This is a genomic window from Bradyrhizobium pachyrhizi, from assembly GCF_029714545.1.
Lineage (GTDB): Bacteria > Pseudomonadota > Alphaproteobacteria > Rhizobiales > Xanthobacteraceae > Bradyrhizobium > Bradyrhizobium pachyrhizi.
Genome location: NZ_CP121667.1, coordinates 4,499,849 through 4,940,622 on the forward strand (window position 1 = coordinate 4,499,849; position 440,774 = coordinate 4,940,622).

Sequence of the window (440,774 nt, forward strand, 5' to 3'; positions counted from 1 at the left end):
GCCATCCTCATAGATAGGAGACCGCGATTACGCCCGCGAGGTGCGGAATACAACGACCGTGAACAGGGCCATGGCGGCGACCACCAGCAGTGATCCGACGATCGGCGCCGCCTCGAACGACGGTCCCTTCAGCAGCACGGCGGCCACACCGGCCGGGAACAGGACGCCGCCGACGATATGCAGCCAGCCCTGGATTCTGGCGAGCAGCATGCTGCCCGCTTCCGGCACCAGCCGGTAGTAGAGGCCGAACAGGAACAGCAGTACGCCGCCGACCAGATTGAGATGCGCATGCGCCGGTCCCAACGTGAAGTCGTGATGGATACCCATGGCGATGCCCGCGAGCATTCCGAACAGCAGGACGAGAACGCTCACGCACATCATCAGCGATCCAATCATCCAGTAATTCCTTTTTCTTGTGAGGGAGATGCCAGCCTGGGCCTCAAGGGCCTTACGGGAAATCACGCTCGATCCCCGCCTTTGTGACTTGATGTCACGCAATCGGCTGGCTTACCTGTTCTTAGGCTGCGTGCTGCTAGAAAGATTCATTCGAGGTTCAACGGAGCGGGAAGGCACACGACGAGATGGAAGACCTTGCGCGGGCCCTGGCCGAATTTGTGCGCCACCACCAGGCCTGGGCCGCTCCGATCGTCATGCTGCTGGCGTTCGCTGAATCGCTCGCCTTCATTTCATTGCTGGTTCCGGCCTGGGGCGCGCTGGTCGCGATCGGCGCCCTGATCGGCGTCAGCGGGATCAGCTTCTGGCCGATCTGGATCGCGGGCGGCGTCGGCGCTGCACTCGGCGACTGGGTCTCCTACTGGTTCGGCTATCGCTACAAGGAGCAGGTCGCGCAGATGTGGCCGCTGTCGCGCTACCCGGAGATCCTGCCGCGGGGCGAGGCCTTCGTGAAGAGCTGGGGCGTGCCCAGCATCTTCATCGGCCGCTTCTTCGGTCCGCTGCGCGCCTCGGTGCCGCTTGCGGCCGGCATTTTCGAGATGTCGTACTGGCAATTCCAGATCGCCAATTTCGTCTCCGCCCTGGTCTGGTCGGCAGCGCTGCTGCTGTTCGGCGACGTCATCGCGCATGCCATCGAGTGGGTGTGGCGGGTGGTGTAGCAAGCTCCGGAATAAGGCCGACCTGCAGGGGTTAGGCGGGAGGGTAACCGCTCGCGCTGTCGGCATCGCGCGAGTATCGAAACGCTGATACAACCGCGCCCACCGGGCGCGAATTCATCGGGCGCAGTCTTACTGGGAAGGACAGCACATGGAATTGACACGACGTCATGCTCTCGCCGGCGCCGCCGGCATCGCCGCCGCACCGTTGCTATCAGCCGTTCCTGCGGCCGCTGTGGCGGCGGTCGCCGACAAGCAGGCGCCGAGCTTCTATCGCTACAAGGTCGGCGACATCCTCGTCACCGTGGTGTCCGACGGCAAGAACGTCTTCAAGCTGGAAGACTCCTTCATCCCCAATGCGAAGCGGGACGAGGTCAACGCGGCGCTGGAGAAGGCGTTCATGCCGCGGGACATGATGACGATCTGGTTCGCACCGCTGGTGCTCAACACCGGCGGCAAGCTGGTGGTGATCGACACCGGCAATGGCGCGCTGGCGAAGGCCAGCACGAAGGGCGCCAATGGCCTGTTCGCCGACAATTTCGTCGCCGCCGGCTTCGATCCCAAGAGTGTCGACATGGTCGTGATCTCGCACTTCCACGGCGACCACGTGAACGGCCTCTTGACCGCCGAAGGCACGCCGGCATTCCCCAATGCCGAGGTGCTGGTGCCGGCAACCGAATGGAAGTTCTGGATGGACGATGGCGAGATGAGCCGGGCGCCGGCCGGCCGCATGCAGGGCCTGTTCAAGAACAACCGCAATATCTTCGAAGCCGGCCTGAAGAAGAAGGTCACGCCCTACGAGTGGGGCAAGGAGATCGCGCCGGGCCTGACCTCGGTCGAGACCGTCGGCCACACGCCGGGCCACACCTCCTACGTGCTGGCCTCGGGCCCGGACAAGGTCTTCATCCAGTCCGACGTCACCAACAATCCGAACCTGTTCGCGACCAACCCCGGCTGGCATGCGTTCTTCGACCAGGACGGCGACGTGGCGGAGAAGACCCGCCGGCGCATCTACGACATGGTGGTTGCCGAGCGGCTCCAGGTGCAGGGCTTCCACTATCCGTTCCCGGGCCTCGGCAATGTGGTGAAGGACGGCAGCGGCTATCGCGTCGTGCCGGCACCGTGGAATCCGGCGATTTAAGGTGTCATTCCGGGGCGATGCGTAAGCATCGAACCCGGAATCTCGCGCCGCAACCTCCGGATTCCCCGATGCGCGATTGCGCATCTGAGGTTCGCGCGCAACGCGCGCCCCGGAATGACAAAAGCAACCTTGACGTCAAGCGGGCGCGGCCTTATAGCCGCGCACATGATCAACGCCGCGACCATCATCATTGCCCGCCGCCGCCGCATTTTCGCGGTATGGGCGGTCGCTCGCGTTTAAGACCATCGCCTCTGCCGCCGGACCTGATCCCGCGGCGCTCTCCTGAAAAAGACACGCGGTTCGATCTGGTGGCTCCTTCGTCATGCAGGAGCACCAATCATGTATACGCCACCGCCCTTCAAGCCTGACCGCGCCGCGAGCCTTGCCTTCGCGGAAGCGCGCGGTTTCGGCATGGCCTGCGCGTGGGACGGCGCCAAGCCGATCGCCTCCGCGCTCCCGTTCTATCTGACCTATGCCGCTGACGGGACACCGCAGGCGCTGTTTCATGTTGCCCGTCACAATCCGCTGGTAAAGCTGGCGGGCGGGTTGCCAAGTGGGGGGTCTTGGCTGCTGGCCGTCAACGGCGCGGATGCCTATGTGTCGGCGGACTGGTATGTGTCGCCCGACCAGGTGCCGACCTGGCTCTATCAGGCCGTGCATCTGACGGGGCCGGTGCGGACCCTGTCGGGTGAGGAACTTGCGCTTCAGGTCGATGCGCTGAGTGCGAAGTTCGAGGACCGGCTGCTGCCGAAGAAGCCGTGGATGTCAGGCAAGATGACAGCCGCGCGGCTCGATGCCATGAAGAAGGCGATCGTGGGCTTTGAGATGACGGTGGAAGAGGTGGAGGGCAGCTTCAAGCTGAACCAGCACAAATCCGAGACCGACTTTGCGGCGGTCGCAGCCCACCTTGGCGTGCAGGCGGATGCCGGCGCGCAACAGATCGCGCATCTGATGCGGCAGGCGCGGCCGGATGTCTTTGCAAACCAAACGAACGAGCTCGAAAGGAGCGTGCCATGACTCTCACCGACACCAATCCAAAGACCAAGAGCGGTGCGACCAAGGCCACCGTGTTCGTCGATGGCGCGTCCGGCACGACCGGCCTCGGCATCCAGGAGCGGCTGCTCTCGATCGGCGACGTCGCGGTGAAGCACATCGCCGAGGACAAGCGGAAGGACGCCGGCGCCAAGCGCGCGCTGATGGAGGAGGTGGATCTCGTGATCCTCTGCCTGCCTGACGAGGCCGCCAAGGAGACCGTGGCGCTGATCGACACAATGGGCAATGCCGCGCCGAAAGTGCTCGATGCCTCGACAGCCTATCGCGTTGCGCCCGACTGGGCTTACGGTTTCCCCGAGCTCGCGCCCGACCAGGCCGACAAGATCCGTAACGCGAACAAGGTCTCCAATCCGGGTTGCTATCCGACCGGCGCGATCGCGCTGCTGCGGCCGATCGTCGATGCCGGCCTGCTGCCGGCGGATTATCCCGTCACCGTCAACGCGGTGAGCGGTTATTCAGGCGGCGGCAAGTCGATGATCGCCAGCTTCGAGGACGGCTCGGCGCCGGCCTTCGAGCTCTACGGCCTCGGCTTCGAGCACAAGCACGTGCCGGAGATGCAGCTCTACTCGCATCTGACGCGAAGGCCGATCTTCATCCCGTCGGTCGGCAACTACCGGCAGGGCATGCTGGTTTCGGTGCCGCTGCAACTCGACGCACTGCCGGGCAAACCGACCGGCGCCGATTTGCAGGCGGTTCTGGCGAAATGGTACGCCGGCAGCAAATATGTCTCCGTGATGCCGCTGCAGAACGAGGCCGCCAAGGGCGGGCGGCTCGAGCCGGAGGCACTCAACGAGACCAACCAGCTCGAGCTCTATGTCTTCGCCAGCGACAAGCACCACCAGGCGGTGCTGGTCGCGCGGCTCGACAATCTGGGCAAGGGCGCCTCGGGTGCCGCGGTCCAGAACATGCGGCTGATGCTCGGGCTGGCCGACAGCTGACGGCGACGCGGATCGTGGACGACGCCACGCTGCAGTTCTATCGGCGCAATGCCGAGGCCTATGCCGGGTGGGCGAAAGCCCCGTCCACCCGGCTGATCGGCTTTCTGAAGCTGCTGCCGCCGGGCGGCGCGATCCTCGAACTCGGTTGCGGCGCCGGCAATCATGCCGCTGTCATGCTCGCCGAAGGCTTTGTGCTGCGTGCGACCGACGGGTCGCCCGAGATGGCCGAGGTCGCGGCGCGCCGCATCAATCATCCCGTCGAGGCGATGCTGTTCGATGAGCTCGAGGACCGCGAAGCCTATGACGGCGTCTGGGCCAGCGCCTGCCTGCTGCATGTGCCGCGCGACGAATTGGCCGGCATCCTCGGCCGCATCCATCGGGCGCTGAAACCCGGTGGCGTTTTCTACGCGAGCTACAAGATCGGCCATGGCGATGGCCGCGACAGCATCGGCCGCTACTACAATTATCCCGCGGCAGACTGGCTCGCTGCGACCTACGCCGCGTCAGGGGCGTGGACGCAAGTCTCGTCCGACACCAGCGAGATCAAGAGCTTTGACGAGGCGCCCGCGACGATGCTGCACATCGTGGTGCGCAAGGGCTGCTAGTTGATGCCGCGCCGGCGCGGCTGTCGCCGCAACCGGGGGGAATATTTGGATCAGACGACCTTGAAGATCGCGAGCGCCAGCACGGCCTGGGCTAGGAAGCCGACCGTGAAGGCCAGGGTGCGGAACACCGGCAGGCCGAGCGTGTACACGATCAGGTGGGCGACGCGGGCCCAGAAATAGACGGCGCAGGCGAGCACGGTCCATTTGGTGGAATAGTCGGCCGCGTTGAGGATCAGGACCAGCGGCGCGAAGATCACGAGGTTCTCGACCGCGTTGTCATGGGCGAACATCAGCCGGTTGGCCCATTCCGCGTGCGGCTTGTCGTTGCGCGAGGGGTTGCCCATGGCGCCGGAGAGGCCGCGCACCTGGCAGCGGTTGATGATGTAGGGGATCCACAAGAGCCCGGTCAGGATCACCGTCAGCGACAGCCAGAACAGTTCGCGCGTCATCGTCTCCCCCTCACGTGAATTCGATTCCCGACCGTCGGGACCGTCTGTTTATAGCTGAGCGGGAGACTTGGCGCTACGCGAAGACTTGATGCTACGCGAACACCTGACGCTATGCGCGCACGCGGACATAGCTGCCCGGGGCGTCCTCGAGCACCTGCGTGCCGTCGGAGCCGACCATGCGCGCCGGGACCGTCTCCGGATCATGGCTTTCCAGCCAGCCGCGCCAGTCGGGCCACCACGAGCCCTTGTGCTCCTCGGCGCCCTTCAGCCAGTCGGCGAGCTTCATGTCCTTGATGTTGTCGTTGGTCCAGTACTGGTACTTCTTCGACGCGGGCGGATTGACGACGCCGGCGATATGGCCGGAGCCGGACAGCACATATCTCACCGGGCCGCCGAAGAACTGCGAACCGTAGAGCACCGATTCCGCCGGCGCGATGTGATCCTCGCGTGCGGCGAGGTTGTAGACGGGCACCTTCACCTTCGACAGATCGAGCAGCGTGTTGTCCAGCACCATGGTGCCGGTCGACAGGCGGTTCTCCAGATAGCAGTTGCGCAGGTAGTAGGAGTGGTTCGACGACGGCATCCGCGTCGCGTCCGAATTCCAGTGCAGCAGGTCGAACGAGGAGGGCGTCTGGCCCTTCAGATAATTGTTCACGACATACGACCAGATCAGGTCGTTTGAGCGCAGCATGTTGAAGGCCATCGCCATCTTGCTGCCCTCGAGCACGCCGGATTCCTGCATGTCGCGTTCGAGCGCCGAGATCTGGTCTTCGTCGACGAACACCAGGAGATCGCCGGCATGGGTGAAGTCGACCTGCGCGGCAAAGAACGTCGCCGACGTCACGCGCTGGCGGCGCTTCTCGGCGAGATAGGCGAGCGTCGAGGCGAGCAGGGTGCCGCCGACGCAATAGCCGGCGGTGTGCACCTTCATCTCGCCGGTGACCTTCTCGATGACGTCCATCGCCGTGAGCGGGCCTTCGGTCATGTAGTCGGCCCAGGTCTTCTTGCCGAGCTCCCTGTCCGGATTGACCCAGGAGATCACGAACACCGTGATGCCCTGGTCGACGCACCATTTGACGTAGGATTTCTCGGGGCGCAGATCGAGGATGTAGAACTTGTTGATCCAGGGCGGCACGATCAGCAGCGGCGTGCGCAGCACGCTCTCGGTCGCCGGCGAATACTGGATCAGCTGCATCAGCTCGTTCTGGAAGATCACCTTGCCCGGCGTCGTCGCCATGTTGACGCCGACCTCGAGATTGCTCGAGTCAGACTGGCGGATCCGCAGCGTGCCGTGGCCGGCCTCGATATCCTCGGCCAGCATCTTCATGCCGCGCACCAGATTGTCGCCATTGGTCTCGACGGTGGCGCGCAGCACCTCCGGATTGGTCAGCACGAAATTCGACGGCGCCAGCGCGTTGGTGATCTGCTGGACGTAGAATTCGGCCTTCTTGCGCGTATGGGGATCGATCCCGTCGGCGTCATGGACCAGCTGCTGCGCCCATTTCGCGGTCAGCAAATAGAGCTGCAGGATGAAGTCGAAGAACTGGTTCGACTTCCATTCCGGATCCTGGAAGCGCTTGTCGCGCGGGGCCGGGGCGATCGCCGGTTTGGCATCGGCTTCGCCGGCCATGCGGCGCACCGCCGAGCCCCAGAGATCGAGATAGTCCTTGCCGAGCTGCATCTGCAGCGACGAGGCGCGTTCCTTGTCGGACAGCCAGTATTCGGCGATCACGCTGAAGGTCTTGATGACCTCACCGAGCTCATTCGGCGGCTTGTCGCGGACTTCTCCCGTCTGGCGCGGCTTGAGATAGGCTGCCAGCGCCTGGCCGCTGCTCTCCATCGCCCGCGCGATGTTCATGGCGAAGGCTTCGGCGTTGAATTTCGGGGTGGCCTGGGTGTCGGTACTAACGTTGCTCATCTGAGGTACAATATCGCGTCGTTTGGAGGGCGTCATCGCGCGGTGCGGCAATGGAAATCAGTCAAAATCCGATGTTTCGCTCTGTTGCGGTGCGAGAAAAAATCTTTGTTTAGTCATATTGAAGCCTCAGGGGTCGCTTTTGGTGTTCCCGCTTTAAGCGTTTCGGGCGACAATGGTTTGAAACGCTAAAGTCGGAATTAACGCAGCGGGGACGCTGCAAGGCTCGTACCAGTGCGACCCGTGTCGGCAACGTGCGACGTGCGCGCTAGCTTGTTGGGGACAATTCGGCGCATGCCGATCGATCGAATGAACAGGGGGCTCGCGGCCGCAGTGCTGCTCGCGTCGTTGGTGGCGCTGGGCGGGTGCTCGAGCACGATCGCCGATATGACGATGCCGGCCGATGCGCCGGCGCGCGAGAAGGACGCCGGCGGCTACCTGCCGGTCCATGATCTTCCGCCCGACCGCGCCGACCCGACGATCAAGCCGGCCGATCAGGCCAAGATCGAGCAGGAGCTGATTGCCGCGCGCGCGCGGCAGGCCTCGACGGCCGCCCAAAGCGGGAAGTAGCGCCCGACAAACGGCCGATCAGCGCTGGCGCCGCCCGGTGTCCGTGCTAAAAGAAACCCAGTTCAACCGCAGATCCGGCCGCAGCCCCCAGATCGCGCGCCTGAATTCGCTCTAAGTCATTGATTCAGTGCGATTTCTGTCAGAGGCCGAGCCGGCTTCCGCAAACTGGACCAAGGGGGTCGATTCTGGCATCGCGGTTGTCGGAGCAAGGGTCCCATGGAAGATTTTTACCGCATTCGCCGTCTGCCGCCTTACGTCTTTGAGAAGGTCAACCAGGCCAAGGCGGCCGCGCGCAACGCCGGGGCCGACATCATCGACATGGGCATGGGGAACCCAGACCTGCCGACCCCGCCGCATGTGATCGAGAAGCTCAAGGAGACGCTGGGCAAGCCGCGGACCGACCGCTACTCGGCCTCGCGCGGCATCAACGGCCTGCGCAAGGCCCAGGCCGCCTATTATGCGCGCCGCTTCGGCGTCAAGCTCAACCCCGACACCCAGGTGGTCGCGACGCTCGGCTCGAAGGAGGGGTTTGCCAACGTCGCGCAGGCGATCACGGCGCCCGGCGACGTCGTGCTGTGCCCCAATCCGAGCTACCCGATCCATGCCTTCGGCTTCCTGATGGCGGGCGGCGTGATCCGCTCGGTGCCCTCGGAGCCGACGCCGCAGTTCTTCGAGGCGGTCGAGCGGGCGATCATCCATTCGATCCCGAAGCCGATCGCGCTGATCGTCTGCTATCCGTCGAACCCGACCGCCTATGTCGCGGACCTCGACTTCTACAAGGACCTCGTCGCGTTCGCGAAGAAGCACGACATCTTCATCCTGTCCGATCTCGCCTACGCCGAGGTCTATTTCGACGAGAACAATCCGCCGCCATCGGTGCTGCAGGTGCCCGGCGCGATCGACGTCACCGTCGAGTTCACCTCGATGTCGAAGACGTTCTCGATGGCCGGCTGGCGCATGGGCTTTGCGGTCGGCAATGAGCGGATCATCGCGGCGCTGGCGCGGGTCAAATCCTACCTCGATTACGGCGCGTTCACGCCGGTCCAGGTGGCGGCGACCGCGGCGCTGAACGGTCCCGACGACTGCATCCGCGAGATGCGCGACACCTACCGCAAGCGCCGCGATGCGCTGGTCGAGTCATTCGGCCGCGCCGGCTGGGACATTCCGCCGCCGCAGGCCTCGATGTTCGCCTGGGCGCCGCTGCCCAAGGCGTTCGAGGCGGTCGGCAGCATGCAGTTCGCGACCCTGATGGTGGAGAAATCCGGCGTCGTGGTGTCGCCCGGCGTGGCGTTCGGCGAGCATGGCGAGGGCTATGTCCGCATTGCGATGGTGGAGAACGAGCAGCGCATCCGGCAGGCCGCGCGCGGCGTGCGCCGCTTCCTTGAAAGCGGCATCGAAACGTTGCACAACGTCGTTCCTCTCGCCAACCGACGCTAATCCTTCCAGGTTGCTCAATCTCCAGGTTCCTTAAATCCATGGTCGCACCCCTGAACGTGGGCATAGCGGGGCTCGGCACCGTCGGTGCCGATGTCGTCCGCCTCATCGAAACGCAAGGACGGGCGCTGGCCGAGCGCAGCGGGCGCGGCGTTCGCGTCGTCGCGGTCACGGCGCGCTCGAAAGCCAAGAAGCGCGGCCTCGACCTGCGCGGCATCGCCTGGGCGAAGAGCCCCGAGGCGCTCGCCGAAGATCCCAATATCGACTGCTTCGTCGAATTGATGGGCGGCGCCGGAGATCCCGCGCTGTCCGCGATCGAGACCGCGCTGAAGGCCGGCAAGTCGGTCGTCACCGCCAACAAGGCGCTGATCGCCAAGCATGGACTGCGTCTCGCCGCTTCTGCCGAGAAGCACGGCGGCGCGCTGAATTTCGAGGCGGCGGTCGGTGCGGCGATCCCGGTCATCAAGACGCTGCGCGAGGGCCTCGCGGGCACCAGCGTCAACCGCGTCTACGGCATCCTCAACGGCACCTGCAATTACATCCTGACCCGGATGGAGCAGGAGGGCCTGTCGTTCGAGGAGTGTCTGAAGGACGCCCAGCGTCTCGGCTATGCCGAAGCCAACCCGTCGTTCGACGTCGATGGTCACGACACCGCGCAGAAGCTCGCAATCCTGGCGAGCCTCGCCTTCGGAACCAAGGTTGCGGAAAGCGCGGTTTATGTCGAAGGCATCTCCTCGATCACACCGGAAGACCTCAAGGCCGCCGCGGAACTCGGTTACCGCGTCAAGCTGCTCGGTGTTGCCGTGCGCACGGCAAAGGGCATTGAGCAGCGCGTGCACCCGACCATGGTGCCGAAATCATCCTCGATCGCGCAGGTGATGGGCGTCACCAATGCGGTCGCGATCGACGGCGAGGGGATTCCGCCGATCACGCTGGTTGGACCCGGCGCCGGCGGCGGCGCGACGGCTTCGGCCGTGGTCGCCGACATCGCCGACGTCGCTCGCGGCATCCGTGCCAAGCCGTTCGGACGCCCGGTGGATCGGTTGCGCGACACCACCAAGGCGCCGATGGAACGCCATGAAGGTGGCTATTATATCCGCCTGATGGCGCGCGATCTTGCAGGCACTGCCGCAACAATCGCCACCCGGCTGGCGGAACAGAAGATATCTCTGGAGTCCATCGTGCAACGGCACCCGGATGGCGTCGATGTGAACGGCGCGGCCAAAAAACCTTCACCGGTCCCGGTCATTCTGATTACCTATGCGACCAGCGAGGATGCCGTGCATCGTGCGCTGGCCGCAGTGCAACGCGATAAGGTCATCAGTGGCCGGCCGCAGGTGATCCGGATCGAGAAAAACTAGCGCATGGCCTGAACGGGTCGGGCGTGAGACGATTGATGCGGGCAGGCTGGCCTGTCCCCGAGGCTTAAGGAGTACGCCGATGTCGACCCATATTTCCGTTCCGCCGCAGATGCTGCTCGAGCGCATCCTGACGCTCGAAATCGTGCGCGTGACGGAGCGCGCGGCAGTGTCGGCCGCGCGGCTGCGCGGCCACGGCCAGGAGAAGGCCGCCGACAAGGCCGCGGTCGACGCGATGCGGCGCGAGCTCAACAAGCTGCCGATCGAGGGCACCATCGTGATCGGCGAGGGCGAGCGCGACGAGGCGCCGATGCTGTTCATCGGCGAGAAGGTCGGCCTCAATGCCGGCCCCAAGGTCGACATCGCGGTCGACCCGCTCGAAGGCACCACGCTGTGCGCCAAGAACATGCCGGGCTCGATCGCCACGATGGCGATGGCCGACGGCGGCACGCTGCTGCACGCGCCCGACGTCTACATGCAGAAGATCGCGATCGGCCCGGGCTACGCCAAGAACGTGATCGAGCTCGACGCGCCACCGGCCGACAACGTCCGCCGGCTCGCCAAGGCCAAGGGCGTCGACCCCAGCGCAATCAACGTGCTGGTGCTCGACCGTCCGCGCCATGCCGACATCATCAACAGCGTGCGTTCAACCGGCGCTGCCGTGCAGCTGATTACCGACGGCGACGTCGCCGGCGTCATTCACTGTGCCAAACCCGATGAGACCGGCGTCGACATGTATATCGGCACCGGCGGCGCGCCCGAGGGCGTGCTCGCGGCAGTCGCGCTACGCTGCATCGGCGGCCAGATGCAGTGCCGCCTGATCCTCGACACCGAGGAGAAGCGCGAGCGCGCGCACAAGATGGGCGTCACCGATCCGAAGATGATCTACGGCATCGAGGACATGGCCAAGGGCGACTGCCTGTTCGCCGCCACCGGCGTCACCACCGGCTCGCTGCTGACCGGCGTGAAGTTCAAGAAGGACGTAATCGAGACCGAGACGGTCGTGATGCGCTCGGTCACCGGCACTGTGCGCTACATCAAGGCGGAGCATCGGCAGCTCGAGAAATTCCACCTGGACTAGGCAACGTCATTCCGGGGCGTCCGAAGGACGAACCACAGATGCGCAATTGCGCATCGGGGAATCTCGAGGTTCCGGGTCTGGTGCTACGCACCATCCCGGAACGACGGGATAAATAACAACAAGAAAAAGGGAGACGCGCATGTCCGATCTGTCCGGGGTCAAGGCGCTGGTATTCGACGTGTTCGGGACCGTGGTTGACTGGCGCACCAGCCTGATCGACGACTTCACCAAATGGGGCGAGACGCGCGGTATCAAGGCCGATTGGACCGCGCTGGTCGATGGCTGGCGCGCGGTCTATGCGGCCTCGATGGACGAGGTGCGCAAGAACCCGCAGAACGGCTACGTCATCCTGGACGTATTGCACCGCCGCTCGCTGGAAAAACTCGTCGCGCAGTTCGGCATCAAGGGGCTGAGTGAGGCCGATTTGCAGCATCTGACGCTGGGCTGGCATCGCCTGCACGCGTGGCCCGACAGCGTCGCCGGTCTGACCCGGCTGAAGACCAAATACATCATCTCACCGCTGTCCAACGGCAACGTCGCGCTGCTCACCAACATGGCGAAGTTCGCGGGCCTGCCGTGGGATCTCGTGATGTCGGCCGAACTGTTCGAGCACTACAAGCCCGATCCGGAAACCTATCTCGGCGCCGCGAAGCTGCTCTGCCTGCCGCCGGAGCAGGTGATGATGGTCGCCGCGCACAATTACGACCTGAAGCACGCGCAGAAGCTCGGCCTGAAGACCGCCTTCGTGGCGCGTCCGACCGAATACGGTCCGCTGCAGAAGTACGATTTCGAGGCCACCGGCGAGTGGGACATCGTGGCCAAGGATTTCGGGGAAATCGCCAGCCGAATGGGCTGCTAGAACTGGTCCACAAATCATCGAAGCGTTACGATTCCTGCCTGATTGGGAAGGGCTCATGACGCTGCACGCATCCGCACTGCCCGTCGAGGCGCCACAGGCGTTCCTCGGCGTGACGCGGTCGCTGACCGGAAAACTCTGGCGCGACCGGCTGGATCCGCGCGGGGCGGCGCGGGCGCTCGCGATCGTGCAGCGCTATCAATTGCCGGAAATGCTGGCGCGCGTGCTGGCGGGGCGCGACGTCGGGATCGACGAGGTTCCCGACTTTCTCGACCCGACCATCCGCAAGCTGATGCCGGATCCTCACACGGTCACCGAGATGGAGCATGCCGCCAAGCGCATCGCGGATGCCGCGGTGCGCGGCGAGAAGGTTGCGATCTTCGGCGACTATGATGTCGACGGTGCGACTTCGGCCGCGCTGCTGACCTGGCATCTGCGCCACTGCGGGCTGGACCCGCTGATCCACATTCCCGACCGCATTTTCGAAGGCTACGGACCGAACGTCGACGCCGTGCGCGCGCTGGCGGCGAAGGGCGCGACGCTGCTCGTCACGGTCGATTGCGGCACCACCAGCATCGAGCCGCTGGCGGAAGCGAAGAAGCTCGGGATGTCGGTCGTCGTGATCGATCATCACCAGACCGGCGATGAGTTGCCCGAGGTCGACGCGCTGGTGAATCCGAACCGGCCCGACGATCTCTCCGGGCTCGGCCATCTCGCTGCGGTCGGCCTCGTGCTGGTGACCTTGGTCGCGGTGAATCGCGAGCTGCGCCAGCGCGGCTTCTGGACCGGCGAGATGCCGGAGCCGGACCTGCTCAGCGTGCTGCATCACGTCGCGCTCGGCACCGTCGCCGACGTCGCGCCGCTGATCGGGCTCAACCGGGCCTTCGTCGCCAAGGGCCTGATCGCGATGCGACGCCGCGATCATGTCGGCCACACCGCGTTGATGGACGTCGCGCGGCTGAACGGCCCGCCGGAGGCCTGGCATCTCGGCTTCATGCTGGGACCGCGCATCAATGCCGGCGGGCGCATCGGGCGCGCCGATCTCGGCGTGCGGCTATTGCTCGAAGGCGATATCTCGGAAGCTGCGCGGATCGCGGCCGAGCTCGATCGCCTCAATGCCGAGCGGCGCGTGATCGAGCAGGCGGCCGAGGCACAGGCCGAGGCCGAGGCGCTGGCCTCGCTCGGGCTCGAGGACAAGGGCGCTGTCATCGTCACCGCGGCGGAAGGCTGGCATCCGGGCGTGGTTGGGCTTGTGGCGGCGCGGCTGAAGGAGAAGTTCGCGCGTCCCGCGTTTGCGATCGCGCTGGAGCCCGGCGGCATCGGCACCGGATCGGGCCGCTCGATCGGCGGCGTCGATCTCGGCAAGGCGGTGCGGCAGGCGGTGCACGACGGCCTTCTGATGAAGGGCGGCGGGCACGCGATGGCGGCCGGCGTCACGCTGCGCAAGGAGAAGCTCGCCGAATTCCGCGCTTACATGGAGAGCGCGCTGGCGGCCGACGTCGCCAATTCGCGCCACGAGAACGAGCTGTTCATCGATGGCGCCGTGAGCGCGCGCGCGGTGACGCCGGAGTTCGCCGCGACACTCAATCGCGCTGGCCCGTTCGGCAGCGCCAATCCGGAGCCGGTGATCGCGCTGCCGTCGCATCAGCTGGTCTATGCCGACGAGGTCGGGCAGGCGCATCTGCGGCTGCGCTTCAAGTCCGGCGACGGCTCGATCGTCAACGGCATCGCATTCCGTTCCGTCGGACAGAAGCTCGGCAGCGCCTTGACGCAAAATCGCGGCCAGCAATTGCACGTGGCGGGCTCTCTTGCGGTCGACCGTTGGCAAGGCACCGAACGTGTGCAATTCCGTGTCCTCGACGTCGCGGTGCCGGATCAGGGCCCGACGGTGATCCGATAAGAAACGTTGGGAGAGGACATGTCAGGACAGGTTGAAGGCAAGGTCGCGCTGGTGACCGGCGGCGCATCGGGCATTGGCGAGGCCATCGTCGAATTGCTCGCGCAGGAAGGCGCGACCGTTATTGCGACCGATATCGATGAGTTGAGGGGACCCGAGCTCGCTGCGCGGCTCACCAAGGCCGGGCGGAACGTGACCTTCTTGCCGCAGGACGTTACCAGCGAGGAGCGCTGGATCGAGATCATCAGTGAGATCGGCAAGCGCCATGGTCGCCTCGATATCATGGTCTCGAATGCCGGCATCGGCATCGGAGCGCCCTCGATTGTCGAGATGTCGCTCGCGGACTGGCGTCGCCAGACCGCCATCAATATCGACGGCGTATTCTTGTCGGTGAAGCACTCGCTGCCGCTGATGCGCAAGCACGGCGGCGGCTCCATCATCATGATGTCGTCGCTGGCCGGCCTGCGCGGTGCGGCGACCCTTTCCGGCTACAGCGCCACCAAGGGCGCGGTCCGGTTGTTCGCCAAGTCGATCGCGATGGAGTGCGCGCAGGTGAACGACGGCATCCGCGTCAACTCGGTGCATCCCGGCATCATCGACACGCCGATATGGGGCAAGATCCCGACCGGCGCGACGGGCGCCGGCCAGAACGCGCCGATCGATCCGGAGGAGCGGGCAAGGTTCGCCACGCCACTCGGCCGCGCCGGCCAGGCCATCGAGATCGCCCAGGGCGTGCTCTATCTCGCTTCGGACGCGTCGCGTTACGTCACAGGCAGCGAGCTTGTGATCGACGGCGGCATGAATGCCGGCGGCGTGGTGCGGCAGCCTGCGAGCCGGTAGGAGCGAACTGTCGTACCGCATGAGCGGAGCGATGTGCGGGAAATGCGTCCCCGGGTATCGCTTTCGCTCACCCGGGCTACGCAGGTCGCATGATGCCTAAAGCATGATCCGGAAAAGTGCGAAGCGGTTTTCCGAAAAGATCATGCTCAAACAAAGAGCTAAAGCGCGATGACGATTCAACCTAATCTCATCGCGCTTTAGCCGCCTTGCCGTAACCGCGCCAGCACCTTGAGCCCGCCGTAACCGTCGGCGGGCAACAGGCCCATCTTGATCTGATAATCCTTGATCGCCTTCATGGTGTCGTTGCCGACGCGGCCGTCGGTGCCGCCGGTGTCGAAGCCGGCCTTGGTCAGCCGCGTCTGCATCTCCTGCACCTCGGCGAGCGTCAGCGCGCGCTCCGAGCCCGGGAAGGGTTGGATGAAGGGCGGCCCGCCGAGGCAGCGATCGCCGAGATGGCAGATCGCCAGCGCGTAGTTCATGGATGGGTTGTAGCTCTTCACCGAATTGAAGTTCGGACCGAGCAGGAAGGCCGGGCCACCGGCGACCGGGATCCACAGTTGCGCTGATGCGTTCGGCTGCGGAAACGGCTGGCCGTCGGCTCTGACGACGCCGGCGCTGGCCCAGGCCGCATAGGTGCGGCTGCCGCTGGCGCCGCCGCCGGGCGCGCGGACCTCGTAGCCCCAATGCTCGCCGCGGTGCCACTTGCCGCGGTTGACGAGATATTTCGCGGTCGAGCCCAGCGCGTCGTCGGGCCGGCCGAACGGCGAGACCTTGCCGTCGCCGTCATAGTCGAAGCCGACATTGAGCCAGACTTCCGGCATCCACTGCGAATGACCCATCGCGCCGGCCCAGGAGCCGTTCATTTCCTGAGGCGTGCTCCAGCCGCGCTGCACGATCTTCATCGCGTTGATCAGTTCGGTCTCCCAATAGGCCTTGCGGCGCGGCTCGTTCCAGGCGAGCGCCGCCAGCGAGGGAAACACTGGCGTCATGTGGTTCTGCTGCACCAGCGGATCGCCATAGGCGGATTCGACGCCCCACAGCGCGAGCAGCGTGCCGCGCTCGACGCCGAAGTCGCGCTCGATCCGGCCGAACAGCGCCTCGTTCTTCTTCAGCGCCTCGCGGCCGTGGATGATGCGCCAGTCGGAGACGCGGCGATTGATGTACTGCCAGATCTGCTCGTGGAATTCAGGCTGGTTGCGCATCTGCCTGAAAACGCTCATGTCGGGCTCAATCCGCCCCATGCAGCGATTCCACGTCGCCTCCGAAATGCCTTTTGCGAGCGCGCGGGTGCGAAAATTGTCGCGCCACTGGTCGAAGCCGGGAGGGGCGGCCGCCAGCGCGGCGAGCGGATTGGCCAGCACCACGCCCGCCGCGAGCCCCGCTTTCAGAACGGCGCGGCGGGCAGGGGATTTTGGAGAATCAGGCTGTTTCATACGTCCAGTCTAGCGGCGCTTCCCGGATGGGCCAAAACCCATGATGCCGCAAGAAATCGGCAGGATCCACACAGGGGATGCGCCGTCGAGCGTCCGCTCAGTCACGCAGCGCAGGCATCGCGGCAACGGAGCGCGACGTCACTTGGTATAGTGTTCGACAATAGAGATACGGGTTCCCTCAAAGGGACCCTCGGCGGTCTCTGCGTCGATCAATTGACCCTCCAGTGTATAGGTCGTGCCGACGCCGACGCCGGAAAGCGAATTGCCATCCGCGCTGATCGCGACGCGAAAGACAGCTCGTTGGTTGCCGATGTGCTTCCCGCCGGCATCGAACTTGAAGGCGTGCCAAGTCGCCTGGAATTCGCGTTCGCCGGTCTGCACCCAGGCGCCGTGAGAGGGGCTCATCACCGGCGATCGATCGGTCGTTCGGACCGACGTGCCATCGGAAGTGAACGTCACCAGCGCATACCCTCGGGAGGGCGGTCGGGTAAAGGTGACACGCCACGTACCGACGATGGCGGGCGTGGCTTTTGCGGATATCGACGGACGCTCCTGGGCGCCTGCGCCGTCATGAATGGAACAGCTCACGATCGCCGACGCCATGGCAACCCCAAGAATGTGCATTGCTCTTTTGGCCATCGTCCCCTCCAATGGGCTGGGGTACGAGGGCAAGCTAAGCGCAACCGTCCGGCCGCGCTTGATCATTCCCTGATTTTTTTCTGACAAAGCCCTGTGGCCTGCTAAGCTGTCTCGCTTCGAGTCCGAACAGGCGACGGGCTTCCATGCGGTACCGCTTCGGGAATTGCGTTCTGTCCCCCGACAGTAGGGAGCTGATGCGGGGCCCGAACCTTGTCGTCCTGGCACCACAGGTTTTCGATCTACTCGTCTACCTGATCCGCCATCGCGAGCGAATGGTCAGCAAGGACGAACTCATCAACGCCATTTGGGGCGGTCGCGCCGTTTCCGATGCGGCTCTGACCACACGGGTTTACGTGGCCCGTACCGCTATCGGCGACAGTGGACGGAAGCAGAAATACATCAAGACCCTCGCGCGGCGTGGTGTCCGGTTTGTCGGGCAAGTTGAGGAAATCCGCGCGTCGCCGAACGACCGATCACCAACCGGACTTGTCGCCTCTCGCGGATCGCCACGAGGAGAAACGGACGGGCCATCGATCTGCGTTTTCGCCTTCACGCACACCTATCCGGATCGCGGTTCCGTGGCGCTAGGAGAGTTGGTGTCGGAGCAGGTGCGTATCGAGCTGACGAGAAGGCGCTGGCTGAAGGTCGCGGCTGCTGTGGAAGGAGAACAGAATTTCGTCGGGACGCCGGCAATCGCAGCACCTCGCGCGCAGGACTGCCGTTATAGGCTCCGTGGAAGCGTCAACCACCACATCAGCGGGCGATGCCGGGTCTCGGCCGAGGTGGTGGAGACCTGGAGCGGCGTCAACATTTGGGGCGAGAGATACGATACAAGCGGTGCCGACGGGCTTAGAAGCCAACGCTTGATCGCCGACGCCATCGCGCGCGGCGCGGCAGCCGAGATCCTCGCCCGCGAGCTATCGCGCGCGCTCGGTACCAAACCGGACGACCTCGGAGCGTGGGAGGCGTACCAGCTCGGCATCTGGCACATGTCGGGGTGCAACTCGAATGCAATCGATGCCGCGCAGCATCTTTTCCAGCAGTCGGTCGATCTCGACCCGCACTTCTCATCGGCTCATTCCGCGCTGGCGTGGGCGCACATGATGGCAGCATCCATCTATAGCAAGGTCACAGTCGCCGCCGGATGCGAGCTCGCGCGGCCGCTCGTGATGCGAGCAATTGCACTTGATGACGCCGATCCCGAGCCCCGGGCGCGCCTCGCGTTACTGAGTTTCCTCAATGGCGATGTCGAGAGCGCCATCGAAGAGGCCGAGACCGTGCTGGCGGTGAAACCGGATTGCGCGAGTGCGCTCGGCGTGAGAGGCGCTGCGTACATCGCGGCCGGCCACCGCGCTCAGGGACGGAATTCGATACGCATGTTCTTGCGGCTAAGCCCAAATGATCCGGTCCGGCCCGTGCGGCTCACACAACTTGCGACCTCACACTACCTCGATGGCGACTATGAGGAGGCGGCGCGAATAGCGAAGCACACAACACAGCGGTTCCCACAGCATCCGTATGCGTATCGCTGGCTGGCTGCCGCGCAGGGTCAGCTCGGCCGGGTGGAGGAGGCCAGCGCTGCCCTCGAAGCCCTGCGAACAAGATGGCCGAACTCCTTTGAAATGTACGTTGCCCGACAACCTCCGTCCTATTGCATCGGCGAATTCAAGCCTATGTTGGCAGGGCTGCAGAAAGCTCACTTGAGCATTTGAGTTCGCGGGCGCTCGCCCAACGTTTTGGAAGACCGCTACAGTCCGCGCTAGCTATCCTGCAAATCCGTCGCGGTCTTTGACAGCCACTGCCGGACAATTTGCTCCGATTTGGCGTCGAGGCTGCCGGCAAGCCGGCGTTCCTGGGCCTGGGCGATCTGCCGGCATTTCTCCAGCAGCGCGGTTCCATGGCTGGTCAACGTCCATTGCAGCACCCGGCCGTGGACGGGGTGCGGCGTCTTGCCGATGGCGCCGTCGCGCTCGAGGTTGCGGATGATCACGCTCACGGTCTGCGGCGTCAGCAGCGCGACGCGGGCCAGATCGGCGCCTGAGAGCCCCGGATAGGCTTTCAGCATCGTCAGCACGACGAATTGCGGAGAGGTGACGCCGAGCCGTCCCAGCTGGCGCTCCATCGACAGCCGCGAGGCAGCGTGGGCTTGGCGCAGCAGATAGGCAAGATAGCCCTGCTCGCCGCGCTTGCCTTCGCCCGGCGCCGGAACGGAAGGGGCGAGCAGGACGTCGCTGGTACTCGATCCCGCATTCGCTGCGGCCCTTCGGTCGGCGGCTTTTTCGACCGGACGCCGCTCGGCGGTGCCGGATTTGCCTCGGTTCTGCATTGCCGCCATGTCGCGTGCTGTCGCCTTTGCCGATGTCCGCATCTTGCCGATGATATCAGAGCTCTGATAATATCTCATTACACTGATAACACGAGGCCAGGCCAATGTCACATGCCCGCAAGGAATACACCGACTTCGAGAAGCTCGCGCCCGACGTCTTCGCCGCGGTGCGCGCGCTCGGCCAGTTCGCGGCGAAGGCCGGCCTCGACAAGCAGCTGCTCGAACTCGTCAAGCTGCGCGCCTCGCAGATCAATGGCTGCGCGTTCTGCGTGCAGTATCACATCCTGCAGGGCGAGAGCCTCGGCGTGCCCGCCGACAAGCTGAACCTCGTCGTGGTGTGGCGCGAGGCGCCGCAGTTCACGCCGCGCGAGCGCGCCGCGCTGGCCTGGACCGAAGCGTTGACGACCCTGCCGAACGGCGTCAGCGACGAGGTCTATGCGCAGGCCGCCGCTGAATTCTCCGAGCAGGAGCTGACTTACCTGACCTCGGCGATCGCATCGATCAATGTCTGGAACCGGTTCGGCGCGGCCTATCGCTGGACGCCGCCGCCGCGCCGGCAGCGTGCGGACGCGGCGGCTTCGTAACGTCGAGACGGAACGGCAACTGACAGGGAGAAAAACAATGACCTCGATGGCAATGACATCGTCTCTTCCATTCGCGCGTCCGCCGCGGCCGGTCGCGCTGGCCGTGATCGCGGGACTGGCCTCCGCCTTCGTGATCGGCAAGGCAGTGCCGACCCCGATGGACGCGATCTCTTCTGTGATCGCGCCGCTGTGCGCCAGCGCCAATGCGGCGTCACCGCTCGACAAGGTCGAGGTCATCAGCTCGCACGCGCTGCCCAATGTGGCGGGCAAGCGTGTCACGGTGGTGCGCGTGTTCTATGGTCCCGGCGGCTTCACGCCGCCGCACCGCCATTCCGGTTCGGTGACGGCCTACATCACCAAGGGGGAAATCCGCTCCCAGCTCGGCGGCGGGCCGGTCGAGACTTTCAAGGTCGGCCAGTCCTTCTTCGAGCCGCCGGGCTCGACCCACATGGTCTCGGCCAATGCGAGCACCACGGAGCCGGCGGAGCTGATCGCGGTGTTCGTGGCCGACGAGGGCGCGCAGCTGACCACGATGCTCGAGTAGCGATCGGTTGAGCGCTCGTTCTGCAAGACGTGCGCATTGGACCAGTTTAATGCTCAGTTCGCCTGAAACTGGACCTTGCACGCAACGGGGCGTGTCGATTGATTGCACGACACGTTGCGGCGACGGTTGCCGACGAGGGACAAATCGATGATCAGTCTGAAGGGGCTCTCTGCCTTCCCGATAACGCCTTCGAACCGGGATGGGCGGGTCGATGCGGGTGCGCTCCGTGCCTTGCTCGACCCCTTGATTGCGGCGAAGGTGGATTCGGTCGGGCTGCTGGGCAGTACCGGCTCGTACCCGTATTTCAGCCGCGATGAGCGGCGGCGCGCCGTGCAGGCGGCGACCGCCTTGGCGGACGGCAACACACCAATACTGGTTGGCATCGGCGCACTGCGCACCGACGATGCGGTGCGGCTGGCTCAAGACGCGCGTGATGCCGGCGCGACGGCAGGGCTGTTGGCGGCGGTTTCCTATACGCCGCTGACCGATGACGAGGTCTTTGAGCATTTTCAAACCGTGGCCCGCGAGAGCGGATTGCCGATCTGCATCTATGACAATCCCGGAACGACTCATTTTCAATTCACGCCGGCCCTCATCGGCCGTCTGAGCCTGGTCGAGGGAATCGTCGCGGTGAAAAGTCCGGCGCTGGATGCTTCGACCGTGGCGGGCCATCTCAGGGAATTGCGGGCTGTGGTTCCGGACGGCGTTGCGCTGGGTTACAGCGCCGACTGGAATTGCACCGAGGCGCTGCTGGCGGGCGGAGACACCTGGTACAGCGTTCTCGCAGGAATCTTCCCGAAGGTCTGCGTGGACATCGTTCGCGCTGCGACGAGCGGCGATGCGGCCCGGGCGCGAGAGCTCAACGCGCGTCTGCAGCCGATTTGGGATCTGTTCAGGACATATTCCAGTCTGCGTGTTGTCTACGCACTTGCCAATCTCAGAGGGGTCTGCACGGCCGAGCCTCCACGTCCGATATTGCCGCTGCCCGCGGACGCTCAGAGGCGCGTCAAGGAGACGTTGGCTGCGATGGAGATCGACTGATCGCAACTACGGCGGAGGGCGCTAGAGCATGATCCGGAAAAGTGCGAAGCGGTTTTCCGGAAAGATCATGCTTAAACGACGAGCTAGAGCGCGATGACGATTCAACCTGATCTTATCGCGCTTTAGATGCCGGCGCGCGCCAGCGGATCGCGGCCGAACCGGTTATCACCCTTCGATCCCGGCAGCACGCTCAGCGTTGCGACGAGCGCCAGATAGGGGATCCAGTATTTGACGTGCAGCGCGGCGGCGAGGTGGGGAATGGCGAGGATCGTCAGCGCCCACCAGCCCGACACGTTGAGGTCGTGCAGCCGCTTCACTAGGATCGCCGCGAACGGCCACAATGACAGCATGAGCAGCAAACGCAGGACGGACAGGTCGTCGGCGGGCGGGCTGCTGTCGTAATACCGTGGACCGGGGTCGAGCCTTACGCCGATGCGAATGACGAGCATGTCGACCAGCACGAGGCCGAAAAACCCCAGGCTGAATTCCTGCCGACTGATGCGGCCCTTCACCGAGAGAAAAAACCAGCTGAAGGTCGAAAGCATGCTTGTTTGTGGTCCGGCCTGAATGGGCATCTGATAGGGACTTGCGTCCGATGGTCAAAGCGGGACAGGTTCCCGCGGTTTGCTGCTTCCATCATGATCATTCAAGCTGGCAATTGTCGCCGCGACATGGCGCGCATCGATGCGATTCCGAATGGAACCTGCGGTGGGCGTTGCACAATTTCGGAATAATGGAATAGTGCCGCTGATTTGCCCGGCGTGTCAAGTTGTCGTGTCGAACGATGGCAGCCGCCGGCTACTTTGCATGGGGTTGTTTTTCGATATTTTGGCAGTGCGCCCCGAACCGGTGTCCCTTTCGCTCGACAACACTCTAATTGCCGCCGCCTTCCTGGGTGTCGATGCGATGCAAGACGTCGTCGGGCAGGGCATGGGCCACGGCGGCTGCAAGCCCGGGCTCCGGTCCGATCTCGCGGCCGCGGCCGCGGATCAGCCTCTCATAGGCCGACACCAGCGTGGTGTAGGGATTGACCCACAGCCAGCCATCGCGCGTGAACAGCTGGACGTCGAAATGCAGATGCCGCGATGTGCCGTTGGGGTGGTCGAGATAGTTCGAGACCACGCCGATCTTCTCGCCCTCGCTGACGCGGCGTCCGTTGAGCAGGCCGTCGGCATCCATCACTGACGGGTTCATGTGCATGTAGCGGAAGCGGACGTGCTCGGTGCGGGTGTTGACCTGCAACGTCGCGGCCTGCTGTTGCGCCGAGCGGATCACGATACTGTCGCGCACCGCAACGACCGCCTGCTGCTTGGGATCGCAACCATCCTTGCTGTCGGCCGGACACGCGCCGGGGCGGATGTCCTGGCCCTGATGGCCGTAGCCGCTGGCGCATTGGCCGACCTCGAAGCTGCGCGCCTCGCAGAAATTGTCTTGCCAGGGATACGTGTCGATGGCCGCGCCGGGTTTGCGCTTGGCGAAGGATTGCGAGTGCGCGAAGGCCGGCGCCTTCTCGAGCGGAAAGCGGATCTGCGAATAGACGGTGAAGTCGGCGTGGCCGCCTTGTTGCCTGCGGCCGCCGCTGCCCGCGACGATGTCGCCGCTCGGGTGGTAGGTGAAGTCGGCGGATTGCACGGCCGGCCGCTCGGCGATGTCGGAGGCGACGTCGCTGCGCGGCCGTGACGGCTGGCCGCCGGCGATGCGCAAGGCCTTCAGAAATCGCTCGGCGACCGGATAGGCCTCGCGGCAGGCCAGCCGCTTCGGCCGCGGCGCGCTGTCGAGGCACTGGATCGACAGGACATAGGGAATCCCGAAGCGGGTGAAGGCGTAGCGGACATAGCCCTCGCGAATGAAGCGGCGCAGGTCCGGAAACTGCGCGGCCAGCGTCTTGACCGGCTCGCCCTTGCCGCCGAGCCGGTCGGCGAGGTCGTAGACCAGGATCGAGCCGGAAATCTGCACCTCGACCGGCTTTGCAAATGTCCGCTGCGGCAGGCCGTCGCCGGCGCCGGAGTCGAGCGAGAACACGGCATCGTAGCCCGACGCACCGGCATGGAAGAAATCGACCGCGCGGAAATCGGCCTGGTAGCGCGCGATCGACAGGCTGTCCGGCGCACCGTTTTGCCGCGCGTCGAGATAGCTTGCGGGGTCGAACGGCAGCAGCACCGGGATCGGGCTCTGCGCGATGCCGGGAAACAGCGGCGCTGTCACCGCGTTCAACTGCACCAGCGCAGGCGTCGCCCGCGGATCGGTGGCGGCGACGCGGCGCTGGCCGGCGAAAGTGAAGCCGGCGGCGATGGCCGGGCGGCTGCCGATCTCTTGCCGCAGCTGGTCGAGCACGGCACGCCATTCGACCCGCATGGCCGAGATCGATGGCGTTCGGAATTCGTCGGCATGGGCGCCGGGAAGAGGCGAGAGCAGGGCTGCCAGCCAGCAACTGACGAAGCTGACCACCTTCCTGTTCACTGCACACCCCGGGCTCATGTCTGATCGCCCGAGAGACTAAAGCAAGTTCCGGAAAAGTGTGTAGCGGTTTTCGGTAAAGTTGATGCTTAACCAACAAGTTGAGGCGCGGTGACGATTCATTTCAAATCCCACCGCGCGTCAGCGCTTAGTCCTTGGCGCGTTCGACGTAGGAACCGTCTTCGGTCATGACCACGATGCGCGTGCCCGTGGTGATGTGCGGCGGCACGCCGGTGCGCAGGCCGTTGGACAGCATGGCCGGCTTGTAGGACGAGGAGGCGGTCTGGCCCTTGGTCACGGGCTCGGTCTCGACCACTTCCAGCGTCACGCGCTGCGGCAGCTGGATCGCGACCGGGTTGCCCTCGTGCATCGAGAGCTTCACGGTCATGTTCTCCTGCAGATACGGCGCGGACGAGCCGACGATCTCCTTGGAGACCTGGACCTGGTCGTAGTTGTCGTTGTTCATGAAGTGGAAGCCGTCGCCATCTTCATAGAGGTAGTTGTAGTTGTGGTCCTCGACGGTGGCCTTCTCGACCTGGTCGGTGGTCTTGTAGCGCTCCGAGACCTTCACGCCGTCGCCGATGCGGCGCATTTCGATCTGGCTGACCGGGGTGCCCTTGCCGGGATGAATGTTCTCGGCGGACAGGACCACATAGAGCTTGCCGTCCTGCTCGATGACGTTGCCCTTGCGGATGGAACTGGCGATGACTTTCAAAGGTGTTTTCCTGAATTTGAGAGCCTAAGGGCGCCAACCGGATCGGCAGCCCCTCGGCCATGGCGGCGATTTCGGGCTGCAACATACTGATTTGTCCCTGAGATGCCAGTCTTTTGCGGCCGGATTCGCAAGGTTGCCAACCGTCCCGGTCGTCCCGATCGGCCCTATTTTGGGGCCGGATCGGGCGTTTTCAGTGCGGTCCGGTTGTGCTCGGCAAAGCTCGCGGGAACCGAGAATGTCCCGGTTTTCAGATCGTAGAGGCAGCGCCAATCCTCGACCCAGGGGAACGGCGTTTCCTCCCCTGGATGTCGAACGACAGGCCGATCACGGTTAGCGGGCCAGTGCTGGCGCATCGAGGCGTAGTTGTCCTCGAGCCCCTTGATCAGACAAGGCCGAGACACACACGCAGGGCTGTTCCGCGTAACCAACCGGCCATGGGGCTCATCCGTTTCAGCGAATCTGCGGATGGGACGCGCGAGCCGTCGTTCAGGTTCAGCCATGCGCGCATGGACAAGGTGCACGTCTTTCGACAAGAAGGGATCAGCCTCGCTGCGTTGCGCGGAGGCTCAGGCTGTGTAGGCTTATGAACTTGTGTGGAATCAATCGGTTGCGCAGGACTGTTGAGTGCGGATGGCGGCTCGTTGATGTTGAATCCATGAGGATGCTCTGGCGATGACAGCTCATGACCGGCCGTCGCCCTGGTGGACGCCGCAGCGCTATGCCGACCGCAGGCCGTTCTTGCAGGCGCGGACGGCGATCACGCGAGCGGTGCGCGCCTGGTTCGAGGAGCAGGGATTTGCCGAGGTCGAGACCGCGATCCTGCAGATCTCGCCGGGCAACGAGACCCATCTGCACGCCCCCCGCACCGAGCTCAGGCACGCCGATGGCTCACATGCGCCGCGCTATCTGCGCACCTCGCCGGAGTTCGCCTGCAAGAAGCTGCTCGCGGCCGGCGAGCCGAAGATTTACGAGTTCGCGCGGGTGTTCCGCGACCGCGAGCGCGGCGACCTGCATCTGCCCGAATTCACCATGCTGGAATGGTACCGCGCCAATGCCGGCTATGACGCCATCATGGCCGACACGATCGTCGTGATCGCCCATGCGGCGCAGGCGACCGGGATCGGGCGGTTTTCATTCCGTAGCAGGATGGCCGATCCCTTTGCCGAGCCGGAGCTGCTGACGGTCGCGGCAGGTTTCGAGCGCTTCGCCGGCATCGATCTCCTGGCGACGATCTCAGGCGGCGAAGGCGACCGCGAAGCGCTGGCGTCGGCTGCAGCAGCGCGGGTGCGGGTTGCAGATGACGACACCTGGTCCGATATCTTCAGCAAGGTGCTGGTCGAGCATGTCGAGCCTCATCTGGGACAGGGCCGTCTGACGGTGCTGTTCGAATATCCGTCGCCAGAGGCCGCGCTGGCGCGCACCAAGGCCGGCGATCTTGATGTCGCCGAGCGTTTCGAGGTCTATGCCTGCGGCGTCGAGCTCGCCAACGGCTTCGGCGAGCTGACCGACGCGGCCGAGCAGCGCCATCGTTTCACCGCAGCGATGGACGAGAAGGCCCGCCGTTATGGCGAGCGCTATCCGCTGGACGACGATTTCCTTGCCGCGGTCGGCCAGATGCCGGAGGCCAGCGGCGTCGCGCTCGGCTTCGACCGGCTGGTAATGCTGGCCAGCGGCGCGCCACGAATTGATCAAGTGGTCTGGACACCGCCTGCGGGAGAGACATGAACAGGATCGATCCAAAACTGGCGGCGACGCTGCGACAGCCGCGCGAGCTGGTCGATGCCGGGCTCGCGCCGGTCGCAGCACTGGCCGAGCTCGAGCAGGTCGCTGCGCGCTACGCGGTCGCGGTGACGCCGGAGCTCGCCGCGCTGATTGACCCGGCCGATCCCACCGACCCGATCGCGCGGCAGTTCATCCCGAGCGCCGACGAACTCGTCGAGCAGCCGGGCGAGAACGCCGATCCGATCGGCGACGATGCGCATTCGCCGGTCGCCGGAATCGTGCATCGCTATCCCGATCGGGTGTTGTTCAAGCTCGTCCATGTCTGCGCGGTGTATTGCCGGTTCTGTTTCCGGCGCGAAATGGTTGGGCCGGGAAAGGCCTCGGCCTTGTCCGATGACGCCTACCGCGCGGCGCTGGATTACATCCGCAGCCATCCGGAGATCTGGGAAGTCATCCTGACCGGCGGCGATCCCTTGATGCTATCGCCGCGCAGGCTGACCGAGATCATGGCCGATCTCGCCGACATCGATCATGTGAAGATCGTCCGCCTCCACACTCGTGTTCCGATCGCCGATCCGGGCCGTATCAGTCCCGAGATGATCGCGGCACTGCGGGTCGAAGGCGCGACCACCTGGATTGCGATCCACGCCAACCATCCGCGTGAGCTGAGCAACAATGCCCGCGCGGCGTGCGCGCGCCTTGCCGACGCCGGCATTCCCTTGGTGAGCCAGTCCGTCCTGCTGCGCGGCATCAATGACGATGCTGCGACGCTCGAGGCGCTGATGCGCGGCTTCGTCGAGTGCCGGATCAAGCCCTATTATCTGCATCACGGCGACCTTGCGCCCGGCACAGCGCATTTGCGCACCACGATCGAAGCCGGGCAGGAACTGATGCGGGCGTTGCGCGGGCGTGTGTCCGGACTTTGTCAGCCGGATTATGTGCTCGACATCCCCGGCGGCCACGGCAAGGCGCCGATCGGCCCGAGCTATTTGTCGCAGCCGCCTTCCCGCGAACGTGAAGATCCGATGGAACGGCGCTACCGTATCGTCGATTATTGCGGCGACGTTCATCTTTACCCGCCGCAATCCTGAGGCGGCGATGAGCGGGGCCGGGGACGGACGGCAGGAGCCGCCCGAGGACGGGGGCAACCGCAGCATCGAAAATGCTGTGATGTTCGGCTTCTTTGTGGTGCTGGTCGCCGCGGGAATCTGGCTCCTTGGCACGATGGCCGATATACGGAAGGTACAGGATTGCGCAGCGCAGGGGCGACGCAACTGTGCTACCGTCGAGGCGCCGGAACGGGCGCGATAGGGTTGAGAAGCGGAGACGCGAGATGCGGAAGACAGTTTTGTTGATGGCTCTGATGATGGTTGCGGCCGGAGCGCCCCAGCTTGGCACGTCCCCGGCATGGGCGCAGCAACAGGGCGGATCGTCCTCCATGCAGAAGGGCGGGACGGTCCCGGAGGCGCCGATCGGACATCGTCAGCCGCGCCGCGGCGACGTTGGCAGTGAGAAGAATATCAGCGATCCGAACAGTCAGGCCAACAAGGAAGACGCGGCGCTCGACAGGAAGATCAAGAGCATCTGCCGCGGTTGCTAAACCCACGCAGCTGACCGGCGAGGCGCGATATCCGCCCCGCCGGCAACGTTCAATCCGTTCGGCCGCGTCAGGCCGAACGCTCCTGCAGGCCGTCACGCTGTACCCTGCGCCTTGCGTCGACAGCATCGGCCAGCTGCTTCAACACGTCTGCCGTCGTCCCGAGGTCGATGCAGCCATCCGTGATGCTCTGGCCGTAGGTCAGCGCCTTGCCCGGCACGACGTCCTGGCGTCCCGCAACAAGGTTGCTCTCGATCATCACGCCGATGATGCGCTGTTCGCCGCCTGCGACCTGGCGCGCGATGTCGGCGGCAACCGCCGGCTGGTTCTCCGGCTTCTTGCTGCTGTTAGCGTGGCTGGTGTCGATCATCAGCCGCGCTGCGACACCGGCGCGGCCGAGCTCGGCGGCGGCAGCATCGACGCTCGCGGCATCATAGTTCGGCGCCCGGCCTCCACGCAGGATGACGTGGCAGTCTTCATTGCCGCTGGTGGCGGCGATCGCCGAACGGCCGCCCTTGGTGACCGCCATGAAATGATGCGGGTGCGAGGCCGACTTCACCGCGTCCGCCGCGATCCGCACGCCGCCGTCGGTGCTGTTCTTGAAGCCGACCGGGCAGGACAGGCCGGAAGCCAGCTCGCGATGGATCTGGCTCTCGGTGGTGCGCGCGCCGATCGCGGCCCAGGAGACCAGATCGGCGATGTATTGCGGCGTCGTCATGTCGAGGAATTCGGTGCCGGCCGGCAGGCCGAGATTGTTCACTGCCGACAGCACGTTGCGGGCGAGCCGCAGGCCCTTGTTGATGTCGAAGCTGCCGTCGAGATCGGGATCGTTGATCAGCCCCTTCCAGCCGACGGTGGTGCGCGGCTTCTCGAAATAGACCCGCATCACGATCTCGAGGCGGTCGGCGAGCTGTTCGCGCAGGCTGGCGAGGCGCTCGGCGTAATCGACGGCCGCCGCGGGATCGTGGATGGAGCAGGGGCCGACGACGACCAGCAGGCGGTCATCGGTGCCGTTCAGGATCGCGTGGACGGCGTTGCGGGCGCCCATCACCACCCGGGTCGCCGTCAGGGTGCGCGGGACCTCCCGCATCACCTCTTCGGGCGTACTGAGCTCTTTCAATTCCTTGATGCGAAGATCGTCTGTCGTACTCAACACGGCTGGCTCCTTTGGAGTTCGGGACCTGCCGGCACACAAAAAAGCCGCCAGGTCTGGCGGCTTGTTTTGGACGTTTGCTGCAATTCTTCAGATTGAGCGCGATCCTCCTGCCGCCAGCGAGCTGTCGTAGCTAAAGTACCAAAAATAGCTGGTGGCGACGGTGATCATGGGCGGCTCTATAGCGTAGGGATTTGGGGCTGTCACCCCCCAAATGCAAGTCCTCCGCGGTTCGGCGTCAGGTGTTGCGCGCCGCCAACGCCATGCCGATCAGGGTCGCGCCGCCGAACATCAGATTGAGGCCGACGAGGAGGCCGATCGCCCACCCCGCGGATTCCGGCAAGCCCGCGATGATGAAGAAGGCGATCACGATGTCCATCAGGCCGGCGATCAGCAGCCACGACCAGCGTCCCGACAATTCGCGGCGGTGCTCCAGCGCGTACATGACGGTGGCGACGCCCTCGGCGACGAAGTAGGCGCCGACCACGATGGTGAGCGTCAGCACGCCCTGCATCGGACGGGCGAGCAGCACCATGCCGGCCAGCACGGCGAGCGCGGCCGAAATCAGCGACCACCAGAAGCCCGGCATGTTGCGCGCCCAGAACGTCACGATCAGCCCGCCGATGCCTGAGATCAGGAACATCCAGCCGAGGAAGATGGTGACGGCGAGGCTCGCGAAGGTCGGCACGATCATCGCGGCGATGCCGAGGATCACCAGCAGGATGCCTTCGAACAGGAACGCCTTCCAGTGCGCCTTCACCGCGGCCTGCATTTCCGATCGCAGCTTGTCGAGGTCGTTGGACAGGGTCATCGCGGCTCTCCGGATCTGCGCGTGTGCAGTCTATCCTAACCGGTTACAAATGGTCAGCCCGTCAGTTGCGGCAGCAATAGCGGTGCGCTCATCTTTCCGCATGGCGGTTTTCGACAGCCAGAATTCTTGGCACAAGCCTGGCCGCCAGATATCGCGAGGCGCGCGGCGACAGATGCAGGATGTCGGCCGACACCAGATCGTTTGCGCTGGTCCCGACCCTCGTCAGACATCCGTCCGCGTTGCACAGCTCATCATAGGGCGACAGATATTCGATCCCGAGATCGGCGGCGATCTGCCCAACCCTGCCGTCAGTCTGCTTGGTCGATCGCACATCGTGGCTGCGTTCCGGGATCAATGCATGATGGCGCAGGAAATATTGCACCGTCAGATGGGGCACCGTGTCGGTCCAGACCGGGACAGGGCCGACCAGGATGACACGGGCGGCGCCGGCCTGTCTGAGGGCGGCAATCGTCGGGCGGAGATCGTCGGTGGTGGGTTCTCTGCTCCACGCCAGGTGCAGGAGCACGACATCGGGGTGCGAGTGGGCAACCGCAGCAACGATGTGGCGGTTGGTTTGAACACAAAACGGAATGACCTCGGCCTGCGCGGTGAAGAGCGGCGGGCAGGAATTGACGGTGAACTGGGCTAACCCGAATTGATCGCCCTGGACTTGGCGCAGCCCGGCGGCAAGCATGCCGGCGGTCGAATCGCCCCAGACGAAAACAAGCGGGCGCTTGCTGGCGTCGACGCAACTCGGATCAAACACGGGATCGGCGGAAGCGGAGATGTGGCATTCGCCGTATCTCAGGAAGTCCCTGGATACGATCATGGCGCCGGCTTCGCGAACGATCGCCGGAAGCCGAAAGGCAAAGCCGTCGACGATCGCCAACGCTCCCACCGATGCAACGGCCACCATCGATGCCGCAAGGACTGGCGCCACCCGCCACTGCCCGAACCTGATTGGGCGCTCGACGTAGCGATAGGTTGCCCAGGCCAGAATGAAGCTGGCCCCAACGGCCAGCCCGTTCTCGGCCAAAGTCAGGGGACGACCTTTGAAGCTCGCCGCAAAAACCAGGATCGGCCAATGCCAGAGGTAGAGCGGATAGCTGATCAGCCCGATCGCGACCGCGGTACGCGTCGAGAGAAATCGATTGCGACCTGACATGATGAGGGCGGCGGCTGCGGCGACCGGCGCCACCGCTGCGATCCCGGGGTAGGTCATGGAGGGCGAATAGAACGCGGTTACCGCCGCGATCACTGCGAGCGCGGACCATCCGAGAAGGTCGCGCGCCGCGGAGAATCCGTTGGGCAGGCAGACGGCCACCAATGCTCCGGCCGCGAGCTCCCACGCCCGCGTGAACGGCTGGTAGAATGCGGCCTCAGGGTTGGTTCGAACCACCAGGATATTTGCGACAAGCGATGCGATGAAGATAAGGGCAAGGGGAGCGGCGGCGGCGATCCGCCATCGCATCAGCGCCCACAGCAGCAAAGGCCAGACAAGATAGAACTGTTCCTCGATGCCGAGCGACCAGAGATGGAGCAGTGGTTTCGTTTGCGCGGCCGCATCGAAATAGCCACCCTCCGAATAGAACAGCAGGTTTGCCGAGAAACCCGCGCCTGCCGCAATCTCCTTTCCAAGGGCCACCAACTCGCTCGGCATCAGAAGTTGCCATCCGGCGATGAAGGCGGCGATCAAGACGACGATCAGGGCGGGAAAAATCCTGCGAATGCGACGCGCATAGAACGTCGCAAGGCTGAAGCTCCCGTTCTGAATGTCGCCATAGATGATCCCGGTGATCAGGTACCCGGAAATGACGAAGAAGATGTCGACTCCGACGAAACCCCCGGGAACATACTGCGGGAACGCGTGGCCGAGCACGACCAACGAGACGGCAACGGCCCGCAGGCCGTCGATATCCGGCCGATAATTCTTGTAGTTGTGCCCCATCGTCCTCTCGCGCCTGGTCTGTATCTCTCCCTGAACCTGCCGAGGTTGTTTTGCAAGGGGAGCGGTGCCGGCCGGCGCTCTAGCTTTGACCGGGAGCGGACGGAAAGCCCTCCGAGGCGGTCCGCATCCGGTTGCGGCCGAGGAAGTAGACGGCGGTGGTTGCGATCAGCAGCGCCAGTCCGATCAGGATCGAGGTGAAGCCGATCGGGACCAGGATGAACGACGCATTGCGCTCGGGATTGACGTACCAATGATGCAGCGAGGTGAGCAGGAAGGAGACGCCGGCAAAGCCGGCGCCGCCGCCGATCAGCAGCAGTGCCCACATCCGCCGCAGCTGGCTGAGCCGCTCGCGCGCAACGTCAGTGCGCGGCGCATGATGCTTGCCGAGGCGTCGCACCAGGCGGATTGCAAAGCCGATCGAGGAGAAGCCGATCAGCACGCTGGCCGAGCCGAGCAGCAGCCGCGTGGTCGAGCCGAGATCGGGGATGCGCTGGAGCGCGAGCAGCGGAAAATCGAACGCCGCGTGCAGCGCGACCGGCGCGACCAGCACCAGTGCCCAATTCGTCATGCGCGCCCAGTCGCGGTGACCCCGGTAGGCGCCGAGCGCGCCACCAGAGCGCGCGATCGCAAGGTAGGCGCCGGCGATGATGCCGAGCGCGCCGTGGAACGGCACCGTGAGCACGCTGCGCAACGCCGCGAGCGCGCGCCACATGTCCTTGTGCTGGACCAGATAGGCGAGGTTCTCATAGGCGGCAAATCCAAGTCCGGCGGCCGCGCCATAGACCACCGTATCCATCGGATCGGCGAAGGCGCGGCGCCGCGTCGAGATCGCGACGATGACGAGCACCTTGACGATCTCCTCCGGTGCCGCGACTCCGAAAGCTGCACGCACCGCCTGCGTCGCCCAGGGATTGTCGGGAATCGCGAGCAGCGCATTGAACGGAATTCGCGCCAGGCCGAGCAGCGAGATGCTGGCCGCGCCGAGCACGAAGGCGAGCCACACCTGAACGGGCGGTCCGGGGCGCTCGTCGGCGGCGATGACCAGCCACAACACCAGCAATGCGGGGGCAATGGCGGCGGCGCCGATGACGGTTGGAAGCGACTCAAGCAACAACATGAGCCGGACGGGCCCCTTTGATGGCACCAAAGCGATGCGTGCCGAAGAAATGGCAGCAAGTTCAGCGGATTGCAAATCGGTCTGATGCCGTTCTCGTGACCAATATGCCACGGTGCCTTACGAAAGCGGGTTGGAAGGGTGCCGTTGCGGACCTTGATCAGCTAAGGGCCGAGGGCGGCTCCCGGACAGGTTCCTGACGGGCGCCAGGTCCATGGCGTTCCAGGCGCAGGAGCTTTGGTAGCCCGACGTTGCCGGGATCGCGACCTGTGGGTCCGATCAGCTTTCGGCACCGCGTCCCTGTCGTTGGGCTATAATGCCGTGGGCAAGGCGACTGATCCGGTAAAAGCCAGAGATGCTTTCGATTGATTCTGCTGTGATCGTTCTTGCCGTGATCGCGCTGTTTGCGGCGTTCGTAAATGGCGCGCTTGGTTACGGGTTTTCCTCGCTCACGGTGCCGGTCGCACTCGTCTTCTACACCAACCGCGTCCTCAATCCCGCGGTGGTCATCGTCGAAGTCTTCGTCAATCTGTATGTCCTGTGCATCAACCTGAGCGGTGTTCCGGCCGTGTGGCGGCGCGTGCTGCCTATTCTCATCGGCATGCTGCCCGGCATCGCGGTCGGAGCGTTTGCGCTGACGTCGCTTCAGCCCGGCTGGACCAAGTTCGCCACCTACTCGATCATTCTGCCGCTCATTCTGCTGCAGGCGGCCGGTTGGCGGAGGCCGATCCAGTCGAAATGGCTGGTCGGTTTGCCTTTCGGAACGATGCTCGGGATATTGTACTCGGTCACGACCATTTCGGGCCCGCCGCTGGCGATCCTCTTCAACAATCAGGGTCTCGTCAAAGATGAGTTTCGGGCCGGTCTCGCACTGGTTCGGGTGACGGAGTCCAGCCTGACTGCAATCGCGTATTACAAGCTCGGTCTGTTCGTCGACGAGAGCCGGAGCATCCTGTTCGTGCTCGTTCCCTGCGTTGTCCTCGGCATACCGCTCGGTGCCTGGCTGATCCGGCGGCTGGACGCCGAGACGTTTCGCCGGATCTGCATGAGCTTTGATGCGTGGGTCGTGGGTTTCGGCCTGTCGCGCGTATTGATCGAAGTGAAGCTGATGGAAAGCCCGTGGGCCTACAGCGTCATGGCCGGCACGATCCTGATCGACATCTGCTTGCTGTACGTCTTCTTCACCGCGAGGAGAAGCACCATGCAGAACTCGCACGCGTTGGCTTCGCTGAAGTCGGGCAACCGGGGCGGTCCGACCTGAAGGTGCTCTAACCTGCGAGCAGGCGCCGGCAGGTTTCGACAAATACCTCGGCACCCGTGACGATATCGGCGTCGTCGGTGTTCTCGCTCCAGTGATGGCTGATGCCCCCGATCGACGGCACGAACAGCATCGCCGCCGGCATGATGGTGGCGAGGACCTGGGCGTCATGGCCGGCGCCGCTCGGCATGCGGATCGATTTGCCGCCGGCGCAGGCTGCGCTCGCGGCTTCGATCGCATCCTGGAATGCGGGCGTCATCATCGCGGGCACCCCGGTGCGGATGCGCTCAACCTTCACGCCGCAACGGCCCTGAGCGGTGGCCTCGGCCGCCAGCCGATGCAGCTGCTTCTCGAGACGTGCGATCACCTCGGGATTGTCGTCACGAATCTGGAATAGCATCTCGGCGCCGCCTGGAATGATGCTCGGTGCGCCCGGGTCCAGCGTGATGCGGCCGGTCGTCCACACCGTGCGCGGTCCCGACAGGGCAGGGAAGCTGTCGTCGATCGCGACGCAGAACCGCGCCAGCGCGAGGCCGGCGTCCCTGCGCACCGCCATCCGCGTGGTGCCGGCGTGGTTCTGCTCGCCGGTGAACGTGATGCGATACTGCCAGATGCCGACGATCGAGGTGACGACGCCGATCTTGAGCCCGCTGCTTTCCAGCGTGTCGCCTTGCTCGATATGCGCTTCGAGATAACCGATATGGCGACCGGCCTCGGCGTTGAGGCGCGGGCGGCCGGCGAAGCCTGCCTCGCGCAATGCATCGCGCATGGTGCGATCGCTGGAGCGGTCGCGGGCTGCATCGATGTCGGCTTCGGTCACTGCACCGACAAACGACCGGCTGCCGAGGAAACTGCCGAAATGCCCTTCCTCGTCGCACCACGCGGCGACCTCGACCGCGCCGTTCGCGTCCGGATCGGTGTTGATGACGCGTGCCGCCTCCAGCGCGTAGATCACGCCGAGCGGCCCATCGAGCCAGCCCGCATGGTTCTGGCTCTCCAGATGCGAGCCGGCGAGCAGCTTTGGTCCCGCCTTCGCGCTGGAGCCGAGCACATTGCCGATGCCGTCGATCGTTGCGGTGAGATTGGCGTCCGGCAAACGCGCCGCGAGCCAGTCGAGCGAGCGCAGATGCGGCTCCGAGAATGTCGGCTTGTGCACGCCGGTCTTGTAGGCGCCGATCGCACGCAGCGCGTTGAGATCGGCGAGCACGCGCTTGCCGTCGAAGCGACCGTTGATGCCTGGCATGATTGGACTCCGGATTGCGTCTTGATTTGCGCCTTGGCGCCTCATTCCCGTCTTGATGCCGTCGCGGTTGGATGCGACGGAACAATCAGGGCAAACGATTTCTTAGCGGTTCTGCTCTTAGGTCGCAGTACGAATAGCGTGAGAGTGTGATCATGTCTGCATTCCGGAACTGGGCTCGCAAGGCCGCTATGCTGTTTCTTCCGATCGCGCTCGGCGCCTGCGCGCAGGTCTCGCAGCAATACAGCATGACCACGCCCCCGCCGGGGACAGGTCCGCTGGCCTGGGACGGTGCCGGACAGGACCCCAATCTCCCGCAGCCGCGGCGCCATGCGCGGAATGTGTCGCCCGCGGTGGCGGACACATCGCCTGCGCAACTGTCGGAAGCGGATGCCGACGACCGGCTGGCGCGCAAGCTCGTGATCTGCAGCACCTGCATCAAGCGGACGCCCGTGGCGGATCAGCCGAATAATCGTCAGGACGTCGCCAGCAATCACTAGCGGCTGGCGCTGAGCGCTGTTGCTGGACACCCAGCCGGCTCGCAGGCCTTAGTTAGGCCACGATGTCGGTCGATGCGCGGGCTCATGTCGATCCGAAGATTCATTGTTCCCGTCGTCGTCGTCGCGCTTGCCGCGGCAATCCTGATTCACGTCGGGGGCTCGCGTGCGCATGCGCATGTGCCGACGCATTGCGGCTTCTGGACCTCGATCGAGGCCGGATTGTCCTGCAGGTGATCTCCAGGTGTCCTTCCCAGTGACCTGCAAGCCGGGAAAAGCGTTCTGAACGCTTGCCCGTCCGGCCAATCGCCACTATACGTTCGCCCGTCGCGGCTTGAGGGCTGTGGCCAGTCCGGCGCATCTCACGTCTAACGTATTGATTTGCCGGGAGTTTTGCTCCCTTCGTCTATCGGTTAGGACGCCACCCTTTCACGGTGGAGAGAGCGGTTCGATTCCGCTAGGGAGCGCCATCACGGCCAACGTGAAGACTCCACAAAATCAGGCGTTTAAGCGTCCAGATTGACATGTTCGGCGCATCACCCGGTCGATCTCGCGACGACAATTCTATCAGCAACTACGTGAAGTGATCCCCAAGCGCGGGCGATCGCCGCGCTTGGGGCCGGAACGGTCCCGGGTGAACTGGCGCTGGTCTTTGCTCTGCCGTCAGACCAGCAATTGCCGCAACTGCTTCTTGGTTGGGGCTTACGATCGCGATTGGCGCTGCTCCGAGCATGACGGCAGGGCAGACCGATGACTTTTTCGGCCTGCTGCGCGACGGCGAGAATTGCTAGCTCAATTTCGCCTGGAAATAATCCACACGACGATCGGCCAGCTCGGCTCATTTCGTAACGCCAATTGGTAAATTGGATTAGACGGGTCGTCCGGGATGGGTTTCATCCGAAGCGGGGATGCCATCAATCCGATCACCTCGCGGTTGCCCCATCCTCCGCAAACGATCGACTCGGCGTTCGCCTTGTCAGATATCAGCCTTAGCGATTCCGGAGTGAAACGCCAAAAGTCCTTCGGCGCCGCGTGAATGCCATTGACGAAACATGTCGTGTGACAGACGTAGCCGCCCGGCTTCACAACTCTGATTGATTCAGAGAATGCTCTTTGAGGGTCTCCCTCGACGTGTTCGAGAACCTGGTCCGAGATGCAGAAGTCAAAAGTGCCGCTCTCGAATGGCAAATCTATGAAGTTGGCATCAGGATAGCTGACCTCTGTGTATTTCGTTTTGGTCAGTCCCAGCTCAACGCCGAGTCCTTTCGATCCGGATATCGAGAGGCACGTTTTTTCGTTTCCGTCATATTCTGATAGAGCGCGATGGAGCGCTTTGTACATCGCGAGGCGCGTGATCCACCACGTCTTTGGACCAGGCGCGTCGAGAGCGTGTTCGTAAAGTTGCCGAATGGTGGTTGGCGAGAGACCGTCCATTGTTTTTCCCTTGAAGGTGGCACACTACCGTAGTGCAAATATCGAACTGAGCCCCAGCAAATGGAAATGAGATGTGCGGCAGTCGCCCGCTCCCTTCAATTAAAGAGAGGAGCATATGCACCACGATCAATCCGATCAAGTGCGGCGTCTAGCGGTTCGAGACTTGCATCAATTGAGTTCGGTGCCAAGGACGCATTCTTTATGAGCGACGGTGTGAGTATCGCGCGAACGCTGGCGAGCATTTACGGCAACGACGACACCGCAGCACTTGGCAGCGGCCAGGCAGCCGCGCTGCGCTTGGTACAAACCATGCTGCAGATCAGCCAAGTCAGCCGGGATATCACTCGCGGAGTCCTAACCGACTTCGAAACCCGGATTTGCAACGGCGCTTCCGCCATGGACGCGCAGCCAAGACTGCAGGCCCAAACGCGCTCGGCAAGATTGCCGACAAACTTGTGCAGACGGCCGCCGACAATCTATGGACGTCGGCGCTCGGTGGCTCGTCTGGTGATGACTAGCCGAGGTTCCTTTGCGTTGGGAGCCGCCTGGAGCAGCGGGCACGATCACGGTCTGGGGGGCGCTTTGCCGTGCCGCGCTGGCAGATGTAGATGTGAACAACCCCGAGATCGCTGCAATCCGCGCTTCTTTGGCAACCCTTTGTAAAGCCAACGGCGATACGGCTGAGCCTGGGATGATGTGATGGCTCCAGGGACCAAGAAGCGCGAAACGCGCAAATCGCTGCGGCAATCCGGCTGGATCACGCTCGACGGCGGGTTCGCAGCGCGGCCCTGCGTGGTCGAGGACATGTCCTCGTCGGGCGCCAAGATCACGGTCCAGGACAACAACACGCTGCCGGCAAAGCTGCGCCTGGCGTTCTCGCGCGACGCCCGCACCGGGCGCGCCTGCGAAGTGGTGTGGCGCGAGGGCAGGACGTTCGGCGTCAAGTTCGTGCGCTAGCCTCATCCGGTGGCGTGGGATAAAAGGCCGGATGCGCAAGACCTGCATTGCCATCATCGCCGTCCTGCTTCCCGCCGCTGCGTTCGCCCAGCAGGGCGACCGCCGCAATTTCCTGACGCCCACGGACGCCGCCAAAATCTTGCCGCCAAAATCCGCGACGCGGAGCAATCCATGCGCGTCGTACGGACCCGGCTTCGTCAAGGTGGAAGGCTCCGACACCTGCGTGAAGCTCGGTGGCGCCGTCAGCGTCGGCGGCGGGATGTCCAGCGGCGGGCGTTGAGCGGCCTGCCGCCCGCGCTCACGACATCGGCGGCGCGATGAATCGCACGAACGCAGGCCGCCCCGCGATCTCACCGAACCAGCGTTCGAGATGGGGCAGCTTCGGCTTGGTGACGCCCTCGACGCCGAGCCAGCGCCGCGCAAACGCGCCGAGCGCGATGTCGGCGATCGTGAACTGATCGCCCTCGATGAAGCGGCGCCTTGCGAGCTGGGCCTCGACGACGCGCCACACCACGCCCTCGGCATCGGCATCCTTCTGGATCTGCACCATGTCGCGCTTCTCCGGCGGCGTGCGCACCAGCCCCCAGAACACCGGCCGGTCGACCGGCTGCAGCGTCGACAGCGTCCAGTCGAGCCAGCGGTCGACGGCGGCGCGCGCCTTCGGCGCTTGCGGATAGAGCGGCGCGCCATGACCATAGGCCATGCAGAGATAGCGCATCACCGAATTGGATTCCCACAGCACAAAGTCGCCGTCGACCAGCGTCGGAACACGGCCATTCGGATTCATCGCGAGATAGTCGGGCTGATCGTTCTTGCCAAACTGCATGCCGGCATCGATGCGCTGATAGGAGAGGTCGAGCTCGGCGAGACACCAGAGCACCTTCTGCACGTTAACCGAGTTGGCCCGACCCCAGATCGTCAGTTGCGGCTTGCTGTCCATCACGCGTTTCTTCCCGCTGTTGTGCTTTGCGCGCGTTCATAGCTGAAGCGTCGGGGAAAAGCGCGGGGTGAATTGCACCGAGAGCAAAAAAAGAGGCTCCGCCGCATAGCGGCAGAGCCTTGCTGAAAGCTATGCGTCAAGACGCCGTCAGTGACCGAACAACAACCACAACACAATGATCACCGGGATCGGCACACCCAACAGCCAAAGCAAAATTCCTCTTCCCATCGTTGCCTCCTCGCATGCTTGTGAGGGAGCAACGTCAACGATCGCGTCGCGTTCCTCGCGATCGCCCGGCGCTTCAGCGAGGGCGAAACGCCGACAGGAACGTAGGTGCGGGCGCGGTGTTTACCAATGGCCGGTGTTCGGCATCGATGCCCACGGCTCGGCCGGAGCTTTCGGCTCGCCCTTTTGCAGGATCTCGATCGAGTGCAGGTCGGGCGAACGCACGAACGCCATGTTGCCGTCGCGCGGCGGACGATTGATGGTGACGCCCATCTTCCTCAGCTTCTCGCAGGTCGCGTAGATGTCGTCGACCTCGTAGGCGAGATGGCCGAAATGGCGGTCCTCGCCGTATTTCTCCTCATCCCAATTGTAGGTCAGCTCGACCAGCGGCGCGCCGCGGGTCTGCGGCAGGGACTTGAGCAGATGGAGGTCTTCCTCCGCGCAGAGAAACACCAGCGTGAAGCGGCCCTTTTCATTGTCGATGCGGCGCACTTCCTTCAGCCCCAGCGCGTCCTGATAGAATTTCATCGCGACATCGAGATTGCGGACGCGCAGCATGGTGTGCAGATAGCGCATTTTTTTATCCTCCTGCAGATTCAGAGATTTTGTTTGGGCTCGGGCGAGACGGGGCAAGGAATAGCAGCAAAACGCGACGCGGGGCAGGGGTTTGCGCGAGTTTTGCCGATCGCATTTCGCCTTTGTATGCTCACGCCTTCGCGAGCGCCGGCTCCCGTCGCGCCGCGCGATCACGCAGCCAAATATGAACGGGACGTGCCGGCGACACGCTTGCGCAGCAAGCGGATGCAAGAAAGCCCCGCCCAGCAAAATTTCTGGGACGGGGCTTGTGGTCGAGCCTTGGAGGCGCGGCCTCTATCGCACCGATTGCCGATCACGGCCAATCAAGGACGCGCGAGGTTGGACGGCCTCTAAAGCGCAAAACCCCGCGAGTGGGCTCGCGAGGTCTGATGCCGACCGGCCTTGGGGAGATCGTGCCGGCAACCGGGCATACAATGTCGCTGCGCGCGGAAGGTTCCTGGGTGCGGAAAATAGAAAGCCCCGCAGGCTGGATGCGGGGCTTTCCCAGCTGACGGACTGGGGATCTCTCAGGGCGTGAGCCGTCAACTGTTGGAGACCAAACTTAAGGTTGAATTTGTAAAATGCAACAGCGCCGCGTAGACGGAGTATGTTCGTCCCACAGCGCTGCGCCGGATGCTGGGCCCTGAGATCCCCCAGCGCCCTTTATGTCTTCGCGCCGCGCGAAAGGTTCAAAAGAAAGACCCGCGAGGGGGGATTCGCGGGGGGCTTCCAAAGCCGACAAAGGCGGTGAGCTGTCGGCACCACTTGTTATGTGCATGTCGTTTCGGCCGACTGGTTCCTCGAATTGGCTGACCGGCGTCAGGAACGTCCGGGTTTCCAATCGGGCTGCGGCTCGTATTCGTCGACCCGCTCGACGCGATAACCGGCAGGCAGGATCTGGCCACCCAGTTCGTCTGCGACCGGAACATCTTCGACAAAGCCGTCGATCAGCGCCGCCTCCCAAACTTCCTTCTCCGTCGCGAACGATCTTCCGAGCTGCGTCTTGTCGCGGAACAGGGCGTACGTGGGCGCCTCCAGAAACCAAAACCCCGCCAGTTACCGAAGTAAGCTGACGGGGCTTGTTGAGCTGATATTTCCGGTGGATTTCTCCCTCGTTGTACCGCTCGGCAAACCAACGGCGGAACGAGAAACTCGTTCCTTCCTTTTTTGAAGGTCGCCACCTTTTTTTGAAGGTCACTTTTTTATGGTTGCAGCTCCCCGGACGTTCGGTCGTGGGAACCTACTTTTTTGCGTCGTCCCTTTTCGCCGCGCCCTTTGCCGTGTCCTTCGTCTCGGATTTGTTGGCCCGCTTCACGTCCATCCCCGTGGTGTCCATCGCGCCGCTCTGAGTGGCTCCGTTGGTGTTTTCAGGCCGTTCCATGCCGCTCTGCGGCGCGGGACCCGTATTCTGGGCAAAGGCCGCGCCGCATATCAGGGTGAGGACGGTGACCGCGATCAGCTTGCACATGGGTGCCTCTTGGCGTCACCAGGATGACCCGCGCGCAGTCGAGAGGTTCCTGTCGGCCGGCGCCGCTCTCACACCTTGATGTCGAGGATGGTCTCGACCACTTCACGGTCGGCCTGGTTCTTCGCGGCGAAGACGTCCAGCACATCCTCATTGATGATGCGCGGCTGCTCCTTCGCCGTCTGGTCGACGACGAGCTGCACTCTGGCTTGCGTCACTTCGACAGGTATGGGGTATACGAGCATGGCTCTCTCCCTCCGGAGGATCGAACCTTGTCAGGGCTTTCTTAACGATTTGTAAGTGCCAGGGCCCGTTTTTGCCTCGATTCGGAAGGGGCGGACGGTATCGCCCGCTCGCATGCCGGCCGGGTTGGAGCCATACTGCGGGCCGTCAGGACCGGGCGGCGCGATCGATGAAGAACGGGCTCTATTCGATCCACATCCACATGACCGACGGCGTGAAGGGCCGCGACAGCGGCATCCTGATCCTGCGCGACGGTCTCCTGATCGGCGGCGGGCCATATTTCTGGTCGATCGGGGCTTACACGGCCGGCGAGGGGACCTGGAAGGGACACCTCAGCACTAATCAGCATTCGCCATTCGCCGATCCGTTCGCCCGGCCATTGTTCGCCGGACAGGAAGTGACGAGCGGGTTCTCCGGCACATTCAGCGGCGACGAGGCTGAGGCGTTCGGAACCGTGCTGGTTGGAACCCGCAGCCTGAGTTTCCGGGCGACCCTGAAATGGCTCGCCGATGCCTGAATGCGTGCACGCGGCGCAAGGCTGTGGATGAGCGTGCAGCAAGAACCGCATTTTGTTGGACAATTGGGCTCGCTGGCGTTGTGGATTTGCTGCGGACAAGCAGGGGATATCGCTGTGAATCCGATACGGCCGCCAATCGGGAGATCCCGGACGAGGCACTATCCGGCCACCGCTAACCCTACCTGGTTAGGTTAAGGGCAGCATGGTGTTGTCACCACCTGCGATTGCGATTGGGATGGCTGCGGGTGACAGCCATGATGCCATCGTTCCATAGTGCTGATCGACCGACCCACCGGCGCGTAATGGTGGTGGGGCTGCTGTTCTGCTCGGCTTTTGTCGCGATCAGCTTCTGGCTTCGGCCGCAGCCGGAGAGCAGCAAGGTGCTTGTGAAGTCGGACCGGCTGGTCCGGACCGCGGGAGAGGCCCGGAAGGCAAACTGAAGACGGCAAGCCGGGGGAGCGGCAAGTCGGGACGCGCCGCCGGCGCTCAGTCCGGCAGCTTCCCGTTCGGACGCTTGTGATACATCGCGATGCCGATGAAGCCGGCAAAGCCCATCACGTTAAGCAGCAGTTCCATCCATGCCGGCATCGATGCCAACCTCGTTCACCGTCAAGCTAATCTCTGAGGTTGTATTTTTGTTCCAGCGCTAACCGATGGTAGCTTTGCGCTATCGCATGGCTGGCGCGTTTTCGAGCGATCCGATCGGAACGGAAAACGCTCGAGGGAACCGGAATTGCGTTTGCGGCAACCATCGCACAACGGCACTGGCAATAGCCATAAGCCCGAAGCACACCGCTCGGGGCTTTCTCACTTGCGCCTCATGGCGCAATCGCAGGTGCCCGGACCGTGAGCGCGGTCGCCTGGCAGAGGGCATCAAGCGGTCTTGTGTTAAGCGGTCTTGCGTTGAAATCCACTCCAGGCATTGCCGAGCGTGTTGTCGTAATATTCCTGGCGATCGCGCTCGAACTTCTGCTGCGTCGCCCTGAAGCTGGCAACGCGTGCGACGATCTCCTCGCGCTCGCGCGCGACGCGGTCTTCCTGATCGGTCATGCCCATCCTCCTGGCCGTGGTCCTGTCCCGGGCGCATTGGCGTCGGCGAATTGGGCGTCAATGCGGAGCTGCCAGTGCAGGAATGTGATGATGCTGAGGCGGTGGAAGAGCGACCAGGCGGAGGCGTCGACGCAGCTGGTCGCAAGGCGATCGATCAAGGCACCGATCGCGGCCGATCGCTCGCGCAACGGTTGAGCTCGCAATCGGTCTGGCCGTGCTATAGTCGCTGCGGCCAACCGGATTGTTTTCAGTGATCGCGAAAGACTTGCGCAGCGGCGTCGAGCAGCTCGGCAACATGATTGCAGAGGCGTCGTCCATCGTGCCCTTCACCGGGGCGGGCATCTCCACCGAGTGCGGCATTCCCGATTTCCGCTCGCCCGGCGGGCTGTGGACCCGCAACCGGCCGATTCCGTTCGACGAGTTCGTCGCCAGCCAGGACGCGCGCGACGAGTCATGGCGACGCCGCTTTGCGATGGAACAGACGTTTGCGGCGGCCAAACCCGGTCGCGGGCATCGCGCACTTGCGTCGCTTTACCGGGCCGGCAAGGTTCCCGGCATCATCACGCAAAACATCGACAACCTGCATCAGGCGTCGGGCTTCAAGGCGGACGACGTGATCGAGCTGCACGGCAACACGACCTATGGCCGCTGCATCGGCTGCGGCAAGGACTACGAGCTGTCGTGGGTGAAGCAGCAGTTGGACAAGACGGGCAGCGCCCCCGACTGCGCGGACTGCGGCGATCCGGTGAAGACCGCGACGATCTCGTTCGGGCAATCGATGCCTGAGGATGCGATGCGCCGCGCGGCGGAACTCTCCCGGCACTGCGACCTGTTTCTGGCGATCGGCTCATCGCTTGTGGTGTGGCCCGCCGCGGGCTTTCCGATGATGGCGAAGGAGAGCGGCGCGCGGCTCGTGATCATCAACAACGAGCCCACCGATCAGGACGACCTCGCCGATCTGGTGATCCGCCACGACATCGGCGACACGCTTGGTCCTTTCGTAGGAAATTGATGCCCAATTGATTCGCGGCTGTGCAAGCCTGTTCATAGTTCCCGCAAGAATCGTTTTTTAGCTATGCCCGGCAAGCGGGAGTGTTATCTTTTGATTGAGAGATTCGCGCCGCGTCCAAATCAGTCCGAGTGAGTTGGTCATGGAGAGCAGCGTGTACAGGGTGCGCCGCAACGACGGCGATCTGCATTTGATGTGTGGGGTCCGGGGTCATGGGGTCGGACGGATTTGAGTCCAAGAAGCTCGGCGGACCGCCGATGGGCGGAGTTGGGCAAAGCAGGATTGGTCAAGGCGAGTATGGAAGCGCGCCACGCGATCCGGCGATGGATACCTTCTCAGGCCTCGGCGACACAGCGGCCAACCTCGTCGAAGTTTCCGGCGTCATCAAATGGTTCGACGCCTCGAAGGGATACGGCTTCATCGTCCCCGACAATGGCTGGCCCGACATCCTGCTGCACGTGACCGTGCTGCGGCGCGACGGCTATCAAACCGCCTATGAAGGCGCGCGGCTGGTCGTCGAATGCGTGCAGCGCGCGAAGGGCTACCAGGCTTTCCGCATCGTCTCGATGGACGAATCGACGGCAATCCATCCGGCGCAGATGCTGCCGCCGCGCACCCATGTCACGGTGACCGCGACCAGCGGGCTCGAGCGCGCGCAGGTCAAGTGGTTCAACCGGCTGCGCGGCTTCGGCTTCGTGACCTGCGGCGAGGGCACGCCCGACATCTTCGTGCATATGGAGACGCTGCGCCGCTTCGGCATGACCGAACTACGCCCCGGCCAATATGTGCTGGTGCGGTTTGGGCCCGGCTCCAAGGGCATGATGGCCGCCGAGATCCACCCGGAGACCGGTCCGTCGGCGCTGTCGTCGCACTGATCCGGGTCTGATACGCCCTGACGGAAACGTGAGCCGCCGGCGAGCCGTCTCGGCTCTGGCATTTGCCGCAATCGTCGGGTTAGGGTCCGCCGGAAAATCTTCCCGGTGTGAGTATTTGTCGATGAATTTCGTTCGCATTGTTGGGTGCCATCGTTCGTGGTTGATGGCCTGCCTCGTGATCATGTTCGGTGCACTGCTGGCTCCGGCGGCGCAGGCCGCCAGCGTCCAGCCGCTCGAGATCGTCACCAAGTCCGGCGTGCACGTCTTCTCGGTCGAAATGGCGACCACCGAACAGGAGAAGGAGACCGGCCTGATGTACCGGAAGGAGCTCGCGGACGGCAAAGGCATGCTGTTCGACTTCTCGCCGGAGCAGGAAGTGTCGATGTGGATGAAGAACACCTACATCTCGCTCGACATGATCTTCATCCGCGCCGACGGGCGCATCCTGCGGATCGCCGAAAACACCGAGCCGCTCTCGACCAGGATCATTCCGTCGCGCGGGCTCGCCAAGGGCGTGCTCGAGGTGATTGCCGGGACCGCGCAGAAATACGGTATTCAGCCCGGCGACCGGGTTGCCCATCCATTGTTCGGCGGCCGTTAGCGTCCGGTTTTGACGCGATTTCCGGACGGAAAGAGGTGCCCGGATTCGCCGCATGAAGCCCCCATCCGTGCCTTGCTGGGGCTGGCTGAAGCGTGTATCCACGGGGCTTCTCGGAAATGTCGGGGTATAGCGCAGCCTGGTAGCGCGGCAGTTTTGGGTACTGCAGGTCGTTGGTTCGAATCCAGCTGCCCCGACCAAAAACCCAAACAAATACATCTGCTTATCGTGGTGGCCATAAGCAGTGTCGAGGACCACTTTAGCGTGGGGACCTCTTGGGGACCACTTTTTTCTTCGCCCTGAAAAGGAGAAGGCCGAGCACTGGGCCCGGCCTTTCCGTCACGCTGCTTTCTCGCTCAGCTTCTTTTGCCACTCGACAACCTCGTCGAGGAAGAAGCCGATTCGCATCGGCGATAGTTCGTGAGCCTTGGGGAAGCGCTTCTCCTTCACCATGCGGTGGAGAGTTGAGCGGCTCAACGGCAGGCGCTTCAGGACTTCCTTGATGGAGATCATCGGTCTGATCTCGTCGGCATTGCCCATGACGGGCGCGGTCTCGGTGGTCATTTCTTCTTTCCGAATACGGTTTCGATTGTGGGCTCGTTGTGGCGCTCGGGAGCGATCCAGCTTCTCGTTGGGTTCTTCGATCCCTTGACCCTGAAGTCCTGCTCTTGGCGAGCGCGGTTCAGCTGCGTGACCATCACCTTGAAGCCGGCGAGGCAGGCTTGGTCGGGATCACGGAAGGTCTTCGGCTGCCCATGCTGGTCGTGGACCCACATGGGCGGCTTCCCTGGGATGCCGAAGGTGCTGAAGTAGAGGCCGTCGATCTGACCGTGGCCGACAGCCGTCGAGTAGTAGGAGGTTGCGACCTTCGTCATGCAGCCTCTGAGGCGTAGACGGAGCCCTCCAGGATCTTCCGATTCTGGACCCAGCCGCGGAAGTTTCCGTGCAGCTCCGGCTTCTCCCAGGTCATCTCCGCGGTGTTGACGTTGCGGATTTGACGATCGGGCGTCGCCTGGTGCTCGGCCGGCGATGCGTGGAGCGGACGCGATCCGACCAGGCGCTCATACAGGTCGAGATCAGCCAGGACGCTGGGCTTCTTCCCGTCGTGCGTCAGGTAGGAGGTCCGGGCGCAGCGAGCGACCGAGATCTTGATCAGCTCGTCGATCGACCGTTCACCCACGTAGCAGCCGACGTACCGGCAATTCATCGTGGTCATGTGCCGGGCTTCGTACGGCAACGGCAGCACGGCCTGTCGGTCCTCCGGGGTGATGAAGGGCAGGTGCCATTCGCCCGGCTTGAGCTGATCCGGAACGCTGTCCTTGAATGCGTCCTTGATGGCCTGGGCGAGCGCCTGCATCTCCGGCTGAGCATCCTTGTGGTCGCGCAGCTCGAAGAAGTTGTCCCATTCGGTTGCCGTGATCAGCACGTTGATGTGCGCGAACGGCTCCAGGAGCCGGTTGACGAGCTGCTTGTGGTAGCCGGCATCGTCGTAGGCGCGGGCGAATGCGATGGCGTAGTCCCTGGCTTCCAGCCACATCTGCTGCGGGCTGAGCATCGAGCCGGCGATCTGATTGTCGTTCGCGAAGGGATGTTTGATGTAGTCGGACAGCTGGATGTCGGCCTGCATGCCCTTCTGATTCTTGCCCCAGTGGATCGGCATCGCCGTATCGTTGAGGATGTCGTCGATCAAGCGCTTGACCGGGATGGCCCGGGAACTCGAAGCGTTACGGGACAGGTTGCGGTCGTACATCACGCCGTCCGGAATCGAGAGGATCTCCATCAGGTCCGGAGTCGACGTGAGCAGACGATGCGTCAGCTCCTCGGCGTGGATGAAGCGAGGGTAACGGGCCAACACCGTCTTCAGCTCGTCGCCGGCTGGAGAGATGCTGTGCGTGATCTTGGTCGCGGAGATGGTCATTGAGGATCAGGTTTCCGTGCGGTTGGCGACGAGGCGTTCAGCCTCTTCCTTCGAGTCGTAGGGGCCGATGGCGTCCCAGCAGCCATCCGGCTCCAGTTCGAGGATCCACCATCCGGCCAGATCCTCGCCGACCTCCTCGGGCGGCAAGAACTTGACCTCGGTTGCGTTCATGGTTGCGTTGGTCACCGGAACAGCTCCTTGGCTTTCTGGACTTTGCTGTCGAGGCAGAGCGAGAAGTGCCCCGACGAGACGAGGGCCTGGCAGGAGGCCTGTGGCCGCCCTTCGAGGATCATTGCGAGGGCGAGGCCGATGCCGATGCCCACCAAGAGGGTCAGAACGTCCTTCATCTTCATGCCGCGGCCCCGGGGATCTGGTTCAGCAGCCACACGATCTGGGTCTTCTGCTGCTGGATGATTGCGCGTTGCGCCCGGTTCTCGGTCAGCTGCGCGCTGTTGTGCTGGAGCAATTCGGAGACTCGAGCGGAGTGCTGCTCCTGCTGCTCAACCCATGCGACGAGGGTGTCGAGCAGGAAGGGCATGGTGTGGATGAAGCCGACGAGCGCCTTGGCCCGATCGGCCGACGTCGGGGAATGGCCGGTGAATGCGTAGACGATGCCGCCGTCGCCCATGACCATGTTCATCACGGTCTTCCCTTCCATCTCAGGGAAGGCTTCTCGGGTCTTGGCCAGGGTCTTCTCGTAGTCCGCTAGGTGTTCGGCGTCGGTCTGCTCAGGGCTGATGGCCCACATTGGGTCCTGGACTCGTGCGAGGAGGCGTCTCGCTTCGGTCACGTATTCGAGCATCTGCTCTTTGGTCACGATGGTGGTGTCGGTCACGTCGGGCTCCTCAAAAAATCCAAAATGAAAGCGCCCCGGGATGGGTTAAGACCCCGGGGCGCGCTGAGCCGTTACTTCGGCTGGACGAGCTTTTCGATGTCCGGCTTGGCGTTGGCGAAGCCGTCGACGATCTTCTCGAAGTCCGAGGTGTGAGCCGAGATCCAGTCGCGGTTGGCGACGAACACCGCGTCGAGCTGGATGGTGTCGACCGACTTCGAACCGAACATGCCGGAGGGCTGGATGCCCTTGTAGGTGCCGGACGGGATCTCGCCGTAGGTGTAGACCGGGTTGCCGCGGTTATCCTTGGCGTTCTTCGTCATGTCGCGGTCGTCGGTAGCGACCAGCACGATGCCGCCCGCATACTTCGGGGCTTCGTTCTTGAGGAACGGAGCGTTCAGCGCGGTGATGACGAGGGCGCACTGGACTTCCGAGCCATCGGCGACAGCGCTGAGGGCCAGGGTGCCGGTCAGGTCTGAGGTCCGGACCTTGCCGTAGCGAGCCTTGTCGGCAGCCACGAACGCGGCCCAGGTCGTGTTGGCGCCGGAGCCATCGGGACCGATTGCGACCGTGAAGTTGGAGTTCAGGTCGACCATGCGGGCCGAGGTGTAGGCCTTGCGGTTGCACAGCAGGTTCGCCTGCTCCTGGTAGAGCACGCCGGCACGCTGCAGCACCGAGATCGCCTTGGCGTTGCGCTGCGAGTAGACGAGCAGGGCGTCGGACTGAACGAACGCGCCGTCGCACTCACCGGCCGTGACCTTGTCCAGGTTGTCCAGTGAGCCCTTGGACTCGATGACCTCGACGTCCTTGGCGTGGCGCTTCAGGTGCTGACCTGCGGCGTAGTAGTTGAGCTTGGCGTTGCCGGTGCAGAGGCGGAACTTCTCGCCGGCTTGCGCCGAGGTGGCAGCCGAGAGACCGAGGGTCGCAGCGGCGATCAGCAGAAACAGCTTCTTCATGTCTTCTCCTTTTGCGAGCCCCACCACGGGGCTCGCTCTCCAAATCGAAACGTTTGCTTTTGAACAAACGTCAGGGCATCAAAAGAACCAGCGGCGGATCGGATACTCCTTTCGGCCGCGGGCCATCTTGTAGACGGTCGTACAGACGTAGATCAGTCCGAGCGCGTCGAGCGTGTGGTTGAACAGCAGAACGATCATGCGCTGATCGGGTTCGGCAGACCCGTCTCCGGGTTGTAGGGTTGATCGGCGGTGCGGCTCAGGCGGGTGAGGTCTTCTCCGTTCATCGCCAGTCTCTTCATCTCCTGGATCAGGAAGGTGATGCCGACGCCGATGTTCGGAAAGTCTGCACCGTAGCTGCGGAATCCGCTCCAGCCCTCCGGGTAGATCATCGGCGCCTCGGCGAATGCGCTGTCGTCACCGTTGCGGCGGTCGAAGACTGCATCGAGCTGGCCGACGCCAGCCTGGAACAGTTCGCCCTTGGTGACGTCAACACGCTCGCTGGCCGGTCCCCACATCGTGTTCTGCCGCGCCAGCTCGTTCGTGATGAAGTCGAGGGCGGCCTTCTCTGCTGCGATAGCGTCCAAGTCAGTAGCTCCTAATTTGCATTATCGATTTGCATTCAAGCGAACGAATCGTCAAGAGGAAACTCAACGATCGTCGCCATCTCCTTGCAGGGTTCCGCGATCGACGCGGCCCCGGAGTTCCACGATGTTGGCGAGGGCGATGGTGCCGAGGCTTTCACCCATGCCGTGGGCGAGCGCTGCGAGGTACCAGAGGTTTCCGCCCATCTCCTTGATGATGTCCTGCTTCCGCTTAGGGGTGAGCACGCCGCCGTCGTCGCGGAAGATCTTCTTGACCTTGTTCTGGACTTCGCCGGCCTCGCCGAGGCCCAGCGCCGGGTACCAGAGCTTCATGTCGTCGCCGTACTTGATCGTCTTGATGGACTGTTCCTGATAGAGGTCGAAGCCGCGGATCAGCTCTTCGGCTCTGATCGGCGCCTTGGTGTCGATATCGGTATTTGCGATGCTCACGTCTGCTCCTTAAATCGTAGTTCGTCGGCGAGGTCTTGGAACATCCGGACGACGTCACGCTGGTTGCGACCCGACTGATCGTTCCAGTCGAACGGATGCTTGTTGAGCTGACCCTTGATCAGCTTCACGAAGCGCGCATACGCACTCCGGTCTTCTTCGCCAGCCGCTCGGCGGATCGCGCCCTCTATGTCGAACGCGCGAGCCTCCTGGCTGAACACGGGGACGGGCTTACCCTGCCGATCCCGCGCGCAGGTCTTCTGCGTCCATCGTCCGGGCTTCGAGAAAAGCAACAGGCACCGCTCCGCAATTTCGAGTTCGGTGAACATTGCGCTTGCTGAACTCCCATTCGAATGACGCAATCCGGCTGATGTCGCGGCGTCCGAGCCTCATGAGATCGAACGCCAGGTGGTGCAATGGGACTCTTGACGGGAGGACCACGAAGTCAGGCGGCGTGTAGACCGCCTGATCCGTGTCTTTGTCGATGATCCAGAGGCGCTTGTGCCTCTTGGCGACGAACAGGTGCATCAGCTGCAGCCGGTGGTTTCGCCGCACGTCTCGCACTTCAAGCAAGTGCCGTTCCGCACCATCGTGAAGCTGTGGCAGTTGCCGCACTCGTCGCCGGTGAAGCCAGACATCTTGGCGACAGCCCGCTTGTCGGGAGCTGCGTCAGCGATCTCCTTCACCTCCGGCAGCAGGATCGGACCGGGCGGGATCAGCACGATCTCGGTGAGCGGCTGCAGCTTGTCCTGCCCGACTCCCGTGCCCATCGCCGTGTGGTTGCTCTCCTCAGGCGTGACATGGGCCAGATCATCTCGGTCGAGATAGTTGATCGCGATGTCCCGGAAGACGAAGTCGATGATCGACGTCACCTGGCGGATGCGGTCGTGCTCCTGGACGAACCCGGAGGGCTCGAACCGGAAGAACGTGAAGGCGTCGACGAACTCGTCGAGCGGCACGCCGTACTGCAAGCCGAGGCTCACAGCGATGGCGAAGGCGTTCATCATCGACCGGAAGGACGCGCCTTCCTTGTGCATGTCGATGAAGATTTCACCCAGCCGACCGTCCGGATACTCGCCGGTCCGCAGGTAGACCTTGTGGCCACCCACGATTGCCTTCTGCGTGTAGCCGCCGCGCTTCGACGGGAGTTTCTCCCGCTTGCGCACCAGCTTCTCCACCACCTGGACCACTGTCTTCGGCGCCTCGACCGGTTCGTCACCAGCCGGTTCGTCGTCGACGAGGGCAGCATTCAGCGGCTGCGACAGCTTCGAACCATCGCGATAGATCGCGTTGGCCTTCAGCCCGAGTTTCCAGGACATCAGGTATGCCGCCGCCACGTCCGCAACGGTCGCGATGTTCGGCATGTTGATCGTCTTGGAGATCGCACCCGAGATGAAGGGCTGCACTGCGCCCATCATCAGGATGTGACCCTCGGTCGCGATGTACCGCGTGCCGAGCTTGCCGCACGGGTTGGCGCAGTCGAAGATCTGGTAGTGCTCCGGCTTGAGGCCTGGGGCGCCTTCCAGCGTCATCGTTCCGCACACTTCCGTGTTGGCAGCTTCCAGCTCGGCGTCGGTGAAGCCCAGTTCCTTCCACTTCGTGAGGAAGCGGATGTCGAACGTCGACCGAACCGTGGCGTCGCTGATGATGATCGACTTCGCTTGCAGGGCCAGGTCGAACTTCGCCGGCAGCACGCCCGTGCCGATGGCGTACTTGGAGATCACATCGATCTGCGACTCGCTGTAGCCGAGCTTGCGGAGCGCAGCCGGGACCTGCTGGTTGATGATCTTGAAGTAGCCGCCGCCGGCCAGCTTCTTGAACTTCACCAGCGCGAAGTCCGGCTCGATGCCCGTGGTGTCGCAATCCATCAGCAGGCCGATCGTGCCGGTCGGGGCGACGACGGTCGTCTGCGCATTGCGGTAGCCATAGGCCATGCCCATGTCGAGCACGTCCGCCCAGATCGCCGTGGCCTTGCCGGCCAATTCGCTCTGGGGCAGGGACTGCCAATCGAGCCGCGGTGGCGCGATGCTGAGCCCTTCGAACTGGGTCGACCCCGCTTCGGCTGCGGCGTAGTGGTTCGCCATCACCCGGAGCATCGCGTCCTTGTTCTCTTCGTACTTGACGAACGGTCCCAGCTCCCGCGCCATCTCGGCGGAGGTGCGGTAGGCGACGCCCGTCATGATCGCGGAGATGGCACCAGCCATCGCCCGACCTTCGCGGGAGTCGTAGGGCATACCCATCGCCATCAGCAGGCCGCCGAGGTTGGCGAAGCCGAGGCCGGTGGTGCGGTACTCGTAGGACAGCAGCGCGATTTCCTTGGACGGGAATTGCGCCATCGTCACCGAGATTTCCAAGACGATCTGGATCAGACGGCAGACGTGGATGAAGGCGTCAGCGTCGAACTCCATCGGGCCGTTCGCCTTCAGGACGTTCCTGCCGTAGAACTTGAGCAGGTTCGCCGATGCGAGGTTGCACGCCGTGTCGTCCAGGAACATGTACTCCGAGCACGGGTTGGAGGCGCGGATGCGACCGCCAGCCGGGCAGGTGTGCCACTCGTTCATTGTCGTGTTGAAGTGCAGGCCAGGATCAGCCGACTCCCACGCGGCGCGACAGATCAGGCTCCACAGATCCTGAGCCGGCACTGACTTCACCGTCTCCCCCGTGGTGCGGGACTTCAGGTGCCACATGTGTCCGCTCTGGACGGCCTTGAGGAAGGCGTCCGTCACCGACACGGTGTTGTTCGAGTTCTGGCCCGACACTGTCTCGTAAGCCGGGGACTGCCAGTCGACATCGAACTCCGGGAAGTCGAAGTCCTGACCTTCCTCGGCCAGCTGCAGGACGCGCTGGATGTAGCTGTCCGGCAGGAAGGCAGCGCGAGCCTCACGGATCGCCTTCTTCACGCTGTCACTCTGACGGCTCTCGCCGTCGCCCCACGCCTCGTAGACGGCTTTCAGGTGCTTCTTGGCAGCCTTCGAGCCAGCCACCAGCGCGGCGACCTTCTTCTCCTCCTCGACCTTCCAGCCGATGTACTCTTCGATGTCCGGGTGATCGACGTCGACCACGACCATCTTGGCCGCGCGCCGCGTCGTACCGCCCGACTTGATCGCGCCTGCAGCCCGGTCGCCGATCTTGAGGAACGACATCATTCCGGACGACTGGCCGCCACCCGACAGCTTCTCGCCCTTGCCGCGCAGGTTGGAGAAGTTGGAGCCGGTGCCGGAGCCGTACTTGAACAGGCGGGCCTCACGGGTCCACAGGTCCATGATGCCGCCATCTCCAACCAGGTCATCCTCGATGCTCTGGATGAAGCAGGCGTGCGGCTGCGGGCGCTCGTAGGCGGAAGACGACGGAACGACTCCGCCGATCTCCAGAACGTCGTCGTCACGGACGACGTGCTCCGGATCGAAGTAGAAGTGACCCTGAGCGGGACCGTTGATGCCGTATGCCCAGTGCAGGCCGGTGTTGAACCACTGCGGCGAGTTGGGAGCGAACATCTGCTGCGCCAGCATGAAACGCAGCTCGTCGAAGAACGCGAGGGCGTTGGCTTCGGCGTCGCGGATCTTGAAGGGCTCGCCCTTCTTGGTGCCTTCGGGAGCGAAGTACCCGTTCTTCCAGCCCCAGTAGGTCCAGCAGCCGGCGAGGCGGTCGAAAACCTGCTTGGCTGAGGTCTCGGAGCCGAGCTTGACTTCGTACTCGTTGACCTCAGCGGCCGGAACGGATCGCTGCAGCCACTCCGGAACATAAAGCTCTGCCACCTTCTGTAGCGCGAACGGCACGCCCGCCTTGCGGAAGTACTTCTGAGCCAGGACGTCGATGGCGACCTGCGACCAATGCTCGGGCACCTCGATGTTCTCCATGCGGAAAACGATCGAGCCGTCCGGGTTCTTGATCTCGCTGGTCGCCCGCTTGAACTTGATCTTGTCGTAGGGCGAGTTGACGCCGGCAGTGAAAAGTCGGTCGATTCTCATAAGCTAAAGTTTCTCGTTCTCGTTGCCGGTCAGCGGTAGGACTTGGAGCGATCGATGCAGGTCTGGCGCTTGATCGGGACGAACTTCACAGGCAGCGCGCTCAGCGCTTCGAACTTCGACTTGATGGTGTCGGCGTGGTCCGGGTTCTTCGGGTCGAGGATCGAGAGTTCGCCGACCAGGCTGTCGATCGCGGCGCGCTCGTGCGGGCGCAGACAGCGCCTGGCATGCACGGCGTTGCCGGCGGGGGCGTAGGTGAACTTCTGCTTGGGCGCGGGCTTCGGTCTGGCCAGGAAGGCGAAGGCCTTCATGAGGCCGCCCAGGATGTCGGTAGCTGCTTCCACTGTGTGCTCCTTTTGCATTCAAACAAACGTCAAGGCAGAGAACGAATGCGGCGTCGGATCTGCTGTCGGGTGAAATTGGAAACGTACGGAGTGCGCGGCGATGATGCGAACGGCACCTGGGCCCACGAGGTTCTGACTCGGAAGTGGACCACGTAATGTCTTCTGTTCTGATCGAGGTAGAACTCGTCTATCTCGCCATCATCCTTCAGCTGCTGCGCCTCCTTCTTGATCTCTCGAACGTGTGCCTTCATGCTTTCCCCTCTTAGGGAATGACCTCTTCGGCCACGCCCGCTTTGGCCGCTTCTCGCGAGGCATCTCCACGTCGGGATCAACCTTCGCCAGCATGCGGCGTCTGAACTCTTCGGTGTCCTTGGCAATGCGCTTTGTTCGCGCGATCTCGGTCACGTCGGCTCCGCGCTTCGAGGCCTTGGACCCGAAGGTCTTGGCCGCGTGACAATCGACGTGCTTGGCGAAGATGTGCCCCTCGTCGTTGGACGGGGGTACGGTGTCTTTCGCCTCTGGATCCCAGCAGCGCAGCTGCACTGCCGGGATATGATCGAACTCGGTGTCGTCGAGCTTGCCCAGGCGCTCACCGCAGGACGAGCATTTGCTGTCCTGCCGGATCACCACCTTGAGCTTCACCATGACTGGGATCGCCTTTCTGAAACCAGGTGGCGGTGCGAGGGGAAGGGTAGCGTCCATTTGCGTTTCCTATTTGCATTCAAGCAAACAGTCAAGCAGTCAGACGCTTTATTTTCCGCTCGTAGTAGGCCAGCCCGGTGTCGGTGATCTGCCCGTCAGCTGCGGCGAAACCCTTGCGAATGAGCGCTCTCAGGCTGATCAGCTCACGCTTCGTGGCGGCAACGGCGCCGATCGTCCAGCCGGCAGTCTTCTGCCAATGCTTCTGAGCGGGCACCCACTGCTCCATGAACCTGAACTGTGCCTTCGACAGCCGAGGGCGTGGCATCAGTCCAGCTCCGAGTCGACATAGAAGCGCCAGTCCATCCCTTCGCGATGCCACTCTCCGGCACAGACAGGGATCGACTTGCTGGCGGCTGCGAAGTCGAGGTCGTTGTCGTGCTCCTCATCGCCGATCAGCTCGCGCAATTCCGCGGTGGTGATCAGCGTGTCCGTCCAGACCAGCTCGTGCCGGTAGCCGCCTTCCTGGAGGATGACGACCTTGGCGTGGTCAGTCAGATTGCCCTCGGCGACAGAGATGGCATGACGCAGATCGGCCAGCTCGGAGAGCAGGTGAGCGGCGTTGTTCTGACCGCCATCGGGGTGATGGCTCAGGATGCCGAATCTGCCGATCTTGCCCATCGCCTGGAGGACTTCGCCGGTCTCTTCGACGATTCTGATCATCTGGCCGTCGAGGTCGTTGTCGGCGGGGAGAAGTTTCGGGTTCATGCGCTGATCTCGATCTTAAGTTTTTCGTTGAGGATGGCGTCAACCTTCTCTTTGACGTGCGCCTTGACCCGAGCGTTGACCTGGTCCTCGACCATCTTCTCCAGTTTCTTGCGGTTCCAGTGGCCCCAGATCACATGGCTGATCGCCCGGATCACGAAGTTCTCGACCTCGTCCGTGTTGCGGAAGCGCGTGGCTGTGACGCCTGTGACCTCCTGCCTGATCAAGGCTTGGACGCCGTCGCGGCTGAGGCCCAGCTCGTTGAACAGGATGTTGCGGACAGCCATGTGGATCGCGCTGTGGGAGGGGCGCGGGTCAGGCTGTAGTGTCGACTGCGAAGTCATCTCGATCCTCATAGATGGGCTTTACGAGCCCGTTGGCGACGAGCCATGCCAGAATGCGCATGGCCTTGAAGGCCCAGACCCTGCTGCCGTCTTCCTTGACCACGCACAGCTTCCCTCGGGGAAACTTCGGTGGAGGCTTCCAGCCCTTCGGCGTCGTGAGCATGACGCCGGCCTCCTCAGCCGGCATCTTGTTCGTGGTGTAGAAGTTGATGTTGTCGGCGCACTGCCGAGCGAGATCAGCGACTTGCATAGGGCGTCTTCCTGATCTTGCCGGCGGCGATGCGTCTCTCCAGCATCTTGAAAGCGACCTTCAGGGACGGGACGACGCAACAGAAGGCGCCACCCCAGAACCCCGTCTCTCCGCAGATGATCGGGCGGTAAAACTTCATGCCGCGACCGGAGCCATCTTCTGCAGTTCTGCCTTCACCGCGGCGATGATGCGGCCGGACATGTTGTCCGGGTGCCGTGCGTCGGTGACGATGCCGTCGGTCATCTCGACGTCGTCGTCGATCCCGAACACCGTGTGCGGGTTGCTCGCGTGCCACATGCCGTAGAAGTTCCGGATCGACATGCCAGCGAATTTCAGGCAGCCGGCGTGATCGGGCGCATCGGGATCGATCCTGCCGCCCGGCAGGAGCGGGAGCTTCCAGCTCTGCGGATCGAGCCAGCGCCTGACCGCCTCCGCGTCGGCACTGACGCGCTTGACGATGTCGGCGATGATGCCTCCTTCATCCAGGTAGCTGCCAGCCCATTCACGACTGTCGCGGGGCTCGCCTTCTACTACGTTGGCCATTACGCCGCCTCCTGTCCGCTGGGACGCTCGTTGTCGTTCGCCGCGTCCTTGTAATTCGATTGCTGCCGGGCCTCCTTCAGCAGCTCGTCCAGATCGATGCCGGGGATGACGTGCGCCTGGATGGTCTCCAGGGCGGCATCGAAGTAGGCCTTAAACTCTTCCTCGCCCATCGCGTCGAACGCGGTGGAGGAGGGGATCATGATGATCTCGCCCGCCGTGGTCATGACCGGCCGCACCACGCCATTGGCGAGCAGCAGCGTGTCGTGCAGCGAATCCTCGCTGGCGAACAGATCGGTGTTGTTGGTCACGATGCGCAGGATCACCCGGTACAGGCGATGCCTGGGACCGCTCCGGGGCTGAGCGAACTGTGCCCGCACCGGCACGTTTTCCGGGATCGACAGGAACATCTCCACGTCGTACGGAGCGTGCGGGATCAGGTGTCCGTCGACCTTGCGGACGAGGATCCACTTGCTCTTGGACTTGTTGCTCGCGCTCATGCGTTGCTTCTCTTCATGTCACCTCAGATCAGGGAGCCCTGACGGGACCGCTGGCTTGTGGATCTCGGCTTGGGTTGGGGTCTCGGCCTTTCGTCGCGCTGCATCTGTTCGACCTTCACCCGGCAGGCCTCGACGAGCATTTCGATCTGCTCCTCGGTGAGGCCGTAGTCCTCGCGGTGGGCGCGTTCGTCGGCCCACCACTGACGCAGGATGGAAGGCGGGCCCTCTGAGATCGAGATCCCCCAGAGGGCCAGCTCCACGTAGGCCGCAGCCTTATCCGGCATGAGCCGCACGCTTCAGGGCCTGCGACTTGTCGCTGAGCTTGCCCATCACGTACTCCTCGCCGTTCGAAGAGAGCTTCTTCATGTCGGCGATGAAGTCCTTGCTGGCCGCGATATCCATGGCCTGCTTGGTCCGGGTCATCTCGTCGATCTGCTTGACCCAGTGCTGGACGATGGCCTGACCGTCTTCCTTGGAGACGGAAGCCTCGCGGGCCGGCGGCTTGTCGTCGTTGGCCGCGCGCCGGTCGTCCTGGCGATCGTCACGACGGTTGTTCGACCGCTTGTCGTCGTCATGGTCCTGGTTGAAGTCGTCGGCTTCCTCGGACGAGTAGGCGTCGCCATGTAGGTCGGCGAGCTTCAGGATCACGCGATCCTTGGCGCGCTTCTCGGCCATGGCGTAGGGATAGGCCGCCATCTTGCCCTTGACCTTGTAGTTGCCGCCGGGCTTGCCATCGAGCGAGATCAAGGCTTCGCCGATCGACCACTCGGTCTTGCCGTTGGCCTCGCCCATGACGAGGATTACCGCTTCGTCACGCTCGGCACGGAGGATGTCCGGCTTGGTCCACTTGATGCCGATCGCGGCGCCGAGACGCTCGACGTCCTTGTGCTTGACGACGGGCGTGCCCTGGACGTCCCAGATCGAGTCCCGGTCGATGTCGACCTTGTGCTTGTCGAAGACGTCGTAGATCTTGTCGAGTTTCGGATTGCTTCGTGCCACCTGTTCTCTCCTGTGGTTATGCGGCTTCGGCCGCAGTGGCGGGCTTGTCGTTGTTGTTCGCCGCCTTGCGGGAGCGCTTGGGCTTGGCCTCCGGCAGCGGACGACCGGAGTCCTTGTCGGCCTGCTTGACCGCTTCCTTGTCCACCTTGACGAGCATCTTCCCGTCGCTGGAATAGGAGATGGTCACGCCCTTGCCGGACGCGATCTTGGCGTCCTGCGGCATCTTCTTCTTGATGGCCTTCTTCGCCTTCTCGTGCTCGTCGACGGCGGACTTGGTCTCCACCATCTTCTGTGCGAGGTCGCACCACTCGTTGTCCGTGCTCATGTCGGCGACACGAACTTTCTCGAGCAGCGGAACCTCGATGACGGGAACGCCCGGGGTGCGGCCGGTCTGCACGCAGTCCCAGAAGTCCTGCTCGGCCTGGAGCATCTTGGCCTGGTAGAAGATGTCGGCCTCGACCTCCATGACGACGTGCTGAGCAGCGCCAGTGATGATCGACAGGTACGAGAGCGGCAGGTCCATCACCATCATGTTGTGCTGGCACTGCGCGTAGTACTTGTCGAAGGCCTTCTGCTTGTCGAAGCCGAAGGGCATCATGAACTTGAACTCGACCATCGCGATGACGGGAGCATCGATCGCCTTGCGAACGAGTCCGTCGAGGGTCGCGTGAGCCTTGTCCCAGTCCTTGTAGAAGACCTTGTCCTGCTCGTTGGTCACGGCCAGGTTCATCTGGAACTCGAACCAGTCAGCGTTAAGCTGCTCGGTCGTGTTACCCATCTGGACCAGCAGGATCTCGGACATGTCCTCCTGATCCTGCTCGCCGCGCTTCTCACGCCACAGGCGCTCGATAGCGTGCTGGTCGCCGGACATGATGATGCGCGCATCCGATCCGCCGAGGGACGTCATGCGGGCCGCCCGCGCCTCATCGCTCATGCCAAGGTGGCGGGTACGACGTAGAAACTGCAAACTCATCTCAGTTCTCCTTTCAGCGGTATTCCCGCCAGATGGCTTTCTCGCCGAGGGTCTCGACGAAGGCCGCGTGCAGCCGGCGCTCCTCGTCGGTCAGCCTGGACGGCAGAGGGACAGGGCGTTGCGGCGCAGCGGGTAGGTTGTCGATGGTGACTTCTTCATGGTCGCCGAGCAGCGACAGGCCATATTGGCGGCCACCGCGCAGTTCGATGTAGACTTCGCTCAGCAGCTCGGCGTCGAGGAGGGCGCCGTGCAGCTTTCTCTTGCTGGTGTCGATGTTGAAGGCGGAGCACAGAGCATCGAGCGTCGCTCGCTTGCCTGGACGCTTCGTCTTCGCCATCTCCAGCGTGTCGACGATTTCGTTCTGGAGCGGCGGCATATCGAGCCGGTCAAGTTCGTCGTTGATCATCCCGAGATCGAAGGGAGCGTTGTGCGCCACCAGCCGCGCATCACCGATGAAGGTGATGAACTGGTTGACGACCCGCTTGAACGTCGGCTTCGTCTTCAGAAACTCATTGCTGAGTCCATGGACGGCAAACGCTTCCCGGTGAACCGGATGCATCGGGTTGACGTACTTGTGGAACGTCTTCCCGGTCGGCATCCAGTTGTTGATCTCGACGCAGCCGATTTCCACGATGCGATCGAGCTTGCGCTCGATGCCCGTGGTTTCGGTGTCGATGATGATCTCTCTCAAAGCGGTCTCCGGGTGATCGGATCGATGCCGTCGTCGATGAGTTGGGCGAACACCTGGTCGCGCAGGCGGTCTGCGAGCGCCTGCGACGAGTCCATGAGGGCTGAGATCGACAGCTCCACCTGCTCGGGGGAGCCGACGATGAATGACGCCTCCAGCCGGCAGAGACATGCCTCGTGGACACGTCTCGCCGCCTGGAACCTGAGGTAGGCGTCAGTGACCTCCGGGTTACGCGGCATTGGTCGGCGCGTGGACGACTGGCAGGCCACGTCCGATGCTCGGGCGAGCGAGATCGGGGTGGTCCTGCATCCATTTCTGAACGAACCAGAGCTGACCGCAGCCGCCGCCGATCGTGTCCTGGCCGGCAGGATCGAAGACGCGGACGTCATAGCCGCGCTCGACCAGCTTCAGGCTGAAGTCGGAGGCCAGCCCGCGCTGGTGATCGTTGGTGGCCGGCAAGCCTTCGGATCGCTCGCAGACGACGCTGACGGTTGCCTTCCAGATCAACGGGTCGAACAGGGTCGTGAGCCGGTGAGCATCATCCCAGGACGAGTTGCCGTCGTGGGCGCAGTAATTGAAGAACGGGTCGCGTCCGGTAGCGACCGCCCACATGTCGCCCTCAGCGGCGATCTGCCGGAGGTTCAGCTTCTTCCGGAACGGGATCAGCTTCTCCCGCGCCTCGTTGCTGCTCTCATGCACCGAGAATTGCAGGCCGATCGTCGGGATCTCCATGGAGATCTTGCGGATCGGCTCATAGTCGACGGCCGGACCCGACGTGGAGATCAGCAGCGCCGCATTGGGGTACATCCGGTACAGCTCGCGCAGCGCCGGCAGCAGGCCTTTCATGTTCAGGAGCGGTTCGCCCATGGACATGAACATGATCTGCAGGCGCTTCATCTCGGATGCCTGGATGCCGGTCTGCTCGATCGAGTACTCGACCTGGGCGATGATCTCGTTGGTGGTCAGCGACCGCACGAAGGCGTCGCCGGCACCGCAGAAGCGGCAGCCGACCGGGCAGCCCGACTGCGTCGAGCAGCAGATCACGGTGCGGGTGGCGTAGTCCGGATACTTGTAGAGCACGGCTTCCGCGACAGCGGTGCCGTTGTCGAACACGAACTTGGCGACGTTCTGTGCGGCGTCGTCGATCCGCTTAGCGTTATCCCAGGCAGGTCTCACGCGAGATGTTCCTTGAAGCTGATGCCGTCCGCAGGGACGATGCAATGTTCTTTCTTCAGGCCGGTCAGGATGAAGCCGACCGTCCGGGTTCGGATTTCGTAGACAGCCTGCCGATCGCGGGACTTCCGGGTCGGGCAGTAGAGTTTGTGGACCAGCTCCTCGTCGCCGCCGCGGGCGAGGGCGACGGCCGCCTTGGTGAGGCGCTCGGGCAGGCGAGCCGAGTTGCACCAACGCATCCATTCGAGGATGCCGAGGGCGCGATCGACGTCGTCACGCTGGGGAGCGGTCTTGGTCTTGCCGTCGAAGGGCTTCATTGCGCTGAGGAGTCGAATGCGCTCGATCTCGATCAGCTCGGCGCGGGACATGCCGATCATGTTCCAGCCGCCGGAGCGCTGGCCCGATGTCAGCCAGCGACGTTCCTGGTCAGGCGTCTTGTCGATGACCTCAACGGCCTCGACGAGCAGCTGCCAGATGACATCGCTGTGTCGCGCTTTCTCGCCCTTCAGGGCCCACGCCAGCTCGCCACCATGGACGAGCCAGCTGAGTGCCTGATTGCGAGCCTCAAGCGGGGACGAGCTGGTCATTCGCCACCGCGGCGTTGCCGTACATCTGACGGCGTCGCGTTGCCCGGTATTCGTAGCAGCCGTAGTGGACCCGCTTCTGCGAGAGCAGGATCTGGCCTTCGCGGGCATCCTTGTGGATGCGGTCAGCGATGACGTTGAGCTGCGCGATGTTCATGCGCTCGACGGTGCGCAGAACGTCGGTCTCCGGGATCTCGACCTGGCGGTCGATCTGCAGGTGGCCGGTCCAGTAGACCAGCACGTCGCCGGCAGCTGCCTGCTTCAGCCAGTCGTAATAGTCGGACAGGGCGCCCGGGGAGATGTCGAGAACTGTCGTTTCGGTGTCGGACATCACGCCCCCACCTTGTTCTGGACGAGGGACGTGTACATGCCGACGATGTAGACCATGTTGTCGATGATCCCGCCGAGGTGGTCGACCGTCTCGCGGTTCTCCTCGCGCTCGATTTCCTTCATCTCGTCGTCGCTGAGGACGTCATCGTCGTGGTCATTGTCGAACTCGTCGTCGAACGACGGGTGGTACGGCGGTTCGGCCGCGCCGGAACCGTTATCGAAGTCGTCGTCGCTGTTCATCGCCTGGATAAAGACGATCGCGTCGGGGATGCCGGGCCCATCCTCGAGTCCGAGGCACGGACCACCGGGCGGGCAATTGTAGTCGGCGATCTCGATGCCACCGCGGGCTGCTATCTGGTCGGCGAGGAGCGGGAAGGGGAAGGACAGGTGTCTCATGAAACCTCGGTTTGCATTCAAGCAAATGATAGGGGTGCGAAAAGGGGCGCCCTGGCACGCACAACCAACAGGGCGCCCCTCGATTTTTCCCCGCTCAACGGGGAAGCTCAGATGACCTTAGAAGGGGATGTCATCATCCATGTTGTCGCTGGCGCGCGACGGAGCAGCGCGGCTGTTGCCACCGCGATCCCGATCGTTGCGACCACCGCGATCATCGTCACGGTTGCTGCGGCCCGACGAGCCACGGCTTCCGCCGCGATCATCGTTGCGATCGTCACGGCTCGATGAGCGAGAACCACGATCGTCGCCACGGTCGTTACCGCCGCGGTCATCGCGATCATTGCCGCGGCTGCTGCCGCCGTCACCGTTGCGCTCCCAGATCTTCTGGAAGTCTTCGGTCTGGGCGAATTGCGGCACGACGATCTCGGTCGAGTACTTGTCGTTGCCGCTCTGATCCTGCCACTTGCGGGTCTGCAGCTTGCCCTGCAGATAGACCTGATCGCCCTTCGCGACGTTCTTGTCGATGAACTTGATGGTGTTCTCGTTCCAGACGATGACGTTGTGCCACTCCGTCTTTTCCTTCATCTCGCCGTCGCGCTTGTCCTTCCAGCGCTCCGACGTGGCGACGCTGAGGTTGCACACCTCGGCGCCGTTCTGGGTGCGACGGATCTCGGGATCTTTCCCGAGGCGCCCCATGATGATGACCTTATTGACCGACATCTGCTGTCTCCTTTTCTGCGATTTGCATTATCACGACGTTTGCATTCATGCAAGCGTCAGATCAAAAATCTAGCTTCGTGAAGAGTCCGGTCTTCTCGTTGAAGCCAACGTCGACCGACCCCGTGTTGCCGGCGATGCGCTTGAGACGCACCTTCGGGATGAAGATGGTTCGTTCGTTCGGCGCTTCTTCCGGCCGCATGGCGTGAACCACGATGCCGAGATCGGGCTTGTTCGCCCAGTGTGCCGAGTCCGAAATGTTGTAGAGCCCCGGGACCATCTTGCCCTCCAGCTTGGTTGGGTGCGCCACAACGCAGGTCGCGCAACCGAACCGATTGCCGAACCGCTTCATCTTCTTGATCGCCTTGCCGACATACTCGGTCAGCGACATGGAGTTGGGCCGATTGTGCTCCAGCTCGTTCCACGGGTCGATCATCAGCATCTTCACGCCGTAGCGGAAGACGGCTGCTGCGGCCCTGTCGAGAACGAAGTCCAGATCGACCTCGATGTCGTCGTTATCGTCGTCGTAGTCGATGAAGTAGAAGTAGCGCTCGACGAATGCCTCGGCTCTCTTCCGGTCTTCAGGCGTCCACGCAGCGCGCTCCTTTTCGAGGAACGCGGTCATCAGCTCGTAGGCCAGGAAGGGCTTCACCGACTTTTCGCCCGAGAACATCGCGATCGGCCACTTGTGTCTCATCGCCAGCTTGACGGCGACCTGGTTCATGAAGGTCGACTTGCCGACGTTGGGGATGCCGGTGCAGACGATGAACTGTCCCTGGTAGAACTTCATCTTCTCGTCCAGCTCCTTCGAGATGCCGGCCTCGACCATCTCGGGGATCGCGATCTCCGGATAGTCGGACAGCTTGAAGAGGCCCTTGACGGGCCACTCCTTGGCGTTCTCGATCAGCTCGCGCACCTTCTCCGCGCCGAGGTACTTCTTGACCTCGTTCAGATCCTTGCACGGTCTCAGTTCGCCGGTCTTCTTGTCGGGCACGACCTCGTCGTCCGGGTACTGGACCCAGAAGCACTTGGCGGGGCCGATGCGTCTGACCAGCTCCTTCGCCAGCCGGCGGCCGGGCTCGTCAGCGTCGGTTGCGATGATGTGGTACTTCACCGCCATGATCCGCTGCATGTGGCGGACCATGAACGCGAACTTGTCGTCGTCCTCCGGATCGATGTCCTTGGCATCGTCCGGGATATCGATCAGGTTGCCGTTCTTGTCGCGGGCAGGGGGCGCACCGTCAGGCACGGAGACGATCGTCTCGTAGCCGGACTCCTTGCCGGCCTGGACGTCGAACTCGCCCTCGACCCAGATCAGGGAGTCCGTGCCGGCCTCCAGCCGTGCCATCGTCTCCTCGTTAAGGAGGACGTCAGCGTTGTAGAGCGTCTTGACGGCGCCCTTCTTCTGCATGAACCGGCGCTCGCCATCCTGCGCCCACCGGTACTTGCAGTTCACTTCGATCCCGTGCTCGTAGTAGGGGAAGCACAGGACGTTGCCGCGTTCATCCGGCAGAACGACGAGGTTGCCCTGCGAATCTCGCGAGAGACGCCCGCTGAAGGTCCCCATATCCGCCGCCATCTCGACGCTGAGGCCTCGATCCTCGATTCCCCTGGCGTGCTTCTCGCTTAGCATTCTCGTAGCTGCTCCATGTGCAGTGGTGGCAATTCCAGACGACACCTGAGGCGTCGATCTTGACGCTCAGGCATTTGAGGCGCTTGTGAGCGCCCTTCCGATTGTGTGAACAGTGCGGGCAGATGGCGTACTGTGTGCCCATCTTCAGGGAGCGGACCTTGATGCCGTTCTCCCGAAGCACCTTGGCGACATCGACCCCCGCCATCAGATCGCCATCGCTCGCGGTCCGCGATCCGGCGGCCGGCGATCATCCCACTCGTCCTCCCAGCGCGCCTGGTTGAGGAAGGTGGACGGATTGAGCCACGGCCGATCCTTCGGCTTGCACCGGATGTACTTGCGCAGCCCGCCGATGATCTCCTCGAAGTCCGTCTTGCCGGTGAGGATCTTGTCCTCCCAGATCTCGGCGCACTTCTTGCGGGCCTTCTTGTCCGGATACAGCGCCCAGAACTGATCGAACGAGTCCGCGGGGAAGGTCGAGTTCAGCGCCCGCCGTTTCTCTTTGGGTTCATCTGATCGGTTCAGTGTTGGTTCATCTGATAGGTTAGGCGGCACGTCGTTCCGGTGGTCACCGGCATCGGATTCCGCACCCACCGGCACGTCATTCCGGTCATCACCGGAATCTGGTACCGCTGCCCCAGGCATCTCGTGCCGCGGCACGTCATTCCGGTTGTCGTTTGCTGCAGATCTCCTGGCGTTACCACCGGAACGTGGTGCCGGTGGTGTGATGGTCGAGCCATCACCGGGATCTTGCATGTTGAGGTAGATCAGATCGGTCGTGTCGCGGCGCTTCACACGGCGGATCAGGTTCATGTCTTCCAGATCACCGAGTGCGTTGCGCACGGCGCGCTCGCAGGACTCGATCTCGTCGGCGATCCTTTTCTGCGATGGCCAGCACGCGCCATCGGCGTCGTTGGCCCGGTTCGCGATCGACATCAGCACCGCCTTGCGGAGCATGCTGCCGGTCTTGATCTTTCTCGCCCAGGCTTGTGCGTCGAAGCTCATTCCGTAGTTCCCTTGGATTTGACCCGCTAAGCGGGATCGTGTATTTGCAGGAATGCAAATAGAAATGCAAGCCACGACATTTCGTGTCTGCACAACTCGAGTCACACACAAGAATGGGTTCCATCCTCGTCGCCGGGCTCGACCCGGCCTTCGCCAATTTCGGCATCGCCAGAATGCGTCTCGACCTCGACAGCCTGGAGCTGTCGCTGGAGGCCGTCAGGACGCTCGTGACGCGGCCGGCGGACAAGGCGACCCGGAAGGTGGTCCGGAAGAACAGCGACGACCTGGCCCGCGCCAAGGCCCTCCACGACGGCTTCCACGAGGCTATCGCCGGCTGCAAGGTGGCGTTCGGCGAGATCCCGTCAGGTCAACAGCATGCGCGATCGGCGCTGGGCTTCGGCGTCGCGCTGGGGGTTCTGGCGTCGTGCCCGATCCCGATCATCCAGGTCATGCCGGTCGAGACGAAGCTCGCCAGCGTGGGCGATCCCAAGGCCGAGAAGCCGGCGATCATCGCCTGGGCCGCGGAGCGCTATCCGGACATCGACTGGAAGCGATATCACGAAAACGTGAAGTACCGTGGAAAGCTAACCCGGCGCGCAGGGGATTTGCACGAAGACAATGAGCACGCGGCCGATGCAACCGCCGCCTGCCATGCGGGAATCAAAACGGAACAATTCAAGCAATTGATGGCGCTGTGGAAAGCTGTCGGGCTCGCCGGCAGCTAAGGATCTGTTTACTTTTCCGCCGTTTGCCCTGGGTTCTCGGCCTTTTTTAGGGCCGGGAACAAAAAACCATTTGCAATCGTGCGAAACCACCCTTAGAGGTTCGCGTTAGCATCCGTGCAAACGGAAGGACCGAACGGTGTTTTGCATTCTGAGATTTCAAGATTCGATTTACGGCGCTGAGTGAATCAGAGCTGACTGTCAATTCATTAACGGTTTGCACTGCGAAAGCATGGTATTGGAGGGCCGCCTAGTGTCTGAAGCGGTAGTAGAAATGAAAAGCCCGAAGAAGGCTGTGATCGAGTGGATCGATCACATCCTCGATAGGAAGAAGTGGGACGGAACGCGTCTCGCACGCGAGGCCAAGCTCGCGCCTTCCACCATATTGCGACTACTCAACGATCCTGAACATCCATTTGTCCCGACCCTGAAGACCCTGCAGAAGATCGCCGACGCCTCTGGCTATCCGATCCCCCGCAAGGTCACCGAAGCCCTTGGCGCTCCGAAGATGGAAGCTCCGGAGAGCGGAGAGGACGAGCCGCCGAACGGGGTCGAGCGCCGGAGCCAGCGCCTGAGGATCTTCCAGGTCGAGCTTCGTCATGTGTCATCGCTGCCGGCGTCACTGCAGGCTGCGACGTCGGGTCGGCGGGAAGGGACCTATGTTCCGGCACCGCCTCAGCTTGAGGATGACGAAACTGCGTTCGCGTTCTACATGCCGGACGACAGCTTCGAGCCGTGGCTTAAATCCGGATCGCTGATGTTCGCCACCAAGCGCAGGGATCCTGTGCGGAACGACGTCATCGTGGTGACCGACGCCAACGGTCGCACGAAGGTGCGGCTGCTGCTCGGCATCGACGAGAGCGGCCTGCGCATGCTGAAGCAGTTCGGCAGCGAAGAGGAAGAGCGGGTCGGGTTCGACGATATCAAGGACATCGCGATCCTCGTCGGCTTGATCAAGACGATCTAAGGGCAGGGGCTCAGCCCCCGCCCTCCACATCGAACGTCTTCTCGATCTGTCCGACCAGCCGGGTGATGCGTGGCACCGACACGGTCAGATCGTAGATATCGAGATTCCTTCGAAGATCCGTCAATCGCTTGAGCCAGGCCTCGTCGTTTGCGATCTTCGTCATGTTGGCGATGCTCTCCCACTTTTCCTGGTTGACGGAGAGCGTCGCCTTCTCGATCTCGAAGTCCAGGAAATCAATGAACTCCTTGATCGGGATTGCGACCTCGTCCATCGCCGGTTCGATGATCAGCATCTGCTGACATATCTGCTCCACCATCTCGGGGAGCCGGCGCTGGAATTGAGCGTTGATCGGCTGCGGTCGCACAGCCGGCTCGACAGTCCTAGTTTGCTTTTTGACCATTTGCTGAAGCACCTTTCCTCAAGGCTTTCATGCGAACGTTTGTTTCGATCGCCTTGAGATCCTCTTTGGTCGCCCGCCATGGCTTCAGACCGCGATCGAGCGCAGCCAGAGCCAGGGCGATCGCCTTGGTGGCGCCGCGCAATTCGTATTTGCTTATTGCCTGAGGGGTCAGTCCGAGCCACTCGCCCAGCTTGGCATGGGTCAAGTTCCGCGAGAGCCTCCACGCACGGATTTCCGTGCCTGAGAGGAACTTTTCAGACGCAGCTCGGCTTCCTGTTGGCATGGTGTTTCCCACTACACAAACCAACTGCATTTGCGCAGCGTGGTGTTTTTGGGCACCTGTATCAGGAAACAAATACTAACGCGGCGTTAAATCGGCAAGGTCACTCGCCGATCACAATCATGCCGCATTCGGGATTGGCGCGGCGATAATGCGAGCAGGATGTCCAAGCTTCCACTGCTCTTGAACCACCAGCACGGCAGACGCACGCACTGTCGGTTCGGACACGGCCTTCCACTGCGGCGGTTTTTCGGTGCGAATAAACGCCACGACCACCACAAGCGGTTCAGCCTTCTTTTGATTCCGCTGCTTCATGTCTCCTCTTTTATATGGCCTCCAAGAAATTCTCAATTGGGCCGTCCAGCTCGTCGTAGGCGTTCACGATCGAACGCTCCCTGGTGCTGTCCACCCAGATAACGACCGTTACGACGACTCCCTGGTCGTTGTCGTAACGGTCGATGTTGTCGACGACGCCATCGGCGCCGGGCTGCATCGTATGCTCGATGTCTTCGTGGTCTGCGCCCTTGGTAACTTCGAGGGTCTTGACCTTCTGGCCCCGCGTCAGGCCGCGCCACTGCGCCAGCCGCTCAGCCATAGACGATGTCCCCGAACAGGCAGGCCTGCAGGAAGACGTCGCCCGTCTCGGCGTCGCCGTTCTCCTCGACGATCTCGGCGATGCGCGAGGGGTATTTCGTCGACAGGTAGGCGAAACCCTCGTTGATCTTGGCAGGCGTCAGCAGATGGACCCTGCTGTCCTCCTCGGCGAGAACTTCGATCAGGAAGTCGCTCGACCAGACCTTGGGGTCTGCGTACCAGGGACGCTCGGTCGCCAGCTCGCGGCCCTTCTTCGCGGTGACCTTGTCGATCCAGTAGTTCGAGCCACCTTCGAACGCGGAAATGATCTGGTCGGTGACCTTCTGCGCCGAGACCTCGATCTCGGCCTTGAAGGTGACAGCCACGGCGGGGGCTTTGGCTGCTTCAGCAGTTGTTGTCACGATGCAATCCTTTTGATGTGAGCCATGTCGATTTCCCCGACACGTCGGGGCGTCCTGGCGCGCACCGATGCGAGCCAGTCTTGCTTGGTGGGGATCTCCTTGACCTTGCGGACCGGAGCGCATTGCTCGCAGACCGCAACGTCGGATCTTCTGTGCCAGTGCCTGGTGAGGCCGAAGCAGAAGCAGCAGTTCTCCGCGGGCTCAGGAAACCTGCTGCCGTCATGCACGATCGTGATCGGCATCAGGATTTCACTTCCTCGGCGATCAGCTCGTGGATCTCCGGGTCCTCGCAGTGGTCGCCGCACTGATGGCAGAGCGAGACGAAGTTGTTGTCGCTCGCCTCCGCCATCTTAAGGGCCTCTTCCTTCGAGTTGGCCCAGAACGTGCCGATGTATTTGCTGCCGGTCACGACACCGACGACGCTGAACTGCTTCATGGTTGATCCTGATCTCCGTAGCCGTCCTCGTTGCGATTCAGGTGCCGGTATTCGCCGGCACGCTGTGTCACTCGGTGGTCCAAGCGGTTGGTCCGGATCACGGTCTCGATGTCGTCATCGTCGTAATCCCGGTCGAGAATGTTGATGATGTTGAACATCAGGCAACCTCCAGACTCCGCTTGAAGTTGTTCTTGCCGGCGCCGTGGATGGCGATGGTGATGTCGGCGTTGGCCTTGGTCCGGTTGCCTCCGCACAGCATGCAGGATGCGCACTGCACGGCCTTGCCCATCTCCGCAGATGCCGGGCAGTGGCCCTCGCCAGGAAGTTTCGGATCAGCCTTGCCGCGGACGCGATAGGTGCGGAAGCCGAGTGCTTTGGCGAGCACGCGATCGACCTCGGTGTCGCAGGACGCCATGCAGAAGTCCGCCAGCTCGGGGATCTCTCGCCACATGTGCGTGTAGCCGGTGAGGTCGGCGACCTGGCTCAGCGCCGTCTTCCAGACCTTCACGGGAACAGCTCCCGGATCGCCGTAGGCGCCGACGCGGACGACCTTGCGGGCCAGAAGCTTGCGCGCCTTCGCCAGCGGCACCTCGGGATACTTGCCGCGGCTGTAGGCGTCCCAGACGACGCGCGGGCCACGCATCAGGGTCACGTAGCAGGAGCGGCCGACGTTGGTCAGCAAGCCCGTCTTATGGTCCCTGACGACCTTGCCGCGATGAGGGCAGGTGCCGCAGATCGAGATGTCGTCGCCGGTCTGCACGGCCTTCATCGGATTGATGCCGTCGCGCAGGATGTAGATCTGAACCATCGGTCCAGTCTTCGAATTTGAGCCACCGTCCTCGAGTCCGGTGGCGATGCAAATAATCTGCTGGCCGTCGATCACGGACGGGCCGCGGTAAAGAACGATACCGTTCACGGGTCTCTCCTTTGCATTCATGCAATCAACAATTCACGGGGTTTCGTCAGCGCTAGTTCGCGCTCTGCGTTCGCCAGCTGCCGACTGAGGATCTGGATTTGCTTGTTCTTGCGGGCTTTGAAGTCGCGGATGGCGAGCGCCTCGGTCTCCGCGTACTTCTTCTTGAATGCGGTCAGGAGAACGAACTCGCCTGTCCACAGCCACGCGCCCTTCGGCGTGCGGCGTTTGACTTCCCACCACCACATCTCAAGACGGGGATCGGTGACGCCGTACTCCTCGCGATCGGCATCGACCACGTAGGAGTAGCGCTTGGCTTCGCATCGCCAGAGGACATCCTCGCCCTCTGGCGGCTGGCCGCGCGGATAGTGCAGCCTCATCAGTCGACTCGGCCGTCCTGGTGGAAGTCGACGACGACCGGGAAGCGCAGCATTCCGTCCGGCGTGAAGCCGAAGTGCCGAACCGTTCCGACCTTCGGCGTCTTGCCGGCGCGACACTTCTCCAGCAGCTCGGCCGCGAACTCCTTCGAACCGCGCATGTTGGAGCCGCACTCCTGGCCGTCCGGCATCTGCAGGAAGACGCGCTTGGCGACACCTGACCAGTTGCCTTCACCTTCCTCGATGCGGAGGATCGGAAACTCCTCGGTCACGAAGCGCTTCCGCTTCATGAGCCCCCAGGGCCGGCTATCGTAGGCATATGGCTCGTTGAAGCGAACCATCTGACCTTCGTAGCCCAGCTCGATCGCCTCGACCTCGGCCGCGTCCAGCTCATCCAGGTTGCTGACCTTGGTGGTCGGCACGTAGATCAGCTGCGGATTACCGAGCTTGGTGAGCAACTCCTTCAGCTTCTCCGTGCGCTCGGCGAACGGCGCCGGGCTGGGGAGGTCGTAGATGTGATACTGGATGACCTCGGCAGCGCGAGCGGCCTGCGCCGGAGTGGCCTTCTGCTTGCGGATGATCGACCCGAGCCCGTTGAAGTCCTCCTTGTAGAGGTGGTTGTACAGCTCGCCGTCGAACTCGATGCCGTCGTGGGCGGCGAACAGTTCCTCCAGACCGGCCATCAGGTGACCGCAGTTGAAGTGCGGCTGATACTCGCGGGAGGTGGCGCCCCACTTCTTGGTCATCATGGCGCGGATGCCATCGAGCTTCGGCTGCGACCAGACGCCATCGGCGTAGGGGACATCCTTCTTGAAGTCGTCCCAGGTCTCGGCCAGCATCGGGCCGTTCGGCACGAACTCGAGTTCCGGGACCGTGCGGCGATACTCGCGCTTCAGCTTCTTGGCTTCCTCGGCCGAGGCTTCGAGAGCGGCCTGCTGCTCTGGCGTCGTGGCGTTGGCCTTGCCGAGGTTCTTCGGCTTTGCCGTCTTCCATTTGCTCTCGACCAGCTTGCCACCGCGGATGCCGGTGATGACGCGGTAGGCCGGGCCGTTGACCTCGACCTGCCAGGTGCGGATCTTGCCGTCCGAGCCGCGCTTGAAAATCTCTTGGGTGATCATGTTGCAACCTAGATGAATGGGGAGTGGTGGCGGCCCTTAGGCCGCCTTTGTCGCTACGGATTGCTTGTTGTCGTTGGCCGGCGGCACCTTCACCTTCGGCAACGGCGGGTAGAGATCGATCAGCTCTTCCATGGCGCGGGTGGCGGCCACGTACTGCAGATTGATCTCCTGCTCCTTCTCCCAGGGCATGCTGGCGTACTTCGACGGGCAGGTGTTCAGCCGATCGAGCCAGTAGACGCGCTTCCATTCCCGGCCTTTCGACCGGTGGATGGTGCAGAGGGTGAGGATGCCCTTCACGTCGTCGGCGAAGATGTTGTCGATGTAGGCGGTGACCGCGGCGATCGAGTCCTGCTTGTCGTCACGGCAGGCGTCCATGACGACCTTCAGCGTCTCGACCTTGTCCTCGGCCTCCTGGACCTTCGACATCTTCTTCTTCGGCAGCCAGCGCTCCTTCTCCTTCTCCAGCCAGTCCTCCAGCTTGTCCTCCAGCTCCGGGATGTTGCTGATCGACTTCCACCGGGTGGCCAGCTTCTTGAGCGAGTTGCCGATGTCCCGGCCTTCGATGCGGCACGGGATCTTCTCGCGGATCAGGGCGAATGCTGCCGTCACGAGCGGCCGGGTGTTGCGGCAGATGATCGCCGCGTCGCCGTTCAGACGCTCGCGGACGCCGATCATCTTCTCGAACGTCTCCGAGCTGATCTTGCCTTCGGGCGCCGAGGGGTGAGCCTCGATGTGGTTCACCCAGGTCTTGGCGAAATTCACCACGTTCTTGGGGCAGCGGTAGGTGACCGTCAGCGGCATCACCTTGGCGCCGAACTCCTGCTGGATGATGTCCAGGCTGTCGTTGTCAGCGCCCGTGAAGCCGAAGATGGCCTGGTGGGGGTCGCCGACGGCGATGACGCGGCCGGTGCCAGGCTTCATCAGCGCCCTGACCAGCAGCCGGCGCACCGTGTTGGTGTCCTGCGCCTCATCGATCCAGACGTTGTCGAACTGCCAGAACCTGATCTTGTAGAGCAGGGGCAGGTAGATCATGTCGTTGAAGTCGATGATCTCCGGGTTCTTGTTCGACTCCTTGAGCAGCAGGATCGCCAGGTCGATGATGTCCTGCGCCTTCTTCTGCAGCGGCTCTTCGTCGAACAGGTCGAAGTGCTCTGCGATATCCTCCCAGATCGAGATATCGTCGATGTGGCCCTGGCCCTCGATCCCGAGGCCGCTCTGCTTGGCGAGGCCGACAAGCTGGCAGGCGACCGAGACGTGGGGAACGAGCGACGGCTCGATCTTGGCGTTGTCCACCCATTCGGCACTGATGCGGCCGACCTTCTCGTCGTCGATGCGCACCTTCGGAAATGTCTTGCGGTAGTTGCGCAGGGCGATGGCGTGACAGGTCGAAGACTCCGCCTTCTTCCAGTCGATGCCGAGCTGCTCCAGCTTGCCCTTCATCTCCTTGGAGATCTTGGCGCCGAAGGACAGGATGATGCTGCTGCCGCGCATGTTGCCGACCGTGCGGACGATGGTCGTGGACTTGCCGGCGCCGGCCACTGCGATCACGATGATTGAGCCGGTGCCGTTCCAGGCTTCTTGCTGGACAGCCGCCTGTTGCGGGGAGGGGACGTACATGGATCACCTTTCGGAATGGGTGGTTAGGGGTATCAGTTCATTTGCATTCAAGCAAATGGAAATGCAAACTTCAGGCGGCTTTTTTCCCGGCATCGATCTCCGCGATGCGCAGCTCGGCCAGCCCGGCGACAACGCGCTTTGCGTCGGCCTCGTTGTAGACCTTGCAGATGTATCGCTTGCCGTCGAAGATCAGCCAGCCTGCGCCGTGGAAGTTGGGCATCATGAAGGTCTGCGGATTCTCCTGCCAGAACGCCCGCTTGATCGCGTCCGTCAGGTGGCGCTGCTGGATGCTGCCGTAGGCGTGCTGGTCGATCAGGTTCTTGGCCTTCAGGCTGTTGAGCGAGTTGACCTCGCCATCGCGTAGCCAGACGAACTCGGTGGCGCCGATCGTCAGCACCTTGGCGATAATCTGCTCCTGCAGCTTGGTCAGGGTCTTAGGCATGATCACCTCAGGTATGCGGGGCCGTACGGACCCATGTGGAGGAGCCCGTTATGGGCATCGAGGATGTTGCCGCGGGCGTGCTTGGCGGGCTTGGACCAACTCGCGGACTTCAGCACGTCACCTGTCGTCTTGCAGACGAAGCAGTGAGCGCTACCTTCACGGACGATCCGCCAGCGCTTCTGCAATTCCTCCAGCCGCCAGACCGGAGCGGGATTGCGCGGGTAGTTGGCCTGGCGGTGCGCTTCGCCGATGCGCTTGCAGCCTTCGAAAAAGGTCTGGATTGCTTGTTTCAAGCCGGGCAAGTTCGTTACTCCTCAATTCCTTCGCGATGTTCCGCAGCTTCTGGCGGATGACTTTCGCGGTGCATTCGATCTTCATGGGTTTGCGGTGCATCCACCCATCCAAGCGCCAAGACTCGCGGCACCCTTTGCAGTGCCACTTGGCTTCCTGGATGAGCGGGTCGACGCGCGGATCACGGGGCATGGCTAACCTCCAACGAGGAAGGCCAACTCGTCGGCAGCTTCCTTGCCGGCGAACTTCTCGTTGAGACGGGCATCGAGAGCATCAATGGCAGCCCATTGCGCGTCCGACAGCCTGCGGTTCGGCTGGTGCGGATCGAGGCGGGCTTCCGTCTGCTTCATGCCGATGGCCCATAGAACGAGTTCGATCTGTTCGTTCGAGAGATCAGGCATCGGCCGCCTCCTTGATGATCTCCTTGATCGAGGTGTTGGCGACGAAGCCGAAATAGTCCTCGTCATTGTCGACGGGCTCGACGTAGACGCGCTTGTCCACGTCGCTGTTGTCGACCTCGCCGACGCTGTAGATGCCGTCAGGGGCATCCTCGTCGCCTTCGACGCGGACCCGATCTCCCGGTGCCACCGCCAACACCTTCGCGGCGTTGGGCTCGGCGCAGGCCTTGTAGAGCCAGGCTTGCGGCAGCTGCTCTCCGTCCAGGTACAGGCCATCCTCGGTGAGGGTGGCTACACCGCCGGAGTGCTCCTCAACCGCGATACGCACGTCGGCCAGCCGGACGATCTCGTCGGAGTCGTCAGAGCCGGAGGTCAACAGTTCCTTGACCTTTTCGTAATGCGTGTGGTCCGCTGCCAGGGTCCATGGACGGCCCCTGGCAATGAACGTGATTGAGGTGTCGGTGATGACACTCGGGATCATTGGATCGCTCCGTTTCAGGCTGCTTCCGCCAGCGGGTCGGCTTCATGCTCGACCGGCTCGGCGTTCTGGTGGTTGTCGTTCAGCGCCAGCTCAGCCCTTGCGATGGCCGCCTGATGCTGCAGGTTTTGCTGCTCGGCATTCAGGAGATCGCAGTAGTGCTTGAGCTGCCGCTGGGTTTGGGCAGCGTCCGTGCGGTTCGAGTACGAGTAGTACGGGTTCGGCTCGATGATCAGCTTGAGCAGCGCGTACTTCGAGCACAGCTCGCGGTATCGCCTTTCCATCGCCGTGATCGGGCACTGCACCTCCGGCTTGTCGACTTCGATCCCGAGCCGGGACAGGGCGGAATGCGCCTTGTCGGTCGGGGTCTCCGCCGTCGAGTTGTTCCTGAGCGCCGTGCCGAGCGCCGTCAGCTCGGTCTTGAACAGAAGCAGATCACCGGGCGCATTGGCGAACGTCGCAGGCGTCATGCCAACGATGCCCCGCAGCGCCGAGTCGAGATCGGAGAACGACTTCTGATGCAGACCGGTGAACGTCGCGACGTCGATCTTGGCTTGCAGATCAGGGATCAGGTCATCCCCGAACAGCGTCCAATTCTCGCCCAGCGCCGCATGGTCATCCTTCTGGATGAGGATCGTGGTGCCGACCTCGACCAGACCCAGCTCGAAGGAAGCAGTGACAACATCCTTCAAAGCGCTGAGCGAGACGTTGCTCTGGTCGGTCGCGACCTTGACGAACTCGCTGCCGCGCCGCCGGCTGTAGAGGCCGTTGTTGACCTGCTGCACGTAGAAGCCGCCCTCGGCCAGGTCGACATCTTCCTGGGACACGACGATGCCGCCACCCTCGGAGACCACCATCACCCTGCGGCGACGAACGGTCTTGCCGCGGGTCCGCTTGGACGCGGGCACCTTGAAGGTGTCCAGCTCGACGACCTCGGGATTGCCGAGAGCTTCGAGCACTTCCTCGCGGAACGCTCGCTTGCATCGGATCCAGAGCACCTTCTGGCCGATCAGCTGCGCCATCTGGAAGCGTGAGTACGAGTAGCTGGGGTTGTGCTCGATGACGATCTTGGCGTCACGGCACCAGCTCATACGCACCGTGGTGTCCTCGAACTTGTCGAAGTGGACCCAGCCGTCCGACAGCATGCCGGTCTTGGCGTTGACCTTCGGCACCGTGGAGGAGAGGGTCTTGCCCCGCCATTTCACGACCTCGCGCAGACGTTCCGTGCGGGTCGCACCGAGTGCGTCGGTGGCCTCTTCGAACAGCTCGACCGCCCCGATCAGATCCTCGGCCGTGTCGACCGACTCCTGACACTTCCGGATGAAGTTCTGCTCGTACTCCTGCACCAGGCGGGACAGTGTTGCCTTGGTGTTGTCGTCGTAGGCCAGTTCTTCGCGGGACAGGGTCACCTTGAGTGAGCCGATCGGCGCATCGAACAGGACGGCGTCGCTGTAGTCGAGGAAGCCCGACGTCTTGATCTGACGCATGTCGAACGGATACATCACGCAGCCCATGCGGACGTGCGGACCATCGAACGGCACGGTCCCGTACTTATAGCGGGTGTAGTTGTCTCCCTCGCTCATGACGACCGGCTCTTTCCAGTCGATCGCCGGGGTGATCTTCGGCCGCGGGGTGAAAGACCAGAGGATGCGGCGAGCCCGATCGTGGAACTCGCGGATGTCCTCGCGGCGAACAGGGAAGGACACTTCGAGGCCGGTCGGTTCATCGGACGGCGCCTCGATCAACAGGCGCATGGTCGGCGCACCACTCTGGGAGAGCGAGAGCACGTAGGTCCGCGCCATGCCGCCGTGATACGACGTCACGGTGTAGGAGCCAGAGCCCGAGTCCGAGATCAGGTAGGCGTACGGACTCTTCGAACCCAGACCCCAGCCGCCGACCTGGTCGTTGCTGCCGCGCTTCGTCGAAGCGTAGAGGCGGGCATAGACGTTCTTCATGTCGTCGGGCGACATGCCGGGACCGAAGTCGCGGAACGAGATCGTCGGCGAGAGCGGGGTCGGCAGCTTGATCTGCGGGATCATGTCTTCCGGGATGTCGTCGCCGTATTTGAGGCGCGACCCGTCCCACATGTTCGTCGTCAGCTCGCGGATCGGGTAGCCGATCTTGTCCTTCGCGAGGCCGGAGATCTGGGCGTAGAACGCCACCGCGTTGGCCTCGAAGGAAATCGCAACTTCATCCTGCACTCCGGAGGCGACGTCGACATGCTCTTGCAATCCGAGTTTCATTGTTCAGTATCCTTGGTTTCGTGATGTCTGGTGATCAGGCGGCGTGGAAGCCTTCGTCGTCGAACAGGTCGAGCAACGTGGACTCACGGCGGGCCCGGCTGTTGGAGAGCCAGATGGCGTCGTCCAGCTCCTGGACGCTGACCTTGATCTCTTCGAGGTACGCGGCGACCTGGCGCGGATATCGGAAGACCAAATCCTCGAGATCGCGCTGACGCATGCGCTGCAGCGTCCGCAGGGTGCGGGAGGTGCTGCCGAAGCCTGACGACGATCCCGACCAGCTGGAGCGCTTCGGAGGTTCAGACTGCACGCCCTTGGGGTCACGCTCGATGACGAACTTCGAGGCATCGATCTTGATCATGTGATCGCGCAGCTGGAACAGATGCTGGACGCACTGGGTCTCGTCCTTTGTGTGCTCGTTCTCGTAACCGACTGAGACGTTAGAGCACTCCGGCACGATGCCCATGTAGATCTTCGTGTCGGTCAGCACGCCGGTCGGATCGTTCTTGAACCGGTCCGGCAGCTGGGCAGCCAGCGAGTCGCCGAACGCATCCGACGCCGTCCGCCCGCGCTGGTGGGTGATGACGGACGTGAAGCCGCGACGGTCGAAGGCGATAGCGGCCTTGATGCCGTCCAGGAACTCCGGCGTCTCATTGGCGATACCGCCGGACCCCTTGCAGCCGACCTCCTCACCGAAGTGGAAGACGTAGAGGCCGGGCACCTTGGCTTCGATCATCTTGATCATGATGAAGTTGCCGGCGGCGTCGTCTGCGCCCAGGCAGTTCGACTTGGACTTCTTGGGCAGATGGATCTTGGTGCCGGTCATCTCGATCTGCTGGAAGCCTTCCTCACGGTGGACACTGTCCGTGTGGGAGGACCAGAGGATCGACGGCTTCTCCTCGCCGACGATGACGAAGCGGTTGCCGAACTTGTCGGCCTGCACGCCGAGCGGCGTGATGAACCGATCGATGTAGGCAAGCTCCGTCTTCGATCCGTAGGGACGACGATGCGAGAGCATCGCCTTGAGCATATCAAGGTCGCTGTTGGACATTTCAGTTCCTGTTGGGATTAGCGATTGGAATCGAGGTCAGGCATGGTGCGGACGAAGGGCCGCATCATCTGTTCTTGGAGTTGCCGGTCGACGAGATCGGCCATGTACCGATTCATCTCCTGCTGCTGGCGCTCACTCAGGTCAGGCCGGTCGGCTGCGGGATCGTCGACGATCATCCATTCCGCGTTCCGGCCGCGGATGCGATGCTGGACGGTGACCGCACGGTCGCCATGGCGAGCCAGGTCGACGCCTACGAAGTCGCTACGGCCTGGCGAGTTCGCGGTCACCATGCCACGGTGCCACGGCTTCGCTTCCACCAGATCCCTGAGGGTGAGCCCATCCGGATAGAGGTCTTTGGCGGTGAACCTCTCCGGATAGAAGGCCTTCATCTTCTCGGCCTCGATCTCCCGGATTTGCTTGGCCGGAAGCTCCTTGCCGTCAGCGTCGAAGCGCCACTCGACAGAGCTATGCATGCGACGGTCGCCCTTCTGAACCATCTCGATCTTGGGGTGGTTCTTCTTGGTGATCGTGCAGTGCTCGCCGTGCTCGGCGAAATAGTCATGACCCCAGGAGATGCCGGGAGTCGCCATCATCACCCGGAACTCATTGGCATAGCGATTGCCAGAGCCAGAGCAGGTGAAGGTGTGCGTCTCCCACGCCTTCTGGGACCATTCCTGGTTGACGCCGTGGACGAACTTGAAGGTGTGTGCCGGCTGTCCGCCACGCATCTTCGGGCAGTACTGGTAGAGCAGGGAGCGGCCAGCGCTGCCGCCGCATGCGATGTACTTCGTGCCCAGCGGCAGGTCCGCCAGCGTGCCCTTGTACGTCTCGAAATAGTCGCCCTTCAGGATGACCATCTCGATGTCGTCGAAGTACGGCATGACGTACTCCCAGCGCCGCTCCGGGTGCTCGATCTTCAGGAGCTTCGCGCCGTCCGGGAAGCGGATGCTGTCGCCGTAGACGTAGGTGTAACCCTCCGCCTGCATCGCAGCGATCATGCGCTGGATGTCGCCGTAGCAGCGGCCGAAGATCTTCTTCTCAGGCCAGCACAGGCAGCGAGACTGGATGCGGCCATCGGCATTCTTGGTGTAGGCCACAGCGAGGTCGCCGGCCCCGTAGGGCTCGGTCGGCCAATGCGGGTCCATCCCCTCGAAGGTGTGCTTGCCGTCCATGCAAGAGCCGGGACCGGTCTTGTAGACGTGGACGATCTCCTCGGGGCTGAAGGCGTAGAAGATCTCGCCGTTCGGGTCGATCGCGGCGATCAGCTTGCGGCGATGATCGTCGGGGATCTTGCCCTCAGCCTCGTAGAACCGGGTGATGTAGCGGCCCGGGTTGAGCGACGTCGTGCGGTCGATCGTGCCGTGCTCGTCGCCCTCGGTGAACGCAATCTTGGAGGAGTCGCGCGGGCAGAGGTGAGCGAAGTGATCCTTGATCGGCTCAAGGTCCCACGCCGCCGGCAGCGCCTTCAATGCGCCGCTCGCGAGCCGCTCCTGCTGACGAGCACGCCAGTCCGGCGCCTGTGCCATGCGGCGAGGCTGCACCTTGTAGCCGCGCTGCTCGGTCAGGGTCTTGGCGAATTTCGCCGCTTCGCTGCCCTTGTCGTAAGGGCCGAAGTCCGGGATCGGCACATCTCGCATGCCACCGTTCCCGTCCGGCTCCAACCGGACCAGGTAGAACGACATTGAAGTCCTCCATTTGCTCTGATTTGCATTCAAGCTATCGTGCAGGCGCACGTATCCCTTGGTGGAGCAGGGGGATCCTTTGAAATAGGAGGATCGCCCGGCTGCCGTTCTCTGCTTCTAATTTGCATTCATGCGCATGAAAGCGCAAGAGTTATTTACTAACAACCGTCGTGCAAAACGGTCTATCTCGTGCGTTATAGAAGCGGATCCTTCGAACAGGACCGAGCTTCTTCAATATGTTGACCATGGTTCCATCTCATTGAAATTGGCGATTGAGGTGGAAGCTGAGGGCTGGTCTGTCCCTGGCATTGTAGTATCGGGTCGTTTGCATTCTCACGGCTCCGTCTCATGGCGTTGGGTTGATGAGAAGAAACCGCGGGAGCGGTCTGTCCCGAGAGTTGAAGAGGCGGAACCGCCTTATGGTCCCGCAGTGATCTAGGGTCAGCATTCTGCTTACTCGTTTCGTTTTGACGCGCTCTCAAGAGTCGTCTGTTGGTCAAGTTCGCTGCCTGTACTGTGATGCTACTCGGTAGAAGTGACGTCGAAGCCCAACCGAGCACTTCGAACGTCGGCGGTTGGATGGGGACCTCATCAAGCATCCCCATTAGGTCTCGATCAGTTCTCCTCGACGACGTAGTCGATGAGGAATGACTCGAGTCCATCTTTGTGCGCCGCGTCGCATACCTCATGGATGTTGGGGTATGCGCCGTGCCAGCGTTTGCCTGGCCACTTGGCGCGAATGGTGTTGCCGTTCAGCCTGGCGCAGAGCACAGGCTTGCCGGCTTGTTCGTCAGAAGCCTCGGACACGGTCGATCCCCTCGAACGCGCGGGCCTGCTCGCGGATGCCGGCGATCGTGATCGCAGCGTCCACGCGGTCGTCCTCGATCATCGCCAGTGTCGCATCACGGCGCCGACGCTCCAGGTCAGCCCATGATCCGCGGTACGGAGTGATCGGTCCTTTGGTTGAGAGTCCCATGTTATTCGTCCTTCCAGTCGATGGTGTAGGTCCCATCGGGACCGGGTATGAGCGCAGCGTCGAAGAACTCGATCGCCTTGCGGATTGCAGTCATGTTCGGCTTGCTGCCGCGCTGAACGCGCAGCGCTGCGCAGCTGGTGAAGTAGAGCCCGGTGCCCAGCTCGGCATCGAGCGCGCGGACCGAGAAGCCGTCCTCCCTGGCTCGCTTGCGGATCGCGTCCGCCAGCGGCTCGCCCAGGATCTTCAGCGGCAGCTCGTGTGAATTGAACAGCGTCACGCCCAGCTCGCGGGCGCGCTTCGTGATGTCCCACTTCGTCCGATGCGGTAGGACGTGGGTGATGCCTGTGGCACCCCTCGTCGGGGCGTAGCGTCGGATTTCTTCGTCCTCGCCGTGCGTGAACGGCGGCCGGCGGTAGGTGAAGCCGGTGGAGCTGCGCTTGCCAGAGATCGAGTGCCTCGACCGGCCCGGCAGCAGCAGCTGCAGCTCGTGCAGCTTCAGGTGCCGGTTACGCCTGATGATCTCGGCCTCGGCATTGGTGTACTGCTTGCCGCACCTGACGAAGAAGCTATCGGACCTCTCGGCACCAGAACTTCTCAAGGCAGGAGGGGCACTGGATGACCTCGCTGGACTTGTCGCCCTCTTCGTCAAAGTCATAGTTGCAATAGGGGCAATCGAAATGGGTTCTGATGTACCCAAGGACATGCTCGGAACAGCTCTCACGGGAGTCACTCATGCGCGGGCAAACCGCTTGTTGATGTCGATGAAGCGCCGTTCCTGCCGGCGCTGCCGTCCGCGGTTCGTCTTCGCGAACGGCTCGTGATGGCGCTTCCAGGTGTGACCTTCGAGGAGGAAGCGGAACGCGGCGCCGATCGAGCGCTGCTGCGGCGATCCCCGATCACAGGGGTGGCGCCACCTGGAGCGGACTCCGTTCAGATACATTGGTGTTCTCCATCAGCCGGCAGACAAGGATCGGCTCACCCTTGCCGTATGCGCCGGTCGTGATCTGAGCGAGCGAGAGCGGCTTCGGACAGCCGATCGTCCAGTTGCTGCAGACCTTCATGTTTGATTGGACGACCGTCTCCGAGCAGACGCTGCGCGGGAGCGGGAGAGCGCTGTCGCCTTCCTGACGACCACAACCGGTCAGCAGCAGCGCGATGGCGATGACAGCCCGGTTCATGCGGCGTACCCCAGCTCGTGGCGATAGCGCTGCGGCTTCGGCGCCTCGTACCAGAAGGCGATGCGCGGCGGCTCCTCGTAGACCGCGATGACGGTCGGAGCCTTGCCCATGCGTTTCGTGTACCAGCTGGCGGACTTGCGCAGCGTCCGGCCGCTCTCGCGGGCGGTATCGATCAGCAGCAGATCGAACTTGGCAGGGACGTTGGCTCCGAACGGGATGAAGGGGATGCCCAGGATGTGCGAGGCATAGACCGCGGCGACGGCGCCCGATCTGCCGGGACCGGTGACGCAACCGACGTTCTCCAGGCGACGGCTGAAGAGGACGGTTCTGATGCGCTGAGCAAACTCAGCTTCGGGGACGATGCGGATGGTCATGCCACGGCTTTCTTGCTGATGGTGTCGATGATGCAGCGGTGTTCGATGGGGTTGTGGTCAGCCAGGAACTGCAGCGCTTTCTGGTGGTATTCGCTGCCGGCGTTGGCGTAGTCGACGACGAGGCGCCACGCTTCCAGGTCATTGCGGAGGCGGTCGCTCTCATCGAGCTTCTGCAGCTGCCAGGGACCGTTCTCGCTGCCTTCGCAGTCGAAGATGCCCCAGCCCTGGTCGAAGGCGATGCTGTTGTCGAAGTTGGCTCTCGGCATGTGGTCCTCGCGGGGATGGGAGAGGGGTGCCCGTCCCCCGAAGGAGACGGGCGAGGCAGGATCAGCTGCGGAGGTTCTTGTTCAGCGCCCAGTACGGGTTGGACCCGTCCTGCGGCCTCACGAACAGCGTGGCGTACGAGTGGTCGCGGGTCTTGATGACCTCGACGTCGCGGGTGCCGACATGCTGCTTGTGGAAGCGGACGATCTGGCCGGGGGCGACCAGGCGACCGCTGACCCACTTCGCATCCGGGTGCGGCGGAGCCGGCGGGGTGGCCTCGACGACCTCGGCCACGACCTCGTCGTCACCGCCCTCGTCGTGCTCTTCCTCCTCGTTGACCTCGTCCACACCATCGACGACGGTCGGCTGGGTGAGGAGCGCAGCGCCGCGCGGCGGGAGGACGACCGCGAAGACGCCGAACACGTCGCCGTTGTCGAAGGCGCGCTTGGCCGCCGCCTCGGTGTCGTACAGCTCCTCGTCGACGCTGAACTCGCGGTCGTCGTTCTGGAACAGCCGGACGAACTTGGTCTGCGGCTCGGTCGAGAGGTTCTCCACCAGCCAGTCACCGTTGATGTCGTCGCCTTCCAGGTCGAACTGGAGGACGACGCGCTCACCGGCGTTGTCGTCGTAGCCGGCGATCACCACGGGGAACGTGGCGTCGTTCAGCACCGACAAGATCACGATCTCGGTGAGGACGGCGCGGTGGTCATCGACCTTGGTGATCTCGAACGGCTTGTTGAAGTCGACCTTGCCGACCGGATACTTCGGCGGCGCGGGAGGGGCTTCGGGCGCAGGCAGTGGATCGCCCGTGACGGCGGCGAACACTTCCTCGGTCGAGACGCCGGCAGCGAAGACCTCGGAGGTCTCGGCAACGGGCAGGGCGCCGTTGTCGATCTCGGCGGTCAGTCCGGAGGCTTCCGTGCCGGCAGCCTGGTCGGCCTGCATGTCGGCCTTGTTCAGGTAGCCGGACATGCTGATCACCGACGTCTCGGTGACCGGAGCGGGCATCGGAGCGTTGGTCAGCGGCTGCTCGATACCGTAGATGGCAGTCTGTCCCATGGTGGGATCCATTTGCAGTTCTCCTTTGGTGTTGCGGCCGACTGGTTGAGGTCACCCCGTCAGTGACGGCGGCCCGCGCTTGAATTGACGGGGTGTTTGGCTGCACGCCCTTAGACCATCGTTTGCATTAATTGCAAGCGCAAATTTGCATTTAAGCAAACGTTCAGGTATAGGGAGGCATGCAGAAAACTGAATTGGTCTATGGGTTACCTTGGCTTTCGACTAAGCCGGAACGCGCTATCTTCGATGAACTTCAGTTCGCCTGCGTCTATGCAGCCGGCCCCCTCGGGGGTCGGCCGCTACGGCTCGGCGCCTCGACCAATCTCAAGAAGCGGATCGAGTGCCTGCAGCCCGGCAGCTGGGAGCCGCTGAAGATCCATCATGCGATCTGGACCACGAACGAGGCGTTCGCCGTCCGGATCTTCAACGATACCGCCGCACTGTTCGACAAGGCCAACCGCCGGCTGGTCGGTGACTGGTTCGACGTGACGTCGGAGCTGGCCATCCAGGCCATCCGCATCGCTGGCGAGAAGGCGAACATCCCGCTGCTGTCCCATGACGGCCTGCTGGCGAAGGTCAGAGGCATCCGTGAGAAGCGCCTGGACAGCGGCATCGTCGTCCGCAAGCGCTAGTTCGGATAGATGGTGATCTTCCCGATCACCCGGCCATCGTTGATCCAGCGCTGGATGTCATCGCCCAAGCACAGGCTGTCGGAATACTCGACGCTCTGGCAGCCGTCGCCGTCGATGATCTCGACCATGAAGCTGTCGAGCGGTTCGTCACGAAACTGAGAGACGCGGCGACCGCCGTGCCTCCGTTCGATGACAGCGTCGATCTGCTGCTGCGCCTTGATCAGCGAGAGCGAGCGCCGGCCGTCCATCACCGCCTTGTAGTTCCTGGGCCTCCCGCTGTAGGAGACCCAGGCTGGCGGATCGAGCGTGTAGGCCAGCTCCTTCACTTCCTGAGCGTAAGGCATTTGTCGATCTCCTTGATGAAGCCTTGCAGAACGCCCATCAGGCCGCCTCCTCGTTGTCGTTGCAGGGCCTGGTCACCACGGGGAGCAGGCCGAGCATGTGGATGTCGAGCGTGATCGGTTCGACCCAGGTGAACCCGGCGCGATCCCGATGTGTGTGGTTGAAGGTGACGGTCTGGACGACGACCGTACCGAAGGGCAGGGTCTTGCCCGGAGGCATGCCGATGGCGAACATTGCTACTCTCCCCAGCATTCTTCGCAGTCGAGGTCCGCCAGCTCGTCGGGGAGCGGCTGACCCACGGTCACGGGCTCGAACGGCGCAGCGAACATGCCGGCGCCGTACGTCACGTCGCCGCCCACCACGCCGATCTTGGCGGCGAGCATCTTCGACATCACGGTACCGAGGCTTTCGACAGCTGCGGTGAAGTGTTCCACCTCGGGCATCTTCGCCCGGTGCATCGCTTCGATGATCTCTCCGATCCGGAGCTGGTAGGCCATGTGCTAGTTCCCTTCGTTTGCATTAGAATTGCATAGCGTTTGCATTCAAGCAAGCGTTAATTCAAAGGTGTGACATCACGGCATAGAAGACCGCGACGAGCCCCAGGGCGACGCCGATCACCCTGGGGCAGGCGAAACCGACCGCCCTCATTTCAGCTTGATCATGCCGGCCGGCGAGATGGCCTCGCCCCATTTTCGGCACTCGGCCGGTTTGCTGCGCCTGACGTCCTGCATGATGTCCTGGACGACATCGCGAACCGTGATGGAGATCTCCGGGATCATGTCGGCCCGCTCGTAGGGCTTGTCCATCTGGGCCATCATTGCCGCGACCACGGCCGGGCCAACGGTGTCGAAGTCAGCGCCGTTGCGATCGGCGGTCTTTCGCGGGGCGCCGTCGACCATGTCGTACTGAGGGCAGAGGGCGATCACCACCCAGGACGCAGAGGCGAGGAGGGCGAACTCCTTGTCCGCCTTTGTGACGGCGAGAGCAGGCGAGGCGAAGGCAAGCGTCAGCGCGACCGCCGACGCACAGAGTGCGTGCAGTTTCATAGTCGTAGTTCCTTGATGTCAGTGGTTGATGTGCTTGAGCAGGTGGTATTCGTAGAAGAGGCGCAGATCCGACGGCTGCAGGACCACGACGTGGTTCTTGCCACGCTTCGCCCGGAACAGCAGTTGGTAGGAGAAGTCCATCCCACTCCAGCCGGAGCCGCCGCCGACGTAGCAGGCGTTCGTTGGATGGCCTTGCAGGTGGAGACCGCTTGCCTGGATGCCGGCGACCTCGATCTCGTATGCCGAGTCCACGACGGTGAAGACCTCGCGGATTATTTCCTTCCAGCGTGGAACGATGATTGTCTCGCCGGGCTCTCTCTTGCAGTAGCCCAAGAAGCGTAGCCTCTTCGCGGTTCTGCCGAACTCGCGGAGCTGGAAGCGCGCCCACATGTATCGGCTGTAGTCATCGAGCTTGAATCCGACGACTTTGGCGCCGATAGCGATCCTGGGTGTCGGCAGATCATAGGCCTTGCCGGTCGGTCTCACTGAACCTCTCCGCATCCGTTGCAGACATAGGCGTTCTGGTCGGGAGTCCACTCCCACTCAGACTCCATGCCGGCGTCGTTGCACTCGCAGCCGATATCCTCCGCCTCATACACGGGCTCGGGATACTCGTTCATGCTGTTGTCCTCGGCGTCCTCTTTCCTGGTGAGGTTGCCCAGGCCGTCGCACTCCCACTCGGGAGCATGGCCATCCTTGACCATGCATCCGGTATAGAAGCCGGGTGACTCCACCACTGAACACAGCGTGCATTTCGACGTCATCGTGGGTACCTATCCTCGTACTCGCCGGCCGTTGCGCTCCGGCATGTGGTCGATGCTGCCGGGGCGGCCTATGTCGTACGCTGGAGCCGGCTGCGCGGCCTCCTCACGCCGCACCTCGGCGTCCCGGATCTTCAGCAGGGCCAGGTCGAGGTTGTCGCGAAGGGTGCGCGCCTGCAGGGTGTCGAGCACCTCACAGCAGCGAGTGCCACCGCGAGGACCGACCAGATAGATGACGATGCGGTCGTTGGGTTCGACGTCGAACGCGCCGCCGCTAGTGTGGCCGCTGATGAACTCACGCATCGTCAGCCCTCCGACGACGTCAGCATGGTGGTGAAGGTCTCGCCGTGCGCGCCCTCAACCTCCGACCAGTCCTCGATCAGCATATTGAGGAGGTTCACCAGTTCGAGCGGGACCGGATAGTAGGCCGGGTATGCGTCCTTCTCGCTCTCGTCGAGGATTTGCCGCAGCCAGGTGTCGAGGCGGGCACGGTTGGTCTCCGGGATGCCTTCCTCGTCCAGCTCCTCCTTGGACGGATGATCGGCGATCCAGTCGATCAGGTCGTTCAGCTCGCTCTCGCTGCCGATCACGAGCATCCACGCCTTGTCGAGCTGGGCCTTCGGCAGGGACGCCAGCACGCTCCTGGCTTCGAGGTCGACGTCGTTCATGTCGCGGATGCGGTATCCGGCATTGATCATGATGTCGCCGATCGCGGACAGCGTATCGCTGTCCCACTCCACGCCATCCATCTGTTCCTGGATGGCAAGCATTGCCTGATGATCGTTCATTGCGGCCTCTCGGGTTTGGGGATTTCAAGGTCACGGGTGAGGTCGATGACGAAACCGAAGTTGCCTCGCTTCTGGTAAAGCGGCGCATCGACCAGGAACCACTTCTCGAGTTTGTCGCTCTCGCGGCGAGCACAGACGCCGACCATGTCCTTGGGCACCCAGTGCGCCCAATCGCCCCATGCGGACGACACGACAAAGTTGACGCCGTTCTCGATCTGGAAGAGCCGCTCGTCGCGAGCACGGGACTCGCCGCGCTTCAGCTTCACATCGAAGAACTGCTCATATTCATCGGGATACCAGCCGCGGAAGGTCTCGACCGCTATCTCGTACTCGGACTTGTCCGGGCGGCCCTCGATCTTGATCATGCGCTGGAATGCGATCGGATGGATTACAGCGGCGACTGACCACTGGCAGTCCTCCTCGTACCAGCCAGCCTCGGCTCGCATGTACTTCGGGACCGCCGCGTTGCGTTCGCGGGACAGCTTGATGCCGCCGTGACTGGCGGTCGAGACCGACCAGATGCCGGGCGCCAGCTCGCGTTTGTCCTGGATGGCACCCCACGGTGACGACTGGGGGCACGCCGATCGCTCATAGTTGGTCATCAGACCTTGCTCCTGCTGAAGGCCAGATGGCTCTTCTTGTATGGGGTGATCTCGCCGCGGTCGTAGGCGAGGGCGTAGGTCGGGCAGCGGACGAACACGCAGTTGGGCTCGCCCGGTATCTCCGAGTCGCGGGTGGTGAAGCCGAAGTGGCATTCGTCGAAGTGCTTGTCGTCAGCCTTCATCGGACGCCACCACCACTCGTCATCGTCGAGCGACCAGCCTGCGTTGAGCGCGGCCATGTAGACCCGGTGCGCCTTCTCGATCAGGTCCAGACCCTTCAGCGCACTGGCGATCTGCCGCCGCTGGATGCCATGCATCGACTGGACGATGTGGCGAATGTGGAAGTTCATCAGCGGCGGCAGATGATGCGCGTCGGGCATGGTCAGTCCTGCGGGAAGAAGGCGGCGATCGCCTCAAGTTGCGTGCAGAGGGTGTGATGGCCGACGAATTGTCCCGCCTGCCACCACATCCATTGGAAGGTGAAGGGGAGATGCGGGCATGCATCGTTCCCCTCCAAGCCGGCCGCATAGCCGGCGTCGTAGAAGTCGAACGGGTTCATTTCCACGGCCCGAAGTCGATCAGGTCGAGATCCTCACCGAGCGCCTTGACGAATGCGGCCGGATCTTCCTTCGCTTCGAAGGCGTTCTGCACGGCCTCCGGGTGATCGCTGATCAGGTCGGCGTACTTCCACTGCTCCTCGGCTTCATCCCGGCAGTCGTGGATGAACTGATCGCGCTCGCGGCTGCCGACCGGCTTGCTGCTCTTGAATGCCGCACACCGCGAACGAGCCGTGTAGTACAGGTCGCGGAGCTTCTCGGCGCCAGCGATGACCGGCTCGACATCCTCATCCTCGGTGAAGCTGAGGCAGTAGAGCAGGAACTGAGGGACGAACTCGAAGTCCCAGCAGATGTTGCCGTCGCGGTCGTCCTGGTTCATGATCGCCCAGACGCTCTCGATCAGCGGAGCCAGGCGCCAGGACTGCAGTCGTCGGCCGCCAGCACCGTAGTTCTCACACCAGCGGACCATCTGCTGCTCGGCAGCCTTGTACGGATGATCGTCGGGCAGCGTCTCGCCGAACTTCAGCATGGTGTCTTCGAGCACCGTGTAGATGGCCAGCGCGGTCTCGATGACGAGGTAGTTGGTCGTGATGGTCTCAGGCTTGCTCATTGTCGATTTCCTTCAGCAGCTTGACTGCGTCGTCGCGGAGGCAGTTCATGTCGAGGCGGACCGGGATGTCGTGCATCACGGTGACGGGGTTGACGAAGGCGCGGACGATCTTGAGCAGCTCTTCGACGCGGTCCTTCGCTCGATCGAGCGGACCATCGAGGTAGGCCAGCGAGTCGCACACGGGGCAGCGACCGCACGGCGAGGCGTCGCCCGGCGTCAGACTGCAGTCGTCGATCTCGGAGCATTCGATTGCGGTGCCGGACCAGTCACAGCTGCCGCAGCGGCAAACCAGCTCGTCGGGCTCGCCGAGAAACGCGATCTCGGCGGTGTAGGTGTCGCCTTCGAGGTCGCTCATGCGATCCTCGCGTCGATCTTGCCCTTGATCTCTTTTGCAACGCCGACCCAGGCCGCGCCGCTGATCATCGGGGACTCGATCGCTGCCGGATCAGCCTCGGCGACCTTGTCCGCCCACTTGCTCAGTGCATCGAGCACGAACAGCTGGGCGAGCGGGCCGAACTGGCTGTGGTTCATCAGGTCGCGGACGAACGAGATGTTGTCCTGTCGCTTAGGCATTGCGGGTCTCCTTTGCATTCAAACAAGCGGTTGGGCACGGCTTCGCTTTTCCTGAGGGTCAGGAAAAACTCGGTCGGAGAAATTCTGGTGGGCGAGGCGTGCTTCGCTGGCTTGCGCCTCGGCCGTGTCTCGCTATCGCTACCACCATCGCGTCCACATCCGTGGACCAGGCCGTTGAGTGCCGATGCACCCTGCCGGGAACACCCGGCTTCTCTTCATGAGGTTGACGGCCTCACTAGCCCGGCGTTACCCGGGCACGTCTCTCAGAGCGGAGTGAACAACCAGATCGCCAGCTGGCATCCGAAAACGAATGCCGCGGCTGATATGTGCCAGTCCATGTCTCGCTCCAAATTGCACCAGCGGATTGGTTTGCCTGCCGCTGGTCAGGCTGTGCGTCCGGTCGCTCGCGGCTTCACCGGTCCAAAAACTCAACTCTCGTTCGGGGTCACAGTGGGGGTTGATTACTTCTTCATGGCCGTACTCCATCATCGCTGCTGTAACTCGGCGCCTTCGCCTTGCGCTTCTTGTTGGGCACAACGCGGGGCTTGTATTTCGGCGTCCGCAGATCACGGGCGATCGGTGAGCGACGGCTCGGCTTCTTTCGCTTCTTCATGGTCTCGGACTCGGGAATTGGATGGCCGGATAGCGCCGGCCTCGCCACTGCGTTTGGGTCGCAGCAACCTATGAGCGGTGTCCCATTTCTCCGGGCCGCAAACTTCCTACGTCGTGTCATGGTGGCTATCATCGCCTGGCACGGACCATGGGCGCCAAGAGCTAAGCCGTTTGATGAGTGGTCCTGCGGATTTCCCCTGCCTATGTGTGCAGACCGCTTTACTGCACACCTCGGGGCCTCGTTAGCTGCGAAACTCTCGACGATGGTCGAGATACGCACGCTGAGCTGATCGAGTGAGAAACTGCGGCATCTCCTGAGTCGCAGCCTCGTCCCAGCGGTTGGCCCGCCAGTAAATGTCGGCCTCGCAGAGCATGCGATCGCTTGCTCGCACGCGGGCCTGAAACTGCTCGAATGCATCAGTCATCGGGAGAGCAGCCTCTTCAGTTCGGCAGCCTTGCGGCGGCACCTGTCGGCCTCGCGCCGATTGGCCTCGACCTGATGCGTGGACCAGCCGCCGCGACGCGACTCTTCCGCCCATCCATCGAGCGTATCGGCGAGGTTTTCGAGAAATTGGATCGTGTCCATCAACCCCATCACTTCGTCTCCAGCTGCGTCAGCTCGACTTCGAGCGGGTGGTAGTCTTCGTACCGGGCGCCGGCCCAGCCGTTGCGGGACATGTCGGACAGGATGCGGATGAGCGCCATGCGGCGGCGTTTGCGTTCGCGCTCGGTCATCACAGCCTCCAGTGCTGCATGCGGGCACGCTGGTCCGCCTGCTCATTGTCGTTGTCCGCCTTCGGCTGGGCGGGGGACAGTTCGTCCTCCTTGCGCAGCCAGCGCTTCCGGTCGTCATCGCGGACGACGTATTCGCCGCCGTCGAGCACGTCCTTGATCTGACCGACGAACGACCCTTTGGAGCCGACGCGGACAGAGCGCACCCAGTCATCCTTCTCGAACTTGCTCATCCGAACCTCCCCATGCTCAGGTCGAGGTCGTCGGTGTTCTCGTAGGTTGCCGCGAGCGTCTCGCCGAGGTGCAGGGTGGCAAGAACGACGAACTGATCATTGCGAGCTTCCGCGAATGCGGATCGCGCCTCATCGTCCGACCTGAACCGGGAGACGACGACCTCGCGCATGGTGATGGTGGTCAGCGTGTTCATGCTGCCTCGCTGGGGAGTTTGAAGTGATCGAAGAGCCAGGCCGGACCGAACTCGTTGCGCATGCGGTGCAGCACCGGATGCTCCTTGCCGGATCGGTCCCGCCAGACTCGAGCGTTGTACCAATAGGTCTGGGCGAGGGTGTCTCGCCAATGCCTGCCGTGTGCCGCTGCAAAGGCCGTGATGGCCTCCACCTCTTCGGCGAGCAGCTGCCGGTAGTTCATGTCAGCTCCTTTCCGGGGATGCCGCCCGTGCGGACGTGCGCTTCGCAGTTGGGGTACACCCGGGCCTGATCCCGGATGTGAGGGATGATGATCTCGACGCGGGCCAGCTCGGCCTCGCGCTCGGTGGCGTACTGCTTGGCGTTGCTTCGCCAGATGTCCCAGGTGTTGGCCGTACCCATCGCGTTGAAGCGATCGGTCAGGTACAGCACCATCCGCTTGCCGCTGTTGTCGGCGGGGATGCCGTTCCACCAGACGACGACGAACGTGTCGGGATTGTTGACGCGGTCGATCGTTGCCTGGGACGGCGGGTTGAAGCCCTCGGGGAACTTCATGACTTGGCCTTCCATTCGTGCTTCGGGCAGTACTGCCAGCACTTCGGTTCGAGCTGATCGGCGGCGCGGATGGCTTCCGCCTCCCGCTCCGACACGCGGATGACTTCATCGGAGAGGATGTGCTTCAGGCACTTCATCCTCACCTCCACATGGCGAACGCAGCACGGCAGGTGCCGGCGACGTAGAAGCTGCGAGCGGCAGCACGGGCGATCCGCAGGGAACGCATGCCGACGGACTCGATGATGCCGTCACGGCGGACGACGATCAGGGTCGGGATGGAGCGGGGGACGCGGCGCATGTCACGCCCCCGCACAGGTCAAGGCGAAGCGGGCGGACCCGACCTTCGCGATGTTGTTGATGTTGACGAGCTGGCCGTGCTCGCGGGCGTCGTCGACGTAGTCCTCGCCCAAATGCTGGGCGAGTGCCGCCGCGATCTGCTCGAAGTCATCCCACTTCACGCGGGCGAAGTCGGGGTTGCTCTTCCAGACCTTCACGAACGTGCCGCGCCGCTGCGGGCCGGGGCCGGTGAACTGCCCGGTGTTCTTGAGGAAGACTGCGGCGTAAGCGACTCTGTCGCCTTCGATCAGGGCGGACATTCAGACCTCCACCACATTCCAGCCGGACGGAATGTTGGCGCGGGCCGCGACGTGCTGGATGGCCTCGCGCTTCAGCCCGTTGACGGCTGCGACGTTCTGCAGATGACCGGACACCATCTCGTAGTTCCACTCACGGCGGCGCCAGTTGTCGCGCTGATCGTGGACGCTCTGCAGCTGGACGAGCAGCTTCTGGTGCTGTCTGAACCAAGCTGGGATGGTTTCGCCGAAGTGCTCGATCAGATTGTTGACGCTGTTGCCGCCGGAGTGCGGCTTGTAGTTCGGCATCACGGACATGTCGTCCATCCGCGGATCGTAGTTGTCGTCCGGGACGAAGTTGCCGGCGACGCAGCTGCGACCGGTCGGGTCTCGGTAGAGGCAGATGTCGTCAAGGCCGCTCGACGGGCCGGGGGACGAAGCGAAGAATGCACAGGCGGCGTCGAAGACTTCTTGAGCGGTCGGGGTATGTTCGAATACGTGGGGCATGGTCGCTCCGTTTGCGTTTGCGCTATTTGCATTCAAGCGAGCGGGAAGGCAAGCGCAAATTTGCCATCCCGTGCTTTTCCGGGTGACCGGGGGAGGATTCGAACCTCCGGCTGTCGCGTGATCCAGCGTCGATGCTGGCATTCCCACCAAGGGGCGCCGCCTTCCCGCTCCCGTGTTTCCTACGGGCAGCCCGGTCGATTTCGTGTGCAGTCTCATGGAGTTACGGTCATAATGCCGCCAACTTCCCATGAGATAAGAGAGATGTTCCGAGACGCAGATTCAGCGCCGCGGAAATTCGAGAATAATTCCCGAGAAAATGGGCCGCCGAGCAATAAGCGGGCGCCCCGGGGTATTTTCGAAGGCCGCCTCCAACTCCTCGATCGTGGCGTTGACCACGGGGACGGAGGCTCCTCTCTGGGAGAGGACACAGGCCGCCTCAGCCAGTATTGCCGACTGGACGGGGGTGATGCCGGACCTGCCCATGTAGGCACGGTACAGCGCATCGAGACGAGCACGCATCGGTTCCTCCGGTGATGTGGGACGGGGCGGAAAGCCCTGCAGGACAGGCACTTCCCAACGAGACGACGAACGAATACGGGGCCGCCAATCGAGGGCCGCCGGCGATCCACAATCCCAAGCCAGTCACCTCCAGACAGGGAGAGAAGCAGGGACAGGAGAGGGAGGGAGAGGCGTCCTCGTTAGGGCCAGGCTCTCTACCGGTCAGACGCAGATTCTCGATTTTCGAATGCAAACGAGCGCAAACAGCGTGAAGTCGGTCGCGTCGACCTTACCCTCAGCATAAAAGCCCATTTGCATTTATTCGATTTCCGGACCCTGCAGACACCATATCTAGGGCCAGTCACCCTCAAATCGGTATCTCAGTCCGCAAAAGAGGGGGTCCAGACCCCATTTTCAGGGGTCCAGCCACTACATCTTGATAATTCAGGGGTGGAATTGCCCCATCAGGATCCCAGCGAAGGCGAAGGCCATCAGGATCAGGGCGCCCGTGGCGAGATCCACGCGGGTGTTGAGCAGGTTCTTCATGGCGGGCCTCATGCGTACCTGGCGAGGGGCTTCTCGCTCACGGGGTGATGGACGGCGCCGTCCTTGATGGTGACGCGATCGGCGGACCAGACGGAGGCGGGGGCGTTGAGGGATGCGTGGCGTAAGGCGAAGGCGTAATCGCCGAATGGCTCACACTCGGATCGGCCAGTGCGGAAGGTCTGAACGATGAAGCGGGGCACGCTCTCGCGGGGTTTGGCTTGCGTCACTGTGGGGCGGGACGCGGGCTTTTCCCGAGGGTCAGGAAAAACTCGAGCCGAGGTCGCGTCCGCCTTCTGGATGGTGGCAGTCACGAGCGAGCGCAGGTATCCGGTCTGACGGGCGGTCAGCATGGCGTGGTCTCCGGTGGGTATGGGGTGCGCCGGTATCAGCGCTGAGCGAAGCGGGCCTTCCGACGGGCATAGCCGGGCGTCTGAGGCTGGAAGCGGGGGCCAACGAATGGCGTGTAACGCAGGTGGGGCTCCTTAGCCTCGAAGTGCGTATCAGCCCACATCTCGCGGGCCTTGTTGATCTGGTTCATGCCGCGGAGCTGCTCCGGGGTCATGGGGGCTTCACCTACAGCCATCCGGGTCTCGGCCAGTGTGGTGCGCCCGTCATCGGGGGCGGGGGTGATGATTGCCTTTTCCCGACATGTCCGGAAATTCTGGGACAGCCAGTCACTGTCAGACAGGGGGCGGGGGGTCGAGTTCGCATTGGCGAATGCGCGTTTCTTCCGGGGCATGCTCACACTCCGTGGAGGGCACAAAAAAGGCCCCCGGCGGTGAGGCCGGGAACCTTGAGATTTGCGGGGGCGCAGTGGGGCGGGTTACGCCGCCTTGCGCTTGCGCTTCGCCTTGGGGGCGGTTTCGTCCGCCTTGGCTTCCGCCGGGGTTTCGTCCGCCGGGGCTTCCGGAGCGGGGGGCGGAAGCAAGAGGATGACGTTTTCCGCCGTCGGGGCTTCCGCCGCGACATTGGCGCCGACCTTGGCGTTAATGTGCGCCTGCAGCGTCATCAGCGCGTCGATTGAAAGCGTATCCACTGCAGCCATGATCGCCGCCAGTTTCTCGCTTTCCGTCAGTGGCGCGGGGGCTTCCGCTCCGGCCGACTCGGGGGCGGTAGCTTCCGCCTTGGCTTCCGGCTTGTCGCCTTCCGCCTTGCCGGACGAGTCCGCCTTGCTCATTTCGTGCCATTCGGCCAAGCGGGATTGCATGATACCCCACTGCGACGAAAGCAATTCGCCGACCTTGGCTTTCCACATTGTTTCGGCCGACTCGACCGATGCAGCGCGGGCACATTCCATGATGACGGGCGCATGGTTCAGCCGCATGAAACCGGCAAGGCGCGTTCCGTAGGTCCGGAGCGTTTGTAGGGAGTCGATAAGCTTGACGTTCACCGGCTTGCCATTGGCGCCGGTTGCGCCGGTATGCTTCAGTTTCACATACTCGGAAGCAAGCTTGTTCCGCTCCGACTCTGCAGCGCGCAAGGCGTCACCGGTCAACCGGTCAAGCTTGCCATTCGCCGCAATGATCGCCGCCGCATGGGACTCGGTGCCGCGCCAAATCATCTTGCCAGCGCGGGCAACGTTCACCAAAATGTCGCGGGTGAAAATCCATGCGTCTTTCTGCGGATCATAGTTGTTATCCGTCAACAGCGCGCGGATTTGTTCGCCGCAGAGGTTCAGCGCCAGCATGGCGACGGCGTCATAGGTGCTGGACTCGGCCGCGCCCAAAGACTTGATTGCCAAGTCAGCCGCGCGAGTCTGGATGGTATCGGAAAACTTCTCATTGGCAGACTGCAGAACGTTGGTTTCTGCCATCTCTTGCGCGGTAGCGGCGCGGGTATCGGTAGCGGTAGCCATTTCGTTTCGCCTTTCCGTTTCGCCCCGGTCTTTCCAGACCATCCGGAAAAATCCGGGGTTTTGGCATGGCTCTCCCGTTCTCTGCGAAGGTCATTCGCGAGGTGGAAAAGCGCGCGGGAAACCCGCTTGCCTCTCCCGCTATATGCGGGCACAAAATCACCATAGGTAACGTGACTTGAGTTTAGAAGCAGGGAAAAATGGCAGCAAAATCAATAGGTTGAGAGGCAAAAAATCGAGGTTTCAAGCGGAAAGAAAACAAATTCGCACAGAAAAAGAGAAGCAAAATCAACATGTTAGAAGCAATGCAAACGATCATTCCAATTCATTCGAATTGATCGATCTAGACGGTGGAAAGATTGAGAACTAAGAGAGAACAAACATTCAACTATGGTAGCATTGACTAGGGTTTCCCAGAGATCGAATCGACACCCCTACTAAAGTCTAATTTTTTATTCGACATGGGGACTGGGTTGGCCAACACGTTCCAACTTCGCACCCCTAAAAGGCCATTTACCCGAGGGGACTGGCCCAATGTCCTCGAACACTGGATGCGCGTAGAAATCGGGGGCCGTGAGTGGCTCTGCGGCCCGCCCATGGGGGGTTCGGAGGGTCCAAACGGACGGCCTCTCCTGGGCCTTCTCTGCGGATCTGGGGAGACGTTTGCATTACCACAAATCGAGGGCCGCGAGAAGGGGGTACGGCCTTCCAAAAGACCCCCCTGTTTTGGGGCCCCATGCCGCGGCGGCGACCCCCTAAAAGGCCACTTGCAGCGAGCGCTTCGCGCTTACCTCGCAACCCTTCCGGCTCGCCCCCATATCTGCGGCCTGGATTTCATGGAGTTCCGTATGTCGCTGAGCAATGAATGGACTGACTGGCACCTGACCCCGAAGGGCTGGGAGCGCGGCACCGAGAAGGAAGACTTTCGGACCATCGAGCGTGAGCCGCCGCCGGATCGCGTGAAGACGGTGCGCTGGCACGACTACCTGTCGTCCCGCTTCTCGAAGCCCGACCGCTATCACAGCGACATCTGGTCCTCGCCCGACAAGGCGGCCATCGCAAAGCTCGTTGCCGAGTTCGGAGACCCGCCGAGCAACCTGTAGACGGGCATGGCCAGCGAGCGCTTCGCGCTGATATAGTCAGCCAGGGTTCGGGGGATCTCATGAAGCGACGCAGGACGACGATCGGCACACTGATCGACCAGGACAAGGCGTGGGCCTACGACCGCATCAAAATGCTCTACGTGGTGCGTTGGCTCGAACGGTACCCGTTCATGAAATGGGCGATCGAGAGCTGGATCGACAAGCCCTGGCGCCGATAGCGAGGACGCATGACGGTCAGCAAATATCAGTTCAGGGTCGAGCTGCAGCGGCTGATCGCGAAGTACATCACCCCATCGAGCTCGTTCGAGGACTACGTCCTGATCACTGAACAGCTCGAAGAGGTGAAGGACCGGCTCGACTGGGAGACTGAGAAGTTCTCCGAAGACGAGGTCAACTCCTGCGAATTGTAGCGAGCGCTCCGCGCTGGATTACCAGAGCGGGGGCCTCAGCTGCAGGGCCAGCATCGCCACGGCGGTCACGCAGCCGCACATCACCATGGCGACGCACGCCCCGATCGGGCTCTCGACAGTGAGCTGGTAGCGTCCAAAGGTAATCTTCATCGGTCTTCACTCCGCGCCTGTCCACCCCGGCGCGCGGTGGCCGGCGAGTGCCGGACCACAACCGATCTTCTCCAGGATCGTGAAAGTGTCAAAACGCGGCGAGGGCTTCGCCCTACTCAGTCAGGCCTCCGCAGTCGGCAGCTTGCGGCTGCGCCGCCCTCTGGATCCTTCACGCAATGTTCTCGCGGACGGCAGCAGCTGGCAGTGGCGCCGCGCGCCGGCCGCCATGGTCCGGGGGTAGGGATTGGCGGCCGACGCCGGAGCGACCTCAGCGCTGATTGACGCCGAGGCCGATCCCCATCTGGTGAGCCTTGGCGCGGAGCGCCGGCACTGATCGCTTCATCTGTTTGGCGATCTTGTCGACCGGTGTGCGCGCCCGCGAGTGCGCCTTCAGCGCCTTCACGTCGTCCTTCGAGTAGGGGACACGCACGGCCTTTTTCGACTTCTTCGCCATTGGAACTTCTCTCTTTCGTTTTGATTTATGCCCGGGTTAGAACCGGGCGTGTGCGACGAGCGCTTCGCGCTAATCTCGCACACCCGTATGACATGCACGCCGCAGCGAACAGCCCAAACCTGCAAAGTGTCTGAAGCTCCAGGTCAGGACGGTCGCTGCGGCGATGGGAAGCAATTGAAAGCCAGTTCCGGATCGGTAAAACTGTCCCCAACGAGACCACCCACGAGCCTAAACCTCGGGAACAATGCAAACGTTCCCACTGCAAATGCGACAAATCGCCGATGGACAACATTCTTGGATTCGACCCGCACGAACTTCGCCGTTTGCTCAAGCTGCGGGACGAGATCAAGCGTTTGCAAACGAGGTATCCGAAGCAGCCGGCGCGCGTGCTGTCCGAACTGCGCTGGCGCACACAGATAAGCAGCTGGCGATCGCCGACGGCGGCGAATGATGACGACGTGATCCGCCGAACTGATCCGTGACGCGCCGCCGGTGCGATGCCGGGTTTCTAGCGCCACGCACCGAGTCGACCCCTTGAAACTATCCGGCAACCCGTAGATGGTGCCTGCAGGGGGACAATCATGAAGCGAGCATTTGTATTCGGGATCTCGATCCTGTTGACGGGCTGCGCATCGGAGCCGCCGTCTGCAGAGCAGCGCCAGTTTGCGGCGCAATGGCTACTAGCGCAACAGGCCCGCCAAACGCCGCCGCCTCAGCCGTACTACATGCCGACGACGCCCGCGCCGACGCAAAGGCCAACGAACTGCATCACCAATCAAGTCGGCAATTCGCTCTACACGAATTGCAATTAGCCACTGAGGGCGACGACGTCAAATAGTCAGGTTGGCAAAGGGGAAGCGGGCCAATGACGGAAGCCGTGTGCTTTAGATGCGGAGACCGTAAGCACGGCGCGTTTTCGAACTGTGGGAATTGTGGAGCGCGCCCCCAATCAGATGATGATCTGATGTTATCGCTGGCGCTTACAGATCATTATTTTGATCATGCCAGGCTGGAGCAGATGGGGCGCGACATCGCGGACGGGAGGTTACCTCAGCTTGATCAGGCCACTAAAGAAAAGCTGCGTCCTGCGGTTGCCGAAGCAAAACGCATTCTCGGTATCGGTCGCGACAAGTATCGGCAGAGCACCTCGGCGCGCCGTTTTTTTGGGCTTTCCGCGATTGTTGAAAAAATTAGGAACACAAAAGAGGAGCGGCGATGTTATCTGGCTGCGATGAAGGAGTGCGAGTTCGTTCAAAGCCAACTGGAACATCTTCTCACTGGTTTTCCGGCGCTCGCCATAGAAGCGACAATCAAAAAAGTAAGGCACCTAATACGAAGAACAAAGCCTGACTTAGTAAAGTCGGTCCGAAACGGGCTCTCCTACAGAACCATCATATTTCTTTTGATAAGCAACGTTACCTGGGAAGAGTTGCGCACTGGCGAGCACATGGTTTACCGGAATCGCCTGAGTATGATTGGCGAGGGCTTTAGAGGTCTTTTCCTCCTTTCTTCCGATACTCTCGTTTCGTGTGGATACCACACACAGGCTGAAGCCGACGCAGAGAAGAAAGAATTATCCGAGCTGCTGAGAAACTTGGGGTGAACAGAAGGAGCTTGTCGCGATCCGCCCCAACCAAGCGCAGGAACTTCAGGAAGCTCAGAATTGATCGTGGACGCGAATGAAGGCGAGGCAGCTGGCGGCGAGGCGAAGGGTTGCAGATTGCAGAGCACCCGTATTGAATGCAGGTATGGGCGACTCCCAACCTGAAATAATCATCTGTGCCGCTGTTCGCGCCTCGAATGGCAAGGTCGTCAGGGGCCATCGACACAATGATGCGATCCGTTCGCTTCAAGCGATGGACGGATATGAGTTCGAACAGCCAGACGGGGACAGCCAGGGGTTCGTCACATCAACAAACAGGTTCGTGAGTCGTCTCGAAGCCTATCGGCTGCATTTTCCAGGTCGCGTAGAACCAGATGAGCTTCGCAGTGACGATCTGTACTAATTGGCCTGGGGAGTGACGATGAAGAAGCCACTGACGGTGTTGGTCGCAGTGATGCTGCAGGCGGTCCCTGCGATTGCTCGGGACATGCTCGACGAGAAGACGCACGAATACACGCCTTACGGCATCGCCATCTCCCTAGTCGCGGCTGCGCAGGTGAATGAGATGAGCTGCAAAATGAAGGGGCAGATCAGTCTTGCCCTCGCTAAGCTCAAACGGCGGGGCATAACAATCGACCTCAATGACAAGGAGGACTTTGCAGACGTCCTATTCCAAGCCACTCAGATTATGACGGAAGTGCGCAAGGAGGGGGCAGCCTCATGGTGCAAGGCGAGGTCGGCAAAGATGGATGAGTTCTTGAGGTCGGACTGAGAGATGTCTCACTGTAGCCACTACCCAAACTGATCGGCCACGCGACTGAACGCCGGATGCGACCGGTTCTTCACCTTCACCCAGTCGCAGAGCTTCGGCCGGTAGCCTCGCTTGAGGTGCTTCGAGACGATCCCTTCCAGCTCCATGTCGCAGGCGACCTCGAACAGCTGCGGGCCAATATCGCCGCGCTCGAAGGGCGCCACGAAGATGCCTTGCGGCCGGCGCTCCAGGATCTTGGCCAGCTTCGACTTGCGCTGCTCTAGCTCGAGCCCACGTAGATCGTCGCCGTCGAGCGCGATGATGTCGAAGGCGTAGAGCTGGGCGTCGTCGTTGTATTTGCCGGAGTGCAGCCAGTCGAACTGAGAGATGCCGCGGACGTCCATCACGCAGATCTCGCCGTCGACGATGAACTGCTTGGCGCGGATCATCCGCGCTGCCTCAACGATCATCGGGTAGCGGTAGGTGAGGTCGAGGCCAGCCTTCGATCGAACCTGCACGGCATCGCCATGGCGGATCACACGCCCGCGGTAGCCGTCGTATTTGACCTCGTGGATCCAGTCGGGGCCAGTCGGCACTGCCTGCTTTGAGACCGGCTTGCAGAACTCAAATGGCTTGGTCATGAGCGGCATCTAAGCACCGCCGGCCGAAATGCGAGTCTGTCAGAAATTTGCATACATTTTTCGGACAGCTCAGCGTCGCGGGAAGGGGATGACATTGCCATCGGCGGCCTGGATCACGGCTTTCGCGAGCGCGCCGGTGTCGAACCCGAGGTCAGCCATCTCGGCGGCGACGCCTTGGCGCTGCAGCTCAGCCACGATCGCCTCGACCACCTTCATGTACCGGGCCAATTCCGCCGCCGCGTCAGCCATTGAGGTCTCACTGCAATGGAAGAGGGAGCTGCACGCCGATCTTGCGGCCGAGCTGACCTTCGATGAAGTCCTTCACGCCGTCGGTGGCCTCCAACCCCTGCGCGCCGATCCGGCGCTCCAGCTCGCGGGCGATGTCCTCGCTGACGTCCCTCGACCAGCCCTCGGATGGGTTGAATGCGACGACGCGAAGCACCTGGTCGTACTGGCCGTCGAGCAGGTCGCTGATCAGCGCGGCGTGGTCGACCCCCTCGTCGGTCTCGCGGAAGGCTGCGCCGCTGCGGAAGTCTTCCAGGACCAGGTAGAAGTCCTTGTCTAGCCGGTCGTTGGGAACGAGCGAGGGGGTCATACGCTGGAACTCCGATACCGGAGTCCAAGGTAGGTGCGCTGTGGATAAAAAGCGAATCAGTTTTCGTCGACGATGATGCTGGCCGCGCCGAGTGCCTCAGCTCGCTTCATCACATCTTCGCAGGCAGCCGTGTAGGTCACCGGGCTCGCGGTTCGGAAGGTGACCGCGTTGGAGTTCGTGACCATCCGAAACGACCAGTATCGCCGTCCCATGGGGGCATGGCCGTATTTCTTCTCGTAGTCGCGTGTGTCGATCGGGATGGTCATTCGTCGCCAAGTCCTCGGTGGGTCTTCTGGATGTGAGATGGAACTGAGCTGCTGGTGATCTCTGCGCCGCAGAAGCAATGCGACTGGCCTGAGGTGTTCTGCGATGGTAGCCGCCTGCGCTCGTCCCACATCCGCTGCTTCCACGCCTCGAAGTCCCGCTTCTGCCGCCACAGCTCGAAGTGCGCCTCGGTCCTGGTCGGCAGCAGTCGGTCCCAGTCCGCCTCGAAGCCGGCCCTGGCCTGTTCGAACGACGGCGCTGTGCCGTGGGTGGACTGGCCAGGATCACAGCCCGGGGTGAAGCCGCAGCTCCAGCCCCACTGGTCGGCTTGGATCGGGACGCCGGCACGCTTGCCGATGTGACCCACCCTGACATCGCCGTAGTAGACGAACCATCCGCCGGGGAGCCGAGGGTCTTGGTCGGGGCGTCGGGTGAGCTGGGGCAATTGTGACGAACCTGTGGTTTCTGACACTATGGGCGGGGTGGAGCGCTTCGCGCTCTCAGTCGTACCGTAACAGGGCGGCTGGCCTTACTAGGATTGCTAAGACCACCACCGGCATCTCGTGCCGGTACCACCGGAATCTGGTGCCGGTATCACCGGAATCTAATGCCGGTACCACCGGCACCAGGTGCCTACTAATCTATCAAGAACCAACATTGAACCATCAATGAACCCAAAGAGGGCGCGCGGGCTCGCCGTCGGCGTGTTCCGGCGTTTGCATTCCATTTGCAGCGGGCTTGACGGAATGCGCATATGGGGGTATCTGTTGCGCTACGTTAGCAATCGTGCAAACGGCCATCATCAAGCCCCAACCCAGCCAGCCAGTTCCCGCCGGACTGGCCGGCGCGGGCAGAGGAACCCATGACCTTCACGGACCTGCAATTCGTGGCGGCACTCGGCGTGCTCACCATGAAGTTGCTGGTCCTGACCTTCGGGGCTCTCGCTATCACGTCGATGGCCTTCGTGATCACCGCCGTCTGCAAACGCTGACACCCAGTTACCCAGAGCCCGGTCTCGCCCACGGCAGACCGGGTCAACCTCTTCAGGACGCGCATGCCCCGCAGACGTCGCCAAAAGGAAGATCTGATCCATGCCGCCACCCTTGCGCTGGAGGACGAGATCCGCTGCTGGCGCCAGCTGCACAACAACAGCTTCTACGGGCACGGCGACAAGACGATCCGTCTCGTCCGAACCCCGTCGCTCTATGCCACCAACATCGGCCCCGCCGACGTGATCCCTGAGACGGCATCGATCGAGCACATCGATCTGCCCGAGAAGGAGGTCCCGTACTTCCTCCGGTACCGCGGCATGGAAGCGGCCATCAAGAAGATCCGCGAGCTGGAAGCATGAACCAGTTCGGCGACATCATCCTGGGCCTCGGGCTCGGCCTGACTATCGCGGCCCTGATCGCCAACAACTGGCGCCAGTCGAAGGCCCGCGTCTATGGCTGGAGCGCCGAGGACGCCGAGAAGCTGACGATGCCGGCGCACGAGCGCCTGGCCCGGCAGCTCGCCGTTCGCGCGGGCGCCCCCGAGTTCATGTGGCGCCGCTACACGCCGCTCGCCGTATCGATCATCTTGAGGAGCCCGTCATGAGCCGCCGCCGCCAGCTGCAGATCATCCGCAACCGCATCCATGCCGAGCTGCACGACGGCCTGACGATGTCCATCGTCGTCGCCTTCGCGATCCTGATGTCGGTCGACCTGGTGCTCCGGAGCGTCCACTGATGGGGCGCACCGGCAACTATCAGATACCGTTCGACGAGGCCGGCAACCAGCTGCATTACCCCGAGGTCTGGACCTGGGTGGACGGCAAGCGCGGCGATGTCGTCTGGCGCGACAACGTGCCGTTCCAGGCAAAGTTGACCTATAGCGGCTTCAGCCGTGGCCGGTCGGCGGCCTATCTCGACTTCAAGGACGAGGCCGGCAAAGCCGTCACCTTCTTCATGAAGGACTTCGAGAAGGTCATTCCGCACCTGATCGGTGGCGCCGTGAGCGGCACCTTCATCTTCACCAAGCGCGGGATGAACTTCGGTTGCCAGCTCGTCGAGCCCGCCGCGTAAACACCAGTTTCCAAGAGCCCGTGATCTGCCCCGAGCAGCACGGGTCCACCCTTTCACCGTGAGGCACCATGACCACGATCGCTTACCGCAACGGCATCATCGCTGCGGACACCCAGGCGATCGGCGGCAATTCCGTCACGGCGACCAACATTGCCAAGATCGTCCGGCGAACCCGGGACGGTGCGCTGTGCGGCGCCTCCGGCTACCTCGCATTCATGCAGGCCTTCCATCGCTGGTTCCTGTCCGGCGAGAAGGGGCGCGTCCCCACATTTCATGATGGGGACCGTGCCTTCGTTGTCCGCAAGGGCAAGCCGATCGAGATGTTCGAGAGCGTCGGTTCGTACGACTACGAGCCGGATTACGTGGCCATCGGGTCCGGCATGGAGTTCGCCCTCGGCGCCATGCATGCCGGCGCCGGAGCGGCCGATGCAGTCGCCGCGGCAGTCACTCACGACCCGGGAACGGGCGGCGAGGTGATGGTGCTGCGCCATGGCAAGTGACACCTGCGATGCCTGCGGCAAAACGCAAGAAGGCGTCGCGTGGTTCGCCGCCGCCTTTCGAAAGGTACGGCTTAAAAAAGATAAGCCTGATCCCGGAAACATCTGCGGAGCCTGCGCCGGAGGCATCGTCGGAAAAGAAATCGGCGCCGACCTCTTCGGCCCCAAAGTCTGATCCGATCTCGACCAGCCCGCTGGCTATGAAGGCCTACGAGCTGATGAAAGTCCTCGACCCGCTTGTCGGTGTGGCCGAGGCGACCTTCTTCATGAACCGCAGCAACGAGCTGCTCGGCGGCGTCACCCCGATCACCGCCATCAAGGAAGGCCGGCTCGACGACGTCAAGCGCGCTGTGCGCGCGGTCGCAGCAGAGAAGGGCGTCTACCAGACGCCATTGTGATGAAGACCAAAACCCGGAAGCCGGCGAAGCGGTATTGGCCGCTCTCTTGCGGCTGCTGCGACGGCAGAGACTGTCGCGAAACCATCACCCATCAAATCGAATGGCGCGAGGCCCAGGATGAGCTTGCAGACGATCGAACCGTGGTGCGCCGTGATCGCGGAGACCAAGGCAATCGCTGAGCAGTACATGGAGGTGTTCAAGCTCTCTTCGGAGATCTGGATGCCGCTCGCCAGCTCCTCGAACCTGTGCGGTCGCCAGTTCGAGCACATCGTTCTGATCCGGCCGCATTGGTGGACGAGCCCCGGCGAGTTCAACCACTTCCACAACAACGTCATCCCGCACTGGCAGTGCCGCCTGTCTCCGACCGGCAAAATGAAAGTCATCTGACATGGACGCCGCAGAGGTCACCGATCACAAGCCAGTCTCGATCTGGCAGAAGCTCAATCCGCTCTGGTGGCTCGTCGGCGACGACGGCTGGAACGTGCCGGACGTGAACAACGGCCAGCCCTACCTGCCGGAGATCACGAACATCTGGCTGCGACGCTTCTACTGGTTCATCTGCCGCAACCCGCTGATGAACTTCGTCGGCTACGTGCTCGGCGTCGAGGACCGGAACTACTGGGTCTACGGCTCGGACCAGGTGCTAAGCACCACCGGCCGCGACTGCACCCCGCAGGCCTTCGGCTTCCGTTGGGCGGTGCTCGATCCGGGCGTCTCGTTCGGCGCCATAGCCGTCTCGCTGATCGCAGCGGCCCTCGCATGGTTCATCCATCCGGCCTTCGCCGCAGTGCTCCCGATCTCGCTGTTCAAGTCGGCCGGGCTGCTGCCGTTCATCAACTACTGGAATGGCAGTCTCGAGTTCTACATGGGCTGGCGGCCGGCAAGCGGCGGCTTCGGCACCAAGATCGTCTTCACGGAGAGCACATGATCATCGAAACCATCATCATGGCCGCCGCGCTTTACTTCGGCCTCACGTCGATCGGCGATGCCATCGACAACGTCGCCGTCGGCATCGAGCAGGCTTCGCTCAACCAGATGGCGTTCCTCCAGGACGACGAGGGTGACGAGTAATGCCGTTCCCGTTGTCCGTCTTCCTGTTCAGCTACGTGATCTGGCAGGCCTCGATCGAGCGCGCTTTCACGTTCAACCCGGCTCCCTCAGCCAGCGCGCTGTAGCGCTCCACCAAAGTCACGCCAATGAAACTCCTGCAACTCGCCCTTGCGGGCGTGATGATGCTGTGCGCCCTGATGCCAGCGTCGGCCAAAGACGTTCCGGTCCAGTTCGAGTCGGGCCGCAACGTCACGTTCATCACGGATGATCCCGGCGGGGTCATCGTGGACTTCTTCAAGAAGTACTCCGACATGCGTGATGCCGGGACCAAGGTCATCCTGAGCGGCGAGTGCGCCTCTGCCTGCACCCTGATGCTCGGCATGCTGCGGCCCGAGCTGGTCTGCGCGACGCCTGACGCCTCTCTCGGTTTCCATTCGGCATCGGTGATCACGAGGGAGCCGGGCAAGCCGGACATCATCGAGCACGGCAGGGAAATGTCGCTGCTGGTGTGGAACAGCTATCCCGGCAAGGTCCGCAAGTTTCTTGCCGCTCGCGGCTGGAGCGGCGCGAACGCCCATCCAGACATCATCTGGGTGAGGGGGAAGAACCTCCGCAAGATGATCAGGCCCTGCACCGCGGCGGATCTGTCATGAGCCGGCGCCGGTTACCAGATCGGCGCAAGCTGCCATCGACGATCAAGATCGGCATCTTCGTCTACAAGCTGGTGCATTGGGATCCAGCCGAGGCCGAAGAACAGGAATGCTTGGGTCTCTGCGATCGGCTGGGCTTCGTCGTCTACGTGCGCGACGACCTGCCTGACAGCAGCTTCGCTGAAGTCCTTGAGCACGAAATCAATCACGCCTGCTGGCACGCCGCCTCGCTGAAGAGCCGTGCGGCAGAAGAGACGGTCGTGAACCGGCTGACGCCGATCATGATCATGGCTCGCCGCGACAATCCAGAGATCTACGCCTGGATCGACCGAGCGATCGCCCAGAAAGAATGACCATGTTCAAGAACGCGATGGTCGCCTCTTCCAAGAGGCAGGCCGCAGCCATGGTCGCCTGGCTCAAGCTCGACCCCGATGCGTGGGTCGCTCTCGCATACGGCGATCCAGTCTCGCAGGTGTTCGCGCACGCAAAGCTCGTGCGGCCAAGCGAAGGCGTCGACCAGGCGCACGCTGACTGGGTCCTCGAAAAGCTCGTCCCGAACCTTCGCCTGACGGTGACCACAGTCCCTCCGAACTGGAAGATCCCGCAGGAGCACGTCGGCTGAAAGAGACAATGAAAAAGAAGCACATCAGGAAGGTGTCCAAGAACACCAAGCTTGCGGAGCTGCGCATCGAGCGCAAGCGCCGCCGGCGTCGACAGAAGGCGGGCGCTACCGGCACCTAACAGCATCCCCGGAGCCACAGAACAGGGAGCAGGGGCATCGAGCCCTGACCGTCTGCTAAGGCCCGGCCTGCGGCGGGGGTTTCTCCTCCTTTACCCCACCGCGCCCGATGACAAATCAGCTCTGCTGCAAACCATCGGGCACTTCCATTCAGTTTAGGTGGCATACCGCACCGGTAACGGTGTCGGCTCTAACGGGATAAGCCAGCAGGCCCGTAGTCCTCGTAATTCCTCAAAGCGGCCCCTGAGGGGGAACGGCTGATCCCCGTCAACGCGATGCGGTTGAGGCACCAGGTCGATCGACTTCTGGATTGGATCGCCCCCACCTAAATTGGCTCGTGATGACGCGCGGCGGCGCAGAATAGCGCACAGCCTATCGGCGAAGAGGTCCATGGTAAGTCGCCGACGACCGTATGAGATCAGCGTGATGCAGGTCGAGGTCGAAAGGAATCAGAGTGTTCATCCCGCGGGGTGTTCACGGTCACGAGCCAACCTAATACTGCCCCAAGAGCGGTGACGCGACACGCGTCCAGCGCAGGAACTGCGCGATGGCGATGGTGCCCCACGAGCCCTGTAATCCGACACGAGGTGCGCCGCTCTTGCTATCTTCGTCCCCACGGTGGGCTGTCCAGTTCTCGCAGTAGCCTGGGCCCCGCAAGCCGTGTCGTGGTGGGTTCTTGTCGCTCGCAGTAGCCAAGGACCCCGCAAGCTGAACTGCGGGCCACGACGTTACTTTCACTTGGGAAAGGGAATACGACCTGTAGAGAGCCAAGAAAAAAGGGCTTGCCGAGATCAGCAAGCCCCTTAATCGGATCGGTGTTTGTTGCCGACTATCTCATGCCACCGGAATCTTCGGCGCCAGCCACGATTACAGGCCCGCCGCCGGTACCTTGGCCTCCAGCCTCGATCTGCGGGCTGCCGCCAGTATCTTGGCCGCCTAGCGACATGGCATTCCCGCCGCCGCCCGGATCATGGCCTCCGCCGCCAGCAAAGGCACCAGCCGTGCCGCCGACGACCCCGAACACCACCGCAACTGCGAAAACGACCTTGCGCATGTGACACCTCTGTTGAGAACACGCTCTGATTAGATTTGGTACAGACCTGACGGGTTCAAGTCTCGCATCATTAACTTTTCTCCATTCCTCGGTGCCCACCGATCGTCACCTGATGACATAGGGGTGGTGGGTTAAATGGGGCCATGCGCCAAGCCGAGTGCTCACGGACAAGTGAGCGCGCCCGTCACCGTGAGGTGGCGGGCATCTTCGCTCGGTCAGCTTCACGAACGTGTTGCGATGACCAATCGGAAATAAGTACCCACGCATCTCGGCACGCAAAAAAGAGGCGGGAAGAAATCCTCCCGCCTCTCTGACATCATTCTCCTCTGCTAATGCGTTGATACCAGCAGGATAATGTATCCCGCGATGATCAGGCTGTATCCGAGGTGGTGCAGCATATTGCCTCTCAATCCGGATCACCTGTCGCTCGCGGGACTACCCCGCGTTTTGACTTGGTGTCCTAAGAGTGCGCGGGCTTGGCGTCGACTGCGCCGCCGTCGGCAGCGGAAGTGTCTACGAAATCCACGCTATTCGCTCTTTGTGCGTGCGGAGGCACGACGGTGAGAGCGTCGTCGGCTGCTGGATTGTCGACGAACATCAGCGGCAGCGAAGCCGCGACACCATCTCCATCAAACTTCGGTCGAGGGCGGAACGGCCTCCCGCCACGCCACTGATCCTGATGAGCACGTAGGGAAGGTGGCAAAGTACGAGCAATCGGAAGAGATGCGGGCACCTGGGCAACCCGCCGACCGAACACCTATCGCTGCCATCGTCTAGTGGACCAGGACAACGCACTTTCACTGCGCAAACGGAGGGTTCGAAGCCCCCTGGCAGCTCCATCAAGCCGTAAGGCGCACGCTCCCCGCGTACCGACGACTGGGCAATCCGTCGCTTGAAGAAATCGGAGAGGGGAAACCATTCCATGCATCGGTGAGCCGGCGGCGGTGGCCTGGTCTCCAAAACCAAGGTCTGAGGGTTCGACTCCCTACACCGGTGCCAACAACAAAAAGAAGAAACGATGAGCACGTCGCGATATCGCGTGATCTCGCTGAGCGGGATCAACATCGGCACTGTTTTCTACGAGGTGAACTCGATCGTCACCCTCACGCCGGGAGGCGCCAAGTACTTCCTCCTCAACAAGCAGATCGCGCTGGCCGACGGTCAGCCGCCTGTCGGCGTGCCGGAAGGTCCGAGCGAGGATGACGTCTCGATCCAGATCTGGATCAACAACATCGGCAAGGTGGTGTCGCTGACCAAGCTGCGGGACCTGTTCCCGAGCTTCAAGGGCGATCCTGGCGCTCAAGGCGTTCGCGGTCCCGCTGGCACGCAGGGTGCGCGCGGTCCGCAGGGTGACGTCGGTCGCGGCATCAAGCTCGCCGGCATCGTCGCCACGTACGATGATCTGCCGCCCGCAGCTGCTGATGGCAACGACGTCTACCTCACGCAGGACACCAGTCACGGTTGGGCGTGGTCGAACAGCGCCTGGATCGACATCGGTCCGTTCCGCGGCCCCGCAGGACCAGCTGGTCCGGCTGGGCCCAAAGGTGAGGCTGGACCGCGTGGTCCGGCAGGCGAGCAGGGTCCGCCCGGCGATCCCGGCGACCCGTCGCTGGCGCAGCTGACCGCCGCCAACGCGGCAAGTTCGAGCACCTCCTCGGCTGCGGCGAGAGACGCCGCTGACAGGGCGGCTGCCTCGGAATCGGCTGCTGATAGCTATCGCCAGATCGCGGTGGACAAAGCCGCTGAGGCTGCAACCAGCGCTGCTACCGCTCTCACCAACAAGATCGCCACCGACCAGGTGATCACCACCACGAATGCGATTGCGGCTGCTGCCGCGGCGTCCGCCACTGCGGCGGGGAAGTCCGAGGCGAACGCCAAGACCTCTGAGACCAACGCAACAACCCAGGCTGGGATTGCATCAGACTGCGCCACGCTGTCGACCACCAATGCGATAAACGCTTTGGACAGCGCCACGGCTGCTGCCGCATCGGAGAACAATGCGGCCAACAGCGCGTCGGCAGCCGCCACATCGTCTTCGCGTGCGGCGACTTCCGAAGGTAATGCCGCTGCCAGCGCAGCCGCGGCCGGGACCTCGGCGTCAAATGCATCCACCTCTGCCGGAAACGCGCAGGCGAGCTACACGAACGCGCTGAGTGCCTACAACAATTTGAGGGGGCAGTACTACGGCGCTCAGGCGAGCGACCCTGCGACCGATCCTCTTGGCGCGGCGAAAGACGCTGGCGACTTCTATTTCAACACCGCGAGCAAGACCATGCGGTACTGGAATGGAGCGGTCTGGCTCGACATGTTGGCGCAAGCCGCGGTCGGCCAGTGCAAGCTGATCTATGTCAATGTAACCACGATCAAGCTGATCCCGTTCAACGGCAATCTGATCAAGATCAACGGTCAGCTCTACCAGATCCCAGCGGCTGGCATCACGCTGACCAGCTCATACTTCCTGGCAAGCACGAAGCAATACATCTACGCCACCGTCGTGGGTGGCGCGGTTACACTGACTGTCAGCACGACTGGACACACCACCAGCGTGACGGCGCCCAGCATCGGCACTGAAGTGATGGCTGTCGCTGGCGGCGAAACACACACGCTCGTCGGCATGGTCATGACCGGAAGCTCAAGCCAGTTCTATGATCAGGTCGACACGAGGTGGGTTCGCTCCTGGTTCAATGAGAGCGGCGTCACCGTCGCTCAGTATTCGGCCAACAGCGTTTCAACGACGTCTGGAACTCCGGTCGAGCTTGATGCAGCCGTTCGCTGCTACATTCTGATGTGGGCTAACGAAGCGTTTATTCACACCGTCACGTCCTCTGCGCAGAACAACGTTGCGGGCGCTCTGACGTACCTTCTGCCCGGCTCGACCACCGGCACCTACGGCCTGCAGGCCTATTTTCATCAAGATACCGCAGGCTACGCACGGCCAATGACCACGTCCTACGCACTCATCGCGTCCGCGTCTGCGGACGTGACGCAGATCTTCTCGATGTGGGGACAGGTCGGCTCTGGCACAGGCACTTTCACCTACAAAACAGTATCAGTAATGACGGTGCGCCGATGACGCCTCTCGCCCAAGTCTTGTCTGACATTCGCCCCGGAGCGCAGTGGGTGCTCCGTGGCGAAACCCTTTCCGACCTCGAATGGCTCGACGCCGAGCAGACGGAGCCGACGCAGGCGGAGGTGGATGCCCGCCTTGCTGCGCCGGTAGTGCCCCAGTCCGTGACCCCTCGGCAGATCAGATTGGCGCTCTACCAGATCGGTTTGCGTCAGGCGGTCGAGGACTACGTCAACAGTCAGGACATCACCGTCCAGGATAGCTGGAACTACGCCACCCAGATCGAGCGGACCAATCCGCTGATCCTGGCCTGCAAGTCGGCGCTTGGCAAAACGGATGAGGAGCTGGACCAGCTCTTCATACTGGCAGCGTCAATCACCTAATCGGCCGTCCTTCGGGGCGGCCTTTTCGTTTCAAAGGACCGCAATGCTGTTCTCAATTATCATGGGTCTTCTGCCGAAGTTCGGGACATCGTTCCTGGACTGGCTGAACAAGAAGACCGACGCCGATCTGGAGAAGTTCAAGACCGCGGTCGGCGGCGACGTTCAGTTGAACGTTGCCGAGCTGCGCTACAAGGTCGAGGTCGCCCGCATGGCGGCCGAAATGCGCAAGGACGATCGGGAGCACTGGTTCACTGCCTGGATGGTGCCTGTCGCCTTCGCGGTCCTGTTCTTCCACGTCGCGGCAGTCGTCTTCGACTCCATCCCGTTGCTCGGCCATGAAGTCGGCAGCTGGCGGATCGCCGCGCTCCCCGCGCCCTATAACACCATGCAGGAACAAATCGTCCTGACGATCTGCGGTGTGGCGGGCATCTCCTCACTCAAGAAAATCTTCTCCCGATGAAATCCGTAACCGACAGCTCGCTCCCCACCGACGTTCTCAACGCAAAGGGGCCCATCGTCATCAAGTTCGAGGCACGCTGGTGCCAGCCGTGCAAGGCGATGACCCCGATGCTGGAAGCGATCGAGAAGGATCTGGCCGGCAAGGTCACCTTCGTCAAAGCCGACGTTGAGCACTGCGTCGCCGCCACCCAGCGCTTCAAGGTCGGCCAGGTGCCGGCGCTCGTGGCCGTCAAGGACGGCATCGTCACCTCCATGAAGACGGGAGCTGCGCCGAAGCAGGAGATCCTGAAGTGGGTCGACCTGGCTTTCCCCGGCCTGCGAGACTGATGGGCTACCGGTTCGATCTGGAAAACCGGGTCGCCGTCCACGACCGCGGCTTCATCGTGGCGATCACGGACCTGTACGACAGGTTCGGCGAATACACGGATGATCCGGAGGAGGCCGTCGTCATCGGGATGGTCATGCCCCCGGACGGCATGTACGTCACCCTCGATCTGCGTGACCTTGACGAGGACGACATCGTCACGTCGCTCCAATAACAAGAAGAAAAGCAAATGACTGACACGCCACGTCGTCGGGGTCGCCCGACGAAGGAGGAGTCGGCTGCCCGCAGAGCTGCGGCAGAGGCTGCTGCCAAGAAAGATGAGGCGGAGACCGCCTTCCTCGACGAGGTTCTCGGAGAACCCATCAAGCGCCGCAACACGAAGCTGCAGCCGGACGAGATCACTCTCCGGACGCTCGGCGAACTGGGCAAGCTGTTCTGCACCCAGGAAGAGGCCGCCGCCGTGCTTGGCGTCTGCAAGAAGACCTTCTCGACCTTCCTCGGCGAATACCCCGACGCCCGTGAGGTCTGGGACGACGGCCTGATGCACGCCAAGGTCTCACTGCGCCGCAAGCAGCTGGCGCTCGCCGACAAGAATGCGCCCGCCGCGATCTTCCTCGGCAAGAACTACCTCGGCCAGAAGGACGAGAACACCACCAACCTCAACGTCACCAAGCCGGCAAACGAGATGACCGAGGACCAGCTCCTCGAGATCGCGGGGCAGGCCGCAGCTCCGCGGCAGCCGCCGGGCAAGAAATCCGCATCCGTTCACTGAGGATACATGAGCTTCGTCATCAATCTCATCGGCGGCCCCGGAGCCGGCAAGAGCACCACCGCTGCAGGTGTGTTCTTCCTGCTGAAGCTCCTCAACGTCCGCTGCGAACTGGTAACGGAGTTCGCCAAAGAGCTGACCTACGACGAGAACTGGAGCGATCTGAAGCGCCAGCTCTACGTCACGGCCGAGCAGGAACGCCGGCAGCGGCGCCTGGTCGGCAAGGTCGACTTCATCGTGACCGACTCTCCGCTGTTGCTCGGCGTCGCCTACGTCTCGGAAGAGCGCGAGCGCCACGCGGTGGAGCAGTCAGCCCGTAGCCTGTTCGACAGCTACAACAACCTGAACTTCATCATCGAGCGCGTGAAGCCCTACCAGCCCTACGGTCGCAAGCAGACCGAGGAGGAGGCGAGGGCGATCGACAAGCGCCTGCTCGATGACGTGTTCCGCGGCGAGAGCTTGATCCCGATCACGGGAGACGAGACCGCCGCCAGGTCGGTCCTGCATGCCATGTCCGGCATGGGCCTTCTGCCGGAACTGTACGGAACATACGGCTCCCCACAATAGCGAGTGACCGATGGCTATCGACCGACGTCGCGCTCTGGGCGTCACCGAGAGCATCCGTCGGCAGCGGCGCGAGCTTTTGGAGATGAGCCTCCAGCAGGCGCGCAATTTCTCGGAAGCAAAGCGGGAGGTCCCGCCGATCGCTCCGACCCAATCACCGAGCGACCCGCCGGTCGTTCAGCCCCAAATCAAAAAGGAAATGAAGATGGGACTTCCCCACCTCGTAATCGTCGGCGCCGATAAGGGCGGCGTCGGCAAGACCGTCGTTGCGCGCACCGTGCTCGACTACTTCAAGGCCCAGGGCGTCGATGCTCGTGCGATCGACACGCAGATGCCCGAGGGTAACCTCAAGCGCTTCCATCCCGACGTGACCGAAGTGATCGACCTGTCCAGCTCGGATGGTCAGATCAAGGTGTTCGACGGCCTGTCCGCCAGCCCGGTGACGGTGATCGACATCCAGGCCGGACTGCTGACCCCGACGCTGACCCTGCTCAGCGAAATCGGTCTGCTGGCCATGGTCGAGGACGGCAAGATGAACGTGACCGTGATGCACGTCATCGGCAGCACCGTCCAGTCGCTGAGCGAGATCGAGGGCGCCTCGAAGATCCTCACCGGCTCGCGTCACTTCATCGTCAAGAACCACACGAACGACGCCGCGTTCTTCGCCGGTCTCAACGTGTCGACCGACGTCCTGAAGATCGGCACCGCGCTGATCGACATCCCGAAGCTCGACGAGCGCGCCACCGAGTACGTCGAGGCGGCTGCCACGTCGTTCGCCAGCTACGCCAAGACTGGCGAGTCCTTCACCATGCGCGGCAAGGTCGGCTTCTGGGAGAAGGGCGTGTTCGCCCAGTACGACGCAGCCAAGCTGCACATCGTCTAATCGAGGAACGCCCATGTCATCCATCACTCTCGTCCACCAGAAGCTCCAGGTGGAAGACGCCCGCCTCATCACCGTGTCCGACATCGTGGCCGGCACGGACGGCGTCTATGTCCGCACCGTGAAGTTCTACGGCGACCCCTACGTGTCTGGTGCGCCGACCGCGCTCGCCGAGATCGTCCTGCGGTCGGAGAACATCGCCGACCTGGAGATCCAGGCCCCGGGCTTCAAGTACTGATCAAAGAGAACAAGACCCCTGACGGGATCGATCGCGGCAGCCGGAAGCGCAAGTTACCCGGTGGCGATCGACCGCAACACTAAGTCCTGAATTAACAGGACGATCCTCTTGGCCAGAGGGCGTGGGGTCCTCTTTTTCGCGCTTCGGCGCACGGCGAGCGCAAGCTCGCGGGCTGCTCCTGCGGGACAGTCCCCAAAATCAAGAAGAACATGAACAACCTGATCGACGTCTCCCCCGAGGAGGCGGCGGCCGAACTCCTGCGTCGCAAGAGGGGCCGCGAGCACCTCATCGATTTCACCGAGTACACGCTCCACAAATACTACGCCGACCCGTTCCACCACCTGGTTGCCCAGAAGTTGGAAGCGGTCGAGCGCGGCGAGATCAAGCGACTGATGCTGTTCGCTCCGCCGCGGCACGGCAAGTCGGAGTTGTCCACTCGACGCTTCCCCGCCTGGTACATGGCTAGGAACCCCGAGAAGAACGTCATCTCGGCATCCTACAACGGCGACTTCGCAACGACCTTCGGTCGCGACGTCCGCAACATCGTCCAGGGCAAAGAGTTCAAGACGCTCTTCCCGGACGCCAAGATCCGCACCGACAACCGCGCTGCCGACGAATGGGAGCTGGAGAAGGGCGGCAAGTACTTCGCCGTCGGCGTCGGCACAGGCACCACCGGTAAGGGCGCCAACCTGTTCCTGATCGACGATCCGATCAAGGACCGCAAGGACGCCAACTCCGCCTCGTTCCGACAGGACCAGTGGGACTGGTACCGCGACGTCGTTTACACCCGTCTCGAAGAGGACGCCGCAATCGTCCTCACCCTGACGCGGTGGCACTACGACGACATCGCCGGCCGGCTCGTCGACCTGGCGCAGTCGGGCAAGGGCTTGCCGTGGGACATTCTGTACCTGCCGGCGCTGCCCTACACCAAGAAGGTCAAGCGCGAGGACGGCACCGAAGAGGTGATCGTCAACGACGACGGCTCGGTCCCTGGCGACGCTCTCGGGCGTAAGCCGAACGAGCCTCTGGCGCCGAACCGGTTCTCCTACGCGGCTCTCACCGACCGCATGGACGTTCTCGGCGAGCGGTCATTCGCTGCGCTCTACCAGCAGCAGCCGATGGCCGACGACGGCGGCATGTTCAGCGCCGCATGGTTCGAGGCTCCCGGCGAGATGCCGGCCCGCCGCGTCCGCGTGCGTGCGTGGGATTTGGCCGCCACAGCTGACGGCGACTACACGGTCGGCGTCCTCATGTCGAAGGACATGAACGGCGTCTTCTACATCGAGAACGTGATCCGCTTCCGCGGCTCGTCGCTCGAAGTCGAGAAGAAGATCTTCGACACCGCGCGCAGCGACGGGCACTCGGTCCAGATCGTCATTCCGCAAGACCCGGGCCAGGCCGGCAAGAGCCAGGCCCAGAATTTCATCCGCCGGCTCGCCGGCTATCGCATCAAGGCAATCCGCCCCACAGGATCGAAGGAGACCCGCGCCGCAGCGTTCGCTGCGCAGTGCGAAGGTCGCAACGTGAAGATGGTGAAAGCGCACTGGAATGAGTGCTTCACCGATGAGTTGGAAATGTTCCCGCTTGGCACCCATGATGACCAGGTGGACGCAGCGTCCGACGCCTTCAACGAACTCCTCGGTCCTCGCAAGGCCGCGATCCTTGACTGGTAACGTCAGGACGTCCCCCAGAAATGGCCGACACTCAAGTCAAATACACCCCGTCCCCCAAGGCGGGCAATCCCGGTCAGCTGTCTTCGGCAGCCACGACCATGCAGGCTCGCACGTCGATGCTCCGCGCCGTCTATGGCGGCACGGAGACCATGCGGGCGCAGGGCGCCACGTTCCTTCCGCAGTACGAGAAGGAGTCGGACACCCGCTACGCCGCGCGCCTGGCTTCCACCTTCGCTCTCAACAAGCTCAGGGAGGCCGTGGATGCAGCTTCGGCGAAGCCCTTCCGAACCCTCCTGAAGTTGCAGAACACCGATCCTGACCTCGATCTGTGGGCCCAGGACATCGATTTGCAGGGCAACCACCTGCACATCTTTGCTCACCAGTTCTTCAACAACGCCATGCTCGACGGCATGTGTCACATCCTGGTCGACCACCCGGACACCTACAACATGAAGAGCCTGGCCGATCAGAAGGCCTCAGGCGCTCGACCCTTCATGAAGATGTACAAGGTCGACGACGTGGCTGCGGCCTACGACATGTACGTCGGCGGCGACACCAAGACGGTCCACGTCCGCATCCGCGGCCAGCGCGCCGAGCGCGACGGCTTCAAGGAGGTGCTCTACAACCAGATGCGGGTGATCGAGATCGACCCGACCAAGACGTCCGGCATCGTCCAGCTCTGGGAGCAGAAGGCGACGTCCGGCGGATCGAACTGGGACTTCATTCAAGAGACCCCGCTGCAGAACATGGCCGAGGTCCCCTTCGTCACCATGTATGCCGGCGAAAAGGAATCCGATTACCTGGCGCGGCCGATCTTCATCGATCTCGCCTACAAGCAGATCGAGCACTGGATCTCCAGCTCGGATCAGCGGTCGATTCTGTCGGCAGCTCGCTTCCCGATGCTGGCCTGCTCCGGCGTCCAGATCGACCCGGATGACGAGAAGCAGTTCGCGATCGGCCCCTATAAGGTGCTTTACGCGCCGGAGGCCAATGGCCGCTGGTATTATGTTGAGCCCCGCGGCACAGCGATCGAGAGCGGCGCCAAGGATCTCGACAAGCTCGAAATGCAGATGGACATGATGGCGCTGAACCCGGTCACGGGCACGCACCGTCAGTACGTTCCGCAGAACGAGCGCGACATTCAGGAGACGCGAGTCCACTCGGTCGTCCACGACATGGCGATCAACTGTCAGGATGCGATCGAGAAGGCCATCCTCTTCATGGGGCAGTGGACCGGCAAGGACTACAGCCAGGTCCAGACCATCCTCAACACGGAGTTCTCGAACACCAAGGACCGGATCGAAGAGGTCAAGCAGCTCGTCGCATTGTACGAGAAGCGCGGCATCTCGCGAGAGACCCTGCTGAAGGAAGTCTACAAGCGAAACCTGCTGGGTGATGACTTCAACCTGCAGACCGAGCTGTCCTCGCTGGCCGCGATCGACCAGGCCCTCACGGCAGCCGGAGCGACCGCCCCGAACGCCGCGCCGGCCGACCCTAATGCTGCCCCGGCCAAGCCGGACCCGGCTGCTGCAAACAGCAACACGCCTGCAAATGGGGGCGGAACCAATCCGCCACTCCCGAACTTTCCTGCTGGTCAGACGCGCCCCAAAAAGCAAATCTGATTGACCTGTGCAAACGCACATGATAGCAGGCGCGTCCCATGGCTGACATCGTTCTGGAACTCAAAGCTGAGCAGTATTTCTGCGAGCCCTGCTCATTGAAGCAGGGCACGCTGGTGCGCGAGCTTGTCCGGATGATCCCGAAGTCCGTGGTCCTGTTCGATAAGCTGGTCGGGGACGAGTACTATTGCTGCCCGATCTGCTTCGAGCCCAAATTCACGGTCAAGGGCAAGAAGAAGGTCAAGCATGGCCAAAAAGCTGGCGAAGTGGCAGCACATCCTGAACCTCGAAGCGAGGGCGAAAGGCCTGCCGGCCCCGTACTCGTTAAGTCCTGACGACGAACCGCCGATGCCCTCCGGTAGCCTTACGCGGCCGGAGGTACTCGGCACTCCTGCTGGCGATCCACATGTTCAGCAGATCGCAGGAGATGTCAGGATGGCCAGGAACGTCGGGCTGGCCTTCCTCCTCGGGAAGGCGGTTCCAGCCCTGTTTGCATTGTGGCTGATCTGGATGATCTTCGGCCGGTAGGCATTTGCATTTTGTTGGGGTGGGGCTTGACAGAACCCCCATATCGTGGGTATAGATTTGCTTGAATGCAAATGGAGTGACCGTGCAGCTCTTCCTCAGCAAAAACCTCGTCCAAGCCTTCCGCTTGCCCCTTTGGGGCCAAGCCGCTGACGAGACGCCGCCGCAATGGCTGGTGTCCCGCATCATGCTGGGTGAGCTGGAGATGAACAGCTTGGGCGGTCTGACGTACGCCACGCCGTTTGGCGTGCAGTCCTGCGCCGCTGGCGACATCGTCGTTTTCTACGCAGACAACTCCATCGGGTTCGAGAAGCCCGAGACCTTCGAACGGGACTTCTCACCCGTGGAGGAAATTTCTCTGGCTGCCTGAGCGCTCGATTAGGCTCTGCCTGCGAGATACCGAAAGGCGCACCGTATGGGCGCCCGCTCACACCAATCTCACTCCGACTTCTAGCCCGCCAGGGTCAACCACCTGGCGGGTCTTTTTCGTCGCGGGTTCGCGCGCTCCTGGGTTCCTCCGGTAGAGCGCGATTTCGGCGGTCTCAGCTCGCATCCTGCACAAGACGGGCAGGGATACCTCTAAGAGCGCGCCGCACGCCCGCGCCGCCGCCGAACAAATTCTTGGCAAGTAGCTCAGTCGGTAGAGCGCCTCGCTGTTAACGAGGATGTCGCAGGTTCGACACCTGCCCTGCCAGCCAATCATGGGTGCCGGTGATCCGGCTTGGGCCTCGTAGCAGGCCGGTACAGCAGCTCGCTGCCGAGGCCAGCCCAACCTTCAGAAATTCGCCAGCAACGCACCACGGAGCGCCGGGACGGCCTCCGAACGATCGCTGCCGGCAACTCCGATTCCCCCGCTCCTGGGGGATATCACCGGACCTCAAGGCGGGACGCCATGGGGTCTTTTATCACGAGGGGCGGGATGCCCCGCATTTCCGGGATGGATATGCTCAAAGCAGTCGTTACTGATCTCAATGAACTCGATGAGGGCCTCCGAGGCTATTACGTTGCGAAGGACGGGAAGTTCTTCCTGAACGTGACGCCGATCGATGGTTTCCAACTCGACAACACCCAGGGCCTGAAGACGGCGCTCGGTGCGGAACGCAACAACGTTGCCGTGCTGAAGTCGCAGCTGCAGCCCTACGAAGGCCTCGACGCCGCCGCGGCTCGCACCGCGATCGAGCGTGTCACCGCCTTCGGAGACATCACGCCGGACGCCGCGCGCACCGCGGTCGAAACGGCGGCACGACTGTCTGCACTCGATCCCACGAAAGAGGCTGAGCAGATCGCCAACACCAAGGTCGAGACCCTCAAGGGTCAGCTCCAGGCACAGTGGACTGTGCGTGAGACCGAGCTGACCACCACGGTCAAGAACCTGGAGACGGCGAACAACAGCCTGACGGGGCAACTGAAGACTTTGATGGGCGACAGCCAGATCAAGTCCGAGGTCGCAAAAGCCAACCCACTGGACGACGCGCGGGATGCCGTCGAACTCCTGGTGAGCAAGTACGTTCGCACGTCCATGAAGGACGGGAATGTCGTGGTCGACGTGATCGACCAGAACGGCAACCCGCGCATCAAGGACCACGCGGGCACCGCGTTCACCGTCGCTGATCTCGTTGCTGAGATCCGCGAAAGCCGCGCCGCTCTCTTCAAGCCCGACGAGAAGCGCGGTCTGGGGACCAACCCCAACAGCAACAGCGCAGCGCCGGCCGGCGGGGTCGTGAACCCCTGGGCCGCGGAAACGCGCAACATCACCCAGCAGATGGTGCTGGAAAACACCAAACCCGAACTGGCCAAGCAGCTCAAGGCTGCAGCCGGCGTCACGGACTAACACCCAAAACGCTCATTCAATTCGCACTCGCCGGGACGTTCGCGCCCGGCGTTTGCATGAATGCAAAAGCTGCACCCAAAGAGGGCAAAGGCCAGTCAAACTCAAGAGTGAGAAATGACTGAGACCCGTCTCGCGGACATGATCGTCCCGACCAAGTTCAACAAGTACGTCCAGGTTCTGTCGACCCAGAAGTCCGAGCTGTTCCAGTCGGGCATCATCACCGACCTGTCGAGCGTCATCGACTCCGAGATCGAAGGCAAGACGGTCAACATGCCGTTCTTCAACGACCTCGACGCCTCCGACGCCGAGCAGGTGCTCGACGACACGACCGACCTGACCGTCAGCAAGATGACGACCGGCCAGGACGTGGCCGTGAAGCTTCTGCGCGGTAAGGCGTTCGGCTCGACCGATCTCGCGGCCGACCTGTCCGGCGCGGACCCGATCGACGCGATCGCCAACCGTTTCGCCGACTGGTGGAACAAGCGCATGCAGACCGCTCTGCTCTCGACCCTGGCCGGCGCCATGGGCTCGACCGACATGGCGGCCAACGTCAATGACATCTCCGGTCTGACCGGCGGTGCCGAAAACTTCGACGCCGACTCGTTCATCGACGCGGCCTTCTTGCTCGGCGACGAGCAGGGCGGTCTGAACGCCGTGGCCGTCCACTCGCTGACCCTGAAGGCGATGGTGAAGGCCGACCTGATCGACTTCGTGCCCGACTCCCAGGGCAAGCTGACGATCCCGACGTATCTCGGCAAGACCGTGATCGTCGACGACGGCATGCCGGTGTCCGGCGCGGGCGCGAACCGCGTGTTCACCACCTACATCTTCGGCCCCGGCGCGATCGGCTTCGGCGAGAAGTCGCCCAAGACCCCGGTCGAGGTCGAGCGCCAGGCTCTGAAGGGCATGGGCCAGGAGTACATCGTCAACCGCCGGCAGTGGGTCATGCATCCGCGCGGCATCAAGTGGCTCGGTGCGAACCAGGCCGGCGTGACCCCCGCGAACAGCGAGCTGGCCGACGTCGCGAACTGGAAGCGCGTCTACGACGCGAAGATCGTCCGCATCGTGGCGTTCAAGCACAAGCTGGCCGCCTAATCGTCTGCCCTCAGACGGTTAACAGCTGAAACACAAGACCCTCCTTGGCTCTCGAAGCTGGGGAGGGTCCTTTGTGACTCTGGAGATCAAGAATGCTTGGAGCAAAAGGGTTCCGAACCCGTGAAGCGACCGCGAACTACAAGCGTCGCATCCGCAAGCTCGTGACGGACGAAGTGCGCGCTGCACGCTTCGCCAATCTGCACGGCAACGCCGACGAGTCCACGGAGCCCGATGCTCCTGTCGAATCGGTGGAGCCGGAGACCGCCCCCGAGGCTATCGAGGAGCAGGTCGCGGAGACCGCGGACGAAGCTGGCGACGAAGCCGGTGACGAAGGCGAGGCTGACAGCGAAGAGACCGCCGAAACGGACGGTAAGCCCGCTGCGCCGAAGAAGAAGGCCGGCAAGGCCACCAAGAAGAAGTCCGAGTAATCGGCAGGAGTAGTCATGGGATACGCGACGAAGGAAGACATCGACGAGCTTTACGGCACGGACCTCCTCGTCAAGATCGCTGACTACGACCGTGACGGCACGCCAGACCCCCTCGTTGTGGACAAGGGGCTCTTGGCGGCCGACGAGATTTGCGACGCCTACCTGTCCGCCCAGTATACGATCCCGCTGGTCCCCACGCCCGGCGTGGTGAAGAACTGCGCGATCGACATCTCGGTCTACAAGATCGCCCTGGGTCGCGGCGGCCGAACGGACGAAATGCGCGTCCGCTACGAAGACGCACTGGCGCTGCTTGAGAAGATTTCGACCGGCAAGGTTGGCCTCGGCTTGCCGCCGGAGACCACGACCAACCCTGACGGCACCACCACCACGACGAACCCGAACGTCAAGCGTTCCGGAGGGTCGTTCGACTGCGCGAGGGCATAATGCCCTCAATCAGCGTCAGGATGAATGCTGAGGGCTTCGCTCAGCTCAACAAGCGGATCACGAAGCTCCTGCAGGACGCCGAGCACATGGAGCCGGTGTGGCAGCAAGCCTCCGAATACATGGTCCGCTCGACGCAGAACCGCATCAACAAGACCCAGACCAGCCCGACCGGTGAACGGTGGGCAGGCCTCGCGGCGCTTACGATCAAGCTGAAGGGTACCGACTGGCCGCTGTATGCGACCGGCAAGCTCGTCGGCGGCATCCACACGGGCGACGTCGACAACCACGGCTTCCAGATCGTCTCCGACGCTCCGTATAGCTCGTACGTGCAGGACGGCGTGAAGAACAGCCGCGGCAAGTACAAGAAGAAGACGACGCCGCATTCGCCAGCTCGCCCGTTTATGGGCTTCTCCGCTGAGAACGTGCGGCGCATCAGCAAGATGATCCGCGATCACCTGAAGGCAACCTAATGAGCGCGATCGTCAACTTCCGAAACAGCATCATCGAAGCGATCAAGACCGCCGCGCCTGAGTTCCAGAGCGTGGACTGGTACGACGGTCTCTTCGATGAGAAGGACATTGCAGACTGGACGCTGAAAACGCCTTGCGCTCGCGTCGCGGTCATGAATGTCCCGACCGAACATCATACGACCGGCGAGCTGAACGCCTGTCTCCGCGTGGTCGTCGTCATCATCGACGAGAACCGCTATGTCCAGATGGACGGAGACGCGAACGCTTGGGACCTGGTCGAGAAGGTCGCCATCATGGCGAACCTCAACACCTTCGGCGACCCCAACGCGGGTCCTGCCACCAAGGTGGTTTTCAAACGCATCAGCCAGCCAGAGCTGCGACGAGAAGGCATCGCCGTCGGCATCGTTGAGTGGACAAGCGACTTGATGATCGGACGCAACCGGTCGCACGAGCGCTCGTACTTCTTCCTCAACGGCCAACAGATCACCAAGGTGCCCCGCAGCCGCGTCACGGCGCTCGGCCAGGTCAACCTGGCAAGCGGCGCCCACTCCGAAGAGACGCTGGACATCACCCCAGAGGACTAACCGCCATGCGCGCTCTACACGCTATGGAGCGGCGAATGCAGGATCTTGAACGCAAGATCCAAGGCAAAGAGCGGCTCGGCAAGATCGTCGACGTCAAGTTCGAGAAGAACCGCTGGTACGTCAAGCTCAACGACGGGCAAGACGAGACGCCAAGCGGCTCGGGCGGCAAGCGCGGCGACACCGTGAAGAGCGACTGGCTGCCGTGGAAGAGCTTCTCCCACGGCTCGATCAAGTCGTCGGTCCCTCCGAAGAAGGGCCAGCACGCGCTGCTCCGCGGCGTCAACGGCATGATGGAGCTGGGCACTGTCGAGCCCTACCACTACGGCCCGGAGAACCCGTCGCCCCACGACAAGCCGGACGAAGTCGTCCACCTGGTCGAGGACGAAGAGGACCAGAAGAGCGGGCAGCAGGGCGGTTCGACCGGCGGTGCCGGCGGCGCGTCTGGGCAGAGCGGCCAGCAGGGCAGCAACGACAAATACAGCACCTGGCAGCGGGTTGCGAAGAATCTGCACCACCTGATCATCCAGAAGAAGGGCGCGTCCATGGACGGCCTGGGTGATCTCGGCGGTCTCGCTGGAATGGCCGGTCTCAACGGGCTGGACATGTCGAACTTCACCAGCGCGATCGGCAACCTCGGCAACATCGGCGGCCTCGCCAACATGAACCTCGCCAACATCGGCGACTTCAGTCAGCTGAGCAGCCTGATCAACATCTCGAACCTCTCAAAGTTCGGCGACCTGGGCCAGCTCGCGCAGCTGCAAGGCCTGACGCACCTGACCTCTGTCGGAAACATCGTCCAGAGCGTCCAATCGGTCCTTGCCGGCGGCAGCCTCCAGGCGCCCGGCGGTGACGCTGGTGCAAACGGGCAAGGCGGCGCGCAGAAGCAGCAGGCTTCGCGGAAGATCCCGCAGGTCGAAGAGCAAGGTCACTCCGACACCACGCAGGTGCTGGCCGACCAGGAAAAGATCGTCAAGACGGTCGGCGACAAGAAGTCGTTCTACCGCCAGGACGAGGACAAGGTCCATCTCCGCTACGGCGAGGATGGTGCCAAGGCCGACGTCGTCATGGACAAGGATCAAGTCAAGATCCAGTTCAAGGACAAGACCGCCGTCATCAAGTGGACCGAGAACGACCTGAACGTCTCGTTCGGCGAGGACAAGGCGAACATCAAGCTCGACGGGTCAGCCATCGCGCTGAGCCAAGGCAAGGACAAGACCAAGGTCACAATCCAAGAGGACTACGTCGAGGTGAAGGGCGCTTCCGAGTGCTCCTGCGGCGTGGATGGCCGCTGGGTCCATGTGGTCGGCGGCAAGGTCCACCTCGGAGTCCCAAGCCCTAAGGCAACGGCAACCAATCGCGTGATGACCGACGCCGGACCATCGACCGTGGTCTGGGCGAACATCAACTGACAAGGAACAAGAAGAAAATGCCGCAATACATCGTCGACAAGGAAATCTGGCTGGCGGGACTCAAGCAGCCCGTGGGCAAGGTCGTGACCCTGACGGAAGGTCAGGCCAAGTATCTCGGCCACGCTCTGTCGAAGGCCGAAGACAAGCCGGCCGCTCCTGCCGCCCCCGCCAAGAAGGCGAAGACCGCCGCCGCTCCGGCTGCCGGCGCTGTCGTGACGGAGACCCCCGCGGATGGCGCTGCCAACTGAGCATCTGATCGATATCGACCGGAAGACGGGCGAATACGTTCAGGGCTGGGCACGCATTAAGCAGTCCATCGAGACCATCCTCACCACGCGCATCGGCGTTCGTCTGATGCGTCTGTGGTGGGGGTCGAACTTCATCAACATGCAGGACAAGCCGGGCAATGAGGAGACCCTCATGACCGGCATGATGGCGGCGATCTCCGCCATCAACACCTACGAACCGGAGTTCAAGGTGTCCCGCGTGTCAATCGACGCATTCGACTCAACCGGCGACATCACCATCACCATTGAGGGCGTTGACCTGATCGACGCGCAGCTCAAGCGAACAAAAACAACAATCTAAGGCGAGGGCCTGATGCCGAACTACGAGTCACCCACGCTTTACATCGACTTTGCGCGGTTGCCTCCGCCCGACGTCATCGAGACCATCGACTTCGAAGCGCTGCTCAAGCGATATCAGGACGACGTTCTCTCCAAGAACGACAAGCTCTCGGCCGCCCTGAAGCTTGAGCAGTCGCCCACCAACATCATCCTGGAGGCGGAAGCCTACGGCGAAATGCTGGTGCGTGCCCGCGTCAACTCCGCGGCCCGAGCTGTCATGCTTGCCTTCTCAAAGGGGGCGGACCTCGAAAATCTGGCCGCCTTTTTCGGCGTCGAGCGCGCCGTCGGTGAGACCGACGACAGCCTTCGTCGCCGAGCCCAGCTCGCGCCCGAGGCTTACTCGACCGCCGGCTCCGAAGGTGCTTACATCTACCAGGCCTTGACTGCCGACCCGGCAGTGATCCGGGACGCGACCGCGGTCAAGGTCAACGACAAGGGCAGGGTGAAAATCACGGTCATGGCCATCGGGACCAACCCGGTGCCGACCGATGCGACCATCCTAAAGGTCGCTGCCCGCCTCAATGCGAAGGGCATTCGACCGCTCACCGACGTGATCAGCGTCGTTCCGGTCAGGCCAATCCGCACGAAGATCATTGCAAACATCACGATGTACCCGGGTCCGGATGCATCGCTGATCATGGCCGACATCGGGAAGTCTCTGCAGAAGGTTCGCGACAACGTTTCGCTGATCGGCCGAGACCTCACCAGGTCCGCCATCATTTCAGCCCTCAACCAAGAGGGCGTCCAGTCCGTCGAACTGATCTCGCCGGCAGAGAACGTCGTGGTCGACACCGACCAATGCGCGCTCATCGAAAGCGCTGCGATCACGCCGCTCCCGCTCAGGAAGGAGTAAGGCATGGCGACGTATCCGACGCGCCGGATGGATCACATCCTGGCGCCGAACGCGACGGAATACGAGCGGACGCTAGCTTCCCAGGTCGATCGTCTCCTGGAACTGAACATCCCGATCCGGCTGCTCTGGAACCCGTGGGAATGTCCGGAGAACCTGCTGCCTTACCTGGCATGGGCTCTTTCGGTCGACCTGTGGGACTCGAGCTGGCCGCTTACCAAGCGGCGCAGCGTCGTTGCCAACGCCATCAAGCATCACCGCCTGAAGGGCACGCTGATGGGTATCGAGACCTACCTCGACCTCGTTGACAGTAAGCTTCTGGACGCGCAGATGCCTCCCGGCACGCTGTTCTCTGGTCCCTCGCTGACCAAGGAGCAACGCGAGGCCTGGCTGCAAAGGCTGCCGCAGGTGCGAACCTGGCAGGAATATGAGAACGCCACCGCGGACTATCGCATGTTCATGGGCGGCCAGCGGGCTTCTCGATTTCTGAACGGCAAGTTTCCGTATCCCAACGGCGCCGCAGAGCGAACCGCTCGTCGCGCTCGATGGGTCGTCAACGGAACAGAGACTGACACCAGGGTGGAGAACTACGGGAGCTACTTCCGGCTCTTCATCAAGGCTCAGCTGCCTTACTCGGTCTTCTGCAATACGCCCTTCAATCAGAAGCGCAAGTTCCCGATCCCGTCGACCGCCTACAAGCGGATCGTGTCGATCGAGCCGATCATGAAGGCGCCTTGGCGGACCTCAGTCAGCCCCCAGCTGGAGCCGGTGCAATCGCAGCCTGACCTGGTCATCCAACCAGGGCACGAAGGCGGACACGCCGTCTTCTCGAACAGGGTGAACTTCAACAGGTACTTCGTCCCGTCTCGGGCGGGATACCGTCTCTACATGCGCTACCCGGTCTACGACGCGGACGTTCCGTATCCGGCGAAGCGACCTGCGATCCAGTTCATGGGCGTGGGACGCTATGGCGTCAAGCCGAAGACGGCCGAGTTGAAAGTCGCGATGCAGACGAAGTGGAGCAGGTTTAAGGCCCGGATCAACGAGCCTTTCGTTCCTCGCTCTCGTTTCTGGACGCCGCATGATGGCAGGCTGATGCTGAAGAACCGGCAGGCGGTGATCGCGGCCAAGCGTCTGTCTGACCAGATCCTGCTCGACACCAACACCAAGCCGGGTTTCATCGCCGGGCTTCCGCATTGGGCCGGCGACAAGATCGTCATCTGATCATTCCAACCAAAAGCACCGAGCCCATTGTCCGCATGGACAGTGGGCTTTTTCGTGCGTCAACAAGAGGCCCTCAATGGACCGCAAAGTTACTTTCCGCGACTATCAGGAGCAGGTCGCGACTGACCACAATAACCTGCAGGACTATGTGCAGACCGCGATGGACAACATCGTGCATGACGCCGTCAGCGCATCCCGGAAGTATTCGGGCATGATGGTCACCAAGACGGGCCAGATCGAAGTCACGGTCGGGCAGGGTCGGGTTTACGACATGGGCGCCGTGTACGGTCGCCGCGCCGTCCTGACGCAGTCGCTGGCCACCTACGTGGCCGCCGCGGCCCGCCGCATCGTCACCGTCTCGGCTTATGGCCAGACGGCGGAGACCGACATCGAGACCCGCGACTACCTGACCGACGTCGATACCGGCACGGTCGAGCCGCGCGCAGTGTCCATGACGGAGTCCCGCGATGCTCAGTTGGTTTTCACGGCCGGCGCTGAAGCTGCGGACCCGGTTCCTCCGGCGGTGCCGGCGACTCACGTCGTGATCGCCCACATCATGCTGGACACCACGCAGATCATCTCGATCGACATGCAGGTCCAGAATGGTGTCGTTTCGACCGACGCGCTGGATATCCGCACCGATCTGCTGGAGACCTTCCGCTCCATCATCGAGCCGCGAGTGACCTCGCTTGCCTCCGACTTGGCCGACCTCGCGAACCGCGTGACGGGACTGGCCGACCAGGAAGACCTTTCCCGCGTGTATCTCGATCTGGCGCGCGTGAAGGAGAGCCTGCGCTATCCGGACGACGCCTCCGGCTTCGACGCCGACTTCTTCCTGATGCCGAACAAGTCGGACTACAACAACGCGCTGCTGCTCGGCTACGACGCGAAGGTCGAGGAGGGCGTCCGCTTCAACGACGCCAACAAGAACCAGTTCGAGATTTCGCTGTTCTCGGCGAACGACCCGAACGCTTCGCTGGTCGGCGGCTACCTGATGCCGAAGTACAGCAACGTGCTGAAGATCCAGACGGGCGCCTACACCCAGTCGCTCGGCATCGCGCAGTATGGCTACCAGACGCATTCGATGCAGGTGGGCTACATGTCCCGCTCTCGCGTGCGGTATGGCGGCAGCTACACGGTCTGTACCAACGGCAACAACTTCAGCACCCCGGGTGATGCGGTCGACACCACCAACCTGTACGACTTCAACACCACCGGGTTCACGACGGTCCAGAACAACGGGGCGAGCTGGGATCATCCCTACGCCTGGTCGCGCACCGACTACTACTGGATCGACACATGGGAAGAGCCGTTCATGTACGAGGTCACCAACAACCTCAGCATCACGGGTGCTCAGGTTGCTCAGACCTTCCTGGTCTCGAACGACATCATCGCGACCCAGCTCGGCTTCTACATCACGGCCAAGGCCGCGAACGAAGACATCCACCTCGCCCTCTGCGAAGTGACCGCCGGTCAGCCGGACCTCAACAAGGTCTGCTTGAAGACGATCTACCCGCAGGCGAGCATCGGCACGGGTTGGAACCTGTGCCAGATCCAGCCGACCTTCCTCGCGAAGGGTAAGCGGTACGCGCTCGTGTTCATCTCGAACGCGAACCACCAGATCGGCATGACCGCGGGTCAGAACTATCTGGACGGCACGTTCTTCTACTCGACGGACGGCATCTACTACATGGGCGATCTGACCAAGGACATGATGATCCAGGTCTACGGTGCTCAGTTCGCATCCGCTCAGGTCGCAATCGAGTTCGCTCCGATCAACCTCGACGGCGGCTTCCGGGATATCGACATCCTGGCTGAACAGTGGGTTCCGGGTTCGTGTCAGCTCGTCTACGAGATGCGGCCGAACGGCACCGGCCAGTGGCAGCCTCTGATCGCCGATAATTCCGGCGTCCTCGCCGTCGCTCCGCCGCTCGCTCAGTTCAGGGCTCGCTTCATCGGCACCCAGGACATGATGCCGATCCTGCACATGACGGGCTCGCGCGTCACGGTCTCGCGGCCGAAGACGGTCTTCAAGCACGTCTCGACCAAGATGACGGTGCCGGCGATGTCGAGTGCTGCTCACAACCTGACGTTCGTGAACCTGCTCGAAATGTTCGATCCGACGCCGCACACCTACGACATCAAGGTTCGAGTCGGAGCGACGGACTACAGCCCCGACACGACCGTCACCGTGCTGAAGGACAAGGACGCGAAGCGCTACCAGAAGACTTACACGTTCAGTCTCCCGGCCGGCACCACGCAGTTCACGATCCAGCAGACCGGAACGACCAACTCTCCGCAGGTCACGTACCACGTCGCCGAGCGGACGTTCTACACCAAGTAAGGAATCCACCTCATGGCAGACAACGAAAACGGAGCCGCTCCGGCGGCTCCGAGCATCGGCCCGGACAAGAGCTATCGCCTGACGCTCTCTCGGGCGGTCGAGATCGCTCCCAAGATCTGGGCACGTCCCGGAAGCGATGTGGTCGTCAAGGGCTCGCTGATCGCCGAATACGGCGATGCAGTCACCAGCTACGAAGAGGTCTAAGACGTGGCTCGCCGGTTTGATCAAGTTTACCGGGTAAAGCCGAGGGACAACCTCGGCGATCCCGACTATTGGAACCGGCGCTTCGATGACATCGATCGCCGCGTTTCTTCGAACGAAGACGAACTCGATTCCATCGACGGTCTGACCGCCTACATCGAAGGTCTCGCCCTCAATCGGCTGGATCTGGTGCTGGCGCCAGCGCTCGATAAGATCGCGCTGGTGTCGGAGCAGGGCTTCTTGCTCGCGCACTCCAACTCCGAGATCACTCTGGACGTGAACACCACCCAGGTGTTCGCGATCCCCGATCTGGCGGAGCGCGAGTTGTTCGCTCCGTCGCCGTTCGTCACCATCGCCCGCAGGGGCAGCCAGACCGACTATGCCTTTGCCCAAGTGATGAGCTGGGACAGGGACGCCGGCCAACTGACGCTGCGTCCGCGAGCGATCTTCGGTAATCCCGGCCCGTTCATCGACTGGGAAATCTACACCGGAACCGCGATCCAGCAGGCAGTCCTCGACACCCTCGCAAAGTGCGAGGCAGCCCGAGACCTGGCGCTTCAATACAAGGCCAGTACGGCGGCCGATGCAGCTGCAACGGCTGCAGATCGGACGACGGTCAGCCTGATGAAGAATGACACGCTGGCGGCGCGGGACACTGCTCAGGCGTATGCCGCGGCTGCCCAGTCCTGGGATCCTTCGCTCTACTACTCGAAGGTGACGGTCGACGCGACCTTCGTTGCTTTCGGAAAGGCCCAGGGGATCAGCGCGGCTCAGCAGGATCAGGCACGGAAGAACATCGGCATTTTCCAGACGCAGCCGATCGCTACGAATGCGAACTGGAACACGCTGACGACGCCGGGCTCTTTTTACACGGAGAGCCCGACCGGCGTAACAAACGCTCCTGTCGCTGGAGCGTACTGGTATCTGACTGTTGAGTCCTACGGCAACAACCCGGCTCACTACTGTGTGCAGCGCGCGATCCAGCTCGACACCAACACCGCTGTCAACATGTACATTCGCGTCTTCGCGAATGACATCTGGACGCCGTGGCGCAAGGTCATGCTGGGCGTCAACAACCTGTCTGACGTCGACAACGCCGCACAGGCGCGGTCGAACATCGGTGCGCAGGCGAACCTGGGCTACACGCCGGCCAACAAGGCGGGCGACACGTTCACCGGCACGGTTACGACGAACGTTAACCTCATCGCGGGCGGCAACGTCTGGTCTTATGGTGGTGTCGTCTATCTCAACTCTGGCAGCACGGGCTATCTCCAGTACCAGGGTGGCATGTCCTATTACCTCGGTAGCGCTGGGTACATCTGGCACTCGGGCAACATCAACCCGGTGATCAGCATGAGAGCCGTCTACGCTGGCGACTGGAGTCCGGGTTGGGGTGGAGCGCTTGATGAGCCTTTCACGGGCGCCGCGGTTGTTACGGGCGTAGTCGCCAACAGCGGCTATATCGCCGGCCGATATCGGTACCTTCAGTATCAGACCGCTTCTGGTGGCTGGTACAACTTCAACGTGGTCTAACGACATGAACATCATCAACCACGGGACGTGGACGAAATACGATCCCGATCCGTACCCGGCCGATCTGCCTCCCGGCATCTTGTTCGCGAAAAGCGACGAGACCGGGCGGGATTGGTACGACGCGCTGTATGGCGAGACCCCGCTCTTCGCTGCGGATAGCGTCAAGATCACCGCGACCAAGGAAGCGGACGGATCGTGGCGACTTCAGGCGGCGAACGTTGACGCAACGAAGGTGTTCCCGCTGAGCCAGCTACTGATCGAAGTGATCGGGTACACCGGAACTAACCCGCAGAAGGATTTCGGTCAGAAGAGATTCGACGCGACGGCGAGCACGATATCGGAGTTTCCCGCGCGTGCCCGATCTGCTTCGCCGCGTCAGATCCGCTTGGCTCTCAACCAGATCGGTCTGCGGACGCAGGTCGAGGACTGGGTCAAGACCCAGGATCAGGACACCCAAGACAACTGGAACTACGCAACGGAATTTGTCGAGGACAATCCGATGCTCGTCGCCTGCGTCGCTGCCGTTGGAAAGACGGAAGCCGACAAGGCTGCGCTCTTCGACTTGGCGCTGACGCTCTAAGCCGACAACCTATCACCAACGCTTCTTCAGGCCGCTCCTCACCGGGCGGCCTTTTCTTTTGGAGAACCCATGACTGTTCAATACCTCCACGGCCTCGAGACGATCGAACTCGACAGCCCCTCCGGTCCGGTTGAGACCGTCAAGTCGAACGTGATCGGCTTGGTCGGCACCGCACCGGACGCTGACCCGGATATCTTCCCGCTCAACACTCCGGTGCCGGTCTTCGCCGACGCACTGAAGGCGGGTCAGCTGAAATCCACTGGCACGCTGCTCGATGCGGTCGACGCCATCTACAGCCAGAAGTCGGCTGTGATCGTCGTGACCCGCGTCGCGGAAGGCGAGACCCAGGAAGAGAGCTGGTCGAACGCCGTCGGTTCGCCGACGGGCAAGACCGGCGTTTGGTCGCTGCTGAAGGCGCGTCCGATGCTCAAGGTCGTGCCGAAGCTGCTGGTCGCCCCTGGTCTGACCAGCGGTCGCCCGACCAACGGTCTGCGCAATCTCGTGATCGGCGATCAGGGCACCGCCTACGTCCTCGCCACCACGACCATCACCATCGCTCCGCCCGCCGCTGGCGGTCGCCAGGCAAAGGCTGTGCCCCAGGTGGTCGGCGGCAAGCTGACCGGCGCAATCATCACCGACCCCGGATACGGCTACCAGGAAGTCCCGACCGTGACCGTCACGGGCGCGGGCACCGGCGCTGCGGTTACCGCAACGCTCGGCCACGTCGCCAATCCGGTCGGCGTCTCCTTCGCCTCGATCGTCGACCGCCTCCGTGCGGTGGCGTTCCTCGACGGCCCCGGCACCTCGTACGAAGACGCGATCGAGTTTCGTCAGGACTACGGCAGCCAGCGCATCGCGATCATCGATCCGGGTGTTCTGAGCTGGGATACCGAGACCTCCGTCTATGTGCAGAAGCCTGCTTCGGCCTATGCGGCCGGCATCCAGGCGCGCGTCGATGAGGAGAAGGGCTTCTGGTACACGTTCTCGAACGAGCTGATCCAGAACATCGGCGGCCCCGCCCGTCCGGTGGACTTCATGCCGAACGACCGCGACTGCGAAGCGAACATGCTCAACGCCTCCCAGATCACGACCGTCATCCACGACGACGGCTTCCGCTTCTGGGGTGTGCGCGGCACCGGCACCGACCCGCTCTGGGCGCACCTCTCGGTTCGCCGCACCGCGGACATGGTGTACGAGAGCCTGGAGCGCGCCGAGCGCAGCCGAATGGACAAGCCGTTCAGCCTGCAGCTGCTCGCCGACATCCAGCTCGACGTCAACTCCTACCTCCGACTGCTCCGCTCGCGCGGCGCGCTGATCGGCGGCAAGTGCTGGATCGACGCGAACATCAACACCCCGGCGACCTTCGCCGCTGGTGAACTGTCGGTCGACTTCGACCTCGAACCGCCGGCGCTCCTGGAGCACCTGCAGTTCCGCGCTCGCCGCAACCCGCAGTACTACGTGGACTTCATCGAAGAGTTCAACCGGTCGATCGCCGCCAACGGCTAAGGCAGGCGTAGCACTCACCAACAACCCAATAAGAGCCAACCGAGCCGCTCGATCCCTCGTGGATCGGGCGCGCTTCGGCGTGGCCGGAGAGACAAATGACCACGAGCAATCTTCGCGATTCCAACATTCTCCAGGACTTCACCGTCTGGATCGACGGCGTCGGCAAGATCGGTGAAGCGCCGAACTTCCAGCCGCCCGAGATCAACATCGCCGTGGAAGAGTTCCGCGGCGGCGGCATGGACGGCACCGTCGAAATCCCCTTCGGCGTCGAAAAGATCGAGTTCGATTTCACGCTGCATGTGTGGGACGAGCAGATCTGGACGAAGCTGGGCTACGGCCCGGGTTCGCTCGACGTGCCGATCACCTTCCGTGGCTACCTGCTCACGCCGGGCGGCGATGAGAAGGGCGTCGTCATCACCACGCTGTGTCTGGTGAAGGCGATCAAGACGGGCAAGGCGGAAGCCGGCAAGAAGGTCGAAATGACCATCAACGTCTGCGCCAACTACTACCAGCACGTCGTCGACGGCAACAACGTCGCCGAAATCGACGTCTTCAACAAGGTCACCATCATCGGTGGCGTTGACAAGAGCGCCAACGCGCGCCGGATCCTCGGCTTCACCTCCTAAGGCTTAGCCAGGCTCCCAACTCAGGCCCCGTCATCCGGCGGGGCCTTTTTCTTTTTCCCCCAAGCATAGGTGTGCAAACCAATGGCAACTGAAATCAAGCAGGAAATCTTCAACCTCTCGCATCCCTTCGAGTACCGCGGCGCGACGTATGTCGAGCTGAAGGCTCGCCGCCCGAAGGTGCGCGACCTCCGCAACTTCGTGAAGAACATGGAGAAGGACGCCATCGCGGCGATGGAGAAGGTTCTCGCGGACCTCTTCGAGGTCGACGAGAAGGTGATCGCTGAGGTCGACGTCGAAGACTTCGGCCCCATGAAGAAGTGGTTCGAGGATTTTTTGAAGCCCATGACGAGCGAATAAGTCGCATCATCGTCGACGCATTTCCGGTCTTCGAGCGCTTCCACTGGACGCTCGAAACCGTGGATCGAATGGACTTCGACGACTTCATCCTCGTCGCCGACGGCGTCGAAGCGCTCAACAAGCGCGACGCTGAGGCAATCAAGGCAGCTCAGGGCAAGTAGCCCTGGGCTTTTTCTTTTGTTTATCCAGATGGAGCTGGGATGGCCGACGAACAGCATATGAAGATGATCGCGGAGCTGGAGTTTCGTGCCAGCGGCACGCCGGCCATCGCATCCCTCCAGGCGAAGATCAACAAGCTCAAGGACCAGATCCAGAAGAGCTTCGCGAAGAACGCCATAACGACGCCGATCGTGTCGCCCCAGGTCATGAAAGACCTGCAGGGAGCCGGCAAGGCCATTAACGGCCTGACCAAGAAATACACCGACATGGCCAAGGAAGCTCGCGAGCTTGGCCAGATGAACGCTCGAGTCTGGGCCGGCATGAGGCGCGACCTTCAGGGTCATGTGCGCGCCTGGCAGAAGGCGAACGGCGAAGAGAAGAAGTCACTGGGCGAGTCCCTGAGGGAAAAGGTCAAGTACCACCAGGCCTATCGCTCCATCTACAACAAGGAGCACGGCCGGTACCTCAAGGCTGTCGAGCAGCTGGGTGTGTCCGAAGGGAATCTTCGTGCCGCACAGTGGCGGCGAGATCAACGAATGGATGCGCAGAGGAGGGCGGCAGCCCTGCGGTCCCGAGCGGCTTTCGCGCAGTCGATGCGCACCGTCGCCGGGTCCGTTCGAAGCGGCGCCTTCCAGGCCGGCCTAGTCGGCGGCGCGCTCGCCTACGGCACGGGACGCGCAGTCAGCTCGTCGATCCGGTCAGCAACCGACATGGATCGTGCGGAAGCGAACGCCCGCATCAACATGGACGAGAAGGATCTCCCTGGTGGGTTTGCCGGGCTCCGCGAGCGGATCCTTCCGAAGTCCGTTCAGCTGGGTCAGGACCCGGCCCGCTACATGCAAACCGTGGTCGAAGCAGCCAAGGCCGGCGTCCCCGAAAGGATGTCCGAGCAGACGGGCGAGATGGTCACCATGCTCGCCAAGACGTTCGGCGTCGAGGTGGACCAGGCCATGGACGGCATGGGCTACGCGATCGCGCAGGAATTTGGTGCCGGTCGACTGAAGGACATCGGTGGTGTTCGCCGCCTCGGCAACATCGCTGCGTTTCTGGCGGCAAAGACCGCCGCGCGCCCCGACCAGATGTTCTCGTTCCTCCGCACCGGTATGGGTTCTGGTGCGATGCTGGGCATGAACCAGCAGTCCACCCTGGCATTCGGCGCCTCGGCCATCCAGGCCGGTGCTCAGGGCCAGCAGGCCGCTCGATTCCTCGGCAGCCTCGGCGAGACGCTCGCCGAACTGACCATGGAGTCGAACCAGATCACCAAGAAGCATCACCGGTCCGAGAAGGATCGGTTGTTCATGAGCCTGCCCGGTCAGCTGGGTTACGGTTCGTACGGTGAGATCGAGCAGCAGATCAAGAAGAACCCCAACGACGCCATCTTCAAGTTGATCAGTTCGTTCCAGAAGATCAAGCAGCCGCTCGACCGCCAGAAGGCGATGTCAGCGATGTTCGGCGCAGACTTCGGTCGGTTCCTTGCGAACATGATCGCGTCTCCCGAGATGCTCAAGCGCACGAAGGAGCTGGCTGAGCAAGCTGCAGGCCAGAAGGAAGGCAACGACTTCATCAGCGAGGCGTGGGACGAGTACAGCAAGAGCCTCGAGTTCTTGATGAGCCGCATCAGCGCCACCTGGAAGGTGCTCAAGACCGAGCTTGGATCCACGTTCAAGCCGTTCGTCGAGCAGCTCAGCCTGTATGTCTCTGACTGGTATAGCGCGGTTAAGACCGGCGGCCTGAAGGACAAGCTCACGGCTGTCCTGAACGGCCTGACCGAGGGCTTCCTCGGCAAGGCTGGCACGTTCCGTGACCTGCTGGAGAAGATGTTCGGCAAGCCCGGCGACGGCAGCATGGGCAACACGGAGAGCTGGTTCAAGTTCGCCCGTGGATTCGCGACCGGCCTGCGTGAGGTCGGCGAAATGATCTCCAACATCATGTCGAAGCTTGCCAACTACTTCGGCAGCAACGGCGACGCTGAGGCGATGGGGCGCTTCACGGCGAAGATCATCGCACTGGTTGGCGCGCTCGTCATCCTGGGTCCGGTCATCTCGGTCCTCTCGTCGTTCGTGACTCTCATGGGCGCCTTGGGTGCCATCCTCGGTACGCCGGCACTGGCTGCCGGCATCGCTACAGCTCTCCAGAACACCGGAGTGAGCAAGTCGAGGATCAGGGAGAAGGGTGAGTCCTACGAGCACTGGCAGAAGCGGATCGTCGACGACAAGAAGGCCCGCTACCAGCTGCAGTCCGGTTCGGGCTTCAACCCGGCCGACGTCCACCCGATGAACTACCTGGGTGACAAGCTCGACAAGTTCGGCGGCAAGATCGAACGCGCAGGCCTCATGAGCACCGACTTCAGCGCCATGCGGCGCGGTGGCGGTCTCGGCTATGCCTACGAAGGCGCTGGCTCCTCCGGGAGCGGCGGTGGAGGCGGTAGCGGCATGCGTCTGCTCAGTGGCGTCGGCACCCCCGACGCCCTGATCAAGAACGTCACGCCGGGCGGCGCGCTGCCCAACTTCGGTGTTGGGTCCGGCGGAATCATCCGTCGTGGCGGCGTAGGCGGCGCAGGCGGTGTCGGCACCAGCATCCCAGATGGCGGCCCGGCAGACATGAGCGTCGGCCAGGGACTCAGCGGCAACGGCTTCCTCCAAGCGCGTCGCGAGAAGTTCGGCAAGGAGCTGGAGAACGATCCGAACCTGAGATTGCACCTCGCGGCCATGCAAATGACCGAGGGCGCGAGCCGAGGCGGAACGATCGAAAGCCTCATGAACCGCTCGGACATGCAGGGCAAGTCGATGCGACAGATGCTCGGCTATTCGGCGGACGGTCGGATCAACCCGAGAAGCTTCTATGGCCCGATCCGTCGAGGCGAACTCGGACCTGCCATCGCCAAGCTCCGTGCCAATCCGAAGCTGTACCAGCAGTACAACGCCTACACTGACCGCGCTCTCGCCGGCAGCCACGTCATCGGTGGCTACACCGATCAGGGCCTGCCAACCGATCCGAACGGCTCGGCGCGTACCGGCATCCCGGGGCTCCGTCTCCGCGATCCGAAGACCGGCAAGGTCGACGGTAACGAGTTCACGGACTGGGCGGGTGCTGGTCGGCAGAAGGCGATCAACTGGCGCCACTTCTACGAGAAGGGCATCGCCGGCAGCGGCAACAGCCCGATCGGCGGAGTTCCTGCGGCAGCCGATGCGATCAAGAACGTTCCTGCTGCTCCGCAGTCTGGCGTCCCGATGAGGGGCGGCTTTGACGGCGGCGGTCGCGGTAGCGTCGCGATCCACATCAATGGCAACAGCCATGATCCGGAAGCTCTCGCAACGCTGGTCCAGCGCCGCGTCGACGAGCAGATGAACTGGCGGACCCACGACACGGAGTCCGAATACACCTAACGCGAATAGCTCGGCCCTGCGGGGCCGGGCTCTCCTTCAACAATCCGAGAGGAACCTATGGCATTCATGCTGTTGGGGATGGCTCCCGTCCTTGAGAAGGGAGAATCGGCTCCCACGGACGGCAGCGACACGATCCTCTTCTACGTCCCGCTGCCGAACCACGAGACGCCGAACTTCGAGACGATCCAGCGCGATCACCAGTTCACCTGGGTGTCGAACGATCGACTCTCGCGCGATCCGGCGATGCAGTTCGTTGGTCCCGGCGAAGAGAACATCTCGATCGACGGGAAGCTTTATCCGTACCACTTCGGTGGTCTCGACACGATTGCGCGGCTGAAGGCGGCCGGCGCGCGAGGCAAGCCGATGCAGATGATGCGGTTCTATCCGCTCAAGGATCCAGTCGGATACGCAGCCGAGTTGGTCGGAACGTACGCGATCAAGCGCGTCCGCACCGTCGAGCAGAAGATCGGCGCGGCCGGCATCGCCCAGAAAATCGACTTCACGGTCGAGCTGACGAAGTATGGCGACGACGTCTACACAGGCGGCGTGGTGATCCCGACGGCCACAGGCGACAACGCGAAATTGGGGATCTGATGTCGACTTACATCACCAAGCTTTTCGATCGGCTCGATCGTATCTGCTTCGCCAGGTACGGCAATTCGTCCAACGGTATCGTTGAGTGGGTGATCGAGCAGAACCCCGGGATCGAGTTGTACGGCATCGTGCTCCCGCTGGGCATCACCATCAACCTTCCAGACGCTCCGAAGAAGCTGGATGCACCTCCGGTGCTCAAGCAGATCTTCCTCTGGACCTAACTCTCTCCTGACGAGCATGCCTCGCCAGACAGGCCGTCCTTCGGGGCGGCCTTTTTCTTTTGTGCGGAGTGGAAATGGCCACTGGCTACACCCCGATCTACCGCGTCATGAGGGGCGGTATCGATATCACGGGAAACTTCAACGACCGAACGACGCAGATCAAGGTCGAGCTGATCGCCGGAGGCGGCGAGGGCGACAACTGCACCATCACCCTCGACGATCGCGACTGGGCGATCCAGCCGATCGACCCGGGTGACCAGATCGGCGTTTATCTCGGCTACAAAGAGGTGGGCCTTGCCTATCTCGGAACCTTCAATCTCGTCGACGTCGTCTACAAGGGCAAGCCGCGCAGTGTGCAGCTGACGGGAACGTCCACCAAATTCGGCGACCTGAACAAGGCGCCCACGACCAAGGAATACATCGGCAAGACCGTCGGCGAGATCCTCAGCGACATTGCCGGCGAGACCGGCATCCCGCTCGCGGGAGCCACCGGCCTGACCGATCAGCAGGTCGAGACCAAGAACCAGATCACCAGCAACCTCCACGTCATCAACGAGCTGGAGCGCCGCTACGGCGCTGTGGCGAAGGTGGTGGACGGCAAGCTGATGTTCGTCCCGCGCGACTCCATCACGAACGCCAGCGGCGAGCCTGTGCCAACGCTGGTGCTCAAGCCCGAGCACTTCGGCGACTGGCAGGTCCGCTACATGCAGCGCTCCGCATTCAGCGGCGTGAAGGCCTTCTGGTGGGATGAGCACGACAAGGTCCGCAAGTGGGTCCAGTCCTCGACCGCTCCGATCGGGCAGTCGACGGGCGGCGAGTATCCGCTCGGCGAATGGTTCAAGTCGGCCGCGGAAGCGACGGCGGCTGCCAACTCCAAGATGGAGGCCTTCAACCGCGCTCAGGTCGAGGCGACCTTCGACCTCGCGAAGGGCGACCCGTGGATCCGAGACACCCAGACGCTTTCGGTTACGGGCATGCGTGATCGTGTGAACGGCTCCTACGTCGTGCAGCGAGCGATCCACACGTACATCAAGAGCACCGGCATCCGCTCCACGCTGGAATGCCGCGGACCCGGCAACGGCGCCGACTTCAGCGACCGCGCCGACGACATGCTGCTGCAGCCGCTGGCGGGCGAGCCCATGGGCACCGCGCTGCCTGAGAAGTGGCACAACCCCGAAGACCTCTAACGAAAGACCCAACATGTTCAGTAAGGAAATCGTTGACGCCATCGTGGCGGCAGCGAATGAGAACGGCTGGCCGGCGTCCGCGCTGCTCGCCGTCGTGGAATGCGAGACCTCGGGTAAGCCGTTCGAGCAGGACAACCACACCCCGTCGCTGCTCTTCGAGCGGCACAAGTTCTATTCCGAGCTTCAGTCCCACAAGCCGATGAAGCTGAAGGACGCCATCAAGGCGGGCCTCGCCATCCCGAAGTGGAGTCGGAATACCCAGTACAAGGACCAGGGCACCTCGTCCGGTCGATTGAATGTCATCGCAAAAGCGAGGCAGATCGACGAGGAAGTCGCCAACAGAGCGGCGTCCTGGGGCCTTGGCCAAACCATGGGCTTCAACGCCGAGCGCCTGCACTACGACAACGCGACCGCCATGGTGGAGGAGCTGTCGAAGGGCGTGCCCGAGCAGATCGACGCCCTGGTGCGAGAGATCAAGTCGAGCAAGCTCGACAAGTATCTCGTGGCCAAGGACTTCGCCAAGTTCGCCAAGGGCTACAACGGCGCCGGCTACAAGCAGAACAACTACGACACGCGCATGCGCAACGCGGACGCTGTCTGGGCTCGCCGCCTGGCCAACGGCTTCGAAGCCAAGCCGAGCAAGAGCATCACGCTGGTCTACCAGGCCAAGCTGAAGGAGCTGGGCTACGCGGTCGGCAAGGTCGACGGTGACTGGGGCAACCTGACCACTGGCGCGACCTCCGCGTTCCAGCGGAAGGAAGGCCTGAAGATCACCGGCCATCCGAACGACGAGACCACCGCGCACCTCGACGAGGTCGGACCCGATCAGGCTGCCGAGCCTTCGCCCGCGCGCCAGACAGCAACGGTCGACGATCTCCGGACCGCCGGCTCGCTGACGGTCGCGGCGGCCGACAAGGGCTCGCTGGTGTCGAAGATCCTGGTGGGCGCTGGCGCCGTGGGTGGCGCGCAGCAGACCGGCATCCTCGACCAGGCGCAGGACATGGTCGGCAAGGCGCAGACCGCCAAGGCCGTCCTCGACTCGATCCACGACCTCGCTGCCGGTCTCGCGCCGTACTGGTGGGTCGGCGTGATCGCTGTCGGCTTCATCACCTGGCAGCTCTACGGCGACGTGATCAAGCGCCGCCTCGCAGATCATCAGACAGGAGTCCACCTTGGATAAGGCCATCAAGGCAGCCCAGGCGTTCTTCGCAACCAAGTACGGCAAGGCCCTCGCGGCCTTGCTGCTCTTGGGCGCGATCATCGCCTACGCCCATCACCGCGGAGTCGAGTCGACCTCCGCCAAGTTCACCGCGCAGGTGCAGCAGCTGAAACAGCAGCTCGCTGACGCAGCAGCAACGCCCGCCCCAGTGTCCCCGCAGTGCCGGGAAGAGCAGGGGGCCGAGGCCGGCACGGCCGAACGTCTCAAGCAGGCTGAAACGGCGAAAGCCGCTCTCGAAAAGAAGGTCAAGGACTATGAAAAGCAGCTGGGCCACCGGCCTGCGAAGGCTGGCGGTTTTGTTCTGTCTCCCGCTGACGCTCGCAGCCTGCAAAACATTCGGTGACGCCTCACCCCAGGAGCAAATCGACATCCAGTCCTGCATGCGCCTGGCGAGCACCGTGGAGCTTCCCCCGATCAAGGCTGGCATGGATGCCCGCGTCGTGATCGCTCGCTACAGGGCCGCGTTGATCGCGGCAAACGCCAACATTCACGACACTAAGGCCTGCATGGCCCTGCTCGACCGGGCAGAACAGGACGGTAAATTCTAATGGCTCTCGCCGATGTGACTCTCGCCGACGTGATGGGCCTTGTTGGACCGCTTCTCGCAGTCGTAGGCGCCATCTCCGGCGTCTGGTATCGCATGGAGACCAAGGTCGAGGGCGTTCGCAAGGACGCTGCCGACTCCATCCACGGCGTCGAGAAAGAGCTGGCGGACTTCAAGATGAAGGTCGTCGAGGAATACGCTTCCTGGGACACCGTCCGCGCGATCGAGGCCCGTCTGACCGAACGGATGGACGGCCTCTCGAACCAGGTGATGGCGATGCCGGACGCGGTGGTCGACCGCATCACGAAATTCCTCAATCTGAAATCTGCATAAGCCCTGTGCGGGCCGGGACGCCCCGGCCATCTACCGACACCAAACCGCACACGCAGACCCTGAGCGCTCAGGGGCAGCCGGTGAGAGCCCGGCAACAAAGAGAAACCTCCCCAGTCTGTCCACAAGGGCGGCTGGGGCTCTTTTTTTGTGTCTCCTGTCCGTCTACAATCCCAGCGGGAATGTGATGGGTGGGGCTATGTCCAAGTCGTATTTGTTGTCTGCCGCAGTCTTGCTGTCGGCTCTTAGTGTTGTGCCTTCGAGCGCCCAGCAGCGCCGAGAAACCGTACAGGATGGTGATGCCTGGGCGGCCAAGGTCAGTTCGCAGGTTTGCAAGAGCAACAACCCAGCAGACGAGGCCGAGTGCAGTCGCATCTATGCGAGCATCCCGATGTGCGTCGATTACAAGAACTACGGCCAGATCTGGTATGACATGGTCGAGAACCCGATCCCACACGTCGACACGATGGCGAACCAGACCGACGTCATCAATCATCTCGGCGACAAGCCTTCGTCCAGCACTCCGCCGTTTTACTCGTCGCCCCAATACCGCGATCTCCTTCAGCGACTGCTGCGCGTGGCTCTCTCAGCGGATCGGAGGAAATTCAGCGGTCCGGCCCAGTTCGCCGACTTCGCTTACAAGAGCTGCCTTGGAGGTCGTCCTCTCTGAGGGCGGAACTGCTCAGCAGGTGAGCCCGGCTTGCCGCTGAGCGTCGCACAGCCGTTTGCATTACTCCGCCGTACATTTGCATTCAAGCAAATTCTATGATAGTGCCTGAGGAAGAAATCCACAGCTTCCGAAGGACACAATGGCTCCGCCGCAAACGCCATCCGCTGAACGCGCCCGCAGAAAACAGGTCATCGAAGACCTGCTGAGAGAGGGGTATCACCCCCAGGGGCAGCGCGGCGGCATTGCATCCGCGACGAAGACGGCCGAGCGCCGTGAGAACATCAACTATCCGAACTGGGTCCGCGCCGAAGAGGCGCTGAAGCGCAAGCGCAAAGAGAACTATGCGATCGACTGGTCGCTCTACGTTCCGCCTGCACCCAAGGCTACCGTCACCTCTGGTGGCGAAGAACTGTCCGCCGAAGAACTTGACCCGTTGATCCGGGCCAAGACGCTCTCGGCCGAGGTTACCCAACTCATCACCCAATCGAAATACCCGGTCATCAATCCGGAAGCCGTCATCGTCGACACGCCGATGTTGCGGAGCTGGTCCGCCAAGCACCGCCGCTACGTCGAGAAAGAGGGCAAGCCCCGGACCTGGATGGTCGAGACCCTCCGCGTCGCGCCGTACCGCGACCCCCGCGGCAAGAACTTCATCTTCACGGGTGCGCAGAACGATGCGCTCCTGCACGAGGAGTTCTGGGTCAACCTGAAGGCCTATGCCGCCTACCTCAACGCTGAGATCATCGTCGGTCCTTGGACCTACGAGACTCAGTGGTGGGCGGAGAATGACCCGCAGGCGCGCGAGTACGCTCCCGAGCTGGCTGAGCATCTGTGCTTCGGCCAGATGAAGATCGGCGACAACTTCGTGTTCTGCGGCGAGATGAACACGCTGCCGACCGCGTCGCAGCCGATCTCGGACCTGGTCACGTACAGCCGAGGCCGCTGGGCCGTGTTCCCGCACGCCAAGCGCCAGCTGAAGAGCGTCCCGTCGAATGACCCCAACGTCCAGGCCCACCAGGTCATGACGTCGGGCGCCTGCACGCGGCCGAAGATCATCCCGCGCAAGGCGGGTGTGAAGTCGCTGTTTCACCAGGTGGTGGGCGCGACTGTGGTGCAGTTCGATGAGGACGGCGACGTCTTCTGTCGGCAGATCACGGCTGACGACCACACCGGAGCGTTCCATGACCTCGACGCCTATGTGGCGGACGCTGAGGTGACCACGGGCCATCGGGTCCGCGCGATCACCATGCCGGATCTGCACGTCCGCAAGATGGACCAGGCCAACTGCATGGCCATCTTCGGCTTCGATATGCGGGGCGGCAAGGCGCAGTATCGCAACAGCATGGTCGACGTCCTCGATCCGGAGAACGTCATCGGCCACGACATCTTCGACAACGAGGCGCGGAACCACCACCACGTCCACGACAACGCCTACAGCTACGAGATGGCTTTCCGGGGCCGCGACAGCGTGGAGGAGGAAGTCGACCAGTGTGGTCGCTTCCTGATGACGGCGGTCGGCCTCGGCCTGATCGACCAGCTGCCGATGGTCACGGTCGGCGGCCGGACCTTCGTCGTCGCGGAAGGCAACCACGACATCGCGCTGGAGAAGTACGCCCGAGAAGGCCGGTACCGGAACGACGGACAGAACGTCCGCTTCGGTCTGCAGCTCGAAGACGCATACCTGGACTACGTCGAACGGCGCTCGATCGCCATCGACAATGACCAGCCCGTGCCGCGTTTCTCGCTGCTCGAACACGCCATCCGGATGAAGTATCCGCAGCTCGGCGACAGGGTGGTCTGGTGCCATGACGGCTACAGCCATCTGATCGACAGCATCGAGGTCGGCAACCACGGCTTCCGCGGCGCGAACGGCGCCAAGGGAACGGTGGCAGGCTTCGCGCGGGCAGGGCGCAAGATGTCAATCGGCGACAAGCACAGCCCCGAGATCATGGAGGGCGTGTACGTGGCCGGCGTCATGAACCTGCGCCACGGCTACAACAAGGGTCTGTCGGGCTGGGCGGTCACCGTGATCATCCAGTATCCGGACGGCAAGCGATCGCTGCTGACGATGCAGAAGGGCAAGTGGCGCCCAGGGAAGCGGGTCGTGCGCGTGCCGACGCCGACTTTGCATGTCTGATCATTTGCATGAATGCAAACAGAGGAACAATGCTGCAGGTCTACCTCGCCGGCCCGATCTCAGGTCTGAACTACGACGGTGCCACCGACTGGCGCGAGCAGGCGAAAGACCTGCTCAGCCCGTTCGGGATCAAGACGCTCTCGCCGCTCCGCAACCAGGAGCACATGCGGAAGATCGGCATCTTCACCAACGCCGCCGAGGAGACCGCACGGCTCGAGTCGCCGATGTCGACGCCCAAGGGTCTGACGATCCGCGACCGCTGGGACGCGATGCGCTGCGACGTGCTGCTGGTGAACCTGCTCGGCGCCAAGACCGTGTCGATCGGCACCGTGATGGAGATCGCCTGGGCCGACTCCAAGGGCATCCCGATCGTCGCCGCGATCGAGCCGACCACCAATCCGCACGAGCACGCGATGCTCATGCACTGCATCGGCTACCGCGTCCCCACGCTCTGGGACGCCTGCGATGTGACCAGGCAGCTGCTTGCCTGCTGATTTGCTTGAATTGTAACGAGGAGAGAGAAGACAAATGACGGTAGTTGGACTCGCAGGTTTCGCTCAGTCGGGCAAGACGACGGCGGCGCTGTACCTGGAGAAGAAGTACGGCATCCGCCGCAAGCACATCGCGGAGCCGCTCCGGGCGATGCTCGCCGTGCTGCTGCAGGCGAACGGCATGTCGAGCGAGATGATCTCGCGCTACCTGGAAGGCGACCTCAAGGAGTCCGTGATCCCGGAACTGGGCGTCACCTCGCGCTATGCGCAGATCACGATCGGGACCGAATGGGGCCGCCAGCTGATCAGCCAGGATCTGTGGGCGAACACCTGGGCACGCGGCATCGCTGACGGCGAGTCCGTGATGAACGACTCCGTGCGCTTCCCGAACGAAGCGGAGGCGATCCGCAAGCTCGGCGGCGTCGTCATCATGATCAAGCGTCCGGGCACCAAGCCGGCGAAGTTCAAGTGGGGCTGGATCGGCCGGAAGCTCTACGATTGGTTCGGCGTCCTCTGGGGTGCGCACTCCAGCGAGCGGACCGATCTGCTGCAGCCGGACTACGTGATCCACAACGACTCGAGCGTTGAGCAGCTCTACCTCGATATCGACACCGCCATCCGGGACTGGGAGGAGAAGGGACGCTCCGCCCACACGAAGAAGGTCCAGTTCGGCCTGGCCACGCTGGCGATGAGCCGGATCTGATGGCTGGCTGGAACGCAGACGATCGGGAGCCCCGCCTTGGCTGGGCTCCTGGAGGTTATCTCTGCCGATGTTATGGGGAGGGGTGCAAGGACAAGAGGCCCATCTACAGCGCTAAGTGAGCACCAGCACTACGTTGTTGACCAGGTCGGTTATCATGTCGTCGGCCTGTGATTGGACGAACACAAGAGTCGATGGGTGGGCCGCGCTGTTTCGCCGGTCCAGCTTCCCTTTGAGCACCTTGAAGATGTCGTCGTTGATAAGTCCCGCGCTGCTGCAAATCTCGACAACCTGGCGCTCCTTAAACTCGTCCCGGAAGTCATCGTATTTCGCGACCTGAATATTCTTGAGGGCAGGGAAGCGCTTCGGGATGGTGTTGTTGAATGCCGTGAGCCTATTGGCGTCCTTCAATAACCAGTCCAGCAGATGGGCGTAGGCGAGATTCCACACCATGACGATGCAGGCCCGGTACGCCTCGATGCGGTAGCACTTCAAGGCTTCCTGGAGGAAGGCCCGTTCTTCCACGGTCGGCACCATGGCCGGCAGGTCAGTGAGGAGCTTGCTTATCGCCACCACGCTGTGATGGACGCCATACTTCTTGTCCAGCTCTGACCGGACTGAGCGGGCAAGCTTGTACTTGCCGCGCTCAACGATCAGGTCCTTGGCGTCCGCCAGCCTGGAGAGATAGGTGGCGAGCGATGGAGGATCGTCGATGTGGAGCTTGTTGTAGCATCCCCGGATGTCGGCAGGTCCGAAAAGCTCCTTGCCTCCGTGGACATGAAGCCACCAGGCAAAGAGCTTGATGCGTTCCTTCGGCGCCGCGGTGTTGAACTCGGCAACCTGCTCGACCAGCTCTTGAAGCTGCATCAGTCGCCAGACGCTTCCTTGGCCTTCTGAAGCCCTAGCTGGTTGATTTCGTATTTCCCAGGTTCGGGAGATTCAAAATATTGCTTGAACTTCAACTGACGGAGCGGCTGCGCAAAATCAGGGATGTTGGTAGGCCACCCCAGCAGCCGATAGCAGGAAAAGATATGATCCTGCGTCACGACTGGGGTGTTGCGGTGGTCATGCAGCCACGCTGCAATGGCGAGGTATCGCTTACTATGGTCCTTGAAGGTACCGATTGATGATAGCGGTGGGTCGCTCTCAGTGTCGATTGTGATCATGTTGGGCTTGGGCGCCGCCTTGCGGGGCTTCTTCGTCTTCGGGGCTGCCGGCGTCACATCGACGGCGTCGATCTCCTCCGCCTCGTCCACCACCTCAGGCTCGTCAACGTGCTCGGCGCCATTACCGTTCAACTGCGGAGCCGGCGCGGCGATGCGCTTCGTGACCGTGTTCGGTCCGCGCAAGGCGTTGCTGATGGCCTGGGTGACGGAGTGGATTTGGTCGTCGGCAATTTCCGCATCAACCATGATGAAGCGGATGCGGGAGGTACCGCCCGTCTTACCTGAACTCTTGGCCATACAATTTCCTTGCGAAAGCAGAGCGATCCGGGTGATTCGGTGTGAAGCGGCGTATATTTAGCCACTGGTTGTAGTTCCACGCAAGGAGATGTTGCCATTTTGTTCCAGTTATCCCTCTGAATCCTATGCTACTCGATCGATCCGAAACCGTGGCAATCGCTCTGCATCCGTCATCGTGGTCCGTCATCCGCTCGCGCCTTACCGTCCTTCTTTCCTAGTGCCACTGCAGCCGGGTCCTTGCTCTCGTCCTCGGGCGTAACTTGGTCAGGCTTCTGCCCCGTGCGGTATCCAGCGCCATACGACTTTCGGTCGTAATAGGCGCTTGTCGCTGGAAAAAAGGTTAGACTAATTCGGTTGATACGTGCGACTCGTCACGGTGAGCCCGGTCAGGCCTGGCCGCCACCGCCCCGGCTAAGGAAATCGAAGTTGAGGCGAAACAATGTGAAACTTGAAATGCATCTTGGGGCAGGAACGGTATGAACCCGGTCGAAATCGAAGAGGCGATTTCGGCTCTCGCTGAGCAGCCATTCGACCGCGTAGAATTCCCGTATTCCTTCCTTCAAGCGTTCGGGAACAAGGACACCACGATCCGACGCCTGCGTTCGGGCGTGTCGAACAAGTCCGATCTGGGCGGCGTCCTGCAAACCAACAATATTCACATCGCCGTCTGTCCGGCGGGCGAAGCTACCAAGACTCTTGCCGCGCTGAAGGCCAGTCCGGCGACCGCCAGGGCCAAGGCGCGGTACATCCTCGCCACCGACGGGGAGACGCTCGAAGCCGAGGACCTAGAATCGGACGACGCGCCGGTTGCTTGCGCCTATCGGGACTTGCCGGAGCATTTCGGTTTCTTCTTGCCGCTTGCCGGGATCACCACCGTCAAGCAGGTCCGCGAAAGCTCGTTCGACATCCGCGCCACCAGCCGCATGAACCGGCTCTATGTCGAGCTTCTGAAAGACAATCCCGATTGGGGCGCCGCCGCCCGCCGCCACGACATGAACCACTTCATGGCACGGTTGATCTTCTGCTTCTTCGCCGAGGATACCGGCATTTTCGGCGGCAAGGACCTGTTCACCGACACAGTCGAGCGGATGAGCGCTGGCGACACATCCATCACCCACGAGGTCATCGGCACGTTGTTTCGCGCCATGAACACGAAACAGGAAGATCGTGTTGCCGCCGGCATTCCTCGTTGGGCCGGAGAAAAATTCCCCTATGTGAACGGCGAACTGTTCTCCGGCAGTGTCGACGTGCCCCGCTTCAGCAAGATCGCGCGTTCCTATCTCATCCATATCGGCAAGCTCGACTGGACGAAAATCAACCCCGACATTTTCGGGTCGATGATCCAGGCCGTCGCCGAGGAGGAGGAGCGCGGCGCTCTCGGTATGCACTATACATCCGTGCCGAACATCCTGAAGGTGTTGAACCCGCTGTTCCTGGACGATTTGCGGGCGAAGCTGGAGGAAGCGGGCGACAATGCCCGTATGCTGCTCAACCTGCGCAAGCGCATGGCGAAGATCAGGGTGTTCGATCCGGCCTGCGGCTCGGGGAATTTCCTTGTCATCGCCTACAAGCAGATGCGGGAGATCGAGGCGAAGATCAACGGCCTTCGCGGCGAGGCCGATCGCTCCTCGGAAATCCCGTTGACCAATTTTCGCGGCATCGAACTGCGTGATTTCCCGGCCGAGGTCGCAAGGCTTGCGCTGATCATCGCCGAGTTTCAGTGCGACGTGCTCTACCGCGGCCAGCAACTTGCACTGAACGAGTTTCTGCCGCTGTCGAAGGAGAACTGGATCACTCGTGGAAACGCGCTGCAGATCGACTGGCTGAGCCTTTGCCCGCCGACAGGAACAGGTGTGAAACTGCACGGCGATGACCTGTTCAACACGCCGCTCGATCAGGCTCAGATCGACTTCGAGAACGAGGGCGGGGAGACGTATATCTGCGGAAACCCTCCCTATCGAGGAAGCCAATGGCAAACCGAGGAACAGAAGTCCGACCTCAAAGCGATATTCGACGGACGGACAAAGAATTGGAAATCGCTCGACTATGTTGCGGGCTGGTTCATGAAGGCTGCCGACTACGGGACGCAGACCAGCACTATTGCTGCGTTCGTCTCCACCAATTCCATCTGCCAAGGCCGACAGGTAGAAACTCTCTGGTCGCTGATTTTCAAGACCGGCCATGAAATCGCCTTTGCTCATACCTCTTTCAAATGGGCTAACCTCGCCAGCTACAATGCTGGTGTCACTGTCGCCATCGTCGGCATCTCCAATCACGCTGGGAAAACGCGGCGGCTGTTTTCCGATAGCGCTGATGGAGGCGTGATTTTAAAGGAAGTCGAGCACATCAACGCCTATCTTGTGCCCGGCCCTAACATCGTAGTGGGGCCGGTTGCACGACCACTAAACGAACTGCCTGAAATGAGTTTTGGCAACATGCCCAATGATGGGGGGCATTTGCTGCTTGATTCTGATGAAGCCGCAACTGCGAGCAATCAAGGAGTCCCGTTGACCTTCATCCGCCCATTTGTCGGATCGCAAGAGTTCATCCGAGGGACAGAGCGCCGGTGTATTTGGATAGACGATGGCGACTATCCGGCAGCCAATGAGAACCTTTGGCTGCGTGAACGGTTTGAAGCTGTCCGAGAGCAGCGCGCTGCATCAGGTCGAGCTACTACCCAAGCACTCGCCGCAACGCCATATTGTTTTGGTGAAGTTCGCCAGACCGGCGATGAACGAGTGATCGCCGTCGCCGCCATCAGTTCGGAAAATCGTCCCTATCTGCCGTGCGGACTTCTTCCGCCCGGCACGATTATGTCCAACAAGTGCTACGCCCTATTTGATGCTCCGCTCTGGAACATGGCATTGATCGCATCGCGCCTGCATTGGGTTTGGATTGGAACGATCTGCGTTCGCATGCGCACGGATTTTTCTTACTCCAACACGCTCGGCTGGAACACCTTCCCGGTCCCGACGCTCACCGAGAAGATGAAAGCCGATCTTATCCGCTGCGCCGAGGATATCCTGCTCGCGCGTGAGGCGCACTACCCCGCGACCATTGCAGACCTCTATGACCCAGAGAAGATGCCCGCAGACCTTCAAGCGGCTCATGAGCGCAACGACGAGGTGCTGGAGCGCATCTATATCGGCCGGCGCTTCAAGAACGATACCGAGCGACTCGAAAAGCTGTTCGAGCTTTACACCAAAATGGCCGCTGCGCCGGCAGCGACAAAAAAACGCAAGGCGGGGGCTAACGCGTGACCGACAACAAGACATCCGTACCTTCCGTTTCGGTGTCCTATGCCCGCAACGGCTCGTCGACCAAGGCCAATGCGCTCGGCATGCGGCCGATGCAGGAACGCGCCTATGAGAGGCGCGGCGAACAGTATCTGCTCATCAAATCGCCGCCTGCATCGGGCAAGAGCCGAGCGCTGATGTTCATCGCCCTCGACAAGCTCGCCAACCAAGGGCTCAGCCAAGCGATTATCGTGGTGCCGGAAAAGAGCATCGGCTCGAGCTTCCATGACGAGCCGCTATCAAAATACGGCTTCTTCGCCGACTGGCGCGTCGAACCGAAATGGAATCTCTGCAACGCGCCTGGCTCCGACAATGGCGGCAAGGTCAATTCGCTGGGAGCGTTCCTCGCCAGCGACGACAAGGTGCTCGTGTGTACCCATGCGACCTTCCGCTTCGCCGTCGACAAGTTCGGCGTGGAGGCGTTCGATAACCGGCTGATCGCGGTGGACGAATTCCATCACGTCTCCGCCGATCCGGACAGCAAGCTCGGGCAGCATCTCGGCGCTTTCATCGCCCGCGACAAGGTGCACGTCGTCGCAATGACCGGCTCCTATTTCCGGGGCGACGCCGTACCGGTGCTGAATCCTCAGGACGAGGCGAAGTTCGAACCGGTCACCTACACCTACTATGAGCAGTTGAACGGCTACGAATATCTCAAATCGCTCGACATCGGCTATTTCTTCTATTCAGGCTCCTACACCAGCAAGGGGAGCGCTGAAGAGAAGTCGATTATCGACGTTCTCGATCCGGCCGAGAAGACCATCGTCCACATCCCGAGCGTCAATGCGCGCGAAAGCACGAAGGACAAGATCAAGGAGGTGGAGCACATCATCGAGGCCCTTGGCGAATGGCAGGGGACTGACCCCGTAACCGGCTTCCAGTTGATCAAGACTCCCGATGGGCGGATTTTGAAGATCGCCGATCTGGTCGATGACGATGCGGCCAAGCGGGACAAAGTCTCCGCGGCGCTGAAAGATCCGGCGCAGAAGAATAATCGCGACCATGTCGACATCATCATCGCGCTCGGCATGGCCAAGGAAGGCTTCGACTGGATCTGGTGCGAGCATGCCCTGACGGTCGGTTATCGCTCCAGTCTCACCGAGATCGTCCAGATCATCGGACGCGCCACCCGCGATGCGCCGGGCAAGACTCGCGCCCGTTTCTCCAATCTGATCGCCCAGCCGGACGCTGCCGACGAAGCCGTGAACGAGGCGGTCAACGACACGCTGAAGGCGATCGCCGCCAGCCTTCTCATGGAGCAGGTGCTGGCGCCGCGCTTCAACTTCACGCCGAAGAATCCGCAGAGCGGCCCGGTCGAGGGCTTCAATTACGGCGAAGGCGGCTACGATCCGAACAAGACCAATGTCGGCTTCAACGACCAGACGGGCCAGTTCCAGATCGAGATCAAGGGCCTTGCCGAGCCAAAGAGCGAGGAAGCCAGCCGCATCTGCACGGAGGATTTGAACGAGGTGATCGCTGCCTTTGTCCAGGACAAGACGTCCATCGAGCGCGGGTTGTTCGATGAGGATTTGATACCCGAGGAACTGACCCAGGTCCGGATGGGCAAGATCATCAAGGACAAGTACCCGGAACTCGACGAGGCCGACCAAGAGGCGGTGCGCCAGCACGCCATAGCCGCGCTCAACCTGACCCAGCAGGCCAAGAAGATCGTGCTTGAAGGCGGTGCTGCCGGTAACGGTGAACCATCCGCCAACACCGCGCTGATCGACGGTGTGAAAAAATATGCGCTTAGCGTGACGGAACTCGATATCGACCTTATCGACCGCATCAATCCGTTCGGCGAGGCCTATGCTATCCTCGCCAAGAATATGAACGAGGACAGCCTGAAGCAGGTCCAGGCCGCCATCACCGCCAGACGCACTGCGCTGACCCCGGACGAGGCCCGCGAATTGGCACTCCGTGCGGTCAAGTTCAAGAAGGAGCGCGGCCGGTCGCCATCCATGGACGCCCAGGATCCATGGGAAAAGCGCATGGCCGAAGGCGCCACGGCCTTCATGCGATTCAAGAAGGAAGGTCGCTATGAGTGACCTCGATCTTGACGACCTGGCGGCCGAGCTCGCCGATTTCGCTCCGACAGAGAAGAAGGGCGGGCGTTCGCCGCGCGAGGAACGCATCATCGCCGGCTTCGAGGAGATCCAGCGCTTTGCCGACACGCATAGCCGCGCTCCGCAGCATGGCGAGGATCGAGACATCTTCGAGCGGCTTTATGCCGTCCGCCTCGATCGGCTACGTGCATTAGAAGAATGCCATTCGCTTCTCGTACCTCTCGACACTCAGGGGCTCTTGGCCGGCACGGGCAAGACGCCCGTCACGCCGATGGACGATGATGCGTTGCTGGCCGAACTCGAGGATATGGCGAGCCCGTCCGACATTACCGAGCTTCGCCATGTCCGCACCGCCGCCGACAAGCGCGCGGCCGAGGAAATCGCCAACCGCACGCCCTGCGAGGACTTTGATAACTTCAAGCCCTTGTTCGTTCAGGTGAAGAGAGACCTCGACGCTGGCATACGTCAGACGCGGCGATTCCAGACGATGGCCGAGATCAAGCAGGGCGAGTTTTTCATCGTCGGGGGCCAGATCGCTTATGTCGCGGAAGTCGGCGAGGAATTTGTGACCGAGTACGACCGTCGCGACAGCCGGTTGCGCGTGATTTACGACAACGGTACCGAGAGCGACGTTCTATTGCGCTCGTTGCAACGTGCCCTCCACCGCGATGAGGCGGGCCGGCGCATCACCGACCCCACGGCAGGGCCGCTGTTTTCCGACGAGAGCGAAGACGGCGATTTGGCCAGCGGCACGATCTATGTGCTGCGTAGCAAGTCTGACCATCCGACCGTCGCGGCCCACCGCGACGTGCTGCACAAGATCGGCGTCACCGGCGGCACGGTTGAGACACGCATCGGCGACGCGAAGAACGACGCGACCTTCCTTTTGGCCGACGTGGAGGTAGTCGCCACCTACAAGCTGTCCAATATCAATCGGACGAAGCTCGAAAACCTCATCCATCGCATCTTTGATCCTGCGCGGCTCGATATCGAGATCAAGGATCGCTTCGGTCATCCGGTGATTCCCCGCGAATGGTTTCTCGTGCCTCTCTTCGTCATCAACGAAGCGGTCGATCGAATCAGAGACGGCACCATCACCGATTACCTATACGACCCAAGGACAGCAGCGTTAGTGCGTGTAACTTGAGTTTGATTGATGCCATGCTCGCCAAGTCTGAGATACCGCAGATGAGCTTCTCGGCGATCCAAACTCAAACTGAGATACCAGTGACTAGGGCGAGCCACCACCCGTCTGGCGGCCCTCATATATTGGTTTCCATCTGGCGTGCAGGAAGGTCTCAAGCATGGAGAGGATTGGTTTACCAAATGAGTCGGGAAGCAAAATATTTATGCGATCAGTGTGCTCTTTGATCCAGGTACCTACGAAGTTAGTGTGCAACGGCGCGATGCCAATTTTGCTCGGATATGCCAGAATAGACTTGGCAAGATTGCTGCCTGCGCTATTTGGATTGTAGTGCTGCGACAGATATCTGGGGCCGCTGTTCGGTCCCGCTATGCCAACCTTCAGCGCCCGTCCGTCGAGAAAGAAACAATAAACCGCCATTCGTCCGGTCGGCAAGCCGCTCGGCTTGTGAGGTTTATTGAGAACTTCGACCTTGATCTTGGTTAGGTCGCACTCCGTTCCAGCTAGTGCGCTGACATTGGCGAAATCGCTGAGTGCGGCAGTGGTCATCTCTCCCAAAATCTTCGTCATGGCGATGATGTTTCCCAAGCTTGCAATACTTCAATAATGTCGAAGAATTCCCAAAGCCACTTGGTAACAGTTTTCGCCGAAGCCCACTAGGTGTCGAGCTTGCGGTCCCTGACCACACTTGCCTTCCACCCTTTCTGTACGACGCGCACACGCATCCTTGAGAGACTGCGAGTTCGGCACTATCCTGCGCAGCTCAAGAGGAACGGCAAGGGGGGAAGCGTGGCTGATCCATTCACAATTCGCATTTTCGTTCCGGACGGCAATCCCGAGGGGTTGCGCATCATCGACCGGATGAACTGGACCGGACTCGGCATCGCATTCCCACGCGAAGATTGGCCGAAGATCAAAACACGGGCCGACTTTTCGCGCTCCGGAGTTTATATCCTGATTGGTCGCGTCACTGACGACGATTTGCCAACAATTTACATCGGCCAGGGTGATGTTGTTCGCAACCGAATTGACAGCCATTTTGCCAACAAGGACTTTTGGGGTTCGGCAGCGGTTTTCGTATCTAATGCAACGGGTGGCCTAAACCGCGCTCACGCGACATGGTTGGAGTATGCGCTCATCCAGCGTGCCCAACAAATTGACCAAAGCCATCTCGAAAATGGCGTAGAGCCGCAGGCACCGCAGCTTTCCGAGGCGGAGCGCGCCGACACGCAAGCATTCCTGCGGGAGATGCTGCAAATCCTGCCCTTGATCGGCTTGACTTGCTTCGAACAGCCGAAGGCAGTGGCGTTGCCGAAGGCTCATGCAGACAGTGCCGCTGCACCGCCTGTTTTGGATGAACCGGATACGGTCATCGTTCCGGCTCAACAAGAAGGTTTTGAAAAGGTCTTCGTAGGCCAGAATGCCTGGCATGCAATTCGCATCTCGGGCGGGATGCTGCAAAAGATCAAATACATTGCCGCCTATCAAACGCAGCCTGTATCAGCCATCACGCATATTGCGCCTGTTGAGCGCATCGAACCTTACGGCGAAAATGGAAAGTACAAGTTGGTATTTTCCGAACCCGCAAAGCCAATCGGGCCGATTCCTTTCGGGGGGGCGCCATCCGGAGCGATGCAGGGACCGCGCTATACGACGAGGGCGAAGCTGCTTTCCGCGAAGTCAATCAGCGATCTTGTGGCAAAAGACTAGCGCGCCGTTTGTGGTTGGGCTCGTCTGTTGCGGTTGAATTGGCGTGGCCGCGTCTCGATCTGGGCAAACTGGGCCGTGTTTAGATTCCACGTGAGGATCGAGCAGAGTTGCGCCACCACCGTGATCCTCACCGCTAGCCATTCATGTCGACGAAAAATGGAATAGTAACACTCTTCATAAGCGGTGGATTGTCGATTGTTATTAGGGCCTTCGCGTCAATCACCGAACCAAAGTTCTTCTGCCATGCGGCCGCGAAAAAAGCGTTGGTAAACTGAAATGTAGCATCGGCAGCCGAGCGCACATCGCTCATTAGGCGCTCTTGAACTTTGGCTACATCGCTCTCTTTGATTAATCGGCTAATGCCATGAATTGCCATTAGGTCCGATACGAGGAACAGTGAATTGAAGCCGTACTGCGAAAAATAGAGACGCCACAGATCGTCTGAGTCTGGGTTCTTGTAGGCGTCCTCAATCGCATTGTTCAGGACCTTGTCATTCGGATAGTGAAACGAAAAATTGTTGCGAACGATGGTTAAGACCGAGGGCTCCTGAAACACGGTCTTCAACGCTGAGAGGGCGGCACGTCCTCCATCGTCTAATCGCGAGCCGTAATCTCGTTCCAAACTCTCGTCCAGGTATCGGTCATTGATCAAAACCCAAGTTTCGTGCAAGGCGCCGATCAACAAGCGCAACAACATTTGCGTCTGTGCTGCGGATAAGAGCGTCTCGGCGTCTGAAGGCGGCCTACTATTCATCGAGAAAATCAGTAGCTTCTGTAACATTGAGACGTAGTTCGCCGAGTAACCTAACGACAAGAGAAATCCACGCTCATCAATTGGCATTGCGCGTAGCTTGTCCTTCGGAACGGGAATGTCGTAAACGCGGATATTTGTCATTGATCTAATTCGATGTCGCCGAGGATATGCTTCGCCGGAAGTAAGGCAGCTGGCAAGAATGCTATCATGCACGGGTTCATGTCTTCTTTCGGGCTGCCCTATAGACCTTTGATCAAACTACGTCCCTCACGCGCATCGCTACCCGGCGGCGCGAACACCACGACTCCGCAGCTCCAGAACGCCAGCCCCATGACGCCGCGGCGTCGTCGCGCTCCCCAACAGTTCGACTCGCTTGCCACCATTCAAAGATGTAGAGTGGAGAAGTTTTATCCCAGAAAGAATAACTGCATGATTGATCCGCTTCTGCTTGAACGCGCCAACGACGTTCTTGTGCGTCTTTATGCGTTAGACGAAGCCGTCGCCAATGCGCGCGCTTTTCGAGCTCTCCTTGAGAATTTGCATAGCAGAAATCTCGGAGTGATCAAAGAACCTCATGTCACTACAATTTATATCGCGCGTGCGGGGGTACTTCGGGCCATGATCGGTACAGTCATGGCATGCTTGGATCCCGATGATTGGCGAGGCAATCGCGCCAGCGTTGGCCAGATTCTCAGAATGCTAGAAGATCCGAAATTAGTAAGTTGCTTCCCGGAGCCTGGCTCCTCGGCGCCGCAATGTTCAGTCGCTCTTCAACGAGCAAGACAAGAATATCAAGCGCTGACGCAAAGTGATCTATTCAAGCATCAAAAGCAAATTCGAAATGAAACAGTGGCGCATCTGCTGATCAGTAAGAAGGACACGCCGATACTTCAGTACGATGACATATACGAGCTACATGATGTAGCGGAGCGACTTACTGCCGACCTTTATCGAGCCTGCGATCGGGGGCAACCGAGATTCGTGGAGCATGAGGCAAGTTTGGTAAAGCATGCACAGCTCTTCTGGGATACTTATTTCAGCGGAGTGTCTGCGGCGTCTCACCAAACTTAGAGAGTGCGTGAGCGAACCCATCAGGGATAGGGAATTCAGCTGCGAAATCTCTGGTGTGGATTGTTTGGGACGATGCTGGCCTTCCAGCCCTTCGATTTCAAGTACGCCCGTGCCTGGTCGTTGGTCTTGCCGACGAGAAATTTCAAGATGGGCGCCGCGCGCCGCACCACGCCATCGGTCTCGAAACCGGCGACGAAGTGCGGCGCTACTACTCTGACAAGCTTCATCGGAATCGGCTTATGTGGGAGACACCCAAGCCCTGATGCGGCTGCGGGAATAGATCGCCTCTCTGACACGTCCCCCGTGGTTGCCGCTGATCACGATCGGATCGCCATTCTTGGTGAAGCCGGAGACCACGCCGACATGCCCGCCGCCTCGGCGGCCCATTGTCACGATCGCGCCGACCTGCGGCGTGACGCGTTGGTGGCCTTCCCAGGAGAAAGCCCGATCGTCGACATCCCGTGCTCCGGTGATCTTCCGGAGGAACGCCGAGCACCACAGGGTGCTTCGCACACCGACCTGATGGGCGGTCTCTCCGATGAACTGGCGCGCACGCTCGACCACGCCGGAGCTGTGGCTGAACCCGTGCTGGAACGAGTCAAAGAACGACGGCTCCTCCTGCGCGGCGAGGCGCTCCACGACGCGGTGATGATGGTGATTGTGATGTCTTGGGCGGGCTTCGGCGGCTGAAAAAGACAAAGCGATGATCGCGGCGCCGACGAGCGCCGTGCTCAGGGTTCTCATTTTTGGGATAGCTCCGTTGAAGGTTGGTCAGACCGCGCTGCGTGCGGCGATCCGTTTGCGGTCAGCTTCGACCGCGGCGTAGGTCGGGTGCCGCGTCCACTCGTCGCCATTCACGATGGCGAAGGTCTCCTGCACCCGAGCAGTGAAGAAGCGCGCGGCCTCTCCACCCATGTCTGCGAGAACTTCGTCTCCGCAGATCATTCGGAATTTGAGCTGGGGCTTTTCGCCCTCGGTCTCGATGCGGGTGGCGGCGAACGAGAGTGGTCCGGCCGACACCACGACGATGTTGGTGATCTTCTGAGTCATGCTGCGATCTCCTGCTGCGGGTTGAACTTCGAGGTCTCGTTCCCCCAGGAGTCCCAGCCGGGACGCTGCTCGCGGCTGAAGATGTCTGCCTTCGGATAAGGCCCAGCCATCTTAGTGGCCTCGACGTAGCCCTGCTCAGGCTTGCGTGAGTGCTCGCGGCGCGGTTCGAGGATTACGGAGCGGATGTCGCGTGCGTGGATCTTCGGCTTGCCGATCTTCCCGATCAGGAAGGGTTCGTGGCAGTTGCGGAGCGCGTAGCCGGTACCGAAGGTCGGCTTGCTGCCGTCCTTGACCATCTTCACCCAGACGCCCTGGGTGACATACGTGACGCTCCAGCGGCGGAAGCACTCGCGCGCCTGGTCGTACATCGGCGCTGTGGCGTAGAGCCAAACCCACATGCCGTCGCGATGCGCGAGACGCTCGATGTCCAGCTCGAAGATCTCTTCGAGAGTCATCGTGTCGTAGTGCTGCTCGGCGGACTTGCCTTTGCCTTTGGCCGAGTAGGTCTTGAACGCCCACGGCGGGTCGATCTTCGCGAGCCCGTAGTGATGCTCTTTCAACGGCGCGAGGTTGAACGTCGGCGCCGGCAGGATGGGGAAGGGTCTGATCTGCATTTTCTCGATTTGCATTCAAGCAAACGTCCGGGCACACGTATCCCGTCGATGCTGGTGGTGGTTACTTCGGGAGGTCAGCGAAGGTCTTGTTGATCCGCTCGATGCGCTCGACGTTGCAGCCGTAGCACCACGGACCCCAGTGGGTTTTGCGGCACGACTTGCCGCAACCCGCGCAGCTCGTCAGCTTGCCGACCTTGTAGCGCTCAGGATCGCGCCGCGGCTCATCCTCTGTCGCGGGCATCAGTTCGACACCGCGGCTGCGAGCGCGGCGCGGCCGGCGTCGGTGATGCGGAACTGGTTGCCGTACGACGGGTGCCGCTCCTTCACGAAGTAGCCCAGCGCGGCCAGCTTCGCCGTGGTCTTCTGCTTGAACAGACCCCAGCCACCCGGGCGACCTGCCGCATCCTCCAGAGCTTCGATCTCGCGTTTGTTCATGGTGTCCTCAGCGCGGGGTGACGATGATTTCGATGTCGCGGCCGACGTAGAAGGCGCGCTTGTTCCGGCCAGTCATCGGAACGTTGACGAGGATCTCCATCCACGGCTGCCAGTCGGCGGCACCCACTGCGCGCCCCTGTGCCTGGACCTGCAGCTTGTCGCCTCGGTCTCTCGCCTCCAGTACGTGTGCTTCGATCTTCACTTTTTCTCCTCTCGCCACGTCTTCGCTTCAGCGGTCAGCCGCTTGTCGATGATCTCGTCGTCGTTCTTCGCCGTGATAGCCTGCACCAGCAGGCCGTCTGGCAGCACCGACTGGCACGGCTGCTTCTTGTCCGGTCGCTTGCAGGAGGGCTCAGTGAGCTTCTCGCGGACCACGAACATCTCGCGGTCAGGGCCGAAGCGCTCGATCAGGCCGTCCTTGCCGAGGCGGCCTTCGCGATCGCACTTCGAGCACTTGACCCGAACATAGGGCAGGGGCCAGTCGCCGAGCTTCATTCGGTCTCCTCTGGAGGGATCAGTTCCCAGGCCACGCCGGCTTCATCGTAGAGCTGACCAGCGTCATGCACCGAGGCGGCCCAACGCTCCTTCAGGTGATCAGGCAGCTCGGGAGCGACGACGCGCTTGATGCCCGCCTGGATGACGTGGAGGGAACAGCGTTTGCAGGTGATGAAGGGCCAGGTGTAGAGCGTGTAGCCGTGCAGCGGCTCGCGGGCCGTCAGGATCGCGTTGATCTCGCCATGGATGACCAGGTCGTACTTGACCTCGCGGTTGTGCAGGCGCTCGACTGTGTCGGCGATCCCACGGGGGAAGCCGTTGTAGCCGAAGGAGGCCATGGTCCGGTCCGGACGCACGATCACTGCGCCAACCTTGGTGCTCGGATCCTTGGAGGCTGTGGATACCGCTGCAGCGACCGTGAGGAAGTATCGGTCGAAGAAGACCTGCGGGCGGCGCTCCGGATGGAGAAGGAGTTCCGGGTCGATGGCGTGCGCAACCGAGGTCATCGAACGCCACCGGAGTTTGCAACTCGGGTTGATGCCACAACATTGTTGGCTAATTTAGCGCCGCGGGAAAATGCGGAAACACACCGAAACACGGCAGCAACCAGCGGTCTGGAACCCGGGAACATCGACTCTCCATTTGTTTTATGTTGTTTGCATTAAAGCAAATACGAGGGGGTGGCAAGAGGGGGTGACCACTTTCCTGAGTCTCGTTAACTGTGTCTCATATGTCGCAAATACCTACAGAACACGGGGTTTTGCGATCGTGGGTGGGATTAAGGTTACCGTAGTATAACGGGGAACAGCCGGGCTTGCACTGCGATGCAAATGCTAATAGCAGTTTTGCCATAAGCCGGCCCACCGTGGGTCTGGGAACGAGAAACCTCAAGAACAATGAAAACGTCGTTTGAATACCGCTCCTACGTCGTGAGTTTCGACGGGGCGGCCTACAGGGCTGACACCTATGACGGGGAACCATTCACAATCAGATCCAGGAACATGCTGCGCGTCACTCGGGCGATCGACACGCTCTGGAATGCCCTTGAAGGAAAGATCCCGGCGCCGGCCTGGCTGTCCAGCACCGCGGTGATCGTCGACATCGACGCCGCCACCGAAGCGATGGTCGTCATAGACCGTCCGGCCACCTCCCGGGTGCCAACCTTTCCGATCGCGCCCGTGGCCGCGCCGATCCACGCCGTGGCTTGAGGTGCGCATGATGACCACAATCTATCGGAACTACGACGTCGCCAAGCTCGGCGACACCTTCGTCGGCCAGTCACGGGACGACGAGAGCCTGATGATCTCCAGGAGCCACGCGCGACTTATGGCCGCGATTGACCAGATGTGGGCTGGCCTCGACCGCGGCGTCGTTCCAGCGTGGTTCAGCGGCAGCAGCGCCATCGACCTCGACGCCATCAGTCTCGACGAAGTCACCCCCGAAGCGACTCCATCAGAGACCGATCCGCCAGCGACAAAGCAATGGCGCGTCCCGTATTGGATGTTCGGCCTTGCCGCGTTTGGCGTGTCCGCCCCGATCGCCTTCGCGATGGACTTCCTTCAGATCGACGCTCGGATCGACGTCATGCTTGCTCTTGGGGTCTGTGCCGCCGCGCTCGCGTGGGGTCGGAGCTACGCGCTGATCGTGGCTGTGATCGCCGCCATCATCGTCAACTTCTTCGCGGTTGATCCGCTCCTGACCTTCTCATGGCCGAAATGGAGCGAATTTCTCAACATCGCTGTCGATCTCGGCGCTGCCTTCGCGATCCCCTTGTTCGCTAGGGGTGAAGGGCCGTTTCGACACTCAAGGGAGTGAGCCCGTAAGCCAGGCAGCGCTCCGTCATGTCAAGCGTGCCTTTACCGCCCGGAAAAGCAACGGCGCAATCCGGACGGCCTTCACGTAGCATTTGTTCGTTTCGAAAGGGGCCCGCCGCGGCGTCGTATAATTTGCCGCGTCGGTTTCTTCTCACGACCGCCCCAGGGCGATCGATGTTGTCCCAGTCGGCCGGGTATGGATCGACCGCAACGTTGCGGTCCTCAGCCCACTGGCGAGCCAGCAGATCGGCCCCCGACATTTCCCCCTCAATGATGCAGGTGATCTTCCGGCGCGCATGGACGACGTCGAGAACGCGATACAGCGTGCGTTCGTCGTCATAGTTCCGACCACCGAAAACGACCACGCGGTGGTTCGCCTTCAGCAGGATCGAGTCACCATGGCAGCGGTGCGGCGCGCAGTAGCAGACCAAGTCACAGCCGGCGAGGGACGACACGTCCAGGTCGGGCAGCTGCTCGCACTCGAACCGATTGCAGACCTGATCGCGATCGCCGTCCGTGCCGATGACGAAACGGTTGCCCCACGGGGAGCCGCGGCCGATGTAGACCGCGTTCCGGGGAGTACCCCCGTGGTGCTTGTTGTAGACTCGAGGTGAAGGCATCGTTCCTCAGCGTTTCATGTCACAAACAATCGAGGCGCCGTTCAGCTGGAAGTCTGCGTAGCCCTTCGTGGCGGTGCAGAAATCAAACCCGACGCCATCCTTCTCAGCGTGCCAGCCCGCCTTGGCGCAGTCGGTCTCCTTGATCTTGTAGACAGTTCCCCTCCAGGTCAGGGTGTTCGCTGCGTCATCAACCTTCAGCGGGTACGCCTTCCCATGATCCTTGCAGATATAGTTGTAGGTGTAGGCCTGCGCCTGGCTGGTAATTCCCATGGCGAGCGTGATCAGCAGCAGTTTCTTCATCATCATTTCCTCAGTTCATCCCCTTCGGGCCGAGCCCGATTGCGGTCAGCCTAGCCTTGAGCTGTTCGTCGTCCTCGCCGGCTTGACGCTCCGTGAGGTAGCACTTCGCTACATAGTCCAGAGCCTCATCCTCAAATTGCGCGAGCTGGCCCGCGACGGTTTCGTGCCGGAGCTGCCGGCGCAGCTGCTCGACCGGGAACATGCGCTCCATCTTCGGAAGACCTGGGTTGGTGCAGATCGCTTTGGCCTCGCTCCCGGCCACCTCGACGACCTTGAAGTACACCCCCGTCGCATGGCTCATCCCGGTGAGGTGCGTCATTGCCATGCCGGCAATACGTCCCACCAGATCGTTGTTGTCGTCCAATTTAGCCTCCTAGTGCATTCTTCATCCAGCTCAGCTGCTGGCCCATCATCAGTCCGTACATCGGCACGCTGACCTTGCGGAAGCGCCGATGAAGTTCCTCCAAAAGGAAACGTCGGTAGTTCTCACCAGCCATAACAACGGCCAGCTCACCCTTGAGATCACGCTCCCTGATCTGCTCGATCACCCGTTCGGACCAGTCGATGCGGTCGTCGATTCGCGCCCCGTTGAGGGTGCGCTCGTACGGTTCGATCAACCGGCCCGGTTCGACCAGCCCGTGCTGGGCCGACAGGATGAACCAGCGCTCCGAGTTCCTGCGGGCATACTCTCTCGCCATCCGAAACCACGGCGAGATGTAGAGGTGCTCCGCCAGCTCCGGCGTGGCCGACTTGGTCTTGACGCAGGATAGGAACGCGACCCGCATGACAAACCTCCTGAACGCTTCGATCTCAGACTTGCTCGGCCGGGGCCGGTTCGGTGGATTCGGCGACAACGCTTCCCGCGCTGTCGCCAAAGGGGTTTGGCAGCACCAGCATGGAGCGCTGGAAGCTGGCGACAGCCTCCTTCGCCGCCTTGGGGGCAGCCGCGCCCAGTTGCGTTACGACCTGTTCCAAGGAGTGCCAGTCGCCGACGACTGGCTGCTCCATCAATGCGTTTGCCTTGGCGTGCAGGTCGGCGTTGCCACGCTTATTCTTGCCCATCAGCGGAACTCCTTGCAGTAGTCGCCGCTGCGGAACGTCCCGGACGGGCAGGCCGTGCCGGGGATGAACCGGTAGGCGCGGGGCGTGTCCTTGTGGAGCGCCTCGCATTTGTTGCCGAGACCGACGTAGCCGGTCGGGCAGGTGCCTTTCCTGGTGATGGTCTCCTTGCCGTTCCTGGGAACGGGGTAGGGCGTCTCAGCCCATGCCGCCGTCGTCAGCAGCAGCGCGATCAGTGTGATGGTGGTCTTCATTCTCAATTTCCTTTGCGGCTTGCCGTGCTCGGCGCCGCTCCTTGATCCTTCGGATGGTGTTCCTGACTTGCTCGATCTCGCCGGGGCGCAATCTTCTCGTCCGGGGTCCAGCGCGGAAGGGCTCGAAGGGGATGTAGTCGTCGTCGTTCATCAGCTCGCCCACAGCTTGTCTCCGATGATGTTGGTCAGTGCCGAGGCCAGAACGCCCTGCACGTCGGTCTTCTCTTTCAGCATGTCGTATTTGTCGTAGACCGCGGTCACGTCGCCATTGACGTGGTCGAGGGTGGCCTTTACGGCGTCGCGGGGAGCGCCGGCCCTGCGAGCAATTGTCGCGGCGGTTCGGCGCAGGTCGTGCGGCGTGAAGTGCTCCATCTTCAGGAACTCCCTGATACCGACGCGGCCTTGCTTCGGGCGACCGGTCAGCGCCTGCGAGATCGAATTGCGCAGGATCGGCAGCTGCTCGATCTGCCGGGCGGCGCGCTTCTCGACGTTCTTGAAGCCGTGCTCGAATGGCGTCGGGAACAGCGCGATCTGACCTTCCTCCCTGAGAGCCTTCTCCATCACCTTGCTGGCGATGCCGTTGATCGGGACGATCACCTCGCGGCGCTTCTTCACCCGGATCTTCGGGATGTGCCACTGCGGCTCCTTGCCCTTGAAGTCCTGCATCTCCGGAAGCATGGCGCCAGCGGCCTGGCCCGGTCGAACCATGGTCGACAGGATCAGCCGCAGCGCGCCGCGCACTGGGTCCTCGGCAGGCAGGTCAGGATCGTAGAGCCCGTGCCACAGCATCTTGATCTCGCTGTCGTCGAGAACGCGCTCACGCGGGTGCTCCTGGCCCTGCAGAGGCAGGTCGGCGAGGGGGTTCACGTCGACGTATTTCCGGCCGGGCAGCTTCGCCCATTTGAAGACCTGGAACAGCTTGGACTGCGTCCGGTTTGCCTGGACGGGGGTGTCCTTGGCGACCTTCTCCAGCCACGACATGATCTCGTCGTCGGTCAGGGTCTTGATCGGTCGGTTGCCCCACTTCGCGCGGGGAGCCCGCAGCAGCTGCTCGTCGTTCTTCCAGGAGTCCAGGTTCGGCTTGGAATAGCTCTCGATGTATTCGTGGCAGACGTCCTCGAAGGTCTTGGTGGCGATCGTGGAGGTGACCTTGATCTTGGCGATCTTCTCGAGCCTCGGGTCGTTGCCGGCGCGGATGTCCGCCCGGTAGCCACGCGCCGTCTCTCGCGCATCTTCCAGGCTGACCTCCGGGTAGGCGCCGATGGTCACACGGGCGGTATTGTTGGTGCCGCGGATCTTGTACTTGAACGAGAAGGTCTTGGTGCCGCTCTCAGTGATCCGCAGCATAAGTCCAGGAACCTCGCTGTCGAAGACGTCGAGGCGGCTATCCTTGTCAGCCTTTGCGGTCTTGAGGAAAATGTCTGTCAGTCGCTTCTTCATTTGCGGAAAATCCTAAGTCAGTGCCTCGATGCAGAGGTCCCCGGGACCTCAATTTGCGACACTGCTTAAATGCAAATGCAAATGCTGACAAGGTCTCAAAGCGCAAAATCAACGACTTAACATTTGCAGACCGTGTCAGGATGACCACAAGAATGCAAATATATTTGTTTTGGGTACTGCAGGTCGTTGGTTCGAATCCAGCTGCCCCGACCAAACCATTGCATTCTCAATGACTTACACGCAGTCCCGCTTCGCGCGGCAGTATCGGGCTTCCCCTGGGCTTCCTTTTTATAGTTAATGGCGTCCGCGCACGAGTACGCGCACTGGTTCAGAAGGCCTGATCGCGTTCTCGACTAGATCCGATTGCCACTGCAGCACGTCATCGAGAAAGAAGCCCACGCGCATGGGCGCGATCGAGTACATCTTCGGGAAGGTACCTTCCTTCACCTTCCGCTCCAGCGTGGATCTACTCATCGGTATTTTCTTTAGGACGTCCTTGATCGAGACCATCTGCCGGATAGCTGGCGCGATCTCCGGTGCGATCTCTGGTACCTCGGCACTGTTCATTGTCATCTCCGAAATAAAGTAGGAGCCCGCCAAGAGGGTAGGCTCTACGGCTTGTCGGCCGCGTGCCGACACCGGGGGCAGGCGACCTCAGCCCCACGTCAAATGAAATCGAGTCCCAATAATATGTCGACTATGGACCGTGGTTTTATAAACAGCAAAATGATCGCTTCCTCGGCATGGATGGTCGGCGGCTGGTCGCGTGGAATCTTCGGAGGCATCGCGTAGAGCGAGGGCTATCCCAGGAAAAGCTCGCCGTGGACGCCCAAATCGACCGAACTTATGTGAGTAGTCTCGAGCGCGGACTCGAAAACCCAACAGTCTCGGTACTAGATAAGCTCGCGGAAGCGCTGTCGATTTCTATAGCGGATTTTTTTCGAGTGCCGGCACGCGGAGAGCGGCCCCCAAAACCGTTGTCGGCAGGGCGGCCTACAAAGCCGAAATGAAACGTTTGACCCGAGCTGAAATACTTGGCCGATACGATCTCTAGAGATTGATCAGAAACATCAACGGCCGGCGGAGTTTCCCTACCAAAACCGCCGAGCGCCGAAGCATGAATCCAAGATCACCGAGGCCTTGCCAGTCGCGAACGCCCCTATAACGAGCGCAGCTATGAGAGCGAAGAATAACAGTGTGGAAATCTTACCTTCCACGCTGAAGCCGGACCAGCCGACGGATACACGTTCGCGTTGGTGTTGTTGCTCGCTCATCTTGCAGCACCTCCCGCAAGGGTGTCGGTCAGTAAATGCGAGGTTGGTGATTCGGACAAGGGGCTGATTCGGCTGTCCGCTTCTGTACGCGGCGTCGCGCTCACGGCCTGCGATCAGGCATAGGAGACGAGCTTAGGCGTTGGAGTATCAGAGGGCGATGCTTCGTTAGAACAACAAGCGGGCTTGAGTGGTGAGTATGCCCCACAGGATCTTACACACGCGCCAGAAGACGCCGGCAGAAGGTATCAGCAGGCAGACGAAGCCGATTGAGTACAGCACCGCGACCGCGATGCGGGAAATCGGATGCTCTTCGTCCAGATAGCGGTAATACAAATGAAGGTATCCAACGTACATTGAGTCGCGTTGTTCAGATGTTACGCCTGCTTCTCCCGGCAAATTGGTCTTCTTGTAGCGATCTCTTATCTCGAAAAATTCCTCAATGAATTTATCGTTGTTGTGAGTGAAAACCCGCTCGATCTCCGCCATCGGGAAATCGCTGGTCGCGTCCTTCACTCCCGATACGTATGCATTTGCCGAGCCGTAATATTTGACCGCGTTCGGGCAGCGCCAAGCGTATATCGAGACCGCCGCGGCGACTGCACACAAACCGAAGTAAACGAGCAGAAGCCTCGGAGAAACTTCTGCGGTATTCAGCGGACCTCCCAGCCGAGCGACGAGCTGGAGGTATTCGGCAATCTTGGCATTAAAAATGATCAGATAGCCCACAAGCGGGATTAGGACGGTCATCCGGGCAGCCGGAGACCTACTAAGGCCCCAGAATTTCGACCACACAATAGCGCGCAGATGCAGTCGAGAAATGTAATGCCGAACCTTTCCTATAAGCGACAGCTTCACACTCATTCCCATCAATAAAGCGCGGAGACATCAGCCGGGCTTGCAGCAGAGATCACTATCCGGGGTTGGCTACATGTAGAAGCTGTAGCTGACCTGCGGCTTCTCTGTCGGGCTGACGTATTTCATGATGTCCCCGATTTTCCGCGCGCACTCCAGCGTGATCGGCAGACGACCGTCCATCTGGGTGTTGTTCCAGTTCATCTTCGTTAGCCCCAGTATCTCGTCGCACAGGCTCTCAAGCGACGAATCCTGCTCATAGACGGTGATCTTCAGCGGGGTCGGCACATACATTCCGGGATACGTCTTGTAGAAGTCGACGGTACCGCGCGTGTAGAGCACCCCCTCGGTTTCAGATATTGTCAGGAGTGTCCCGCGTTTCGGCGGATAATCTTTATCACTGAACAGCCTGATATCTGTGTCCGTTATGGCGACAAAGTCTTTGGTTCGGATACCCTTTTCGTCGAGCGCCTTGAGGAAACCCTTCCGCTCGCTCTCCCGAAAGTGGCTCGATTTGTGAATCACGATCCGGGCCGGCATGTGCGCGAGCGCACGGTCATATTCGTCTAGCGCATCGCGCAGCAACTCGTAGGCCTGATCCTCGCTCAGATACGGATGACGGTTCTTCTTGTCGATCGACACCGGCGTACCGCGAAGTATGATCCCGTGGCCGAACTCGTCGAAAACCTGGGCTAGGCTCGACGACACAGTTTCGCCGTCCCGGCTCTTGTAGAAGCCGATGCCGATGTAGCACGACCGCAACTTCGCAGTGTCCTCGACGAGACGCCAAGGGATCGTCCTGTTCCCTTTGTAGTAGAGCGCTGTGCAAAAATTCCACGCCTTTGTGGCGGGGTCCTGCTGGTCGCCTGCATGCTTGGTAATGAGAATGGTCTTCTCGCGCACCAACTGCAGTGGGGTGCCGAGGTGCATGCATCTTGCCTTCAGGATGCGCCTGAAATTGTGTTCGAGCTCACTCTCTTCTGAATCGTCGTCGCCTGCCGCCGTCGTAATGGAATCGAACATCTCGTTCGGCATGACGCAGACGATTACATCAACTGATCTGTTCTCAGCGAGGAAGCGGATCTGCTCGTAGTAAAGTTCGACGGCCCGCTCCACCCGCTCCGGGCGGGACGCTAACTTAACGACTCCCGAAACATCCGATTTCTTGAGGGTGCGAGTGTATTGAGGTGAATTGATGAGCCTAGTCAGAAATCCGTAGTCTTGTTTGATGCCGCCAAAGCCGCGGAAGAGATTCAGCAGCCTGGATTCCTCTTTGCGCTCGATTCCATCCCGGCATCTCTCCAGCCACTCGTCTAGAAGGTCTATTCCCTCGCCGCGACCGACCACCCCGACACGCAATTCGGTTCGACGCAGTTCGTCCCGCTTATCATAGACACCCAAGTGCTCGATCCCGGTGCGGGGACAGATGTGCGTACCCGTTCCGAATTCTAGCAGTGGCTCCGCAAGCGTCGTTAGCTTCATGCCGCCGTTCCCTCTGCCATGTCGGTAACGTCCTCGCCGTCGTCATCGACGGGCTCCGCCTCGTCGGTCTCCCGCACGTTGAATTCGACGAGGGAGAGAAAGCGTAGCCCACAGTCCTCGTCCTCGTTCTTGTTGGTCTCGGATAGGAAGTATGCGACGAAACGGACCATGTTTCGGACGGTCAGATTGTGCTCCAGTCGCTTCTGCTGCGATAGGAGATCGTCGTGCCAGTGTGACCGGCGGTATCCGTCGTAAGAATAGTACCAGCTCGGCACGATCTGCGCATACCAGGTGTCGTCCAGCTTCGTGAACGTCAGCTCGAACGACAGATGCCGGTGGTGGGCGATCTTCGTCGGATCCTTCTTCTGGTACTTGACCTCGTAGACGCGCCGGATCGCGGTCTTCTTGCCTACCCAGGTCTCCTTTCGCTCCAGCTGCGCCTCCGCGGTTGGCCCGAAAAAGAAGAATCCATCCATGGTGTGCATACGTACATGGTGTTGCTTCAACTGTTCCCGTGTCTCGGCTGAGAGAAGCTGCTTCAGGATGTTCACGTTGTCCAACTCGGTGGATTTGGCCAGATCCGCGATCCCCAGCGGCTCCACCGATCCCGCGTCCACCACGCTAATCAGCCCGCACTGTTCGATGTCTTGGAACGAGAAGAGCTTGTTGTCATGACAGACCCATGCGTCGCTCTCCACGCCGTTGAGGAGGAGAGCCATCTTGACAACGGATCTCCTGCTCCGCGCTTTGCCTTTGTAGCCGAGCTTCGTCTTCGCCTGTGCGATGACCTTCTTATCGTCGATCGTCAACTCGCCCACGTAGACCGTCTTGGGTAGCCTGATCTGCTGAAGGTTGGACGTGATGGCTGTCGGCGCGGCGAGGCTCTCCGAGCTGTAGCTGATATAGGCGTCGACCTCTCCCAGAATGTGCCGAAACTCGGACAGCACACGCTCCTGAGCAGCGAGCCGTAGACCGGACACTTGGCCGAGGAGGTCGCCGAGATCGATGATGTGCTTCTTGCAGTTGAAGGCGAACTTGCTGGTCAAGTGCTCGTTCACCGACGCTTGGCTGTAGGACGACTGCTTCTGCCCGAGCATGAGGATGAAGAGCTCATCGAATGTGTTGTAGTAGGCCCGGTCCATGAATTGCCGGACGGTGAACTTCACCTTTTCGAGCGTCGTCGTCGACGTTATCTGGAACGCCACACGGTCGTGGTCGTCACCGAGATCGATGCCGGGAAAGTTCTTTTGCTTGCGGTTCAGATTAATGAGGTGGGGCAGGTTGTAGACCGATTTCAGGATGGGGATGAAGGCGTCCTCCAGAGCCAAGTTGATGTCGGTCCGTCCTTGGGAGGTCGCCAACTCAACCTGAAGGATGATACGGCCGACCACGTCGCGGAGCTGATTCTCAACCTCGAGCTGCCTCATTCCGTGTCCCCAACTTACAAATGGCGCATGTAGTAATGGGAACGCATTGAGAACATTTCAAGGGCCGAGCCCATCAGTCCAGTTGAACTCCGATACATGTCCCCAACTCCTGCGAGCAGTGGAGGAGGAGGGCTGAAGCGGGCAGTCCGTCTCGATCGCAGAAGTGGACCTTATCGTCGCCTCTCGTGGAAGCCGGGCTTCCCAACTCGTAGGACTGTTTGCATTCGTATGAACGAGGTGACGAGGTGGAATTTAGAATTTTCAATGACTTAACGTTTGCATTCGGTGTCAGCTTGACCACAAGAATGCAAATAGAACAATTTTGGGTACTGCAGGTCGTTGGTTCGAATCCAGCTGCCCCGACCATCCAAATCAAAGACTTAACAGAGACGCTCCGCCGGCAGATGAGGCTGACGCGATGTTTATCGGCGCGTGCTCGGCATTCGTGTCTGACCTGGACCACACATCGCGGTCAGTTGGCTCCCTGAAATAGCAAGCGCCGGACCCAAGCCCCCGCGCTCCACTGCCCGCAACTTCAGCCGACCGGGCGCTGACCAGATCAACGAGCCGGCGGGTTGTAGCGGTCCAGGATCACGGTTCTTGAACCGCTCTCCGGCGGTCGCGAGATGGGATCGTCGAATTTGTGATAGCGGTCGAACTGCTGCTGCTCATCGCGCAGATGTGGCGCATCGGCGGACGAGTAGGCTCTATTTGCACCGTTCCAGTGATCAAATCCCGACACGACGCAACCCCGTCTTGGTTCAGATGCTGGTTGGTTAGCATCGTTGTGGGGGTATCTCTGTATCGGCGTGGCAACACCAGCAGCAATCCGCGCGACATGAGCACACGTATTGTTTCTGCGGCTCTCTGTGCGTGAACAGCTCTGGCACGGGCAACCAGGCTTCGGCCGAGATTGTCTCGCCTAATGCAACAACGCCGCCTGGACGGAATATGCTCGTCCAGACGGCGCCGTCGAAATACTGGGCCCTGAAATCCCCAGTGCCAATGGGTCGTGCGGGCGGGGGATAGGTTCAACGTTGCGCCGCCTTGCCGCAGTCCAGGGCACGACATCGTGAGCTGCGATCTCGAGCGGATGTGGCTTGCCGATAACGCGCGCGCGCTGGCAGGGTAGTTCGGCCCGACAAGACCAATCCGCGAGAAAGCACCATGGCGCGCAGACTGATCGATATCTCCGTTCCCTTGCAAAACGACGTTCCAGCCGATCCGCCCGGCAACCATCCGACCATCCAGTATATAGATCACCAGCAGGGGCTGCCGCGCATGCTGCAGTTCTTCGATGGACTGAAGGCGGAGGACTTGCCCGACGGACAGGGCTGGGCCGTCGAGCAGGTCTCGCTCTCCACCCACAATGGCACGCATCTCGATGCGCCCTGGCATTTCCATCCGACCATGAACCGCGGCGAGCGGTCCTGGACCATTGACGAGGTGCCGCTGGAATGGTGCTTCCAGCCGGGCGTGAAGCTGGACTTCCGCCATCTGCCTGACGGTTATGTCGCGACCGCCAAGGATGTCGAAGCCGAGCTGAAGCGCATCGGCCACACGCTGTCACCGCTCGAGATCGTCGTCGTCAACACCAGCGCGGGCGCGAAATATGGCCAGCCCGACTACGTCAATTCGGGCTGCGGCATGGGCTACGAGGCGACGATGTATCTGCTCGAGCGCGGCGTGCGGCTGACCGGCATCGACGGCTGGAGCTGGGACGCGCCGTTCGTCTTCACCGCGAAGAGATACGCCGAGACCAGGGACGCCAGCCTGATCTGGGAAGGCCACAAGGCCGGACGGCACATCGGTTACTGTCACATCGAGAAGCTGCACAATCTGGAGCTCTTGCCGTCGACCGGGTTCATGGTGTCGTGCTTCCCGGTGAAGATCGAGCGCGCGTCGGCGGGGTGGACGAGGGCGGTCGCGATCCTCGACGGCTAGGCGCGGTGGGGTGTGTCCGGCCGGTTTCGGGAACCGGTGGACAGGCTGTGCATTACTGGCTGTTGTTGCGGTACGGTTACAGCTTGAGGCAGCCAAATCTGTTCTTATGCACGCAGTAGATGCATTGGGTGATCGGGCCGCCGGCTCGTCCTCGCGTCCCGATTTCGGAAGCGTTCTCTCCCGTGACTAGAGCCCCGGCGTCTCCCGGGGCTCTTTCTTGCGTGCCGCAGCTGAGGCTGGCCGCAAAAGAAAATCAGGTGCGCCGCGATCGACGCACCTGATCATTATCTTCAATATCGCTTGTGTCGGCCGGGTGGTTGTTACCACCGGCAAACGCGAACGCCACGCGGGGTCCACCAGCAACGGGGACCGGCATAACCACCGTAATAGCCATAGCCGCGGCCATAGCCCCATCCGCGACCGCGGCCCCAGCCGCCACGATAGCCCCAGCCGCCGCCACGATAGCCCCAGCCACCGCCACGTCCGCGCCAGGCTTGCGCAGGCGCTGTCGTGACGCCGACCAGGATGGCGGAGGTGCTTGCGACATAGACGAACAACAAAGCGACTGCTGCCAGGCAACGAGTCAGGATATTGTAGCGTTTAGTCATTCTGAAGATCTCCAGTCCACTTCCAAACATCTGAACTGATGCTGGCTGTCTCGCTTAGACGCGCGAGACCGGCATTCGGTTCGAGCATGCTAAGACGATATTTTCACTAAGGTTCTTGCGAGCTTTAACGACTCTATTGAGACCAACAGGTAAGGTCAAGTTACAGTCCCGCCTGCAAAGGATGCTGTCGTTGCTGCACTCATCTTGTCGTTCATCCGCCGTTCATTCTGTTCATCTTGCGTTGCGCCGATTTGATTTGTGCATCGCAGAAGCAGAGGTTTGAGAACCTCGGAAAATGCCGGCGAGAACTTGAAGTCGACACGATCCTGTTCTCTCAGCGTTGCAGTATCCTTCCCAAAGAGTGCCCATGCCGAAACAACACACTTACGTCCTTGGTCTCAACGTCTACGACCATGACGTCAGCGCCTGCCTGCTGCGTGACGGCGCGATCGCCTACGCGATCTCCAAGGAGCGCATCACCCGCGAGAAGCACGCCTCCGGCTTCTACAAGGAAGTCGTCGACTACTGCCTGTCGGCCGAGGGCATCACCCTCGACGACGTCGATCTCGTGGTGCGCAACAGCTACATCCTGCCGGTGCCCGAGATGGAGGAGCGGATGCTCCACCAGGATATGCCGGGCTTCCTGCCGATCGCCGAACGCAACGAGGCAATCAAGCACCCGCTGTTTCGTTCCAAATCCGACAAGGTGGTGTCGATCTCGCACCACCTCGCGCATGCCTATAGCGCGTTCGCGGTGTCGCCATTCAAGGACGGCGTCGTGATGATCGTCGATGGCGTCGGCAACTATCAGGCCGACGCGATGGAGTCCTATCCGCAGGATGAGGCATCGCCGCTGGCCCGCGAGTCCGAGAGTTACTACAGGTTCGACGACACCAGACTCGAATGCCTGAAGAAGGTCTTCATGGAGCCGGCGCGCGGGCTCTTGTCGGACGAGTTCTACAACATGCCGGGGCTGGGGGCGCTGTACAGCCGGGTCTCGACCTATGTATTCGGCGACTGGAACAAGTGCGGCGAGCTGATGGGGCTGGCGCCCTATGGCCGCCATGAGCAGGTCGGCCATCTGCTCGAGATGAAGGACGGCAAGCTGCACGTGCCGTTCTGGGGCGCCGAGAACCGGCAGCCCTTCGTGCTCGACAGCGGCAGCTGGGACAAAAGCCCGACGATGCGGCACTGGGAGGACATCGCCTGGCGGGTGCAGGACGACACCGAGAACGTGCTGCTGGCGCGGGCGCGCTGGCTGCGCGAGACCACGGGTGCGAAAAATCTCTGCATCGCCGGCGGCGTCGCGCTGAACTGCGTGGCCAACGGGCGCATCGCGCGCGAGTCGGGTTTCGAAAACATCTGGATCCAGCCCGCCGCCGGCGACGACGGGATCGCCATCGGTTGCGCCTATTACGGCTGGCTCGAGGTGCTCAAGCAGCGCCGCTCGTTCGTGATGGACCACGCCTATGTCGGGCGGCGCTACAGCGAGGCCGAGGTGGCCGCCGCGCTGCAAAGCTTCCTGGTGCGCATCCAGATCGACGCGAAGCGCAGCGACAATATCTGCCGCGACACCGCAAAGCTGCTCGCCGACCAGCGCGTGATCGGCTGGTTTCAGGACCGTTCCGAGTTCGGTCCGCGCGCGCTCGGCAACCGCAGCCTGATCGCCGATCCGCGCAAGGCCGAGATGAAGGACATCCTCAACAGCCGGGTCAAGCACCGCCAGGCCTTCCGGCCGTTCGCGCCGATCGTGCTGGCCGAGCGCATGAAGGAGATCTTCGAAGGCGAGGAGGACTCGCCCTACATGCTGATCGCAAAGCCGGTGCGGCCGGAATGGCGCGACAGGATCCCGGCGATCGTGCATGTCGACGGTTCGGCGCGGGTGCAGAGCGTGCGGGAACAGACCAACCCGATGCTCTATCGCTTGCTGAAGGAGTTCGAGGCGCTGACCGGCGTGCCGGTCCTGATCAACACCTCGTTCAACGTCAAGGGCGAGCCGATCATCGAGACGCCGCAGGACGCTGTGAGCTGCTTCCTCACTACGGGGATCGACAACCTCGTGATGCATGACACGCTGGTGTCGAAGACCGCAATGCACAAGGTGGTCACGCCCGTGATGACGACGTTCGGCGACGTCGCCACCATCGTCTCCTCGACCACGCAGGACACCAGCCGCGGCGGCTAGAGCATGGCCCGGAAAAGCGCGAAGCGGTTCTTCCCGCGACAAACGCGAAGCGTTTGCGCGGCCTTGCTCAAAAATAAGGGACTTACTACGCCGCCTTCGCCGGCGCCGTGGGTTTTGCCGCCGGCGGCTTGACCGGCTTGTCCTGCCGCTTCGACCACGAGATGTAATAGGCCACGATCGTCATGATCGCGATGCCGGAGATGCTGACGAAGATCTGCGCGAACAGCGAGCCCGAGCTCATCGAGAGCTCGAAATGTCCGACAAAGGACAGGAATACGCCGACGCAGAACACCGCCAGCGACTGCTGGCCGCAGACGATCAGGGGATCGAACACCTTCCACTCCAGCGCCGCCCAGTCCTTCGGGATGAAGCGGATTACCAGCACCGTGATCACCACGAAGTGCAGGAAGCGATACGGCGCGAGGTTGGTCTTGTCGTTCGGGTTGAAGGCCGAATAGAGCCAGTCCGGGAACATGGCGCCGAAGTCCGGGAAGCGTCCGGCCATCGTCATGATCAGCGCGAAGATCATATAGGCGATGCAGAACCACAGCGTGTAGCGCGAGTTGATGATGCGCATGTTGTTGCGGGCGCCGCCCATCGCGCACCATGAGCCGAACACGAACAGCACCTGCCAGGCGAACGGATTGAAATACCAGCTGCCTGCCGGGTAGGCCGGCAGGTTCCAGCCCTGGTGGCGCGACACCAGCCACAGCACGAGCGAGGCCGCCATGGTCCAGTTCGGCCGCCGCAGCATGAACCACAGCACCGGCGGGAACAGGCCCATCAGCACGATATAGAGCGGCAGCACGTCGAGATTGACCGGCTTGAATTTCAGGAACAGGCCCTGGCGCAGCGTCTCGGTGGCGTTGTCGACGAGGCCGGCGACGTTGAACTCGTTGATGATCTCGGAATCGCCGAAGCGCAGCGCCAGATAGCTGATCGAGGCGATGTAGATCACGAACAGGATGATGTGGGCGACGTAGAGCTGCCAGACCCGCTTGGTCAGCCGGGTGGCGCCGACGATGAAGCCGCGTTCCAGCATCATGCGGGCATAGACGAACGAGGCGGTGTAGCCGGAGATGAAGACGAACAGGTCAGCGGCGTCGCTGAAGCCGTAATTCCGCGTCGTGATCCAGTTCACGACGTTGTCGGGGATGTGATCGAGGTAGATCGCCCAGTTCGCGACCCCGCGGAACAGGTCGAGCCGGAGGTCACGTCCTTTTTCGGGCAGGGTAGCGTGGATTTCCATGGCGCGCCGTTTCCTCGAGGTGATGCTTGTCGAGAAGATCGCGCCGCGGGCCCGGGGGGACTCCTAAGGGAAGCCTCCCGAGGCCAGATTGTCACAGCGCGGTAGAATGACTATACCGGTCCGGCGAAGGCTGCCTCCGAGATCGAGGAATCACCGATCAGATCGTTGATAGGTGTCTCTATACTATCCCGGCGGTCTCCTTCAAATCGCTTCCATGTCGCACATCCCACGGGGCCGACCATCCATGACCGCACGCATTTTTAAGCCCGCCAAAAACGCGATGCAATCGGGACGTGCCAAGACCAAAGAGTGGCAACTGGACTACGAGCCGGAGCAGCCGCGCTCCGTGGAGCCCTTGATGGGCTGGACCTCGTCCACCGACATGAAGCAGCAGCTGACGCTGCAGTTCGAGACCAAGGAAGAGGCGGTCGCCTATTGCGAGCGCAAGGGCATCGCCTACCAGGTGATCGAGCCGAAGGATTCGGCGCACCGCCAGATCGCCTATGCCGACAATTTCGCGTTCCGCCGCTGGGAGCCTTGGACCCATTAGGTTAGACGCACTGGTCTGGACTAGGCGGTGTGGACTCTAGGGATTCCCTTTTGAGGCCAAATCAGATTCAAGGCTACTTTTGGGAGGCGGCCTTGGGTGTGATGGATCGTTTGGTGTTGAGCGACGCGGCTTGGGAGCGCATGGCGCCGCTCATCATTGGCCGGCCCGACCAGAAAGGTTCGACCGGACGCGACAACCGGATGTTCGTGGAAGGGGTGCTCTGGATCGTTCGCACGGGCTCTCCCTGGCGTGATCTTCCGGAGGCGTTTGGGGATTGGAACAGCGTGTTCCGGCGCTTCAGTCGATGGAGCACCAAGGGTGTCTGGTTGCGGATCTTCGAGGCGATGTCCGATGATCCGGACTTCGAATATTTGATCGTCGATTCCACCATCGTCCGGGCGCATCAGCACGCCGCCGGGGCAAAAAAAGGGGGTCTGAAGATCAAGCGATCGGGCGCTCGCGCGGCGGCTTGAGCACCAAGATACATATGGCCGTTCGAGGTTTGGGATGTCCCGTGCGGTTCACCCTCACCGCAGGCCAGAAGGGCGATGCCCCGCAAGCCGCCACGTTGATCGAGGGATTGCCCGCCGAGGTCGTCATGGCCGATGCAGCCTATGACGCCGATCATTTGCGCCAGGCCATCGCAGCCAAAGGCGCGATCGCCGTCATCCCCAACAACCCCTCGCGAGCCCTCAAACATCCGCTCGACAAGCATCTCTATGTCCAGCGCCACCTCGTGGAATGCTGCTTCAGCAAGCTCAAGCAGTTCCGTCGCGTCGCAACCCGCTTCGAAAAGACCGCCCGAAATTACCGAGCCATCGTCACGCTCGCTGCAATCGTCCTATGGATGCGATAAGTGTCAACACCACCTAGCGCCCGGATCAGCTCGCCGCAGGCGCGGCGAGGGCGCCCGGGATCGGCAGCGGCGCCTCCTTGGAGACGCCGAGCACCGGAAAGCTTCTGATCTTACGCACATTGGGCAGGCCGGCGAATTGCAGCAGCTGCTGGCGCATGTCGTCGACGCTGGGTGCGACGCATCTCAGCATGAAGTCGGCATCGCCCGAGATCCGCCAGCATTGCAGGAAGCGCGGCACTGCCGCCACATCAGCCTCGAACGCCTCGATCGCGCTCAGGGTCTGGCTGTCGAGCTGGATCAGCACAAAGGTCGTCACCTCATAGCCGAGCAGCCGTTCGTCCAGCGTGGCGCGGATCGCCTGGATCACGCCGCGGCTGCGCAGGGCGCGAACCCGGCGCAGGCAGGGCGGTGCGGTAATGCCGACCCGTTCGGCAAGTTCGTTGATCCTGATCCGGCCGTCCCGCTGCAACTCGGACAGGATCCGCAGATCGATGTCATGGAGTTGTGGGCGCTCCGTCACGGCTACGAGCCCGCCACGGCGGCGCGCCGGCTGGCGCCGCCGTAGCTCGCCTGGCCGATCGCGGCCTGCGGCGCGACGCCCGACAGCACCAGCTTCTCATGCGCCGCGATGATGGCGTCGCGGGTCAGCCGGCCGCCGGGGCGGTACCAGGTGCACAGCCCGGTGAGCAGCGCCAGGATCGCGAAGGTCGCGACCTGGATGTCGACCACCTCGAACACGCCGTCCGACACTCCATCGGTGAGGATCTGCGCCAGCCGCTGCTCATAGGCGCCGCGCAGCGCCACCACCGCGTCGTAGTTCTTCGCATCGAGGCTGCGCAGCTCGGAATTGGCGATGAAGACCTCGCGCTTGCGGGTCATGTGATAGGTGACGTGAAAGGCCACGAAGGCGCGCAGCTTCTCGACCGGATCGGCTTTGCCCTCCAGCGCAAGGTCAAGCTCGCGCAGCAAATCGTTGATATGGTCCTGGACCAGATCGAACAGCAGGTCCTGCTTGGTTGAGATATGGTTGTAGAGTGAGCCCGCCTGGATGCCGACCTCGGCGGCAAGCTGGCGCAGGCTCATGGCCTCGTAGCCGTGCTCGAAGATCAGGCGCACGCCGGCCTTGCGGATCGCCTCCAGCGTGGTGGGGCCGTGTGAGCCGATCGTGCGTGCCATCGGGGCCTCGGAGGTGTTGGCTTGCCAGGGAGAACCGGGAAACAAGCGAACGACCGTATGTATATCGCATGAAATCCCAGTGAATTCAATGAACTGCGGATTTCGCGCCCGAACCATAGCACGATTGCTTGCGAAGCCAAGAAAAAAACGTATGATCGTTTAATTGCAAGATGAATCTCACGGGAGGGATCATGGCCTCGAACCAGGCGGCAATCTTCAATTTCGACCTTGGCGAGACCGCGGATGCGATCCGCGAGACGGTGCATGATTTCTCGACCAACGAGATCGCGCCGCGCGCCGCCGAGATCGACCGCAGCAACCAGTTTCCGCGCGACCTCTGGCCCAGGATCGGCGCGCTCGGCCTGCACGGCATCACCGTCGAGGAGGAGTATGGCGGCTCGGGCCTCGGCTATCTCGAGCACTGCATCGCGGTCGAGGAGATCTCGCGGGCGTCGGCCTCGGTCGGCCTGTCCTACGGCGCGCATTCCAACCTCTGCGTCAACCAGATCCGCCGCAACGGCAATGAGGCGCAGAAGCGCAAATACCTGCCGAAGCTGATCTCCGGCGAGCATGTCGGCTCGCTTGCGATGTCGGAGCCGCAGGCTGGCTCGGACGTGGTCTCGATGAAGACCCGCGCCGACAGGAAGGGCGACCGCTTCGTGCTGAACGGCAACAAGATGTGGATCACCAACGGCCCGGTCGCCGATACGCTGGTGGTCTACGCCAAGACCGATCCGAATGCCGGCCCGCGTGGCATCACCGCCTTCATCATCGAAAAGGGCATGAAGGGATTTTCCACCGCGCAGAAGCTCGACAAGCTCGGCATGCGCGGCTCCGACACCTGCGAACTGGTGTTCGAGGATTGCGAGGTGCCGGAGGAGAACGTGCTCTCCGAGGTCGGCCGCGGCGTCAACGTGCTGATGAGTGGTCTCGACTATGAGCGCGCGGTGCTGGCGGCGGGGCCGATCGGCATCATGCAGGCCTGCATGGACGTGGTGCTGCCCTACGTGCACGAGCGCAAGCAGTTCGGCGAGCCGATCGGCTCGTTCCAGCTGGTGCAGGGCAAGGTCGCCGACATGTACACCACGATGAACGCCTCGCGCGCCTATGTTTACGCTGTGGCGAAGGCCTGCGACCGCGGCGAGACCACGCGCGAGGACGCCGCCGGCGCCATCCTCTATGCCGCAGAGAAGGCCACCCAATGCGCGCTGGATGCGATCCAGCTCTTGGGCGGCAACGGCTACATCAACGACTATCCGACCGGCCGCTTGCTGCGCGACGCAAAGCTCTACGAGATCGGCGCCGGCACCAGCGAGATCCGCCGCATGCTGATCGGCCGCGAGCTGTTCGCCAAGACGGCCTGATATCTTCTCCCTCGCCCCGCTCTTCGCGGGAAGAGGGGCGGGGTGAGGGGCTGTCACCGCACCAGTGGTGGCAGTTGTGCTCACCCCGGCACGATGATTGACCTTGAACCCCACCGATACTCCAACGAAACGTGCAACACCGATGCCGCTTCATTCGACGATCGATCCCACATCTTCTGAATTCGCCCGCAATGCCGAGGTGATGCGCGGCCTGGTCGCGGAGCTCCGCGGAAAACTCAACCAGGTGGCCGGCGGCGGCGGCGAGACCTCGCGCAAGCGGCACACCTCGCGCGGCAAGATGCTGGCGCGCGACCGCGTCGATCTCCTGGTCGACCCCGGCACCGCATTCCTTGAGCTGTCGCCGCTCGCCGCCAACGGGCTCTATGGCGGTGACGTGCATTCGGCCAGCGTCATCACCGGCGTCGGGCGCATCTCGGGGCGCGAATGCATCATCGTCGCCAACGACGCCACCATCAAAGGCGGCACCTATTACCCTATGACGGTGAAGAAGCATCTGCGCGCCCAGGACATCGCGCGGCAGAACAATCTGCCCTGCGTCTACCTGGTGGATTCCGGCGGCGCCTTCCTGCCGCTGCAGGACGAGATCTTTCCCGACGAGCGGCATTTCGGCCGCATCTTCTACAATCAGGCCCAGATGTCGTCGCAGGGAATCCCGCAGATCGCGATTGTGATGGGCTCCTGCACCGCGGGCGGCGCCTATGTGCCGGCGATGTCCGACGAGAGCATCATCGTGCGGAATCAGGGCACGATCTTCCTCGGCGGTCCGCCGCTGGTGAAGGCGGCGACCGGCGAGGTCGTCACCGCCGAAGAGCTCGGCGGCGCCGATGTCCACTCCCGCCAGTCCGGCGTGACCGATCATTATGCGCAGAACGACGCCCACGCGATCGGGATCGCGCGCCGCATCGTCGGCACGCTGAAGCAGCCGGTGAAGGCGCAGCTCAACATGCGTCCCCCGCAAGAGCCGCTGTTTCCGGCCGAGGAGATCTACGGCGTGGTCTCCGCCGACGGCAGAAAACCGTTCGACGTGCACGACATCATCGCGCGGATCGTCGACGGCTCCGAATTCGACGAGTTCAAGAAGCTCTACGGCACCACGCTGATCTGCGGCTTCGCCCATATCTTTGGCTATCCGGTCGGCATCATCGCCAACAACGGCATCCTGTTCAGCGAGAGCTCGCTGAAGGGCGCGCATTTCATCGAGCTGTGCTGCCAGCGCGGCATTCCCTTGGTGTTCCTGCAGAACATCACCGGCTTCATGGTCGGCAAGAAGTACGAGGCCGGCGGCATCGCGCGCGACGGCGCCAAGCTGGTGACGGCGGTCGCGACCGCCGGCGTGCCGAAATTCACCGTGGTGATCGGCGGCTCCTACGGGGCCGGCAATTACGGCATGTGCGGCCGCGCCTACAGCCCGCGCTTCCTCTGGCTGTGGCCGAACGCGCGCATCTCGGTGATGGGCGGCGAGCAGGCCTCGATGGTGCTGAGCCAGGTGCGGCGCGACGGCATCGAGGCCAAGGGCGAGAGCTGGTCGGCGGAAGAGGAAGACAAATTCCGCGAGCCGATCCGCGCGCAATACGAGAAGCAGGGTAATCCCTATTACGCCACGGCGCGGCTGTGGGATGACGGCGTGATCGATCCGGCCGATACCCGCCTCGTGCTCGGGCTTGGCCTGTCGGCGGCGGCGAACGCGCCGATCGTGCCCACGAAATTCGGCCTGTTCAGGATGTGACCATGGACCGCTCAAAACTCACCCGGCGTTTCCGCACGCTTCTGATCGCCAACCGCGGCGAGATCGCCTGCCGCGTCATCCGCTCGGCGCGCGCCATGGGACTGCGCACCGTCGCGGTTTATTCCGAGGCCGACCGCGACGCGATGCATGTCGCGCTTGCCGACGAGGCGGTGCTGCTCGGTCCGGCACGGGCGCGCGACAGCTACCTCAACATCGAGCGCGTCATCGCCGCCGCCAGGGAGACCGGCGCCGAGGCGGTGCATCCCGGCTACGGCTTCCTGTCTGAAAATGCCGAGTTCGCGCAGGCCTGCCTCAAGGCCGGTCTCGTGTTCGTCGGCCCGACCGCCGAGATGATGACGGCGATGGGCTCGAAATCCGGCTCGAAGGCGCTGATGGAGAAGGCCGGGGTGCCCTTGGTGCCGGGCTATCACGGCGAGGCCCAGGACGAGGCGACGTTGGCCGAAGCGGCCAACCGGATCGGCTTCCCGGTGCTGGTCAAGGCGTCCGCCGGCGGCGGCGGGCGCGGCATGCGCGTGGTTAATTCGGCGGCTGAGCTCACGGCCGCGATCACCAGCGCCAAGCGCGAGGCCAAGGCGGCATTCGGCGACGACCGCATGCTGATCGAGAAGTACGTCCAGAACCCGCGCCACATCGAGGTGCAGATCATCGGCGACAGCCACGGCAATCTGCTCTCGCTGTGGGAGCGCGAATGCACGCTGCAGCGCCGCCACCAGAAGGTGATCGAGGAGGCGCCGTCGCCGACGCTCAACGCCGCGCAGCGCGAGACGGTTTGCGAGGCCGCCCGCAAGGCCGCCGGCGCGGTCAACTATATCGGCGCCGGCACCATCGAGTTCGTCTCCGACGGCAAGGACGTGTTCTTCATCGAGATGAACACCCGCCTGCAGGTCGAGCATCCCGTCACCGAGCTGATCACCGGCGTCGATCTCGTCGAATGGCAGCTCCGCGTCGCCTTCGGCGAGGCGCTGCCGCTGAAGCAGGACGAGATCAAGCTGAACGGCCATGCCATCGAGGCGCGCGTCTACGCCGAAAATCCGCAGAAGAACTTCATGCCCTCGGTCGGCCGCATCAAGACCTGGCGGACGCCGCCGGAAGGCGACGGCCTGCGCATCGATGCGGGTTACCGCAGCGGCGATAACGTCTCGCCTTACTACGACGCGATGCTCGCCAAGGTGATCGCCTGGGCGCCGACGCGCGAGGGCGCGATCGACAAGCTCAATCGCGGACTGCAGGAAACCGATGTCCGCGGTATCGTCACCAATATCCCGTTCCTGTCGGCGCTGGTGACGCATCCGGACACGCGAGCCAATGCGATCGACACCGGCTTCATCGAGCGTGAGCTGAAGAACCTGACATCGGGTACCGGCACGGCCGGCGAGTTCGAGCTCTGCGCGGCGGTCGCCGCGATCGTCAACGACGAGCAGAAGGCGGCGCAGCGCGAGGCCAACTCGCCCTGGCAGGCCTTCGGCTGGATGCCCGTCGGCCGCCGTCAGCGGGTGTTTTCGTTCCGGCAAGGCCATGAGCCCGCCCAGACCATCACGCTGCACTATGGCAACGGACCTTCGACGCTCTCCGTCGGCGGGCGCGAACTCGTCTTCGCCATCTCGTCAGCCGGCGATGACGGCTTCGACCTGACGCTTGGCGGCCTCAAGTCGCGCGTTGCCTCGGTCATCGAGAGCCACGAACTTTACTTGCGCACCCGCAACGGCCGCTTCGACCTGCACTGGGTCGATCCGTTCGGCGGCGAGAGCGAGGAGCAGGTCGGCGAGGACAAGATCGTGGCGCCCTTGCCGGGCACCGTGGTCGCGCTGCTGGCCGAGGAGGGCGCGACCTTGGAGAAGGGCGCCCCGATCCTGACGCTCGAAGTGATGAAGATGGAGCAGACCCTGCGCGCGCCCTATGCCGGGGTGCTGAAGAAGCTCAAATGCAAGGTCGGCGACATCGTCGGCGAGGGCGTCGAGCTTGCCGAAGTCGAACCTGCGGCCGCGTCATGAGCGATCAGATCCAACTCGTCGAGATGGGGCCGCGCGACGGCCTGCAGAACGAGAAGACGCCGGTCAGCGTCGAGGCGCGCATCGCCTTCGTCGAGGCGCTTGTGGCGGCCGGGCTCAATACCGTCGAGGTCGGCGCCTTCGTGTCGCCGAAGGCGATCCCGCAGATGGCGAGCTCCGACCAGGTGCTGCGCGGCGTCAGCCACATAAAGGGCGCCGAATTCCACGTGCTGGTGCCGAACGAGAAGGGCTATGACGCCGCGCGCGCGGCCGGCGCCGAGGTGGTCTCGGTGTTCGCGGCGGCCTCCGAAGGTTTCTCCCGCGCCAACATCAACTGCTCGGTCGCGGAATCGATCGAGCGCTTCAAGCCGGTGCTGGCGCGCGCCAAGGCCGACGGCGTCAAGGTGCGTGGCTACATCTCCTGCGTGCTCGGCTGTCCGTTCGACGGCGAGATCAAGCCGAAGGCGGTCGCCGACCTCGCGGTGACGCTGTGGGATCTCGGCTGCTACGAGATCTCGCTCGGCGACACCATCGGCGTCGGCACGCCGCTGAAGGCCAAAGAGATGCTGCGTGCGGTCGGTTCTGAGTTGCCGATCGGCAACCTCGCGATGCACTTCCACGACACCTACGGCCAGGCGCTCGCCAATCTCTATGCCGGCATGGAGGAGGGCGTTCGCGTCATCGATGCCGCCGCCGGCGGGCTCGGCGGCTGCCCCTACGCCCCCGGCGCCACCGGCAACGTCGCGACCGAGGACGTCGTCTACATGCTCGAGGGCATGGGCGTGAAGACCGGGATCGATATGGACAGACTGCTGGCCGCGACCAGCGAGATCGCCGGCTTGCTCGGCCGTCCGCCGGTCAGCCGCGTCGCTTCCGCGCTCAACGCGAAGCGCAGGCGGCTCGGCAACTCGTAAATTGTGGGATGCTTGGAGCGATTTCCGTTGCTCGAGGAGCGAAGGCGGAAGCGATACCCATCGCGGCCCGGCCGGCATTGACGGGTATCGGGATTGCAGCCGCCTCAATCTCCGGCGGTCGCGCTCAGAGTTATGCGCTGCGAAGCGCAGATTCAAGGCTCATAGTCGCGCCTCTGGCTTGCGCAGTCTGGGCTCCCGAAGCTGGACACTCAACCCATATGCATGTGGTGCGACAGCGCCTCGCGCTATCGCCGCCCTCCTTGAGGGCGTTTCCTCCCTAGACTTGGGCCGCTTGTTGTTTCGAGCGGCCCTTTTTCTTACGCCGCCGGAGCATTGATCGTCGCGATCACGGCCCTCATATCGGTCGCCAGCTCGCGATAGTGCCCGCCCAACCGCTGGTATAGCTCGCGGTTGCTCCCATCCAGCGTCCTGCTAGCGATGAGCTCGCATTCGTCGGCGAGGATCTCAAATCGTTCCAGCTTTGCTTGGAGAGCAGACATGGCGGGCGTTTCCCTGACACTGTTACTGAGGGAGTTGCGACGCTACTACTCGGACTGCGTCTAACACAGCATAATTATAGGGTAGAACTAAATTCTTCCCGGCAGTGACTTTGACCGATTGATGGGAGCGACTTGTCCGCCGTAGCTCGAACAGCGAAGGCGGAAGCGCCTGAGCGTTTCGAGGCATTCCGGAGGCAAATCGAAGCGCTCGGGCAGGAGGTGAGCAACTGACGATGCGGCGCAGCCGTAATCGGATCGGTCGCGCGCAGCGAAGCCCATCAATTCAGTATCCGCGGCGCAAAGATGGGTAGCGCTTCGCTCCACCCTACGAGCGAGTCCTCTCGCCGGATGGAACCCGTTTTGCGGCGCACACAGCCGGCGTCATCGGCTCGGCTCGGCTCCCGATAAACCCTCCCGAAAGCATTCATGGCTTGGTGACTCAAACGTGCTGAGGTGAGAGGGCTCGCAATTGCTCCAGGTGGATTCTCGCCATGTCCGGACAGATGTCAGCTTCCCGCGGCCGAACGTTTCTGGCCGGAAAGATCGTCTTCAACTTCGGCCGGTCGGCCTTCGACTGCACGGTCCGCCAGCTCACGGAGATGGGCGCTACCGTGGAACTTGAAAGTGTCGTTGGCATTCCCGATCACATTCAACTGTTGCTCGTCGGCAGCAATCAGGTGAAGCCATGCAAACGGCTGTGGCAATCGGACCGCCAGCTCGGCCTGGCTTTTGAAGAGCAAGAGGCCAACGCTGCGGCGCCCGCGCCTGCCGCTCCTGCGCCGGCCGCCATTCCGGAGCGGCGCAGCGGCGACATTCTGCGCGGGCACATGCTGGCGCTGCGCGCGGCGCTCGATCAGATCCCCGTCGGGATCCTGCTGTTGGACGCGGAGCTGAAGGCCCTGTTCATCAACCGCGCGTTTCGGAACATGTGGCGGCTTCCGGACGAGGTGGCCGACCGCAACCCCAGCTTCACCGACCTGATGCATCACGGCTGCAAGACCATGGCCTACGAGCTGCCGGCCGCGCAGCTCGAAGCCTATGTTGCCGAGCGCGTCCGCCTCGTGAGCGTCGGGGACCCAAACCCGATCGATCTCAGGCGCAGCAATGGTGATGTGGTTCGATGTCAGTGCACGCCGCTGCCCGACGGCGGCCGGATGGTGAGCTATACGCCCGTGACCGACATCGTGCGCGCATCCGACAAACTGAAGGTGCTGACCGGCGCGCTCGAGAACGTGGAGGACGGTGTCGTCCTGCTCGACCGCGATCTCAATGCGATCTTCCTCAATCGGCGAATGCGGGAATTCTGGGAGGTGAGCGAGGAGGAGGTCGCGCGGCATCCGGCATATATCACACTGCTCACGCGCAACCGCCGCGCCGTTCCGGCGGGCGCGACCCCGGAGCAGATCAGGGCCTTTCCTGCGAAGCGGATCGCGGAGATCAAGGCAGGCGATCACAAGCGCGACGTGCAGACGCCGGACGGCCGCCATATCAGGATCCATTGCTCGACGATGGCAAACGGCGGTCGCATGCTGACCTTCGTCGACGTGACCGATCTCGTCCGCAACGCACGGCAGCTGGAGGTGCTTGCGACCACCGATCCGCTCACCGGATTGTTCAACCGCAGGCACTTCCTGACAACGCTGGATGCAGAGTGGAGCCGGTTCCAGCGCTACTATCGTTCCGTATCCGTGCTGATGGTCGATATCGATCACTTCAAGAGCATCAATGATCGCTTCGGGCATGCGGTCGGTGACGAGGCCATCAAGGCTGTTGCCGGGATATGCATTCGGGGCAAGCGCAAGTCCGACGTCGTCGGTCGCGTCGGAGGCGAGGAGTTCGCCGTCCTGCTGCCGGAGACCACATTGTCGCGCGCCCGAACCGTCGCCGAGCGCATCCGCAAGCGGGCGGAAGCGTTGACGGTGGGCGCGGATGATCGACCGGTGTCACTCACGGTGAGCATCGGCGTTGCCGAGGCCATCACGAGCATGCCCGGGATAGACGCCCTGATGAAGGCTGCCGACGCAGCACTCTATCAAGCCAAGGAGCGCGGTCGAAATCGCGTTGAGTGCTGGTCGTCTCCGGTGCCGCCGAAGCTGGCGGCGGAGTAGAGGTTGCGAACGTCGTCTCCCCGTCGTCATTCCCGGGGCGTGCGAAGCATGAGCCCGGAATGACGCGTGGATGGGGTGCGGCCTCTGCCACTGGTGCGGACATGGACGACTCTTGCTCGCGACCAACGGGGTCGCCAATTTGCTCGACGTCCGCCTGTGAGCCGTGTTGCCTCGGCACTGAACACGAAATGGAAGCGTGTGACCGTGTGAACCGGCGCGCGTACTCCGGGCATCCGGTTCGCTTCATTACCCCAAATCTCAATTGTTGCGCGACGCTGGGGCCACGATCCGGTTCATCACTGAATGCGGTGGTTATGGGTACCGGCCTTCGCCGGGACGACGCGTGGAAGGAGCGGTATGCTGGCATATTATTCGGTGCCATCGCCCGGCTCGATTGGGTGATCCAGTATGCCGCGGCTTCTCGGCTCAGCAACTGGCCTCTGGAATGCTTGATCACTCGCACGCGCAGGTGATGACGCCGAATACGCTGTTTGACAGTTAAATCCGTGCGCAAGGGCTGTCCCTCAATCCCGTTACCTAAGCAATCCCGTTACTCCAGCGAGCTCGATCACGAGGTGGCAATCTGTCGGCTATGTGGTCAGGCTCGCGCCAAGTTCCCATAAGGACTAATAATACATGGTTGCCCGGCGGCCACGATTGTTGCGATGATGCAACGGTGCCTGAACATTTAACCTTAAAAGCACCCGGTCCGTAGTCGCGCCGCTTTTTAGCCACACCCCGACATGAAAGGATATTCACGTAGCTGAATAGCCAGCGCTCCGACGGCGGGACATTTTTTCGGGTTCCGGCGTTGATGGAGGAAAGAGCGCCGGGAACAGGGTCGCGATGGACGCCAAACCGAACATCAAGGGCAGGCTGCCCAGCCGTCACGTGACGGAAGGGCCCGAGCGCGCTCCGCACCGTTCCTATCTCTACGCGATGGGGCTGACGACAGCCCAGATTCATCAACCCTTTGTCGGCGTTGCTTCATGTTGGAATGAAGCCGCTCCCTGCAACATTTCGCTGATGCGCCAGGCGCAGGCGGTGAAGAAGGGCGTGGCCTCGGCCGGCGGCACGCCGCGCGAGTTCTGCACCATCACCGTCACCGACGGCATCGCGATGGGCCATGACGGCATGCGCTCGTCGCTGCCGTCGCGTGAGTGCATCGCCGATTCGGTCGAGCTGACGGTCCGCGGCCACTCCTATGACGCGCTGGTCGGGCTCGCCGGCTGCGACAAGTCGCTGCCGGGCATGATGATGGCGATGGTCCGCCTCAACGTGCCGTCGATCTTCATCTATGGCGGCTCGATCCTGCCCGGCAACTTCCGCGGCCAGCCGGTCACCGTCCAGGACATGTTCGAGGCAGTCGGCAAGCACTCGGTTGGCGCCATGTCGGACGAGGACCTCGACGAGATCGAGCGGGTGGCGTGCCCGTCGGCCGGCGCTTGCGGCGCCCAGTTCACCGCCAACACCATGGCGACCGTCTCCGAGGCGATTGGCCTTGCGCTCCCGTATTCCGCCGGGGCTCCGGCGCCTTACGAGATCCGCGACTCCTTCTGCGCTGCCGCCGGCGAGAAGGTGATGGAGCTGATCGAGAAAAACATCCGGCCCCGCGACATTGTCACCCGCGAAGCCCTTGAAAATGCTGCGGCCGTGGTTGCAGCCTCAGGTGGTTCGACCAATGCTGCGCTGCACCTGCCGGCGATCGCCCATGAGTGCGGCATTAAATTCAATTTGTTCGACGTTGCCGAAATCTTCAAAAAGACTCCTTACGTCGCGGATTTGAAGCCGGGCGGCCGTTATGTTGCCAAAGACATGTTTGAAGTAGGTGGCATTCCGCTGCTGATGAAGACGCTGCTCGACAATGGCCACATGCACGGGAATTGCCTGACCGTCACTGGCCGAACGATCGCCGAAAACCTCAAAAGCGTGAAATGGAATCCGCACCAGGATGTGGTGCGGCCCGCCGACAATCCGATCACCGTGACGGGTGGGGTTGTCGGGTTAAAGGGTAATCTCGCTCCGGAGGGTGCGATCGTGAAGGTCGCGGGAATGTCCAACCTGAGGTTTACCGGTCCGGCCCGGTGCTTCGACCGCGAGGAAGATGCCTTCGAGGCGGTGCAGAAGCGCACCTACAGGGAAGGCGAGGTGATCGTGATCCGCTATGAGGGGCCGAAGGGCGGTCCCGGCATGCGGGAGATGCTGGCGACCACGGCGGCACTGACCGGGCAGGGGATGGGCGGCAAGATTGCCCTGATCACCGATGGCCGGTTCTCCGGCGCCACCCGTGGCTTCTGCATCGGACATATTGGACCTGAAGCGGCCGTCGGCGGGCCGATCGGGTTGTTGCAAGACGGCGACGTCATCGAGATCGATGCGGTCGCCGGCACCCTTAACGTAAATTTGAGCGACGCCGAACTCGCAAATCGTAAGACCAAATGGGCCCCTCGCGCGACGAACCATACATCTGGTGCGCTGTGGAAGTACGCCGAGCAAGTGGGGCCGGCGGTGGATGGCGCAGTCACCCATCCGGGTGGCGCGTACGAGAAACAGTGTTATGCGGACGTTTAGGCGTACGATATTGGCGTTTGCGTTAGGGGCCATTCCGGTGGCAGGCCCCGGATTCGGATTCGACGGCGCCCCGGTCAACCCACAAGATACGGTTCTTCCTGTGGTTTCCCCGCAGTCCGGGACCGCCGGCGCGCTGAAACGGGCCGCCACCCCAGTGGCGCCTGCGGCGACCTCGCCGACCTCGTCGTTCAGCACGCTGCAGTACCAGGCCGAAGGCGGCCACCCCGTGGCGCAGTGGAAGCTCGGCAAGATGTACGCCGAGGGCGATGGCGTCATCCAGGACGACATGCGCGCCTTCGAGTATTTCAGCCGGATCGCCAATGCGCATGCCGAGGATTCCCCGTCGGCACCGCAGGCCTCGATCGTGGCCAATGCCTTTGTCGCGCTCGGCCGCTACTATTTGAGTGGCATTCCCAATTCCAAGGTGAAGGCGGACACCGAGCGGGCGCGGGAGATGTTCTCCTATGCCGCGTCCTATTTCGGTAATGCCGACGCCCAGTACGACCTTGCCCGGCTCTACCTGAAGACGCCGGACGCCTCGCGCGACGATTTCCGCTATGGCGCGCGATGGCTCGGGCTCGCCGCCCAGAAGGGCCAGCATCAGGCGCAGGCGCTGCTCGGCCAGATGCTGTTCAACGGCGATCGCCTGCCGCCGCAGCGGGCACGCGGCCTGATGTGGCTGACGCTGGCGCGCGACAGCGCGACGCCGGATGAGGCCTGGATCAAGGAAAGCTACAACCGGGCGATCGCCAAGGCGTCCGAGGACGATCGCGCGATGGCGCTGCAGATGCTCGAGCACTGGGTGCAGGGCCGCCGGGATTGATCTTCCGGCCGGCCGGCGGGGTCAGGCGGTCTCGAAATCGAGATCAGCCCAGACCGGGACGTGGTCGGACGGCTTCTCCCAGGCGCGGACATAGCTGTCGATGCCGACGTCGATCAGCCGGTCGCTCGCCTGCGGCGACATCAAGAGATGGTCGATGCGCAGGCCCCAGTTCTTCTGCCAGGCGCCGGCCTGGTAGTCCCAGAAGGTGTACTGGCCCGGCTCGTCATTGACCGCTCGCAGTGCGTCAGTCAGGCCGAGGCCGAGCAGTGACTGGAAGGCCTCGCGGGTTTGAGGCCGAAACAGCGCGTCATCGGCCCAGGCGGCGGGATTGTAGACGTCGCGCGCGGCCGGGATGACGTTGAAGTCGCCGGCCAGGATCAGCGGCTCCTCGGCCTTCAGCCGCTCCTTCGAATACTCAAGAAGCCGCGACATCCACTTGAGCTTGTACGGATATTTGTCGGTATTGGCGGGGTTGCCATTGGGCAGATAAAGGCACGCGACCCGCATCACGCCTTGTTTCAGCGTGACGACGCCTTCGAGGAAGCGGGCATGGGCGTCCTCGTCGTCGCCGGCGAGGCCCGATTTGGTCTCGTCGAACGGCAGTTTCGACAGCAGCGCGACGCCGTTGAAGGTCTTCTGGCCGTGCGTGACGACATTGTACCCGAGCGCCTCGACCTCGAGGCGGGGAAACGCATCATCGACGCATTTGATCTCCTGCAGACAGACGATGTCGGGGGAGCACTCCTTCAGCCAGCTGACCAGAAGTTCGATCCGTTGCCGGACCGAGTTGACGTTCCACGTAGCGATGCGCATGCAAATGACCGGATTGAAGCCGCACTATTTCACTTAGGTGGCATACCATGGGCGGTCCGCCTGTGCTAACTCTCTCCGGAAACAAGGCGCAACAATTGCCGACGGGGGAGTGACGACGCGTTCCGGCTTGCAAGGGAAGCCGGCGGCGCACGTGCAAAACTTATGAAAAAACGCAGTTTGGTTCTGACTGTCGCTGTTCTCGGCATTGCGGCCGGGGCGGCTTATATGACCCGCACTTCATGGATGGGTGGCGGCGCCGCCACCGCGCAAGGGACCCCGCGGCCGCGCGTGGTGTCCGTGGATCTCGCCAAGGCGGAACGCAAATCGGTTCCGGTCGATGTCGATGCCATCGGGCAGGTCACGCCGATCTCCAGCGTGGCACTGAAGTCGCGGCTGGAGACCACCATTGTCGCGGTGCATTTCGAGGACGGCGCCAGGGTCAATGAAGGCGACCTGCTGTTCACCCTCGACGCGCGGCAGATCGACGCGCAGATCGAACAGGCCGAGGGCGTCCTGGCCCGCGACCAGGCCCAGCTCGAGGGCGCGCAGCGCGACCTCCGCCGCTACACCGAGCTGGTCGGCAAGGGTGCGACCACCCAGGTCAACCTCGACAACGCCAAGACCCAGTCCGACGTCTTGATCGGCACCATCAAGGCCGACCGCTTCGCGCTGGAGAATCTCCGCGTCCAGAAGAGCTACACCGTCATCCGCGCACCATTCGCGGGACGGATCAGCGCCGCCAATGTCAAGGTCGGCAACTTCGTCCGCCCCGCCGACACCCAGCCGCTCGCGGTCATCAACCAGATGGCACCGGTCTACGTCACCTTCGCGATTCCGCAGCGGGCGCTGGTCGATCTGCGCGACGCCATGGGGAAGGGCGATTCAAAGGTGATCGCGACCATTCCCGGCCACCAGCGCTCCGAGCGCGGCAAGGTCGCGATGGTCGAGAACGCCGTCGACGCGACCACCGGCATGGTGACCGTGCGCGGCATCATGAACAACGAGAGCGAGACGCTCTGGCCCGGCACCATCGTGCAGACCAAGCTGATCATCCGCAGCGAAGACGCGGTCGTGGTGCCGACGGTCGCGGTGCAGCGCAGCCAGAACGGCAATTTCGTCTTCGTCGTCAAGGACGGCGTCGCCAAGGTCCGGCCGGTCAAGGTCGATCGCACCTTTCAGGGCAGCTCGGTGATCTCGGACGGATTGGCGGGCGATGAAAGCGTCGTCGTCGACGGCCAGCTGCTGCTGTCCGAGGGATCGCGGGTCGAGTTGCGGGCGCGCAAGGCCGGAGCCTGACCGATGACGCTCTCCGAGCTTTGCATCCGCCGCCCGGTCATGACGACGCTGATCACGGCGTCGATCATCGCATTCGGCGTGTTCGGCTTCCGCCTGCTGCCGGTCTCGGCGCTGCCCAAGGTGGACTTCCCGACCATCGCGGTGACCGCGACCTTGCCCGGCGCCAGCGCCGACACCATGGCGGCCTCGGTCGCCGGCATCATCGAGCGCCAGCTCTCGACCATTGCCGGCATCTCCTCGATGTCCTCGAACTCCTCGCAGGGCACGAGCGTCATCACCATCCAGTTCGACCTCAACCGCAACATCGATGCCGCCGCGCTCGACGTGCAGACCGCGTTGACGATCGCGCAGCGCCGGCTGCCGATCGAGATGACGATCCCGCCGAGCTTCCGGAAGGTGAACCCGGCGGACTTCCCGGTGCTGTTCGTCTCGCTCGGCTCGGCGACGCTGCCGCTGTCGAGCGTCAATGAGTATGGCGACATCACGATCGGGCAGGCGCTGTCGCAGCTGCCGGGCGTCGCCCAGGTCTTGATCTACGGCGCGCAGAAATTCGCGATCCGCGTCCAGGCCGATCCGCAGGCCGCCGCCGCGCGCGGCGTCTCGATGGAGGATATCCGCGCCGCGGTGTCGCGCGCCAATTCGTCGACGCCGGTCGGTACCTTGAACGGCCCCAAGCAGGACGTGGCACTGCAGGCCTCCGGCCAGATGGACAAGGCGGCCGACTACCGCCAGATCTATGTCGCCTGGCGCAACGGCTCGCCGGTCCGGCTCGACGAGATCGCCAAGGTCTATGACAGCGTCGAGAACGACAAGATCGCGACCTGGATGAACGACGAGCGGGCGATCGTGCTCGCGATCCAGAAGCAGCCCGACGCCAACACCGTGGCGGTGGTCGACGCCGTGCTGGCCAAGCTGCCGTCGCTGCGCGCCGCCATTCCGCCCTCGGTGACCATGCAGGTCATGATGGACCGCTCGGTCTCGATCCGCCAGGCGGTCAGCGACGTCGAGGAGACCCTGCTGATCGCGATCGGGCTCGTGATCCTCGTGATCTTCCTGTTCCTGCGCTCGGCCTCTGCGACCTTCATCCCGGCGTTGGCGGTACCGATCTCGCTGTTCGGCACCTGCGCGGCGATGTACGCGCTGGACTACTCCATCAACAACATGACGCTGCTGGCGCTGACGCTCTCGGTCGGCTTCGTGGTCGACGACGCCATCGTCATGCTGGAGAACATCGTCCGCCATATCGAGCACGGCATGAAGCCGTTCGAGGCGGCGCTGAAGGGCGCCCGCGAGATCGGCTTCACCATCATCTCGATCACCTTCTCGCTGATCGCCGTGTTCATCCCGGTGCTCTTGATGGGCGGTATCGTCGGCCGCGTGTTCCGCGAGTTCGCGGTGACGATCTCGGTTGCGATCATCGTCTCCGGCTTCGTGTCGCTGACCCTGACGCCGATGCTGTGCGCCCGCGTGCTGCGCGCGCATGACGCGACCAAGCGGCCGAACATCGTGCTGCGGGCGTTCGAGGCGATGTTCGAGGCCTGGCTGCGCGCCTATGAATGGGCGCTCGACTGGGTGCTGGCCAAGAAGGCGCTGATGCTGGTGGTGACGCTCGCGACGCTCGGCGGTACCGTCTATCTCTACATGATCGTGCCGAAGGGCTTCTTCCCGCAGGAGGACACCGGCTTCCTGATCGGCGTGACGGAGGCCGCGACCGACACCTCGTTCGAGGCGATGAAGGTGCGCCAGCAGGCGTTGGTGGAGGTGATGCGGACCGATCCAGCGGTGGATTACATCAACTCCACCGTCGGCTCAGGCGGTCCCAATCCGACCACCAATTACGGTCGGTTGTTCATCGCACTGAAGCCGCAGAAGACCCGCGACAACGCCACCGTGGTGATCGGCCGGCTCCGTCAGAAGGCACGCGAGATTCCGGGCATGCAGGCGTTCTTCCAGAGCGTCCAGAACCTCAACATCGGCGGCCGGATCTCCAAGAGCCAGTATCAGTATGTGATGCAGAGCGGCGACACCGAGTCGCTGTACCGGCTGGCGCCCGAGATGCGCGACAAGATCGAGAAGATCCCAGGACTCCTCGACGTCACCACCGACCTCTACATCAAGAACCCGCAGATGACGGTCGACATCGACCGCGAGAAGGCGGCGGTCTACGGCGTCACCGTCGACCAGGTCCGCAACCAGCTCTACAACGCCTACGGCGCGCGGCAGGTCGGCACCATCTACATGCCGTCGAACGACTACCAGATTATCCTGGAGGTGCAGCCGCAGTTTCGCGTCGATCCGTCCGATCTGTCGAAGCTCTACATGAAGACCGCGAATGGCCAGACCATCCCGCTGGATGCGGTTGCGAGGTTGGTGCCGACGGTCGGACCGCTGCAGATCAACCACCAGGGCCAGCAGCCGGCGGTGACGATCTCGTTCAACCTCGCGCCGGGCTATTCGCTCGGCTACGCGGTCGACAAGATCACCGAGCTCGAGCAGAACGCGAACCTGCCGCCGACGATCGCGACCGGCTTCTCCGGCACCGCGCAGGTGTTCCAGGATTCGCTGCGCGGGCAGGGCGTGCTGATCCTCGCCGCGGTGTTCGCGGCCTTCGTGATCCTCGGCATTCTCTATGAGAGCTTCATCCATCCGATCACGATCATTTCCGGTCTGCCGTCGGCCGGCATCGGCGCGATCCTGACGCTGATGATGTTCGGGATGGAGCTGTCGGTCATCGCGATGATCGGCATCGTGATGCTGGTCGGCATCGTCAAGAAGAACGCGATCATGATGGTCGACTTCGCGCTGGAGCGCCGCCGCGTCGGCCTCAGCGCCGAGCACGCGATCCGCGAGGCGGCACTGCTGCGCTTCCGCCCGATCATGATGACGACGTTCGCGGCGATCTTCGGCACGCTGCCGATCGCGCTTGGCGCGGGTGCCGGCGCCGAACTGCGTCAGCCGCTCGGCGTCGCCGTGGTCGGCGGCCTCTGCGTGTCGCAATTGCTGACGCTGTTCATCACGCCCGTGATCTACATCTATCTCGACCGCATCGACCGCAGGCTGCGGCGCAAGCTCGATCCCCATGCGGAGACAGGCGGCGACGTCGAGCGGCCGCAGGTGGTCGCGGCGGAATAGCCGAGCGTTCGGCGCGAGCCGGAAACCGGCTCGCCGGGAGAAACCGCTTGGGATCGCGAAGCGTTAGATCGAGAAGCTGGTGCCGCAGCCGCAGGAGGCGGTGGCGTTCGGATTGACGACGCGGAACGAGGCGCCGATCAGGTCGTCGACGAAATCGACTTCGGAGCCCGCGAGGAACGGGACCGAGGCCGGATCGATCAGCACCACCGCGCTGTCGCGCTCGATCACGAGGTCGTCATCGGCCTGGGTGCGCTCGACGTCGAACTTGTACTGGAAACCGGAGCAGCCGCCGCCCTCGACCGAAATGCGCAGCTTGGCGCCTTCGCCTTCCTTGCTGAGGATCTGCCCGATCCGGCGGGCGGCCCGTTCGCTGACGGTGATGGCAGCAGTCATGTCGGTCTCCGAAACCCTATTTGAGCATGATCTGATCCGGATCAGGCCCGGCGTCATCCCCAATTCATTTGGTCGGCCGCCTTAGTCATAGTTAAGTGCGTCGGACCATGGAATCAAATGGATAAGGACTAAAATACAGTGTCGGTCGGAATGGCTGCCCCCCGCGCGCCTTATGCCTGCGACCCCGATCGCAGCCGCGGCCGGCTGGTCGCGGAGCCGCCGAGCCGGACCCGGAGCCCGTTCCGGCGCGACTGCGACCGGGTGATCCATTCCACCGCGTTCCGCCGCCTCAAGCACAAGACGCAGGTCTTCGTCTTCCACGAGGGCGATCACTACCGCACTAGGCTGACCCATTCGCTGGAGGTCGCGCAGATCGCCCGGGCGCTGGCGCGCCAGCTCGGGGTCGACGAGGATCTGACCGAGACGCTGGCGCTGGCGCATGACCTCGGCCATCCGCCGTTCGGCCATGCCGGCGAGCGGGCGCTCGACGAATGCCTGAGGGATGACGGCGGCTTCGACCATAATGCGCAGGCGCTGCGGGTCGTCACCTCGCTGGAGCATCGCTACCCCGAATTCGGCGGGCTGAACCTGACCTGGGAATCGCTCGAAGGGATCGTCAAGCACAACGGTCCGCTGACCGAGCGCAACGGCGCACCGGCCGGCCGCTACCTGGAGAGTGGAATCCCGATCGGAATTGCCGACTACAACAAGGGCCACGACCTCGAGCTCTGGAGCTATGCCTCGCTCGAGGCGCAGATCGCGGCCTTCGCCGACGACATCGCCTACGACGCGCACGATATCGATGACGGCCTGCGTGCCGGCCTGTTCGCGGTCGACGACCTCAAGGAGATGCCGCTGACCGCTGAGATCATCGCCGAGATCGACCGCCACTATCCCGGGCTCGACGAGGTCCGGCGCGGGGCCGAACTGGTGCGTGAGCTGATCTCACACTTCATCAGCGCGGTCTTCAACGAAGCGAGCCGGCGCCTCGCGGCCGCGCAGCCGCAATCGGCGCACGACGTGCGCCACCACAACACCCCGCTGATCGCGTTTCCCTCCGAGGTGGCGGAGCAGGAGGCGGCGATCAAGGCGTTCCTGTTCCGGCGGATGTATCGCCACAAGCGGGTGATGCTGGTGATGGGGGAGGCGGAGGAGGTGGTCCGCAATCTGTTCGAGCGCTACCAGCAATCGCCCGAAGACCTGCCGGCAGAATGGATCGAGGGCAGCGTGCAGGAGACCGGGAGCGCTCGGAACAGGCGGATCGGCAATTTCATTGCCGGGATGACCGACCGTTTCGCCCTGATCGAGCATCAAAGGCTTTTTGACTCGACCCCGGATTTGCGTTAGCGCCCTGCCATGGCCGACACCACTGCTTCACCACACCTTTTTGCCGACATGTTGACGCGCGTGCACGCGATCTGTGCCGCTGTCGCTGCCGAGGACAATTGGCCCGCCGGCATCGACCTGTCCCGTGTCGTGGTGGAGCCGCCGCGCGACGCCAGCCATGGCGACATGGCGACCAATGCCGCGATGGTGCTCGCCAAGGACGCCAAGGCCAAGCCGCGCGAGCTTGCCGACAAGATCGCCGAGCGGTTGCGCGCCGACGCGCTGGTGGCCTCCGTCGATGTCGCCGGGCCCGGCTTCATCAACCTGACCTTGAAGCCGCAGGTCTGGGCGGACGCGCTGCGCGCCGTGCTGGCCGCCGGCTCGGCTTACGGGCGCAGCGATGTCGGCAAGGCCGAGAAGGTCAATGTCGAATACGTCTCGGCCAACCCGACCGGGCCGATGCATGTCGGCCATTGCCGCGGCGCCGTGTTCGGCGATGCGCTGTGCAGCCTGCTGCAATTCGCCGGCTTCGACGTCTGCCGCGAATATTACATCAACGACGCCGGCGCCCAGGTCGACGTGCTCGCGCGTTCGGCGTTCCTGCGCTACCGCGAGGCGCTGGGCCAGGACATCGGCGCGATCCCGGAAGGGCTCTATCCCGGTGACTACCTCGTGCCGGTCGGCGAGGCGCTCGCCGGGGAATACGGCGAGAAGCTGCTCGACATGGAGGAAGCCGCGTGGCTGCCGATCGTGCGCGACAAGGCGATCGCGATGATGATGGAGATGATCAAGGGCGATCTCGCCGCGCTCAACATCCATCACGACGTGTTCTTCTCCGAGCGCTCGCTGATCACGTCAGGCAACAACAAGGTCGCCGAGACGATCGATTTCCTACGCGCCAAGGGCGACATCTACGAGGGCCGTTTGCCGCCGCCGAAGGGCAAACCGGTCGAGGACTACGAGGATCGCGAGCAGTCGCTGTTCCGCGCCACCGCCTATGGCGACGACGTCGATCGACCGCTGATCAAGTCGGATGGCTCCTACACCTACTTCGCATCCGATATCGCCAACCATCGCTACAAGTTCGAGCGTGGCTTCACCAATCTGATCGACGTATTCGGCGCCGATCATGGCGGCTACATCAAGCGCATGCAGGCCGCCGTGAAGGCGGTGACAGCGGGCAAGGCTGTGCTCGACGTCAAGATCGTGCAGCTCGTGAAGCTGCTGCGCGACGGCGAGCCGGTGAAGATGTCGAAGCGGTCCGGCGAATTCGTCACGCTGCGCGAGGTGGTCGACGAGGTCGGCTCCGACGCTGTCCGATTCATGATGCTGTTCCGCAAGAACGACGCGGTGCTCGATTTCGACCTCGCCAAGGTGATCGAGCAGTCAAAGGACAACGCGGTCTTCTACGTCCAGTACGGCCACGCCCGCGGCCATTCGATCTTCCGCAACGCGCGAGAGGAAGCGGTTCCCGATCTGCCCGCGACCGATGAGGCCCGGCTGGCCTATCTCCGTAATGCTACGGTCGAGCGGCTGACCGACCCCGCCGAGCTCGAGCTGCTCAAGCGGCTTGCGCTTTATCCGCGGATGATCGAGGCTGCGGCGGTGGCACATGAGCCGCACCGAATCGCTTTTTATCTCTATGATTTGGCCAGTGAATTTCATGCGCTTTGGACCAAGGGGCGCGATTTGCCCTATTTACGCTTCATTATCAATAATGATGCAGAGATCACGAGGGCGCGACTGGCAATGGTTCAGGGCGTCGTCTCGGTTCTGGCATCGGGCTTAGCCGTTCTAGGCGTCCACGCTCCGACCGAGATGCGGTAGGCAGGGGCATTAGGCCCTCACGAGTGGGGATTTGTGAGGGCATCTGGCAGAGGCCAACTCGTACGGACCGGCTGTGCCGGCGATCTTGGCGCTGTCCCGAAGGGGATGCATCATCACAATGGCTGATCGATATCAGGACCGACATTTTCCCGCCGACACGGCTTCCAAGGCCGACAGCGATCCGCTTGCCGAACTGGCACGGCTGATCGGCCAGACGGATCCCTTCGGCTCCGCCAACAAGCCGCCGCCGCGTCCGCTGCAGTCGCGCGCCAACGCGCGGCCGCAACAATACGAGCCGCAGGCCGAGGACGAGGATGCGCGGCCCGCGGGCCCGCCGCCCTGGATGCAGCGCGCGCGGCAGGAGGCTGTCGCTGCGCCTCCCGTGCAGAACATCGAAGACGAAGAGCCCGAGCAGGACTACCAGCCGAAGCCGGTGCATCCGTTGCATCGCTATGCGGCCCAGCAGGCGCAGCCCGCGCCTGCGCCGGTGGCGCAATATCGGCCGGTCGAGGCGCCTCGACAGCCGGAGGCTTTTGACGAGGAGCCGCACTATCAGAGTGGCGGTCAGAGTCAGGATCCGTCGCGCTATGACGACGCGCTCTACGGCCAACTGGAAGCCGGCGAGCAGGACCTGCAGCGCGATCCCGCCTATCCGGACGATCCCTATGCCTATGAGGAGGCCTACGAGGAAGAACCTGAGCCCCGCCGGCGGCGCAGCGGCTTGATAACGGTCGCCGCGGTGCTGGCGCTTGGCGTGTTCGGCGTCGGTGGCGCGTACGCCTACCGGACCTATGTCGGTTCGCCCCGCAGCGGTGAGCCCCCGATCATCAAGGCTGACAACACGCCGACCAAGGTGATCCCGGCCCAGGCCGACGCGCCGGCCAAGACGCCGGACCGCATGGCGACGGGCGACGGCACCGAGAAGATCGTGTCGCGCGAAGAGACGCCGGTCGACGTCAATTCGAAGACCGCCGGACCGCGCGTCGTGTTTCCGCCGCTGAACGCCAATGCGAATCCACCGCCGCCCGCCAGCGTGCAGACGGCACAGCCGGCGCCGGCGCCGATCACCGCGAACGGCACCTTGCCGAACAACGAGCCGCGCAAGGTCCGCACGCTCTCGGTCAAGGGCGATACGCCCGATGGCACGCAGGCGACCTCGGCCGTGCCGGCGAAACCTCCGGCGGCGGCCAAGCCTCCGGCGTCGCGCGGCAACCCGGCTGCGGCCAATGCCAGCGTCAACTCGCCAATGTCGCTTGTTCCCGGCCAGGCTGAGGCGGCTCCGGCCGCGCCTCCGACCCGGGTGGCCTCGACCTCGGCGGCTCCGGTTGGGGGCGGCGGGTATCTGGTCCAGGTCTCCTCGCAGAAGAACGAGGCGGACGCGCAGGCGTCCTATCGGACGCTGCAAGGCAAGTATCGCAACGTGCTCGGTTCGCAGCCTCTGGTGGTGAAGCGCGTCGATCTCGGCGAGAAGGGCGTCTACTACCGCGCCTTTGCCGGCCCGTTCGCGTCCTCAGAAGAGGCGAGCCAAGTGTGCAAGAGCCTGATGTCGGCGGGTGGGCCGCAGTGCCTCATCCAAAGAAATTAAAGGCCGTTTCCTTGACCCGTGAGCTGCATACGGCCTAATCGGCCGAATGACGAACCGCGCATTCATCACGGGCATATCCGGGCTGATCCTCAAGGACGCCGAACGCGAGTTCATTCGCACCGAGCGGCCATGGGGCTTCATCCTGTTCAAGCGCAACATCGAGAGTCCTGCCCAAGTGGCGGCTCTTGTTGGGGAACTCCGGTCCGCAATCGGCGTCGCCGATGCCCCGGTCCTGATCGACCAGGAAGGCGGGCGGGTGCAGCGGCTCGGCCCGCCGCATTGGCCGGCCTATCCGCCGGGCGCGAGCTTTGGGGCGCTCTACGACATCGATCCGAAGCTGGGGCTTGCGGCAGCCCGGCTCAGCTCACGGCTGATTGCGGCCGATCTGATTGATCTCGGAATCACCGTCGATTGCCTGCCCTTGGCCGACATTCCGGTGGCCGGGGCGGATGCGGTGATCGGCAATCGGGCCTATGGAACCGAGCCGGACAAGGTCGCGGCGATCGCCCGCGCGGTCACGGATGGGCTGGAACAGGGCGGGGTCCTGCCGGTTCTCAAGCATATTCCCGGCCATGGCCGGGCCACGGCGGACAGCCATTTCCGCCTTCCGACCGTTGATACCGCCAAGGCCGAGCTGGAACGGACCGATTTTGCCGCGTTCCAGCCGCTTGCGGATCTGCCGATGGCCATGACTGCACATGTTGTGTTTAGCGCGCTCGACCCCGTCCATCCGGCGACGACTTCTGCGACAATCATCGAACAGGTGATTCGCGGCCTGATCGGGTTCCAGGGTTTGTTGATGAGTGATGACGTGTCGATGAATGCGCTGGCCGGATCGATTGCCGAGCGGACCCGCGCCATCGTCACCGCCGGTTGCGACATTGTTCTGCACTGCAACGGCAACATTGACGAGATGCGCGAGGTCGCACGCGAAACGCCGGAACTGACCGGCAAGGCGCTTGAGCGCGCCAAGGCGACGCTCGCCGCGCGCAAGCCGCCTCAGCCGCTCGACCGGCTGGCGGCACGGGCTGAACTGGATGCGTTGTTGGATCAGGTAGGGACGGCATGACCGCTGAAATTCTTTCGTTTGATACCGGGCGGCCGGCCGACCTCGCCGAGGGTGAACCGGCGCTGGTGGTCGACGTCGAGGGCTATGAGGGCCCGCTCGACCTGCTGTTGACGCTGGCGCGGCAGCAGAAGGTCGACCTGTCGAAGATCTCGATTCTCGCGCTCGCCGACCAATACCTTTCCTTCATCGAGGCAGCGCGCAAGATTCGCCTCGAGCTTGCGGCCGACTATCTGGTGATGGCGGCGTGGCTGGCGTTCCTGAAGTCGCGGCTCCTGCTGCCCGAGCCGCCGAGCGCGGAGGGGCCGAGCGCCGAGGAAATGGCGACCGCGCTCGCCAACCGGCTGCGCCGGCTGGAGGCGATCCGCGAGGCGGCGAACCGGCTGATGAACCGGCCCCAGTTCCAGCGCGATATCTTTCCGCGCGGTAATCCGGAATCGATCGCCGAGATCAAGCATCCGAAGTTCACCGCAACGCTGTACGACCTGCTGTCGGCCTATGCCACGCAGCGCCAGTCGCGCGTGCTGACCTCGGTGCATCTGGCCAAGCGGACGGTGTGGTCGCTGGCCGAAGCGCGCGCCTCGCTGGAGCGGCTGGTCGGCATCGCCGAGGACTGGAGCTGCCTCGACGAGTACCTGATGAATTACGTCGCCGATCCCACGCAGAAAGCAACGGTGTTCGCATCGAGCTTCGCTGCCGCCCTCGAGCTGGTTCGCGAGGGCGAGATGGAGATCAACCAGAAGCAGGCGTTCGCGCCGATCTATTTCCGAAAGCGTCAAGCGCAAGCCGCAATGGCAGCGCCGGACCTGTCGGTTGAGTAAGTGGAAGAAGGAGAGCAAGCCCATGGCAAGCTTGGCGGAAGTGCGCAGAGAAGAGCCCGAGGAGGAGGTTTCTCCTATGGATCCGGTGGCGCGTCCTGAGGAATTGCGGCTCCTTGAAGCCCTGTTGTTTGCATCGGCCGAGCCGATCGATCAGGCAACGCTGGCAAAGCGGATGCCCGACGGCGTCGACGTCAAGGCGGCGCTCGCGCAGCTGCAGGCGGAATACGCGCCGCGCGGCGTCAACCTGGTGCGTGTCGCCAACAAGTGGACGTTCCGCACCGCCGGCGATCTGTCGTGGCTGATGACGCGCGAGAGCACCGAGACGCGGAAGCTGTCGCGTGCCGCGATCGAGGTGCTGGCGATCGTTGCCTATCACCAGCCGGTGACACGCGCCGAGATCGAAGAGATTCGCGGCGTGGTCACGTCGAAGGGCACGATCGATGTGCTGCTCGAGACCGGCTGGATCCGCCCGCGCGGCCGCCGCAAGACGCCGGGCCGACCGCTCACCTTCGGAACCACCGACGCGTTCCTGTCGCAGTTCAGCCTGGAAGCGCTCGGCGACCTGCCGGGGCTCGAGGAGCTGAAGGGCACGGGTCTGCTCGACTCGCGTCTGCCGACCGGATTTTCCGTTCCGTCGCCGTCGGATGACGCGACGCTGCGGGAGGACGAGGAGCCGCTCGAGCCGGGTGATACGCTGGAACTGCTGCTGGCGCCGGCCGTCGAGCCGGAAGCCGAGGAACCGAAAGCCGACGCAGAAACGACTGATGAGGTTGGGACTGCCGAGGTTGGGACTGCCGAGGTCGAAGCGACCGCCCAGGCGGAGGTCGAGGCGGACGTTGCCTCTGACGCGGATGCGGCCGAACCTGACGCCGGCGAGCCGGAAGACCGCGCCGACCACGCCGGTGATGACGCCGACACCGAGGACAAGGGCGAATAAGCCTGAATATTCCCGGTTAAGCCTAGCAATATTACGTAGCCGCGACAGCGATTTGCCGCGGCCGAGGTCCTTGTTTTTGACACCCCGCGGGCCTACCTTCCGGCAAAGTTCAGGCCGGTCCGCCGGCCATTTCTGGAGGGTTGCAGGATGGGTTCGTTGAGCATTTGGCACTGGATCGTCGTGATCGCAGTGGTCCTGCTGCTGTTCGGACGCGGCAAGATTTCTGATCTGATGGGTGACGTTGCCCAGGGCATCAAGGCCTTCAAGAAGGGCATGCAGGACGACGACAAGGTCGCCGAGAAGACCGAGCCCACCAAATCGATCGATCACAATGCGGCGCCGTCGGCCGCGCGCCAGGACGTCGGCAGCAAAGCCGTCTAACGCGCTTGTACTGACGCATATTTCGACGTTTTTTCTTGCGCGAAACGGTGACGCCGTCGCAGAGACGCGCTATGGACGCCGATTGAGAAAAGGCGCCGGCAGCCCCAGATCCTGTTGGGAGCGATGGGGCCGATGGCGGCGCGCTAGGCGGAAGAATTCATGTTCGATATCGGGTGGAGTGAACTGGTCGTCATCGCGGTCGTCGCGCTGATCGCCATCGGCCCGAAAGAACTGCCGGGCGTGCTGCGCATGGTCGGGCAATGGATGGGCAAGGCCCGCAAGATGGCCTCCGAATTCCAGGGCCAGTTCCAGGAAGCCATGCGCGAAGCCGAGATGGCCGACCTCAAAAAGAGCTTTGACGAGGTCAGGGAGGCCGCGACCGGCATCACCAGCGGCAACATCATGACGTCGCTGCAGAAGGACGTCAGCGACGCCCTGCAGATCGACAAGCCGGTCGATGCACAGGTCGCGTCCGCAGTCGACGCACCGGTGACGCCCACCACTCCTGCCGAGCCGACGCCGGAAACCTTCGTCGAGGCCGAGGCGCATGCGGCCGCGGGCGAGCCGCTTGCGATCACCAATGAGGTGAAGGGTGAGCCGGCGCCGCAGGACGTGACGCCGGCGCAGCCCGAAGTGCTCAAGGACGCGAGGGCGTCATGAGCGCCGAAGACATCGAGGCCAGCAAGGCCCCCTTGATGGATCACCTGATCGAGCTACGCTCGCGGCTGATCAAGGCGCTGCTCGGCTTCGGCGTGGCCTTCATTATCTGCTTCTTCTTCGCCAAGCAGATCTACAACGTGCTGGTCTGGCCATTCGTCTGGATCGCGGGGCCGGAGAATTCGAAATTCATCTACACCGCGCTGCTGGAATATTTCATCACCCAACTGAAGCTTGCGCTGTTCGGCGCGGGCTTCATCTCGTTTCCGATCGTCGCCACCCAGATCTACAAATTCGTCGCGCCCGGTCTCTACCGGCATGAGCGCAACGCGTTCCTGCCGTACCTGATCGCCACTCCAGTGTTCTTCGTGATGGGCGCGGCGCTGGTCTATTTCGTCGTGCTGCCGATGCTGGTGCGATTCTCGCTCGGCATGCAGCAGGCCGGCGGCGCGGAGACCGCGCAGATCCAGCTGCTGCCCAAGGTCGGCGAATATCTGTCGCTGATGATGTCGCTGATCTTCGCCTTCGGCATCGCATTCCAGCTGCCCGTGATCCTGACGCTGCTCGGCCGCATCGGCATCGTCACCTCGAAGATGCTGAAGGAGAAGCGGCGCTACTTCATCGTGATCGCCTTCATCATCGCCGCCGTGCTGACGCCGCCCGACGTGCTGAGCCAGGCCTCGCTCGCGATCCCGCTGCTCGCCCTCTACGAGGGCGCCATCATCGCGGTCCGGATCGTGGAAAAGAAGGCCGCGACCTCGAATGCCTCGTCCGGGGCGCCGTCGGCGACCAATCCCGCCGAATAAAGTGATTTCGCCTCACACTCGGCGTCATACCCCGCGAAAGCGGGGTCTCCAGTACGCCGCGGCCTCTCGGTGACACGCCGACGTCTCTGGAATGCTGGATCGCCCGCCTTCGCGGGCGATGACAGTTGTGCTAGTTGAGGCACGCCGCAAAACGTTGACATACAACGTCATCTGCCTGAGCGACGTTAGGACCCTGACTGCCATGCACGACATCAAAGCGATCCGCGACAACCCGACAGCCTTCGACGCCGGCCTGAAGCGCCGCGGGTTAGAGGCCCTGTCGCCGTCGCTGCTGGCGATCGACGAGAAGCGGCGTGCGGCGATCCTGGCGTCCGAGCAGGCCCAGGCGCGGCGCAATGCGGCCTCGAAGGAGATCGGCGAGGCCAAGAAGGCAAAGGACGAGGCGCGGGCGGCCACGCTGATGGCTGAAGTCGCCGAGCTGAAGACCACGATGCCGGAGCTCGAGCTGGCGGCGAAGACGGCCGATGAACAGCTGATCAAAGAGCTGTCGTCGATTCCGAACCTGCCGCTCGACGAGGTGCCCGACGGCACCGACGAGCACGGCAACGTCCAGCACCATGTGTACGGCAAGAAGCGCGACTACGGCTTTGCGCCGAAGCTGCATGACGATCTCGGCACCGCGCTGGGCGACATGGATTTCGAGGCGGCGGCGAAACTGTCCGGCGCACGCTTCGTCGTGCTGAAGAAAGGGCTGGCTCGGCTCGAGCGTGCGATCGGGCAGTTCATGCTCGATTTGCACACCGGCGAGCACGGCTACACCGAGATCAATCCGCCGCTGCTGGTGCGCGACGCCGTGATGTTCGGCACCGGTCAATTGCCGAAATTCGAGGACGACCAGTTCTGGGCGATCAAGGGCGAATTGCTCTCGGCACCGAATGCCGATCTGCGCGGCGAGCGCCTCGGCCTGATCCCGACCGCTGAAGTATCGCTGACCAACCTCGCGCGCGAATCCATCCTCGACGAGAAGGAGCTGCCGATGCGGCTCACCGCGCTGACGCCGTGCTTCCGCGCCGAGGCCGGCGCGGCGGGACGCGACACGCGCGGCATGATCCGCCAGCACCAGTTCACAAAGGTCGAGCTGGTGTCGATCACGACGCCGGAAGCCAGCAAGGATGAGCTGGAGCGCATGCTGTCCTGCGCCGAGCAGGTGCTGCAGAAGCTCGACCTGCATTATCGCGTGATGACGCTGTGCGCCGGCGACATGGGCTTCTCCGCGCAGAAGACCTACGACATCGAGGTGTGGATGCCGGGGCAGGGTGACGGCGGCGCCTATCGCGAGATTTCGAGCTGCTCGGTATGCGGCGATTTCCAGGCCCGCCGCATGGACGCGCGCTATCGCGGCCCCGACGGCAAGCCGCGCTTCGTGCATACGCTAAACGGCTCCGGCACGGCGGTCGGGCGCGCCCTGATCGCTGTGATGGAGACCTATCAGCAGAAGGATGGTTCGATCGCGGTGCCCGATGTGCTGCAGCCCTATATGGGCGGGCTCAAGGTCATCGAGCACGGCATGTGAGGCGAGGGCCAGTGTGATGCCGCTGCACCGTGACATCCACTGGCTAGGTCGACAATGGGCCGTCACGGGCCACGGTCTGCAGCTGATCAATCAGAAGCAGATGGGCTATTACGACATCGAGGCCGCGCGCCTGTGGGACGCGCGCGTGACCGAGGTGCAATCGAAGGCCTGGATCGACAGGCCCGACTTCGACAAGGCGCTGGAGATCGCGCGCGGCAAGTTCGCCCAGATGGCGCCGGCCGATCTGCCGCCACCGCCGCCACCGCCGGTCCGGGCGACGCCGCCGGCCGCGCCGCGCGCTCCGCTTGACGCGGCATCGGTGCCCTCGATCGAGGAGCTGCTGGCCAGGCTGAAATCGAAATCGGCTGCGACGGCGTCGGTCGCAAAACCGGCCGAGGCGCTCGCTCCCGTGCCGACCAAACCCGAACCGCTCAGGGTTGAGCCTCGGAAGGTCGAGCCGGCACGGTCCGAGCTCCCCCAAGCGGCTTCAGTCGCCCCCGAACCGTCCAGGGCTGAGCCTCGCGCGTTTGAAGCTCCGAAGGCCGAGTCGCTCACGACCGCATCCGCCAAAGCCGATCCCATGAAGGCCGATTGGGTCACGGCCGATCCCATCAAGTCCGAGCTCCCCACATCGGAGCTTCCGAAGCCCCCCCAGCCTGAGCCTCGCCAAACCGCACCAATTGCTCTTGAGCCGGCCAGGCCGGAAGCTCGGAGGGTTGAGCCGCCCAAGGTTGAAGCTCTCAAATCTGAAGCTCCCAAGGTTGAAGCAGAGCTTGAGCCTGCCAAGCCCGGGCCTCCAACGTCAGAAGCTGTCACGTCCCGGGGGCTCGGGGCCGAACTGCGTCAGACCCCACGGGTCAAAATGCCGGAGGCGCCGCGGCCAACGCCCGTGATCGCGGTTGTTCGGCGGCCGGCCAGAGCGGCCTGGCCGGTGTTCGAGCGCAAGATCGCCGGCAGCGCGCGATTTGTCCGTCCATGGCGCGTGACGTCGGCACGATGGCGCGGGCCATCGCCAGGTTTGCCTCCGCGGCCCTAGCCGGTTAAGACGGCAATCAACTCAAGAAACCGCAGCGTAAGATACCCGCGCCGAATCGGAACAAAAGGCACTTTGACGGATGCGAATTCTCTGCACCAATGATGACGGCATCCATGCTCCAGGCCTGCAGGTCGTCGAGCAGATCGCACGCGCGTTGTCCGACGACGTCTGGATCGTTGCCCCCGAGCTCGATCAGTCCGGCGTCTCGCATTCGCTGTCGCTCAACGATCCGCTGCGTCTGCGCGAAGTCAGCCCGCGTCACTTCGCGGTGCGCGGCACGCCGACCGATTGCGTCATCATGGGTGCGCGGCACATTCTCGGAGACAAGCTGCCGGATCTCGTGCTGAGCGGCGTCAACAAGGGCCGCAACGTCGCCGAGGACGTGGTCTATTCCGGCACCATCGCCGGCGCGCTGGAAGGCACTATTCTGGGCTTTCCGTCATTCGCGCTGTCGCAGGAATTCTCGATCGAGACGCGCAACGCGCCGCTGTGGGACACCGCGCTGAGATTCGGGCCCGACATCATCCGCAAGGTGATCGGCGCCGGCGTCCCCAGGAACACCGTCATCAACGTCAACTTCCCGTCCTGCATGCCCGATGACGTGAAAGGCATCCGGATCACGCGGCAGGGCAAACGCAATCAGGGTTTCCTGAAGATCGATCGCCGTCACGACGGACGCGGCAATCCGTATTTCTGGATCGGCTTCGAGCGCGCGGCGATGATGGATGCGCCGGCCGAAGGCACCGATCTCGCCGCGCTTGCGGCGCGCTACGTCTCGGTCACACCGCTGCGGCTCGACCGCACCGATGAAGCATTTTCGGAAACGCTGATTGATACGCTGAAGTAATCCTCGGGGAATCTGTAGCCCGGATGGAGCGAAGCGAAATCCGGGACCCGTGTTGTGAAGTCCCCGGATTACGCTTCGCTCCATCCGCGCTACGCGCGCAACTTGCCGTTAAACCGGCGCGCCCTTCATCGCGCTGGAGATCACTTGGGCCAGCGTTTCCAGCTGGAAGGGCTTTTGCAGAGCCGGACGGTCGCGGTACTCCGGAGGCAGGCCGGACGAGCCATAGCCGGTCGCGAAGATGAAGGGGCGGTTGCGGGCGTTGATCAGTTCGGCGACCGGGGTGATCACCTTGCCATTGACGTTGACGTCAAGGATCGCGAGGTCGAATTCGGTCGATTGCGCAAGCTTGACCGCTTCGCCGATTTCGCCGGCCTCGGCCGCGACGCTATGGCCGAGTTCCTCCAGCATATCGGCGACCATCATCCGGATCATGACCTCGTCCTCTACGAGGAAAACTGAACAGCCCGCCGGCCGTATCGCTGTCATGATGGAATCCTTGCCCTTCCCTGAATTAGGCTCGCAAATAACATTACAGCGCGCAATGCAAACGTTTGGGAATTGGTCCTTTTCCAGCGCGCCACAGCGTTTGCCGCATCGCCGTGGCCGGCTTTGTTGCGCAAGATTTGCCCAACAGCCAACGGGGTGTGTTGGCCCTACGAGAGCCCTGATCTGCGCCACCCAGACGTTAACTGCGCATCGCCGCCGATTATATGTGAGGGAGCCGGGCCGGCGCCAATGCCAAATCTGGCGATGGTTCCTGGCCGGGAACAAAACGCGACGGGAAATTTTTCCTTAACGCGGCATTTCGGATTTCGATGGCATCTAGAGGGCAAGATTCCGCGCTGCCGCCCAGAGACGCTGATGAACATGGCCGTGAACCCCGATCCGACCGAGAAGATGATGTTTCAGCTGACCCTGCGGCGGCGCGGGGTGAGCGATCAGGCCGTGCTGCGTACGATGGAGGAGGTGCCGCGCGAGGTCTTCGTCGATCCGCGCGATCGCAACGAGGCCTATCGCGACAGCGCGCTTGCGATCGCCTGCGGGCAGACCATCAGCCAGCCTTTCGTCGTGGCCTACATGACCGAGCAGTTGCAACTGCAGAAGGACCATCGCGTGCTCGAGATCGGCACCGGCTCGGGCTATCAGGCGGCCGTGCTGTCCCGGTTGTGCAAGCAGGTGCTGACCATCGAGCGCTACCGGACGCTAGCCGACGGCGCCCGCAAGCGCCTCGAAAAGCTGGGCTATTACAATATCGAGGTGCTGCTCGGGGACGGCTTCGACGTTCCGGCCGGGGCAGGCGACTTCGACCGCATCATCGTCACCGCGGCGATGGAGCAAATCCCGGAGAAGCTCTTGGAGCGGCTCGAACCCGGCGGCATCCTGATCGCCCCGGTCGGGCCGCATCAGGGTACCCAGACCCTCGTCCGCGTGGTGCGGACCGAGAACGGCTTCGACCGCAAGGAACTGGTCGACGTCCGCTTTGTGCCGGCGCTGCCGGGAATCGCGCGCGAATTGTAAATTCGGCGATTTGCTGCTTGGCACCAACGCCTTATTCGCAGGGTTAAGCGGTTATTTACTCGGTACGTGTTTACTCAAAACAGTCTTTTGTTGCGTACGAGTGAGTAACCATGTCCGGGGTTGTTGAGTTGCTTCGCTCGCGTCGCGTACCGCAGGTTGCGGTGCTGACGCTGATGTCCATGGCTTTTGCCGGTTGCAGCGCCGATATGTCGTCGCGCTTCTCGCAAAACTCCTACTCGCAAAATCCGTTTGCGTTTGATCCGCAGCCGACCGGCACCGTGCAGCAGGCGCCGCCGCCGCGCGAGTTGCCGCAATACGCGCGGCCGCGAACGCAACCGCAGTATTCGCAATATCAGTCACAGCCGTTGCCGCCGCCGGTCGCCGCCGCGCCGCAGTCCTATCCGGTCGCCAACGGCAATGCCGGCGTCTCCGGAGGAGGGCGCGGGGTCTCGTCCTACACGCCGCCGCCCGCGCGTCCGCAGATCGAATCCACCGGCACCGTTCCGCATTCGGTCGCAGCAGCCCATGCCGGGCATAGCGGCACGACCATCATCGTCGGCACCAGCGACACCCTGGAAGTGCTGGCGCGCCGCTACAACGTCTCGACCGCCGAGATCCTGCGCGCCAACGGCTACAAGGGACCGCGCGCGCTGTCGCCCGGCCAGCAGCTGGTCATTCCGCGCCCGACGGCGTCGGCCGCAGCGCCGGCGCTGGCCGCACCCGCCGCGCGCCCCGTCGCCGTGGCGGCCGCGCCTGCCGGCGTCCACTATGTCAATCGCGGCGACACGCTGCACAGCATCGCGCGCCAGCACCACATTCCCGTAGCCGAGCTCGCCCGCGCCAACAATCTCGACCAGTCGGCCCGGCTCAGCCTCGGCATGAAGCTCGTGGTGCCCGGCGCCAAGACGGCGATGGCGGCGCCCGCGCCCGTTGCGCAACCCGTTGCTGCCGCGCCGGTTGCGGCTGTGGCTCCGGCACCGGCGGTCGCAGCCCCGAAGGTCGTTGCAACCGCGCTGCCGCAGCAGAGCGCGCGGCTGGTCCAGCCGACCGCGACGGTCGAACAGCCGGCGGCTGCCGCTGAAGCGCCCGTCGTCACCAAGTCGAGCGAGGCCACCGGCGCGTTGCCGACCTTCCGCTGGCCGGTGCGCGGCAAGGTCATCACCGCTTACGGCTCGAAGACCAACGGCAAGGTCAATGACGGCATCAACGTCGCGGTGCCCGAGGGTACGCCGGTGAAGGCTGCCGAAGACGGCGTCGTCGCCTACTCGGGCAATGAGCTGAAGGGCTACGGCAATCTCGTGCTGGTTCGCCATTCCAATGGCTACGTCACCGCCTATGCCCATGCGAGCGAAATCCTGGTGAAACGCGGCGATACCATCAAGCGCGGTCAGGTGATTGCCAAGTCGGGCCAGAGCGGCGAGGCGGGCTCGCCGCAGCTCCACTTCGAGATCCGCAAGGGATCGTCGCCGGTCGATCCGCTCCAGTTCCTCAACGGCGCGTAAGCTACGCGTCGGGACTTCAAGGGACTTCCAAGTCTCACAACAAAGATAGCGGGGGAGGCGCAAGCCTCCCCCGTTTTGTTTTGACGATCGCTGCGACAATGACTTGCCGCTCAGCCGCGGTAGCCCGGATGGAGCGAAGCGAAATCCGGGAGCTCACTCGCGGAGTGCACCGATCCCGGATTGCGCTGCGCTCCATCCGGACTGCATAGGCGGTGACGGAAGGGCTATGCGTCTGATTGCCTGTTAGTTGCCGCTCAGCCGCACACCGAGCCGGCCCGCCAGTTCCTGCGTGTACTGCCAGGCCACGCGGCCGGAGCGCGATCCGCGCGTGGTCGACCATTCGAGCGCCTCGCGCTCGAGTTCGTCGTCGGCGATCTTGATGCCGTAATGGTCGCAATAGCCCTTCACCATCGCGAGGTATTCGTCCTGGCTGCAGCGATGGAAGCCGAGCCAGAGGCCGAAGCGGTCCGACAGCGACACCTTTTCCTCGACCGCTTCGCCGGGATTGATCGCGGTCGAGCGTTCGTTCTCGATCATCTCGCGCGCCAGCAGATGCCGCCGGTTCGAGGTCGCATAGAGGATGACGTTGTCGGGGCGTCCCTCGATGCCACCTTCCAGCACCGCCTTCAGCGACTTGTACGAGGCATCGTTGCCATCGAAGGAGAGGTCGTCGCAAAACACGATGAAGCGGAAAGAGGAGCTGCGCAGCAGCTCCATCAGGCCGGGCAGGCTCTCGATGTCCTCGCGGTGGATCTCGATCAGCTTCAGCCGGTCGGCCGGCTTGCGGTCGACATTGATGCTGGCATGCGCGGCCTTGACCAGCGACGACTTGCCCATGCCGCGGGCGCCCCAGAGCAGCGCATTGTTGGCGGGCAGGCCATCGGCGAAGCGCTCGGTGTTCTCGATCAGGATATCGCGCATCCGGTCGACGCCCTTGAGCAGGCCGATCTCGACACGGCTGACGCGCGGCACCGGGGCGAGGCGCCCGTCCGGATGCCAGACGAAGGCGTCCGCGGCACTGAGCGACTCGGCCGGATCGGCGGCCGGGGAGGCGGCCGCGAGGCGGCTCGCGATGGTCTCCAGGGCGTTTGCGATCCGCTCGGCGGTCGTGCCGTCGAGCGGCGTTACCGGGCTTTTTGTCGCGGCTTTTGCGGCGCTGTTGGCGGCGGCTCTGGGGGCTATTTTGCGGGCTGTTTTACTGGTGGATTTCTTGGCTTTTTTCGGCATTTGTCCAGTTCCTGACGGCGCAGCCTTATCGGGCTGGCGGCGGTCCCGCAAGCGCCCTAAATGAAGGTCCGTTAACGTTGCAATTGGGACCGCGGCCGCTATAGTCCGCGCGAATTTGTCCGGACCGCCATACCGTCCCGAATCCGAGGGCGCTGCCGGTCCTTTCCCGTCTTATCCGAGGATCGTCCGAATGCTGATTACTCCTGCGTTTGCCCAGGCTGGAGCGACTGGTGACACCAACAGCATGTTGATGTCGCTGCTGCCATTCGCGCTGATCTTCGTCATCATGTACTTCCTGATTCTGCGCCCGCAGCAGAAGAAGGTGCGCGACCATGCGGACCTCGTGAAGAACATCCGCCGCGGCGACACCGTGGTGACCTCGGGCGGCCTCGTCGGCAAGGTGACCAAGGTGGTCGACGACGACCAGATCGAGTTCGAGATTTCGGACGGCGTGCGCGTGCGCCAGATGCGCCAGATGATCTCGGGTGTGCGTACCAAGGGTGAGCCGGCGAAGGGCGACGCCAAGGACGAGGCGTCCGCGAGCTGATTGCCGCGGCGCCTTTTTGGAATCTGACGGGTCAACTCGATGTTGTATTTCACGCGGTGGCGAGCGCTGGGGATTATCCTGACAGCGCTGGTGGTCTGCCTGTGCGCCGTGCCCAATTTCTTCCCCGAAGCGCAGGTGAAGACCTGGCCGGCCTGGGCGCAGCGGCGCCTGGTCCTCGGCCTCGATTTGCAGGGCGGCTCGTATTTGCTGCTCGAAGTCGACTCCAACTACGTGAAGAAGGAGAAGCTCGACCAGATCCGCGACGATGTCCGGAAGGTGCTTCGTGAAGCCAAGATCGGCTACACCGGCCTCGTGGTCCGCAACGACGCGGTGGAAGTCCGCATCTCCAAGGAAGGCGACCAGGCGACGGCGTTGTCGAAGCTCCGCGAGCTGTCGCAGCCGCTCGGCGGCCTGCTCGGCTCCAGCGGCCAGCGCAGCCTTGAGGTTGAGGACGCGGGCGGCGGCCTGATCCGCCTGAAGGTGCCGCAGGCCGCGGTCACCGAGCGAATCCGGCAGACCATCGAGCAATCGATCCAGATCGTCGAACGGCGCGTCAACGAGCTCGGCACGGTCGAGCCGGTGATCCAGCGCCAGGGCACCGACCGCATCCTGGTCCAGGTGCCGGGCCTGCAGGATCCGACCCGCCTGAAGGAGCTGCTCGGCAAGACCGCGAAGATGGAATTCCGCATGGTCGACAGCTCGGTGTCGCCGGACCAGGCCCAGCAGGGCCGCCTGCCGCCGGACTCCGAACTCTTGATGAGCGCGTCACCGCCGCCGGTTCCGTATGTCGTCAAGAAACAGGTTCTGGTTTCCGGAGGCGAACTGTCCGATGCACAGCCCGGCTTTGACCAGCGCACCGGCGAGGCGATCGTCAGCTTCAAGTTCAACACGTCGGGAGCGCGCAAATTTGCGCAGGCGACGGCCGAAAACGTCGGCCAGCCGTTTGCGATCGTGCTCGACAACAAGGTGATCTCGGCGCCCGTGATCCGTGAGCCGATCACCGGCGGACAGGGCCAGATCTCCGGCAGCTTCACCGTGCAGTCGGCCAACGATCTGGCGATCCTGATGCGCGCCGGCGCGCTGCCGGCGCCGCTGACCGTGATCGAGGAGCGTACCGTCGGTCCCGGCCTCGGACAGGACTCGATCGAGAAGGGCGAGCTCGCAGCCTATGTCGGCTCGATCCTGGTCATCGTGTTCATGCTGATCACCTATCGGCTGTTCGGCGTGTTCGCCAACATCGCGGTGGCGATCAACGTCGCCATGATTTTCGGACTGCTGTCGCTGCTCAACGCCACGCTGACGTTGCCGGGCATCGCCGGCATCGTGCTGACCGTCGGCATCGCGGTCGACTCCAACGTGCTGATCTACGAGCGCATCCGCGAGGAATTGCGCGGCGGCCGCAACGCGATCTCGGCGATCGACGCCGGCTTCAAGCGGGCATTGGCGACCATCCTCGACTCCAACATCACCACCTTCATCGCCGCCGCCGTGCTGTTCTACATCGGCACCGGACCGGTCCGCGGCTTTGCCGTGACGCTCGGCATCGGCATCATCACCACGGTGTTCACCGCCTTTACCCTGACGCGCCTGATCGTCGCCGGCTGGGTGCGGTGGAAGCGGCCGCAAACCGTGCCGATCTGAGAGGCCTGTTGTGACTCATACCGTTCTCATTGGCCTTGGCATCCTGATCGCCGTCTTGACCGTGGTCGCGGCGCTCGGCCTGCTGCCGGCGCTGCGCATCGTGCCGGACGACACGCATTTCGACTTCACCCGCTTTCGCCGCATCAGCTTCCCGATCTCGGCGCTGCTCTCGATCCTTGCCATCACGCTGTTCTTCACCCACGGCCTGAATTTCGGCATCGACTTCAAGGGCGGCACGCTGCTGGAGGTGCAGGCCAAGTCCGGCACCGCCGACATCGCCGCGATGCGCACGACCTTGAACGGCCTTGGCCTCGGCGAGGTGCAGCTGCAGCAGTTCGGCGGTCCGGCGGAAGTCCTGATCCGCGTTGCCGAGCAGCCCGGCGGCGACAAGGCGCAGCAGGATGCAGTGACGAAAGTGCGCGGCGCGCTCGGCGAATCCGTCGACTACCGTCGCGTCGAGGTGGTGGGACCGCGCGTCTCCGGCGAACTGCTGGCCTACGGCATGATCGGCCTGATGTTCGCGATCATGGGCATCCTGATCTACCTCTGGTTCCGGTTCGAATGGCAGTTCGCACTCGGCGCCATGATCGCCAACGTCCACGACATCGTGCTCACGATCGGCTTCATGTCGATCACCCAGGTCGATTTCGACCTCACCAGCATCGCGGCGCTGCTGACGATTCTCGGTTATTCGCTCAACGATACCGTCGTCATCTACGACCGTATCCGCGAGATGCTGCGGCGCTACAAGAAGATGCCGATGCCGCAGCTGCTGAACGAATCGATCAATTCGACGCTGTCGCGCTCGATCATCACCCACGTCACCGTGACGCTGGCTTTGCTCGCACTGCTGCTGTTCGGCGGCCAGGCGATCCACAGCTTCACCGCGGTCATGATGTTCGGCGTGGTGCTGGTCGGCACCTACACATCGATCTTTATCGCGGCGCCGATTCTGATCTATCTCGGTGTTCACACCACGCGGGGTGGAGACGCGGCGCAGGACGCGCCGGCAAAGAAGCCGGACACGGCGGCAGCCAAGAAGTAGCCGGTCATGAGCAACTCCTCGGACGCTCCCCATCTTCCGAGGTCGGCGCCGATCGAGGCCTACGGCAAGGGCGGCTTCGCGTTTGCCGATATGTCGCACCGCGGCTCGCTCTTGTGCCTGCCTGACTCGATCTGGGCCTGGCCGGTGACCAGGCCGCAGGAGATCGACGAATACTCGCTGCAAAAGGTGTTCGCGGCCGCCAATGCGATCGACACACTGATCGTCGGCACCGGCACCGACGTCTGGGTCCCGCCAAAGGGCTTGCGTGAGGCCCTGCGGGCCGTGCGGGTGGTGCTCGATCCGATGCAGACGGGACCTGCGATCCGCACCTACAACATCATGCTGGGCGAACGGCGTCGCGTCGCGGCGGCGCTGATCGCGGTGCCATGAGCGCGATGGAGGCACCGAAGGACGGCGCGGCCTTCTGCGCCGATCTGGTGCGGAGCCATGACTTCGTGCGCTACGCGTCGACCCTGTTCCTGCCGGGTCCGGAACGGCGGGCGATGCTTGCGATCTACGCATTCAACATTGAGGTCTCGCGCGTGCACGCGCAGGTCAGCCAGCCGCTGCCCGGCGAGATGCGGCTGCAATGGTGGACCGACATGCTGGCCGGCGCGGGCCATGGCGGCGTCGAGGGCAATCCGGTTGCGGCAGAACTGCTGCACACGATCCGCAATCACCGTCTGCCGGTCTCGCCATTCTCGCGGCTGGTCGAGGAACACCAGTTCGATCTCTACAACGACCCGATGTCGTCGCTGGCCGCGCTCGAGGGCTATCTCGACGCCACGGCCTCAGTGCTGTTCTCGCAGGCCACGCGTGTGGTGGCGCGGCCGTCGGAGGCGATCGATCACCTGGCCCGTCATGCGGGTCTTGCCCAGGGCATGGCGCAAGTCATCGCTTCGCTCGGCCGCGACGCCTCACGGCATCAGCTGTTTCTGCCGTTACAGCTGCTGCAGCAGAACGGCGGCAGCAAGGAGGAGGTGTTCGCCGGCAAGGTGACGCCGAACATCCGTGCCGCGATCGATCAGCTTGCGGACGAGGCGCAGGGCCATCTCAAGACCGCATTCGGGCTGCTTGCGGATGTCCCGTCCGGCGTGAGGCCGATCTTCCTGCCGCTCGCTTGCGTGAGGCGCGATTTGAACAGGGCGAGGAGGGAGGACTACGACCCGTTCCTGCCGAAGCCGGTCTCGCGCCTGCGGACGCTCTGGACGTTGTGGCGAGCCGCGCGCACGGAGGAGTTCGGTCGCTAGCTCTGCTCTTTCGCGATGTGCTTGGTGAAGATCCGGATCGTTGTGCCCCTGACGATCCGACCGCTGTCATAGATGTCGGATGCGATCTGTTCGACCGCGTCGCGCAGCGCGACGAACTGCGCCTGCCGCGCCATGCTCGCCGTTCCGCGCGTGCCGGCCAGCTCGTCCAACGCGGCGTCGCTGATCTGGCATTCGATTTCCTGGTCGCCGTTCATCATGGTGAATCCGAACGCCAGTCGTTCGGAATCGTATCCCCCGATCCGGCCACGGGTGAGTGGCATTAAACTTGTCCCTTGAGCGCGCTACCCCTCGCAAAGAGTGGAGCTTCGCGCCGCGTTTGTCGAGGGCCACGCGCCGAGAAGCGCGCGCTAACCCGCCGGCCGGTCCATCTCGGCGACTTCAAAATTGAAGCGGTCGCGCAGATTCTTGCGTTGCTCGAGGATGTCCTTGAGGAACTCGCGATCGGCGTCGCTGCGCATCATCGGCTCGATCAGGTCGATCTGGTTCATGGCGACGAGCTGCAGGATTTCGGTGCGCGGTTTGCCGGCGGCATCGCGCGGCAGCGCGTGCACGACCTGGATGTGTTCGGGCGGCTTGACGCCCCTGGCCGCGGTAAGCTCGTTGCGCAGCGTCTTTTCCAGCGCGGACTGGTCCGCCTCGACGAAGGCGTAGAGTCCGACGCCGACGCGCCGGTCGGCAAAGGCGACGATCGCGGTGTCGCGCACCTGCGGATTCCTGCGGATCAGATCGATCAATACCGGGGCGTCGTTGACCAGCCTCCGGCCGCCGCCTTCGCGGTCGGTGAAATTGAAGATGCCGCGCGTGATCGCCTGATAGACCTTCTTGCCGGTCTTGAGCCAGATGCTGGCGACCGCGGACTTCTTGGCGAGCACCTTGCGCTCCTTCGGCGTCAACGCCTCCGGCGCGTAACTGCGCTTGTGCTTCAACAGATGCCGCAGATCCTCATAGGCGGCGATGCGGAACAGTCGGCTGCGGGTCTTGAAGCAGGCGGCAAGCTGGAAGTCGGTGAGGTAGGCGCGGCCATCGCGGCCGACCAGCCAGTTCTGCTCCTTGGCGAGATCGTTGTGGCAGATGCCGGCGCGATGCAGCTTGCGCAACGCCGCCTTGGCGGAACGAAAATAGGCGACGTCGCCGTGCGGCTTCGCCAGATGCAGCGCCGCGCCATCGATGAAGCCGCGCACCAGTGCGCGACGGCCGGCCCACAACAGCTTCGGCCCGACGTCGAGATCGCGCGCCAAGGCCAGCGCGCGGCGCTCGCGCGAGAACAGATGCAGCGCCAGGGCGAACGACCAGAACGGCACCTGATCGAGCCGACGCAGCACGCCGTCGACCTCGCCGTCATCGGCGCGGAAGCGGCCGCGCTCGACGGTCGAGAACACGTCGCGCTTGAGCAGCACGCCCTGGCTCCACCGCACCGACAGGGTGGCGTCATCGTCTTTCGGCAAGCTCATGACTGTCAGGCCGCTGCAGCAACGCGCAGATGCTCTGCGATCCAGTGGTCGAGGTCGGCGAGCGCGCGCGCGCTCATCGCCTGCTTCTTGGCGACGGTCTTCTCGTTGCCGCGCAGCCGCGAGCCGTCCGGCTTCTTGGTCGGCGCACTGGCCAGCGGGGGGAACAGACCGAAATTGATGTTCATCGGCTGGAACGAGCGCGAACCGGCCTCGATCGCTTCGATGTGGCCGCCTGTGATGTGGCCGAGCAGCGCGCCGAGCGCGGTCGTCGCCGGCGGCGGCGTCAGCGCGGCACCGCGCATGTCGGCGGCAGCGCAAAGGCCGGCGATCAGGCCGACGCCGGCCGACTCGACGTAGCCCTCGCAGCCCGTCATCTGCCCGGCGAAGCGCAGCCGTGGCTGCGCGCGCAGACGCAACTGTCCGTCGAGCAGCTTCGGCGAATTCAGGAAAGTGTTGCGATGCAGGCCGCCGAGGCGGGCGAACTCCGCGTTCTCGAGGCCGGGGATGGTGCGGAACACGCGCTGCTGCGCGCCGTGCTTCAGCTTGGTCTGGAAGCCGACGATGTTGTAGAGCGTGCCGAGCTTGTTGTCCTGCCGCAGTTGGACGATCGCATATGGCTTGACGGTCGGGTTGTGCGGATTGGTCAATCCCACCGGCTTCATCGGCCCGTGGCGCAGCGTCTCGTGACCGCGCTCGGCCATCACCTCGACCGGCAGGCAGCCGTCGAAATAGGGCGTGTTGGTTTCCCAGTCCTTGAAGTCGACCTTCTCGCCATCGAGCAGCGCCGCGACGAAGGCGTCATACTGCTCCTTCGTCATCGGGCAGTTGATGTAGTCGGCGCCGGTGCCGCCGGGGCCGACCTTGTCGTAGCGCGACTGAAACCAGGCCACCGACATGTCGATGGAATCCTTGTGCACGATCGGCGCGATCGCGTCGAAGAATGCCAGCGCGCTCTCGTCGGTCAGCTGCCTGATGGCGTCGGCAAGCGGTGCCGAGGTGAGGGGGCCGGTCGCGACGATGACGTTGCTCCAGTCGGCCGGCGGCAGCCCTGCGACTTCCTCGCGGCTGATCTCGATCAGCGGATGTTCGTTGAGCGCCTTGGTGACGGCGGCCGAAAAGCCGTCGCGGTCGACCGCCAGCGCGCCGCCGGCGGGCACCTGGTTGGCGTCGGCCGAGCGCATGATCAGGGAGCCCAGCCGTCGCATCTCCGCGTGCAGCAGCCCGACCGCGTTGTTGGCGGCATCGTCGGAGCGGAAGGAGTTCGAGCAGACCAGTTCGGCGCAGCCTTCGGTCCGATGCGCCTCGGTCATCCGGTGCGGGCGCATTTCATGCAGCACGGCGCGGACGCCGGCATTGGCGACCTGCCAGGCGGCTTCCGAGCCGGCGAGCCCCGCGCCCACGATGTGCACGGGTTGGGAAGAGGATTGATGCGGTGTCATCGCGCAGCGTTAGCGCATTTTGATCTCATATGCATCTGAAACCGCACCACAAACGACAACGCCCGCTGTGGAAGCGGGCGTTATCCGTTCAGCAGATGGCTTGCGGCCGATTAGCCGTTGTAGGTGCCGGCGGCAACGCGCGGAATGTCCGAGCGGTCGAGGCCGATATCGGCGAGTTCGCGATCGCTGAGCTGGGACAGTTCGCTGACATTGCGCTGATAATCCCGGAAAGCCTGGATCATACGGATGAGCGAGAGCAACATGGTAGTCTCCTAGTAATTCAGATTCAGCTTTTCCAAAGCCTCATCGTTGAAGTGAATATAGATGATATAGTGCAGTGCGGTAGTTCCGATGTTGCGATGCAGCTAATCTCAAAACGCATAGCGATGGTAAGTTCCGGTTAACCGTTTGGCGCATGGAGACAGGACCCGTGGACCAAAGTTCCATCGAATCGGACGATGACGTCAAAATCATCTTGAGATCAGTGAGTTAGAAGGATGATAGCGCGCTGGATTACGCCGTCTACATGGTAATTACGGACCGTTCGGTCAAGGGATGACGCGCGGCTGACGCCGGATCACGGCGACGTGTTCCATGCGTGATTCGCATGCTGAATGTTGCGGTATGAATGATTATGTATTCATAACATGACGACGCGGACACCTAGGCAGGCGCAGCGTCAATCAGTCGCATTGACCTCAGAGGTAATTTGGTCCTTCTCGCCCTTCGGATTTTGGCCTGCCGCGCGAACGGGCTGCTGATTATCGGAAGTGCAGCTCGATTGAAGTGAACGCACCCAGCAATGCTATTGCGGCGGCGCTTCCTTACCGACATGTAATCAAAACACTATGCAACGCATGCGCGATGCGCGCGCAGCGCTCATCACATTTGTATCGCGTGAAGTTCATTCTGAACGGTGTCGGGAACAGCGAATAATCGTTCCGCAGATTCCGCAATCACGCTGGGATCTGTCCAAGAAAAACAGATGGATCATCCCATGATTAAGACATTGATCGCAGCAGCCACCGTGGCTGCCGTTGCCTATGCTGTCGCTCCCGCTCAGGCCGCGCATCGTCATCATGCGGGCCTCGGCTGCAGCGGTGCCAATCTCGGCAAGACCGAAGCTGCAGTCGAAGCCATGGCTGACAATGAGGTCAAATTCGCGGCGGAGAAGGAAGTCTCGCTCGCCCAGGACGCGATGCTGAACAACAAGTGGGGCGCTTGCGGCGCGCATCTCAGCAAGGCTGCCGAAGCTAGCACGGCGAAGTAGGTTTTGATCATAGCGATAAGGGCCGATTGCCTGGGGCAGTCGGCCCTTTTTGATTCATTCGTAGCTGAACCAGCTTTGATCTAGTCAGAGCAGAAGGTTCGCCGCGCTGCGCCATGCAAGCTGGCAGTGAAAGCGCTACGGAGCCTTGGCGAGTTGGGTCGCGAAGTAGCCGATCGTCTTGGCGTATACCTCGCTCTTGTTCCACTGCTGGATCACCGCAAAATTCTCGCTGCCGGGCTCCCAGCCCTTGCCCTTCTTCCAGCCATAGCTCTTCAAATAGTTCGCCGTCGACGCCAGCACGTCGGGCACGTTGTGCAGCAGGTCGCGCTTGCCGTTGCCGTCGAAGTCGACCGCGAACTTGATGTAGGACGACGGCATGAATTGAGTCTGGCCGATCTCGCCGGCCCAGGCGCCGCGCATCTCCTGCGGCGGCAGATCGCCGCGCTCGACGATACGCAAGGCATCCATCAACTCGGCCTTGAACATGTCGGAGCGGCGGCAATCATAGGCGAGCGTCGCCAGCGAACGTATGGTCGGAAACTTTCCGGTGTTGACGCCGAAATCGGTCTCCAGTCCCCAGATCGCGACGAGGATTTCGCCCGGTACGCCGTAGGCCTCCTCGATTCGCGACAGCACCGAGCCGTAGCGCTTCATCATGTCGGAGCCGCGATTGAGCCGCGGCGGCACCATGCGGCCCGAGAATTGCTCGAAGGTCTGGCTGAACACCTGCTGCGAATGGTCGCGGGCGAGGATCGCCTTGTCCTGCGTGACGCCAGCCAATCCGGCCTGGATCGCGTTCTGCGAAATGCCCTTCGTCGCAGCCTCCTTCTTGAAATCGTCGAGCCAGGATTCGAACGTGCCCGTGCCGCATTGAGCGGCCAGCGCCGATGCCGTCGAGGTCAGGAGCCACGCGCCGATGGCGAGCGTGCGAAAGCAAGAGCGAGAGGTCATAGGCAATTCACTCCGGAGTCTGCGATGTCGTCGATTGGTCGCGAAGGCGGCGGGTATGTTCGCGGCAACAGCGGCCAAAACAAGGCTCGTGACCGAGCCGTTTTTTCTCAGGCCGCGCTGCAAATGCCACGCCAGTTTCACACCCATTTGACGATCCTGAACGACAAACCGCCGGCCGAACATATCGGCCGGCGGTTGCTTTGACGTTTACGAATCCGGGTTAGCGGCGCTTAGCCGCGATCGCTGCGCCGCCAAGGAAACAAATTGGCCGGGAAGTCCGCGGCGGGCTTGCGCTCGCGCGGTTCGGGGATCACCGGCCGCGCATTCGGATCCTTGACGATGACCTCGCGATAGAGATGCCAGGTAGCGTGACCGAGCAGCGGGATCACCACGGCGAGCCCGAGGAAGAACGGGATCGTGCCCAGCACCAGCAGCACCGCGACGATCAGGCCCCAGGCCGCCATCGGCACCGGGTTCTGTGCGACGGCGCGCATCGACGTCACCATGGCTTCGCCGGCGGTCGCGTGGCGGTCGAGCATCATGGGGAAGGCGATCACGCTGATGCAAAGCGCGACGAGCGCGAACAGGAAGCCGACGCTGCAGCCGACCACGATGAGCCACCAGCCTTGCTGGGTGGTCAGCACGCGCGCGGCAAAATCGGGAATGTTGGCCGCGGTCTCATAGCCGAACACCGCCGTGTAGATCGCCTGGGCGGTGGCGATCCAGGTCACGAACAGCGCGAACAGCAGCGTTCCGACCCCAAGCATCGCGCCGAATGACGGTGAGCGGAATACCTCCATGGCATCCCAGGCAGATGCTTCTCCGCCGTCCTCGCGGCGGCGGCTCATCTCGTAGAGGCCGATGGCGGCAAACGGGCCGAGCAGGGCAAAGCCCGCGGCCAGCGGAAACAGCAGGGGGAGCACGGAATAACCGTGCACGGTGCGCGCAAGCACGAGGCCGAGCACAGGATAGATCAAGCAGAGGACGATGGCGTGACTTGGCACCGCCTTGAAGTCTTCCCAGCCGAGACGCAACGCATGATGCAAATCGGACAGGCCGATGGTGCGGATGACCGGCGCAGGCGCGGCGCCTTGTCCGCTCTGCGTCATCGAACTGACATTGCCTTGGTATGATCTGGCCATGGTCGTTGTCTCCCTCTGGGCGGTCGCATCTGGCGCCCGGCACGCGGGCACAAACCTGCCGCCTCTCGAAGCGATCACGATCAAGCCAGACGCGAAAGACAGAGCAGGGAACTGGCCGTGTCGCGAACTGTGCAATGAGGCTACTCCCAAACTGTGCCAAAAGCACTCACGCTTAAGTGAATGTCGCATTGGCAAGCTATGGAGGGGGCGATAGACTTGAACTGCGACCTCGGTCAGGCGCGCCAAGGCCGTCTGGCCTTCACATCTCAACTCTCTTGGGAGCGAACGATGAGCATTTTCGGAAAAATCATGGGCGCGATCTTCGGCAGTAGCGCCACCGCTGCGCCCGCCGGCGGAACGGCCACAAGCGCAGCTCCCGCCGGTGGATCCGGCAGCGCATCGTCGTCTCCTGCCGCAGTGCCCGCCGGCGCGGCGCCGGCGCAGTCCGTTGACGTCGCCCCGATCCTCGACAAGGCGGTTGCCGCCAAGGGCGAGAAGCTCGAGTGGCGGACCTCGATCGTCGACCTGATGAAGGCGCTCGACATCGACTCCAGCCTGTCGGCCCGCAAGGAGCTCGCCAAGGAGCTCGGCTACACCGGCGACACCAACGATTCCGCCAGCATGAACATCTGGCTGCACAAGCAGGTGATGACCAAGCTCGCAGCCAATGGCGGCAAGCTGCCCCCCGACATCAAGCACTGACGGGATCATCCATCCGCGCATAGAAAGGGCCCGCGCCAACGCGGGCCCTTTTTTATCGATCGGCGAACATCTATAGATCGGCCAACAACAACAAGGAGAACGCCCATGACTGATCTCGATCGCCGGACGATGCTTGCGACCGGCGCCCTCGCACTGGCCGGCGCCGCCGCGCAATCCGCGCCGGCCCATGCCGAGGCCACGCCGAAGGCGATGTTTCCGGTCCCGGCCGTGACGATCCCGATCGTCGGCGCCAGCGAGGTGTTCCAGGTTCGCCGCATCTACTGCATCGGCCGCAACTACGCCGCGCACGCCATCGAGCGCGGTTCGGATCCGACGCGCGAGCCGCCGTTCTTCTTCCAGAAGCCGACGGATGCGATCCAGAATGTCGCGATCGGCACCGTCGCCGTTCATCCCTATCCGTCGCTGACCAAGAACTATCACCACGAGGTCGAGCTGGTCGCCGCGCTGAAATCCGGCGGCACCAATATTCCGGCCGACAAGGCGCTCGATCATGTCTATGGCTACGCGCTCGGCCTCGACATGACGCGGCGCGATCTGCAGAACGGCATGGCCGCGGAGAAGAAGCCCTGGGAGATCGGCAAGAGCTTTGACCATGCCGCGGTGCTTGGGCCGATCCATCCGGCTGACAAGACCGGCCATTTCACGCAAGGTGCGATCTCGCTCGCGATCAACGGCACGGTGCGACAAAGCTCGGATCTGAAGAACATGATCTGGAGCGTCGCCGAGCAGATCGCAAAGCTGTCCGAGGCATTCGAGTTGAAGGCCGGCGACATCATTTATTCCGGTACGCCGGAGAACGTCGGTCCGGTGGTCAAGGGCGACGTGCTGCTGTGCAAGCTCGAAGGCCTGCCCGACATGTCGATCAAGATCGTCTGACGAACGCGGCGCAAAGCGTTTTCGAGCGAAGTGGATACCGGTTCGCGTAAAGAAAACGCGTCACAATGAACAGCTAGAGCCCCGTTCCGATTCCATCGGAACGGAACGGGCTCTAGCCGGCAAGATCCGCGTATTCCGGATGCTTGTTGAGGTAATCCACCACGAAACCGCAGCCGGCGATCACCTTGCGGCCGTCGGCGCGGATCAGATCCAGCGCACCCTTGACCAGCTCCGATGCGATGCCGCGGCCGCGCAGGGCGCGCGGTGTCTCGGTATGGGTGATGATGACGGCCGCGGGCGTCCGCCGGTAGTTCGCAAAAGCGAGGCCGCCCTCGGTGTCGAGCTCGAAGCGGTTTTGGTCCCTGTTGTCGCGGACGGCGGCCATCGCAAAATCCCGGTTGATTCACAGGCCCTGATGTAAGCGTGTGAACCGGCCGGTGCAAAGCCGCGACCAACCCGCAAATTGGCATTTGTGGATTGACGGTATGCGCATTTTGGCCTGTCTGACCGCCGTGTTGCTCGGCGTCGCGTTGATGCTTCCAAACCCGCCGCAAGCCGCTGCCACCGACGATCCGAGCTGGCAGACCTGCGTCGGCCTGACGACGGCAGCCGGCGACCGCGTGGCCGCCTGCACCACAGTGATCGACGGCAAGACCGAGACCGGCAAGCGGCTGGCCGGGGCCTATTGCAATCGCGGCCATGGGCTGACCGAGAAGCGCGAGCTCGATGCAGCGCTCGCCGACCTCAACGAGGCCATCAAACTCGATCCCGCCTATGCCTGCGCCTATACCAATCGCGGCCGCGTCTACGCCTTCAAGCGCGATCTCGATCATGCGATTGCCGATTACGACGAGGCGATCCGGATCGATCCGGCGTTCGCGCTGGCCTGCAACAACCGCGGCGATGCCTGGCTCAACAAGGGCGATCTCGACCGCGCGCTGGCCGATCTCAGCCTCGCCATCAAATTCAATCCGCAACTCGCCACCGCCTACGGCAATCGCGGCTTCGTCTACCACCGCAAGCGCGATGCGGCGCATGCGATCGCCGACTTCACCACCGAGATCAAGCTCGAGCCCAACGTGCTCGCCTACATCAACCGCGGCAATGTCTATCGCGATACCGAGCAGCTCGATCGCGCCGCCGCCGACTATGGCGAGGCGGCGAGGATCGCGCCGACCGACGCGCGCGGCTGGCGCAACCGCGGCATGATCCGGCTCTTTCAGGGCGACAACAAGGGCGGGCTCGCCGATTACGACAAGGCGCTGCAATACGATCCCGCCGACGTCTATTCCTGGAACAATCGCGGCCAGGCCAGGCTGCGGCTCGGCGACAAGAAGGGCGCGGCGGCCGATTTCCGCAAGGCGCTCGAGCTGCAGCCCGATCTCCAGAGCGCCAAGGGGGCGCTGGCGCGGCTCGGCGGGGCGCGGTGACATCCTGCCGGCCACGGCTGCTCCCGCCGCGTCGCGCATACGCGGGACGGGCCTTGCGGATGGATGCAGTTCGATTAGGTTTGATGACAGACATACGCCCCTGATGCGGCCGGATGGTCGTCTGGTACGGAGTGGCGGAGCCGGCCGCCGACGTATGCCTCTTGTCGGAGGAGGTTCGTCATGTCGGACAATCGTTTCTTCAATACGCACCGGCCCTGGGAGGACTGGTTCGGCATGCTGCTCGGCGTGCTGATCATGGTCTCGCCCTGGTTTCCGATGCAGGTGAGCGGCGCCGTCGATATCGAGCGCAGCCACCTCGTCCTCAACAGCTTCATGGTCGGCATGCTGGTGCTCGGCATCGCCCAGCTCGAATATGTCGCGCTGCACCGCTGGGAGGAGGTGGCCAGCATCCTGCTCGGTCTCTGGCTGATGGCGTCGCCCATGGTCTTTGGTTACGCCGAGGACCACGCGCTGCAGTTCTGGCACATCCTGCTCGGCGCGCTGGTCGCCTTTATAGGCGCGTTGCAGCTGTGGCAGGACTGGAACCTGAGCGAGCAGGAACTCGCCAAGCACCCGCAGTAGCGGGCTGGGCAGAAAACAGCGGGTTGACCGCCTCCGGCGCGCGGTATCATCGCGCTGCGTCCGGCGGGCCTTGCCGAAGGCGGCGGCTTGGCGATAAACCGGGCGGTACCAATCCCTTGCGGCGCTTGAAGACGCCCGGTTCTGACCGAGGAAACACCCGATGACCGTCCTGACCTTGCCCTGTCTGTTGTGCGTATCGGCGGGGCGGCAATGAGCGGGACGGCTGCTGCCGCGCCGCGCGGCGGAATCGCGCGAGTATCGCGCCGGGTGATGAACCTCGCCTACATCCTGACCCAGAACGCCCGCCGCCACGGCGATCGCCCCGGCTTCATCTGGAACGAGAAGGCCTGGTCCTGGCGCCATATCGACCAGAACGTCTCGGCGCTGGCGGCGGCATTGGCCGCGCGTGGCATTGTCAAGGGCGACCGCATCCTGGTGCATTCCAAGAACTGCGACGAGATGTTCTGGTCGATGTTCGCGGCCTTCCGGCTCGGCGCGGTCTGGGTGCCGACCAATTTCCGCCTGATGCCGGACGAGGTCGCCTATCTCGCGGCGGCTTCCGGCGCCAAGGCGTTTCTCTGCCACGCCGACTTCCCCGAGCATGCCAAAGCAGCCGCCAATCCCGCGCTCGAATTCGTCTGGCGGATTGGGGAGGAGGGCACGTTCGGCGAGGCGACCGTCGGCGACGTCATCGCCACGCACGCCGGCGCTGTGGCCGAGAACGTTGCCGTCGACTATGACGATCCCTGCTGGTTCTTCTTCACCTCCGGCACCACCGGTCGCTCCAAGGCCGCGGTCTTGACCCATGGCCAGATGGCCTTCGTCATCACCAACCATCTCGCCGACTTGATGCCCGGCACCACGGAAGAGGACGCCTCGCTGGTGGTGGCGCCGCTGTCGCATGGCGCCGGCGTACATCAATTGGTGCAGACCGCGCGCGGCGTGCCGACCATCCTGCTGCCGTCGGAAAAGTTCGACATCGCCGAAGCCTTCCGGCTGATCGCCAAGCATCGCGTCAGCAACATGTTCACGGTGCCGACCATCCTGAAGATGATGGTCGAGCATCCCGCCGCCGACCAACACGACCACTCCTCGCTGCGCTACATCATCTATGCCGGCGCGCCGATGTATCGCGAGGACCAGAAGGCCGCGCTGAACAAGCTCGGCGGCGTGCTGGTGCAGTATTTCGGTCTCGGCGAGGTCACCGGCAACATCACCGTGCTGCCGCCCGGCCTGCACCATCCCGAGGACGGCCCGCATGCGCGGATCGGCACCTGCGGTTTCGAGCGCACCGGGATGCAGGTCTCGATCCAGGGCGACGATGGAAGCGAGCTGAAGGCGCACGAGACCGGCGAGATCTGCGTGATCGGTCCCGGCGTGTTCGCGGGCTACTACGACAACCCCGAGGCCAACGCGAAGGCGTTTCGCGACGGCTGGTTCCGCACCGGCGACCTCGGCCACATGGACGAGGAGGGCTTCGTCTACATCACCGGCCGCGCCTCCGACATGTACATCTCGGGCGGCTCCAACATCTATCCGCGCGAGATCGAGGAGAAGCTCCTGACCCATCCCGCGGTCGGCGAGGTTGCGGTGCTCGGCGTGCCCGATCCCTTCTGGGGCGAGGTCGGCGTCGCCGTCTGCGTCGCGCGCGAGGGCACCGAGGCGGTCGCGGAGGCGGAGCTTGCCGCCTATCTCGCGCCAAAGGTGCCGCGCTACAAGATGCCGAAACGCTTCTTCTTCTGGGAGGCGCTGCCGAAATCCGGCTACGGCAAGGTGCCGAAGCGGCTGATCCGCGACGAGCTCGAGGCGCGCGGGTTGCTCGAGGTGATCGCCAAATCGACGGGCGCGTGAGGCGATGCGCAGCATCGCCCAGCCTGGCGCTCCGCATCCAGAGCGCATCCAATGGGTCAGCGCGCGCGGCCGCGCCTTTTCATTCGTGCTCGAGGCCGGCATTCCCTTGCTCGAAGCCGTGCGCCGCGGCTTTGCGGCGGAGGGTTTTGCCAGCGGCGTGCTGAGCGCCAAAGGTGGTGCGCTCGGGCCGTTCGCCTATGTGATGCCGGCGCTGTCGAAGGATGGCGTCAACGCCGCGTTCTACAGCGACACGTTCCGTCCCGACGGCGTGACGCGGCTCAAGCTGGCGGCGCTGACCTTCGGCGAACGTGACGGCGCGCCGTTCTTTCATTGCCACGGCCTGTGGACCGAGGCCGATGGCCGGTTCAACGGCGGCCACATGCTGCCGGACGAAACCATTGTCGCCGAGCCGTTCGAGGTGAACGCGTTCGGGATCGACGGCGCGACCTTCCTGGCTGAAGCAGACAGCGAGACCAATTTCAAGCTGTTCGGTCCGGTCGCAGCCGAGCCGCGTGGGGCGAAGACCACGAGCCATGCCTTCGCGCTGCGGCTACGGCCGAACCAGGATTTTGCCTGCGCGCTGGAAGGCTTCTGCCGCCAGCACGGCATCCTGCGCGCGCGGCTGCATGGCGGCGTCGGCTCGACCATCGGCGCCGTCTTCACCGAAGGCCACAGCGTGGTGCCCTTCGCGACCGAGCTCGCGGTGACCGCGGGCGAGATCGCACCGGACGCGGATGGCCGGCTGCATGCCGAACTCGACATCGCACTGGTCGACTATCTCGGCGGCATCGCCGAGGGACGCCTGGTGCGCGGCGACAATCCGGTGCTGATGACGATGGAGCTGGCGCTGGAGGTGCTTGAGGAGGCGGAGCAGCCGTAGGGGCACTGCACGCTCCATCCCCATCGTCCTGGCGAAGGCCGGAGCCGATATCGCGCGGCGGCCTCCGCTGTCGTCCCTGCGAAGGCAGGGACCCATAACCACAGACGTTCGTTGTCGAAGCGAGCTGTGGCTCCAGCGTTATGCACCAATGACCTTCGGTGGTTATGGGTCCCGGGGCGCGCTTCGCTTGCCCGGGACGACACCTAATTTGTTGCGCGATCTGCGAGTCACACATCCACTCGCGACATGAATTGTCCGAGGTTTGCCGCCTTCGCCGCCCTCTCTTGACCAGAGGGCGCAGGGCCGCTCACCGCCGCTTGCGGACATCGATGTTGATGTCGAGGTCGATCTCGCTGACGCAGGTCTGCTCGGTGCGATGCGAGCCGCCCTCGTGCCAAGCGCCCTTGCGCAGGCTGATGTCGCTGACGTGAGCGAGCCGCAGGCAGCGCCATTGCGGCAGTTGGCCCGAGCTCGAGCCGCCGAACTGCCAGGCCAGCACGACCTCTTCACCGCTCTTGTTGTGGCCGATGATGTGCGGGCAGAGCTCGCGCGGCCGGTCGTCATGGATGCAGACCGCTTGCTGTTCGTCGAGGATCGCCTTGCGGAAGAGGGCGTAAGCTTTGCTAGGCATGGGACATCCGGCCATCTAGGATTGCTGCGGGCTCCTATCATATAAACTGGGCCACCCGCCGTTGTTTCCCCGGATCCGCGCCGATGGCCAGAGGACGACACCGCCCGATCAACATGCCCGCGCCATATCTGAGGCGCGTCTGGCTCGATCCCAAGCGCATTCCCAATCGCAACGCATATCCGTTCGCGCTGCCGCTGCTGCGCGACGATTTCGAGCTCAGCTTCGACAAGGCAATCACCATCATTGTCGGCGAGAACGGTACCGGCAAGTCGACGCTGCTCGAGGGGATCGCCGTGATGGCCGGCTATGATGACGCCGGCGGCGGCAAGGGCTACCGTGCGGTCGATCACGGCGGTGCAGTGGAGAAAATGGGCGGCTCGCTTGCCGCGGCGCTTCGTGCGAGCTGGCTGCCCAAGATCACCAATGGCTGGTTCTTCCGCGCCGAGAGCTTCTTCTCGGTGGCGCGCTATGTGGACGCGGCAGCGCTGGACGTCAGAGACCTGCCGCCGAACTTCCTGTCGTATTCGCATGGCGAGGGCTTCTTGCGCTTCTTCGAGGAGCGTTGCCAGCGGCAGGGCATCTTCATCTTCGACGAGCCGGAATCGGCGCTGTCGCCGTCGCGCCAGATCGAATTCCTCAAGCTGCTGCACCGGATGCACGGCACCGGCCACTGCCAGGTGATCATGGCCACGCATTCACCGGTCCTGATGGCCTATCCGAATGCGACGCTGCTGCGGCTGAGCAAATACGCGCTGGAGCCGGTGAGCCTGAGGGACACCGATCACTACCGGCTGATGCGCGAGTTCTGCGACGACCCGAAGAGGTTTGTCGAGGCGGCGATCGAGGAGTGAAACCCACCGCCCGGCTGACTTGCCTCCCGGCGAAGCCGCCGGCCGCGACTTCGCTCTGGTGCAAGAAGCAGGTCCCCGATCTGGTCTAGAACCCGGACCATAAACTGCGGCATGCGCCAGGCGGCGGATGGCCGATACATATCGGGAGAGAACAAGGATGAGGCGAACGATCGCGCGAGCTGGCGTCGTGGTGGCGGCATTGGCTGTGTTAGGGGCCGCCTGGGCTCACGGGCCGACCCGCCAGAAGGTGCGGGAATCGATCGAGATCGACGCGCCGCAGGCCAAGGTGTGGGCGGTGATCGGCAATTTCCAGGACATGGGCTGGCTCGCCGGTGTCACCAGGACCGAGGGCGAGAAAGGCAACGAGATCGGCGCCACGCGGCGGCTGACGTTGGGGCCCGGCGCCACCGTCGACGAGGAACTCTACAAATACGAACCCGAGATGATGAGCTATTCGTACCGGATCACGGCGGTCGACGTGAAGGTGCTGCCGGTCACCAACTATTCCTCGACGCTGACGGTGTCGCCGGCACCGGACGGCAAGTCGAAGCTGGAATGGGCCGGCGCGTTCTATCGCGGCTTTCCGAACAATGATCCGCCTCCGGAACTGAGCGACGAGGCCGCGGTGAAGGCGGTGAGCGGGCTCTACAAGGCCGGGCTCGAAGCGCTGAAGAAGAAGATCGAGAGCGGGACCTGAGCATGATCCGGAAAAGTGCGAAGCGATTTTCCGACAAGATCATGCTCAAAACAAGGAGCCAAAGCGCGATGACGGTTTGTCCCAATCTCATCGGGCTTTAGGCGTGCGCTCGATTGCGCTCGTCGCGCTGCTTGCCAGCCTCGGCGCCGCGCGGGCCGAGGAGGCGTTCGTCACCAACCAGCTCAGCGACGACCTCACGGTGGTCGATCTCGCGACCTCGAAGCCGGTTGCGACCATCGCGATCGGTGGCAAGCCCGCCGGCGTTGCCGTCAGCAATGACGGCCGCTTCGCCTACGTGACCAGTCCGGATGCCAAGGCGGTCACGGTGGTCGACGCGTCGGCGCGAAAGGTGGTGGGCCGGGTCGATGTCGGCGGCGGGCCGCTCGGCATCGCGGTCGCGCCCGATGGCGCGACGGTCTATGTCGCCGACTGGTACGCCGCCGCGGTGCGGGTGATCGATGCCAGAGAGCGCCGTGTCGCCGCAAGTATCGCGGTCGGTGCATCGCCGTCCGGGCTGGCGGTGACGCCGGATGGGCTGCTGCTGCTGTCGGCGGATCGCGACGACGACAGCGTCTCCATCATCGACACCGCCTCGCGCGAGCGGAGAGGGATCGTGAAGGTCGGCACGCGGCCGTTCGGCGTCACCATCGACGCCGAGGGCAAGCGCGCTTACACCGCCAATGTCGGCACCAACGACGTCTCGGTGATCGACATCGCGACTGCCCGCGAGGTCGGCCGCGTGCATGTCGGCCTGCGTCCCTACGCGGTGGCGCTGGCGCAGGGCCGCGGCTTCGTCACCGACCAGTATGACGGCAAGGTCAGCGTGTTCGACCTCGCGACCTTGCAGCCGGTGAAGCGTATCACCGTCGGCGACTACCCCGAAGGCATCGAGGCGACCGCCGACGGCCAGCGCATCCTGGTCGCGAACTGGGAGAGCAACACGCTGAGCGTGATCGATGCCACCGAGATGAAGGTAATTGGCGAGGTCAAGGTCGGCGACGGCCCAAGGGCGTTCGGGGCATTCCTGAGACGGACGGAGTAGGCAGAAGGTGCGTGGGGTGTCCCAAAATATCGAAAACAACCCCATGCAAAGGAGCAGGCTGCCGCCGACACTCGGAAAAGCGACTTGACGCGTCGGGCAAATCAGCGATACGTTTTTATTATTCCGAAATTGTGCAGGCGTCCGCCGCCGCGCGATAGCCGATCGCTCCTGCGGCTTTCGCCGAGCCGCGCCCCATTGGCCCACCAGCGCGGCAGGCATATATTATCGGGCAATACGAGAAAACACAGGGAGGATGCCATGCATCATACCTTGGTGCCCAGTGACCGGGTCGAGCATGTCTGCGTCTTCGGGCGCGACGGCGCAAAGCTCGGTTCGATCGAGCGGCTGATGCTCGACAAGGTGAGCGGAACGGTGGCCTACGCCATCATCAGGACCGGCGGCGTGTTGAGCACCCACCACCACTATCCCGTCAAGTGGACCGCGCTGCACTTCGATCCCGTGCGGCAGGCCTTCGAAGCCGAGGTCACGCTGGAGGATTTGCGCGCCGGACCGTCTGAGTTCGACGGTGACGCATTCGACTGGGGCGATCGCTCGCAGTCGTACACGCACCCGAACTATTGGGCGGTGTAGGGCAGGCGAGGTGATTGTTGTAGCCCGCATGAGCGAAGCGACATGCGGGACCGCCGCTGGCGACTGCCAGAGCCCCCGGATATCGCTTCGCTCATCCGGGCTACTTGCTCCTGCGTTTCTGGTGGCTTTCATCAGCGCCGCATCATCGTCGGTTCGTCAAAGGCAGACTCATGCCCCAGTTCAAGCCCGCCGGCTGGCCTTTCGTCATACCGCGAATTGTCACGAGCGACCTCACCGGCTTGGCCAGATTCCTTCGAGACGTTTTCGATGCGCAGGGCGAAGTTCGCTCCGACGCGCCGACGGAAATCCGGATCGGAGACTCGATTATCCTGATCAGCGATGGCGGAGGCGTGCGCGAGGCGATGCCGGCCGTTCTCTACGTCTATGTTCAAGACGCGGACGAGACCTATCGTCGGGCGATCGCGGCAGCCGCTGAATCCATCGAGATACCCGTGGATACGCCCTACGGCGACAGACGCGCGACGGTCCGGGATGCCTGGGCAAACGTCTGGCAGATCGCCACATGCCGCAGTAATCAGTAGGATGGGTCGAGCGAAGCGATACCCATCATTCGGGCCGCGGGGGTGAGTTGTTGGGTTTCGCTTCGCTCGACCCAACCTACTTGCATGTTGCGGTAACTCGCACTGACGAGCGATGCCGCTACTCCGCCGCCTCGCTCGCTGAGCTCTTCCTCGGCTTGCTGTTCGCCTTCTTCAGCACCGGGGCCAAAAACTTCCCGGTGTAACTGCGCGGTGCCTTGACGATGTCCTCCGGCGGGCCCCAGGCGACGATCTCGCCGCCGCCGTCGCCGCCTTCGGGGCCGAGGTCGATGACCCAGTCGGCGGTCTTGATGACCTCGAGATTGTGCTCGATCACCACGACCGTGTTGCCCTGGGCGACCAGCTCGTGCAGCACCTCGAGCAGTTTTGCGACGTCGTGGAAGTGCAGGCCGGTGGTCGGCTCGTCCAGGATGTAGAGCGTGCGGCCGGTTGCGCGCTTTGACAGCTCCTTGGCCAGCTTGACGCGCTGGGCTTCGCCGCCCGACAGCGTCGTCGCCTGCTGGCCGACATGGATGTAGTCGAGGCCGACCCGGTGCAGGGTCTGGAAGGTCTCGCGCACGCGCGGCACCGCCTTGAAGAACTCGGCGGCTTCCTCGACCGTCATGTCGAGCACGTCGGCGATGCTCTTGCCCTTGAACAGCACCTCCAGCGTCTCGCGGTTGTAGCGCTTGCCTTTGCAGGTGTCGCAGGTGACGTAGACGTCGGGCAGGAAGTGCATCTCGATCTTGATGACGCCGTCGCCCTGGCAGGCCTCGCAGCGGCCGCCCTTGACGTTGAAGGAGAAGCGCCCGGGCTCGTAGCCGCGCGCCTTGGCCTCGGGCAGGCCGGCGAACCATTCGCGGATCGGCGTGAAGGCGCCGGTATAGGTCGCGGGGTTCGAGCGCGGGGTGCGGCCGATCGGCGACTGGTCGATGTCGATGATCTTGTCGATGTGCTCGAGGCCCTCGATGCGGTCGTGCGGCGCCGCGCCCTCGCTGGCATTGTTCAGCTTGCGGGCGATGGCGCGGTACAGCGTGTCGATCAGCAGCGTCGACTTGCCGCCGCCCGAGACGCCGGTGACGCAGGTGAACAGGCCGAGCGGAATCTCGGCCGAGACGTTCTTGAGGTTATTGCCGCGGGCGTTGACGACCTTGATGGTGCGCCGGTGGTTCGGCGGCCGCCGGTCGGGGACCGGCACCGAAAGCTCGCCGGTCAGATATTTGCCAGTCAGCGATTTCGGGTTGCGCATGATCTGGTCGGGCGTACCCTCGGCGACGATGTGGCCGCCATGCATGCCGGCGCCGGGCCCGATGTCGAGCACGTAATCGGCGAGGCGGATCGCGTCCTCGTCATGCTCGACCACGACCACGGTGTTGCCGAGGTCGCGAAGTCTCTTGAGCGTGTCGAGCAGGCGGGCATTGTCGCGCTGGTGCAGGCCGATCGACGGCTCGTCCAGCACGTAGAGCACGCCGGTGAGGCCTGAGCCGATCTGCGAGGCGAGGCGGATGCGCTGGCTCTCGCCGCCGGACAGCGTGCCGGAGGAGCGCGACAGCGTCAGGTAGTTCAGGCCGACGTCGAGCAGGAAGGTCAGGCGCTCGCGGATCTCCTTGAGGATGCGCGTCGCGATCTCGTTCTGCTGCGCGTTCAGCGCCTCCGGCACCGTCTCGAACCATTCGCCGGCGCGCTTGACCGAGAGCTCCGAGATCTCGCCGATATGCTTGCCGCCGATCTTGACGCACAGCGCCTCCGGCTTCAGCCGATGGCCGTTGCAGCCTTCGCAGGGCACGTCGGAAAAGTACTTGCCGAGCTCCTCGCGCGCCCACTCGCTCTCGGTCTCGCGGTAGCGGCGGTCGATGTTGGTGACGACGCCCTCGAACGGCTTCTTGGTGTCGTAGGAGCGCACCCCGTCCTCATAGGAGAACTTGATCTCGTCGTCGCCGGAGCCGTGCAGCAGCGCGTTCTGGACCTTCTTGGTGAGGTCCTTCCACTTGGTGTCGAGCGTGAATTTGTAGTGCTTGCCGAGCGCGGTCAGAGTCTGGATGTAGTAGGGCGAGGACGATTTCGCCCAGGGCGCGATCGCGCCCTTGCGCAGGGTCAGTTCCTTGTCCGGGATGACCAGGTCCTCGTCGATATGCTGCTCGACGCCGAGGCCGCCGCAGGCCGGGCAGGCGCCATAGGGGTTGTTGAACGAGAACAGGCGCGGCTCGATCTCGGGGATCGTGAAGCCGGAGACCGGACAGGCGAACTTTTCCGAGAACAGGATGCGCTCGGGGCCGCTCTTGTCGTGGATTTTTGCCGTTTTCTTCTTGTCTTCCTTTTCACCCGCGGCCGCCGCCGGTGCGTCGGCATACTCGATCACGGCGAGGCCTTCGGCGAGCTTCAGCGCGGTCTCGAAGCTTTCGGCGAGGCGCTGGGCGAGGTCGGGACGCACCACGATGCGGTCGACCACGACGTCGATGTCGTGCGGGAATTTCTTGTCGAGCGCGGGCGCCTCGGACAGTTCGTAGAACGTGCCGTCGATCTTGACGCGCTGAAAGCCCTTCTTGAGATATTCGGCGAGCTCTTTCTTGTACTCGCCCTTGCGGCCGCGCACGACCGGTGCCAGCAGGTAGAGACGGGTGCCTTCCGGCAGCGCCAGCACGCGGTCGACCATCTGCGAGACGATCTGGCTCTCGATCGGCAGCCCCGTGGCCGGCGAATAGGGCACGCCGACACGCGCCCAGAGCAGGCGCATGTAGTCGTAGATCTCGGTGACGGTGCCGACGGTGGAGCGCGGGTTCTTCGACGTGGTCTTCTGCTCGATCGAGATCGCCGGCGACAGGCCGTCGATCTGGTCGACATCAGGCTTCTGCATCATCTCGAGGAATTGGCGCGCATAGGCCGACAGCGACTCGACGTAGCGGCGCTGGCCCTCGGCATAGATGGTGTCGAACGCGAGCGAGGATTTGCCGGAGCCGGACAGGCCGGTGAACACCACGAGCTTGTCGCGGGGAATCTCGACGTCGATGTTCTTCAGATTGTGTTCGCGCGCGCCACGGATTGTGATGGCGCGCGATGAGGAGCCGGCGTTCTGTTGGCGCTTCGCCTTGAGCACTTCATCCATTGCGACAGTTCCGGGCGCATGCTTGGGCGCCTTTTGGGCGCGCATCGCCGGTGCTGCCGGGACCTTGCGCCGATGGGGGTGTGAAGACTGGAACGTAGGAAGAACGGCCGACAATTTCCAGTGCTGAATAGCGTCCATCAACGGATAGTTTGCCTGATGGCAGCAGCAGTCAGCAGCGCCGGTTCCCTGACGCAAAAAAGGCCGGCGCGAGGCCGGCCTTTCGGTGCGATCTGACCGCCGACGGCGGTCAGCAATTCGCTCAATACTTGTCTTAGTACTTGGCGACGATCGGGCCGCCGAAGTGATAGTTCACGCCGAACTGGGCGCTGTGCAGCTCGAGCGTACCGGACGGCACGCCGAAATAGGTCTCGCTGTCGAGGCTGCGATACAGGTATTCGCCCTTGATCGACCACTGGGGCGCGATGAACGCTTCGACGCCGGCGCCGACGGTCCAGCCGGAGTGGAAGTTGCTCTGCGAGGCGGTCACGCCGAGCGCGGTGACGCTGACCTCGTTGTTGGCCCAGGCGTAGCCGCCGGTGCCGTAGAACAGCACCTTGTCGACGGCGAAGCCGAGGCGACCGCGCACGGTGCCGAGCGAGTCGATCTTGCTGCGGGCGGTGACGCCGAGCGTCGAGACCGATGCGTCGATGTCAGCGCCTGCAGCGTCGACCTCGAGGCCGTACACGATGTTGCCGGCCTGCCAGTTGTAGCCGATGGTGCCGCCGCCGAAGCCGCCTTCCATGCTCGGGGTGCCGGAATTCTCGCTGGCGTAGCCGCCGAAGCCGCCGACGTAGAAGCCGGTCCAGTTGTAGATCGCCGCTGGCGGCGGAGCCTTTACGTAAGGCGCGCGTGCCGCCATGTCGGCGGCCATTGCCGGTGCAAAAGCGCTCAGTGCAAACATGCCGGCCGAGGCCAGCAAAACATTCCTGATTTTCAAAGTCCGAGTCCCGTTTTTCTTGCTCATTTTCTTGTTGTCCCTTCAAAGATTTTGAAGAGAGCGTCACAGCAGTGTCGCGTGACGTGCTGCCGCTTCTACAGAGAAATGCCGGAGCGTGTGTATCCGCGAAACCACAACGCACCGAAAACGGCCCCGGTGAGGTGCGCGTGCACACGCAACGAAAAAGCCGGCGCACAAACAAAAAGGCCGGCGCGAGGCCGGCCTTTCGTCTGGATCAAATCGGCCTGGCGCGATCAGTAGCGCGCGACGACCGGGCCACCCCACTTGTAGTTCACGCGGACGGTGACGAGGTCGACGTCCTGGCGATCGCGGATGGTGCTGTTCAGCGTGCCGTTGGGGGCGATCAGGTTGTAGGTCTTGTCCTGCATGAACAGGTGGTCGTATTCGATGCCTGCGGTCCAGTTCGGCGCGAAGCCGACTTCGATGCCGGCGCCGACGGTGCCGCCCCAGCGGGTGTCGCTGGCGCTGCCGACCAGCACGCCGGTCGGGGTGAAGTAGGTGTTGAAGCGGTTGTCGGTCAGCGCCGCGCCGCCCTTGGCGTAGAGCAGCACGTTGTTGATGGCGTAACCGATCTGGCCGGTGAACAGGCCGAATGCGTCGATCTTGGACTGGTTGGTGAACAGGCCCGGGAAGATCGCGCTGCCGTTGCTGCCCTTTAGGTCAGCCCAGTCGCCCTGCGCTTCAAGGCCGAACACCCAGGTGCCGGCCTGCCAGCGATAGCCGATCTGGCCACCGGCGACGCCGCCCGTTGCATCATGGCAACCGTCCGAGGCGAGGAAGATGCCGGCCGGGAGCTGGTCCCAGCAATTGTGGCTCGAGCCCCAGCCGCCGTTGGCGCCGATGTAGAAACCGGTCCAGTCATAGATCGGGGCAACCACCGGCGGCGGCGCCTTGGTGTAGGGGCGCGCAGCGAGATCGGCGGCCGCTGCAGGTGCAGCAAACGCAATCAGAGCAACCGTACCGAGCAAAAACTTCTTCATTATCAATCCCCCAGCACCCCGATCGGCTTCCAAACGGTCCCGAAGCACGATCCCAGACGCGAGCGCCCGCGCCATGGTTGGAGCTATACGCTGATTCAACCGGAAACGCAGTCTCCCAAATGCAACACTCGCGGAGGAAGTGTCGATAAGGCAAGGTGCTGATTTCTTTGTTGTTTTACTGAATCTTGCTGCCGGGCGTCGGCCTGCGCCGAGATCGACTGCCGCTCCGACGGCATCGGCCGCTTCTACGGATGGTTGTGGCGAACAAAACTGGAACGACGCCGGATCCGATGCTATATCTCGAATATCGTGGATAACCGGCGCGACGGCAAAGGCGGCGAGCCGGCACCGGCGTATAGGGTCATCCACGACGCCTGCGATGTAAGTGGCGAAGGTTGAGAGTGGCGACCGATGTCCGGACGCCCGGTTTTGAGTGGAGATGATGCGATGGCAGGAAGCGTGAACAAGGTGATCCTGGTGGGCAACCTCGGCAAGGATCCGGAAATCCGGCGGACGCAGGACGGCCGTCCGATCGCAAACCTTTCCATCGCCACCTCGGAAACCTGGCGCGACAAGGGCACCGGCGAGCGCAAGGAAAAGACCGAGTGGCACCGCGTCGTGATCTTCAACGAGGGCCTCTGCAAGGTCGCCGAGCAGTATCTGAAGAAGGGCGCCAAGGTGTACATCGAGGGTCAGCTGCAGACCCGCAAATGGACCGACCAGAGCGGCGTCGAGAAGTACTCGACCGAAGTCGTGCTGCAGGGCTTCAACTCCAACCTCACCATGCTCGACGGGCGTGGCGGTGGAGGCAGCAGCTTCTCCGATGATGGCGGCAGCGATTTCGGCTCGGCCGGACCGGTCAGTTCGGCACCGCGCCGTGCAGTCGCCACGGGTGGCGGCAGCCGCAACAGCGACATGGACGACGACATCCCGTTCTGATGAGCGGTCGCGCTTCCGTCGATTCCGTCAGGCGCCGTTCCGTGAAGATCATTTCCCGGAACGGTCGTTGCGATCCGGATTAGCAATTTCCTCGTGTGGATTATGAGGATAACCCGATAACTCTCTGTCAGAACGTCGGTGCTCCGACGTGCAGGGATGCGGGTTCCCAAGACTTTGACACAGGCCGATGTAAATGATATTTACATTGGCCTGCGGCATTTGATGTCGGGCCGCGAGCTTCACCCGAGGGCCGCCATCATGAGCCTCGCGCGATTGCTCGACGCCGCGCCTGCGATCCCGCTCCACGCCTTTGCCGCGATGGCCGCCTTCGTGCTCGGCTCCATCCAGCTCGCCGCCCCCAAGGGCACGATGCCGCACCGGACCCTCGGCTGGATCTGGGTGATCCTGATGCTGGTGGTCGCCGGAAGCTCGTTCTGGATCCATCAGATCCGGCTGGTCGGTCCCTGGAGCCCGATCCACCTGCTGTCGATCTTCTCGCTCGCCATGTTGGCGCTCGGCGTGACGGCCGCACGGAGCCACAATGTCCGCCGCCACAGGTTCACGATGATCGGCATCTTCTTCGGCGCACTGCTCGTCGCGGGGCTGTTCACCTTCATGCCCGGGCGGATCATGCACGCGGTGGTTTTCGGCCACTGACGGGAGAGGCGAGTAGCGAATGGGGTGGCGAATAGGGGATTTTTCCATTGGCTATTTGCCCTTCGCGACACGCTTCGCGATCAAGCAGCCGGAACCTCGGCGCTCCACCCGTAAGTGCATGAAAAAACGAACGGAAAAACGGCTTGCCGGAGCTGCGCAAGGGTGGTTATCAGGCCCCTGATGGGCTATATGATTCCCCAGTAGAACCGACCGGATTTCCCCATTGTCCGATAACGACGACCACAAGCCCGGCGAGCCGCCGGGACCCTCAGATATTCGTCCCGTTTCCATTCTCGACGAGATGAAGAAGTCCTACCTCGATTACGCGATGAGCGTGATCGTGTCGCGTGCGCTGCCCGATGCGCGCGACGGGCTCAAGCCGGTGCACCGGCGCATCCTCTATTCGATGCATGAGCAGGGACATACGCCGGACAAGAAATACGTGAAATCCGCGCGCGTCGTCGGCGACGTGATCGGTAAATATCACCCGCACGGCGACCAGTCGATTTACGACGCGATGGTCCGCATGGCGCAGGATTTCTCGCTGCGCGTGCCGCTGATCGACGGCCAGGGCAATTTCGGTTCGGTCGACGGCGATCCGCCGGCCGCCTATCGATATACGGAAGCGCGGCTGACCCGGGCGGCGCTTGCCGTTCTGGCCGACATCGACATGGAAACCGTCGATTTCCAGCCGAACTACGACAACTCCGAAAAAGAGCCGTCGGTTCTGCCGGCCCGGTTCCCGAACCTCTTGGTCAATGGCGCCGGCGGCATCGCCGTCGGCATGGCTACCAACATCCCGCCGCATAATCTCGGCGAGGTGGTCGATGCCTGCGTGGCGCTGATCGACAATCCGGCGCTCACGATCGACGAGCTGATCGACATCATTCCCGGACCGGACTTCCCGACCGGCGGCGTCATCCTGGGCCGCCAGGGCATTCGCAGCGCCTACCATCTCGGCCGCGGCTCGATCGTGATGCGCGGCAAGGTGACGATCGACACGATCAGGAAGGATCGCGAAGCGATCGTCATCACCGAAATTCCCTATCAGGTGAACAAGGCGACGATGGTCGAGCGCATCGCCGATCTCGTCAAAGAGAAGAAGATCGAGGGCATCGGGGACCTGCGCGACGAGTCCGATCGTGACGGCTATCGCGTCGTCATCGAGCTGAAGCGCGAAGCGGTGCCCGACGTGGTGCTGAACCAGCTCTACCGATTCACGCCGCTGCAGACCAATTTCCCGGCGAACATGCTGGCGCTGGATTCCGGCCGTCCGCAGACGATGAATCTGAAGGACCTGCTTACCATCTTCGTCGCGTTCCGCGAGCAGGTGGTGACCCGGCGGACCAAGTTCCTGCTCGGCAAGGCGCGCGACCGCGCCCACATCCTGGTCGGCCTTGCGATCGCGGTTGCCAACATCGATGAGATCATCCGCGTCATCCGGACCTCGCCCGATCCGAACACCGCGCGCGAGGCGCTGATGTCGCGCGACTGGCCGGCACGCGACGTCGAGGCGATGATCACGCTGATCGACGATCCCCGGCATCGCATCAACGAGGACGGCACGCTGCGGCTGTCGATGGAGCAGGCCAGGGCCATCCTCGACCTTCGCCTGCAGCGCTTGACCGCGCTGGGGCGTGACGAGATTTCCGAAGAGCTCGACAAGCTCGCGGCCGAGATCGCCGACTATCTCGACATCCTGCGCTCGCGCGCCCGCGTGCAGGGCATAGTCAAGACCGAACTGGCCGAGGTGAAGCAGCAGTTCGCCACCCCGCGCAAGACCGTGATCATCGAGCAGGAGGGCGAGGTCGAGGACGAGGACCTGATCCAGCGCGAGGACATGGTCGTCACCGTGTCGCATGCGGGCTACGTCAAGCGCGTGCCGCTGTCGACCTACCGGGCGCAGCGCCGCGGCGGCAAGGGCCGCGCCGGCATGCAGACCCGCGACGAGGATTTCGTCTCACGCCTGTTCGTGGCCTCGACCCACACACCGGTGCTGTTCTTCTCGTCGCGCGGCCAGGTCTACAAGGAGAAGGTCTGGCGGCTGCCGATGGCCGCGCCGAACGCGCGCGGCAAGGCGCTGATCAACATCCTGCCGCTGGAGCAGGGCGAGCGCATCACCACGATCATGCCGCTGCCGGAGGATGAATCCTCCTGGGCCAATCTCGACGTGATGTTCGCGACGACCGGCGGCACGGTTCGCCGCAACAAGCTGTCCGACTTCGTCGACGTGCGCCGCTCCGGCATCATCGCCATGAAGCTCGGGGAAGGCGAGGCGATCGTCGACGTCCAGATCTGCACCGAGCATGACGACGTGCTGCTGACCGCCGCCGGCGGACAGTGCATCCGTTTCCCCGTCACCGATGTGCGCGTCTTCACTGGCCGCACGTCGATGGGCGTGCGCGGCATTGCGCTGGCCGAGGCCGACAAGCTGATCTCGCTGGCGATCCTTCGCCATGTCGAGACCACCTCGGATGAGCGCTCGGCGTACCTGAAGATGCGCCGCGCGGTGGCCGGCGAGGCCACGACCGAGGAGCCGGTCGAGGCCGAGGGCGAGGAGACCGCGAATGCGATCCAGCTGTCGCAGGAGCGCTATGCCGAACTGTCGGCGGCAGAGCAGGTGGTGCTGACCGTCTCCGTCAACGGCTATGGCAAGCGGACCTCGTCCTACGAGTACCGCACCACCGGCCGCGGCGGCAAAGGCATCGTCGCGATGAGCGTCAACAACCGCAACGGCAACCTGGTGGCGTCGTTCCCGGTCGAGGACGCCGACCAGATCATGCTGGTCACCGACAAGGGCCAGCTGATCCGCTGCCCGGTCGCCGACATCCGCGTCGCCGGCCGCTCGACCCAGGGCGTGATCGTGTTCGACACCGCCGAGGACGAGCACGTGGTCTCGGTCGAGCACATTCCGGAAGAGGAAAACGGCGAGAACGGCAACGGCGGCTAGCGCCGCCGTTTCCGAGAACCCCCAGCCCGAATGCCGCCAACGGACGCGCAACATGCGCGCCCGTTGACAGGCTCCGGGAATCCGGCGGCCTGCCTCACGCCCCTAGCCCAAGGGCAACGCCCTATGCTTTGATGGGGTCCGGCGGATCTACCGATCTCGGGAGGCCGTTTTGACCGATCATCGCGTTGAACGGCGGCTTGCAGCGATCCTCGCGGCTGACGTGGCCGGATATAGTCGGCTGACCGGCCTGGACGAGGAAGGGACACACGTCCGGCTCAGGGAGCGTCTGCGTGGACTCGCTGATCCCAAGATCAGCGAACACCGTGGCAAGGTCGTCAAGCACACGGGCGACGGCGTGCTCGCCGAGTTCGGCAGTGTCGTGGATGCGGTGCGTTGCGCCATTGAGGTCCAGCGCGCAATGGCCGAGCAAAATGCCACGGTGCCGCAACTCAAGCGGATCGAATTCCGCATTGGCATCCACGTCGGCGACATCATCGTCGATGAGAACGATATCTTTGGAGACGGCGTCAATATCGCCGCCCGCCTTGAAGGGATCGCGGATCCCGGCGGGATCTGCATCTCGGACGATGCGCAACGTCAAATCCGCGGCAAGGTCGATGCCGTGTTCGAGGACATGGGCTCGCAGAACCTGAAGAACATTGCTGAGCCGATGCGCGCGTGGCGATCGAGGGTAAATGCGGGCCATCCCGCGGGCGCGCCGATCGAGCCGCCGGTCGACAGCGCGCAAGCTCTGGCGCTCCCCGACAAGCCGTCGATCGCCGTGCTGCCGTTCGAGAATATGAGCGGCGACCCCGAGCAGGAATACTTCGCGGACGGAATGGTCGAGGAGATCATCACCGCGCTGTCGCGCTTCAAATGGCTGTTCGTGATCGCCCGAAATTCGAGTTTTACCTTCAAGGGCCGGGCGGTCGATATCAAGGAGGTCGGCCGCAGGCTTGGCGTCCGCTATGTCCTTGAGGGGTCTGTGCGCAAGGCCGCGGGGAAGGTTCGCATCACCGGGCAGTTGATCGATGCGGTGACCGGAACGCACATCTGGGCAGACAGGTTCGAGCGCGACCTGACGGATATATTCGCCCTCCAGGACGAGGTGACTGTCGCCGTCGTTTCGGCCATTCAACCAAAATTGCTGCAGATCGAAATCGGCCTGTCGGCACGGCGACCGGAGAACCTCACCGCCTATGATTTCTATCTCCGCGCCATGCAGCAGCATTACCTGATGACCGCCGACGGGTTGGCCGAGGCGATCAGGCTGGCGCATCGTGCTTTGGAGCTTGACCCCCGGTTCGGCTTTGTCGCCGCTCTGGCAGGTCTCGCGCACATGCAGAACATCCTTTGGGGGCATGCCGTCGATCCTCAATTTGACCGCAAGGAAGCGGTTCGGCTGCTTCGCCTGGCATTGAGCATCGACGATGGGGATGCGGAAACATTAGCCTGGGTTTCCCTCACCTCGGCGTACATGGTCGGCGATTGTGAGAGTGAGATCGAATTGGCCGACCGGGCGGTCGCTCTCAATCCGAATTCATATCGCGCATGGACAGCCAGAGGCAGTGTCTATCGAGTTGCCGGGCTTCCGGATGAAGCGGTCCGGAGTTTTGAACGCGCCATCCGCCTGAGCCCGTTAGACCCGCGGCTACCCATCACGTTTGTTGGGATGGGGATGGCCTTCATCGAGCTTCGCCGCTTTGACGAGGCCATCGTCGCAGCGAACAAATGCCGGCGCCAGAATGCCTCCTATTCGCTGGCTTACCGTTGTCTCGCGTCCGCGTTCGCCCATCTCGGACGCGACTCGGAGGCGCGAGAGGCGGCGGCGCTCCTGCTTCAGCTCGATCCCGCCTTTACAATATCCGCAATGATCGCCAGGGGCGGGTACCCAAACGCGCAGCTGTTGATCGAGGGGCTTCGGAAGGCGGGATTGCCCGAATGAATTGTGCCTGCGGGCGCTGACGAGGTGGCCAGCGAACCAAATCCGGTGGCTTGCGGTGCGGTTTCCATTGTCCCGGATTGCGCTTCGCTTCATCCGGGCTACGCAGGCGACGAGATTAAATCTCGATCTCCGTCCCGAACTCCACGACCTGTCCGGTCGGCACGCCGAAGAACGCCGCCGACCGTTCGGCGTTGCGCTGCAGGAACGCGAATAGCGATTCCCGCCATACCCACATGCCTGGAATGTCTTCCCTCGGAATGATGGTCTCGCGGCCGATGTAGTAGGTCACATCGGTCAGACGCAGACCGGGCAGTTTGCCCTGACGGCAGGCGAGCTTCAGCCCTTCGTACACGGTCGGATATTGCATGAAGCCGTAACGCAGGATGACCCGGATGATGCCCGGGGTGACGTCGTGAACCACAACGCGATCCTCGTCCGAGATGCGCGGGGATTCCTCGATCTGGACGGTGACCAGCAGCACGCGCTGGTGCAGCACGTGGTTGTGCTTGACGAACTGGGTCAAGGCAAGCGGCACGCCGTTGGGGGCAGAGGCGAGGAATATGGCGGTGCCCGGCAGCCGGCTGTGGCACTTGTTGACCGCGGTCTCGATCAGATCTTCTTCCGGCTGACGCAGCTTGCTGCGCGCCGTCTCGACCAGTTTCACTCCGCCGCGCCAGGTCAGCATCAGGAAGGCCACCGCAGCGGCGAGCAGCAGCGGGAACCAGCCGCCTTCGAACAGCTTGGTCGAGTTCGCCGCAAAGAAGATCGCGTCGATGATGAAGAAAAAGCCGTTCACGGCGATCACGATGATCGGCGAATAGCCCCACTGGATCGCAACCAGCGCTGCAAGCAGCGTGGTGATCGCCATCAACAGCGACACTGCGATGCCGTAGGCGCCGGCGAGTGCGTCGGAGCTGCCGAAGGCGAGCACCGCGCCGAGTGTCCCGGCGGCGAGCATCCAGTTCACCAGCGGCACGTAGATCTGCCCGATCGCGTCGCTCGTGGTGTGCTCGATGTGCATGCGCGGCAGGAAGCCGAGCTGGATCGATTGCTGGGTCAGCGAGAACACACCCGAGATGATGGCCTGCGAAGCAATCACGGTGGCGATGGTCGCGAGCAGGACGAGCGGGTAATGCGACCAGTCCGGCGACAGCTGGAAGAACGGGTTTTCGATCGCGGTCGGGTCGGTGATCAACAGCGCGGCCTGGCCGAAATAGTTCAGCACCAAGGCGGGCAGGCAGACAGCGAACCAGGCGAGCCGGATCGGAAAGCGGCCGAAATGCCCCATGTCGGCATACATCGCCTCACCGCCGGTCACCGCGAGGAAGGCGGCGCCAAGGATGGCGAAGCTGACGTGAAAATCCTGATGGATCAGGAAATCGAACGCATAGAGCGGACTCAGCGCAACCAGCACGCCGGGCGCCTTGACGATGCCGTGAATGCCGAGGGCTGCCAGCACGGCGAACCAGAACAGCATTACCGGGCCGAAGATCCTCCCGATGAAGCCGGTGCCCTGCTTCTGCATCATGAACAGGCCGATCAGGATCACGACGGTGATCGGCACCACCGCAGGGGTCAGCGAGGGCGCGTCGACCTTGAGGCCCTCGATCGCCGACAGCACCGAAATGGCCGGCGTGATGGCGCCGTCGCCGTAGAGCAGGGCGGCGCCGATCAGGCCGACCACCAGAAGATGGGCGCGCCAGGTGCCGGGCGCCGCGTTGCGCGCCGAGAGCAGCGCCAAGAGCGCGACGATGCCGCCTTCGCCGCGGTTGTCGGCGCGCAGGATCAGCATCGCGTATTTGATCGAGATGATGAGGATCAGCGCCCACAGGATCAGCGAGACCACGCCGAGCACCGCGCTCTCGGTGAGCGGACCGCCATGGGTGGCGGCCTTGGCGGCTTCCTTCAGAGCGTAGAGGGGGCTGGTGCCGATGTCGCCATAGACGACGCCGAGGGCACCGAGCGTGACGGCAACCGGGATCGGACTGGACGGGGGGTGGCCAGAAGAAACGATGGCGGGCGTACTCGTCACGGCAATCCCCCGATGGCTGCGCCCGCCGGATCATCCGGCCGGGCGCCTTAGACGATAGTCTGCGACGGGACGTCGCAAATTACCATTGGGTTTTGTGTGACGGCCTGACCTTACGCCAGGCTGACGAGGGAGTTCGATTGAATGCGGGCTACGGGGTACGGTCGGCGGTAACCAGGCGGGCTTCGCGAACCGCCGTCTTGTTGCCGGCGCTGCGCAGGCACGAGGCCTCGAAGTTCGGCCAGGCTTGCTGCGAGCAGTCCTTGCCGACCGGGTGGACGTCGAGACGGTCGCTCTTGGCCAGCGGCTGCGGGGTGGAGGCTTCGACCTGCGGCGCAAAGCCCGGCAGCACGGTGAGCGCAGCGGCAATGAACGCGGCAACAGCGATGGCGGAAAGTGCCTTGATCATGACGGTCCCCAGTTGATCGGGCCGCCCGGGCCCGTCGTTTCGTTGTCCAATGTCTACCGGCCGCAAGTTTCCTGGTGTCTTCGCCGCCCCGCGAAATGGTTTCGTCGCGGACCGCTTCTGTTTCGTCCGCCAACGGCCGACGAAACATTCACCCTCGTAGACGCTGGCATCCCAGGACTCGTTCACTGGACGACTGGAAATTTGTTTCGAGCGGGCGATGGAACCCGGGCGGCTTGCCGGGGAGAGCCGGGCGGGTTAGGAGGGACCATGTCCCGTATCGCGATCTATCCCGGCTCCTTCGATCCCGTCACCAACGGCCATCTGGACGTGGTGAAACAGGCCGTCTTCCTCTGCGACCGCCTGATCGTCGCCATTGGCGTCCATCCCGGCAAGAAGCCGCTGTTTTCCATCGAGGAACGGCTGGCCATGGTCCATGAGGTGTTCGACCCCATCGCCCAGCAGGCGGGCTGCGCCTTCGAAAGCGCAACCTATGACAATCTCACGGTCGCAGCGGCGCGCGCGGCCAAGGCCACGCTGATGATTCGCGGCCTGCGCGACGGCACCGATCTCGATTACGAGATGCAGCTTGCCGGCATGAACGAGGCCATGGCGCCCGAGGTGCATACCGTATTCGTTCCGGCGTCGGTTGCGGTCCGCCCGATCACCGCCACACTGGTGCGCCAAATCGCCCAGATGGGCGGCGACTTCTCTGCATTCGTGCCGTCATCGGTCGCAGCTAGCCTGAAGGCCAAGTTCGCCGGCTGATCCGGCGGCCTGCCACACCTCAACGTTAAAGCTCCGGAGTTGCCATGATCCGCATTCTTGCATTCGTTGCCGCGCTGCTCTGCGTCGTGCCCGCGGTCGCGCAGCCGCTGCCGGCCAATCTCGACAAGGCCGATGCGATCGTGATCGACACTACCAAGGGCCGCATCGTCATCAAGCTGCGCACCGACATCGCGCCCAAGCATGCCGAGCGCATCAAGCAGCTGGCGCGCGAGGGCTTCTACAACAACGTGCCGTTCCATCGCGTGATGGACGGCTTCATGGCGCAGACCGGCGACGGCCAGAACTTCAACGGCACCGGCGGCTCGAAATATCCGAACCTGAAGCAGGAATTCTCCCAGGTCCCGTTCAAGCGCGGCATCGTCGGCATGGCCCGGCGCGGCGACAGCGTCGACAGCGCCAATTCGCAGTTCTTCATCATGTTCGCCGACGGACCGAGCCTGAACGGCCAGTACACCGTGATCGGCGAGGTGGTGCAGGGCATGGACGTGGTCGACAAGCTGAAGAAGGCGCCTGCGGGCTCTCCTGGCGGAGCCGTCACCGATCCCGACAAGATGGTGAAGGTGCAGGTCGCATCCGACATCAAGTGATCCGCATGGCGGCGCGCTGCAAACCACTCGCCTGGTTCGCCGCGCCGCTGGTTTGCCTGACGCTGGCCGTACCGGTGCAGGCCGAGCCGGAGCAACTCAATACGATCAAGGACGTTGTTCTTGCCATCCACCGCTGCTGGCGGCCGCCGCCGGCGGAGAAGGCCGGCCCGATCGACATCACCGTCATTGTCAGCTTCAACCGCGAGGGCGCAATCCTCGGACATCCCAGGATCAGCTATGAATCGCAGGAGGCGACCGACAACGACCGGATTGCGTACCGGATCGCGGTGATGGAGACGTTGCAACGCTGCACGCCGTTGCCATTTACCGAGAGCCTGGGCGGCGCGGTCGCCGGCCGTCCATTCGCAATCCCGTTCAGGAATAAGAAGTATCCACCCCGAAGCCAGGAGAAGCGAGCATGGCTGCTACCGAAAATACTCTGATCCTCGAAACCACGCAGGGCCCGGTCACGATCGAGATGCGCCCGGATCTCGCGCCCGGCCACGTCGCGCGGATCAAGGAGCTGGTGCGCGAGGGCTTCTACGACGGCATCGTGTTCCATCGCGTGATCGACGGCTTCATGGCGCAGACCGGCTGCCCGCAGGGCACCGGCATGGGCGGCTCCGGCAAGAAGCTGAAGGCTGAATTCAACAAGGAGCCGCATGTCCGCGGCACCGCCTCGATGGCCCGCGCCGCCAATCCGGATTCCGGCGACAGCCAGTTCTTCATCTGCTTCGACGACGCCTCGTTCCTCAACGGCCAGTACACCGTCTGGGGCAAGGTCACCGAGGGCATGGAGAATGTCGACAAGATCAAGCGCGGCGAGCCGGTGAAGGATCCGGACAAGATCGTCAAGGCGCGCATGGCCGTCGACGCGGCGTAAGTCAAACACTCCGTCATGCCGGGGCACGCGAAGCGTGAACCCCAATGCGCAATTGCGCATTGTGGAATCTCGAGGTTCCGGGTTCGATGCTATCGCATCGCCCCGGAACGACGTTGCTGAGTAAGATGCGCACCGACCTCTTCGACTTCGAACTACCCCCGGAAAGCATCGCGCTTCGCCCCGCGAGCCCGCGCGATGCCGCGCGGATGCTGGTGGTGCATCCGGAAGGCGTGCTGCGCGACGCCTCGATCGCCGACCTGCCGCAGTGGCTGGAGCCGGGCGATCAGATCGTCGTCAACGACACCAAGGTGATCGCGGCGCAGCTCAAGGGCCGCCGGATCGGGCGCGACACCGAGCCGAAGATCGAGGCGACCTTGATCAAGCGGCTCGACGGCTCGCGCTGGCAGGCGCTGGTGAAGCCGGCGAAGAAGCTCAGCCCCGGCGACACCATCCGCTTCGGCAATGAGGGCAGGGTCTGCCTGCTCGGCAATCTCGATGCAGAGGTCGAGGCGAAGGGGCAGGAGGGCGAGGTGACGCTGTCATTCTCGTTCCATGGTCCGGTGCTCGACCAGGCGATCGCCGATGTCGGCGCCACGCCGCTGCCGCCCTACATCGCCTCCAAACGCACGCCTGACGAGAAGGACGTCAACGACTACCAGACCATGTTCGCCGCCAATGAGGGCGCGGTCGCAGCGCCCACGGCGGGGCTGCATTTCACGCCGGCCCTGGAGGCCGCGCTGCGGAGCCGCGGCGTCGAGCTGCACCGCCTGACGCTGCATGTCGGGGCAGGGACGTTCCTGCCGGTGAAGACCGAGGAGACCTCGGAGCACAAGATGCATGCCGAATGGGGCTGCGTCACCGCCGAGACTGCTTCCGCCTTGAATGCCGCGCGCGCAAAGGGCGGCCGGATCGTCGCGATCGGCACCACGTCGCTGCGGCTGCTGGAAAGCGCCGCCAATGCCGACGGCACCATCCAGCCGTTTGCGGCGGAAACCTCGATCTTCATCACGCCGGGCTATCGCTTCCGCGCGGTCGATATTTTGCTGACCAACTTCCATCTGCCGCGCTCGACGCTGTTCATGCTGGTCTCGGCCTTCTCCGGCCTCGAGACGATGCGGGGCGCCTACGCCCACGCGATCAGGGACGGCTACCGGTTCTATTCGTACGGCGATGCGTGCTTGCTGTTTCGCGCAGGCAGGTAGTTAAGCGAGCTCAACTTTATCACCATCACCCCGAGGTGCGAGCGGAGCGAGCCTCGAAGGATGACGGGACTGAAGGCGGGACAACATGTCCGACGTCGTCCCTGCGAAAGCAGGGAACCATAACCACAGGGTTTAATTGTTGAGGAAGGCTGTGGCCCCAGCCCTGCTCAACAATGCCTTCGGTGGTTATGGGTCCCGGCTTTCGCCGGGACGACATTGAATGTTTGGCACCGCTCCTCCGCCATATATTCACATTCTCTGAGGTGGCCGCTTCTTCAGCGGCCCTCGAAGGGCGACGGCCCCACTGGGGTCGATGCATCCTTCGAGACGCCCGCTGCGCGGGGGGCCCTCAGGATGACGGTCCTTACATTCACGCCATCGCACGCTCAGGGAGCAACTCGGCAATCTGCACCGCGTTGAGGGCGGCGCCCTTGAGCAGCTGATCGGCCGCGACGAACATCGAGATCGAGTGGCCGCTGGGGTCGCTGAGGTCCTTGCGGATGCGGCCGACCAGCACGTCGTCCTGGCCGGAGGCGTCGATCGGCATCGGGAAGTAGTTCTTGGCGCGATCGTCGACGACCTTGACGCCCGGCGCCTGCGCCATGATCGCGCGCACCTGGTCCTCGGTGATCGGCTTCTCGCATTCGAAGGTGATCGCCTCGCAATGCGCGCGCAGCACCGGCACCCGCACGCAGGTAACGCCGACCGCGATCTTCTCGTCCTCGAAGATCTTGTGGGTCTCCTTGATGACCTTGGTCTCCTCGTCGTTGTAGCCGGTCTCCGGATCAACAGCGGTGTTGTGGTTGAACAGGTTGAAGGCGTAGGGGTGCGGCATCACCTTCGGGGTGTAGACCTGTCCGTTCAGATTGGCGCGGGTGGACTCGACGAGCTCCTCCATCGCGGCTGCGCCGGCGCCGCTCGCGGCTTGGTAGGTCGAGATGATCACGCGCTTGATGCGGTTCTTCTGATGGATCGGCCACAGCGGCACCAGGGCGGTGATGGCGGCGCAGTTCGGGTTGGCGATGATGCCCTTGTGGTCGCGGATGCGGTTGGCGTTGATCTCGGGGATCACCAGCGGAACGTTCGGATCCATCCGGAACGCCGAGGAATTGTCGACCACGACGGCGCCGGACTTCACCGCAAGCGGCGCGAACTTCCTGGAGATGCCGCTGCCGGCCGAGAACAGCGCGATGTCGACGCCCTCGAAGGCGCGCTCGGTCAGTTCCTCGATCACGACCGGCTTGCCGCGGAAGCTGACGGTCTTGCCGGCCGAGCGGGCGCTCGCCAGCGCCTTCAGCTTGCCGACGCGGAAGCCGCGCTTGTCCATGGTGGCGATGAATTCGGCGCCGACGGCGCCGGTGACGCCGACAATTGCGACGACGGAATCGTTACTCACTTTGTCCTCCATTCGAGTTGTATTTCAGGCAACAAAAAAGCCCCGGACCTTCATCAGGCGGGGCTTCGGGCAGAGATGATGCGGTTCGACCGACTACGCGCGCACGCCTCCCGAGGCCCCGGAGGGCTTGGTGGTTTTGCTGGTGCGTTTGGTCGCGGTGATCATGGCTCGGACTTATGCGGGACAGATCGGCGTCCGTCAACGGCTTTTGGGCGAAAACTTGGCGATGCCCGCCTGGAGCATTTTCGGTTCTGATTGAATCAGAACCGAAGCTCTAGCTTCTTGTTTTGACGCGCTTTCTTCACGCGAACCGCTGTCCGCTTCGCTCGAAAACGCTCTTGGCCTCAGCGCCTGCGCGCGCCGGGCGGTTCGAGGATCACCTCTTTCAGGTCGCTGCCGGCGAGCACGACGATGACGAAATTGAGCTTGCCGCGTTCGCGCATCAGGCCGCCGCTGATCGCCTTCCCGGAGGTCGTGCGCTCGGCCACCCGCACGGCGTCGGCGAGGCGATGCCGGAGCGCCTTGAGCACGACGAGGTTGTCACGGTCTTCGGCGCCGAGCGACTTCAGCGGCGCGGCGGCCTCGCCACCCACCACTTCGCCGGTCGCCGCGTCGATGGCGTGCCGCCAGATGCGGTCCTGCTGCATGGTCTTGACCCGGTAGACCGCGGGCTCCGACGCGCCGTCGAAGCTGATGTCGGCGGTGATCGAACCGGAATGCAGCGCCTCCGCAATCGCCATCGCCTTGCGCAGCGATATCTGGGCCGCCTGGAAGCTGTCGAGCTCGCGGCGAACCGTGTGCGCGTCGAGCGCGGTGTCGTTGTCCTGCGGGGTAAGCGCCGCGGCCGTTGAGCTCGTGATCGCATGCGCCGGCGTTGCGAAGGGCAGGGCAACGAGCGCGGTTGCCAGCAGCCACATGCCGAATGCCCAATGCCGCAGTGCGTGTAATCGTCCCGTCGTCATGGTCGCATCCGTCGCGTCGAACCGCCGCCCGGGCAGAGAAAGTGCGGCCGACCTTTGTTAGTCAGAGGTCGGCCGCCGAACGTTCAGACGAAGCGATGGCGGCAGCTCCGTCGTGACGATCGAAGTTACAAGGCGACACGAAACCGTTGGGGGGCTGAACTTGGGTCTCGCGTCTCATTGCAACTAAACAATACGGTTTCGTTCTGTTTCCTTCAAGGCTCATCACGACAACGTGTGAGGCGATGCAACGATCCTGTCAGCGGGCCGGCCGGCGGCGCGCCTTTGTCGCTTCTTTGGCCGCATCGCGAAGCCGGTCCTGCGGCCCGACGGCGCCGGCGAGAAACAGCCGGATCGAGACTTCCATCCGGGTCTCGGCGGTCTTCATGTCAATCGGAATTCCGAATGTCGCCATCCGGTGGGTGTGGCCGACCACCATGTTGAGGAATGTTTCGGCCGCGATCGTGGTGTCCTCGAGGTCGAGGGCGCCTTTGTCGACCAGATGGTCGAAGAAATCCGCCGTGGTGGACACCGCTTTCGACCAGCCTTCGTCGACGGCCAGCTTGGCGACCTCGGGGAAATTAATTGCCTGCGCGGTCAGGATCCGGCTGAAGGCGATGGAGTCGGCGCTGCAGTTCAGCACCAACAACTGACGCCCGAGCTCGGTCAGCCGTTCCTCGACCGAACCGTCGCAGTTGCCGCCGGCCTGCGCTTCGGCCGCCGCGGCGGCGAGCGGGGCAAGCCAGCGGGCGATCTCGCGGCGGAGCACCGCGGCGAACAGGCCGCGCTTGTCGCCATATTGACCGTAGACGGTGGGCTTGCTGACGCGGGCGGCCTCGGCCACCGCGTCGATCGACGTCGCATCGAAGCCGCGCTCGAGGAACAGGCGGGTGGCGACCTCGATCAGCCGCTGGTCGCGCTCGATCGCAGCGTCCCGCGTCGGCCGGCCGCCGCGTGACTTGATCACGCCGCGCTTGGCCACCTTGGCCTTGGTTGCGGTCAATCCCATTTGCCCATTCATCTCGTTGTGCGTCGGACGGGTCCGTCCGGTCTATAACCCGCGCCGAGCGGATTCGTCCATTCGGCGGTACCGGGAGCAGGCCGCTTACGGCGGCGTCGCGGTCCAGGCCTGCCCGGCGGCGGCCTTGTCGTATCCGTACTGGTAGAGCGCGCGCATATAGGCGGTGTCGAAGCCCTGCGTTTCCGGCGCCGGATAGTCACGCTCGATGTAGGACAGATGGAAACCCAGCCGGTTGCGTCGGGCGAAGTCATAGGTCGAGAGGATGACCGAGCGCGTCTGCGCCTGCGTGATCGCGGAGATGCTGCGGGAGGCGACGTCGATCGTCGAGTTCGACACCAGCTCGAAGTTGCCCTCGAGCTTCTTGTTGACGAGGATGTAGATGTTCATACGGCTGTTGGCGGGCCAGCCGCGCTCGCGGAACAGCAGCGCATCCGGCAATGTCAGCACCGGCGCGGTCACGCCGCCGTCGACATGCATCTCCTGGAAGCGGCGGCCCTGGCCCTCGGCGTCGATCATGATCGGCGGAAACACCAGCGGGATGCTGGCGGAGGCGGCCATCACGTCGCGAAACAGCTGTAGCGCCTCGGGCGTTCCGACGGCGGCGATTCGCCCCATGTCCCAGATTACCGTGCGTTGGGTGTCGAGATCGGTGGTGACGATCAGGAGCTTTCGGCCCTTGGCGTTTTCGTGCGCCACCTCGCTCAGGATCTCCGGACCGACGTAGCGCGCCACCAGTTCGCGCAGCCGCTTGTTGCCGAACAGCCCGGAGCCGAACAGCACCCGCATCAGGCTCGGATCCTGCAGCAGGCTTTCCGCGATGCCCGAGGTGTAGACCTCCTTCAGCGTGTCGTCGTAGCGCGGGCCAAGGAAGGCAAAGGGCGCAATCAGTCCGCCGGTGCTGACGCCGGAGACGACCGAAAAGGCCGGGCGGTTGCCGGCCGCGGTCCAGCCGTTGAGGACGCCCACGCCATAGGCGCCGTCGGCACCGCCGCCCGAGAGGGCGAGATAACTCGTGATCGGCGCGACGCTGCGCTTCTCGAGCTTGAATTTTGATGCCGGCTCGTCGGCATAGCGGCGCAGCCCATCGAGATCGAGCACGCGGGAATTGGCGGCGTCGGCGGCCGTGTAAGGCATCCGCGGCAGCGAACTGCAGGCCGCAAGCGCCAGGGCGAGGCCGCACAGCAGGACCGCCTGCCGGATCGCGCGGGCAGCCATCATCCAAGGGCCGGCGCCGGCGGGCCGGACGCTAGGGGGTGAGACCATCTCTGCCAGTCACGTTCGCGGATCGACGTCGCTGCGGGGAGCCGGTTGCCATATTGTCGTCATAAAACGACACTGTTTCGTTTTGTTTAACCGGGCTGATGATGCAAGGCAAGCGTCCGGCCGGTTGTCCGTGTTCACGAAGTCGCGCGAGGGCCGTTATCCGACGGGTTGATCGGGCGCCGGCGACACGCAATAAGCAGCCGCATGAATCTTCCCAATCATTTCGAGCTGCTGGCAACCGACGGCGCCGCCCGCACCGGGCGCCTGACCACGCCGCACGGCCTCGTGCGGACGCCCGCCTTCATGCCGGTCGGCACCGCGGGCGCGATGAAGGGCATGCATTGGCGCGAGGTGCGCGATGCCGGCGCCGATATCGTGCTCGGCAACACCTATCACCTGATGCTGCGTCCCGGCGCCGAGCGCATTGCCGGGCTTGGCGGCCTGCAGCGCTTCACCGGCTGGGGCGGCCCGATGTTGACGGATTCCGGCGGCTTCCAGGTGATGTCGCTGTCGGAGCTGCGCAAGGTGACCGAGAAGGCCGTGACCTTCCGCTCGCATATCGACGGCACCAAGGTCGAGCTGTCGCCGGAGCGCTCGATCGAGGTGCAGCGGCTGCTCGGCTCCGACATCGCCATGCAGATGGACGAATGCGTGCGGTTGCCGGCGGAACGCGCCGACATCGAGCGCGCGATGCAGCTGTCGCTGCGCTGGGCCGAGCGCTCCAAGCGCGCGTTTGAAGCGGCGCCCGACGGCTACATGCTGTTCGGCATCGTGCAGGGCGGCGACGTCCCGGATCTGCGACACGCCAGCGCGCGCGGGCTGACTGGCATCGGCTTTCACGGTTACGCGATCGGAGGCCTCGCGGTCGGCGAGCCGCAGGCGGTCATGCTGGCGATGATCGAAGAGACCGCGCCGGCGCTCCCGGTCGATCGGCCGCGTTATCTGATGGGCGTCGGCACGCCGGAGGACATCCTCGAGGCGGTGGCGCGCGGCGTCGACATGTTCGACTGTGTGATGCCGACACGGAACGGACGCCACGGCATGGCGTTCACCCGCTTCGGGCAGATCAACCTGCGCAACGCCCGGCACGTCGACGATCCGCGTCCGCTCGATGAAGAAAGCCCGTGGCCGGCGGCGAACGGCTATTCGCGCGCCTATCTGCATCACCTGGTGCGGTCGGGCGAAACACTTGGGGCAATGCTGCTGTCCGAAATCAACGTCGCCTATTACCAGCAGCTGATGCAGGGCATCCGCGATGCGGTGGCGAACGGCACGTTCGAGGACTTCAGAACGAAAACGCGCGCCGGTTGGGCGCGCGGTGACATCGCTCCAAGATGAGCTGTGTGATCAGTTGCACACGATCGGTTTCACCGCGTGTTTGGTAACGAACCCGTAACCGCAATTGTCGCAGGTCCAGAGATAGCTGATCAAATTGTCGAACAGGTACGCGGACGCTTCCGCCGCCACCATGGAGTCCGCACACACCGGACAGGTCGGCAAATCGCAGCCGCGCGGATCGGGCCTGGACGCTGTGGTCGACAGAACTTCAGCGAGAGCTGGCATGTGACCTCCTTTGCGTTCTGAGCTGCACCTGACGAAAGTATATAAACCCATTTGTTTGACCTTGTCGCAACACAAATGCGTAGGTTTTACGTTATTTGCGCAGGTTCTATTTTGCGATGCAACGAATTCGCATTGCGGCGGTTTCTCACTTGCGCGCCATGGTGCGCTGCTTCTAATGAGACAAGACCGCATATTCCCAGCACATCCGCTACAGGAGCCGCTTGATGGACGCGCCGTCGACAACGAGTGCAGTGCAACCCGGACGCGGCCGCGTCTTTGACTCCATCGTCGATGCGATCGGCTCCACGCCGATCGTGCGGCTGCGCAGATTGCCGCAGGCGGCCGGCGTCAACGCGACGATCCTCGCCAAGCTGGAATACTTCAATCCGGCGGCCAGCGTGAAAGACCGCATCGGCGCGGCGATGATCGTGGCGATGGAGAAGGCCGGCATCATCAACGCCGACACCGTGCTGATCGAGCCGACCTCGGGCAACACCGGGATTGCGCTTGCCTATGTCGCGGCCTCGCGCGGCTATCGGCTCAAGCTCGTCATGCCGGAATCGATGTCGATCGAGCGACGGCGGATGCTGGCCTTTCTCGGTGCGGAGATTGTGCTGACCCCGGCCGCGCAGGGCATGAAGGGCTCGATCGCGACCGCGGAGGAATTGGTGCGCACGACGCCCAACGCTGTCATGCCGCAGCAGTTCAAGAACCTCGCCAATCCCGAAATCCATCGCCGCACCACCGCCGAGGAGATCTGGAACGACACCGGCGGCAATATCGATTACTTCGTCGCCGGCGTTGGCACCGGCGGCACCATCACGGGCGTTGGCCAGGTGCTGAAGCCGCGCAAGCCGTCATTGCGCGTCGTCGCGGTAGAGCCGGAAGAGAGCCCGGTGCTGTCGGGCGGCCAACACACGCCGCACAAAATCCAGGGCATCGGCGCAGGCTTCATCCCTGACATCCTCGACCGCTCCGTGATCGACGAGATCGTCAAGGTCAACAGCGCGACCGCGATCGAGACCGCGCGCGAGCTGGCGCGCAACGAAGGCATCCCCGGCGGTATCTCGTCGGGTGCCGCGATCGCAGCCGCCTTGCAGATCGGCAAGCGGCCGGAAGCGGCCGGCAAAACCATTCTGGCGATTGTGCCGTCGTTCTCGGAGCGCTATCTCTCGACGGTACTGTTTGAAGGAATCTGAGACACAGGAATCCAGCATATGGCTGACCAGCCGAGGCGACCGCGAACCCTGAACGATGCCCGCAGCGAAGCCGAGGCGGCGTTCAAGCGCGCCACCACCAAGGTCGCGGACGCGGTGCCAAAGACCGTCGCTGTCCCCGGCGTCCGCGAGCAGGTCACGCTGCGGATCGATCAGGACGTGCTGGCGTATTTCCAGGAGGGCGGCCCCGGCTGGCAGGACCGCATCAACGCGGCGCTGCGCAAGGCCGCCGGAAAGTAACACGCTTTCGAAACCAGGAGGCGCGGGACGATCCCCGGGCTTTGGCGGGCGGGGCGCGGCCGCGCTGGCTGCGGCGCGAGCGTCACCTCGCGCGCGCCGGCGTCCTTGCGGTCGGTTTCAGGTTCATGAGGTTGCCGGCCAGGATCATGGCCGCGCCGAGCACGGTGTAGACATCGAGCCTTTCGGCATAGATCAGCCAGCCGGCGATCGCCGTCAGCGGCACGCGGACGAAATCCATCGGGATCACGACAGTGGCGTCGGCGTGGAGCAGGGCGCGTGCCATGCAATAGTGCGAGAACGTGCCGCAGAACGCGATCACGGCGAGCCAGCCCCAGGTTGAGAGCGGCGGCCAGGTCCAGACGTAGAGCGCAGGCCCGATGCTCGCGAGCGATTGCACCGCCAGCATCCAGAACATGATCGTCAGCGTCTGCTCGGTCCGCGTCAGCGACTTGACCACGGCGACCGAGATGCCGAAGCCGACCGCCGCGGCGAGCGCGATCAGCTGGCCCGGATTGATCGCGCCGGCCGCCGGCCGCACGATCACGAACACGCCGACCAGGCCAAGCACGATCGCGACGATCTTCCACCGCGTCATCCGCTCGCCGAGAAAGCTCGCCGCAAGGATCGCGGTCCAGATCGGCATCGTGAACTCGATCGCGACCACCTGGCCGATCGGGATCAATGTCAGCGCAAAGAACCAGCCGAGCTGCGCGCAGAAATGGATCAGGTTGCGCGCGATATGGACGTGCACCCGTGCCGTCTTCACGATCGCAAACCCGCCATTCATGTGGATCAGCGGATAGAGCATCGCGAAGCCGAGCACGCCGCGAACGGCCATCAGCTGGAAGACGTTGACCTCGCGCGTCGCCTCGCGGCCGGCCACCGCCACGATCAGCATCAGCGCGAGCCAGCCGGACATCCACAATGCTGCGCGGGTTTTTGAGGGCGTGCGATCCATGACGGGGAACGAGCGGAGGAGGGGTGCCCGGTATCGGCGAGCTGCCATGAATTTGCAACGCGCAATTCTGCCTGCGCGGTGATGCGTCAACCATGTGATCTCTGCTAAGCAGGTCGGCAAAATCAAATCAGGAGGATCTATTCATGCGTGTCTTGCAACCAGCCGAATGGTCGAAACCCCGCGGCTTCTCGCACGGTGTCGCGTTCGACGCGCCCGGCAGGTGGATCGTGCTGGCGGGGCAGACCGGCGGCGACGAGAAGGGCGACTACGCCCCCGAGATGGCCGCCCAGGTCGGCACCGCGTTGAAGCGCATCATCAAGCTGTTGAACGAAGCCGGCGCCGGCCCCGAGCACATCGTCCGCTTGACCTGGTACCTGACCAGCCGCAGCGAGTATGAGGCCGCGGGCGCCGGTATTGGCGCGGAGTGGAAGGAGACGCTCGGGCGCAATTTCCCGCCGTCGACGCTGCTCTATATCGGCGGGCTGGTCGATCAGCGCGCCAAGGTCGAGATCGAGGTCACCGCATTCGTGCCTGCGGCATAGCATCGCTGGGGCGTACGCGAGGAATTGCCGCTCAGCCAAACAAAAAGCCCTCGGGGATGACCCGAGGGCTTTCCACGTTGGAGCGCGGATCGATTACTTCGACAGCGTGATGCTGGCGCCGCGGAACTGGCTGTCGGCCCTGATCGTGACCGCCTGCTTGTTGCCGGTGGTGCGCATCGAGATATCGGCGTTGAAGCCTGGAGCGCTGGCAACGACCTGGAAGTTGCCGCCGCCGCCGCGACCCTGCAACGAGCCGCTGACATTGCGGCTGGACTCGCTCCAATTGCCGCTGACCGCGCTGCCTTCGGCCTGCACGTCGGCCGCCAGGTTGAACTTGTAGGCGTCGCTGGCGCAGGTGAGGATCATGGTCATCCGGGGCCCGCCGACGTGATACGTCGCCCGGCAGCGGATGCGCTCGCTGGAGCCGTCGTCCAGCGTGACCGAGCCGGCGCCCGACCAGGTGCCCGCCATGCCGGCGAACGGGCCGGACTGGGCATGGCCCGTGGTGCTTGCGAGTGTGGTCACGAAAAACGCGGCGGCTGCAAATGCTGGCCGCCGCGCGATGGCAAAGAAACTTGATAGGCTGGTGATCTTACTGACGGGATGCTTCCCATCGGCCGCTGCACGGTACGCCAGCTGATGCCCCATTCCACTTCCCCGATCCGGAGTTGCCACTGAGTTGTCCGTTCGCATATGCACCATTGATCGAGACTCGCACAAGTCCCCCGCTGCCGACGGTGCCGGAGATCGCCGCGCCCTGTGCCGAGATCTTTCCTTCAGCGACGGTCACGGTCGAGCTCTGCGACGGTTCGCAGCTGCCGGTCTTGGTGACGACGGTGACGTTCCAAAGCCCGTCATAAGGCTGCTGAGCGGACACGGGAGCAGCGGTGAAGGCGGCAGCCGAAGCGACCGAAGTGACCAAAATCAGGTCGCGAATGCGGATCGAACGCATGAATCAAATCCCTGTAATTTCGTGTGATGACGCGGCTTATCCTGTCACAATGTGTTCAAAATTTGCTGCGTCGCGGGAGTCCCCAAATGTTCCTGTGAACTCAAACACATCACGGTGAATTCGGTTCCGGATCAGGAACGGAAAATCCGAGCATGGTTTTTTCGAACAAGGTACTCCCATACTCTAGCTCGGGTTAGTGTTTGCCAAGGCTCAGATTCGGCGCCTTGGTCGCAAACTGCTCATCCTGGACCTTGGCCGGCAGCGAGCCGTTGACCTTGCCGTAGTCGATGACCTGGGCGAGCAGACGCAAACCGAGCGGCGCCAGCGCGCGCTCCCACAGCTCGCGGGCGGTCTCGCCTTTCTTGACGAACACCCAGTCCTGCGCGGCGATCGCGCCGGCGTCCATGCGGTCGGCGAGGTGATAGATGCTGCCGCCGGCGATCGGATCGCCTTCCTTGATGGTCCATTCTACCGCCGCGATGCCGCGGTGGCGCGGCAGCAGCGACGGGTGGTATCCGATGCCGCCGAGCCTGGACGCGGCAAGCGCCTCTCTGCTGACCCGGGCGTGGCTATGGGCGGTCACGATCAGGTCGGTGTCCGGCGCAATCTCGGCGGCCGTCACCAGCTTTGGATCGGCCTGCACAACGACTTCGATGCCGGCCGCCCTGGCTGCTGCCGCCAGCCGGTCCTCGCCGTCATGGACGACCACCCTGACCAGCGTGACGTGGTGCTCGCGCAGCATGTTCAGGGTCGTCACGCCGAAATGGCGGGAACCGACAAGGGTAATGCGCATGGGGATCTATTCCGTGGGGTTTACTCGGGGATTGCTCGGGCCGCCGCTATGCCGATAGCACACCGCGGCAGCCTGTTTCGCTGTCTTGCCGCTTATCAACAGGACGGCCGGGTGGCAAATGTCAGGCCGCCGGCGGCTTACTGGCCAGAACCTTGTCGATGCGCCGGCCGTCGAGGTCGACGATCTCGAATTCCCAGCCCTGCGCGGCGGTTTTCGCGCCGACATCGGGGATCGCGCCGAATTCATGCAGCAGGAAGCCGGCAGCGGTCTGGTAGGGCCGCGGCGATGGCAGCGTGATGCCGAGCAACTCGCTGAATTCCAGCGCCGGCATCCAGCCCGAGATCAGGTAGGAGCCGTCGGCGCGCCGGACATAGGCAGGCTCGGCCGGGCCTTCCTCGGTGTGGAAGGCGCCGACGATGGCCTCGAGGATGTCGGCGCTGGTGACGACGCCCTGGAAGGTGCCGTACTCGTCGTGGACGAGGCCGATATGCACTCTGGAGTCGCGCAGGATCGCGACCACGTCGCGGGCGTCGACGGTCTCCGGAATGATCGGCGCATCGCGCGTGAGCGCGCGGATGTCGGGCGTCTGGCCCGCGAGGTAGACGTCGAGCACGTCCTTGGCCTGCACGATGCCGAGCGCATGATCGCGGTTGCCGTCGAACACCACGCAGCGCGAGTGACTGCTCTTCTGCAGCGTCGCCAGGATCTCGGCCGCGGGGGCGGCGAGGTCGATCAGGCTGACCTCGTGGCGCGGCGTCATCACCGCGCCGACCGGCAGATCGCCGAGCCGCATCACGCCGGCGATCATCTCCTTTTCGCCGGGCTCGAGCACACCGGCGTTCTCGGCCTCCACCACCAGCGTCTTGATCTCGTCCTCGCTGACGCGGTCCTGTGCATCCTCGCGATGGCCGAGCACCCACAGCAGCAGCTTGCCGGAACGGTCGAGCAGCCACACCAGCGGCAGCGACAGCCGCGCCATCATGGTCATGGCCGGAGCGACCTTCACCGCGATCGACTCGGGATCGCGCAAGGCGATCTGCTTCGGCACCAGCTCGCCGACGATCAGCGAGGCATAGGTGATCACGCCGACGACGAGGCCGACGCCGACCGCGTCGGCGATGCTTGCGGACACGCCGAGCTCAAGCAGCCATTGCGTCAGACGCTGGCCAAGCGTTGCGCCGGAGAAGGCGCCGGACAGCACGCCGATCAGCGTGATGCCGATCTGCACCGTGGAGAGGAACTTGCCGGGATCGGAGGCCAGTGCAAGGGCGCGGCGCGAACCGCGGACGCCTCGTTCGACCAGCGCCGCAAGACGCCCCGGACGCGAGGAGACGATCGCGAGCTCCGACATCGACAACAGACCGTTGACGACGATCAAGACCGCCACGATCGCAAGTTCCAGATATAACACGGGAGTCCCTAAACATTGGCGGCGTGGGCCGCTACATGACGCCCAATATAGGCATACCGGAGCGGTTTTGCTGTGCCTTGTCGGGCGTTCCTGCACAAGCAGAGGGTGCGTATGGCCAGCATGCAGCAAGATATCGCGGCATTTTGGCGCGCTGGCATCAGGTCCTAGGCGGTGTGGACTCTAGGGATTCCCTTTTGAGGCCAAATCAGATTCAAGGCTACTTTTGGGAGGCGGCCTTGGGTGTGATGGATCGTTTGGTGTTGAGCGACGCGGCTTGGGAGCGCATGGCGCCGCTCATCATTGGCCGGCCCGACCAGAAAGGTTCGACCGGACGCGACAACCGGATGTTCGTGGAAGGGGTGCTCTGGATCGTTCGCACGGGCTCTCCCTGGCGTGATCTTCCGGAGGCGTTTGGGGATTGGAACAGCGTGTTCCGGCGCTTCAGTCGATGGAGCACCAAGGGTGTCTGGTTGCGGATCTTCGAGGCGATGTCCGATGATCCGGACTTCGAATATTTGATCGTCGATTCCACCATCGTCCGGGCGCATCAGCACGCCGCCGGGGCAAAAAAAGGGGGTCTGAAGATCAAGCGATCGGGCGCTCGCGCGGCGGCTTGAGCACCAAGATACATATGGCCGTTCGAGGTTTGGGATGTCCCGTGCGGTTCACCCTCACCGCAGGCCAGAAGGGCGATGCCCCGCAAGCCGCCACGTTGATCGAGGGATTGCCCGCCGAGGTCGTCATGGCCGATGCAGCCTATGACGCCGATCATTTGCGCCAGGCCATCGCAGCCAAAGGCGCGATCGCCGTCATCCCCAACAACCCCTCGCGAGCCCTCAAACATCCGCTCGACAAGCATCTCTATGTCCAGCGCCACCTCGTGGAATGCTGCTTCAGCAAGCTCAAGCAGTTCCGTCGCGTCGCAACCCGCTTCGAAAAGACCGCCCGAAATTACCGAGCCATCGTCACGCTCGCTGCAATCGTCCTATGGATGCGATAAGTGTCAACACCACCTAGGCGAGGATCCGCAGCGCCGGCTTGGCGAACCTCCTGCCCGATGAGGCGGGCTGCATCAGCATCCGTTTGGAGGCGGCTTGCAGTTGCACGCGCAAATCGGCGTTGCATTGCTTCATCTGGTTGCGCAGTTCGCGGCGGGAGAAGGCGGTGAGCGAGGGGTCCGCGAGTTGCTGCCAGGCCCTGCGCAGCCATTCCTGCAGTTCGCGAATGTTCTGATCCAGAACCTTCTGATCAAACACGTCGGGCTGGGTCATGCCGCCAAATCCCACGAAGCGATCAGTTGCAAAGTAACCCTGATTCGCGTCGCTTCACCTAGCGCTATGTTGCGCAGGCGCGCTTGCTGCAGGGGAGATCGAAGGCTGCAGGCTTGTTCGTGCCCGCGTCAGCCAGCGTCGCCGGGCCCGGTGCGCAGCAAATCCAGCGCGACCGGCAGCGCGAGGACCAGCGCTGCGAGCATCGAGAGATGACGCGTCTGCGCGGCGGTCAGGCCGAGATCGCATTGGGCGAGATAGGCCAGCATGATCGCGATGTAGGCGGCGACGCAGATTGCGACGGCGATGCTTCCGAAATCGGTCTTGCTGTCGGTCTTATCGTCCACGGCGGCGCCACCTCGTTGCGGGCGCGGCGTAGCGTGGTTCGGCTTCGCCACCTATGAACTGGATCACGGGCGAGGCGCCGTTCCGGCCGAATGGCTTCGTGCGTCGCGACGGGCCAACTGGCGGAGACAAACGTCGCGATCGGCATTCCGCAGCGACGTGGCCGCGGCGACTGAAACTCCAGCCCGGCCTTGGCGACCACCTGCCGCCACCAAGCGGCCTAGCGGGAAGGGCTGCGTTTCGGCTGGCCTTCGCGCGGAAGCTCGACCGGGATGTGGGGCGCGGTGCTCACCACGCGGGGGCTTCCGTCGGAATGGGTCTGGCCGTTGAGCAATGTCTCGAGCACCAAAAAGAATTTTTCAGAAAGCATGGGCGTAGCCCTCGTCGTCTAATGTCCTTGTGTCGCGGCGCGCCGCGGAAAATTCGATCAACAAAATGCGAGTCGCACCGGCATGGCGATGCTGCGGCGCAAGGCCTCCCGCACGCAATCCGGGAGATTACCGGCGCCCACGCCGTCAACCGAGGCTTGCGCGAAATAGTTGCCAGGTTCCTAACGATTGCCGGTGCAGCACGTGATGGCGCTCACCGTTCCTTCAAGGATGCACGTTAATGATAGGGGTATGGATCGTGACCAGGACATCGACGAGGGATTTGGATCGACGCTGCGCCGCAGCTACGGGCGGCTGGCCTGGTGGATCGTCCGACTTAACCGCGTGCTCGAACCGTCGCGCGCGGCCGAACCACCGCGCGCCCTATCGCCGCCGCGGCCGGCCGTTCCGCCACGGCGACCTGTCCCGCCGCGCCCGGAATAGACCTCACCGGAATACCGGCTTCCGCTGTATCGGCCGTGCGGCCGGACTGCTATTCATGCGCCATCCGCGGACTCCTCCGGTCCGCCGTTTTTGACGATGCGGCCGCGCGGCCGCGCAAGCGACGAGGGACGAACGCAATGATTGAGACGGTTGGCATTATCGGCGCCGGGACCATGGGCAACGGCATCGCGCAGATTTGCGCGGCGGCAGGCCTCGGCGTGACCATGGTGGATATCTCCGAGGCGGCGGTCCAGCGCGGCTTGAAGACGGTCGGGAGCAGTCTCGATCGGCTGGTCGCCAAGGAGAAGATGACCGCGGCCGATCGCGACGCGACGCTCGGGCGTATCAATGCGACCACCGACAAGGCCAAGCTCGCCGCCTGCGATCTCGTGATCGAAGCCGCGACCGAGAACGAGGAGCTGAAGGTCAAGATCCTGAAGGATCTCTCTGCGGGACTGAAGCCGAGCGCGCTGGTCGCAACCAACACCTCGTCGATCTCGATCACCCGGCTTGCGGCCTCGACCGATCGTCCCGACCGCTTCATCGGGATGCATTTCTTCAATCCGGTGCCGGTGATGGCGCTGCTCGAATTGATCCGGGGCCTGCAGACCTCGGACGACACCGTCGCCAAGGCCGAAGCGTTCGCCAAGCGGGTCGGCAAGGTGGCGATCACGGCGAAGAACAGCCCCGGCTTTGCGGTGAACCGCATCCTGTGTCCGATGATCAACGAGGCGATCTTCGCGCTGCAGGAAGGCATTGCCACCGCCGAGGAGATCGATGCCGGCATGAAGCTCGGCTGCAACCATCCGATCGGCCCGCTAGCGCTCGCCGATCTGATCGGGCTCGACACGATGCTGTCGGTGATGGAGGTGTTCTATACCGGCTTCAACGACCCCAAATATCGGCCGGCGCCGCTGCTGAAGGAGATGGTCGACGCCGGCCATCTCGGCCGCAAGACCGGGCAGGGGTTCTACAGCTACAGCAAGTGAGGCCGGCGCGCGCCTGACCCCGTAATCATCCGGGATGGATCGCGCGGACAAGGTCGCGTAACGACAAGACCTGATCCGCCACGAGGCGGGGGACATCAGAAACGAGGCCCGGTCTCCTAGGCACACCGGGCCTCGTTTTTTTGTGGGATACCGGGCTCAGTTGGCCGATGCGACCGGCGTGACGCCGGTTTCCTCGGGATCGGCGCCGAACAGGCCGACGAGATACTTGTAGTAGTCCGGCATCTTCTCCTTGAGCGTGGCGCGCGTATAGGGTTCGTGCTCGGAATCCTTGCCGGCCAGGAAGATGCTCGCCGTCACCGCGAAGAACTCCTGCTGGTTCTTCAGTGCATAGGCCTCCTTGGCGAACAGCTCCTTCGACTTGGCCTGGCTGAGGAAGCCCTTGATGCCCTTGTTCTCATAGCCGTTCGGCATCAGCCGGGCGTGATAGGCGTGAAGGAATTCGTGCAGCAGCACCGGGTCCTTCGCGTAACGCATCATGTTCGGACGCATCCTGATGATGCCGATGCCGGAATCGAGCGCAAGCGCGAGCGGATCCGAATTGGTCCATTGCTGCTTGTCGTGATCCCAGATGGTGACGTCGCGCGTCGTGCCGCGGTCCCATTCCGGCGGCGTCAAGCCATAGCAGGCCGCTGCCGCGCCTTCGTCGAGACACGCCATCTCGCTGGCAACGATCGGCACGCGATGGAAGAACTGCAGCACCTTCGGGCTGAAGCCTGCGGTTTCCACGACGTCGAGCTGGCGGCGGACCATGTCGGCGATGCTGGTAACGTCCTTGCGGTCGGCGTTCTCGGAGAGATCGAAGACGTAGCCGCGATACTTCTCGACGCTGCTCGGTGCCGCCTCGGACGGCCCCGACATTCGTGGTCCGGCAACGGCCGGCCCGGCCGCAAGTGACAGGATCATTGAAGCAATGAGCGCGCTGCGCATGACTATCCCCCGTGTGACGAGCCTCTCCGGTGTCGTCGTCCATTGAGCCGGGCGGGAGACTAGGGCAGCCGCCTTGCAGCGCGCTTAAGTCGTACATTTCAACCGCGCATCTGCGATTAGGCGTCGGTTAACTACATGCGGAGGGAGGGCCCGGCGGGCAGCGGGCCAGTGGGCCAGTGGGTCAGCGGGTCCGGGGGCCGCGAGGGCCGACGACCGATCAGCCGGTCCTCACCGTGCCGCGACCAGGCTTCGAACGATCGTCACAGCTTCTTGAGGCGGTCACCGGAAACCTCGCAGATCCTGCGGGCGTACCTAGATCAGCGGCTGGGAGCCGATGGAGCAAGGAAACACGATCATGCGCAGGACGAATTGGGCAATTCTGGCGTTCGCGGCGCTCGGAACGAGCTGGATTGTCGGTTCCGCGTCGCCTGCGGCGGCCGATCCCTATGAGTATCCCTGGTGCATCCAGGGCCGGCAGGAGGGATATCCCGGCTATTGCGGCTACCAGACCTACCAGCAGTGCCAGGCATCCGCGTCGGGCCGCGACGCCTATTGCGGCATCAATCCGCGCGTCGCGTTCAGCCAGCAGCGGGTGGCGCCGCGGGCATTCCGCTGAGCGGTGCGAGGAGGTCGGGCCAAGCGACCGTCGGGCACGATGGTTGCATAGCTGACGGTCGGATCATTTTTTTTTGCCTTGGAGCGAATATGGGCGAGATCATCAGGTTCATCTCGAAGTCCGAACGCGAGCGCGCGCGGCTGATCCGCGAGGCGCGTGCGAACTATGAGCGCATCTTTCCATCGGCCGATCCGGCTGATGCGCAAGGCGCCGCAGACGAGGGCAGCGGCAGCGAGGCGTCGTCGAAGCCGTAGCGCCGGTAATGCGCGCAAGGGGAGGCGGAGCGGCGATGTGGCAGCGTTTGTGGCAGACTTGGACGATCGACAAGCCGGCCGTGCTTGGCGATTGGCTGTGGCAGATCCTGGTCGTTGAGCTTGCCGCCTTGCTCGATCGGCTGACGTTGCGGAAGCTGATCGCGCTGATCCCGGTTGCGATCGTGATCGGCGCCTATTGGCACCGGATTCCGCTTCCTCCCGAGCTGCTGATGCTGGTTGGCGATGTGCTGGCCTATATCGACATCTTCTCGATGATCTTCCTGATCGGCTTCTTTACCCGCGTTGCAACGGTTGTGGCCGTCGTCAGACAGGCCATCGGTCTCGTCCGCGCCGTGATGCGGCATGTGCCGATGGCGCTGCACAGATTTGGCGTTCGTGACCATCGTGCCAAGGATAGCGCGCGCCGCAGGCGGCTCACGCATGCGAAGACAGATGACGATGGCGCCGCCGGCATGGCAGGCCTGGCTTGGGCCTAGTCGGACGCGATTTGGCGGTGACGAACGCTATCGCGGCTGTCCGGCCTGCTGATCGCCGTCATCCGCCTCGAGCCGGGCCGGGCTGCGCGCGGAAGCGTCGTCCTGGCTCCGCCGGTGCGAACTGGAGAGGTCGGTCGCACCGTGCTGGGACCGATGAAACGCGATACCCATCTGGAAACTCCAGACGCCGAACAGCAGCGCGCCTGCCACACAGGCCGCCACGAAAGCCCAATCGCGTTTCCTCATCGGTCCAACAAAGCCAATTCGCTACCGCATCAACCGCGTGCGTTCCAGGGCTCGCCAAGCGAGACCGGCGCATTGTGAGACGATTGCACGCGCTTGTCGATCCGCGCAGCTCACCTCGCATCGGTCACGCAGCGGTGATCATCAAATCATGCGTCCAGAAACACTCCGACCAGATTGCTCGGCCCCCGCAACAAACTTGCCAAACTTTCACTAGGGCGCTGGCGCACTGAGTTCGAAAATGCAGGACCCGATCGGACGATTCGCCAATGACCGAACTTGAGGAGCTCAGATATTTCGAGCATCAGTGCCTGGAGATGGCGGAGCAATCCACGCTGCCGGATGCCCGCCGCGCGCTCCAGATCCTGGCGCGCAACTACGCCGCCGCGGCCGAAATCGTCGAACGGCGCGCGCAATCCGCCAACACTGCGCTCGCGCAGCTGTTTCGATGCTTGAGGCTGTGACCGGTTGAGGGCGTGACGAGGCCGCCGCGCGCGCCGGTCACGACGATCGATCCCGTTGGCGGCGCGGATGCGGTCTGCCCGTAACGCAGCCGGCTTCAGGACGCCTCGGTCCACCGTCGTCCGCATCGAAGTGCTTGAACACATCGGGCGACGCTGCCATCAGATTGCGCGATCTCGGCGGCATGGCGCCGTCGGTAGTCGGAAGGCGAGGTGCTGCGATGTTCTCGCTGACTTTTCTGGGAACGTCGGCAAGCGTGCCGTCTCCCGAGCGCAACCACCCGGGCATCCTTGTCGAGGCAGCCGGCAGTCGTATTCTGGTCGATTGCGGCGAGGGAACGCAGCGCCAGCTGCTGCGGAGTGGCGCCGGCTTTCGACGGCTTGATCATCTGCTGTTGACTCACGGGCATTTCGATCATGTGCTCGGCATCCCCGGGCTGTTTTCGACCCTCCGGTTGCGGCAAAGTTCGGATGCGATGACGATTCATGCCGGACCCGGTACGCTCGATGTCGTCGTCCGCATGCTGGCGGGGCTGTGGGGCGAGGGCAGAGCGCCGATCCCGCTTGATCTGGTGCCGTTGAGCGAGGGACGAGTCCTCGACGCCGGCGAATTCACCATCGATTGCTTTCCGGTCCGCCACCGGGATACGGACAGCTTCGCCTTCTCCTTTCAGAGCGCGGTGCGCCGGCATCTGCTCCCGGACCGGCTTCTGGCGCTGCGCGTGCCTGATGGGCCGGTTCGTCGGAGCTGGCGGAGGGGCGGCAGGTGAAGCTGGACGATGGTCGCACCATCGATCCGGAGCAGGTGCTTGGCTCGGCCCAGGGGCGAAAGAAGCTCGTCATTGTCGGTGATGCTGAAACAACCGACGGGCTGGCCGAACACGCCATGGACGCCGACGTGCTGGTGATCGAAGCGACGTTTCTCGAGCGCGACGCGGCTATCGCGCGCGACTACGGACACTTGACGGCCAGCGAAGCCGCCGCGTTCGCGGCGCGGAGCGGGGTCAAGCAGCTCGTGCTCACCCACATCTCCGGCCGCTACCCGGATGAGGACATTCTGGCGGAGGCGACGAGAATTTTCCCGAACAGCCGGATAGCCATCGACTTCGATCGCATCGCGATCTGAGTGCAGCGGCCTCCACCCCGGCGAAGGAACGCTGTCGAGGGTGTCTGTGAAAGCGTGCCGGTGCCGTGCCAGCAACGCTTCATTAACCCGACTCACGCAACGTCGTTCTAGGCCGTCTGGATGGGCCGCTAGCAGAAGGCCGCCACGAGTGACTACGTGGCGGCCTTTCGCGTCTCACAGTGCCAAGGGAGACGACCGATGGACTACGGCGCCTTCACCGACGCCAGCCTGAAGATGATGTACGAAGCCGTCCGCGGTGCGCTCAGAGCCGACGACGAATTCGAGGCGGCCGGCGAAGAGCCAAAATTCCGGGTCCGCGCGACGCCCGAGTGGAAGCGGCATGCCGGCAGCCTCGAGGCCGAGATGCTGAAGCGAGGGCTGCAGCTCGACATCATCGACTGGACAGGCGGCCAGGGCGAACTGCCGTTATCTTGACGGCCGAACTCCAGCAGCGTTCCGAATGTTCGCTCCAAATTGTGCGCTGAACGGCGCGCTTGCGCCGTCATGCCTCGCGCTCCACCCGCCTCGGCGCGAGGCGACCTTTCTGGCGCGGGCGGCTTTCGATGTGCCTTGAGCTGTTCCCCGATCGTTCCCTTTCAACGACGACGCTGGCCCGATCAGAACGTGCAGTGGCCAAAGCTGAATCCCGCAGGGGCCTAATTTGCTCCATCGATGCGCCGCCATTTTGCCGCGCCTCGTTCGCTTTGCCCAACTCTGTTCATATACCTTACGAGGTAACACAGATGTCATCTGTTCGCGGTTTGTGTCGCCACCAATCGGGGTACTCGATCCAGCTTTGCCTACGGCTCGGGCTTCAGGGCGTCCGTCAATGCCTGCTTGATGTGTTCGGCCTGTTCCTTCGTCAGCTTCTCGGCGAAGTGGCCGTCTTTCTTCAACTGCGCTGGCCCCTTGAGCTCGCGATCATAAACCATCCAGTCGGTGCTTCCTCTCCGAACGACAAACCTTGACTGTAGGGGCGCTGCGTATCTCAACGATGCCTCCCAATGAATCCAGCTGCTCGTCTCCAAAAGACACATCCGGCGGCAGCTTGTTCCGAACCGGGACACTGAAATTTCCTGCGCCACCTAAAGAGCAAGGCTCATGCCGGAATACACGCGCCGCCAACCGGTCCGGAGAACCGCAGGCAGGCTCGACGCAGGCGACGCCGAACGTGGACTGCGACAGGGAGAGCAACGAGCCGTTGGCGTCCGAATGCGTCTGGTCCGAGCATTGGGATTGGAGTTCTGACCGTCCCGAAAATTTACGCCGCCGGGCCCGAAATGAGTTGTCCCGGCGGCGCCCTGTTCTTCCAGCCTCTGGGCCCTGAAATCCCCAGCGCCGAAAACCTACTAAAGATCACGCCGAACAACTGTGGCTTGGTTCACACAAAATTAAGAAGAGGGGCCGGTGCCAGGGCCCGGGCCGGCTTCCAAACACCACGAGAGCGATGTCACTGCCGCACGGAAATTTCGCGAATGTTTGGGAGGCTGACTACTTGGCTCAAAATGTATGAGCGGCCCGAGACATGGGCGACGGTCCGTACCGGACACATGGGTTACACTTTCCGCTTCCGTTCTGCGGGAGGTGTGGTTGCCGCGCAAAGCGAGTTCGGTGATGGAAGAGCGCCTTAGCTTTGTCGCCCATCTGCTGGACGGCGAGGCCATGACGGACGTCTGCCGGGAGTGATGCTGTGCTCCACCGTGTCCTACGAGTTGTTCGGCGATATTCCAGCAGGTGACCCGTAGGCATCGTGATCAGCGATTACGCTGCAACTTCCGTCCTCTCGGAAGAACAGGCCATTGCCTGCGACTTCCTTCCACCAACCCCGGCCAGTCCGAGATCGACGCATACTCACCACGCCAAAGCGCCACGCGCTCATATCACCCTGGAATGGTTGCTCGGAGAACAAATCTTGATATCCCGGCACAGGCCAGGTGTGATCCAGCACGTCCCACTCCGTGAGATTGCCTTCAAGCCAGGCATCGAAGTGATCCCTGATTTTCGTTCCCGGAGGATTCGGAAACAGAGCATTGATGTACGCTGTTCCGTCCGCATCCAACCTCGTGGGAAGAGCCTCGACGACCCTCCGCAGAAGCTCAGTGCCTTCTATTCCACCGCTCCAAAAATTATCGCTTGCCTTGGCGGCAGTGTCCGGCGCGTAAGGAGGGTTACATACCAGCAGATCACATGTCCCGTCGATCGAATCGAAGAGATCGCTTGTAACGAAATCGATGTTGCTCTTTTCGTTTAGCGCTGCATTGAAGTTGGAGAATGCGATGGCGCGTGGACTGACGTCAGCGCCCACGACTGTCGCAGAATGGTCGCTTGCCAGAATAGCGTGCACTCCGGAGCCTGTTCCGAGATCAATGGCGCGCCTGCGGGGGATCCTCTTCACAAAGCCGCCGAGCATAAAGCTCTCTCCCCACAACCACATGACTTGATTGATTGCGGTATTCTTCTCTGCTTGGTCGGTGACCAGGTATTTCCCGTAACATGGGAACAAACAGAAGTTCGACTGCAACAAGTCGCCGTTTTTTTCGGCCAATCTCATTTCGAGGGCCACATCGACAAAGAACGACGAAATCTGCTTCGCGATAACGTCTGCGCTCACCTGCCGGCCATCGATGAAGAGCGTAATGAGATTGTCGATCGGATCGCTCTTTTGAGGGGTCCAAGACATTCGCATTCTTTGCCAGAAATTGACGCCGAGGCGAGGAAGGACCTCAAGACGTTCGGCACAGCTTGCAAGGTCGTAGCCGCAACCCCGGAGTTCCTTTACGAAGCGGCTCATGCATTCGCGCTGTGCCGGGATTATCGGCAACGGAACCTCCCTGGAAATTGTCGGCAGGAGCGCTCTTGTCCCGTCCTCGCGCTCGATCGGCAGGGAGTCGGCCGGACTGCTCTTCAGCGTCTCCGCCTGCCGAAGCCAGGCGAGCAGTTCTTGCTTTCGGTCGGCCAGTGTCGCGCGTAACTCTGCGTCAAGCGCGCCAGCGGGGGCGCTGCACTTGAGGCGGTCCCCCTCAACCCATATTCTGACGTTCCGGTCGCGGAGAACCGATAGAAGCCTGGCCGTTTCCATTTGAGATCGTCCTCGGGTGCTTCGCCTTGGAATGGGCGCCCGACCTTGGCCGGGCAGATGCCATCCCAAGCTTCTTTCGGCACCTGGTCAATCATCCGCATGGCGAGAACACCCAACGCCGTCCGCTTGAAATGCATGCCGGCGGCGCCGGCCTAGCCCCAGGAAGGAAGTGCAAATTCCCGATGGATATTGCGACGTGCGAAACGCCAAGGGCTCGTGGCCTTAGCCCCACTAGATGAGGTACTCCGAATGTATGGGACAGCTCAGGCGAACAGGTCTTTCCCAGACGGGAGCGTCCGCGCGAACGTCCCGCTCTCGTGATATTCAAGCCAGCTTTTTCCGATTGCATCCCGGAGCCCAGTCCACTCGGCCGGCGTTGCCTTGTCCCGGTAGAGCATGGGGGCGCTGATCTTCTCGATGTAGATTCGGCCGCCCCGGATCGGCTCGAATGCTCTCGCGTGCTCCATCAAGCGTCGGGCGGCTTTGCCTGCACCGCAAGCGGATCAACATCTCCACCGTGCTGGCCGGCCAACAACTCGGCATCAAGGAAGTCGACGACGGCATTTTGCTCGTCAGCTTCATGCACGATGATCTGGGATACTTCGACCTGGAGCAGAAAACCTTGCAACCCCTCGACAACCCGTTCGGCACGAGGCTGTCACCCATGTCTTAGGTACGACCTGTTACCCATGTCGCCGGGCTGGACAAAGAATTTGTTTGGTGAGCGCGGAGGGACTCGAACCCTCGACCCCATGATTAAAAGTCACGTGCTCTACCGCCTGAGCTACGCGCTCACTCACCTGAACATTAGATCCGGACGCCAGCGGTGAACCGCTCCGGATCGTGCTCCAGCCCGCGCTGTGTAGGGGGCAGGGCCCATCGGGTCAATAGCCGAGGGGCGGTCAATTGTGCACCGGCGCGCCGGATTTGCCGTTCCGGCGCCTGCGGTTAGGGCCGTTTCTTGAAGTCGGCCAAATCGGGCGCTAGTTGTCGCGGCGGATTTCCGAGCCGACCGGCTGCGACGGGGCGGCGACCGAGGGCAGGCTGACCGGGCGCAACCCGATCAGTTCCGCGGTGCGGATCGCGCTGTTGCGCCAGAATGCGAACTCGTTGATCCGCGAATTTTCCAGGATTGCGATGGAGACCGCCGCCAGGAATGGCAGGCTCTGCAACACCAGGACGCCGGCGAAGATGTAGATCTCGCGCACCTGCTTGTAGCCGTTGGTGACGACCAGCACGACGGCGCCGATCAGCAGCAACACGCCGATCACGGCTTCCCAGAACGCCTGGAACTCGATCGACATCCGCGACAGGCCGCCCTTGGAGGTGCGGGCGAACGCGAGATGCTCGGTGATCAGGCCCTGCGCCACCGCGCGTGACACCGTCCACTGTACGCTCATCGCCGCGATCATGGCTCCTAACATCTGGCCGGCCTTGATGTTCACGCGCAGCCGGTAGAGCGCGACGAAATGTACCAGCGAGACGATGAAGGAGGCGATGATCGGCAGCGTCAGAATCTTGTCGGGGATCGCGATGTCGGCGAAGGCGACGATCGGCACCCAGATCAGATTGAGGATCGCAACCACGACGCCGAGACTTTCGGCGCCGAGCCAGTTGAGCCAGCCCAGCGAGAACTCGCGGCGCTGATCGGGCGTCAGCCGGCTGGCGCCGGGCAGGAAGCGCCGCCAGTGCTTCTTGACGATCTGGAAGCCGCCATAGGCCCAGCGATGGCGCTGCTTCTTGAAGGCCTCATAGGTGTCGGGCAGCAGGCCCTCGCCGTAACGCACATTGGTGTAGTGCGTGAGCCAGCCCTGCTGCTGGATCGAGAGGCCGAGATCGGTGTCCTCGCAGATCGTGTCAGAGGACCAGCCGCCGGCCTTGTCCATCGCGGCGCGGCGGATCAGGCACATCGTGCCGTGCACGATGATCGCGTTGAACTCGTTGCGCTGGACCATGCCGATGTCGAAGAACCCGGCATATTCGCCGTTCATGATGTAGTGCATCAGCGAGCGATCGCCGTCGCGATGCTCCTGCGGCGCCTGCACGAGGCCGACGCGCGGATCGGCGAACGCCGGCACGAGATCCTTCAGCCAGTCCGGATGCACGACGTAGTCGGCGTCGATGATGCCGATGATCTCGGCATCCGCCGCGGTGCGGTCCATCGCGATGCGCAGCGCGCCGGCCTTGAAGCCCTGCACCTTCTCGGCATTGATGAACTTGAAGCGCTCGCCGAGCAGCCGGCAGTGATCCTGGATCGGCCGCCAGAAGTCGGGATCGGGCGTGTTGTTGATGATGCAGACGCACTCGAAGTTCGGATAGTCGAGCCGCGACACTGCATCGAGCGTCTGCTTGAGCATCTCGACCGGCTCGAAATAGGCCGGGATGTGGATCGAGACCTTCGGAAACTTCACGTTCTCGCCGATCGTGGCGGGCGCGAGCGGCGCGCTCTTGCCGATCAGCCGGCGCGGGCCGCGGCCGAACGCGACCGCAGCGATCTCCTCGATCCGGGCCATCGCGATCAGGACCAGCGGAACCAGCAGCACCAGGCCGAGGCTGAGCGCGAAGGCCGAGCCCCAGACGAAGTAGTGCGTGGTCCAGTACGAGAACACGGTCGCGACCCACGCGCCAACGCCGTTGGCGGCCGCCGACAAGAGCAGCGCCTGCATCACGGTCGGCTGGTCCAGCCGCAGGATCGGCAGCGACATGAACAGGCCGACCAGGACGGCGACCAGCGCAATCTTCCAGTAGTTCAGATCGGTGACCGGTCCGGTCCAGGCGAATTTCGCCTCGCGGTCGGCATTGAGGATGCCCCAGTAGGGACCGACGCCGCCTTCGAAGAACTTCCAGGGCTGATCGATGGCTTCGACGATGTTGTAGTCCATGCCGATCGCTTCGGCGCGGGTGACGAAGTTGCGCAGCACCGTGGCCTGCTGGAACGGACCGGGCTCGGCGCTGCGCAGATTGTAGCCTTGGCTCGGCCAGCCGAATTCGGCGATCAGGATGCGCTTGCCGGGGAAGGAGTCGCGCAGCAGGTTGTAGCGGTCGACCGCCTGGTCCACCGCCTGCTTGTCAGTGAAGTTTTCCCAATAGGGCAGCACGTGCGCGGCGATGAAATCGGCGGAATTGGCGAGTTGCGGATGGTCGCGCCAGATGTTCCAGATTTCACCGGTCGTGACGGGGACGTTGACCGACTTCTTGACCCGCTGGATCACCTTGATCAGCCGGTGCACGTTGTTTTCGGCGACTGCCCACTTGATCGCTTCAGCGCGCTTGCTCAAGCCGCTGCTGCCGTTCTCATCCGGCTGCATTTCCGCGTCGTGAAGACGCTGCGCTTCCTCGCGAAGAATCCTCTCGGACTCCTCGGGCGGCACGCCGATCTCCGGAACCGAGCCGAGGTTTTCCAGCGGCACCTGCTCGCCGCGGAACACGGTTTCGTTGCCGACCACGATGCCGATGACGTTGCTGTTGCGCTTGGCCAGATTGATCGCAGCTTCGATCTCGCGGTTGTTGCGGTTGGCGTCCTTGTCGATCCACGCGCCGACGGTGACCTTCATGCCGAACTCGGCGGCGACCGGCGGCACCAGCTCATTGCCTTCGGTCGACGAATAGAGGCGGACCGCTTTGGTGAGCGTGGAGAGCTTCTTCAGGTCGGCGCGCACCTTCTCGGTGTCGGCGGCAACGTCTGCGACGGTGTGGCCTGACTCGAACGGAGCGTAGGACAGGCTCGGCAGCGTGCCACGGAAATCGGGCGCCGACTGCCTCTCCTGGAAGAGACCCCACAGGGCGGCGTGGGCGGCGGTGACAAGCAACAGGACGGCGACGACGGCGCGCATCGCGGTTAAACCATACGGGGCCTGAGATTGAGGACTAAGCGAACCCGTCCCCTAGGTTCGACCAACACGACAGCGGAGGGAAAGATATCTCCGCCATCCGATTTAACAACTGGTGTGCCGCGATGGCGTTTTAAGGGCGCAAGCCGTTCCAGCCGCGAAAAAAAATCGCGGTCGGACCCCGTCGCGGGATACGGCTATTTCGACGCCGGCGCAGGTGCCGCCGACGGGGTCGGTGCAGGCGAAGGCGACGCCGCCGGTGCCGGTGCGGCGGTGCCGGCCGTCGCCGGCGCCGGGGTGGGAGCAGCGGCCGCCGCCGCAGCCTGGGGCTGCGCGCCCGGATTGATCCAGCAGGCGTGGATGCGGCCGTCGAGGCTGCCGCGCACCTTGTCGTCGATCTGGGCGCCGAACCGGGTCAGGCAGCGGAACGTCGCTTGGACGTGGCCGCCAGGGCAGCCGAACCGGTCGTAGAGGTCGAGATGGCGGAACGCGGTGTCGAGATCGTCGTTCCACATCAGGCGGACGACGCGCCGGCCGAGCCAGACGCATTCCGGGTTGCCGGCCGGGCCGTTGATGGCCTGCTGGGCCTCGACGAATTCCTCGACCTTGCGCTGGTTGGCTTCCCGTGCGGCATTTGCGTTGGCGTCGGGCTGTCCAGGCTGCTGTTTGGCCTGATCCGGCGGATTCGGCGTGCCGCTCTGGGCGAACGCGCCGCCGGCCCCAATGAGGAGCGCAAGGCCCGTGACTAGGCCCGTTACGGCAAGATGGCGCAAACTAGTGTTCTTCAACTCAAGCAGCCGTCGACGCATGTATTCCCCGATAATGTTCCTGCCCCCGCGGGATCATCCTAACGGCTCGCGTGATGCCGTCCAAATAGGTCTCCAGTGCGGCGGAGACTCTGGCGAAATCTGATGACTGGAATTTGGTATTTTGTCCAGCAAACTCACAACTTTATCGACCCAGCGCAAAACTGTCGCAGGACAACCATGGTATTGACCTAATCCCGCTCTTGGCAGATGGGCTGTGACCGGCTAATTCGACGGTCCCCCGGAGGATGGAACCGATTTCGCTTCGTACGCCGCTGGCGCTTCTCCTGATCTCGTTCGCCGTGATTGCATCCGTGTGGTGGTGGCTCGCCACGCCGATTACGCTCGTGCGCGCGCCGATCGATCCCGCTGCAAAGCTGCAATGCGTGTCCTATACGCCGTTCCGCGGCGCGCAGACTCCGTTGGATCCCACCACGCAGATTCCAGTCGAGCAGATCGAGCAGGATCTGACCGATCTCGCCAAGGTCACCGACTGCGTGCGCACCTATTCGATCGAGAACGGGCTCGACCAGGTCCCCGGCGTTGCGGCCAAGGTCGGGCTGAAGGTGATGCAGGGCATCTGGCTCAGCAGCAACCGCTTCAAGAATTTGCAGCAGATCGCGATCGCGGTCCGGCTCGCCAGGGAGTATCCTGGCGTCGTCACCTCGCTGATCGTCGGCAACGAGGTGCTGCTGCGCGGCGAGATGACCGCCACCGATCTTGCCGGCAACATCCGCGCGGTGAAGGCGGCGGCGGGCAATCTTCCTGTCACCTATGCCGACGTCTGGGAATACTGGGTGAAGAACCGCGAGATTTATGACGCGGTCGATTTCGTCACCATTCACATCCTGCCGTATTGGGAGGACATCCCGGTCAAGGCGAAGTACGCCGCGGCGCATGTCGACGATATCCGCAAGCGGATGGCGGTGACATTCCCGGGCAAGGAGATCCTGATCGGCGAGACCGGCTGGCCGAGCCAGGGGCGGATGCGGGAGGGCGCATTGCCGTCGCGCACCAACCAGGCGCGGGTGGTGTCCGAGATCCTCGACCTCGCCAAGCGCGAGGGCTTTCGGGTCAACCTGATCGAGGCCTACGACCAGCCCTGGAAGCGCAAGCTCGAGGGCACCGTCGGCGGCAATTGGGGCCTGTTCGATTCGATCAAGCGGCAGGTGAAGTATCCGCCCGGCGTTGCTATCACGAACTATCCGGACTGGAAGCTACAGATGGCGGGCGGCATGGCGCTGTCCGTCGCCACATTCCTCGCGGCCTGGCTGACGCTGCGCCGCCGGCCGTGGACGCCGCGGCCGTCGGCCTGGATCGCGGTCGCCATTTCGGCGACGATGGCGGGGGCGCTGCTCGGGATTGCCGGCGACAAGATGTATTACGAGAGCTACGGCGTCGGCGGCTGGCTGCATTGGGGCGCGCTGCTCGCGGCGGGCATTGCCGCGCCACTGCTGACGGCGCATGCGCTGATCGCCGGGCGGTCGCTGCCGACCTTCCTGGAACTGTTCGGGCCGCGCGACTATCGCGGCAAGGGCGTGATCGGCGCGGTGTTGGCGATTGTGCTGATCATCACCACCGTAATTGCTGCCGAAACCGCGCTCGGCTTCACCTTCGATCCGCGCTACCGCGATTTCCCGTATGCCTCGCTGACCATGGCGGTGGTGCCATTCGCGCTGCTGACCATGCTCAATCGCCCGAAGGAAGGCATCCGGCCGCTCGCGGAATCCGTGTTCGCCGGCCTGCTGGTGATCGCCGCCGGCTACACGATCTACAACGAGGGCACGATCAACTGGCAGTCGGACTGGACCTGCGTGATGTACCTCTTGCTCGCCGCTACGCTGTGGCGGGCGCGGGCCGCGCAAAACCCAGGATGAACAGCCCGATCGCGAGCCCCGACAGCACGACATTGTAGAGCACGATCCCGAGCCCCGCGGCGATCAAGCCGCCGGTCAGCAGCACGATCGACGGCCGCATCAGGTTGAGCACCGCGATTACCAGCGCGGTGATCCCGAACACCGAGTTCTTGAACAGTACGGTCGACAGCGCGCGAGCCTTGCAGAGCATGGTCTGCGCGCCGGCGTCGCAGGCCAGCGCAACGGGAGAGAACTCGATTGCCAGATAGCGCACGTAGAGCGCGTAGCCGACGGTGACGAAGCCCACGACCATCAGGAACTGGACCTGATAGGGGGAGAGGCGGAACGGAGGTTTTGTCATCGCGGCACTATGGTCGGGATCGGGTTGCGGGACAAGCTCGGTCGGAGCATCGAAATCGGTTGAAAATCCGGCCACAATCCCTTGGCCAACATGATTATTGGCTGTTCCGCCGGAATATCGAGGAGATCGTGGTCGGCTCCGGCTTCTTGTCCTCGGCGACCGGCTGCTGCTGCGGCGGCGATGGTGGTGCGACGGCGCGCTTCGGCGCGGCCCGCCGATGCGATGGCGCCGGCTTGGCTCCGGCGGGCGGCTCGTTGAGGGCCAGCCGCTGGCCGTCATAGATCGCCGTCTCGCAGGTCCGCTGCACCAGGCTGAGGCCCGCGCAGATCCTGGCGGCGGTGCCGGCGTCGTTCAGCGGTCCAGCCACCAGGCGCAACTGCATGCCGAGCCCGTTGCTGTTCTCCTTGATCACGATGATCGGCCGCAGCGCCGCCAGCGGCGCGTTGGCCTTCGACTTCAACAGGCCGCGCCACAGCGCGCGCAGTCCATTGACCGAATTGGCCGTGCCGAGATCGACGCCGAACTCGGTGCGGTGGATCTGTGCCTGCGGCGCATCGTCCTCGGCGTCCGGATCCGCTGTGATCACCAGCGGCGGCATCGGTGCGGTGGTGACATCGTTGGCGGTCGGCGGCTTGACCGCTTCGGTTGCCTTGTTCGCCGCAGGATCGAGCGATGCCAGGACCGGCTTGTCGGCAAGCGGCTTGTTATCCGCGACCGGCGCCGGCGCTGCGGGGGAATCCTCGGCGCCGGCCGCGGCGGCGCTCATCGGACTGGCGATCGATGCGGCCGTGGCGGAATTCGGCGGCGAATTGCCGGAGACTGGCGGCTTCTCCGCGACGGCCTGCGGCTTGGCGGCCGCGAGCACCGGTTTCTTGTCGGCTGTTGCCGGCTTTTCGGCCGCCGCAACCGGCTTCTCGATCGGCCCAGTCGCCTTGCTGTCGCCGGCTGCGGGCTTGTCGACCGCCGCCGGCTTGTCCAACGCGACCGGCGGCGTCGTTGCGACAGCGGCAACGGTCGGCGCGGAGGCGGCGGGCGACGAACTGGCGGTTCCGGGCGAGGGCGCCGCTGCCAAGGGCGATGGTGCCGGCGGCTGCCTGGCGATCGCGCCGGTTACGGAGTCGAGACCCTGCTCCAGCGTGGTGACGCGCGAATACAGCCGGTCGCGGTCGCCGTTGAGCGTATCGATCGCGGACGCGAGCCGGCGCGTCTCGTTGTGACTCTCCTTCGCCAGCGTCTGCAGCTGCTGGGCCTGTCGCGCGAGGTCCGCTGCGGCGACCTGGTCGCGCCGCAGCGACAACGCCGACTGGTTGGCCATCACCGCGACGGTGACGGCGCCGACCGCGACAACGCCCCACGAGCCGAGCCGCCACAGCATGCGGCGATCCAGAGCATCCTCCTCGGCCAAAAAGCCGGTGGTGCTCTCGGTGTCGAATTCCGCCGCCAGATTGTCGCGATCTTTGGCCAAAGCCCGCTTGGCCCTCCTCAAGGCCCGCCGAATCACGAGGCAAAGATTAACAGGAAATGGACCGGGAACTTGAATCCGGAGCGCCACGGAGGCGAATCGGTTTCTTCTGCCGGGGAAAACAATTAAAGACGGCCTCGAAGACAGCTTTGCGCGCGAACTGCGCGCGACATCGAGGATTGCGAATGACTGCGCGAACGAGCCTGACAGTGGTGCTTGCGGCCGGTGAGGGCACGCGGATGCGCTCGTCGCTGCCGAAGGTGCTGCACCCCGTGGCCGGGCAGCCGCTGCTGTCGCACGTGCTCAACGCTGCGGCCTCCGGCGAGGGATCGCAGCTGGCGGTCGTGGTCGGCCCGGACCATGAGGCGGTCGCAGCCGAGGCACGCCGGGCGCGGCCCGACGCGCAGACCTTCGTGCAGCGCGAGCGGCTCGGCACCGCGCATGCGGTGCTGGCGGCACGCGAGGCGATCGCCCGCGGCGCCGACGACCTCTTGGTCGCATTCGGCGACACGCCGCTGATCTCGGCCGAGACCTTTGCCCGGATGCGCGCGCCGCTGCGCGACGGCGCGGCGCTTGCGGTGCTCGGCTTCCATGCCGCCGACCCGACCGGCTACGGCCGGCTGGTGGTCGAGAACGGCAAGCTGGTCGCGATCCGCGAGCAGGCAGATGCCAGTGCCGAAGAGCGCAAGATCACGCTGTGCAATGCCGGCGTCATGGCGTTCGACGGCAAGAAGGCGCTCGCGATCATCGAGAAGATCGGCAATGCCAATGCCAAGGGCGAATATTATCTGACCGATGCCGTCGGCATTGTCAGGGAACTCGGGCTGGAGGCCGTCGTGATCGAGACCAGCGAAGACGAAGTGCGCGGCATCAACACCAAGGCGCAGCTCGCCGAGGCCGAGGCCGTGATGCAGGCACGGCTGCGCAACCAGGCGCTCGAGGCCGGCGTGACCCTGATCGCGCCGGAAACCGTCTATCTCGCCGCCGACACCAAGTTCGGCAAGGACGTCACGATCGAGCCGTTCGTGGTGATCGGACCCGGCGTTTCGATCGACGACGGCGCCGTGATCCATTCCTTCTCGCACATCACCCAAGCCACGATCGGCAAGAAGGTGGAGCTCGGACCCTACGCGCGGCTGCGGCCCGGCACTTCGCTCGGCGATGGCGTGAAGATCGGCAATTTCGTCGAGACCAAGGGTTCGAGGCTGGAGGCCGGGGTCAAGGTCAACCATCTCTCCTATGTCGGCGACGCCCATGTCGGTGCCAATTCCAACCTCGGTGCCGGCACCATCACCTGCAACTATGACGGCTTCCTCAAGCACAAGACGCTGATCGGCGAGGGCGCCTTCATCGGCACCAATACGTCGCTGGTCGCGCCGGTCACGATCGGCAAGGGCGCCTATATCGGCTCGGGCTCCGTGATCACCAAGGACGTTCCTGACGATGCGATGGCGCTCGAGCGCAGCGAGCAGTCCATCCGCGAAGGCGGCGCCGCGCGCTACCGCACGGCGAAGCTGAAGGAGAAGGCTGCGAAGGGGAAGTGATGCCGTCGTCGTGCTTCGGGACGGCCGCGTCGCGGCTTCATGACGGTGATAGAGACGAGCCCGCAACCTCCTCAACCGTCGTCCTGGCGAAAGCCAGGACTCATAACCACCGAATTCGGTGATGAACGGGATCGCGGCCCCAGCGTCGCGCAACAACCAAGATTTGGGGTAATGGGTCCTGGCTTTCGCCAGGACGACACTGCGTGTGTTGCGCGATCTGTGAGTCACACATCCGCATCGGGTGACGGGGTTCGCAAACGGGCCGATCCGCAACGTCGATCGGTTGACCCCGTTCATGCCGCATTCTTCGCCTGGCCCGGATCGTCGAGGGTCGGCTGGACCGGTCCGAGCAGGATGCGCCGCTGCATCTCGTCGAAGGCGAGGTTTGCGTTCTTCTCCCGTGTCGCCAGCGACAGCAGGATCGCGACCGCAAAGGATAGCGGCATGCTGATGATCGCGGGATTGCGCAGCGACACGAACCACCATTGATGCTCGATCGCGGCGAGCGGCTTGCCGAGAATGTCGACCTGGATGGTCGGGGACAGATAGATCAGCACCAGCGAGCTCAGCGTGCCGACGAGGATGCTCGCCACGGCAGCAGGCGTCGTGAAGTGGCGCCAGGTGATGGCGAGCACCAGCGACGGGAAGTTGGCGGCGCAGGCGATCGAGAACGCAAGTCCCGCCATGAAGGCGACATTCTGGCCTTCGAACGCGATTCCCAGACCGATGGCGAGGATGGAAATCAGAACGGTCGCGACCCGCGCGACCTTGAGCTGCTCGGCCTCCGAAGCGGTGCCGTTTCGGATCACATTGGTCCAGACGTCGTGGCAGAGCGTGGCGACGCCCGACAGTGTCAGCCCCGCGACGACGGCAAGCATGGTCGCGAACGCGACCGCGCAGATGAAGCCGAAGAACGCATTGCCGCCGACGGTGAGTGCGAGCAGGGGTGCTGCCATGTTGCCGCCGCCGCCGGCCTTGGCCACCGCCTCGGCGCCGACCAGCACCATGGCGCCGAAGCCGATGATGAAGACCATGAGATGAAAGACGCCGATCAGGCCGGTGGCATAGAGGATCGACAGCCGTGCGGCTTTGGAATCCTTCACCGTGTAGGCCCGCATCAGCACATGCGGCATCGCGGCGGTTCCGAACATCAGGCCGAGCCCGAGCGAGATGGCATCCCATTGACCCGAGACCACCTTCGATCCCGGCTGCAGCACCTTGGTGCCGTATTTCTCGGACGCCGCGGCGAACAGCTTCAGCGGGTTCATGTCGAAATGGGTCAGCACGAGGAGGGCGAGCAGGATGCCGCCGCCCATCAGCAGCACAGCCTTGACCACCTGCACCCAGGTCGTCGCCAACATGCCGCCGAACAGCACATAGACCAGCATCACGCTGCCGACGACGATGACCGACCAGGTGTAGGGCAGGCCGAACAGCAGCTTGATCAGCGATCCTGTCGCGACCATCTGGGCGATCAGGTAGAACAGGATCACGGCAAGTGTACCGATGGCGCCGGCGAGGCGCACCGGGCGCTGGCGCAGGCGATAGGCCACGACGTCAGCGAAGGTGAAACGGCCGACATTGCGCAATGGCTCGACGATCAGGAACAGAATGATCGGCCAGCCGACCAGCCATCCGATCGAATAGATCATGCCGTCGAAGCCGTTCGAGGTGACGATGCCGGCAATTCCGAGCAGGGCCGCGGCGCTCAGGAAGTCTCCCGCGAGTGCCCAGCCGTTCTGCCACGGCGTGACCTGGCCGCCGGCGGCAAAGAAGTGCTCGGTGGTGCGCGTGCGCCGCGCAGCCCAATAGGTGATTGCCAGCGTCAACGCCATGAAGGCGAAGAAGAACCCGATCGAAAGCGTGCTGCTGCCCATTTGCCTGTCCCCTTAGCGAAGCTCGCGAACGCCTGCGTCGAACACCCGGTTCGCCCACAGCACGTAGACCAGGCAGAGCACGAAGGAAGAGATGATGACGAGCGGGCCGAGCACGATGCAAAGCGACAGGCCGGGCATCAGGATGGTGCCGAGCAGCGGCTTGTCGAACGCGAAAAGCCCCATGAAGCCGAAATAGATCACGATCATCGCAACGCTCAGAACGAGCGCGACTGTCAGCCGCTTCTTGGCCAGTTTCTTGGCCAGCTTCTCGGCCTGTTTCTTGGCCAATGCGCCGCCGCTCGGTGCCGGATCGGCATTGCCGGGAATAACCACGTTCATATCGGCCCCCTCAAAACTTCAGCGCGCTCTGCTTGCGCCAATCGGACGAGCTTCAGCCGGGGGCCGACGGAAGGGAATTATGGATTTTTGCAATCTGCCGTGCGTGGCTGCGGCACGACATCGCCCAGCGTGACCTGCATGTCCGGATCCTGCTTCAGGGTATTTTTAAGGAAGGCGCGGACGGCGCGGATGCGCGGAGCGAATTGCAGGTCGCTGTGGACATTGAGCCAGACCTCGCGAACGGTGCCGGCGAGAGCCGGCAGCACGGGTATCAGGTCGGGCCGGTCCCTTGTGGCAAAGCTCGGAAGCATCACGATGCCGAGGCCGCCCGCCGCGGCGTTCATCTGCGCGATCATGCTGTTGGAGTGGAAGGCGATTTTCGGCTCTTCGATGACGTCCGCGAGCCAGCGCACCGAATCGACCTGGATCAGGTCCTCGATATAGGACACGAACCAATGATCCTGCAGGTCGCGCAGGCTTGCGGGCATCCCATGGTGGTCGAGATAGTCCTGGCTCGCGAATAGCCCGAGCCGGAACTTGCCGATGCGCTCCGAGATCAGGCCCGGACCGGGCGGCCGGAAGAAGGACACGAACAGATCGGCCTCGCGCTTATGGACGTAGACCGTCTGGGCGGACGTGACGAGTTCGACGGTGAGCTGCGGCGTGGTGCGTCGCAGTTTGGCGAAACGCTGCGCCAAATAGAGCGAGGCGATCCCCTCCATGGTGGCGAGCCGCACGGTCCCGACGAGCTCCTGGGTGTCGCTGGCGCTGGCCTCCTCGCGGATGGCGATCACCGCGCTCTCGACCCGCTCGGCATGACGCAACAGCCGCTCGCCGACTTCGTTGAGCTTGAGGCCGGTGCGGTGGCGTTCGAACACCGCAACCCCGAGGGAAGCTTCCATTTGGGCGATGCGCCGGCTGACGGTGGAATGGTCGAGCCGCAGCCGTTTCGCGGTCTGGCTGAGATTGCCGGCGCGGGCGGCGCAGAGAAACACCCGCAGATCGTCCCAGTTGATCGTGTCGAACATGATCTGCCTCCAGGTTGCGGCCGCTGAGATTGCGGCCCTTGTCAGCAAAGCAATTCCCGTTCCAGCGCGTGGCGGCTCCGATCCTTCGCAACCGACCTTGCGACAATTCCCATGCACGCCGGCAAGGCAGGGATGATACCGCTTCGCGCTGCTCAGCCTAGAGTCTTCCGTTCCGGTTGGATCGGAACGGGGGCTCCAGATTTTTGTTTTGACGCGTTTTCTTCATGCGAACCGGTATCCACTTCGCTGGAAAACGCTCTGGCCGGGATTTTCGACATGCTCCCTCGTTTCAAGGCTGCTGCCGTCCACGCCGCGCCGGTCTTCCTCGACAGCTGGGCGACCACCGAAAAGGCGATCGCCATCATTCGCGAGGCGGCCAGGGCCGGCGCCGAGCTGATCGCGTTTCCCGAAACCTATATTCCCGCCTTTCCGGTCTGGGCCGCGCTGTGGCCTCCAATCGACAACCACGATCTGTTCGTGCGTATGGCGGAGCAATCCGTGCTGGCGGACGGACCGGAAGTGGCGCGGCTTTGCGCCGAGGCGCGTGCCCTCGGCGTCACCGTCTCGATCGGCATCAGCGAGCGTTCGGCCGTCAGCGTCGGGGGGCTATGGAACTCGAACCTGCTGATCGGCGAGACCGGAGAAATTCTCATCCATCACCGCAAGCTGGTTCCGACCTTCTATGAGAAGCTGGTGTGGTCGTCCGGCGATGGTGCGGGCCTCAAGGTCGCGGAGACGCGGCAGGGCCGGATCGGCGGGTTGATTTGCGGCGAGAATACCAATCCATTGGCTCGCTTCGCGCTGATGGCGCAGGGCGAGCAGGTGCACATTTCGAGCTGGCCGCCGATGTGGCCCACCCGGCGCCCGGCCGGCGGCGGCAATTTCGACAACGTGGCCGCCAACCGCATCCGGGCCAGCGCCCATTGCTTCGAGGCCAAGGTATTCGGGATCGTCACCGCCGGCTACATGGATCAGGCGATGCGCGCCTTCCTCATTGAACGCGATCGAACGATCGCCGACGTGATCGACCAGACACCACGTGCGGCGAGCTTCTTCGTCGATCCGACCGGCAGCGTCTTCGGCGATGGATTGCAGGACGAGGAGGGGATCGCCTACGCGGAGATCGATCTCAATCGCTGCGTCGAGCCGAAACAGTTTCACGACGTGGTCGGTTACTACAACCGCTTCGACATCTTCGGCGTGACGGTCGACCGCAGCCGATTGACCCCGGCTCGATTTCGCGATTCAGAGCAGCCAATAGCGGAAGCGCAAGACGCGGCAATTCTGTCGGTCGATGCCGACGCTGCATCGAATGGGCAGGGGCGCGACCTCCGGAGCTGACGAAGCGCTGGTGCCGCCCTATACAATCCTTCGTCCGCGTGCGGGACCCGACGCGGACATCGCAATCCGGCATTCTCGATGGTCCGCAAACCTGCACCGTTGCCAACGCGGGAATGTATGGCTACGCTTTACCCTGGGTAGGCTGCCAAACGCTTCTTCGATCGGCCGGGCGCTCATGCCAAAATTCCTTCGCATCGGAGTCCATCAGTCGAACGTTTCCGGATACACGTCGAAGGCATGGTGCATTCGACGGGCCGGCTCGACGGTTTTCCTGAAATGGGGTGCCGTGCAGGTTGATGGCGCGGGCGACGGGCGAAAGGTCTACTGGACGTTTCCACCGCAGGAAAAAACCATTCGCTGCCGCACGGTGCAGCGCGCCCGGGACTACACCAAGGCCGCCATCGCGCGGCGACGCAGCCATCGCTATGAACCGCTGGCTGGGAATATCGCGAACCGGCGTCGAACCGCCGATCGGGACTCGCAGCTCAAACAGGCGCTCGCCACGATCCTCTATGTCGATATCGTCCGATCCACCGAAAAGGCCGCGCGGCTCGGCGACACGCGCTGGGCGACGGTGATGAATCACTACTATGTCGCTGTGCGCAGGGAGCTGAAGGCCTTGCGGGGGAAGGAAGTCGTGACGACCGGGGACGGGGTGTTGGCGACGTTCCGCGCGCCGGCAGCCGGGATCCGTTGCGCGACCGCAATCCGCGAGTCCGTGCGCACGCTGGGGCTGGAGATCAGGGTCGGACTGCACGCGGGCGAATACAAGGTGAGCGGGGCGGAGGTGATCGGTCTTGCGTTTCACATCGGCGCGCGCGTCGCGGCGAAAGCACGGGCCGGCGAAGTGCTGGTCTCGAGCGCGGTCAAGGACCTGATGTCAAAGTCCGAAATCCGCTTCAAGGACCGCGGCGCGCACCAGCTCAAGGGCGTGCCGGAGCGATGGCGGCTCTACCGGGTTGAGCATTAGGACGTCCTGGGAACGCCGTTACCGCCAGCGTCGGCTGGCCTCGCCGAAAGGCGTTAATGACGTATTGATGCGGTTAACGACGTTTGCCGTCTGCGGTTTCATCGCTCTTAGGAGGCGATGAGGCAAAACACGTCATGCGCAAACATGCCGCGACCGTTCTGATTGGAGTATTTTGCAGCCTGGTGACTTATTTCAGCGGCGCACGACTCTACCAATGGGCCGAGACCGGACAGTTGGCGGTGCTGTCCCGGAAGGCACACGACCAACTTAAGTTCGTTTCCTGGGGCGACGATCGGCCCAGCTTCGTGCTGCTGTTCGCGCTCTATCTGTTTTTCCTCAAGAACGGACTGCACGGCATGCTGGTCACGTGCCGCGACGTCTGGCTGCGTGGCCGGGGATGGGAACCGTGAGCGCGCGGCTGATCACTGGATTGATCAAGGTGCTGCTCGGAGGTCTTCTCACGGCCGGTCCGCCGCTCGTGTCGGTCGCGCGCGGCGACGAAACTTCGAGCATCAATGCACGACGCGAGGCGCTTCGCGAATGGAGCAGCCTTGCCAATGGGCGCACGGACTTTGAAATTTCCGATCCGGCCTTGGTGCCAAGGATGCTCGCGCTTGCCGCCGAGCAATCCGGCTGCAAATACAGGGATGACATCGAAAAGTTGCCGGTTCGCTTCATGAAAGTGGCCGGGCACCGTCTCGCGCTGATGTTCTGTCGGCTTTCCGAGACCGGGTCGCATCGCGTGTTCGATCTTTCCGACGTCAGCAGACCAAAGCCAATGAAATTTCCGTACGTCGCGCTGAACGGCTTCGGTACGACGGACACTCCGGGGTTCATCACATGGAGGGAGGAGGCCGGCTTGTTTCAGGCCGAAACCGGATCGGACCTGTGTCCCAGCCCACACCTGCGGCATGTCTATCGGCTAGACGTGACCAATCGCGAAAGCTTTGTCGTGGTTCGCGTCGAGGTCAGCACGCCTGCGTGCGGCGCGGGTCAGGAATGGACCACGATCTGGGAGGCGAAACCGTGGCCCGCGCCGGCGGATCCGCGCTGACGCTCTTGCCAAAATGGTTAGCCCCGATTAACCAGCCTTTCGCATCAACCTTGCCGTTTAAGACTGTCGCAATCGGCAATAATTATTGAGTATCTTGCGGCCGGCGATTCCCGTTAAGGGACCGTGTCGCCGCTTTGGCAAATTTTCGGCGATTTTTGGGGACATTGAACCGCATGTGCGGCATCGTCGGCATTCTTGGACGCGCTCCGGTCGCGGAGCAATTGGTGGATTCGCTCAAGCGGCTCGAATATCGCGGCTATGATTCCGCGGGTGTCGCCACGCTGGAGAATGGCGGCCTGGCGCGGCGCCGTGCCGAGGGCAAGCTGAAGAATCTCGAGGCCCGGCTCGAGGCAAAGCCGCTCGGCGGCCACACCGGCATCGGCCACACCCGCTGGGCCACCCACGGCCGGCCGACCGAGAACAACGCGCACCCGCACGCCACCGAGCGCGTCGCCGTGGTGCATAACGGCATCATCGAGAATTTCCGCGAGCTGCGCGAGGAACTCGAGGCCAAGGGTGCGGCGTTCTCGACCGAGACCGACACCGAGGTCGTGGTGCATCTGGTCGACAATCTGCTCAAGGGTGGCGTCAAGCCGATCGAGGCGGTGAGGGCGGTGCTGTCGCAGCTGCGCGGCGCGTTCGCGCTCGGCTTCATCTTCGCCGGCGAGGACGATTTGATGATCGGCGCCCGCAACGGCCCGCCGCTCGCGGTCGGCCATGGCGAGGGCGAGATGTATCTCGGGTCCGACGCGATCGCGCTCGGGCCGTTCACCGACACGATCAGCTATCTCGAGGACGGCGACTGGGTGGTGCTGAACCGCAAGGGCGCCACGATCTTCGACAAGGACAACGCCATCGTCCACCGCGAGGCGATCAAGCACACGACGGCAACGGCGCTGGTCGACAAGGCGAACTACCGCCACTTCATGGCGAAGGAGATCCACGAGCAGCCCGAAGTGGTCGGGCACACGCTGGCGCGCTATGTCGACATGGCGACCGAGCGCGTCACCATGCCGGTGAAGCTGCCGTTCGACTTCAAGGATATCCAGCGCGTCTCGATCACCGCCTGCGGCACCGCGAGCTATGCCGGCTTCGTCGCGAAATACTGGCTGGAGCGGCTGGCCCGGCTGCCGGTCGAGCTCGATGTCGCCTCCGAATTCCGCTACCGCGAGGCGCCGCTGCGCAAGGGCGACCTTGCGATCTTCATCTCGCAGTCGGGCGAGACCGCCGACACGCTGGCGGCGCTGCGCTACGCCAAGGCGCAGGGCGCGCACACGCTCTCGGTCGTCAACGTGCCGACCTCGACGATCGCGCGCGAGAGCGAGACCGTGCTGCAGACGCTCGCCGGCCCCGAGATCGGGGTCGCCTCGACCAAGGCGTTCACCTGCCAGCTGATGGTACTGGCCTCGCTCGCGGTCGCCGCCGGCAAGGCGCGCGGCGAGCTGTCCGATGCCGACGAGGCCAAGCTGGTGCATGGCCTGGTCGAGATCCCGCGCCTGATGTCGGAAGCGCTCACCACCGAAGTGCAGATCGAGAAGCTGGCGCGCGAGATCTCGAAGTCGCGCGACGTGCTCTATCTCGGCCGCAGCACCAGCTATCCGCTGGCGCTGGAAGGCGCGCTGAAGCTGAAGGAAATCTCCTACATCCACGCCGAGGGCTACGCCGCCGGCGAGCTCAAGCACGGCCCGATCGCGCTGATCGACGAGCACATGCCGGTCGTGGTGATCGCGCCCTACGACAAGGTGTTCGAGAAGACCGTCTCCAACATGCAGGAGGTCGCCGCCCGCGGTGGCAAGATCATCCTGATGACCGACGCCAAGGGCGCGGCGGAAGCGACCATCCAGTCGCTGGTGACGATCGTGATGCCGGACATGGGGGCGACCTTCGCGCCGATGGTCTACGCCGTGCCGGTGCAGCTGCTCGCCTATCATACCGCTGTCGTGATGGGCACCGATGTCGACCAGCCGCGGAATCTGGCCAAATCGGTCACGGTCGAATAGTCGCAAGCCGCGGCTTCACGCGGCCCTTCAAAAATGCGACAGAATGGCTTAGCTGGGTGGTGGACTACGGCCGCTTCGACGACCCTGGAACCGCAATGACCTCCAACCAAGTGCCTCCCGCCTCGACCGGTGAATTGCCCCCGGATGCCCCGCGCGGGCTGATGGCGCGGTTTCGCAACTATTTCCTGACCGGCCTCGTAGTGGCCGGACCGGTTGCGATTACCCTGTATCTGACCTGGTGGTTCGTGAACTGGGTCGACAATCTGGTCCGGCCGTTCGTGCCCACGGCCTACCGGCCGGAAACCTATCTGCCGTTCGGGCTGCCGGGTTCCGGCCTGATCGTCGCGGTCATCGCGCTGACGCTGCTCGGCTTCCTCACCGCCAATCTGATCGGGCGAACCCTGGTCGATCTCGGCGAGCGGCTGCTTGGCCGCATCCCCGCGGTGCGCGCGATCTATCGCGGCCTGAAGCAGGTGTTCGAGACGCTGTTCTCCGGCAACGGTTCGAGCTTCCGCCGCGTCGGCCTGGTCGAGTTTCCCTCGCCCGGCATGTGGTCGATCGTGCTGATCTCGCAGGCGCCGAGCGCCGAACTTGCGGCCAGCCTGCCCGGAGCGGAAGAGCATATTTCGGTGTTCCTGCCGTGCGCGCCGAACCCGACCACCGGCTTCTTCTTCTATGTGCCGAAGAGCAAGATCATCGAGATCGAGATGAGCACCGAGGATGCTGCGACGCTGATCATGTCGGCCGGCGTGGTGCAGCCCGGCGGCACTGCCGATCAGAAGCGCGCCGCGGCGCTCGCCGGCATGGCCAATGCCGCGCGCATTGCGAGCCAGGCTTCGGCGAGCCCGGCCTCGCTGCAGCCGGTAACTCAGCCTGCGCCGGCGAAGGTGGAGTAGCTCCCGTCTATCCCGCGTCATCGCGAGGAGCGAAGTGACGAAGGAATCCACGCTTCCGCATATGCGGAACGATGGATTGCTTCGCTGCGCTCGCAATGACGGGGCTGGCCGCTACCCCGCGCCGATCAGCGGCACGGCTTCGTCGCGTTCGTAGAGGTAGAGCAGGACACGCAGCGCTTCGCCGCGTTCGCCCTTCAGCTTCGGATTGTCCTTCATGATCCGCAGCGCCTCGTCGCGGGCCTGGGTGATCAGCTGGCCGTGCACCTCGGAGCGCGCGATACGGTAGCCGGGCAGGCCGCTCTGGCGGATGCCGAGCACATCGCCTTCGCCGCGCAGCTTGAGATCCTCCTCGGCGATCCGGAATCCATCCGTGGTCTCGCGGATCACTTTCAACCGCGCTTTCGACATCTCGCCGAGCGGCTCCTTGTACAGCAGCAGACAGGTCGAGGCTTCCGAGCCGCGGCCGATGCGCCCGCGCAGCTGATGCAGCTGCGCAAGCCCGAAACGTTCGGCGTTCTCGATCACCATGATGGTCGCCGCCGGCACGTCGACGCCGACCTCGACCACCGTGGTCGCGACCAGGAGGCCGATCTCATGCGCGGCGAATTGCGCCATCACGCGGTCCTTCTCGGTGCCCTTCATCTGGCCGTGCACGAGGCCGACGCGGTCGCCGAACCGCTTCTGCAAGCTCTCGAAACGTTCGGTCGCGTTGGTGAGATGCTCGGTGCCCTCGGCCTCGGATTCATCGACCAGCGGACAGATCCAGTAGACCAGCTTGCCGGCGCCGAGCGCGCGGCCGACGCCGTCCATCACGTCCTCGATCCGGCTCATCGGCACCGCGCGGGTGTCGATCGGCTGGCGGCCGGCGGGCTTTTCACGCAGCTCCGAGACGTCCATATCGCCGAAGTAAGTCAGCACCAGCGTGCGCGGAATCGGGGTGGCGCTCAGCACCAGCACGTCGACGGCCTCGCCCTTGGAGGTCAGCGCGAGGCGCTCGCGCACGCCGAAGCGATGCTGCTCGTCGACCACGGCAAGCGCCAGCGCCTTGTAGATCACGTCGTCCTGGATCAGCGCGTGGGTGCCGACCAGGAGATCGATCTCGCCGGCCTCGAGCTGTGCCAGCAACTCGCGGCGCTCCCTGCCTTTCTCGCGGCCGGTGAGGATCGCAACGCGCAGGCCGGCACGTTCGGCGAGCGGCGCGATGGTCTTGATGTGCTGGCGCGCCAGGATTTCGGTCGGCGCCATCAGCGCGGCCTGCTTGCCGGCTTCCGCAACCGCGGCGGCCGCCAGCAGCGCCACCACGGTCTTGCCGGAACCGACATCGCCCTGCACGAGGCGCAGCATCCGCACCGGCTGCTGCAGGTCCGCGATGATTGCCGCGACCGCCTCTTGCTGCGACCTGGTCAGCGCATAGGGCAGGGCATCGATGATCTTCCGGCGCAGATGACCATCGCCGGCGTTGCGCACACCGGCGGGGCGGCGCAGCGTGGCGCGGATCAGGGCGAGCGCGAGCTGGCCGGCCAGCAGTTCGTCGAATGCGAGACGTGACCAGAACGGACCGTCGGGCAGGATATCAGTCAGCTCGACCGGAACATGCACGCGGGTCAGCGCCTCCCTAATCGGCGGGAAGTTGCAGCGGCGCAGCACCTCGGGGCTGATCCACTCCGGCAGATCCGGCAGCTTGGTTAGCGCCTGCGCGATGGCGCGGCGGAGCGAGCCGATCGCAAGCCCCTCGGTCAGCGGATAGACCGGATCGATGCCGGACAGTTTTGCAAAGCCCGCTTCATCGACGACGCGATCGGGATGCACGATCTGCGGGATGCCGTCATACATCGCCAGCGTGCCGGAGACGTAGCGCTTCTCGCCGACCGGCAGCAGCTTCTCGACATAGCCGGGCTGGGCGCGGAAGAAGGTCAGCACGACGTCGCCGGTGTCGTCGCTGGCATAGACGAGGTAGGGCGCGCGCGAATTGCGTGGCGGCGGCGGGCGATGGCGGTCGACGGTGACCTCGAGCGTCACCATGGTTCCGACCGCGGCGTCGCGGATCTTCGGCCGGGCGCGGCGGTCGATCACGCTCGCCGGCAGATGCAGCAGCAGGTCGACCAGCCGCGGCGTCTCGCTGCGGTCGAGCAGATAGCGCAGCAGCTTGTCCTGCTTCGGGCCGACCCCTTGCAGGGTCGTGACCTGGGCAAACAGCGGATTGAGCAGGGCTGGGCGCATCGACGAATCCAAGACCGTTTCACACCGTCATGCCCGGCCTTGTGCCGGGCATCCACGTCTTTTTTTGGAGCTGATGTCGGCCGGGTCCCGTCTACGGCAAAGGTTTCGACGGACGCGCAAGCCCGGCAATGACGGCATGCGCCCACGGAAACCCCAAAACGCGGCGAATGAGGGCTGACATCGGCCATCGCCATGGCTATATCAGGCCCGCCCGGCACGTCCGGGCTTTTGGCGTTGGATGGATTTTGGGACATGACGGGATCGACACGATCGAGCAGCGGGCTCGATGACCGCCGCAAGCGGCTTTTGTTTCGCTGCTGGCATCGCGGCACCCGGGAGATGGACCTGATCCTCGGCCGCTTCGCCGACGCGACCATTGGCGAACTGTCCGACCACGAGCTCGGCGAGCTCGAGCATCTGATCGAGGTGCCGGATCCCGACCTCTATGCGGCGCTGACCGGCGACAAGGTGCTGCCGGCCGAATATGCGACCGCGCTGTTTGCCCGCATCAAGGCGTTTCGGGTCGCGGATCCCAGCGCATGAAACAGCCCATGAAATCACCGGCCGCGATGCTCGCGCCCGGACGGGTGCTGACCATCGCCAATGTCGCCGAGGGCGCCGAAGGGCTCGTCATCTCCGATCTGGCGCGCGCGATTGCGGCGCAGCCGAAGCGGCCGGCCGTCAGCCTTGCCGTGGTGTGCCGCGACGGCGCGCGGATGCAGCAGCTCGCCCGCGCGCTGGAGTTCTTTGCGCCCGATATCGCCGTGATGCAGGTTCCGGCCTGGGACTGCCAGCCTTATGACCGCGTCTCGCCGCACGCCGGCATTTTGGCGCAACGGCTCACCGCTTTGGCCAAGTTGTCGCGGCTGGTCGGCAGCGACAAGCCGCTGATCGTGCTGACGACGGTGAATGCCGCCGTGCAGCGGGTACCGGCGCGCGATCAGGTCGCAGCGCAAGCGCTGTCGGTTGCGCCCGGCAATGTGGTGCCGATGGATTCGGTCGTGGCCTGGCTCGAGCACAATGGCTACACCCGTTCGTCGACGGTGCGCGAGCCCGGCGAATATGCCGTGCGCGGCGGCATCCTCGATCTGTTTCCGGCCGGCCTCGACCAGCCGGTGCGCTTCGACTTCTTCGGTGACTCCCTTGAGTCGATCCGCACCTTCGATGCCGAGACCCAGCGCACGCTGCTCGACATGCGCGGGCTCGATCTCGTGCCGGTCTCCGAATTCCAGCTCACCACCGAAACCATCCGGCGTTTCCGCATGGGCTATGTCGCCGCGTTCGGCGCGCCGCAGCGCGACGATCAGCTCTATGAAGCCGTGTCCGAGGGACGGCGCCATCCCGGCATGGAGCACTGGCTGCCGCTGTTCCAGGAGCGGATGGACACGCTGTTCGATTATCTCGACGGCGCGACGGTTGCGATCGAGCCGCAGGGCGAGGACGCCGCGCGCGAGCGCTTCTCGCAGATCGTTGACTACTATGACGCGCGGCGCGAGGCGCTGGAGCATCCGGGCAGCGGCGCGATCTACAAGCCGCTGCCGCCGGACCAGCTCTATCTGACCGAGGCCCAATGGGCCAAGCTGCTCGGTGATGCGCCGCTGGCGCGGCTGACGCCGTTCGCGGTGCCCGAGGGCTCGCCCGACGTGTTCGACGCCGGCGCACGGCAGGGCCGCAATTTCGCTCCCGAACGCGCCGACACCAACGTCAACGTGTTCGAGGCTGTGGTCGGCCATGTCGGCGCGCTGCAGTCGCAGCGCAAGAAGGTGGTGATCGCGCTGTGGAGCGAGGGCTCACGCGACCGCATGGGCGCGATGCTGCGCGACCACAAGCTCTTGAACACGACCAGCGTCAACACCTGGCGGATCGTGCAGGCGACGCCGCGCAACGAGACCATGCTGGCCGTGCTCGGCATGGAATCCGGCTTCGAGACCGACGAATTCGCCGTCATCAGCGAGCAGGACATTCTCGGCGACCGCCTGGTGCGGCCGCGCAAGGCGAGCCGCAAGCTCGACAATTTCATCTCGGAGGTAACGAGCCTTGCGACCGGCGATCTCGTGGTCCACGTCGAGCACGGCATCGGCCGCTTCGTCGGGCTGCAGACGCTCGAAGTCTCCGGCGCGCCGCATGACTGTCTCGAGCTGCATTATGCCGCCGAAACAAAACTGTTCCTGCCGGTCGAGAACATCGAGCTGTTGTCGCGCTACGGCTCCGACAGCGCCAATGTCGAGCTCGATCGTCTCGGCGGCGGCGGCTGGCAGGCGCGCAAGGCCAAGCTGAAGAACCGGATCCGCGAGATCGCGGGCGAATTGATCAAGATCGCGGCCGAGCGGCAGCTGCACGAGGCGCCGAAGTTCCCGCTGCAGCCGCACGTCTATGACGAGTTCTGCGCGCGCTTCCCCTATGAGGAGACCGAGGATCAGTTAGGGGCCATCACCTCGACCTTGAAGGATCTCGAGATCGGCCGTCCGATGGACCGGCTGATTTGTGGCGACGTCGGCTTCGGCAAGACCGAGGTGGCGCTGCGCGCGGCGTTCGCCGTGGCGCTGGAGGGCAGGCAGGTCGCGGTGGTGGTGCCGACCACGCTGCTGGCGCGTCAGCACTCGCGGACTTTCACCGAGCGCTTCCGCGGTTTCCCGGTCAATGTCGCGCAGGCCTCACGGCTGGTGTCGACCAAGGAACTCAGCCAGGTCAAGAAAGGGCTCACCGACGGCAGCGTCGACATCGTCGTCGGCACCCATGCGCTGCTCGGCAAGACCATCAAGTTCAAGGACCTCGGCCTGTTGATCGTGGACGAGGAACAGCATTTCGGCGTCAGCCACAAGGAGCGGCTGAAGCAGCTGCGCGCCCAGGTCCACGTGCTGACGCTGTCGGCAACCCCGATTCCGCGCACCCTTCAGCTTGCATTGACCGGTGTCCGCGAGCTCTCGATCATCGCCTCGCCGCCGGTCGATCGCCTTGCGGTGCGCACCTTCGTCGCGCCGCATGATCCCCTGATGATCCGCGAGGCGCTGCTGCGCGAACGCTACCGCGGCGGGCAGGCGTTCTACGTCGTGCCGCGGATCGAGGACCTTGCCGGCGTCAAGGACTTCCTCGACAAGAACGTGCCCGAGATGAAGGTCGCGGTCGCCCACGGCCAGATGCCGCCGACCGTGATCGAGGACATCATGTCGGCGTTCTACGACGGCAAATACGACATCCTGCTGTCGACCACGATCGTCGAGTCCGGTCTCGACATCCCGAACGCCAACACGCTGATCGTGCACCGCGCCGATATGTTCGGCCTCGCCCAGCTCTACCAGCTGCGCGGCCGCGTCGGCCGCTCCAAGCTGCGTGCCTATGCGCTGTTCACGCTGCCGGCACAGCAGAAGATCACGGCGCAGGCGGAGCGGCGGCTCAAGGTGCTGCAGTCGCTCGAGACGCTGGGGGCCGGCTTCCAGCTCGCCTCGCACGACCTCGACATCCGCGGCGCCGGCAATCTGCTCGGCGAGGAGCAATCCGGCCACATCAAGGAAGTCGGCTTCGAGCTGTACCAGTCGATGCTGGAGGAGGCGATCGTCAACCTCAAGGCCGGCGTCGCCGAGCCGGCTGCCGACCGCTGGTCGCCGCAGATCACGATCGGCATGCCGGTTTTGATCCCCGAGGACTATGTCAACGACCTCAGCGTGCGGCTGTCGCTGTACCGTCGGCTCGCCGATCTCGACACCGACGAGGACATCGACGCCTTCGCCGCCGAGATGCGCGACCGCTTCGGCGTGCTGCCGGACGAGGTGCGCTATCTGTTCAAGGTCGCGGCGATCAAGGCCTATTGCCGAAGGGCCAATGTCGGGAAGGTCGATGCCGGCCCGAAGGGCGCCGTGATCGCATTCCGCGACAACAGTTTTGCGCATCCGGAGCGGCTGGTCAGCTTCATCCGCCAGCACGGCCAGGCCGCCAAGGTGCGGCCGGACATGAAGGTGGTGTTCTTCCAGGAGTGGGATACTCCCGAAGAGCGGCTCGCGGGCACCACCGAGATCCTGCGCCAGCTCGCCAATCTCGCGGAGAGCAAGAAGGCAGCTTAGACTACGTTCTCCGGCAGATCGCGTTCCAGCGGATTTGACCGGCCTTGCTACCCGCTCGACCTGGTCGCGAATGACCCAAAACGGACAGCGGGCTTTCGGCCGGCGCTCCCGGCTTGATCTACATCAATGTTCCGCGCTTGCGCCGGGCCAGACTCGTTCCCCTATCTTCAATTTATTGTTTAGGGAGGGTGGAATGAGCGCAATTCGTATTGTCGCTATCGGATTTCTGCTCTCCAGCTCCACGTTTGCGTTGGCGCAGGGCACCGCCGGCACCCCCGGTTCGCCGGCGGCTACTATCACCATCCCCGGCAATCAGCTTCCGCCGCCTCCACAGCAATTCGGTGGCAAGATCGAACGCGATGCAACCCAGTCGTCGCCCTATTGGCCGTCGCGGATCGTGCCGCCCAAGGGAGCACCGAACGTTCTGTTGATCATTACCGACGATGCCGGCTATGGCGTACCGAGCACATTCGGCGGCGTGATTCCGACACCCGCGCTGGACCGCGTCGCCCAGAACGGCCTGCGCTTCACCAATTTCCATTCCACCGCGCTGTGTTCGCCGACGCGCGCCGCGCTCATTACCGGGCGCAACCATCATTCGGTCGGCTATGGCGTGGTCGCCGAACAGGCCACCGGCTATCCCGGCTATGACAGCGTCATCACCAAGGACAAGGCCACCATTGGCCGCATCCTCACCGACAACGGCTATCGCACAGCCTGGTTTGGCAAGAACCACAACACGCCGGAATATCAGTCGAGCCAGGCCGGTCCGTTCGATCAGTGGCCGACCGGCATGGGGTTCGAATATTTCTACGGCTTCATGGGCGGCGACACCAATCAGTGGCAGCCCGGCAATCTCGTTCGCAACACCACGCCGATCTATCCTTACGAAGGTAAACCCGGTTGGAATTTGATGACGGCGATGGCCGACGACGCGATCGACTACGTAAATCGTATGAACGCGCTTTCGCCCGACACACCGTTCTTCGTCAAGTTCGCGCCGGGTGCGACGCACGCCCCCCATCACCCAACGCCGGAGTGGGTCAAGAAGATCAGCGACATGCACCTGTTCGACCAAGGCTGGAACAAGCTGCGTGACACCATCTTCGAGAACCAGAAGCGGCTCGGAGTCATTCCACAGAATGCAAAGCTGACGCCATGGCCGAAGGATCTGATCAAGGAATGGGATCAGCTTTCGGCCGATGAGAAGAAGCTGTTCATCCGCCAAGCTGAGGTGTTTGCGGCCTACGCCGCCTATGCCGACAACGAAATTGGTCGTGTCATTCAGTCTATCGAAGACATAGGCAAGCTCGACAACACTTTGATCATCTACATCGAGGGCGACAACGGCACCAGCGCGGAAGGCCAGCCGAACGGAACGCCGAACGAAGTGGCGATGTTCAACCAGATCAACCCGTCCGTCGAAGATCAGCTCAAATATTTCTACGACGTATGGGGCACCGATCGCACCTACAATCACATGTCGATCGGCTGGGCCTGGGCGTTTGACACACCGTTCTCCTGGACCAAACAGATCGTGTCGCATTTTGGCGGCACGCGCCAGGGCATGGCGATTTCCTGGCCAGCGGCGATCAAGGACAAGGGCGGTATCCGGAGCCAGTTCCACCACGTCATCGACGTTGTGCCGACCATTCTCGAGGCGGCCCAGATCAAGCAGCCCGACATCGTCGACGGCATCAAGCAAAGCCCGATCGAGGGCGTCAGCATGATGTACACGTTTGATCAGAAGAACGCGGATGCGCCGTCCACCCACAAGACGCAATATTTCGAAATGTTCGCCGACCGCGCGCTCTACAATGATGGCTGGATCGCGAGCACCAAGGTCCTGCGACCACCATGGGTGACGATTGCCAAACTGCCGAGCCCGCAGGATTACCCGTGGGAGTTCTACGATCTCCGCAACGACTGGACGCAGGCCGAGGATGTCGCCGCCAAGTATCCGGACAAGCTGAAGGAACTGCAGGCGATGTTTTGGAAGGAGGCGGAAAAGTACCAGGTGCTGCCGCTCGACTCCTCGGTGGCCGCCCGCCTCGTCACGCCGCGTCCGAGCCTCAGTGCTGCCCGCACCAAGTTCAGCTGGACCCGGCCGATCACGGGCACGCCGAATGGCGACGCACCGAGCATCCTCAACTCCTCCTACACCTTCAAAGCCGAAGTGGACATTCCGCAAGGCGGCGCTGAGGGCATGCTTGTGACCCAGGGCGGTCGTTTCGGCGGCTATGGGCTCTATGTCCTGAACAGCAAGCCCGTGTTCACCTGGAATCTCGTCGACCTCAAGCGCGTGCGCTGGGAGGGGTCGGGGCTAACCCCCGGCAAGCACGTGATCGAGTTCGACTTCAAGTACGATGGCCTTGGCGCTGCCACCATGGTGTTCGGCAACTACAGCGGCATCGGACAGGGCGGCACCGGCACGCTGAAAGTTGATGGCAACGCGGTAGCCACAGAGAAGATGGAGCATACGCTGCCGTTTATCCTGCAGTGGGACGAGGCGTTTGACATCGGCTCCGACACGGGCACGCCGGTCGACGACAATGACTATCAGACGCCATTCGCCTTCACAGGCAAGATCGACAAGATCTCGCTGGACATCGACCGTCCAAAGCTGAGCCCGGAGGATGTCAAGCGTCTGCAGGAGGCTGCGCGTGCGGCTGGTGACGGTCCTTCCGCCGACCCCGGAAAGACGGCTTCGGTCACGCCGCAGGTCGGCACTGTTGGCGTAAGCCTTGTCGAGAAGATCCAGTTGCGGATCGACAAGCGCGAGGGCTGTCGCAAGCAGGCCGAGGCGCAGGGGCTCGGCATCGTGGACCGTATCAAGTTCGTCCAGCAATGCGTCCAGCAGTGATACCGGTGGCGGGATCGCCTTCGGGCAGTCTCTTGCACCTTCACATGTCGCTTGTTGGCCCACCGCGTCATTTCGTTGCGCTGTGGAGTTCAATCGCTATCGGGGCATAGCGGACGCCGGTAACCGTTCAGCCGGCAAATGATAGGTTCACGGCTTAAGACGCCGCGCGCTCCGGCGTTCCGAACAGGCGCCCGAGCAAGGAGATCGCGGAATCGCCCGGCATCAGCGTTGCGACGCTGACCGCGGGCTCGGAGCGGGCATCGCGGCGGCCGTTCTGGGTGTGGCGCATCACGCTTGCCAGACGTCGCGTGATCGCTTGCGCGTTGCGCAGGTCGGTGCCGGCGAACACCACGACCAGCGAGCGGTCGTCATGCACCGCGCCGAAATCGACCTGGCGCATCAGCCGGCTGATGATCCGTGCGCCGTCGAATTGCGCGCGGGGTTGCGTGTCGTCGAAGGTGAAGCGCGCCACCGAGAGCGCGCCGCCACGCTCGGCGGTCTGGTAGACGGCGGTTGCGAAGTCGCGCTCGAACGCGGCCTTGGTAAGCAGGCCGGTCCGGGCATCGATCAGGCCCTTGGCGTCGATCGCCTTCAGCATGCGGCCGAGCCGCGCCTCGAAGGCGTGCTGGCGGATCATCGGCAGCGCCATGTCGGCGATGCGGGTCGGCCCGGCGGTGACGATCTCGAGATTGGGTAGCTCGTATCGCGGCGTCAGTTCGCCCGAAGCGACGATCACGGGCAACGGGCGGAAGCGGACGTCCTCGGTCAGCACGGTCAGGAACGCGTCCATCACCCGCGGTGTGAAGCCTTCCGCCAGCACGATGCCGTCGATATCGCGGCTACTGAGATGCTTGGCGGCAGCCTCGATGCTGAGGGCGCCGACCACGCCGGCGCGTTCGCCGAGCGCGACCGACAGCGTCGGGTAGGCGCCGCCGCGACCGATCAACAGCGCGGTGGCCTCTCCGATCGGATCGATGTCAGACAGGGCGATCGGTGCCGGCGGCACCAGGCGGCGCATCACGGTGGCATGCAGCGCGCGAACGCGTAAGGACGCGTTGAGCCGGGCCACCAGCCGATCCGGCAGACCCTTGTTCTGGAAGAATGCGATCACGGTGTCGGGCAGGGTGGTCGCGGGATCGACCGCGATCAGCGGCAGATACGGCGCGCGGGCGGCGGCGCGCTTGGCGAGACCCGACAGGGTGACGAAGTCGACCCCCTCGGCGGCCGCGATGATCGCGGCCGGCTTGACCTGCTCGATGGCCCGTCCGGCCTCGTTCCAGTCGGTGACCACGACCGGGAACAGTTTCGTCTCATCGAGGACTGCGGCGAACGACGGCTTTGCCGACGCCGATACGATGAGGACCGGACCTTGTTGAGACATTCGAACGCTCGAAACCAATGCTTAAGATCAGCAACGGCTGCGATGCTAGTTCGCATGGCTTAATGCGGCGTCAACACAATGATAAGACTAACACAATGATAAGATTTTAACTCACCCCGGCGCCGCCACGGTCGCGAAACGCTTCGACCATCAAGGGGTTAAGCCCAAGTTCTGTGAGGGCGTCACGGGCGCGCGCATTGTCGTGCGCCCGTCCGGCCAGCCGGTGGCCGCTGAGACGGTCCGGCAATGCGGTGAGCAGCGCGCCCTGGCCGAGGCGGCGCGACCATTCCTGCAGCTCCTGGGCGAGGAAGCGGTAGCCGCCGACCGTCAACACCCCCGACGGCGGCGCGGTGATGTTGATCGCTCCGGTCGCGCGATCGACCCGCGCGGCATATTCGGTGTCGACGAAATCGCGCGGCGGCGGCGCGATCAGGCTGTCGCCGGGCGGAGGCGGCGGCGCATAGGCGGCGACCGGCACCATCGGGCCGCGCAGGCCGAGCGTGCCCTTCGGCGTCAGCAGGATCTCCCCGGCGACCGATGCGCCGGGCGCTTCGCGCGGCGCGCTGTGCGGCCCCGGCTTGATCAGGGCCGGCGATCCGTCCTCGGCGGTGCGGCGGGCGCCGAACAGCCCGGCCTCGCCGAACAGATAGACATCGGTCATGGTCACCCGCCGCGAGCTCCAGCGCGCGCTGGAGGCAACTTGCTCGGGCGTACGCCAGAGGCCGATCACGGTGCGCAGGCTGGGCAGGCGCTCCGACAGGCCGCGCTCGTCGAGCCGCAGTGCGAGCTGCGCCGGCGCGATCAGCGTGTTGCAGGTGTGATCGTTGAACTGGGTCTCGAACGCGTCCTCGTCGAACGGGTGATGCAGCACCAGCGTTCCGCCCGACAGCAGCCAGGTCACCAGCGAGGAGCAGATGCCGGCGAACGACATCGGCGCGAACGCCGACATGATGGTGGCGCCTTGCGGCAAATCGCTCTCCAGCGACATCGCGAGCCCGCCGGCAATCAGGCCGAAATGCGCCCGCGGCACCGGACGAAGACCTTCGCTGGTGACGTCGAACGAGATCAGCGCCGGCTTGCGGCCGTCCTCGATCATCGGGCGCGAGGCCCGGAAGTCCTCCAGGATCGCCTGGTCGAGCGACGCCATGCCTTCGGGCAGATCGCTCCCGAAGCCGCAGACGTGGCGGATCGAGAACGCTTCCGCCGCGGCGTTCATCGCGATGTCGGCATAGGAGACGCCGTCGACCCGGCCGCAGCTGACGATCGCCCGCGCCGCGGTGCGGTTGAGCACGGACGTCAGCTCGGCCTGCCGCCACAGCAGCGGCAGCGGCACCACCACGAGGCCGACCCGATGCGCGGCAAGAACCGTCAGGGCGAATTCGACCGTGCCGGGCAGCTGCACGGCGATCACCGTGTTGGCCGGCAATCCGCTCTGCACGAAGTGGGCGGCGATCGCCGAGATCGCGCGGTCGGCCTGGGCATAGGTCAGGCGCTTGCGGGTCTGTCCGGTGATGCGCTGCTTGTTGAGCGGGTCGACCAGCGCCAGCGCCTCGGGCTGCCGCGCCAAAGTGCGCTTGAACAGGGTATCGAGCGTTGGCGAGGTGATCGACTGGTTCACGGGTTCAACGTCGGTTGCATCGCTTCGCTCGGACCAGGTCATGCCGCGTCGGGTCGTATCACTCGGCAAATCATCTGGATTGCGTGCCGGGCTTCTGCCACCAGGTCTCCGGCAGGTAGCCCGTCAACGCCGTGGTCGAAGGCCGTTCTATCCGATTCCAGCGCGCGATCCATTGCTCTCCCAAGTTAAATAGGGGGATAGCGTAGAAGCCCGACATCAGGGCCCGGTCCAGCGCCCGGACCGCCGAGACGAAGGCCGGCCGCTCGCGCGCCGCGAGCAGCGCCGCGATCATGGCGTCGATGGCGGGATCCCTGGCGCCCATGTAATTCCTTGTGCCCGGCAAATCGGCGGCCTGGCTGCCCCAATAGAACCACTGCTCGTTGCCCGGCGACAGCGACTGGTCCCAGCGGATGGGGATCATGTCGAAGTCATAGCCGACCCGGCGCTGCTCGAACTGCACCGCGTCGACCACCCGCACCGCGGCTTCGATGCCGGCCCGCTTCAGGTCACGCTGATAGGCGAGGGCGATCCGCTCATGCTCGCGCGTCGTCACCAGGATCTCGATGCGCAGCGGCGTCCCTGTCGAGCGCTGCTTCAAGACTGTGCCGTCGAGCGCGTAGCCCGCCTCGGCGAGCAGCGCGAGCGCAGTACGCAGGAGGCCGCGGTCGCGCCCCGACCCGTCGGTGACCGGCAGACGATAGCGGCCGTCGAGGATATCGGGCTGGATGTGCGACAGATATGGCTTGAGCAGCTCGCGCTCGCGATCGTCGGCGGGGCGGCCATAGGCGGACAAATCCGATCCGGCGAAGAAACCGCCGGCGCGCGAGAACAGTCCGAAATAATAGTTGCGGTTGACCCATTCGAAATCGAACAGCATCGCCAGTGCCTGACGCACCCGCAGGTCGGCGAATTTCGGCCGCCGGCTGTTGAAAACCAGGAATTCGGACGGCCGCGGCGTGCCGATCTTGATGGTGTCGCGGATCACCTCGCCGTTGCGCGCCGCCGGGAAGTCGTAGCCGTCGTGCCAGCGCAGCGGCTCGGTCTCGGTCCGGAAATCATACAGGCCGCGCTTGAAGGCCTCGAACATGCCGTTGGCCTCGCGGTAGTAATCGAGCCTGATCTCGTCGAAGTTCCAGAGGCCGCAATTGATGGGCAGGTCGCGGCCCCAATAATCGGGATCGCGCGTGAAGGTCACGCTGGCGCCGGGCTTGACCGCCGTCACGCGGTAGGGGCCGGACCCGATCGGCGGCGCCAAGGTCGTTTCCTCGAACTTTTCGGGGTTGATGGCGTGCCGCGGCAGGATCGGCATCAGGCCGAGGATCAGCGGCAATTCGCGATCCGCCACGCCGCCGAAATCGAACCGGACCGTGAGCGGGTCGACCGCCTCGGCCTTTGCGACTTTCGAATAATACTGACGGTGCATCGGACGGCCGTGGTCGCGCAGCAGCGCCAGCGAGAACAACACGTCGTCGGCCAGCACCGGCCGGCCATCCGAAAAGCGGGCGCGGGGATCGATGTGGAATGTCACATAGCTTCTGGCGTCGTCGGTCTCGACGCTGCGCGCGAGCAGGCCGTACAGCGTGAACGGCTCGTTATTGCCCCGCGCCATCAGGCTTTCGTAGACATAACCGCGCTCATAGCCGTAGCCCCTGACCTGCTGCACGGGGACGCCCCTGATGATCAGGGGATTGAGACTGTCGAAGGTGCCGATCACGCCCTGAACCAGGCGACCGCCCTTGGGCGCGTCGGGATTGGCGTAGGGCAGGTGGGTAAAGTCGGGTGGCAGCGCGGGGGCGCCATGCATCGCCATCGCGTGGCTCTCGGCGGCGGCCGCAGGGACCAGCCCGCTCGTCAGGAATCCCAAGCCCAGGAATCCCAACGCCAGCCAGATGGCGGCCCATGCGGCGCGCCAAGTGTGCCCGGGAACACGTGCGTGAGGCGCCGGATTTGATTCGCGAAACGTCACGTCCGGAGGTTTATCACAGGCGGCTGAAACTCGCCGCGAGATGGGCGCAAATACGCTTGTCGGCATTGATCTTTCCGCACGCCGCTGTATTGAAGGCGTGCAATTCGAAGGCGGGAACGCCTGTCACGTATCCGCCTCAATTGACTAGGAGACAGCCGCCCAAACGGCTATGTGTCGGCGCCTGCAGCGGTTTCGGGCTTCCGTTCAGAAAGGGTTTTCCGCAATGAATTTCCGTATCTTGGCCGCCCCGGTCCGGCCGCATGGGCGAATTGTCGCCCTGATGGCGGCGACGGCATTCTCTGCAGCGCTCCTGGTTCCTGCCGCTCAGGCCCAGCAGCCGGCAGCGCCGGCGCCTGCGGCACCGAAGGCTGCGCCCAAGGCGGCACCCAAGGCAGCTCCGAAGGCTCCGGCAGCCCAGGCGCCCGCCCAAGCACCGGCCGCCGGCCAGCCGCCCGCTGCGGCCGGCCAGCCGCCGGCGCAGGATCAGCAGATCCAGCTGATCTACGCCCCCTGGACCAAGTTCTGCCTGAAGGGCCAGGAAGCCAACGCCAAGCAGGTCTGCTTCACCGGCAAGGACGGCCGCATCGAGTCCGGCCAGCCGGTGATCGCCGCCGTGATCATCGAGCCGGAAGGCGAGCCGAAGAAGATCCTGCGCGTCACGCTGCCGCTCGGCATGCAGCTCGTGCACGGCACCCGCATCATCGTCGACGGCAACCCGCCGCAGCAGGCGCCCTATGTGATCTGCTTCCAGAACGGCTGCATGTCCGACTATGAAGCAACGCCCGAGCTGATCGCCAACATGAAGAAGGGCCAGAACCTCGTGGTCCAGGCGATCAATTCCAACGGCGCGCCGCTGACGCTGCCGCTGCCGCTCAACACCGAATTCGCCAAGGCCTATGACGGCCCGCCGACCGATCCGAAGGTGTTCGAGGAAAACTCGAAGAAGCTGCAGGAAGAGTTGCAGAAGCGCGCCGAAGAGCAGCGCAAGAAGCTGGAAGGCGCGGGCGGTGGCTCCGCGCAGGCTCCGGCGCCGGCCAACCCGGCGGCCAAGTAAACACTTCAATCACGCGTTCAAGAAAGCGCGAGATCATCGCGATCAAAAGGCGCCCGGAAGGGCGCCTTTTTTGGCATGCGAAACAGACTGGCTGCTGGCAGCCTGCTGCGCTGGTGATCGTGCAGATCGTGTGCGATGGTCGCCGCAGGGTGCTTCGATTGCGTCGCGCGATGAGCGCGCATCGTCGGTGCCTCGTCCGGACAAGTCCGGCGTCGAAGCACAATCATAAATCCGATACGGGAGGCCAGACGAAAGCGCGGACAGCGCCTTCGATGCGCAAATGCGTGCGCGGGTCTTTCCGCGATCCTGGCCGCCGTTCGCAGTCATGGAAGTCGCGCAATGTCCCGGCAAGTCAGCAGCCAGCGGCGGGAACTGCGCTCCCGGCCTCGGGAGCAGCCGACCGGCGGTGCTTCGGTCGGTGCTGGCGTTCGCGTCAGCCAGGACAACGTCCCCGGAACGTTTCATCCCGGCATCGTCCATCTCGCGCTGGCGATGGGCGGCTTTGCGATCGGCATCGCCGAATTCGCGACCATGAGCCTGTTGCCGTTCTTCGCCCACGACCTGCACGTCAGTGAGCCCCAGGCGGGCCACGCGATCAGCGCCTACGCACTCGGCGTCGTCGTCGGTGCGCCGGTCATCGCGGTGCTGTCGGCGCGCATGACCCGGCGGACGCTGCTGATCGCGCTGATGGGCTTCTTCGCGCTGATGAACGGCCTTTCGGGGCTGGCGCCCGATTATCACACCATGCTGGCGCTGCGCTTCCTGGCGGGGCTGCCGCACGGCGCCTATTTCGGCATCGCCATGCTGGTCGCGGCCTCGCTGGTCCCGACGGACAGGCGCACGGCGGCCGTCGGCCGCGTGCTGCTGGGACTCACCATCGCGACGACGATCGGCGTTCCGCTCGCCAACGGGGTCGGGCAGGCAATCGGCTGGCGCTGGGCCTTCGCGATCGTTGCCGGCCTCGCGCTCTTGACCGCGATCCTGGTCCTGATCTTCGCCCCGCGCGATGCCGCCAGCAGCAAGGCGAGCCCGCTGCGCGAACTGTCGGCACTCGGGCGCAAGCATGTCTGGCTGACGCTGGCTATCGGCGCCATCGGTTTCGGCGGGCTGTTCTCGGTCTACACCTATCTGGCGTCGACCATGCTGGCGGTGACGCACACGTCGCCCGCACTGGTGCCGGTGACGCTATGCGTATTCGGCGCCGGCCTCACCGCCGGCAACATCATCGTGCCGCGCTTCGCCGACCGCGCGCTGATGGCAACCGCGGGCGGGCTCCTGCTGTGGTCGGCGGCGACGCTCGCGCTCTATCCGCTGGCGGCAGGAAATTTCTGGACGCTGACCGCCGACGTGTTCCTGATCGGGCTGGGCGGGGCGCTCGCCACCGTGCTGCAGACCCGCCTGATGGACGTCGCGGGCGAGGCGCAGAGCCTCGCTGCGGCGCTCAACCATTCCGCCTTCAACGTCGCCAATGCGCTGGGGCCGTGGCTCGGCGGAATGGCGGTTGCCGCGGGCTACGGCTGGACGTCGACCGGCCTCGTCGGCGCGGGGCTGGCGCTGGCGGGCTTTGCGGTCTGGGCGATCGCGGTTGTCTTGGCCAAGCGCGAGGGGGTGTGAGCGTGGCAGCGCGAACGCCGTGGCATTCGCCGGACCGCCGCCGAACCTCAGTTCAGCGACGGATTGCGCGGACGGTAGCCGCCCGATTTGTCCTTGATGAAGATCTCCGCCACCTGCGAATGCCGGATCGGCTCGCCGGACTCGTCAGGCAAGAGGTTCTGCTCCGAGACATAGGCGACGTACTCGGTTTCCGAGTTTTCCGCGAGCAGATGGTAGAACGGCTGGTCCTTGTGCGGCCGCATGTCCTCGGGGATCGACAGCCACCATTCCTCGGTGTTGTTGAACTCCGGGTCGATATCAAAAATCACGCCCCGGAAGGAGAACACCCGGTGACGGACGATCTGCCCGATCTGAAACTTGGCGGTGCGCGCTTTGATCATGGCTCGTCGATAGACCAACATTGTGGCCGATGCTAGGGGCTAAGGTCCGAATTAGCCCACGCTTTACCGATTCCAGCCCTGCAAAAACGACCCGAAATCCGGCCGAGAAACTACTTTCAGAATGATCGATATCCTCAATCTGGCGTTGCCGTATTTCGGCTTGATCTTCATCGGCTATGCGTGCGGCAAGGCCAAGGGTTTGCCCGAGAGCGGGCTCGCCTGGATGAATTTCTTCCTGCTTTACGTTTCGTTGCCGGCGCTGCTGTTCGGGATCATGTCCAAGACGCCGTTTGCGGAGCTGAACAACCCGCCATTCCTGATCGCCACCACGCTCGGAACCGTGCTCGCATTCTTCCTGGCGATGGTCGCGGGCAAGGTGATCGGCGGGCTCACGCTGCGCGAGGCGACGCTGGCCGGCCTGTCGGGCGCCTACGGCAATATCGGCTATATGGGGCCCGGCCTCGCGCTCGCCGTGCTCGGTGCCAAGGCGGCGGCGCCGACCGCGCTGATCTTCTGCTGCGACAGCATCTTCCTGTTCTCGATCGTGCCGCTGCTGATCGAGCTCACCGACCGCGATCATCCCTCGCTGCTGCACGCACTCGGCGTGGTGCTGCGGCAGATCGTGCAGAACCCGCTGATCATGTCGGCGGTGTTCGGGGCGCTGGTCGCCGCGTTTCACATCCCGATCCCGGTCGCGCTCGATCGCACCATCCAGTTCCTGGAAAACGCCGCCGCGCCGACAGCGCTGTTCGTGCTCGGCATCACGGTGGCGCTGCGGCCGTTCGAGCGGGTGCCGTGGGAGGTCCCGGGCGTGGTCGCGATCAAGCTCTTGATCCATCCGCTGCTGGCGTTCGGCCTGATGCTGCTGTTCGGCCCGTTCGCGCAGCCTTGGGCTGCGACAGCGGTGCTGATGGCTTCGCTGCCGCCGGCGCTCAACGTGTTCGTGATCGCGCGGCAGAACGACACCTGGATCGAGCCGGCGTCGGTCGCGGTGCTGATCGGCACCTTCGCCTCGGTGGTCACGCTGACCAGCGTGATGTGGTTCATCCAGAGCGGACGGCTGGTGTTTCCCTGATCGGCGCGCTTCTTATTTGACGCGTTTTCTTAACGCGAACCGGTACCCACTTCGCTCGAAAACGCTTTGCTCACCGCCGCCACGACGGCGCGAGGCCTTCGCGCATCGCGAGGCGCCGCAACGGGCCGAATGCGCTGAGCAGATGCAGGCCGGCAGCGCGCGCCGTCTGCATGCCGAGGAAATCGCTCAGCAGCGACCGGTTGGCGATGTCGATCGCCCAGGTGCGGCTGGCGACATCGGGACGCCGCGCCGCCTCGTAGCGCGACAGCACATTGGGCGCGCCGGGATCTTCGCCACGACCGATCGCCTGACCCGTGATCTCGGCGATATCGGCGGCATCGCGCAGTCCCATATTGAGGCCCTGCGCGCCGATCGGCGGCAGCACATGGGCGGATTCCCCGACCAGCGCGATCCGGTTCTTGGCGAATTGCCGCGGCCGCTCGATCGCCAGCGGAAACACGTGACGGCCGCCCTGGACCTCGATGCGGCCAAGGATCGAATGCGATTGCCGCTCGGCGGCGAGGGACAATTCGTCGTCGCCGAGCGCCATCAGCCGTTCGGCCTCCTTGGGCGCCGAGACCCAGACCACGCTGCTCCGGTTGCCGCCGAGCGGCACGAACACGCAGGGGCCGTGCTCGGTGTGGAACTCGGTCGAGACGTTGTGGTGCGGTCGGGTGTGGGTGACGTTGAAGGTGAGGGCGGACTGCCCGAGCTCGCGGCTTGTCACCTCGATGCCGGCGGCCTCGCGGGACAATGAATTGCGCCCGTCGGCACCGACCACGAGCCGGGCCCGGAGCGACTGGCCCTGCCGCGTCACCACGGTGACCGCGGCAGCGTCCGGCCGCACCGAGGCAGCTTCATCGTCGAACCGCGTCAGCGCGGACAGTTCGCCGGCGCGGTCCTCGAGCGCCGCGACCAGCGAGCGGTTGTCGATGTTGAAGCCGAACTGCTCGCGGCCGATCTCGTCGGACGAGAAGCGCACCTCTGGCGCACGGATCAGGCGGCCGGTGTCGTCGACGAGGCGCATGGTCTTGAGCGCCGCCGCTCGGTCGCTGCAGCGCCGCCAGACGTCCAGCCGCTCCAGGATATCGGTCGAGGCACCGAGCAGCGCGGTGGTCCGATTATCGGCATAGGGCGCGCGGCGCGCCAGCAGCGCAGTCCGTGCACCTGCGTCGGCAAGGGCAATCGCAGCCGTCAATCCGGCCGGACCGCCGCCTATTACGATAACGTCATAATCCAGCGAGCTGTCGGTCATATCAGGACATTTGACATGCTTGGCCCGATTTTCAAGCCATCGGTAACCACCAAGAGTTTCCAACGCTTTGCGCGGCGGAACGCCGCAAGACCGCATATGCAAACCGGTCCGATTCCTGATAGCACTCGGCCGATGGAGCATTCGAGCCAGCCCGATGCGTTGCCAGAACGGATGCGGACCGCCGCATTCTCCGTTCATATTTTCACGGCGCTCGGCGCCGGGGTCGCGCTGCTGGCGATGCTGGAGGCGGTGCGCGAGCACTGGGCCAACATGTTCGCCTGGCTCGGGGTCGCGCTCATCATCGACGGGATCGACGGCCCGCTGGCGCGCCGGCTCGACGTGGTCCGGCTGCAGCCGAACTGGTCGGGCGAGGTGCTCGACCTGGTGGTTGATTTCGTCACCTATGTGTTCGTGCCGGCCTATGCGATCACCGCGAGCGGCATGCTGCTGCCGCTGGCGGCGCCGATCCTCGGGGTCGGCATCGTGGTCTCCAGCGCGCTGTATTTCGCCGACCGCCGCATGAAGGCCGATGACAACCATTTCCGCGGCTTCCCGGCGCTGTGGAATGCGGCAGCGTTCTACCTGTTCCTGCTGCACCTGCCGCCGGTGCTGTCGACGATCGTGGTCGCGCTCCTGATCGTGCTGACCTTCGCGCCGTTCCACGTGCTGCATCCGCTGCGTGTGGTGCGGCTGCGCTGGCTGACGCTGTGGCTGCTCGGCGCATGGGCACTGCTCGGCATGTACACGCTTGCCAACGATTTCGTGGTCGGAGCGCCGATCACCTTCGGTCTCTGCGCCATCGCCGTCTACATCATCGGCAGCGATACCGTGATCCGCCGGATGAAAGCCTTCAGAGCATGATGCAATTGATCACCAGCCCGGAAGCCTGGGCGGCGCTGCTGACCCTGACTGCGCTCGAGATCGTGCTCGGCATCGACAACGTGATTTTCCTGTCGGTGATCGTGTCGCGGATCCCGCCGGCGCAGGCCAAGCGCGCGCGGCAGATCGGCCTGCTGCTGGCGCTGGTGTTCCGCATTCTGCTGCTCTCGATCCTGGTCTGGCTGATCGGGCTGACCCAACCGGTCATCACCGTGAGGGACGTCGCGCTGTCGTGGCGCGACATCATCCTGATCGGCGGCGGCCTGTTCCTGATTGCGAAAGCGACCCACGAGATTCACGGCGAGGTCGAGGCGCGCGAGGGGGAAGCCGACGACAGGCCGAGCGCCAGCGCATTCTTCTGGGTGATCGTGCAGATCATCATCATCGACTTGGTGTTCTCGCTGGATTCGATCATCACCGCGATCGGCATGGCGCAGGACATCGAGATCATGATCGCGGCGGTGGTGATCGCCTGCGCCATCATGTACATCTCGTCGGGACCGGTGGCGCGGTTTGTCGCGGAGCACCCGACCACCAAGATGCTGGCGCTGGCCTTCCTGGTGCTGATCGGCGTGGCGCTGGTGGCCGACGGCTTCAAATTCCACATTCCGCGCGGCTACATCTATTTCGCGATCGCCTTCTCGGCCGCTGTCGAGGCGTTCAACGTCATGGCCAAGCGCAACCGCAGGAAGCCGGCGCGCTAATCGGCATTGTCTCCGCGCAAACGCTGCGCGTTTGTCGCGCGGGAAGACCGCTTCGCGCTTTTCCGGATCATGCCATGGCCGGTTCCGGCCCGCTTGGTTGACAAGCCGGCCGCGATGGCATTCGCTCGCTTGACGCTGATATTGAGGGGAGCGACGACATGACCAAGGCTGTGCGCGTGCACCAGGTGGGGGGGCCGGAGGTCCTGACCTATGAGGACGTCGAGGTGGGCGCGCCGGGGACGGGCGAGGTCCGGATCCGCCAGCACGCGGTCGGCCTGAACTTCATCGACGTCTATTTCCGCACCGGCCTCTACAAGGCGCCCGGCCTGCCGTTCATCGCGGGCAATGAGGCTGCAGGCGAAGTGTTGGCCGTGGGGCCGGGCGTGACCAATTTTCACCCCGGCGACCGCGTCGCCTACTACTACAATCTCGGCGGCTACGCGTCCGAGCGCGTCATCCCGGCCGACAAGCTCGTCAAGCTGCCGGACCATATCACCTACGAGCAGGGCGCCGTGCTGATGCTGAAGGGCCTCACGGTCTGGTATCTCCTGCACAAGACCTTCAAGGTCGAGCACGGCCATCGCGTGCTGATCCACGCCGCGGCGGGCGGCATCGGGCTGCTCGCCTGCCAGTGGGCGCGGGCGCTCGGCGCGCATGTCATCGGCACCGTCGGCTCGAAGGCGAAGGCCGATCTCGCGCTCGCTAATGGCTGCGATCACGTCATCCTCTACAACGAGGAGAATTTCGTCGAACGCGTCAAGCAGATCAGCCGCGGCGAGCTCTGCGACGTCGTCTATGACGGCGTCGGCAAGACCACCTTCCCGGGATCGCTGTCCTGCCTCAGGCCGCGCGGTCTGTTCGTCTCCTTCGGCAACGCATCGGGTCCGGTGCCGCCGTTCCCGCTTGCCGAACTCAACAACCACGGCTCGCTGTTCGCGACGCGGCCCAAGCTCAACGACTATGTCGGCACCCGCAAGGAGTTGCTCGAAGGCGCCGACACGCTGTTCGCCGCCGTGATCAACGGCAAGCTGCACGTGCCGATCAACCACGCCTATGCGCTCAAGGACGCGGCCAAGGCGCATATCGATCTGGAGAGCCGGGCGACCACCGGCGCGGCAATTTTGCGGCCGTAGAGAGATCGTCATTCCGGGGCACGCGAAGCGTGAACCTCAGGTGCGCAATTGCGCACCGGGGAATCTCGAGATTCCGGGTTCGATGCTGCGCGTCGCCCCGGAATGACCGGGCGATTGCTAAGCCACCCGTCGCGCCGCGCCGACCTTGGTCAGCACGGTATCCAGGCAGTCGATGACAAGGGAAATCTCCTCCCGCGTCACGTTGAGCGCCGGCATGAAGCGTAGCGTGTCCGGCTGCGGCGAATTGATCAGCACGCCGGCCGCGAACGCCTCGGCAACCACGGCCGCGCCGATCGGCATCTTCAGGTCGAGCGCCAGCAGGAGGCCGCGGCCCCTGATCTCGCCGAGACCGTGCCGCGACGACAGCCGTTGCAATTCCCGCTCGAGCAAAAGGCCGGAATCGACGACCGATTTCAGAAAATCGGGCTTGCTGATCTGATCGAGCACGACAAGCCCCGCGGCACACATCAGCGGATTGCCGTTGAAGGTGCCGCCTTGATCGCCGTGATCGAAGCACGAGGCATGCTCGGTCGCGAGCAGGGCCGCGAGGGGCACGCCGCCGCCGATGCCCTTGCCGAGCGTCATGATGTCGGGCTCGATCCCGGCGTGCTGATAGCCGAACAGCTTTCCGGTCCGGCCGATGCCAGTCTGAATCTCGTCGACAATGAGCAGCAGGCCGCGCTGCTGGGTCAGCGCCCGCAACTCCTTCAGAAACTCATCCGTCGCTGGCCAGACGCCGGCCTCGCCCTGGATCGGCTCCAGCATGACCGCGACCGTCGACGACGAGATCAGCTTTCGCACCGACTCGATGTCGTTCAGCCTGGCCTTGCGGAAGCCCGGGACCTTCGGCTCGAACAGCGGCTCGAACGCCTTCTTGCCCGAGGCCGACATGGTCGCGAGCGTGCGGCCGTGGAAGCCGCCTTCGAAGGTGATGATCTCGTGCGCGCCGTTCTTGTACTTGGCGCCGAATTTCCGCGCGAGCTTGATCGCGCCTTCATTGGCCTCCGCGCCTGAGTTGGCGAAGAACACCTGGTCGAAGCAGCTGTTGTCGACCAGCAACTTCGCCAGTTTCAGGCTCTGCTCGTTGTAGAACGCCGGGCTTGGCGTCAGCAGCCGTCTCGCCTGCGCGGCCAGCGCGTCGGCAACGATGACCGGCGAGTGGCCGAGGGGATTGACGGCCCAGCCCTGCACGAAATCGAGATAGCGGTTGCGGTTGCTGTCCCACAAATACGAGCCGGCGCCGCGCACGAAGACGACCTCGGGGCGAGCGGTGATGTCCATCAGCGCATCGAACGGATGGGGTGCGTTGGTCATGTCGTTCTCCTCTGGGGTCGGTGTTGGGAAAGGGCGGGCCGAAAAACGAGAAGGCCGCGCTTTGGGGGCGCGGCCTTCTCGAAAACCTTGGCTGATTTATAGGATCAGCGATGGCGTCGGACACGGCGCAGCCCAGCATCGTCGCGGGTGCGACGACGGCAGATGGCGCGGCGGTGGGTCCGGTTCAGCTTCATGGCGCAGGCCCATACAGCCGAACGCCGGAACATGTCAAGCGTCAGAATCCGGCGACGCTGCCGTGCAGGTCGTATTGGTCGGAGCGCTCGATCTTGGCGGTGACGATCTCGCCTACCTTGAGCGGACGGCGGCTGGTGAGGTAGACGGCGCCGTCGATCTCCGGCGCATCGGCCTTTGACCGGCCCTTCGCCACCGTGGGGCCGATCTCGTCGATGATGACCTGCTGGCGGGTGCCGACCTTGCGCTTCAGGCGCCTCGCGGAGATCTTCTGCTGCCGCGCCATCAGCGCATTCCAACGCTCCTGCTTGACCTCGTCGGGCACGGCATTTCCGATCGCGTTCGACGCGGCGCCGGCAACCGGCTCGTATTTGAAGCAGCCGAGGCGATCGATTCCGGCTTCATCGAGCCAGTCGAGCAGATAGGCGAAGTCGGAATCGGTCTCGCCGGGGAAACCGACGATGAAGGTCGAGCGCAGCGTCAGCTCGGGGCACTGCTCGCGCCATTTCTGGATCCGCGCCAGCGTCTTTTCCTGCGCAGCCGGGCGCTTCATCGCGCGCAGCACGTCCGGGCTCGCATGCTGGAACGGGATGTCGAGATAGGGCAGCACCTTGCCCTCGGTCATCAGGCCGATGACCTCGTCGACATGCGGGTAGGGGTAGACATATTGCAGCCGCACCCAGGCGCCGAGCTCGCCAAGCTCCTTGGCGAGATCGAAGAATTTTGCGCGGACGCTGCGGTCCTGCCACGGGCTCTCGGCGTATTTCAGGTCGACGCCATAGGCCGAGGTGTCCTGCGAGATGACGAGCAACTCCTTGACGCCGGCCTTCACCAGCTTCTCGGCCTCGCGCAGCACGTCATTGGCCGGTCGCGACACCAGGTCGCCGCGCAGCTTCGGGATGATGCAGAAGCTGCAGCGGTTGTTGCAGCCCTCGGAAATCTTCAAATACGCGTAGTGCCGCGGCGTCAGCTTGACGCCCTGCGGCGGCACCAGGTCGATATGCGGGTTGTGCGCCGGCGGCAGCGCGCGGTGCACGGCGTCCAGCACGCTCTCATATTGCTGCGGCCCCGTGATCGAGAGCACGCCGGGATAGGCGCTCTCGATCTGCTCCGGCTCGGCGCCCATGCAGCCGGTGACGATGACCTTGCCGTTCTCGGCCATGGCCTCGCCGATCGCGGCGAGCGATTCCTGCTTGGCGCTGTCGAGAAAGCCGCAGGTGTTGACGATGACGATGTCGGCGCCGTCATGCTTGCGCGCCAGCTCATAGCCCTCCGCGCGCAGCCGCGTGATGATGCGCTCGGAATCGACCAGCGCCTTGGGGCACCCCAAGGACACAAAGCTCACTTTCGGCGCGGCGGCCTCTTGCATATCTCTGATCTGCCTGATGAATGGGCAGGAGCTAGTCCCAATTGCCGAGAATTACAACCCTTTCCCGGGGCTTCCGGCATGATATGGATGCATCTGCCGGGCCTTAAGAGTTGTCGATGAGCGCTGAATCGTCTCCCAAGATCGTCATAGTCGACGAGAGCCCGATCCGAGCGGCCATCCTGGAGGAGGGACTGCGGGAGGCCGGGTATACGGATGTCGTGCATATCAGCGAGATGCAGAGCCTGCTCTCGCGAATCTATGCGCTCGACCCCGATATCATCGTCATCGACCTCGAGAATCCCAGTCGCGACGTGCTGGAACAAATGTTCCAGGTGAGCCGCGCGGTCCGCCGGCCGATCGCGATGTTCGTCGACCAGAGCGACGCCGCCTCGATCCAGGCCTCGGTCGAGGCGGGCGTCTCCGCCTACATCGTCGATGGTCTCAAGAAGGAGCGGATGAAGCCGATCCTCGATCTGTGCGTCTCCCGCTTCAATGCCTTCGCCAAGTTGCAGGACGAGCTCGACCGCACCAAGCACGCGCTGGAGGAGCGCAAGGTGATCGATCGCGCCAAGGGCATCCTGATGAAGGTGAAGGGGCTGACCGAGGAGGAGGCCTACGTGCTGATGCGCTCGACCGCGATGCGCGAGAAAAAGAAGATCGGAGAGATCGCGCAATCGATCCTGACGGCGTCGGAGCTCCTGAAATGACCACACCATTGCGCATCGGGTTCATTCCGCTGGTCGACGCTGCCGCGCTGATCGTTGCCGTCGACAAGGGATTTGCCGCGTCCGAAGGCCTCGACGTCACGCTGGTGCGGGAAGTGTCGTGGTCGAACGTCCGCGACAAGCTCAATATCGGCCTGTTCGACGCCGCTCATCTGTTGGCGCCGGTGGCGATCGCCTCGAGCCTCGGGCTCGGTCACGTCAAGGTGCCGATCGCGGCGCCCTTCAACCTCGGGCTCAACGGCAATGCCATCACGGTATCGCCGGCGCTGCACGCCGCGCTGATGGAAGAGATCGACGGCGACCGCTTCGATCCGATGGCAACCGCACAGGCGCTCGCCCGCGTGGTGGCCAAGCGGCGGAAGAGCGGGGCAGAGCCGCTGACCTTCGGCATGACCTTCCCGTTCTCGACCCACAATTACCAGTTGCGGTTCTGGATGGCCGCCGGCGGCGTCGATCCCGATGAGGATGTCCAACTCGTGGTGCTGCCGCCGCCCTACATGGTCGACAGTCTCGCCAACGGCCATGTCGACGCGTTTTGCGTCGGCGCACCCTGGAATTCGATCGCGGTCGATCTCGGCATCGGCCACATCCTGCATTTCGTTTCCGACATCCTGCTCAGCGCGGTGGAAAAGGTATTGGCTCTGCGGCAGAGCTGGTCGGAGAAGCATCCCGACACCGTGGCGGCGCTGGTGCGTGCACATCTGCGCGCCGTGGAGTTCATCGAGCGGCCCGAGAACCGGTCCGAGGTCGCGGGCATCCTGGCGCAGCCCGAGCGGATTGGTGTCGATGCCAGCGTCATCCAGCGCACGCTCGATGGCCACCTGAAGATTTCGCCCGACGGCACCATGCGCGAGAGCAATCGCTATTTGCTGGTCGGGCGCGAGGCTGCGGCGCGGCCTGATCCGGGGCAGGCGGCCTGGCTCTATGCGCAGATGGTTCGCTGGGGCCAAACACCTTACCGGCCGGAGGCGCTGAAGACCGCCATGGCCGTGTTCAGGCCCGACCTCTACGACGCCGCATCAGGCCGCCCGGCCGGCGCCTCCAGCGCCATCGGGGCATTCGCCGGCCCGCCGTTCGACCCGGGCGACGTTCCGGGGCATCTGGCGGCGTTCAAGATCGGGCGCTGGAAGGCCTGAGCGCGACGCAGCGGCCGCTTCCGGCGGCACGTGCACGACCGGTGCGTCTTGTTGCTGGGACAAGGATGGGCAACAGGCGCGGCAGCGGCAGCGCCTCGACTATCCACCTCCGGCTACTTTGCATGGGGTTGTTTTCGAGATTTTCGATTATTGCGGGACTGGCGCGGGTTCGCGACGCCTCGAATTGCGGCGAATAGGATTCTCGGCCGAGCGCACGAGAAGGAATATTCCTCTCGGAACCGGGTTCCCGGAGGCGGCGGCATCGCTATTTTTGCCGCCCGCTTGAATCCGGGCGCGAACGATATTCCATATGCCTGACAATGGGGCGTTGGAGATCGACGATGCGCGAACTATCGGCGGAAGCCCGCCTGCATCATTACGCGCGACAAGTTTCGAGGAAGTCGGAGACCGGAATTCACACCGCGGCGCTCTACAGCGCCTTTGCGGTGATCGCGGCCATCGTGTTCGGCACGCTGTCCGTCCACCCGTTCTGAACCCTTCGGAAAATTCAAAAGCCGCCGTCTGATATCCTCAGGCGGCGGCTTTGTGTTGGCTGGATGCTGACGGCTCAGTAGCCGTAGCCCCGACCATATCCGTAGCCGTAGCCGCCACCGCAGGTGCTGCAGGTCGGCTGAACCGGCGCGTAGTAGGAATAGCCCGGCGAGACCATTTCGGTGCGCTCCTGCGTGGCGTATTGCGGCGCGATGCGCTCATAGGCGACGCCTTCGGGCGCGACCATCACCGTCTTCGGCACCATCACGGTGCGATACTGTGCCGGCGTGCGATGCGCGACGACGCGGCCCGGCGCCACCATGACGGTCTCCTGCACCGTGCGATACTGCGGCGGCACGCTCTGCACCTGATAGCAGGTCGTGCACGGCTGCGGCGGCGGCGTATAGCAGCTGTAGCAGCCGGCGGATGCCGCGCTGGTGAAGGCGGCGGTAGCAACCGCGGCGATTGTGAGGGAGAGGCTGGTGCGGAACATGCTTTCGTACCCAATTTCCTAAGAGGACAATCAAAGGCTCGGAAGCTGCACCTAGCAATCAAACGGCAAGTTTGGGTTTAAGAAGACTCTTAACGGAATCTAAAAGGGCCGGCGCGGCGGCCGGCCTTTTTCTGATCAATGCGTTCGCGGCTTAGTACGCGGTCTTGAACGGCGCAACGGTGATGCCCGCCTGTTTCAGCGCCTCGCGCAGGCCGCGCGCGATCTCGACGGCACCACGCGTGTCGCCGTGGATACAAACGGTATCGGTCTGCATCTTGATCACCTTGCCGGTGACCGAGACGACGGCTCCGTCCTGCACCATCCGCACCACACGATCGGCAATCGCCTTGGGATCGTGCAGCACCGCGCCGGGCTTCTTGCGCGACACCAGGTTGCCGTCGTCCTCATAGGCGCGGTCGGCGAACACCTCATGCGCCATCCGCAGATTTGCCGCTTCACCTGCGCGCACCAGCTTTGAGTTGGCGAGCACCACGAAGATGAGATTGGGGTCGACTGCCTTGATCGCATTGGCGATCGCTCGTGCAGTCATGTCGTCCTCGCAAGCGACGTTGGAAATCGCGCCATGCGCCTTCACATGGGTGACCTTGTGGCCGGCCGCGGTCGCGATCGCCTGCAAGGCGCCGATCTGGTAAGCGATCAGGTTCTCGATCTCCGAGGACGTCAGTCCCGGCATCGGGCGGCGGCCAAAGCCGTGCAGATCGCGATAGCCGGGATGGGCGCCGACGCTGACGCCACGCGCCTTCGCCAGCTCGACCGTCTTGCGCATGATGTCGGCGTCGCCGGCATGAAAGCCGCAGGCGACGTTGACCGAGGTCGCAAGCTCGATCATCGCGGCATCATTGCCCATTTCCCAGGGGCCAAAGCTTTCGCCGAGATCGCAATTGAGGTCGATGGTTGAGGTCATGACGATCGATCCGTCTGTTGTTCGTATGGATTCAGGGTAGCGCAACTTGCCAGGTCGACGCATCGACGGCGTTGACGGCCTGACCCGCGACATTCGCATCCCGCAGCGCTTCGATGTTGAGGCCAAAATCCTCAATCCCACGGAGGCGGTCGGGCAGGGAACGCAGCAGCTCGTGGAACTTGATCGCTTCGGCCTGCGCTTCTGCCATCGTCACCGCCTTGAAGCGGAACGGACGGCCGGCCGAGATCTGCGCGAAGCGGCCGAAATCGGCCGTGATCACGGTTGCGATCTTCGGATAGCCGCCGCTGGTGCCGCGGTCCGGCATCAGCACGATCGGCTGGCCGTTGCCGGGCACCTGGATGCTGCCGTTCACGGTGCCGTCGGAGACGATGTTGTGGCCGTCGAGATGCTTGATGGCGGGACCTTCGAGGCGATAGCCCATGCGGTCGCTGGTCGCCGAGATCTTCCACTCGCTGTCGACCAACAGTTTCTTGTTGTCCTCGGCGAACTCGTCGTCCTGCGGGCCGAACACGATGCGGATCGGCGCATCGGTCGCGGCCGGCAATTCGATGCGGCGTTCGGGCGCGCCGCTTGCAGCCTGCGTCGTCAACTCGTCGCCGCTTTGCAGCGGCCGCGGGTAGGGGCTGCCTAGCCCGGCGCGGGCGTTCACGGCGAGGCTGCCGAACGTCGGTTCGCCCTCGATGCCGTGCTCGATCGCGAGATAGCTGAACGAGCCGCCGCGCGCGAAGCCGAGAGTGAGCGTCTCACCTTCGGCGATCGTTGCCGAGCTGTCGAACGCGACCGGCCGGCCGCCGATATCGGCATTGCGCGACGCGCCGGCGAGCCCGACGCGCACCGCGCCGCCGCGTGCGGTGAAGCTGGCGCCGAACGGGCCGATTTCGACCGCGGCGGCGAACAGTTCGTTGCCGATCAGCGTGTTGGCGGCGGCCAGCGAAAGCCGGTCCATCGCGCCGCTCGGCGTCAGGCCGTAGCGCTGCGAGCCCGGACGTCCGCCGTCCTGCACCGAGCTTGCCGGGCCGATCGAGGTGACGACGAGCTTGCTCATGGCGTCACCAGTTCAGCGACGAACTCGCCGGCCTCGGCGGCGCGGTCCTGTTCGGCAAAGGTCTTGGCGTCGATCGCGGTGAAGGTGATGGCATCGCCCGGCTCCAGCAGGAAGGTCGGATCGCGATGCAACTGGTAGGTCCTCACTGGCGTGCGGCCGAGCAGGTGCCAGCCGCTCGGGCCGGCCAGGCACTGCACGCCGGTCTGGATGCCGCCGATCGAAATGGTGCCGGCCGGGGTCAGCAGCCGCGGATCCTTGCGCCGCGGCATGTGCAGGAAGCTCTCCAGCCCGCTGAGATAGGACCAGCCAGGCGTGAAGCCGATCATGGCGACCCGATAGTCGCCGGCGACATGGCGCGCCACGACCTCGTCCGGCGTGGTTTTGAGCGCCTTCGCGACATCCTCGAGATCGATGCCATGCTCGCCGCCATAGGTCACGGGAATCCGCCAGCGCCGCGTTCCGGTCTCGGTCGGCGGCGCCTTGGCCGCGCGTGCCAGTAGTTGCCCGCCGAGCGCATCGAAGCTGATCTGGACGGGTTCGTAATGCACCAGCAGCGACCGGTAGGTCGGCACGGTCTCGGTGATGCCGGCGATCGGCTCGGCAGCGATCACGCGGTCGAGCGCCAGCACCCGCCGGTTGGCGGCGTCATCGATGGTGCGGCTGAATTCCACCGTGATGGCGCTGTCGCCACTCGGCAAAAGGCGGGGAGGACTTAGGGGTTCGGCCATTGGGTCAAGCGCTGTCGTCAGCCATCAAGCTAGCGTGTTTCGAGATAAAACGGAATTCGCTTCGTGCAAAATGATGCAGCAACTTCAATAAATTAATCGGCATGCCGGCGATAAATTTGGATGATCGCAGCTTTTTCGCGCAGCCCTTGACGCAAGGCCTTTGCCCGGCAACATGCGCCGGTCTTTTCCTTCCATCGGAGCAAGCTTTCCAGATGTCACTGTCCGCCGAAGCGATCGCGACGTTGTCGCACGTGTCCACCGCCACCATCACCACCGTCCTGCTCAAGAAGGGCCTGCGCAACATCTGGATGCGCGGCACCAAGCCGCTGAGGCCGGGGCAGAAGCGGCTGGTCGGACCTGCCTTCACGCTGCGCTTCGTGCCGGCCCGTGAGGATCTGGCGACGCCGGAGTCCTGGTCGTCGCCGATCTCGACCCGCACCGCGATCGAGGCGATGCCGGCCGGCTGCATTGCCGTGGTCGATGCCATGGGCATCACCGATGCCGGCATTTTCGGCGACATCCTCTGCGCTCGCATGGTCAAGCGCGGGGTGACGGCGCTGATCACCGACGGCGTGGTGCGCGACGTCGAGGGCGTGCTCGGCACCGGCCTGCCGGTGTGGTGCGACGGCTACGCGGCTCCGCCGTCAGTCGCAGGCCTGACCTTCGTCGGCTGGGGCGAACCGATCGGCTGCGGCGGCGTTGCCGTATTCCCGAACGACGTGGTGGTGGCCGACCAGGACGGCGCGGTGCTGATCCCTCAGGCGTTCCTCGATCACGTGCTGGCCGAGGGGCCGGAGCAGGAACGGATGGAAGCCTGGATCGTCAACGAGGTGAACAATGGCGCCCAACTGCCCGGCTTGTATCCGATGAATGCCGAGACCAAGGCGCGCTACGCCGCCACCAAGAAATAACGTCAAGAAAGGGAGGTAACCCCATGGACATCCACGTTTCCGGCTCGCGGCCGACCCGCCGCGCGCCGAAGGAGAATTTTACCGGCACCGTGCTGCAGGACCCGATCAACATGGCGCCTGCGCCGGCGCGGCTCAACGCCTCGCGCGTGTCGTTCGAGCCCGGCGCACGCACCGCCTGGCACACCCATCCGCTCGGACAGACGCTGTACGTGATCTCGGGCATCGGGCGCGTGCAGGCCAAGGGCGGCCCGATCAGGGAGATTCGTCCCGGCGATGTCGTCTGGATTCCGCCGAACGAGAAGCACTGGCATGGGGCCTCGCCGGACAACAGCATGACCCACATCGCCATGCAGGAGGCGCTCGATGGCGTCTATTCGACCTGGATGGAGCACGTCACCGACGAGGAATACAACGGCAAGGTCGGCTGAAGCGTCGTAGCAGTTCAAAAGATGAAAGCCCCGCTCGTCAGGCGGGGCTTTTTCGTATGCCTAGCCCGGATGGAGACCGCAGCCCGGATGGAGCGAAGCGCAATCCGGGGCGGTCTCTCCTGCGGTAACAATCCCGGATTTCGCGGAGCCTGTCATCGGGCGCGCATTCGCGCGACCCGTTGGCTTCATCCGGGCTACGATCCAAGCGTAATCAATTCACCCGCGTCCAGGTCTGGCCGCCGCAGAACATGCCGCCGAACGCACAGCCCTGGACGCGTAGCGTGTCGGGGCTCTTCATCGCGATGGTGGAATCGTAGGTGCTGCCGCTGTTCGGATCGAAGATGCGGCCGCTCCATTTATCCTTGCCCGGCTTCATGTTGATCAGAACCTGCTCGCCGTTGGCGTTCGATTTCTTGTCGACGGCGTAGCCGCAGAGATTGGCACCGCATTGCTCAATGCGGATTTTGCCTTCCTTCTCTTCGGTGATCCAGACGCCAAGCGGCGAGTTCGCTGCTTGCACGGGATTGGCGAGCGGCTTGGGCGCTGGAGCGCTCGGCGAGGCGGCACCGACGGTTGGAGCGGTGGTGGGCTTTGCAGCAGGCGCGGCATTTTGCTGGACGGCTGGCGGCGCGGGCGGCGGCGGTGTGGTCGCGGCTGTAGCTGAAGGCGGCGTGGCCGCAACACCCGTGCTGGCCGGATCCGTCGTGGTTGCGGCAGGCGCCGGCGGGACGGCGGCCTGATCGAGGGCTGGCGGAGCAGCCGCTGCGGGCGCGCCGGACGGCGCGGCCTGGGAATCCGTCTTAGCGTCCGTGTTGGCTTCCTTCGGAGCCTTGCGCTTCTGCTCGGTGTCCTCGCGTTTGGCGCGCTTGGTGCCGCGGGGAGTATTGTCGTAGACGCCGGGGATCGAAACCGTGCCGCGATCGGGATCGATGCGAATGGTGCGGCCGCCGTAATCGAATGTGTACTGCGCCTGCGCTGCGGCCGTGCTCGCCAGCACGAGCGTGGCGATCGCCAGTAGCTTTCTCATCTCGACCTCCGGTGCAGGGAACCCCGTTCGCAAGGCTATCCGGTGCCCACCTCGTTGAACGTGTCCCAGATCACGGTCAGAACATGAGTCGTATCCTTGCGGCTTAGGTTCAAATCTCTGGATTACGGTCTGGTTTCAGGCCGTGCGCTTCAAATGATGAGCGTGACGCGGGCTATTCGAACCACGCGGCGTAGATCTTCGCGTAGCCGCCATCTTCGCGTGCGATGTGAAGCCATTGGTCGACGAACGCCTTCAAGGCGACGTCGCGCTGCATCCAGTAGGCCTTTTCCGCGAAGTCGAACGGCTTGTCGGGATGAACGGCGCACAGCACGCCGGGATGCAGCTTCTGCTGATAGCGCGTCTCGGATGCATCGGTCATCATCAGGTCGGCATCGCCCTTGGCAATCTCGTCGAAGATTTTGGTGTTGTCGTTGAAGACCCGGATCTCGGCGGTTTTCACATGGGCGCGCGCGAAGCGCTCATTGGTGCCGCCGGGATTGACGATCACGCGGGTGCCCGGTTTGTCGATCTCGGCGATCGTCTCAAACTTGCCCTTGTCGGCACAGCGCGCGATCGGCGTCTTGCCCTCGCGCATGATCGGCGTCGAGAACAGACCCTTCTTCTGCCGATCGAAGGTGATGGAGACGCCGCCCATCGCGATGTCGAAATCGTCGGCCTCGAAATCCCTGGTCATCTGCGGCCACGACGTCGGCACGAACTCGACCTTGACGCCGAGCGCCTTGCCGAGTGACTGCGCCATGTCGACATCGAAGCCGCGGAAGGTCTTGGTCTCCTTGTCGAGATAGGTGAAGGGCAAATAGTCGCCGGTCATGCCGACCCGCAGGATGCCGCGCTTGACGATCTCATCCAGCCGGGACGGCGCCTGCTGCGCGTGCGCGGTGGACAGGAGCAAGGCGAAGGCGAGGCCGACCAGCGCGCGAAACATCGAGGTCTACTCCATCCGCATTTGATTGCGATGCCCGAAGGGCACGTATCGCGTCTCAGGCCTCGTTGCTGTCCTTTGCCTGAACGACGCTCGCAGTGCGGCTGAGCATCTCGTGCTTGAAATGCTCGAAGCGCCGCCGCGCTTCGGCCTCGCGATCGTCGACGAATTTGATCGCGGCGTCCCGCTCCATCGGGCCGTTGACGAGTGGGGTCGATGCGTCACCGACGGTCTCGTCGACATAATATTGGGCGCCGTCCTGGCGTACCGTCCAGCGGAAGCGCAGCGCGGCCATCGGGCCTGGGCCGGACCTGGAATAGCCATGGGCCTCGATCGGTTGGGGCGGCGGCTGGATCGGCTCCGGCTCCGCTTCCGGTTCGCTTGGCTCCGGTTCACTTGCCTCAGCTTTACTTGGCTCAGGCTGTTCGACCGGTTCGGGCTGCTCGATCGGAGGCGGCTCGACCGCCGACGGCTCGGCGGGCGCGGCCTCGACGGACACGGTCGTGATGGACACGGTCTCGACTGATACGACTTCGACTGACGACGGAAGGGGCGGCGGCATCGCGATGGAGACCGGAGGCTCCTTGGCAGGCTCGGCTTCCTTATCCGCCGTCTTGTCAGACGATTTGGCCTTCTCGGGAGGTGTCGTCGTCTGATCGAGAATGCTCGCGATTGCAGCGAGCGCATTGTCGGTCGGGTCACTCACGGTTCGGTCTCCCAGGCTCGGCGTTGGCGGAATCGCGCCGACGCCATTCCTATCTACCTGATGTGACTGGCCTTTGTCAGCCCGGGCGCTTCGGTGGGGCCTACGCGCAAATCGGCGGACGCCGGTCCTTCCAGGGGCGGACCTGTTCGAGCTGGCCGGCCAGGCGGAACAGCAGTCCTTCCTCGCCGAGCTTGGCCGCGAACATCATGCCGAGCGGCAGACCGGCCTTGTTCCAGGCCAGCGGCACCGACATCGCCGGCTGTCCGGACATGTTGAACATCGAGGTGCCCGGCATGTAGCGGCGCAGCACCGGCGCGATGTGGCCGAGGTCCTCGGACATCGTGTTCAGCTCGCCGAGGCGGAGCGGCGGCGCGCACAGCGCCGGGCTGAGGAAGATGTCGCAACCTTCGAAGAAGGTCGCAAGCGCGCGCGAGATCTGGAACGCTGCAAGCTGCGCGGCCACGTAGTCGGCCGGGTTCATCTTGGTCGCATTCTGGGCGCTGGCGAGCGTGAGCCGCTCGACATCGTCCGACGTCAGGGTGCGCCCGACGCGCTGCTCGAGCAGACGGATGGTCAGCGCCGTGTTGCCGCCGACGATGGTCGTCATGACCGCGGCGGGATCGGCCGCCAGCGGCGGCGCACGCTCCTCGACATGATGGCCGAGCCCCGCCAGCAGCTTGGCTATGTCGCGCACCGCCGCGGCGATCTCGGGATCGATGGCATCGCCGTAGGGCGACTTGTCGGTGAAGCTGATGCGCAAATGGCCGGGATCGCGGCCGACTTCCTGCGAGAACGGTCGCTCCGGCGGCGGCGCGACATAGAGGCTCGACGGCTCCGGGCCGTGGATCGCATCCATCATGACCGCGCTGTCGCGGACGCTGATGCTGAGCACGTGGCCGACCGAGAAGCCGCCCCAGCCTTCGCCGCGATCGGGCCCGCAGGGGTTGCGGGCACGCGTCGGCTTCATGCCGAACACCCCGGACGCGGAGGCGGGGATCCGGATCGACCCGCCGCCGTCGCTGGCATGCGCGACGGGCAGGATGCGGGCCGCGACCGCGGCCCCGGCGCCGCCGGACGAGCCGCCGGAGGAATGGTCGAGATTCCAGGGATTGCGGGTCGGGCCGAACAGGCGGGATTCGGTCGTCGGCATCAGGCCGAATTCTGGGCTCGAGCTCTTGCCGAAGATCGCAAGCCCGGCGTCGAGGAAGCGCTGGGCCAGCGTGCCGTTGTGATCGGCGACGAAGTCCTTCAGCAGGCTGGCACCCGACGTGGTGCGTGTGCCCTCGAGCAGATCGAGGTCCTTGAGCAGGAACGGCACGCCGGTGAAGGGACCGTCAGGCAGCCCCTTGGCGATCTGGCGCTCGGCGTAGTCGTAGTGCTTGACGACCACTGCGTTGATCTTGGGATCGACGGCGGCAGTGCGCGCGATCGCTTCGTCGAGCAGCTCCTTCGGCGTCACGTCCTTGTTGCGGACGAGTTCGGCGAGACCGACCGCATCGTAGTTGCCGAATTCCTTGAAGGCCATGTGGGTACTCCGCATCGCCGGGCCGATCTTTTCGGATCGGCCGCGGCGCAAACGAGGAAGGCTGAAAGCTCAGCCGAGGACGTCCTGGTTGATCACGTTCTGGCGCAGCGGATTGCCATCCAGCACGCTCAGGATATTGCGTGCGGTCTGCTCGCTCATGCGATCGACGGCCTCGACCGTGACGCCGGCGACATGCGGCGCCATGATCACGTTGGGCAAAGCGTGCAGGGGCTGGCCGACCGGCGGCGGCTCGAGCTCGAACACGTCGAGGCCGGCGCCGGCGAGCTTGCCTGACACCAGCGCGTCGTGCAGCGCCTTCTCGTCGACGATGCCGCCGCGGGCAGTGTTGATGAGATAGGCGGTCGGCTTCATCAGCCTGATCCGCGCGGCGTTGAACAGCCCGACCGTTTCGGGATTCTTCGGGCAATGGATCGTGACGAAATCCGCCCGCGGCAGCGCCGCTTCGAGGCTCGGCACGGCCTCGCAGCCTGCTGCGGTAATCTCGCTGGCGGGCTTGTAGGGATCGTAGACCAGCACGTTCATTTCCATGGCGAGGCAGCGCTTGGCGGTGCGGGAGCCGATGCGGCCGAAGCCAACGATCAGCACGGTCTTGCCGTAGAGGTCGAACGGAAGCACGCCGAGCCGGCTCGCCCAGGTGCCGTCCTTGACCATCGTGTGCATTTCCTGCGCGCGCTTGGCCAGAGTCAGCATCATGAACAAGGCTTGTTCGGCGACCGACGGCGAGTTCGCGGTGCCTGCGACCATCAGCGGCACCTTGCGGCGCGACAGCGCCGGAACGTCGACGGCGTCATAGCCGACACCGATCCGGGTCACCACCATCATGCCCTTGGACGCCTCCAGCTCCGCCTCGCCGAAGCGGGTTGCGCCGAGCGCCACGCCATGGACCGGCGCATGCTGCTCGAGCATGGTCTGAAAGTCCTTGGCGGAGATCAGGTTGGGAAATTCGATGAGTTCTACGTCGTCCCGCTCCTTGAGGAGCACCCGTGCCCCCGGAGACAGAGTCTGGGTGATGAAGATCTTCTTCTTGTTGGTGGCCATTTCCTGCCCTTGAGGTTTCTTGTGCGCCGTCAAAGGACGGCGCCGGTCACCTCGTTTAGCAAATGCATATTGTTGAGGTCCACAGCCAATCGGAGCGGGGTGCCATCCTGCGCGCCGGCATTGGGATTGACCCGGCCGCAGACCTGGGTGCCCTCGAGCGTGAAATAGACCAGAGTCTCCATCCCCATCGGCTCGGTGACGTCGAGCATGGCGTCGAACGGCTCGACGCCCGGATCGGCATGCGGCCGCGCCTCCATGACGTGCTCGGGCCGGATGCCCAGCAACAGCTTGTCGGTGCGGGAGAGAGCCTGGTAGCGGGCGGCGCGTGCCGGCGGCAGCGCGAAGGTGAGGCGATCGGTCAGTCGCACGTTGAGCTTTCCGCCGGTGTCCTCGAGCCGACAGGGCACGAAATTCATCGCGGGCGAGCCGATGAAGCTGGCGACGAACCGGGTCGCCGGCTTGTGGTAGAGCTCGTTGGGCGTGCCGATCTGCTCGATCCTGCCGTGATTCATCACCACGACGCGGTCGGCGAGCGTCATCGCCTCGACCTGGTCGTGGGTGACGTAGACCGTCGTGGTGCGGACCTTCTGATGCACCTTCTTGATCTCGATCCGCATCTGCACGCGCAGCTTGGCGTCGAGGTTGGAGAGCGGCTCGTCGAACAGGAACACCTTCGGATTGCGCACGATCGCCCGTCCCATCGCGACGCGCTGGCGCTGGCCGCCGGAGAGCTGCTTCGGCTTGCGGTCGATCAGGTCGGTGATGTCGAGCATGCGGGCGGCCTCGGTGACCCGGCTCTTGATCTCGGCCTTGGGATAGTGCTTCAGCCGCAGACCGAACGACATGTTCTCGGCAACGGTCATGTGCGGATAGAGCGCATAGTTCTGGAACACCATCGCGATGTCGCGGTCCTTCGGCGGCACGTCGTTGACGACGTCGCCGCCGATCATGATGTCGCCGTCGGAAATGTCCTCGAGGCCGGCGATCATCCGCAGCGTCGTCGACTTGCCGCAGCCGCTCGGCCCGACCAGCACCACGAACTCATGGTCGGCGATATCAAGGTCGATGCCGCGCACCGCCTCGACCTCATCGTAACGCTTCACAACCTTCCGCAAACTGACATCAGCCATAAGTTCAACCCTTTGTCGCACCGGCGGTCAGGCCGGCAATGTAGTAGTCCATCAGGAAGGCATAGATGATCAGCGGCGGTGCGGCGCCGAGCAGGGCGCCGGTCATGATCTGTCCCCAGTTGAAGACGTCCCCCTTGATCAGGGTCGTGATGATGCCGACCGGCAGCACCAGCTGATCGGTCGATGTCGTGAACACCAGCGGATAGAGGAACTGAGCCCAGGAGACGGTGAAGGCGAAGATCGTGGCCGCGATCAGGCCGGGCAGCGCGACCGGGATGAAGATCCGCGTCAGCGTCTGGAACCAGCTCGCGCCGTCGATGATCGCCGCTTCGTCGAGCTCCTTCGGGATCGAGGCGAAATAGCCGATCATGATCCAGGTGCAGAACGGCACCGTCAGCGTCGGGTAGATGAACAGCAGCACGTACCAGCGATTGACGAGCTGGATGCCGGTCCAGTCGCCGAACACGGCGAACATCTTGAACAGCGGAATGAACAGCAGGCTGTCCGGAATGAGATAGGTGAGGAACACGCCGGTGGCGAGCGTCGCCGAGCCCCAGAATTTCATCCGCGCCAGCGCGAAGGCCGCCGGCACGCTGATCAGCATCGTGATGGTGACCACGATGATCGAGACCCAAGCCGAGTTCCAGAAGAAGCGCAGGAACTGGTTCGAGGTCAGGAGCTCGATGTAGTTGCTGAGGGTCGGGTGATAGACCCACCACGGATTGGTCGCGGCCGAGATCTCGGCGCTGCTCTTCAGCGAGGTGATCAGCATGTAGATCGGCGGCGTCAGCGAGAAGATCGCAAACAGCACCAGGAAGAAATAGGACCAGCGTAGCGCCCAGGCGCGGTCGCGGCTCATGCTGCCGTACTTGACCTTGCGGGTCGGTCCGGACTTGTCGATCGTCAGCGAGCTCATCAGGCTTCGTTCCCGCGTTTGGTGATGTCGCGCAGGATGAAGATCGCCGCGACCGCGAGGATCGGCACCATGAACAGCGAAACGCTGGCGCCGAGCGGCACATCGCTGCCCTCGATACCGACACGGAACGCCCAGGTGGCGAAGATATGGGTGTGGTCGAGCGGCCCGCCCGCGGTCAGGATGCGCACGATGTCGAAATTGGCGAAGGTCACGATCAGCGAGAACAGCGTCGTGATCGCGATGATGTTGCGCATCATCGGCAGGGTCACGTACCAGATGCGCTGCCACCAATTGGCGCCGTCGATCGCAGCCGCCTCATAAAGCTGGTCGGGCACCGATTTCAACGCCGCCAGATACATGATCATGAAGAACGGCGCGCCGTACCAGACGTTGACCAGGATCACCGAGAAGCGCGCCCACATCGCATCGCCGGTCCACGGGATCGGCCCGATGCCGAAGAAGGAAAGCGTGTAGTTGAAGGCGCTGTAGGAGGGGTCGAACAACCAGAGCCACGCCAGCGTGCTCATCGCCGGCGGGATCACCCACGGCACCAGCAGCATGCCGCGCCACTTGCGCTGCTTGTTGGCGGGTACGTTGTGCACGAAATGCGCGACGATGAAGCCGATCAGGGCTTTGAAGATCACCGCCGAGATCGCGAAAATGCAGGATTGCTTGACCACCAGCCAGAAGGTGTCGCGCTTGAACAGGAACTCGAAATTGCCGAACCCGACGAACTTCGTCATCGCCTTGTTCAGCGTCGCGAGGTGCAAGGAGTAGAGGGCCGGGTAGAGCACCAGGATCGCGATCAGGAGGATCAGCGGCAATGTCATCAGGAATGCGGCCATCGACTTGCGCCGCAGCGCGTTGCGCAGGCCGACGCGCCTTCGTCCCGACTGGGCAGCGGCTGCGCGGTTGGATTGGAATGCGACATCAACCATAACGCAGGTCCCTCGCGCGGGTTGGTTGCACAGCGCGCCGGTTCGGCGGCCGATCAGTGAAGACGGAGCCTCGCGCGGCCAACGGATGGTCGCGCGAGACCTCGCTTGTCGTCAGCTTCGCATGAAGCCTTCGCACTCGCCCTCGGCCCAGGCGAGCGTCTTTTCCATGCTTTCACCCTGGTAGTACCGCAGGCACATCTTGGTCAGCGTGGCCTGGAAGTAGATCTGCTGCGCGATCTTGGGCGGCGCGGGCGAGGCCGCAATCGATAGCGTCTGGTGCTTGTAGGGGTTCGGATAGTGGTAGAGCGTCCCCTTTGGCGGCGTTTGCTCCGCCCAGACCTTCAAGGTCGTGAGCTTTTCGTAGGCCGGCAGGTCATAGCCGCCGCTTGCGACCACCATCTTCTCGATCGATGCGGGTTGCGACAGGTGGGACAGCAGGCTCTTGGCCGCCTCCTTGTTCTTCGAGAACGACCAGATCGACCAGAAGAACGGCAGATAGGGCGCGAAGCGTCCCTTCGGCCCGGCCGGGAACCCGTGCGTCCAGCACTGCTCCGCGACTTGCGGAGCATCGCGCTTGGCGACCGCCCATGCGCTCGGCGGATTCAGGATCATCGCGCCCTTGCCGGCAACCAGCCACTTGTTGTTGGAAGCGTCGTCCCATGCCGACACGTCGGGCGGCAGGAAGGCGAGCAGCTTCTTGTAGTAGTCGAGGGCCTGGCGCACCGCATCGGTCTTGACGGTGAGGTTGCCCTTGGCATCGACCAGCTGCGCGCCGAACGACTGGAAGATCGCGCCGGCGGTGTCGACGCTGTCGCTGGTTTCGCCGAGGCCGATACCGAACGGGAATCCGGCCTTGTGGCAGGCTTCGGCTGCCTTGAGGAACGTATCGAGGGTCCAGTTATCGGCTTTCGGCTCGCTGCCGGCCGGATACATCTCCTGCACGTCGATGTTGGCATGTTTCTTCATCAGGTCGATGCGTGAGCAGGGACCCTTGATCTGGCTGCCGACGCTGGCGGGAACGCCGAGCCATTTGCCGCCGGCCTGGCCGAGATATTTCACCGTGCCATTGACATCGCCGTTCAGCTTGATGAGCGGATCCATGATGTCGTTGACCGGCTCGAGCAGCTCGGCGTTGGCCTGCGGCCACCATGTCGGCATCTGGAAGATATCGTGACCGGATTTCGCCTGCGCCTCGGCGGCGATGGTGACGATGTTCTTGTTGCCCTGGCTGGTGATGTAGTCGATCTGGACCTCGACTTTCTCCTTGGCAGCCCATTCATTGACCAGCTCGGTGGACGCACTGTTCGCGCCGGGCACCCAGTGATCCCAGAAGCCCATCGAGAGCTTTCCGGCTGCGTAGGCGCCACGCACGTAGGGGGCTGTAATCAGCGCGGCCGATGACAGCGCTGTCGCTGCGACGAATTCTCGGCGCGAGAGCTTCTTCCGTGACATGGCATTCCCTCCCTGGTAGCCAACGGACAAAAGGCTTTTTTGAATCCCGTTGTTGTTTTTGTGCGTCGCGTTTGCGCGACGTCGCGGGATTGCGTTGACACCGATCAGAACAGAATTGCCGGCATCTGTCGAGAAACGAGATGCTGATGCCAACTAGAACTAACGTTGTGGTCAAATAGCAGGCAGTCCCGTTCGCATCATTGCAGTTGCCGGCGGTTTGCCGCGCGTCTCGCGATCATGCTGCGACGCACGCGGGCGGTGACGCAGACAAGATCGCAGACGGTGCGCGGTTGAGCCGCAGCTTTCCGGTCAAGCCTCAGCGAACTCTGTTCCGCCGTGGTGATGCCCGGTGCGGCCGATAGACTTGCCGAAGCCGGAAACGCTAAAGTCCGGATTCGTCAAACCTGCTCCCGCATCAATTCCGCAATCCACCACCGATCATGGAGACCCGATCATGCTCATCCCGGTAGCGAAGCTGCGAGCGCAATGGAGATTGTGCGCCGCGGTTGGGGCCGCCACCGTCACGTTGCTCGCAGCGCCTCATCGGGTCGATGCGCAGATCGTGCAGGGCGTCGAAAAGGGTGCGCGCGAGGGCAACAAGGCCGCCGGGCCGGTCGGCGGCGTCCTCGGCGGAGCCATCGGCGGCGTTGTCGGGGTGGTGACCGGCGTGACCGGGGTGTTGACCGGCAACAATGGCAACAGCGCCAACCCCAATGCCGGCAGCGGCAAGAACGCGCAGGCCCCGGCGGCCGGCGCCAAGGCCACCAAGTCGGCCAAGGCTGCCGCCAAGGACAAGGGCGCGAAGCAGGCACCGACCGTGCTGACCCAGGCCGGCGCGCCGCAGCTGACGGCCGAACAGATCGTCGCCAACAGCGACGCCAACATCGAACGGATCAAGAAGGAGCTCAACCTGACGCCGGAGCAGGAGAAGAACTGGGCCGGCTTCAACAGTGCGATGCACTATCTCGGCCACAACGGCGCCGACCGCCTCAACCTGCGCATCGCGCGGGCGCAGCGCGATCCGCCGGATGACATTATCGAACAGATGCGCAACGAGGCCCAGTTCCTCAATGACCGGGCGGTCGATCAGCGCGGCGTTGCCGACGCAGCCGAGCCGCTGTTTGCCAGCCTCGACGACAAGCAGAAACAAATCTTCATCAACGAAATGGTCCGCCTGAGCCACGAACGCGGGCTCGACTGAGGAAATCTCGCCGGCCAGTGGGGACGAATAGCCGGGCCACCAAGCCCTGGGGTAGGTTAAAGGCGCAGCACCCGGCTATTCTGCCGCAGCGGCGCGGCCCGGTTAATTCGTCATTCAATGTTGAAGAAAAACGGACCGGATCACGCCCGAGTGATGGCCGAGTCAGGGCCTTGTCGGGAACCATCCACAGCGCCTGAGGCCAGCGCGGATTGAGCCGTCAATGACCGGGACATCGGCGCGCAAAAGCGGCGATGTCCTTCGGACGCTATGCCGGCAACCCGCGATCCGGAAACGCCGGCGCTTAGCTCTTCGGGAAGTTCAGCTCCACACCGACGCCGTCCGGATCGTAGAGGAATATCTGGGTGTCGCCGGTGCGCGGCACGATCTGCTCACGGAAGGTGACGTTCTTCGACTGCAGGCGCTTGCGCACGGCCTCGACGTCGCTGGCAGCAAAGGCGATGTGGTCGAGGCGGCCGGTGTCCTCATATTTCTTCTCGGTGCCGCGCACCACGATGCCGTCGCGCGGCTTGCGGGTGCCCATCAGATGGACGGTGGCCTGGCCGCCGGAATAGAGCCAGTAGCCGGGGAAATCGAGCGGCGGCCGTTCGCCGTTCTCGAGCCCGAGCACATCGCAATAGAACGTCTTGGTCTTCTCCAGATCCTGCGGCTCGATGGTGTAATGCTGTAGTCCGCCCAATGGCATGGTTCTTCTCCTTGAGAAATCGGGTTAAACGAAGCTGAGGTCGGCATCGACGCCCAGCATCCAGGCGCCGACGGTCTCGAAATGGCTGAAGCGGCCCTGCAATTGCTGGGTCACGGTGTGAATGTCGCGGAAGCGCCGCTCCAGCGGATGGCCGTCGAAGATCGCGGTGGCGCCGGCGGTGTTGTAGGCGAAATCGACGGCCTCCCGCGCCTTGTGGATGGCGTGCGTGGCCGCCATCCGGATCTTCATGCGCTGCGCGACCGTGATGCTGTGGCCGGCAACCAGATCCTTCCAGATGTCGGCCATCGACTGCAGCAGGAAGGCGCGGGCCGCGCGCAGATTGACCTCGGCCTGGGCGAGGCCGGACTGCACCACGGCATTGTCACGCAGCGTCTTCTTCATGCCGCGCGGCACCTTGTTGCGGGCGACGTCGACGAAATTGTCGAGCGCGCTGCGGGCAATGCCGCAGGCGACCCCGGCAAAGCCGATCTGGTAGCAGGTGTGGTTGCTCATCCGGTACAGCGGGCCATCCTCGCGGCACTCGCGGTCGAATTCGCGGGTGATCGAATGGTCCGCGCGGACGAAGAAGTCGTCGAGCGCGAACTGGTCGCTGGCGGTGCCGCGCAATCCGACCGTGTTCCAGATGTCGGTCCAAGCGACGTCCTCGGTCCGCACCAGCATGGTGCGCTCGACCTGCTCACCATTGGCATCCCGGCGCGGCGCGCCGTCCGCGGCATAGACCGGGCAGTGCGCGCCGAGCCAGGTGGCGTGCCGCCCGCCCGAGGCAAACGACCAGACCCCGGTGACGCGATAGCCGCCCTCGCACTCGATCGCCTTGACCTTCGGGCCGGGGCCCCAGGCCAGCACGGCACGCGGGTCGGCAAACACTTCCTGCGCGACCGGCAGGTTGAGATAGGCCGCCGACATCGCACAGCCGCCGGCCTGGCTCAGACACCACGCCGTCGAGGCATCCGCCTTGGCGATGGTCTCGATGGCATGGAAGAAGGTGACGGGATCGGTCTCGATCCCGTCGGTTGAACGCGGCAGCAAAAGGCGGAACAGCCGCGCCTCATGCAGCCGGTCGAGCAGGTCGGGCGGCAGGCGGCGCGTCGTTTCGATATCGTTGGAGGCGGCCGCCACCGCGTCCCTGATCGCCTCGGCGCGGGCGATCACGTCGCGATCACCCATAAGGTCCGCAGAAGTCACATTCATGTTCGCCTCCCTCAGGCGCGCCGGATCGTCGCGGAGGCCGCGACGTCGGCCGTCGCGTTGAGCTCCTTGTCGATCTGCTCGATCGATTTGCCCCGGGTCTCGAGCCCGAAGAACAAATAGACAGCACCTGCCATCAGAAACCAGCAGCCGAGATAGACAAAGGCGGTCGGAATCTGGGTCAGTGGCACGTCGGGCTTGAGGTAGTTGTTCGAACCGACGATCAGCGCGAGCCCGACCGGCCCGATGATCTTGCCGATGCCGCCGAAGCCATAGGCCGACCCCATCCCCGTGGTGCGCAGATGCGACGGCCAGACTTCCGCCGCGTAGGGACCGACGATCGCAAAGCCACCGTCGGCGAAGAAGAAGGCGGCGGCCAGCAGCAGCCAGAACGCCGACATGCCGAACAAAGTTGCGTCGTAGTGGTAGCCGGCAATGATGGTCAGCGCGCCGGCGCCGAAGCCGAGCAGGCCGCCGGCAACACGCCGTCCGAGCAGCTCCGAGAAATAAGAGAACGAGATGCGGCCGAGGAAGCCGGTGATGCTGAGCAGGATCATCATCTTGGCGGCTTCCTGCGGCGTCACCTTCAGGAGCAGCACGAACAGCGCAGGGGCCCATAGCGTGATGCCGTAGACGCCGGTTTGCGCGCCGGCATTGCCGAGCCAGGAGACGATCAGGCTGCGCGGATATTTGAACAGATCGAACCAGCTCGTCGTGACGATCGGACCGGCGTCGGCCGCGCTCGGCAGCGGCAGCTCCGACGGCGGCACCTGCAGCGCCCAGGCCAGCGACTTGCGGGCTTCGTCATAGCGTCCTTGCCGGCACAGCCAGCGCGGCGACTCCGGAACCCAGATCCGAACCAGCAGCACCAGGACCGACGGCAACACGCCGATCGCAAATAGCAGCCGCCATTGATCGGTTCCCATGACGGCTCCGAGCACCGCACCTAGGCCGACACCGAGCGGGATCACGCAGGTGACGAGGCCGCCGATCCAGCCGCGCTTGTGCGACGGCATGAACTCCTGCACCAGCGGCAGGTCGACACAATAAAGACCGCCGACGCCGGTGCCGACGAAGAAGCGCAGGATCGCCAGATAGACCCAGCCATTATCGGGGGTGAAATAGAGCAGGCCGGTCGCGATCGAGAAGTTCAGCACCGTGCCGATGAAGACGATACGCCGCCCGACCCGGTCGGCGAGCCAGCCCCACAGGTAGGCGCCGAGGATGGCGCCGATGCCGGAACTCATCAGCACGGTGGCCGACTGGCCGAAGGTGAGCTTCCACGGTCCAATCAGGAACGCGAGCACGAAGCCGATCAGGAAGTAGTCGAAGAATTCCAGCGCATCGCCGATGATGGCCGCCGCAAGGATCTTGATCTGGTTGCCGGTCAGAGTCGTCCGGCGATCGAGAATCTCGAACATGGCGCGTTTCCCCATGGCGCCTGTTCATTGTTCCCCGGAGCGTGCGTCGCGCCAGCGCATCGCCCATAGGATGAGGCTATCCTCGCGCCAGCGCGAACGACAAGCCCGCGCCGACGCGGGGCTCATCTGCATTGGCGCGATAAGCGGTTCGGCTTACTGCTGCGCACAAATGGTGGTGCGAAAGCCCGATGTGAGCCGACGGAGCCGTTGACTTCTGCAATGCCGATCGCTCACGTTTGCGTGGAGGAAGCGGGGAGCAGCCGGGTGGACGAAAAGCGCAAGCATCCGCGAACCGAGGTCAATGAACCCGGCTATGTCTCGTCGGGCGGTTCGGTCATGCATTGCACGATCGTGAACATCTCGCCGGAAGGGGCGGCCATCGAGGTGGAGAATCCGGCCTTCGTCCCGCACCGATTCCGCCTGGTGATGGCCCGCGACGCCTCTGTCGTCCATGAGTGCCAGGTGATCTGGAGCAAGAAGACGCGAATTGGAGTGAGTTTCGTGGCGACCGCCTGAGCGCGGCAATCTCGATTGGGGACGCCCATGAACCAGCGTGCCAAGGGGGCCCGGGTTTCGTCACTGGAACAGCAGGTGATCCGCCGATGACTCCGGAACCTGCAACGATCTGCCTTGGCTGCTGGCAAAACCTGCATATGCCGATCCCGTTGCGCGGTCCCTTGGCGGCGCCGTTCCGTCTGTTCGGCGTCCGGCCGAGCCGCATGAACCCGAACACATGCACGATCTGCGAGATGGCCTTCTCGAAGATCATGAAGGCGCGTGCCGTGACCATCGATGCGACCATCCTGTTCGCCGATCTGCGCGGCTACACCACACTGACGCAGACCATCGCGCAGGACGGGCTGACCTCGCTGCTCGACGCGTTCTACGACGACTGCGCCGCCGCGATCTGGCGCTATGACGGCATCCTCAACAAGACCATCGGCGACGCCGTGTTCGCGATCTTCAATTTTCCGGTGCGGCGCGACGATCATGCCGTGCAGGCCTTGCTCGCGGCGCGCCAGATCCAGCGCAGTTTTCGCGACAGGCACGACGCGCTGGTGCGGGCGATCGGCGCCGGCGACATCGAGATCGGCATTGGAATCGGGATGGATAGCGGTGACACCAATTTCGGTGAGTTCGGCCAGGCCCACCGCGACCTGACGGCAGTCGGCACGGTGGTCAATCGCGCGGCACGCGCGCAGGCGGCCGCCAGGTCAGGCGAGATTCTTGTGACGACGGCCGTGCGGGATCGAACCCGCGACATGATCACGGCAGCCGGCGCCGATTACACCTTGAAGGGCTTCGACCAGCCCGTCACATTATTTCCTGCGTGAATTGGCTTTCGCGTGAATTGACGCGGCGCAAAAAGACGGCTCCCGCGTGCAACTGCGCGCCGAAGCCGTCGGGGATGGTCGTTTGCCGATTACGAACGCCGCCTCAACGCAAGGTCGGCGGCTTTGTTCCAGCCCGGATGAAAATCTTCGAACCGGCGTCAGCGCCACATGCCGCGCATCCGGGCGCCGATATCGATCGGCGGCGCGCGGTTGGCTGCGGATGCCTGCGCGGCCGCGGCGCGCGGCCAGGTGGTCCGCTCGAACATCGGCAGCAGTCGTTCCGGGATGAAGCGGGTGCGTGAGGCATACATGTGGCGGTCGCCCTTGGCCGCCTGGCCGTGGACGAAGAAGCGCTGCGGCACCAGCAGATGCAGATCGTCCTTGGCGCGGGTCATCGCGACATAGAGCAGGCGGCGTTCCTCCTCGAGTTCGGCCGACGTGCCGGCGCCGAGGTCGGAGGGCATGCAGCCATCGACGACGTTGAGCACATAGACGGATTTCCATTCCTGGCCCTTGGCGGAATGAATCGTCGACAGGATCAGATAATCCTCATCGAGCAGCGGCACGCCAGCCTGGTCGCTGGTCGCATCGGGTGGATCGAGCGTGAGTTCGGTGAGAAAACGCTCGCGTGACGGGTAGCCGGCGGCGATCTGCTCGAGCTGAATGAGATCGGCGCGGCGTACCTCGCTGTCCTCGTGGATGCGATCGAGATGCGGTTCGTACCAGAGGCGGGCGCGTTCGATGTCGACGGGCCATTCCGAGTAGCGGAGGTTCTCGATGGCCTCCACGAACAGTCGCCAGTCCGCACCGGCGCGGGGCGGAGCGGGCAGCGCGACGAGCGCAGCAATCGGATCGGCGGCCTCGGTCATGCGGTCGAGCACCCGCTGCGCCGAGGCCGGTCCGACGCCGGGCAACAGATGGAGAACGCGAAAACCTGCAACCCGGTCGCGTGGATTGGCGGCGAAGCGCAGCAGCGCCAGCATATCCTTGACATGCGCGGCGTCGAGGAATTTGAGGCCGCCGAATTTCACGAACGGAATGTTGCGGCGGGTCAGTTCGACCTCCAGCGGTCCGCTGTGCGAGGAGGTGCGGAACAGCACCGATTGGTGCTTCAACAGGGTGCCTTCCTCGCGATTGGCCAGCACCTGCTCGACGATGTAACGGGCCTGATCGGCCTCATCGCGGATCGTGACCAGCAGCGGCTTGCGGGTCGAGGTCCGGTCGGTCCACAGGTTCTTGGTGAAGCGTTCCTTGGCGAGCGAGATCACGCCATTGGCGGCCGACAGGATCGGCTGCGTCGAGCGATAGTTGCGGTCGAGCGTAACGATCTCGGCGGCCGGGGTGAACTGGGCCGGGAAGTCAAGGATGTTGCGCACGGTGGCGGCGCGGAACGAATAGATCGACTGCGCGTCGTCGCCGACCACGGTGAGCCCGCGTCCCGCGGGCTTGAGTGCGAGCAGGATCGAGGACTGCAGGCGGTTGGTGTCCTGATATTCGTCGACCATCACATGGTCGAAGCGGCCGCCGATCTCCTCGGCCAGCGCGGTGTCCGTCACCATCTGCGCCCAGTAGAGCAGGAGGTCGTCGTAATCGAGCACGTTCTGACGCTGCTTGGCTTCGACATAGGCCCCGAACAGCTGTTTCAATTCACGGGCCCAGCCGGAGCACCATGGGAAGAACTGGCCGAGCACGGCCTCGATCGGCATCTCCGCGTTCACGCAGCGCGAATAGATCGCAAGGCAGGTGCCCTTGGTCGGGAACCGGCTTTCGGTACGGGAGAAACCGAGATCGTGGCGGACCAGATTGATCAGGTCGGCGGAATCCTCGCGGTCATGGATCGTGAAGGCCGGGTCGAGGCCGATACGCTCGGCGAATTCGCGCAGCAGCCGCGCGCCGATGCCGTGGAATGTGCCGGCCCAATTCAGCGCATCGGTCATGACCGAGGCGCGATCGCCGAGCACACGGCGCGCAATGCGCTCGACACGGCCGGCCATCTCGCCGGCTGCGCGCCGCGAGAACGTCATCAACAGGATGCGGCGCGGATCGGCGCCAGCGACGATCAGATGCGCGACGCGATGGGCGAGGGTGTTGGTCTTGCCGGAACCCGCGCCCGCGATCACCAGCAGCGGTGCGCCGACGATGCAATCCTTGCCGACCCCGTGCTCGACAGCGCGGCGCTGCTCGGCATTGAGCGCATCGAGATAGGCTGTGTTGGCAAGATCAGTCACGAATCACCCCCACGAAACGCTAACAGACATTGCGATTCATTGGGGCCGACGCGCCGAGGCGGACGCAGAGAAATTAGATTGACATTAACGTGGCGCGGCGCACAACCCCGCCATGGGTGACGTATCCAAATCCGACACGCCGCTGAAGGCGACGTTCAAGGTGCGGCTGAACGGCGAGACGGTGACGCTCGCGACCGTCGGCCAGGCCTATCGCTTCATCAGCAATCTCAGCGCCGTCGAATGGATGGAGTTCCGCTCGCTGCATGACGAGGCATTGGTTGCGCTCGAGAGAGCGGCCGGTAACGCCATGCTGACGGTGCAAGCGACCAACGCGTTGCGGATGCTGTTCGTCCGCGCGAAATTGCTTTGAAAAGAAAATGAGCCGCCTTGGTGTTCCCTTGGCCCTCCAAGGCGGCCCGAGAGTGCGGCTGAAGCGCATTGCGCACCCGGCCGTCGCGTGTACCGCCGTTACCTTGTTTGCGGCCATAACGAACAGGGCCTTACGCAACCACCGCCGATTCGGCTGTAGCCGCGACACCACAATCAGGAGCCAACGTCGTCGACCAGGCGGTCATACACGAGCGCGGACCGGAGGTTCATGGTTGCGATCTTCAGATAGCCCGGCTCGCGCATGGCGTTGTTGAACATCATGATCGCCGTCTTCCAGTATCCGCGCTCGCGCTGATCCAGGTTCAGCGCGGATAGATAGTCCGCGGCGTCGCCGACCGTCGCGAGCGTTCGCCCGTCCTTCAGCGTAATCGGGAACGCAAGCGGCGACCGCTTCTCCAGCTCCAGCACGTCAGGCTCCCCCAGGACAAAGCAGCAATAAGACAAAGCAGCAATAACAGGAACAGACCTAGCTGCGCCGCTATATCAAAGCCTTAAGAGGACGTCCGGCCTGTTGGAGCGGACGGTTCAGAAAGAATCCGCCAGCGCGATCTCCGCCTTCAGCGCACCGATGCGCCGTTCGGCTTCCTCGGACGTCAGGTCGCGTGCGTACTGGTTCGGCTGATAGGCCTCCTCGGCGAGGCTCCTCAACCGCAGCGCCTGGGCACGGGTCATCAGCCCGCCAAGCCGCTCCGCAACCCCACCATATCTTACCGCTGCCACGCTCATTGCTTGCCTCGCTTGCTGGATCGTGACTTGACAATATGTTCTATTTTTGTTCTAACAAGGCATGGACAATAAGGTCAATGAAATTCGGCGCAAGATCAGCACGTTGCGAGCTGAGATGAGCTTGATCGAGGCGTCGATCCGGGATCAGGTCAACCGCGACCTCGATTGCAGCGAAGCATCGTACCGGCTGATGGCGATGCGAGCCGAAGTGGCCCAACTGGTCGGCCGGTGGAAGGCCGCCGGCGGCGGCGAGCGTCTCCCCACGGTCCGGGAGCGGCTCAGCCGGAGCTTCGAGGATCGCGCCGGCACGAAGGTCAAGGTGGACAAGGACAAGGCGAAGCCTACGCCCGGTCACAGCAACGCCCGGGTGTGATCCGGCGGTTCGCCCAAATAAGGGAGCCTCGAACGCCGGCTCAGGCCCGAATCAGGTTTCAAGGCAGGAACCCGAACCGCAGGATCTGCATTTTCTTGTGGTGAGAGCCAACACCATAGCATCGCCCAGCGCCATGATCGCCGATCCGACCGCGCCACCGCGGGCATCGATGAATGACGATCGCAGTCCGCTGCTGACGCTGATCTCCTGCATCAGCTGCATCAGAACGATGCGGCTCGAGAGCAGCCATCCGGGCAGTGAGGGCAGGGATATTCTTCAGTACCGCTGCGAGCAATGCAGCCGCATCGAGCGGGTGCAATTGGTGCGCCGAAGCTGGCCGGCGGAACGCTAGCCTTTCGATTTTGAACTAAAGCGCGATGAGATTAGGTTGAATCGTCATCGCGCCTTAGCTCTTTGTTTGAGCATGATCTTTTCGGAAAACCGCTTCGCACTTTTCCGGATCATGCTTTAGGAGCGGGCTTTCGCCTTTGGTCTTGCCGCGACCTCATGCGCGGTGGCATCGAACTCGCTCGAAGCGTTGCCGGATGGCCCGCTCGTCGCGCTGCCGACGCTGTGCCCCGTCAACTTTGCGAGTTCGCGGCTGAGGTCGTGGATGTGGTACGGCTTGCGTAACACCGGAAAGTCGGACCTCACGTCGCGTGCGCTCGCGCTGTAGCCTGTCGTCAGCAGGATCGGCAGCTCGGGCTTTCTGTCCCGGATCGTGCGCGCCAGCTTCAGTCCATCGATCCTGCCGGGCATGACGATGTCGCTGAACACCACATCGATTCCGTTGGCGTCGATCTCCGACAAGGCGGCCTCCGCGTTCGAGGCCCAGCGCACGGTGTAGCCGAGCTGTTCGAGCAGGCCCGTGCTCGCATCGGCGACGGCAGGATTGTCCTCGATCAGCAGGATCGTGGCCAAGCCGGGCGCGCTGTGCCCCGTGGCCGTGCGCTTTGCGGCCGCAGTTCCCCGCGGCAGATAGATGCTGACCATCGTGCCCTTGCCGAGCGCGCTTGCAATCTCGACCCGGCCATCCGCCTGGTGTGCGAAACCGTGAACCTGGGACAACCCAAGGCCGGTCCCTTTGCCGACCGGCTTGGTGGTGAAGAAGGGATCGAAGACCTTGTTCATGACATCGTCGGGAATGCCTTCGCCGGTGTCGGTAATGCTGACGACCACCTGGGCTGCTTCCGGGACATTGCGCGCCGCAACGGTCAGCGTGCCGCCGTCGGTCATCGCATCCCGGGCATTGACCACGAGGTTGATCAGCGCGGTCTCGAATTCCGTCGGATCGACGAAGATCGGCCAGAGATCCGGTTTGATCTCCATGTTCAGCTTGATCGCGCCGCCGAGCGCGCTGGTCAAAACCTCTCGTACTGCGGTGACCCTTTCAGCGACGTTGATGCTCTGCGGATTGACACTCTGCCGACGCGCGAAGGTGAGGAGCTGCCTGGTCAGGGACGCGGCACGCTCGGATGCGGTTTCGATGGCGCTGAGTGCAAGCTTGCTCCGCTCGCTCGTCACCTCGCGCTTGATGCGATACAGATTGCCCGAAATGACCATCAGCAGGTTGTTGAAGTCGTGCGCAACACCGCCGGTCAGCTGGCCGAGCGCATCCATCTTTTGCGATTCCGCAAGCTGGCGTTGCACCTGTTCGAGCTTCTGTTGCGCCTCGCGGCGTTCGGAAATGTCCCGGGTGATCTTGGCGAAGCCGACCAGAGTGCCGTCGGTATCGCGGATCGGATCGATCACGACGCTCGCCCAGAAGAACGAACCGTCCTTGCGGACCCGCCAGCCTTCCTCCACGTAATGCCCGGTCTCTTCCGCGATCTTGAGCGCATGGGCGGGCTTGCCGGCAGCCCGGTCGGCCGGCGTATAGAACCGCGAGAAGTGCTGGCCAATAATTTCGCCGGGCGAATAGCCCTTGATGCGCTCGCCGCCGGCGTTCCAATTGGCGACGATGCCGGCCGGCGTCAGCATATAGAGCGCATAGTCGGTGACATTGCTCACCAGCAGGCGGAACTGGCTTTCGCTGGCCTCGAGGTCCGCGCGCGCCTGACGCCGCTCGGTGATGTCGCGGGTAACCATTGCGTAGCCGACGAGCTTGCGCTTCTCGTAGATCGGATCGATGGCCACAGCGGCGTAGAATTGCGACCCGTCCTTGCGGACAGACCAGCCTTCGGCCGCTGAGTGCTTTTCCTTCCGCGCCATCTGCAGCGCTCTCGCCGGAACGCCGGATGCGCGGTCTTCCGCAGGATAGAAGACCGAGAAGTGCTTGCCGAGGATCGCCTTGGCCGGATAGCCCGTGATGCGCTCGGCGCCCTTGTTCCAGTTGATGACCCGGCCATCGGGGCCGAGCATGCAAATGGCGTAGTCGACCACGCCGCCGGCCCCCGGCCGACGATCGTGCCGGCTCTCGACGATGCCCCGTTTGGGTTGTTCTGATTTCTTAACCATCACCGATCCTGCCCCCGCCCGAAACGCGCGGGGGCGGTCAATGTTCCATGCGAACGCAAGGACCGGGCGATCAGGGCCGGCTCCGTCGTTCTTCGGAAAAGTTCGGCCAACGGTCGGAACTTTTGGTTCCAATCGCGATTAAGGTACTCGGTTTGCGTCACAAATTGCGGCTTTGGCGTTTTCCCGCTTGAATAGATCAAGGGCAGTCATTCTTATGGTCACACTGGCTTTTCCGAGTCTCTGGATTCGCGGCCAGCGCGTAGGGGAAATTACATGACCGATCTCGGTTCGTCGCCTCGTCCCCGTGCTGATACGCGCCGCAGCCAACAATCAAACGGAAGCCTCGATTCCTCGCATGACCTGCTGCAGTCGCTGCAGGCGATGCGCGCCGGCGACTTCTCGGTCCGGATGCGTGGCGACTATCTCGGCATCGACGGCAAGATCGCAGACGCCTTCAACGAAATCGCAGCCGCCAACGAGCGCATGGCGCAGCAATTGGCGCGCGTCGGCCAGGTCGTCGGCCGCGAGGGACAGACCCGCCAGCGCGTCAATTTCGGCCTCGCCAGCGGCGCCTGGGCCGACATGGAGAGCTCGGTCAACACGCTGATCGACGATCTGCTGTGGCCGACCCGCGAGGTCACCCGCGCGGTCGCTGCAGTGGCGCAAGGCGACCTGCTGCAGACCGTGCAGCTCGACGTCGAGGGCCGGCCGCTGCGCGGCGAATTCCTGCAGTCGGCGAACATCGTCAACACGATGATCAAGCAGCTCTCGGTGTTCACCTCGGAGGTCACGCGCGTGGCGCGCGAAGTCGGCACCGAGGGCAAGCTCGGCGGCCAGGCCCAGGTGCCGGAAGTGACCGGCGTCTGGAAGGACCTGACCGAGAGCGTCAACTCGATGGCCAACAACCTGACCGGCCAGGTCCGCAACATCGCCGAGGTGACGATCGCGGTCGCCAACGGCGACCTGTCCAAGAAGATCACGGTCGACGTTCGCGGCGAGATCCTGCAGCTGAAGGAAGCCATCAACACGATGGTCGATCAGCTGCGTTCGTTCGCTTCCGAAGTGACGCGCGTGGCGCGCGAGGTCGGCACCGACGGCAAGCTCGGCGGCCAGGCAATCGTGCCTGGCGTCGCCGGTACCTGGAAGGACCTCACCGACTCGGTGAACGCGATGTGCGGCAACCTGACCGCCCAGGTGCGCAACATCGCCAACGTGACCACGGCCGTGGCGCGCGGCGACCTGTCGCGCAAGATCACGGTCGACGTCAGCGGCGAGATTTTGGAGCTGAAGGACACCATCAACACGATGGTGGACCAGCTCAACTCGTTCGCCTCGGAAGTGACGCGCGTGGCGCGCGAGGTCGGCACCGAGGGCAAGCTCGGCGGCCAGGCCCAGGTGCCCGGCGTTGCCGGCACCTGGAAGGACCTGACCGACAACGTCAACTTCATGGCGTCGAACCTGACCGCGCAGGTGCGCAACATCGCCGACGTCGCGACCGCGATCGCCGGCGGCGACCTCTCGAAGAAGATCACAGTCAACGTGTCGGGCGAGATCCTTCAGCTGAAGGAAACGCTGAACACGATGGTGGACCAGCTCAACGCGTTTGCGTCGGAAGTGACGCGCGTGGCGCGCGAGGTCGGCACCGAAGGCAAGCTCGGCGGCCAGGCCAATGTGCTCGGCGTTGCCGGCACCTGGAAGGATCTGACCGACAACGTCAACTTCATGGCGTCGAACCTGACCGCGCAGGTGCGCAACATCGCCGCCGTGACGACGGCGGTCGCAGGCGGCGACCTCTCCAAGAAGATCACGGTGGACGTGCGCGGCGAAATCCTCGAGCTGAAGGACACCATCAACACGATGGTGGACCAGCTCAACGCGTTCGCCGGCGAGGTGACGCGCGTGGCGCGCGAGGTCGGCACCGAAGGCAAGCTCGGCGGCCAGGCCGAGGTGCGCGGCGTCGCCGGCACCTGGAAGGATCTCACCGACAGCGTCAACTCGATGGCGTCGAACCTGACCGCGCAGGTCCGCAACATCGCTGAGGTCGCGACCGCGGTGGCGAAGGGCGACCTGTCGAAGAAGATCACGGTCAACGTGTCGGGCGAAATCCTTCAGCTGAAGGAAACGCTGAACACGATGGTGGACCAGCTCAACGCCTTCGCCGGCGAGGTGACGCGCGTGGCGCGCGAGGTCGGTACCGACGGCAAGCTCGGCGGCCAGGCCGAGGTGCCCGGTGTCGCCGGCACCTGGAAGGACCTGACGGACAGCGTCAACTCGATGGCCGGCAATCTCACGGCGCAGGTCCGTAACATCGCCGAGGTCGCGACCGCGATCGCCGGCGGCGACCTGTCGCGCAAGATCACCGTCGACGTGCGCGGCGAGATCCTTCAGCTGAAGCAAACGCTGAACACGATGGTCGACCAGCTCAACCGCTTCGCGGGCGAGGTGACGCGCGTGGCGCGCGAGGTCGGCACCGACGGCAGCCTGGGCGGCCAGGCCAATGTGCCCGGCGTCGCCGGCACCTGGAAGGACTTGACCGACAACGTCAACTCGATGGCCGGCAACCTGACCGCGCAGGTCCGCAACATCGCGGAGGTGACGACCGCCGTGGCGCGCGGCGACCTGTCGCGCAAGATCACGGTCGACGTGAAGGGCGAAATCCTCGAGCTCAAGAACACCATCAACACCATGGTGGATCAGCTCAATGCGTTTGCGGGCGAGGTGACGCGCGTGGCGCGCGAGGTCGGCACCGAGGGCAAGCTCGGCGGCCAGGCCGAAGTGCCCGGCGTCGCCGGCACCTGGAAGGATTTGACCGACAACGTCAACTTCATGGCGTCGAACCTGACCGCGCAGGTCCGCAACATCGCCGAGGTCGCAAGCGCGATCGCCGGCGGCGACCTGTCGAAGAAGATCACCGTGGACGTGCGCGGCGAGATCCTGCTGCTCAAGGACACCCTGAACACGATGGTCGAGCAGTTGCGCTCGTTCGCCGCCGAAGTGACGCGCGTGGCGCGCGAGGTCGGCACCGAGGGACGGCTGGGCGGCCAGGCCGTGGTGCCCGGCGTCGGCGGCACCTGGAAGGACCTCACCGACAACGTCAACCTGCTGGCGGCGAACCTGACCACCCAGGTGCGCAACATCGCCGAAGTCACCACCGCGGTGGCGCGCGGCGACCTCTCGCGCAAGATCACGGTCGACGTGAAGGGTGAAATCCTCGAGCTCAAGAACACCATCAACACCATGGTCGACCAGCTCAACGCCTTCGCCGGCGAGGTGACGCGCGTGGCGCGCGAGGTCGGCACCGAAGGCAAGCTTGGCGGCCAGGCCGAGGTGCGCGGCGTTGCCGGCACCTGGAAGGACCTCACCGACACCGTCAACGTCATGGCGGTAAACCTGACCGAGCAGGTGCGCGGCATCGTCAAGGTGGTGACCGCGGTCGCCAACGGTGATCTGAAGCAGAACCTGACAGTGAAATCGAAGGGCGAGGTGGCCGCGCTCGCCGACACCATCAACAACATGACCGAGACGCTTGCGACCTTCGCCGAACAGGTCACCAGCGTGGCGCGCGAGGTCGGCGTCGAGGGACGGCTCGGCGGTCAGGCCAACGTGCCCGGCGCGGCCGGCACCTGGAAGGATCTCACCGGCAACGTCAACCTGCTCGCGGCCAACCTGACCTCGCAGGTGCGCGCGATCGCGGAAGTGGCGACCGCCGTGACCAAGGGCGACCTGACGCGCTCGATCCAGGTCGACGTCCGCGGCGAGGTCGCCGAGCTCAAGGACAACATCAACACGATGATCGGCAACCTCCGTCTGACCACGGAGCGCAACACCGAACAGGACTGGCTGAAGACCAATCTGGCGCGCTTCACCAACATGTTGCAGGGCCAGCGCGATCTTGCGACCGTCGGCCGGCTGCTGCTGACCGAGCTCGCGCCGCTGATCAACGCGCATATGGGCGTGATCTACCAGGTCGACAATCCCGAGAATGCGCAGTTGCGCCTGTTGTCGGCTTATGCCAGCGACAGCAGCAATCCGCATCCGCAGATCGTCCAGTTCGGCGAGGGATTGATCGGCCAATGCGCGCTCGACAAGCGCCAGCGTCTCGTCTCCGAGATTCCCGGCGATGCGGTGCCGATCAATTCGGCCTTGATGCGGATCATGCCGAAGAATCTCGTCGTGTTTCCGGTGCAGTTCGAGAACCAGGTCAAGGCGGTGATCGAGCTGTCCTCGATCTCCTCGTTCACGACCTCGCAGATCACCTTCCTCGAACAGTTGACCGACAGCATCGGCATCGTGCTCAACAGCATCGAGGCGACGATGCAGACCGAGGCGCTGCTCAAGCAGTCGCAACAGCTCGCCGGCGAGTTGCAAACCCAGCAGAAGGAATTGCAGCAGACCAACGATCAGCTGGAGCAGAAGGCCCAGCAGCTTGCCGAACGCAATGTCGACGTCGAGCGCAAGAACCAGGAAATCGAGCAGGCGCGGCGCGCGCTGGAAGAAAAGGCGACCGAGCTGTCGCTGACTTCGAAGTACAAGTCCGAATTCCTCGCCAACATGTCGCACGAGTTGCGGACGCCGCTGAACTCGATCCTGATCCTGGGCCAGCAGCTCACCGAAAATCCCGACGGCAATCTGACCGGCAAGCAGGTCGAGTTCGCCCGCACCATTCACGGCGCCGGCACCGACCTGTTGAACCTGATCAGCGACATCCTCGATCTCTCCAAGATCGAGTCCGGCACGGTGACGGTCGACGCCGAGGAAATTCTGACATCGAGCCTGCTCGAGACCGTCGGACGACCGTTCCGGCACGAGGCGGAGAACCGGCATCTCTCGTTCAGCATCGATGTCGACGCCAATCTCGCGCGCAGCATGGTCACCGACTCCAAGCGGCTGCAGCAGGTGCTCAAGAACCTGTTGTCGAATGCGTTCAAGTTCACTGCTGAAGGCGGCGTCAGCCTGACCGTGTCGGCCGCGCTCGGCGGCTGGAGTGTGGAGCATCCGATCCTCAATGCGGCGCCTGCGGTCGTTGCGTTCGAGGTATCGGATACCGGAATCGGCATTCCACAAGACAAGCAGAAGCTGATCTTCGAGGCGTTCCAGCAGGCCGACGCCGGCACCAGCCGCAAATATGGCGGCACCGGTCTTGGACTGGCGATCAGCCGTGAGCTCGCGGGTCTGCTCGGCGGCGAGATCCATCTGCGCAGCGCGCCGGGCAAGGGCTCGACCTTCACGCTCTATCTGCCGCTGAAATATGCCGGCCCCTCGGTGGCACTGCGTCAGCAGGCCCAGCCGCTCCCGATGCCGCACACGCCGGCGCCGGCGTTGCAGGTGTCAGGCGCGCAGGAGCGTGTGATCGAGCAGCTTCCGGACGACCGGCTCGATCTCGAGCCCGGCGACACCATCCTGCTGATCGTCGAGGACGATCCGCATTACGCGCGGGTGCTGATCGATCTGGCGCGCGACAAGGGCTTCAAGGTGCTGGTCGCAAGCCGCGGCGCCGAAGCACTGGATCTGGCCAAGCAGTTCCAGCCGAGCGCGGTGTCGCTCGACGTCTTCCTGCCCGACATGCTGGGCTGGACGGTGCTGAGCCAGCTCAAGCACAGTCCGCTGACCCGTCACATTCCGGTTCAGATCATCACGCTCGACGAGGACCGGCAGCACGCGCTGGCGCGCGGCGCGTTCTCCTTCGTCAACAAGCCGACGACCACGGAAGGCGTCAGCGCTGCGCTGTCGCAGATCAAGGAATACGCCAGACCACGCCGCAAGCGCCTGCTGATCGTGGAGGACAATGCGGCGGAGCAGCTCAGCATCACCGAACTGCTCGGGCACGAGGATATCGAGATCGTGACCACCAGCACCGGGGCAGGGGCGCTCTCGACGATGCGCGAAAATCCGTGCGACTGCGTCGTGCTCGACCTGCGCCTGCCGGACATGAGCGGTTTCGAGGTGCTGGATCAGATCCGCAAGGACGAGACGCTGTCCAATATTCCCGTTGTCGTGTTTACGGGCCGGGAACTTTCAGCAGAAGAAGACGCGGAACTGCATACGATGGCGCGCAGCATCGTCGTCAAGGGCGTGGAATCGCCGGAGCGTCTGCTCGACGAAACGTCACTGTTCCTGCATCGTGTGATCACGGAATTGCCCGTCGAAAAACAGAGGATGCTGGAGAAGCTCAATAGTTCCGATGAGGATCTTATTGGCAAGACCGCACTGCTGGTCGACGACGATGCCCGCAACATCTTCGCGCTCTCGAGCGTGTTGGAGCGGCGAGGTATGAAGGTGTTGACTGCGACAACCGGTCACGAAGCGATCTCGCTGGTCGAATCCAATCCCAAGATTGCGATCGTGCTGATGGACATCATGATGCCGCAGATGGACGGTTACCAGACCATCGGCGCCATCCGGCAAAACCCCGCCTTCGCGCGGCTGCCGATCATCGCGCTGACCGCGAAAGCGATGAAAGGCGATCGAGAGAAATGCCTGGAGGCAGGCGCGTCCGACTATCTGGCGAAACCCGTGAATACCGAGCAACTGCTGCTGGCGATCCGCATGTGGCTGCACCGCTGATCGGCGATCGAACATGATGGACCACGAAAAGGTAAACATCCTTCTGGTCGACGACCAGCCGGCGAAGCTGCTGGCCTATGAGGTCATCCTGAAGGAGCTCGGCGAGACGCTGGTCGCCGCGTCGTCGGGCCGCGAGGCGCTGGAGTTCCTGCTCAAGAACGAAGTCGCGGTCATCCTGGTCGACGTCTGCATGCCAGAGCTCGACGGCTTCGAGCTCGCGGCGATGATCCGCGAACATCCGCGCTTCCAGAAGACCGCTATGATCTTCATCTCGGCGATCCAGGTCAGCGATATCGACCGGCTTCGCGGCTACGAGATGGGCGCGGTCGATTACGTGCCGGTGCCCGTCGTGCCCGAGGTGCTGCGGGCAAAGATCCGCGTGTTCGCCGAACTCTACCGCAAGACACGGCAGCTCGAACGCCTCAACGCGGAGCTCGAGGACCGCGTGCGCGCACGCACCGCCGAGCTCGAGCAGTCGACCACGCGGCTGGTCGAAAGCGAGGCGCGCCGCAGCATGGCGATTGCCGCCGGCAAGATGGGCTCGTGGGACTGGGATTGGGTCAACGGCGACTGGATGTGGGACGAGGGGCAATACAAGATCTTCGGCGTTGACCCAAAATCCTTCAAGCTCACCTCCGACAATATACAGGCGCTGTTTCATCCCGACGATGTCGAGCACCTCCGGCAAGCCTGGACCGGCTTCGGCAAGGGCCAGACGTCCTATGAAACCGAATTCCGCGTCATGCGGCCGGACGGCGAAGTGCGCTGGTGCGTCGGCACAGCCGCGGCCACCAGCGACCGCAACGGCAAGGTGGTACGGGTGAGCGGCGTCACCGTCGACATCACCGATCGCAAGAAGGCCGAGGAGCGGCAGAGCCTGCTCACCCGCGAGGTCGATCATCGCGCCAAGAACGCGCTCGCGCTGGCGCAATCGATCGTGCGGCTGACGCGCGCGCAGAACGTGACCGCCTATGTGCGGGCGGTCGAGGGCCGCATCACGGCGCTGGCACGCGTGCACACGGTGCTGTCGCTGTCGAGCTGGCAGGGCGCCGAAATCCGGCGGCTGGTCACCGAGGAGATCGCGCCGTATTCGGAAGCCGGACAGATCCAGATCGATGGCGAAGAGGTGCAGTTGCAGCCCGCGACCGCGCAGACCTTGGCGCTGGCGCTGCATGAGCTCGTCACCAACTCCGCCAAATACGGTAGTCTGTCGGTGCTGTCGGGCCGGCTTGCGATCACCTGGGAACTGCACGACGAAACGCTGATCCTGGCCTGGGTGGAATCGGGCGGACCTCCCGTGACCAAGCCGAAGCAGAGAGGTTTCGGCACGAGAAGCGTCATCGCCAGCATCGAGACCCAGCTCGGCGGTCGCGCCGACTTCGATTGGCGCACCGAGGGTCTGGTGTGCCGGCTCACGGTTCCGCTCAAGGCGCTGGCTGGAGAGCCCGCGGCCTACCGCGATTTGTCGACGGCCGAGCAGCGCCAGCCCATGGTCAGTTCCAGGGCCTTGTAGCGCATCCCACCCGAACAGGAACCAAGCGCCGGACGCTGCGGTTAACGGGGCTTGATCGCTCCATTCGTGGCTTGAGGTGCTACCGTGGATGCCCAAACCCGAGAGCGCGGGCCGTCCGGGGAGAAACCGCGGCAGCCCGAGCACAATCCCGAGCAAGGATCGCGACCCGACGGCGCATCCTCGCCACAGCAGGAAACCGAGCGCAAGCCATCGATGCGCGACCGGCTGCGCGAGCACTGGCTGCTTGCCACAGTCGGCGCCGGTCTGCTCCTGCTCGCGATCATCGGTGGCGTGAGCTATTGGCTCAACGTGCGTCACTATGAATCGACCGATGACGCGTTCGTGGCCGCACGCAGCTTTGCGGTGGCGGCAAAGGTCGGCGGCTATGTCGTCGAGATCCCCGTCACCGACAACCAGCACGTCAATGCCGGCGATCTCCTCGCGAGGATCGACGAGCGCGACTACAAGATATCAGTCGATCAAGCCGGCGCGCAGGTCGCGGTCGCAGAGGCCAATATCGCCAACGTCGAAGCCCAGATCGACAGCCAGCAGGAGCAGATCAAGGAAGCCAAGGCGCAGCAGGAGCAGGCCGAGGCGCAATTGAAGTTCGCGCGGGAGGAGGCGGAGCGCGCCCAGAACCTCGTCGAAAAGGGCGCGGGCACGGTGCAGCGGCAGCAGCAGACCCGCTCGGATCTCGACGCCCAGCAGGCCAATGCCAGCCGCGCCAGAACGGCAGTGACTGCCGCAGAGCTCGGCGTCAAGACGCTCGAGGCTCAGCTCAAGAGCAGCAAGGCATCGCTCGAGCAGGCGCAGGCTCAGCTCGATCAGGCCAAATTGAATTTGCAATATACCCGCATCGTCGCGGCGCAATCCGGACGCGTCGTCAAGCTGAGCGGCGCGGTCGGCACTTATGTGGCGCCGGCCCAGAGCGTCATGATGTTCGTTCCTGACGAGGTCTGGATCACCGCCAACTACAAGGAAACGCAGCTGACGGACATGCGCCCGGGCCAGCCGGTCGAGATCAGGATCGATGCCTATCCGGGGCGGAAGCTCACCGGCCGCGTGGCTTCGGTTCAGCCGGGCTCGGGCACTGCGTTCAGCCTGCTGCCGGCGGAGAACGCGACCGGCAATTTCGTCAAAGTCGTGCAGCGCGTTCCCGTGAAGATCGTGATCGACAATTGGCCGAATGACGTTCCGATCGGGCCGGGCATGTCGGTCGTGCCCTGGACCAGGGTGCGATGAGCGACGTTGCGGCAGGCGGCGGCGCAGCCTGGTCGCCGGAGCGTTCGGCTGCTGGCGGACATAACCCCTATCTGATCGCCTTCGTCGTCTCGATCGCGACATTCATGGAGGTGCTGGACACCACCATCGCGAACGTGGCCCTGCGCCATATCGCGGGCGGCCTGGCGGTCGGCATCGACGAGAGCACCTATGTCATCACCAGCTATCTGGTCGCCAACGCGATCGTGCTGTCGATCTCGGGCTGGCTCTCGACCGTGATCGGCCGCAAGCGCTTCTACATGATCTGCGTCGGCATCTTCGCATTCGCGTCCCTGCTGTGCGGGCTTGCCTGGAGCCTGGAGGCGCTGGTTCTGTTCCGGATCATCCAGGGTCTTGGCGGCGGCGGAATGGCGACAAGCGAGCAGGCGATCCTCGCCGACTCCTTTCCGCCGGCCAAGCGTGGCCAGGCGTTCGCGATCTACGGCGTCGCGGTGGTGGTTGCTCCCGTGGTCGGGCCTACGCTCGGCGGCTGGATCACCGATACCTATAGCTGGCACTGGATCTTTCTGATCAACGTGCCGATGGGCTTGCTCTCGCTGTTCCTGGTCGGGACGCTGGTCAAGGAGCCGTCCGGCGCCGAGCAGGAACGCAAGGAGTTCCTCAAGGACGGCCTGCGCGTCGACTACATCGGATTCGTGCTGGTCGCGATCGGGCTCGGTTCGCTCGAATTCGTGCTCGACGAAGGCCAGCGCAAGGACTGGTTCGGGTCCAACATGATCGTCGGCTTCGCGCTGGCCTCGGCGATTTGCCTGATCGCGCTGATCCCCTGGGAGCTGACGCGCAAGGACCCGATCGTCGATCTCCGCCTGCTGGGACGTCGCCAGTTCGGATCCTGTTTCCTGGTGATGCTGTGCACCGGTGCGGTGCTGATCTCATCGACGCAGCTCCTGCCGCAGCTGTTGCAGACCGAGCTGAACTATACTGCGCTGCTTGCAGGGCTCGCACTGTCGCCCGGCGGCATCGTCACGCTGATCTTGATGCCGGTGGTCGGCAATCTCGTCAGTCGCGTCCAACCGAAATATCTGATCGCGATCGGCGGCTGCATCGTTGCATTCTCGATGTGGCACCTGACGGGACTGAACGGCGACATCACCTATGGCTATGCTGCGCTCGCACGCATCTTCCTCTCCGCCGGGCTTCCGTTCCTGTTTCTGCCCGTCACGACGGCCTCATATGACGGCGTGCCGCCGGACAAGACCAACCAGGCCTCGGCGCTGATCAACGTCGCGCGCAATATCGGCGGGTCGATGGGCGTCGCACTCGCCCAGACCGCACTGGCGCAACGCCAGCAATTCCACCAGAGCCGGCTGGTCGAGCATGCCGCGCCGTCGGATATCGGGTATCAGCAGACCATCGACACGATGACGCGATTCTTTCAGGCGCAGGGGTCGAACGCATCGGACGCCGCGTCCCAGGCGGTCGCCTGGGTCGGCCAGACCTTGCAGCGGCAAGTCGACCTGCTCGCCTATGTCGACGTGTTCTGGATGCTCTCGATCATCGGGCTCGTGATGATCCCGCTGGCGCTGATCATCAAACCGGTCGATCTGACCGCGCCGCCCAAGGGACATTAAAGCAGACGACATTGTGAACGCGGGAGCGGCCGAACCGCGCTATGAACGGCGTGACCGAAGCGAAATCGCGCGAGGAGCATATGCCCAGGACGAGTCTTGCCGCTGCGGGTCTGTCGGCCGTCTTCCTCGCGGCGGTCAGCATCACGCGGTCGGGCGCCGAGCCCGTGCTGAAAGGCGCGGAAGCCTTCGGCGACTGGCAACGCGACAAGCCGGGCACGGTGCGCCTGATCACGCCGCAGGACTTGCCCAAGCCCGGGGCAACGGCGTCGAGCAGCAAGTTTCCGCGCGTCATCCCGAGACCTGCATCGGTCGCGCCGCAGGTGCCGGCAGGCTTCAAGGTCGAACTGTTTGCGAGCGGGCTCAGCGGCCCGCGGATCATCCGGACCGCGCCCAATGGCGATATCTTCGTGGTGGAAACCGGCTCCGGCCGCATTCGTATCCTGCGCAGCGCCGAAGGCGCCACCAGGCCCGCGACCAACGACGTCTACGCAACCGGATTGAACCAGCCGTTCGGCATCGCGTTCTTCCCGAGCGGCGACGCTCCGCAATGGCTCTATGTCGCCAACACCGACAGCGTCGTGCGCTTTGCCTACCGTAACGGCGATCTCAAGGCGTCGGGAAAGCCCGAGACCATCGTCGCCCGGCTGCCGCACGGCTACGGCCATTCCACGCGAGATATCGTCTTCACCCCGGACGACAAGCGGATGCTGGTGTCGGTCGGCTCCGCCGGCAACGCAGGCGAGGGGCTCGGCCGCCCGCCGAAGGGGATCGAGGCCTGGAGCCGCGACCACGCACTCGGCGCTGCCTGGGGCGACGAGACCGACCGCGCTGCCGTGCTCGCCTTCGATCCTGATGGCAAGAACCAAAAGCTGTTTGCTACCGGAATCCGCAATTGCGTCGGACTTGCGATCCAGCCCGGAAGCGGCACGCCGTGGTGCTCGACCAACGAGCGCGACGGCCGCGGCGACAATCTTGTGCCCGACTATGTGACACGGGTCCGCGAAGGCGCGTTCTACGGCTGGCCCTGGTACTACATCGGCGGCAACGAAGACCCCGCGCATGCCGGGGCGCGGCCCGACCTGAAGGACAAGGTGACGGTCCCCGACGTGCTGTTGCAGGCCCACTCGGCGTCCCTCGGCCTGACCTTCTACACCGGCAGCAGCTTTCCGCCGGAGTATCGCGGCGATGCGTTTGCCGCCGAACACGGCTCGTGGAATCGGTCGAAGCGCACCGGCTACAAGGTCATTCGCATCAGGCTGAAGGACGGCGTGCCGACCGGCGAGTACGAGGATTTCGTCACCGGCTTCGTCATCGGCGAGGATGAGGTCTGGGGCCGTCCGGTCGGTGTGACGGTCGCGCGCGACGGCGCACTGCTGGTCTCCGAAGACGGCAACGGCACGATCTGGCGCGTCAGCCGCGACTAAAGCGCGATGAGATTAGGTTGAATCGTCATCGCGCCTTAGCTCTTTGTTTGAGCATGATCTTTTCGGAAAACCGCTTCGCACTTTTCCGGATCATGCTTTAGCGCTGTAAGCGGCGCGCGCTAGCCGAGCCCGTCCTTGAGGCCATACTCCTCGTAGATGGTCAGGGGATCGGTGTCGGGAAACAACCTGCACTTGGCCTGCGCAAGATGCAGCGTGACGGCGCCGGCCTCACATCTGGCGGTAAGGATTTTTCGGACATCCTCCATATGCGCGCGCGGCTGATGCTTGGTCGGCAGCTGTTCGAGCGCCACCAGCGCTGTGGCCAGGGCCTCCGTGACCACCCATTCGTCGTGTCCGGTAATTCCCTTTCGCGGCATCGCCACACCCTCCGTAGCACCGGCTGCGACATTGTAGCGCGAGATGGGTGGGGGCTGTCATCAGCCAACATGGGCAGGGCAGCGGGGAACCGGTTCGCGTGGCCCTGCCACGATGCGCCGCAGGGAACCGGCGTGGCAGCGCGCGGAAGCAATGATTAGAACCACGAGGCTCGCTACCTCGTCCCCGGTCAGTCCACCCAAATGTTCGCTCCCTATCTCTCGGCCTGGAGTCTTGTCCCCGACGGTGACCCGATCGTGACGCACGCCGCACGGTTGCTGCCGGTGCGCCGGCATGGGGAGCCGGCCATGCTCAAGCTCTCGCACGAGCCGGACGAGCGCCTCGGTGCCGTCGTAATGGAGTGGTGGGACGGCGAAGGTGCGGCGCGGGTTCTTGCCCGTGACGGCGACGCCCTTCTGCTCGAGAGGGCGACGGGATCGGCTTCGCTCAGCGAAATGGCGCGAACCGGCGAGGACGACGAGGCCTGCAGGATTCTCTGTGCGACGGCTGATCGGCTTCACGCCGAGAGAGCGAAGCCGCGGCCGGATCTGACGCCGCTAGCGCACTGGTTTCGTGAGTTGTGGCCCGCGGCGAGGGCGCATGGCGGCATTCTGAACCGATCCGCGGAAGTTGCCGAAGCTCTGCTGGGCGATCAGCGTGAGATCGTGGTCCTGCATGGCGACCTGCACCATGACAACGTGCTCGACTTCGGCGCGCGCGGCTGGCTTGCGATCGATCCGAAGCATCTTGTCGGCGAGCGCAGCTTCGACTTCGCCAACATCTTCACCAATCCGGATCTTGCGGATCCGACACAGCCGGTCGCGATCGAACCCGGACGCTTTGCGCGGCGGCTCGATATCGTCGTTGAAGCGGCGCGGCTGGATCGCCGGCGCCTGCTGTCATGGATCGTAGCCTGGACCGGCTTGTCGGCCGCATGGTTTCTGGGGGATGGCGATCCGCTCGCCGAAATCGACCTTACGATTGTACAACTCGCCGCCGCCGAACTCGACCGGATGGCGTAGGGCGCGCAGCGACTACGCCGCCGCGGCGCTGGCTCCACTCAGCGACACGCTCAAAATCCGCCACTTCGAGATATCGAAGAAGTATGCGGCCTTGATGCGCGCGGAAGCGGGGTCCGGCGCCTGAATCGCCGTGTGGAATTGCCGCGTCCCATCGCTCAGCGAAATCCGGAATGTCTGCATTGGTCGAACCTCCACGCGCGGATGCTGCGGCACGGGGGGTTAACATCCGGTTGCTGTTGATGGGGCGCGCGACACGCTCGCTTCTCTCACTCAGGTGAAGCCGGCGGCAGCCGCACCATCGTGTCCTCCGCGCCAACGACGCGTCCATCTTGCGCGCGCAATTCGAGCCGTCGCACCGGCAGCCTGTTCTTGCGGTCGACCAGCAGCACATGCGCCTCATCGGGTTCAAAGAAGAAATCCTCACCCCATTGGCGGAGCGCAACGAGGAGCGGAAAGAGGCCGCGTCCCTTTTCGGTCAACACATATTCCTGGTAGGGACTGCCGTCGCTTGCGGGCACCGTCTCCATGATGCCATGCGCCAGAAGATTGCGGAGCCGGGCCGAGAGGATGTTCTTGGCAAGCCCGAGGCTTTTCTGAAACTCGCCGAAGCGGCGCAGCCCGTCGAACGCATCGCGGACGATCAGCAGCGACCACCAGTCGCCGATCGCATCCAGCGGCCGGGCAACGCCGCACATCGAGTCCCTGTGGCTCACTCGCTTGGCCATCGTGATCCTCAACACTCATTCCCTGGGGGTGATCGGCGCTCAGTGCCGCGGCCGGAAAACCACCCGATCGTGGGTTCGATATATTGGTTGCAAAGTAAAACCTCAAGCGATACACGATGGTTTCAAATTAAAACCTCCTGAGGTCCGCCATGATCCAAGCCGACGCCGCGTTCGACGGCACCTTTCCTTTCGCACCGCATTTCAGCGCGGCGCCGGGCTTTCAGATGCATTACGTCGACGAAGGTCCGCGGGACGGCGAGGTGCTGCTTTGCCTGCACGGCGAACCAAGCTGGGGCTATCTGTTCCGCCACCTCGTGCCGGGCCTCAGTGCGACGCACCGGGTGGTCGTTCCGGATCACATGGGTTTTGGCAAGAGCGCGACGCCGGCGCATCGCAGCTACTGGCTGCAGGACCATGTCGACAATCTCGAAGCGCTGGTGCGCGCGCTTGATCTCACCAATATCACGCTCGTCATGCATGATTTCGGCGGCCCGGTCGGCATGGGGCTAGCGACCCGGCATCCGGGCCGGATCCGCCGCATCGTCTCCGCCAATGGGCCAACGCCGTTCGGGCAGGGCGATCTGTTCGATCGCGTTGCCGCCAACGCGCAGGTCTCGCCGTGGTTTCAGTGGATCGCAAAGGCCGAGGCGAGCGGCGACCTCGAACCGGTTCTCGGACAGCTCGGCTTCAACATTTTGAGCACGCTGAAACTCAACGGATTCGAGAACAACGCCGTCATCACGGACGCCTGGCTCGCCGCCTACGGCGCGCACTTCGCCCGTCCGGCGGACTGCCTCGGTGCGATCGGCTGGGCCAAGGGCCTTGCGACCGGCGCGCATCAATTCCAGGCGCCCGATCCCGCCGCCGACCGTTTGATCCGCAGCAAGCCTGCGCTCGCGATCTGGGGCGAGGCGGATCGCACGCTGCGCGCAGAGCATTTCCTGCCGCTGTTCTCCGCAATCTTCCCGGCGGCACCGGTCAGGCGCCTTGCCGGTGTCGGGCATTACTGTTTCGAGGATGCGCCTGAGGAAATTGCCGCCCTGATTGCGGAGTTCATCCGGCAAACGTGACTGCGCGCCTGATCGCGTGCCGCGGGCAGGGCAGCAAGGACCATGCAACGCTCCTGTATTGTGGGCCGTGCCAGTCGTCGGGCCGGCCCTCGCAAGTCACATCGTGCATTCCGCCGAGATCGCCGCCTCAAGTGCCGGCACCCAGGCCCTGTAGGCGGCCGCAGTGAAGTGAATGCCGTCGGCCATCTTCGCGCCGGGCGGCAGATGCGGGTCGATAAACCGAACATCACGCGCAGCTGCGGCGGCTTCGATCGCCCGGTTGGTCGGTTCGTCAGCTGCGACGGCGATGGCCACCAATGGCCGCGTCGACAGCGACTTGACAGTCTCGATGAGGTCGGTGAAGTCGCGTTGCGCCGTTGGCGATCCGGCGTCGTTGGCGCCGACCGCGAGGACGAGCAAGAACGCGCCCTGGTCCTGCAGCACGCGCCCGGCGAGCTGCTTTGCCTCCGCGATGGTCTGACCGCCAACGCCGGCATTGACGACCGGACGTCCGCAGAGCTGCCGGGGCAGCGGAGCCATTTCGGTGATGCTGTCGCCAAGCACGACGATCGGCGCCGGCGCGTCGGCTAGCGCAGCGCGTATCATGAATTCGCGCACCGCGGCATGATCGTGAAACGCGTGCTGAGACACTTCGCCGAAGCGGTTGCGCATCCTCTGCAGCTCCGCAAAGGAAGCGACAAAACCAATCAGAAAAGTAACGGCCAAAACCCAAGGTAGTGCGCGACGCATTGCTCCTCAGAGCTATCATCGCGGCTCCAGCCCGAGCAATATTCGGAAACAACCCCACAACGCCGGAGCGATCACTTTCTGCGGATCACGTCCTGCGGGAGGTGGCCGGATACGGCGGCGCGCAACCCGTTACCTTCGTTGCGGCCATCTGGTGGTTGGCTATCGCGGCCTCTTTGGTCTCAGCTCCGAGCCCGGCAGGACGTCGCCCAATCGAAAAGCAGTGGCTGAAGGGGTGTCCGTTACCTTGCGGCGTCACGAGTACTCACCAACGTTCAAAACCTCCGCCATCGTTTTGATTATCCACAAGTTTATCCGATCAAGAGCCGTCACGAGCAATCAGGGTCTAAACGCGGTGGTGAGATCGATTTGGTGACTAGCGTGGCGACTAACCATTTTCAGGACGCCAGCGAATGCACACCACCACGATTGCTACTGTAAGAACCGCCAACAGCCCGGCCCGTCATCAATCCGGACGGCACAATCGAAACCCTCGTTAAAGCCGCCAAACCGGGAATTTGGACGCACGAGCGTTGGCCTTTACCTCGTGATCGCCAAGAGCGGATCGGCCTTTTGGGCCCTTCGCTATTCCACGAGGGCCGGGCAGCGGCGATTGATGACGCTCGAGACATATGAGCCAATCGACATTGCCATGTTGAAGGCGTGGCGGAACTACAAAAGCGAATTAAGGCCGGACGTGATCCGTTAGCCGAACGGGACGCCGCAGCAAACAAAGCGGTTTCAGCAACAAACCGCGGACGGCGAAACATTTGAACAAGTGGCTCGCGATTACATCACGCACCGCAAGGATGGCTGGAAGAATGCAAAACATCGTCAGCAATGGGAAAACACGCTCACGACCTACGTCTATCCAATCATCGGGAATAAGCAGCCACACGAGATCACGACCGATGACGTATTGAAGGTCCTGCAACAAGATCATGAGCGCGCCGAAAAGAAAGGAACGCTCTGGACAAACGCACGCGAAACAGGGTCGCGCACGCGTATGAGAATTCAACAACGCGGAGCACTAATCACGCCAATGATCAGAAAAGAACTGAGGCGGTGAATCAGTGGATCGGCCGAACTGACGGCTTTGCGAGAGCCCGCTATGCCCCCTATAGCGATGGCCAATACCTGATCTGGCGCAGCACCCTCGAAGGGAGATTGGCGAACTCCATGCGCGTAAAAACGCCGCAGAGCTGTCCAATAGCTTGCTCGCGGTAGTTGCGCCTGATAAGAGTTCCCTTGTTTAAGCAACAAATTTGTGAAAATGCGGTCGCGGCCTCCTTGAGAGGAGCGACGCGCCCGTCTCGCCAAACCACGAAATCCATCCTCAACTGTAAGCAGGAGGGCCCGATGGATAGTGAACTGGTACAGGGCTTACTTGACGCAATACTCGATTCCTATAAGGACGTAGAAGGACTTGTTCTAGTCCGACATGCCCCGCAAGTCGCTGATGATTTGTTCGTGTTAAGGATCATTCATGATCCTGACCACCCAGCGAGCAGTCAGATCGTCTTTCGTCAAATCTTTGTCGTCGGGGCTTCGAAGCATTCCGTACGAATTCAAATCGAGCATGGTCCAAGGATCGTTTATCACGGCTATCCTATACAAGGCGATCCGAACGATCCCTTGGGGCCAAACTTTCCTTCGAAGCCTACCGGGGCTCCCTACATTGGCGGTGATCGTGTTGCCAATCGTCGAGGGACTATGTGGGGGACATTAGGAGTCGCTGTACACGGAATACAGATGCAACATAGTGGGACATCGTGCGGCACGAATGCAGCGTGCTTCCTCTCGAATAATCACGTCATTGCGCTCAGTAACGGTGGAGTTGCCGGAGACCCGATTTATGAACTCGACACCGCTACAGAAATTGGGAATTTGCACTGCTTTATACCGATGAAGAACGCCGGCGGCACTGACGCAGCACTAGCGACGCTCTTTGCCACAAACGTCGCCTGGGGTCAGCTTTCTGGGCTCGGGCAAATTCGCGGCGAGATAGGTAAACTGCATCTTGGGATGATTATTTACAAAGCTGGAGGACGAACAGGGACAAACGAAGGCAACTATCTTGGGGTAGGAAATGTAAACGTCGATGGCCGATGGTTTTACGGAGCTGGTATTACGTCTCGCCAATTCGGTTGTAGGGGCGACTCGGGAAGTCTAGTGGTGGACGGTAGCCGGGCTCTTATCGGACTCTACTTCGCAGGAGAGGACCTACCTTGTGATCAGCGTCCCGAGGGCTTTTTCATTCCATTTCAAGATATGAGGTCGGTGTCTCAGTTGCTGGGAATTGAGATAACCCTTGGTAAAGACGAATCCTCATCGGCCGGTCCGGTAGCAGCCGGCTGATGACAGTTGATGGGGTGGAGCCACCGCAATTCGTTTCGGCGTTGTAACCGAGGGGAACGCTGCTGAGGCCGCACTACTGCGCCGGCCAAGTGTCACCTTCGGGCCGGCCCTCGGGAGAGTTACGGGAAAGCCCGGCCATTGCGCCGGGCTTTTCCTTGAATGCATCAGGGCGCCCGGCTCGACCCTGACCGCTTGACCCGATTTGGCTAGTCATTCTGGTGAGCGCGGCCCAATTTCTGAGTTTCTTCAACGCGACGAGCGGACGGTTGCTCCGCCGAACCCAATCCGGCCGCTGATTTCCACAAATGTTTTGCACCTCCGATCGCTCCTGACTGCTCTTGATCGAAGCGCAAATTGGACGGGGCAGGGCGGATCAGCGCATCACTGTTTGCGCCACAACGGAGGCAGCAGGCGATGCAATTCGGAAGACATAGCCCTGAGCATTTTCGCGACTGGCGAAGCCGCCGACGAGCCGCGCGTACCGCACAGAAGGAAATCGTCCTGGCGGTTCATAACCCGGACGGACGCGCCTTCCGCCCGGAGCGTTCCCGGAGAGTTGTCACTGCTCATGAATTTCGACGCACTCACCAAATTGACTAGCCAATCGCATTCCTAGGCCTGCTCGTACTCCCATAGTCCAATGTCGAACGCCCCAAGAGCCTGAATCTGTTCATCTGTGAAGCGATCGACCGCCCTAAAATCGTTGATGCCCCGCACGATGCGCGGAACGGCCGCCCGTGCCCGGACCGTCGCCGGTAGCTCGAGGACAGTGGGTACCAGCGGCTTCTTGTAAGTGGCCCAGTGTTTTTGTTCAGCACGCATCACCGATGCGGCCTCCTCGTTCGATAAGCTCACGGAGCAGCGATGCTCACGTTTGCGGTCGTTGGGTGGATACAACCGCAGCACGCTTGATGGAGACCATTTGCCGATGGCACCGTCAGTATCGTTCTGAACGTAGGCCGCCACTGACACGTGGACGAGGCTGGGACTCCACGCCTTCAGCACCCAAGGTGCAATCAGTCGGTCCGTCAGCATGGCCCGTACCCCCTCGACGGCGCGCATCTCCCAGTCGGTAAGGACTCGCAGTTTCTCTCGAAGATTGATGCGCTCCTGCCTCTGAGCCACCGACAGGCCAGGTCGCTCGTATGCCTTAAGTTTCTCAACGATGGCGTCGCTTTCCCGCTGGCGGATGACGAAATGCCCCGCCGGCATGTCGCGCAGATCTTGTTCTAACTCGGCAACGCTCAGCTCAAGTTCTCGTCCAGTCTTTTCGAGGGCACCACCCGACATCATCCAGACCGCGAGCAGCGGCGAACGACGAGCGTTGCCGCCGGTTGGACCGAAGTGCTTGTCGGCCACATCGGGATCGCTCGTAGCCCTACGTACGATCTCGCCCCAGCCCAGCACGACGACCCGGAATAGGCCATCCGCTTCGCGCTTTTGGTTGAGGGTCGCCACGTGCGCCTGCAAAGGAGCGTCGTCCGGGGCTGTCGTGAGAATGTAGAATTCCTTCAGCGCAGGATCAAATTTCGAAGCTTCATTAATCGCCGCCGTGACGTCGGCCTTGGTCAGGGTCCTTACTGGCCATTGCGACTTCTTCTTGCATTGCAGTCCAATCGGATAGACGCCGCCGTTGCGTGCGAGAATATCGATACCATGCTGCGCTTGACCAGCCCGGCCGTGCCGCACGAGGGCAGGATCACCGAACTGGGATTGGAAAACGTCGGCGCAGAGCTCCTCAAACTGCTCCCAATAGCGCGGTGGCGCATACTCGGCAGTCACTCGATATTGCACCTGGACTCCTTACAAGATGGACTGAGTTCGCCGAGTACAGGCGACGACGCGCGCATCAACAAACTGATACTTTCTTGTATTCGCTTAAGCCAACACCACTGATGCCTTCGCAGTTGGAAGTTCATCCCACGTTCGCCCGTCCAACACCCGACCGGTTTGCTTCTTTTGCACTCCACCCCACTGCTTAAAGTGGAAGGCAACGCCCGCGTCTACGCATTGATCCCGGATAGATCGTACCCAATCAGGGTCCATCGGACGCGCGGCGGGACCGCTTTCGCCGCCCGCGATAGCCCAGTCGATGCCCTCAAGATTTAAGCTTTCAAGTGGACCAAGCAACGGTTCGAGGCTCAAGAACTTAATGAATGCCGGTGTCGAACGCAGATGGTCAATTCGATCGGTATATTCGTTGTTTTCGACGCTTACTCCCATCCAAACGTTATTCGGCCACGGAAGCTGGTTCGCAACACTAGAGAGCCGTTCTGCACGTTTGGTCAAAATTTGAAAGGTGTGGTGTCGAGCACGTTGCATCACATCAAAAACTTTGCCGATGAACTCCAGTGGCACATCCTCGTGAAACAAGTCCGACATCGAATTGACGAAGATGATTTTTGGGGTCTTCCACTTCAGCGGGATGTTTAAGGCGGCATCGTCTAGAACGATTTTGCCATTCCACTTAGCGCGGCCACCGGTCACGCGAGTGGTGCCCGCGTATTTTGGTTGCCCCATCGCTTCCAATCGGCGAGCAAGGCGCATTGCGTAGCAGTTCGTGCAACCCGGTGACAGGATCGTGCAACCACCAACTGGATTCCAAGTTGCTTCTGTCCATTCGATCGGTGAATTTGTGGCCATAGGGGAATTCCTTACTTGAACGTTACCTTTACGTGGTCCGCGAAGGTGACGGAGCCTGCCCGTTTGGGCCGCTTCGCTGCTGGTGGATCAGCTGTGATCACTCCTGCTGCCTCCAGTTGTCTAAGAGACTCCTTGTAATTCTTATCGATGTACGGAGTATCAACGGAATGATCTTCGTAAATCTGGCGCATCGTTAAAGTCTCGCCTGCAAACACCTTGGGCAAATCCGCTAGTAGTTTGTCGAACGGTTGCAATAGCGAAAATAGTAACGGCGTTGAAGCGTCGGCTGGCGAATAAGCAAAGGACGCCACGCCTTGATCATCGGTCGAGCTTTCGCCCGCCATGATCGCTTTCATGATCTCGTAGCCTCTAAAGTGCTTCGATACGAAGATCAAACTATGCGAGGTTCGCGCGCCACGCTTGAAACGAAACGGAAGCACGAATTTTCCACCCATGCCTTTGATGGCCTGTGATAGCTCTTCAAGGATTAACGTCTCACGCGCATCAGGCGATTTTCCTGCAATCTTCTCCCGCAAGTTGGCCGCGCGTTCCACACCGAACAACGCATCCATATGTTGCTTTACTTTATCGTTCGATAGCCCGGCATTGATGCGTCCATAATTGAAGAAAAATACGCAGTCGCATCCCCAATCCTTGATGACGCCATTTACAATCTTCAGCGACAGGCCTTTGTAACCAAACGGATCAACAAAGGTGAACGACGGAATTATATTCCGTTCGGCAAAGAATTTCTCTGCGTCCGCTCCGACTTCGTTGCACTGAACGTCCGGTTTGAATTTCAGCTTCTCAATGCCCGGCAGCGCGTTGATTTCCTGCTGAAGATTGGAGGAGTGGTCCGGGCTGGCATCGTTGAACAGTGTCACAAGCATCGAACGCATATCCGCGTCATTGATGGCGTGTTCCAAAACCAACAGCGGTGTCGATGCTGCGCCGTCTTTGTATCGACCCGGTCCAGCATAGAGGTCGATGTAAGCGATCTTCCCGCCGTGTTGCTTCGTTGTGGGAATAATTACTTTTGCCCAAGCGTAGAAGTATTTCTGGATGATCCTCGCTTTTGTTTCCGATTGATCTGTTCGTTCATCAAAAAATTTTGCACCTGCCAATGGAGTCTTTCCTTGCACAGCTTCGAGTAGATTCGTTGCCGGCATGCACGTTACTCCGCAGATTCGACTCGCACTATATTGTTCACTATTTGTTCTGTCTAGTTAGTTCGGCCTTCATCGACCGCGCGGCGCAGGCGACGCCAACCAATTGGTTAGTGGTTTGGTGAGCAGATCATTTAAGATGTTGAAAAATAAGCTTGACTGGCGGAAGGGGTGGGATTCGAACCCACGGTACCCTTGCGGGCACGCCGGTTTTCAAGACCGGTGCCTTAAACCACTCGGCCACCCTTCCAAGCCTTGTAATCGTTGAGGTTTCTAGCTGGCGGGTGAGAACAAAGCTAGGACTTTGCTACCGTCTTGCTACCCAACGTCGTCGGCGCGCTTGTTTATGGCCGCGCGCAGTACCCCGTCAACCGCCGGGGCAGCTTCACCCTGCATATTCGGCATCAGGTGGCTGAGATCCATCGTGATCGCGATGGACGAATGTCCGAGCCGTTTCTGCACCACCTTGGGGTGAATGTTGGATGCCAGCATGTGGCTGGCGTGTCTGTGCCGTAGGCTGTGCAGGGCGACGTCCCCCCAGGAAGTCGGGCACGACGTGCGTCAGGCTTTGCGGCTGGAGCCGGCTGTCGTCCGCTTGGGTGACGACGTGAAGCTCGGCGGTCCATGGAACTCCAAGGCGAAGCAATTCCTCAGCATGGGCCGCGCGCCAAGGGCGCAGCTCTTCGACCGCCATGGCGGGGAGGGCGACTGTCCGAGCCTTGCGGCTTCCTAGCTTCTTTCTCGTGGATCTCGCCAGCATCGATCTGCTCTGTGCTGGAAGGCATCAGCAAGCCGGAGCTTGGCCGGGTACCCTTTCGAGGGAGTCGCCAACTGACGGCGGCCTGTTAGGGAATGGATTTCCGCCCCGCAGAGCCTATTGGCGCGGGGCCGGCCAGGGGCGGAGGGCTCATGGACGGAAAGGGGATTTGATCCGCTCCATTGATTGATTTCTCTAGTCGTTTCTCGAAGCGAATCTCATCGTTCGATGATGGGCATATCTTCTCCCAGCCTACACCATAGGCTGTGCCTAGAAATTCGATCTGATCTGTCTCGAAAGTCTGAATAATTCGCTGTCTGCTGCAGGCTGGGACGATTGCGCTTTTTGTGCTGTTGCCGTCGGGCCGCTTTAGCGAATATTGCATCGTTACCGGTGCGCCACAGCGATTGACGACAGTCCAGGTCTGCAAAGAGCCGTCCTTCGTTTTGATGGGGCCCGTGAAACAGTTTTGGGCATTGGCATTCGCGGCAAGTACGCAAGGCATGAGCGAAACTGCGACCGCCCAGACAAGTTTCATGTGCTCTGGTTGCCCATGGACCGCATCGCGTTATCTGTCATTTGCTTCTGATAGGCTGCGCGCGCGCTGAAACGGGCGGCAATGATCAGCGCGATCGGAATGCCCACAAGTACGAGACAAGTCACGGTGCCGATGGTTGCCATCGTAGTCTTGCTCCCGGTGATCTTCTTCCGAGAGTCTGAATCAACCGCAGGCTGCTATCAAGGGCAAAGTTTCCCGTCAGTCGTTGTCTTTGGGACTGTGATCGCATCAGCTTGAACAGCTCGAGGACATCGGCAAGCCGGAGCTTCGTGCCTTTAGGCATATATTGCAGGAGGAGATGCCCGGGTATTGGCCGCTAACTCGTCACGCTTGATCGGTCGCGCCCGGCGTGGAACGCCCGCATATCGGCGGCAAATTGCCGAGCGCTTTCGGACGGGGTCTCGAGAGGCCTTCGTTTGAGCATGGCTGGGAGATAAGCGTTCCGCGCTTTGCGAAATGGCGACGATGGCCGTAGAAACACGGGAATTTCGGGTGGGGAGAATAGGCTAAAATGCAGCTTTGGTGAGATCGCCAATCGATATGCGATGAGCGCCTCGAGGAGTCTTTACGTGCAAGTCATACGGAATGGATTTTTATCGCTGCTGGCCTTGGGAGCGTTGACCCTGGAGGGTCACGCGCAAACTGTGGTCGCAGCATTGGAGTGCGATTTTCCGCCAGCTTCAACGGGTGATTGGAACATGGCCGCATCGACCCTCCAGTACTATATCGATACAGCAGGAGGTTGGAGAGTGAACGAAGATTCCTTCTCCTTCGATGGTCCGACAAAAATTGCTATCGGTGGAAAGGATAGCACAGCTTCGCTTTCGATCATTATTTCCCGACAGTCAGGCAAAGCTACCAAAACGCTGAGGTCGGAAGGGAAATCCCTTACAGTCAGCGGGGAATGCAAAAAGATGGAATCGTCCGGACGTAAATTTTAGGCGCACCCGTCGGCTCAAATGCTCGGGCTGGCGAGCGAAAAAGCCCCTAGCCCAAGACGCCCTTGGCGAAATCAATCACCTCGCCCCAGTCCATCTGGGCATCGACCCAGCCTACCTTGCCGCAGGCGGCGCATTCAGGTGTGCCGAGATGTCGTGCCAGTCCAGTCGGGGAGGTCGAGCTTCAGTAGACCGTTGTGGTGCTGACAGCCGACACAGAAGACCAGCACCATTTTGAAACCGGCGCTTCGATCGACGGGACCGATCCAGTAGCGGAAAAGGTGAGTGGGCTTGCGGCCAGGGCATAGTCTAGCGCTTCCGCAGACGCCTATAAGATCGCCGTCACCGCTGCCGGCGAGCAGCAGGCCTGGGCCGCGGCCTGGATCTGAATTGGCGAAATCGGCCCGCCGGGCGCGAACCGGCGGAGGCGGGCTCGGTATTGGCATCAAGTGTCCGTGAAATGTGAGGCCGTTCACACTCGATCATCGCGAGTTGGCCTAACGCACGGGCGGGTGGCAGCTCGGTGTCGGAGAATCGTGATGCCGTTTTTCAGCAGCCAAAGCTTGTCGTCAGCAGTCGCGGCTTCAGTGCCCAGTATTCTCATCGTGGGAGCAGTTAGCTTTGCGGCTGTTGGTTATGTGGAGTGGTCGTCGGGCGTTAATCTGGCCCATTTCATGAGCCGGACTGCCCCGGATGCCTCAATGCCGGTTCTACCGCTCAAGGGAAGAACAGGTTGCCAGCAGGGCAATAGGCCGCTGCCGGGGCTCTCTCTACCGCTCGAGTGACGCCAGCCTAAAGCGACAGTGCCCAATCTCCCAAGGAGACTAAGCCGCCAGCTCCCGGAATGGTTTCCAGCGGTGCCTGTCCTTGGGCGGATTTGGGCGGCCAGCCAGATCATAACCTTTGGGTCCTTCGTGATGGCGGAAATCGAGGAGCCTGACTTTCGCACGATTGAAGCAAATTGTTGGTCTGAGATCTTTAGGCCGGCGCGAATAGCACGGCCTTCGTAGCAATCTTGTCGCCAGTCATCTCGAGACGCCTCTCGCGCGTCAGCGCGGTAAATCTCAAAAATTACGCCGCCGGGCCCGAAATGGTTTGTCCCGGCGGCGCCCTGTCATTCCCAGCGCTAGGGCCCTGAAATTCCCAATGTCATTTATTTAGCAGGTACGCGGAGGGACGGCTGTTGCCTAACTCACACAAGGTCAAAAAGAGGAGCCGACGCTCAGGGCCGGTGCGCCAGCTCCTCCGAAACGTGACCGTGCTGCGTCCCCAACGGACCGGTCCCTCGGAGAAGCCTGCGCCGATGGGGTCGTTGATTTGCTAACGAACCCCAATTTCCGGATGCGCCCTGTGGGGTACCCCGTGAGATCTCGGCAAGTGCGCTGCGACGTCGAGTACAATTCAGGCTGCCGCGGATGTACCGGCGCGATCTGCTGAACCTGAGGCGGCCTGCTCACTGGCGCCCGTGCCCCCAGCAGACGGAATGACGGCCTCAGCAACCCCACGCTGAGGCCGTTTTCGGTTGCCGCCCGCCGCTCAAAATTGGAACCGCAATTGGCACCCAACTTGGTAACGAAACCCGGGTCGGCCCGTCATTCGCCCGGTCGGTGAGCTGAAAGGGCCCATGCTCGCAACGCCGTTGACCGCGAGGGGCCACGTTGGCCATGATGAGGCCCATGAAGCGTGTCCTCTTTCTCTGCACCGGCAACTATTATCGCAGTCGATACGCCGAGGAACTGTTCAACCATCTTGCAAGAGCCGAACAACTGGCGTGGCGCGCATCCTCCAGAGGCGCGGCCGAGCGGGGATCGCCCGACAATGTCGGGCCGATGTCGGTCTTCGCCGACGATCGTCTCCGCGCGAGCGGCATCGTTCCGGAAGGCGCGGCGCGCTTTCCGCAGCCCTGTTCATTGGCCGACTTCGACGACGCCGACCTCGTGATCGCGCTCAAGGAGACCGAGCACCGTCCGCTAGTCGAGCGCCGGTTCCCCGAGGTCGCCGACAGGGTGACTTACTGGCACGTGGACGATATCGACTTTGCTCATCCGTCAGTCGCATTGGCCATGATCGACGATCACATCCGCGCACTGGTTTCAGCGCTCAGGTCGTCGGTTCGCGCTTCAGGAAGATCTCCAGCGCAAACGTAGCCGGGCGCGCGAGCCTGCCGCTGATGCGTTCGAGGTCGTCGATGGCGACGATCTCGAGGCGACCTTCGGTCACCTTCAATTGGTCGATGGGCACGTCGCGCGCGAGGAACACATCGCCGCGAAGCGTGCCGTTTGGCGTTGCATGATCGGGACCGGAATAGCGGCCGATCAACTCGAAACGCTCGGGCGGTACGTAGTAGCCGATCTCCTCGTGGATCTCGCGCACCACGCATTCGAGGAAGGTCTCGGCGCCTTCCCGCCGGCCGCCAAACAGGCTGATCTTTCCGCGATCGGTAACATGCGGGAGGTCGTCGCGCCGCTGCATCAGCAGCCGGCCATCTGTGCTGACGAGAAGGGCGGACGTTCCCTCCCTGACACTGACGGTCATCCGTACATCCTCTTCTGGAAAAGGCGAGGATGCGTCACGAGTGGGACGGGGAGAAGACCGCGCGTCTGCCGCAACCCGATTGGCAGGGAATGAGTAGGGGTAACCGATGCCTGTCGCACGGGCGCCGATAGCGCCCGAGGTCTCAGAAACGTTCAGCCGAAAGCGAACGCCAGCAGGCTCGAACACAGCAGCACTAGGCTTGCCGCGGTCAGGGTCAGAAATCCGTCGGAGACCAAATCGTGATTACGCATGATACACCCGCCTTCAATCGATGCTCATCCGAATTGATTAAAGCTTTCCGAACATTCACTCCTGGAAAGAGGTGACGCGTCTTTCCGCCTTCAACGGACTGTCAGGCCCGGTGCCGATAGCCTTCCACGGCGTGCGCCAAGAAGATCGCCGCACTCACCAAGCCCATCACCGCTGTAACCGTCTCGATCATCGCAAACTTCCTTTGCGCCCCACGCGGACGAGAAAACGATTGCAGCCTTGCACAGTCAAAAAGATTCAATTGTTGGAATCCAAGATGCCCCCCGACTGATGATTTGCTGCAACAGTGTGTCTGATCCCGGGACAGGCGAGGGCGTTTGGCAGGGGCGAAGGTCAGTAGAACGACGGAGGAGGCGCAACAGACCGTTCACCAAGACGCCACCGCCCGCCGGCTCTCCCCATTTCCGCCGTGTTCCGGTTGCGATATCGTCACGCTATGGTGCGGAGGTGGGCCGCACAGCGACGGCAAGGGACTTCGAGGCCTCGGAGTAGGCGCAGGTCCGGCAGAATGGTACTTGGGGCAGATGGGGATTAGACGGCCAGATTCGATGATCCGGACGGCGCGCGGCGCCGTTGCGGTGGCGACGTGCCTCGTCCTCGCCAATTGTGCCTCCTCGAACAAGTTCGCCAGCCGGGTCGACCCCAAATACGGGGTGTCGTCGAGCCCGCGCGTGGTGGCGCTGGGTGATCCCGTGCCGAAAGGCGGCGGCACCTATCGCATCGGCAAGCCTTACGTCGTCGCCGGCCGCACCTATGTGCCGGAGGAGAACGAGAACTACCGCGCCGAGGGCATGGCGTCCTGGTACGGCGACGATTTCCATGGCCGCCTGACCGCCAATGGCGAGGTGTTCGACATGGGCTCGCTCACCGCCGCCCATCCGACCTTGCCGATGCCGAGCTACGCCCGCGTCACCAATCTGAGCAATGGCAGGTCGCTCGTCGTTCGGGTCAATGACCGCGGCCCGTACCACGGCAATCGCCTCATAGACGTCTCGAACAAAGCCGCAGAACTGCTTGAATTCAAAGGCAATGGCGTGGCCCGCGTCCGTGTCGAATATGTCGGGCGGGCGCCGCTCGAAGGGTCCGACGACCGCCAGCTGATGGCGACCTTGCGCACCGGTACTCCCGCGCCGTCCCCGTCGATGGTCCGGGTCGCGTCTGCACGGCCGTTCGTGCCGGAGATGTCGTCCTCCTCGGGCCGGGTCCGTGGCGACGTTCCGTTGCCGGAGGGGCGGCCCTACAGCCTCGGCAACACCCAGGCCGACTACGCCTCGGTGAGCGCGACCTCCGAAATGTCGGCCTCGAGCCGGTCGCACCGCCGCGCTCTGAACAATCCGCGCGAAGTCTCCTATGAGGGTGATGCGCGCTATGCCGCAAGCCCTAGCCCGGCCGCCGCCTATGTCCCGATCGACGCGCGCGGACCGGCCGAAGTCCTGAGCGGGCGCGGCCTCTACTGAGCCATGCGCTTACAGATCAGGCTGTTGGCCTGATCAGTTCAGAAACGCAATCAGCGCCGCGTTGACCTCGTCGGGGCGTTCCTGCTGGATCCAGTGGCCGGCGCCCTCGATGATCAGCTTCTGCTTGAGGTTCGGCAGCACGCGCTCCATATCCGCGACCCGCTTGGCGCCGATCAGCCCGGTGATCACCGAATCATTCGAGCCGGCGATGAACAGCGACGGCTGATGGATCTGCGCGTCCTGCCAGGGCGCGGTCAGCTCCCAGTTGCGGTCGAGATTGCGGTACCAGTTGAGGCCGCCGCGGAAGCCGGATTGCCGATAGCCTTCGGCGAATTCGGCAATGTCGGCCTCGGTCAGCCAGGCCGGCAACGGCATTCCGGCCGGCAGCTTGCCGAGGAAGCCCTTGGCCTCGTCGACGAACATCGAGCTTGGATCGGAGACGCCACGCCCGAGCACCAGGCGCATGGTGTGGGCGATGTCGCGCTCGAACTCGGCCTCGGCCACGCCGGGCGGCTGAAAATACTGCCAATAGAAATTGGTGATGCCGCTGTTGCGCAGGGTCTCGAGCGGACGACCTCGGCCGCGGAACGGTGGCGGCACGCTGAGGCCGGCGACTTTCGTGAAGATGTCGGGACGGAACAGGGCCGCGTGCCAGGCCACCGGCGCACCCCAGTCATGGCCGACGATCATCGCGCGTGTCTCGCCGAGCGCGGCAACCAGCGCCACCATGTCTCCGACCGTATCGAAAATCGTGTAGGCGCCGACCTCGGCCGGCGCGCCGGTGCGGCCGAAGCCGCGCATGTCAGGCGCGACGACCCGAAAGCCTGCCGCGGCCAGCGCCGCGATCTGGTGCCGCCATGAATAGGACAGTTCCGGCCAGCCATGACAGAGCACGACCAGCGGGCCTTGCCCGGCCTCGCGCACGAACATGTCGATGCCGTTGGCGGAGATGGTGCGGGAGGATGACATTCGCGTTTCCGCCTTGTTTGCCGGTTCTGCTGACGTTAGCTGGTTCCAAGGATACGGACGTTCAACGCAACCGGCAATCCGGCCGGCGGTGCACAAGCGCAGAAACCTCAGTTGTTTGCGATACTTCCAGCTGTTAGAACGCAGTCTTTCAGGACATCGCCGATGGCAGCCCCAACCGCAGTTCCCCGCACGTTGTCAGCTCGCGCCGGGCGTTGCTGGCGCGGCCTGGTCGCGGCCGCGGTCGCGCTGGCGATCGGTTGCGGCGGAATGGTCTATGCCGCCAACAACAGCGTCCAGGGCGCCAAGAAGGAAGAGGGCGGGTTCGACGGCGATGCGCCGACCGCGATCCTGGTGGAGGCCTCAAGCGGCAGCGTGCTGTTCGAGAAGAACGCCGACGAGTTGCGCGCGCCATCCAGCATGATGAAGCTGATGACGGCCGAGGTGGTGTTCGACGCCATCAAGAAGGGCGACATCAAGCTCACGGACGAGTACCGGATCAGCGAGAACGCCTGGCGGCGCGGCGGGGCGCCGTCCGGCACCTCGACGATGTTCGCGGCGATCAACAGCAAGGTCTCGGTCGACGATCTCCTGCATGGCGCGATCATCCCGAGCGGCAACGACGCCTGCATCGCGCTCGCCGAAGGCATTGCCGGCAACGAGCATACCTTTGCGACCGATTTCATGACCAAGCGCGCCCGCGAGCTCGACATGACCAAGTCGACCTTCGGCAATTCCAACGGGCTGCCCGACCCGGCCAACAAGATGACGGTCCGGGAGCTCGCAACGCTGGCGCGCCACATCATCCTGACCTACCCGGACAGGTACAAGCTGTTCGGCGAGAAGGAATTCACCTGGAACAAGATCCGCCAGCAGAACCGCAATCCGCTGCTGAACGCGTTGCCCGGTGCCGACGGCCTGAAGACCGGCTACACCAAGGAAGGCGGCTACGGCATGGTCGGCTCGGCGGTGCAGAACGACACGCGGCTGATCGTCGTGGTCAACGGCCTCGAGGATTCCGAGGACCGCGCGACCGAAGCCAAGAAGATGCTGGAATGGGGGTTCCGCAGCTTCGAGACGCGGACCCTGATCGCGGCCAATCAGCCGGTCGGCTACGCGCGGGTGTTCGGCGGCGAGAGCCGCTCGGTCAAGCTCGTCAGCCCCGATCCGATCAAGGTGATGGTGTCGAAGAACGGCAACGACAAGCTGCTGGCACGCGTCATCTATAGCGGCCCGGTCAAGGCGCCGATCACCGCCGGCCAGAAGATCGGGGTGGTGCGGGTGTGGCGCGGCGCCAATGTCGCGATGGAGACTCCGGTCTTCGCAGCGGACGCCGTCGGCACGGGATCGACGATGCGTCGCGCGCTCGATGGCGCCCAGGAGCTGGTCATCGGCATGTTCCGCGCAGGGGTCGAGAAGCTCTGACATGGCGGAAGCAGCAGTCCAACGGCCGAGCTTGCGCGGTCGCTTCATCACCTTTGAGGGCGGCGAGGGGTCGGGCAAATCGACCCAGATCCGCAAGCTTGCCGAACGGCTCGATGCCGCCAAGCTGCGCGCGATCGTGACCCGCGAGCCCGGCGGCTCGCCGGGGGCGGAGATCATCCGTCACCTGGTGCTGTCGGGGATGGGCAAGCTGCTCGGGCCGGAGGCCGAGACGCTGCTGTTCGCTGCCGCGCGCGACGACCATGTCCGCACCGTGATCCTGCCGGCGCTCAACCAGGGCATCTGGGTGCTGTGCGACCGCTTCTTCGATTCCACGCGTGCCTATCAGGGCCAGCTCGGACAGGTGTCGCCCGAACTCGTCAATGCCTTGCAGCGCGTGACCATCGGCGATCTCAAGCCCGATCTAACCTTCATCCTCGATGTGCCGGTCGAGGTCGGACTGCAACGCGCCGCCGCGCGACGCGGCAACGCCACCGCCGATCGCTTCGAGGCCGAAGGCATCAAGTTCCATCAGGACTTGCGTGACGCGTACCGCCGGATCGCGGCCGAAGATCCGGAGCGCTGCGTCCTGATCGACGCTACGGCCGATCCGGACACGGTCACGGCCAGGATATGGGCCGCGCTGCGCGAACATCTGCGCGCAACGCTTGCGGCGGACAGCATCGCATGAGCGCGCGTAAGGTCGAACAGGAGAGCGCCGCCCGCCATCCGCGCGAAACGCCGGATTTGTTCGGGCAGCGCGAGGCGGAGACCGCGCTGCTCGATGCCTATCGCAGCGGACGAATTCCGCACGCCTGGCTGATCGGCGGCGCGCAAGGCATCGGCAAGGCGACGCTGGCCTACCGCATGGCGCGGTTCGTGCTGGCGTTTCGCAATCCGAAATCGTCCCAGGTTCAGCAGGCGCCGACGCTGCGGGTCGATCCGGCCGACCCCGTAGCGCGGCAGGTCGCGGCAGGCGCTCATGGCGGGCTCCTTGTGCTCGAGCGCGGCCTTAACGATCGCGGCGTGATGCGGACCGTCATCACGGTCGATGAGACACGCGAGACCATCTCGTTCTTCGGCTCGACGGCTGCGGTCGACGGCTGGCGCGTCTGCATCGTCGATACCGTCGACGAGCTCAATCCCAACGCCGCGAACGCGCTGCTGAAGATCCTCGAGGAGCCGCCACAGCAGTCGCTGTTCCTCCTGGTCAGCCACGCACCGTCACGGGTGCTGCCGACCATTCTGTCCCGCTGCCGCAAATTGCTGCTGCGGCCGCTGGAGCCGGACGATGTGGTGCGCGCGGCCGCGGCCGCTACCGATATCGATGCCGACGATCCGGCGCTGGCGGAAGCCGCCGCGGCATCCGAAGGCAGCGTCGGGCGGGCGCTGTCGCTGCTCGGCGGCGATGCGCTGAAACTGCAGCAACGCACGGCCGCGCTGCTCGCGACGCTTCCGAGCGTCGATCCGCGTGAGCTGCATGCGCTGGGCGAAGCGCTCGGCACCAGCGACCGCGTCGCGCTCGCCGCTTTCATCGACGGCATCGATCGCTGGATGAGCGAGCGCATGCGCACGGGCGATGCCAATGCCAATCTGCCGCGCCTTGCACGGCTGGCGGAGGTATGGGAAAAGATCGTCCGCGCCGCGCGCGATACCGAAGCCTACAATCTGGAGCGCAAGCCGCTGGTTTTCTCGGTGTTTTCGATGCTCGCAGACGCGACCCGATAGACACCGCGTCTGACAACACATCCGTCTGACAACACTCCCGACAATCTCGTTTCGATCTGCAAAGGATTCCGTGGTGGCGACCGCTAAGAAGACATCGTCGAAAAAAGCCAAGAAGACGAAGAAGGCATCGCCCGCTCGCGCGACCAGCAAAGCCACGGCGAAGTCGCGGGCGGCCAAAAAGGCCGGGCGCGTCGTCAGGAGAGCAAAGAAGGCCGCCAAGTCCAAGTCCAAGACCGGAGCCAAGGGCGCCAGGAAATCGGCGGCGAAGAAGGTCGTCAAGAAGGCTGCGAAGAAGACGGCCAAGAGCACGGCCAAAAAGGCTACTGCGAAGACCACCAAGGCTCCGCCGAAGCAGGCGGCCGCAGCAGCCGTCGCGCCGGCGGCAAAGAAGCCCGCGGCTTCGAAGCCTCCGGCTGCCGAGAAGGCGCCGAGACCGGCAAAGGTTCGCGCTCTGAAGCAGCCCAAACCCGCAGCGGCGGCTCCTGCGGCCGCTTCCGTCCCGGTGCCCGCCGCGGACCGCGGCAACGTCTTCTACATCACGACCGCGATCGCTTATCCGAACGGGCAGCCGCATATCGGCCACGCCTATGAGGCGATCGCCACCGATGCGCTGGCGCGCTTTCAGCGGCTCGACGGCAAGGATGTGTTCTTCCTGACTGGCACCGACGAGCACGGCCTGAAGATGATCCAGACCGCGCAGAACGAAGGCATGACGCCGTTCGATCTCGCAACCCGCAACGCCGCGCGCTTCAAGGAGATGGACGAGCGTCTCAACGTCTCGTTCGACCGCTTCATTCGCACCTCGGAGCCTGCGCATCACGAGTCGGTGCAGGCGATCTGGCGCGGTATGCAGGACAATGGCGACATCTATATCGACACCTATGCCGGCTGGTACTCGGTGCGCGACGAGGCCTATTACGCCGAGGAGGAGACCGTCGTCGGCGAGGACAATGTCCGCCGCGGCCCGCAGGGCACGCCGGTCGAATGGGTCGAGGAGAAGAGCTATTTCTTCAAGCTGTCGGCCTACCAGGACAAGCTGCTGCACCTCTATGAGAGCCAGCCCGATTTCATCGGCCCGGAGTCGCGCCGCAACGAGGTGATGAGTTTCGTGCGCGGCGGGCTCAAGGACCTCTCGATCTCGCGCACCACGTTCGACTGGGGCGTCAAGGTCCCGGACGATCCCGAGCATGTGATGTATGTCTGGGTCGACGCGCTGACCAACTACATCACCGGCGTCGGCTATCCCGATGAGAACGACAGGCATTGGCGCTACTGGCCGGCCGACGTGCACATCATCGGCAAGGACATCATCCGCTTCCACGCCGTGTACTGGCCGGCCTTCCTGATGTCGGCGGGCATTCCCGTACAGAAGCGGGTCTATGCGCACGGCTTCCTGTTCAACAGGGGCGAGAAGATGTCGAAGTCGGTCGGCAACGTGGTCGACCCCTTCAATCTCGCCGAGCAGTACGGCGTCGACCAGATGCGCTACTTCTTCCTGCGCGAAGTGCCGTTCGGCCAGGACGGCAACTACAACCACGAGGCCATCGTCGCGCGCATCAACGCCGACCTTGCCAATGATTTCGGCAATCTGGCGCAGCGCTCACTGTCGATGATCGCTAAACAACTCGGCGGCGTGCTGCCGGAGCCCGGCGAATTCAGCGACAACGACAAGGCGATTCTGGCGCAGGCCGACGCCATGCTGGAGACGTCGCGGACCGCGATGGCGACGCAGCAGATCCATCAATGGCTCAACACGGTCTGGGCCGTGGTCGCCGAGGCCAACCGTTATTTTGCCGGCGAAGCGCCGTGGGCGCTGGCGAAGACTGATCCCGCGCGCCAGAAGACGGTGCTGTATGTCACCGCCGAAGTCGTGCGCCAGATCGCGATCATGGCGCAGGCCGTGATGCCGGAGTCCTGCGCCAAGATGCTCGACAGCCTCGGTATCACTGCTGACGCCCGCAGCTTTGCCGCGGCCGCCGAGCGGATCAGGCCGGGCACGGTTCTGCCGGCGCCTGTTGGCGTATTCCCGCGCTATGTGGAACCGAAGACCGAGTGAGCGGTTCGAAATTCATGCTGGTCGACAGTCATTGCCATCTGGATTTTCCCGACTTTGCCGACGATCTCGACGGGATCGTCGGGCGCGCCGAGGCGGCCGGCATCGGCCGCATGGTCACGATCTCGACCCGCGTGAGGCGGCTCGGCGGGCTGCTCGCGATCGCGGAGCGCTTTCCCGACGTCTACTGCTCGGTCGGCACCCATCCGCATCATGCTGATGAAGAGGACGGCATCCCGGCCAGCGAACTGATCGAGCTGACGAAGCATCCGAAGGTCGTGGCGCTCGGCGAGGCGGGGCTCGACTATTTCTACGAGCACGGTTCGCGCGAGGCCCAGGAGCGCGGCTTTCGCGCGCACATCGCGGCGGCGCGCGAAACCGGCCTGCCGCTGGTCATCCATACCAGGGAGGCCGACGAGGATTGCGGCCGCATCCTGGAGGACGAGGTCGCGAAGGGCCCGTTCAAGGCGGTTCTGCACTGCTACACCGGCGGGCGCGAGCTCGCGATGAGGGCGATCGCGCTCGGGCTGTCGATCTCGTTCACGGGCATCCTGACCTTCAAGAAGTCGGACGCGCTGCGCGCGCTGGCAGCCGAGCTGCCGGCCGACCGCATCATGGTCGAGACCGACGCGCCGTATCTTGCGCCCGGCAAATTCCGCGGCAAGCGCAACGAGCCGTCCTATGTCGTCGAGGTCGCCAGGGTGCTCGCCGAAACGCGCGGCGTTTCCCTGGAGGAGATCTCGCGGCAGACCACCGAAAACTTCTTCCGGCTGTTCTCCAAGGTGCCGGCGCCGAAGGTTGCTGCATGACGCTGACACTGACCATTCTGGGCTGCGGCTCGTCCGCCGGCGTGCCGCGCCCTGCACTCGGCTGGGGCGCCTGCGATCCCAGCAATCCCAAGAACCGCCGTCGCCGCTGCTCGATCATGGCCGAGCGCACCATGGAGCACGGCACCACGCGGGTCGTAATCGACACTTCGCCCGATCTGCGCGAGCAGCTGATCGACAGCAATGTCGAGCACATCGACGCGGTGTTCCTGACGCATGAGCATGCCGACCAGACCCACGGCATCGACGATTTACGCTCGGTCGTGCTGCACCAGCGCCGCCGCATCCCGGTCTACTTCAACCAGTCGACCGCCAAGGACATGATGGCGCGGTTCTCCTATTGCTTCATCTCGCCGGAAGGCAGCGACTATCCGCCGATCCTGACGCGGCATTCGATCGAGGCCGGCGAGAGCCATACGGTCCAGGGGAAGGGCGGTCCGCTGAAGCTCGAGGCCTTCCTGGTTCATCATGGCAAGATCCCGGCGCTCGGCTACCGCATCGGCGGCGCCGCCTACACGCCCGATCTGCACGACATCCCCCAGGAGAGCTGGCCGACGCTCGAAGGTCTCGATCTCTGGATTGTCGACGGACTTCGCTATGCGCAGCATCCCAGCCATTTCAGCGTTGCGGACGCGCTGTCGTGGATCGAGCGCTTCAAGCCGAAGCGCGCGATCATCACCAACATGCATTCCGACCTCGACTACGAGGTGCTGCGGCAGAGCCTGCCGGCCGACGTCATCCCGGCCCATGACGGCATGCGGCTGACGCTCGACCGGGCAGGCTGAAGGCTCAGGCCGAGATCGCCTTGGCCGATCCGACCTGGTTGCGCAGCAGGAATTTCTGGATCTTGCCGGTCGAGGTCTTCGGGATCACGCCGAACACCACGGATTTCGGCGTCTTGAACCCCGACATGTGCTCGCGGCAATAGGCGATGATGTCGGCCTCGGTCGCCTTGGCGCCGTCCTTCAGCTCGATGAAGGCGCAGGGCACTTCACCCCATTTCGGGTCGGGCTTTGCCACGACCGCCGCAAACAGCACGGCCGGGTGCTTGTAGAGGATGTCCTCGACCTCGACGGAGGAGACGTTCTCGCCGCCGGAGATGATGATGTCCTTGGAGCGGTCCTTGATGATGACGTAACCGTGCTCGTCGAGCACGCCGAGATCGCCGGTGTGAAACCAGCCGCCGGCAAAGGCTTCCTGCGTCGCCTTCGCGTTCTTCAGATAGCCCTTCATCACGATGTTGCCGCGGAACATGACCTCGCCGATGGTCTCGCCGTCGCGCGGCACCTCGCGCATGGTCTCGGGATCGAGCACCGTGACGCCTTCCTGCAGCGGGTAGGACACGCCCTGACGCCGCTTCAGCTGCGCGCGCGCATCAGCGGACAGTTCGTCCCAGCCCGGCTGCTCGGCGCAGACCGAGGCGGGGCCATAGACCTCGGTCAGCCCGTAGACATGGGTCAGCTTGATGCCGATGCGCTCGCCGCCCTCGAGGACGGCAACCGGCGGCGCGGCGCCCGCGATCAGGCCGACAACGGGCTTTGCCTTGCCGGCCTTCGGCGCATCGGGCGCGTTGATCAACGTGTTGTAGACGATCGGCGCGCCGCACATGTGGGTGACCCCGTGCCTCGGGATCAGTTCGAAGATCTTGGCCGGGTCGACCTTGCGCAGGCAGACATTGACGCCGGCCGCCGCCGCGATCGTCCAGGGGAAGCACCAGCCGTTGCAATGAAACATCGGCAGCGTCCAGAGATAGACCGGATGCTGGCCGAGATTGCCGGCGAGGATGTTGCTGACGGCGTTGAGATAGGCGCCGCGGTGATGGGTCACGACGCCCTTGGGATTGCCCGTCGTGCCCGACGTGTAGCTCAGCGCGATCGCATCCCATTCGTCGGCCGGCGGCCGTTCCACGAAGCCGGGATCGCCCGCCGCGACCGCCGCCTCATACTCGATCTCGCCGATCCGCTTGCCGCCGCCGAACGCCGCGTCATCGACGTCGATCACGAACGGCTTTGCGCCCTTCATCAGGGTCAAGGCTTCCGCGATCACGCCGGAGAATTCGGGATCGACCAGAATGATCTTTGCGCCGCCATGCTCAAGCTGGAACGCGATCGACGCCGCGTCGAGGCGAATGTTGAGCGCGTTGAGCACCGCGCCGGTCATCGGCACGGCGAAGTGCAATTCGTTCATCGCCGGGATGTTCGGCAGCATCGCCGCGACCGTGTCGCCATGCCCGATGCCATGGCCCGCGAGATAGGACGCAAAGCGCCTGCAGCGCTCGTAGGTCTCTTTCCAGGTGAAGCTGCGGCCCTCATAGACCGCGCTGAGATGGTCGGGATAGACGGCGGCCGAGCGCGCCAGGAAGCTCAGCGGCGAGAGCGGCACGTAGTTGGCCGGCGTCTTGTCCAACCCGATCGAGTACTGGTTCTGAGCTGCACTCATGGCTCTATCCCATCCGCAAGGTGCTTTACAGGAAGCCGATCGATATCCAGGGGAAGATGGCGACGATGATCAGGCCGATCAACAGCGCCAGCATGTAACCCCAGATCGGCCGGATACCCTCGGCCGGATCGACGCGCCCGATGGCGCAGGCGGCATAATAGCCGACTCCGAACGGCGGCGCGAACAGGCCGATGCCCATCGCCAGGATGATGATCATGGCGTAGTGCACCTCGTGGACGCCGACCTGGTGCGCGATCGGAAACAGCAGCGGCCCGAACAGCACGATCGCCGGGATGCCCTCGAGCACGCTGCCGAGGATCACGAAGGCCAGGATCGAGACCGCGATAAAGGTCGCCGAACCGCCCGGCAGCCCGGTCATCGCCGCCGCCAGCGCCCGCGAGAAGCCGGACTGGGTCAGGCCCCAGGCCATGCCGGTCGCGGTACCGATGATGAACAAGATCGCCCCCGACAGGCACGCCGTGTCGATCAGCATCGGCAGCAGTCGCCGCCAGTTGAACTTGCGGTAGATCAAGAGGCCGATGACGAAGGCGTAAACGATGCCGATGGTCGACACTTCGGTGGCGGTGGCGATGCCTTCGACCACGGCGTAGCGGATCACGAAGGGCAGGGCCAATGCGGGCAGGGCGAACACAAACGCCTTGCCAATCTCGCTGCCGGTGGCGCGCTGGACGTGGCTGCGGTCTTCGCCGCGGTAGCGCCACCACACCAGCCCCGACAGCGTGATCGCCAGCACCACGCCCGGCAGCAGGCCGCCGGTGAACAGCGCCGAGATCGAGACGCCGGTCACCGAGCCGATCGTGATCAGCACGAGGCTCGGCGGAATGGTTTCGGTCTGCGCGCCGGTGGCGGCGAGCAGGGCGACCAGATCGCCCGGCTTGGCGCCGCGCTGCTTCATTTCCGGGAACAGCACGGGCGCGACCGCGGCCATGTCGGCAGCCTTCGATCCGGAGATGCCGGAGACCAGATACATGGCGCCGACCAGCACGTAATGCAGGCCGCCGCGGACATGGCCGAGCAGGCTCGCCAGGAACGCGACCATGGCCCGCGCCATGCCGGTCATCTCGATCAGGAGGCCGAGGAAGACGAACAGCGGCACCGACAGCAGGATCAGGTGGCTCATGCCCTCGTCCATCCGGCCGACCAGCACCATCAGCGGCGTTCGGGTGGTCAGCGCCAGATAGCCGAAGATCGCCATGCCGAAGGCAAAGCCGATCGGCACGCCGGCGAACACGCAGAAGCCGACCACGCCGACGAAGAAGATGACCAGATTGAGGTTGCCGAGCGGCCGCAGCATCGGCTGCGCCAGCCAGAACGCGCCGATCAGCGCAGCCACGGTCAGCGCGGCCAGCAGGAAGGTCTTGAAATCGCCGACCCGGGCCAGCCGCAGCAGCGCGAACAGCGCCATCAGGCAGGTGCCGACCGGCAGCGCGGCCGCGCGCCAGGTGTTGGATATCTGCAGCGCCGGCGTCGTGATGAAGCTTTCCTCATAGGCGTATTCATAGGCCGGCCGCACGATCAGGATCAGGAACGCCAGCGCGGCGCAGGTCGCGACGACGTCGAGATAGGCCCACAGCCGCGGTCCCGCGCTTGCGACCAGCGCCGTCATCCGCATGTGCTCGCCGCGGCGGAACGCCACCGCCGAGCCCAGCATCGCGAGCCACAGGAACAGGATCGATGCCAGTTCGTCGGACCAGATCAGCGGCGCATGGAGCACGTAACGCGACACCACGCCGGCGAACAGGATCACGACCTCGGCGACGACAAGGATCGCCGCCGGGATTTCGACCAGCATCCCGAGCGCCGCGTCGATGGAGCCGAGAACGGAGCGGCGGCGAGGGGGCTGCGACGCCGCCTCGCCGGCCACGGCCGGCGTCATCTCGACATGAGCCATAGCAAATCTCCCGCTGGCAAGCGCCTCCTGCTTTGATCGATCAGGACAGTTTGCCGACGGACTTCTCGAGCAGATCCCAGGCCTTCTCGCCGTACTTGCCCTTCCACTCGGCGTAGAAACCGGCGGCGCGGAGCTTGTCGCGGAACGGCCCGACCTCGGGCTGGTTGAAGACGAGCCCCTTGCCCGTGAGCTCCTGCTTCACGGTGGCGTTCAGCTTCTCGGTATCCTCACGCTCCTTGACGGCCGCCGCGTTGACGTTCTTGGCGACGATGGTCTTGATATCGTCCGGCAGCGCCGCCCAGGCCCGGCGGTTCATCAGGAACCAGAAGCCGTCCCACATGTGGTTGGTCATCGAGCAGTATTTCTGCACCTCGTAGAGCTTCGCTGCCGAGATCAGCGCCAACGGGTTTTCCTGGCCTTCGACGATCTTGGTCTGCAGCGCCGAATAGACCTCGCTGAAATTGATCGAGGCGGGCGATGCATCGAACGCCTTGAACATCGAGGTCCATAGTGGCGACACCGGCACGCGAATCTTGAAGCCCTTGAGATCGTCGGGACCGGTGATCGGCTTGGTTGACGACGTGGTCTGGCGGAAGCCGTTGTCCCAGATCTTCTCCATGACCTCGAGGCCGGCCTTGTTGATCTCGCCGCGCACATAGGCGCCGAGATCGCCGTCCATGGCCTTCCAGACCGTGGGATAGTCCGGGAATGCGAAGCCGATGCCATTGATCGAGGCGGCCGGCACCAGGGTCGCCAGGATCAGGCCGGACAGCGTGAAGAACTCGACGCCGCCGGAGCGCACCTGGCTCAGCATGTCGGTATCGGAACCGAGCTGGCTGTTCGGGAACACCTGCAGGTCAAACCGGCCGTTGGTCTCGGTCTTGATCGCCGCGGCCATCTCCCGGGCACGCGCCACGAACGGATGCGACTCCGGCAGATTGTTGGCGAACTTGTAAGAGAACTCGGCCGACTGGGCGCGCGCGACATAGGGCGCGCCAATCCCGCCGAGGACGGCGGAAGCGGCGGAAACCTTCAGCAGCGTGCGTCGTGAAAAGCTCATTGGTTGCTCCCTCAAGAGGCTTGTTGTTGTTCTGAGATGCCATCCTATACGGACCTGATGCCGCGGGGTCACCAGCGATCTCTGCACAGCTGGGGCTTATTGCAGCGTCCGTACGCGGCGGCAATATCGGCTTTCAGATGAGATGGGCGCGCGTGGATCGCTGCGGCATCAGCACCAGCCCGACGAACGGCTTGGACACACCATCACACACGCCAACTTGCGGACCGGTGCGAAGATTTCCCACTAAATATCTGATCTAATTGTAGATATATATATTCCATAATATACCTTATGCGAATTACGGATATATGGGCGTGGCCACGATTGCCCGCAGCTATCCCATTGCTCCGCTCGCCTTCGCCGCAAGGCCAAGAATCAGGAACCTTGGCACCGTCTGGTAGATGACGGCCCAGTCCTGCCTTCCAGCGGCTGAGCGATGCGCCGTATCCGCCAGGCACGCCTGCCTCGACTTGTGCGGTCCGGTCATCCCGATCGTCTCGCATGGTCAATCGCTGGCAGGACCAGAACGGCTGCCCCGCAGCTACCCATCCGCCAGCGTCAGCTCAGCCCCAGGAAGCAGGTATTGCCACCCCTGCTCCGATCGCCCTGATACCAGTACCTCGCTTCGGCGCGTTGTCGCTTCAGTCGTCGAGGGCCCACATCCGGAGGATGTCGGCCGTGGACGCCACCTCGATCTGGATGCTGAAGCGTTCGGCATAGAGCTGCAGCAGCGCGTCATGGCTTTGATCGGAAGAGCTGCATAGCGCGTCCTCGGCCACGATCACCCGATAGCCGATATCGATCGCGGCCAGCACGGTGGCGAGCACGCACACGTCGGTCTCGCCGCCCGACACGATCACCGTATCGATCCCGTGCGCATCCAGATGAGCCTGCAGGCGCCCATTGCCGAACGCGTTATAGATCGGCCGGTCGACGACGGCAGCCGGCGGCACACAGGCGGCGAGCGCCGGCACGAGCTCGATCAACTCCGGATCGAGCCGCTCGCGGGTCACGCATTCCCATTTCTCGTAATAAGCCCGCCAAATCCCTCGCGCGTCGTGCTTCGAGCGCGGCGGAATAAAGCGGGTGAATACGGTGCATTCAGGCGCATGCTGCGCCAGCTTGATGATGCGCGGCAGCACGCGGTCCATCCAGGGCGTCGCCCAGGGCGCCCCGGGTTCGAACAGCCGCTGCATGTCGATGCACAGGTGCGCCGCGCGCGGACCCGGCGGAGTGAGAAGCTGTCCCATCGCTCACTCCTGCGCGCGCCGGCCGGATGCCGTCACACGCAGGATCAGCCGCTCAGGCCGCGAAAGGCCCCGCCGAAGCGGGGCCCCTGACGTGGTCGCGTTCACCATTTCTGGCGGCCGTACCAGTCGTTCACTTCCTTGGCGGCTTGATCCTTGGCATAGCCGTAGCGCTGCTGCAGACGGCCCTCGAGCTGGTCCTGCTTGCCGTCGATCACATCGAGATCGTCGTCGGTGAGCTTGCCCCACTGCTCCTTGACCTTGCCCTTGACCTGCTTCCAATTGCCTTCAACACGATTCCAATCCATTGCGGTTCTCCCTTGAACGATGAGACCGACCAACGGGCCGGTCGAGGCTTCGTTCCGAAGCCGCGTTGCGGCAAGACTTCGCAATCAAGACTTCGCAATCCGACCAAGCTCGATCGTGACGCGCTTGAATGCGCGACAGCCGCGAATGCGCTTTGCCGCATCGATCAAGGATAGGAACTTGCTTTCCGCACTCGTGTTGGCACTCCGGACTATCCATCCAACACACGGAGCGACCAATGCCGGACAAGGATCTCAGCGCCCTCTTCCTCGATACCCTCAAGGACATTTATTACGCGGAAAAGCAGATCCTGAAGGCGTTGCCGCGGATGGCCAAGGCCGCCGAGTCCGACGATCTGCGTGCGGCCTTCGAGAAGCATCATGACGAGACCGAAGGACAGATCGAGCGGCTCGAGCAGATCTTCGACCTGATGGGCAAGCCGGCGCGCGGCAAGAAGTGCGACGCCATCGAGGGGATCATCGACGAGGGCAAGGAGATCATGGAGGAGTATGCCGACACGCCGGCGCTCGACGCGGGCCTGCTCTCGGCAGCCCAGGCCGTCGAGCATTACGAGATCGCTCGCTACGGCACCCTGAAAGCCTGGGCCAACCGGCTCAGCATGAAGGATGCGGTCAAGCTCATCGACCAGACCCTGGCCGAGGAAAAGAAGACGGATGAAGCGCTCACGAAGCTCGCCTTCAGCAGCATCAACGCCGAAGCGGCCTGACGAGACGGGCGATGAAGCGACGTCCGCTTAGTACACACGCTCGCATTTGCTGGTAGATTATACGCCGATTCAGCATCCGAGAGCCCAATGGCCCGACGCACCGGCAGCGCCGATCTTCCGCTCCATGGTGGCCGCGTGCCGCCATGGCTGGCGACGCGCATGGCGATGCTGGGCGGCATCATCACCCAGGCCATCGTCCACCATTACGGCCGCGACGCCTTTTTGCAGCGACTGTCGCATCCGTTCTGGTTCCAGTCGTTCGGTGCCGTGATGGGTATGGACTGGCACTCGTCCGGCATCACCACCAGCGTCATCGGCGCGCTGAAGCGAGGTCTGGCGCCGCTGCAAGGCGAGCTCGGAATCCATGTCTGCGGCGGGCGCGGCAAGCATTCGCGCCGCACGCCCGATGAACTGTCCGCCCTCGGCGACCGCGTCGGATTCGACGGTGCCGCCCTGACCCGCGCGAGCCGGCTGGTGGCCAAGGTCGACAGCGCCGCGGTGCAGGACGGCTTCGAGCTCTACCTGCACGGTTTCTTTGTCACCGACGACGGCAAATGGACTGTCGTCCAGCAAGGCATGAACGGCGACAAGCGACAGGCCCGCCGCTATCACTGGCACTCCGAGGGCCTGCGCAGCTTCGTCGACGAGCCGCACAGCGCGATCGACGGCCCGGCGCAGGGCGAGATCGTCAATCTCACCGATCACCGCGCCGAACGCTCGCGCCAGGCGCAGCTCGATCTGCTCGCTGCGCTTGGGCCGGACGGCATCACGCGCGAATATGCCGAGCTGACGCAGAGCGTGACCGCGCAACCGGATCTCCTGCACCTGATCATGCCCGCGCATCACGACGTGCGCTCGAGCGACGTGTTCGTCCGCCGCCTGCACGGCACCTTGGCCGCGGCTGTCGATCGCGGGCCGCTGGATTTTCCCGAACTGCTGCTGACGCCCGGCGTCGGCGCCCGCACGGTGCAGTCGCTCGCGATGGTCGCCGAGGTCGTTCACGGGACGCCCTACCGCTTCCGCGATCCGGCGCGCTTCTCGCTCGCCCATGGCGGCAAGGACCGTCATCCCTTCCCGGTGCCGATCAAGGTCTATGACGAGACCATCCGCGTGCTGAAGTCGGCCGTGCAGCAGGCAAAGCTCGGCCGCGGCGAGGAGATGCAGGCCTTGAAGCGGCTCGATGATCAGGCCCGCAGGTTGGAACGAACCGCCACCGGCCCCTCCTTCGAGGCGTTTGTCGCGAACGAGCGCGCCCATTCGCCCGCACTCGACGGCCGCTCGGTGTTCGGCTGGGAAGCCGACCTTGCCGAGCGCAACGGGATCACCAAGCCCTAGTAGCACCGCGGCCGGCCGGCCGCCGACGCTTCGTTCCCGGAGGACACCTGCGACCTGGCCGCGGCGACAATGTTAGGAACGCCGTTCCGGGCGGCATCGTTAGGCCGTTGACGCAACCAGCCAAATGGAGAGGCTATCATGAAGGTTTGCGACGCGATGACACCTGACGTCCAGCTGTGCACCCCCGACGATACGCTCCGCGACGCCGCGGAAGCGATGGCAGCGCTCGGTGTCGGCCTGCTGCCGGTTGCCGATAGCGAGCGCCTGGTCGGCATGATCACGGACCGCGACATCGCGCTTCGTGGCATCGGAATGGGTCGCGGCCCCGACTCGCGGGTCGGCGACGTCATGACGGCCGAGGTGAAGTATTGCTTCGAAGATCAGGAGCTCGAGGACATCGCGCAGAACATGGGTGCGATCCAGGTTCGGCGCTTGCCGGTGCTGAGCCGGGACAAGCGCCTGGTCGGAATCATCGCCCTCGGGGATATCGCCCTGATCCAGGCCAGCGATGGTACGGGCATGGCGCTCAGCCAGATCTCACGCCCGACCACCCAACACGCGCAACTCTAGACTTACACGGCTCCGCTTCGTGGCCCAGGCTCGCAAAAGCCCAGCTCGCGAAGCGGAGCGTCAGGTGCGCCAATGGCCGACTATATACCGTGGATCGTGATTGCCGCCGGGGTCATCGCCCTGATCGTCACGGCGCTGCTCTGGCGCGCCCACTACGTCAGCTCCGATTGACCGAACGGGGAGCCCGCGCCGTCAGGCCGCCATTTTGCGGCAGGATTCCGCACACGCACGGCACATCGCCACGCATTCGTCCATGCCGCCGACGCGCTCGCAATCCTCGGCGCATTCACCGCAGATCTCCGCGCATTCCCGGCAGGTGTGCCTGTGGTGCGGGGTGTTGATCAGCATGAAATGGGCCGCCGTCCGGCACATTTCCGCACAAGCCATCATCAATCGGAAATGCGCCGGCTCGACATGCTTGCCGCCGGTGACGAGACAATGGTTCATGGCCGTGCCGAGGCAGGTCCTATAGCAGGACAGACAGGTCTCGACGCATCGATTCATTTCCTCAGAAAATGCCATGTCGATACCTCACGCCTGCGCCAGCAGCTGGCGCAGGTAGCAGAGCCCGTCAAGGGTCAGCTTCGACTCGCGGACCTCGCCCTGCGCGATCTCGGCCTCGAGGAAGGTCTCGAGCTCGGGAAGCGCGCGGTCGAACCTGTCCGTGATGCCCATCAGCTCGCAGGTTTGCTTGATCCGCTCGATCGGTTTTTCCAGCACGTTGATCTCAACCATTTTTGCATAAGCCCGGGTCATGCCGTTGGTTCCTATGCTCATTGCCGGATGCGCTGCTGCGGGGTCTGCGCCGGCTACGACGCCCTGCCGACCGTGTCGGCCATGGTTGCGCCACGCGCTCCGAGCGGCTTGCGGTGGCCCTCGGTCGAATCGAGCATGGTCTGATGCTCGATCTCTGAATTCAGCTCTGCCCCGCACAGCACGATGATGGCGGACATCCACATCCACGTCATCAGACCGATGGCCGCCCCCAGCGAGCCATAGGTCGCGTTGTAATCGCCGAAGTTCGCCAGATACCAGGAGAGCAGCACCGAACCGGCCAGCCACAGCACGGCCGCCGCAACGGCGCCGACGCTGAGCCACTGCCAGCGCGGCCTGGTTCGGCTCGGGCCATAGCGGTACAGCACCGCGAGCGCGGTGAGGAGCAGGAGCACCAGGATCGGCCACCGTCCGAACCGGACGACGAGCTCGGCCGTCGTGCCCAGTCCGACCTGCTGCAGCAAAAGCGGGACGACGACCACCGCTCCGACCATCAACATGATGGAAATCAGCCCGGCGATCGTGAACGAGAGGGACATCAGATTGAGTTTGACGAAGCTACGCTTTTCCTTCTCGTCATAGACGACGTTGAGCGCATCGAAGATCGCCTTCATGCCGGCATTGGCGCTCCAGATCGCGATCAGCAGGCCGGCGGCAAAGGTCAGGCCGAGCGTCGAGGTCCCCTTCGCGAGCACGCGGGCGATCTGGTCCTGGACGATCGCAAACGAGCCTTCCGGCAGCATCAGAGCCAGGCTCTGCAGGTTCGATGAGATCGTGGACGGATCGGCGAACAGGCCGTAGCTCGAGACCAGCGCGGTGATCGCCGGGAAGATCGCGAGCAAGCCGTAGAACACGACGCCGGCCGCGGTGGCCAGCAGGCGGTCCTCGTCGATCTGCTGATAGGTCCGCAGCAGAATGTCCTTCCAGCCGGCAGCCGGAATCTCGAGCGGCGTGTCAGCGAGCCGTCCACGATCCCGGGTTTCGGCCAGCACGGGTTCGACGCCCTGCTCCCGAGCGGACCGCCGCTCCGATCGGGACATCTGGCGAGAGATCGCCAGGGTCGCCAGAGCCGTTGCACCGGCGAGCATCAGGTCGTTCGTCCAATTGCGCGGCGCCATCGCTAGTCCTGGATCGCGTCGCGCTGACGCCGGGCGCGCGATGCAGCAAACCAGCCGACAAGCATGATTGCAGCCCCGGCGGCCAGCGCGCGGGTGGTGGGATCTACGCTCGCCCCTGCTCCCGTCCGGGTGGTGCCGATCAGCCGCGCGGCGACGGGCACTGCGATCGCGCGCTTGAGCATGTCGGCCTGTCGGCCGGGGCGCGGCACGGCCGGCGCAGGACGCGCGAGCAGCACGCGGCCCATGATCAACCCCACGATCCCGAGGAGGACAAAGACGCCCCCGATCGCGGCATATGCGATCCAGATGCCGTAGTGCACTTCAAGGGCGTGGAAAGCCGCGCCAACCCCGATCCCGATCGCGATCAGAAGCGAGACCGCACCTGCCAGCATGAAGCTGCATGCAAGTGCGTAGCCGGTCACCAGGCGCCCCAGCCATTGCCGCAAATCCGCAAGGTAGGAGCGGAAGATCAGGCTCAGCGAAGACGGCCAGGTGTTGACGCGCATGACGAGGTCCGTAGCAAGTTGGCACCCGACAACCCGGCAGGAAGATCGACGTTCCTCCCCGGCAACGCGCGACAGTTCGCGCCCTGCGGGACAGCGCGGACCGAGTGCTAACTGACCGGAGGGAGATTTGCGCGTGGTGGCATGGAGCTCGGGAATGGCTTCGCGACCAAGAGCGTCGCGCGTTCGTCGGTTTCGAGCGCGATCTTCTGGGCAAGCATCACGTCGCCCGCCGCCAGCGAGCCGACGGGCCGGAAGCACCAGCCCAGCACGATGCGGCCGCCGCCGTCCATCTCATAGACGTTGGTCGAGGTGCCGTAGCAAATCCGGTATCGCTTGCCGGACTCCGAGCCGATAACGTCGAAGCGCTTATACTTTTCGAACTGCGCCCGCTGCTCGGGTGACAGCCACGCGGACAGCAGCGCAAGTCCGCGCGCCTCGATTCGTTCATACGCCTTCCAGCGATCCCAGATCGCGGCCAGCGTCGCACCCAGCGTGCTGGCGGCGCGCCGGAGCACGGACCGCAGGGACATCTCGCGCAGACGGGCGAGCATGGCGTCAGCCGCCGACCAGCCTCGGATAGAACAGGGTTTCCTCGGCGGTCGGATCGAGCGCGCGGACCAACTTCGCCTCTCCGGTCGCTTGCCGGATTGCGGCGATGTAGCCATCCGACGTGAGCTGGGTGAAGCGAGCATTCGCCCAGGCCAGCTGCTCACTGTTGTCGGGATCGAACTGCTGCCTCGTGTCGCCGGAGTGATCCATCACCAAGATCGTTGCCATCATCGTCTCCCTTGAAGGACATTCACACCTGCATCAGACAATCGGCACGGCCGTCGTCGGCCTGCCGCCCATCCACTCCGGCAGCGCGGCGCCGTCGCGGTGACGGCCGCCCGCGCCGGCCGAGGCCCACGCGGCGACCGCACCGAACAGCAGCGCCGCCGCAACCGAGAACGCCAAAATCACCGCGCTGCGCCGCGACCGCTGGATGGCGGTCCTGGCATCGCCCATCACGCTGTCGACGCGCTTCTCCGCCTCCGCCGCAGGCAGACCGGTCGCGGCCGCGACCTGCTGGATCAGATAGCTGCGATCGTCGGCGCTGACGCCGCTGCGGCCGGAGCTCGTCAGCAGGATGCGGCCCGCCTCCGCCCGCTCATAGCCGATATCGATATTGGCCGGACGCCGCTGCGACCGGTACAGGCGGTCGAGCTCGGCGCTCAGCAACGGCTCCGCGGCCGTCGCAGATGGCCGGTTCTGGACCACCGGGCGCGCGGTCGACAGCCCAACCAGCGCGACGATCGTAGCACCCAGGATGACGGCAAGCGCCCAGGCGGTCAGTCCGTGAAGCCCGTCGCGGCTGTCGATCTCGTCGGATGGCGTCGCGCCGATCACGCGCTGCGCCCGGCCGGCGATGTAGCCGCCGACGCCGAAGCTCACCAGCGCCTGCAGGATCAAATACAGCCCCGACAGCAACGCGAGCGCAGCCGATGCATCGCGCCATGACGGCGAGCTTGAACTGACACCCAATCCGACCGCCGCGCCGAAGCCGATCAGGATCACCGACAGCGCCGCCGCTGCCAACGCGCCGGCAATGACCGGGCTCCATTGCAGCCGAAGCCCGGTCCTGTTGGCGGCGGACACAGCAAGCCCTCGCTCGTTATCCATGACGCGCCTACCGCAGCCCGAAGAACGACAATATCGCCAAAATGACCACAATCAGTCCGACCAGATAAATCAGCTGGTTCATGCAAACCTCCTCCGTCCATCTCGTCCTGACAATCTGGTGGAGAAGCCAAGGTTCCTACGGGGACGAACCGGCACGATGCAGCAAGCCAATAACGCGATGCAGTAAGCCAATAAAAAGGGCCCCGCCGAAGCGAGGCCCTCATTGGTCGTCGCGATCTGCTTATCGCGACGCGCGACCAGCACCGTTAGTCGTCGTCCCAGTCATGACCACGGATCACGAAGCCGCGGTCGCGGTAGTAGTCGCGATGATGGTTGTACCAGCCGTGGTGCCAGCCCCGGTCATGCCGGTATACGTCGACGCGCGGGCCACCATAATATCGATCGCCGTAGTAGCCGTGGTCGCGGCCGACATAGATGCCCACACCCTGCGCGCTCGCAACGGTCGGTGCCGCTATCGAGAGTGCCGCAACCGCGGCAAGAGTGTAAGTAAGCTTCGTCATGGCATCCTCCTTTCTAGTACGCCGTGATAACGACCGTCGTCCGCGCATGTTGCAGGAACAGGATCGGAACTTTCCTGAACGTTCCTTCACCATCATGGCGGCTGGACGTGACCGGCGGACGAGATCGAGGAGCCCTCGACGCGCTCTGCTCGATCGCTGCGGCTCCGCTCCCACCTGTTCGACACAAGTGACCCCAGCTCAGGGGTGGAGAGCTGGGGTCGTAGCGGGGTTCTCCTGGTTGCGCTGACGGCCGGTCGGCGCGTCAGCTCGCGAGAGCATGCACGTCGCAGTCGGTTCCGGCACTAACGTCTGCAAATGTGCGACGCACAATTATGCCGCTGCGATTGCCCGATCTGACTGCTTAGCGCCACATGCTCGGGGCGGTGCGGAGCGCGGCCTGGCCCGCGATGCGCAGCTCATCGATTGACGAGCGTCCCTCGCGAATGGCCTGCAGCAATCCGGAAGCAACGTTGGTCCGCTTCGTCGTATCCGAGCGCGGCACGCCTCCGCAGACCTCGTCGAGCACCGCGCGAAGCACTGCCGCCGTCTCTCCATCGAGCATGATTGCCTCCCTGCCCTCGTGGATCGAACTGCATCGTAGCGCGAGACCGCGCGAGAGGAGTTCAAGTATGTTAACAGCCGTATCCAAATCTTGCGCGGCCGACCGTCGCGCTGTCTTCGTCGTGACAAATCACTGTCATGTTCAGATCGTCAGTGCGCTCTGCAAAATGACGCGCACCCGCGTCAGTCCCGCCGCGACATTTCAAGGATCGCGTCGGCGAATGCCTGCGGCGCCCCACGCGCCCGCCGCACCAGCATCCGTCGCGATTTCAGGAGGAGCAGCATAGAGCCGCCTTGCCGCGTCTCAGCCGCGCCGCTTGGTGTGCAGATAGTCGGCCGAAAACAGCGCCGTGTCCTTGAGCAGCTTCAGGTCGTTGATCGTCAGCATGCGGTCGCGCAGCACGATCAGGCCGGAGGCGCGCAGCTCCTGCAGCGTCCTGTTGACATGGACCACCGACAGGCCGGTGGCATCGGCGAGATCCATCTGCGTGACCGGGAACAGGCAGGAATCGCCGTCGATCATTCCGATCGGCAGCAGGCGCTCGTAGAGTTCGCACAACAGATGCGCGACCCGCTCCAGCGCCACGCGCCGTCCGATGTTGACCGTCCATTCCCGCTGGATCGCGCTGCTTACCATGGTTTCGCACCACAGCGCCTCCTCCAGCGTACGGTCGCTCGCCAGCGGCTGCTCGAACGCCGGACGCTTGATGTCGGCGTAGGTGACCGGGGTCAGTGCGCCGATCGAATGATCCATCACCGACAGCAGATAGACGCAGGCGTCGCAGCTGTCGCCCGGCAGGACGAAATTGACGATCTGACGGCGGCCGTCCGCCAGCGTCTTGTAGCGGCAGAGCCAGCCCGACAGGATGATCCTGACGCTGTCGACCGGATCGCCTTCGGTGGCGAGGTCTTCGCCCGGGCGGGCGCGATGCAGCCCGTCCTGGATCGCCTGCTGCAGCAACGCGATCCCGCGTTCGGACAATTGCCGCATGGCGTTGAGCCGCCGGATTACCGGCTGCGCCAGATTTCCCTCGAGGATCGGGGGATGCATCTAGCTCCCCATGCTCGGCGTATGGATGGCTTGCGGGCTCATTGGTATCGCGATCGTGCAGCGGAGTCCCGACGGATTGAACTCGAGCGTGGTCTTGCCCTTGAACTCGAACGCCAGCGTTCGCTCCAGGAGATCGGACCCAAATCCCCTGCGGCGCGGCGGCGTGACCGCGGGTCCGCTGCGTTCGTGCCAGTCGAACACCAGTTGTCGCGGCTCGGCCGCATCATCGATGCGCCACGAGACGTCGATGCGCCCGGCGGTCTGGCCCAGCGCGCCATATTTCAAGGCGTTGGTTGCGAGCTCGTGGATCGCCAGCGCGAAGGTCTCCGCGGCCTTGGGCTGCAGGCGGATCCTGGGACCTTTGACCTTCAGTTGCTCGTCTTCCTTCGCGTTGTACGCAAGCAATTCCTCGACCACGAGATATTCGAGGTCGACGCCGCCCTCCGGATCGCGGGTCACCAGCGACTGGGTCCGCGCAAAGGCGTTGAGGCGTCCATCCAGATGCGACGCATAGTCCTCGACGCTCGCGCTGGTCTCGGCCGAGCGGCGCGCGATCGAGCGGACCACGCCCAGCGTGTTGCGGACGCGATGCTGCAGCTCGGCGAGCAGCAGCCGCTGCCGTTCCTCCGCCCGCGTGATCGCGGTGACGTCGATGAAGGTGATCACGACGCCGGCGATGAAATTGTCGATGCTGCGGTACGGCAGGATGCGCACGATATAGCGCGTGCCGCTGTCGGGCGCGGTCAACTCGCGCTCGGCGCTGGCCAGCGTCCGCAGCACGCGCCGCACATCGTCGTAGAGCTCCTCGATCGGGATGCGCGCCTTGATATGCGCGATCGGGCGGCCGACATCGGTCTCGACCAGATGCAGCAATTGCGTGATCGCCGGCGTAAAGTTCATCACCTTCAGATCGTTGTCCAGGAACACGGTGGCGATCTGGGTGCTCTCGAGGAAATTCTTCAGGTCGCTGGTGGCACGGGTCAATTCCTGCACGCGGTGCGCCAGCTCGCCGTTGACGGTGGTCAGCTCCTCATTGACCGACTGCAATTCCTCCCGCGAGGTCTCCAGTTCCTCGTTGGCGGATTGCAGTTCCTCATTGAGCGATTGATATTCCTCGTTGGAGGATTTCAATTCCTCGTTCGTACTCTCGAGCTCCTCGATCGTAGCTTGCAGCCGCTCGCGGGTGGCGCGCAGCTCGCTTTCCAGCCGCTCGACATGCTCGGTCCTGACCAGAATGTTGGGGTTGCCTTCGGCGGGCTCCGCCTGCCGGATCGGGCCATCCTTGAACAGGACGACGAAGTTGCGATGACCGGCAGGGCCGTCCTGGATCGGCTCGACCGTGATATCGACCAGCACACGATGCCCGTTGACGCCGAGTTGCACCTGCTCGGCATGGGCGGCCTCGTTGATTTCCGCGGCACGGCTGAGCGCGGTGCGCAGCTCCAGCCTGAGATCGCGATGCACGAGCTGCAGCAGATCGAGCGTCGCCGTGCCTGCGGTCGGCTCGATATAGCGGCCGGTGCGGCCGGAGAAATGCAGGATGTGAAAGTGGTCGTCGGTGATCACATAGGCCGGCGCATAGCGCTCGGCGATGCGCTGGGCGCGCCGCTCGAGGCCGACATCGTGGCCAACGGAGCGCACCGGCGGCACGTCGATCGCGGCCCGCCCGGTCGCCGTCGTGATCGGAAACTCCGGCGGCAGCCGCGTTCCGGTCTCGAGCCTCTTGAAGATGCGCGCGCGCCGGTCGACCGGCGCGAACAGCTTCGGATGTCGTGTGACGTTCTCGGAATTGCCGAGAAACAGGAAGCGGTCCGGCAACAGCGCGAAGTGGAACAGCGGGATGACGCGGTTCTGCAGCTCGCCATTGAGGTAGATCAGCAGATTGCGGCACGAGACCAGATCGAGCTTGGAGAACGGCGCGTCCTTGATGACATTGTGCTGCGAGAAGATGCACATCTCGCGCAGCTCCTTGACGACGCAGTAGGTGTCGCCTTCGCGGACGAACCAGCGCGCCAGCCGTTCCGGCGTCATATCGCTCTCGATGCTGGTGCGATAGCGCCCGACGCGGGCGGCGGCGAGCGCGCGCCCGTCGATGTCGGTCGCGAAGATCTGCACCTGCGGTACCGAGTCGAGACCGGCCATATGCTCGCGCAGCAGGATGCCGATCGAATAGGCCTCTTCGCCGGTTGCGCAGCCAAGCACCCAGACACGCACCTGCTGGCCGGCGCCCTTTCCTTCGAACATCTTCGGGATGATCTGGGTTTCCAGGACATCGAACTCCTTCTTGTCGCGGAAAAATTCCGTGACGCCGATCAGGAGGTCGTTGAACAGATGTTGCGCCTCGTCCTTGTCGTTTCTCAGGAAATCGACATAGGCGGAGATCTCGTCGATCTGCACCACCTGCATGCGGCGCTGGACGCGACGCAGGAAGGTATTCTGCTTGTAGCCGTGGAAATCGTTGCCGGTCTTGTTGCGAAGGATATCCGCGATGCGCGCAAGCGAGCTTGCTGCCGCGGCCAGCACCTCGTCGAATCCCTGTTTTTCCTCGAGCCGGCGCAGGTGGCGGGCATAGACGTCGATATGCTCGGGAATGGCCTCGGGCGGCAGGACAAAATCCGCGATCGCGGCGGCCGAATTACCTTCCTCATGCGGGTTGGATTCGCCCTCCCCGATGCGTTCGGCGATCGCCAGGCCGCCATGATCCTTCAGGGTCGCGACCCCGAGCGTGCCGTCGCCACCGGTGCCGGCCAGCACCACGCCGATCGATTCCTCGGCGCGCTCCTCCGCCAGCGACACCAGGAAGCTGTCAATGGTGGCCCGCTCGGCGCGCGCCTGCTCGGCGCGCCGCACGGCGAAACGGTCGCCATGAACGGTGGTGATCATGTCGGACGGACACAGATGGATCACGCCGCCCTCGACGAGCTGTCCGTCGCTGATTTCGGACAGTCGGGCGCCTTCCGATCGCTGCAACGCTTCGCGCAACCGGGTGTCCTCGATGGCATCCCGGTACTGCAACACGAGCACGACAGCCTGGTCCGGATTGAGCCTCAGCTTCGAGAAGAACCGCTCGATGCTGTCGAGGGTGCCGGCGGACGCGCCCACACCGATGATCAGCGGCGCCTTGGACTGGCGCTCTTCGTCTCCGCTCTGGGGTTGGCCAACATCATCCATGATTGCAGCGGCTCTCATTCTCCTGCTGGCGTCTCGCCCGCGTCTTTTGATAGCAGAGTTTAGTCCTATCCCAACGGGATAGGTAGGAATTCTCCAACCTCCCGGGAACCTCGACTCCGGGATCGATTGCTCTCCAAAACCGGAAGGGTCATAGTTAGGTGATGGCAGCCGACCCGACCATAGATGGATCCGGAGAGCTCGCGGCCCTGATCAGGCGCGCGGAACGGGCGACCGCAGAAGCCCATCGCCTCATCGACGAGAATGACCTCTGGCGCCGGCGCGTCCTCCAGCAGTTTGACCACATGTTCGAACTTGGAGCGGAGTTCAGGGCAGCGAGGCGCGTGCCCGATCCTCCTCCCAGGCGCTAGTGCCGTGTCACCCGCTCCTCGAGATATGCGACCCGCTGCACGATCAAGGTTCGATGCCGCTCCCACTCGATTAAGGTCTGCTTGAGCAAGCCGACCAGCCGCTCGGCTTGCACAGTGTCGTGACCGGCCCGTTGCAGCCAATCCAGCAAATCCTGCTGGCTGCGCAGCCGCCTCCAGCCCTCCTCGATGTCGATGTCCGCCTTGACCAGCAGCTCGCGCTCGGACCGCAACTGTTCGGCCCAGTTCGCATGCTCAGCGCTGGCCATCACGGTTCCTTCCGCGCCGGTCGTTTCGGATCGAGTGATTGTAGCATGACTCGCCGGATCATATCGGCGTATTCGCGGTATTCAGCGGCGCGCGCGTCATACATTTGCGCGATCGCCGGGCGACCGCTCTGGCGGCCGTCATCGGCCATCCGGTGCACCAGTTCGGCGCGCTCCTCGATGATGCGCAGCGCGACCCGAAGCGCCTCGTCGACCCGGCCCTCCTGCTCCTTGGCAAGCGCGTCGGCCGTATAGGCGTGACCGACCTGACAGCGAAATCGCAGCGGGTGCCCCACCTTGAGCTCGGAAAGGACGCCACCGCACCCTGGACAGGTCAGCGGTGCTGGATCGGCAATTTCGACCAGCGTATCGCTGCCGACGCGCTCGCCCGCCGCGATCTTCACCTCCAGCACGATCTCGGGCGGGATCGGCAGCACCGCGCCGGCCCGTTCCCGGGCCAGTTCGGACAGCACATCGCCAAGCCGTGCACCCGGGATACAGAGGTCGACCGTGGTCGCTTCCAAGGCCCTGAGCGGCATTTCGTCGGACATCGCGTCCCGGGGCTCCTGAACCAGCGCGACCCCACCGCAGCGCTTGATCGCGTTCAGGCCCGCCGCGCCGTCGGACAGCAGGCCGCTGAGCACGACGCCGATCACGCGCGGTCCATAGTGCAGTGCGGCCGAGCGAAACAGCGCGTCGATCGCCGGCCGCACCAGATTTTCGCGTGGCCCGCGGCCGAGCATCAGGTGGCCGTCCTGGATCAGCAGATGGTGGTCCGGTGCCGCCAGATAGACGTGACCATTTTCGATGACCATGCCGCTTTCGGCCTGCCGGACCGGCAGCTTGCCGGCTGCGCTCGCGACCGTGGAGAGAATGCCGATGCCGTGGGACGGTATGTGCAATACGACGAAGACCGCGGCCGGCAGGTCCGTCGGCAGTCGGCCCAGAATCTGCTTCAACGGTGCCGTCGCCCCAGCCGAACCGCCGATGACGATGATGTCGCGATTGGACATGGAACCTGCCTTTTCCGACATTATTTGCAACAAGACGAGCATTCGTCCTATGTTCCAATTTTGCGACGATATCACGCCGGATACGGCCGGAATCGACATGTCCGAATTTGCACCTTTGCGCGAACGCTCACTCTTGACCGGACGGCGCGTCCTGATCGTCGAAGACGAATATTTCCTTGCCGACGACATGCGCAGCGCGCTGCGCGCGCTCGGTGCCGATATCGCCGGGCCGGCCGGCGACATCGACGATGCGCTTCGTATCCTTCACGACGGCGGCGTGATCGATGGTGCGGTGCTCGACGTAAACATCCGCAAGCAGATGATTTATCCGGTTGCGCGCGAGCTGCAGGCGCGCGGCGTGCCGATCGTGTTCACCTCGGGATACGACAAGATCGTGCTGAGCACCGAGTTCGCGGACGTCCCGCTGTGGGAGAAGCCGTTCGATCATCGCGCCATGGCGCACGGCCTCGCCGGCATGATCCTGCACGGCGATCCCATGAACCAGATTGATCCGCAGGCTTGACCACCCGTCTCACGACGCCTCCGGGCGCGAGTATCCGCTCGAGCATTTGCAAATGTTAGTGCGGAGATCTGCAGAGAGCCTCACGATACTGCAGTGACGATATCGGACGGGGGTGCGTAATGACCGAGATCGAAAGACGTATCGAGCTGCTGGAGCAGACGGCCGCAGAACGCGCGCTGATCGCCGACCTCTCGACCGTCACGGAAACTCGAATCCGTAACGCCCAATTGGCAGACGAGTTGCGCCTCGTCGTCGCGCAGCTCAGGACCTTGAGGCCTGGTGACGCTCATATTGTCTGATTGTCTCGGCTAACGATCTCCGGCGAACCGGCGGCGTGACGCATCCTCCCATCGTTTTCAGGAAGGACAGCGACACTGCACGATTCAACAGATCGGATCGCGGAATGCCGGCAACTGGCCGACGAAGCCGACCGCAAGGCCTCGACATCCAGCGTCGAAACGACGCGCAAGGATTACGAATTGCTGGCGCGATCCTGGCGACGATTGGCGCTGAGCTACGAATTCTCTACGCTTCTCGAACGCTTCATCAAAGCCCGCTAAAGCATGATCCGGAAAAGTGCGAAGCGGTTTTCCGAAAAGATCATGCTCAAACAAAGAGCTAAGGCGCGATGACGATTCAACCTAATCTCATCGCGCTTTGGTCGGCCTACCGACCGATCGGGACATTGCCCGTGCCCGGCCCCACCAGCGAGAGCCCTACGTGCTGTTGTCGCGGTGAGCTTTGATCTCCATGCGCGCGCTCGCGGAATTACGCACCGATTGCCGCAACTCGGCAAGCTGATCGTCTCGCTGATCGGCGAGCGATTTCTTTTGTGCGCGCAAAGTGTGACTTTCTTCGATGGCAAGCTGAGCGCGGGCGAACAGGGGATCGATCATCGGCGAAACATGCCACTCGATCACTGCGTCCGCCCTGTCATGGGATAAGTCGGGGGCAGGTTTACCCAGCAAGCGGTGCGGTGCGACAAACATATCAGTCCATGAGACTTCGAAAATTGTTCGAGCGCACGTTCGGCGCTCGCATCGATGCGGGCTCCATAGCCTGATAGTTGGCGAGCTGGTCCCCGTAATTGCCATCCCGCATGGTTCCGCCTCCGCAAGGTTGCGAAAGCAACGCAAGTTAGGATTTCAGGTTCCCGTACTGGCTTTCCTCTTGCGGAAAGGGTTCCTGCGTTTTACGGCCCAGAAACGTGCTGGCGGGACTTTCGGCGAGGAGTTTGCGTGCGTGGCCGACGACCCGGCTCGTCCGCCGGGCATCGTCCAGATCCGGATCGTGGGAATTGGAAAGGCGATAGATGTGCCGCTCGTTGGGCATGGGCGCGCTCCCTGGTTATGCAGGCGGGAGCACAATCGGTCTCTCAGCCACCGACGCCTACGGCAGAGCCTTGGCCGATGATGAGGAGACAACAAACCTCGGCCAGGAAAGTTGCCAACAAAGTGCTGTGTTGGGAACCACAGCGCAAAACATGCGGTGTCGTCCCTGCGAAAGCAGGGACCCGTAGCCGCCGACGTCAGTTGGCTTGCTGTGCTGGAGCCACAGCCTGTGTCAACAACGCAGCCCTGTGGTTATGGGTCCCTGCTTTCGCAGGGACGACGTGTGGAAAGAGCAGCGAGCTCTCATTCTCTTTGGTGCCATTGCGCACGGGGGGCCGGCAACTGTTATGTCGGCTTGGTCTGCAGGTAGGGCTTTCTGTCGCGCATCATGGCGTTGAGGACCGTTAGGAGCTTCCTGGCAACGGCAATGAGAGCGAGCTTGGCTGGTTTGCCGGCCTGTCGCAGCCGCGCGTAGAAGGCCTTGAATGGATCGGCCCGACGAACCGCGTTCAGAGCCGCCATATAGAGGGCGTCACGAACGCGCTTTCGGCCGCCGGCGATCTTGCGTTTTCCACGGAAGGCGCCGCTGTCGACGTTGAAGGGGGCAAGGCCCGCGAGCGCGGCGATCTGCTTCGCTCCAACATGTCCAAGTTCCGGCATCTTCGCGATCAGCTGCATGCAAGCCACGGGACCCACGCCCGGCAGTGAGCGCATCAACCGCGCATCGTCCGCGATCTCCGGCTCGGCCTTGGTCAATGCGTTGATATCGGCCTCGATCTCGGCGATCTCGCCGTCGAGAACCTCAATGAGCCGACTGATCCGTTCGGCCATGGCGCAGTCGTCGGCCTCGCTGCGCCGGTTCTTCTCCTGCGCGCGCATGAGAACCAGTTGGTCCCGCCGTTTTGCAAGCCCTGCCAAAGCGTTGCGGGCGGGATTGGCGGCCCGCTCGGTTGCCGGCTGCATGACCCGGCCAAAGGCCGCCAGCATCCGTGCATCGATCGGATCGGTTTTGGCAAGTTGGCCGCTGGCCCGCGCAAAATCGCGAGCTCGAGCCGGATTGATCCGAGCGAAGCGGACACCGGCCTGGCTTAGGGCCTCGCGAAGCGCGAGATCATAGGCGCCCGTGGCCTCGAAGACGACCAGCGCATCGCATCGCCAACGCGCCACCTGCTGTGTGATGGCCTGTGCCGCGTTGGCGATGCGCCTGGACACGCCGTCAGCTTCATCAAAGATATCGAGATGCTTCTTGGAGACGTCGATTCCGACATAACGAGGGGGTATGATCACGGTGCCTGTCCCTGTGATGCGAGGTCTGTTGGCGCAGCCTCGTGCAACTGTTCAGGTTGGTAATGGAACGGGCGGGAGGCCGAGCCGGCTCACGGCGTCAAGCGCCAAGGACCCAACGGCTTCCCGCCCAACCCATCCTGACAGACTTCCAAGACACAGGGACCCATAACGCCGCTGCGCATCCCGGCGCGCCCATCGATTAGCGTTCAGCTCGCCAGCTATCCGGCGACGTTCATCTGCTTGCACAGCATCCCGAGAGCTTCCGCACACCCGCGCGGCTTGGTCACCACCGGGAGATGCGCATACTTCTCGGGCAGCGTGCTGGCGTCGTAGCCGGTGTACAGGGTGACCGGTGTTCCCATCGCAAGCAGGGCATCGATCAACTTGTAGGACGAGGTTCCATTGACGTTGATGTCGATCAGCGCGCCAGAGGCTCCGGAAGCGTGCGGGCGGGCTTCGTCGATCGAAGCGAACGGGCCGACGACGTGATAGCCGGCCTGTCGTGCCAGCGCGGCACAGTCATCGGCAATGAAATACTCGTCTTCCACGATCAAGATCGTACGCATAGCAGCACCTCTGCCAGTTGCGCGGATGATCGAGGTGTTAACGTTGTCGCGCTGGTTGGGTTTCCCGACGCGCGCCGTTCCGCGCACCTTCAGGACAGCGACTATGGCCTATTTCAGAGGGCGGGGTATTTCGACGCCGAGGTGGGACTGGTCCCGTTTTCAGGCACACGCCGTCAGCTACCGGCCACCAGCAACCCAAGGTACAGCCAGAGTACAATTGTCACGGTCATCGTTGCTGCGAAAAAGTAGCGGTCGATGAGATTCATCAACTGTACCTTCGGCTGACTATGGCGGATATCGAATCGCGGTCGAAACATCATTCGCTGCCGCTTGTCATCTCTCTGCCTGGTTCCGGCATTTACATATGAGAGATCGGTGATCCCGCCCGGAGATGCCTTGTTTGCCGATGTCGAAGAACAAATCAGTCGCCGTCACCGCTAGGCTGTGCGGATGCGCCGCTCCAAGGCGGCAAAGGAAGGAACGAGGATCGGCGCCTGCGGTTGGAGCCGGCGAACGCAATGCATCAGCCAAGAACCGCCGCCACTATCGCTGCCCGACGTCCCGCCCGGCCTCGCCATCAGTCGAGCACGATCATCACCGGACGGATCAACCTGTAGCTGTTGTGATTGTTTTGGGAAGGAATTGGCTCCATGAAGGCAACGATCGAACAAAGAACGACCGCCAGCAATCTCGACCTGCTCGACCGCTACTGGCGCGCCGCCAATTACCTTTCGGTCGGCCAGATCTATCTTCTCGACAATCCGCTGCTCGGCGAGCCGCTGCGCAAGGAACACATCAAGCCCCGCCTGCTCGGCCATTGGGGTACCACACCGGGCCTGAATTTCGTCTATGCCCATCTCAACCGGGTCATTCGCGCGCTTGATCTCAACGTCATCTACATTTGCGGTCCCGGACATGGCGGTCCGGGCATGGTGGCGAACACTTATCTCGAAGGCACCTACAGCGAGATCTATCCCGACATCGGCCGAGACGCGGACGGTCTGCGCAAACTGTTCCGGCAGTTTTCCTTCCCCGGCGGTATCCCAAGCCACGCGGCACCGGAAACGCCCGGCTCCATTCATGAAGGTGGTGAACTCGGCTATTCGCTGGTCCACGCCTATGGCGCGGCGTTCGACAATCCGGATCTGATCGTGGCCTGCGTCGTCGGCGACGGCGAGGCGGAAACCGGTCCGCTTGCTGCATCGTGGCACTCGAACAAGTTCCTGAATCCCGCGCGTGACGGAGCGGTGCTGCCGATCCTGCATCTCAACGGCTACAAGATCGCCAATCCGACGGTGCTCGGGCGGATGGGCGACGAGGAAATCCGCAACCTCTTTCGCGGCTACGGACATGAGCCGCTTTTCGTCGAGGGCGACGATCCGATGCCGATGCATCGCGCCATGGCCGCTGCCCTGGACGAGGCGCTTGCAGCCATTCACAAGATCCAAACCGAGGCGCGTGGCGGCAAACGATCGGAGCGGCCGCGCTGGCCGATGATCGTGCTGCGCAGTCCAAAGGGCTGGACCGGACCGAAGGAGGTCGACGGGCTCAAAGTCGAGGGCTTTTGGCGCGCGCACCAGGTGCCGATCGCGCAAGTCCGCGACAACCCCGCGCATCTCAGGCTGCTTGAAGACTGGATGCGCAGCTACCATCCCGAGGACCTGTTCGACAAGGATGGTGCGCTGATCCCGGAGCTCCAGGCCCTCGCCCCGACCGCGAACCGCCGCATGGGCGCCAATCCGCACACCAATGGCGGCCTTCTGAAACGTGAGCTCCGGCTGCCGGATTACCGCGCATTTGCCGTCGACGTGAAGAATCCGGGTCAGACGGTCGCCGCAGCGACCCACGAGCTCGGAAAATACCTGCGCGATGTCCTCAAGCTGAATGCGGATGCCGGCAATTTCCGCATCATGGGGCCTGATGAAACCGCCTCGAACCGGCTGGATGCCGTGTTCGAAGCCACAGACCGGGTCTGGATGGAGCCGACCGAGCCGTATGATGTCCATCTCGCTCAAGACGGCCGTGTCATGGAAGTCCTCAGCGAGCACCTCTGCCAAGGCTGGCTGGAGGGCTATCTATTGACCGGACGTCATGGCTTCTTCTCCTGCTATGAAGCGTTCGTCCACATCGTGGATTCAATGTTCAACCAGCACGCAAAATGGCTGAAGGTCTCGCGCCAATTGTCGTGGCGGCGTTCGATCGCCTCGCTCAACTATCTGCTGACGTCGCATGTCTGGCGCCAGGATCACAACGGCTTCAGCCACCAGGATCCCGGCTTTGTCGATCTGGTCACCAACAAGAAAGCCGACATCGTCCGTGTCTATTTTCCGCCCGACGCCAACACGCTGCTATGGGTCGCCGATCATTGCCTGCGGACCTACGATCGGATCAATGTCATCGTCGCCGGCAAACAACCGTCCGCGCAATGGCTTTCGATGCAGGACGCCGCCACTCATTGCGATGCCGGCATTGGCATCTGGACGTGGGCCGGAACCGAGGATGCCACACGCGAGCCCGATGTCGTGATGGCTTGCGCGGGTGACGTTCCGACGCTGGAGACGCTCGCCGCCGTTGATCTGCTGCACAAGGCCCTCCCCGACCTCAATATCCGCGTGGTCAACGTCGTCGACCTGATGACGCTGCAGCCGAGGCAACAGCACCCTCATGGCCTCAGCGATCGCGACTTCGACAGCCTGTTCACGCGCGATCGCCCCGTCATATTCGCCTACCACGGCTACCCATATCTGATCCACCGGCTCACCTATGGCCGGGCCAATCACGACAACATGCACGTGCGCGGCTTTGTAGAGGAAGGTACGACGACCACACCTTTCGACATGGTCGTTCTCAATGGGCTCGACCGCTATCATCTCGCGATCGAGGTGATCGAGCGCGTGCCGGGGCTCGCCACCAGGGCCGCACAGATCAAGCAAGGATACCGGAACGCCTTGATCGCGCATACGCGATATGTGCGCGAGCATGGCGAGGACATGCCGGAGGTTCGAGACTGGGTCTGGCCGAACGGCACCGGCGGCGCCACACCTGCCAAATCCGGCGGTTGAGCCATGTCGACGTCCGATGCGGTTCTGGTCGTCAACTCCGGCTCGTCGAGCATCAAGTTCGGCGTTTTCGATGCTTCGCATACCGATCCTGCGCTGCTCTGCAAAGCACAGATCGACGAGCACGAGGGCGCGTCGCGATTGGTCTTCACCGACCCAGCCGGCCGCGCGTCGTTCGCGTTGGAGCAAGCCGAACCAGATGCGTCGCCCGATCGGCTGTTCGCCGATGTCCTGGCACGGATCGAACATCATCTCGGCGAGCGGCTGCGTGCCGTCGGGCATCGCGTCGTACACGGCGGCCGCGAATTTCCGCGACCGGTCGAAGTCAATCGGACGGTGCTTGCCGTCCTCGACGCCCTCACCCCGCTGGCGCCGCTGCATCAGCCTCGCTGCCTGACGCCAATCCGGGCAATCAGCGCGATCCGGCCGGAACTGATGCAGGTCGCATGCTTCGACACGTCGTTCCATCATGGCATCGCGCCGCCCGTCAATCGGTTTGCGATCCCGAGACATCTCGAACGCGCCGGCATTCGGCGCTACGGCTTTCACGGCCTCTCCTTTGAATATGTCGCAGGCCGCCTTGCCGACATCTCGCCGGAGTTTTCCGCGAAGCGCACCGTGGTGGCGCATCTCGGTAATGGCGCGAGCCTTTGCGCCATGCGCAACGGCCGGAGCATCGACACCACGATGGGTCTGACGCCTCTCGACGGCCTGGTCATGGGGACCCGTTGCGGCACGATCGATCCGGGCGTTCTGCTTTACCTCCAGCAGCGGCACGGCATGTCGGTCGACGACCTTGAGCAGCTGCTTTATCACCAATCGGGCCTGCTCGGCGTTTCGGGCGTGTCCTCCGACATGCGTGTCTTGCTCGCAAGCCAGGAGCCCGCCGCGAAGGAAGCGGTTGATCTCTTCACGTTCCGCATCGCGCAACAAGTCGCCGCGATGGCTGGCACGCTGGGCGGATTGGAATGCCTGGTGTTCACCGGCGGCATCGGCGAGCACGCGAGCGAAGTTCGCACCCAGGTCTGCGAACGCCTGCGATGGCTGGGTGTCCAGCTCGATCCATCCGCCAACACCGCGGCACAGCTGCACATTGCTTGCGAGGACAGTTCGGTGGACGTGCTCGTCATGGCGACAAACGAGGAAGCAGCGATCGCTCGCCACTGCGCAGCCTTGATCTCGGGAACCTAGGATCGACGAGAGGCGCTCCTGCGGCAGTGGCCGCATCGATGCTTGAAGGACCGTTTCCTTGAGCCGGACGTTGATGTCCCGGAAACCGAAATCGGCAACGGGAGAACGATGATGCCGGAACGAAAGACGATGCAAAAGGCCAGACAGGACCGGCGCGCGGGAAAGTCGACGACCACCCAGGCGGGCGAGTTCGTGCACGAGGAAATTCGCAACGTTCGCCGTGGCAAGCACGGAGCGCGATCTTCCAAACAGGCCATTGCAATCGGCCTGTCGAAGGCGAGGCGCGCGGGCGTTCCGCTTCGTCCCCCCAAGAAAGGCACGGCCAAGGCGACCACCCGCAAGAGCGCGACGTACGCCTATGAGGCGGGCCAGGGCAAGCGAAAGACCAGACGCAGGCCGCGCGTCTCGCGAGCGGTGTCCAACGTCCTGAAACGGGAACCGCGCAGCGCGGCGTCGCACACGGCGCTGTCGAAACAAACGCGGCGCGCGGCCTCGCGGCGTTCTGCATCGGCCCGCTCGGCCGCGGCACGCAAGGCGGCAAAAACCAAGGGATCGGCCGTCCGTTCGGCCGCAGCAAAGAAAGCAGCCCGCACCAGAGCGCGACGGCGAAAGTGAGCCCGGCGGTCCGAGAGGACGATGGCGATTCACATAGGCAAATGCGGACACCGGCGATGGGCGCATGATAGCCACTACCTGCTCGATCTCGACAACGGTGCAGGCGGATGACCCCAGCGTCGGCCCCAGGGCCCGCAAAGGTGCCGGGGTCGTCTCCGCACTGCAAAGGCCCTGACGCTTCGGCCCGGCGTCAGGGCCTTGGCCATTCCGAAGCCTGGAAGGCTCTTGAACGACACGCATCAGCGCCCCTCGAAGCGCGGCTTCCGCCGTCCGAGGAAGGCCGCGACGCCTTCCTTGTGATCCTCGGTCAGGCTCGCCAGCGCGAACTGGTCGAGGTCCATGTGGCTGGCAAGATCGTCGAGCGCATGCGCGAGCCGGTTGACCGTCAGCTTGGTCATCGCGACGGAGATCGGCGGCTGGGCGGCGACCTTGGCCGCGAGCGCCATCGCGGCGTCATATGACTTTCCAGGATCGGTCACCTGCTCCACCAGGCCCCACTCGTAGGCCTCCTCGGCCGAGATTCGGTCGTCGGCCAGGATCACCGCCTGCTTGGTGCGCGCCGGTCCCATCAGATGCAGCATGCGCGGCACGCTCTGCCAGCTCATGTTCATGCCGAGCGCGATTTCCGGCACCCGCATATGTGCGTCACGCGCCATGACGCGGAAATCCAGCGCGACCGCGAGTGCCACGCCGCCGCCGACGCAAAAGCCCTCAATCGCGCCGATCGTGACCTGCTCCATGTCCTGCCAGGCGCGCGTCAGCCGCGGCCCGAGCTTCAGGTGCCGGCGCAGCGAGCCCATGTCCATGGTCTGGCGCGAACGTCCTTCGGCATCCTTGAGGTCGAAGCCGGCGCTGAACGATTTGGCGCCGCCGGTCAGCACCACCACCGAGGTCTCGCCATCGTCCTCGAAACTGCGCGCCGCGTCAGTCAGTTGCCGCAGTGCCTCCGGCGACAGCGCGTTGATACCGTCGCCGCGGTCGAACCGCACCACGGCGATGCGGCCGTCCGGCCCGAGGCCCTTCTCGATCGTCACATAGTCAACCACGCATACCTCCCCGCTCGCATTCTTGTGTACTGCCTGCCTCGACATAGCACGACGGTTTCGCCTATTCTGTGGGCATGAGCGACCATGATCATCACCACCACGATCACGACCATTCCGAACTGTCGGAGACCGAACTGCGCGTCCGCGCGCTGGAATCGATCCTGACCGAGAAGGGCTATGTCGAGGCTGCCGCGCTCGACGCCATCGTGCAGGCCTACGAGACCAAGATCGGCCCGCATAACGGCGCCCGGGTCGTCGCCAAGGCCTGGACCGATCCCGCCTTCAAGAAGGCGCTGCTCGAGGACGCCAGCAAGGCGGTCGGCACCCTCGGCCATGTCAGCCGAGTCGGCGACCATCTGGTCGCGATCGAGAACACACCCGGCCGCCACAACATGGTCGTCTGCACATTGTGCTCCTGTTATCCCTGGGAAATGCTCGGGCTGCCGCCGGTCTGGTACAAGGCCTCGCCGTATCGCTCGCGCGCGGTCAAGGATCCGCGCGGCGTGCTCGCCGATTTCGGCGTCAGCCTGCCGAAGGAGACCGAAATCCGGGTCTGGGATTCGACCGCGGAGACGCGCTTCCTGGTGCTGCCGATGCGGCCCGAAGGCACCGAGGGCTGGAGCGAAGACCAGCTCGCCGAGCTGGTGACGCGCGATTCCATGATCGGCACCGGCTTTCCCAAAAGACCGGGAGCGCCGTCATGAACGGCGTCCACGACATGGGCGGCATGGACGGGTTCGGCAAGGTCGAGCCCGAGCCGAACGAGCCGATGTTCCATGAGGAATGGGAATCCCGGGTGCTCGCCATGGTCCGCGCGATGGGTGCGGCCGGCGCCTTCAACATCGACGCGTCGCGCTTCTATCGCGAGACCCTGCCCCCGCAGGTCTATCTGTCGAGCTCTTACTACAGGAAATGGCTGCTTGGGCTGGAAGCCCTGCTGCTCGACAAGGGCTTCATCTCGAACGACGACGTCGCCGCCGGGCATTCCGTCGCGCCGGCGAAATCGCTCAAGCACGGCAAGTTCTCCGTCGCCGATGTCGAGCGCGTGATGGTGCGCGGCAAGTTCGGCCGCGCCGCGCCGGGACCTGCGAAATTCAAGGCCGGCGATCGGGTGCGGGCGAAGAACATCCATCCCGCCACGCACACGCGGCTGCCGCGCTATGTGCGCGGTCACGTCGGGGTGATCGAGCGCGATCATGGCTGTCACGTGTTTCCCGATACGGTGGCCAACGACGCCGGCGAGCATCCGCAATGGCTCTACACCGTCGTGTTCGACGGAAGCGAGCTGTGGGGACCGGACTCCGATCCGACCATCAAGGTCTCGATCGACGCGTTCGAGCCGTATCTGGAGGCCGTGTGATGGATGCAGGTGCCGCCGCGCGCGCCACCAGCGCCGTGTCCAGCATTCCCCGCGACCAGGACGGCCCGGTGTTCCGCGCACCGTGGGAGGCGCAGGCGTTCGCCATGGCCTTGACGCTGCATGACCGCGGCGTGTTCACCTGGACCGAATGGGCTGCGGCACTCGCCGACCAGATCAAGCGCGCGCAGGCGGCCGGCGATCCCGACACCGGCGAGACCTACTACCAGCACTGGCTCGCGACGCTCGAACATCTCGTCGCCGCCAAGGGCGTCACGACACCGGAGACGCTGCACCGCTACCGCGACGCCTGGGACCACGCCGCCGACCGCACCCCGCACGGCCAGCCGATCGTGCTGACGGCGGCGGATTTTGCGTAGCGCTCGCCCGATTCTCTCCCCGTCGTCCCTGCGAAAGCAGGGACCCATACTCCGCGGCGGATATTGTGTGAACGCGACTTGTCGTTCCACCATCGCTCAACAATGACCATTCGTGGTTATGGGTTCCGGCCTTCGCCGGGACGACGATGGGGATGAGTTCGCGATTCAAGGCGCCATACCTAGCGCTGTCAGCACCCGCGCATGCCTGGTAATCCAGCATTCCAGAGATTGAGCCGAGAAGCCGCAGCGCACCGGATGACCCAATCGAGCCGCACCTGCGCTATTTCTGTATAATAGAAGAGTACCGTTGAGTTGCCCGACGTGTCAAGTTGCCGTGTCGAACGCCAGCAGCCGCCGACTCCTTTGCATGGGGTTGTTTTCGATATTTTGGCCGTGCGCCCTGCGGGGCCATCAGCCCACGGTTACGGGCCACCCTGCGCGACGTACTCCCGCCACCCCTTGGCCCGCAGGCTGCAGGCCGGACATTCGCCGCAGCCATAGCCCCAATCGTGCTGCGCGCCGCGTTCGCCGAGATAGCAGGTGTGCGAGTGCTCGCGGATCAGGTCGACCAGCCCTGCTCCGCCGAGCTCGTGCGCGAGCCGCCAGGTCGCGGCCTTGTCGAGCCACATCAGCGGCGTGTGCAGCTCGAAATCCCTGGCCATGCCGAGATTGAGCGCGGACTGCAATGCCTTGATGGTCTCGTCGCGGCAATCCGGGTAGCCGGAATAGTCGGTCTCGCACATGCCGCCGATGATGTGGCGGATGCCGCGCCGATAGGCCAGCGCCCCCGCGAAGGTGAGGAACACGAGGTTGCGGCCGGGCACGAAGGTGTTCGGCAAGCCGTCCGCGCCCATTTCGATCGCGACGTCGCGGGTCAGCGCGGTGTCGGAAATCTCCGACAGCGTCGGGATATCAAGCGTGTGGCTGTCGCCGAGCTTCGCGGACCATTCCGGCCGGACCCGCTTGATCCCGGCCAGCAGCTGGTCCCGGCAATCGAGCTCGATCGCGTGGCGTTGGCCATAGGTGAAGCCGAGCATCTCGACGCGGGCAAAGCGCGACAAGGCCCAGGCAAGGCACGTGGTGGAATCCTGGCCGCCGGAAAACAGCACCAGCGCGGTGTCGGAAGCGTTCTGATCGGTCATGGAACGCGATTTAGCACCTGACGGCGCCGTGGCCAATCCGTGGACAGCGCCGTGTTTCCGGCGTGTTTTGCTGGGATCGGGAGGGGTGTTTTGGCATAAAGCCAATACCTCTTTGATGCCGGTGCCCCATGACCCCATGCCGCGACATTTCCCGCCTGATCGAGATCATGGCCGCGCTGCGCACGCCGGTGACCGGCTGCCCATGGGACCTCGTGCAGAATTTCGAGACCATCGTGCCCTACACGATCGAGGAGGCCTATGAGGTTGCGGATGCGATCACGCGCGGCGATCTCGACGATTTGCGCGAGGAGCTCGGCGACCTCCTGCTGCAGGTGGTCTATCACGCCAGGATGGCCGAGGAGCAGAACGCGTTCGCGTTCGGCGACGTGGTCGAGGCGATCACCAGGAAGATGATCCGCCGTCATCCGCACGTCTTCGCCGACAAGGACGGCAATATCCAGCCGGCCGGCGTCAAGAGCGCCTGGGAACGGATCAAGGCCGAGGAGAAGGCCGAGCGCGCCGCGCGGCGGCCGCCCGAAGAGACCGCGCACAAATCGCTGCTGGCGAGCGTGAAGGCGGGCCTGCCTGCCCTGACGCGCGCGATGGAGTTGCAGCGCAAGGCGTCCACCGTCGGTTTCGACTGGAACGACCCGCGCGCGGTGCTCGCCAAGATCCGCGAGGAGGCCGATGAGATCGAGGCCGCGCTCGACCGCAACGACAAGGCGGAGATCGCGGAGGAAACCGGCGACCTGATGTTCGCGCTGGTCAACCTCGCCCGCCACGTCGACGCCGATCCGGAAACCGCGCTGCGCGCGACCAACGCCAAGTTCGAGCGGCGCTTCGCCTATATCGAGAAGGCGCTGGCGGCGAAGGGACGTTCGCTCGATGGTGCGTCGCTGGAGGAGATGGACGCGTTGTGGAATGAAGCGAAGAGCGCAAACACCGCTGTCGTCCCGGCGAAAGCCGGGACCCATACCGCGTGATCTAACTGTGACTGACGGTGACAGTCCCGCGCAAACGCGGAACTGCGACCGTGCTCAACGATGAGGGCCGGTGGTTATGGGTCCCTGCTTTCGCAGGGACGACAATGAGTGTGCGGGACAGGACTGCCTCTTCCACAACTGGCTCACAACAGCGTCCCGCGCAGGATCACCGCGGCAACGCCGAAATAGATCACGAGGCCGGTGACGTCGACCAGTGTCGCGACGAACGGCGCGGAGGCGCTGGCCGGGTCGAAGCCGATGCGTTTGAGGATGAATGGCAGCATCGAGCCGCACAGCGATCCGAAGGTGACGATGCCGATCAGCGCGACACCGACGGTCGCAGCGACGAGCACCCAATGCGGGCCGTAGTCGAACAGGCCGAGCGTCTGCCACAGCGTAATTCTGACGACGCCGATCAGGCCGAGAATGGCGCCGAGCACGATACCAGTCGGCACCTCGCGCACGGCGACACGCCACCAGTCGCGCAGCCGCACCTCGTGCAGCGCCAGCGAGCGGATCAACAGCGAGGTTGCCTGCGAGCCGGAATTGCCGCCCGAGCTCATGATCAGCGGGATGAACAGCGTCAGGACGATCGCCCTCTCGAGCTCGCTCTGGTACGACTGCATTGCGGTCGCGGTCAGCATTTCCGACAGGAACAGCGCGCACAGCCAGCCGGCGCGCTTCTTGATCATCTCGCCGAAACCGATCCGCAAATACGGCTCGTCGATCGCTTCCATGCCGCCGAACTTCTGGGCGTCCTCGGTCGATTCCTCGACGATGGCATCGATGACGTCGTCGACCGTGACGATGCCGAGGATATGGCCTGGGCCGTCGACGACGGCGACGGCGAGCAGGTCGTAGCGCGAGATCAGCCGCGCCGCCTCCATGCGGTCGGCCTCCGGCGAGATCATCAGCGGCTTCCGCGCCGGCGCCGCGGTCAGCACATTGGCGTGCGGATCGCCCGAGATCAGGCGACGCAGCGGCACGGCCTGGATCAGGGTCTTCTTGACTGGGTCGATCACGAAGATCGAGTAGACGGTCTCGCGGGTACGCTCGACCATCCGGATGTGATGCAGGACCTCGGCGATGGTCCAGCTCGAGGGCACGCTGACGAACTCGGTCGTCATGATGCTGCCGGCGCTGCGCTCGGGATAGGCCAATAGCCCCGAGATGACGTTGCGGGTCTCCGGATTGAGCCCATTCAGCAGCGTGGTGCGCAGCGGCTCGACCAGCTCCTTGAAGATATCGGCGGCACGGTCGTCGGAGACGCCCGACAGCAGCGAGACCGCGGTATCTTTCGGCAGCTCGGCGAGGATCTCGCAGGTGTTGTCGAGCCCGGGCAGGTCGAGCACCTCGATCGCCTTCTCGGCCGGTAGCGATCGCAGCAGCTTCGCGGCATCCGCGGGCTCGCGGGCATTGAGCGCCTCGACGATTTCGGGCGCTCGCTCGTGGGCAAGATCACCGCTCTGGCCGGCGAGCGTCTCTTTCGTGATGGTTTCGCTGGTGTCCTGCATCGATCCGCCTCGGCTTTGCGTTCTGCAGCGCAATGAACCAAGGCGGCGCGGATTTCAAACAGAAAGTGCGACGCCACGTCGCAGGCGCATCGGCGCCCTGCAACGTCACGGCATCGTCATATTTCGAAAGATTGCAGGGACCGTATTCGAGGGCTTACGCCTCGTAGGGGACGGCGGCGAACCGGCTCATCACGATGTCGCGCTTGGTCTCGTCGACGCGCACCGTCATGTCGAAGCGCTCGCCATGCAGCTCCTTGTTCAGGACCTCGGCATTGCGGTGCAGCCAGCTGATGCCGGCGCCATCGGAGGCATCGATCGAGAGATTGAGCGTCGCGCACTTGGCCGCGAGGCGATCCTCGATCGCGGCGAGCAGCGCATCGATCCCCTCGCCTGTTGCGGCCGAAACCAGGAAGCATGGCCGCTCCAGCGGACGGCGCGCGGCGATATTGCCCAAATTGTCCCGCTCCTCGGGATCGAAGCGGTCGATCTTGTTCCAGACCTCGATGATACGCTGACCGCCGTCGGCGTCGGGATCGATGCCGAGCCGGCGCAACACTGCCTCAACGTCGCGCTCCTGCGCCTCCGCATCCTCATGGGAGATGTCGCGAACATGCAGGATGATGTCGGCTTCCAGCACCTCTTCCAGCGTGGCGCGGAACGCGGCCACGAGCTGGGTCGGCAAATTGGAGATGAAGCCGACCGTGTCGGAAAGCATCGCCTTGCCGCCATGCGGCAGGTTGAGCGCGCGCAGGGTCGGGTCGAGCGTCGCAAACAGCATGTCCGCTGCCTGCACGTCGGCGCGGGTCAGGCGGTTGAACAGCGTCGATTTGCCGGCATTGGTGTAGCCGACCAGCGCCACCACGCGATACGGCACGCGCTGGCGGCCGGCGCGATGCAGCCGACGCGTCGCCTGCACCTTCTTCAACTCGCCTTCGAGCTTGGTGATGCGCTCGCTGATCAGGCGGCGGTCGGCCTCGATCTGGGTTTCGCCGGGGCCGCCCATGAAGCCGAAGCCGCCACGCTGGCGCTCGAGATGGGTCCAGGACCGCACCAGGCGGCTGCGCTGGTAGTTGAGATGGGCGAGTTCGACCTGCAGCGCGCCTTCCTTGGTCTTGGCGCGGCGGCCGAAGATTTCCAGGATCAGGCCGGTGCGGTCGAGTACCTTGGTGCTCCAGGCCTTCTCGAGATTGCGCTGCTGGATCGGCGACAGCGCGCAATCCATCACCACGAGTTCGACCTGGTTGCTGGCGACGAGCCCGTTGATTTCCTCGACCTTACCCTTGCCGAGGTAGGTCGCGGGCCGGATCTGACTGATCGGCGCGATGACCGAGTCCACCACACTGAGGTCGATCGCACCGGCGAGGCCGGCGGCTTCCTCGATCCGCGCTTCATAGTCGCGGACAGAGGAAGCCGTTTGCGCATCGCCGTCGCCACGGCGCGTGCGCAGGTACGGGCCGATGACGATCACCCGCCCGGTGCTGCCGTCCCCCGCCGACCGCGCACGGTCGGCGCCCCCTTCACGATTGAAGGGTTCCAATCAGTTCACTCTCAAGCCGGTGCGTCCTCACCACCTTCGAACAACTGAATCGGAGCTCCGGGCATGATGGTCGAGATCGCGTGCTTGTAGACCAGCTGCGAGTGACCATCGCGCCGCAGCAGCAAGCAGAAATTGTCGAACCACGTGACAATGCCCTGCAGCTTTACTCCGTTGACCAGAAATATCGTCAGTGGCGTCTTGGTTTTACGAACGTGATTAAGGAAGGTGTCTTGTAGATTTTGTGCGCGGTCTGCCGCCATTGTTTTTGTCCCGCAAGCTTGTGCTTCTTTTTATTGAACCGGTTGCTGCCTGACGGAGCCTCCTCCGGCCGCCCACCTGCCACGAGATCCCCCTCCGGCAGGCATAGCGGTAGGATTAGAGGCTACGCGCGGTTTTTAGGCAAGCCAGTTCGCGGTGCAGTCGGTAGGAACACGGTGGCAATTCTAAGAAAGTGCGGGGAAAGAGACGAATATTCTCGTGGAGAGTGGATAAATCCCCGGTTGTACCGGCCCCGCCCTCGCCCCGCTGAACGACCAAACCGCCCCCGAGAGCCGCCTGTCGGCTCCCCGGCTGGGGTAACCGCCGGGCTCCGCTCCGAGCCGCCGGCGGACCTGCCGACCTGCCGCGCCGGGGTCAGCCGACCCCGAGCGCCTTCAGCTTTCGATGCAGCGCCGAGCGCTCCATGCCGACGAACTCCGCGGTGCGCGAGATATTGCCGGAGAAGCGGCTGATCTGGGCGATCAGATAGTCGCGCTCGAACACCTCGCGCGCCTCGCGCAACGGCAGGCCCATGATGTGCTCGCCATTGTTGGAGGTCGGCATCGCCGGCACCATCGAGCCGACGTCCTGCGGCAGCATATCGGCGGTGATGATCGCCTCCGGACCGCCGCCGGCCAGGATCATCACGCGCTCGACATTGTTGCGGAGCTGGCGGACGTTGCCCGGCCAGACATGCGACTGCAGGACCGCCATCGCGTCCTGCCCGATTTGCCGCTTCGGCAGGCCGGTGGCGGCCGAGATCTGGTCCATGAAATAGTCGATCAGCTCGGGGATGTCCTCGCGTCGCTCCGACAGCGGCGGTACGCGGATCGGCACCACTGAGAGGCGATGATAGAGGTCCTCGCGGAAGCGGCCTGCGGCGATCTCCTCCTCGAGATTGCGCGCGGTCGAGGAGATGATGCGGACGTCGACATGAACCTTGCCGGTGCCGCCCTGACGCTGGAAGGTCTGATCGACCAGCACACGCAGAATCTTGTTCTGGGTCTCGCGGGGCATGTCCGCGATCTCGTCGATGAACAGCGTGCCGCCATGCGCCTCCTCGAGCGCGCCGGCCTTACGCTGCTGCTCGCCGTTCGATCCCTCGATGCCGAACAGCTCGATCTCCATACGCTCCGGCGTGATCGCGGCCGCATTGATCACCACGAACGGCCCCTCGGCGCGCCCGGAGGCATGGTGCAGCGTGCGCGCGGCAAGCTCCTTGCCAGCGCCGGAGGGACCGACGATCAGGATGCGGCTGTTGGCCTTGGCGGCGCGGTCGATGGTCTGGCGGAGCTGGTTCATGCAAGCCGAGCGGCCGGTCAGGACGCTCGCCGCCGGAGCCAGCTGCTTGAGCTCCTTCACCTCGCGCTTGAGCCGCGAGGTCTCCAGCGCCCGGGTCGCGACCAGGATCAGACGGTCCGACTTGAACGGCTTCTCGATGAAGTCGTAGGCGCCGCGCTTGATCGCGGCGACCGCGGTCTCGATATTGCCGTGGCCCGAGATCATCACGACGGGCAGATCGGCATTGTCCTTCTTGATCTGCTCGAGCAGCTGCAGGCCGTCGAGCTTGGAGCCCTGCAGCCAGATGTCGAGGAAGACCAGGTTGGGCCGGCGGTTGGCGATCTCGGCGAGCGCCGAGTCGCTGTCGCGCGCGGTGCGGGTGGAAAAGCCCTCATCGTCCAGAATACCCGCAACGAGGTCGCGAATGTCAGCTTCGTCGTCGACAATCAGAATGTCACTTGCCATGGGTTACACCTGCCTTGTCAGTCGCTCGTCGCGGCTTTGAATTTTGGCTTTTGCGCATTTGGCTCTTGATTATTTGGCCCTTGATCAGCGGGATCTCGGATAGGTTCTTGGGTCGTTTCTTGGATTTTTGGTTCATTGTTGGTCGCTTGTGCCGGGCCGTTGGTCGGCTCCTCCGGCGGATTTTTTTCACTGTCCGGTGCGGTCTTGTCCGGTTTGACGTCCGGTTTTTGGTCCTTGCTTTCGGGCTTGTTCTCCGGCTTGGCCGCCTGGCCCGTGACGGCAAAGCGTAGCCGCATCCAGGCGCCGCGCTGGCCATCGCGGAAATCGGAGGCATCCTTGAGCTCGATGCGGCCGCCATGGTCCTCCAGAACGCGGCCGACGATCGCCAGGCCGAGGCCGGTGCCCTTTGCCCGGGTCGTGACATAGGGCTCGAGCAGGCGCGCGCGGGCGACCTTGGGCAGGCCGATGCCGTTGTCGACCACGTCGATCAGGATGTCGTCGTTCTCGCGCTGCGCCACGACGTCGATGCGGCCCTTGCCGAGCTCCTCGCGCGGGACCTGCTCGATCGCCTCGGTGGCGTTCTTGATGATGTTGGTCAGCGCCTGCGAGATCAGCCGGCGGTCGAACTGGGCAGGCAGCGGCGACTGCTTGATGTCGGCCTCGATGTCGAGATCGGGATGCGCGACCTTCATCAGGAACACCGCCTGGCGAACCACGTCGGCGACGTCCTCGCCTTCCATCACCGGCTTCGGCATCCGCGCAAAGCGCGAGAACTCGTCGACCATCCGCCTGATGTCGTCGACCTGGCGCACGATGGTATCGGTGCACTGCTCGAAGATCGACTTGTCCTTCTCCTCGGTGATGGTCTTGCCGAACTTGCGGCGGATGCGCTCGGCGGAGAGCTGGATCGGGGTCAGCGGGTTCTTGATCTCGTGGGCGATGCGGCGGGCGACGTCGCCCCAGGCCGAGGTGCGCTGCGCCGACACCAGCTCGGTGATGTCGTCGAGTGTGATGATGTAGCTGTCGCGCGACTGGCTGGTCTGCTCGGCCGAGACGCGGACGGACAGGTTGCGCTCATGGCCGTCGCGCAGGATCGTGACCTGTCCCTGCACCAGGCGCTGCGTTCCCTCGCGGGCGGTCTTCATCATCTCGTCGAGCTCTGGCAGCACGTCCGAGAGCGGATGGCCGAGCGTCTCGGACTCGGCGTGCCCGATCAGCTTCTCCGCCGAGCGGTTGAGGACGCCGATGGTGCCTGAGGCGTCGACCCCGATGATGCCGGCAGAGGCCGACGACAACACCGCTTCGATGAAGCGGCGGCGGCTGTCGATGGTTTCGCTGGCATCGACCAGCTCGTTGCGCTGGGTGCGCAGCTCCTGGGTCATCTTGTTGAAGATTTCGCCGAGCAGCGCGAGGTCGCTTTCCGACTTGTTGACGGGCACCTGGACATTGAGATTGCCGGTCGAGACCTCGCTCGCCGCGCCCATCAGCTGGCGGATCGGCGACACCAGCCCGTTGGCGAAGTTCAGCCCGATCAGCACCGAGGCCATCAGGATGGTCAGCGCGATCACCGCGAACATCAGCGCGAACGCGACCTGGATGCCGAGCCTGCGGGTCTCGAGCTGGGCATATTCCGCCGCGCTGGTCTGCGTCTGCTTGAGCTGGGCAACGACCGCCGGATCGAGCAGCCGCGCCACATACAGGAACATGTCGTCATAGGCCCGCAGGCGGACCACGGAGGCGACGTAGTTTTCCGGAAAGACCGAGATCTTCGGCTCGGTCTCGTTTATGTCCTTCAGGATGTCGGGCGGCGGCGCCTCGTAGTTCAGGCGAACGCCGGTCTCGGCGCTGGCGACGATCTTGCCGTCCTTGTCCATAAGCACCGCGACCGGAAGATTGCGCGACTCGGCGCCGGCCGTCATCAGCTGCAGGAACGTCATGCGATCCTGGTCGTAGAGCGGCCGCGCATGGGCGAGGTCATTGGCCATCGCCAGCGTGTCGCCGTTGATGAGCTGGGCGTGCTCCTGCATGTAGGCGCTGGCGATGGTCAGCGAATTCTGGATCACCTGCTTGGTGGGACCCGAGAACAGCCGGTCGAGGCCGCGCTCGATGGTGACGTTGGCCACGATCGACACCAGCACGGCGGGCAGCACCGCGATCACCGAGAACAGGCCGACGATCTGGACATGCAGCCGCGCCGCGGCCCGGCCGCGCCGCCTCGCCTGCACCATCTGCCAGACTTCCCGGACGATGATGCCGACCAGCAGCAGGATGGTGCCGGCATTGATCATCAGGAAGGAGCGGACCACCTCGGACGTGGGCTCGATCGGGGTCAGCCCGGTCAGCACCACGAAGGTCAGGAAGGCGGACAGCAGCGCGATGGCCACGGCAAACGGCGCCAGCCAGCGCCGCAGCGGGAAGCCCCGCGCCTCTGCATTGGGCTCGGCCGGTGGGGCGTGTAATGTTGAAGCGGTGGTCTCTGCGCTGGTCATACCGGCAATTGAGCTGAGAGCGATCGCCCGCGGGAATTGCGAACTGATGCAATCATATCACAATGTTGCCGAATTGCGACATTTCCGCGGCGCAAACGCTGGTGCGGCGCCGTGTCCTCAAAACCATTTGTGACTACTCAATAACGGTGGTGGGGCCCGTCCCGGCCCCGTCAACCTCTACCCGCCGCTCCGGTAGACCTGGATATCGAGGTCGCGGATCTTCTTGCGCAGCGTATTGCGGTTCAGCCCGAGCAGGTCGGCGGCCCGGATCTGGTTGCCGCGGGTCGCCGCCAGCGCGGCGGTCAACAGCGGGATCTCGATCTCCTTGAGGATGCGGTGGTAGAGGCCCGGCGGCGGCACGCCGTTCGGGAAGCCGGAGAAGTGCGAGGACAGATAGGCCTCGACCGCGCCGCCGAGATTGTCGACGCCGACGGTCGCCGTGCTGCCCGAGGTGACCGCGGGCGGCGCCAGCTCGCCGTCGATGACGGAAGCGGTGATGACGTCCTGCGGATAGAGCGCGGCGAGCCGCCGGGCGAGGTTTTCCAGCTCGCGGACGTTGCCCGGCCAGCGGTGCTGCTTGAGCCGCTCGAGCGCCTGGGCGTCGAGCTTCTTCGGCGGCAGGCCGTCCTTCTCGGCGAGCGAGAAGAAGTGCCTGATCAGGTCGGGCAGATCCTCGATGCGCTCGCGCAGCGGCGGCAGCCGCAGCGGCACCACGTTGAGGCGGAAGAACAGATCCTCGCGGAACAGTCCCTGCTGGATCAGGATGCGCAGGTCCTTGTTGGAGGCGGCGACGATGCGGACGTCGGTCTTGATCGGGGTGCGGCCGCCGACCGTGGTGTATTCGCCCTGCTGCAGCACGCGGAGCAGCCGGGTCTGCGCCTCCATCGGCATGTCGCCGATCTCGTCGAGGAACAGCGTGCCGCCCTCGGCCTGCTCGAAGCGGCCGGAGGCGCGGGTGTTGGCGCCGGTGAAGGCGCCGCGCTCATGGCCGAACAGCTCCGATTCGATCAGGTCGCGCGGGATCGCCGCCATGTTGACCGCGACGAACGGGCCGTTGCGGCGCCGCCCGTAGTCGTGCAGCGCGCGCGCGACCAGCTCCTTGCCGGTGCCTGATTCGCCCGAGATCATCACGGTGAGGTCGGTCTGCATCAGCCGCGCCAGCACGCGGTAGATTTCCTGCATCGCCGGCGAGCGGCCGACCAGCGGGATCGAGTCGAACTCGCCGTCGTCGGCGGGACTGGAAACCCGCTCCTTCGGCTCGGCCAGCGCGCGGCCGACGATGGTGATCAGCTCCTTCAGGTCGAACGGCTTCGGCAGATATTCGTAGGCGCCGCGCTCGGAGGCGCGGATCGCGGTCATGAAGGTGTTCTGCGCGCTCATCACGATGACCGGCAGATTCGGCCGCATCTTCTTGATCCGCGGCAAGAGATCGAACGCGTTCTCGTCGGGCATCACGACGTCGGTGATGACGAGATCGCCCTCACCCTGGCTGACCCAGCGCCACAGCGTGGCGGCGTTGCCGGTGAGGCGAACCTCATAGCCGGCGCGCGACAGCGCCTGGTTCAGGACGGTCCGGATGGCGGTGTCGTCGTCAGCGACAAGTATGCTACCTGCAGGCATTGGTGTTCCTCATCGTGCATCCTGAGAGGCAGGCGAGGACGTACCCGGAACGTCATCGCGGTTGCTTTGGTCGAGTTGCTTGGCGGCGCTGTACATCGGCATCAGCACGCGGAAAGTGGTCTTGCGCGGCTGCGACTCGCATTCGATGATGCCGCCGTGATCGCCGATGATCTTGGCGACCAGCGCGAGGCCGAGCCCGCTGCCGGTCTGCTTGGTGGTGACGAAGGGATCGAACAGGTTCGGCAGCAGGTCTTCCGGCACGCCAGAGCCGTTGTCCTTGACGCAGAATTCCAGCGGCAGCGAGACCCGCGATTTCTTGCCGGGCACCGACAGCCGCACGCCCGGCCGGAACGCCGTGGTGAGCTGGATCTCCGCATCGGTACCGAGATCGGCGACCGCTTCGGCCGCGTTCTTCACGAGGTTGAGGAACACCTGGATCAGCTGGTCCTGGTTGGCCAGCACCGGCGGCAACGACGGATCGTAGTCCTCGATGAAGCGGACATTGCGGGCAAAGCCGGACTGCGCCAGGCGCTTCACATGATCGAGCACGGAATGGATGTTGACCGGACCGCGCGCCACCGGGCGGTCGTCGCCGAACACTTCCATGCGGTCGACCAGCGTCACGATGCGGTCCGCCTCGTCGCAGATCAACCGCGTCAGCAGCCGGTCCTCGGAGGACGCCTGCTGCTCCAAAAGCTGCGCCGCGCCGCGGATGCCCGACAGCGGGTTCTTGATCTCATGGGCGAGCATCGCCGCCAGCGCGATCACCGAGCGCGCCGCGCTGCGATGGGTGAGCTGGCGATCCATCTTGTCGGCGATGGTGCGCTCCTGCAGCATCACCACGATATGCCCGGGCCGCTCGGTCAGCGGCGCGACGTGCAGATCGACCTGGCGATCGCCGCCGATCCGCGGCGTGCCGAGATCGACCTTGTATTCGTTGACCGGCGAGCCGCTCGTCCGCACCTGCTCGATCAACGCCAGCAGCGGGCTGCCGAACGGCACCAGCTCCTTCAGCGACTGCCGGCGCAGGAACTGGGTCGAGATCTCGAAGAAGGATTCGGCTGCGATATTGGCGTCGACGATCCGCCCGTCGGGTGCGACCAGCAGCACCGGATTGGGCAGCGCATTGAGGATGGCCTCCCCGTCAGTCGGCACCGGCCGGCGGAATTCCATGGCTGACGTCATGCGGCAGCACTCCAGGCAAAATCGTCGTAGGCGTCGGCGAGCGAGCGATGCACGCTGGACGGCTCTTCCGCGGTCAGGATCGCCTGCCGCCAGGTCTTCAATGTCGCGGCCGGCGCGCAGCTATAGGCCGCAGCAGCCTCCAGCGCCCAGCCGAGATGCTTGCGTGCATGCTTGAGCCCGATGCGCAGGCCATAGTGGCTGCAAACCTCGTCATAGAGCGCGCGAACGTGCTTGAGTTGCTCGGCGAGCGACGGCGCGGCCTCGGCGATCCCGGTCTCGAGGCGGCGGCCGATCTGTCCCGGCAGCCAGGGCTGCCCCTGCGCGCCGCGGCCGATCATGACGGCGTCGGCACCCGACATCTCGAGCGCGCTGACAGCCTTGTCGAACGAGGTGATGTCGCCGTTGACCACGACCGGGACGGTGACGGCGTCCTTGACGGCGCGCACGGCGTTCCAGTTCGCCTCGCCCTTGTAGAACTGGCAGCGGGTCCGGCCATGCACGGTGATCATCTGCACGCCGGCGGCCTCGGCGCGGCGCGCCAGTTCCGGCGCATTGAGCGAGCGGTCATCCCAGCCGAGCCGCATCTTCAGCGTAACGGGCACCCTGACCGCCGACAGCGTCGCCTCGATCAGCGTGATCGCGTGGTCGAGGTCGCGCATCAGGGCCGAGCCGGACTGGCCCCCGGTCACGTGGCGGGCCGGACAGCCCATGTTGATATCGATGACGTCGGCGCCGGCGCCTTCGGCGATCCGTGCGCCCTCCGCCATCCAGTGGGTCTCGCAGCCTGCCAGCTGGACCACATGCGGCCCGACCCCGGCCGCCTCGCAACGCAGCTTCGACATCGGCTTGCCGTTCACCAGATCGTTGCTGGCGGTCATCTCGGAGACCACCAGGCCGGCGCCCAAAGTGGCAGCGAGTCGCCGAAAGGGCGCATCGGTAATGCCGGACATGGGCGCGAGGAGAACCCGGTTGGCGACAGCAATATCGCCGATCTTCAATGGGTTACGAGGAGTACTTTGCACGCCGGTCACAGCCGTCTCGTCGTTCTGTCAGCCACGCCATTGCAGCTGACGTCGTCTATTCTGCGCACAATTCTTGTGCAGTCAAGGCTCATGCCTACGGTTTAGACATTCCTATCATCAGTGCAAGTGCACTGCAACAAAATCTGCTTTTCCCACAGTCATCGGCAAACGCTCTGTTTTTGCGCAGCGGTCATGCTAAGGGCTGTGCGCGGCGATCCTCGCCGTCCCCCTCATCCCCGATTCGTCTGTCACTGGTTCAAAATGCCGAAGCCTGAGCGTACCGCAGCCATCCTAGTCGCAGCCGGCCGTGGACTGCGCGCCGGCGCAGGCGGGCCGAAGCAATACCGGACGATCGGCGGACAGACGGTTATCTACCGCGCCATGGAGGCGTTCTCCGGACATCCGGACGTGTTTGCGGTGCAGCCTGTGGTCAATCCTGACGACACCGCGCTGTTCGATGAAGCGGTCGCAGGCCTCCGCCATCGGCCGCCGACGCCGGGCGGCGCGACCCGGCAGGCCTCGGTCCATGCCGGGCTCGAGGCGCTTGCAAGTGAGAAGCCGGACATCGTGCTGATCCACGATGCCGCGCGCCCCTTCGTCACCGCAGCCGTGATCTCTCGCGCGATCGCCGCGGCCGGCCGGACCGGCGCTGCGATCCCCGTGATTCCCGTCACCGACACCATCAAGCTCACCGGCGATGCCGGCGACGTCGAGGCGACGCCGGAGCGCGCGCGCCTGCGGATCGCGCAGACGCCACAGGCTTTTCGTTTCGACGTAATATTGGAGGCGCATCGTCGCGCAGCGCGCGATGGCCGCTCCGATTTCACCGACGATGCGGCGCTTGCCGAGTGGGCGGGATTGACGGTTTCGACGTTTGAAGGTGATGCTGCCAACATGAAACTCACCACACCCGAGGACTTCGTGCGCGAGGAAGCGCGGCTCGCAAGCCAGCTCGGCGACATCAGAACCGGCACCGGCTACGACGTGCACGCCTTTGACGACGGTGACCATGTCATGATCTGCGGCGTGCGCGTGCCGCACACGAAGGGATTCCTGGCCCATTCCGACGGCGATGTCGGGCTGCATGCGCTGGTCGACGCGATCCTCGGTGCGCTGGCCGACGGCGATATCGGCTCGCATTTCCCGCCGAGCGACGCCAAGTGGAAGGGCGCCTCCTCCGACCAGTTCCTGAAATATGCGGTCGAGCGCGTCACCGCGCGCGGCGGACGGATCGCCAATCTCGAAGTGACGCTGATCTGCGAGCGACCGAAGATCGGGCCGTTGCGCGACACCATGCGGGCGAAGATCGCGGAGATCTCCGGCGTCCACATCTCGCGCGTGGCGGTCAAGGCCACCACCAGCGAGCGGCTCGGCTTCACCGGCCGCGAGGAAGGCATCGCGGCAACCGCGAGCGCCACGGTGCGTCTCCCGTGGGATGATAAAGGCTGGAGTGCCTGACATGGGCGGCAGCGACGCTCGTGCCCTCTCCCGCTCGCTGCTCGACCTGTGCCGGATGCGCAAGCTGACCATCGCGACCGCCGAATCGTGCACCGGCGGCCTGGTCGCGGGTGCGCTCACCGACATTCCCGGCTCTTCCGACGTGATCGACCGCGGCTTCGTGACCTATTCGAACGAGGCCAAGCGGGTCATGCTCGGCGTCAGGGCGGCGACGCTCGAAACGTTCGGCGCAGTGAGCAAGGAAACCGCGACCGCGATGGCGATCGGCGCGCTGGAAAAGGCCGGCGTCGACCTTGCGGTCTCGATCACCGGCATCGCGGGCCCTGGCGGTGCGACACCGGGCAAGCCGGTCGGCCTGGTGCATTTCGCCGTCGCCGCGCGCGACGGGCGCATCATTCATCGTGAGCAGCGATTTGGCGCAATCGGCCGCAGCACGGTGCGGCAGCGCTCGGTGGTCGAAGCATTGCGCATGCTGATGGAGCTTGCGCGCCCTCCGCAGGCCGCCAAGCCGCGTCGCGAGGCCGCCAGCCGGTTGCGGCCAAGGGTGGCTCGATCGCCGCGGAGCCACGCTGCGAAACGCCGCCGGCCGCCGCGCGGATAGGCCCGACCCAAAGTCGAGTCGCGCGACGGCCCGCCTTACACAGGCTTGTGTCAACTGCGGCCCGGTGACGCTTACCTGAAATGGAACTTTGACGCGGCTTCGCCGCTTTATGTTGTTCCAACTCTGCTGTTTCGATTGTTCGTCCAACAGCAAAATCCCACAACAAGGAGAAAATGATGAAGTTGGGAACTTTGGTCGTGGCCGCCATCAGCGCTGGCGCCATGACGCTGTCGACTGTTGCGCCTTCGTCCGCCGCACCACTCGCTCCCGCGCGATTGCAGGACCAGCCTACCTCCGTCGAGCATGTGCAGTATCGGCACTGGCACGGTGGTCCGCGTTACGGCTATCGCGGCGGATACGGCTACCGCGGTGGTTACTATCGCGATCGTGGCAGTAACGGCGCGGCGATCATCGGCGGGCTGGCGGCCGGCGCGATCATCGGCGGCGCGATTGCGGCGAGCCAGGCCAAGGCCAACAACGACGCCTATTGCTCCCAGCGTTTCCGTACCTACGACCCCGCTTCGGGCACCTACATCGCATCCGGCGGCGTGCGGCGATCCTGCCCGTAAATCGGCGAACGCGCCCCACGCATCATCCGTCGTGCCCGGCCTCGTGCCGGGCATTTGCGTTTCCAGGGAGGCAAACGAGACGGCTTCGCTACGTCGACAGCTGCGGCTTGCCGTAGACCTGATCCGCCCGCTTCTCGAACGCGTGGGCAAACCGCCCGAAAGCCGCGTCGAACATCGAGCCCATCAGCATCGCCAGCATCCGGCTCTTGAATTCGTAGTTCAGGAAGAAGCCGACATCGCATTCGGTTTCCGACCTCGGCTCAAAACTCCAGCGATTCTCCAGATTGCTGAACGGGCCGCGCAGATATTCGACCAGGATCTTCAGATTGGGCCGATCGAGCGTCACCTTGCTGGTGAAGGTTTCCCGCACCAGCTTGAAGGACACCGTCATGTCCGCCACCACGACCTCGGTGCCGTCGTCCTTGGGCGTGCGCTGGCGGATCTTGAGCGACTGGCATAGCGGCACGAATTCGGGATAGCGCTCGACGTCGGCGACCAGATCGAACATTTGAGGTGCGGTGTGCCGGACCCGCCGCTTGCTTGAGAATCGTGGCATCAGTGGATACTCGCACGGTTTTGCCCGAGTGCGAGGCGCTTCAGATAATCATCCGCCTGCGCCCGATCGGTGAAGCAGACCAGCGATTGATCGGGCCGCAAGCCGGCAAAATACTCGATCAGCTTCGGCCGCTGCTGCCGGCGATAGGTCCAGACGTAGCGGAAGAATTCGAGATCGATCTTCTCGGGGCAGCCTTCCGCCATCTCCGGGCGGACCTGGCCATAGCTCCCGGCTATCCGCCTGAAGATACCGAGCATGCATGTCGACCGCGGCAGGTCGAACCAGATGATCGTATCGGAGAGCTCCCGGCGCAATTCCCCTGCACCATGCCTCATGTAGTTCCCATCCATGATCCAGTGCGGCTCGCGGGCTGCTTCGGTCATGCGGCGCTCGAATTCGTCCCTGCCCGACTCGACCCAGCCCGGCTTCCAGAACAGCGCATCGATCGACACGGTCGGAATCCCTGTCATGGCGGACAGCCGCCGCGCAAAGGTCGACTTGCCGGATCCCGACGATCCCATCACCAGAACGCGCTGCATTGGTCCAGTCCAAGGTTCGGTCAAGGTTCGGTCAAGGCCCGATCAAGCAACGGCGCGCGAGGGCGCCGGCTCACCGCCGTTTGCGAAATCTAGCGGCCGCGGGCCACGCGCGCCGCCTGCAGTTTGGCGAAATCCTCGCCGGCGTGGTGCGACGAGCGCGTCAGCGGGCTCGCCGACACCATCAAAAAGCCCTTGGTATAGGCGACCCGCTCGTAGCCTGCGAACTCGTCCGGCGTCACGTAGCGCATGACGGCGTGATGCTTGCGGGTCGGCTGCAAATACTGGCCGATGGTCAGGAAATCGACTTCGGCCGAGCGCAGATCGTCCATCACCTGCAGCACCTCGTGCCGCTCCTCGCCGAGGCCGACCATGATGCCTGACTTGGTGAAGATGGTCGGATCGATCTCCTTGACCCGCTGCAGCAGCCGGATCGAATGGAAATAGCGGGCGCCGGGACGGACCGTCAGATAGCGCGACGGCACGGTTTCCAGATTGTGGTTGAAGACGTCGGGCTTGGCCGCGACCACGCGCTCCAGCGCGCCGTCCTTGCGCAGGAAGTCCGGTGTCAGGATCTCGATCGTGGTGGTCGGGCAGCGCGCGCGGATGGCGCGGATGGTCTCGGCAAAATGCTCGGCGCCGCCGTCGGCAAGATCGTCGCGGTCGACCGAGGTGACCACGACGTGGCTGAGCCCGAGCTTGGCGGTGGCCTCCGCGACGTATTCCGGCTCGCTCGCCTCGAGCGCGCCGGGCATGCCGGTCTTGACGTTGCAGAACGCGCAGGCGCGCGTGCAGGTGTCGCCCATGATCATGAAGGTGGCGTGCTTCTTGTCCCAGCACTCGCCGATATTGGGGCAGCCCGCCTCCTCGCACACCGTGACGAGGCCGTTCTCCTTCACGATCCGGCGCGTATCCGCATAGCCGCGCGTGTTCGGCGCACGAACGCGGATCCAGTCCGGCTTCGGCGGCGACACGGCATCCGGCCGGTTCACCTTCTCGGGGTGCCGCGGGCGGAGCTGAGTGGTGGAGATGGTGTCGACGATGGTGACCATGGATGCCTGCAAGTCGCGGGAGCATGATCCGGAAAAGTGGAGGCCGGTTTTCCGAACCGATCATGCTCCGAACCAAGGGCTTAGCTAATCGGTGTTGACGCGGCTCGCAACCCGCCCCGCGACCCTAGCAGACCAGCCCATATATTGGCAGTCTTGCGGTCCGTTCCATGCCGATTCCCACCTCAAAATGGCTCAAAAACCCCGATCTATCCGCGCGACCGCGCCGCGCCTCGGCAAGGCGCTGAAACGCTCCTTCTTCGATCGCAGCGTCCACGAGGTCGCCCCCGACCTGATCGGCGCGACCTTCCTGGTCGGCGGCGCCGGCGGCATCATCACCGAGGTCGAGGCCTATCATCACACCGATCCGGCAGCGCATTCCTACCGCGGGCCGACCCCGCGCAACCAGGTGATGTTCGGCCCGCCGGGCTTCTCCTACGTCTACCGCTCCTACGGCATCCATTGGTGCGTCAACTTCGTCTGCGAGGAAGCGGGCTCGGCCAGCGCCGTGCTGATCCGCGCGATCGAGCCGACCCATGGGCTCGCGGCGATGCGCCGGCGGCGCGGGCTGGAGGACGAGCGCGCGCTGTGCTCGGGGCCCGGCAAGCTCTGCGAGGCGCTCGGCATCACCATCGCGCACAGCGAATTGCCACTCGACCGCGCCCCGATCGCGCTCCATGCGCGGACCGAAGCACCCGAAATCATCACCGGGGTGCGGATCGGCATCACCAAGGCCGTCGACCTGCCCTGGCGCTACGGGCTGAAGGGATCGAAATTCCTCAGCAAGCGGTTTTGATCGCCACGGCGTCGTTCGCTATGACGCCTTCTTCAGCCGCTCGATCGCCTCGAGGATCTTGGCGCGGCGCTCCGCTGCTGCCGCGCGCTTTTCCTTCTCTTCCTCGACGAGCTCTTCTGGCGCGTTGGCGACGAACTTCTCGTTGGCGAGCTTGGCATCGACCCGCTTGATGTCGGCGTCGGCCTTGCCGAGCTCCTTCTCCAGCCGCGTGCGTTCAGCCGCGAGATCGATCACGCCCTTCAGCGGCAGCGCGACCGCCTCGCCGCGGACAAGGAGTTGCACCGCGCCTTCCGGCGGGTGATCGGCGAACGAGATATCCGACAATCGCGCGAGCCGCTTGATGGTGTCGTTCCAGCGCTGCGCGCGGTCCCGCGTCTCGTCGGAGGCGCCCGCGATCACCAGCGGCGTCAGTGTCGACGGCGGGATGTTCATTTCCGCCTTCACCGACCGCATCGCAGTGACGAGATCGACCACCCAGCCGATCTCGGCCTCGGCCGCGGGATCGCTGAACTCGTCGGCGTCGAGCGCGGCAATGACCGGCGGAATGATCGGATCGACCACCGGACCGGCGGTCGCGATCGCGGCCAGCTGCTCGCCGGTCACGCCCGACTTGCGCGGCCAGGACGCCAGCACCAACAGGCCGTCGCGCTTTGCGGTCACCGCCCACAGCTCCTCCGTGATGAAGGGCATGAACGGATGCAGCAGCTTGAGGATCTCGTCGCGGGTCCAGGCGATCATGGCGCGGGTCTCGGCCTTGGCCGCGCCCTCCTCGCCCATCAGCACGGGTTTCGCGAGCTCGAGATACCAGTCGCAGAACACGTTCCAGACGAAGCGGTAGATCGCGCCCGCGGCATCGTTGAAGCGATGATCCTCGATCGTCTCGGTGACCTCGCGGGTGACGCGCGAGGTTTCGTGCGCGATCCAGCGGTTCAACGTCTCCTTCGCGCCCTTCGGATCGAAACCGTCCGGCTTGACGCACTCGTTCATCTCGGCGAAGCGGCAGGCGTTCCAGAACTTGGTCGCGAAATTGCGGTTGGTCTCGACCAGATGCGGCGACAGGCGGATGTCATGGCCTTGCGCTGCCTCGCGGGTCAGCGCGAAGCGCAGCGCGTCAGCGCCGTATTCGTCGATCACGCCGAGCGGGTCGATGACGTTGCCCTTCGACTTCGACATCTTGGCGCCCTTCTCGTCGCGGACGAGACGGTGGATGTAGACGGTCGAGAACGGCGCCTCCTTCATGAAATGGAGGCCCATCATCATCATGCGGGCGACCCAGAAGAAGATGATGTCGAAGCCGGTAACCAACGTGTTGGTCGGGTAGTAGCGCGCGACCTCCGGCGTGTCGTCCGGCCAGCCCAGCGTCGAGAACGGCCACAGGGCCGACGAGAACCAGGTGTCGAGCACGTCCTCGTCGCGCGTGATGAAGCCCTCGCGCTTGGCGGGGTCGACCGCCATGTCGTGGCCCTGCTCCGGCGTGATGACTTCCTGCTCGACGTAATAGCCGAGCGCGTGGCCGACCGCCTCTTCCTCGGTCTCGGCGACGAACACCTTGCCGTCGGGTCCGTACCACGCCGGAATCTGATGGCCCCACCAGAGCTGGCGCGAGATGCACCAGGGCTGGATGTTCTCCATCCACTCGAAATAGGTCTTTTCCCAGTTCTTCGGCACGAACGTGGTTTCGCCCGAGCGCACCGCCGCAATCGCCGGCTGCGCCAGCGTCTTGGCGTCGACATACCACTGGTCGGTCAGATACGGCTCGATCACGACGCCGGAGCGGTCGCCATGCGGCACCATGTGGGTGTTGGGCTCGATCCGCTCGAGGAAGCCGAACTCCTCCAGCCTCGCGACGATCTTCTTGCGCGCCGCGAAGCGCTCGATCTTGTCAAACTCGGCGGCGAACTCGTCGGCGCCCATCGGCAGGCCGCGCAGATAGTCCTCGTTGCCCACCAGGCTGAGGCTGCCTTCCTGGTCGAGCACGCTGATCTGCGGCAGGCCGTGACGCTTGCCGATCTCGAAGTCGTTGAAGTCGTGCGCCGGCGTCACCTTGACCGCGCCCGAGCCCTTCTCCGGATCGGAATAGTCGTCGGCGACGATCGGAATCCTGCGGCCGACCAGCGGCAGGATGACGTGCTGGCCGACCAGATCGGCGTAGCGCTCGTCGTCCGGATGCACCGCGACGGCGGTGTCGCCGAGCATCGTCTCGGGGCGCGTCGTCGCGACCACGATGAACGATTTCGGATCCTCGGGGCTGAAGCTGCGGCCCTCGATCGGATAGCGCAGATACCAGAGATGGCCCCTGACCTCGACCTGCTGCACCTCGAGATCGGAGATCGCGGTGAGCAGCTTCGGGTCCCAATTGACCAGGCGCTTGTCCTTGTAGATCAGGCCATCGCGATGCAGCTCGACGAACACCTTGACGACGGCGCGCGACAGGCCCTCGTCCATGGTGAAGCGCTCGCGCGACCAGTCGCAGGACGCCCCGAGGCGCTTGAGCTGGTTGACGATTGTGCCGCCGCTCTCGGCCTTCCACTGCCAGACCCGCTCGAGGAACTTGGCGCGGCCCATGTCGCGCCGGCCCGGCTCCTGCCGTTCCATCAGCTGACGCTCGACCACCATTTGGGTGGCGATGCCGGCGTGATCGGTGCCGGGCTGCCACAGCACGTCGCGGCCGCGCATCCGCTCGAAGCGGCACAGGATGTCCTGCAGCGTGTTGTTGAGCGCGTGGCCCATATGCAGCGAGCCGGTCACGTTCGGCGGCGGAATCACAATGGTGAAAGGCGCGGCGTCCTTGCGTTCAGGTCGGCCGGCCTTGAACGCACCGCTCTCCTCCCAGATCCGGGCCATCCGGTGCTCGATATCGGCGGGCTGGTAGTTTTTCTCGATCATGACAATGCGCTGTGGACCATGGAAAGCGTTAGAAAGCCGCCGGAGCGCACCAAGTCAACCGGACCGGCACGTCAAATCGACGTTTAGGGCATTTGGGGAGCTGATTGAGGGCCGCCAGGCCCAACGGCAGGAGCCAGCTTCGCGCGGGCGGCGG

486 protein-coding genes, 7 tRNA genes and 5 pseudogenes are annotated in these 440,774 nt (G+C 63.5%); 240 read left to right on the forward strand and 258 right to left on the reverse strand.

Translation table 11 applies throughout. The features are described 5' to 3' along the window. Positions 1-27: 27 nt before the first annotated feature. Positions 28-378, reverse strand: a complete 351-nt coding sequence (locus QA639_RS20705) for a hypothetical protein (RefSeq protein WP_283090607.1) — start codon at positions 376-378, stop codon at positions 28-30. 203 nt (positions 379-581) lie between these two features. Here QA639_RS20705 and QA639_RS20710 point away from each other — a divergent pair, with 203 nt between their 5' ends. From QA639_RS20710 to QA639_RS20730, 5 genes are all read left to right on the forward strand, one after another. Continuing rightward, positions 582-1,112 (forward strand): DedA family protein, encoded by a 531-nt coding sequence (locus QA639_RS20710; RefSeq protein ID WP_028332199.1) that lies wholly within the window; start codon positions 582-584, stop codon positions 1,110-1,112. Between the two features lie 148 nt (positions 1,113-1,260). Next, entirely contained in the window at positions 1,261-2,250 is a 990-nt protein-coding gene (locus QA639_RS20715) for an MBL fold metallo-hydrolase (RefSeq protein ID WP_028332198.1), read from the forward strand. Positions 2,251-2,589: 339 nt separating this feature from the next. Continuing rightward, positions 2,590-3,267: an FMN-binding negative transcriptional regulator gene (locus tag QA639_RS20720; protein WP_283087199.1), complete on the forward strand. Its 678-nt coding sequence runs from the start codon at positions 2,590-2,592 to the stop codon at positions 3,265-3,267. After that, positions 3,264-4,241: an N-acetyl-gamma-glutamyl-phosphate reductase gene (gene argC, locus QA639_RS20725; RefSeq protein ID WP_028332195.1), complete on the forward strand. Its 978-nt coding sequence runs from the start codon at positions 3,264-3,266 to the stop codon at positions 4,239-4,241. The genes QA639_RS20720 and argC overlap by 4 nt, the downstream gene beginning before the upstream one ends. A 14-nt stretch (positions 4,242-4,255) precedes the next feature. Then, complete coding sequence (locus QA639_RS20730; RefSeq protein WP_028332194.1) at positions 4,256-4,846, forward strand: class I SAM-dependent methyltransferase; 591 nt, start codon at positions 4,256-4,258, stop codon at positions 4,844-4,846. Between the two features lie 50 nt (positions 4,847-4,896). On the opposite strand, the gene QA639_RS20735 is transcribed toward QA639_RS20730, so the two are convergent. Together QA639_RS20735 and QA639_RS20740 are read right to left on the reverse strand one after the other, a co-directional pair. Beyond that, entirely contained in the window at positions 4,897-5,295 is a 399-nt protein-coding gene (locus QA639_RS20735) for an MAPEG family protein (protein WP_028332193.1), read from the reverse strand. Positions 5,296-5,404: 109 nt separating this feature from the next. After that, a complete protein-coding gene (locus QA639_RS20740) occupies positions 5,405-7,213 on the reverse strand; it encodes a PHA/PHB synthase family protein (protein ID WP_283087200.1) in 1,809 nt (602 codons plus the stop codon). Between the two features lie 291 nt (positions 7,214-7,504). Between QA639_RS20740 and QA639_RS20745 the strand changes: the two genes are divergently transcribed. The 7 genes from QA639_RS20745 (at position 7,505) to QA639_RS20775 (ending at position 15,246) form a co-directional block, all read left to right on the forward strand. Beyond that, positions 7,505-7,780 carry a hypothetical protein gene (locus QA639_RS20745; RefSeq protein ID WP_283087201.1) on the forward strand — a complete coding sequence of 92 codons (276 nt, stop codon included), beginning with the start codon at positions 7,505-7,507 and terminating at the stop codon, positions 7,778-7,780. A gap of 216 nt (positions 7,781-7,996) precedes the next feature. After that, the gene (locus QA639_RS20750) at positions 7,997-9,217 is read left to right on the forward strand and encodes an LL-diaminopimelate aminotransferase (protein WP_016842955.1); all 1,221 of its coding nucleotides are present in this window, start codon (positions 7,997-7,999) and stop codon (positions 9,215-9,217) included. A 38-nt stretch (positions 9,218-9,255) separates the two neighbouring features. Beyond that, positions 9,256-10,575, forward strand: coding sequence for a homoserine dehydrogenase (locus QA639_RS20755; RefSeq protein WP_028332191.1), 1,320 nt, complete (start codon positions 9,256-9,258; stop codon positions 10,573-10,575). 79 nt (positions 10,576-10,654) lie between these two features. Then, positions 10,655-11,653 (forward strand): class II fructose-bisphosphatase, encoded by a 999-nt coding sequence (gene glpX / locus QA639_RS20760; protein ID WP_028332190.1) that lies wholly within the window; start codon positions 10,655-10,657, stop codon positions 11,651-11,653. 139 nt (positions 11,654-11,792) lie between these two features. Beyond that, complete coding sequence (locus QA639_RS20765) at positions 11,793-12,512, forward strand: haloacid dehalogenase type II (protein WP_283087202.1); 720 nt, start codon at positions 11,793-11,795, stop codon at positions 12,510-12,512. Positions 12,513-12,567: 55 nt separating this feature from the next. Continuing rightward, complete coding sequence (gene recJ / locus QA639_RS20770) at positions 12,568-14,409, forward strand: single-stranded-DNA-specific exonuclease RecJ (protein ID WP_283087203.1); 1,842 nt, start codon at positions 12,568-12,570, stop codon at positions 14,407-14,409. A gap of 18 nt (positions 14,410-14,427) precedes the next feature. Next, the gene (locus tag QA639_RS20775) at positions 14,428-15,246 is read left to right on the forward strand and encodes an SDR family NAD(P)-dependent oxidoreductase (RefSeq protein WP_028332187.1); all 819 of its coding nucleotides are present in this window, start codon (positions 14,428-14,430) and stop codon (positions 15,244-15,246) included. Positions 15,247-15,443: 197 nt separating this feature from the next. Here the strand turns inward: QA639_RS20775 and QA639_RS20780 are convergent, their stop codons facing one another. Both QA639_RS20780 and QA639_RS20785 read right to left on the reverse strand, forming a co-directional pair. Further along, entirely contained in the window at positions 15,444-16,679 is a 1,236-nt protein-coding gene (locus QA639_RS20780) for a lytic murein transglycosylase (RefSeq protein WP_157344995.1), read from the reverse strand. Between the two features lie 138 nt (positions 16,680-16,817). Further along, complete coding sequence (locus QA639_RS20785; RefSeq protein ID WP_157344997.1) at positions 16,818-17,318, reverse strand: hypothetical protein; 501 nt, start codon at positions 17,316-17,318, stop codon at positions 16,818-16,820. Between the two features lie 194 nt (positions 17,319-17,512). On the opposite strand from QA639_RS20785, the gene QA639_RS20790 reads away from it, so the two are divergent. Then, complete coding sequence (locus QA639_RS20790) at positions 17,513-19,030, forward strand: tetratricopeptide repeat protein (RefSeq protein WP_198400188.1); 1,518 nt, start codon at positions 17,513-17,515, stop codon at positions 19,028-19,030. Positions 19,031-19,077: 47 nt separating this feature from the next. On the opposite strand, the gene QA639_RS20795 is transcribed toward QA639_RS20790, so the two are convergent. Further along, the gene (locus QA639_RS20795; protein ID WP_028332183.1) at positions 19,078-19,653 is read right to left on the reverse strand and encodes a MarR family winged helix-turn-helix transcriptional regulator; all 576 of its coding nucleotides are present in this window, start codon (positions 19,651-19,653) and stop codon (positions 19,078-19,080) included. A gap of 95 nt (positions 19,654-19,748) precedes the next feature. On the opposite strand from QA639_RS20795, the gene QA639_RS20800 reads away from it, so the two are divergent. The 3 genes from QA639_RS20800 to QA639_RS20810 all read left to right on the forward strand — a co-directional run bounded on the left by QA639_RS20800 (position 19,749) and on the right by QA639_RS20810 (position 21,813). Beyond that, positions 19,749-20,228, forward strand: coding sequence for a carboxymuconolactone decarboxylase family protein (locus tag QA639_RS20800; RefSeq protein WP_028332182.1), 480 nt, complete (start codon positions 19,749-19,751; stop codon positions 20,226-20,228). 37 nt (positions 20,229-20,265) lie between these two features. Further along, positions 20,266-20,772 carry a cupin domain-containing protein gene (locus QA639_RS20805; protein WP_028332181.1) on the forward strand — a complete coding sequence of 169 codons (507 nt, stop codon included), beginning with the start codon at positions 20,266-20,268 and terminating at the stop codon, positions 20,770-20,772. Between the two features lie 147 nt (positions 20,773-20,919). After that, positions 20,920-21,813, forward strand: a complete 894-nt coding sequence (locus tag QA639_RS20810) for a dihydrodipicolinate synthase family protein (RefSeq protein WP_028332180.1) — start codon at positions 20,920-20,922, stop codon at positions 21,811-21,813. Positions 21,814-21,935: 122 nt separating this feature from the next. On the opposite strand, the gene QA639_RS20815 is transcribed toward QA639_RS20810, so the two are convergent. The 3 genes from QA639_RS20815 to efp form a co-directional block, all read right to left on the reverse strand. Further along, positions 21,936-22,388, reverse strand: a complete 453-nt coding sequence (locus QA639_RS20815) for a DUF805 domain-containing protein (RefSeq protein WP_080666945.1) — start codon at positions 22,386-22,388, stop codon at positions 21,936-21,938. A 298-nt stretch (positions 22,389-22,686) separates the two neighbouring features. Next, entirely contained in the window at positions 22,687-24,291 is a 1,605-nt protein-coding gene (locus QA639_RS20820) for a M23 family metallopeptidase (protein WP_157345003.1), read from the reverse strand. A 127-nt stretch (positions 24,292-24,418) separates the two neighbouring features. Beyond that, on the reverse strand, positions 24,419-24,985 hold the full coding sequence (gene efp / locus QA639_RS20825) for an elongation factor P (protein WP_016844580.1): 567 nt from the start codon (positions 24,983-24,985) through the stop codon (positions 24,419-24,421). 672 nt (positions 24,986-25,657) lie between these two features. Between efp and epmA the strand changes: the two genes are divergently transcribed. From epmA to QA639_RS20840, 3 genes are all read left to right on the forward strand, one after another. Continuing rightward, positions 25,658-26,710: an EF-P lysine aminoacylase EpmA gene (epmA, locus tag QA639_RS20830; RefSeq protein WP_283087204.1), complete on the forward strand. Its 1,053-nt coding sequence runs from the start codon at positions 25,658-25,660 to the stop codon at positions 26,708-26,710. Next, entirely contained in the window at positions 26,707-27,798 is a 1,092-nt protein-coding gene (locus QA639_RS20835) for a lysine-2,3-aminomutase-like protein (protein ID WP_283087205.1), read from the forward strand. The genes epmA and QA639_RS20835 overlap by 4 nt, the downstream gene beginning before the upstream one ends. A gap of 263 nt (positions 27,799-28,061) precedes the next feature. Beyond that, positions 28,062-28,307, forward strand: a complete 246-nt coding sequence (locus QA639_RS20840) for a hypothetical protein (protein WP_244978602.1) — start codon at positions 28,062-28,064, stop codon at positions 28,305-28,307. Positions 28,308-28,374: 67 nt separating this feature from the next. Here the strand turns inward: QA639_RS20840 and QA639_RS20845 are convergent, their stop codons facing one another. The 4 genes from QA639_RS20845 to QA639_RS20860 form a co-directional block, all read right to left on the reverse strand. Beyond that, complete coding sequence (locus tag QA639_RS20845; protein WP_283087206.1) at positions 28,375-29,460, reverse strand: 3-deoxy-7-phosphoheptulonate synthase; 1,086 nt, start codon at positions 29,458-29,460, stop codon at positions 28,375-28,377. A gap of 235 nt (positions 29,461-29,695) precedes the next feature. Next, positions 29,696-30,268 carry an HdeD family acid-resistance protein gene (locus tag QA639_RS20850; protein ID WP_092083436.1) on the reverse strand — a complete coding sequence of 191 codons (573 nt, stop codon included), beginning with the start codon at positions 30,266-30,268 and terminating at the stop codon, positions 29,696-29,698. Between the two features lie 88 nt (positions 30,269-30,356). Then, entirely contained in the window at positions 30,357-32,216 is a 1,860-nt protein-coding gene (locus tag QA639_RS20855; RefSeq protein WP_283087207.1) for an acyltransferase family protein, read from the reverse strand. Between the two features lie 79 nt (positions 32,217-32,295). Further along, positions 32,296-33,333: a PrsW family glutamic-type intramembrane protease gene (locus QA639_RS20860; protein ID WP_028332171.1), complete on the reverse strand. Its 1,038-nt coding sequence runs from the start codon at positions 33,331-33,333 to the stop codon at positions 32,296-32,298. Positions 33,334-33,706: 373 nt separating this feature from the next. Here QA639_RS20860 and QA639_RS20865 point away from each other — a divergent pair, with 373 nt between their 5' ends. Then, the gene (locus QA639_RS20865) at positions 33,707-34,591 is read left to right on the forward strand and encodes a sulfite exporter TauE/SafE family protein (protein ID WP_283087208.1); all 885 of its coding nucleotides are present in this window, start codon (positions 33,707-33,709) and stop codon (positions 34,589-34,591) included. A gap of 7 nt (positions 34,592-34,598) precedes the next feature. Here QA639_RS20865 and QA639_RS20870 read toward each other — a convergent pair whose 3' ends face one another. Continuing rightward, positions 34,599-35,831 carry a Zn-dependent hydrolase gene (locus tag QA639_RS20870; RefSeq protein ID WP_283087209.1) on the reverse strand — a complete coding sequence of 411 codons (1,233 nt, stop codon included), beginning with the start codon at positions 35,829-35,831 and terminating at the stop codon, positions 34,599-34,601. Between the two features lie 152 nt (positions 35,832-35,983). Between QA639_RS20870 and QA639_RS20875 the strand changes: the two genes are divergently transcribed. From QA639_RS20875 to QA639_RS20885, 3 genes are all read left to right on the forward strand, one after another. Continuing rightward, on the forward strand, positions 35,984-36,328 hold the full coding sequence (locus QA639_RS20875) for a hypothetical protein (RefSeq protein ID WP_157345020.1): 345 nt from the start codon (positions 35,984-35,986) through the stop codon (positions 36,326-36,328). A gap of 84 nt (positions 36,329-36,412) precedes the next feature. Next, entirely contained in the window at positions 36,413-36,562 is a 150-nt protein-coding gene (locus tag QA639_RS20880; RefSeq protein WP_016844593.1) for a hypothetical protein, read from the forward strand. A 158-nt stretch (positions 36,563-36,720) separates the two neighbouring features. Further along, positions 36,721-36,795: transfer RNA gene (locus tag QA639_RS20885), tRNA-Glu, on the forward strand. Positions 36,796-37,117: 322 nt separating this feature from the next. Here the strand turns inward: QA639_RS20885 and QA639_RS20890 are convergent. Next, entirely contained in the window at positions 37,118-37,759 is a 642-nt protein-coding gene (locus tag QA639_RS20890; protein ID WP_050384302.1) for a methyltransferase domain-containing protein, read from the reverse strand. Positions 37,760-38,458: 699 nt separating this feature from the next. Between QA639_RS20890 and QA639_RS20895 the strand changes: the two genes are divergently transcribed. Continuing rightward, entirely contained in the window at positions 38,459-38,716 is a 258-nt protein-coding gene (locus QA639_RS20895; protein WP_092083431.1) for a PilZ domain-containing protein, read from the forward strand. Between the two features lie 31 nt (positions 38,717-38,747). Next, on the forward strand, positions 38,748-38,996 hold the full coding sequence (locus QA639_RS20900) for a hypothetical protein (protein ID WP_283087210.1): 249 nt from the start codon (positions 38,748-38,750) through the stop codon (positions 38,994-38,996). Between the two features lie 18 nt (positions 38,997-39,014). Here the strand turns inward: QA639_RS20900 and QA639_RS20905 are convergent, their stop codons facing one another. The 4 genes from QA639_RS20905 to QA639_RS20920 form a co-directional block, all read right to left on the reverse strand. Next, positions 39,015-39,656, reverse strand: coding sequence for a glutathione S-transferase family protein (locus tag QA639_RS20905; RefSeq protein ID WP_157345110.1), 642 nt, complete (start codon positions 39,654-39,656; stop codon positions 39,015-39,017). 348 nt (positions 39,657-40,004) lie between these two features. Then, positions 40,005-40,457: a VOC family protein gene (locus QA639_RS20910; RefSeq protein ID WP_028332163.1), complete on the reverse strand. Its 453-nt coding sequence runs from the start codon at positions 40,455-40,457 to the stop codon at positions 40,005-40,007. A 1,240-nt stretch (positions 40,458-41,697) separates the two neighbouring features. Then, positions 41,698-41,925 carry a hypothetical protein gene (locus tag QA639_RS20915; RefSeq protein ID WP_283087211.1) on the reverse strand — a complete coding sequence of 76 codons (228 nt, stop codon included), beginning with the start codon at positions 41,923-41,925 and terminating at the stop codon, positions 41,698-41,700. A gap of 68 nt (positions 41,926-41,993) precedes the next feature. Next, on the reverse strand, positions 41,994-42,167 hold the full coding sequence (locus tag QA639_RS20920; RefSeq protein ID WP_283087212.1) for a hypothetical protein: 174 nt from the start codon (positions 42,165-42,167) through the stop codon (positions 41,994-41,996). Positions 42,168-42,334: 167 nt separating this feature from the next. On the opposite strand from QA639_RS20920, the gene QA639_RS20925 reads away from it, so the two are divergent. After that, entirely contained in the window at positions 42,335-42,682 is a 348-nt protein-coding gene (locus tag QA639_RS20925) for a GrlR family regulatory protein (RefSeq protein WP_283087213.1), read from the forward strand. 888 nt (positions 42,683-43,570) lie between these two features. Here QA639_RS20925 and QA639_RS20930 read toward each other — a convergent pair. Beyond that, positions 43,571-43,732, reverse strand: coding sequence for a hypothetical protein (locus tag QA639_RS20930; RefSeq protein WP_162832435.1), 162 nt, complete (start codon positions 43,730-43,732; stop codon positions 43,571-43,573). 250 nt (positions 43,733-43,982) lie between these two features. Between QA639_RS20930 and QA639_RS20935 the strand changes: the two genes are divergently transcribed. The 4 genes from QA639_RS20935 (at position 43,983) to QA639_RS20950 (ending at position 46,414) form a co-directional block, all read left to right on the forward strand. Next, positions 43,983-44,744, forward strand: coding sequence for an SIR2 family NAD-dependent protein deacylase (locus tag QA639_RS20935; RefSeq protein ID WP_283087214.1), 762 nt, complete (start codon positions 43,983-43,985; stop codon positions 44,742-44,744). 209 nt (positions 44,745-44,953) lie between these two features. Further along, positions 44,954-45,616: a cold-shock protein gene (locus QA639_RS20940; protein WP_283087215.1), complete on the forward strand. Its 663-nt coding sequence runs from the start codon at positions 44,954-44,956 to the stop codon at positions 45,614-45,616. Between the two features lie 121 nt (positions 45,617-45,737). Then, positions 45,738-46,217 carry a DUF192 domain-containing protein gene (locus tag QA639_RS20945; RefSeq protein ID WP_050384310.1) on the forward strand — a complete coding sequence of 160 codons (480 nt, stop codon included), beginning with the start codon at positions 45,738-45,740 and terminating at the stop codon, positions 46,215-46,217. Between the two features lie 120 nt (positions 46,218-46,337). Next, positions 46,338-46,414, forward strand: a tRNA-Pro gene (locus QA639_RS20950). Positions 46,415-46,553: 139 nt separating this feature from the next. Here QA639_RS20950 and QA639_RS20955 read toward each other — a convergent pair. From QA639_RS20955 to QA639_RS21105, 31 genes are all read right to left on the reverse strand, one after another. Continuing rightward, the gene (locus QA639_RS20955; RefSeq protein ID WP_283087216.1) at positions 46,554-46,778 is read right to left on the reverse strand and encodes a helix-turn-helix transcriptional regulator; all 225 of its coding nucleotides are present in this window, start codon (positions 46,776-46,778) and stop codon (positions 46,554-46,556) included. After that, a complete protein-coding gene (locus QA639_RS20960; protein WP_283087217.1) occupies positions 46,775-47,089 on the reverse strand; it encodes a hypothetical protein in 315 nt (104 codons plus the stop codon). Before QA639_RS20960 ends, QA639_RS20955 begins: the two co-directional genes overlap by 4 nt. Continuing rightward, positions 47,086-48,132 carry an FAD-dependent thymidylate synthase gene (locus tag QA639_RS20965; protein ID WP_283087218.1) on the reverse strand — a complete coding sequence of 349 codons (1,047 nt, stop codon included), beginning with the start codon at positions 48,130-48,132 and terminating at the stop codon, positions 47,086-47,088. The genes QA639_RS20960 and QA639_RS20965 overlap by 4 nt, the downstream gene beginning before the upstream one ends. Positions 48,133-48,138: 6 nt before the next feature. Further along, positions 48,139-48,318 carry a hypothetical protein gene (locus tag QA639_RS20970; RefSeq protein ID WP_283087219.1) on the reverse strand — a complete coding sequence of 60 codons (180 nt, stop codon included), beginning with the start codon at positions 48,316-48,318 and terminating at the stop codon, positions 48,139-48,141. After that, entirely contained in the window at positions 48,315-48,485 is a 171-nt protein-coding gene (locus tag QA639_RS20975) for a hypothetical protein (RefSeq protein ID WP_283087220.1), read from the reverse strand. The genes QA639_RS20970 and QA639_RS20975 overlap by 4 nt, the downstream gene beginning before the upstream one ends. Beyond that, entirely contained in the window at positions 48,482-48,967 is a 486-nt protein-coding gene (locus QA639_RS20980) for a hypothetical protein (protein WP_283087221.1), read from the reverse strand. Before QA639_RS20980 ends, QA639_RS20975 begins: the two co-directional genes overlap by 4 nt. A 71-nt stretch (positions 48,968-49,038) precedes the next feature. Continuing rightward, positions 49,039-49,920: a TAXI family TRAP transporter solute-binding subunit gene (locus tag QA639_RS20985; protein WP_283087222.1), complete on the reverse strand. Its 882-nt coding sequence runs from the start codon at positions 49,918-49,920 to the stop codon at positions 49,039-49,041. Between the two features lie 194 nt (positions 49,921-50,114). Then, a complete protein-coding gene (locus tag QA639_RS20990) occupies positions 50,115-50,504 on the reverse strand; it encodes a hypothetical protein (protein WP_283087223.1) in 390 nt (129 codons plus the stop codon). A 63-nt stretch (positions 50,505-50,567) separates the two neighbouring features. Continuing rightward, entirely contained in the window at positions 50,568-50,951 is a 384-nt protein-coding gene (locus QA639_RS20995) for a nucleoside triphosphate pyrophosphohydrolase family protein (RefSeq protein WP_283087224.1), read from the reverse strand. Continuing rightward, positions 50,948-51,277: a DUF6197 family protein gene (locus tag QA639_RS21000; RefSeq protein WP_283087225.1), complete on the reverse strand. Its 330-nt coding sequence runs from the start codon at positions 51,275-51,277 to the stop codon at positions 50,948-50,950. Before QA639_RS21000 ends, QA639_RS20995 begins: the two co-directional genes overlap by 4 nt. 198 nt (positions 51,278-51,475) lie before the next feature. After that, the gene (locus QA639_RS21005; protein WP_283087226.1) at positions 51,476-54,916 is read right to left on the reverse strand and encodes an adenosylcobalamin-dependent ribonucleoside-diphosphate reductase; all 3,441 of its coding nucleotides are present in this window, start codon (positions 54,914-54,916) and stop codon (positions 51,476-51,478) included. Positions 54,917-54,945: 29 nt separating this feature from the next. After that, positions 54,946-55,257, reverse strand: coding sequence for a hypothetical protein (locus tag QA639_RS21010; protein ID WP_283087227.1), 312 nt, complete (start codon positions 55,255-55,257; stop codon positions 54,946-54,948). Positions 55,258-55,455: 198 nt separating this feature from the next. Then, the gene (locus QA639_RS21015; RefSeq protein WP_283087228.1) at positions 55,456-55,902 is read right to left on the reverse strand and encodes a hypothetical protein; all 447 of its coding nucleotides are present in this window, start codon (positions 55,900-55,902) and stop codon (positions 55,456-55,458) included. 88 nt (positions 55,903-55,990) lie between these two features. Beyond that, entirely contained in the window at positions 55,991-56,173 is a 183-nt protein-coding gene (locus QA639_RS21020; protein WP_283087229.1) for a hypothetical protein, read from the reverse strand. Positions 56,174-56,223: 50 nt separating this feature from the next. Next, positions 56,224-56,664: a hypothetical protein gene (locus tag QA639_RS21025; RefSeq protein WP_283087230.1), complete on the reverse strand. Its 441-nt coding sequence runs from the start codon at positions 56,662-56,664 to the stop codon at positions 56,224-56,226. Then, positions 56,661-56,948: a hypothetical protein gene (locus QA639_RS21030; RefSeq protein WP_283087231.1), complete on the reverse strand. Its 288-nt coding sequence runs from the start codon at positions 56,946-56,948 to the stop codon at positions 56,661-56,663. Before QA639_RS21030 ends, QA639_RS21025 begins: the two co-directional genes overlap by 4 nt. 28 nt (positions 56,949-56,976) lie before the next feature. Beyond that, a complete protein-coding gene (locus QA639_RS21035) occupies positions 56,977-57,255 on the reverse strand; it encodes a hypothetical protein (RefSeq protein ID WP_283087232.1) in 279 nt (92 codons plus the stop codon). A 135-nt stretch (positions 57,256-57,390) separates the two neighbouring features. Then, a complete protein-coding gene (locus tag QA639_RS21040; RefSeq protein WP_283087233.1) occupies positions 57,391-57,798 on the reverse strand; it encodes a hypothetical protein in 408 nt (135 codons plus the stop codon). Continuing rightward, on the reverse strand, positions 57,798-58,295 hold the full coding sequence (locus QA639_RS21045; protein ID WP_283087234.1) for a hypothetical protein: 498 nt from the start codon (positions 58,293-58,295) through the stop codon (positions 57,798-57,800). The genes QA639_RS21040 and QA639_RS21045 overlap by 1 nt, the downstream gene beginning before the upstream one ends. 23 nt (positions 58,296-58,318) lie before the next feature. Then, positions 58,319-58,579: a hypothetical protein gene (locus tag QA639_RS21050; RefSeq protein WP_283087235.1), complete on the reverse strand. Its 261-nt coding sequence runs from the start codon at positions 58,577-58,579 to the stop codon at positions 58,319-58,321. Next, complete coding sequence (locus QA639_RS21055) at positions 58,569-59,264, reverse strand: hypothetical protein (protein WP_283090608.1); 696 nt, start codon at positions 59,262-59,264, stop codon at positions 58,569-58,571. Before QA639_RS21055 ends, QA639_RS21050 begins: the two co-directional genes overlap by 11 nt. Before the next feature lie 46 nt (positions 59,265-59,310). After that, entirely contained in the window at positions 59,311-60,267 is a 957-nt protein-coding gene (locus QA639_RS21060; RefSeq protein WP_283087236.1) for a YqaJ viral recombinase family protein, read from the reverse strand. Positions 60,268-60,280: 13 nt separating this feature from the next. Next, positions 60,281-60,958: a DNA polymerase III subunit epsilon gene (gene dnaQ, locus QA639_RS21065; protein WP_283087237.1), complete on the reverse strand. Its 678-nt coding sequence runs from the start codon at positions 60,956-60,958 to the stop codon at positions 60,281-60,283. After that, entirely contained in the window at positions 60,955-61,194 is a 240-nt protein-coding gene (locus QA639_RS21070) for a hypothetical protein (protein ID WP_283087238.1), read from the reverse strand. Before QA639_RS21070 ends, dnaQ begins: the two co-directional genes overlap by 4 nt. Continuing rightward, complete coding sequence (locus QA639_RS21075; protein ID WP_283087239.1) at positions 61,184-62,131, reverse strand: radical SAM protein; 948 nt, start codon at positions 62,129-62,131, stop codon at positions 61,184-61,186. The genes QA639_RS21070 and QA639_RS21075 overlap by 11 nt, the downstream gene beginning before the upstream one ends. Further along, positions 62,128-62,715 carry a hypothetical protein gene (locus QA639_RS21080; protein WP_283087240.1) on the reverse strand — a complete coding sequence of 196 codons (588 nt, stop codon included), beginning with the start codon at positions 62,713-62,715 and terminating at the stop codon, positions 62,128-62,130. Before QA639_RS21080 ends, QA639_RS21075 begins: the two co-directional genes overlap by 4 nt. Then, entirely contained in the window at positions 62,693-63,043 is a 351-nt protein-coding gene (locus QA639_RS21085; RefSeq protein ID WP_283087241.1) for a hypothetical protein, read from the reverse strand. Before QA639_RS21085 ends, QA639_RS21080 begins: the two co-directional genes overlap by 23 nt. Then, positions 63,043-63,438: a hypothetical protein gene (locus QA639_RS21090; RefSeq protein WP_283087242.1), complete on the reverse strand. Its 396-nt coding sequence runs from the start codon at positions 63,436-63,438 to the stop codon at positions 63,043-63,045. Before QA639_RS21090 ends, QA639_RS21085 begins: the two co-directional genes overlap by 1 nt. A gap of 117 nt (positions 63,439-63,555) precedes the next feature. After that, the gene (gene ssb, locus QA639_RS21095) at positions 63,556-64,158 is read right to left on the reverse strand and encodes a single-stranded DNA-binding protein (RefSeq protein ID WP_283087243.1); all 603 of its coding nucleotides are present in this window, start codon (positions 64,156-64,158) and stop codon (positions 63,556-63,558) included. A 61-nt stretch (positions 64,159-64,219) separates the two neighbouring features. Continuing rightward, complete coding sequence (locus tag QA639_RS21100; RefSeq protein WP_283087244.1) at positions 64,220-65,788, reverse strand: AAA family ATPase; 1,569 nt, start codon at positions 65,786-65,788, stop codon at positions 64,220-64,222. 204 nt (positions 65,789-65,992) lie between these two features. Beyond that, positions 65,993-66,790, reverse strand: coding sequence for a helix-turn-helix domain-containing protein (locus QA639_RS21105; RefSeq protein WP_283087245.1), 798 nt, complete (start codon positions 66,788-66,790; stop codon positions 65,993-65,995). A gap of 83 nt (positions 66,791-66,873) precedes the next feature. Here QA639_RS21105 and QA639_RS21110 point away from each other — a divergent pair, with 83 nt between their 5' ends. Both QA639_RS21110 and QA639_RS21115 read left to right on the forward strand, forming a co-directional pair. Next, positions 66,874-67,515: a RuvC family protein gene (locus QA639_RS21110; RefSeq protein WP_283087246.1), complete on the forward strand. Its 642-nt coding sequence runs from the start codon at positions 66,874-66,876 to the stop codon at positions 67,513-67,515. Positions 67,516-67,786: 271 nt separating this feature from the next. Beyond that, positions 67,787-68,479, forward strand: coding sequence for a hypothetical protein (locus QA639_RS21115; protein WP_283087247.1), 693 nt, complete (start codon positions 67,787-67,789; stop codon positions 68,477-68,479). 10 nt (positions 68,480-68,489) lie between these two features. Here QA639_RS21115 and QA639_RS21120 read toward each other — a convergent pair whose 3' ends face one another. The 24 genes from QA639_RS21120 to QA639_RS21235 form a co-directional block, all read right to left on the reverse strand. Beyond that, a complete protein-coding gene (locus QA639_RS21120; RefSeq protein ID WP_283087248.1) occupies positions 68,490-68,771 on the reverse strand; it encodes a hypothetical protein in 282 nt (93 codons plus the stop codon). Positions 68,772-68,859: 88 nt separating this feature from the next. Beyond that, positions 68,860-69,084 carry a hypothetical protein gene (locus QA639_RS21125; protein ID WP_283087249.1) on the reverse strand — a complete coding sequence of 75 codons (225 nt, stop codon included), beginning with the start codon at positions 69,082-69,084 and terminating at the stop codon, positions 68,860-68,862. A 195-nt stretch (positions 69,085-69,279) separates the two neighbouring features. Continuing rightward, positions 69,280-69,474: a hypothetical protein gene (locus tag QA639_RS21130; protein WP_283087250.1), complete on the reverse strand. Its 195-nt coding sequence runs from the start codon at positions 69,472-69,474 to the stop codon at positions 69,280-69,282. 10 nt (positions 69,475-69,484) lie between these two features. Then, entirely contained in the window at positions 69,485-69,754 is a 270-nt protein-coding gene (locus QA639_RS21135) for a hypothetical protein (protein ID WP_283087251.1), read from the reverse strand. Next, on the reverse strand, positions 69,747-70,154 hold the full coding sequence (locus QA639_RS21140; protein WP_283087252.1) for a hypothetical protein: 408 nt from the start codon (positions 70,152-70,154) through the stop codon (positions 69,747-69,749). Before QA639_RS21140 ends, QA639_RS21135 begins: the two co-directional genes overlap by 8 nt. A gap of 241 nt (positions 70,155-70,395) precedes the next feature. Further along, positions 70,396-70,590 (reverse strand): hypothetical protein, encoded by a 195-nt coding sequence (locus QA639_RS21145; RefSeq protein WP_283087253.1) that lies wholly within the window; start codon positions 70,588-70,590, stop codon positions 70,396-70,398. Continuing rightward, a complete protein-coding gene (locus QA639_RS21150) occupies positions 70,587-70,748 on the reverse strand; it encodes a hypothetical protein (protein ID WP_283087254.1) in 162 nt (53 codons plus the stop codon). The genes QA639_RS21145 and QA639_RS21150 overlap by 4 nt, the downstream gene beginning before the upstream one ends. Further along, a complete protein-coding gene (locus tag QA639_RS21155) occupies positions 70,748-71,506 on the reverse strand; it encodes a hypothetical protein (RefSeq protein ID WP_283087255.1) in 759 nt (252 codons plus the stop codon). Before QA639_RS21155 ends, QA639_RS21150 begins: the two co-directional genes overlap by 1 nt. A 17-nt stretch (positions 71,507-71,523) precedes the next feature. Continuing rightward, positions 71,524-71,883, reverse strand: coding sequence for a hypothetical protein (locus tag QA639_RS21160; protein WP_283087256.1), 360 nt, complete (start codon positions 71,881-71,883; stop codon positions 71,524-71,526). Continuing rightward, positions 71,883-72,998, reverse strand: coding sequence for an ATP-dependent DNA ligase (locus tag QA639_RS21165; RefSeq protein WP_283087257.1), 1,116 nt, complete (start codon positions 72,996-72,998; stop codon positions 71,883-71,885). The genes QA639_RS21160 and QA639_RS21165 overlap by 1 nt, the downstream gene beginning before the upstream one ends. Positions 72,999-73,034: 36 nt before the next feature. Continuing rightward, the gene (locus QA639_RS21170) at positions 73,035-74,615 is read right to left on the reverse strand and encodes a UvrD-helicase domain-containing protein (RefSeq protein ID WP_283087258.1); all 1,581 of its coding nucleotides are present in this window, start codon (positions 74,613-74,615) and stop codon (positions 73,035-73,037) included. Between the two features lie 70 nt (positions 74,616-74,685). Then, complete coding sequence (locus QA639_RS21175) at positions 74,686-75,057, reverse strand: hypothetical protein (RefSeq protein WP_283087259.1); 372 nt, start codon at positions 75,055-75,057, stop codon at positions 74,686-74,688. A 2-nt stretch (positions 75,058-75,059) separates the two neighbouring features. Continuing rightward, on the reverse strand, positions 75,060-75,359 hold the full coding sequence (locus tag QA639_RS21180) for a DUF7717 family protein (RefSeq protein ID WP_283087260.1): 300 nt from the start codon (positions 75,357-75,359) through the stop codon (positions 75,060-75,062). A 183-nt stretch (positions 75,360-75,542) separates the two neighbouring features. Continuing rightward, on the reverse strand, positions 75,543-75,749 hold the full coding sequence (locus QA639_RS21185) for a hypothetical protein (RefSeq protein WP_283087261.1): 207 nt from the start codon (positions 75,747-75,749) through the stop codon (positions 75,543-75,545). Continuing rightward, positions 75,742-76,227: a hypothetical protein gene (locus QA639_RS21190; protein ID WP_283087262.1), complete on the reverse strand. Its 486-nt coding sequence runs from the start codon at positions 76,225-76,227 to the stop codon at positions 75,742-75,744. The genes QA639_RS21185 and QA639_RS21190 overlap by 8 nt, the downstream gene beginning before the upstream one ends. A gap of 14 nt (positions 76,228-76,241) precedes the next feature. Beyond that, a complete protein-coding gene (locus QA639_RS21195; protein WP_283087263.1) occupies positions 76,242-78,467 on the reverse strand; it encodes a hypothetical protein in 2,226 nt (741 codons plus the stop codon). Between the two features lie 34 nt (positions 78,468-78,501). Further along, on the reverse strand, positions 78,502-79,515 hold the full coding sequence (locus QA639_RS21200) for a hypothetical protein (RefSeq protein ID WP_283087264.1): 1,014 nt from the start codon (positions 79,513-79,515) through the stop codon (positions 78,502-78,504). A 17-nt stretch (positions 79,516-79,532) separates the two neighbouring features. Beyond that, on the reverse strand, positions 79,533-81,197 hold the full coding sequence (locus QA639_RS21205; RefSeq protein WP_283087265.1) for a hypothetical protein: 1,665 nt from the start codon (positions 81,195-81,197) through the stop codon (positions 79,533-79,535). A gap of 615 nt (positions 81,198-81,812) precedes the next feature. Next, on the reverse strand, positions 81,813-82,004 hold the full coding sequence (locus QA639_RS21210; RefSeq protein WP_283087266.1) for a hypothetical protein: 192 nt from the start codon (positions 82,002-82,004) through the stop codon (positions 81,813-81,815). A 170-nt stretch (positions 82,005-82,174) separates the two neighbouring features. Continuing rightward, positions 82,175-82,771 (reverse strand): hypothetical protein, encoded by a 597-nt coding sequence (locus tag QA639_RS21215; RefSeq protein WP_283087267.1) that lies wholly within the window; start codon positions 82,769-82,771, stop codon positions 82,175-82,177. 298 nt (positions 82,772-83,069) lie between these two features. Continuing rightward, positions 83,070-83,351, reverse strand: a complete 282-nt coding sequence (locus QA639_RS21220; protein ID WP_283087268.1) for a hypothetical protein — start codon at positions 83,349-83,351, stop codon at positions 83,070-83,072. After that, a complete protein-coding gene (locus tag QA639_RS21225; protein ID WP_283087269.1) occupies positions 83,348-83,725 on the reverse strand; it encodes a hypothetical protein in 378 nt (125 codons plus the stop codon). The genes QA639_RS21220 and QA639_RS21225 overlap by 4 nt, the downstream gene beginning before the upstream one ends. Continuing rightward, the gene (locus tag QA639_RS21230; protein ID WP_283087270.1) at positions 83,722-83,991 is read right to left on the reverse strand and encodes a hypothetical protein; all 270 of its coding nucleotides are present in this window, start codon (positions 83,989-83,991) and stop codon (positions 83,722-83,724) included. The genes QA639_RS21225 and QA639_RS21230 overlap by 4 nt, the downstream gene beginning before the upstream one ends. Positions 83,992-84,052: 61 nt before the next feature. After that, positions 84,053-85,060, reverse strand: a complete 1,008-nt coding sequence (locus QA639_RS21235; RefSeq protein WP_283087271.1) for a hypothetical protein — start codon at positions 85,058-85,060, stop codon at positions 84,053-84,055. A gap of 167 nt (positions 85,061-85,227) precedes the next feature. Between QA639_RS21235 and QA639_RS21240 the strand changes: the two genes are divergently transcribed. After that, positions 85,228-85,680, forward strand: a complete 453-nt coding sequence (locus QA639_RS21240) for a hypothetical protein (RefSeq protein WP_283087272.1) — start codon at positions 85,228-85,230, stop codon at positions 85,678-85,680. On the opposite strand, the gene QA639_RS21245 is transcribed toward QA639_RS21240, so the two are convergent. From QA639_RS21245 to QA639_RS21385, 29 genes are all read right to left on the reverse strand, one after another. Continuing rightward, positions 85,677-86,024 carry a hypothetical protein gene (locus QA639_RS21245; protein WP_283087273.1) on the reverse strand — a complete coding sequence of 116 codons (348 nt, stop codon included), beginning with the start codon at positions 86,022-86,024 and terminating at the stop codon, positions 85,677-85,679. The genes QA639_RS21240 and QA639_RS21245 overlap by 4 nt on opposite strands. A 37-nt stretch (positions 86,025-86,061) precedes the next feature. Next, positions 86,062-86,256 (reverse strand): hypothetical protein, encoded by a 195-nt coding sequence (locus QA639_RS21250; protein ID WP_283087274.1) that lies wholly within the window; start codon positions 86,254-86,256, stop codon positions 86,062-86,064. 2 nt (positions 86,257-86,258) lie between these two features. Next, positions 86,259-86,519, reverse strand: a complete 261-nt coding sequence (locus QA639_RS21255) for a hypothetical protein (RefSeq protein ID WP_283087275.1) — start codon at positions 86,517-86,519, stop codon at positions 86,259-86,261. A 147-nt stretch (positions 86,520-86,666) separates the two neighbouring features. Further along, complete coding sequence (locus tag QA639_RS21260; RefSeq protein ID WP_283087276.1) at positions 86,667-87,068, reverse strand: hypothetical protein; 402 nt, start codon at positions 87,066-87,068, stop codon at positions 86,667-86,669. Between the two features lie 18 nt (positions 87,069-87,086). Continuing rightward, entirely contained in the window at positions 87,087-87,554 is a 468-nt protein-coding gene (locus QA639_RS21265; protein ID WP_283087277.1) for a hypothetical protein, read from the reverse strand. Next, positions 87,551-87,832 carry a hypothetical protein gene (locus tag QA639_RS21270; RefSeq protein ID WP_283087278.1) on the reverse strand — a complete coding sequence of 94 codons (282 nt, stop codon included), beginning with the start codon at positions 87,830-87,832 and terminating at the stop codon, positions 87,551-87,553. The genes QA639_RS21265 and QA639_RS21270 overlap by 4 nt, the downstream gene beginning before the upstream one ends. A gap of 9 nt (positions 87,833-87,841) precedes the next feature. Further along, the gene (locus QA639_RS21275; RefSeq protein ID WP_283087279.1) at positions 87,842-88,132 is read right to left on the reverse strand and encodes a hypothetical protein; all 291 of its coding nucleotides are present in this window, start codon (positions 88,130-88,132) and stop codon (positions 87,842-87,844) included. A 2-nt stretch (positions 88,133-88,134) separates the two neighbouring features. Next, positions 88,135-88,617: a hypothetical protein gene (locus tag QA639_RS21280; RefSeq protein WP_283087280.1), complete on the reverse strand. Its 483-nt coding sequence runs from the start codon at positions 88,615-88,617 to the stop codon at positions 88,135-88,137. Beyond that, entirely contained in the window at positions 88,614-89,219 is a 606-nt protein-coding gene (locus tag QA639_RS21285; RefSeq protein ID WP_283087281.1) for a DUF7007 domain-containing protein, read from the reverse strand. The genes QA639_RS21280 and QA639_RS21285 overlap by 4 nt, the downstream gene beginning before the upstream one ends. Continuing rightward, on the reverse strand, positions 89,219-89,599 hold the full coding sequence (locus QA639_RS21290; protein ID WP_283087282.1) for a hypothetical protein: 381 nt from the start codon (positions 89,597-89,599) through the stop codon (positions 89,219-89,221). The genes QA639_RS21285 and QA639_RS21290 overlap by 1 nt, the downstream gene beginning before the upstream one ends. Positions 89,600-89,601: 2 nt before the next feature. Beyond that, the gene (locus QA639_RS21295) at positions 89,602-89,778 is read right to left on the reverse strand and encodes a hypothetical protein (RefSeq protein WP_283087283.1); all 177 of its coding nucleotides are present in this window, start codon (positions 89,776-89,778) and stop codon (positions 89,602-89,604) included. Then, the gene (locus QA639_RS21300; RefSeq protein ID WP_283087284.1) at positions 89,775-90,386 is read right to left on the reverse strand and encodes a hypothetical protein; all 612 of its coding nucleotides are present in this window, start codon (positions 90,384-90,386) and stop codon (positions 89,775-89,777) included. The genes QA639_RS21295 and QA639_RS21300 overlap by 4 nt, the downstream gene beginning before the upstream one ends. Next, positions 90,373-90,741 carry a hypothetical protein gene (locus QA639_RS21305; RefSeq protein WP_283087285.1) on the reverse strand — a complete coding sequence of 123 codons (369 nt, stop codon included), beginning with the start codon at positions 90,739-90,741 and terminating at the stop codon, positions 90,373-90,375. The genes QA639_RS21300 and QA639_RS21305 overlap by 14 nt, the downstream gene beginning before the upstream one ends. Beyond that, entirely contained in the window at positions 90,738-90,959 is a 222-nt protein-coding gene (locus tag QA639_RS21310) for a hypothetical protein (protein WP_283087286.1), read from the reverse strand. The genes QA639_RS21305 and QA639_RS21310 overlap by 4 nt, the downstream gene beginning before the upstream one ends. 854 nt (positions 90,960-91,813) lie before the next feature. Next, positions 91,814-91,996 (reverse strand): hypothetical protein, encoded by a 183-nt coding sequence (locus QA639_RS21315; RefSeq protein ID WP_283087287.1) that lies wholly within the window; start codon positions 91,994-91,996, stop codon positions 91,814-91,816. Beyond that, entirely contained in the window at positions 91,993-92,166 is a 174-nt protein-coding gene (locus QA639_RS21320) for a hypothetical protein (protein ID WP_283087288.1), read from the reverse strand. Before QA639_RS21320 ends, QA639_RS21315 begins: the two co-directional genes overlap by 4 nt. Then, entirely contained in the window at positions 92,166-92,306 is a 141-nt protein-coding gene (locus QA639_RS21325; protein WP_283087289.1) for a hypothetical protein, read from the reverse strand. The genes QA639_RS21320 and QA639_RS21325 overlap by 1 nt, the downstream gene beginning before the upstream one ends. Further along, positions 92,306-92,536 (reverse strand): hypothetical protein, encoded by a 231-nt coding sequence (locus QA639_RS21330; RefSeq protein WP_283087290.1) that lies wholly within the window; start codon positions 92,534-92,536, stop codon positions 92,306-92,308. Before QA639_RS21330 ends, QA639_RS21325 begins: the two co-directional genes overlap by 1 nt. Next, complete coding sequence (locus QA639_RS21335) at positions 92,533-92,730, reverse strand: hypothetical protein (protein WP_283087291.1); 198 nt, start codon at positions 92,728-92,730, stop codon at positions 92,533-92,535. The genes QA639_RS21330 and QA639_RS21335 overlap by 4 nt, the downstream gene beginning before the upstream one ends. Further along, complete coding sequence (locus QA639_RS21340) at positions 92,727-92,951, reverse strand: hypothetical protein (RefSeq protein WP_283087292.1); 225 nt, start codon at positions 92,949-92,951, stop codon at positions 92,727-92,729. Before QA639_RS21340 ends, QA639_RS21335 begins: the two co-directional genes overlap by 4 nt. Then, complete coding sequence (locus QA639_RS21345; protein ID WP_283087293.1) at positions 92,948-93,283, reverse strand: hypothetical protein; 336 nt, start codon at positions 93,281-93,283, stop codon at positions 92,948-92,950. Before QA639_RS21345 ends, QA639_RS21340 begins: the two co-directional genes overlap by 4 nt. Continuing rightward, positions 93,280-93,420 (reverse strand): hypothetical protein, encoded by a 141-nt coding sequence (locus QA639_RS21350; RefSeq protein WP_283087294.1) that lies wholly within the window; start codon positions 93,418-93,420, stop codon positions 93,280-93,282. The genes QA639_RS21345 and QA639_RS21350 overlap by 4 nt, the downstream gene beginning before the upstream one ends. Before the next feature lie 2 nt (positions 93,421-93,422). After that, entirely contained in the window at positions 93,423-93,581 is a 159-nt protein-coding gene (locus tag QA639_RS21355) for a hypothetical protein (RefSeq protein ID WP_283087295.1), read from the reverse strand. A gap of 1 nt (position 93,582) precedes the next feature. Then, positions 93,583-93,879 (reverse strand): hypothetical protein, encoded by a 297-nt coding sequence (locus QA639_RS21360; protein ID WP_283087296.1) that lies wholly within the window; start codon positions 93,877-93,879, stop codon positions 93,583-93,585. After that, the gene (locus tag QA639_RS21365) at positions 93,880-94,362 is read right to left on the reverse strand and encodes a hypothetical protein (RefSeq protein WP_283087297.1); all 483 of its coding nucleotides are present in this window, start codon (positions 94,360-94,362) and stop codon (positions 93,880-93,882) included. It lies immediately after the preceding gene. A 279-nt stretch (positions 94,363-94,641) separates the two neighbouring features. Then, positions 94,642-94,881 (reverse strand): hypothetical protein, encoded by a 240-nt coding sequence (locus QA639_RS21370; protein WP_283087298.1) that lies wholly within the window; start codon positions 94,879-94,881, stop codon positions 94,642-94,644. A 533-nt stretch (positions 94,882-95,414) separates the two neighbouring features. Then, complete coding sequence (locus tag QA639_RS21375; protein WP_283087299.1) at positions 95,415-95,756, reverse strand: hypothetical protein; 342 nt, start codon at positions 95,754-95,756, stop codon at positions 95,415-95,417. Between the two features lie 35 nt (positions 95,757-95,791). Beyond that, positions 95,792-96,145, reverse strand: coding sequence for a hypothetical protein (locus QA639_RS21380; protein WP_283087300.1), 354 nt, complete (start codon positions 96,143-96,145; stop codon positions 95,792-95,794). Between the two features lie 84 nt (positions 96,146-96,229). Next, positions 96,230-97,303, reverse strand: coding sequence for a hypothetical protein (locus QA639_RS21385; RefSeq protein ID WP_283087301.1), 1,074 nt, complete (start codon positions 97,301-97,303; stop codon positions 96,230-96,232). Between the two features lie 803 nt (positions 97,304-98,106). Here QA639_RS21385 and QA639_RS21390 point away from each other — a divergent pair. From QA639_RS21390 to QA639_RS21400, 3 genes are read left to right on the forward strand one after another with little or no spacing between them, the layout of a single operon-like run. Continuing rightward, the gene (locus tag QA639_RS21390; RefSeq protein WP_283087302.1) at positions 98,107-98,361 is read left to right on the forward strand and encodes a hypothetical protein; all 255 of its coding nucleotides are present in this window, start codon (positions 98,107-98,109) and stop codon (positions 98,359-98,361) included. Positions 98,362-98,420: 59 nt separating this feature from the next. Continuing rightward, entirely contained in the window at positions 98,421-98,579 is a 159-nt protein-coding gene (locus tag QA639_RS21395) for a hypothetical protein (RefSeq protein WP_283087303.1), read from the forward strand. A 9-nt stretch (positions 98,580-98,588) separates the two neighbouring features. Further along, on the forward strand, positions 98,589-98,771 hold the full coding sequence (locus tag QA639_RS21400) for a hypothetical protein (protein WP_283087304.1): 183 nt from the start codon (positions 98,589-98,591) through the stop codon (positions 98,769-98,771). An 18-nt stretch (positions 98,772-98,789) separates the two neighbouring features. Here QA639_RS21400 and QA639_RS21405 read toward each other — a convergent pair whose 3' ends face one another. Then, positions 98,790-98,921: a hypothetical protein gene (locus tag QA639_RS21405; RefSeq protein WP_283087305.1), complete on the reverse strand. Its 132-nt coding sequence runs from the start codon at positions 98,919-98,921 to the stop codon at positions 98,790-98,792. 268 nt (positions 98,922-99,189) lie between these two features. Further along, positions 99,190-99,375 carry a hypothetical protein gene (locus QA639_RS21410; protein WP_283087306.1) on the reverse strand — a complete coding sequence of 62 codons (186 nt, stop codon included), beginning with the start codon at positions 99,373-99,375 and terminating at the stop codon, positions 99,190-99,192. 281 nt (positions 99,376-99,656) lie between these two features. Between QA639_RS21410 and QA639_RS21415 the strand changes: the two genes are divergently transcribed. From QA639_RS21415 to QA639_RS21430, 5 genes are all read left to right on the forward strand, one after another. After that, on the forward strand, positions 99,657-99,857 hold the full coding sequence (locus tag QA639_RS21415; RefSeq protein ID WP_283087307.1) for a hypothetical protein: 201 nt from the start codon (positions 99,657-99,659) through the stop codon (positions 99,855-99,857). 99 nt (positions 99,858-99,956) lie between these two features. Beyond that, a complete protein-coding gene (locus QA639_RS21420) occupies positions 99,957-100,187 on the forward strand; it encodes a hypothetical protein (RefSeq protein ID WP_283087308.1) in 231 nt (76 codons plus the stop codon). Positions 100,188-100,339: 152 nt separating this feature from the next. Further along, entirely contained in the window at positions 100,340-100,978 is a 639-nt protein-coding gene (locus tag QA639_RS21425) for a hypothetical protein (RefSeq protein WP_283087309.1), read from the forward strand. A 145-nt stretch (positions 100,979-101,123) separates the two neighbouring features. Then, on the forward strand, positions 101,124-101,381 hold the full coding sequence (locus tag QA639_RS42145; protein WP_487247044.1) for a Y16D family protein: 258 nt from the start codon (positions 101,124-101,126) through the stop codon (positions 101,379-101,381). A gap of 18 nt (positions 101,382-101,399) precedes the next feature. Then, entirely contained in the window at positions 101,400-101,750 is a 351-nt protein-coding gene (locus QA639_RS21430) for a hypothetical protein (protein WP_283087310.1), read from the forward strand. Between the two features lie 20 nt (positions 101,751-101,770). Here QA639_RS21430 and QA639_RS21435 read toward each other — a convergent pair whose 3' ends face one another. The 5 genes from QA639_RS21435 to QA639_RS21455 all read right to left on the reverse strand — a co-directional run bounded on the left by QA639_RS21435 (position 101,771) and on the right by QA639_RS21455 (position 103,596). Continuing rightward, complete coding sequence (locus tag QA639_RS21435) at positions 101,771-102,370, reverse strand: ATP-dependent DNA ligase (RefSeq protein WP_283087311.1); 600 nt, start codon at positions 102,368-102,370, stop codon at positions 101,771-101,773. Positions 102,371-102,439: 69 nt separating this feature from the next. Beyond that, complete coding sequence (locus QA639_RS21440; RefSeq protein WP_283087312.1) at positions 102,440-102,619, reverse strand: hypothetical protein; 180 nt, start codon at positions 102,617-102,619, stop codon at positions 102,440-102,442. Between the two features lie 7 nt (positions 102,620-102,626). Further along, the gene (locus tag QA639_RS21445) at positions 102,627-102,965 is read right to left on the reverse strand and encodes a hypothetical protein (RefSeq protein WP_283087313.1); all 339 of its coding nucleotides are present in this window, start codon (positions 102,963-102,965) and stop codon (positions 102,627-102,629) included. Positions 102,966-103,021: 56 nt separating this feature from the next. Next, complete coding sequence (locus QA639_RS21450) at positions 103,022-103,231, reverse strand: hypothetical protein (RefSeq protein ID WP_283087314.1); 210 nt, start codon at positions 103,229-103,231, stop codon at positions 103,022-103,024. Continuing rightward, positions 103,228-103,596 (reverse strand): hypothetical protein, encoded by a 369-nt coding sequence (locus QA639_RS21455; RefSeq protein ID WP_283087315.1) that lies wholly within the window; start codon positions 103,594-103,596, stop codon positions 103,228-103,230. Before QA639_RS21455 ends, QA639_RS21450 begins: the two co-directional genes overlap by 4 nt. 495 nt (positions 103,597-104,091) lie before the next feature. Between QA639_RS21455 and QA639_RS21460 the strand changes: the two genes are divergently transcribed. The 60 genes from QA639_RS21460 to QA639_RS21755 all read left to right on the forward strand — a co-directional run bounded on the left by QA639_RS21460 (position 104,092) and on the right by QA639_RS21755 (position 147,930). Beyond that, positions 104,092-104,220 carry a hypothetical protein gene (locus QA639_RS21460; RefSeq protein ID WP_283087316.1) on the forward strand — a complete coding sequence of 43 codons (129 nt, stop codon included), beginning with the start codon at positions 104,092-104,094 and terminating at the stop codon, positions 104,218-104,220. 63 nt (positions 104,221-104,283) lie between these two features. Further along, positions 104,284-104,580: a hypothetical protein gene (locus QA639_RS21465; protein WP_283087317.1), complete on the forward strand. Its 297-nt coding sequence runs from the start codon at positions 104,284-104,286 to the stop codon at positions 104,578-104,580. Then, the gene (locus tag QA639_RS21470; protein ID WP_283087318.1) at positions 104,577-104,825 is read left to right on the forward strand and encodes a hypothetical protein; all 249 of its coding nucleotides are present in this window, start codon (positions 104,577-104,579) and stop codon (positions 104,823-104,825) included. The genes QA639_RS21465 and QA639_RS21470 overlap by 4 nt, the downstream gene beginning before the upstream one ends. Next, positions 104,822-104,956 carry a hypothetical protein gene (locus QA639_RS21475; protein ID WP_283087319.1) on the forward strand — a complete coding sequence of 45 codons (135 nt, stop codon included), beginning with the start codon at positions 104,822-104,824 and terminating at the stop codon, positions 104,954-104,956. Before QA639_RS21470 ends, QA639_RS21475 begins: the two co-directional genes overlap by 4 nt. Beyond that, entirely contained in the window at positions 104,956-105,291 is a 336-nt protein-coding gene (locus QA639_RS21480) for a hypothetical protein (RefSeq protein WP_283087320.1), read from the forward strand. Before QA639_RS21475 ends, QA639_RS21480 begins: the two co-directional genes overlap by 1 nt. Before the next feature lie 68 nt (positions 105,292-105,359). Continuing rightward, positions 105,360-105,791: an Ntn hydrolase family protein gene (locus QA639_RS21485; protein ID WP_283087321.1), complete on the forward strand. Its 432-nt coding sequence runs from the start codon at positions 105,360-105,362 to the stop codon at positions 105,789-105,791. Further along, positions 105,781-105,963, forward strand: a complete 183-nt coding sequence (locus QA639_RS21490; RefSeq protein ID WP_283087322.1) for a hypothetical protein — start codon at positions 105,781-105,783, stop codon at positions 105,961-105,963. The genes QA639_RS21485 and QA639_RS21490 overlap by 11 nt, the downstream gene beginning before the upstream one ends. A 43-nt stretch (positions 105,964-106,006) precedes the next feature. Then, on the forward strand, positions 106,007-106,186 hold the full coding sequence (locus QA639_RS21495; protein ID WP_283087323.1) for a hypothetical protein: 180 nt from the start codon (positions 106,007-106,009) through the stop codon (positions 106,184-106,186). 117 nt (positions 106,187-106,303) lie between these two features. Beyond that, a complete protein-coding gene (locus tag QA639_RS21500; RefSeq protein ID WP_283087324.1) occupies positions 106,304-106,573 on the forward strand; it encodes a hypothetical protein in 270 nt (89 codons plus the stop codon). Between the two features lies 1 nt (position 106,574). Beyond that, entirely contained in the window at positions 106,575-107,114 is a 540-nt protein-coding gene (locus QA639_RS21505) for a hypothetical protein (RefSeq protein ID WP_283087325.1), read from the forward strand. Then, positions 107,111-107,257: a hypothetical protein gene (locus QA639_RS21510; RefSeq protein WP_283087326.1), complete on the forward strand. Its 147-nt coding sequence runs from the start codon at positions 107,111-107,113 to the stop codon at positions 107,255-107,257. The genes QA639_RS21505 and QA639_RS21510 overlap by 4 nt, the downstream gene beginning before the upstream one ends. A 125-nt stretch (positions 107,258-107,382) precedes the next feature. Next, on the forward strand, positions 107,383-107,889 hold the full coding sequence (locus QA639_RS21515; RefSeq protein WP_283087327.1) for a hypothetical protein: 507 nt from the start codon (positions 107,383-107,385) through the stop codon (positions 107,887-107,889). Further along, positions 107,886-108,239, forward strand: coding sequence for a hypothetical protein (locus tag QA639_RS21520; RefSeq protein ID WP_283087328.1), 354 nt, complete (start codon positions 107,886-107,888; stop codon positions 108,237-108,239). The genes QA639_RS21515 and QA639_RS21520 overlap by 4 nt, the downstream gene beginning before the upstream one ends. Positions 108,240-108,241: 2 nt before the next feature. Next, on the forward strand, positions 108,242-108,508 hold the full coding sequence (locus QA639_RS21525; protein WP_283087329.1) for a hypothetical protein: 267 nt from the start codon (positions 108,242-108,244) through the stop codon (positions 108,506-108,508). Between the two features lie 1,933 nt (positions 108,509-110,441). Continuing rightward, a tRNA-Glu gene (locus tag QA639_RS21530) sits at positions 110,442-110,518 on the forward strand. A gap of 87 nt (positions 110,519-110,605) precedes the next feature. Next, a tRNA-Trp gene (locus tag QA639_RS21535) sits at positions 110,606-110,678 on the forward strand. 19 nt (positions 110,679-110,697) lie between these two features. Continuing rightward, positions 110,698-112,752 (forward strand): collagen-like domain-containing protein, encoded by a 2,055-nt coding sequence (locus QA639_RS21540; RefSeq protein WP_283087330.1) that lies wholly within the window; start codon positions 110,698-110,700, stop codon positions 112,750-112,752. Further along, positions 112,749-113,129, forward strand: a complete 381-nt coding sequence (locus tag QA639_RS21545) for a hypothetical protein (RefSeq protein ID WP_283087331.1) — start codon at positions 112,749-112,751, stop codon at positions 113,127-113,129. The genes QA639_RS21540 and QA639_RS21545 overlap by 4 nt, the downstream gene beginning before the upstream one ends. A 43-nt stretch (positions 113,130-113,172) precedes the next feature. Next, positions 113,173-113,589, forward strand: a complete 417-nt coding sequence (locus QA639_RS21550) for a hypothetical protein (protein WP_283087332.1) — start codon at positions 113,173-113,175, stop codon at positions 113,587-113,589. Further along, entirely contained in the window at positions 113,586-113,915 is a 330-nt protein-coding gene (locus tag QA639_RS21555) for a thioredoxin family protein (protein WP_283087333.1), read from the forward strand. The genes QA639_RS21550 and QA639_RS21555 overlap by 4 nt, the downstream gene beginning before the upstream one ends. Further along, on the forward strand, positions 113,915-114,127 hold the full coding sequence (locus QA639_RS21560) for a hypothetical protein (RefSeq protein WP_283087334.1): 213 nt from the start codon (positions 113,915-113,917) through the stop codon (positions 114,125-114,127). The genes QA639_RS21555 and QA639_RS21560 overlap by 1 nt, the downstream gene beginning before the upstream one ends. A gap of 15 nt (positions 114,128-114,142) precedes the next feature. After that, positions 114,143-114,685, forward strand: a complete 543-nt coding sequence (locus QA639_RS21565) for a hypothetical protein (protein WP_283087335.1) — start codon at positions 114,143-114,145, stop codon at positions 114,683-114,685. Positions 114,686-114,691: 6 nt separating this feature from the next. After that, complete coding sequence (locus QA639_RS21570; RefSeq protein ID WP_283087336.1) at positions 114,692-115,249, forward strand: AAA family ATPase; 558 nt, start codon at positions 114,692-114,694, stop codon at positions 115,247-115,249. A gap of 202 nt (positions 115,250-115,451) precedes the next feature. Next, positions 115,452-116,129 carry a P-loop NTPase family protein gene (locus QA639_RS21575; RefSeq protein ID WP_283087337.1) on the forward strand — a complete coding sequence of 226 codons (678 nt, stop codon included), beginning with the start codon at positions 115,452-115,454 and terminating at the stop codon, positions 116,127-116,129. A gap of 13 nt (positions 116,130-116,142) precedes the next feature. Beyond that, the gene (locus tag QA639_RS21580; protein WP_283087338.1) at positions 116,143-116,364 is read left to right on the forward strand and encodes a hypothetical protein; all 222 of its coding nucleotides are present in this window, start codon (positions 116,143-116,145) and stop codon (positions 116,362-116,364) included. 209 nt (positions 116,365-116,573) lie between these two features. Further along, positions 116,574-118,037, forward strand: a complete 1,464-nt coding sequence (gene terL / locus QA639_RS21585) for a phage terminase large subunit (protein ID WP_283087339.1) — start codon at positions 116,574-116,576, stop codon at positions 118,035-118,037. A gap of 20 nt (positions 118,038-118,057) precedes the next feature. Then, a complete protein-coding gene (locus QA639_RS21590; protein ID WP_283087340.1) occupies positions 118,058-119,659 on the forward strand; it encodes a DUF4055 domain-containing protein in 1,602 nt (533 codons plus the stop codon). Between the two features lie 38 nt (positions 119,660-119,697). Beyond that, the gene (locus QA639_RS21595; protein WP_283087341.1) at positions 119,698-119,991 is read left to right on the forward strand and encodes a hypothetical protein; all 294 of its coding nucleotides are present in this window, start codon (positions 119,698-119,700) and stop codon (positions 119,989-119,991) included. A gap of 275 nt (positions 119,992-120,266) precedes the next feature. Then, positions 120,267-120,551, forward strand: coding sequence for a hypothetical protein (locus QA639_RS21600; RefSeq protein WP_283087342.1), 285 nt, complete (start codon positions 120,267-120,269; stop codon positions 120,549-120,551). Positions 120,552-120,803: 252 nt separating this feature from the next. Continuing rightward, positions 120,804-120,879 (forward strand) — tRNA-Asn (locus QA639_RS21605). Between the two features lie 221 nt (positions 120,880-121,100). Beyond that, a complete protein-coding gene (locus QA639_RS21610; protein ID WP_283087343.1) occupies positions 121,101-122,012 on the forward strand; it encodes a hypothetical protein in 912 nt (303 codons plus the stop codon). Positions 122,013-122,126: 114 nt separating this feature from the next. Then, a complete protein-coding gene (locus QA639_RS21615; protein WP_283087344.1) occupies positions 122,127-123,107 on the forward strand; it encodes a major capsid protein in 981 nt (326 codons plus the stop codon). Between the two features lie 92 nt (positions 123,108-123,199). Continuing rightward, positions 123,200-123,535 carry a hypothetical protein gene (locus QA639_RS21620; RefSeq protein ID WP_283087345.1) on the forward strand — a complete coding sequence of 112 codons (336 nt, stop codon included), beginning with the start codon at positions 123,200-123,202 and terminating at the stop codon, positions 123,533-123,535. Between the two features lie 15 nt (positions 123,536-123,550). Further along, a complete protein-coding gene (locus QA639_RS21625; protein WP_283087346.1) occupies positions 123,551-123,979 on the forward strand; it encodes a gp436 family protein in 429 nt (142 codons plus the stop codon). After that, positions 123,979-124,449, forward strand: a complete 471-nt coding sequence (locus QA639_RS21630; RefSeq protein ID WP_283087347.1) for a phage virion morphogenesis family protein — start codon at positions 123,979-123,981, stop codon at positions 124,447-124,449. Before QA639_RS21625 ends, QA639_RS21630 begins: the two co-directional genes overlap by 1 nt. Continuing rightward, on the forward strand, positions 124,449-125,033 hold the full coding sequence (locus QA639_RS21635) for a hypothetical protein (RefSeq protein WP_283087348.1): 585 nt from the start codon (positions 124,449-124,451) through the stop codon (positions 125,031-125,033). The genes QA639_RS21630 and QA639_RS21635 overlap by 1 nt, the downstream gene beginning before the upstream one ends. Positions 125,034-125,068: 35 nt before the next feature. Then, positions 125,069-126,442: a hypothetical protein gene (locus tag QA639_RS21640; RefSeq protein ID WP_283087349.1), complete on the forward strand. Its 1,374-nt coding sequence runs from the start codon at positions 125,069-125,071 to the stop codon at positions 126,440-126,442. 17 nt (positions 126,443-126,459) lie between these two features. Next, positions 126,460-126,690 (forward strand): hypothetical protein, encoded by a 231-nt coding sequence (locus QA639_RS21645; RefSeq protein WP_283087350.1) that lies wholly within the window; start codon positions 126,460-126,462, stop codon positions 126,688-126,690. After that, the gene (locus QA639_RS21650; protein ID WP_283087351.1) at positions 126,674-127,030 is read left to right on the forward strand and encodes a GPW/gp25 family protein; all 357 of its coding nucleotides are present in this window, start codon (positions 126,674-126,676) and stop codon (positions 127,028-127,030) included. Before QA639_RS21645 ends, QA639_RS21650 begins: the two co-directional genes overlap by 17 nt. Positions 127,031-127,042: 12 nt before the next feature. Beyond that, positions 127,043-127,921: a baseplate assembly protein gene (locus QA639_RS21655; RefSeq protein ID WP_283087352.1), complete on the forward strand. Its 879-nt coding sequence runs from the start codon at positions 127,043-127,045 to the stop codon at positions 127,919-127,921. Positions 127,922-127,948: 27 nt separating this feature from the next. Continuing rightward, the gene (locus QA639_RS21660) at positions 127,949-129,142 is read left to right on the forward strand and encodes a phage tail protein I (RefSeq protein ID WP_283087353.1); all 1,194 of its coding nucleotides are present in this window, start codon (positions 127,949-127,951) and stop codon (positions 129,140-129,142) included. Between the two features lie 76 nt (positions 129,143-129,218). After that, positions 129,219-131,486 carry a hypothetical protein gene (locus tag QA639_RS21665; RefSeq protein WP_283087354.1) on the forward strand — a complete coding sequence of 756 codons (2,268 nt, stop codon included), beginning with the start codon at positions 129,219-129,221 and terminating at the stop codon, positions 131,484-131,486. Between the two features lie 12 nt (positions 131,487-131,498). After that, positions 131,499-131,690: a hypothetical protein gene (locus QA639_RS21670; RefSeq protein WP_283087355.1), complete on the forward strand. Its 192-nt coding sequence runs from the start codon at positions 131,499-131,501 to the stop codon at positions 131,688-131,690. A 3-nt stretch (positions 131,691-131,693) separates the two neighbouring features. Then, positions 131,694-133,220 (forward strand): pyocin knob domain-containing protein, encoded by a 1,527-nt coding sequence (locus QA639_RS21675; protein ID WP_283087356.1) that lies wholly within the window; start codon positions 131,694-131,696, stop codon positions 133,218-133,220. Between the two features lie 4 nt (positions 133,221-133,224). Then, complete coding sequence (locus QA639_RS21680) at positions 133,225-133,800, forward strand: hypothetical protein (RefSeq protein WP_283087357.1); 576 nt, start codon at positions 133,225-133,227, stop codon at positions 133,798-133,800. A gap of 69 nt (positions 133,801-133,869) precedes the next feature. Continuing rightward, on the forward strand, positions 133,870-135,306 hold the full coding sequence (locus tag QA639_RS21685; RefSeq protein ID WP_283087358.1) for a phage tail sheath subtilisin-like domain-containing protein: 1,437 nt from the start codon (positions 133,870-133,872) through the stop codon (positions 135,304-135,306). 95 nt (positions 135,307-135,401) lie between these two features. Then, the gene (locus QA639_RS21690) at positions 135,402-135,932 is read left to right on the forward strand and encodes a phage major tail tube protein (RefSeq protein WP_283087359.1); all 531 of its coding nucleotides are present in this window, start codon (positions 135,402-135,404) and stop codon (positions 135,930-135,932) included. Positions 135,933-136,013: 81 nt separating this feature from the next. After that, on the forward strand, positions 136,014-136,289 hold the full coding sequence (locus tag QA639_RS21695) for a phage tail assembly protein (protein ID WP_283087360.1): 276 nt from the start codon (positions 136,014-136,016) through the stop codon (positions 136,287-136,289). 200 nt (positions 136,290-136,489) lie between these two features. Further along, positions 136,490-139,834 carry a phage tail tape measure protein gene (locus tag QA639_RS21700; protein ID WP_283087361.1) on the forward strand — a complete coding sequence of 1,115 codons (3,345 nt, stop codon included), beginning with the start codon at positions 136,490-136,492 and terminating at the stop codon, positions 139,832-139,834. Positions 139,835-139,912: 78 nt separating this feature from the next. Further along, the gene (locus QA639_RS21705) at positions 139,913-140,428 is read left to right on the forward strand and encodes a phage tail protein (RefSeq protein WP_283087362.1); all 516 of its coding nucleotides are present in this window, start codon (positions 139,913-139,915) and stop codon (positions 140,426-140,428) included. Continuing rightward, a complete protein-coding gene (locus QA639_RS21710) occupies positions 140,428-140,649 on the forward strand; it encodes a tail protein X (protein ID WP_283087363.1) in 222 nt (73 codons plus the stop codon). The genes QA639_RS21705 and QA639_RS21710 overlap by 1 nt, the downstream gene beginning before the upstream one ends. A 74-nt stretch (positions 140,650-140,723) precedes the next feature. Beyond that, the gene (locus QA639_RS21715) at positions 140,724-141,836 is read left to right on the forward strand and encodes a phage late control D family protein (RefSeq protein WP_283087364.1); all 1,113 of its coding nucleotides are present in this window, start codon (positions 140,724-140,726) and stop codon (positions 141,834-141,836) included. A 13-nt stretch (positions 141,837-141,849) separates the two neighbouring features. After that, on the forward strand, positions 141,850-143,016 hold the full coding sequence (locus QA639_RS21720) for an N-acetylmuramidase domain-containing protein (protein WP_283087365.1): 1,167 nt from the start codon (positions 141,850-141,852) through the stop codon (positions 143,014-143,016). Beyond that, entirely contained in the window at positions 143,009-143,398 is a 390-nt protein-coding gene (locus QA639_RS21725; protein ID WP_283087366.1) for a hypothetical protein, read from the forward strand. Before QA639_RS21720 ends, QA639_RS21725 begins: the two co-directional genes overlap by 8 nt. 37 nt (positions 143,399-143,435) lie before the next feature. After that, positions 143,436-143,603, forward strand: a complete 168-nt coding sequence (locus QA639_RS21730) for a hypothetical protein (RefSeq protein ID WP_283087367.1) — start codon at positions 143,436-143,438, stop codon at positions 143,601-143,603. Beyond that, positions 143,603-143,932, forward strand: a complete 330-nt coding sequence (locus tag QA639_RS21735) for a hypothetical protein (RefSeq protein WP_283087368.1) — start codon at positions 143,603-143,605, stop codon at positions 143,930-143,932. The genes QA639_RS21730 and QA639_RS21735 overlap by 1 nt, the downstream gene beginning before the upstream one ends. 196 nt (positions 143,933-144,128) lie before the next feature. Further along, positions 144,129-144,599, forward strand: a complete 471-nt coding sequence (locus tag QA639_RS21740; RefSeq protein WP_283087369.1) for a hypothetical protein — start codon at positions 144,129-144,131, stop codon at positions 144,597-144,599. Positions 144,600-144,738: 139 nt separating this feature from the next. After that, a complete protein-coding gene (locus QA639_RS21745; RefSeq protein WP_283087370.1) occupies positions 144,739-146,736 on the forward strand; it encodes a hypothetical protein in 1,998 nt (665 codons plus the stop codon). Positions 146,737-146,765: 29 nt separating this feature from the next. Further along, complete coding sequence (locus tag QA639_RS21750; RefSeq protein WP_283087371.1) at positions 146,766-147,230, forward strand: nucleoside 2-deoxyribosyltransferase; 465 nt, start codon at positions 146,766-146,768, stop codon at positions 147,228-147,230. A 34-nt stretch (positions 147,231-147,264) separates the two neighbouring features. Then, complete coding sequence (locus QA639_RS21755; RefSeq protein ID WP_283087372.1) at positions 147,265-147,930, forward strand: nucleoside/nucleotide kinase family protein; 666 nt, start codon at positions 147,265-147,267, stop codon at positions 147,928-147,930. Positions 147,931-148,041: 111 nt separating this feature from the next. On the opposite strand, the gene QA639_RS21760 is transcribed toward QA639_RS21755, so the two are convergent. Both QA639_RS21760 and QA639_RS21765 read right to left on the reverse strand, forming a co-directional pair. Further along, complete coding sequence (locus tag QA639_RS21760; protein WP_283087373.1) at positions 148,042-148,794, reverse strand: hypothetical protein; 753 nt, start codon at positions 148,792-148,794, stop codon at positions 148,042-148,044. After that, positions 148,794-149,390, reverse strand: a complete 597-nt coding sequence (locus QA639_RS21765) for a hypothetical protein (protein ID WP_283087374.1) — start codon at positions 149,388-149,390, stop codon at positions 148,794-148,796. Before QA639_RS21765 ends, QA639_RS21760 begins: the two co-directional genes overlap by 1 nt. Positions 149,391-149,866: 476 nt before the next feature. On the opposite strand from QA639_RS21765, the gene QA639_RS21770 reads away from it, so the two are divergent. The 3 genes from QA639_RS21770 to QA639_RS21780 all read left to right on the forward strand — a co-directional run bounded on the left by QA639_RS21770 (position 149,867) and on the right by QA639_RS21780 (position 155,899). Further along, the gene (locus tag QA639_RS21770; RefSeq protein ID WP_283087375.1) at positions 149,867-152,650 is read left to right on the forward strand and encodes a class I SAM-dependent DNA methyltransferase; all 2,784 of its coding nucleotides are present in this window, start codon (positions 149,867-149,869) and stop codon (positions 152,648-152,650) included. An 80-nt stretch (positions 152,651-152,730) separates the two neighbouring features. After that, the gene (locus QA639_RS21775) at positions 152,731-154,734 is read left to right on the forward strand and encodes a DEAD/DEAH box helicase (protein ID WP_428841183.1); all 2,004 of its coding nucleotides are present in this window, start codon (positions 152,731-152,733) and stop codon (positions 154,732-154,734) included. Beyond that, on the forward strand, positions 154,727-155,899 hold the full coding sequence (locus QA639_RS21780) for a GIY-YIG nuclease family protein (RefSeq protein ID WP_283087377.1): 1,173 nt from the start codon (positions 154,727-154,729) through the stop codon (positions 155,897-155,899). The genes QA639_RS21775 and QA639_RS21780 overlap by 8 nt, the downstream gene beginning before the upstream one ends. An 84-nt stretch (positions 155,900-155,983) precedes the next feature. Here the strand turns inward: QA639_RS21780 and QA639_RS21785 are convergent, their stop codons facing one another. Further along, complete coding sequence (locus QA639_RS21785; protein ID WP_283087378.1) at positions 155,984-156,484, reverse strand: hypothetical protein; 501 nt, start codon at positions 156,482-156,484, stop codon at positions 155,984-155,986. A gap of 201 nt (positions 156,485-156,685) precedes the next feature. Here QA639_RS21785 and QA639_RS21790 point away from each other — a divergent pair, with 201 nt between their 5' ends. Further along, the gene (locus QA639_RS21790) at positions 156,686-157,606 is read left to right on the forward strand and encodes a GIY-YIG nuclease family protein (RefSeq protein ID WP_283087379.1); all 921 of its coding nucleotides are present in this window, start codon (positions 156,686-156,688) and stop codon (positions 157,604-157,606) included. Positions 157,607-157,739: 133 nt separating this feature from the next. Here QA639_RS21790 and QA639_RS21795 read toward each other — a convergent pair whose 3' ends face one another. Next, positions 157,740-158,501 (reverse strand): hypothetical protein, encoded by a 762-nt coding sequence (locus QA639_RS21795; protein ID WP_283087380.1) that lies wholly within the window; start codon positions 158,499-158,501, stop codon positions 157,740-157,742. A gap of 288 nt (positions 158,502-158,789) precedes the next feature. Here QA639_RS21795 and QA639_RS21800 point away from each other — a divergent pair, with 288 nt between their 5' ends. Beyond that, positions 158,790-159,431: a hypothetical protein gene (locus tag QA639_RS21800; RefSeq protein ID WP_283087381.1), complete on the forward strand. Its 642-nt coding sequence runs from the start codon at positions 158,790-158,792 to the stop codon at positions 159,429-159,431. Between the two features lie 237 nt (positions 159,432-159,668). On the opposite strand, the gene QA639_RS41790 is transcribed toward QA639_RS21800, so the two are convergent. The 8 genes from QA639_RS41790 to QA639_RS21840 are packed head-to-tail and all read right to left on the reverse strand — an operon-like array spanning position 159,669 to position 162,531. Beyond that, positions 159,669-160,175 (reverse strand): CHAP domain-containing protein, encoded by a 507-nt coding sequence (locus QA639_RS41790; RefSeq protein WP_346283697.1) that lies wholly within the window; start codon positions 160,173-160,175, stop codon positions 159,669-159,671. Positions 160,176-160,202: 27 nt separating this feature from the next. Further along, positions 160,203-160,481 carry a hypothetical protein gene (locus tag QA639_RS21810; RefSeq protein WP_283087383.1) on the reverse strand — a complete coding sequence of 93 codons (279 nt, stop codon included), beginning with the start codon at positions 160,479-160,481 and terminating at the stop codon, positions 160,203-160,205. Continuing rightward, a complete protein-coding gene (locus tag QA639_RS21815; protein WP_283087384.1) occupies positions 160,478-161,110 on the reverse strand; it encodes an MT-A70 family methyltransferase in 633 nt (210 codons plus the stop codon). The genes QA639_RS21810 and QA639_RS21815 overlap by 4 nt, the downstream gene beginning before the upstream one ends. Before the next feature lie 46 nt (positions 161,111-161,156). Further along, positions 161,157-161,336, reverse strand: coding sequence for a hypothetical protein (locus tag QA639_RS21820; RefSeq protein ID WP_283087385.1), 180 nt, complete (start codon positions 161,334-161,336; stop codon positions 161,157-161,159). Further along, positions 161,336-161,530, reverse strand: a complete 195-nt coding sequence (locus QA639_RS21825) for a hypothetical protein (protein WP_283087386.1) — start codon at positions 161,528-161,530, stop codon at positions 161,336-161,338. Before QA639_RS21825 ends, QA639_RS21820 begins: the two co-directional genes overlap by 1 nt. 7 nt (positions 161,531-161,537) lie before the next feature. Continuing rightward, positions 161,538-161,732: a hypothetical protein gene (locus QA639_RS21830; RefSeq protein ID WP_283087387.1), complete on the reverse strand. Its 195-nt coding sequence runs from the start codon at positions 161,730-161,732 to the stop codon at positions 161,538-161,540. Beyond that, positions 161,729-162,025 (reverse strand): hypothetical protein, encoded by a 297-nt coding sequence (locus QA639_RS21835; protein ID WP_283087388.1) that lies wholly within the window; start codon positions 162,023-162,025, stop codon positions 161,729-161,731. The genes QA639_RS21830 and QA639_RS21835 overlap by 4 nt, the downstream gene beginning before the upstream one ends. Beyond that, the gene (locus QA639_RS21840) at positions 162,022-162,531 is read right to left on the reverse strand and encodes a deoxycytidylate deaminase (protein WP_283087389.1); all 510 of its coding nucleotides are present in this window, start codon (positions 162,529-162,531) and stop codon (positions 162,022-162,024) included. The genes QA639_RS21835 and QA639_RS21840 overlap by 4 nt, the downstream gene beginning before the upstream one ends. A gap of 390 nt (positions 162,532-162,921) precedes the next feature. Here QA639_RS21840 and QA639_RS21845 point away from each other — a divergent pair, with 390 nt between their 5' ends. Together QA639_RS21845 and QA639_RS21850 are read left to right on the forward strand one after the other, a co-directional pair. Then, entirely contained in the window at positions 162,922-163,233 is a 312-nt protein-coding gene (locus tag QA639_RS21845) for a hypothetical protein (protein WP_283087390.1), read from the forward strand. 7 nt (positions 163,234-163,240) lie between these two features. Next, the gene (locus tag QA639_RS21850) at positions 163,241-163,840 is read left to right on the forward strand and encodes a DUF4118 domain-containing protein (protein ID WP_283087391.1); all 600 of its coding nucleotides are present in this window, start codon (positions 163,241-163,243) and stop codon (positions 163,838-163,840) included. On the opposite strand, the gene QA639_RS21855 is transcribed toward QA639_RS21850, so the two are convergent. The 8 genes from QA639_RS21855 to QA639_RS21890 all read right to left on the reverse strand — a co-directional run bounded on the left by QA639_RS21855 (position 163,803) and on the right by QA639_RS21890 (position 168,079). Continuing rightward, positions 163,803-164,459, reverse strand: coding sequence for an SLOG family protein (locus QA639_RS21855; protein ID WP_283087392.1), 657 nt, complete (start codon positions 164,457-164,459; stop codon positions 163,803-163,805). The two genes, QA639_RS21850 and QA639_RS21855, sit on opposite strands and share 38 nt — an antisense overlap. Before the next feature lie 6 nt (positions 164,460-164,465). Then, positions 164,466-164,759 (reverse strand): hypothetical protein, encoded by a 294-nt coding sequence (locus QA639_RS21860; protein WP_283087393.1) that lies wholly within the window; start codon positions 164,757-164,759, stop codon positions 164,466-164,468. 10 nt (positions 164,760-164,769) lie between these two features. Continuing rightward, on the reverse strand, positions 164,770-165,123 hold the full coding sequence (locus QA639_RS21865) for a hypothetical protein (RefSeq protein ID WP_283087394.1): 354 nt from the start codon (positions 165,121-165,123) through the stop codon (positions 164,770-164,772). A 1-nt stretch (position 165,124) separates the two neighbouring features. After that, positions 165,125-165,544, reverse strand: coding sequence for a DUF6884 domain-containing protein (locus tag QA639_RS21870; protein WP_283087395.1), 420 nt, complete (start codon positions 165,542-165,544; stop codon positions 165,125-165,127). 25 nt (positions 165,545-165,569) lie between these two features. Continuing rightward, positions 165,570-165,821 (reverse strand): hypothetical protein, encoded by a 252-nt coding sequence (locus QA639_RS21875; RefSeq protein ID WP_283087396.1) that lies wholly within the window; start codon positions 165,819-165,821, stop codon positions 165,570-165,572. Continuing rightward, a complete protein-coding gene (locus QA639_RS21880) occupies positions 165,821-166,072 on the reverse strand; it encodes a hypothetical protein (RefSeq protein ID WP_283087397.1) in 252 nt (83 codons plus the stop codon). Before QA639_RS21880 ends, QA639_RS21875 begins: the two co-directional genes overlap by 1 nt. Before the next feature lie 150 nt (positions 166,073-166,222). After that, the gene (locus QA639_RS21885) at positions 166,223-167,512 is read right to left on the reverse strand and encodes a tyrosine-type recombinase/integrase (RefSeq protein ID WP_283087398.1); all 1,290 of its coding nucleotides are present in this window, start codon (positions 167,510-167,512) and stop codon (positions 166,223-166,225) included. A 294-nt stretch (positions 167,513-167,806) separates the two neighbouring features. After that, positions 167,807-168,079, reverse strand: a complete 273-nt coding sequence (locus QA639_RS21890; protein ID WP_283087399.1) for a helix-turn-helix transcriptional regulator — start codon at positions 168,077-168,079, stop codon at positions 167,807-167,809. Positions 168,080-168,255: 176 nt separating this feature from the next. On the opposite strand from QA639_RS21890, the gene QA639_RS21895 reads away from it, so the two are divergent. Then, on the forward strand, positions 168,256-168,522 hold the full coding sequence (locus tag QA639_RS21895) for a helix-turn-helix domain-containing protein (RefSeq protein ID WP_283087400.1): 267 nt from the start codon (positions 168,256-168,258) through the stop codon (positions 168,520-168,522). A gap of 429 nt (positions 168,523-168,951) precedes the next feature. On the opposite strand, the gene QA639_RS21900 is transcribed toward QA639_RS21895, so the two are convergent. From QA639_RS21900 to QA639_RS21915, 4 genes are all read right to left on the reverse strand, one after another. Further along, positions 168,952-169,533 carry a hypothetical protein gene (locus tag QA639_RS21900; protein WP_283087401.1) on the reverse strand — a complete coding sequence of 194 codons (582 nt, stop codon included), beginning with the start codon at positions 169,531-169,533 and terminating at the stop codon, positions 168,952-168,954. A gap of 177 nt (positions 169,534-169,710) precedes the next feature. After that, a complete protein-coding gene (locus tag QA639_RS21905; RefSeq protein ID WP_283087402.1) occupies positions 169,711-171,120 on the reverse strand; it encodes an argonaute/piwi family protein in 1,410 nt (469 codons plus the stop codon). After that, the gene (locus tag QA639_RS21910) at positions 171,117-172,547 is read right to left on the reverse strand and encodes an SMEK domain-containing protein (RefSeq protein WP_283087403.1); all 1,431 of its coding nucleotides are present in this window, start codon (positions 172,545-172,547) and stop codon (positions 171,117-171,119) included. Before QA639_RS21910 ends, QA639_RS21905 begins: the two co-directional genes overlap by 4 nt. Before the next feature lie 559 nt (positions 172,548-173,106). Continuing rightward, positions 173,107-173,289 carry a hypothetical protein gene (locus QA639_RS21915; protein ID WP_028332156.1) on the reverse strand — a complete coding sequence of 61 codons (183 nt, stop codon included), beginning with the start codon at positions 173,287-173,289 and terminating at the stop codon, positions 173,107-173,109. A gap of 425 nt (positions 173,290-173,714) precedes the next feature. Here QA639_RS21915 and QA639_RS21920 point away from each other — a divergent pair, with 425 nt between their 5' ends. Then, positions 173,715-174,491, forward strand: coding sequence for a cyclase family protein (locus QA639_RS21920; protein ID WP_050384311.1), 777 nt, complete (start codon positions 173,715-173,717; stop codon positions 174,489-174,491). 320 nt (positions 174,492-174,811) lie between these two features. Here QA639_RS21920 and QA639_RS21925 read toward each other — a convergent pair whose 3' ends face one another. Further along, positions 174,812-175,099 carry a hypothetical protein gene (locus QA639_RS21925; RefSeq protein WP_080666942.1) on the reverse strand — a complete coding sequence of 96 codons (288 nt, stop codon included), beginning with the start codon at positions 175,097-175,099 and terminating at the stop codon, positions 174,812-174,814. A 367-nt stretch (positions 175,100-175,466) separates the two neighbouring features. Here QA639_RS21925 and QA639_RS21930 point away from each other — a divergent pair, with 367 nt between their 5' ends. Then, complete coding sequence (locus tag QA639_RS21930) at positions 175,467-177,284, forward strand: carbamoyltransferase family protein (RefSeq protein WP_028332154.1); 1,818 nt, start codon at positions 175,467-175,469, stop codon at positions 177,282-177,284. Positions 177,285-177,369: 85 nt separating this feature from the next. On the opposite strand, the gene QA639_RS21935 is transcribed toward QA639_RS21930, so the two are convergent. Continuing rightward, entirely contained in the window at positions 177,370-178,533 is a 1,164-nt protein-coding gene (locus tag QA639_RS21935; RefSeq protein WP_050384313.1) for an OpgC domain-containing protein, read from the reverse strand. Positions 178,534-178,777: 244 nt separating this feature from the next. Here QA639_RS21935 and QA639_RS21940 point away from each other — a divergent pair, with 244 nt between their 5' ends. Together QA639_RS21940 and QA639_RS21945 are read left to right on the forward strand one after the other, a co-directional pair. Next, the gene (locus QA639_RS21940) at positions 178,778-179,083 is read left to right on the forward strand and encodes an ETC complex I subunit (protein WP_016846428.1); all 306 of its coding nucleotides are present in this window, start codon (positions 178,778-178,780) and stop codon (positions 179,081-179,083) included. Positions 179,084-179,223: 140 nt separating this feature from the next. Then, positions 179,224-179,939: pseudogene (locus QA639_RS21945) on the forward strand (IS5 family transposase). A 25-nt stretch (positions 179,940-179,964) separates the two neighbouring features. Here the strand turns inward: QA639_RS21945 and QA639_RS21950 are convergent. Both QA639_RS21950 and QA639_RS21955 read right to left on the reverse strand, forming a co-directional pair. Next, positions 179,965-180,459 carry an Lrp/AsnC family transcriptional regulator gene (locus QA639_RS21950; RefSeq protein WP_283087404.1) on the reverse strand — a complete coding sequence of 165 codons (495 nt, stop codon included), beginning with the start codon at positions 180,457-180,459 and terminating at the stop codon, positions 179,965-179,967. 2 nt (positions 180,460-180,461) lie between these two features. Continuing rightward, positions 180,462-181,115 (reverse strand): TetR/AcrR family transcriptional regulator, encoded by a 654-nt coding sequence (locus tag QA639_RS21955; protein WP_028332151.1) that lies wholly within the window; start codon positions 181,113-181,115, stop codon positions 180,462-180,464. A gap of 191 nt (positions 181,116-181,306) precedes the next feature. Between QA639_RS21955 and QA639_RS21960 the strand changes: the two genes are divergently transcribed. The 4 genes from QA639_RS21960 (at position 181,307) to QA639_RS21975 (ending at position 187,149) form a co-directional block, all read left to right on the forward strand. Further along, positions 181,307-182,479 (forward strand): isovaleryl-CoA dehydrogenase, encoded by a 1,173-nt coding sequence (locus tag QA639_RS21960; protein ID WP_157345032.1) that lies wholly within the window; start codon positions 181,307-181,309, stop codon positions 182,477-182,479. Positions 182,480-182,621: 142 nt separating this feature from the next. Continuing rightward, positions 182,622-184,226, forward strand: a complete 1,605-nt coding sequence (locus QA639_RS21965; protein WP_283087405.1) for a carboxyl transferase domain-containing protein — start codon at positions 182,622-182,624, stop codon at positions 184,224-184,226. Between the two features lie 2 nt (positions 184,227-184,228). After that, positions 184,229-186,238: an acetyl/propionyl/methylcrotonyl-CoA carboxylase subunit alpha gene (locus tag QA639_RS21970; RefSeq protein ID WP_283087406.1), complete on the forward strand. Its 2,010-nt coding sequence runs from the start codon at positions 184,229-184,231 to the stop codon at positions 186,236-186,238. Then, a complete protein-coding gene (locus QA639_RS21975) occupies positions 186,235-187,149 on the forward strand; it encodes a hydroxymethylglutaryl-CoA lyase (protein WP_157345035.1) in 915 nt (304 codons plus the stop codon). The genes QA639_RS21970 and QA639_RS21975 overlap by 4 nt, the downstream gene beginning before the upstream one ends. Positions 187,150-187,466: 317 nt before the next feature. Here the strand turns inward: QA639_RS21975 and QA639_RS21980 are convergent, their stop codons facing one another. Then, entirely contained in the window at positions 187,467-187,649 is a 183-nt protein-coding gene (locus tag QA639_RS21980) for a hypothetical protein (RefSeq protein ID WP_016846867.1), read from the reverse strand. 491 nt (positions 187,650-188,140) lie between these two features. On the opposite strand from QA639_RS21980, the gene QA639_RS21985 reads away from it, so the two are divergent. The 3 genes from QA639_RS21985 to QA639_RS21995 all read left to right on the forward strand — a co-directional run bounded on the left by QA639_RS21985 (position 188,141) and on the right by QA639_RS21995 (position 193,151). Beyond that, entirely contained in the window at positions 188,141-189,757 is a 1,617-nt protein-coding gene (locus QA639_RS21985; protein ID WP_157345036.1) for a sensor domain-containing diguanylate cyclase, read from the forward strand. Positions 189,758-190,603: 846 nt separating this feature from the next. Continuing rightward, positions 190,604-192,328 (forward strand): dihydroxy-acid dehydratase, encoded by a 1,725-nt coding sequence (gene ilvD, locus QA639_RS21990; RefSeq protein WP_050384322.1) that lies wholly within the window; start codon positions 190,604-190,606, stop codon positions 192,326-192,328. Beyond that, the gene (locus tag QA639_RS21995) at positions 192,315-193,151 is read left to right on the forward strand and encodes a tetratricopeptide repeat protein (protein WP_283087407.1); all 837 of its coding nucleotides are present in this window, start codon (positions 192,315-192,317) and stop codon (positions 193,149-193,151) included. The genes ilvD and QA639_RS21995 overlap by 14 nt, the downstream gene beginning before the upstream one ends. A gap of 21 nt (positions 193,152-193,172) precedes the next feature. On the opposite strand, the gene xth is transcribed toward QA639_RS21995, so the two are convergent. Next, entirely contained in the window at positions 193,173-193,964 is a 792-nt protein-coding gene (gene xth, locus QA639_RS22000; protein WP_283087408.1) for an exodeoxyribonuclease III, read from the reverse strand. A 162-nt stretch (positions 193,965-194,126) separates the two neighbouring features. Here xth and QA639_RS22005 point away from each other — a divergent pair, with 162 nt between their 5' ends. Next, complete coding sequence (locus QA639_RS22005) at positions 194,127-195,260, forward strand: efflux RND transporter periplasmic adaptor subunit (RefSeq protein ID WP_028332143.1); 1,134 nt, start codon at positions 194,127-194,129, stop codon at positions 195,258-195,260. A gap of 3 nt (positions 195,261-195,263) precedes the next feature. Next, on the forward strand, positions 195,264-198,392 hold the full coding sequence (locus tag QA639_RS22010; protein WP_028332142.1) for an efflux RND transporter permease subunit: 3,129 nt from the start codon (positions 195,264-195,266) through the stop codon (positions 198,390-198,392). A gap of 63 nt (positions 198,393-198,455) precedes the next feature. On the opposite strand, the gene erpA is transcribed toward QA639_RS22010, so the two are convergent. Continuing rightward, positions 198,456-198,785: an iron-sulfur cluster insertion protein ErpA gene (gene erpA, locus QA639_RS22015; RefSeq protein ID WP_016846874.1), complete on the reverse strand. Its 330-nt coding sequence runs from the start codon at positions 198,783-198,785 to the stop codon at positions 198,456-198,458. A gap of 138 nt (positions 198,786-198,923) precedes the next feature. On the opposite strand from erpA, the gene QA639_RS22020 reads away from it, so the two are divergent. From QA639_RS22020 to surE, 12 genes and pseudogenes are all read left to right on the forward strand, one after another. Further along, positions 198,924-200,132, forward strand: a complete 1,209-nt coding sequence (locus QA639_RS22020) for a deoxyguanosinetriphosphate triphosphohydrolase (protein ID WP_028332141.1) — start codon at positions 198,924-198,926, stop codon at positions 200,130-200,132. A 9-nt stretch (positions 200,133-200,141) separates the two neighbouring features. Continuing rightward, positions 200,142-201,938, forward strand: coding sequence for an arginine--tRNA ligase (gene argS / locus QA639_RS22025; protein WP_028332140.1), 1,797 nt, complete (start codon positions 200,142-200,144; stop codon positions 201,936-201,938). Positions 201,939-202,056: 118 nt separating this feature from the next. Beyond that, the gene (locus QA639_RS22030) at positions 202,057-203,523 is read left to right on the forward strand and encodes an SPOR domain-containing protein (protein ID WP_283087409.1); all 1,467 of its coding nucleotides are present in this window, start codon (positions 202,057-202,059) and stop codon (positions 203,521-203,523) included. A gap of 46 nt (positions 203,524-203,569) precedes the next feature. Next, the gene (nagZ, locus tag QA639_RS22035; RefSeq protein WP_028332138.1) at positions 203,570-204,592 is read left to right on the forward strand and encodes a beta-N-acetylhexosaminidase; all 1,023 of its coding nucleotides are present in this window, start codon (positions 203,570-203,572) and stop codon (positions 204,590-204,592) included. Further along, on the forward strand, positions 204,589-205,410 hold the full coding sequence (locus tag QA639_RS22040; RefSeq protein WP_028332137.1) for a segregation and condensation protein A: 822 nt from the start codon (positions 204,589-204,591) through the stop codon (positions 205,408-205,410). Before nagZ ends, QA639_RS22040 begins: the two co-directional genes overlap by 4 nt. Before the next feature lie 22 nt (positions 205,411-205,432). Next, positions 205,433-206,278 (forward strand): annotated as a pseudogene (scpB, locus tag QA639_RS22045) (SMC-Scp complex subunit ScpB); the annotation flags it as partial. A 216-nt stretch (positions 206,279-206,494) separates the two neighbouring features. After that, positions 206,495-206,728 (forward strand): twin-arginine translocase TatA/TatE family subunit, encoded by a 234-nt coding sequence (locus QA639_RS22050; protein WP_028332136.1) that lies wholly within the window; start codon positions 206,495-206,497, stop codon positions 206,726-206,728. A 159-nt stretch (positions 206,729-206,887) separates the two neighbouring features. Beyond that, entirely contained in the window at positions 206,888-207,388 is a 501-nt protein-coding gene (gene tatB / locus QA639_RS22055; RefSeq protein WP_157345040.1) for a Sec-independent protein translocase protein TatB, read from the forward strand. Continuing rightward, positions 207,385-208,191 carry a twin-arginine translocase subunit TatC gene (gene tatC / locus QA639_RS22060; RefSeq protein ID WP_028332134.1) on the forward strand — a complete coding sequence of 269 codons (807 nt, stop codon included), beginning with the start codon at positions 207,385-207,387 and terminating at the stop codon, positions 208,189-208,191. The genes tatB and tatC overlap by 4 nt, the downstream gene beginning before the upstream one ends. Positions 208,192-208,393: 202 nt before the next feature. Next, complete coding sequence (serS, locus tag QA639_RS22065; RefSeq protein ID WP_157345042.1) at positions 208,394-209,725, forward strand: serine--tRNA ligase; 1,332 nt, start codon at positions 208,394-208,396, stop codon at positions 209,723-209,725. 16 nt (positions 209,726-209,741) lie between these two features. Further along, positions 209,742-210,761, forward strand: a complete 1,020-nt coding sequence (locus QA639_RS22070) for a hypothetical protein (protein WP_157345044.1) — start codon at positions 209,742-209,744, stop codon at positions 210,759-210,761. Between the two features lie 79 nt (positions 210,762-210,840). Continuing rightward, positions 210,841-211,608, forward strand: coding sequence for a 5'/3'-nucleotidase SurE (surE, locus tag QA639_RS22075; protein WP_157345047.1), 768 nt, complete (start codon positions 210,841-210,843; stop codon positions 211,606-211,608). Between the two features lie 108 nt (positions 211,609-211,716). Here surE and QA639_RS22080 read toward each other — a convergent pair whose 3' ends face one another. After that, positions 211,717-212,094: a response regulator gene (locus QA639_RS22080; RefSeq protein ID WP_026192734.1), complete on the reverse strand. Its 378-nt coding sequence runs from the start codon at positions 212,092-212,094 to the stop codon at positions 211,717-211,719. Positions 212,095-212,469: 375 nt separating this feature from the next. Here QA639_RS22080 and QA639_RS22085 point away from each other — a divergent pair, with 375 nt between their 5' ends. Both QA639_RS22085 and QA639_RS22090 read left to right on the forward strand, forming a co-directional pair. After that, the gene (locus QA639_RS22085) at positions 212,470-213,126 is read left to right on the forward strand and encodes a protein-L-isoaspartate(D-aspartate) O-methyltransferase (RefSeq protein ID WP_050384337.1); all 657 of its coding nucleotides are present in this window, start codon (positions 212,470-212,472) and stop codon (positions 213,124-213,126) included. A 110-nt stretch (positions 213,127-213,236) separates the two neighbouring features. Beyond that, complete coding sequence (locus QA639_RS22090) at positions 213,237-214,628, forward strand: LysM peptidoglycan-binding domain-containing M23 family metallopeptidase (RefSeq protein ID WP_157345049.1); 1,392 nt, start codon at positions 213,237-213,239, stop codon at positions 214,626-214,628. 243 nt (positions 214,629-214,871) lie between these two features. Here QA639_RS22090 and QA639_RS22095 read toward each other — a convergent pair whose 3' ends face one another. Beyond that, positions 214,872-215,855, reverse strand: coding sequence for an ATP-binding protein (locus QA639_RS22095; protein ID WP_157345051.1), 984 nt, complete (start codon positions 215,853-215,855; stop codon positions 214,872-214,874). 190 nt (positions 215,856-216,045) lie between these two features. On the opposite strand from QA639_RS22095, the gene yajC reads away from it, so the two are divergent. Genes yajC through QA639_RS22120 form a run of 5 tightly spaced genes read left to right on the forward strand, consistent with a single transcriptional unit; the run spans position 216,046 to position 220,338 of the window. Next, positions 216,046-216,402: a preprotein translocase subunit YajC gene (gene yajC, locus QA639_RS22100; RefSeq protein ID WP_026192737.1), complete on the forward strand. Its 357-nt coding sequence runs from the start codon at positions 216,046-216,048 to the stop codon at positions 216,400-216,402. 39 nt (positions 216,403-216,441) lie between these two features. Then, complete coding sequence (secD, locus tag QA639_RS22105) at positions 216,442-218,043, forward strand: protein translocase subunit SecD (protein WP_028332127.1); 1,602 nt, start codon at positions 216,442-216,444, stop codon at positions 218,041-218,043. Between the two features lie 10 nt (positions 218,044-218,053). Next, positions 218,054-219,088: a protein translocase subunit SecF gene (gene secF / locus QA639_RS22110; protein ID WP_028332126.1), complete on the forward strand. Its 1,035-nt coding sequence runs from the start codon at positions 218,054-218,056 to the stop codon at positions 219,086-219,088. Positions 219,089-219,094: 6 nt separating this feature from the next. Then, positions 219,095-219,478: an Mth938-like domain-containing protein gene (locus tag QA639_RS22115; RefSeq protein ID WP_018271534.1), complete on the forward strand. Its 384-nt coding sequence runs from the start codon at positions 219,095-219,097 to the stop codon at positions 219,476-219,478. Then, the gene (locus tag QA639_RS22120) at positions 219,475-220,338 is read left to right on the forward strand and encodes a phytoene/squalene synthase family protein (RefSeq protein ID WP_283087410.1); all 864 of its coding nucleotides are present in this window, start codon (positions 219,475-219,477) and stop codon (positions 220,336-220,338) included. The genes QA639_RS22115 and QA639_RS22120 overlap by 4 nt, the downstream gene beginning before the upstream one ends. Here QA639_RS22120 and QA639_RS22125 read toward each other — a convergent pair. The 4 genes from QA639_RS22125 to QA639_RS22140 form a co-directional block, all read right to left on the reverse strand. Continuing rightward, a complete protein-coding gene (locus QA639_RS22125) occupies positions 220,335-220,556 on the reverse strand; it encodes a DUF1488 family protein (RefSeq protein WP_244481965.1) in 222 nt (73 codons plus the stop codon). The genes QA639_RS22120 and QA639_RS22125 overlap by 4 nt on opposite strands. 150 nt (positions 220,557-220,706) lie before the next feature. After that, entirely contained in the window at positions 220,707-221,810 is a 1,104-nt protein-coding gene (locus QA639_RS22130) for a serine/threonine protein kinase (protein ID WP_283087411.1), read from the reverse strand. A gap of 5 nt (positions 221,811-221,815) precedes the next feature. Continuing rightward, positions 221,816-223,249 (reverse strand): methylenetetrahydrofolate--tRNA-(uracil(54)-C(5))-methyltransferase (FADH(2)-oxidizing) TrmFO, encoded by a 1,434-nt coding sequence (gene trmFO, locus QA639_RS22135; protein ID WP_283087412.1) that lies wholly within the window; start codon positions 223,247-223,249, stop codon positions 221,816-221,818. Between the two features lie 110 nt (positions 223,250-223,359). Beyond that, positions 223,360-223,512: a DUF1127 domain-containing protein gene (locus QA639_RS22140; protein WP_016846063.1), complete on the reverse strand. Its 153-nt coding sequence runs from the start codon at positions 223,510-223,512 to the stop codon at positions 223,360-223,362. 722 nt (positions 223,513-224,234) lie between these two features. Here QA639_RS22140 and QA639_RS22145 point away from each other — a divergent pair. After that, entirely contained in the window at positions 224,235-224,519 is a 285-nt protein-coding gene (locus QA639_RS22145) for a hypothetical protein (protein WP_050384343.1), read from the forward strand. A gap of 135 nt (positions 224,520-224,654) precedes the next feature. On the opposite strand, the gene QA639_RS22150 is transcribed toward QA639_RS22145, so the two are convergent. Beyond that, positions 224,655-225,470 carry a lytic murein transglycosylase gene (locus QA639_RS22150; RefSeq protein WP_076828618.1) on the reverse strand — a complete coding sequence of 272 codons (816 nt, stop codon included), beginning with the start codon at positions 225,468-225,470 and terminating at the stop codon, positions 224,655-224,657. A 24-nt stretch (positions 225,471-225,494) separates the two neighbouring features. On the opposite strand from QA639_RS22150, the gene QA639_RS22155 reads away from it, so the two are divergent. Then, the gene (locus QA639_RS22155) at positions 225,495-225,674 is read left to right on the forward strand and encodes a hypothetical protein (RefSeq protein WP_157345059.1); all 180 of its coding nucleotides are present in this window, start codon (positions 225,495-225,497) and stop codon (positions 225,672-225,674) included. 26 nt (positions 225,675-225,700) lie between these two features. Here the strand turns inward: QA639_RS22155 and QA639_RS22160 are convergent, their stop codons facing one another. Further along, the gene (locus QA639_RS22160) at positions 225,701-226,612 is read right to left on the reverse strand and encodes a DUF2189 domain-containing protein (RefSeq protein ID WP_283087413.1); all 912 of its coding nucleotides are present in this window, start codon (positions 226,610-226,612) and stop codon (positions 225,701-225,703) included. A 288-nt stretch (positions 226,613-226,900) separates the two neighbouring features. On the opposite strand from QA639_RS22160, the gene QA639_RS22165 reads away from it, so the two are divergent. Together QA639_RS22165 and QA639_RS22170 are read left to right on the forward strand one after the other, a co-directional pair. Then, complete coding sequence (locus QA639_RS22165; RefSeq protein WP_212058276.1) at positions 226,901-227,314, forward strand: DUF3597 domain-containing protein; 414 nt, start codon at positions 226,901-226,903, stop codon at positions 227,312-227,314. 105 nt (positions 227,315-227,419) lie between these two features. Next, a complete protein-coding gene (locus QA639_RS22170; RefSeq protein ID WP_283087414.1) occupies positions 227,420-228,211 on the forward strand; it encodes a fumarylacetoacetate hydrolase family protein in 792 nt (263 codons plus the stop codon). 112 nt (positions 228,212-228,323) lie between these two features. On the opposite strand, the gene QA639_RS22175 is transcribed toward QA639_RS22170, so the two are convergent. After that, positions 228,324-228,596 (reverse strand): GNAT family N-acetyltransferase, encoded by a 273-nt coding sequence (locus tag QA639_RS22175; protein WP_050384345.1) that lies wholly within the window; start codon positions 228,594-228,596, stop codon positions 228,324-228,326. 100 nt (positions 228,597-228,696) lie between these two features. On the opposite strand from QA639_RS22175, the gene QA639_RS22180 reads away from it, so the two are divergent. The 4 genes from QA639_RS22180 to QA639_RS22195 all read left to right on the forward strand — a co-directional run bounded on the left by QA639_RS22180 (position 228,697) and on the right by QA639_RS22195 (position 232,954). Next, positions 228,697-229,641, forward strand: a complete 945-nt coding sequence (locus QA639_RS22180; RefSeq protein ID WP_283087415.1) for a tetratricopeptide repeat protein — start codon at positions 228,697-228,699, stop codon at positions 229,639-229,641. 180 nt (positions 229,642-229,821) lie between these two features. Beyond that, positions 229,822-230,223 (forward strand): SPW repeat protein, encoded by a 402-nt coding sequence (locus QA639_RS22185; RefSeq protein WP_028332114.1) that lies wholly within the window; start codon positions 229,822-229,824, stop codon positions 230,221-230,223. A gap of 210 nt (positions 230,224-230,433) precedes the next feature. Further along, positions 230,434-232,074 (forward strand): acyl-CoA synthetase, encoded by a 1,641-nt coding sequence (locus QA639_RS22190; protein ID WP_283087416.1) that lies wholly within the window; start codon positions 230,434-230,436, stop codon positions 232,072-232,074. Between the two features lie 4 nt (positions 232,075-232,078). Next, on the forward strand, positions 232,079-232,954 hold the full coding sequence (locus QA639_RS22195; protein WP_283087417.1) for a PCC domain-containing protein: 876 nt from the start codon (positions 232,079-232,081) through the stop codon (positions 232,952-232,954). 307 nt (positions 232,955-233,261) lie between these two features. Here QA639_RS22195 and QA639_RS22200 read toward each other — a convergent pair whose 3' ends face one another. Further along, entirely contained in the window at positions 233,262-233,585 is a 324-nt protein-coding gene (locus QA639_RS22200) for a hypothetical protein (RefSeq protein WP_283087418.1), read from the reverse strand. Positions 233,586-233,668: 83 nt separating this feature from the next. On the opposite strand from QA639_RS22200, the gene QA639_RS22205 reads away from it, so the two are divergent. From QA639_RS22205 to QA639_RS22225, 5 genes are all read left to right on the forward strand, one after another. After that, a complete protein-coding gene (locus QA639_RS22205; protein WP_028332110.1) occupies positions 233,669-234,436 on the forward strand; it encodes an AAA family ATPase in 768 nt (255 codons plus the stop codon). Between the two features lie 157 nt (positions 234,437-234,593). Next, positions 234,594-235,133 carry an SRPBCC family protein gene (locus QA639_RS22210; protein WP_157345074.1) on the forward strand — a complete coding sequence of 180 codons (540 nt, stop codon included), beginning with the start codon at positions 234,594-234,596 and terminating at the stop codon, positions 235,131-235,133. 103 nt (positions 235,134-235,236) lie between these two features. Further along, a complete protein-coding gene (locus QA639_RS22215; protein WP_283087419.1) occupies positions 235,237-236,175 on the forward strand; it encodes a YVTN family beta-propeller repeat protein in 939 nt (312 codons plus the stop codon). A gap of 258 nt (positions 236,176-236,433) precedes the next feature. Beyond that, a complete protein-coding gene (locus tag QA639_RS22220; RefSeq protein ID WP_028332108.1) occupies positions 236,434-236,766 on the forward strand; it encodes a PRC-barrel domain-containing protein in 333 nt (110 codons plus the stop codon). A 170-nt stretch (positions 236,767-236,936) separates the two neighbouring features. Next, on the forward strand, positions 236,937-237,308 hold the full coding sequence (locus tag QA639_RS22225) for a VOC family protein (RefSeq protein ID WP_157345077.1): 372 nt from the start codon (positions 236,937-236,939) through the stop codon (positions 237,306-237,308). Positions 237,309-237,426: 118 nt separating this feature from the next. On the opposite strand, the gene uvrA is transcribed toward QA639_RS22225, so the two are convergent. The 3 genes from uvrA to QA639_RS22240 form a co-directional block, all read right to left on the reverse strand. Beyond that, positions 237,427-240,408: an excinuclease ABC subunit UvrA gene (gene uvrA, locus QA639_RS22230; RefSeq protein WP_028332106.1), complete on the reverse strand. Its 2,982-nt coding sequence runs from the start codon at positions 240,406-240,408 to the stop codon at positions 237,427-237,429. A gap of 271 nt (positions 240,409-240,679) precedes the next feature. Next, positions 240,680-241,339, reverse strand: coding sequence for an outer membrane protein (locus QA639_RS22235; RefSeq protein WP_028332105.1), 660 nt, complete (start codon positions 241,337-241,339; stop codon positions 240,680-240,682). Between the two features lie 260 nt (positions 241,340-241,599). After that, on the reverse strand, positions 241,600-242,346 hold the full coding sequence (locus tag QA639_RS22240; protein WP_028332104.1) for an outer membrane protein: 747 nt from the start codon (positions 242,344-242,346) through the stop codon (positions 241,600-241,602). A 447-nt stretch (positions 242,347-242,793) separates the two neighbouring features. On the opposite strand from QA639_RS22240, the gene QA639_RS22245 reads away from it, so the two are divergent. The 4 genes from QA639_RS22245 to QA639_RS22260 all read left to right on the forward strand — a co-directional run bounded on the left by QA639_RS22245 (position 242,794) and on the right by QA639_RS22260 (position 248,837). After that, positions 242,794-243,285: a single-stranded DNA-binding protein gene (locus QA639_RS22245; RefSeq protein ID WP_283087420.1), complete on the forward strand. Its 492-nt coding sequence runs from the start codon at positions 242,794-242,796 to the stop codon at positions 243,283-243,285. 258 nt (positions 243,286-243,543) lie between these two features. After that, entirely contained in the window at positions 243,544-243,942 is a 399-nt protein-coding gene (locus tag QA639_RS22250; RefSeq protein ID WP_157345082.1) for a DUF2306 domain-containing protein, read from the forward strand. 223 nt (positions 243,943-244,165) lie between these two features. Next, positions 244,166-246,892 (forward strand): DNA gyrase subunit A, encoded by a 2,727-nt coding sequence (gyrA, locus tag QA639_RS22255; RefSeq protein WP_050384360.1) that lies wholly within the window; start codon positions 244,166-244,168, stop codon positions 246,890-246,892. A 169-nt stretch (positions 246,893-247,061) separates the two neighbouring features. After that, positions 247,062-248,837: an adenylate/guanylate cyclase domain-containing protein gene (locus QA639_RS22260; protein ID WP_283087421.1), complete on the forward strand. Its 1,776-nt coding sequence runs from the start codon at positions 247,062-247,064 to the stop codon at positions 248,835-248,837. Between the two features lie 115 nt (positions 248,838-248,952). Here QA639_RS22260 and QA639_RS22265 read toward each other — a convergent pair whose 3' ends face one another. Beyond that, positions 248,953-250,851 (reverse strand): potassium transporter Kup, encoded by a 1,899-nt coding sequence (locus QA639_RS22265; RefSeq protein ID WP_428841184.1) that lies wholly within the window; start codon positions 250,849-250,851, stop codon positions 248,953-248,955. Positions 250,852-251,017: 166 nt separating this feature from the next. Beyond that, a complete protein-coding gene (locus tag QA639_RS22270) occupies positions 251,018-251,275 on the reverse strand; it encodes a hypothetical protein (protein WP_028332098.1) in 258 nt (85 codons plus the stop codon). Positions 251,276-251,542: 267 nt separating this feature from the next. Between QA639_RS22270 and coaD the strand changes: the two genes are divergently transcribed. The 5 genes from coaD to queA all read left to right on the forward strand — a co-directional run bounded on the left by coaD (position 251,543) and on the right by queA (position 254,733). Then, entirely contained in the window at positions 251,543-252,040 is a 498-nt protein-coding gene (gene coaD / locus QA639_RS22275; RefSeq protein ID WP_028332097.1) for a pantetheine-phosphate adenylyltransferase, read from the forward strand. A 44-nt stretch (positions 252,041-252,084) separates the two neighbouring features. Beyond that, positions 252,085-252,648, forward strand: coding sequence for a peptidylprolyl isomerase (locus tag QA639_RS22280; RefSeq protein WP_283087422.1), 564 nt, complete (start codon positions 252,085-252,087; stop codon positions 252,646-252,648). Positions 252,649-252,653: 5 nt separating this feature from the next. Further along, positions 252,654-253,091, forward strand: coding sequence for a hypothetical protein (locus QA639_RS22285; protein WP_028332095.1), 438 nt, complete (start codon positions 252,654-252,656; stop codon positions 253,089-253,091). Beyond that, positions 253,067-253,531 (forward strand): peptidylprolyl isomerase, encoded by a 465-nt coding sequence (locus tag QA639_RS22290; RefSeq protein WP_028340742.1) that lies wholly within the window; start codon positions 253,067-253,069, stop codon positions 253,529-253,531. The genes QA639_RS22285 and QA639_RS22290 overlap by 25 nt, the downstream gene beginning before the upstream one ends. A 125-nt stretch (positions 253,532-253,656) precedes the next feature. Further along, positions 253,657-254,733: a tRNA preQ1(34) S-adenosylmethionine ribosyltransferase-isomerase QueA gene (queA, locus tag QA639_RS22295; RefSeq protein ID WP_283090610.1), complete on the forward strand. Its 1,077-nt coding sequence runs from the start codon at positions 253,657-253,659 to the stop codon at positions 254,731-254,733. A gap of 370 nt (positions 254,734-255,103) precedes the next feature. Here the strand turns inward: queA and QA639_RS22300 are convergent, their stop codons facing one another. Further along, the gene (locus QA639_RS22300) at positions 255,104-256,141 is read right to left on the reverse strand and encodes an aspartate-semialdehyde dehydrogenase (RefSeq protein ID WP_157348724.1); all 1,038 of its coding nucleotides are present in this window, start codon (positions 256,139-256,141) and stop codon (positions 255,104-255,106) included. A 118-nt stretch (positions 256,142-256,259) separates the two neighbouring features. Between QA639_RS22300 and QA639_RS22305 the strand changes: the two genes are divergently transcribed. Next, positions 256,260-256,388, forward strand: a complete 129-nt coding sequence (locus QA639_RS22305; protein WP_283087423.1) for a hypothetical protein — start codon at positions 256,260-256,262, stop codon at positions 256,386-256,388. A gap of 85 nt (positions 256,389-256,473) precedes the next feature. Here the strand turns inward: QA639_RS22305 and QA639_RS22310 are convergent, their stop codons facing one another. The 3 genes from QA639_RS22310 to QA639_RS22320 form a co-directional block, all read right to left on the reverse strand. After that, positions 256,474-257,046, reverse strand: a complete 573-nt coding sequence (locus QA639_RS22310) for a PepSY domain-containing protein (RefSeq protein WP_283087424.1) — start codon at positions 257,044-257,046, stop codon at positions 256,474-256,476. Positions 257,047-257,347: 301 nt separating this feature from the next. Further along, the gene (locus QA639_RS22315; RefSeq protein ID WP_157348723.1) at positions 257,348-258,097 is read right to left on the reverse strand and encodes a TetR/AcrR family transcriptional regulator; all 750 of its coding nucleotides are present in this window, start codon (positions 258,095-258,097) and stop codon (positions 257,348-257,350) included. Positions 258,098-258,193: 96 nt separating this feature from the next. Further along, a complete protein-coding gene (locus tag QA639_RS22320; RefSeq protein WP_283090611.1) occupies positions 258,194-259,324 on the reverse strand; it encodes a patatin-like phospholipase family protein in 1,131 nt (376 codons plus the stop codon). Positions 259,325-259,576: 252 nt separating this feature from the next. On the opposite strand from QA639_RS22320, the gene tgt reads away from it, so the two are divergent. Beyond that, positions 259,577-260,710, forward strand: a complete 1,134-nt coding sequence (tgt, locus tag QA639_RS22325) for a tRNA guanosine(34) transglycosylase Tgt (protein ID WP_028332088.1) — start codon at positions 259,577-259,579, stop codon at positions 260,708-260,710. A 9-nt stretch (positions 260,711-260,719) separates the two neighbouring features. Here the strand turns inward: tgt and QA639_RS22330 are convergent, their stop codons facing one another. Further along, the gene (locus tag QA639_RS22330) at positions 260,720-260,935 is read right to left on the reverse strand and encodes a hypothetical protein (protein WP_028332087.1); all 216 of its coding nucleotides are present in this window, start codon (positions 260,933-260,935) and stop codon (positions 260,720-260,722) included. Positions 260,936-261,159: 224 nt separating this feature from the next. Between QA639_RS22330 and cysK the strand changes: the two genes are divergently transcribed. Continuing rightward, positions 261,160-262,134, forward strand: coding sequence for a cysteine synthase A (gene cysK / locus QA639_RS22335; protein ID WP_076828575.1), 975 nt, complete (start codon positions 261,160-261,162; stop codon positions 262,132-262,134). A gap of 18 nt (positions 262,135-262,152) precedes the next feature. Then, positions 262,153-262,392, forward strand: a complete 240-nt coding sequence (locus QA639_RS22340; protein WP_021081279.1) for a BrnA antitoxin family protein — start codon at positions 262,153-262,155, stop codon at positions 262,390-262,392. Positions 262,393-262,474: 82 nt separating this feature from the next. Here QA639_RS22340 and QA639_RS22345 read toward each other — a convergent pair whose 3' ends face one another. Then, positions 262,475-263,350, reverse strand: a complete 876-nt coding sequence (locus QA639_RS22345) for a DMT family transporter (protein ID WP_283087425.1) — start codon at positions 263,348-263,350, stop codon at positions 262,475-262,477. Between the two features lie 143 nt (positions 263,351-263,493). Here QA639_RS22345 and QA639_RS22350 point away from each other — a divergent pair, with 143 nt between their 5' ends. Next, entirely contained in the window at positions 263,494-263,892 is a 399-nt protein-coding gene (locus QA639_RS22350; protein ID WP_283087426.1) for a RidA family protein, read from the forward strand. A 93-nt stretch (positions 263,893-263,985) separates the two neighbouring features. Here QA639_RS22350 and QA639_RS22355 read toward each other — a convergent pair whose 3' ends face one another. The 4 genes from QA639_RS22355 to QA639_RS22370 all read right to left on the reverse strand — a co-directional run bounded on the left by QA639_RS22355 (position 263,986) and on the right by QA639_RS22370 (position 267,048). After that, entirely contained in the window at positions 263,986-264,540 is a 555-nt protein-coding gene (locus tag QA639_RS22355) for a hypothetical protein (protein ID WP_198400349.1), read from the reverse strand. Next, positions 264,485-264,844 carry a hypothetical protein gene (locus tag QA639_RS22360; RefSeq protein ID WP_283087428.1) on the reverse strand — a complete coding sequence of 120 codons (360 nt, stop codon included), beginning with the start codon at positions 264,842-264,844 and terminating at the stop codon, positions 264,485-264,487. Before QA639_RS22360 ends, QA639_RS22355 begins: the two co-directional genes overlap by 56 nt. A 193-nt stretch (positions 264,845-265,037) precedes the next feature. Beyond that, the gene (locus QA639_RS22365) at positions 265,038-265,637 is read right to left on the reverse strand and encodes a formyltransferase family protein (RefSeq protein WP_028332082.1); all 600 of its coding nucleotides are present in this window, start codon (positions 265,635-265,637) and stop codon (positions 265,038-265,040) included. A gap of 121 nt (positions 265,638-265,758) precedes the next feature. Continuing rightward, complete coding sequence (locus tag QA639_RS22370; protein WP_283087429.1) at positions 265,759-267,048, reverse strand: hemolysin family protein; 1,290 nt, start codon at positions 267,046-267,048, stop codon at positions 265,759-265,761. 284 nt (positions 267,049-267,332) lie between these two features. Here QA639_RS22370 and QA639_RS22375 point away from each other — a divergent pair. Next, a pseudogene (locus QA639_RS22375) lies at positions 267,333-268,048 on the forward strand (IS5 family transposase). Positions 268,049-268,061: 13 nt separating this feature from the next. Here QA639_RS22375 and QA639_RS22380 read toward each other — a convergent pair. The 3 genes from QA639_RS22380 to QA639_RS22390 all read right to left on the reverse strand — a co-directional run bounded on the left by QA639_RS22380 (position 268,062) and on the right by QA639_RS22390 (position 269,031). Then, positions 268,062-268,319 carry a hypothetical protein gene (locus QA639_RS22380; RefSeq protein WP_050384373.1) on the reverse strand — a complete coding sequence of 86 codons (258 nt, stop codon included), beginning with the start codon at positions 268,317-268,319 and terminating at the stop codon, positions 268,062-268,064. Positions 268,320-268,447: 128 nt separating this feature from the next. Continuing rightward, positions 268,448-268,663, reverse strand: a complete 216-nt coding sequence (locus QA639_RS22385) for a hypothetical protein (protein ID WP_028332079.1) — start codon at positions 268,661-268,663, stop codon at positions 268,448-268,450. A gap of 218 nt (positions 268,664-268,881) precedes the next feature. Beyond that, positions 268,882-269,031, reverse strand: a complete 150-nt coding sequence (locus QA639_RS22390) for a hypothetical protein (RefSeq protein WP_167350391.1) — start codon at positions 269,029-269,031, stop codon at positions 268,882-268,884. 250 nt (positions 269,032-269,281) lie between these two features. On the opposite strand from QA639_RS22390, the gene QA639_RS22395 reads away from it, so the two are divergent. Together QA639_RS22395 and QA639_RS22400 are read left to right on the forward strand one after the other, a co-directional pair. Continuing rightward, the gene (locus tag QA639_RS22395) at positions 269,282-269,473 is read left to right on the forward strand and encodes a hypothetical protein (RefSeq protein WP_157348719.1); all 192 of its coding nucleotides are present in this window, start codon (positions 269,282-269,284) and stop codon (positions 269,471-269,473) included. Between the two features lie 137 nt (positions 269,474-269,610). Continuing rightward, positions 269,611-270,462, forward strand: a complete 852-nt coding sequence (locus QA639_RS22400; protein WP_028332078.1) for a 3-hydroxybutyryl-CoA dehydrogenase — start codon at positions 269,611-269,613, stop codon at positions 270,460-270,462. A gap of 156 nt (positions 270,463-270,618) precedes the next feature. Here QA639_RS22400 and QA639_RS22405 read toward each other — a convergent pair whose 3' ends face one another. After that, positions 270,619-271,410 (reverse strand): hypothetical protein, encoded by a 792-nt coding sequence (locus tag QA639_RS22405; protein WP_028332077.1) that lies wholly within the window; start codon positions 271,408-271,410, stop codon positions 270,619-270,621. A 355-nt stretch (positions 271,411-271,765) separates the two neighbouring features. Between QA639_RS22405 and QA639_RS22410 the strand changes: the two genes are divergently transcribed. The 3 genes from QA639_RS22410 to QA639_RS22420 all read left to right on the forward strand — a co-directional run bounded on the left by QA639_RS22410 (position 271,766) and on the right by QA639_RS22420 (position 272,777). Next, on the forward strand, positions 271,766-272,026 hold the full coding sequence (locus QA639_RS22410; protein ID WP_028332076.1) for a DUF3551 domain-containing protein: 261 nt from the start codon (positions 271,766-271,768) through the stop codon (positions 272,024-272,026). An 89-nt stretch (positions 272,027-272,115) separates the two neighbouring features. Continuing rightward, positions 272,116-272,280 carry a hypothetical protein gene (locus QA639_RS22415; protein ID WP_016846117.1) on the forward strand — a complete coding sequence of 55 codons (165 nt, stop codon included), beginning with the start codon at positions 272,116-272,118 and terminating at the stop codon, positions 272,278-272,280. Between the two features lie 35 nt (positions 272,281-272,315). Then, entirely contained in the window at positions 272,316-272,777 is a 462-nt protein-coding gene (locus QA639_RS22420) for a hypothetical protein (RefSeq protein ID WP_283087430.1), read from the forward strand. Positions 272,778-272,804: 27 nt separating this feature from the next. Here QA639_RS22420 and QA639_RS22425 read toward each other — a convergent pair whose 3' ends face one another. Continuing rightward, positions 272,805-273,023: a hypothetical protein gene (locus QA639_RS22425; protein WP_028332074.1), complete on the reverse strand. Its 219-nt coding sequence runs from the start codon at positions 273,021-273,023 to the stop codon at positions 272,805-272,807. Positions 273,024-273,289: 266 nt separating this feature from the next. On the opposite strand from QA639_RS22425, the gene QA639_RS22430 reads away from it, so the two are divergent. The 3 genes and pseudogenes from QA639_RS22430 to QA639_RS22440 all read left to right on the forward strand — a co-directional run bounded on the left by QA639_RS22430 (position 273,290) and on the right by QA639_RS22440 (position 275,042). After that, on the forward strand, positions 273,290-273,484 hold the full coding sequence (locus QA639_RS22430; protein ID WP_016846119.1) for a hypothetical protein: 195 nt from the start codon (positions 273,290-273,292) through the stop codon (positions 273,482-273,484). A gap of 218 nt (positions 273,485-273,702) precedes the next feature. Further along, positions 273,703-274,607 (forward strand): annotated as a pseudogene (locus QA639_RS22435) (ribonuclease Z). Positions 274,608-274,805: 198 nt separating this feature from the next. After that, a complete protein-coding gene (locus QA639_RS22440) occupies positions 274,806-275,042 on the forward strand; it encodes a hypothetical protein (protein ID WP_050384381.1) in 237 nt (78 codons plus the stop codon). A 365-nt stretch (positions 275,043-275,407) separates the two neighbouring features. Here the strand turns inward: QA639_RS22440 and QA639_RS22445 are convergent, their stop codons facing one another. Both QA639_RS22445 and QA639_RS22450 read right to left on the reverse strand, forming a co-directional pair. Continuing rightward, positions 275,408-275,539, reverse strand: a complete 132-nt coding sequence (locus QA639_RS22445; protein WP_256438746.1) for a hypothetical protein — start codon at positions 275,537-275,539, stop codon at positions 275,408-275,410. Positions 275,540-276,312: 773 nt separating this feature from the next. Continuing rightward, positions 276,313-277,686 (reverse strand): TubC N-terminal docking domain-related protein, encoded by a 1,374-nt coding sequence (locus tag QA639_RS22450; RefSeq protein ID WP_283087431.1) that lies wholly within the window; start codon positions 277,684-277,686, stop codon positions 276,313-276,315. 466 nt (positions 277,687-278,152) lie between these two features. On the opposite strand from QA639_RS22450, the pseudogene QA639_RS22455 reads away from it, so the two are divergent. Next, positions 278,153-278,359 (forward strand): annotated as a pseudogene (locus tag QA639_RS22455) (hypothetical protein); the annotation flags it as partial. A 45-nt stretch (positions 278,360-278,404) separates the two neighbouring features. Here the strand turns inward: QA639_RS22455 and QA639_RS22460 are convergent. From QA639_RS22460 to QA639_RS22470, 3 genes are all read right to left on the reverse strand, one after another. Further along, positions 278,405-278,480 (reverse strand) — tRNA-Lys (locus QA639_RS22460). Positions 278,481-278,669: 189 nt separating this feature from the next. Beyond that, positions 278,670-281,519, reverse strand: a complete 2,850-nt coding sequence (locus QA639_RS22465; RefSeq protein WP_028332068.1) for a glycosyltransferase — start codon at positions 281,517-281,519, stop codon at positions 278,670-278,672. Between the two features lie 194 nt (positions 281,520-281,713). Beyond that, positions 281,714-282,325: a hypothetical protein gene (locus tag QA639_RS22470; protein WP_050384384.1), complete on the reverse strand. Its 612-nt coding sequence runs from the start codon at positions 282,323-282,325 to the stop codon at positions 281,714-281,716. A gap of 245 nt (positions 282,326-282,570) precedes the next feature. Here QA639_RS22470 and QA639_RS22475 point away from each other — a divergent pair, with 245 nt between their 5' ends. Then, the gene (locus QA639_RS22475; protein WP_283087432.1) at positions 282,571-284,199 is read left to right on the forward strand and encodes a glycoside hydrolase family 17 protein; all 1,629 of its coding nucleotides are present in this window, start codon (positions 282,571-282,573) and stop codon (positions 284,197-284,199) included. On the opposite strand, the gene QA639_RS22480 is transcribed toward QA639_RS22475, so the two are convergent. Both QA639_RS22480 and QA639_RS22485 read right to left on the reverse strand, forming a co-directional pair. Further along, the gene (locus QA639_RS22480; RefSeq protein ID WP_028332065.1) at positions 284,159-284,539 is read right to left on the reverse strand and encodes a hypothetical protein; all 381 of its coding nucleotides are present in this window, start codon (positions 284,537-284,539) and stop codon (positions 284,159-284,161) included. The two genes, QA639_RS22475 and QA639_RS22480, sit on opposite strands and share 41 nt — an antisense overlap. Positions 284,540-284,633: 94 nt before the next feature. Then, complete coding sequence (locus tag QA639_RS22485) at positions 284,634-286,004, reverse strand: hypothetical protein (RefSeq protein WP_157347752.1); 1,371 nt, start codon at positions 286,002-286,004, stop codon at positions 284,634-284,636. 182 nt (positions 286,005-286,186) lie between these two features. Between QA639_RS22485 and glmU the strand changes: the two genes are divergently transcribed. Then, on the forward strand, positions 286,187-287,545 hold the full coding sequence (glmU, locus tag QA639_RS22490; RefSeq protein WP_283087433.1) for a bifunctional UDP-N-acetylglucosamine diphosphorylase/glucosamine-1-phosphate N-acetyltransferase GlmU: 1,359 nt from the start codon (positions 286,187-286,189) through the stop codon (positions 287,543-287,545). A gap of 293 nt (positions 287,546-287,838) precedes the next feature. Here glmU and QA639_RS22495 read toward each other — a convergent pair whose 3' ends face one another. The 3 genes from QA639_RS22495 to QA639_RS22505 all read right to left on the reverse strand — a co-directional run bounded on the left by QA639_RS22495 (position 287,839) and on the right by QA639_RS22505 (position 290,789). Beyond that, complete coding sequence (locus QA639_RS22495) at positions 287,839-289,422, reverse strand: solute symporter family protein (protein ID WP_028332062.1); 1,584 nt, start codon at positions 289,420-289,422, stop codon at positions 287,839-287,841. A 12-nt stretch (positions 289,423-289,434) separates the two neighbouring features. Further along, entirely contained in the window at positions 289,435-289,761 is a 327-nt protein-coding gene (locus QA639_RS22500) for a DUF485 domain-containing protein (RefSeq protein WP_283087434.1), read from the reverse strand. Between the two features lie 77 nt (positions 289,762-289,838). Next, positions 289,839-290,789, reverse strand: coding sequence for a LysR family transcriptional regulator (locus QA639_RS22505; protein WP_283087435.1), 951 nt, complete (start codon positions 290,787-290,789; stop codon positions 289,839-289,841). Between the two features lie 276 nt (positions 290,790-291,065). On the opposite strand from QA639_RS22505, the gene QA639_RS22510 reads away from it, so the two are divergent. The 6 genes from QA639_RS22510 to QA639_RS22535 all read left to right on the forward strand — a co-directional run bounded on the left by QA639_RS22510 (position 291,066) and on the right by QA639_RS22535 (position 297,050). Next, on the forward strand, positions 291,066-292,130 hold the full coding sequence (locus tag QA639_RS22510) for a carbon-nitrogen hydrolase family protein (RefSeq protein WP_028332059.1): 1,065 nt from the start codon (positions 291,066-291,068) through the stop codon (positions 292,128-292,130). Positions 292,131-292,305: 175 nt separating this feature from the next. Next, positions 292,306-293,100: an adenylate/guanylate cyclase domain-containing protein gene (locus QA639_RS22515; RefSeq protein WP_028332058.1), complete on the forward strand. Its 795-nt coding sequence runs from the start codon at positions 292,306-292,308 to the stop codon at positions 293,098-293,100. A 134-nt stretch (positions 293,101-293,234) separates the two neighbouring features. Further along, the gene (locus QA639_RS22520) at positions 293,235-293,510 is read left to right on the forward strand and encodes a hypothetical protein (protein ID WP_157347747.1); all 276 of its coding nucleotides are present in this window, start codon (positions 293,235-293,237) and stop codon (positions 293,508-293,510) included. Continuing rightward, positions 293,507-294,154, forward strand: coding sequence for a hypothetical protein (locus tag QA639_RS22525; RefSeq protein ID WP_283087436.1), 648 nt, complete (start codon positions 293,507-293,509; stop codon positions 294,152-294,154). Before QA639_RS22520 ends, QA639_RS22525 begins: the two co-directional genes overlap by 4 nt. A 173-nt stretch (positions 294,155-294,327) precedes the next feature. Beyond that, entirely contained in the window at positions 294,328-296,154 is a 1,827-nt protein-coding gene (gene glmS / locus QA639_RS22530; RefSeq protein ID WP_283087437.1) for a glutamine--fructose-6-phosphate transaminase (isomerizing), read from the forward strand. 95 nt (positions 296,155-296,249) lie between these two features. Next, entirely contained in the window at positions 296,250-297,050 is an 801-nt protein-coding gene (locus QA639_RS22535) for a DUF502 domain-containing protein (protein WP_283087438.1), read from the forward strand. Between the two features lie 111 nt (positions 297,051-297,161). Here QA639_RS22535 and recG read toward each other — a convergent pair whose 3' ends face one another. Continuing rightward, positions 297,162-299,270, reverse strand: coding sequence for an ATP-dependent DNA helicase RecG (recG, locus tag QA639_RS22540; RefSeq protein WP_283087439.1), 2,109 nt, complete (start codon positions 299,268-299,270; stop codon positions 297,162-297,164). A gap of 252 nt (positions 299,271-299,522) precedes the next feature. On the opposite strand from recG, the gene QA639_RS22545 reads away from it, so the two are divergent. The 3 genes from QA639_RS22545 (at position 299,523) to QA639_RS22555 (ending at position 306,191) form a co-directional block, all read left to right on the forward strand. Continuing rightward, positions 299,523-299,813, forward strand: a complete 291-nt coding sequence (locus QA639_RS22545; RefSeq protein ID WP_028332052.1) for an FAD assembly factor SdhE — start codon at positions 299,523-299,525, stop codon at positions 299,811-299,813. Next, positions 299,810-303,328 carry a transcription-repair coupling factor gene (gene mfd / locus QA639_RS22550; protein WP_283087440.1) on the forward strand — a complete coding sequence of 1,173 codons (3,519 nt, stop codon included), beginning with the start codon at positions 299,810-299,812 and terminating at the stop codon, positions 303,326-303,328. The genes QA639_RS22545 and mfd overlap by 4 nt, the downstream gene beginning before the upstream one ends. A 193-nt stretch (positions 303,329-303,521) precedes the next feature. Continuing rightward, positions 303,522-306,191, forward strand: coding sequence for an arylsulfatase (locus tag QA639_RS22555; RefSeq protein ID WP_283087441.1), 2,670 nt, complete (start codon positions 303,522-303,524; stop codon positions 306,189-306,191). Between the two features lie 154 nt (positions 306,192-306,345). Here the strand turns inward: QA639_RS22555 and QA639_RS22560 are convergent, their stop codons facing one another. From QA639_RS22560 to QA639_RS22570, 3 genes are all read right to left on the reverse strand, one after another. Then, entirely contained in the window at positions 306,346-307,572 is a 1,227-nt protein-coding gene (locus tag QA639_RS22560; RefSeq protein ID WP_157347744.1) for a GGDEF domain-containing protein, read from the reverse strand. 106 nt (positions 307,573-307,678) lie between these two features. After that, positions 307,679-309,232 (reverse strand): AMP-binding protein, encoded by a 1,554-nt coding sequence (locus QA639_RS22565; RefSeq protein ID WP_283087442.1) that lies wholly within the window; start codon positions 309,230-309,232, stop codon positions 307,679-307,681. Positions 309,233-309,260: 28 nt separating this feature from the next. Continuing rightward, entirely contained in the window at positions 309,261-311,000 is a 1,740-nt protein-coding gene (locus QA639_RS22570) for an extracellular solute-binding protein (RefSeq protein ID WP_283090612.1), read from the reverse strand. A gap of 379 nt (positions 311,001-311,379) precedes the next feature. Here QA639_RS22570 and QA639_RS22575 point away from each other — a divergent pair, with 379 nt between their 5' ends. Further along, on the forward strand, positions 311,380-312,210 hold the full coding sequence (locus tag QA639_RS22575) for an invasion associated locus B family protein (RefSeq protein WP_028332046.1): 831 nt from the start codon (positions 311,380-311,382) through the stop codon (positions 312,208-312,210). Positions 312,211-312,549: 339 nt separating this feature from the next. Then, positions 312,550-313,824 carry an MFS transporter gene (locus QA639_RS22580; protein ID WP_283087443.1) on the forward strand — a complete coding sequence of 425 codons (1,275 nt, stop codon included), beginning with the start codon at positions 312,550-312,552 and terminating at the stop codon, positions 313,822-313,824. 47 nt (positions 313,825-313,871) lie between these two features. Here QA639_RS22580 and hspQ read toward each other — a convergent pair whose 3' ends face one another. Then, positions 313,872-314,204 (reverse strand): heat shock protein HspQ, encoded by a 333-nt coding sequence (hspQ, locus tag QA639_RS22585; protein WP_021081543.1) that lies wholly within the window; start codon positions 314,202-314,204, stop codon positions 313,872-313,874. A gap of 121 nt (positions 314,205-314,325) precedes the next feature. Here hspQ and QA639_RS22590 point away from each other — a divergent pair, with 121 nt between their 5' ends. Next, on the forward strand, positions 314,326-315,279 hold the full coding sequence (locus tag QA639_RS22590) for an AEC family transporter (protein ID WP_016845765.1): 954 nt from the start codon (positions 314,326-314,328) through the stop codon (positions 315,277-315,279). Positions 315,280-315,349: 70 nt separating this feature from the next. On the opposite strand, the gene QA639_RS22595 is transcribed toward QA639_RS22590, so the two are convergent. Next, positions 315,350-316,534 carry a UbiH/UbiF family hydroxylase gene (locus QA639_RS22595; protein WP_283087444.1) on the reverse strand — a complete coding sequence of 395 codons (1,185 nt, stop codon included), beginning with the start codon at positions 316,532-316,534 and terminating at the stop codon, positions 315,350-315,352. Positions 316,535-316,666: 132 nt separating this feature from the next. Between QA639_RS22595 and pcsA the strand changes: the two genes are divergently transcribed. The 3 genes from pcsA to QA639_RS22610 all read left to right on the forward strand — a co-directional run bounded on the left by pcsA (position 316,667) and on the right by QA639_RS22610 (position 319,250). Next, complete coding sequence (pcsA, locus tag QA639_RS22600) at positions 316,667-317,395, forward strand: phosphatidylcholine synthase (RefSeq protein ID WP_092084776.1); 729 nt, start codon at positions 316,667-316,669, stop codon at positions 317,393-317,395. Next, positions 317,392-318,117: a TerC family protein gene (locus QA639_RS22605; protein WP_050384705.1), complete on the forward strand. Its 726-nt coding sequence runs from the start codon at positions 317,392-317,394 to the stop codon at positions 318,115-318,117. The genes pcsA and QA639_RS22605 overlap by 4 nt, the downstream gene beginning before the upstream one ends. 158 nt (positions 318,118-318,275) lie before the next feature. After that, on the forward strand, positions 318,276-319,250 hold the full coding sequence (locus tag QA639_RS22610) for a quinone oxidoreductase family protein (RefSeq protein ID WP_050384723.1): 975 nt from the start codon (positions 318,276-318,278) through the stop codon (positions 319,248-319,250). Between the two features lie 117 nt (positions 319,251-319,367). On the opposite strand, the gene QA639_RS22615 is transcribed toward QA639_RS22610, so the two are convergent. Both QA639_RS22615 and rimO read right to left on the reverse strand, forming a co-directional pair. Then, positions 319,368-320,564, reverse strand: coding sequence for an acetylornithine transaminase (locus QA639_RS22615; RefSeq protein WP_283087445.1), 1,197 nt, complete (start codon positions 320,562-320,564; stop codon positions 319,368-319,370). Positions 320,565-320,799: 235 nt separating this feature from the next. Continuing rightward, complete coding sequence (rimO, locus tag QA639_RS22620; RefSeq protein ID WP_157347738.1) at positions 320,800-322,125, reverse strand: 30S ribosomal protein S12 methylthiotransferase RimO; 1,326 nt, start codon at positions 322,123-322,125, stop codon at positions 320,800-320,802. Between the two features lie 116 nt (positions 322,126-322,241). On the opposite strand from rimO, the gene QA639_RS22625 reads away from it, so the two are divergent. The 3 genes from QA639_RS22625 to QA639_RS22635 all read left to right on the forward strand — a co-directional run bounded on the left by QA639_RS22625 (position 322,242) and on the right by QA639_RS22635 (position 324,480). Beyond that, positions 322,242-322,832, forward strand: a complete 591-nt coding sequence (locus tag QA639_RS22625; protein ID WP_074130515.1) for an ANTAR domain-containing response regulator — start codon at positions 322,242-322,244, stop codon at positions 322,830-322,832. Beyond that, a complete protein-coding gene (locus QA639_RS22630) occupies positions 322,829-323,986 on the forward strand; it encodes a CmpA/NrtA family ABC transporter substrate-binding protein (RefSeq protein WP_157347737.1) in 1,158 nt (385 codons plus the stop codon). Before QA639_RS22625 ends, QA639_RS22630 begins: the two co-directional genes overlap by 4 nt. Positions 323,987-324,327: 341 nt before the next feature. Continuing rightward, positions 324,328-324,480 carry a hypothetical protein gene (locus QA639_RS22635; RefSeq protein ID WP_176531301.1) on the forward strand — a complete coding sequence of 51 codons (153 nt, stop codon included), beginning with the start codon at positions 324,328-324,330 and terminating at the stop codon, positions 324,478-324,480. Positions 324,481-324,554: 74 nt separating this feature from the next. Here QA639_RS22635 and QA639_RS22640 read toward each other — a convergent pair whose 3' ends face one another. The 4 genes from QA639_RS22640 to pxpB form a co-directional block, all read right to left on the reverse strand. Next, positions 324,555-324,971: a hypothetical protein gene (locus QA639_RS22640; protein ID WP_050384702.1), complete on the reverse strand. Its 417-nt coding sequence runs from the start codon at positions 324,969-324,971 to the stop codon at positions 324,555-324,557. A 151-nt stretch (positions 324,972-325,122) separates the two neighbouring features. Beyond that, positions 325,123-325,896, reverse strand: a complete 774-nt coding sequence (locus tag QA639_RS22645) for a LamB/YcsF family protein (protein ID WP_028332035.1) — start codon at positions 325,894-325,896, stop codon at positions 325,123-325,125. A gap of 31 nt (positions 325,897-325,927) precedes the next feature. Then, the gene (locus tag QA639_RS22650; protein WP_157347735.1) at positions 325,928-326,962 is read right to left on the reverse strand and encodes a 5-oxoprolinase subunit C family protein; all 1,035 of its coding nucleotides are present in this window, start codon (positions 326,960-326,962) and stop codon (positions 325,928-325,930) included. Beyond that, positions 326,959-327,690, reverse strand: coding sequence for a 5-oxoprolinase subunit PxpB (gene pxpB, locus QA639_RS22655; RefSeq protein WP_283087446.1), 732 nt, complete (start codon positions 327,688-327,690; stop codon positions 326,959-326,961). The genes QA639_RS22650 and pxpB overlap by 4 nt, the downstream gene beginning before the upstream one ends. 212 nt (positions 327,691-327,902) lie before the next feature. Between pxpB and QA639_RS22660 the strand changes: the two genes are divergently transcribed. Continuing rightward, positions 327,903-328,601, forward strand: a complete 699-nt coding sequence (locus tag QA639_RS22660) for a ribonuclease activity regulator RraA (RefSeq protein WP_283087447.1) — start codon at positions 327,903-327,905, stop codon at positions 328,599-328,601. 23 nt (positions 328,602-328,624) lie between these two features. Continuing rightward, complete coding sequence (locus QA639_RS22665; protein WP_016847553.1) at positions 328,625-329,029, forward strand: (R)-mandelonitrile lyase; 405 nt, start codon at positions 328,625-328,627, stop codon at positions 329,027-329,029. 211 nt (positions 329,030-329,240) lie between these two features. Here the strand turns inward: QA639_RS22665 and QA639_RS22670 are convergent, their stop codons facing one another. The 9 genes from QA639_RS22670 to QA639_RS22710 all read right to left on the reverse strand — a co-directional run bounded on the left by QA639_RS22670 (position 329,241) and on the right by QA639_RS22710 (position 338,725). Further along, positions 329,241-330,056: a DUF2147 domain-containing protein gene (locus tag QA639_RS22670; protein WP_050384698.1), complete on the reverse strand. Its 816-nt coding sequence runs from the start codon at positions 330,054-330,056 to the stop codon at positions 329,241-329,243. A gap of 172 nt (positions 330,057-330,228) precedes the next feature. Beyond that, complete coding sequence (locus tag QA639_RS22675) at positions 330,229-331,002, reverse strand: transporter substrate-binding domain-containing protein (RefSeq protein WP_283087448.1); 774 nt, start codon at positions 331,000-331,002, stop codon at positions 330,229-330,231. Between the two features lie 55 nt (positions 331,003-331,057). After that, positions 331,058-331,705: a hypothetical protein gene (locus QA639_RS22680; protein ID WP_283087449.1), complete on the reverse strand. Its 648-nt coding sequence runs from the start codon at positions 331,703-331,705 to the stop codon at positions 331,058-331,060. Positions 331,706-331,805: 100 nt separating this feature from the next. After that, the gene (locus tag QA639_RS22685) at positions 331,806-333,230 is read right to left on the reverse strand and encodes an amidase (RefSeq protein ID WP_283087450.1); all 1,425 of its coding nucleotides are present in this window, start codon (positions 333,228-333,230) and stop codon (positions 331,806-331,808) included. A 69-nt stretch (positions 333,231-333,299) separates the two neighbouring features. Continuing rightward, positions 333,300-334,289, reverse strand: coding sequence for a hydroxyacid dehydrogenase (locus tag QA639_RS22690; RefSeq protein ID WP_050384695.1), 990 nt, complete (start codon positions 334,287-334,289; stop codon positions 333,300-333,302). Between the two features lie 29 nt (positions 334,290-334,318). Next, the gene (locus tag QA639_RS22695; RefSeq protein ID WP_028332027.1) at positions 334,319-335,419 is read right to left on the reverse strand and encodes an ABC transporter ATP-binding protein; all 1,101 of its coding nucleotides are present in this window, start codon (positions 335,417-335,419) and stop codon (positions 334,319-334,321) included. A gap of 4 nt (positions 335,420-335,423) precedes the next feature. Continuing rightward, a complete protein-coding gene (locus tag QA639_RS22700) occupies positions 335,424-336,335 on the reverse strand; it encodes a carbohydrate ABC transporter permease (protein WP_016847559.1) in 912 nt (303 codons plus the stop codon). Next, on the reverse strand, positions 336,335-337,273 hold the full coding sequence (locus tag QA639_RS22705; protein WP_028332026.1) for a carbohydrate ABC transporter permease: 939 nt from the start codon (positions 337,271-337,273) through the stop codon (positions 336,335-336,337). Before QA639_RS22705 ends, QA639_RS22700 begins: the two co-directional genes overlap by 1 nt. Positions 337,274-337,384: 111 nt before the next feature. After that, positions 337,385-338,725, reverse strand: coding sequence for an ABC transporter substrate-binding protein (locus tag QA639_RS22710; protein ID WP_028332025.1), 1,341 nt, complete (start codon positions 338,723-338,725; stop codon positions 337,385-337,387). A gap of 454 nt (positions 338,726-339,179) precedes the next feature. On the opposite strand from QA639_RS22710, the gene QA639_RS22715 reads away from it, so the two are divergent. After that, on the forward strand, positions 339,180-339,926 hold the full coding sequence (locus tag QA639_RS22715; RefSeq protein WP_028332024.1) for a Spy/CpxP family protein refolding chaperone: 747 nt from the start codon (positions 339,180-339,182) through the stop codon (positions 339,924-339,926). A gap of 301 nt (positions 339,927-340,227) precedes the next feature. On the opposite strand, the gene QA639_RS22720 is transcribed toward QA639_RS22715, so the two are convergent. Genes QA639_RS22720 through QA639_RS22730 form a run of 3 tightly spaced genes read right to left on the reverse strand, consistent with a single transcriptional unit; the run spans position 340,228 to position 343,259 of the window. Further along, on the reverse strand, positions 340,228-340,629 hold the full coding sequence (locus QA639_RS22720) for a VOC family protein (protein ID WP_028332023.1): 402 nt from the start codon (positions 340,627-340,629) through the stop codon (positions 340,228-340,230). A 24-nt stretch (positions 340,630-340,653) separates the two neighbouring features. Further along, positions 340,654-341,841, reverse strand: a complete 1,188-nt coding sequence (locus QA639_RS22725; protein WP_283087451.1) for an acyl-CoA dehydrogenase family protein — start codon at positions 341,839-341,841, stop codon at positions 340,654-340,656. 11 nt (positions 341,842-341,852) lie between these two features. Continuing rightward, positions 341,853-343,259 carry an MFS transporter gene (locus QA639_RS22730; RefSeq protein ID WP_050384691.1) on the reverse strand — a complete coding sequence of 469 codons (1,407 nt, stop codon included), beginning with the start codon at positions 343,257-343,259 and terminating at the stop codon, positions 341,853-341,855. Positions 343,260-343,478: 219 nt separating this feature from the next. On the opposite strand from QA639_RS22730, the gene QA639_RS22735 reads away from it, so the two are divergent. Continuing rightward, entirely contained in the window at positions 343,479-343,775 is a 297-nt protein-coding gene (locus QA639_RS22735) for a PilZ domain-containing protein (protein WP_157347729.1), read from the forward strand. Positions 343,776-343,861: 86 nt separating this feature from the next. Beyond that, positions 343,862-344,593, forward strand: a complete 732-nt coding sequence (locus QA639_RS22740) for an adenylate/guanylate cyclase domain-containing protein (RefSeq protein ID WP_157347728.1) — start codon at positions 343,862-343,864, stop codon at positions 344,591-344,593. A 158-nt stretch (positions 344,594-344,751) separates the two neighbouring features. Here QA639_RS22740 and QA639_RS22745 read toward each other — a convergent pair whose 3' ends face one another. Beyond that, positions 344,752-346,821 carry an ATP-dependent helicase gene (locus tag QA639_RS22745; RefSeq protein WP_283087452.1) on the reverse strand — a complete coding sequence of 690 codons (2,070 nt, stop codon included), beginning with the start codon at positions 346,819-346,821 and terminating at the stop codon, positions 344,752-344,754. Between the two features lie 112 nt (positions 346,822-346,933). Between QA639_RS22745 and QA639_RS22750 the strand changes: the two genes are divergently transcribed. Next, a complete protein-coding gene (locus QA639_RS22750; RefSeq protein ID WP_018271640.1) occupies positions 346,934-347,191 on the forward strand; it encodes a hypothetical protein in 258 nt (85 codons plus the stop codon). A 173-nt stretch (positions 347,192-347,364) separates the two neighbouring features. Here QA639_RS22750 and QA639_RS22755 read toward each other — a convergent pair whose 3' ends face one another. Both QA639_RS22755 and QA639_RS22760 read right to left on the reverse strand, forming a co-directional pair. After that, a complete protein-coding gene (locus tag QA639_RS22755; RefSeq protein WP_016845793.1) occupies positions 347,365-347,619 on the reverse strand; it encodes a hypothetical protein in 255 nt (84 codons plus the stop codon). A gap of 117 nt (positions 347,620-347,736) precedes the next feature. Beyond that, positions 347,737-347,937: a DUF3072 domain-containing protein gene (locus QA639_RS22760; RefSeq protein WP_050384688.1), complete on the reverse strand. Its 201-nt coding sequence runs from the start codon at positions 347,935-347,937 to the stop codon at positions 347,737-347,739. Positions 347,938-347,998: 61 nt separating this feature from the next. Here QA639_RS22760 and QA639_RS22765 point away from each other — a divergent pair, with 61 nt between their 5' ends. Continuing rightward, on the forward strand, positions 347,999-348,310 hold the full coding sequence (locus QA639_RS22765; protein WP_050384687.1) for a hypothetical protein: 312 nt from the start codon (positions 347,999-348,001) through the stop codon (positions 348,308-348,310). 133 nt (positions 348,311-348,443) lie between these two features. Further along, positions 348,444-348,662 carry a hypothetical protein gene (locus QA639_RS22770; RefSeq protein ID WP_016845796.1) on the forward strand — a complete coding sequence of 73 codons (219 nt, stop codon included), beginning with the start codon at positions 348,444-348,446 and terminating at the stop codon, positions 348,660-348,662. A gap of 116 nt (positions 348,663-348,778) precedes the next feature. On the opposite strand, the gene QA639_RS22775 is transcribed toward QA639_RS22770, so the two are convergent. After that, on the reverse strand, positions 348,779-350,767 hold the full coding sequence (locus QA639_RS22775) for a hybrid sensor histidine kinase/response regulator (protein WP_346283698.1): 1,989 nt from the start codon (positions 350,765-350,767) through the stop codon (positions 348,779-348,781). 273 nt (positions 350,768-351,040) lie between these two features. Between QA639_RS22775 and QA639_RS22785 the strand changes: the two genes are divergently transcribed. The 5 genes from QA639_RS22785 (at position 351,041) to QA639_RS22805 (ending at position 363,120) form a co-directional block, all read left to right on the forward strand. Beyond that, a complete protein-coding gene (locus QA639_RS22785) occupies positions 351,041-357,331 on the forward strand; it encodes a HAMP domain-containing protein (protein WP_283087453.1) in 6,291 nt (2,096 codons plus the stop codon). Positions 357,332-357,347: 16 nt separating this feature from the next. Next, a complete protein-coding gene (locus QA639_RS22790; RefSeq protein WP_283090613.1) occupies positions 357,348-358,844 on the forward strand; it encodes a sensor histidine kinase in 1,497 nt (498 codons plus the stop codon). An 84-nt stretch (positions 358,845-358,928) separates the two neighbouring features. Next, positions 358,929-360,086: an HlyD family secretion protein gene (locus QA639_RS22795; protein WP_283087454.1), complete on the forward strand. Its 1,158-nt coding sequence runs from the start codon at positions 358,929-358,931 to the stop codon at positions 360,084-360,086. Beyond that, complete coding sequence (locus QA639_RS22800) at positions 360,083-361,696, forward strand: DHA2 family efflux MFS transporter permease subunit (RefSeq protein WP_283087455.1); 1,614 nt, start codon at positions 360,083-360,085, stop codon at positions 361,694-361,696. Before QA639_RS22795 ends, QA639_RS22800 begins: the two co-directional genes overlap by 4 nt. Before the next feature lie 80 nt (positions 361,697-361,776). After that, positions 361,777-363,120, forward strand: coding sequence for a PQQ-dependent sugar dehydrogenase (locus tag QA639_RS22805; RefSeq protein WP_283087456.1), 1,344 nt, complete (start codon positions 361,777-361,779; stop codon positions 363,118-363,120). Positions 363,121-363,239: 119 nt separating this feature from the next. Here the strand turns inward: QA639_RS22805 and QA639_RS22810 are convergent, their stop codons facing one another. Beyond that, complete coding sequence (locus QA639_RS22810) at positions 363,240-363,497, reverse strand: hypothetical protein (RefSeq protein WP_028332011.1); 258 nt, start codon at positions 363,495-363,497, stop codon at positions 363,240-363,242. Between the two features lie 201 nt (positions 363,498-363,698). On the opposite strand from QA639_RS22810, the gene QA639_RS22815 reads away from it, so the two are divergent. Next, the gene (locus QA639_RS22815) at positions 363,699-364,517 is read left to right on the forward strand and encodes an aminoglycoside phosphotransferase family protein (RefSeq protein ID WP_283087457.1); all 819 of its coding nucleotides are present in this window, start codon (positions 363,699-363,701) and stop codon (positions 364,515-364,517) included. Between the two features lie 12 nt (positions 364,518-364,529). Here QA639_RS22815 and QA639_RS22820 read toward each other — a convergent pair whose 3' ends face one another. Further along, complete coding sequence (locus QA639_RS22820; protein ID WP_016847764.1) at positions 364,530-364,697, reverse strand: hypothetical protein; 168 nt, start codon at positions 364,695-364,697, stop codon at positions 364,530-364,532. Between the two features lie 86 nt (positions 364,698-364,783). Beyond that, positions 364,784-365,242: a winged helix-turn-helix transcriptional regulator gene (locus QA639_RS22825; protein ID WP_283087458.1), complete on the reverse strand. Its 459-nt coding sequence runs from the start codon at positions 365,240-365,242 to the stop codon at positions 364,784-364,786. A gap of 149 nt (positions 365,243-365,391) precedes the next feature. Here QA639_RS22825 and QA639_RS22830 point away from each other — a divergent pair, with 149 nt between their 5' ends. Next, complete coding sequence (locus QA639_RS22830; RefSeq protein ID WP_283087459.1) at positions 365,392-366,312, forward strand: alpha/beta fold hydrolase; 921 nt, start codon at positions 365,392-365,394, stop codon at positions 366,310-366,312. A gap of 96 nt (positions 366,313-366,408) precedes the next feature. Here QA639_RS22830 and QA639_RS22835 read toward each other — a convergent pair whose 3' ends face one another. Continuing rightward, positions 366,409-366,963, reverse strand: a complete 555-nt coding sequence (locus QA639_RS22835) for an SGNH/GDSL hydrolase family protein (RefSeq protein WP_283087460.1) — start codon at positions 366,961-366,963, stop codon at positions 366,409-366,411. Between the two features lie 853 nt (positions 366,964-367,816). Here QA639_RS22835 and QA639_RS22840 point away from each other — a divergent pair. Both QA639_RS22840 and QA639_RS22845 read left to right on the forward strand, forming a co-directional pair. Beyond that, positions 367,817-368,107 carry a phage integrase central domain-containing protein gene (locus QA639_RS22840; protein ID WP_283087461.1) on the forward strand — a complete coding sequence of 97 codons (291 nt, stop codon included), beginning with the start codon at positions 367,817-367,819 and terminating at the stop codon, positions 368,105-368,107. A gap of 290 nt (positions 368,108-368,397) precedes the next feature. Beyond that, positions 368,398-369,396, forward strand: a complete 999-nt coding sequence (locus QA639_RS22845) for a hypothetical protein (RefSeq protein ID WP_283087462.1) — start codon at positions 368,398-368,400, stop codon at positions 369,394-369,396. A gap of 612 nt (positions 369,397-370,008) precedes the next feature. Here the strand turns inward: QA639_RS22845 and QA639_RS22850 are convergent. The 6 genes from QA639_RS22850 to QA639_RS22875 all read right to left on the reverse strand — a co-directional run bounded on the left by QA639_RS22850 (position 370,009) and on the right by QA639_RS22875 (position 374,643). After that, positions 370,009-371,178: a hypothetical protein gene (locus QA639_RS22850; protein WP_283087463.1), complete on the reverse strand. Its 1,170-nt coding sequence runs from the start codon at positions 371,176-371,178 to the stop codon at positions 370,009-370,011. A 96-nt stretch (positions 371,179-371,274) separates the two neighbouring features. Beyond that, positions 371,275-372,039 carry a DUF5131 family protein gene (locus QA639_RS22855; protein WP_283087464.1) on the reverse strand — a complete coding sequence of 255 codons (765 nt, stop codon included), beginning with the start codon at positions 372,037-372,039 and terminating at the stop codon, positions 371,275-371,277. A gap of 11 nt (positions 372,040-372,050) precedes the next feature. Continuing rightward, positions 372,051-373,208 (reverse strand): three-Cys-motif partner protein TcmP, encoded by a 1,158-nt coding sequence (locus QA639_RS22860; RefSeq protein WP_283087465.1) that lies wholly within the window; start codon positions 373,206-373,208, stop codon positions 372,051-372,053. A 157-nt stretch (positions 373,209-373,365) separates the two neighbouring features. Beyond that, positions 373,366-373,455, reverse strand: a tRNA-Ser gene (locus QA639_RS22865). Between the two features lie 68 nt (positions 373,456-373,523). Next, complete coding sequence (locus QA639_RS22870) at positions 373,524-373,697, reverse strand: hypothetical protein (protein WP_244978851.1); 174 nt, start codon at positions 373,695-373,697, stop codon at positions 373,524-373,526. A 799-nt stretch (positions 373,698-374,496) separates the two neighbouring features. Then, entirely contained in the window at positions 374,497-374,643 is a 147-nt protein-coding gene (locus QA639_RS22875; protein WP_157348611.1) for a hypothetical protein, read from the reverse strand. A 447-nt stretch (positions 374,644-375,090) separates the two neighbouring features. On the opposite strand from QA639_RS22875, the gene QA639_RS22880 reads away from it, so the two are divergent. Further along, positions 375,091-375,462 (forward strand): hypothetical protein, encoded by a 372-nt coding sequence (locus QA639_RS22880; protein WP_152977684.1) that lies wholly within the window; start codon positions 375,091-375,093, stop codon positions 375,460-375,462. 1,673 nt (positions 375,463-377,135) lie between these two features. Then, a complete protein-coding gene (locus tag QA639_RS22885; RefSeq protein WP_063616697.1) occupies positions 377,136-377,606 on the forward strand; it encodes an arsenate-mycothiol transferase ArsC in 471 nt (156 codons plus the stop codon). Here the strand turns inward: QA639_RS22885 and QA639_RS22890 are convergent. Further along, complete coding sequence (locus tag QA639_RS22890; RefSeq protein WP_051375994.1) at positions 377,560-377,994, reverse strand: NUDIX domain-containing protein; 435 nt, start codon at positions 377,992-377,994, stop codon at positions 377,560-377,562. The genes QA639_RS22885 and QA639_RS22890 overlap by 47 nt on opposite strands. Positions 377,995-378,788: 794 nt before the next feature. Here QA639_RS22890 and QA639_RS22895 point away from each other — a divergent pair. Further along, on the forward strand, positions 378,789-379,721 hold the full coding sequence (locus tag QA639_RS22895) for a septal ring lytic transglycosylase RlpA family protein (RefSeq protein ID WP_080666931.1): 933 nt from the start codon (positions 378,789-378,791) through the stop codon (positions 379,719-379,721). Positions 379,722-379,754: 33 nt separating this feature from the next. Here the strand turns inward: QA639_RS22895 and QA639_RS22900 are convergent, their stop codons facing one another. Then, on the reverse strand, positions 379,755-380,690 hold the full coding sequence (locus QA639_RS22900) for an alpha/beta fold hydrolase (protein WP_028332000.1): 936 nt from the start codon (positions 380,688-380,690) through the stop codon (positions 379,755-379,757). A gap of 162 nt (positions 380,691-380,852) precedes the next feature. On the opposite strand from QA639_RS22900, the gene QA639_RS22905 reads away from it, so the two are divergent. The 6 genes from QA639_RS22905 (at position 380,853) to QA639_RS22930 (ending at position 387,502) form a co-directional block, all read left to right on the forward strand. Then, complete coding sequence (locus tag QA639_RS22905) at positions 380,853-382,112, forward strand: D-alanyl-D-alanine carboxypeptidase family protein (RefSeq protein WP_038377152.1); 1,260 nt, start codon at positions 380,853-380,855, stop codon at positions 382,110-382,112. 1 nt (position 382,113) lies between these two features. Continuing rightward, entirely contained in the window at positions 382,114-382,800 is a 687-nt protein-coding gene (gene tmk, locus QA639_RS22910; protein ID WP_028331998.1) for a dTMP kinase, read from the forward strand. Then, positions 382,797-383,837 (forward strand): DNA polymerase III subunit delta', encoded by a 1,041-nt coding sequence (locus QA639_RS22915; RefSeq protein WP_283087466.1) that lies wholly within the window; start codon positions 382,797-382,799, stop codon positions 383,835-383,837. Before tmk ends, QA639_RS22915 begins: the two co-directional genes overlap by 4 nt. 73 nt (positions 383,838-383,910) lie before the next feature. Further along, positions 383,911-385,893 carry a methionine--tRNA ligase gene (metG, locus tag QA639_RS22920; protein ID WP_283087467.1) on the forward strand — a complete coding sequence of 661 codons (1,983 nt, stop codon included), beginning with the start codon at positions 383,911-383,913 and terminating at the stop codon, positions 385,891-385,893. 14 nt (positions 385,894-385,907) lie between these two features. Continuing rightward, the gene (locus tag QA639_RS22925) at positions 385,908-386,699 is read left to right on the forward strand and encodes a TatD family hydrolase (RefSeq protein WP_157348614.1); all 792 of its coding nucleotides are present in this window, start codon (positions 385,908-385,910) and stop codon (positions 386,697-386,699) included. After that, on the forward strand, positions 386,696-387,502 hold the full coding sequence (locus tag QA639_RS22930; protein WP_050385362.1) for an MBL fold metallo-hydrolase: 807 nt from the start codon (positions 386,696-386,698) through the stop codon (positions 387,500-387,502). The genes QA639_RS22925 and QA639_RS22930 overlap by 4 nt, the downstream gene beginning before the upstream one ends. A 4-nt stretch (positions 387,503-387,506) precedes the next feature. Here QA639_RS22930 and QA639_RS22935 read toward each other — a convergent pair whose 3' ends face one another. The 5 genes from QA639_RS22935 to QA639_RS22955 all read right to left on the reverse strand — a co-directional run bounded on the left by QA639_RS22935 (position 387,507) and on the right by QA639_RS22955 (position 393,683). Beyond that, the gene (locus tag QA639_RS22935; protein WP_283087468.1) at positions 387,507-389,156 is read right to left on the reverse strand and encodes an acyl-CoA synthetase; all 1,650 of its coding nucleotides are present in this window, start codon (positions 389,154-389,156) and stop codon (positions 387,507-387,509) included. A gap of 25 nt (positions 389,157-389,181) precedes the next feature. After that, entirely contained in the window at positions 389,182-391,068 is a 1,887-nt protein-coding gene (locus tag QA639_RS22940; protein ID WP_157348606.1) for a TRAP transporter large permease, read from the reverse strand. A 40-nt stretch (positions 391,069-391,108) separates the two neighbouring features. Beyond that, a complete protein-coding gene (locus QA639_RS22945; protein ID WP_028331991.1) occupies positions 391,109-392,128 on the reverse strand; it encodes a TRAP transporter substrate-binding protein in 1,020 nt (339 codons plus the stop codon). A gap of 641 nt (positions 392,129-392,769) precedes the next feature. Then, positions 392,770-393,378, reverse strand: coding sequence for a cysteine hydrolase family protein (locus QA639_RS22950; protein ID WP_283087469.1), 609 nt, complete (start codon positions 393,376-393,378; stop codon positions 392,770-392,772). Between the two features lie 101 nt (positions 393,379-393,479). Next, a complete protein-coding gene (locus QA639_RS22955; RefSeq protein ID WP_028331989.1) occupies positions 393,480-393,683 on the reverse strand; it encodes a CsbD family protein in 204 nt (67 codons plus the stop codon). Between the two features lie 236 nt (positions 393,684-393,919). On the opposite strand from QA639_RS22955, the gene QA639_RS22960 reads away from it, so the two are divergent. The 3 genes from QA639_RS22960 (at position 393,920) to QA639_RS22970 (ending at position 396,313) form a co-directional block, all read left to right on the forward strand. Then, positions 393,920-394,408, forward strand: a complete 489-nt coding sequence (locus QA639_RS22960) for a YciE/YciF ferroxidase family protein (protein ID WP_283087470.1) — start codon at positions 393,920-393,922, stop codon at positions 394,406-394,408. An 87-nt stretch (positions 394,409-394,495) separates the two neighbouring features. After that, positions 394,496-395,743: a DUF763 domain-containing protein gene (locus QA639_RS22965; protein WP_283087471.1), complete on the forward strand. Its 1,248-nt coding sequence runs from the start codon at positions 394,496-394,498 to the stop codon at positions 395,741-395,743. A gap of 138 nt (positions 395,744-395,881) precedes the next feature. Next, on the forward strand, positions 395,882-396,313 hold the full coding sequence (locus QA639_RS22970; protein ID WP_283087472.1) for a CBS domain-containing protein: 432 nt from the start codon (positions 395,882-395,884) through the stop codon (positions 396,311-396,313). Positions 396,314-396,505: 192 nt separating this feature from the next. Here QA639_RS22970 and QA639_RS22975 read toward each other — a convergent pair whose 3' ends face one another. The 13 genes from QA639_RS22975 to QA639_RS23035 form a co-directional block, all read right to left on the reverse strand. Continuing rightward, positions 396,506-396,835 (reverse strand): four-helix bundle copper-binding protein, encoded by a 330-nt coding sequence (locus QA639_RS22975; RefSeq protein ID WP_283087473.1) that lies wholly within the window; start codon positions 396,833-396,835, stop codon positions 396,506-396,508. 9 nt (positions 396,836-396,844) lie between these two features. Continuing rightward, positions 396,845-397,069, reverse strand: a complete 225-nt coding sequence (locus QA639_RS22980) for a hypothetical protein (protein ID WP_283087474.1) — start codon at positions 397,067-397,069, stop codon at positions 396,845-396,847. Positions 397,070-397,122: 53 nt separating this feature from the next. After that, the gene (locus QA639_RS22985) at positions 397,123-398,205 is read right to left on the reverse strand and encodes a YihY/virulence factor BrkB family protein (protein ID WP_283087475.1); all 1,083 of its coding nucleotides are present in this window, start codon (positions 398,203-398,205) and stop codon (positions 397,123-397,125) included. Positions 398,206-398,207: 2 nt separating this feature from the next. Then, positions 398,208-398,711, reverse strand: a complete 504-nt coding sequence (locus tag QA639_RS22990) for a hypothetical protein (protein WP_283087476.1) — start codon at positions 398,709-398,711, stop codon at positions 398,208-398,210. 107 nt (positions 398,712-398,818) lie between these two features. After that, positions 398,819-399,262 (reverse strand): hypothetical protein, encoded by a 444-nt coding sequence (locus QA639_RS22995; RefSeq protein WP_321177270.1) that lies wholly within the window; start codon positions 399,260-399,262, stop codon positions 398,819-398,821. A gap of 4 nt (positions 399,263-399,266) precedes the next feature. Further along, positions 399,267-399,488, reverse strand: coding sequence for a hypothetical protein (locus QA639_RS23000; protein WP_028331981.1), 222 nt, complete (start codon positions 399,486-399,488; stop codon positions 399,267-399,269). A gap of 33 nt (positions 399,489-399,521) precedes the next feature. Next, the gene (locus QA639_RS23005; protein ID WP_283087477.1) at positions 399,522-400,370 is read right to left on the reverse strand and encodes a hypothetical protein; all 849 of its coding nucleotides are present in this window, start codon (positions 400,368-400,370) and stop codon (positions 399,522-399,524) included. 266 nt (positions 400,371-400,636) lie between these two features. Next, positions 400,637-400,891 (reverse strand): hypothetical protein, encoded by a 255-nt coding sequence (locus tag QA639_RS23010; protein ID WP_283087478.1) that lies wholly within the window; start codon positions 400,889-400,891, stop codon positions 400,637-400,639. A gap of 361 nt (positions 400,892-401,252) precedes the next feature. Continuing rightward, positions 401,253-401,453 (reverse strand): hypothetical protein, encoded by a 201-nt coding sequence (locus tag QA639_RS23015; RefSeq protein WP_028331978.1) that lies wholly within the window; start codon positions 401,451-401,453, stop codon positions 401,253-401,255. A gap of 303 nt (positions 401,454-401,756) precedes the next feature. After that, positions 401,757-402,503 (reverse strand): Crp/Fnr family transcriptional regulator, encoded by a 747-nt coding sequence (locus QA639_RS23020; protein WP_283087479.1) that lies wholly within the window; start codon positions 402,501-402,503, stop codon positions 401,757-401,759. Continuing rightward, positions 402,504-405,674, reverse strand: a complete 3,171-nt coding sequence (locus QA639_RS23025) for a CheR family methyltransferase (protein ID WP_157348598.1) — start codon at positions 405,672-405,674, stop codon at positions 402,504-402,506. A gap of 364 nt (positions 405,675-406,038) precedes the next feature. Further along, positions 406,039-406,308: a hypothetical protein gene (locus QA639_RS23030; RefSeq protein ID WP_028331974.1), complete on the reverse strand. Its 270-nt coding sequence runs from the start codon at positions 406,306-406,308 to the stop codon at positions 406,039-406,041. After that, positions 406,308-407,318, reverse strand: coding sequence for a chemotaxis protein CheB (locus tag QA639_RS23035; protein ID WP_050385370.1), 1,011 nt, complete (start codon positions 407,316-407,318; stop codon positions 406,308-406,310). The genes QA639_RS23030 and QA639_RS23035 overlap by 1 nt, the downstream gene beginning before the upstream one ends. Positions 407,319-407,415: 97 nt before the next feature. Between QA639_RS23035 and QA639_RS23040 the strand changes: the two genes are divergently transcribed. Continuing rightward, a complete protein-coding gene (locus tag QA639_RS23040) occupies positions 407,416-407,841 on the forward strand; it encodes a response regulator (RefSeq protein WP_028352427.1) in 426 nt (141 codons plus the stop codon). Positions 407,842-407,960: 119 nt separating this feature from the next. After that, positions 407,961-408,140 carry a hypothetical protein gene (locus QA639_RS23045; protein ID WP_244482219.1) on the forward strand — a complete coding sequence of 60 codons (180 nt, stop codon included), beginning with the start codon at positions 407,961-407,963 and terminating at the stop codon, positions 408,138-408,140. 417 nt (positions 408,141-408,557) lie between these two features. Here the strand turns inward: QA639_RS23045 and QA639_RS23050 are convergent, their stop codons facing one another. The 4 genes from QA639_RS23050 to QA639_RS23065 form a co-directional block, all read right to left on the reverse strand. After that, positions 408,558-408,830: a hypothetical protein gene (locus tag QA639_RS23050; protein WP_283087480.1), complete on the reverse strand. Its 273-nt coding sequence runs from the start codon at positions 408,828-408,830 to the stop codon at positions 408,558-408,560. 148 nt (positions 408,831-408,978) lie between these two features. Next, positions 408,979-409,173 carry a hypothetical protein gene (locus tag QA639_RS23055; protein WP_028331970.1) on the reverse strand — a complete coding sequence of 65 codons (195 nt, stop codon included), beginning with the start codon at positions 409,171-409,173 and terminating at the stop codon, positions 408,979-408,981. A 344-nt stretch (positions 409,174-409,517) separates the two neighbouring features. Further along, a complete protein-coding gene (locus tag QA639_RS23060; RefSeq protein ID WP_346283699.1) occupies positions 409,518-410,459 on the reverse strand; it encodes a transposase in 942 nt (313 codons plus the stop codon). A gap of 218 nt (positions 410,460-410,677) precedes the next feature. Continuing rightward, on the reverse strand, positions 410,678-411,025 hold the full coding sequence (locus tag QA639_RS23065; RefSeq protein WP_028331969.1) for a response regulator: 348 nt from the start codon (positions 411,023-411,025) through the stop codon (positions 410,678-410,680). Between the two features lie 650 nt (positions 411,026-411,675). Here QA639_RS23065 and QA639_RS23070 point away from each other — a divergent pair. The 3 genes from QA639_RS23070 to QA639_RS23080 are packed head-to-tail and all read left to right on the forward strand — an operon-like array spanning position 411,676 to position 415,890. Continuing rightward, entirely contained in the window at positions 411,676-414,087 is a 2,412-nt protein-coding gene (locus QA639_RS23070; protein WP_283087481.1) for a phosphoketolase family protein, read from the forward strand. 3 nt (positions 414,088-414,090) lie between these two features. Next, positions 414,091-415,275 carry an acetate/propionate family kinase gene (locus QA639_RS23075; protein WP_157348904.1) on the forward strand — a complete coding sequence of 395 codons (1,185 nt, stop codon included), beginning with the start codon at positions 414,091-414,093 and terminating at the stop codon, positions 415,273-415,275. A gap of 42 nt (positions 415,276-415,317) precedes the next feature. Further along, the gene (locus QA639_RS23080) at positions 415,318-415,890 is read left to right on the forward strand and encodes a DUF6496 domain-containing protein (protein WP_244978909.1); all 573 of its coding nucleotides are present in this window, start codon (positions 415,318-415,320) and stop codon (positions 415,888-415,890) included. A gap of 239 nt (positions 415,891-416,129) precedes the next feature. Here QA639_RS23080 and QA639_RS23085 read toward each other — a convergent pair whose 3' ends face one another. After that, positions 416,130-416,936 carry an enoyl-CoA hydratase/isomerase family protein gene (locus QA639_RS23085; RefSeq protein WP_283087482.1) on the reverse strand — a complete coding sequence of 269 codons (807 nt, stop codon included), beginning with the start codon at positions 416,934-416,936 and terminating at the stop codon, positions 416,130-416,132. A gap of 74 nt (positions 416,937-417,010) precedes the next feature. Between QA639_RS23085 and nthA the strand changes: the two genes are divergently transcribed. Genes nthA through QA639_RS23100 form a run of 3 tightly spaced genes read left to right on the forward strand, consistent with a single transcriptional unit; the run spans position 417,011 to position 418,673 of the window. Beyond that, positions 417,011-417,640, forward strand: a complete 630-nt coding sequence (nthA, locus tag QA639_RS23090; protein ID WP_028331964.1) for a nitrile hydratase subunit alpha — start codon at positions 417,011-417,013, stop codon at positions 417,638-417,640. Beyond that, complete coding sequence (gene nthB / locus QA639_RS23095; RefSeq protein ID WP_028331963.1) at positions 417,637-418,296, forward strand: nitrile hydratase subunit beta; 660 nt, start codon at positions 417,637-417,639, stop codon at positions 418,294-418,296. The genes nthA and nthB overlap by 4 nt, the downstream gene beginning before the upstream one ends. After that, positions 418,296-418,673, forward strand: a complete 378-nt coding sequence (locus QA639_RS23100; protein ID WP_028331962.1) for a nitrile hydratase accessory protein — start codon at positions 418,296-418,298, stop codon at positions 418,671-418,673. The genes nthB and QA639_RS23100 overlap by 1 nt, the downstream gene beginning before the upstream one ends. A 422-nt stretch (positions 418,674-419,095) precedes the next feature. Here QA639_RS23100 and queC read toward each other — a convergent pair whose 3' ends face one another. After that, positions 419,096-419,815: a 7-cyano-7-deazaguanine synthase QueC gene (queC, locus tag QA639_RS23105; RefSeq protein ID WP_028344025.1), complete on the reverse strand. Its 720-nt coding sequence runs from the start codon at positions 419,813-419,815 to the stop codon at positions 419,096-419,098. A gap of 128 nt (positions 419,816-419,943) precedes the next feature. On the opposite strand from queC, the gene mazG reads away from it, so the two are divergent. Further along, positions 419,944-420,798: a nucleoside triphosphate pyrophosphohydrolase gene (gene mazG, locus QA639_RS23110; protein WP_157348906.1), complete on the forward strand. Its 855-nt coding sequence runs from the start codon at positions 419,944-419,946 to the stop codon at positions 420,796-420,798. 143 nt (positions 420,799-420,941) lie between these two features. On the opposite strand, the gene mgtE is transcribed toward mazG, so the two are convergent. From mgtE to dusB, 8 genes are all read right to left on the reverse strand, one after another. Beyond that, positions 420,942-422,312 carry a magnesium transporter gene (gene mgtE, locus QA639_RS23115; RefSeq protein ID WP_157348907.1) on the reverse strand — a complete coding sequence of 457 codons (1,371 nt, stop codon included), beginning with the start codon at positions 422,310-422,312 and terminating at the stop codon, positions 420,942-420,944. Positions 422,313-422,466: 154 nt separating this feature from the next. Continuing rightward, positions 422,467-423,849, reverse strand: coding sequence for a GTPase HflX (gene hflX, locus QA639_RS23120; protein ID WP_157348908.1), 1,383 nt, complete (start codon positions 423,847-423,849; stop codon positions 422,467-422,469). Between the two features lie 11 nt (positions 423,850-423,860). After that, positions 423,861-424,109, reverse strand: a complete 249-nt coding sequence (gene hfq / locus QA639_RS23125) for an RNA chaperone Hfq (protein WP_006020546.1) — start codon at positions 424,107-424,109, stop codon at positions 423,861-423,863. Between the two features lie 373 nt (positions 424,110-424,482). Further along, complete coding sequence (gene ntrX, locus QA639_RS23130) at positions 424,483-425,853, reverse strand: nitrogen assimilation response regulator NtrX (RefSeq protein WP_028331957.1); 1,371 nt, start codon at positions 425,851-425,853, stop codon at positions 424,483-424,485. A 17-nt stretch (positions 425,854-425,870) separates the two neighbouring features. Next, positions 425,871-428,342 (reverse strand): sensor histidine kinase NtrY-like, encoded by a 2,472-nt coding sequence (locus QA639_RS23135; RefSeq protein WP_050385343.1) that lies wholly within the window; start codon positions 428,340-428,342, stop codon positions 425,871-425,873. 177 nt (positions 428,343-428,519) lie between these two features. After that, positions 428,520-429,962: a nitrogen regulation protein NR(I) gene (gene ntrC, locus QA639_RS23140; protein WP_021079341.1), complete on the reverse strand. Its 1,443-nt coding sequence runs from the start codon at positions 429,960-429,962 to the stop codon at positions 428,520-428,522. Between the two features lie 9 nt (positions 429,963-429,971). Then, positions 429,972-431,147: a two-component system sensor histidine kinase NtrB gene (locus QA639_RS23145; protein WP_028331955.1), complete on the reverse strand. Its 1,176-nt coding sequence runs from the start codon at positions 431,145-431,147 to the stop codon at positions 429,972-429,974. Further along, a complete protein-coding gene (gene dusB, locus QA639_RS23150) occupies positions 431,144-432,097 on the reverse strand; it encodes a tRNA dihydrouridine synthase DusB (RefSeq protein WP_244978399.1) in 954 nt (317 codons plus the stop codon). Before dusB ends, QA639_RS23145 begins: the two co-directional genes overlap by 4 nt. 333 nt (positions 432,098-432,430) lie before the next feature. On the opposite strand from dusB, the gene QA639_RS23155 reads away from it, so the two are divergent. The 3 genes from QA639_RS23155 to QA639_RS23165 all read left to right on the forward strand — a co-directional run bounded on the left by QA639_RS23155 (position 432,431) and on the right by QA639_RS23165 (position 434,797). Beyond that, positions 432,431-433,627: a bifunctional 2-C-methyl-D-erythritol 4-phosphate cytidylyltransferase/2-C-methyl-D-erythritol 2,4-cyclodiphosphate synthase gene (locus tag QA639_RS23155; RefSeq protein WP_028331953.1), complete on the forward strand. Its 1,197-nt coding sequence runs from the start codon at positions 432,431-432,433 to the stop codon at positions 433,625-433,627. Between the two features lies 1 nt (position 433,628). After that, positions 433,629-434,228, forward strand: a complete 600-nt coding sequence (locus QA639_RS23160) for a CinA family protein (protein WP_028331952.1) — start codon at positions 433,629-433,631, stop codon at positions 434,226-434,228. A gap of 173 nt (positions 434,229-434,401) precedes the next feature. After that, a complete protein-coding gene (locus QA639_RS23165; protein WP_028331951.1) occupies positions 434,402-434,797 on the forward strand; it encodes a BA14K family protein in 396 nt (131 codons plus the stop codon). Positions 434,798-434,885: 88 nt separating this feature from the next. Here QA639_RS23165 and QA639_RS23170 read toward each other — a convergent pair whose 3' ends face one another. The 3 genes from QA639_RS23170 to lipA all read right to left on the reverse strand — a co-directional run bounded on the left by QA639_RS23170 (position 434,886) and on the right by lipA (position 436,941). Further along, positions 434,886-435,353, reverse strand: a complete 468-nt coding sequence (locus QA639_RS23170) for a type II toxin-antitoxin system RatA family toxin (protein WP_028331950.1) — start codon at positions 435,351-435,353, stop codon at positions 434,886-434,888. Further along, positions 435,353-435,892, reverse strand: a complete 540-nt coding sequence (locus QA639_RS23175) for a P-loop NTPase family protein (protein ID WP_028331949.1) — start codon at positions 435,890-435,892, stop codon at positions 435,353-435,355. Before QA639_RS23175 ends, QA639_RS23170 begins: the two co-directional genes overlap by 1 nt. Positions 435,893-435,981: 89 nt before the next feature. Beyond that, the gene (gene lipA, locus QA639_RS23180) at positions 435,982-436,941 is read right to left on the reverse strand and encodes a lipoyl synthase (RefSeq protein WP_028331948.1); all 960 of its coding nucleotides are present in this window, start codon (positions 436,939-436,941) and stop codon (positions 435,982-435,984) included. 187 nt (positions 436,942-437,128) lie between these two features. On the opposite strand from lipA, the gene QA639_RS23185 reads away from it, so the two are divergent. After that, entirely contained in the window at positions 437,129-437,734 is a 606-nt protein-coding gene (locus tag QA639_RS23185; RefSeq protein WP_050385336.1) for a DNA-3-methyladenine glycosylase, read from the forward strand. Between the two features lie 18 nt (positions 437,735-437,752). Here the strand turns inward: QA639_RS23185 and QA639_RS23190 are convergent, their stop codons facing one another. Then, complete coding sequence (locus QA639_RS23190; RefSeq protein ID WP_157341287.1) at positions 437,753-440,620, reverse strand: valine--tRNA ligase; 2,868 nt, start codon at positions 440,618-440,620, stop codon at positions 437,753-437,755. Between the last annotated feature and the right edge of the window lie 154 nt (positions 440,621-440,774).

What these genes read in the sequence shown, in the direction of transcription:
- QA639_RS20705 (WP_283090607.1), bottom strand. Translation starts at nt 378, where the DNA reads ATGTGCGTGAGCGTTCTCGTCCTGCTGTTCGGAATGCTCGCGGGCATC.
- QA639_RS20710 (WP_028332199.1), top strand. Translation starts at nt 582, where the DNA reads ATGGAAGACCTTGCGCGGGCCCTGGCCGAATTTGTGCGCCACCACCAG.
- QA639_RS20715 (WP_028332198.1), top strand. Translation starts at nt 1,261, where the DNA reads ATGGAATTGACACGACGTCATGCTCTCGCCGGCGCCGCCGGCATCGCC.
- QA639_RS20720 (WP_283087199.1), top strand. Translation starts at nt 2,590, where the DNA reads ATGTATACGCCACCGCCCTTCAAGCCTGACCGCGCCGCGAGCCTTGCC.
- argC (WP_028332195.1), top strand. Translation starts at nt 3,264, where the DNA reads ATGACTCTCACCGACACCAATCCAAAGACCAAGAGCGGTGCGACCAAG.
- QA639_RS20735 (WP_028332193.1), bottom strand. Translation starts at nt 5,295, where the DNA reads ATGACGCGCGAACTGTTCTGGCTGTCGCTGACGGTGATCCTGACCGGG.
- QA639_RS20740 (WP_283087200.1), bottom strand. Translation starts at nt 7,213, where the DNA reads ATGAGCAACGTTAGTACCGACACCCAGGCCACCCCGAAATTCAACGCC.
- QA639_RS20745 (WP_283087201.1), top strand. Translation starts at nt 7,505, where the DNA reads ATGCCGATCGATCGAATGAACAGGGGGCTCGCGGCCGCAGTGCTGCTC.
- QA639_RS20750 (WP_016842955.1), top strand. Translation starts at nt 7,997, where the DNA reads ATGGAAGATTTTTACCGCATTCGCCGTCTGCCGCCTTACGTCTTTGAG.
- QA639_RS20755 (WP_028332191.1), top strand. Translation starts at nt 9,256, where the DNA reads ATGGTCGCACCCCTGAACGTGGGCATAGCGGGGCTCGGCACCGTCGGT.
- glpX (WP_028332190.1), top strand. Translation starts at nt 10,655, where the DNA reads ATGTCGACCCATATTTCCGTTCCGCCGCAGATGCTGCTCGAGCGCATC.
- QA639_RS20765 (WP_283087202.1), top strand. Translation starts at nt 11,793, where the DNA reads ATGTCCGATCTGTCCGGGGTCAAGGCGCTGGTATTCGACGTGTTCGGG.
- recJ (WP_283087203.1), top strand. Translation starts at nt 12,568, where the DNA reads ATGACGCTGCACGCATCCGCACTGCCCGTCGAGGCGCCACAGGCGTTC.
- QA639_RS20775 (WP_028332187.1), top strand. Translation starts at nt 14,428, where the DNA reads ATGTCAGGACAGGTTGAAGGCAAGGTCGCGCTGGTGACCGGCGGCGCA.
- QA639_RS20780 (WP_157344995.1), bottom strand. Translation starts at nt 16,679, where the DNA reads ATGAAACAGCCTGATTCTCCAAAATCCCCTGCCCGCCGCGCCGTTCTG.
- QA639_RS20785 (WP_157344997.1), bottom strand. Translation starts at nt 17,318, where the DNA reads ATGGCCAAAAGAGCAATGCACATTCTTGGGGTTGCCATGGCGTCGGCG.
- QA639_RS20790 (WP_198400188.1), top strand. Translation starts at nt 17,513, where the DNA reads ATGCGGGGCCCGAACCTTGTCGTCCTGGCACCACAGGTTTTCGATCTA.
- QA639_RS20795 (WP_028332183.1), bottom strand. Translation starts at nt 19,653, where the DNA reads ATGGCGGCAATGCAGAACCGAGGCAAATCCGGCACCGCCGAGCGGCGT.
- QA639_RS20800 (WP_028332182.1), top strand. Translation starts at nt 19,749, where the DNA reads ATGTCACATGCCCGCAAGGAATACACCGACTTCGAGAAGCTCGCGCCC.
- QA639_RS20805 (WP_028332181.1), top strand. Translation starts at nt 20,266, where the DNA reads ATGACCTCGATGGCAATGACATCGTCTCTTCCATTCGCGCGTCCGCCG.
- QA639_RS20810 (WP_028332180.1), top strand. Translation starts at nt 20,920, where the DNA reads ATGATCAGTCTGAAGGGGCTCTCTGCCTTCCCGATAACGCCTTCGAAC.
- QA639_RS20815 (WP_080666945.1), bottom strand. Translation starts at nt 22,388, where the DNA reads ATGCCCATTCAGGCCGGACCACAAACAAGCATGCTTTCGACCTTCAGC.
- QA639_RS20820 (WP_157345003.1), bottom strand. Translation starts at nt 24,291, where the DNA reads ATGAGCCCGGGGTGTGCAGTGAACAGGAAGGTGGTCAGCTTCGTCAGT.
- epmA (WP_283087204.1), top strand. Translation starts at nt 25,658, where the DNA reads ATGACAGCTCATGACCGGCCGTCGCCCTGGTGGACGCCGCAGCGCTAT.
- QA639_RS20835 (WP_283087205.1), top strand. Translation starts at nt 26,707, where the DNA reads ATGAACAGGATCGATCCAAAACTGGCGGCGACGCTGCGACAGCCGCGC.
- QA639_RS20840 (WP_244978602.1), top strand. Translation starts at nt 28,062, where the DNA reads ATGGCTCTGATGATGGTTGCGGCCGGAGCGCCCCAGCTTGGCACGTCC.
- QA639_RS20850 (WP_092083436.1), bottom strand. Translation starts at nt 30,268, where the DNA reads ATGACCCTGTCCAACGACCTCGACAAGCTGCGATCGGAAATGCAGGCC.
- QA639_RS20855 (WP_283087207.1), bottom strand. Translation starts at nt 32,216, where the DNA reads ATGGGGCACAACTACAAGAATTATCGGCCGGATATCGACGGCCTGCGG.
- QA639_RS20860 (WP_028332171.1), bottom strand. Translation starts at nt 33,333, where the DNA reads ATGTTGTTGCTTGAGTCGCTTCCAACCGTCATCGGCGCCGCCGCCATT.
- QA639_RS20870 (WP_283087209.1), bottom strand. Translation starts at nt 35,831, where the DNA reads ATGCCAGGCATCAACGGTCGCTTCGACGGCAAGCGCGTGCTCGCCGAT.
- QA639_RS20875 (WP_157345020.1), top strand. Translation starts at nt 35,984, where the DNA reads ATGTCTGCATTCCGGAACTGGGCTCGCAAGGCCGCTATGCTGTTTCTT.
- QA639_RS20880 (WP_016844593.1), top strand. Translation starts at nt 36,413, where the DNA reads ATGTCGATCCGAAGATTCATTGTTCCCGTCGTCGTCGTCGCGCTTGCC.
- QA639_RS20890 (WP_050384302.1), bottom strand. Translation starts at nt 37,759, where the DNA reads ATGGACGGTCTCTCGCCAACCACCATTCGGCAACTTTACGAACACGCT.
- QA639_RS20895 (WP_092083431.1), top strand. Translation starts at nt 38,459, where the DNA reads ATGGCTCCAGGGACCAAGAAGCGCGAAACGCGCAAATCGCTGCGGCAA.
- QA639_RS20900 (WP_283087210.1), top strand. Translation starts at nt 38,748, where the DNA reads ATGCGCAAGACCTGCATTGCCATCATCGCCGTCCTGCTTCCCGCCGCT.
- QA639_RS20905 (WP_157345110.1), bottom strand. Translation starts at nt 39,656, where the DNA reads ATGGACAGCAAGCCGCAACTGACGATCTGGGGTCGGGCCAACTCGGTT.
- QA639_RS20910 (WP_028332163.1), bottom strand. Translation starts at nt 40,457, where the DNA reads ATGCGCTATCTGCACACCATGCTGCGCGTCCGCAATCTCGATGTCGCG.
- QA639_RS20915 (WP_283087211.1), bottom strand. Translation starts at nt 41,925, where the DNA reads ATGTGCAAGCTGATCGCGGTCACCGTCCTCACCCTGATATGCGGCGCG.
- QA639_RS20920 (WP_283087212.1), bottom strand. Translation starts at nt 42,167, where the DNA reads ATGCTCGTATACCCCATACCTGTCGAAGTGACGCAAGCCAGAGTGCAG.
- QA639_RS20925 (WP_283087213.1), top strand. Translation starts at nt 42,335, where the DNA reads ATGAAGAACGGGCTCTATTCGATCCACATCCACATGACCGACGGCGTG.
- QA639_RS20930 (WP_162832435.1), bottom strand. Translation starts at nt 43,732, where the DNA reads ATGACCGATCAGGAAGACCGCGTCGCGCGCGAGCGCGAGGAGATCGTC.
- QA639_RS20940 (WP_283087215.1), top strand. Translation starts at nt 44,954, where the DNA reads ATGGGGTCGGACGGATTTGAGTCCAAGAAGCTCGGCGGACCGCCGATG.
- QA639_RS20945 (WP_050384310.1), top strand. Translation starts at nt 45,738, where the DNA reads ATGAATTTCGTTCGCATTGTTGGGTGCCATCGTTCGTGGTTGATGGCC.
- QA639_RS20955 (WP_283087216.1), bottom strand. Translation starts at nt 46,778, where the DNA reads ATGACCACCGAGACCGCGCCCGTCATGGGCAATGCCGACGAGATCAGA.
- QA639_RS20960 (WP_283087217.1), bottom strand. Translation starts at nt 47,089, where the DNA reads ATGACGAAGGTCGCAACCTCCTACTACTCGACGGCTGTCGGCCACGGT.
- QA639_RS20965 (WP_283087218.1), bottom strand. Translation starts at nt 48,132, where the DNA reads ATGACCATCTCCGCGACCAAGATCACGCACAGCATCTCTCCAGCCGGC.
- QA639_RS20975 (WP_283087220.1), bottom strand. Translation starts at nt 48,485, where the DNA reads ATGAAGATGAAGGACGTTCTGACCCTCTTGGTGGGCATCGGCATCGGC.
- QA639_RS20985 (WP_283087222.1), bottom strand. Translation starts at nt 49,920, where the DNA reads ATGAAGAAGCTGTTTCTGCTGATCGCCGCTGCGACCCTCGGTCTCTCG.
- QA639_RS21000 (WP_283087225.1), bottom strand. Translation starts at nt 51,277, where the DNA reads ATGTTCACCGAACTCGAAATTGCGGAGCGGTGCCTGTTGCTTTTCTCG.
- QA639_RS21005 (WP_283087226.1), bottom strand. Translation starts at nt 54,916, where the DNA reads ATGAGAATCGACCGACTTTTCACTGCCGGCGTCAACTCGCCCTACGAC.
- QA639_RS21015 (WP_283087228.1), bottom strand. Translation starts at nt 55,902, where the DNA reads ATGGTGAAGCTCAAGGTGGTGATCCGGCAGGACAGCAAATGCTCGTCC.
- QA639_RS21025 (WP_283087230.1), bottom strand. Translation starts at nt 56,664, where the DNA reads ATGAACCCGAAACTTCTCCCCGCCGACAACGACCTCGACGGCCAGATG.
- QA639_RS21030 (WP_283087231.1), bottom strand. Translation starts at nt 56,948, where the DNA reads ATGGCTGTCCGCAACATCCTGTTCAACGAGCTGGGCCTCAGCCGCGAC.
- QA639_RS21035 (WP_283087232.1), bottom strand. Translation starts at nt 57,255, where the DNA reads ATGCAAGTCGCTGATCTCGCTCGGCAGTGCGCCGACAACATCAACTTC.
- QA639_RS21040 (WP_283087233.1), bottom strand. Translation starts at nt 57,798, where the DNA reads ATGGCCAACGTAGTAGAAGGCGAGCCCCGCGACAGTCGTGAATGGGCT.
- QA639_RS21045 (WP_283087234.1), bottom strand. Translation starts at nt 58,295, where the DNA reads ATGAGCGCGAGCAACAAGTCCAAGAGCAAGTGGATCCTCGTCCGCAAG.
- QA639_RS21050 (WP_283087235.1), bottom strand. Translation starts at nt 58,579, where the DNA reads ATGCCGGATAAGGCTGCGGCCTACGTGGAGCTGGCCCTCTGGGGGATC.
- QA639_RS21060 (WP_283087236.1), bottom strand. Translation starts at nt 60,267, where the DNA reads ATGAGTTTGCAGTTTCTACGTCGTACCCGCCACCTTGGCATGAGCGAT.
- QA639_RS21070 (WP_283087238.1), bottom strand. Translation starts at nt 61,194, where the DNA reads ATGCCGCGTAACCCGGAGGTCACTGACGCCTACCTCAGGTTCCAGGCG.
- QA639_RS21080 (WP_283087240.1), bottom strand. Translation starts at nt 62,715, where the DNA reads ATGACCAGCTCGTCCCCGCTTGAGGCTCGCAATCAGGCACTCAGCTGG.
- QA639_RS21085 (WP_283087241.1), bottom strand. Translation starts at nt 63,043, where the DNA reads ATGTCCGACACCGAAACGACAGTTCTCGACATCTCCCCGGGCGCCCTG.
- QA639_RS21090 (WP_283087242.1), bottom strand. Translation starts at nt 63,438, where the DNA reads ATGAGACACCTGTCCTTCCCCTTCCCGCTCCTCGCCGACCAGATAGCA.
- ssb (WP_283087243.1), bottom strand. Translation starts at nt 64,158, where the DNA reads ATGTCGGTCAATAAGGTCATCATCATGGGGCGCCTCGGGAAAGATCCC.
- QA639_RS21100 (WP_283087244.1), bottom strand. Translation starts at nt 65,788, where the DNA reads ATGCTAAGCGAGAAGCACGCCAGGGGAATCGAGGATCGAGGCCTCAGC.
- QA639_RS21105 (WP_283087245.1), bottom strand. Translation starts at nt 66,790, where the DNA reads ATGAGCTTCGACGCACAAGCCTGGGCGAGAAAGATCAAGACCGGCAGC.
- QA639_RS21115 (WP_283087247.1), top strand. Translation starts at nt 67,787, where the DNA reads ATGAAAAGCCCGAAGAAGGCTGTGATCGAGTGGATCGATCACATCCTC.
- QA639_RS21120 (WP_283087248.1), bottom strand. Translation starts at nt 68,771, where the DNA reads ATGCTGATCATCGAACCGGCGATGGACGAGGTCGCAATCCCGATCAAG.
- QA639_RS21130 (WP_283087250.1), bottom strand. Translation starts at nt 69,474, where the DNA reads ATGAAGCAGCGGAATCAAAAGAAGGCTGAACCGCTTGTGGTGGTCGTG.
- QA639_RS21135 (WP_283087251.1), bottom strand. Translation starts at nt 69,754, where the DNA reads ATGGCTGAGCGGCTGGCGCAGTGGCGCGGCCTGACGCGGGGCCAGAAG.
- QA639_RS21145 (WP_283087253.1), bottom strand. Translation starts at nt 70,590, where the DNA reads ATGAAGCAGTTCAGCGTCGTCGGTGTCGTGACCGGCAGCAAATACATC.
- QA639_RS21150 (WP_283087254.1), bottom strand. Translation starts at nt 70,748, where the DNA reads ATGTTCAACATCATCAACATTCTCGACCGGGATTACGACGATGACGAC.
- QA639_RS21160 (WP_283087256.1), bottom strand. Translation starts at nt 71,883, where the DNA reads ATGAGGCTGCACTATCCGCGCGGCCAGCCGCCAGAGGGCGAGGATGTC.
- QA639_RS21165 (WP_283087257.1), bottom strand. Translation starts at nt 72,998, where the DNA reads ATGATCACCCAAGAGATTTTCAAGCGCGGCTCGGACGGCAAGATCCGC.
- QA639_RS21170 (WP_283087258.1), bottom strand. Translation starts at nt 74,615, where the DNA reads ATGTACGTCCCCTCCCCGCAACAGGCGGCTGTCCAGCAAGAAGCCTGG.
- QA639_RS21175 (WP_283087259.1), bottom strand. Translation starts at nt 75,057, where the DNA reads ATGCCTAAGACCCTGACCAAGCTGCAGGAGCAGATTATCGCCAAGGTG.
- QA639_RS21185 (WP_283087261.1), bottom strand. Translation starts at nt 75,749, where the DNA reads ATGCCTGATCTCTCGAACGAACAGATCGAACTCGTTCTATGGGCCATC.
- QA639_RS21190 (WP_283087262.1), bottom strand. Translation starts at nt 76,227, where the DNA reads ATGATCCCGAGTGTCATCACCGACACCTCAATCACGTTCATTGCCAGG.
- QA639_RS21195 (WP_283087263.1), bottom strand. Translation starts at nt 78,467, where the DNA reads ATGAAACTCGGATTGCAAGAGCATGTCGACGTCGCCTCCGGAGTGCAG.
- QA639_RS21200 (WP_283087264.1), bottom strand. Translation starts at nt 79,515, where the DNA reads ATGTCCAACAGCGACCTTGATATGCTCAAGGCGATGCTCTCGCATCGT.
- QA639_RS21205 (WP_283087265.1), bottom strand. Translation starts at nt 81,197, where the DNA reads ATGTCGTTCTACCTGGTCCGGTTGGAGCCGGACGGGAACGGTGGCATG.
- QA639_RS21220 (WP_283087268.1), bottom strand. Translation starts at nt 83,351, where the DNA reads ATGAACCGGGCTGTCATCGCCATCGCGCTGCTGCTGACCGGTTGTGGT.
- QA639_RS21225 (WP_283087269.1), bottom strand. Translation starts at nt 83,725, where the DNA reads ATGACCATCCGCATCGTCCCCGAAGCTGAGTTTGCTCAGCGCATCAGA.
- QA639_RS21230 (WP_283087270.1), bottom strand. Translation starts at nt 83,991, where the DNA reads ATGCCGAGAGCCAACTTCGACAACAGCATCGCCTTCGACCAGGGCTGG.
- QA639_RS21235 (WP_283087271.1), bottom strand. Translation starts at nt 85,060, where the DNA reads ATGGATCCCACCATGGGACAGACTGCCATCTACGGTATCGAGCAGCCG.
- QA639_RS21240 (WP_283087272.1), top strand. Translation starts at nt 85,228, where the DNA reads ATGCAGAAAACTGAATTGGTCTATGGGTTACCTTGGCTTTCGACTAAG.
- QA639_RS21245 (WP_283087273.1), bottom strand. Translation starts at nt 86,024, where the DNA reads ATGCCTTACGCTCAGGAAGTGAAGGAGCTGGCCTACACGCTCGATCCG.
- QA639_RS21250 (WP_283087274.1), bottom strand. Translation starts at nt 86,256, where the DNA reads ATGTTCGCCATCGGCATGCCTCCGGGCAAGACCCTGCCCTTCGGTACG.
- QA639_RS21255 (WP_283087275.1), bottom strand. Translation starts at nt 86,519, where the DNA reads ATGGCCTACCAGCTCCGGATCGGAGAGATCATCGAAGCGATGCACCGG.
- QA639_RS21260 (WP_283087276.1), bottom strand. Translation starts at nt 87,068, where the DNA reads ATGAAACTGCACGCACTCTGTGCGTCGGCGGTCGCGCTGACGCTTGCC.
- QA639_RS21270 (WP_283087278.1), bottom strand. Translation starts at nt 87,832, where the DNA reads ATGACGTCGAAATGCACGCTGTGTTCAGTGGTGGAGTCACCCGGCTTC.
- QA639_RS21275 (WP_283087279.1), bottom strand. Translation starts at nt 88,132, where the DNA reads ATGCGTGAGTTCATCAGCGGCCACACTAGCGGCGGCGCGTTCGACGTC.
- QA639_RS21280 (WP_283087280.1), bottom strand. Translation starts at nt 88,617, where the DNA reads ATGAACGATCATCAGGCAATGCTTGCCATCCAGGAACAGATGGATGGC.
- QA639_RS21285 (WP_283087281.1), bottom strand. Translation starts at nt 89,219, where the DNA reads ATGACCAACTATGAGCGATCGGCGTGCCCCCAGTCGTCACCGTGGGGT.
- QA639_RS21290 (WP_283087282.1), bottom strand. Translation starts at nt 89,599, where the DNA reads ATGCCCGACGCGCATCATCTGCCGCCGCTGATGAACTTCCACATTCGC.
- QA639_RS21295 (WP_283087283.1), bottom strand. Translation starts at nt 89,778, where the DNA reads ATGAACCCGTTCGACTTCTACGACGCCGGCTATGCGGCCGGCTTGGAG.
- QA639_RS21300 (WP_283087284.1), bottom strand. Translation starts at nt 90,386, where the DNA reads ATGAGCAAGCCTGAGACCATCACGACCAACTACCTCGTCATCGAGACC.
- QA639_RS21305 (WP_283087285.1), bottom strand. Translation starts at nt 90,741, where the DNA reads ATGAGCGACCTCGAAGGCGACACCTACACCGCCGAGATCGCGTTTCTC.
- QA639_RS21310 (WP_283087286.1), bottom strand. Translation starts at nt 90,959, where the DNA reads ATGCCTAAGCGACAGGACAACATCTCGTTCGTCCGCGACCTGATGAAC.
- QA639_RS21315 (WP_283087287.1), bottom strand. Translation starts at nt 91,996, where the DNA reads ATGACTGATGCATTCGAGCAGTTTCAGGCCCGCGTGCGAGCAAGCGAT.
- QA639_RS21320 (WP_283087288.1), bottom strand. Translation starts at nt 92,166, where the DNA reads ATGGGGTTGATGGACACGATCCAATTTCTCGAAAACCTCGCCGATACG.
- QA639_RS21325 (WP_283087289.1), bottom strand. Translation starts at nt 92,306, where the DNA reads ATGACCGAGCGCGAACGCAAACGCCGCCGCATGGCGCTCATCCGCATC.
- QA639_RS21330 (WP_283087290.1), bottom strand. Translation starts at nt 92,536, where the DNA reads ATGAGCAAGTTCGAGAAGGATGACTGGGTGCGCTCTGTCCGCGTCGGC.
- QA639_RS21335 (WP_283087291.1), bottom strand. Translation starts at nt 92,730, where the DNA reads ATGAACACGCTGACCACCATCACCATGCGCGAGGTCGTCGTCTCCCGG.
- QA639_RS21340 (WP_283087292.1), bottom strand. Translation starts at nt 92,951, where the DNA reads ATGAACTACCGGCAGCTGCTCGCCGAAGAGGTGGAGGCCATCACGGCC.
- QA639_RS21345 (WP_283087293.1), bottom strand. Translation starts at nt 93,283, where the DNA reads ATGAAGTTCCCCGAGGGCTTCAACCCGCCGTCCCAGGCAACGATCGAC.
- QA639_RS21350 (WP_283087294.1), bottom strand. Translation starts at nt 93,420, where the DNA reads ATGAAGTGCCTGAAGCACATCCTCTCCGATGAAGTCATCCGCGTGTCG.
- QA639_RS21355 (WP_283087295.1), bottom strand. Translation starts at nt 93,581, where the DNA reads ATGCGCCGCGTCCCCCGCTCCATCCCGACCCTGATCGTCGTCCGCCGT.
- QA639_RS21360 (WP_283087296.1), bottom strand. Translation starts at nt 93,879, where the DNA reads ATGTCCGCCCTGATCGAAGGCGACAGAGTCGCTTACGCCGCAGTCTTC.
- QA639_RS21365 (WP_283087297.1), bottom strand. Translation starts at nt 94,362, where the DNA reads ATGCCCCACGTATTCGAACATACCCCGACCGCTCAAGAAGTCTTCGAC.
- QA639_RS21370 (WP_283087298.1), bottom strand. Translation starts at nt 94,881, where the DNA reads ATGCGTGCTCGTCTCGATGCGCTGTACCGTGCCTACATGGGCAGGTCC.
- QA639_RS21375 (WP_283087299.1), bottom strand. Translation starts at nt 95,756, where the DNA reads ATGCTGACCGCCCGTCAGACCGGATACCTGCGCTCGCTCGTGACTGCC.
- QA639_RS21380 (WP_283087300.1), bottom strand. Translation starts at nt 96,145, where the DNA reads ATGCCCCGGAAGAAACGCGCATTCGCCAATGCGAACTCGACCCCCCGC.
- QA639_RS21385 (WP_283087301.1), bottom strand. Translation starts at nt 97,303, where the DNA reads ATGGTCTGGAAAGACCGGGGCGAAACGGAAAGGCGAAACGAAATGGCT.
- QA639_RS21390 (WP_283087302.1), top strand. Translation starts at nt 98,107, where the DNA reads ATGTCGCTGAGCAATGAATGGACTGACTGGCACCTGACCCCGAAGGGC.
- QA639_RS21395 (WP_283087303.1), top strand. Translation starts at nt 98,421, where the DNA reads ATGAAGCGACGCAGGACGACGATCGGCACACTGATCGACCAGGACAAG.
- QA639_RS21400 (WP_283087304.1), top strand. Translation starts at nt 98,589, where the DNA reads ATGACGGTCAGCAAATATCAGTTCAGGGTCGAGCTGCAGCGGCTGATC.
- QA639_RS21405 (WP_283087305.1), bottom strand. Translation starts at nt 98,921, where the DNA reads ATGAAGATTACCTTTGGACGCTACCAGCTCACTGTCGAGAGCCCGATC.
- QA639_RS21410 (WP_283087306.1), bottom strand. Translation starts at nt 99,375, where the DNA reads ATGGCGAAGAAGTCGAAAAAGGCCGTGCGTGTCCCCTACTCGAAGGAC.
- QA639_RS21415 (WP_283087307.1), top strand. Translation starts at nt 99,657, where the DNA reads ATGGACAACATTCTTGGATTCGACCCGCACGAACTTCGCCGTTTGCTC.
- QA639_RS21420 (WP_283087308.1), top strand. Translation starts at nt 99,957, where the DNA reads ATGAAGCGAGCATTTGTATTCGGGATCTCGATCCTGTTGACGGGCTGC.
- QA639_RS21425 (WP_283087309.1), top strand. Translation starts at nt 100,340, where the DNA reads ATGTTATCGCTGGCGCTTACAGATCATTATTTTGATCATGCCAGGCTG.
- QA639_RS42145 (WP_487247044.1), top strand. Translation starts at nt 101,124, where the DNA reads ATGGGCGACTCCCAACCTGAAATAATCATCTGTGCCGCTGTTCGCGCC.
- QA639_RS21430 (WP_283087310.1), top strand. Translation starts at nt 101,400, where the DNA reads ATGAAGAAGCCACTGACGGTGTTGGTCGCAGTGATGCTGCAGGCGGTC.
- QA639_RS21435 (WP_283087311.1), bottom strand. Translation starts at nt 102,370, where the DNA reads ATGACCAAGCCATTTGAGTTCTGCAAGCCGGTCTCAAAGCAGGCAGTG.
- QA639_RS21440 (WP_283087312.1), bottom strand. Translation starts at nt 102,619, where the DNA reads ATGGCTGACGCGGCGGCGGAATTGGCCCGGTACATGAAGGTGGTCGAG.
- QA639_RS21445 (WP_283087313.1), bottom strand. Translation starts at nt 102,965, where the DNA reads ATGACCCCCTCGCTCGTTCCCAACGACCGGCTAGACAAGGACTTCTAC.
- QA639_RS21450 (WP_283087314.1), bottom strand. Translation starts at nt 103,231, where the DNA reads ATGACCATCCCGATCGACACACGCGACTACGAGAAGAAATACGGCCAT.
- QA639_RS21460 (WP_283087316.1), top strand. Translation starts at nt 104,092, where the DNA reads ATGACCTTCACGGACCTGCAATTCGTGGCGGCACTCGGCGTGCTCACC.
- QA639_RS21465 (WP_283087317.1), top strand. Translation starts at nt 104,284, where the DNA reads ATGCCCCGCAGACGTCGCCAAAAGGAAGATCTGATCCATGCCGCCACC.
- QA639_RS21470 (WP_283087318.1), top strand. Translation starts at nt 104,577, where the DNA reads ATGAACCAGTTCGGCGACATCATCCTGGGCCTCGGGCTCGGCCTGACT.
- QA639_RS21475 (WP_283087319.1), top strand. Translation starts at nt 104,822, where the DNA reads ATGAGCCGCCGCCGCCAGCTGCAGATCATCCGCAACCGCATCCATGCC.
- QA639_RS21480 (WP_283087320.1), top strand. Translation starts at nt 104,956, where the DNA reads ATGGGGCGCACCGGCAACTATCAGATACCGTTCGACGAGGCCGGCAAC.
- QA639_RS21485 (WP_283087321.1), top strand. Translation starts at nt 105,360, where the DNA reads ATGACCACGATCGCTTACCGCAACGGCATCATCGCTGCGGACACCCAG.
- QA639_RS21490 (WP_283087322.1), top strand. Translation starts at nt 105,781, where the DNA reads ATGGCAAGTGACACCTGCGATGCCTGCGGCAAAACGCAAGAAGGCGTC.
- QA639_RS21495 (WP_283087323.1), top strand. Translation starts at nt 106,007, where the DNA reads ATGAAAGTCCTCGACCCGCTTGTCGGTGTGGCCGAGGCGACCTTCTTC.
- QA639_RS21500 (WP_283087324.1), top strand. Translation starts at nt 106,304, where the DNA reads ATGAGCTTGCAGACGATCGAACCGTGGTGCGCCGTGATCGCGGAGACC.
- QA639_RS21505 (WP_283087325.1), top strand. Translation starts at nt 106,575, where the DNA reads ATGGACGCCGCAGAGGTCACCGATCACAAGCCAGTCTCGATCTGGCAG.
- QA639_RS21510 (WP_283087326.1), top strand. Translation starts at nt 107,111, where the DNA reads ATGATCATCGAAACCATCATCATGGCCGCCGCGCTTTACTTCGGCCTC.
- QA639_RS21515 (WP_283087327.1), top strand. Translation starts at nt 107,383, where the DNA reads ATGAAACTCCTGCAACTCGCCCTTGCGGGCGTGATGATGCTGTGCGCC.
- QA639_RS21520 (WP_283087328.1), top strand. Translation starts at nt 107,886, where the DNA reads ATGAGCCGGCGCCGGTTACCAGATCGGCGCAAGCTGCCATCGACGATC.
- QA639_RS21525 (WP_283087329.1), top strand. Translation starts at nt 108,242, where the DNA reads ATGTTCAAGAACGCGATGGTCGCCTCTTCCAAGAGGCAGGCCGCAGCC.
- QA639_RS21540 (WP_283087330.1), top strand. Translation starts at nt 110,698, where the DNA reads ATGAGCACGTCGCGATATCGCGTGATCTCGCTGAGCGGGATCAACATC.
- QA639_RS21545 (WP_283087331.1), top strand. Translation starts at nt 112,749, where the DNA reads ATGACGCCTCTCGCCCAAGTCTTGTCTGACATTCGCCCCGGAGCGCAG.
- QA639_RS21550 (WP_283087332.1), top strand. Translation starts at nt 113,173, where the DNA reads ATGCTGTTCTCAATTATCATGGGTCTTCTGCCGAAGTTCGGGACATCG.
- QA639_RS21555 (WP_283087333.1), top strand. Translation starts at nt 113,586, where the DNA reads ATGAAATCCGTAACCGACAGCTCGCTCCCCACCGACGTTCTCAACGCA.
- QA639_RS21560 (WP_283087334.1), top strand. Translation starts at nt 113,915, where the DNA reads ATGGGCTACCGGTTCGATCTGGAAAACCGGGTCGCCGTCCACGACCGC.
- QA639_RS21565 (WP_283087335.1), top strand. Translation starts at nt 114,143, where the DNA reads ATGACTGACACGCCACGTCGTCGGGGTCGCCCGACGAAGGAGGAGTCG.
- QA639_RS21570 (WP_283087336.1), top strand. Translation starts at nt 114,692, where the DNA reads ATGAGCTTCGTCATCAATCTCATCGGCGGCCCCGGAGCCGGCAAGAGC.
- QA639_RS21575 (WP_283087337.1), top strand. Translation starts at nt 115,452, where the DNA reads ATGGGACTTCCCCACCTCGTAATCGTCGGCGCCGATAAGGGCGGCGTC.
- QA639_RS21580 (WP_283087338.1), top strand. Translation starts at nt 116,143, where the DNA reads ATGTCATCCATCACTCTCGTCCACCAGAAGCTCCAGGTGGAAGACGCC.
- terL (WP_283087339.1), top strand. Translation starts at nt 116,574, where the DNA reads ATGAACAACCTGATCGACGTCTCCCCCGAGGAGGCGGCGGCCGAACTC.
- QA639_RS21590 (WP_283087340.1), top strand. Translation starts at nt 118,058, where the DNA reads ATGGCCGACACTCAAGTCAAATACACCCCGTCCCCCAAGGCGGGCAAT.
- QA639_RS21595 (WP_283087341.1), top strand. Translation starts at nt 119,698, where the DNA reads ATGGCTGACATCGTTCTGGAACTCAAAGCTGAGCAGTATTTCTGCGAG.
- QA639_RS21610 (WP_283087343.1), top strand. Translation starts at nt 121,101, where the DNA reads ATGCCCCGCATTTCCGGGATGGATATGCTCAAAGCAGTCGTTACTGAT.
- QA639_RS21615 (WP_283087344.1), top strand. Translation starts at nt 122,127, where the DNA reads ATGACTGAGACCCGTCTCGCGGACATGATCGTCCCGACCAAGTTCAAC.
- QA639_RS21620 (WP_283087345.1), top strand. Translation starts at nt 123,200, where the DNA reads ATGCTTGGAGCAAAAGGGTTCCGAACCCGTGAAGCGACCGCGAACTAC.
- QA639_RS21625 (WP_283087346.1), top strand. Translation starts at nt 123,551, where the DNA reads ATGGGATACGCGACGAAGGAAGACATCGACGAGCTTTACGGCACGGAC.
- QA639_RS21630 (WP_283087347.1), top strand. Translation starts at nt 123,979, where the DNA reads ATGCCCTCAATCAGCGTCAGGATGAATGCTGAGGGCTTCGCTCAGCTC.
- QA639_RS21635 (WP_283087348.1), top strand. Translation starts at nt 124,449, where the DNA reads ATGAGCGCGATCGTCAACTTCCGAAACAGCATCATCGAAGCGATCAAG.
- QA639_RS21640 (WP_283087349.1), top strand. Translation starts at nt 125,069, where the DNA reads ATGCAGGATCTTGAACGCAAGATCCAAGGCAAAGAGCGGCTCGGCAAG.
- QA639_RS21645 (WP_283087350.1), top strand. Translation starts at nt 126,460, where the DNA reads ATGCCGCAATACATCGTCGACAAGGAAATCTGGCTGGCGGGACTCAAG.
- QA639_RS21650 (WP_283087351.1), top strand. Translation starts at nt 126,674, where the DNA reads ATGGCGCTGCCAACTGAGCATCTGATCGATATCGACCGGAAGACGGGC.
- QA639_RS21655 (WP_283087352.1), top strand. Translation starts at nt 127,043, where the DNA reads ATGCCGAACTACGAGTCACCCACGCTTTACATCGACTTTGCGCGGTTG.
- QA639_RS21660 (WP_283087353.1), top strand. Translation starts at nt 127,949, where the DNA reads ATGGATCACATCCTGGCGCCGAACGCGACGGAATACGAGCGGACGCTA.
- QA639_RS21665 (WP_283087354.1), top strand. Translation starts at nt 129,219, where the DNA reads ATGGACCGCAAAGTTACTTTCCGCGACTATCAGGAGCAGGTCGCGACT.
- QA639_RS21670 (WP_283087355.1), top strand. Translation starts at nt 131,499, where the DNA reads ATGGCAGACAACGAAAACGGAGCCGCTCCGGCGGCTCCGAGCATCGGC.
- QA639_RS21680 (WP_283087357.1), top strand. Translation starts at nt 133,225, where the DNA reads ATGAACATCATCAACCACGGGACGTGGACGAAATACGATCCCGATCCG.
- QA639_RS21685 (WP_283087358.1), top strand. Translation starts at nt 133,870, where the DNA reads ATGACTGTTCAATACCTCCACGGCCTCGAGACGATCGAACTCGACAGC.
- QA639_RS21690 (WP_283087359.1), top strand. Translation starts at nt 135,402, where the DNA reads ATGACCACGAGCAATCTTCGCGATTCCAACATTCTCCAGGACTTCACC.
- QA639_RS21695 (WP_283087360.1), top strand. Translation starts at nt 136,014, where the DNA reads ATGGCAACTGAAATCAAGCAGGAAATCTTCAACCTCTCGCATCCCTTC.
- QA639_RS21700 (WP_283087361.1), top strand. Translation starts at nt 136,490, where the DNA reads ATGGCCGACGAACAGCATATGAAGATGATCGCGGAGCTGGAGTTTCGT.
- QA639_RS21705 (WP_283087362.1), top strand. Translation starts at nt 139,913, where the DNA reads ATGGCTCCCGTCCTTGAGAAGGGAGAATCGGCTCCCACGGACGGCAGC.
- QA639_RS21710 (WP_283087363.1), top strand. Translation starts at nt 140,428, where the DNA reads ATGTCGACTTACATCACCAAGCTTTTCGATCGGCTCGATCGTATCTGC.
- QA639_RS21715 (WP_283087364.1), top strand. Translation starts at nt 140,724, where the DNA reads ATGGCCACTGGCTACACCCCGATCTACCGCGTCATGAGGGGCGGTATC.
- QA639_RS21720 (WP_283087365.1), top strand. Translation starts at nt 141,850, where the DNA reads ATGTTCAGTAAGGAAATCGTTGACGCCATCGTGGCGGCAGCGAATGAG.
- QA639_RS21730 (WP_283087367.1), top strand. Translation starts at nt 143,436, where the DNA reads ATGCGCCTGGCGAGCACCGTGGAGCTTCCCCCGATCAAGGCTGGCATG.
- QA639_RS21735 (WP_283087368.1), top strand. Translation starts at nt 143,603, where the DNA reads ATGGCTCTCGCCGATGTGACTCTCGCCGACGTGATGGGCCTTGTTGGA.
- QA639_RS21740 (WP_283087369.1), top strand. Translation starts at nt 144,129, where the DNA reads ATGTCCAAGTCGTATTTGTTGTCTGCCGCAGTCTTGCTGTCGGCTCTT.
- QA639_RS21745 (WP_283087370.1), top strand. Translation starts at nt 144,739, where the DNA reads ATGGCTCCGCCGCAAACGCCATCCGCTGAACGCGCCCGCAGAAAACAG.
- QA639_RS21750 (WP_283087371.1), top strand. Translation starts at nt 146,766, where the DNA reads ATGCTGCAGGTCTACCTCGCCGGCCCGATCTCAGGTCTGAACTACGAC.
- QA639_RS21755 (WP_283087372.1), top strand. Translation starts at nt 147,265, where the DNA reads ATGACGGTAGTTGGACTCGCAGGTTTCGCTCAGTCGGGCAAGACGACG.
- QA639_RS21760 (WP_283087373.1), bottom strand. Translation starts at nt 148,794, where the DNA reads ATGCAGCTTCAAGAGCTGGTCGAGCAGGTTGCCGAGTTCAACACCGCG.
- QA639_RS21765 (WP_283087374.1), bottom strand. Translation starts at nt 149,390, where the DNA reads ATGGCCAAGAGTTCAGGTAAGACGGGCGGTACCTCCCGCATCCGCTTC.
- QA639_RS21770 (WP_283087375.1), top strand. Translation starts at nt 149,867, where the DNA reads ATGAACCCGGTCGAAATCGAAGAGGCGATTTCGGCTCTCGCTGAGCAG.
- QA639_RS21775 (WP_428841183.1), top strand. Translation starts at nt 152,731, where the DNA reads ATGCGGCCGATGCAGGAACGCGCCTATGAGAGGCGCGGCGAACAGTAT.
- QA639_RS21780 (WP_283087377.1), top strand. Translation starts at nt 154,727, where the DNA reads ATGAGTGACCTCGATCTTGACGACCTGGCGGCCGAGCTCGCCGATTTC.
- QA639_RS21795 (WP_283087380.1), bottom strand. Translation starts at nt 158,501, where the DNA reads ATGACAAATATCCGCGTTTACGACATTCCCGTTCCGAAGGACAAGCTA.
- QA639_RS21800 (WP_283087381.1), top strand. Translation starts at nt 158,790, where the DNA reads ATGATTGATCCGCTTCTGCTTGAACGCGCCAACGACGTTCTTGTGCGT.
- QA639_RS41790 (WP_346283697.1), bottom strand. Translation starts at nt 160,175, where the DNA reads ATGAGAACCCTGAGCACGGCGCTCGTCGGCGCCGCGATCATCGCTTTG.
- QA639_RS21810 (WP_283087383.1), bottom strand. Translation starts at nt 160,481, where the DNA reads ATGACTCAGAAGATCACCAACATCGTCGTGGTGTCGGCCGGACCACTC.
- QA639_RS21815 (WP_283087384.1), bottom strand. Translation starts at nt 161,110, where the DNA reads ATGCAAATCGAGAAAATGCAGATCAGACCCTTCCCCATCCTGCCGGCG.
- QA639_RS21820 (WP_283087385.1), bottom strand. Translation starts at nt 161,336, where the DNA reads ATGCCCGCGACAGAGGATGAGCCGCGGCGCGATCCTGAGCGCTACAAG.
- QA639_RS21825 (WP_283087386.1), bottom strand. Translation starts at nt 161,530, where the DNA reads ATGAACAAACGCGAGATCGAAGCTCTGGAGGATGCGGCAGGTCGCCCG.
- QA639_RS21835 (WP_283087388.1), bottom strand. Translation starts at nt 162,025, where the DNA reads ATGAAGCTCGGCGACTGGCCCCTGCCCTATGTTCGGGTCAAGTGCTCG.
- QA639_RS21840 (WP_283087389.1), bottom strand. Translation starts at nt 162,531, where the DNA reads ATGACCTCGGTTGCGCACGCCATCGACCCGGAACTCCTTCTCCATCCG.
- QA639_RS21845 (WP_283087390.1), top strand. Translation starts at nt 162,922, where the DNA reads ATGAAAACGTCGTTTGAATACCGCTCCTACGTCGTGAGTTTCGACGGG.
- QA639_RS21850 (WP_283087391.1), top strand. Translation starts at nt 163,241, where the DNA reads ATGATGACCACAATCTATCGGAACTACGACGTCGCCAAGCTCGGCGAC.
- QA639_RS21855 (WP_283087392.1), bottom strand. Translation starts at nt 164,459, where the DNA reads ATGCCTTCACCTCGAGTCTACAACAAGCACCACGGGGGTACTCCCCGG.
- QA639_RS21860 (WP_283087393.1), bottom strand. Translation starts at nt 164,759, where the DNA reads ATGAAGAAACTGCTGCTGATCACGCTCGCCATGGGAATTACCAGCCAG.
- QA639_RS21870 (WP_283087395.1), bottom strand. Translation starts at nt 165,544, where the DNA reads ATGCGGGTCGCGTTCCTATCCTGCGTCAAGACCAAGTCGGCCACGCCG.
- QA639_RS21875 (WP_283087396.1), bottom strand. Translation starts at nt 165,821, where the DNA reads ATGGGCAAGAATAAGCGTGGCAACGCCGACCTGCACGCCAAGGCAAAC.
- QA639_RS21880 (WP_283087397.1), bottom strand. Translation starts at nt 166,072, where the DNA reads ATGAAGACCACCATCACACTGATCGCGCTGCTGCTGACGACGGCGGCA.
- QA639_RS21885 (WP_283087398.1), bottom strand. Translation starts at nt 167,512, where the DNA reads ATGAAGAAGCGACTGACAGACATTTTCCTCAAGACCGCAAAGGCTGAC.
- QA639_RS21890 (WP_283087399.1), bottom strand. Translation starts at nt 168,079, where the DNA reads ATGAACAGTGCCGAGGTACCAGAGATCGCACCGGAGATCGCGCCAGCT.
- QA639_RS21895 (WP_283087400.1), top strand. Translation starts at nt 168,256, where the DNA reads ATGGATGGTCGGCGGCTGGTCGCGTGGAATCTTCGGAGGCATCGCGTA.
- QA639_RS21900 (WP_283087401.1), bottom strand. Translation starts at nt 169,533, where the DNA reads ATGACCGTCCTAATCCCGCTTGTGGGCTATCTGATCATTTTTAATGCC.
- QA639_RS21905 (WP_283087402.1), bottom strand. Translation starts at nt 171,120, where the DNA reads ATGAAGCTAACGACGCTTGCGGAGCCACTGCTAGAATTCGGAACGGGT.
- QA639_RS21910 (WP_283087403.1), bottom strand. Translation starts at nt 172,547, where the DNA reads ATGAGGCAGCTCGAGGTTGAGAATCAGCTCCGCGACGTGGTCGGCCGT.
- QA639_RS21920 (WP_050384311.1), top strand. Translation starts at nt 173,715, where the DNA reads ATGGCGCGCAGACTGATCGATATCTCCGTTCCCTTGCAAAACGACGTT.
- QA639_RS21925 (WP_080666942.1), bottom strand. Translation starts at nt 175,099, where the DNA reads ATGACTAAACGCTACAATATCCTGACTCGTTGCCTGGCAGCAGTCGCT.
- QA639_RS21930 (WP_028332154.1), top strand. Translation starts at nt 175,467, where the DNA reads ATGCCGAAACAACACACTTACGTCCTTGGTCTCAACGTCTACGACCAT.
- QA639_RS21935 (WP_050384313.1), bottom strand. Translation starts at nt 178,533, where the DNA reads ATGGAAATCCACGCTACCCTGCCCGAAAAAGGACGTGACCTCCGGCTC.
- QA639_RS21940 (WP_016846428.1), top strand. Translation starts at nt 178,778, where the DNA reads ATGACCGCACGCATTTTTAAGCCCGCCAAAAACGCGATGCAATCGGGA.
- QA639_RS21955 (WP_028332151.1), bottom strand. Translation starts at nt 181,115, where the DNA reads ATGGCACGCACGATCGGCTCACACGGCCCCACCACGCTGGAGGCGATC.
- QA639_RS21960 (WP_157345032.1), top strand. Translation starts at nt 181,307, where the DNA reads ATGGCCTCGAACCAGGCGGCAATCTTCAATTTCGACCTTGGCGAGACC.
- QA639_RS21965 (WP_283087405.1), top strand. Translation starts at nt 182,622, where the DNA reads ATGCCGCTTCATTCGACGATCGATCCCACATCTTCTGAATTCGCCCGC.
- QA639_RS21970 (WP_283087406.1), top strand. Translation starts at nt 184,229, where the DNA reads ATGGACCGCTCAAAACTCACCCGGCGTTTCCGCACGCTTCTGATCGCC.
- QA639_RS21975 (WP_157345035.1), top strand. Translation starts at nt 186,235, where the DNA reads ATGAGCGATCAGATCCAACTCGTCGAGATGGGGCCGCGCGACGGCCTG.
- QA639_RS21980 (WP_016846867.1), bottom strand. Translation starts at nt 187,649, where the DNA reads ATGTCTGCTCTCCAAGCAAAGCTGGAACGATTTGAGATCCTCGCCGAC.
- QA639_RS21985 (WP_157345036.1), top strand. Translation starts at nt 188,141, where the DNA reads ATGTCCGGACAGATGTCAGCTTCCCGCGGCCGAACGTTTCTGGCCGGA.
- ilvD (WP_050384322.1), top strand. Translation starts at nt 190,604, where the DNA reads ATGGACGCCAAACCGAACATCAAGGGCAGGCTGCCCAGCCGTCACGTG.
- QA639_RS21995 (WP_283087407.1), top strand. Translation starts at nt 192,315, where the DNA reads ATGCGGACGTTTAGGCGTACGATATTGGCGTTTGCGTTAGGGGCCATT.
- xth (WP_283087408.1), bottom strand. Translation starts at nt 193,964, where the DNA reads ATGCGCATCGCTACGTGGAACGTCAACTCGGTCCGGCAACGGATCGAA.
- QA639_RS22005 (WP_028332143.1), top strand. Translation starts at nt 194,127, where the DNA reads ATGAAAAAACGCAGTTTGGTTCTGACTGTCGCTGTTCTCGGCATTGCG.
- QA639_RS22010 (WP_028332142.1), top strand. Translation starts at nt 195,264, where the DNA reads ATGACGCTCTCCGAGCTTTGCATCCGCCGCCCGGTCATGACGACGCTG.
- erpA (WP_016846874.1), bottom strand. Translation starts at nt 198,785, where the DNA reads ATGACTGCTGCCATCACCGTCAGCGAACGGGCCGCCCGCCGGATCGGG.
- argS (WP_028332140.1), top strand. Translation starts at nt 200,142, where the DNA reads ATGGCCGACACCACTGCTTCACCACACCTTTTTGCCGACATGTTGACG.
- QA639_RS22030 (WP_283087409.1), top strand. Translation starts at nt 202,057, where the DNA reads ATGGCTGATCGATATCAGGACCGACATTTTCCCGCCGACACGGCTTCC.
- nagZ (WP_028332138.1), top strand. Translation starts at nt 203,570, where the DNA reads ATGACGAACCGCGCATTCATCACGGGCATATCCGGGCTGATCCTCAAG.
- QA639_RS22040 (WP_028332137.1), top strand. Translation starts at nt 204,589, where the DNA reads ATGACCGCTGAAATTCTTTCGTTTGATACCGGGCGGCCGGCCGACCTC.
- QA639_RS22050 (WP_028332136.1), top strand. Translation starts at nt 206,495, where the DNA reads ATGGGTTCGTTGAGCATTTGGCACTGGATCGTCGTGATCGCAGTGGTC.
- tatB (WP_157345040.1), top strand. Translation starts at nt 206,888, where the DNA reads ATGTTCGATATCGGGTGGAGTGAACTGGTCGTCATCGCGGTCGTCGCG.
- tatC (WP_028332134.1), top strand. Translation starts at nt 207,385, where the DNA reads ATGAGCGCCGAAGACATCGAGGCCAGCAAGGCCCCCTTGATGGATCAC.
- serS (WP_157345042.1), top strand. Translation starts at nt 208,394, where the DNA reads ATGCACGACATCAAAGCGATCCGCGACAACCCGACAGCCTTCGACGCC.
- QA639_RS22070 (WP_157345044.1), top strand. Translation starts at nt 209,742, where the DNA reads ATGCCGCTGCACCGTGACATCCACTGGCTAGGTCGACAATGGGCCGTC.
- surE (WP_157345047.1), top strand. Translation starts at nt 210,841, where the DNA reads ATGCGAATTCTCTGCACCAATGATGACGGCATCCATGCTCCAGGCCTG.
- QA639_RS22080 (WP_026192734.1), bottom strand. Translation starts at nt 212,094, where the DNA reads ATGACAGCGATACGGCCGGCGGGCTGTTCAGTTTTCCTCGTAGAGGAC.
- QA639_RS22085 (WP_050384337.1), top strand. Translation starts at nt 212,470, where the DNA reads ATGAACATGGCCGTGAACCCCGATCCGACCGAGAAGATGATGTTTCAG.
- QA639_RS22090 (WP_157345049.1), top strand. Translation starts at nt 213,237, where the DNA reads ATGTCCGGGGTTGTTGAGTTGCTTCGCTCGCGTCGCGTACCGCAGGTT.
- QA639_RS22095 (WP_157345051.1), bottom strand. Translation starts at nt 215,855, where the DNA reads ATGCCGAAAAAAGCCAAGAAATCCACCAGTAAAACAGCCCGCAAAATA.
- yajC (WP_026192737.1), top strand. Translation starts at nt 216,046, where the DNA reads ATGCTGATTACTCCTGCGTTTGCCCAGGCTGGAGCGACTGGTGACACC.
- secD (WP_028332127.1), top strand. Translation starts at nt 216,442, where the DNA reads ATGTTGTATTTCACGCGGTGGCGAGCGCTGGGGATTATCCTGACAGCG.
- QA639_RS22115 (WP_018271534.1), top strand. Translation starts at nt 219,095, where the DNA reads ATGAGCAACTCCTCGGACGCTCCCCATCTTCCGAGGTCGGCGCCGATC.
- QA639_RS22120 (WP_283087410.1), top strand. Translation starts at nt 219,475, where the DNA reads ATGAGCGCGATGGAGGCACCGAAGGACGGCGCGGCCTTCTGCGCCGAT.
- QA639_RS22125 (WP_244481965.1), bottom strand. Translation starts at nt 220,556, where the DNA reads ATGATGAACGGCGACCAGGAAATCGAATGCCAGATCAGCGACGCCGCG.
- QA639_RS22130 (WP_283087411.1), bottom strand. Translation starts at nt 221,810, where the DNA reads ATGAGCTTGCCGAAAGACGATGACGCCACCCTGTCGGTGCGGTGGAGC.
- trmFO (WP_283087412.1), bottom strand. Translation starts at nt 223,249, where the DNA reads ATGACACCGCATCAATCCTCTTCCCAACCCGTGCACATCGTGGGCGCG.
- QA639_RS22140 (WP_016846063.1), bottom strand. Translation starts at nt 223,512, where the DNA reads ATGTTGCTCTCGCTCATCCGTATGATCCAGGCTTTCCGGGATTATCAG.
- QA639_RS22145 (WP_050384343.1), top strand. Translation starts at nt 224,235, where the DNA reads ATGGATCATCCCATGATTAAGACATTGATCGCAGCAGCCACCGTGGCT.
- QA639_RS22150 (WP_076828618.1), bottom strand. Translation starts at nt 225,470, where the DNA reads ATGACCTCTCGCTCTTGCTTTCGCACGCTCGCCATCGGCGCGTGGCTC.
- QA639_RS22155 (WP_157345059.1), top strand. Translation starts at nt 225,495, where the DNA reads ATGTCGTCGATTGGTCGCGAAGGCGGCGGGTATGTTCGCGGCAACAGC.
- QA639_RS22160 (WP_283087413.1), bottom strand. Translation starts at nt 226,612, where the DNA reads ATGGCCAGATCATACCAAGGCAATGTCAGTTCGATGACGCAGAGCGGA.
- QA639_RS22165 (WP_212058276.1), top strand. Translation starts at nt 226,901, where the DNA reads ATGAGCATTTTCGGAAAAATCATGGGCGCGATCTTCGGCAGTAGCGCC.
- QA639_RS22170 (WP_283087414.1), top strand. Translation starts at nt 227,420, where the DNA reads ATGACTGATCTCGATCGCCGGACGATGCTTGCGACCGGCGCCCTCGCA.
- QA639_RS22175 (WP_050384345.1), bottom strand. Translation starts at nt 228,596, where the DNA reads ATGGCCGCCGTCCGCGACAACAGGGACCAAAACCGCTTCGAGCTCGAC.
- QA639_RS22180 (WP_283087415.1), top strand. Translation starts at nt 228,697, where the DNA reads ATGCGCATTTTGGCCTGTCTGACCGCCGTGTTGCTCGGCGTCGCGTTG.
- QA639_RS22185 (WP_028332114.1), top strand. Translation starts at nt 229,822, where the DNA reads ATGTCGGACAATCGTTTCTTCAATACGCACCGGCCCTGGGAGGACTGG.
- QA639_RS22190 (WP_283087416.1), top strand. Translation starts at nt 230,434, where the DNA reads ATGAGCGGGACGGCTGCTGCCGCGCCGCGCGGCGGAATCGCGCGAGTA.
- QA639_RS22195 (WP_283087417.1), top strand. Translation starts at nt 232,079, where the DNA reads ATGCGCAGCATCGCCCAGCCTGGCGCTCCGCATCCAGAGCGCATCCAA.
- QA639_RS22200 (WP_283087418.1), bottom strand. Translation starts at nt 233,585, where the DNA reads ATGCCTAGCAAAGCTTACGCCCTCTTCCGCAAGGCGATCCTCGACGAA.
- QA639_RS22205 (WP_028332110.1), top strand. Translation starts at nt 233,669, where the DNA reads ATGGCCAGAGGACGACACCGCCCGATCAACATGCCCGCGCCATATCTG.
- QA639_RS22210 (WP_157345074.1), top strand. Translation starts at nt 234,594, where the DNA reads ATGAGGCGAACGATCGCGCGAGCTGGCGTCGTGGTGGCGGCATTGGCT.
- QA639_RS22220 (WP_028332108.1), top strand. Translation starts at nt 236,434, where the DNA reads ATGCATCATACCTTGGTGCCCAGTGACCGGGTCGAGCATGTCTGCGTC.
- QA639_RS22225 (WP_157345077.1), top strand. Translation starts at nt 236,937, where the DNA reads ATGCCCCAGTTCAAGCCCGCCGGCTGGCCTTTCGTCATACCGCGAATT.
- uvrA (WP_028332106.1), bottom strand. Translation starts at nt 240,408, where the DNA reads ATGGATGAAGTGCTCAAGGCGAAGCGCCAACAGAACGCCGGCTCCTCA.
- QA639_RS22240 (WP_028332104.1), bottom strand. Translation starts at nt 242,346, where the DNA reads ATGAAGAAGTTTTTGCTCGGTACGGTTGCTCTGATTGCGTTTGCTGCA.
- QA639_RS22245 (WP_283087420.1), top strand. Translation starts at nt 242,794, where the DNA reads ATGGCAGGAAGCGTGAACAAGGTGATCCTGGTGGGCAACCTCGGCAAG.
- QA639_RS22250 (WP_157345082.1), top strand. Translation starts at nt 243,544, where the DNA reads ATGAGCCTCGCGCGATTGCTCGACGCCGCGCCTGCGATCCCGCTCCAC.
- QA639_RS22270 (WP_028332098.1), bottom strand. Translation starts at nt 251,275, where the DNA reads ATGATCAAGGCACTTTCCGCCATCGCTGTTGCCGCGTTCATTGCCGCT.
- coaD (WP_028332097.1), top strand. Translation starts at nt 251,543, where the DNA reads ATGTCCCGTATCGCGATCTATCCCGGCTCCTTCGATCCCGTCACCAAC.
- QA639_RS22280 (WP_283087422.1), top strand. Translation starts at nt 252,085, where the DNA reads ATGATCCGCATTCTTGCATTCGTTGCCGCGCTGCTCTGCGTCGTGCCC.
- QA639_RS22285 (WP_028332095.1), top strand. Translation starts at nt 252,654, where the DNA reads ATGGCGGCGCGCTGCAAACCACTCGCCTGGTTCGCCGCGCCGCTGGTT.
- QA639_RS22290 (WP_028340742.1), top strand. Translation starts at nt 253,067, where the DNA reads ATGGCTGCTACCGAAAATACTCTGATCCTCGAAACCACGCAGGGCCCG.
- queA (WP_283090610.1), top strand. Translation starts at nt 253,657, where the DNA reads ATGCGCACCGACCTCTTCGACTTCGAACTACCCCCGGAAAGCATCGCG.
- QA639_RS22300 (WP_157348724.1), bottom strand. Translation starts at nt 256,141, where the DNA reads ATGGAGGACAAAGTGAGTAACGATTCCGTCGTCGCAATTGTCGGCGTC.
- QA639_RS22310 (WP_283087424.1), bottom strand. Translation starts at nt 257,046, where the DNA reads ATGTGGCTGCTGGCAACCGCGCTCGTTGCCCTGCCCTTCGCAACGCCG.
- QA639_RS22315 (WP_157348723.1), bottom strand. Translation starts at nt 258,097, where the DNA reads ATGGGATTGACCGCAACCAAGGCCAAGGTGGCCAAGCGCGGCGTGATC.
- QA639_RS22320 (WP_283090611.1), bottom strand. Translation starts at nt 259,324, where the DNA reads ATGGCTGCCCGCGCGATCCGGCAGGCGGTCCTGCTGTGCGGCCTCGCC.
- tgt (WP_028332088.1), top strand. Translation starts at nt 259,577, where the DNA reads ATGAATCTTCCCAATCATTTCGAGCTGCTGGCAACCGACGGCGCCGCC.
- QA639_RS22330 (WP_028332087.1), bottom strand. Translation starts at nt 260,935, where the DNA reads ATGCCAGCTCTCGCTGAAGTTCTGTCGACCACAGCGTCCAGGCCCGAT.
- cysK (WP_076828575.1), top strand. Translation starts at nt 261,160, where the DNA reads ATGGACGCGCCGTCGACAACGAGTGCAGTGCAACCCGGACGCGGCCGC.
- QA639_RS22340 (WP_021081279.1), top strand. Translation starts at nt 262,153, where the DNA reads ATGGCTGACCAGCCGAGGCGACCGCGAACCCTGAACGATGCCCGCAGC.
- QA639_RS22345 (WP_283087425.1), bottom strand. Translation starts at nt 263,350, where the DNA reads ATGGATCGCACGCCCTCAAAAACCCGCGCAGCATTGTGGATGTCCGGC.
- QA639_RS22350 (WP_283087426.1), top strand. Translation starts at nt 263,494, where the DNA reads ATGCGTGTCTTGCAACCAGCCGAATGGTCGAAACCCCGCGGCTTCTCG.
- QA639_RS22355 (WP_198400349.1), bottom strand. Translation starts at nt 264,540, where the DNA reads ATGGGGCATCAGCTGGCGTACCGTGCAGCGGCCGATGGGAAGCATCCC.
- QA639_RS22360 (WP_283087428.1), bottom strand. Translation starts at nt 264,844, where the DNA reads ATGCGTTCGATCCGCATTCGCGACCTGATTTTGGTCACTTCGGTCGCT.
- QA639_RS22365 (WP_028332082.1), bottom strand. Translation starts at nt 265,637, where the DNA reads ATGCGCATTACCCTTGTCGGTTCCCGCCATTTCGGCGTGACGACCCTG.
- QA639_RS22380 (WP_050384373.1), bottom strand. Translation starts at nt 268,319, where the DNA reads ATGACCCAGCCCGACGTGTTTGATCAGAAGGTTCTGGATCAGAACATT.
- QA639_RS22390 (WP_167350391.1), bottom strand. Translation starts at nt 269,031, where the DNA reads ATGCTTTCTGAAAAATTCTTTTTGGTGCTCGAGACATTGCTCAACGGC.
- QA639_RS22395 (WP_157348719.1), top strand. Translation starts at nt 269,282, where the DNA reads ATGGATCGTGACCAGGACATCGACGAGGGATTTGGATCGACGCTGCGC.
- QA639_RS22400 (WP_028332078.1), top strand. Translation starts at nt 269,611, where the DNA reads ATGATTGAGACGGTTGGCATTATCGGCGCCGGGACCATGGGCAACGGC.
- QA639_RS22405 (WP_028332077.1), bottom strand. Translation starts at nt 271,410, where the DNA reads ATGCGCAGCGCGCTCATTGCTTCAATGATCCTGTCACTTGCGGCCGGG.
- QA639_RS22410 (WP_028332076.1), top strand. Translation starts at nt 271,766, where the DNA reads ATGCGCAGGACGAATTGGGCAATTCTGGCGTTCGCGGCGCTCGGAACG.
- QA639_RS22415 (WP_016846117.1), top strand. Translation starts at nt 272,116, where the DNA reads ATGGGCGAGATCATCAGGTTCATCTCGAAGTCCGAACGCGAGCGCGCG.
- QA639_RS22420 (WP_283087430.1), top strand. Translation starts at nt 272,316, where the DNA reads ATGTGGCAGCGTTTGTGGCAGACTTGGACGATCGACAAGCCGGCCGTG.
- QA639_RS22425 (WP_028332074.1), bottom strand. Translation starts at nt 273,023, where the DNA reads ATGAGGAAACGCGATTGGGCTTTCGTGGCGGCCTGTGTGGCAGGCGCG.
- QA639_RS22430 (WP_016846119.1), top strand. Translation starts at nt 273,290, where the DNA reads ATGACCGAACTTGAGGAGCTCAGATATTTCGAGCATCAGTGCCTGGAG.
- QA639_RS22440 (WP_050384381.1), top strand. Translation starts at nt 274,806, where the DNA reads ATGGACTACGGCGCCTTCACCGACGCCAGCCTGAAGATGATGTACGAA.
- QA639_RS22445 (WP_256438746.1), bottom strand. Translation starts at nt 275,539, where the DNA reads ATGGTTTATGATCGCGAGCTCAAGGGGCCAGCGCAGTTGAAGAAAGAC.
- QA639_RS22450 (WP_283087431.1), bottom strand. Translation starts at nt 277,686, where the DNA reads ATGGAAACGGCCAGGCTTCTATCGGTTCTCCGCGACCGGAACGTCAGA.
- QA639_RS22465 (WP_028332068.1), bottom strand. Translation starts at nt 281,519, where the DNA reads ATGCGCGCCGTCGTCGCCGTCCTGTTGCTTGTCACCGCCGCCCACGCC.
- QA639_RS22470 (WP_050384384.1), bottom strand. Translation starts at nt 282,325, where the DNA reads ATGCGTCGACGGCTGCTTGAGTTGAAGAACACTAGTTTGCGCCATCTT.
- QA639_RS22475 (WP_283087432.1), top strand. Translation starts at nt 282,571, where the DNA reads ATGGAACCGATTTCGCTTCGTACGCCGCTGGCGCTTCTCCTGATCTCG.
- QA639_RS22480 (WP_028332065.1), bottom strand. Translation starts at nt 284,539, where the DNA reads ATGACAAAACCTCCGTTCCGCCTCTCCCCCTATCAGGTCCAGTTCCTG.
- glmU (WP_283087433.1), top strand. Translation starts at nt 286,187, where the DNA reads ATGACTGCGCGAACGAGCCTGACAGTGGTGCTTGCGGCCGGTGAGGGC.
- QA639_RS22495 (WP_028332062.1), bottom strand. Translation starts at nt 289,422, where the DNA reads ATGGGCAGCAGCACGCTTTCGATCGGGTTCTTCTTCGCCTTCATGGCG.
- QA639_RS22500 (WP_283087434.1), bottom strand. Translation starts at nt 289,761, where the DNA reads ATGAACGTGGTTATTCCCGGCAATGCCGATCCGGCACCGAGCGGCGGC.
- QA639_RS22505 (WP_283087435.1), bottom strand. Translation starts at nt 290,789, where the DNA reads ATGTTCGACACGATCAACTGGGACGATCTGCGGGTGTTTCTCTGCGCC.
- QA639_RS22510 (WP_028332059.1), top strand. Translation starts at nt 291,066, where the DNA reads ATGCTCCCTCGTTTCAAGGCTGCTGCCGTCCACGCCGCGCCGGTCTTC.
- QA639_RS22515 (WP_028332058.1), top strand. Translation starts at nt 292,306, where the DNA reads ATGCCAAAATTCCTTCGCATCGGAGTCCATCAGTCGAACGTTTCCGGA.
- QA639_RS22520 (WP_157347747.1), top strand. Translation starts at nt 293,235, where the DNA reads ATGCGCAAACATGCCGCGACCGTTCTGATTGGAGTATTTTGCAGCCTG.
- glmS (WP_283087437.1), top strand. Translation starts at nt 294,328, where the DNA reads ATGTGCGGCATCGTCGGCATTCTTGGACGCGCTCCGGTCGCGGAGCAA.
- QA639_RS22535 (WP_283087438.1), top strand. Translation starts at nt 296,250, where the DNA reads ATGACCTCCAACCAAGTGCCTCCCGCCTCGACCGGTGAATTGCCCCCG.
- recG (WP_283087439.1), bottom strand. Translation starts at nt 299,270, where the DNA reads ATGCGCCCAGCCCTGCTCAATCCGCTGTTTGCCCAGGTCACGACCCTG.
- QA639_RS22545 (WP_028332052.1), top strand. Translation starts at nt 299,523, where the DNA reads ATGACGGGATCGACACGATCGAGCAGCGGGCTCGATGACCGCCGCAAG.
- mfd (WP_283087440.1), top strand. Translation starts at nt 299,810, where the DNA reads ATGAAACAGCCCATGAAATCACCGGCCGCGATGCTCGCGCCCGGACGG.
- QA639_RS22555 (WP_283087441.1), top strand. Translation starts at nt 303,522, where the DNA reads ATGAGCGCAATTCGTATTGTCGCTATCGGATTTCTGCTCTCCAGCTCC.
- QA639_RS22560 (WP_157347744.1), bottom strand. Translation starts at nt 307,572, where the DNA reads ATGTCTCAACAAGGTCCGGTCCTCATCGTATCGGCGTCGGCAAAGCCG.
- QA639_RS22565 (WP_283087442.1), bottom strand. Translation starts at nt 309,232, where the DNA reads ATGACCTGGTCCGAGCGAAGCGATGCAACCGACGTTGAACCCGTGAAC.
- QA639_RS22570 (WP_283090612.1), bottom strand. Translation starts at nt 311,000, where the DNA reads ATGGCGATGCATGGCGCCCCCGCGCTGCCACCCGACTTTACCCACCTG.
- QA639_RS22575 (WP_028332046.1), top strand. Translation starts at nt 311,380, where the DNA reads ATGAATTTCCGTATCTTGGCCGCCCCGGTCCGGCCGCATGGGCGAATT.
- QA639_RS22580 (WP_283087443.1), top strand. Translation starts at nt 312,550, where the DNA reads ATGTCCCGGCAAGTCAGCAGCCAGCGGCGGGAACTGCGCTCCCGGCCT.
- hspQ (WP_021081543.1), bottom strand. Translation starts at nt 314,204, where the DNA reads ATGATCAAAGCGCGCACCGCCAAGTTTCAGATCGGGCAGATCGTCCGT.
- QA639_RS22590 (WP_016845765.1), top strand. Translation starts at nt 314,326, where the DNA reads ATGATCGATATCCTCAATCTGGCGTTGCCGTATTTCGGCTTGATCTTC.
- QA639_RS22595 (WP_283087444.1), bottom strand. Translation starts at nt 316,534, where the DNA reads ATGACCGACAGCTCGCTGGATTATGACGTTATCGTAATAGGCGGCGGT.
- pcsA (WP_092084776.1), top strand. Translation starts at nt 316,667, where the DNA reads ATGGAGCATTCGAGCCAGCCCGATGCGTTGCCAGAACGGATGCGGACC.
- QA639_RS22605 (WP_050384705.1), top strand. Translation starts at nt 317,392, where the DNA reads ATGATGCAATTGATCACCAGCCCGGAAGCCTGGGCGGCGCTGCTGACC.
- QA639_RS22610 (WP_050384723.1), top strand. Translation starts at nt 318,276, where the DNA reads ATGACCAAGGCTGTGCGCGTGCACCAGGTGGGGGGGCCGGAGGTCCTG.
- QA639_RS22615 (WP_283087445.1), bottom strand. Translation starts at nt 320,564, where the DNA reads ATGACCAACGCACCCCATCCGTTCGATGCGCTGATGGACATCACCGCT.
- rimO (WP_157347738.1), bottom strand. Translation starts at nt 322,125, where the DNA reads ATGCAAGAGGCCGCCGCGCCGAAAGTGAGCTTTGTGTCCTTGGGGTGC.
- QA639_RS22625 (WP_074130515.1), top strand. Translation starts at nt 322,242, where the DNA reads ATGAGCGCTGAATCGTCTCCCAAGATCGTCATAGTCGACGAGAGCCCG.
- QA639_RS22630 (WP_157347737.1), top strand. Translation starts at nt 322,829, where the DNA reads ATGACCACACCATTGCGCATCGGGTTCATTCCGCTGGTCGACGCTGCC.
- QA639_RS22635 (WP_176531301.1), top strand. Translation starts at nt 324,328, where the DNA reads ATGCGCGAACTATCGGCGGAAGCCCGCCTGCATCATTACGCGCGACAA.
- QA639_RS22640 (WP_050384702.1), bottom strand. Translation starts at nt 324,971, where the DNA reads ATGTTCCGCACCAGCCTCTCCCTCACAATCGCCGCGGTTGCTACCGCC.
- QA639_RS22645 (WP_028332035.1), bottom strand. Translation starts at nt 325,896, where the DNA reads ATGACCTCAACCATCGACCTCAATTGCGATCTCGGCGAAAGCTTTGGC.
- QA639_RS22650 (WP_157347735.1), bottom strand. Translation starts at nt 326,962, where the DNA reads ATGAGCAAGCTCGTCGTCACCTCGATCGGCCCGGCAAGCTCGGTGCAG.
- pxpB (WP_283087446.1), bottom strand. Translation starts at nt 327,690, where the DNA reads ATGGCCGAACCCCTAAGTCCTCCCCGCCTTTTGCCGAGTGGCGACAGC.
- QA639_RS22660 (WP_283087447.1), top strand. Translation starts at nt 327,903, where the DNA reads ATGTCACTGTCCGCCGAAGCGATCGCGACGTTGTCGCACGTGTCCACC.
- QA639_RS22665 (WP_016847553.1), top strand. Translation starts at nt 328,625, where the DNA reads ATGGACATCCACGTTTCCGGCTCGCGGCCGACCCGCCGCGCGCCGAAG.
- QA639_RS22670 (WP_050384698.1), bottom strand. Translation starts at nt 330,056, where the DNA reads ATGAGAAAGCTACTGGCGATCGCCACGCTCGTGCTGGCGAGCACGGCC.
- QA639_RS22675 (WP_283087448.1), bottom strand. Translation starts at nt 331,002, where the DNA reads ATGTTTCGCGCGCTGGTCGGCCTCGCCTTCGCCTTGCTCCTGTCCACC.
- QA639_RS22685 (WP_283087450.1), bottom strand. Translation starts at nt 333,230, where the DNA reads ATGGCCTTCAAGGAATTCGGCAACTACGATGCGGTCGGTCTCGCCGAA.
- QA639_RS22690 (WP_050384695.1), bottom strand. Translation starts at nt 334,289, where the DNA reads ATGGCCACCAACAAGAAGAAGATCTTCATCACCCAGACTCTGTCTCCG.
- QA639_RS22695 (WP_028332027.1), bottom strand. Translation starts at nt 335,419, where the DNA reads ATGGCTGATGTCAGTTTGCGGAAGGTTGTGAAGCGTTACGATGAGGTC.
- QA639_RS22700 (WP_016847559.1), bottom strand. Translation starts at nt 336,335, where the DNA reads ATGAGCTCGCTGACGATCGACAAGTCCGGACCGACCCGCAAGGTCAAG.
- QA639_RS22705 (WP_028332026.1), bottom strand. Translation starts at nt 337,273, where the DNA reads ATGGTTGATGTCGCATTCCAATCCAACCGCGCAGCCGCTGCCCAGTCG.
- QA639_RS22710 (WP_028332025.1), bottom strand. Translation starts at nt 338,725, where the DNA reads ATGTCACGGAAGAAGCTCTCGCGCCGAGAATTCGTCGCAGCGACAGCG.
- QA639_RS22715 (WP_028332024.1), top strand. Translation starts at nt 339,180, where the DNA reads ATGCTCATCCCGGTAGCGAAGCTGCGAGCGCAATGGAGATTGTGCGCC.
- QA639_RS22720 (WP_028332023.1), bottom strand. Translation starts at nt 340,629, where the DNA reads ATGCCATTGGGCGGACTACAGCATTACACCATCGAGCCGCAGGATCTG.
- QA639_RS22725 (WP_283087451.1), bottom strand. Translation starts at nt 341,841, where the DNA reads ATGAATGTGACTTCTGCGGACCTTATGGGTGATCGCGACGTGATCGCC.
- QA639_RS22730 (WP_050384691.1), bottom strand. Translation starts at nt 343,259, where the DNA reads ATGTTCGAGATTCTCGATCGCCGGACGACTCTGACCGGCAACCAGATC.
- QA639_RS22735 (WP_157347729.1), top strand. Translation starts at nt 343,479, where the DNA reads ATGCCGATCGCTCACGTTTGCGTGGAGGAAGCGGGGAGCAGCCGGGTG.
- QA639_RS22740 (WP_157347728.1), top strand. Translation starts at nt 343,862, where the DNA reads ATGACTCCGGAACCTGCAACGATCTGCCTTGGCTGCTGGCAAAACCTG.
- QA639_RS22750 (WP_018271640.1), top strand. Translation starts at nt 346,934, where the DNA reads ATGGGTGACGTATCCAAATCCGACACGCCGCTGAAGGCGACGTTCAAG.
- QA639_RS22760 (WP_050384688.1), bottom strand. Translation starts at nt 347,937, where the DNA reads ATGAGCGTGGCAGCGGTAAGATATGGTGGGGTTGCGGAGCGGCTTGGC.
- QA639_RS22765 (WP_050384687.1), top strand. Translation starts at nt 347,999, where the DNA reads ATGGACAATAAGGTCAATGAAATTCGGCGCAAGATCAGCACGTTGCGA.
- QA639_RS22770 (WP_016845796.1), top strand. Translation starts at nt 348,444, where the DNA reads ATGATCGCCGATCCGACCGCGCCACCGCGGGCATCGATGAATGACGAT.
- QA639_RS22775 (WP_346283698.1), bottom strand. Translation starts at nt 350,767, where the DNA reads ATGGTTAAGAAATCAGAACAACCCAAACGGGGCATCGTCGAGAGCCGG.
- QA639_RS22785 (WP_283087453.1), top strand. Translation starts at nt 351,041, where the DNA reads ATGACCGATCTCGGTTCGTCGCCTCGTCCCCGTGCTGATACGCGCCGC.
- QA639_RS22790 (WP_283090613.1), top strand. Translation starts at nt 357,348, where the DNA reads ATGGACCACGAAAAGGTAAACATCCTTCTGGTCGACGACCAGCCGGCG.
- QA639_RS22800 (WP_283087455.1), top strand. Translation starts at nt 360,083, where the DNA reads ATGAGCGACGTTGCGGCAGGCGGCGGCGCAGCCTGGTCGCCGGAGCGT.
- QA639_RS22805 (WP_283087456.1), top strand. Translation starts at nt 361,777, where the DNA reads ATGCCCAGGACGAGTCTTGCCGCTGCGGGTCTGTCGGCCGTCTTCCTC.
- QA639_RS22810 (WP_028332011.1), bottom strand. Translation starts at nt 363,497, where the DNA reads ATGCCGCGAAAGGGAATTACCGGACACGACGAATGGGTGGTCACGGAG.
- QA639_RS22815 (WP_283087457.1), top strand. Translation starts at nt 363,699, where the DNA reads ATGTTCGCTCCCTATCTCTCGGCCTGGAGTCTTGTCCCCGACGGTGAC.
- QA639_RS22820 (WP_016847764.1), bottom strand. Translation starts at nt 364,697, where the DNA reads ATGCAGACATTCCGGATTTCGCTGAGCGATGGGACGCGGCAATTCCAC.
- QA639_RS22825 (WP_283087458.1), bottom strand. Translation starts at nt 365,242, where the DNA reads ATGGCCAAGCGAGTGAGCCACAGGGACTCGATGTGCGGCGTTGCCCGG.
- QA639_RS22830 (WP_283087459.1), top strand. Translation starts at nt 365,392, where the DNA reads ATGATCCAAGCCGACGCCGCGTTCGACGGCACCTTTCCTTTCGCACCG.
- QA639_RS22835 (WP_283087460.1), bottom strand. Translation starts at nt 366,963, where the DNA reads ATGCGCAACCGCTTCGGCGAAGTGTCTCAGCACGCGTTTCACGATCAT.
- QA639_RS22845 (WP_283087462.1), top strand. Translation starts at nt 368,398, where the DNA reads ATGGATAGTGAACTGGTACAGGGCTTACTTGACGCAATACTCGATTCC.
- QA639_RS22855 (WP_283087464.1), bottom strand. Translation starts at nt 372,039, where the DNA reads ATGGCCACAAATTCACCGATCGAATGGACAGAAGCAACTTGGAATCCA.
- QA639_RS22860 (WP_283087465.1), bottom strand. Translation starts at nt 373,208, where the DNA reads ATGCCGGCAACGAATCTACTCGAAGCTGTGCAAGGAAAGACTCCATTG.
- QA639_RS22870 (WP_244978851.1), bottom strand. Translation starts at nt 373,697, where the DNA reads ATGCTGGCATCCAACATTCACCCCAAGGTGGTGCAGAAACGGCTCGGA.
- QA639_RS22875 (WP_157348611.1), bottom strand. Translation starts at nt 374,643, where the DNA reads ATGGCAACCATCGGCACCGTGACTTGTCTCGTACTTGTGGGCATTCCG.
- QA639_RS22885 (WP_063616697.1), top strand. Translation starts at nt 377,136, where the DNA reads ATGAAGCGTGTCCTCTTTCTCTGCACCGGCAACTATTATCGCAGTCGA.
- QA639_RS22890 (WP_051375994.1), bottom strand. Translation starts at nt 377,994, where the DNA reads ATGACCGTCAGTGTCAGGGAGGGAACGTCCGCCCTTCTCGTCAGCACA.
- QA639_RS22895 (WP_080666931.1), top strand. Translation starts at nt 378,789, where the DNA reads ATGGGGATTAGACGGCCAGATTCGATGATCCGGACGGCGCGCGGCGCC.
- QA639_RS22900 (WP_028332000.1), bottom strand. Translation starts at nt 380,690, where the DNA reads ATGTCATCCTCCCGCACCATCTCCGCCAACGGCATCGACATGTTCGTG.
- QA639_RS22905 (WP_038377152.1), top strand. Translation starts at nt 380,853, where the DNA reads ATGGCAGCCCCAACCGCAGTTCCCCGCACGTTGTCAGCTCGCGCCGGG.
- tmk (WP_028331998.1), top strand. Translation starts at nt 382,114, where the DNA reads ATGGCGGAAGCAGCAGTCCAACGGCCGAGCTTGCGCGGTCGCTTCATC.
- QA639_RS22915 (WP_283087466.1), top strand. Translation starts at nt 382,797, where the DNA reads ATGAGCGCGCGTAAGGTCGAACAGGAGAGCGCCGCCCGCCATCCGCGC.
- QA639_RS22925 (WP_157348614.1), top strand. Translation starts at nt 385,908, where the DNA reads ATGCTGGTCGACAGTCATTGCCATCTGGATTTTCCCGACTTTGCCGAC.
- QA639_RS22930 (WP_050385362.1), top strand. Translation starts at nt 386,696, where the DNA reads ATGACGCTGACACTGACCATTCTGGGCTGCGGCTCGTCCGCCGGCGTG.
- QA639_RS22935 (WP_283087468.1), bottom strand. Translation starts at nt 389,156, where the DNA reads ATGAGTGCAGCTCAGAACCAGTACTCGATCGGGTTGGACAAGACGCCG.
- QA639_RS22940 (WP_157348606.1), bottom strand. Translation starts at nt 391,068, where the DNA reads ATGGCTCATGTCGAGATGACGCCGGCCGTGGCCGGCGAGGCGGCGTCG.
- QA639_RS22945 (WP_028331991.1), bottom strand. Translation starts at nt 392,128, where the DNA reads ATGAGCTTTTCACGACGCACGCTGCTGAAGGTTTCCGCCGCTTCCGCC.
- QA639_RS22950 (WP_283087469.1), bottom strand. Translation starts at nt 393,378, where the DNA reads ATGGGACAGCTTCTCACTCCGCCGGGTCCGCGCGCGGCGCACCTGTGC.
- QA639_RS22955 (WP_028331989.1), bottom strand. Translation starts at nt 393,683, where the DNA reads ATGGATTGGAATCGTGTTGAAGGCAATTGGAAGCAGGTCAAGGGCAAG.
- QA639_RS22960 (WP_283087470.1), top strand. Translation starts at nt 393,920, where the DNA reads ATGCCGGACAAGGATCTCAGCGCCCTCTTCCTCGATACCCTCAAGGAC.
- QA639_RS22965 (WP_283087471.1), top strand. Translation starts at nt 394,496, where the DNA reads ATGGCCCGACGCACCGGCAGCGCCGATCTTCCGCTCCATGGTGGCCGC.
- QA639_RS22970 (WP_283087472.1), top strand. Translation starts at nt 395,882, where the DNA reads ATGAAGGTTTGCGACGCGATGACACCTGACGTCCAGCTGTGCACCCCC.
- QA639_RS22975 (WP_283087473.1), bottom strand. Translation starts at nt 396,835, where the DNA reads ATGGCATTTTCTGAGGAAATGAATCGATGCGTCGAGACCTGTCTGTCC.
- QA639_RS22980 (WP_283087474.1), bottom strand. Translation starts at nt 397,069, where the DNA reads ATGACCCGGGCTTATGCAAAAATGGTTGAGATCAACGTGCTGGAAAAA.
- QA639_RS22985 (WP_283087475.1), bottom strand. Translation starts at nt 398,205, where the DNA reads ATGGCGCCGCGCAATTGGACGAACGACCTGATGCTCGCCGGTGCAACG.
- QA639_RS22990 (WP_283087476.1), bottom strand. Translation starts at nt 398,711, where the DNA reads ATGCGCGTCAACACCTGGCCGTCTTCGCTGAGCCTGATCTTCCGCTCC.
- QA639_RS22995 (WP_321177270.1), bottom strand. Translation starts at nt 399,262, where the DNA reads ATGCTCGCCCGTCTGCGCGAGATGTCCCTGCGGTCCGTGCTCCGGCGC.
- QA639_RS23000 (WP_028331981.1), bottom strand. Translation starts at nt 399,488, where the DNA reads ATGGCAACGATCTTGGTGATGGATCACTCCGGCGACACGAGGCAGCAG.
- QA639_RS23005 (WP_283087477.1), bottom strand. Translation starts at nt 400,370, where the DNA reads ATGGATAACGAGCGAGGGCTTGCTGTGTCCGCCGCCAACAGGACCGGG.
- QA639_RS23010 (WP_283087478.1), bottom strand. Translation starts at nt 400,891, where the DNA reads ATGACGAAGCTTACTTACACTCTTGCCGCGGTTGCGGCACTCTCGATA.
- QA639_RS23015 (WP_028331978.1), bottom strand. Translation starts at nt 401,453, where the DNA reads ATGCTCGATGGAGAGACGGCGGCAGTGCTTCGCGCGGTGCTCGACGAG.
- QA639_RS23020 (WP_283087479.1), bottom strand. Translation starts at nt 402,503, where the DNA reads ATGCATCCCCCGATCCTCGAGGGAAATCTGGCGCAGCCGGTAATCCGG.
- QA639_RS23025 (WP_157348598.1), bottom strand. Translation starts at nt 405,674, where the DNA reads ATGGATGATGTTGGCCAACCCCAGAGCGGAGACGAAGAGCGCCAGTCC.
- QA639_RS23030 (WP_028331974.1), bottom strand. Translation starts at nt 406,308, where the DNA reads ATGGCCAGCGCTGAGCATGCGAACTGGGCCGAACAGTTGCGGTCCGAG.
- QA639_RS23035 (WP_050385370.1), bottom strand. Translation starts at nt 407,318, where the DNA reads ATGTCCAATCGCGACATCATCGTCATCGGCGGTTCGGCTGGGGCGACG.
- QA639_RS23040 (WP_028352427.1), top strand. Translation starts at nt 407,416, where the DNA reads ATGTCCGAATTTGCACCTTTGCGCGAACGCTCACTCTTGACCGGACGG.
- QA639_RS23045 (WP_244482219.1), top strand. Translation starts at nt 407,961, where the DNA reads ATGACCGAGATCGAAAGACGTATCGAGCTGCTGGAGCAGACGGCCGCA.
- QA639_RS23050 (WP_283087480.1), bottom strand. Translation starts at nt 408,830, where the DNA reads ATGTTTGTCGCACCGCACCGCTTGCTGGGTAAACCTGCCCCCGACTTA.
- QA639_RS23055 (WP_028331970.1), bottom strand. Translation starts at nt 409,173, where the DNA reads ATGCCCAACGAGCGGCACATCTATCGCCTTTCCAATTCCCACGATCCG.
- QA639_RS23065 (WP_028331969.1), bottom strand. Translation starts at nt 411,025, where the DNA reads ATGCGTACGATCTTGATCGTGGAAGACGAGTATTTCATTGCCGATGAC.
- QA639_RS23070 (WP_283087481.1), top strand. Translation starts at nt 411,676, where the DNA reads ATGAAGGCAACGATCGAACAAAGAACGACCGCCAGCAATCTCGACCTG.
- QA639_RS23075 (WP_157348904.1), top strand. Translation starts at nt 414,091, where the DNA reads ATGTCGACGTCCGATGCGGTTCTGGTCGTCAACTCCGGCTCGTCGAGC.
- nthA (WP_028331964.1), top strand. Translation starts at nt 417,011, where the DNA reads ATGAGCGACCATGATCATCACCACCACGATCACGACCATTCCGAACTG.
- nthB (WP_028331963.1), top strand. Translation starts at nt 417,637, where the DNA reads ATGAACGGCGTCCACGACATGGGCGGCATGGACGGGTTCGGCAAGGTC.
- QA639_RS23100 (WP_028331962.1), top strand. Translation starts at nt 418,296, where the DNA reads ATGGATGCAGGTGCCGCCGCGCGCGCCACCAGCGCCGTGTCCAGCATT.
- queC (WP_028344025.1), bottom strand. Translation starts at nt 419,815, where the DNA reads ATGACCGATCAGAACGCTTCCGACACCGCGCTGGTGCTGTTTTCCGGC.
- mazG (WP_157348906.1), top strand. Translation starts at nt 419,944, where the DNA reads ATGACCCCATGCCGCGACATTTCCCGCCTGATCGAGATCATGGCCGCG.
- mgtE (WP_157348907.1), bottom strand. Translation starts at nt 422,312, where the DNA reads ATGCAGGACACCAGCGAAACCATCACGAAAGAGACGCTCGCCGGCCAG.
- hfq (WP_006020546.1), bottom strand. Translation starts at nt 424,109, where the DNA reads ATGGCGGCAGACCGCGCACAAAATCTACAAGACACCTTCCTTAATCAC.
- ntrX (WP_028331957.1), bottom strand. Translation starts at nt 425,853, where the DNA reads ATGGCAAGTGACATTCTGATTGTCGACGACGAAGCTGACATTCGCGAC.
- QA639_RS23135 (WP_050385343.1), bottom strand. Translation starts at nt 428,342, where the DNA reads ATGACCAGCGCAGAGACCACCGCTTCAACATTACACGCCCCACCGGCC.
- ntrC (WP_021079341.1), bottom strand. Translation starts at nt 429,962, where the DNA reads ATGCCTGCAGGTAGCATACTTGTCGCTGACGACGACACCGCCATCCGG.
- QA639_RS23145 (WP_028331955.1), bottom strand. Translation starts at nt 431,147, where the DNA reads ATGACGTCAGCCATGGAATTCCGCCGGCCGGTGCCGACTGACGGGGAG.
- dusB (WP_244978399.1), bottom strand. Translation starts at nt 432,097, where the DNA reads ATGTCCGGCATTACCGATGCGCCCTTTCGGCGACTCGCTGCCACTTTG.
- QA639_RS23155 (WP_028331953.1), top strand. Translation starts at nt 432,431, where the DNA reads ATGCCGAAGCCTGAGCGTACCGCAGCCATCCTAGTCGCAGCCGGCCGT.
- QA639_RS23160 (WP_028331952.1), top strand. Translation starts at nt 433,629, where the DNA reads ATGGGCGGCAGCGACGCTCGTGCCCTCTCCCGCTCGCTGCTCGACCTG.
- QA639_RS23165 (WP_028331951.1), top strand. Translation starts at nt 434,402, where the DNA reads ATGATGAAGTTGGGAACTTTGGTCGTGGCCGCCATCAGCGCTGGCGCC.
- QA639_RS23170 (WP_028331950.1), bottom strand. Translation starts at nt 435,353, where the DNA reads ATGCCACGATTCTCAAGCAAGCGGCGGGTCCGGCACACCGCACCTCAA.
- QA639_RS23175 (WP_028331949.1), bottom strand. Translation starts at nt 435,892, where the DNA reads ATGCAGCGCGTTCTGGTGATGGGATCGTCGGGATCCGGCAAGTCGACC.
- lipA (WP_028331948.1), bottom strand. Translation starts at nt 436,941, where the DNA reads ATGGTCACCATCGTCGACACCATCTCCACCACTCAGCTCCGCCCGCGG.
- QA639_RS23185 (WP_050385336.1), top strand. Translation starts at nt 437,129, where the DNA reads ATGGCTCAAAAACCCCGATCTATCCGCGCGACCGCGCCGCGCCTCGGC.
- QA639_RS23190 (WP_157341287.1), bottom strand. Translation starts at nt 440,620, where the DNA reads ATGATCGAGAAAAACTACCAGCCCGCCGATATCGAGCACCGGATGGCC.